This is a genomic window from Anaerolactibacter massiliensis, assembly GCF_900290205.1.
Taxonomy (GTDB): Bacteria; Bacillota_I; Bacilli_A; order Erysipelotrichales; family Erysipelotrichaceae; genus Bulleidia; species Bulleidia intestinalis.
In genome coordinates, this window is the sequence record NZ_OLMH01000002.1 from 1,222,311 (window position 1) to 1,683,683 (window position 461,373).

Here is a 461,373-nt window from a genome sequence, read left to right on the forward strand (position 1 = left end):
TGCCAGGACCAGCAGAAATAATTCTATCGGTATTCGAGTTTTCCTGGTTATTCAGGACAGCGGAAATAGACTCATTGAAATCAGAGCCCTTCAGAACAAAGCAGTTGCTTGCCGTAAACCCGCTGGCATTAGTACCGAAGAAAGATCCGGAATGATCTGTTCCGAATATCTTTCCGGCCGAATAGCAGCCATTTAAGGTAACGTTTCGATTTCCATTTCGAATTTCATTCAGAGCAGCAATGAAACCAGCGGCTATTGAATGATTCCCGGTGTCTGAAACCGACGCATTGCTGAAGCTGCTGCGGATCGTCAGAGAACCGGATGTCGTACCGATGAAGCCGCCGGCAAAGCTATTCTCGGCAGTACTAGTGACATTGTATCTGCCCTGCCCTTCAGCAGCGTCCTGATAGCTTGCCTCCTTGGTTCTTCCTGCTGCATATGCCCGTTCAATCGTGAGGGACCCGGATCCGGAACTGACGCTGCCGATGAAGCCGCCGGCAGAACTGCCATTGCCCGAAGAGCGCACATAGGTGTTCGAAAAGGAATCAGTGATAATAACCGTTCCATTTGCTGCAGAAAGATAACCGATAAACCCTCCTGCCGCGGTACTTCCGGAAACCTGCTCTATCTTGTCAGGAGTAGGATCATTATCCTTATTGGTTCTGGAACGGAAACTGCTGTCCGAAATCTGAATCTCTGCAGCTGCTTCAGAAGAGATCGAACCGGCAATTCCTCCGGCTGCGCCCTGATTGGAAGTGATTGATGCATAGCTTTCTGCAGACACCTTCACATAGCGGATCGCAAAACGAGAAATAGAATCCGCTTCTCCGATCAGGCCTCCGGAGGCAGTGTCTGAAGAAATCTCCATGCTGGTGACAGAGATGCTCAGCCCATTGGCTTCCTGTTTCTCAGAAAGCGATTCGGACCCGAGATAGACATTGCTGCGGGAGATCCAACCGGCAAATCCGCCGGCAGATTCCTTTCCTTGAACAGTAAGATCCGAAGGCTGATTGTTCCCGATTGCAGAATGGGTAATGATCAGATCCCGCTGATCAGCCTGAATTTCAGCACCTGGTTCAATGACCTTCCCGATCAGGCCGCCGGCACAACCGCTGGCCGCATGGACAGAGATCGTGCCATCCAGGAATACCTGCGAAATCTTCAGTCCATTCGTGCTCCTGCCGACAAGGATCCCGGCGTCTCCACTGGTTCCTGCGGCCGCAGAAGCCTCGCGGAAGAACAGATTCTGAACCTGGAAAGATTTGCCAGTATTCGGGTTCTCTGCAAATAATCCTGCATTGCCGCTCTTCCCCGGCCCGAACGAGAATCCTCTCAGGATATGATCATTGCCTTCGAAAGAGGTCAGAAAGTCATTCTCAATGCTGCAGAATGCAGAAGAAGCCCTGACGCTGCTGCCATCAGCACCATAGATATTGAACTCCGAAGGCACACTCTGATTCTTCTTCAACTGGCTGACAAGGCCGATGAAGCTTGCAGAATCATTTTTCCAGACAATATCCCTGGTAAGCTCCGCCGACTGAAGAGAAGCGAAGCTGGATTTGCGGATACCGGAAACCGACTGATCCAGATTCTGCAGATGACGGGCATTGGAAATGGTAAGTTTCTGGCCATCATTGGACTCAAACAGACTGTTTGCGGAAGCGGAAACTTCGGCAGACTGGGTTCCGTCTGCTTTGACCGCATATGCAGTGACCGTGATATCTTCACCCGGAAGAAAGGCTCCAGAGGTATTTTCTGCCGTCTTTGCGTTAAAAAGATATCCGAAGGCGCGGGCAGGTTCCGTGAGATCATCCAGGATGATGCGGAAGCTTCCGGTTTCTGCAGACTTCCATGCCTGATTCAGACGATCTGCGATCGTCTTGCTGTCATCGGATCCGGCAGTGATCTCTCCGCTCTTGGAGACCTTGATGACTGCTTCTGCCTTGCTTGTCATTCCGGTGAATTTCAGAACTGCATGATCATAGTCCTTTCCCGAATTCGGGTAGACGAAGTTCAGCTTCAGGACCTCTGCATTATCAAAGTAAACGGAAGGTTCTGCTTTGGTGCCGCCGGAAATGGATGCACTCTCTGCTCCGCCATACCAGCCGATGAAGACCTTTCCGTCATAAGAAAGACGCGTGTCATTGCTTCCGTGAACCAGCTCCAGATAGCTCTTCAGCTCACTCAGATCAAAGACGAAGTTCTGATCGGAAGAAGAAAAATAGCTGCTGGAATTATCGGTATAAAGAACTCCGTACACGGAAGCGCTGGAGGCGTTATAAATCACGATATACTGACCATCGGTGCGGATGGATTCCGTGATGGCACCATATGGAAGAATCTCATTCCATGCTGCCGCATAGGGTCCTTCAGAAGGCTCCTGATTACGGACGGAAAGAATTGCCCGATAGTCATCGGAATCCGTGCCGGAAAGAACGAGCGTGTCTCTGGATACCGGAACGCCGAAATCAGAAGATGCCGCGTTTTTCTGATAGGCCTGATTCCAGCTGCCATCTGCTTCTGATGCAGTCAGATGATTCTGAGCCGCAATGAAAATCTCGCGGGCAGCGTTATCCATTTCCGCAAGCTTCAGACGCTTCTGATAGCGAGCTGCGCTGACAAATCCGAAGGATGCCAGAATGACCGTGATCGCGACGGTCACTAGCAGTTCTGCCAGCGTGAATCCCTTTCTGTTTTTCTTTGTCTGGAATCTGAACATGTTCCTCACATCAATCTATTTCTGATATTCTGCAATCGGTCTCACTGAGAGATTGGTGCTCTCGAGCGGAGCATTGCTGTCTTCGGAAGAGAAGACAGAGATCGTATAATTGACACAGTGATTGTCACTCTGAATCGGCTGAATCGATGCATAGAGGCCAAGGGTCTGGGTCTTCTGGGTCAATAGCTGCCGGCTGGAGGTGCCATCAACGGTCTGGATGAAGATGCCGCTGGCGGAAAGACCAGCCTCGGAAGTACCATAGGAACCGTTGACCAGCTTCACCCTGGCATTCTGCCGGGAAGAATAGAATTCATATGTTCCATTCTTTCCATTGTCAAATGTGACATCATCTGCCCACCGTACTTCTTCTGTGACTGCAGATACCGCAGTTGCCAGTAATGTCTGGGCATCCGCCTTGAGACGCACATTCCGATAGGCTGACATCACTGCAGGAATCCCGGCGACCATCGCTGATAAAACAATCGAAAGAAGCAGAACCGTTACCAGGGTTTCTGACAGAGAGGCACCTGCATTCGTGCATAATCGTTTCATTCCCGTTCTCATCATCCTGCTTCCCTCAGTCATTCAGAGTCCAGACTCTGATCGTCCCATGATAGGTATTGGAATCCTTATCCGGATCGGTATTCTCGCCAGTCATCGTAATGGGAAGCTTCTGTGCAGACCCTTTCGATGAATCCTGGGCTTCCATGGCGTTGAATTGCTCCATATAATCGGCATATGCCTGCTCAGAGCGGCGGATCATATTGCCGCTGGCAGAAATCATGGAAACCAGCATCACAATGCCTAACGCGATGACCAGCATTGCGACGAGGACTTCACTGATTGACTCGCCCGAAGAAGAATGCAGCTTGTTTCTGATCCTGCTCATGACTGTCCCTCCGAAAGCTCTGCATCGCTCCAGGCCACCCGGAAATAGATCTGCTTTCCGTTCAGTGTCCGATCATAGCGGATTTCCGGATATTCCGGAGTCAGCACAATCACAATCGAGCCGCCCATCGGCTGATTCGTCTGATCCAGAAGCGTAACCGTGATCGTTGTGCGGTAATCGCTCTGCATGGCGATGACTGCCCGGGCATCATGAGTCAGACCGCTGGATGCAGCAGTTCTTGAAATCCGATAGGTCCGGGTCAGCGTCTGGCTGTTCTTCTTGAGTTCTGCCTGATGCGCTTCCCAGATATTCGCATTTCCTGTATCCGTTCCCCAATAGGAGCTTCCAAGGGCTTGGATTGCTTCATACTGACTCTGATACTGCTTGCTTGCAAGCACCTTCAGCACATCGGAAATCGCAAGCGGATCTGCCGAATAATACTCAGATACAGTCTGACCTTCCAGGGTCTGGCTTACATAGGCATTGTCTCCAGTCAGTTCATGTTCCAGGTATCCTGCATACAGCTGCAGTTCTTCCTGTTCTCTGCTTCCCGTTTCCAGGCCGCTGATTCTTCCTGCAGACGAACTGGCTGCAGCAAGGATCATGGATCCGACGGCAGCGCACATCACGAAAAACAGCAATGCCACCATCAGAGAAGCACCTTCCTGGGACCTCAGTTTCTGTTCTGCCTTCGCAGCAATCCGCTTCATGTTTCCGATCCTTTTTTAGAGCGCAGACGAAAACCATCTGTGCTCCCCTTATTATATGACAATCCGCCTGTGATGCGAGCTTTCGGGCATATTCTGAAAGAAAAAAAGAAGGATGGTTTCCCATCACTTCCAGAGCCATTGATGAAGCTTTGCGGTTACTTCTTCCAGTTCCTTTTCACTCATGACCGGAGCAGCCAGCGATTCCGTTCTCTCTTTCTCCTCCACGTCTTCAAAGAAACTGTTTCCCTGTTCCTGTTTCTCGTCCATGATTTCCTCCCGCAGAATTTCAACATGGGTAATGATATGCCAAAGAAACAGAAAAGAAACCCTTGTCTTTTCCAGAGAGAAGGGCTTCCTTGATGATCATCACGCTTTTTCGCTTTCCCCTGCCTGCCGGCTTTGGTAGTTCGTGATCGTAAGCACATAAGCTTCTCTGCCGGCAGAAGGACTGCTGGCAAGCAGAGCGATCTCCCCGAAATAGGTTTCTTCGGTGTCGAGAACATGGAACTGAGTAACCCCGGACAGCTCATTCAGCCGGGCGATCGATCTCTGGATTTCCTTCAGGAAAACCCATTCCCGGGGGATCTCCTCGCGATTTTTCTTCCTTAGAAGAACGGGTGCGCACAGCTTCTCCATATCTTCATTCATTCTCAGGAAATACAGCTCGCCATGATCCTGCTCCAGAACTCCCTTCGCAAAGACCGGCTGCTTCTGACCCTTATGAAACAGGAAGGATTCCATCGGTCCATCCAGATCCACCCAGGAAGCAGACCGGTAAAACGTCCTGTCTTCCTCGCTGATCATATTTCTGAAAAACAATCCCTCCGAAAGCTGGCTGAATGGGATCGGCTTGCTGAAATAAAACCCCTGGATGAGATCTACCCCTGCCCGCCGGGCAAACCAGTACTGGTCACTGGTCTCGATGCCTTCCGCAATGACCTGAAAGCCCATGGAATGGCTGAGACTGACGACCTCGGAAATGATCTTCCTTGAGCGATCCATGGATCCCGATCCCCGCATGAATTCCTGGTCCAGCTTGATTCCGGAAACCGAGTAATCTTTCAGCACGCTGAGCGAAGACTGACCGGTTCCGAAATCATCAATCCAGATCTTAAAACCCCGGCTCTGCATTTCGTTGATGGCCTGAACCATCGTGTTCTTTCTGCCGACCGCAGATTCCGTGATTTCAAACTGAATTCGCTCCTTTGCAACCCGATGCTTTGCCAGAATATGCTCGATCGCATCCGGAACCTCAATCACATCAAAATCATCCTGGGAAAGGTTCACATTGACAAAGAAGTCCCCTGTCTTCTGATCAAGTTCAAGGCAGACCTGCTCCAGCAGATACAGATCCAGATGAAAGATCAGATGCATGCGTTCGAGACAGGGAATAAAGTCTGCCGGAGAAAGGATTTCCTCCTCTGGCACCGTCCATCTGGAAAGAGCCTCGAAGCCGACCGTCTTTTCGCTGAGCGCACTGACAATCGGCTGATAGAAGACGCTGATCTTCCGCTGCTCAAGGGCTTCGATGAAATGATCCTGGACATAGGTTTCCTTCCGGCGCACGCGATCCATCGCAGCATCGTAGAATACCACTTCTTCTTCGGAATTCTCTGCATTTTCTGCAGCATATTTTGCATTATAAAGACCCTGCATCGGACCAGCCTGATCCTCATTCTCCAGATTGCGGTACGCCCCGCATTTCAGGCTCAGATAAGCCTCCGGACTGAGGTGGCTGATCTCTTTGCGGATCAGATCCACCCGCTTAAGGATTTCTTTGTCCGACGCCACAGTATAAAGGACAAAATGATCCAGTTCCGGATTTGCCAGCAGATCTCCTGGGAACTGACGGCTGATCGCCATTGCCACAGACTGCAGAATCGCGCGGCCGGCTTTGAAGCCCAGGCGATTGGAAAGATCTGCAAAATGGATGAGATCAAAATACAAGGTCGTCCAGCCGGAAGCGAGAAAATCCGGTTCATGAAAGGACTGCAGGATCTCATCCAGACTCATGAGAGAAGCCAGGAAATCTTCTTTCCTCTCGCCATCCGGCTGAGACTCTGACGCATGTTCCAGCTTTCCTCCGGAAACCGAATTCCTGCCGCTACCTTTGACCGCATAGAGACAGCGATCCGCAATTTTCATGCACTGACGAAGATCCTCTTCGCTCCCTGGCTGGCCGCTGCAGAAACCGATGCTCATATTCATCTGAATGCCAAGCGACATATTGTGAGCCGCTTCTTTCTGAACCATCTGCAGCCGCTGCTCGAATTCCTCAGCATCTGACGACATGGAAAGAATCAGAATCTCATCCCCGCCGAAGCGATAGCAGAATTCCTGATCCCTGGAGAATTCCTTCCGGATCTGCTCTGCCATCAAGACCAGCAACTTATCCCCGAACAGATGTCCATAGGTATCATTGATATGCTTGAAATAATCCAGATCCACGAGAGCAAGGCAGATCTGGTGATGCAGGTACTTCCCGAAATCATTCCGCCAGGCATTCCGATTCAGCAATCCGGTCAGCCCGTCGGTGCGGCTCTCATCCTGAAGCTGGGAATTGCTCTGTTCCAGCTGCTGGCGGATCGCTTCATACTGCACAAACGAGTACCAGCGGATACTTGCTACGAAGATGCAGAAGATCTGAAAAATCATGAGATCGACGAGGTCCTGCCCTGGCGTCATAGGACGAAATCTCAGCGTAATGAAGATTGCCGGAGCAAGATCAGCCACCATGAGCATCAGCATCTCCCGATGCGCATAAAGAGGAACCAGAAAGGTAACCATGGAAATCAGCAGATACTCAAAAAAGAAGCTGCTTCCTTTCTGGGTGGTGAAAAAGGTCGTATTTGCCAGCAGCATCTCCACGATCGAAAACACCCGGACCGTGAAGAACGCATGATTCTTTCTGGTTTCAAATTCTTCCCGGTCTTTCAGCAGCAGGCTGAAGAAGACGATATTCACCCCGAGAATCAGCGCATACACCTTCGGCGCATTGAACCACGGAAGGATCTCGCCTTCTGCCTGAACCGAAGAAGTTCCCACGAGCCCGATCAGAGAAAGCATGGAAACCAGTACTGCAACCCAGAGAAAATAGAATACTTCCTGGCGGAGCCACTCATTCCGGAAGGATTCATTCCGGTATAGCTTCTGATCGTCGGTACAGAAAACCAGTCGGATCTGTCTCTCCAGCCAGTCTGCCCAGTTCTTTTTTTTCATGATTCCTGCGTCCTGCCTGCTTCTTTATCCGCAATGATCTTCTTGAGGAATTCTTCTTCCGGAAGCGGCTGTGCATAAAGGAATCCCTGAAAAAAATCACATCCAAGCTTCCTGAATACTTCGGCGGTTTTCTGATCCTCGATTCCTTCTGCCGTCACCAGGATCTCCATCTCATGACATGCATCGATGATATGCGGCATGATAAAATCAGGCTTCTTCATATAGCTCCATACCATATCCTTGTCCAGCTTCACACACATGAACGGATTATCCTTGAGCCGTTCCAGATTCGAAGACATGCTGCCGAAATCATCCAGGATAAAGGGGATTCCTGCTTGCTGAAGCAGGACAATCTGCTTATGAAGAACGGAAGAATCCTTCAGGGACTGCTCCGTAACCTCGAGCGACACGCTCCCCGGCTTCAGATCATAAGTCCGATAGATATTCAGATACCGCTCTGCCAGCGAAGCATCCATGCATTGCAGCGGCGAAAGATTCACATTGATCCAGCAAAGGGAACTGCTGCGGACAGCTTCTGAAGCCATGAATGCACATGCCTTGCGGAACATCTGCTCGCCCAGCTCCTCGATCATGCCATTGCTTTCCGCTACCGGGATGAATTCATCCGGTCTGATCACTCTTCCATCTTCATCACGGATTCTGGCAAGGGCCTCGCTGCCCTCTGGCGTTCCGTCCTTCGCCGTGACAATCGGCTGCACATACATTTCCACCTTATTTTCTGCAATGGCCTGATTCAGGCATTTGCGGACATAAATGGTCCGCTGATATTTCGCCAGAAGCTTGCTGTCTGCAGAAATCACGCGACGCTCGGAAGGCACCGCGGCCAGCCGGAACGCATACCTCAGAAATCCGGTTGCAGTTTCCTGATCCTGGAAGCTGCAGGATCGGCTGAGACAGATCATGCCGATCTGCAGAATCAGGTCTGCATGATCGCAGCGCCAGTGCTGCCGGAAGCGCATCCGCAGGTCTTCCAGGATGGCTTCCTCTTCCACCAGCTGATCCGTCATCAGAATAAACCGTCCGTCCTCCACATAGAAGGAACTCATCTTCGGGAAATTCTGCAGCAGGTACTGTCCGATCATCCTGGTTCCTTCTTCCATCTGCTGATCGCCATACATATCTCTCAGGCCATTGAAATCCCTGATCACAAACCCGACGATGCGAAATTGCTTCTTTCCGCTTCGGAGGTAGATATCTTCCAGTGTTTTTCTCCAGCCGCGCAGATTGAACAGATTCGTGCTCATATCGGTAATGCTCTCCGGGTTCAGATACTCCGACAGAATCACAGCATCCGCAAACATGCTGAACATATCCATGACCAGGACAGACGGGAACAGAACGCGGATCATGCCTCCCGCAATCAGCGCCGCCACAAACATGTGGGCTGCCGTGCGGCGGATATCCGGAGCGGTATGCTTTCCTTTCATCAGGGATACTTCCATCATGATGCAGCAATAGAAAATCTCCGCATTGATCAGGTAGTACAGAGGTCCGGATTCATAGCCATGATCCCCGATCGAAAAAATCAGACCATTCAATGGACTGGTGATAACCAGAATCATCATTGCCATCATCGGAAGCAGATAAGAGAGAATGCAGAAAAGCGACATTCTGTCCCATTGCTTCATCAGCACAAGCGTAAACCGGTAAAACAGGAAAATCCGGGCAATGAAGGAAAGAAAAAACAGCAGGTTGACCACCGTAAGCAACCCTGCCGGATATTCTGCCCAGTGATTATCCATGAGGCAGGAAAAATAATCCAGAATCAGTGTCAGAAGATTGGAATATAGCAGAGCGCTGTAAGCTCTGCTCAGAAGTGTCGGTAGCCGTCTGCGGTAGAAGAACAGAATCCCGATATAGACCTGAAGAATCAAGGTCGGTAATGTATAGTTGAACTGCCACATAAAGTAACCTTCCATTCAGGAAATAACCCTATTATACATTCATTCATATAGCCATAATCATGGATTTCTGAAATTCCTGTTACCGATTTCTGACATTCCGGTTCACGAAAAAGCCGGCTCTCAGATAAGCATGCATCATTCCGGAAAAAGAAAATACATGCCAGAAGGATCACCAGGAATATTGATCCTTGCGCCCGGATTATTTGCTTTCTCTGTAGATGCTCTTTCCTTTCAGGTAAGAATACTTGTCCAGATCCACTCGGCTGTTTTTCTTGTCCATCATTCCCTGGTCCAGAGATACTTTTTCGTTCTTATCATTGAGATAATACCATTTGCCTTCAATATCAAATTTCAGTCCGCTCTGATCCGGCAGAACCACTTCTGCAAGATCAGGAACATTCACCGCCGACAGATTCGACAGATCTATTGAGCCAATCGTTATTCCTGAAAAATCAATTTTCTTCAGAGATGAATAGTCCTTCAATGCAGATTGATCTCCGCGTCCGAAATCAATTCCTTTATTCAGATGCCCATTATTCAGAGGATTATCAACAATTTCGAACAGGTTGTTTTTTCCGAAAACGATGGATGTGACCTGGTTCTTTTCGGCAACATTCTTCAGAACAGAACCTGTCGTGATATTCACATATGAAAGACTTCCCTGCCTGAACTCCAGGGAATACGTTCCATCCTCCTGTTTATGGACAAAGTCATTCACATTATCTTTCGTGACATCGACCAGACCTTTCAGCTCCCACTCTGCTGACTGGGTACCGTCAGAACTGATCGTTACCGCAACAATGCCGCTGGCCTTGCCGGTATTCGGAATTCCGGAAGCACCATCCCGGACCGGATCAAACGCCGAATGAGATTTCCCGTAGCCTTCTACCCTTGCTCTGGCAATATCAAGATCCGTCACTTTTCCCGCCGCGGCATCATAATAGTAAGTCCTGGTCCCGGACGCTCCGTCTGTCATGTACTCTGCCGCAGCAGCCGCTTTTGCCGATCTGACATTTGCCAGATCTACTGCCTTTCTGCTCTTCTCAAGCTGCCCGCTGAACACAGGAATGCTGATGGCCACAAGGACTCCGATGATAGCAGTGACAATCAGAAGCTCGCCAAGCGTAAAGCCTTTCTCATCTCGTTTCATCGGTGCCTCCTCCTTCCAAAGTACCTTGAATTAGTGGCGGCGCATTCCCTGTCTATAGCAGCGTAAGCTGTTTAGGCGGGGTTAGCCGCCTTTCTTCTGCCCGCATGACGTCGATAGCCTTCGTTATCGCGTTTTCCTTGTTCCTGGATGTAAATTCTCACCGCTTCCATTGTGCTCTGTTTCGTTCCGGTGATTGTATGATTCCGTATTTCTGATTCCTTATGCTAAAACACTCTTCCGAATCTGCTATCCTGTCTGCAGGGCGAGTATCTATGCAGGTTGTAAGCAGTTATGGCGTACACATTCGGGACAGCTATGATGCGCTGAAAAGAACAGCGGATCTCTTTTCGTATGCCGTTGCCTGTCTGGTGCAGACAGCTCTTGCAAACTGGAGCAGTCTTTCTGATACAGACAGTTCGTTTGCACGCCTGAGAATGATTGAATGCATGGTTCATTCTGCTAATGGGTTCTCTTCATCCGACTCCTTTGATCAGAAGTTTCCGAAGTTCCCGTCCTATTATCGGAGAGCTGCTATCATGCAGGCTCTTGGCATCGTTTCTGCTTATCAGTCAGCCATGAAGAGCTGGAAAGCAGCTGGCTGTAAAGGCGAAGCACCGAAGCTGGATTCCTGCAGGCATCGGATGCCTGCACTGTATCGCGGCAATACCTATAAGCCGGTAATAGACAAAGAGACTGGCGAAGTGCTGCCTTACATGGCACAGATTAAAGTGTTCCGCAATAACGACTGGGTATGGGATACCGTTCGTCTTTCAAAAACGGATACGGACTATCTCGAAAAGAGAAGCAGAAATGCAGAGATCTCGGCTCCTGTGTTAGAGAAGAAACACGGATGCTGGAAACTGAGATTCGCAGTTACGGAAACAGTGAAATTGTCCAAGAAGCCGATCTCGGAGCAGAAGATCTGTGCTGTCGATCTGGGTGTTAATACAGATGCGGTATGCAGTGTCATGGACTCAAGGGGTACTATCCTGGCGCGTAAGTTCATTATGCGCGGAAGAGAAAAAGACCCCTTGAGCAATGCCCTGCATCGGGTATCTGTATTCCAGTCTCTGCATGGATCACATGACTCCGGAAGGCTCTGGAATATTGCAAAGCGGAGAAATACTAACCTTGCGCATCAGGCCGCACGGGAGATCATGAACTTTGCCATTGCAAACGAATGCGATGTCATTGTCATGGAGTATCTTGACACCAGGGGAAAGAAACGCGGCAGTAAGAAGCAGAAGCTTACGATGTGGAAGCACGCTGATATTCAGAATACTGTAGAAAGCCTTGCCCATCATTACGGGATCCGTGTTTCACATGTCAATGCGCGGGGAACCAGCCGCCTTGCGTATGACGGAAGCGGACGTGTGAAACGAGGAAGAGAAGTATCCGAAGATACGCCCTATGACGTCTGCGTATTCAAAAGCGGAAAGACCTACAACTGTGATCTTTCCGCCAGTTACAGCATCGGTGCCCGTTATCTGATCCGCGTGCTGTTTATGGAATCACCCGATCTTATGACCAAAGTCTCTGGGATCGGGAGTGGAACCCAAAGGACGTTAGCTGACCTGTGGAAGATCAACAGGGCTATGTGCTCTCCTCTTCCCGCAGCAGTCTGACGATCCTGACATCAGTCTGAGAAACGTTAGTGCAGATGGGTAGATAAGTTTCGGCTTGTGTGCTGTGCTGTCACCGAATCGTTTAGCAGACGGAAGTCTGAGGGCACACAAGCCCTTGGAAGCCCTGTCTATAGTGCATCAGCACTTAGGCGGGGAGGTTCACCATATTCATTGTACATCAGAAAAGAATGATAGATCCGCCAGCAGCTTCTCTGCAGAGATCGCCTTTCTGATTTCAGGATGCATTGCGCCTATCACAGTCTGGTTCTTCAGAATTCTTCGCTGTCTCTGCTGTTGACTATGACCTCGGACATTCCGCGCGCATAGGAGCTTTGATCTCTGCTGAACTCATCTGTGAAGGTTGCCATGATCTTCACGCTGCAGCTGCCGCTCCACTGGCCTGCCTTCCGTATGGATTCGATGGCAGGCCGGATATTTCCGGCAATGGTCCGGACTTCTTCTTTCTCTCTGTACTTCATCAGCAGGCAGAACTGACTGCCGTGAATTCTTGCGATCACGCTGTTTGTTCCGCCGCATTTCCGCAGAATGATGCCGATTTCTCTCAGCAGACATTCCCCTGAGCTTTCTCCGTAGATCCGGACGATTTCCGCATATTCCGGAACAGATACCTCAATGATGGCAAAGTCTGTTCCGGCCTGCCAGCGCTCGTTGAGATAGGAGTTAATGCTGTCCGAAGCGCCGCGTGCATTGGCAAGCCCGGTAACAGGATCGATGGCAGATAGCTTCTGATCTTCCCCGAAAAAGCGCTGCGTTTCTCCGGCATCAACCACGGTACCGAGAATCCCGATGATCTTCCCATCACGGTAGAGCGGAATCTTGCTGACAATAATATCCCGGTTCATGCCGTTTACGATGCAGTGGCCTCTTCTGAGATAAATCTTCCTCCCGCTCCTGAGAATCTCTTCTTCGTCCTCTCTGAACGGTGCCGGATCGATATGCCACCCCATGTCTTCATCCGTTTTTCCGATGAGTTCCTTTTCCGAGCTGAGCCGATAGTATCTTAAGAAGCTTTCGCTTGCACCTTTGAATCTGCGGCTGCGATCCTTCCAGAAATACATGCGCTCTGCATTCAGAATCAGGTTCTTCCACAGAACTCCCTCGGTGATTCCCTCCTGATCCTGACGATAGCTGATATCGCTCAGCGAAGAGATCACCTTGACAATCTTTTCCTCATCCAGTTCAGTTCTGATCGTCACATAGAGTGCCTTGCGGAAATCAGACCTCTGCATCGGCACGATGAGATGAAGGAACCAGCGGTATTCTCCCGAAGCAGTCAGACTGCGGAAGATTCCCTTGAGATCATGATCCCGGTTCTGCTGCAGACGGGATTTCATGGTTGTGACATCAATGAATTCTGCAAACCTTTCCCGATCCGGAAGGTAGCAGTACTTCTCCTTCCACTCTCCGATCACCGAAGCGACATCCTTCTTTTCTTCTCCCACTCCCATCGGCTGATCCGAGAGAGAAGACTTGATGCCCTCCACGGTATCATGTTCCAGATCAAAGATTGCAATATCATTGCACATATAATACAGGTCGCTCATTGCCTCTGCGGTCACCTGCTGAAAATTCCGGACATTCACTTCCACATACTGAATATGGACCGTATAGATGAAGTGATGATCCTGGACTGCTGCAACAGAGCCCGTCAGCTGCATGTAGTGGTCCCCGGAAGGATAGGCGGTCGTCTGCGGCCCTTTCAGCTTTCTGAGCTGCTGATCCGCATACAGTCTGTGAAAATTGTGGATCGGATCGCCAGGGGTATTCAGCTTCTTCTCCCAGTCTTTCAGATCTCTTACATTGTCCTTGGCAAGGACTTCCCGATAGGCATCATTGACAAAGAGAAGCTTCATTCTGACCCCATCATCCTCCAGAACACAGAGCGGCTTATCGGTGAGATAGTCAATGCGGCTGAGCTTCGTCAGGTAGGATCGCCACATGGCCAGTTCCAGGCTCAATCCCTGCTTCTTCAGACATGAAACGATCTCTTCTTTCGGCATAGGCTTCGCAAAATAGAATCCCTGGATCTTTTCGCACCCGATCTGTTTCAGGAACAGAAACTGCTCATCGGTTTCCACTCCTTCTGCCAGGGTAGAAATTTCCAGTTTCTTCGCCATTCTCACAATCGCCGTAATGATCTCTCTGGACTTTTCATCAAAGTCTCTGAGAAATGACATGTCGAGCTTCAGCTGATCAAAGGAATACTTCTTCAGTACCCCAAGCGAAGAATATCCCGATCCGAAATCATCCATCCAGACTTTATAGCCCATCTGATGAAACTGGCGGATGAACTGATCCACTTTATCGATATTTCTGATAAAGAAGCTTTCTGTAATCTCCAGATTCGTGAATTCTCTCGGTACGCCATACTTCTTTGAAATCCGTTCAATCGCATCCGGAAGATCATCATGCAGAAAATCCTTTCTCGACAGATTCACGGATACCGGGACCGGACTTCCGCCATCTTTCAGAATCTGCAGGTAGTCTCTGCACACCTGCTCGAACATGAAAAGATCGAGCTGGAAGATCTGCCCCGTTTCCTCCAGGATCGGAATGAAACGACCCGGAGAAATCATGCCGTACTGCGGATCGATCCATCTCACCAGCGCCTCGCAGCTGCATACCGTTTTCGTCATGGTGCGGACGATGGGCTGATAATAGACATGGATCCATCCGCTCTCCAGAGCCTTTTCAAAGTTCCGGATGATATGAAACTTCAGAGAGTTGTCTTCCTGAATCGTGCGGTTGAACCAGGCAATTGCAGACCAAGCGGTCTGAGAGATGGATTCGCAGGCGAGTCTTGCGCAGTCACATGCATCGGTCAGTCTTACTGCCTTGTCGTCATATCTGAAGATGCCGGCTCTTACCGCAAGATTGTTTCCGTCGCCAGACTGACTCATCTCGGAAAACAATGTATTCAGCTTTTCTTCAATCTGATCGCTCTCCGCATATACGACAAAGTGATCGCTTTCAAAACGAGAAGCACTTTCTTTGCCGAAATGCGTTCCGATCAGCTCAGACAGGATGCGGATCTGCCGGTCTCCCCCCTTGAGTCCGTATCTGCTGTTATATTCTTTCAGTCCGGACAGATCAAAATAGATGACCGCAGGGATCTGACCATCCGCACGGATCTTCTCGATGCCGCCCATCGCATTGTCAAGAAAATGAGTCATGTTCTGCAGCCCCGTCAGGTCGTCATAATACTTTGCAAATTCAGTGCCTGCCGATGGCGAATACTTTCCCGACAGCGTCGTAAGCACTGCCTTGACTACCTGATCCCTGCCTGCTTCTGCGCTCTCATCCGTATACGTGATGAACGCAAGCCTTGCCCCATCTACCGTAATATATTTTCCGGTTCCATGAACCACGTGATATTCTGTCTGGTCTTCCCGCTTATTGCGGAACACTATATCGTAATCATGATCCTTCTGCGTCGCAAAGCGGTAGGAATACTGTTCCATCCTGGAAATGTCATCGGGATGCACATTCCGGTACAGATCCCTGCCAAGACCGAAAATGGCCTCTTCGCTGCTGCGGTAGCCGAAAAACTCCAGATAAGCCCTGGAAACCAGAAGCGGCTTGATCTGCTCTTCCACATACTGGTACACAGCAATCGGGATCGGAATACTCTCCAGAAAAGCCCTTGTATCAGCTGAAAACTCATAAATTTTCATATACTCTGCCCCCTTGCGACGATCAGCACGATGAGGATTCCAGCCCGTCATTGGCAATTTCTTCTCACTCGCTGCCCCCTTTAGAAACCAGGAGCAGTGCATCCTGCTCTGATGAGAAACAGCGGGAAAAACAGAAGATTCCTGACCCCCCCGCAGATTTGACACGTTTTTTCAGACAATTGGAAGCGCCTCCCTCGACTGAACAGGATCTCCATTCCCCAGTGAGCCTTGCAGATCATTTCTCTTCCGCAGTCCGGATCTGATTTCTTCCGTTCTTCTTCGCCTCATACAGGGCGTCATCTGCACATTTATACACAGACCTGGAACTCTGCCTGGCTTTGATCCGCACACAGCCAATGGAACATGTAATAGGGCTTCCATCCGGAAGAATGACGGTGCGGATCTCATTCTCTACCTGCTTTACCCGTTCCATCGGATCCGGTCCGCCGATCAGCATAGCAAACTCATCTCCGCCGATCCGTCCGACGGCTGCTGCTGCTTTTTCAAAAGGATCAGTTCCCCAGCTGGGGTAATCCCGATAGGAAGCATCCGGATTTTCGATGTGAGCCTGCTTTCCTTCCGGAAATAATCCCCCGATCAGATCCGTGCAGGAATTCGGGGCGGTATGAAGCAGGGACCACAGCACATTTGCAGTAACTGCCCGAATGCAGTAATCTCCCTCCAGGTGACCGAACCGATCATTGATTTCCTTGAAACGATCGATATCGATCACAGCAAAGACAAGATCCTCAGCATGCCCGCTTGTCAGAATCCGATCGGTCTCCGCAAAGAAATACTGATGATTCAGGAATCCAGTCAGACTGTCAATATGCGCCATAAAATGGTAATGATTGCTGATCAGATAGTGATGAATTCTTTCTTTATGAAAAAAATAAGCAATGAACCCGGAAACCAGAAAAAACGAGAATGCATTGAGCGCATCACCGGCAGCGATTTCCGGAGCTTTGACGGCATAGGAGCTGACATCAAAGATCAGCATATAACCTAATTCAACAAGCATCAGCTGGCCAAGCGAATAATTGAGTAACAAGGCGACAAGAGTCTGCATGACCAGAAAGGAAGTAGCAACCTGAGATGGATCCGCAATGGAGGCAATGATGCCGAAGAACATCAGACCCGCACAGGCAGAGCCGATATCGATGCAGGCAGTGTGGGCATTTCCCGGATCTCGATGGTGCGGCATCAGAAACAGAATCTCCACAAGCACCGTATAGCCAAAAGCAGCCCCATAATAAGGAGCAAATCCCTGATTGATCACCCCCAGAAGGGACAGGACCGCATAAATCCCCATCATGACCATCAGAATGTGGTTGAGAATCCGGGCAGACTTCCAGTTCTCCTCCCCGATCAGTTCTCGGCAGGAATCATACTCTTCTGTTTCAAACCCATAGCAATTCAGTCTTTTGAGTTGTTTTCCGTTCATAGGTCCTCAGCATCCATGAACTGCTGGCAAGCTCAGTGTATCACGAATGCCCCGCATCGGGCTCTGAATAATTGACCACTAGTACAGGAAAAAGCATCTTCTCTGCTCTTTTCATGGATCATCGTCATATTCTCAGAACAATTAAAGAGGCCCCTTTATGCAGCTGATCGTTTCTGAAGCCCGTTCTTTCTTCGATCGAGTCCGCATTTCTCATAAAAGCATCTCTTCTCTTCGTACATCTGCTGGTCTGCAATCCGCAGCGCTTCTTCGATTCTGCTGCTGTCAGAACACCAGTATGCACCGGAAGAAAACAGATAGGAATTCAGATCATTCAGCTTTGAAGAAAGATCCTCGTACTTAGCGTTGAATTCTTTCTCTGAGATCTCTGGCATCATTACCACAAACTCATCGCCGCCAGCCCGATATACATGTTCTCTTCCGAATTCCGCTATCAGCATCCGGGCAGAATCACGCAGGGCAGTATCGCCAGCTTCATGCCCCTCTGAATCGTTGATCGCCTTCAGATTGTTCACATCTGCATAGACCAGGCCAGCCGGAACAGTCTGCCTGGCAAGCTGATCTATTTTCTCGATCATCGCGTTGCGATTCAACACATCGGTCAGAGTATCCACTCTGCTCAGGCGATTGAGATCTTCCATCAGCCGGTGATTGACGATTCTGGCACCGATGAAGTAGGAAATGGAATTCAGGACCGCCTGCGTGTTGATAAGATCATTCAGCTCATAGTTATCGGCGCCAAGATACCCGATCAGCTTTCCGCGATTATAAAATGGTGCAGCAGCCAGCCGGTGAATTCCCTGCCGCTTCAGATTTTCATAGTCAACCCGATCGTGTTCTCTGAGTTCCTCAATATCAGCTATGAGCACAGATGAACTCTTTTTCAGATACTTCTCCCATCCGCCGAGATAGTCATCATAATCCAGATTCTGAAGGGTATGAATCTCCGGGGTCACTCCCTCTGCACACCATTCAAAGGTATTGCTTACGGTCTTCCCATCTGTCTCAAGAACATACAGGCGATCCGGATGAATAAAGGAGCTGAGCTCTTTCAAGGCATGATTCATGCATGTTTCAAAATCTTCGCCGTTGTTCAGAAGCTTTGAAATTCTAAGAATGATATTGAGGGTATTGCTTTCGCGCCGGTTTTTCAGAATCGATTCATCGACATTGGTAAAGATGAATGAAACCGTCTCCGAAAGAGAAGCAGGACCTACCGTGAAATCAAGCCAGTGCTTCGTTTCTTCCGAATAGATACATTTATGCACCGGCTTCCGCTCTGCCAATGCCTGCTGGCAATAAGGAAACCATAGCCCGCCAGAAGGATAAAGCTCCAGGAAATCATGATCAATCAATTCTTCTTTCTGATATCCTGCCATCCGGCAATACGCATCATTTACAAAAACATACCGGGTATTCACCACCCGGCTATGCGAACCATCAAAGATCAGCCTGAATACTGCAAAAGGCACTGGGATATCTGAAAACAGATCAAACGGCTGGTCATGATTCTGAATCTTTTCTGCTGTCATAGTATTCCGGATACGAAGTATCCTTCAAAGCTCCTTTCGTTAAGATGAGAATATCTGCAGATCAGCTCTGCCCTACCCAAGATAACTCCTAGCTGAAGAGAAGACTCCTGCCCTGCTGAAACCACATTCCGGCTTATGCAGAAACTGCTCGATAAAAAATCCGGATATTCCTGAGATTCTTTGCACATTGCGGTATTGCTTCCTCTGATCCTGCTTCTTCTTTCCGCATGGACCAGAGCCTCAGTTCTGTCATTTCAGTCTTTCGGGTACTTTCAGTTTATCATCATTGCTGAAAAACAGAACCGGGAAAATGAACTCATGCACAGGAATCCGGAACCCGATGCAGAAAACGAAGCTGCAGGAAAAGAAAATCCTCAGGAATTGTCAGATTCATGCGCATTCATGATCCTGTCAGGTTCCTCATAGTTCCGGAATCAATCATGAAATCTGCTTGCCAGCATTCTCTTTCTCACGCTTATTCTGATACATGATTTCATCCGCGCGCTGATAGAGATCCTCATTCGTCTCTCCGGGATGGCGAATGGCAAGTCCGTATGCAAAATCCATCGGATAATTCCCGAACTCCGGGTCACAGACCTGAAGCTTGGACAAGGCCTCCAGAACCTTCTGTACCTGATCCGGATCACAGCAGGAGGTAAAGCAGAATTCATCTCCGCCCACACGGTAAAGCTTCCCATACGGGCTTAAGCGTTTCAGAGCGGTCTGGGCAAATGCCCGCAGATACCGGTCGCCTGAACGGTGTCCCTCTGCATCATTGAAGTGTTTCAGATGATTCAGATCAAAGGAGACAACCACGGGAACCTGCTTTCTCTTCAGACGGTAATAGGAAACCGTAAACGCATTCCTGTTCGGCAGACCAGTCACCTGGTCTGTCTTTGCGAACAGTCTTACGAGCGCCACATAGAGCAGCAGAAACGAGATGGAATAGCATTCCCATATGGAGATCACGTCGCCATTGAAATAGAGACCAGCCGTGCCGAGAGAAGCAATCACCAGATTGAACACAATCAGAACTGCATTCTCCAGATCCAGTTTTTCTATGGTCACGAAATCATGGATGAGAATACAGCCAAACAGAAAAAGCGACCCAAGGTATCCCAGGGCTGCATGCGGAGCATTCACAACATCCCCATATTGGTCCAGAGAAAAGAAAACCGGAACCCTCATATTCACGATGCCCAGGACAAACAGGACGAGATCCGCTGCCAGCATGATGCGATCAGCCAGATCCCAGTCTGCCCGATGATACCTCAGCATTATGCCCAGCTTCTATTTATCATTAGTTTCCTTGCAGAAGCCCAGTTTTACTGATTTTTATAAGAAAAATGTAGGCATAATCTTTCTTAGCGCAGTCCGAAATTCCTGGCAATTACCTCTTCATCTTTCAAGTCCCAGATTGGCTCCTGCTCCATTTCGTAACCACAGAAGCTATGATCCATTGCCTTCTTCATCATCTCTACAGAGGGCTTTGCGTAGATTTTCGTGGTTTCTAAGGCTGAATGGCCAAGCAATCGTGAAATCAATTCAAGATCGACACCGTTTTGATACAGTTCTGTTGCACGGGTTCTGCGAAACATATGAGGATGGACTCTTTGAGGAAGATCAGGATGCTCCGGTCTGATCTTCTCTGCATACTTTTTGATGAATCGCTGTACATTCTGAGGAGACATCCGGTTGACTCTCCGGTGAATGACAGTATAGAACAGCAGGTCTGTAGGTGGTGAACCCTCATTATGGTAATGCTGGTAATACCGATTTAGGTGATTAACCGTCTTATCTGTAATAGGAACAATGCGTTCTTTATCTCCCTTGCCGTGAATCCGGATATATGGATCTTTTCGGGATAGGTTCACATCGCTTTTTCTCAGATCGAGAAGTTCACTCAGACGAATTGCGCTGTCATACAGAATTACCATGATCGTGGTATCCCGGATCAGAATTTTCCTGGAATTCCCTGGAGCAGCGAGTAAAGCGGCCATGCATTCGCTGCTGATCACGTCGCGGACGACTTCACTTTCCCGAAGAAACGGGAGATGCGATACTGCCAGCGCAACAGGCAGGACCTTGACGTCACAGTCTGAGGCATACCATAGATATGCATGCAATGCTGACAGCCTATGGTTGCAGGTTGTTTTGGCATAGCCGCGGTTCTGCAGATATTCCATGTAGTCCAGAACAAGCTCGTTAGTACAGTCGCTGAATGTAAAAGTAAGCATAGATTTCTTTTTCTCATTAGTGATAAAGCGCCGGAAAGAAGTGAGACCGTCGCGATAGGATTCAATCGTATTTTCACTTCGCCTTAGCTGCTGTGCCTCATACTTATCCAGGAAGTCACGCGTTTTCGAGAAGAATAGTGTACTGAAATCTTTCTTATTCATCAGTAATTACCTCCGGAATTACAGCAGAAGAAACCTTGTCCTTGCTACGGATTATCTTGATTGAGTCTTCAACAGCGTGATAGTAATAGTGCGTGTTTAGAACGCCGGCATGTCCCAGGTAATTGCTGAGAAATGGCATCATTGCATTTAAATCGACGCCCTGTTCCATCCACAGATTCATGCGCTTAGTCACGAAATAATGCCGAAAACTATGAACGGTAGGCTTTTTATCGCAGAGCTTGGAAGCTGCAGTCTGAGTCCAGATCTCATTGAACTTGCGGCATACTGAATGTTTTATGATGTGTTTGCTGGTATCTTTACTAGGATAGAACCAATCCGACTGAATCCCTTGTTCTGATGTCATCCAGAGCCAGTAGGATTGACAGAGCTCGGTCAGGTCATCCGCCATGTAGACAAGACGGTCTTTGTCTCCCTTTGAATGAATGATCGTGATAATTCCTTTTTCAAGATCTATGTTGCTGCGGCGCAATTCACATGCTTCGGAATTGCGAAGACCACAGCAGCAGATCATCCTGAACATGACGCGATACTCAGAATACATGCGGATGTGATCAGGATCATTATTTCTGCATCTTCCACCATCAAGAACACTGAAGAATTCCTGAATATCGCTGTCACTCATCAGGTATTGCATTACCTTAGGAAGATGGCAGATGTGATGAGGGATATAACATTCCGTTTCAAGGATGTTCATATAGATCGAAAAGGCCCGGAATATTGTCTCGCGTTTGTGCCTGCCGGATTTGCCTTCAGCAGAAGATGCTCCTTTTTCAATCCATGCTTCAAAGAGCTGCCTCGTGATGACTGGCTCGCTGATGTGATGTTCAACACAGAATCCATCGAAGCGTTTCAGGTAATAATCACAATCGTCATATGAATAGCCCTGTGCTCTTTTCTGTGTAATAAATTCATTGATATACGGCGCAAAGACACTGGCGCATTGATAGTGCTTATCCATAAAATGCACCTTCTTTTGGCCAGAAAATTCCAAGCTGGTTCAGCGAAATGGCACATTGTCTGGTACGCTGCTCATCGAGGTGCAGGTATTTGAATACAGTATCTTCTGAACGATGTCCCAGAGAATCTGAAATAACTGCAGCTTTTGTTTGGCCTCTCAGAAGAGCAGTCGCAAATGTCCTTCGTGTGATATGAAAACCTTTGTTTTCACCAATGAATCGTTCCAGTGCTTTCTGACAAACGCAGCGGCCGACCTTATCGTAAGGACTTCTGAAAGGAATAAAGAGATTCTCACTGCTGCTTTGTGGTCTTATCTGCAGATATCTGTAGATTGCATTGCCTACATGTACCGGCATGGGGAGCACTGCAGAGACTCCAGTCTTCATCTGAGTAAAACTGATTTGCTGTTTTTTCCAATCGATATCTGCTATCTTCAGCGACACGATGTCCGAAGACCGTATACCCATTCCAAGTCCAAGACATGAAATCGCATAATCCCGGCGTTCCATAGGAGTGAAGGCTTCCTGATCGACTTTCCAGAAATTCTCAACTGCTTCTTCTGGGAGAGTATCAATAATTCTGGTTTTCGGGGCATGAATGGAAGAAATCGCAGTATGCAGCCACTGGTTGCTGATGATGCCTTTATCTTCGAGATAGCAGATGAAGTTTCTGATTCGGCTGTTATAAGCAGCTTTCCCTTCTGCGGTTTCATGTTTATCCTGTGCATTGAAGCCAATTAGGATCTCTGGCGTAAGCTGATCAAACCCGGTTATTCCAACTTTATCGAAATATAGACAAAATCTGCTGATTGAACTCCGATACATCTCAATGGTAGATTGGGCACGGTTTTCTCTCTGTAGAACGGCTAGAAAGTCTTCCCATTCGACTCTGCACCATGCAGGTATGGTATCAATCATCTTTACTGGCTTAGGTGAAGTAGTCTGGCACGGAATGATCTCGCCGGTATCCGCAAAATGAAGAAATTGATACAATGCACGCCGCATTGATTTCCAGGATTTTCCAGACAATGGTTTTGCGTGTTCAAACCAGAGTTCCGCAATTTCTTTAGTGAGGGCAAGATCGTTTTTCTCTAGAAAAATCAACAGCAGAACTACGCTGCGATAATAATAATTGTATACAGATTTTGAGTACCGATTCTTCTTGAGCGCACTTTGAAAAGAAGAGGCAGTTTCCCAGAGAGAATGGTCAGCAGGGCGCATGGAATCCGCTGGAATGAAATATGTGTCCAATACAATCTGATTACCCGTGAGAATAGTCATTGCTTCTGCGTGCCCGTGCAGGCATTTACCGCGCTCAGCGAAGAAATCCAGCATCATACGTGCGGCACTTTCCTTTGACGCACGTGTGCACCTGGATTTGGAATTATTCTGACTCTGGTATAGGAGAATTAAATCAAATGTAACCTGGCGGATAGTCGTCACACCATGATTCTGCAGGAAAAGAATAAAATCCGAACATTTTCCCTGAAGAGATTTTACGTATGACGCACGTTTTCCTTCAGAAAGACAATGCGAAACAAACTCGTCTACTTCCTGTTTCAATACAGAAGTAAGCTGATCATACGGGCAGATCTGGAAACCGACATGCTGATCACGGATGCTGCCAGTTTCATAGACATCTATCAGCTGAACAAGGGCATGCTTAAGCTGCCGCTGTTTTGATGGTATTAATTCCCCGCTGTGTTCTTCAAAGCAAGCATTCAGTGCCTCTGGTGTGCATGAGGCACCAGAGGATATCAGCCATTCCTTAATCCTCTTATAGCTGTTCTGATGCTCATAGATTGCAGTGCTGCCATAGTGATTCGATGTAAGGAACTGCATCACTGTGTTTACGCACTCGTCGTACTTCTTCATAATGGTGTACCTCCTTCTATTGGTACTTTCATTATGCAGAACTGTATTATGTTATCCACATCATTGGAGCTACAGCGCAGCCATCTATGCGGAAATTAATAAATCATGGGCATAAGAAAAAGCTGGGCATAAGGAAAATTATGTTAATGTAGGTATAAGGTACAGAAAGAAGAATGAGATCGGAACGCAGAGAAACTCGAGGCTGGCAATCGCCGTCAGCGTCTGGATAGAAAGCCCGAAGTCATAAGTGATCTCGAAGGCATACTCCCAGATATGATCCAGAACCACGGTCGCAATCAGCGTGATCCCGATGTTCCGGAACAGGGCCACCGCCCGATGCTCCAGCATCGGGTCCAGATACATTCTTGTCCAGACATACAGGACGATGGCGACCGAGATCAGATCAGAAAAGATCAGAGGATAGCTCATGCTTTCAATCTCCTTTTCTCCGGGAACCCATATCTTTTCCTAGTTCTTTCTTCAGGAATTCTTCATCCGCAGAGGGCTCTGCATTCTTGATGCAGGAAAGAACCTTCCGCTCTTCCGAACCCGGAACAAGCAGCAGATTGAATTCCTTCCAGACATACTGACCCTTGCCTGGACGCAAGACGCGGAAATAATCGCGCAGAATCCCATCCGGAGTCTTACGGATCCGTTCAATCATCGTATCCGGGTCCGCATAGGCCTCATAGCGCTTCTGATCCTCTGGGAAAATCATATGCGTGCAGAAACTCTGAAGGCCTCTGCGCAGCGGGTCATGGTCCGCCAGACCGCCTTCGATGCCGAAGTTGTTGATCAGATTATCCGCGGTATCCTGTTCCGGATTCAGAACATGCACATCATCAAACAGCAGCATGATATCGGAAACAGATTTGCTGAGCACTTCCCCGATCTTCTGGGTTCTCTCTTCGGTGACATTGACGATCGACATCAGAAAAATGCATCGGTCTTCCTGCCTGGCGACCTGTTTTCCCTCCAGGCGGACAAAGAAGGAATTGTCCGACACATACAGAACTGCCTGCTCGCCCGTCTGGATCATCTGCTCATAAAACTCCAGCAATCTGTCATGAAGCGGATTATTCCTGACATTCAGGATAAATTCCGAATTTTCGCTGTGAACGCGGCCGATGCTGCGCAGCTGTTCCTGTTCCTGGCGATTCAGATACAGATAGCGGATCTGGTCATCCTTCCTGTCATACTCCATGACTGCCCGCGGCACATCGCTGTCCGTGGCGCAGGCATCTGCACAGTCATAGAACTTCTTCCATTCGATTGCTTCCCAGGAAAGATCCATATGCCGCAGGTATTCCGGCATGTCCTGCTCTGAAAGAGGCTCTGAGTAATAATATCCCTGCATCATGTCGCATCCGATTTCTTTCAGAAAGCGCACCTGCTCCGCTGTCTCCACTCCTTCTGAAAGCGTCCGTATGCCAAGATTCTTTGCCAGATGAACGGAACTCTTCATGATCTCCCTGGAGGTATTGGAAAACGACTTCAGAAACCCCATGTCCAGCTTGATCAGATCCAGCGTATAGTCATTCAGAAAACTCAGCGAAGAATACCCGCTTCCGAAATCATCCATCCAGATTGAAAACCCATCCGAGCGAAGCTCTCTGACAATCGAGGTCATCTTCTCCTTGTCTCTGACAAGCATGCTCTCAGTCAGCTCAAGCGGAATCAGGTCATGCCGGATCTGATACTGATCCAGAACACGCTTCGCATAGGCAGCCATATCGATCTGTTCAAAATCCTGCCGGGACAGATTGACTGAAATCAGTCCGACGGGAAGACCATCATCGATCCGGCTGCGCTGCAGTTCTGCTGCTTTCTTCAGGATGAAGCAATCTACTTTATAGATCAGCCCCGTCTCTTCAAGAACCGGAACAAAGGTACCAGGCATCAGAAGCCCGTATTGCGGATCATTCCAGCGGGCAAGGGCCTCGGCCCCGGAAAAAGAATTCGTGACCGTACGGACAATCGGCTGAAAATAAGGGCAGATCCATCCCTTTGCCAATGCTTCATCCAGATGCGAGATAATGTACTGATCCATCTCATGCATATCCATAACTGAGTAATCCTCTGCCTGTTTTTCTTCTTGATCCTGATTAATCCTCCCGCCTTCTGCGGAAGCTGTGCCCTTTATTCTGATACATTGCAAAATCCGCCTTGGTCAGCAAGGCATCAAAATCCGATACTTTCCCGCGCGTCCAGGCAAATCCGATGGCCATGCTGATGCCATTGAGTTCTGCACTTTCCTGCATATGCTGGATCAGAAGCCGGATGTCGCGCTCCTCCAGATCTTCTGTCACCACGATGAACTCATCTCCGCCAGTCCGGAAGACGCAATCCTCACCGGCACATTCCATCAGAATCCGCGCCGTTTCGCTGATCAGCACGTCTCCGGCATGATGACCTTCTGAATCATTGGTGTTTTTCAGACCATTCAGATCGATTGAGATCACGCCCAGCACGCCCTCGCCCTGCCATGCCTGAATCCGCTGTTCCAGCGCCCTGCGGTTGCCGGCGCCAGTCAGCTGATCAATCATGCTCTGCTTTTCCAGCTCACGGATGTAGTTCCGGTTGCGGACCATCACCGCAATGAAGTCCGTCAGAGTCGAATACATGACACTTCCGCTCCGGAAGCTTTCTTCCGATGGATTCACGACCAGCGTGAAGCCCTCTGCCTGATTCTGAAGCAGCAGCTGTCCGGAGATAAAGCGCTTCACATTATGGATTCTCAAGGAAAAATCAGGATGCTCCTGCTGGAATGCTTCCATATCGCGGACCATGACCAGATGCTCTGAAACAAATCCGGTATACAGCGCCCGCAATTCGGTCCGCGGAATGCTCTGCAGTTCCTCTTTCAGGGGAACCACCCCTGCTGCAGTCCATTCATAGGTTGCACTGACGGAACTGTCATCCTGCTCCTCGAAGATGAGGAATCGCTCCGGATGCAGATCTTCGGCGATGCTCAGCATGGTCTTCTCTATTGCTTTCTCCGGATCCGCTTCCTTGATTCCGCGGGAGATTGCAGCATTTTCACGCACCAGCTGATAATACTGTTCCCGGTCACCAGCCAGCGTATTGAGGTATTCATTCAGATTGAAGGCAAAGGTAATCTTCAGGGTGCGGTTTTCCCAGGTGGTCAGAAACGAACGGATCACCAGATTCTCTCCGGTCTTATGATTCAGATGAGATGCAGCAAACACGCGATCCATCCGCAGCATCAGATTCGGGCAGTCCCTGCATGGCTCCTCAAACCCTTCCAGGGCCCTGTAGCAGAAGCATCCCTTCAGGCTGCTCTCTGGCCCGACTCCTGCATCTTTTCGTGCAGCCTTGTTCAGATACACCAGTTCATAGGTTTTCGGATCACTGATGATGACGCGTTCCGGCAGACTGTCAAGCACTTCCCGTCTGACGGAAATGCGATCCCCGGTATATGGCTTTTCTCCGAATGTTTCCTGTTCTGCACTGTTCATTCTCCGGATCAGAAGCTGAAGCATTTCATCCAGACTCCTGACCTCGGACCCATATGCGACAGCATTGGCCAGCACTGGATTTGCCTGAATGCTGAGCTGTCCCCACAATTGCGGAAGAATTCCCGAGACCGCCGCCACCTTTTCCTCCGCTTTGTTCAGAGAGCTGCGCTGGCTGAAGCACAGAAAGCTGCAGAGACCGATCCTTGCAATCGCCCAGCCCGGAGTAAAGGTGCTCCGCAGCGTTTCCGACAGTTTCATCAGAATCGTTTCTGCATCCTCACTGCGATCCCTCATGACTTCTGAAAAAGCAGGAACATCCATCAGCAATCCGATATAATCCTCTCGTTTCAGCCGGTAGCGGTCCGCAAACAGCAAGCCGGCTTCGATCGCTCCGCGGAAACTCAGAAAACCTGTCTCCTGATCCAGCAATCCCAGGCGGGATTCCTCATCTTCTGCTTCTTCACTGATCCCGTTCAGCATGACCAGCGTTCCCGCAACTTCTTTTTCCCGATACCATGGCCTGCGTTCTGCTCTCACGTTCCGGAATCTTCCGCCTGAGAGCACAAGTTCTTCCTGATTCAGGCGCAGCCCATCCGCATCGAAGCGGCAAGCGATCTCTTTTTCCGTTTTACCGATGAACTCTGAGGGATCCTGTATCCCTTCCTCTTCCTGAAGTTTCCTGCTTGCCCCGAGAATCCGGCCATCTCTGTCTTCCCAGCAGAATGAATACGGTGAACAGTTGCAGAGCATCCGGAAAAGGCTGCTTTCCATAGAGGCTTCCGGGCGGATCGTCCCGTTCTCTGATAATCCGAACGACCTGCAGAACTTTGGCAGCAGGGTATCCCTGTCACGCTTTCTCTCCCAGATATCCTCCCGCTCACAGAGCAGGATATCCTTCGTCGTGCTCTTGTAGATGAGCATGGCATCGAACACTTCCCAGCGATAGGTCCCATCCGCACTTCTGATGCGCAGAAGCTCTGCTGCCGAAGCACCACCGCTGCGCTTCACCTCCGCCTCTACATTCTCAGGGCTGATAAATGCGAGAAAACGCTGCCGATCATCCGGGTAAACCAGTTTTTCCGAGAAATAGCTGAAAAAATCATGAATGGCATGCGGCACCTTTCCGCCATTCAGTTCCAGATGATCAGACCGCAGGATCGAGACTTCCTTTTTCCCGCGCTCGATCAGATAAAACCCTTTATAGAACTGGAAGATATCCCGCAGCGTGCTGTCCAGCGTCTTTGCCTGGTGCATCGCCTCATTGTTGCTGATGTTGTAGAGATGGGCTTCTCCGACCCAGTATCGCTCGTCTCCTGCAACCCAGCGCACGCTGACCCGCATATACTGGCCATGATCGGAATAGATCAGGGTCTCCTGCGTCCTGGAGCTGAATGCTTTTCCCATCAGCTGCTGGAATCTTCCCCGGAACGGATAAGCCGCGTCCGCAAGATTCGCATTGGCTTCCGACATGCCCTGGGTTCCGGTACTCCTCAGTTCCCTCTGGTAGGCATCATTCTCCAGCAGGAGGGAGATATTCGTCCCATCGAAGGAGAACAGCGCCGTCGGAGTATCAGAGATGACATCAACACTTTCCGCAGCATTCATCAGCTGGGCTTCTTCCGGGGTCTCAAGCTGAAGACCCTTGCGCTGCATGAAGGACAATGTATCATCATACCGCATCGGTTTTCCATAGTAGTATCCCTGGATCCGGCCGCATCCGATTTTCTTCAGGAAAGAGACCTGCTCCTTGGTTTCTACTCCTTCTGCCAGGGTCTGGATGCCTAGCATTCTGGCCATCGTCACGACCGAAGTGATGATCTGTCTGCTGCGGACATCAAAATGGCTGAAAAAGCCCATGTCAATCTTGATCACATCAAAGTGATAGCTGTGAAGCAGATTCAATGAGGAGTATTCGCTTCCGAAGTCATCCATCCAAACCTGATAGCCCGCCTGCTGAAACTGCTGAACGGTCTTTGCCATCGTGACCGGATTCCGGAACATCACCCGCTCGGTAATCTCGAAATGAAGCAGCGTTCTGGGAATCTGATACTGCTGAACCATTTTTTCAATGGTATCGAGCGGATTGGCAGCATCAAAATCATATGCCGAAAGATTCAGAGAGACCGGGACGAGCGGCAGACCGTTATCCATGCGATCACGGATCATCCTGCATACCTGTTCCAGAACATAGAGATCCAGGCGGTTGATCAGCTGCGCATCTTCAAGTACCGGAATGAATACATCCGGAAAGATCATCCCATGCTTCGGATCTTCCCAGCGTGCCAGTGCTTCAAAGCCGCTGAGGGTTCCATTCAGGGTCCGGATAACCGGCTGAAAAAACACCTTGATATAATGCTTTTCCAATGCTTCGCCGAAATTGCGCAGCACATAGTTCTTATTGGCAAGGGTTTCCCCCATTGAGGAGCTATAGAACGCGATGCTGCGGTTTCCATCTTTCTTGATGCTGTCACAGGCAATTTTAGCCGAATCAAAGGCATGCCTCAGTGTCTGCAGCGAATCCCTTTCCCCAGGCAGATAGATTCCCGCCTTCAGCTGAATGCCATCGTCATGGATATAGCTGTTGACTTCCCGGCATACAGATTCCAGTTTTGCTTCCAGATCCTGAGATGGCAGCAGCGCCGCAAAATGATCCGCGGTCAGATGGCCGACCAGTGCTCCCGGAAAACACGCAGTGATGGTTTCCGCAATTTTCTTCAGGCAAAGATCTCCCCGCTGCATGCCATACAGCCGGTTGTATTCCTTGAAGCTGGTCAGATCCAGGCTGACGGGGCAGAATGCACGTATTTCTTGAAAAGAGTGCCGGTCTTCTGCCTGCCTGAATGCCTCCTCGAAGAATTCATGCATGCCAAGAACACCCGTTTTATCTTTTCCTTCAAGATCGCTGGTGATCTGTTCTGCCGAAACGATCAGAAGGACGTAGGTCTTTCCGAAAGAGGTTTCTCTCAGCGTGCCTGCCCCGAGTGCCTTGCGGAAATGACCATATCTGGTCCGGTACTGAAACGAAAGCGGGAAATGCTCCGGATGCCCGTCAGAAAGCAAAGAGAGTGGCTTGTAATCCTCTTCCTCCATCAGATTCTGATAGTTCCCGGAGCAGAACTTCAGAAAGGATTCCGCATCCTCGCATTCATAGAGCAACGCAGCTTTCCGGTTTGCAAAGACCACTCGCTCGCTTCCATCCGCAAGAACGAAGCAGATTCCGCCCTCAATCAGATCAAAGTCCTGCTGATACTGTCCCTTCTCGTGAAACTGCTGTTCTGTTATATCTGCTGTATCCACTTGCTTTACTCCTTACTGCTGATTCATTGCCTGCGAAAATCCCATCCGCAATCAGAGAATGCTGTCCCTCCCTCGAAAAGGAATAGGACCGCTGATCGGATCCCTCCGATATCTCCCATGCATTACAAAAAAAGGAGACAGATGCCTGATGGAACATCAGATCATCATGCCTCTAGCATTTCACCGATCATCAGAAGAATCAAGTTCCGGAATGCCAGATCAGTGCATCCTTCAGTTCCCCTTCTGACTTCGACTTGAACTCAAATTCGATATACCAGTAGCGATATGATAAGGATTCCCTGCCATCATCACCGCCCTCATAGCCCTTTGTTACACTGTTTCCAAGCAGGACAAACGGCAGATTCTCTGCCAGTCCGCTCCAGTTATCTGCTTCACGGCTCTTGATCGTGATGGGCATCACCACTGCAGATACATAGCCCGACCCATCGACATAGATTTTATTTTTTCCATCTGTGTAATTTGAGGGGTTCTTTGCTACTGGATAGCCATTATACTCAAGCGCATAGTTCATCGCCTCAGCATATGCGCTCCTGATATTTGCCACGGATACCTCATCTCTCCTCTTCTTATCTTTCTTTATGAATGCTCACCTTCCTCAGCTTTTATTACTGTTCAAACTGCGATTCCGTACCATCAGCGAATGCCTTGAGCACTCGCTTGTATTGCGCTTCCTCTGCTTTCGGAAACGCACAGTAATATCCCTTGATTTCTCCATTCTCCGGATTCAGATGAATGGTCCAGATCCTGGCAACCCGATCGCCGATTTTCTTTCCGTCACTGATCTCGGTATCCACGCTCCAGTGCGAAACATCCGTATCGGTATAAATTCTGCCACTGCTGTCGCAGATCCAGCGGTTGTCACCAGGAGAATAATGAAAATTCAGAATTCCTTTTCCTGCCTCTGTGAAATACGTATACGTCACCGTATCATAATTCTCAAAGCGACCATGCGTATTGCTGTTGGAAGCAGCAGTCCCGTATTTCTCCATTTCTTCCAGGTAGGCTGCCTCTGCGGCAGAGAATGCTGCTCTTCCATTTGCCTGATTCACGGCAAGCCTTGCTTTCCTCAGCTGGGCATGGAAGATCGGAATGGATATTGCAACGAGCACTCCAACGATGGCCACCACAATCAGGAGCTCCGCCAATGTGAAGCCTTTCTTATTCTTTTTCACAGAGCATCACTCCTTTTCTTCTGATACTGTTTTTGTGTCGCACAGTCTGACCGATACTGTCAGTTCTGCTCTTCCCCGATATACTTCTGCGACGATTCATTCAGCTTAAACCGGGAAAATCAGAAAGCTAATCACCGGCGATATATTGCCTTACAACCCCATCAGGATTACCAACAACCAGTCCCCACTTCTTATATACATGCCTGCCCGGAGTCCAGTCCCAATGACCGCCAATCCTTGTTGATGTCGTCCAGGAAGATGGTTCTGACCAGTCATCGCCAACACTTCCGGCAAAATCTTTGTGGTCATAACTGCTTACCGTTCCTATCTGGCCCGTCTCTGTATCATAGGTGTAATATGTCTCCCCTTCCGACCGGTGATCACTCGTAAGGAACTGTATTTCTACAGCAGAATAGGCAGCTCTCGCATTTGCCTGATTTGCCGCAAGCCTTGCCTTCTGCACCAGCTTACTATAAACAGGAATACTGATAGCAACGAGTACTCCGATGATAGCGACCACGATCAATAGCTCTGCCAGTGTGAAGCCTTTCTTATTCAATTTGCTCTCGCTGTGTTTCATAGCAGTGCCTCTTCAAATTTTTACCAGTCGCCTGTTGAATTTTCAAATGCGTAATAAGCGGTCAGTTGTCCGTCAGTAACTCTTATCTGCCAATACTTATAGACATGGGCTCCCAAATTACGATCATGATTCATTAATATTGTTGTTGTCTTCCAAGTCGAAATATCTGTTGATGGTTCATTTTTACTCGATTTGCAAACTTGAGCACCAAAATTCCTGGCTGACCCTCCCTTATATGAGATTATTCCCGTCGTAGTGTCATAAAGATAATAAGTATCTCCATTTCGGCATGGCATTCCCTCGTCCATATACTGAGCAACCCATGCTGCATAAGCAGCTCTTGCATTTGCCTGATTCGTAGCAAGCCTTGCTTTCCTTAGCTGATTATTGAAGATCGGTATAGATATTGCAACAAGTACTCCAATGATGGCGACCACGATCAGGAGCTCTGCAAGGGTGAAGCCTTTATGATTCTGTTTTTCCTCCGTCTGTGATCACCCGTCTTTCATTACCACAAGCATACGATTGCTAGGAAAGTTCCATCTCCCTGCATGGCAACATCCCAATAGCGGTAAACGCGGTCGGTGAGAACGGTATAAGACATTTTCCCAGTAGTATATAGCTTACCACCCATGTTCATCTTCCACTTAGATATATCAGTTTCTCCTTTTCCTCCACCTTGTGAGTAACCAATATTGGCAAAATCCTTATATTCAAATCCGTTCTTATTGTTTGGACTTTTATCACCCCAACCAACATATGTACACTGTCCCGTCTTCGTATCATATCTGAAATACATATGCTGATTGCGGTCAGCTGATGTCGTTTTCTTGACGTCATCCGGTGTTTCAAGGAAACAGGTGATCGCCGCTGACATGGCGGAGCGAGCATTTGCCTGATTCGTAGCAAAACGAGCTTTCTTGAGCTGGGCGGTAAAGATCGGTATGCTGATAGCAACGAGCACAGCTATGATGGCAACCACGATCAGGAGCTCTGCGAGAGTGAAGCCTTTATGCAATTTCTTTTTCAACTGTGGTCACCCCCCATAAATAGTAATGGCTATAAGTTTACTTTACTTCCTCAAGATCAATATCAATGCCTGTATTATCCGGTACTCCCTGTGCTACTACTACCACTGGATTCTCTACCCATCGCTCATCATCCGAATTGGCGCCGGGATATTGGCGTCCTAACAGTAAAAAATAATAATGTCCATATGCTCCTTTGTGCTCTGCCAGTTTTTTTGCCTGCTCTGAAGTATATAGGACAACGAACAAAGTATTATCTGTTCCCTCATTTCGAATTGTAAACAAACATAATTGTATTTGTATTTGATCTGACTCAATTTCACTTTGCCTGACACGCCGACCTCCTCAGCGCATTCTCATGGCTTTCCGGAGTGACACCCGCGCAGCACTTCGCTTCCACCACGATCAGATAATCCCTCATCGTCATTACCTCCAATGCCTTCTTCAGCCTGCTGTCCGGAAACATTTCCTGCCGGGTTTACACGCCATGATAAGCAACCCACACGCCTTCTTCTCGTTCTCCTAGCCAAGAATTACATCAGTACATCATTGCTCCATATGGTAATTCTGACAGCAAGCTATCGTTAAAGAAATGATATGCTCCATCCAGCTTGATCCATCCGGTTTTCAAACAGGTGCCAGGCGAAATAAAAAATCCATAAATTTTCTCACAAAACTTCATAGAATTTTAATATCGCCTGGCACTTTTCTGTAGTATTTCTTTCCTTCTGAGGATGTACAATGTAACGATTTATTGATTCAACGATATAAGAATCTCCGTCATCAAGTACACAAGTCCGGCTGAAAACAACATATCCTCCCAAATGGGAATAATCCTTCGACGAGCCTCGCATGCTTCTTCAAGCGATTTTCGTAATGGATATCGAAGTGTAACAGTGGCGAAACCACCAATAGCCAGAACTGCAAACAGCACCATTTTACCGGTTTCTGCAGGATTTCCAATCCCAAAAACATAACCTGCTATGAGAAGTGCTGCTCCAAATACCAGACGGGTCTCCGACCTAATCATCACGGAAATATTAAACCAGAGAATCTCTGCAATCATAGTAAATATGAAGATAATATAGACGCTTGCGGTTCCGCCCATCGTTTCCTCGCCAATGCCTCCTTCATCCTGCTACGCATAATATCTCTTTTCCGATTCGCACGTCATCCTATGCAATATGTTTGCCTTTACTTTACTCTGCTAAAATATTACGAAAAGCTTAAGGCAGAATTTCTGTTCAGTACTTTTAACTACTGCCCACAGCAAATCCTTAATTTAATATTTTCTTCACGCCGTTTTAACCGTTTTTACGTCACCTTCTGGGAAAAGAATTCAAGTCAAGGCTTATTTGTCAGTTTATACTTTTTTAATTTCGCCTGACACTTTGGCAATAGTTCTTCCAAAATCCCATCAGTTTTTGCTTCAAGCATTCGCAAATCCTTAATAATAGAAGCCACTTCTCGGATTCTCTTGGGACGATAAAAGTATTTGTTAAAATTCACTTCATAGCCTAATTGAGTTTTATTCTTATCCATCCATGCATCTGGTGTATAGGGAAGAACTTCCCTCTCCATGTACGCCGTTATCCCGCCCTCGTATAGATAGGGAACCACATCCGTATCTGACTTATCTTTATCCGGAATAGGCCTTCCTTTTTTGTCTACTACCACGCTTCCATCTTCGTTATACTGCGGATATCAGGAAACACTGTTTCCTCACTTATTCCCATAAAACAGAGATCGAAGACAGTTCAGCACGGGAAATCCTGTAAAGAATAAGGTCTTTGCTATTTAGTTCACAGCGCAGCGTCCCTTCTGGGTCATTATCCCATAGCATTATGTCAATTAATATTGGATTGGCCATATGATGATCCCCTGTCTCTCTAGACAATATTATACAATTAGATGTAATAAACCGTTCCTTTCAATTTCCGCATAACTATGCGGTTTAAAACACTTCAGAATAATCATTTAAAACGCAAAAAAGCGCATTCACCTGGCTGGTTGTAGCCAAGCAAATGCGCATAAAATCAAAATAATCAACAGCTATTTTTGAATCGCCGCTATTTAAGTGAAATACGGATGCTATATTTTGGAATACTACTCATTCCACCTTCTCCACCGACATATTTCCCTGTATTAGTACCGGCATTGTATTTCCAATAAATATCAATATGCGGATTGTTTCCTTCCGGATAGATTGAAAGCATACAAACCGCATTCGTATAATCAAGAGTAGTATTATACATACCATTCGTATTAGAACCAACAGAAACTGAAGTTCCCCCATCCACTTTTGTTCCTTTTCCGTAAGGGTTTACTCCATCTCTGCTAAGAACAAAGCCTCCGGTACTTGGCACATAAACACCAGCCGCATTGTGCTGATCCGCAGTTCCGGTCCCCCACCATTTCAAGCCAAGTTCCTCTGCATGATCTTTATTCACTTTCCCGCTGTAATATGCATCAACCGCAAAGTCTGCAATTGCACGCATGGTGTATATGTCATGGGCTTCACGGGATTTTTCAATCTGCTTGTTAAAAATAGGTATCGAAATCGCAACCAAAACAGCTATGACTGCAACAACAATCAGCAATTCTGCCAGTGTGAAGCCCTTATTCAGTTTTTTCTTCATCTGTAATCACCTCCCTTCAATTCTACATCTTACATCAACATAAAAGTAAATCATTCAGCCCTTTAAGCAAAATACCGTAAAAACAATATTAGCCCTAGAAAAATTAAATTGATTATAAGGACAATCGTTGCCATTACGCCCAACAATGTGATACGTCTTTTTGCTCTCTCGGTTCTTATGGTAGATGGCATGACCACGCTAAGTGCAATTGAAAATACCATTACCCGAATATCTATTTTCTGCCACAAACATATCAGGAACGTTATCACCCCAAGTACGATGCCAACAGTACTTACGCTCAATTTATGCTCCTCTCCAACATGAACTGAAGCAGAACTCTTCTTGCCAGTTTTGTAAATATACCCACCCTTCGGAAACTCCTTCCGAAGCTTTGAAATTTGCATCCACTCGCCTGCCCCATGTTTCACCAGGCTACTGTCATCAAGTCTGTGCTCTCGCATCAACCGGCAGATATTGTCTTTATCACACGGACCGAAATCATATCCATTCAATCTGTAGTACCAGCCCAGTGAGTTTTTATATTTTAAGCCTGCCGCCTTATATTCTTTTGCGCGCTGGTCTCTCTGATACCATTCCCGTTCTTGAATACCCACATTGCTCCCCCATCATAATCTTAAAAGAACCCGATAATGCTTTCCGTAAATGTAATAACGCCCACAGGTTCTTAAAATTGCGGAAAACGACCTTATTATGCGCAAATGTGCACGTTGAAAATTGCAAGTCAGGTGGTTCATCCCGGCCGTCTCCCTATGGGCTGATGAACCACATTCTTATATTACGCCCGCAGGTTCCGAAATCTGCGGAAAATGGCCTCATTCTGCGCAATAGTCGAGGGTCATTACAAATGATGGACAGGCGCGCGTAATAGCTCATGATATGAAGAAACCCTCCAGATTACTCCGGAGGGCATTCTAAGCTTTTCTTAATAAAGCAGAAATTTATTATTTTGCTTTATATTTAGTAACCGATCCATCTGTGCCGACTGTTAACGTCCAAGTCTTATAAACTGTCTTGCCTAACGTAGAACTTCCTACAGTCGTAGTTGTTTTCCAATTAAAAATATTTGTTGAATCATCACCAGTAATTTCTGTTGCGTCTGTTGCTGCGGTAGTAGCAATTTTTCCATCGGATACGTTGTAAGTGAAATCACCAGTTTTTGTATCGTCATCAAGATACTGAGCCTCTACTGCAGCATATGCTGCTCTTGCGTTTGCCTGGTTTGTAGCGAGTCTTGCCTTCTCCAACTGCGATGTGAAGATCGGAATCGAGATGGCCACCAGAACGCCGATGATAGCTACTACGATGAGAAGTTCTGCGAGTGTGAATCCTTTCTTGTTAGTACGAATTTTTTTCATAAAGTCTACCCTCTTTCATTTGAACAAGTTCAGTTGCCTGTTGCCAAGCAGTTCTGACAACAATAACATTATCATGTTTCAATTCCTTTTCAAGGTCCATTAAGCTCGAAAAAGCGACAATTTCGAACTTCTGAAAACACACATGGGATGAATCTGAAGCACTACATCAGGTTGTACATCGTGAACATCGGGAGATAGATCGAAATGACGATGAAGCCGGCAAAGATTGCCAGGGCAATCAGAAGCGTCGGTTCCAGTTTGTTGATGGCATCGGTCATCGCCGCATTTGCCTCGTTGGTATAGTATTCTCCTGTCGTCTGCAGAGTCTTCTCAAGTTCACCGGTATTCTCTCCGATGGCAGCCATTTCGGTCAGTGTCTGGGGGAATATGTCCGCTTTTCTCATGGCATCTCCGAGTTTCATGCCGGTGGCAACCTTCTCGGAAAGCTCTTCGGTTGCTCTGGATAGCTTGTAGTTATCCAGGACTTTTGCAGTCGTTTTCAGAGAAGAAGTCAGCGGCAGACCTGCCTGAAGGAGAGCTGACATCGTGGTCGCAAAACTTGCGCATCCGGTGTACATATGGATCTTTCCGGTGGTGCGGCTATGCAGCTGATGAATGGCCCATTTCATCCTCCCTTTTTCAGAATGCGTCCAGAGCTGGAATAAGATGATCAGAGCAGCGATCACCAGGAGGATCAGGATCCACCACTTCGAGAAGAACTCTGAAATATCAATCATGATCCTGGTCATCAGCGGAAGTTCTCCGCCCAGGCTTCTGAATACCTCAGTCATGGTCGGAATGACCTTGATCATGACCACCATCAGCACAATGATTGCCAGTACGACGACAAAGATCGGATAAGAGAGTGCCTGCCGCACCCTCTGCTTCAGCTTGTAGTTCTTTTCGTAATACTTCTGCATGGTCGCAAAGGAATCTTCCAGAGTACCGGACTGTTCCCCTGCCCGGATCGTTTCAATGAACGTGATCGGAAGCTGAGGCAGATTCTTCTGCATCGAAGAAGCGATCGAAGAACCGCCTGCCACATCCTTTGCGGACGATTCCAGCATAGCTCTGAGCTTCTTGTCCTGAGTCTGCTGGGCAATCATCCCCATTGCAGAAGAGATATCAACCCCGGCCTGCAGGATCGTCGAGAATTGCGAGCACATGACAGACAGCGCTTTCTCATCGATCTTCACCGTGCCGATTTCCTTGTTCAGAAAGGACTGTTTCGCGGGCTTTACTTCTGCAATCTTCTCGATGATCGGATAGCTCTGCCTGATTCTCGTGACCGCAGCGTATTCATCCTGAGCTTCCACCACGCCGGTGACTCTGGCTCCTTTGGCAGAGACTGCAGTATATCGGTATGTCTGCATATTCAGATCCTCCTGTACTCAGAAGAACTCCGCATACTGCCGAATGCAGAAGCGATATTCTCCGGCTTTCTGGCCGCTGAAGAAGCAGTATCGAGATCAATGACCCCGTTCTTCACCATCTGAATGAGACAGTGATCCATCGTCAGAGACCCCTCTTTTGCAGAAGTGAGAATCGAAGACTCCATCTGCGGAGTCTTTCCCTCCCGGATCTGATTGCGGATTGCCGGGGTCGCAATCATCACTTCGCAGGCACATGCTCTGCCATGGCCTCCTCTTCTGACTAAGAGCTGCTGGGAAAGCACAGCCATCAGAACCGTACTCAGCTGCATTCTGATTTCCGGCTGACGAGCCGCTGAGAACGCGTCGATGATCCGGTCGATGCTATCGGCAGCGCTGTTGGTATGCAGGGTCGCAAATACCAGATAGCCGGTCTCGGCTGCCGTCAAAGCAGTCTCAATCGTCTCCGCATCCCGCATCTCGCCGATCAGAATGATATCCGGGTCTTCTCTCAGAATCGCCCTTAATCCATCGGCATAGGATTCCGTATCTGTTCCGATCTCACGCTGCGAGATCAGACACCGATCCGGTTCATACACGTATTCAATCGGGTCTTCCAGCGTGATGATGTGCTCATTGCGCGTATGGTTGATTTCATTCAGGATTGCCGCAAGCGTTGTGTTCTTGCCGGAACCCGTCTCGCCAGTCACCAGAACGATGCCCTTCTGATACGAAGGAAACATGCTGACTGCCGGCGGCAGGCCAAGATCAGAGATCTTCGGAATCCGATCTGCAAGAATACGCAGGGCAATGCTGATGGTGCCGCGGGTATGATAGATATTCACACGCACCCGGCGGCCGGAAATAGTCTTTGCAAGATCAAGCTCTCCGCGCTTGCGGATCGCATCAAACTCAGCTCCAGCCAGCTCTTCGGCAATCGCCGTGCATTCTTCTGCACTGAGCACCCGCTCCATAGCTGAGCAAAGCTGTCCGTCAATGCGGAAGCGCGGCGCCAAGCCTGAGGCAAGATGAATATCGCTTGCATTCTGCTCAGCCGCCTGAGCAGTGAGTTCTTCCAGAAACGACATAGATTATTCCAGGGTCACAACCGTGCGGACCAGCTCATCCACCGTTGTGACTCCCTCCTCGACAAGTTTTCTGCCATTGGCAATCATCGGCGTGAATCCCTGCTTCATGACCATCTCACGCAGCTTCGTTCCGGTGATGCCAGAGGCGATCACATCTCTTAATGCCGCATTGATCGGCAGTATCTCAAAGACACCGATTCTTCCGCGATACCCGCTCTCAAAGCAATGATGGCAGCCGCGGCCATGATAGAAATGCATCTGCTGCGGATTCCGGATTCCTGCATACCTGATCAGCTCCGGATCCGGGGCATATTCCTCGCGGCAGTCAGGGCAGATCCGGCGGACCAGGCGCTGCGAGATGATCCCCCGCACTGCTCCGCCGATCAGATACGGTTCTACGCCCATATCCTTGAGACGGTCAATGGCGGAGAACGCATCTTCCGTATGGATGGTAGAAAGAACAAGATGACCAGTCATAGCTGCCCGCATGGCAATCTCAGCCGTTTCCCCGTCACGGATTTCGCCGACGCAGATGATATCAGGATCCTGACGCAGACATGCACGAAGAGCACTGGCAAAGGTCAGTCCGACCTTCTCGTTGATGGCAACCTGAGTGATGCCGTCAATCTGGAACTCAACCGGATCTTCCAGAGAAATCATGTTCACGGAATCATTCTTCAGATCATTGATCATCGTATAGAGCGTAGACGTCTTGCCGGAACCGGTAGGACCGACAATCAGAATGACCCCGGACGTATTCATCAGAAGACGCTCATACTTCGGGTGATCTTCTTCCGTGATGCCGATGCCCTTCCAGTTCAGAATATTCTGATCTCTGGTAAGCAGACGGATCACGATCTTCTCGCCGTAGATGGTAGGAAGAGAACTCAGACGCAGATCAATATCGCCGCTGCTGCGATGCACGACCGCACGGCCATCCTGCGGAATTCTCCGCTCCGCAATATTCATGCCGCCCATGACCTTGAACCGGGAAATGACTGCAGCCTGCAGCTCCTTCGGAATGGTCAGGATCTCATTCAGACGTCCGTCGACCCGGATCCGCACGACCATCTCATCTTCTCTCGGCTCCACATGAATATCAGAAGCCTTCTCAACGATGCCGCGCTCGATGATGGAATTGACGAGCTTGACGGTCGGAGCAGCATTGATCTCATCGCTGTTCATCACGTCAGCAGCTTCTTCGACCGTGGCCGACACGCCCTGCTCTTCCTTCATCTCTTCCATGGCCTTGGCAGCGCCTTCGTTCTCATAGAAGACCGAGAGCGCCCGGTCCATGGAACTGGAATACGCAATCATCGGAACAACCCGCTTATGCGAGGCATTCTTGACTGCTTCAATGGCCATGAAGTTCAGCGGATCTTCCATTGCCAGATACAGGGTATCTTTTTCCAGCTTCACCGGCACCACCCGGTACTGCTTTGCCAGGTTTCTGGGAATAAGGCTTACTAAAGCAGGATCAACCTTAACCTTATTGAGATCGATGAAATCGATGCCCAGCTGCATCTGCAGGATGCGGATCAGCTGGTCTTCAGTGATGTAATTATGAGTTACAAGATAAGTGCCAAGTCTTTCCCCGGTTTCTTTCTGGCCTGCCAGTGCTTCTTTCAGCTGGTCTTCGCTGATCGCTCCCACATCGACCAGCATTTCTCCGAGACGTTTATATTTCATCTGAGCACTCCTCTCCTGTCTGTCTTTTAGTATACCTTTTATGGAAAGAAGTGAAAACGGAATCGTGCTCAGGGAATCGGATCTGCGTCAGAAATCGCCCAGGAATCCCTGCTATTGCGCTTTGCTTCGTAGAGCATCTCATCGCCCTTGCGGAACAGTTCTTCAAAATCAGAATAGCTGCTGTGATTGAGCACGCAGCCGCCGGAGATCGTGATCGTTCCTGCCGGAACATTTTCCGTTGAAAGTTTATGTACTTCATCCCAGATATGATTCAGCTTCAGGTCTGCCTGACTGCTGCTGATCAGGCCTGGCGCATAGACGACAAACTCATCGCCGCCATTTCTCATGATGACATCCGAACTGCGGAATGAACTCATGAGCACACCGGAGATCTTCTCCAGCACCAGATCGCCGGTCTCATGTCCGTACTGGTCATTCAGTTCCTTGAAATGGTCCACATCAATCTCCAGGATCATTCCGGCAACGCCATTGGCCAGGAATCCTCTGATCCGTTCTGTGCCTCTGCGGTTGTAGATGCCAGTCAGCGGATCATGTTCGCTGTCATGGAGGAAGTTCATCGAAGTCTCCAGCAGTTCAATGCGGCTGGAAAGGACAAAGGCGTCCAGAGAAAAGGTCAGACAGGAACAGACACACGTATGAACCACATCATTCAGGAATGCATCCCTGGTCTTCGTGAACCCGGCAATGAACAGAAACAGCACATACATCCCGCCCACATAGCCGAAAAGATTCCTCGGCCGGTCCAGAATCAATAAAGGAAGCCCGAGAATCAGCGGATAGAATGTAAACGCAGCTTCATCATAAAACTGAAATGTTCCATAGTAGATTGCAAGCAGAAGCAGCGGTGCTTCAAGGAAGTATAAGAGCTTCGTTGCCTGTTCCGGGTGTTTCTTATGCCGATCATAGCAGACCGGAATCACAACGGCAAAATAGAGGAGCGGAAGCAGCGCCATGATGATATCGCGCTTATGGCGCAATGTCAGCTCCAGAATGAAGTAGATGATCGCAATCAGAGTACCGAGAAACAGATAGACCTGCATTGATCTCGTATTGATTTCATTGACGGTATCCTGATTCTGCTCAAACACTTCCGGATCAGTCAGATAATGCCGGAACCGTTTCAGCATCGTATCTTTTCTCATGCTCATAGCGTTCTCCTTTCTGCCCCGAAATAAAAGAGCTGACAGAAATCCATCAGCTCTTTGAAGTTACTGCTGCAGCTGGCTGCCATTTTACAGGCCCTATAGCTTTGCGTCGCCGCGTTTCCGAGGCTTTGCCGATTACTGTGCATTCCGGATAATACCCGGAAACAGGGATTCCGTCAACAGAAAAATGACTTTCTTTACAGGAATGCATTCCCTGCTTTCTGCAGATCAGGACTGATTGCGATGTTTCAGTACCATCACCAATGCAATCACCAGTGCTGCAGCTGCAGCAACGATGATGATGGTCGCTTCCGAAGAAGTCTTCTCGGCATCCTCGCTGACTGCCTGTACAGCCGGAGATTCTTCCGGTGCAGAAGTGGTTTCTGATGCGGCAGCGGTGACGGTGCTTCCGCCAAGCTCAGAAGGCATAGCGACAGCATAGTCATCATAGCTGACCGAAGTGATCGCACCGCTGAAATCAGCACTGTCCGAATAAGAAGTCACCGTGATCGTATAGCTGCTGTCGCCCTGCACATAGACGGTTCCATCTGTTCCGACAATCGATACGGTCTTGCCATCCGCATCGATGATCGTGCCTTCGTTATAGAGATTAGTGACTGTGGAATCGCCGGTTACTGTCCAGGTGGAAGAACTGTCGATATAGACATTGGCATAGCCACTACCGCCATTGCCTGCATAGGTCTCATCATCATAGATGGCACCCGTCAGGCTGGACCCGTTCTCCATATAGAAATCCAGTTCGGAGATGCTGTCCCAGATCACATCGCCATTCATCGTCTGATCATTGGCCGTGAAGTTTGTCTCTGCGCCATTGGAACCCGTTGTGCCCCAGCCTCTCTGATTCGCATTCCCGGAGACGCGCAGGAAGTATTCCGCGTCTGCACTCTGCGTGATCGCCACATTCTCGAGGTAGAAATCAGATTCTGTATTCGTGGTATAGAAGAGACCGCCATTCTCGGAATTCAAGGTACCTCCGATCATATAGAAGGAAGAATTTCCGACTTCCGAGTCGCCGGACATCGACTGATACAGGATCACAGACCACGTGCTGTCATTCTGTTCCAGATCCTGCATGTTCGACGTGAGATTGCTGCTGAACAGACGCAGCGTATTCAGACCCTCAATGCAGACGCCCTCGGATCCATTTGCAGTCAGGTCTGCATGGTTGATCGTGATATCAGCAGTTACATACACAGCTGGCGAACCAGTTCCGTTGGACGTATAGCTGCCGCCATCCACGACCATTGTTCCGCCGCCGCGGTCAGACCGGATCGCGGCTGAGCTTTCGCCCTGGGTGGTCACATCCAGGTCATATGCATACAGCGTACCGCCGCCTGCGACATGGATGCCGCCGGCAGTATTTCCTCTCGTATTGATGGTTGTTCCGGCAATATAGATTGTTCCTTCGTGATAGGCAAACGCACCTGCTGCTCCATCTGCATCGGCAGCGATCGAACCGCCGCTGACATAAGCAGTACCGCCTGTGGCCAGCAATGCTGCCCCTGCTCCATAGAAACTGGAATCATCTCCGCCGGAGCTTTCAGAGCTTGTGCGGGTAATCGTCGGATTGCTGAAGACGACATTGCCGCCGCTGACATGAATTGCATTCTCATCGGTTCCGGTGGAATCATACGTTCCATCGGTTTCCGTCGTATCTTCGGAATATTCCTTGACGGCGGTCCATTCGGTTATGGCTGAACCTCCGCCTCCGCCGCCATCAGGTGCTCCTCCGCTTCCCGGATCCAAGGAAGGCGGAGTTCCCTGAGGAGCACTTCCATTCGACGGCGGGGTACCGCCATTGTCTCCGTCTCCTTCTGCGAAGACGTTCATTCCCGTTCCTGCCACTAACATCGCGGCCAGTGTTACAGATGTGATTCGCTTTGCCAGATGATTCATGTGATACCTCCTGGACACTGCAGCACCATATCGCCGCTCTGTGAAGAGGAACTGAACACTGCCGGACTTCTGCATGAAAAGTGACCGGAAACGCAGAAAAAGCTCGCTGATCTGCATTGCAATGGTCATACAGCACATCGTCACCCAATTCGGATTTTACTGCAGAATGTGAGTGTATTCCGATTAGCATTCCTTTCATCATGATCGAAGAATTCCCCTGCTGTGATCCAGCGTATCAAAAAAACATGGCCCATGACAGACCATGTTTCAGAAGTGACTGATTGATTACTTAGCCATGGCAGCGACTTCTTCAGCGAAGTTCTCTGCCTTCTTCTCAATGCCTTCACCGACCTTGTACTTCACGAAGGTAACGACTTCAGCATTGTTTTCCTTGAGGTACTCCCCGCACTTCTTCTCCGGATCGAGGAAGAAGATCTGGTCAACCAGGCACATATCCTGCAGGGACTTGGACAGACGTCCTTCGACGATGCCAGCCTTGACCTTCTCCGGCTTGTTAGCCAGGGATTCATCATTGGCAACGAGCTGCTGCTGAATCTCACGCTCGTGGTTCACGATATCCTGCGGCATATCCTTGCGGGATACATAGCTCGGGGACATAGAAGCGATCTGCATTGCCATGTTCTTGGCAATCTGAGCATCAGCAGTTCCCTTGACTACGCAGACAGCGGAGATGACACCGTTGTTGTGCATATAGGTTCCGAAGATCTCGTCATCCTGCTTCTCAACGATTGCGAACCGTCTCAGAGCGATGTGCTCGCCGATGATTGCAGTAGCGCTGATGATTTCATCCTTGAGGGTTCCCTCGCCGGACTTCAGAGCCAGTGCTTCATCAAGCGTCTTCACATTGCTGTTCATAATTGCATTGACGCAGTCATCCAGCAGTCCGAGGAACTTCTCGTTCTTTGCGACGAAGTCCGTCTCGGAGTTAAGCTCGACGATAACTGCACGGTTGCCGTTCACGACAACCTTGGACAGTCCGTCAGCAGCGGTACGGCCTTCCTTCTTGGCAGCCTTGGAGATGCCCTTTTCACGAAGCCAGTCGATTGCCTTCTTGACGTCACCGTCAGTCGCAACGAGTGCCTTCTTGCAGTCCATCATTCCGGCTCCGGTAATTTCGCGGAGCTCTTTGACCTGACTAGCTGTGATTGCCATTACTTGGTTTCCTCCTTGCCTGCTGCGGCAGCTGCCGGAGCAGAAGAAGCTGCCGGACGCGGAGCACCGTTGGAACGGTTGTCTCTGCGGAAGACACGGCGCTCGCCATTCTGGCCATTGCCGCGGTCGAACCGGCGTCCGCCTGCTGCCTGCATCTTTGCACGGTTCTCTTCATATCTCTGACGCTTGCGCTTCTCATACTCTGCTGCCTGACGGTCAACTTCAACCATGACATCCTTCATGGAGATATCAGCAACCGTCTCATCTTCCTGGTGAGCGAACTCCAGAACGCCGCCCTTAGCTTCGCAGATTGCATCAGCGATGACGCCGACCATCAGCGTGATGGAACGGACAGCATCATCATTTGCCGGGATCGGATAATCGACCATGTTCGGATCTGCATTCGTATCAATCAGAGCGAAGACCGGGATGTTCAGCTTGCGAGCTTCAGCAACTGCGTTGTGCTCTTCAATCGGGTCAACAACAAACAGTGCATCCGGGAGCTTCTTCATTTCCTTGATACCGCCGAGGAAGTTCTCCAGACGGTCCTTCTTCTTCAGAAGAACAGCCTGTTCCTTCTTCGTATAGACGCTGATTGTTCCGCTGGATTCCATCTCTTCGATGTCAACGAGCTTCTTGATGGACTTCTGAATCGTGCGGAAGTTCGTCAGAGTTCCGCCGAGCCATCTCTGGTTGACATAGAAGCTGCCGGAACGCAGTGCTTCAGCAAGAACCGGAGCCTGAGCCTGCTTCTTCGTTCCTACGAACAGAACCTTGCCGCCATCTTCAGTGATCTTCTTCAGGGCTTCATAAGCCTTGTCGAGCTGCTCTTCGGTCTTCTGCAGATCGATGATGTAGATGCCATTCTTAGCAGTGTAGATGTAAGGGCGGAACTTCGGGTTCCATTTGCGAGTCTGATGTCCGAAATGAACACCATTCTCAAGCATTTTCCTCATGGAGACAACAGTCATAATTTTTTATTTACCTCGCTTTCCGTTGTTTTCCGCCACAGCTTCCGTCACCATCAACATCCATCCTCCCTGCTGGAAGATACATGCACGGGATGATGAATCCACTGTGTGAGTAGTACATCCCTGCAACATGAAAACCGCATGAAAAGGGATGCCGTGGAATATACTACCATAATACGGAAGCTCTGCAAAGCACTTTTTCGCGATTCTTCCAGGCTATTCAGCATGTCTTGAGAACGGATGCGCCTTGTCCACCACCTTGCGCATGCGATCCTGGGTCACATGCGTATAGATCTGGGTCGTGCCGAGGTTCTCATGTCCTAACAGCTCCTGCACCACTCTTAAATCTGCCCCATTATCGAGCAGATGCGTCGCAAACGAATGGCGGATCATATGCGGATGCACATGCATCGGGAGATTTGCATTGATGGCTGCCTGATCAACCATCTGCTCGATGGAACGGGAGCTGACTTTCTTCCCTCTCGTATTGACGAAGAGATACGGATGTTCGGTTTTCACGAACTGAGGTCTTGCCTCGTTCAGATACAGCTCAATCAGCTGTCCGCAGCGCGGATAGAACGGAACCATGCGTTCCTTGGATTCCTTTCCGAATACCTTCAGGGTCCGGCTGGAAAGATCGATGTCCTCGATCTTCAGACCGGCGCATTCGCTGACCCGGAGTCCGCATGCATACATGACCTCGATCATGCAGCGGTTGCGCACCTGGATCGGATCCGAGAGATCAAACGAATTCAGCAGCTGTTCCATCTGATCAAACGTCAGATATTCCGGCAGCTTCCGATGACTGCTTGCGCCTTTGAATAAGCTCACCGGATTCTGCTGTACGCCTTCATATTTATTCAGATAGCGGAAATAAGAGCGGAGACTTGAAAGGTTGCGCGAATAGCTGGCATTGCTCAAGGGCTTTCCGCCGATCTCGCCGGAACGCAGCTTCGTCAGATAATCGCTGACTGTCAGACGGTCGACGTCTTCGAAATCCGTGATGCCGATGGAAGTGAGATAGTCCAGAAACCTCCTCACGTCTCTGCCATAGGCGTCACGGGTATCTTTCGATCCCGTCCGGCTGATCGCAATATGATTCAGGAATCCCTGCAGGGATGCTTCAAAGTCTGCCATTGCGGACCTCTTCTTCAATGATGGGCAATGACTGCTTTGCATAGGCTTCCTTGCGGTCTGCCTTCTTCACTGCTGTATTCAGGTGCATAATGCCGAAATTGGCATTCATCGGCTGGAAATGCTCCGGATCTGCCTGCGTGATATAAGTGGTCAGAGAGCCGAGCATCGTATGATTGCTCAATGTCTCCAGCGGTTCTTCCTTCAGGAGATGAGCCAGGTTGATCCCTGCCAGCATGCCGCTGGCAGCGGACTCCACATATCCTTCTACCCCGGTGATCTGTCCGGCAAAGAACAGGTCCGGACGCACTTTCGTCTGAAACGTCGGCAGCAGATGCTTCGGGGCATTGAGATACGTATTCCGGTGCATGACCCCGTATCTGACGAATTCTGCATTCTGCAGTCCCGGAATCATCCGCAGCACCTGTTTCTGGGCACCCCAGGTCAGATGTGTCTGGAAGCCGACGATGTTGTACATCGTTCCAGCCGCGTCATCCTGACGCAGCTGCACGACCGCATATGGTCTTGTGCCATCCGGCTTTCTCAGCCCGACCGGCTTCATCGGACCGTAGAGCAGCGTCTGCTTTCCTCTTCTGGCCATGACTTCAAACGGCATGCAGCCCTCGAAATAGACTTCTTTCTCAAACGAATGCAGCGGTACCGTATCAGCCTTCATCAAGGCATCATAAAAGGAATCAAACTCTGCTTCAGTCATCGGGCAGTTGATATAATCGGCCTCCCCGCGGTCATATCTGGACTTGCGGTAGGCAATGGAGAAATCAATGGACTCTCTGGTCACGATCGGTGCTTCCGCATCATAGAAATAGCAGTCTTCTTCCGGAAACAGCTGTTTCACCGCAGTCATCAGTCCATCGCTGGTCAATGGACCGGTGGCGATGATACACGGTCCTGCCGGGATCTCCGTGACTTCTTCTTCATGAATCGTGATCAATGGACAATGGCGGATCCAGGCATCGATCTCGGCAGAGAATCCTTCCCGGTCAACGGCCAGGGCTGCTCCTGCCGGTACTTTATGATGCTCCGCACTGTCCAGGATCAGAGAACCGATCGTTCTCATCTCCTGTTTCAATAGACCGCAGGCATTGGTCAGCGCTTCATTCTTCAGAGAATTCGAGCAGACCAGCTCTGCAAACGTATCTTCACTATGGGCCGGGGTCTTTTTCACGGGTTTCATCTCATAGAGATCCACGGCGATTCCCCGCCTGGTCAGCTGATAAGCTGCCTCGCATCCGGCTAAGCCGGCGCCGATGATTGCTGCATGTTTTTCCATCATTCACTCTCAGACTGTCTGATTCTTCTGCTTCCTGGTGCTTCTTCTGATAAAAAACCGGGAATTGCCCCGGTCTGATGCTACTCTGCTGATTCCGTCTTCGCTGCGGTTTTCTTCCGGGCGGCTGTTTTTTTCGTGGTGGTTTTCTTTGCCGGAGACTTCTTCGCTGCAGCTGTTTTCTTCGTGGTGGTCTTCTTCGCTGCAGTCTTCTTCGTCGCAGTTTTCCTGGCGGTTTTCTTCTCGGCCGGTGCTGCTTCCGCTTTTTCTTCCTGCTTCTTCGCGTAGCGTTCTTTCTTCGAAAGGATGCGTTCGCCGTCGAGGTTTTCCATATAGCGGCACTTCGGGAAGTTCGAACAGCCGAGGAAATACGTCCCGAAGCGGCTCTTGCGCTTCAGCAGCTCACCTCCGCACTCCGGGCAGATCTTTCCGGTCGGCTCCGGCTTCTCTTTCTCCTTGCCGTCGAGCTGTCTCGTATAGCGGCACTTCGGGAAATTGGAACACGAGATGAACTTGCCGAACCGGCCATTGCGGTAGACCAGATCTCCTCCGCACTCCGGGCACTTCTCTCCGACCTTCTCCGGCTGGATTTTCTCCATCTTTTCATAGGCCTCGTCCAGCAGCGGCGAGAACTTCTTCCAGAACGCTGTCAGCGTTTCCACTTCATCTGCCTTGCCTTCGGCGATCTCATCGAGGTCCGTCTCCATGTCTGCGGTATAGCGGACATTGATGATGCTCGAGAAGAATTCATCCAGCTTCTCCACGGTCAGTTCTCCCTGTTCCGTCGGGAAGAATACCTTGGTCTTGGACTTCTCGGTTGCCCGCTTCAGCTCGACATAGCCTCTTGCCTGAATCGTATCGATGATCATGGCATAGGTAGAAGGACGGCCGATGCCTTCTTCTTCCATCTCCTTGATCAGCTTTGCTTCGGTATAGCGAGCCGGCGGTTCTGTGAAATGCTGATTCGGCTTGATCTCTGTCGGAGTGAGCTTCTCATTCTCGCTCAGTTCCGGTAACAGCGTATCCTTGCTGGAATAGTAATCTCCGTATACTTTCAGCCAGCCATCGAATACCATGCGGCTGCCACTCGCCGTGAAGTCATAGCCATTCCTGGAAAGCACCAGTGATTCGCCCGAGAACTTCGCATTCGCCATCTGGGAAGCCAGCGCTCTTGCATAGATCATCTTATACAGGCGGTACTGCTCATTGGTCAGATAGGACTTGATCTTCTCCGGATCATTGTCGAGATTCGTCGGCCGGATTGCTTCATGAGCATCCTGAGCATTGGCATCATTCTTGGCATGATAGAAGCCCTGATACTCTTTTCCGTATAACGAACCGATCCGTTCATGAGCTGCCTTCATATATACATCAGACAGACGTGTCGAGTCGGTACGCATATAGGTGATAAGACCTTCCTGACCATTGCCAATATCGATGCCTTCATAGAGGCGCTGAGCAATCGCCATGGTCCGTTTTGCCGAGAAGCCGAGCTTCGTCGAAGCTTCCTGCTGCAGGGTGGACGTGATAAACGGCTTGAACGCTGCCGTGCTCTTGGAAGTCGGCTTGATGGCAGTGACGGTGAATTCTCCCTGGCACTGCTCAAAGGCCTTGTCTGCTTCTTCCTGATTATGGAGTTCTGCCTTCTGGCCATTGATCTTGGAAAGGCTGGCCGTGAATTCCTTGCCATCCTTGGCAAATTTCGCATCGATGGTCCAGTATTCCTCCGGAACGAATGCCTGGATTTCCTTCTCGCGCTCGACGATCAGCTTCAGCGCGACAGACTGCACGCGGCCGGCTGACTTGGAACGGATCTTGTTATGCAATAGCTTGGAAAGCTTGAAACCGATGATGCGGTCCAGAATTCTGCGGGTTTCCTGGGAATGGACAAGGTCCATGTCAATGGTCCGCGGCTTGGAAAATGCTTCCTGGACGGCATCATGGGTGATTTCATGGAACGTCACCCGGTCTACTTCATCTTCCGGTAAATCCAGCACCTGAGCCAGATGCCAGGAAATGGCTTCTCCCTCACGATCCGGGTCGGTTGCCAGATACACTTTGTCACTATGGGAAGCGAGCTTCTGAAGCTCCTTGACGGTTTCTTCCTTGTCCTTGGAAATCTCATAAGTCGGCTTGAAGTGATCCTCAATGTCAACCCCGAGTCCGTCTTTTCCGCGGATTGCCAGGTCGCGGATATGTCCTTTGCTGGAAACTACTTCATATCCGTTTCCCAGATATTTCTGAATGGTCTTCGATTTGGACGGAGACTCTACTATCACGAGATCTTTCATATGCTCTGCTACCTCAAAATACTACCTGTTTATACAACACTTCCGCAGTTTTCTGCAAGCCTTCTGTCCTTTGCGGCATTCGTGAGGTCTTTCAGGGAATCCTCATTCACTAAGAGATTCGCACCTTCTGAGATCAGAAGGTTGCACCCTTCTCCCTCTTCTGCTCCATATGGATAAGGAACACACCATACCTCCCTGCTCAGGGCAATGGCTTCATTCACCGTATGCATCGTGCCGCTCGTCCGCCTTGCTTCGGTGACGATCACCGCTTCGCCAAGCGCTGCCAGAATCCGGTTGCGCCATGGAAAATGCCAGGATTCCGGCATCGTATCACGGGGATATTCGCTCAGGATCAGATGGTCTTCTGACATGCGCTGATAGAGATCCTGGTTGCAGCGGGGATAGGCAACATTCAGCCCGCAGCCGATCACCCCGATCGTATGACCCCCATGTTCGAGGGCTGTGCGATGCACCGTTCCATCCACTCCCTTTGCAAGTCCTGACACAAGCACATAGTGCTCGCACAGAATCGAAGCCGCAAGTTCCGTCATCGCTCTGCCATAGGCATGCATCTCCCGGGAGCCGATGATGGTCACGGCCGGATACCTCAGCAATTCGAGATTTCCCTCATAAAACAATACCCAGGGCGGAAAGCGCAGTCTTCTGAGCGAAGCCGGATATGCCTCATCGGCAATCGTCAGATAAGGCTCTTTCACCTCCGGAATGGATACAGGTTCCTTCCTTGCGATAGCTGCGGCAATCTTCTTCCATTCGCCCCGATAGCGCACGGCATATGCTGCCAGCAGTGCACGTTCACTTGTCATAAACCAGAAACTCCTCCTGCCTCTCTATAGCAGAAGAAATCCCAGGTTCCTTCAGATCAGTCCGAAATGATGCAGTGCATGGAAAATGCCATCATCATCAATTCTGTTATATGCGTTCCTGCCTATTTCTCATCTGGAAACAGATCGAGCTGTTCCTGCTGCACTGCGACCGGTCTGAAACTTCTGCGATGGATGGGGGTGATGCCGTATTTCCGAAGGGCCTCGAGATGCTGCTTTGTCGGATAGCCCTTGTGCTTGGCAAAGCCATACTGCGGATATTCCTGATCATACTGAACCATGATCCGGTCTCTTGTTACCTTGGCAAGGATGCTCGCAGCGGCGATGGAAATGCTCTTCTGGTCCCCTTTGACTAACGAAATCACTTCCGTTCCGTTCTGAAACGGCATCGCATCGGTCAGGATGCATGAAACGCCGCTTTCTGCAGCAATCTGCTCCATTGCCCGCATATCAGCGTGATAGATATCATAGCGGTCAATGTCTGCCGGAGAGACTTCAATGACCTCTGCCCACAGCGCATCTTCAAGAATCTGGTCATACAGCTTTTCCCTCTTTTTCTCGCTGAGAGCTTTGGAATCATAGATGTCCGGATTCTCATAGCCGATCGGAAAGATGACACCGGCCACACTTAAAGGACCGGCTAACGGTCCTCTTCCTGCCTCATCGAGACCGATGACCAGTTTTCCTTCTGTCCAGAAGGCGTGTTCATATTCATTCGGACACAGATGTGCTGTTTTCATTTTCATCAGGCGACTCCAGGGTAAAGCGGCCGAGTCTGCCCCGGCGCATCTCATGCAGAAACAATCCCGCTGCGCGCTTGCGGTCGGGCTGTTCCCCTGCCGCAGCTAGATGCCGGTATACGGCAATCTGATCAAGCATCACATCGGTTCTGATGTTTTCCTCTGCTCCATATGCTGCTTCCAGAACGCCCGGATATCTCAAACGGATCATATGAATCGTATCCATGGCGATTTCTTCCAGGTTCAGGATGTCTTCATTGATCGCACCCGTTGCGGCTAATAAGGATCCGGTCTTCGGATCGCTGAACTTCGGCCATAAGACCCCTGGCGTATCCAGAATTTCAAGATTCGGGTCTGCCTTGATCCAGACGAGCTTTCTGGTCACGCCTGGCTTATCAGCAGTTCTGACCTGGTTCTTTCCGGCAATGCGGTTGATGAGCGTGGACTTGCCGGCATTCGGAACGCCGCATACCATGGCCCGCATCGGCCGGGGATGAATGCCCCTGCGGATCATCCGCTGCCGCTTTGGCTCAGTCAGTTCCAGACAGGCAGAAACAATCTTCTGCCGATACGAATTGTCTTTCTGAAGATCGAGGGCCATCGCTTTCTGATCCGGCTTGGTTCCGAGGCTCTTCAGCCACTTCTCCGTTTCTTCGGGGTCGGCTAGATCTGCTTTGCTTAACAGAATCAGCTTCGGTTTTCCCTGCGCCATCTGATCCAGCATCGGGTTGCGGGAGCTTTTCGGGATTCTGGCATCACGCAATTCAATGACCATGTCCACCGCCTTGAGGTGATCGCTCATCTCCCGGCGGGCTTTTTCCATATGGCCCGGATACCACTGAATGGCTACCATGACTTCACTCCGAAATCAGAGAACGGCCAGAGAATCAGTGCACCTTTGGCAATGATCTGGCTATTCGTGAATGGTCCGTAGTAGCGGCTGTCACGGCTGTTCGGACGATTGTCGCCGAGGCAGTAATATTCATCTTCACCTAAGGTGATGGGTTCAACATCGCTCATGAACTCATCACCCCATTGAGACGTATAGTCCGCATTCAGGAATGGTTCATCCACGGGTTCTCCGTTGATATAAAGCTGGCCATCGGTATAGGAAACCGTTTCTCCCGGTAAACCGATGATGCGCTTGACCAGATATTCCTTCTTCTCCGGCAGATAGATGATTGCAATATCAAACCGGTTCAGATCTCCCATTTCGACGCTAAGCACATTGGCCAGACCGACGGACTCGGATTCCAGCGTCGGATACATCGAATTGCCCTGCACCCGGATCGGCCGCACCAGGAAGTGCGCCACCAGGAACACGCAGATCATCGAGATCACAAGTGTCCGGATGAAATCCCAGGTCTCGGACCAGAACGAACTTTTCTTCGGTTCCGGTACTTCAGACTCGTTTTTCGTTTCTTCGCTATCCATATATGACACCTGCTTTCATTCGCTCATTATACCTCAGTTTTCAATATCTCAAAGTTCAGAGAGGAATTGCCATCCGGCCATCATTGTTTTATAATGATTGGTATACCAATCAGATCGGAGAACAGGAAAATGGGCAGAAAGAAAAGACCGGATACCCGGCAGAAACGCATGAAATACAATGAATCCTACCAGAAGCAGTTCGTGAAGCGATATGTGTTCAAGCTGAATGTGCGCCATGATCAGGAGCTGATCAACGCAATTGAATCGATGGACAACCGCACTGCCTGGTTCAAGGAACGGCTTCAGGAAGAGTGCCATTCGTAAAAAAAACTGTGCAGCTATCGCACAGTTTCAATCATCTATCAGCCTCAGCAATGAGGCTTTTATTACGGAAGAACGATCTGGTTCTTATACTTTGCTGCCAGGTCTGTCAGTTCCTGCTTCTCCGTATCAGAGAGCTCGCTCTCAGCATATTCGGCCAGTCCCTGCAGGTCTCCGGATGCGACATACTTCTGCACTTCCTGGATGGAAGAGACACTCACATGATCGCTGACGATGTTCGTGATGGTTTCCTGATCCTGCTCATCAATCTGATTCAGGACGGAATCAATCTGGCTGTCGGTGATGCCATAGTTTTTCAGCTGGTCTCTGACCACGACTTCGGCGGCCTGCTTCACCACTTTGGTCTTGATGCGGGAATACCCGAATAACCCGATGATTGCAGCAATCAGGATCACCAGGATGACCTTCAGCCCGGTGTTCTTCTTCTGTTTCTTCTCGGCCATGCATGTACCTCTGGAAACTGATTATACCATGGAAGGAGAAGAAAAAGTGCCTTGCGGCACTTTCTGATCTGATTAACGATCTTCCTTGATACGGGAATTCTTTGCGGAACGTCCCTTGAGGTAGGTGAGCTTAGCTCTGCGGACCTTACCACGGCGAGCCACTTCGATGTGATCGATGATCGGGCTGTTCTTCGGGAATGTACGCTGAACGCCGACGCCGTTAGAAATCTTGCGGACGGTGAATGTCTCGCCGATGCCGCCGTTCTGCATGCCTACTACAACACCTTCGAACAGCTGAATACGGGACTTCTCACCTTCACGGATACGGACAAATACCTTGAGCGTATCGCCCGGACGGAAATCAGGAATGTCGTTGCGGATCTGATCTTTTGTGATCTTGTCTACTAAATCGAGTCTCATGTCTATTCTCCTTTATCGTTTTCGCCGATCTGCTCATAGTCCCGATGCGGCCAGCGGAACAGTGGCTGCGTTTTGGCGCCTGTATATAGTATCACCAGAAAGCAAGGTCATCAAGCGCTTTTTCAGAACACGCCCGCATGATGCAGCAGGATGGCAATCACGAAAACGAGAAGATCCAGCCACATAGAAAACTACTCTTTCCAGGAAGTACCGGAAGACTCCAGGTACTTCAGGATCTGCAGATTCACGATCCAGTACAGAAATCCGAACAGGATGCCGCCCAGAAACATCACCAGCATGAGTGCACCGGCCGCTGAGAAACTGCCTGAGGCAATCGCCATCAACAGACCAGCAAGCGCACCGGCAATCCCGCTGGCCAGAACCAGCTTCCAGCTGGTTCCCTTTTCATGAAGCTTCGGCAGAAAACGCATGCCGGCAAAGTAGACCAGCACGGAAATACCCGCCGCAATCAGTGCGAAAATATAGAACGCCCCGGAAGAAACCGTTGTTTCCGACCAGGAAGAAACGAGCATCATCACGAAGAAGATCGCCGCTTCCCATCTCGCTGTCTTTTTCAGATCCATCCGAACCTCCTGCATGCTTTCTCAATGCCATCATCGATATTGGCTGCCGTCACATAGTCTGCCTTGTCTTTCAGTTCCTGCATGCCATTGCCCATGGCAATGCTCGTCCAGCGGGGATCGAACATCACCAGATCATTCACCGCATCTCCGAAGACAACGACGTCTGATTCGTTTCCGTCTACTGCTTTCAGCATTCTCAGGATGCCGTCTTTCTTAGCATCGTGCTGGAAGTTCAGATAGCCCGGACCCATGCGCAGATGTCCCTGCTTCTGAATCCATGGATTATCTGGTTCCTGTTCCTTTGTCATCGCGATATAGACTTTGAAGATCTGGGGAATCTCCTCAGGAACAAGGTCCGGATCCAGCACATACGTGGTCAGTTCCGTCCTTCTTCCGGCCTGTTCCAGAAAGCGGGTATCCTTCATGAGCACCCGGTCGCTGTCATCCGTCATGAGCAGATAGCCAAGGCCTGCTTTCTCGGCATGATGCACCAGAAACATTGCAGTCTCATGATCCAGCGGCCGGTTCTCGATGACCTTTCCATCCAGCACCAGGCATTCGCCGCCATTGCATACCATATTCCTGATTCCGATCGAATCCGCAAATCCCTGGGCTTTATAATGTGCTCTTCCGGTCGCAATGGAGACAAAATGGCCATTGGTCTCCAGGGCATGGAGCGTGCGCTCAGCACTCGGCACGATCTTATGCGTCGCATCGTCGGTCAGCGTGCCGTCGATATCAAAGAAGAAGTATTTTCTGGGCATTCATACCTCCAGCTTCCGGTTATGATAGCAGCTTCCTTCTTTCACTGCCTGAATGACAAACGGGAAAAGGTCATGCTTAATGCACATCCAGAAATCCGTCTCCGGGAATACGTCCTGCTGGCCAGGATCGAAGAACTTCTTCCCTTCCTGCCCTTTCAGGGCAAGAGCACGTTCTTCCAGCTGCGGGAAAGGCTTTCCTTCGATCAGTGCTTTCAGATAGTCTGCACACAGCTGATCTTCTTCCGTCTGCCTGCCCTTCCAGCCCATGCATACCAGGCTCACGAGCTGCGGATTCTGGCTGCGGATATAGTCTGCTGTTGCTTTCGCATTGACAAGCGAACCGGTCAGCACCTCAGAAGCCTTCTCGCAGGAGGCAATGCCCTGGACGCCATTGGTCGTCGTATGGATGATCGTCTTTCCGGAAAAGTCCTTTCCGGCAATGGATCCCGGCGAATTGCCGAAGTCAAAGCCGGGACAGATCTTCCCGTCACGTTCTCCGCATAGGAGCACGGAAGGATCGTTCTGTTTCCATGCAAGTGCTTCTTCGACGGAAGCGACCGCATAGATGTTCTCTGCATGGAATGCATACAGATACGCTTCCAGCGTGAAGGCCCGGAACACATCGATGATCACTGCGGTTCCCTGTGCCTGCTTCGCTCCTTCAATTCCGAAAAGAATACTGACTTCTGTCATAATCTGTGTTCTGCTTTCTGTTCTGCCGCCCGGATCCGGTGGTTCTGCACTGCCTGGAAAATCAGCAGGAGAACGACTCCGGAAAGTCCTGGTGCATACCACTTCAGAAGGTCGATTCCTTCTGCAAATACTCTGCCGCCATGCGCAAGACTGATGCCGTCCATCAGAAACTGCACGAGGATCAGAATCACGCCGATGATATTCAGCATGTCTCTTCCCAGCCCTTCGCACCGACGGGCTCCACGCCCTTGCGAATGGAGTGTCTCGTGATGAACCAGCTGCCCTTATGATGATTTTTCACATAATACAGGGCATAATCCGCACCGGACGTGTAGTCCCATAAACGGTTGACCGGCAGCGGCACATGCCAGTATACGCCTTGCGATACTGAGACATATGAAGAAACCTGGGACTTTGCATGCGGAATCTTCAATGCACCGATCCGTTCCGAAATAAGCTTCACTTTATCCTGCATCTCTGCTTCGGTCATATTCTCATAGATGACAACTATCTCATCGCCGCCGTATCTTGCCGGATACATGCGCGGATCTTCTTCCGCCAGCTGCTTCAGCACTTCGGCAGCCGCCTGCAGGCAGCTGTCGCCCTTCTGGTGGCCATAGGAGTCATTGAACTCCTTGAAGTAATCGACATCGAGAATCTCAACACCGAGATTCTGCTGATTGCGATAGCAGCGTTCATACGCTTCTTCCCCATGGCGGTTCAGGGCATACCGGTTGGCAAGACCCGTCAGAGCATCGGCCTCTGCCTCTTTCAATAACCGTACATTCTCTTCGGCAAGTCTTGCCCCTGAGAGAGACCCTTCTACAGCTATCACTGCTGCCCGGTCTTCTTCCTGAAGTTTGCGGGAGCTTTCTTCATAGTATTTCATGGCAATCCGGTTTTCTTCTGCCTGATCGCCAAGTGCTTTGGCAAACTGCATCCGCAGATCATCAAACTTCATCAGGACACCCGGAATCTCTGTAGCCATATTCTGATCCAGATACGCAAACAGCTCGCTGCACGCATCCATCTCCTTCAGACGGATCAGAAGAGAAATCAGCGAGAGCAGATTATCAACCGAATCGGCAGTGACCGGAAACTTCTTCTGTCTCGGCAGGAATTCCCGGAACAGCTTTCTTACTTCTCCCGTATCATTCTTAGCTCCGGCAATCTGGATCTTTGTGATCAGCACATCAAGGTCGCTGATCTCATCCCAGCCTGGCTTTCCGCGAAACGATTCTGCCTGCTCGCATTCCGCTTCCGCCTTGCAGATATCCGCGCCATTCTCAATGGCCAGTGCAGCCGCCATGACATGACAGGATGAAAGATCCTGGGAACGCTGCGGATCATCCGGCATCTGTTCCAGCTTCTCAATGGAAATCTGGTTGTAGAACGCTGCTTTCTCGTATTCATGAACCTCATAGAAGATATGGCAGATATTGGCAGCCACCACGGCATAATAGCGCTGACTCTGCTTGGCCTCGGAACAATAGCTTCTTGCCTTGATGAAATACGCTGCAGCCAGCGGATAGTTGCAATGCAGATCCGAAACGATGCCAAGCAGGATATACGACGAACAAAGCGTATCAAAATCATGCGCAGCTTCTGCATGAACTGCAGCTTCAGTCAGCTCTGCGAGCGTCTCATCCATTTCCAGCGATTTCTGGAAATGAATTCTTGCCTTGAAGTAAAGAGCGATGCCAAGCAGATGCTCTTCCTGCATACTGCGGCCGATCTGCAATAGACGCTCTGCAGATTTCTCGGAGGGAGACCCGGAGGTTCTCAGTTCATGAATCAGATTCATCACTTCCTGATCGTACATGTCACTGCGCATGGGTTCGTTCCTCCTGTGTGTGTTTCATCATACCATCATTGAAGAAAGAAAGGTTCTGCATATGAAAGAAAAACACCTGTCCTCAATCAGAAGACAGATGCAGCATCTTATTCGCGGCGTTTTCTCAGCTGACTCCATGTCGAAAGGAAGAGAGCGAGGGATCCGATCATCAGAACGAATTCCTTCAGAAGATCAAACGGATCTCTCGTTTCCGGAGTCTTAGGGAGGGAGCCTGAACCTGATTCCGGACAGATATGAATGTACAGTTCTATCATGCTTATGAAATCTCAAGAATTTACAGGACACTTATGAATCATGGTCGCTTCGGATCAGATGTTCCGGAAACAGCTGAGCCGGAATAAATGCCAGGAAGTCTGCAGAAAAAAGTGTCCATCCTTTCTGGACAGACACCTTTGTTTCAGTCAGCAGTCACAAGCCCGTAGACCATCGGTTCTACTTCGCCAAGTTCCGGGGTGATGTGAATCGCCTGCTTGAGGAGCGCGATTGCATCATCGAGGTTCTTTTCCTCATTGACATACAGCGTGCAGAGCGGATCGCCTTTCTGAACCTTTCTGCCGCAGCGCACCTTCATGACCAGACCCACCGCCGGGTCGACCTTGTCTTCTTTCTTTGCACGGCCGGCACCAAGCAGCTGAGCTGCAGTACCGATCTGTTCTGCTGCCATGGACGAAATATAGCCATCACGATCTGCGCAGACATCAATGTTTTTCTTTACAGCAACCAGCTTCTTCATGCCTTCGACGCTGACATAAGAAGCATCGCCGCCTAAGAGACGGAACATATTCTGCAGCTTTGCAAGGCCGCTGCCATCCTCGATATGAGTCTTCAGCATTGCCTTGGCCTCTGCATCATCTGCAGCCAGCTTCCCCATCTGCAGCATCTGGCTTCCCAGCAGCATGCATACTTCATAAAGCGGATCTGTTTCCGGGATCATGCCGCTGAGCAGTTCCACTGCTTCCTGGACTTCGAGGGCATTGCCCACTGCCATGCCGAGCGGCTGGTTCATATCCGTAACGACTGCTCTGACTTCTCTTCCGGCCAGCTTGCCGATGTTCGTCATCAGCTTGGCAAGCTCAAACGCTTCTTCCTTCGTCCGCATGAAGGCACCGCTTCCGGTCTTCACATCGAGGACAATCGCATCTGCACCAGCTGCCAGCTTCTTCGACATGATCGAGGACGCAATCAGCGGAATTGAGCGAACTGTCGCCGTGACATCTCTTAATGCATACATCTTCTTATCAGCCGGAACGAGATTGCCTGACTGACCGATGACGCATACGCCATTCTGGCGGACGATTTCCTTGAACCGATCCATCGGCTGCTCAATGCATGTGCCAGGCACTGATTCCAGCTTATCGAGGGTTCCGCCCGTATGGCCGAGTCCTCTGCCGCTCATCTTCGCCACGGTTCCGCCGCATGCTGCAACAAGCGGTGCAACCACAAGTGTCGTCGTATCGCCGACGCCGCCGGTGCTGTGCTTATCAAGCTTCACGCCAGGCAGATCGCTGAGATCCACGACATCTCCGGAATGCATCATCGCCATCGTGAGCTCTGTCGCTTCTTCCGCATCCATCCCTTTCAGGAGAATCGCCATCATCATGGCAGACATCTGATAATCCGGAATCGAGCCATCGACATATCCGGTCACCATGGACTGGATTTCTTCTTTCGTGAGCTTTCCGCCGTCTTCTTTCTTTTCAATGGAATCTACAAAACGCATGTTCTTTCTTCACTCCTGTCATTCTTCTGAGGCGATCCGAAAAACCATGCTGCAGCAGATCTATGATTCTCCGGAAACGCCTCTGTCTTGTTCTATTATCAGCTTTCCGGAACCCCATTGCAAGCGCTTACCAGATCAGGATACCCTGCATTCCTGAATCGCCTGCCGCATTTCCATCATGGCAAAGCGATAATACCACATCTGCACGGTCTCCCGTTTCATGCCAAGCTTTCTAGCCGCAGAATCCATATCTGTCTTCTGCACCCAGCAATCTTTCAGCACCTGGGCTTTGTCTTTGCTCAGGTCAGCATGTTCCTTCAGTTCCTGGTCCGCTGCGGCAATCGCTCTGGCAGCTCCTTCCGGATCTTCTTCCAGCAGTCTACGCCCGGTACGCGTCAGCATGTTCTGTCCTCCCTTCCAGGATCTGATTGATCTCCTGCAGACATCTCATCGCATGACTCCTTGAAACTCCGAGCATTGCGGCAGTCTCTGAAGCACTCTGATGATTCTCCCATTCCTTCAGCAATACAAAGCATTGTTCCGGGCTCAGCTCTTCGAGTCCCTGACTTCTGATCAGATTCATATTCAGCACCTCCATGGCCTTATTATCGAGGCGTCATAAAAAAGCACTGTACCCGGCTATGCACAGTGCTTCATGAAATCACTTTTTCCCTGGTTCTTTATGAGGCTTCACGAGCAGGGACTTCTGATAGAGGGGAGATTCCTTCAGAATCTTCTTCCGTTCTTCCTCGCTCAGCTGCTCGGCCGGCTTCTTCACTGGTTTCCGTTTTCCGAAATAATACCTGCGCTTGCGGTTCATGCCGCCTTCCTTTCTGCCATTGGCAGCGTGATCTCTGCGATGAAGAGATCTCCCTGGATCGAAAGGCGGAAGGTTCCGCCCATCGTCTCAGTCAGGGAACGGGCAATGCTGAGACCGAGGCCGGATCCTTCGGAATGCCGGGAGTTATCTCCTCTGACAAAGCGTTCCATGAGTTCTTCCGGTTCGATATTCAGCTGCTCTCTGCTCGTATTCTTCAGCGAAATCGTGATCATTCCTGGTATTTCTTCCCGGCTGGAAAAATACGATCTTGTGCCTGGCTGAGCATACTTTACCACATTGCTCAGAAGATTCGAAAGCACCCGCCATAAAAGCCTTCCATCTGCTTTGACCACCGGATTCTCCGGTTTCAGATCCATGATCAGCTCCACTTCAGCCTGTTCAAGCTTTTCCTGATACTCCGCAGCCGCCTGCTCAGAAAGCTCCTTCAAGGAGACATCCGTGATCTCTGCCCGGATCATGCCGGAAGAAGCCTTGCTTGCTTCGACGATGTCTTCGCTCAATCGCTTGAGTCTCTGAGACTGCCGGCTGAGAACTTCAAGATACTCCTTTTCCTGTTCTGTCGTATGTTCCTTCTGCAGCAGATCTGCATAGCTGATGATTGAAGTCAGCGGAGTCTTCAGGTCGTGGCTCACATTCGTGATCAGAGCTGCCTGCATGCGCTCAGCCTTCATCTGATCCCGGACAGCGATCTTCATGCCTTCCCCGATCGAATTCAGAGAATCGGCCAGCTGATGCATGGAACCGAAGAGTCTCTTCTTCGAGGATTCCTCAATCCGATATTCGAGATTTCCCGAAGCGAGCTGATCTGCCGCCTCAGAGAGCACCCGGGTGCCATACAGAGTCATCATCAGATGATAGGTCAGAACCGCATCAGCAGCGATCAGGAGAATGACTGCGGCGGCATCGATGAAATACGTCCTGGCCAGATAAAACGTCTGCACATACATCATCAATAGACAGATCACGATCAGAACATTCAGTCCGGTATTCCCGGTCTGCAGCAGATGGATCAGATGAGAAAGCATCATGCCGGAGTAAAGCGTTCCGGATTTGATGCGGGTGGCCGTCGAGATCACGAAGACCGATAAGAAGATGCCGGCAATTCCGGTGATGATCGGATTGCTGTAATTTCCATTCCAGAGGAACATCAGAATCACGAGGGCAAGCAGAGCGAACTCATACGGAATCCGATCCAGCCACGAGATCGTGATGCCTTCTTTTCCCTTCCGGTGTCCGGCCGCACAGCATTCCCATACCAGCAGGGCAATGACCAGGCCATAGACCGCAATCCTGACAAATGACAGCACCCGCCATGATGGCAGCTTAGAGATTCGCAGGAATTCTGAATAGCTTGCCATATACCGATCGTTTACGGTGATCGGATCCGTCACCCCGATCGTCACGAACCAGAGCGCATCTTCGGAATCGGATGCGATGAAAGCAGATTCCTCCGTGAAGGAGACCGGGAACTTCACGGTGATTCCGTATGTCTCACTCTCCCGGAAATTATTGCCGACCAGCTTTCCATCCGCGCTTTCAATCTGATAGCGGGAATTGGATTTCTGAGGAGAAAAGCGATCATTGAGACCCTGCAGCTTCTCAAAGCGGGTTCCTTCGCCCATATATGTTTCTGCCACCGATTCTGCTTCTTCCAGCATGTTCACGTAGCAGGCATTCGTCTCATAATAAGTACCTGCCGGATTCACCGTATCCAGAGAATAGCTGCTCTGTTCCTGCTGAACCTGGTAAAGCACCGTCTCCCCCGCCAGCAATACGCCGATCAGGATCACGCCCAGTATTTTCAGAACCGGATTTTCGATGATCTTCTTCATCTTCTGCAGTCCTCCATCTTATATCCCTGGCCCCAGACTACTTTGAGATATCTGGGCTTGCCCGGATCAATTTCAAGCTTTTCCCGCAGATGGCGGATATGCACCGCAATCACGCCTTCTGCACCTAATGGTTCTTCATTCCAGACACTCCGGTAGATTTCTTCCGAGGTGAATACTTTCCCCGGATTCTTCATGAGCAGTTTCAGGATGCCGAATTCCATCGGGGTCAGCGATACTTCCTCGCCATCGGCAGTCACTTCCTTTCTGGCATCATCGAGGCGGATCGGTCCGATCTCGAGCACATCTTTCTGCTGCACGGTCCCGCCAAGCCGCTGATACCTGCGCAGCGCACTCTTCACCCTCGCAATCACTTCAGCCGGACTGAAGGGCTTTGTGATGTAGTCATCTGCCCCGATGTCCAGACCGAGCACCTTATCGGAATCCTCGCTCTTTGCCGTCAGCAGGATGATCGGGACATTCGAGGTTTCCCGGATCTTCGCCACGGCCGTGATGCCATCCATCTCCGGCATCATGATATCCATCAGGACAAGATCTACCGGCTGGTCTTTCATGACATCCAGTGCTTCTTTTCCTGTATAAGCTTCCAGCAGGTCATACTGCTGGCCGGACAGATAGATTTTCAATGCTGAAACAATATCCTTTTCATCATCTACGATCAGGACTGTACTCATATGATCTTTTCCCCTTGCTCTGTTTTCATTGTAAAAAGAACTGCATTAAGAAAAAAGCAGGCAGATCTTTAAGAAATGTTTAACGTGAACTCTGTCTTCGTAAGAACCTCACTTGTACTCCAGGAATCAGATGATTACGGACGTGAGCTGCCCGGGGCTGTTATGTAAAAGCCAATGTCAAGTGCTAGTTTCTGATTTGTATCATTTTCCCTTTGCTGTTGAAGGCATGAGGAAAGAGTCTCGGATTTTTAACAGTTCGCGGTATTTAGCCATTCTGTTATACGTGTATCAGGGACAAATGCTCTCCCACCCCACAGGCCAATGGTTTCGCCGCCAGCTCTGCTTTCTATAATCGTGGATCACCAAGGAACAGTGCCATCATAAACGGGTCGCAGATAGCTGAACCGTCCAGTTCAAATCCGAGCTGCTCCTTCCTGATGCCTTCAAGCTAATTCTGATCTTCCTCTTTGTTTTTAGGTCATTCAATGATTTCTTGATCTGCAGTGCTCAACGCAGATCTTGCCTGCCTGACAATCGATAGAATCATTTTAAGCAAGAACAGTATGAATATTGCCTGTCATCATTCCCCATATAAAGCATGCCAGCTCGCGTGCTACGGCTACTGTTGCTTTGTTGTGGTTCTTTCGATTGTGCAGTACAAGGCGCATGTATCTCTTCCAGAGTCGTTCATTTGCTTTATCCGCATATGCAATGACTTCAGGCGTATTCCCTTCCTGCCGCTTTTTCAGTGCTTCACTTTTGCCAGATGATGCCCTTGAGAAAGATTGTGCGCATTCTACAAGGAGTTTTCTCAAAAAGGTGTTTCCCTGCTTGGTTATTCCCGTTTGGTTCTGATCCCCGCTGCTGCTGAGTTCTCCTGCAACCAGACCCAGAAACGCTGCAAAGTTCTTTGCTTTAACGAATCTGGTGAAATCTCCGATTTCTACAATCACAGCCAGTGCAGTCAGCACTTTCACTGACTTAAAGCAGATAAGCTTATGAACTGCTTCCCGGTATTTATCCGATTCAGCGATTTCTTCAATGCGCTTGTTCATCTGCTCAATGCGATCAGAAACTGTTTCATATGACAGCAGGTAAGAATCCAGCGTTTCCTTGTTAACTCCCTCCAGAGAAAGCTCCTTGAGCCATTTCATGTGCTTCTTTGTCCAGTAATTCTTACCATCCGTAAATTTATATCCGTGTCTGGTAGTAAAGGCACAGATTTGCTGTTTGATCACTTTGAGCTGCTTCTTGTGATCCTGCTGCATACGGATGAAATCACGTACTGATTCATCTTCTTCATCAGGGGTATAGACTTCACTGTATTCATGATTCTTCAGTGACCTGGCAATCGCTTCGGCATCCCGCTTGTCAGTCTTCTTCCTGCGCCGTCTGTTGATTTCTGTTCCGGTAATCGAAGCAGGGGCAAGGATCTTTACGGTAAGACCCTTCTCCTCAAGATCACGCTTCAGTTTAAACCCGAGGCAGCCCGCTTCATATCCGACAATGATCTCTGTATCATTTCCAATCTTTTTCCTGATCCCCTTGCAGTAGTTTACGATGTTGGAAACAGAAGGAGAATAGGCGTTGGTGTTCACAGGTGCTGCTGATCCTTCAAGATAAGTTGAGAGAGTGTAGTTTGTAGTGTGTGCATCAATTCCAACGTATGCTATCATGTAAAGGCCTTCCTTTCTTGGATGAGGCAACTTCCCCCATCTTTTTAATTAAGCCAATAACAAGTATGCGGGATGATCCTCGAACACACAAGTTAATGGAGGGCTTTTACATATTGTCTAAAGCACCTGGGGTTTACGCCGCTTTTCTCTAAGAGAAACAAGAGAAGCTCTCTGAAGGCGTGAAAAAGCCTGCTTCAGAAAGCTTCGTTTTCATACTCAGAGATATCTTGCTTCAAACTCCGGGACTTTCATCGGCTTATCGAAATAGAATCCCTGGAACATCTGACAGCCCATTTCTTTCAGCATCTTCAGCTGTTCCACCGTTTCCACTCCTTCCGTGATCGATCCCATGCCCAAGGCATCCGAGAGACTGATCACGCATTTCAGAATTCTTCTTGCCCGCTCCGGGGACTTCGTTCCGTCCAGGAACACCATATCGATCTTCAGGATATCAACCGGCATATCTTTCAATAGACTGAGCGAGGAATAGCCGCTGCCGAAGTCATCCATCTCCAGCAAGAATCCCGCCTGCTGCAGTTTCTCAAGCACCTTCATTCTGGGACCTGGTTCCTGCATGAATACCGTCTCCGTAATCTCCAGTCTGAGATTCTGCGGTGATATTCCATACGTCTCTGCAAGACTTCCGAATACCTCCGGAAGATCCAGAAAGCAGAAATCCTTCGGAGAAAGGTTCACGGAGAGATACAGATCCTCTCTTCCATGTTCCTTCCATCTCTTCAGGATCCGGAAGGCTTCTTCCCACATCCGGCGATCCACCTTGGCAATTGCTCCGCTGCGCTCAAGGATGGGAATAAACTGACCAGGACTGAGAAAGCCTGCTTCCGGGCTGATCCAGCGGGCTAACGCTTCTGCACCGATGACCTTTCCTTCTGCATCGACCTGCGGCTGCAGATACGGGCGGATCTCATTGCGCTCCAGAGCTTCCGGTAAAGCTCTCAGCAGATTCTGCTCAAACAGGATGCCGGAGCGGATCTTCTCGTCATACCAGGCAATCCTTATTTCATATTCGTTGCGGATACCCGCAATGGCCAGCCTTGCCCGATCAATCATGACCAGAACCGGAGTCGATGGATCGATGATCTCATAAAGCCCGACATGCAGGAATAAAGGCGGACTGTTCTCCCGATTCCCGATCCGGAACGAACGGACTAATTCATCCATCCGGTTCACATCTAATCTCTCCATCGGGAATAACCCTGCGAAATGATCTGCTTCGAGTCTTGCATAGCATACCCCGGAAGGTGCTTCTTTCCGGATGATCTCCGCGATCTTCACAAGCACCTGATCGCCTGTATCTCTTCCGCACGTATCATTGACCAGCTTGAAGCTGCGGATATCCGATACGGCCAGCACATACGGACCTTCTTCATTCAGGATCAGCCGTCGGCGCACTTCTTCGATGAACCGCTCCCGCCGGTATAATCCCGTCAGCTCATCATAGGACCCATTCTCCCGGTATTCTTTCGGCATAGGTTATCCCCTTTCTATTGCGGATGATTTCAGCCCTCCGGAAAACAGAAGCAGAATGAGGGCTCCGGCTGAACGAGTTCATGATGGACGGTCATTGAAAGATACGGCATAGCCAGCCTCAGATCTGTTTCCAGATGATGCAGCGCCTCTTCCTGCTCTGCAAACGACAGATATGCATTCCCGAAGCAGATCAGAAACACTTCTGATACCCCTGCCTCCACCTCATCCTCTTTCCGGATCAGTCTTCCGTTCTCTGCGAGGACGCCCGAATAATCCTTCAGGATCATCTTCCCATCTCTTCTCGTCAGAACAAGCGGAGGCTCAATCTTCTGTTCATTCAGAGCCAGAAACGATACCCCTGTTTCTAACAGGTTCAAGGCAAGAATTCCGGCAAACGTATTCTCTGGTCTTTGCCCATTCCTCAGTGCTTCCTTCAGCTGTTCCAGTGCCGTAAACGGTTCTTCTCCGCAGCGTTCGAGGATTTCCCGTTCGCCATACAGGCTCTTGTCAGTTTCCTGGCATGTCGGGATTCCTTCTGCCGCATGGCGGAACCTCACTTCTTCCAGAACCTGCAGTTCCATCGGAAGCTCTGCAGTGACAAAGACATGTTCCATTTCTGCTGTCAGCACTTCCGTGATTCCAAGTGTTCTCAGCCTTGATTCTGCAACCAGTCTCATTCCGTTTCCGACTATAGCGGAAAGCAGAAGAAAGAAACGGAACGAGTCCGTTTCAGAGATTGTATGTTTCTGCAGAAATGGATTTTTCAGGCAATTCTGCGATATAGATCTTTTAATGAAATCAGTTCCTGTGAAGAATCACGAGCCGAACGATCCTTGAGCCACCCGGTAAAACCAGAAAGAGAAAACAGAAGTATTTTTTCTGCATGATACGGTCCCACCAGTCTTGCACGATCAGCAAGTGTTTCATATTCTTCTCGTCCGACCTGTTCGTTTGCAAATTGGATTCTTATCCTTGCAGAACTTGTTCAGAAGAGTCGTTTTCCCGATTCTCCTCCGGCCATAGAACCAGCATCTGAAACTTCTCCGACTCATACATATGATTCAGCTTTCGAAGTTCCGCTTCACGGCCTATAAACATCCGCATCCATGGCGTCAGACTTGCCCTGCTTCAGTTTTCCGCATTGAAAAAAGATCCTGAAAGACCGGAAGTCTAACAGGATCAATAGAGATGCAGTTTACAGGAAATACTTCAGATTGGTTTCCACTCGAGAACCGCTTCAAATGCCGGCTGATCCGAAACAGATCCGTCGATCCTTACGAGATGTTCAGACACGATCTTCTTCAGAGATACTTCATCGTTCAGCAGGATCTCATGGAGATAGCCGATCTTCAGGGATGAACAGTACTCTTCCCTGTGGTCATCTTCTGAAAAAAGATCGTCGATCCAGCGATAATAGGAAAGATTGCTGACATGGCCGTTGAGATCCAGTTCGGAATACGAGGCATTATGAAGAAAAGTTTCAGAGGTTCCTGTCACTTCCGGAATTTTCATCAGCCACGGAAGATCGTCTTCCTGATCTTCACCTGCAATCGCAATACCATGTTCCGAAGGAACGATCGTCTTTCTCGTCTTCTGATCCATCAATACCCAGAGGGCACAGCTTCGGAAGATGACATTGCCCTGTTCATCCCGGATCTCACAATGCCTCGGAAACAGGACATGCCGGCTTTTCCCGGCATGAGTCTCAATGGTTACGGTCTCATCATAGCAAATCGGCCGTTCCATGCGTGCAGACATTCTGGCCACGATCCAGAGCAGCCCCTGATCCAGAGTTTCTTTCCTCGTGATGCCGGCGGCTTCTACGTCCCGGACCGAGATTTCCTGAACATGCAGGAAGAGATCATGCAAGGACAGACGCCGGAACCGGTCGCAGGAAGCAGCAGATACCCGGAAGGTCTCAGTGCTTGTCATGCACTGGCTTTCTCCGGCAGAAGTTCCCGGATCTTCGCGATGACATCGCGGCAGCTGGAAAGATGATCCCATTCGCCATCCGGAATCTCAACCCCGAAAGCAGCCTCGACTTTGCAGATGAGCAGAATAAAGCTCATCGAATCGATGCCGAGGTCTCTTGTGATTTTCGTGTCCAGCGTGATTTCGCGATTGCGCAGCTCCGGCAGATTCTCTGAGATGATCTGCTTCAGCCTCTTCAGAATTTCCTCATCAGTCATATGTTTACCCCCTCTTCGTTCAGTTTCCATCTCTGCAGCTTGCCGGTGGCAGTGCGCGGAAGATGGTTCTTATGACGGACCAGCCCGCCCAGCTTTCTTCCGGCTGGCTGCTGATCATTGAACGCATCCGCATTCGATTTGACTTCATCATCGCTCAATGCGGTATATACATGCAGGACCAGCTTTCCATTCTCGGAAGTGATGGCTGCCTCGCCCTGCATCCGCTTCGACAGTTCTGTTTCCCATTCCGGACAGAATACCTTTGTGCCATTGGGAAGCACGAGCACTTCATTCTTTCTTCCGTTCAGATGGAGACAGTTCTGTTCATCCAGAGATCCGAGATCGCCGGTATCCAGTTCTCCATCATTCAGTACTGCTGCAGTTTCTTCCGGTTTCTCATAGTAGCCGTCCATCATGCATGCAGTACGCACATAGACGGTATGGTCTTCGCCGATTCTGACTCTTGTATCCGGACAGAGATCCATCGCAAAGGGATTCTCCTTGCCAGTGGAAATTGCTAGTCCGGAGGCAGTCTCCGTGAGGCCGTAACCGAAGCTGACCTGGATGCCGGACTGGCTGAGCGATCTCAGCGTATCCGGATCAGCAGGACCTGCTCCGACGAGAATCGTCTTCAGTTCCGGATTCAGGGCTCCATGTGCATGCAGGAAATACAGCAGAGTCGGAACAGCCGGCAGGATTGTCAGATGGTAATAAAACGCATCATCAAGAAGATGCCGGTATCCCCTGCCCAGTGCAGCGCAAGCTCCATAGGCAAGCGGCCAGAGAAGCGTGCAGACAAAGCCGAAGACATGAGATAGCGGCAGGAAAGACCCGACGATATCTCCAGGCCCGCATGAGAGCATGCTCTGGCCGTTCCAGGCACTGGAGCAGAATGCCTTCTGGCTGAGTACCACCGCTTTTTCTGAAGCACTTGTTCCGCTCGAGAAGAACAGCAGCTTTCCTGCTTCTCCTGGTACCGGCGTTTCTTCTGTTCTCTTGTTGCCTGGAAGAATCAGCTCGGCATGGACAATCTTCAGGGCGCGTTCTTTTCCTTCCTGAGAAAGATGGGAATCAAGCAGAGCTGTCCGTTTTCCTGCAAGGACTGAGGCAAAGAGCGAAATGATTCCGGATACGGTTTCCGGCTGATCGATGGCGATGCATAATGCCGGTTCATTTTTCAGGTGTTCTGCCTCGGCATAAATCGCAGAAATCAGTTCTTCATAAGAATACGTTTCAGTTCCGGATTTCAGGGCAGGAAGCGGTCCATAAGCTTTACGGCTATGGTCCAGCAGTTCCTGGAAGTCTTCTGCCCTGAAGCAGTCATTGCTTCTCATACTTGTGAATTTTATAATTATTCATGGAAACTGTAAAGAGCAGGAGGTAATTATGGCATACAATCCCGGACAGCGCATCTGCATTCTCGGCGGCGGACCGAGCGGTCTTTCGATGGCGATGTATCTGGAACAGGCTGGCTATGAACACGTCACGATCCTTGAGAAGGGCGATCGGATCGGGGGCAAGTGCTGTTCTCCCCTGCAGCTTGGAAAGCATTATGAGATGGGTGCCATCATGGGTGTTCCCTCTTATCATGCCGTGAAGGAATGCATGGCATTTGCCGGCATTGCCGCAGACGGTCCGAAGATGGAGCGCGATTTCCGGCGAATCGACGGAACGGTCTATGAACCATTTCATCCGGAAGATGAATCCGAACTGAAGGAACTGCAGAGACAGCTGAGAAAACTCGGACTCCTTCTGATGAGAACGTATCAGGGCTACAATACGTGCAATCACCGGGGAATTCTGAATGGTTCCTATGAAGGCTTTCTGCCCCGGATGCCGGATCAGTGGGTATCTGGCACGAATGAAGCATTGTCAGATCTCTCCCTGTCTTTCTCGGACTGGTGTGCCAAACATGAAGTGCCGCTGATTGAGAAGGTATGGGCAGAGCCGTTCACCGGGTTCGGATATGGATACTTTGATGAGATTCCGGCTGCGTATGTGCTGAAGTATCTGGACTTTGATACGATGATGAGCTTCATGCGGAATGATCTGCTCACGTGGAAAGATGGAACAGAGAGTATCTGGCAAAGCGTGAACCGGAAGCTGAAGCATCCTGCCGTATGCAATGCCCTGGTTTCAGAAATTATCAGGAAAGATGGACAGGTTCAGGTTGCCTGGAACGGGAATACCGAGTCATTTGATACCCTGATTGTGACAAGTCCGCTGGATCAGTTCTGCAAGTATGCAGATGTCAGTGACAAAGAACGGGAGCTGTTTGCAAAGATCCGGACCGAGGCCTACGACACGATGGCCGTTCTGACGGATCCGTCTGCTCCCCGTTCGAGCTGTTTCTTTGACAATCTGCTTCCGAAGCGGCTTGGTCATCTGATGGTTGCCTACAGCAGATGGTCCAAAGAACCGGAACAGCCGATCGTGACGTATGCCCTGCGCTGCCATACCGGAGAGAAAGAGATGACCTATGAGGATTCGAAAGCACTGGTACTGGAAGATCTGGAACACTGCGGAGTGAAGGTCAGACAGATCCTGAATGAAGCAAGCTGGTATTACTTCCCTCACCTCTCTCCGAAGGACTATGCAGAGGGCTGGTATGACCAGGTCGAAGCGATGCAGGGAGAGAACAATACCTACTATGCTGGCGAAGTGATGTGCTTCGGAAACATGGAAGAAACGGCAGAATATGCGAAGGAACTGACAGCCCGTTTCTTTGCCCGGAAACCATTGTGAAATTTTTCGTTTCCAATCTCCGGGACCTGTGATATGATGATCACAGTTGTGAAGGAAAATCACAAAACAATCTGAAAGGGGGCAATATGGACAGGAATACAAGAATCGCGATTCTAGGAGGCGGGCCTGCTGGACTTTCCGCTGCAATGTATCTCGAGAAGAAAGGCTACGAGAACTACACGGTATTTGAGAAGAACAACCGGGTAGGCGGCAAGTGCTATTCGCCGAAGTACAAGGATGGACGTGCGTATGAGATGGGCGCAATCATGGGCTGCCCTACGTACTTTGCCGTTCAGGAGGTCATGGATTTCACGGGATACGGAGTTGACGGACCGGCGCTGGTTCGTCAATACAAGAACAAGGATGGCAAGGTCATCGATCCGTTCTCCACGAAGAATGTGCTGAATCTGCCGCATCTGCTGAGAATGAAGAATCATGTCAAGAAGCTCTGCAAGCTGCTGCAGACTAAGTATGTCGGCTATGACATCAATGGACACCGCGGCATCAGCCAGGGCCGTTATGATGGTTATGCGGCAACGAAGGAACATCAGAAGGTCAGCGGCGAGAATCCGAACCTGAAAGATCTGATGCTGCCGTTTGATGAGTTCTGCCGCATCAATGGGGTCGAAGGAGTCAAGGATCTCTGGATCGGTCCTTATACTTCCTTCGGATATGGATACTTTGATGAGATTCCGGCTGCCTATGTGCTGAAATATCTGGACTTCGATACGATGATGGACTTCATGTATCTGAGACTCTGGACATGGAAAGACGGAACACAGTCCATCTGGGATCATCTCAACGACAAGCTGAAGCACCCTGCCCTTCTGAATCAGGAAGTCACGAAGGTCGAGCGTCATGATGGCAAGGTCTATATCACAGCCGGAAATGAAGCTCCGAAGGAATTCGATAAGCTGATCGTCACGACTCCGCTGCCTTACTTCGCAGAATATGCAGATGCGAGTGCTGCTGAGAAAGAGCTCTTCAGCAAGATCGATTATGAGCGCTATGATTCGATGGCAGTCGAGATGAAGCCTGAGAATATTCCGGATACTTCGTACTACATCTTCGAGAACATGCAGCCGGAGCGGCTCGGCCATCTGATGGTCTATTACAAGAGATGGAAGACCGACGACAAGAACCAGCCGATCACGACTTACACTCTGCGTAATCACAAGGGCCGGAAAGTACTGGACTATGAAGGTACGAAGAAGCAGGTGCTGGAAGATCTGAAGACCATGAACAACCCGGCAGAAAACGTGATTCTCGAATGCGAGAACTACTACTTCCCGCACATCTTCACGGAAGACTACCAGGCTGGCTGGTATGAGAAAGTCGAAGGCATGCAGGGAGAGAACAACACCTTCTATGCCGGCGAGATCATGAGCTTCGGTGACATGGAAGAAGTTGCTGAATACTCCAGAGATCTCGTAGAACGTTTCTTTGCAGACTGATGAGGCACAAAAGCACTGGTTTGCCAGTGCTTTTTTCATGGATTGCCGAACTGCTGAATAGCTGCTATTTCACTCAATGCGGAATCAGCGATCTGCACCCCATCTCCTTTGATCTGAACTTTCGGAAGGCAGCAGCTGCCTCATGTACTCTGCCCGCTTTCATGTCAGAGCGATGGACACCCTTGCCTTCGGCTAACGATTCCTGCTGCCAAGTTCGCAGTGGTCTTTCACCACCTGGTTATCGCCCATGCCGGGCACACAAAAATCGGCAATCACGAAGACAATTCTGTCTCAGTGATTGCCGATATGTTCTAGTCCTGCCGATTCCTTTACTCAGCAGAAGTCAGATCTGCACCGAAGTAGGTTTCGGAAGCCTTTGCCAGGTCGCCGTCTTCTCTCATGTGCGCGATCGCTTCGTTGATTGCGGCAAGCAGCGTTGCGTTGTCATCGCCCTTGACGAGCGGGATTGCATATTCCGTTGCGTCATCGCTTCTTGCAACGATCTTCAGGCTTGTATCGCCTGTGGTCTTCAGGTAGTCCTGAACAGAGGTCTCTGCGTTGATGGTCGCATCCACCTGGCCATTGGTGACCATTGCCATGCATTCCGCCAGAGACTCAACACCGCTGACCGTTGCACCATAGGATTCGCCGAGTTCCATATACGTGGAACCGATGGAGTTTGCAGTGGTCTTGCCCTTCAGATCATCGAAACTTGTGATGTCGTCGTTGTCAGCACGGACAACCAGGACGGTATGATCATAGGCATACGGATCGCTGAAGTCATAGGTCTGCTTGCGCTCTTCGGTGATATCGACACCATTTGCGACAATATCATACACACCGGAAGATAAGCCGGTGAACAGACCGGACCACTTCTCTTCGGTATAAGAAGGCTCTACGCCAAGATAATCTGCGATTCCTGCAGCTACATCGACATCGAAGCCGACCAGCTGATCGGAGTCATCATGGTAGCTGAACGGCTGCCAGTCTCCTTCAAGACCGATCACGAGTTTCCCGCTTTCCTTGATGCGGGCAAGATGATCCGCTGCGGCTGCAGTAGAAGCAGAAGAAGCGGAAGCAGTGGATGCGGCTGCTGCGGAAGATCCGCAGCCCGTCAGAAGCAGTGCTCCTGCTGCGATAATGCTAAGCTGTTTTTTCATGGTTCTTTCCTCCTAAACCATCCCGGTTCATTTCTGCACGGATGAATTCCTTCGTGCGGTCTTTCTGCGGATTCCCGAAGAATTCCGCAGCGGTATTCTGTTCAACGATATTGCCGCCGTCCATGAAGATGACGCGGTTTGCTACATGGCGGGCAAAGCCGATCTCGTGAGTGACGACAATCATCGTCATCCCCTCTTCGGCAAGTTCCCGCATGACATTCAGCACTTCTCCGATCAGCTCCGGATCGAGAGCACTCGTCGGTTCATCGAAGAAGATGATCTCCGGATCGGTCGCAAGCGCTCTTGCTATCGCAACCCGCTGCTGCTGGCCGCCGGAAAGCTGCGATGGATAATGGTCTGCCCGGTTGTCCATGCCGACCTTCTTCAAAAGATTCATGCCGATCTCATCAGCCTTTTCTTTCGGCATCTTCCTGGCTACGATCAGTCCCTCGGTCACGTTCTGCAAGGCCGTGCGGTTTGCGAACAGGTTGTAGTTCTGGAACACAAAGCCGGTATGCATGCGGATCTTCGCGATATCGTGATGAGACATATGGGCAAGATCATAGTTATGATCATGGAAGATCATCGTTCCGCTGTCTGGTGTTTCAAGAAAGTTCATGCACCGAAGCAGCGTCGTCTTTCCGGATCCGGAAGGACCGAGAATCGCCACGACATCGCCGCGCTCCACGGTCACCGAGATACCATGCAGGATCTCATTGCCGGAAAATGCTTTCCGGATGTCTTTTACTTCCATCACACTCATTTCCGGACTCCTCCATAGCTGGCCAGCTTCTTCTCACCCCATGCCTGGATGCGGCTGAGCACGGTCGAGAACATCAGATAGATGAAGGCAAGCTCCAGATAGATTGCCATGAACTGATACGTTCTTCCGGCAATGCGCTGAGCTGCGAAGAACATCTCTGCCACGGTGATGTTGCTGGCCAGAGACGTATCCTTGACCATGCCGATCAGGGAATTGAACAGCGGCGGGAAAGCAGTCCGGAAGGCCTGCGGCAGCACGATGTGCCACATGACCTGCACGAATGAGAGCCCGGAGCAGTAGCCTGCTTCTAACTGTCCTCTCGGAACAGCTTCAATTGCTGCCCGCATGGTCTCTGCACAATACGCACCTTCATTGATTGCAAACACGATGACCGCAGCTGGGAAGGCCTGAACCTTCACCCCGATTGACGGCAGACCGAAGAATACGACATACAGCTGAACCAGCAGCGGCGTACCGCGGATGATCCAGATATAAACTCTTGCCAGATCCTTCAGCACCGGCACTTTTGCATACTGAATCAGGGCAGTGATGACAGCGATCACAAGTGCTCCCCCGAACGCCAGCAGCGTAAGCGGGATTGTCATCGTCAGGCCCGGAATCAGGATCTTCATGAACGAGTCTGCGAGAATATTCCAGATGTTCTGTGTCATGTCTCCCCCTTTTCAAATGGCAATCTTACTGCAGTTTCCTCAAACTGTCCTGCAGAATGCCCAGGAAATAAGAAAGCGGTGAGAATAGTTCCCGCCGCTCACTCTGAATCCGTTTCAGGCGTTCAGCTCATTTCCTGTCAGCAGGAAATAAGCCTCACGATATTTGGCAATGGTCTTTTCAATCACTTCTTCCGGAAGCGATCCGTCATTGTCCGGATTTGCCTTGAGCCAGTCCCGGACAAACTGCTTATCAAAGGAAGGCTGGCTGTGTCCGGGCTCATAGCCTTCTTTCGGCCAGAAGCGGGAGCTGTCCGGCGTGAGCATCTCATCGCCGAGCACCACATTGCCCTCTTCATCAAGACCGAATTCAAACTTCGTATCCGCGATCAGAATACCGCGGCTTTCCGCATAACCTGCGCACTTCTGATAAAGCGCAATGGTCAGATCGCGGATCTTTTCTGCATACTCTCTGCCATGACCCGGGAACTTCTTCTCGAGGACAGGAATGGACTGCTCGAAACTGATGTTTTCATCATGTTCGCCGAGCTCTGCTTTCGTGCTCGGAGTATAGATCGGTTCCGGAAGCTTTTCGCATTCCTTCAGTCCTCGGGGAAGACGGATGCCGCAGACGGTTCCGTTCTTCTGATAGGAATTCCAGCCGCTGCCCGTGATATAGCCGCGGACAATGCACTCAATCGGAATCATCTCCAGCTTTCTGCACAGCATGGATCTGCCTATGAACGCATCATTCCGGAAGAATTCCGGCATATCTTCGACGTCGGTGCTGACCATGTGGTTCTTTGCAGTATCCTTCGTGAAGTCAAACCAGAACTTCGACATCTGGGTGAGCACCTTTCCCTTATCAGGAATCGGATTCTTCAGAATGACGTCAAATGCGGAGATACGATCGGTCGCTACCATGACAAGCTTATCGCCGGTGTCATAGATCTCGCGGACCTTGCCTTCCTTGATCGGTGAGAATTCCTTCATCTGCTTTCTGCCTCCGTCTTCTAATAGACAGGCAACATTGTAGCAGAAACTGCACGGACGAACAGATGAATTTCCTGTTTCCTACGCCGCTAATTCGCTTTTCACAGCTCTGGAAGAACGAAGCGAGGCAGCCGGGGCAAGCACCCCCGTCTTCTGCAGCACTTCCTTCACTTCCTTGACCGGGGTGATCTCGAGCTTATCCTTGACTTCCTGCGGAACATCCTTGAGATCCTCCACATTCTCCTGCGGGATGAAAACATGCTTCACACCAGCCCGCTGAGCCGCCATCAGCTTCTCAGGCAGACCGCCGATCGGCATCACATGACCCCGCAGAGAAACCTCACCAGTCATTGCAATCGCTGCCGGAACCGAACGGTTCATGACCAGCGAAGCAATTGCTGTCGTTAAGGTGATGCCAGCTGAAGGACCATCCTTCTTGACTGCACCTTCCGGCACATGGATATGCAGATCATTCTTTTCGAACAGCTCTGCCTTATCCGGGAACATCGACTTCACGAGGGAGATGGCAATCTGCACGGATTCCTTCATGACATCGCCAAGCTGACCCGTCACGATGACTTTTCCGTTCCCTTTCGTGAACAGCGTTTCGATATAGAGAATCTCGCCTCCCGCTGCCGTCCAGGCAAGACCCGTCACAATACCTGGCTTCTTCTCTTCCAGCACTGTCTCATGATGGATCGGCTTCTGATCGAGGAAGTCGTTCAGATTGCGCTTAGTAACCCGGAAAGATTCTTCTGGATTCTCTGCAACCTTGACCGCACTGACTCTTGCGATCGTATCCAGGCGCTTCTTCAGACCGCGGACACCAGCCTCCATCGTGTAGTCGCTGATGATCGTCTTCATCGCTTCATCGGTGATGGAAAGCTGATCCTTGGTAAGACCTGCCAGTTCCAGAGACTTCGGCAGCAGATGTCTTCTTGCAATCTCGAACTTTTCATTCGGGGTATAGCCGCTGAACGGGATGACCTCCATCCGGTTCAGCAGAGGCTCCGGAATCGTATCTGTCGTATTTGCCGTGCAGATGAACATCACATTGCTGAGATCATACGGCACATTCATGTAGTGATCCGTGAAGTTCTTATTCTGCTCCGGATCAAGAACTTCCAATAGAGCCGAAGCCGGATCGCCATTATACGAAGCCCCGAGCTTATCTACCTCATCCAGCACCATGACCGGATTGGAGGCTCCGGCCTTCGAGATGCCATCCATGATTCTGCCAGGCATTGCGCCGATATACGTTCTGCGATGGCCGCGGATATCTGCCTCATCCCTGACACCGCCCAGTGCGACTCTGACATACGGACGATCCAGGGCTTTGGCAATGGAGCTTGCAATGCTCGTCTTGCCGGTACCAGGAGCACCCACAAACAGCAGGATCGAACCAGACTGCGAATGTTTCAGATTCATGACCGCAATCTGCTGGATGATCCGCTGCTTGACCTTATCGAGGCCATAGTGCTGATCATTCAGGATCTTCTCAGCCTTCTTCAGGTTGATCGTCTCTGCCTCCGGTGCCTTCCAGGAAAGCGAAGTCACGAAGTCCAGATAGTCATAGAGCGTTCCGTATTCCGGGCTGTTCTTGCCCTCCTGCTTCATGCGATTCAGCATCTTCTCGGCTTCGCGGCGGGCTTCGTCGTTCATATCGCTCTCGCGGATCTTCTTCTCGAAGCGCTGCACATCGCTGACATTCTCCGGATGCATCTCATCGAGCTCATTCTGCAGGTAGTCGATCTGCTTGCGGATCGCAGCTTCCCGATACGACTTCTGATAGTCTTCTTCGGTTGCGGTATTTGCCTCGGCTGAGACATTTGCCATTTCGAGATACTCATACAGCATGGATTCCATCTTATCCATGCGCTCTCTCCTGCTGTCCATCTGCAGCAGCTGGAAGCGCTGTTCTCCAGTCAGCTTCATCCAGTAGCTCATGGTTGCCAGCACTTCGCTGACATGGTGCCATACGTCCACGAACGGTTCGGCAATCCTGCCCCACTGGAACTTCGACATATACTGGCGGACAAGATTCTTGATGCCCTCGAGGTGTTTCTGCTCCTCGGCTTCGTCGAGATCATCGACGTCTGCCATTCTCGCAGCATTCACGGTCAGAGAGTGATCAGCATGGATTGTCACGGCTTCAATAGATACCCGCGGTCCGCTCTGGATCGTCAGATATCCGCCCGGATTGACTTCCCGGATCTCGCCGGTTACGCCGATCGGATAGAAGCTGTCTTCTTTCCATGGCATCTGCTGACCATCCCGGACAAGCAGGAAGATCACCCGGTCATTGACCGCAGGGTCTGCTCCGGTCATCTGTTTATAGTAATCCGCCGGGAAGAACATGAGCGAATCCGGAAGTACTGCCGAATTGAGAATTGGTAATACTGTCATAGTAATATCCTCCTTTTTCAAGCACTCGAGCAATCAGAGTGCTAAATCGAAGGTAAAAAAATAAGCAGGAAACCCTTCGATCACTCGCTTGACACCTGTCAAGTTTGTATCCGTATTATGATTCCAACATTGACAGTTGTCAAGCATAATAGTATAAAAATTCTGGAATCGGGAGGAAAGACATGTACTGCGGATCCAATACGACTGCCCTGGCAAATCAGAAACTGATCGGAGATGCTTTTCTGAACCTCCTGAAAACAACCCCGTTTGAAGAAATCTCCGTATCGGAGATCTGTCTGGAAGCAGGCGTCAGCCGGCAGACCTTCTATTCGCTGTTTCAGAACAAGGAAAACGTCATCCGCTATGAGCTGGAACGCGTGTGCTGCTATGACTGCGACCAGCATTCCTGCTCGGACAATCCGCTCTACTCCCTGTCAGAACATTACAGCAGATACATTCTCGACAACCGGGAACTGCTTCAGCTGCTCTATCAGAACCATCTGCTCGGGGTCCTCGAGGAGATGCAGTATCAGGATTTCATGAACTGTCCGGACTTCATGGAACAGTTAAGACCAAGCGAGCGCAGCTATTTTGCCTGCTTTGTGGCAGGCGGTCTTTCTTCGATCACGTCCTGCTATCTGAGCAGCGGGGCCAGCGCGACACAGGAATTCCTCGCTGATATGATCCGTTCCCTGTTCAGCGGCAGCTATCTCAATCTGTAAAAAAGAAGAGATCAGCTCTCTTCTCTTCCATGAATCACAAAGTCAAGCAGCGCTTCCGCTGCTTTTTCAATGCCATGATCTCCTTTCCCCGGAAGACCAAGGCATGTATAGATCTCACCGATCGGAATATTCTGTTCTTTCATGGCCGTGAACATTTTATCGATGATCGGCTGGCATTCTTCCTGCCGCTGCATCGGTCCGAACGGATTGGCAAAGTAAGTGGTGGAGATGCCGTTCTCCTGGGTGGTGCCTAAGGCAAACCGCTTGCCCTCGACAAATGGCTTCTCGGTTTCCGCAACGCTGCCATCCAGCCATTCCAGGCCTCTTTTGTCGGTATAGTTATTGGCATACAGGAAGCAGTCTATCGGATGTTCTTCCGTGATTGCGGAATACGGAGCAGCCGGCAGCACGACTCTTGCATTGGCCTTCTCCGGATTGAAGAAGATCGAACGATCAAGATCCTTATAGGCAGTTCCCCGGTCCAGATCATCCAGGCGGACAAACGCACCGATTTCGGTTCCTTCGGCCCGCACTTCGCCATGTTCATCGAGGTGCAGCGTGCCCATATCATCAAACACCGTCTCCTGATGATCAATCAGATCCTTTCCGGCAATGCTGAGGGCTTCGATCGTCTCGGACTTTCCGGCCCCGGAATCGCCCATGAACAATAGTCCCTTCTTCGTTCCGTCCTTGAGATACAGATTGACCATAGCGCCATGAATCGGCAGCCAGCCCTTCTCCATCATCGCAAGATTATGCAGGGTCAGGATTGCTTTCTTCGTATAGCCGAAATAATCAATCTCCGGGGCATCGCTGACCTTTCCGACCCACATGCCGGCACCTTTGTCTTCATAGAAAACGGTGTCTTTTGTTCCATCCTTGTTTCCGAACAGCAGGATCGCATCTGGTTTCTTTCCGATGCAGTCTTTCGGTCTGGCCAGCGCGAAGAGATTGGAACAGCTCACCGCACTTGTGATGTAGCTGCGATGGAAGTAGCAGTAGATCAGCATCTCGCCGACACTGGCCGGATAGCAGATCCATTCGTTCTTCTGCCCGGAAAAGTCTTCAATCGGATTATGGTCTGCATCGATGAACTTGTTCGTGCGCTTGCTGGACTTCGGATGCAGGAGCAGCGGAGTTCTGAGCATGACCATCGAGATGAACGGAATGTCCTTTAACGCTTCATACCCTTCCGGAATCGGCCATGCATAGCTTTCCAGCAGCAGGCTGGCATTGGTGCCGGCCTGAAGCTGGCGGTAGACATTGGAATATCCGCCCTGCACCTTCTCCTGGATGGCCCGGTAGAACTGCAGTGCGATGGAATTGATCTCATTATCCGCATCGATGAAGGCATCAATCCGGTAGCTGCTGGAACGGCTCGCATGGAGCAGAGAATACCGCTGCAGGCTGCGCCAGTAGTGATATCCTTCCTCGACGATTTCCAGGAATACATGAGGCAGTTTCACATATGGCACATCGACCTGGTCGAAGTTCATGATCAGCAATAGATTGAGCACGGACTTCAGATCCTTCACGATGCTTTCCTGATCCGGGTGGTCCTTGATCAGAAAGCGGTACAGATCCCGGTGATGTTCAGAAAGATACACGACATAACGGTTCAGAAATTCCGTGAATGCCTCGGAATCCACCAGCTGATGGGCATTGGTGATATAGGCCGCGCTGTAGTCGATAATGCAGGTGTTCTCATGAAAATAGCATGCTTCAGTCATTGAATTCCTCCGTTTCTCTGAATGTGTTTGATTTCACTATAATCAGGACAGCGGAAATTCCGATGCACAGATTGGCCGAAATGGATATTTTCAGGAGTCATGCATGCAGAGAAGGATCAGTTTTCTTCTCTTCCCCCCATAATGCCATAGAGATCTTCCTCTCCCGGCTTCCAGTCCAGGAAGTCCTGCTGGTTCCGGAATACCTTTCTGGCAGTATTCTCCAATAGTGCAAAGAGATCGCCATAGCGGGACATTCTGGACTCCTGATGCGACTGGTTCCATTCGAGAATCCGGTCATACGCTTCTTCTGGCGCATCATGGAAGACTTCGTCATAGGCACTGTCTCCCTGCACGGTCCAGATCGTGGATCCGTCTTTCAGGTCCTCGACTGCTGCATATAAAGTCATGCCATCTTCCGTGAACTCTGCTTCCGCAACATGCCTGACCCCTTCATCGTTTCTCAATACGCCGATGCGCACATGCGTCACTTCAATCGGCGAAACAGTATCGTCTGGAATCGGCAGCTCGATCTGATTTCTGCCTGCTTCAAGGAATAATTCATGGGCAAGTTTCCGGAAAGCAAAGCAGCGCATGTCATCATAGGCTTCCGGAGAAGCCTCCGACTGTTCTGCCTCAGGCACGTCTTCATTGCAGTAGAGACGATACGAATCACCAAGCTCAAAGCCGAGGAATCTTGTCGCATGAGAAAGCTCATAGCGCATGGAGCCATGGTCCATGATCACCTGAAGATACAGACGATTCTCTCCTTCGATGCGATACTGTTCGGCGTAGCCAAGCACACTGCCATCTTTCTGATAGCGGAATCCGTATCTCGTTCCGAAGCCTCTTGTGTCATAGACGGCATTCAGTGCTCCAGAGGCTTTCTCATCCATGCGCTGATCCATCAGCAGAAAGACTTCTGCAAACGGACTATCAAGAGTTTCCATCAGCGAATGCCAGCATTCTTCAGGCTTTCTGCCCGGTTCCTGTCCTTCGTAGACCGAACTTGCCGAAAAGACAGGAACGGTATTCGGAATCACCATCTCCTTTAGAAACCAGGTCTTTCCCTCTGTTTCAACTTCCGCTTCTGCCTTATACAGGAAGTTCAGCATTGCTCCTTCTGCCGGAATCGCCAGGACGCTGCTGGTCTTCAGCAGAAGATCCGATGTGGCGGAAAGCTTCTGCTTCCAGGATTCCAGCTGATCTCGGCTCCATCCTTCTTCCAGGGCAGTTCTGAGCAGCGCTTCTTCTTTCTGTTCCGGATCAAGCAGATCCAGATCATTCGCTTTCAGCACCTGATCAGTCCGGACGGCAGACCAGTGCTCAGATACCGCCTGGTTCAGCACTGCATTCCGCTCAGAACACGAGGGAACCGGTTTCTTCAGTTCTTCCTGGATCTCAGCAGCTTTCACGGCATTGCCGTATTTCATCGTATGTGCTATTTCTCGGAAATATTCGTTCATCTCTTCTCCTTCAGTCAAGAAAACCGCAGATATTCTGCGGTTTTCACTATCGGTTCGGATTGGAATTTCAGTTTTCTTCGCTGTCGCTGGATTCATCAGCAGGTTCGATCTTCTTTTTCAGTTCCTCGACATCCTGCTTGAGGTTTTCCATCAGAGCTTTCTTCGCTTCAATCTGGCGTTCCAGACTGTGAATACGGTCATAATCTTCCGTCTCGAAGGACTTCACCTGCAGGCTGTTGATCTCGCTGCGGGTCTCTTCGATCTTGGCTTCCTTGCGGGCCAGGGCATCCTGGAAACGCTTCTGGCTGTCAGAATGCTTGCCATCCCAGAACGCTTCCTTAGCGGTCTTGAATTCGTTCCAGAGCTTGTCTCCCTCTTCCTTGCCGCAGTATCCGGCAGCCTTCCATTCCTTGTCCAGCTGCTTCATGCGCTCGGTGATCTCCTTGGAGTAGTCACCCTTGGAAGTCAGTTCCTTTGCCTCAGCAATCAGGCTCTTCTTGGCAGCGACACTTGCCTTGCGGGCAGCCTCACGCTCATCGAAGAACTTGCGGCGCGCATCATAGAACACCTGACGAGCTTCGTTGAAGCCCTTCCAGAGTTCCTCATCCGTATCATGGCCAGCAGATCCGGCAGCCTTCCAGCTGTCCATCAGCTGATTCATCTGATCTGCAGCAGCCTTGTAGCTGGTGACATTCGCAGCAACTTTCTTAGCCTCTTCAATCAGCGCTTCCTTCTTCTGCTTCGCTTCTGCTCTGACGGTATCCAGGTTGTCAAAGTAAGCTCTGCGGCGATCATTGAACTCTCTGCGAGCTGAGCTGAATGCCTGCCACAGATCATCATCCTGGGCACCGGCAGAACCGATCTGCTCCCAGGAATCCTGCAGATCGCGGAATGCCTGCTGTGTATCCTTCCACTTCGTGGATTCCTTCAGCTCAGCAGCCTTATCGACCAGCTTCTGCTTCTCAGCCGCATTTGCCTTGGCAGCCTCAGCTCTGACGCCGAACTGCTCGCAGGCCTTTGCAAAGCGCTCGTTGCTTTCCTTTTCCTTCGGCGTTCCGAAGTCATGCATCGCATCATACTTTGCCTTCAGATCTGCCAGCTTCGCTTCTGCATCTGCTGCATTGCTGTTCACAGCTGCTTCTGCTTCGCGGCAGAGTTCCTGCTTTGCATCAATTCCATTCTCCAGCTGATCGAGTGCATCATCCTTGAACTCGGTTCCGTATTCCAGAGCTCCGCCCTCGCATGCCGGATGTTTCCAGGAGAACATCGTGAAGGTACCATCGCATTCGATGCCGTACCATCTTCCATGTCCGTCCTCTTTCTCTTCACTTGCCATCACCGGATTCTGAGCTTCGTCGACGGCACCGTAAATCACTTCATATACCTTTCCGCCGAACTTCTTATGCGGGCGAATCTTCACCTTCGCATATTTCTCATCAAAACCAGGCAGCATTGCTTTCCAATCCATACTATCTCCTCCGCAACCAATGAATATCTTACCTTATTTACCCCCAAATGACACGCTTTTTCCGCATTCGGGGCCAATTTTCGTCTATTTTTCCGAAGATCCGAGCCTTCCGTAGAGGGCTGACAGGTCATGCATACTCCTGGCAAGATCGTCTGACAGGAACCCCGGCAGCACGCGCCACCTCCAGCTGTTTCCGGAGGTGCCTGGCACATTCATCTGAGCCTCCCTGCCCTTGACCAGATAGTCCTGGATCGGAATGATGCAGAGATCTGCCGTGCTGCGATACGCTTCCCGGATCAGATCCCAGGTCAGCTGGCCGTAATCCGAATTCATCGAATTCAGATACCTGCGCAAGAAGTCTCTGGATCCGTCATTCAGCTCCTCAATCCATGCCCGTACCGGCGGATTGTCATGCGTTCCGGTATAGACGACGCAATGATGATCATACCGGTATGGCAGATAGATGCTGTTCCAGGACGTGAAGGCATATTCCAGAATCTTCATGCCCGGAATCCCGGTATCATTCAGCAGCTTCGTATTCTCTTCCGTCACATTGCCGAGGTCTTCAGCAATCAGCCGAATCAAAGGACATTCCTCCTTCAGTTTCCTGAAGAAGCTCATGCCAGGTCCCTTCCGGAGCGTTCCATGTTCTGCCGTCTTCTCGCCATACGGAATTGCGTAATACTCCGAGAAGCCATGGAAGTGATCAATTCTCGTCACATCATAGAATTCCATGCTGCGCTTCATTCTCAGCATCCACCAGCTCATTGCATGATCCGGCTTCTTCCAGTCATATACCGGATTCCCCCACAGCTGGCCGGTGCTGCTGAACGCATCCGGCGCACAGCCCGCCACCTCGATCGGCGTTCTGTCCTTCTTCATCGCAAAGACATCCGGATGAGCCCAGGCATCTGCACTGTCGAGAGATACATAGAACGGCATATCTCCGATGATTTCGATGCCATGTTCTCCAGCATATTTATGCAGGCTGTTCCACATCTTCTCTGCTTCAAACTGCTGAAAGAAGATAAACGAAATCAGTTCTTTCTGTTCTTCTTCTACCTGCTCCAGAGCGTCCTTATTTCTGGTCTTGAATGGAAGATCCCATTCCTGCCAGCTCTTTCCCTGTTCCTGCTGCTTGATTGCCATGAACAGTGCATAGTCTTCCAGCCAGTACTGCTCTTTCCTGCAGAAAGACTGATAGTCTTCCTGCTGACCCATGCCTCGTTCAAAGAAGCGGTCTGCCGCAATCTTCAGAACCAGATAGCGATTCTGATATAACGCTCCGTAATCCACGGACTCCGGATCGCTGCCCCAGAAACGTTCCTGCAGTTCTCCTTCGGAAAGCAGTTCCTCTGCTTTCAGCTGATCCAGATCGATGAAGTACGGATTGATCGCAAAAGCGGAAATGGAAGCATATGGAGAATCTCCGAACCCGGTCGGACCGATCGGAAGAATCTGCCAGGCACTCTGACCGGCTTGTTTCAGAAACCGGATGAACTCTCTGGCCTCTTCTGAAAAACTGCCAATTCCGTAAGGAGACGGCAGAGATGAAATCGGATAAAGAACTCCGCAACTGCGCTGCATAAATGATTTTCCCTCGTTTTCTGCCGCTATTGTACCGCACGCCTGGTTCCGTGTCTGCTCAGAAAAATATCTTTCCATCGTTTCTAAAAATCTCATGCAAAAAAAGTACTGGACTTTTCTTTTTGTTGTTGTAATATAAATAACGCAATGCGGACATGGCGGAACTGGTAGACGCGCTGATTTCAGGGGTCAGTGGGGAAACTCGTGCAGATTCGAATTCTGTTGTCCGCACCATAGAAGAACGGCTGAATAAGCCGTTCTTTTGTTATATTCTCCGAAAAAGCACTGATGAACATAATCGTCTTCAGTGCTTTCTTCTCTGATCCGGTGTCATTTTCCCGGCCGTTCTTCTTTCATGCATGTATAGTCACTTCACTGCTTTCACGCACAGCCAGATATTCTTCGTATCTGTCTGGATATCATGGAAGCCTGCTTCCTTGACATCCTCCCACGAATAGAATTCGTGGGATTCCTGCTGTGCGGATAAAGATTGCACAGTCTTGTCTTACAGAGTATTCAGCGCCGCTTGTATGCACTTGATATCTCACATACGCCCAGTCGCATATAGGCTCCGCAGATAGTCGGCTTCGCCGGATTTCCGCACACTGTGCGTACTTTCGTGTTGCCCGTCCGATGTCTGGAACGGTTGCTCTTTCTGGATTCAGAAGCCCCAGCAGGCTTGATTGCTTATGCCGGCTGCCTTCATAGCCGCCAGCTCACGGTTGGAAATGTCTGCAAACTTCTCAAAATCGTTAATACATGCATCGATGTCCGGCGCATTTAGCGTATCAAGCGTATGCCGGATCAGGAATGCAGAGTACAGATCCCTCTGTACTGTGATACCGGAAATGATCTTGTATCGCTCATTCACCGGAGACGGAATATATTCTCCGGTATCGTGATGGAATTGAGACGCTTTATATGCAGAAGTCCGAATCTCATAGTACGGGATATCCATAACTTCTGCTTTTCTCTTCAGCTCCAGAAGGAATCTGCCTGGAGCGTGATTTTTAATCGAATGACCGTATCGCTTCTTCCGCTTGTACTTATGGATAATCTTTCCGTTTATTGCAGCTCCCCTGTCGCTCCGTTCGGTCTTTTTCGATCTTTTCTGCATTGCCTTCAGACTGACCGGTTCAACGATCACTTCGTTCGCGCTGCTCAGAATGCGGTTGATCTGCCGCCGATGAGAACAGAGGATATAAGCAGCTTCTTTTCTGTGCAGAACACGAATTCTCTTTTTCAGACGATTTGCCTGCCGGGAGATGTGCCATTTCTTTTTACCTTTTCGGACAGTTCCGTCGTCTGCATAGTTATCCGGATTTGCCATTCGCATCTTATGATCAAGAAGAGCCTGCAGATGCCGGACCTCTTTCTCATAGCGGATGGAATCCGGTGCCAGATTTTCCAGCATCACTTTTTCTTCCGATTCTGCGGCAACCGTTGAAGTCCCAATGTCAATGCCGACTCTGTGCCCTTGTCTGGTTTTTTCTTTATGCGGAGGGTCGCCTTCCAATACAATGACGGCATAATATTTCCATCCGCTGCTGAATTCGATCCGCTTCAGATAACAGTAGCGCACCCGGGCGCCTTTGTCCCTGACAGACTGCAAATATGCCGAATCCGGAGCCTTCAGTGCATAGTGACGTTTCATAAACACAAGATCATTCCATCCGTTCAGGCGAATCCCATTATTGTCTTTCTGGGGAATGGTATCCATATCCGTAAGCCTCTTAAAATGCAGGGATCTGCCTTTGCCATAGAGAACGGATTCAGCTCCTTTCCATACCTGGTCGGCGATCGCCTGCATCTGATGGGAAGTAAGCCATGCACTGTATCTGTGCTGCTGAACAGAAAGGTATTTTTCAAAATCTGTTTTGGAGAGGCCATATGATTTCTGTTTTTCCTGCATTAGCGCAGAAAGTTCTTTCTTCCGGCGTTTCTGAGCTTTGCTCAGGTCTTCTGTCTTCTTCCCTGAGAATCTGCGCCCGTATTCTTCTCTTGCATTCCGATAGGCACGATCAGAATTCAGCGCATTCATCCTCTGCTGTGCACAACAGACCATGAGATTGCTGGATTTCCATGCATAGAAAAAGCATTTATTGAAATGCGCTTCTGCAGATTTATCTGTATCAATTGGAATCCGTACCGTGAACATAAATGCTCTCTCCTAAGGTCTTGTCTTCTGCGTCTCTACATAATTCTGTATCGCGGCAGAACTCACATTCCCTGCTGTTGAGACAAAATAGCTTCGCGTCCATAAGGCGGACATCGATTTCAATGCAGGAAACTGCATTCTGATTTTGCGGGAAGTCGCGCTCTTGATCCATTTCATGATTTCATAAGGCGCCGTTGTGGGCGGAGCAGAAACAAACAGATGCACATGATCGTGATGGCACTCCATTGCAAGGATCTGAAGATCGTGCTGCCCGCACACTTCTGCCAACAGTTTTCTGAAGTATTCTTCTACACCCGCAACGTCGAACATTTTTCTGCGATAGCGAGGGCAGAAAACGAAATGATAATTCAGCAGCGAAACTGTCGTATTTGTGCGTCTGTATTCGTCTTTTTTCATATATTCTGTATAGCATGCCATGTAGCTGTAATATGCTATCAAAAGCTAAATTGTTAACAAATTTTATCCCGCCTAACCAACGATTGAAATACGTTGGCTTGCGGCGGCGGAAATTCTGTCAGACTTGCCATAGCTGTCTTTTCTTCTCCAGTTCTGCAAGCAACATCCTTCTCTTTTCTTCAGAAAAGTTCATGGCCGAAAGGACAAAGAAGATAATCGAATGCATTACTGCATGAAGAAATGCTTCATCCTGCTGTTCTTCCGTCAGATTCTGAAAGATCAGTTCCCCGATCCCGCCGGCAAGAAACTGTCCGCGGGTAAGATACTCTGCTTCGGGACAGATTCCGTTCTGATATAGAAATTCTGCCCAGAGCTCTGCCATCGCACTGGTCACCTGGCTGCGCACGTCCAGGATGAACAGACGATCCATAGCAGCAGCTCCTGAAGGCAGAAACCGGCTGTATTGTTTCAGGCTCTTCTCCATCAGCAGAGTCATCTGAATCAGCAGATCTTCCATGGTTCCGGAAGAATTGCAGAAAGCTTCTTTCCATTCCGAGAGATAAGCATCCCAGCTGCTTCGATGCATGCATGATAGAGAACATCCCTGGACGAAAAGTAATAGTAGAAGACACTTGGCGAAGCAGTCTTATTCCCTACCGCATCCAGCACATTGCGGATCGAGACATGCTCATACCCCTTCTCCAGGAATAACTGCTCTGCGGCATGGATGAATTCTTCTTTTCTGATTTCCGGATTTCCCGCTTTTCTCTTTCATAAAATGTGATTCTATAAATAAGCTGCCACGGCAGTCTGCTTCAGGCGAGGTAAATGTCAGTTTAGACTAACTTTATTAGATGATTTCTGATATGAGCATCCAGCACAGAAAAATCAGCTTCTGAGGAGGTTCATTCAGAGGCTGATTCATGCATGTATCACGCTTTTGCTTCTCAGTTCATTTCTGCTTCAGCATATCACTGAGAAGTTCTCTGGCTTTCTGATCATCTGCTTCGGTGAATCCTTCTTCGCTGATGACTGAGATTGCCCACGGCTTCAGGTACGTCATCGGAATATCATCGAGGATCAGAAATGCTTCATAGTCCGGATGTTCTTCCAGATAGGCAGAGATTTCCTGCTCTCTCGGAGCATCTTCTTCCTGGGTCGTGCCGGCTGATTTCACCGATCTGTCCAGACCTGCATCATACAGTTTCTGCATGCATGCTTCAGCGCCGAGGAATCGCCAGGAAGAAGCGATCACGATGGAGAGATCATACTCCAGGCACAGCCGTCCGACTCTCTGAACAATTTCCGGGCGGAAGAATTCAAAGCGATTCTCTGCGATGGCTTTCTGAAATTCTTCGGTATCCGGTTTTGGCGGAACGTTCACGACGCCGTCAAAGTCCAGAAACAGATAGCGGATGCCGGTATTCTGCTTCTGCGATCTGCGCATGGTATGGCGGATGTGATAGGCAAACAGAACGTGATTCATCTCTTCCTCTTCAGCAGTTTCAGTTTCGATGCAGTCCAGTCATAGGCACGGCTGATTGCAGCAGTCAGGACCGGCACCAGGATTGCGCCCGGAATGACAATCAGAAGGTCAATCCATTCAGCCTGCACCTGCAGGACATCCTGGAACAGAATGAGGCTGACCAGGATCAGTGCCCCCATCGTCCAGATGACTCCGACTCTGAGCTTTGTCGGAGGATAGTAGACCTTATACAGGGTATAGAGATACGTGAAGCAGGTCAGCAGGACAAAGATCATATCCGCTCTTGCTTCATGCATATGGAATACATCGGAAAGCAGAGAAACCAGAACGGCAGAAAGGAATACGGTAATCGAAGAAGGAAAGGCATTGCGGAATGCTATGGAAAGAAAGCTTCCCTTCACGCGTTCAAACGATGGTTCCATCTGCAGGATGAACGTCGGGACGCCGACTCCGAAGGTGCTGATCAGAGAAAGATGAATCGGCAGGAATGGATATTCCTGATGGCCGATGATCGTATAAAGCACTGCCAGCAGTACTGAGAAGCCGGTCTTGACCAGATACATGGAGCTTGCCCGGCTGATGTTGTTGATGACTCTGCGGCCTTCCTTGACAATGTCCGGCATAGTACCGAAGTCACTGGTCAGAAGGACGATGTTGGCGCTGTCTTTTGCGGCAGAAGAACCTGCTGCCATTGCGATGCCGACGTCTGCAGTTTTGAGGGCAGGCACATCATTGACACCATCGCCGATCATGGCAACCGTATGGCCCTGTTCCTGCAGAGCTTTCACCATTGCCTTCTTCTGCTCCGGAAGCACTCGGCCGAATACCGTGAAGTCCGTCAGTCCGCTCATATTGCGATGGCGGTTCTGGCTCATATCCACATAGCGGTCTGCCCGGTCGATGCCGGCGCTTTGTGCTAAGGCAGAAACAGTTCTCGGATCATCGCCCGAGATGACTTTCAGGCTGACGCCCTGATCATGGAAATACCGGATGATCTTTTCTGCATTCGGGCGCAGCACATCCCTGATCGTGATCATGGCCACAGGTTCAAGATCTTTCGGCAGGGAATCTTTTGAAATGGTGTCTTCCACGGAATGAGCAAGAATCACAACCCGGCATCCTGCCGCAGCAAAATCCTCAAGCCGATGATTCAGAGACGGAATTCCCTCCGGAAACAGGAAATTTGCAGCCCCGAGATAAAAGCTTCCTTCTCCTGCAAACACCAGGCCTGCATATTTGCGATCGGAAGAAAACGGAAGCATATCTTTTTCTGCATACAGCTTATTTTCAGCAAAGTGATCATGCAGAGCTTTATCGGTCGCATTTCCTTCCGAGAATACCCGGACATAGCTGCCCATGATGGAATTGATATGATTCAGATCTGCGTCTTCCAGCGGAATCACATCCTGGACCTTCATGGTTCCCTGGGTCAGGGTTCCGGTCTTATCCAGGCAGAGTACATCGACTCGGGCCAGAGATTCAATGGCATAAAGATCCTGGACCAGTACATGGTTCCGGCTCAGCCGGATCGTGCTGACTGCTAACGCAACACTCGTTAAGACAACCAGTCCTTCCGGAATCATGCCAACTAATGCGGATACGGTTTTCAGAATCGCCTCTGACCACGAAAGATGAAGCACGAAGTATTGAGTCAGAAACAAAGCTGCGCCTACCGGTCCGATGATAGCCGTGATCACCTGCAGTATTATCTGAAGTTCTTCCTGCAGCATGGATCTGGCCGGCTTGTACTTGCGGGCGTCCTTCATGATCGTCTCGCTCGCATTGTCTTTGCCAGTATGAAGAACCGTGCATTCGGCCGAGCCGGACGTGATGATCGTGCCCGCATAGAGCAGGTCTCCCTGCTTGCGGATCAAAGCTTTCGACTCGCCCGTCAGCATGCTTTCATTGACTTCCAGGTAGCCCTCTTCCACAACTGCATCAGCAGGTATCTGCATGCCGTTTTTCAGACGGATCGCATCGCCTGGTACAAGCTGGTCTGAACGAAGCACGATCCATTTTCCATCCCTGCATACTTCAATCTCGGCAGCCACCAGCAGGGACATCTTGTCCATGACCTGCTTGGCCTTGAATTCCTGCAGAGTTCCGATGATGGCATTGGCACAGATCGTCAGATAGAACAGCGCATTAGAAATCTGTCCGGTAATGAGAACCAGAATCAATAGAATCGTATTGATCAGATTGAACAGCGTGAATACATTGCCCTTCACAATCTGCGGATACGTTCTTGTCATCCGCTCCGGAGACTGATTCAGCTTTCCTTCTGATGCAAGCCGATCTGCTTCCTTCTGAGTCAGTCCTCTGCTCATTCCGGATCAGCTACCTCTTTTCCAAGTATCATTTCCGCCATCCTGCGGCGCATTCTGCCCGCGCTTTCTGAGGGCAGTACATTCTCTTCACAGGATCTTACTTCGGAGGCATAAAGATCCGCAAATGAGCCAGCAGAACGAGGCTTCATGCCTGCACACACCGCTGCCAGAAACGCCGAAGCATGAGCAGCTCCGCTGCCGGAGAGATCCTTGTCATTCATCGTCTTCGGAGCAGGAATCGAGATGCAGGAACGTCCCTCTGCATAGAGGCAGCCCCCATTCTGCAGATAGACGATGACCGTATTCCCGGTTTCCTTCGTCACCGACTGCACGATCGCAATCAGGCTGTCTCCCTGTCCTCTTGCCAGCGTCCAGGCTTCTGCTTCTGTCAGATGCATGACCGGATGCAGCCCATACAATGCCTTCATGAGCAGAAGATCAATCATCACACCCTGCTCGCCCAGCCTTAAGAAGATCTTTCCACGCCAATTCTTCAGCACCTTTAACAGTTCGTCTTTCCCTTCATGCGCAAAGAGATCCCCGCTTACATACAGCCAGGAAATCTCACTTTCATCAATTCCTTCCAGTTCCGAAGCATCAAAGCTGTATTCGGAACCAGGCACCATCATCATGCCGGTATTTCCCTTCGGATCAATCATGGTATACGTGCATCCGGTGATGCCGGAAACCTTCAGAGGCGGAGTGATTCCCCTTGCTTTGAGGGATTCTCTCACGAAGTCTGCATACTGCCCTTCTCCTGCAGACGAAAGGAGCGTATATGGCATATTCAGAGCCTGAAATACTGCTGCCGCACAATATCCCTCTCCTCCTGCCCTAAGCCAGGTTCTTTCTGCATTCAGGTCTTCATTGCCTTTCGGAAGCGCCTTTACCGAAGCTGCAAGATCTGCAGCCGATGCGCCGATCATCAGTACGTTTTTCATGTTACTTATTATAGAATGCAATCATCCTGTTCAAGAAACGTTTTTCCAGGCAGAAATCCGGAAGTGTCAAAAAAGCTGAACCGCATCTTCATGCATGTTCAGCTTTTTCTGATGGTGGTCCCAGGCAGAATTGAACTGCCGACACCGGCATTTTCAGTGCCGTGCTCTACCGACTGAGCTACAGGACCAATGGTTGCGAGGGAAGGATTTGAACCAACGACCTCCGGGTTATGGGCCCGACGAGCTACCAGGCTGCTCTACCTCGCGATGTGAAATAAAACTTGAATCAGGATGTAACAGAATCGATGGCGGAGGAACTGGGATTCGAACCCAGGCGCCACTTGCATGACCTGCCGGTTTTCAAGACCGGTCCCTTCAACCGCTTGGGTATTCCTCCAGTCCAGTGGAACCTGCAGGACTCGAACCTGCAACCAGTCGGTTATGGGCCGACAGCTCTAACCGATTGAGCTAAGGTTCCAATCGATTGAAACCTGACTCAGGAATGGTAGCGAGGGTGAGACTCGAACTCACGATCTTCCGGGTATGAACCGATTGCTCTAGCCAACTGAGCTACCTCGCCATAGCATATGGTCGGGATGGCAGGATTTGAACCTGTGACCCCTTGATCCCAAATCAAGTGCACTACCAAGCTGTGCTACATCCCGATAATGGTGCGCCGAACAGGAGTCGAACCCGCAACCTTTTGATTCGTAGTCAAATGCTCTATCCAGTTGAGCTATCGGCGCATGTGCACATCAAATTCAGTGCCTACCTATAGTATCAGACCTCCGCAGGAATTGCAAGCAGCTTTGCAGAATGTTTTCCGTGAAAATTTTCACTCGGTCTGTCCTGCTCCTCGCTCATATGCTGGGGTATCCGTGAACTGCTTTCCATCCCGTTCCGGGATGGTTACCGGAAGTGTACCAGTCCCTTCTGCTTCTCCGAATAAGACATCCAGAGCAGCCGGAATATTCGGCCCGTAAGTTCCTTCCGGCTGATGATCTTCGTTCAGTGAAGACACTCCGGTCGGGTTATAGACCGCAGCGAGAATCGACGCATCCGGATAGCTGGAACAGTCGTACGGAACCCCGGCTGAGATGACTGCACATGGAATTCCTTTCTCCTTTGCAAGCTCCGTGATTTCCTGTACTGAAGGAATCATCGAAGATTCTTCCGGATCCAGCTGCGTGAGGTTGTCATACCAGCTTGTGATCACCACGAGGTCTGCATCTGAGACCGCCTGCTTCAGGGCGTTGAGATTTCTTCCGAAGTCATAATTCAGGAATACGGCTTCTCCTTCTGCATGTCCTTCCTGTTTCAGGCGGTACCACCCGTATTCCAGAGCATTGGTTTCGCTCTGCTGAGCACCGGCAAAGACGACTCTTTTTCCAGCCGGATCAAACGGAAGAGAATCTCTGCCGGCCAGGACTGTCACTGCGTCATCCGCAAGCTTCCGTTCCGTTTCATGATGATCTTCGCTGCCGACGATTTCCGCAGCGCGTTCTTTCTGCTGGTCTGCATCAATCGTGCTGTAATCCTGTTCCAGGATGCCGCGGGACTGCTTCAGCTTCAGAATGCGGAGCACCGATTCATCAATCTGCTCTTCGGAAATGGTTCCATCCTTCACCATCGCTTCCAGCGAGTCCAGATACTGATTCATCTGATCGATGGAATCCTTCCCGCTCATGGCGATCGGCATCAGCAGAATATCCGCCCCTGCCTGGATGGCAAGTCTTGCGGCATCATCTTTCGTGAAGTTCTGTGCGATCGCGTCCATCTGCAGGCTGTCGGTCGTGATGACGCCTTCATAGCCCATCGTTCCTCTCAGATAATCTGTCAGAATGGCATGCGAAAGCGATGCAGGAAGAACGATTTCCCTGCCGTCTTTCTGGCTGATGGCAGTTTCTCTTTCTTCTTCCGGAAACTGGATATGCGCACTCATCACCATCTCTATTCCGGAGTCAATGCCCATCCGGAACGGAACGAGTTCTGTCTTTTCCAGTTCGGCAAGGGATTTATCTACGGAAGGAAGACTGGTATGGGAGTCCTCCGACGTATCGCCATGGCCAGGGAAATGTTTCCAGCAGGCAATGATATTGTTCTGATTCAAGCCTTTCTGATAAGCAAGCGCATAAGTCCCGGCGGTTTCCGGATCCTCGCTGAAGGAACGAACGCCGATGACCGGATTGGCCGGATTGGAATTGACATCAGCATCCGGTGCGAAGTCGGTATTAATGCCTAAGACACTCAGCTCTTCGCCGATCACCTCTGCGGCCTGTTCTGCATGGTCCGGATTTCCGGAGGCAGCCAGTGCCATATTGCCTGGCATGGAAGTTCCGTCTTTCAGGCGGCAGACGACGCCCCCTTCCTGATCGATGCCGATGAACATGCCATAGCCCCCGGATGCCTGATTGAGCTGCTGCATCGATAGAATCAGTCCGGCGGTTCCCGCTGCATCGCTGTAATTCTCAGAGAACAGAATCACGCCGCCGAAGTGATAGTCCTGAAACAGCTGGGCGGCTTCCTCATTCATCTCCGTGAAATCAGAACCGTTCCAGGTACGGACATCAATGATAATCATCTGCTCCAGTTTTTCCCGTAAGCTCATGGAGGAAAGGAGTTCGTCTTCCCGGGAAGCGTAGGCTTCTTCGGAAGGTAAGGAAGATGGTGAGGAGTTCCCGGAAGCAGCCGGAGCGCTGCAGCCATAGAGCGCCAGCATCGCCGCAAGCAGAATCCTTATAGAAATACGAAAGTTCATCCGTCTTCTTTCCTCCCGGAGATCATAGATTTCTTCAGATCTTTTTTCATTTTAGAACAGCTGAAAGCAGATGAACAACGCGTTTTCAGCACGTTCTTCAGAAATGGTGCAATTTTGCAGTACTCACGGTCAGTTTTCGCTTAAAATAATTGTGAGGTTTCTGAAACCTAGGGGGATTAATTCATGGCTGAATCAAGAAATGGTCTTGCGGAAGGCAGCCGCATCCTGCGATGCACTCCGGAAGAGTTCTCACAGGCTCTTCCTTTTTCCGTTTTCAAGGCCGCAGATTTCCACGCTGGCGAAGGCTTCGTACTGCAGTCTTTCCGGCGCAGCTGCCGGGTCGTGCTTTATTCGCTGAACGGAATCGGAAGAGTCCGGCAGGATTCTCTGGAATTCCTGCTGAAGAAGAACCAGGCTGTCATGATGGACATGAGCCAGCCGATCACGATCTCTTCCTTCGAGCATCCCTGGCATGTGCAGTGGATCATGATCACCGGCAGCGGCATGAAGGGATTAGCACCGATCCTTCAGAATAATTCGAAAGCTGCGGTCTGCGATCTTTCTGAATCACTCTGGGAGGAATCCTTCAGCAGTATCGTTGACAGCATGGAGAATCGGTCTACCGAGACCATTCTGAAAGCAAGTCTGGCAGCCGATCAGATTCTGACCGCGATGGCCGTGAACCAGATCCATCAGCTCGGCGAAAACAACCGGGAGCAGATGGAAGCGACGGCTGCCTATATCCGCACACATTACACGGAGAATCTGGATATGGACGACCTGCTGAAGCTCTCACGCATGTCACAGTCGTATTTCGTGAAGATGTTCCGCTATGTCAACGGAACGACTCCGTATAATTACCTGCTCAGCTGCCGCATCAGCAAAGCGAAGGAACTTCTGGAAATGACGGACGAACCGATTGCGCAGATCGCTTCGGAACTCGGGTTCCGGGATGTAAGTGCCTTCAGCACCCGCTTTGCCGGCATGACCGGAATGAGTCCGCTGAAATACCGCAAAATGCAGGCAATGAAGCGCAAGAGCTACGATTGACACTCCCACGGCTAAAGCACGTGGGATTCTTGAGAAGTCTGACTGCTTACGCAATCCTTATTCTCAAAGGGCTTGCCAAAAGCCCGCTGCACAGTCCCTCGATGCCGAGGTTCTGCTTACCTGGCAATGTTGCACGCTCCGTTGATGTCCGCATTGACGAGCGTGTTTTCTTTGGTACGGTACAGTCCGCGTTTGATGCGTTTGCCGGAAAATGAACTGGTATACGGATGCTTTGCATCGTACACGGGAATCTCGTCACCGTCTAAGAACGATGCCTTTGACGTGTAGGATTCTTCCGTTTCGATGTACGCAATGCCGTATCGTTCGCACAGCGTTTTTAAGTACGTGCGAAGCTGGTCAAACGGGATCTGAACAAACTTCTGATTGTTCGCTTTCCCCATGTTGACAGCCCGTTTCTGATCAGCGTTGTGTCCGACAATAAGCGTGCCGATATCATTGGCAATGCAGTAATCAACGATATGGCGTGCCGCCTTGTGCATGTAGTCTGTCACCTGCCGGTTACGCTTGTCTGTGATGCGGCTCATGCGAGCTGTAAAGCCTTTGACGTTCTGATGGTCTTTGATCGATGCATAGTGTGCAAGCTGCTTGTTGTACCACTGGTTGATTGATTTGAGCTTACGTCCGTCAACGATGAAGGACGTCCCTGTGGTTGTCACACACGACGCAAGATTGTCGAGACCGACATCAATGGCTAATACATTGTCCGCATTCAGATTCTGCGGCTCGTCTTCCTGCTCGTAGCAGTATTGAATCTTCAGTGCCTTGCCGTTCAGAACAGGCACGATGCGGACTTCAGCGATGTGCTTTCCTGAAATTCGGTCAGGTACTGGAATACATATGGAATCCAGGTCCGGATGCTGCTTTGAAAACGCACGACTCATCGGAACGATCAGATTGCCGTTTTTGATGCTGATTGCGTTCGCTGAAAGCACCAGCAGATACTTTCCGCCTTTCGTGCGGTAGTGCGGAATACGCACTTTCTTGTCGTAACAGCCGGACTTCTTTTTGCTCAGCAGCGCAAAGAAAGACCTGAAGGCATGATCACACGTCCGCAAGATCTGCTGAGAAACACCAGCTTGTAACAGCTTGTAATTCTCATTGTCCTTGCAGAGATGGTAGTTTTCTTCGTACCGCAGATACTTGTTCGTTGCAAAGAAATACTGGCGGATCTGGTACAGTCCAACGTTGTACAGATTATTTGCATATGCACACATCTCAAGGATCGCTTCGTACTGGTCCTTCGGCAGATGCCGAATGTAGTTTGTCTGCGTCAGATACATGACGTCACCTCCTTTCTGCTTATATGATACGGGTACAGCGGCCTTTCTCCCCATGGCTGAAGCTCATGGGGAGAAAGGCCGTTTTCTATAAGAGCGGAAAGGACGGCATTCTAAAGTGGCCCCGTTGTCAAGGACAGTTTTCTGACAGTTCGGGTTTCTGAGGGTCACATGCATTGATCAAGACGGAAGACAGCTGAATCATAGCTGTCTTCTTTCTGTATTCAGCAGGTTTCAGAGAGATGTTTCCGGATCATCAGTGCTCGGATGATTCATTCTGCGCATGACGAAAACATCTTCTGGCCAGGGGAAGTAAGCTGCTCTATTCTTTCTGTGCCTGTATCAGTAAAGAGCGTCCATTTCTGTGACGTAGTCAAATGGCGGTGTGTTCTTCCATTCCTGCGGATTCTCAAGCTTCTTCTTCAGTTCTTCATCTGCTGTTTCGTAAGCTTTTCCTGCTGCTCTCACTCGCTCCAGAAGTGCTTCCAGTTCTCTGATTTCCTCATTGGAGTCTTCAATGAGCGTATTCAGTTTCTGAATTTCTTTCTTCAGCTTCTTCTGATCTGTCGCAATGATGTGCATCGGAAGGAGCTTCTTTTCTGCTTCCTTCTTCTTCTGAACGTTTTCTTCCCGCTTCTTCTTCAGATAGTTCAGATGATCCTCTACCAGGCTTTCAACCGGCCTCATCCGATCTCCTGCGATACCGTAGTAGTTATCTAATGGATAGACTCCTGTAGTCTTGTACTGATAGAACTCCGCAGGAGTAAGACCGGCAAGATCATACTGATAAGCTTTCTCATTGTAGTGGTGCATATAGCCTGCAATCAGATCTCTGACTGTCTGATAGTCCGGACACATCTCGATCAGCTTCAGAAGCTGGCACTTCATTCTTCCGAAGAAGGATTCCATCGGTGCGTTGTCCTGGCTGTTCCCTCGCCTGGACATGGACTGCACGAAGCCGTCATCTTCGAGCAGCTTCTGAAAGGTAACGGACAGGTACTGACTCCCCTGATCGGAATGAATCAGAGCGTCCGGATGATTCAGTTCGCTGCGATGCTGGTCCATCATACGGTGATAGGCTTCTGTAACCAGAGAGACATCCATATGCCTGCTTACTGCTGATCCCAGGATTTCCCTCGTGAATCCATCCTTGAACGCACACAGATAGCAGAGCTCGCGATTACTTCCATAGTAGAGATAGGTAATGTCTGTCAGGATCACTTTCCGCGGGCTGTCACCGAAGTCACGATCGACATAGTTCTGCTTGGCATCACATGGATGGAAATGAGTTGCCTGTCCCTTATAGGCATCTTTATGAGGGACATATGCGGTAATGCGCATTTCTTTCATCAGTCTGGTGATCCGTTTTCTGCTCACCCTGAGATCGTAATCACGCCACAGGTAAGTACGGAAGGTCCGCGCTCCGGGAATTCCGCAGTGCTTATGGATGATTGAGATCATCTTCTCCTTGATCTCCCGGTCTTCTTTCTGCGTTTTCGTTTCCACAGGATTCTCAAATCGTTTCTTCCAGCTGTAATAGCCGCTGGAACTGCAGCCGAAGATCCGGAACAGATCTGATGCCGAGAACTGATGAACATGTCCTGCTGGCTGAGTCTCCTGCTTCTGAAGAGTGTAATACACCATTCTGAACTTCTGATGGTTCTTCAGTTCGGATTCGATGATGTATTCGTCTCCGCCAATAGTTCGTGTACTTTTTTTTCCAGTTCGAGCAGTGCTTCCAGATAAGCTGTCCGTGCTTTGTAATAAGCGGCTTCTTCCTCCGGCGTCAGATCTCCCATCTCATCACGGGGAATACTCCCGTCAAATCTGGAAGGATCAACGAACGATCCGTCTTTCTCCATCTCTCTGGCACGCTTGGCAGCACTGTTTGCACGATCAGTACCCAGTTCCTTTACCGGGAAGCCGAGTGATTCATAAGCTTCCACTCCCGTCATTCCTTTGTTCATCTGCTGACACATCCTGATATAGAACTCCGTCTTGTAGATCAGATTCGTTCCGTGAATGTCCTTCACGTATTCGTTCTTCTCTGCAATTTCCTGAATGGCACTGCGTTTCTCGTAATACTTCGTTTTCTTCTTACCCATCTCTATTACCTCTCTATGATTCCGATGGTATCACAGCACCAAGATCTGCAGCGTGCTTCCGTGCCTTTTCTGCAGACCTGGCCATCATGCGGTCATACTTTGCCTGTTCCCTGGAAAGGTATTCCTGGTATTCCTGCTCAGAAAGATTGTTCAGATAGACGGCAAAGTCCATCGGTGTCTTTCTGCCGCGGTTCCATTGCGGCCGTTCAAAGTTGTAATAGTCAATGTAGTCATTGATTTTCTGCCGGATCTCAGACGTATCATGGGCATCGGAGAAGTCAGCTTCATCTTTCATATGCCCGAAGAAGGATTCCATGGATGCGTTATCCCAGCAGTTTCCACGCCGTGACATGGACTGAACGAATCCCATCTTCTTCAGCTTCTTCTGAAACGCATCGGAAAGATACAGTGCCCCCTGATCGGAATGAAATACCATTCCTGTCGAACAGACGGTATTCTGATCCTGATCTTTCATGATTCCGCTCAGCATCTCATCAGTAAGGTTCAGATCCTGTGTATCGCTTACTGCAGAAGACAGAATCAGGCCGGAAACACTGTCTTTGATCGGAGAGTAATAGGAAGTATTTCCCCGGCAGTCTTTGATATAGGTGACATCTGTCATGACCTGTTCATAAGGTTTCCCAAGACGAAATCTGCGCTTCAGCACATTCTCTTTCCGGTTCCTCTGAAGCAGTTCTCTGGCTGCCTGCCTGGATTTCTTCGGTGCTCTGACCGTACACAGCAGTCCGGCCTTTCTCATCAGCCTCTGAACTTTCTTGCGGTTCATGACCGTCTTCTGCAGCTTCGGCATCATCATGGTCACCATGCGGGTTCCTTTCGGATATCCGCGGTATTCAATCACTTTCCTGATCCGTTCAATGTCTTTCTCATCCTGACGCTGTTTTCCGTTGGAAACATAGTATCTCAGACGATAGAAGCGAGAGTGGCTGAAGCCGAGGATTCTGCACGCACCGCTGATCGAGAATCCTCTGACGTAAGGGAAGGCTTTCACCTGATCATGAATGAGATCACACACTTTCCGGAGAGTCTCAGGAGAAGTAATACGAAGGCTTTCTCTTAGCTCACTCATTTTTCTCTCTTCCATCTTCTCCATCAGCTCGCACAGTTTCTTCGCGGTGCTGAGATCCAGAGCGGCAAGATGAACCTTTCTGTTAACACGATCCGGCTTCCAGTGCAGAAGCTTATATCGAATCCGCATCAGTTCTCCCGCGCTGAGCAAGTCTGCAGGAATCTCAAATACCTGCATTACATCCAGAATCGGAAGGTCTCTGATCAGATAAGCACATTCATAGAATTCTGATCGGAGGGAAAGTTTTTTCCGGGTGACTGTTCTGACCCAGGAACAGCTCTTCAGTTCAGAAATCACTTCATCGGAACGGAAAAATTTACCCGTAACAGGTAATTTTCCTTCCAGAAGGAGTTTAAGCCTATGGATTCTCTGATAACCGATCCGGTTCGGATCAATGCCGTGCTCCTTCAGAAGCGTTCTAAGGTCAGTGCCAGGATATCTCCTTATCGCTTCTTTAACGAACGCATCTGAAAAAGAGATGCCGCCACGAGCTCTGACGAATACTCCGGTGTCAATGAGCAGCTGGATTTCTTCTTCTGAAAGCTTCGGCGCAGAAACAGAAATCGAAGGCCCATTTCCATTGGTGGGGTGACCATGTTTTCTGAAATTCTCAGTCAGTTTCTTAATCACTTGGTTCCCTATCATTTTCGTGGAGATTCCATTGTTCTCCAGGAACTTGCGGATCTCGTGATGAGAGACATACCAGTCATACATCCGGCATCTGAACTCATAGGTGAATGCGATGTGATTCGTCCGGATGAATTTCACATTCGGATTAGCCTGGAGAATCTGGATTTCCTCTGGAGAGAAGAATACATAATCAGTTTTAGGATTGCGTTTTCTGGATTTTCTGCCCATAAAAATGGCCCCTGCAGGAGGACCTCAGCACTGTCAGAGTGCTGTCCTTTCTACAGGGACCACTTTATTCGCAGTGCAGTCCCTTTTCATATGAAAAAAGAGGCTGCTGCAGTCTCATGCATGCATGAGGGCAGCGCGCCTCTTTCAGGAAATGATTCAGTTAGCGGAACCAGCCGCCAGAGAAGCAGCAGCTTCGCCGGCGATCTTGCCGGAGACGAATGTCCAGGACTGAGCCTGTCCGCCCCAAGGAGAATAAGCTTCACCCTCTTTGTTGCAGACGCCTTCGCTGTCCTGACCGACTGCGAACAGATTCGTGATCGGAGTGCCGTCTTCCTTCAGGACATTCATGTTCACATCGACATCGAGTCCGCCGACCGTGCCATAAGAATAGCCTGCGCATTCGAACAGATAATATGTCTGGTCTGCATCGCCGAGTGATGCGGTGAGCTTGTCAGCATCCATGCCGAGCTTTTCGGCAAGTTCTGCCGGAGTGCCGGACCATGCATTATTCGTTGCGATTGCCGCATCGACGATCGTGTCGAGGTCTTCAATCGGAGTTCCTGCTGCCGGAACGGTGCCGCCCTGATTCAGGCCGAAGATCGATACTGCTGCAGTCGTTTCCGAGAGGCCTTCGGTCTTCATCTTCTCAAGATCTTCTTCCGTATAGGCATTGTAGTAATGGAAGCCCGGTGCATAGGCGATGCCGACGGTCAGCTCGCTGTTCGTGGTGCCGGACTCATCCGTTGTGCCGAGAATTGCGCCGGTCTCATCGATCTCCTTGGCATCGGAAGTCGTAGCGATCGCGGAGAGAATTGCCTTCTGATCTGCGGTCAGCGTATCATCGCGGATGATGTTCGGAACCTGGGAGACGTGGATCATCGGCAGAGTGCCGAGTGCATACGTTGCGCCGCCGACGCTCTGACCCATCTGGATGCCAGTTCCCTTGTTCACGGTATCGCCGATCGTATGAACGGTGCTGCCGTATACTTCCTTCATCATGTCATCATTTCCGAGGAAGCCGCCGGTAGCGAGGATTACGGTTCTGCCGTAGATCTCATAGGTGGTTCCATCGTAATACTGAGCACGGACACCGGTGACGTTTCCATTGTCATCCGTGATGAGCTCTTCGGCAGTAAGCTCGGTCATGTAGTCGTTCTTCTCGTTCATTGCCTTTGCCTTCTCAAGGGCATTGCGGAACTGATATGTATGATCCGGTCCGAATGCATACCACTTCGTATTGTTCTCGTCAGCAGTGTAGACGGTCCATTCCTTGTCCCAGTCGGTCCGCACGAAGCTGCCAAGCAGGCCATTCAAGCCATCGAAGCTGTAGTCGAAATTATCCATGTAATAGTCCAGTGCGGAACCGCTCTGGTAGACTGCTTCCTTGATGACGTCTGCCTTCTCATCAGTTCCTACATATTCGAGCCAGGTCTTGTAGACATCGTCTTCATCGATGTAGTCTTCGCCATTGTTGTACTTCTCAGCAAGGTTCTTGGAATTGAGTGCCATCGGGCCGTAGACGGAAGCGGAGTTTCCGCCGATCTCGCCGGCTGCTTCGATGCCGAAGACTGAAGCGCCTGCCTTGGCTGCTGCTGCATAAGCCATGAGGCCGGATCCGCCGAGGCCGACGACGATGACGTCATAGCCGTCCTTGACGACCGTATCGGTCTTCTTCTCGACGGAAGTGCGCCATTCGGTATCATTGCCGCCGGCATCATTGATGGCAGCAGCGACGATGTTCTTGATTGCACCGGATGAAGTCGTAGCACCGGTGATGGAGTCGACATCGAGAGACTGTGCATCGATGATGCGCGGGATCAGCAGGCTCTCAGCAACCGAGAACCACTGCCCGGTTGCAGAGTCGGTTTCCTTGGTGATCTTGATGTCCGTGATCTTCTGATCCTGGATCGTGACATCGCCGGTCATCATGCCGGTGACGCCGAAGCTGGCGACCGTTTCCGTATAGGTGCCGTCTTTCAGGCTGGTCTTTGCGGCAGTACTGGTATCTTCTCCCTTGGCCTGGGCAATGACGTCTGCCATAGCGGTCTTAACGGCATTGGAAGTCTCGGTAGCACCGGAAACCGCATCGATGTCAGCAGACTGTGCAGACATGATTTCGTTCTGCAGGTCCTCGACGGCGGCACCGCCGATGGACTCGGTTTCTCCGGATGCGTCAATCGTGACAGATTTGATGGCATCGGAGCTGAATTCTGCAGTGACGGTGACGTCGCTGCTGTGGCCGCTGGCACTGGCCGTGTAGGTTCCGGCCGTATAGAGGGCCGAAGCGCTGGCAGAAGCAGATGCTGCTGCGGATGAAGAACTGCATCCGGCCAGGGATACTGCCATTAAGGCCGAAAGCAAAGTGATCAGAGATTTTCTCATCTTTTCCTCCCTTGTGAGCTGATTCACGTTTATACTTTAAACGTTGGAACTGTTCCAAGGTCAAGGGGGGGTACGATGAATATTCTTGAAGCAAGCAGAGCAACCGGGGTTTCCAGAGATATGATCCGGTTCTACGAGAAGAAAGGCATCCTTTCCCCGGCCCGGAATCCAGGCAATCACTATCGGGAATACGGGATGCACGAGATTCATCAGATTATACTCGCCCATCAGTACAACAGCATGGGCGTGGATCTCGATACGATTGCGAAGATGTTCCGCAAGCAGGATCTTCTGCAGGCAGAAACAGAACTGAGCCAGGGTATCGCACAGCTGCAGGAAGAAGCAGAATGGGCTGCCGAACGGCTGGAGAATGCAAAGCGGCTGCAGGCCCTGTTTCCACTTCTGAAACAAGAAAACATGCAGGAGATCTCCGAACGCCCTGCTTCGTGCTATCTGCCGGGAACGGGAAACAGTTCTTCTGCCGGTCTGCCGGTAGTCCGGCTTCATCTTGGAGAAACGTTCTTCCAGGATCTTGGAATCATCTGCTGGCGCTCACCCCGGAAGAATGAAAAAGCCGGCATTGCGCTGGCTCCGGGGATCTATCTGCGCAAGCTCGTCCGCCATTCCGCTTCTGAGCTCTTCAGCAGAAAAGAAGCAGAAGAGCTGAAAGAAGGATGCAGAAAGGACGGATGGGATATCGGTCCGGACTTCTTCATCTCGCAGGTGCTCTGCGGTCAGGGAGATGCTCATCCTGATCTGCTGTGCATTGAGGCTGCTGCTCAGCCTTCGCGGTAATAGCGGATCGAGGTTTCTTCCGGTTCGTTCAGTTCAAACGAGATATTGCGTTTCTGCCTGCTGCTTTCCCAGCTCATGGCATCTGCAGCGGTTTCATAGTCCGCAATCAGCGAAACGCGGTTTTTATCCGGATCGGCGCCGATCTCGCAGTGAGGGACTGACATGCATTCAGAGATCTGCCGCTCGATGCATTCCAGTGCATCGGAAAGATCAGTTCCTTCGCTCAGTTCATAAATCGTGATTACCCGGTACATGTTCATTCTCCTGTCTCTTCCAGTGATGCTGAGGCAAATGCGGCCCATGCCGCATTGACGATCACAGATGCTTTCATCTCTGCCGAAAGCTCCGGCAGCACTTCCTTTTCGATTCTCTGATACGTATTGCGGTCCATCGGAACGGAACCGGAAAAGCCTTCTTCCGTAAGCACTGCAAAGTGATATCCGCCTTCGGCCGGCATGAAGTACATGGTCTGGATCTTCAGATCAGGCTGTTCGTTCAGAATAGCTTCTTCCATCAGATGTTTTTCCAGTTCCACCGCCCGGTCATCGAGGCCTTCTTCAGCAATCAGGATCTTCTCCATCATCTCATTGGGATCGCTGACCCGGCGGATCAGATAGCCCGGATATTCCTGTTCTCTCGAAAGATCGGGATGATCCGGATCTTCCGGCAGATGGATGAGAAGCTTATGCTTCGGGTCTGCATAGACGCATTCATAGCGGATCAATGCCGAGAAGCCGCAATGGCTGCACGTGAACGAGAAGAGACTGCCATCCAGAATCCGTTCTTTCAGTTCCGGAAATTCTTCTGGATTGATCGCAGAGTATTCCGGGATCGTTTCCGTATGCCGGCATTTCGGGCAGGTAAAGGAAAATGTCTTTTCACTGGTCATGGGTCAATTGTAGCAGAGAAGAGAAAAAGGATCAGCGATTTTCGCTGACCCAGGTCCATGCTTTATCGGTGGCGATCCATTTTCCTTCGCCGATCCGGATCCAGTCATAAGAGGGATCATCGTGATACACCTCATAGACCGGATATGTTTCCCCGGATGCAGTCTTTCCGAGAACGGACGCAGAAGCAGAATGATCAGAGCGGATCCGGATGCGCTCATGAACTGTGATCGTTCCGGACGAGGCTGATGAAGAAGACTTGCTGTATTCGGTCGATTTCACCCATGTCCACGCTTTATCCGTGGCAATCCACTGGCCATCCGCGATGCGGATCCAGTCATAGGAAGAATCGCCATGATAGACTTCATAGACCGGATAGTTCTGACCAGGAGAAGCCTTTCCGATGATGCCTGCAGAGACAGAATGAGCACTGCGGATATGGATTGCAGAAGAGCCGATAGTCACATATCCGCCTGCTCCGGAAACCTGCTTCGAAGTGCTACCGCTCAGGTCTTCGACCGTGCGGATCGAAGAAGGCTGATAGACACCCCAGCTGCCCTGGTCGGCAATCCACTGCCCGGTCCCAATCTGATACCACGTATAGCCGCCTGCTTCTTTCACCGCATAGATGGAATAGGTTTTCCCCTCCGATGCCTTGCCGAGTGATTTTTCAGAGACGGACGGACCAGAGCGGATGTTCAGACCGCTTACCGTGACTTTAAAGGTTCCGATGGAGGAAGCTTCATAGGAAGCGGATGCTACAGAAGCGGTCGGCGCGGGAGATGCAGAGGCTGTCGGCTCTGGCGTCGCGGACGCAGATGGAGATGGAGTCGGTTCCGGGGTTGAAGTCTGAACCGGGGCAGCCGTCGGTTTTTCAGATGGCGGCACGGAAACCGCCGGATCGCTCTTCTTTCCAGAACATCCTGCCATGGTCAGGCTGAGCACCAGCATCACGCTGGCTATGATTGTTTTCTTCATGAGGATTCCTCCCCTCTTCTATCTCTGATTCTAGCAGGGAAACCGGAAAGAGCCTCTTAATGATTGCTTAAGATTGAGAAGGCTTTGCGTAAGGGTCATAGCCCATTGCCGCAAATGCCCAGTCTTCATCGACTTCTCTCGTATGGCGCAGCTTTTCGGGAAGCTTCGGAATCGCATCGGAGAGGATGCCTTCATAGAGTTCTTCCGGCAGCTGCACTGCCTGGCCGAACCCGTCGTCAGTCTCAATGGAGAGCTGTGCTTCTTTCTGTCCGGCCAGGAAAGAATAGTAAAGATTCTTGACCTTCAGGCCGGGATACTGGTTCATGAGGCTCCCTTTCAAGATCACCTTGCATAGTTCAATGACATGATCATCGCGCTGCTGATCGAAGATCATGATCTTCTCCGCAAGCTGATTGGAATTGATCACCGTGCGGATTTCATAGTTCTTCAGAAGCTCTTCTTTCTCCTCCGGATCGAACTCCTCCAGGAATTCAGACACCGGATCTGCGCTCTCTTCGGAAGGATTGACGAGCTGAATCAGATAGCGATCCGTGCGGCTGATATAAGCCATCGGATAATAGATCGCATTCTCTGCATTGCAGGAAGGACATCTGGTCTGGAAGATCTCTGTGTGGAGCACTTCATTCTTCATCGTCTCATCGGCGATGCGGATGGCTGGCATCTCATGGATCTTTCCGCATTGATGACAGGCATACTGAATGATTTCTGTTTTCATCTTCTTCTCCTTCAGGATAAATCGATCACCGGTTCTTCCGGAAGCGGCGCCTGGCGGTTGGCTTCCAGGAATTCTGCCGCCCAGTTCTGATCGATGACCGGTTCGGTTTCCGGATTGTTCAGCAGAGAACCATAGCGGTCTTCCAGCATTGAGATTGCATTCTGCTTCAGCGGAACGAAGTCACTAGCGACATGATGGCCATCGACGATCATGAAGCCTTCGGCTTCCCGGCCATGGTCATCGCGAGCCAGGTTGTAGATCAGGCCGAGCACTTTCTTATGCGGTGCTTCTTTCTCCAGATCGCGAAGAACGGCACTCTTGGCGATTTCGACAATGCGGTCATCCGCATCGTATTCTTTCTCCAGCACTTTTTCCGCAAGCTGTTCCGGAGCCGATACCGCTCTCAGAAAATCATATTCGGAAGGTCTGGCGGCCATGACCTTGCGCAGATACGGAACGAAATCATCCCTGGAATTGTCTGTGCTGCCAAGCAGCACGAGTTCTTTCTTCAGATCATCCGTATAGACGCAGTCATAGGTCATATACTGCACTCTGCCGCAATGCGGGCATTCTGACTCAAACAGCTTTCCGGTGATGACCAGTTCTTTCAATTCCGGATCTGTTACCGCATTGACTTGCGTATAAAGTGTGATTTCATACTGTTCCGAGCAGTACGGGCAGGTGACTTTCTGACTGTCCTTTCTCGTTTCAATCATGATGTTCCCTCATATAGGCTTCGATCTCATCGATCTCTTTCGGAATGCCTGCTGAGAGAATCTCCACGCCAGTATCTGTCACGAGCAGCGTATCCTCAATGCGGATGCCCATGCCTTCATCATCAAAATAGAGTCCCGGTTCGAGCGTGAACATCATATCTTTTTCCAGCAGCAGATCATAGTCGCCGGCATCATGTGTGTCCAGGCCGATCGTATGGCCGCTGCCATGCATGTAGTACTTTGCGATTTCTTCTTCACGGGAAATCTTGCCGATGCGGATCAGTTCTTCGGCCATCACATGGCGGGAGAGGTTCTGCAGATCATCCTTGACGACGCCCGGCTTCGAAGCATCTTCCGCAGCTTTCAGTCCGAGCAGCACTGCATGATACAGCTGCTTCTGACGCTCCGTGAAACTGCCGTTCACCGGATAGGTACGGCTGACATCTGCGCAGTAATAGTTCCAGCGGGCCCCGAGATCGAACAGGATCAGGTCCCCGTCTTTCGTGACGGCATCATTGTCCATGTAATGCATGTGATTGGCATTGGCGCCTGCCGCAGCAATCGTCGTGAAAGCAGGGATCTTCACGCCATGGCTGCGAAGGACGAAGTCATAGTATGCTTCGATTTCATATTCCTTCATGCCCGGTTTCATGTGGGCAAGCATGTTCTTCACGCCAAGTTCCGTGATCTCCACTGCCTTGCGATGATCCTCGATTTCCTCCGGATACTTGATCGTCCTCTGCTTCGCAATGAATGGGAATGCATTATGCATGGAAAGATACGGATACTCCTGCAGCAGCTTTCCTGCTATCAGCTGAGCGGTATTCAGCGGTCTGGTCGCATCATAGCGGGATACATCGACGTACAGAGACTCGATATCGCCCCGGAACATCAGCCGGCTCAGCATCTCATCAAACGATTCACGCGGATACAGCCCGCTGATGCCAGCATCTTTCTTCACGGCTTCGGCATCGAAATGACGGTTCATCCATCTCTGTTCCATCGGCGTCGGAATATGCACGAACAGAAGTTCCCGGATGTTCTGATTCCGTTTCAGCATCACATAGATGGCATCCGGACTGTCGATGCCGGTCAGATAGAAGAAGTTCCGATTGACTTCAAAGGGAAATACATCATCACGGCTGGATTCCATCTCCTCTCCGCTGTGCGAGACAAACAGCGACTGATCAGGCAGCCATGCGGCAAGTTTCTGCCGGATTTCCCGGCGGGATTCGGTTTTCAGCATAAACAGAGTTCTCCTCTTGATTACAGTTTACCGCAATCCCGCTTTTTCTTCATTGCCAGGCGATCCGCATCAGGATCTCTTTCTTTGCTTCTCCTGTTCTCACAAAGCCGTATTCGGCATAGAACGGACACCGTTCCGGACTGCAGGTCAGATAGACACCTTCATACCGGCGGCTTCTTGCCTGTTCGATGACTTCCTTGATCAGCACTCCTTCTGCACCGAGTTTCTGCCAGCACGGATCAATCATGAGCTGGCGGATGCTGTGCCATTGTCCATAGATGTCTCCACCGGGGATGACCGGTGCCCCTTCGGCACAGCCGATCAGTCTTCCTTCCACCCGCATCAGCAGAAACTGCTCCGGGTGTTCCGACATCCTTGCCGGAAGCTGTCCGTATGGATCCCGGATGCCGCATCTTCGTTCCAGGATGCGAATCTCTGCGAGATCGCCCGGAACGGCCGTTCTTATTTCCATCATGTTCCGATTCTCCGGATTCCATTATGCGCGAAGAACGGAATCAGAAGGCTCCGGACTCCGGACAGCCGGGAGATTTGGTTCGAAGAAACACTCAGAGATGGTGAAAACCGTATTCACAGTTGTTCACGGAAAGTTCACATAACTGCCCGGATGTGTTCAGATTGATCGAGTAAGTTATAGATGTTCCAAGAAAGGAGCTCTGAGGCAGGCGGACAACAAGCCGCATTCTGAAATGCATGAATCAAACACATTATCTTTTCCCCCCACAAACAAAAAAGATAATATCCGCGGAAGCGTCCTGTGCCAGCAGGGCGCTTTCTTCATATAAAAAGCACTCCGCCGAAAGCAGAGTGCGATGAATTGCAGATTATGCCCAGAACAGCCAGACGACCGCGGCTCCGCAGATTGCGGCAGTCAGCGTGAACGGAACGCCGATGCGCATGAAGTCTTTCGTGGAGACCTGATATCCCTTCTTCTGCAGGACGCCGATGCCGGCAATGTTTGCCGAAGCTCCGACCGGTGTCAGGTTGCCGCCGAGGGTAGCCCCGATCAGGAGACCGAAATAGAACAGATACGGATCGCTCATCCCCATCATGGAGGCAATGCCGCGTACGACCGGCAGCATCGTCGCGACATACGGAATATTGTCGATGAATGCCGACAGCACCACAGATACGCCGACGATGAGCACATACATGACCAGCTTGGAGCTGCCGCCGATCTTCAGGAAGAAGTCCGCAATCAGATCGATTACGCCTGCTTCCGTGATGCCGGCGATGACCATGAACAGGCCCGCCAGAAGAAGCAGCGTCTTGTAGTCCATCTCCTTCATAACCTTGGCAAGCGGAGCAGAAGAATGACGATGCAGGCATTCGTAGAGGATGCCGACGAGGGCAACGCTGACGCAGATGATGCCGTTGGTCAGAGCCGGCTTATTCTGAAACTGCGAAGCGATGATCAGACCGCCGATCGTTGCCAGCATCAGGAAGGATGGCACATAGTCCGTGACTTTCGTGACCACTTCGGAATTCACCGGGGCTTTTTCTTTCCGGAACAGTCCGTACAGCACTACAAGCGAAGCGATGGCTCCGGTTTCGACTGCCAGGGCAATGCCCGGTCTTCCATTCATCACGAAGAAGTCATTGAAGGACATGCCTGCATACTGACCGAGCAGGATCGAAGTCGTATCGCCGACCAGCGTCGCTGCACCCTGCAGGTTCGAAGAAACTGAGATGGAGATGATCACCGGGACCGGATTGATCTTCAGCTTTTCCGCTACGGCAAGACCGACCGGCGCGACCATCAGGACGGTTGCGACATTGTCGACAAAGGCAGAGATGATCCCGGAAAGCGCACTGAGCGCAACGACTGCCCAGCAGACATTCGAGGTATGCTTCAGCAGGGTTTCTGCCATTCTGGCCGGCATCCTGCTTTCGATGAACAGCGATACGGTTGCCATCGTGCCGCCGATCATCATGATGACATTCCAGTCGATATTCGCGATGGCATCTGCAGGGCTCACCATGCCGGTGGTCATGAACAGAGCAGCAGTGCATAAGGCGATGAGATAGCGGTGATCCGGGAAGCGCAGCAGCAGCACATACATGGCCGCAAACATGGCCAGAGCGATCCAGACAGTCATAAAGTTCTCCTCCGATAAAAAAAGCAGGCTTGTGCCTGGCTCAGTGTTCCGTGATCTGACCCCATGCACAGCAGATTGCCATACATGAGTCTTACCGCTATGGAGGACCGGATCCCTTTTTCAAGGAATCGTGCTGACGGTCCTGCCCCGCTTTCACAAAGCGTCGGTTACTCCCTCAACGTACCAGAATGTTATACCTTCTTTCGTTTCCCGATGCAATGCGGAAAAATGCGGCAGATTGGGGAAAATGTAAAAAAGCAGGCATCCCTGCTTCAGTCTGCCTGCGGTACGAGGCCGGAATTCATCCGATGCGGTTTCGGAGCCCGCTGATGGCCGAGCAGGAACACCGATGTGACCGTAATCGTCAGTTCCTTATGCGCACTTGTCGGCCGGGAACGCAGATACGCTCTTCCTTCCAGCAGAACCCGGTCGCCTTCGCTGAGCTCAGCAACCTCATCGGCATGTTTCTCTCTGGCCGCAAAGCTGATGACATTGACCGTATCGAGTTCATCATGGGAATGATAGTACGTCTGACTGTCGGTTTCCCGGGCCAGGATGCCGATCTTGCGGTCCAGGCCATGGACGGTGATCTTGCCGAATGACATCTTCTGATCCTGTGAAGTGCCGATGTCACTGCGCAGATGAGGAACGCCCTCTGCCTCGATCGTCCCGACGACGCTGATGTGGTAACAGACGACGTTTCCTTCTTTGTCACGGATAGATTCAAAAGCAAAAAAATCTCTCATGAAACAATTCCTTTCAGACTGGTGTCAGATTCTTCTCAGTGATTTCATTATACCCGGTTCATGAAAACACCGGAAGTGGTTTCCGGTGTCAGAAATTCATTTTTTCAGGAAATCCGGCTCTGCATGAATGTCAGCAGGCTTCTCTGAAGATGCGGCAGGTTCCTTTGCGGCATCCTTCAGCGTCTCGCCGACTGCCGAAGCCAGCGCGCCGGCCTGGGCAAGATCGGAAGGCAGGAAGATCTTCGTCGCCTTGCCGTCCGCAACCTTTTCCAAGGCACTCAGCGTTCTCAGCCGGATGACTGCTTCATCAGCCCCTGCTTCCTTCAGCATCCGGATGCCATCCGCCTCTGCCTGCTTGACCTGGCGAATCGCTTCTGCCTGGCCAGCCGCTTTGTCGATCAGAGCCTGTTTCTCTGCTTCTGCTTCGAGGATCTTCTTCTGCTTGTCGGCTTCCGCATCGAGGATCAGAGCTTCCTTGTGGCCTTCTGCCTTCAGGATATCGGACTGCTTATGACCCTCTGCTTCCAGGATCTCGGCCCGCTTGTTGCGCTCTGCCGTGACCTGCTTCTCCATGGCGATGCGGACATCATTATTCGGGGTAAGACTCTTGATTTCGACTCTGCGGACCAGGACACCCCAGTCGTCCGTTGCCTTGTCGAGCACTTCGCGCATCGAGTCGTTGATCCGCTCACGGCTCGTCAGAGCTTCATCGAGCGTCATCTCGCCGACCACATTTCTCAGAGTGGTTGCGGCAAGAAGCTCAATGGCGGTTTCCGGGTTCGTGACTCCATACGCATACTTGCGCGGATTGTCATCGGTATCCCGGACTTTGTAGAAGACCACGGAATCGACCTTCAGCATGACGTTGTCCTTCGTGATTGCTTCAATTGCCGCAAAGTCTCCGACCTGCTCCTTGACGTTGACTTTCTTTGCAATGCGCTCAACGATCGGTTTGCGGATATGCAGGCCAGGCCCCCAGGTTGCCTCATACTTGCCAAGGAATTCAATGACATAGGCAAACCCCTGCGGAACAATGACCAGAAGCGAGATAACCAGCAGAATAATCAGAATGATGATGACCAGGAATACGATGAACGAACCCATCGGGGGATTCCTCCTCTCTTCTGGTTTCATTCTAGCATACAATCGTTTTTTTCTGACGGTGGTGAATTGAAAAACTGAACGCAAGTTTTACGAAGTTATCGCAAGCTGTGTGTGACAAGGAATAGTGAGAGACCGGTTCTGAAGTAATTCCGGTCTCTTTTCTATGGATTTTCTGCCTGAAATGATAGGAAAAGTGTTCAAATACGTTACAATTTAAGCGCAGTAAAACCTGCCCTGCTGTGCCGATAAAATTCAGACACGGTCAGCGCAACGGGGAATAATGACGGATGCTCAGCCAGAACCTGCCATGATTTCAGTGCTTAGTGATTGGTGGTGCCGGTCAGATGATTATGAGGGAATCTCATACTTCATCGGTAGAATGCGGTTATAAATCTTCTTGTACCGAGGACGTTTCTTCTTTGGATAAACGGAGTAGAAGAGATCATGATCCCTGAGAAACGAGAAGCTGACGTATTCGAGATCGAGAACCTGCGGATCAGGAAGAGGATCTACCAGAGCGAAAAAGCAGCTGCTCTCTCTGTGCCAGCTCATGATGTAAAAGTCGATATGAGCGGTGCAGTCCTGGATGTAGACGCTGACAGGAGATTCCTTCTCGTCTCCAGGCAATTCCTGCGGAGCATTCGTCATTATGACTTTGGTGATCTCAGGAAGGCTTACGGTGTATTTCATTACTCGATGCCTTCCTTTCTTCTGGAGTCATGATAAATTCTGACAAGGGAAGGGTCCAGAATTACATCCTTTCCCTGGATCTGATGAATGCGGAAACACTTTTCCGCAATGTCATCGCCATAGGCAAACGAGAACATTTCATAGGGAGTGTGGTCATTCAGCTTCTTCCTGCGCAGCGAATTTGTATGACTGAACGCAAGATCGAAGAAATCCTGGTCCAGATCATTGAATGAATGTCCCTTCGGAATGATTCTGCGGAAGACGGAATGCGTATTCTCACAGTTAGGCTTCTGGTATGGAGCACCAGGATCGCAGTAGAACACATAGACACCGAACTTCTCAATTTCTGACGGATTGGAAAATTCTGATCCATTATCCAGAAGCCATACAGCTGGCATCACTTTCTGGAATAGTTCCGCACCAAGAGATTCATACAGATGATTGACAATTGATGTAACAGATGCCGAATTGTTATGGTCTCTGAGAAAGGCAATCTGGAAGTCCCAGTTCGCCCATGTAAGTGTCAGAATGCATTTTCCTCCCTTTTTTCCTTCTACGCTGTCACCCTGCAGAACAGAAAAATCCGGGTGTTCTTCCATGAATTTCAGATAGTCTTCATAGGTTCTTCCGATCCGGCACTTCTTGTCAACTTTGACGATCTGTGCCTTTTTACTGCGAGGCTTCATGCGCACGGCACGGGGAAGATCAATCGGTCTTGCGGAGATCAGACCCTGATTGATCAGATTGTAGGCCTGCTTTTCGCTGATGGTGAAAACGTCCGGCTCATCGACAAAGATATGATGGACTGACTGCCCCATTTTCAGACGATCTGATAGAAGAGTATCAATCTCCTTCACCTCGTCCTCGGTCAATGTGAGACCAGAACGAGACTCCTTGCGGATTTCTCTGGCTTTCTTGTCCGCTTGATCGGCATAATACATGTACTTTTTCAGAGGACAGTACTTCTTCTTTATGCACTGATTGCATACATATGGCGGTGAATCCAGCTTCCTGCAGACTTCTTCTCCGTAGCTGCTGCATGCCTGATTGCAGTTCTGTTTTCTGCAATGATTGCATTTCTTGTCTCTGCAGATACCTGACTGACCAGGACAGATTCCGGATATTGAACAATCCCGGCGATGAATACATCTGTTGGTATGTCCGACTCCGTAAGTGTTTACGAGCGTGCGATACTGCTTTACTTCTCTGCCAACAGAAGAAGCAGACATTCCGAGTTCATCAGCTATTTTTGCAAAGGAAAGACCATCAGAGAGATTCTTCTGAAGCGTAATACGCTTATCCAGATCAAAACGACGATAAGCTGCCATAGACAGTTCCTCCAGTTCTATCGTTAGATGGCAGTAATCTGGCTGATATCTAAATGTTAAAGGAAGAACCGTTTCAGATCTACTTAATGCAAGCCCTTTATAACTTCTTGTTCAGACATACTTAATGCAATACTGGGGTTGCGTTAACTTTTACAAGTGAAGTTTTTCTGACGGTCAGGACATTGTTCCTGCACGGATCGTCCGGGTGTGCTAGACTAACAGACATGGCAGCTACTCGTAAAACATCTTCTGCAAAAACCAGGACACGCAGCACGTCTTCCCGGAAAAAGAACACCTGCCGGGTCGGCGCGGAAAACGGAGACTCGCTCGACTACCGTCCGGGTTCTTCTTCATACCGGTCGATTCATTCTTCCCGCTCCAGCTATGATTTCCGGAGCGAAACGGATTCAGAGGAATACTACTATGACAAGACTCTGAAGAAGCGTCCTGCCGTCAAACATACTGTCCATCATTCAAAGCCTTCCTTTCTGGCTTCCAGCGGGATGCTGGTCTTCCTTCTGATCCTGATCATCGTCTATGTGGTCGTAGCCATGAGGGTCTGGAATCTGCTGCGCTGACATCAGAACTCCTATCATGCTCGGATTCTTCTGAACAGAAAATCTATTGCTTTGCTTCCCGGAACCCATTCTTGCTGGCGCATGGCGGACCAGTACTCCTCTGCGTTTCAGCTGTGCAATCATCCATTCCACATGCCGTTTTTTTAAAGTCCAAGTGTCAGGGTGAGTGCCTCTGTCGTCAGCGAGCCATCCTGCTTCAGCAGAAGAAGCAGTTTTTCTTCTGCCGAGTATTCATTTATACCGACATGTCTGCCAGCGCTCCTGCGGAGTGCTTTCTTTGTGTTTTCCAGAAGAAAGGCTCTGCATATTCACAGAGCCTGGAGAATCTATTTCTTTGCGGGCAATTTCGCGGCAGCTTCTGGCTTCGTCTCATTGAAGCGGAAGACGGCGCAGCCATAAGCAGGCAGCGGATAGCTGATATGGAATGGCTGACCATCGCATTCACCTGCTGAAGCAGTATAAGCCGTCTTCTTTCCGGACTTGGAATCCACTGCTCCATCCCGATCGAAGATCAGAGTATATCTGCCCTTCTGCGGTGCTCCGACCATATAGTCGCTGCGTTCCATCGGAGTGAAGTTGATTACGAACAGCAGAGAATTCTTTCCGTCTGAAGCACGGCGGATAAACGAGAAGATGCTGCGGTCAGCATCATCCGCATTGATCCAGCGGAAGCCTTCCCACGAATCATCCAGTTCATACATAGCGGGATATTTCCGGTACATGTGCAGCAGGTCTCTCATGAATAAGAGTACGCCGCGATTGAGTGGTTCATCGCACAGTTCCCAGCTGAGCTGCGTCTTCTCATCCCATTCATGGTACTGAGCAAAATCCTGGCCCATGAACAGAAGCTTCTTGCCGGCATGGCCGAACATGAACAGGTATCCGCACTTCAGATTGCGGAACTTGTCCTCCGGATAACCAGGCATCTTCTCGATCATCGAGCACTTCAGATGAACGACTTCATCATGCGAGATCACAAGAATGAATTTCTCGCTCGTCGCATAGCTCATGCCGAATGTCATCTTGTTGTGATTATTCTTGCGGAACAGCGGATCGAGCTTCATGTAATCCAGGAAGTCATGCATCCAGCCCATGTTCCACTTGTACGTGAAACCAAGGCCGTCTTCTTCCGGCGCAGCCGTGATCTTCGGCCAGGCAGTGGACTCTTCGGCAATGATGATCGTGCCGTCGCTGCGGCGGCGGATCAGAGAGTTCAGATGCTTGAAGAACTCAATCGCATCCAGATTACCGTTGCCGCCATAGCGGTTCGGAACCCATTCGCCCTGCTTTCTGCCGTAGTCGAGATACAGCATCGAGGCAACCGCATCCACGCGCAGTCCGTCGATATGATATTCGTCATACCAGAACAGCGCATTGCCGATCAGGAAGTTCTTCACTTCATTCTTCGAATAATCAAAGATCTTCGTGCCCCAGTCCGGGTGCTCCCCCATGCGGGGATCAGCATATTCATACGTCGGCGTACCATCGAAATCCGCGAGGCCGAACGCATCTTTCGGAAAATGCGCGGGCACCCAGTCCAGAATCACGCCGATGCCATGCTGGTGCAGATAGTCGACCAGATACTTGAAGCCCAGCGGAGAGCCGTAACGGCTGGTCGGCGCATAATATCCGGTTACCTGATAGCCCCAGGAGCCATCGAACGGATGTTCGGCAATTCCCATGAGCTCCACATGCGTATAGCCCATCCAGCCACAGTATTCCACGAGCTGTTCTGCATATTCTTCATAAGAGAGAAAGCCGTTCTCATCAGACGGATCCTTCTTCTTCCAGCTGCCAAGGTGACATTCATAGATGGCCAGCGGATTGCGGAACGTATTCTTCTCTGCCCTTTCTTTCATCCAGGCAGCGTCGTTCCACTGATAGCTGTCGATATCCGCGGTGCGGCTGGCATTGCCAGGCCGCAATTCCGCAGCGAATGCATACGGATCTGCCTTGTACAGAATGTCTCCGGTCTTTGTCTCAATGGCATACTTGTATAATTCGCCGAAGCCCATGCCCTCGACAAATCCTTCGAAGATTCCCGAGCTTTCCTGAGGAGTCAGCGGATCTTCGCCAGGGGTCCAGCGGTTGCGGTCGGATACCACGGAAACAGCTGCCGCATGCGGTGCCCACACTGCAAAGTGCATGCCTTTCTTTCCATCGACTTCAGCCTGATGAGCACCCATCTTGCGATAGATGGCATAATCTCTGCCCGCGCCGAACAGATAACGGTCGAATGAAGTGAGAAAAACGGAATTGTTTGCTTCTGTGTCCGGAGAAGCTGCCTTCTTGATCTTCTGCTTAGCCATGATCTTTCCTCTTTATTTTCTGCGGATGGTTCACTGCTTTCCTGCAGTCTTTTTCTAGGAGTGATTATACCATGTCATGAGCAGAAACAGACGACGCGTCAGAAATCCAGGCTCATTTTTGTGACAGAATAGTCAGTGTGTCATGAAAATCTCAAGTCCGATCGAGATCAGGATGACGCCGCCGAAGATTGATGCCCTGCCAGCCAGCTTCATCCCGAACTTCTTGCCGAGAATCAGGCCGCCGATACAGATGAAAAATGTCACGATCGCAATGATCAGGGAACTCGCAAACGCCTGGAAGGCAGTGTATTCCGCGATGGTAAACCCGACGGACAGCGCATCGATGCTCGTTGCCACGCCCTGCATAAACAGCGTCCCGCTTCCGACTTCTGCCTGATCTGAAGAAGGACGCAGGCCCTCTATGATCATCTTGCCGCCGAGATACGACAGCAGAATCAGGGCAATCCATGGAATATATGCCTCAAAGGCATGGAAGTACTGCGCAATTGAATGGACGCAGAACCAGCCGATCATCGGCATCAGAAACTGGAAGAATGCGAAGGTTCCTGCAATCATGCACATCCGCTTCTGCTTCATGCCTGCTTCATTCAGCCCGTTGGCCAGAGATACCGAGAACGCATCCATCGCAAGTCCGACGCCCAGCATGATACTGCTGACAATCATCTCACCATTCATATTCCTTCACCTCAGAAAATAAAAAGCATGACCGCCGTCATACCTGTGTTCCTGAACTGAAGACGGAGCCCATGTACGCGCACTGGCGGTACATGAGTCTCGCTTGTTTAAAGCAAGCCAGGTCCGGATCGGACCAGTATGTTGACTTGCTGCGCAATGCGCCAGCTACTCCCTCACGATGCTGATAATTTATCGGAACTGGTCTGAGTTAGTCAAGGAAAACAAAGAGAATGCCTCAGCTGAGACATTCTCTGAAATTAGTATCAGGAGAAAGGCGGTTCATCAGATTCAGAAGACTGGAGAAACTTTCGGGACACGAATCTTTACCGGAGATTCTGGCATGATGCGTTCCATCCTGGTATTCCAGGAGCCAGGAGGAATGAATGGAATTCGTTCCCAGATACTGCTGCTTCCATTCGGGAATATTCAGTTTTTCCAGGTCCTTCACCCATTCCTGCGGATGATCGACGATGCCGCCATCCAGACCATCTGTCCAGAAGGTCTGATAGTGCAGTCCGTCATTTCTCAGTTCCGCATGAAGCTCCTTTACCCCATACCCCGGATTTTTCATGATCCGGAATTCAAGACTCTGAAATGTCATATGCGTATGCCCCGTTTCAAGAATGATTTGTGTGCGGCTGCCGTGTGTCCATCACGGAAGCCATTCGATCAGAGGAATGTTCAGTCTTTACCAGGCCTGCACCCAATAGGAAACGGTATTCGTGCCGTCCGCATTGCAGGTCTTCATCCAGAGCGAAGAATCTCCGTACCATGCGTCTCTTCCATCCGGGAGATAAGTTGTCCCGTCAGACCAGTAAGCGTTGCTGTAGTAGCTGATGCATACATAGGTTGCTGATCCGCCCCAGCCATCTGCGATGGTAACAGTGGAACCGACTCCCATCGAACGGATGACGGAGAATCCCTGGTATGCATGGTCAGCAATCAGCGTGGAACCACCCCATGATTCCTCAACTGCTGAATCCCATGCATCTGTCACTGCCTGAACGGTATAGGCGTCATAAGGGTCTGCCCAGTTCAGCGCAACGCTGTAGCCATTGCTGAAATAGAGTCTGCCGCCGGAACCCATAGCATCTTCTGCCTTGACCTCAGATGCCGGTGCGGCTGCTGATAATGCGAATGTAAGTGCCGCTGCAGAAACTGCTGCGCTGATTCTTCTGAAGATCTGTTTCATAACTGCTTTCTCCCCCTGGTCGTACTGACCTGCACGCTTCCAGAGAAAGTTCATACCGGTATGCACTTTTCTCGGTGCACTTTCATCATACCCGGGCAGCGGAGAATTCATAGTCATTTTTAACGAAAAATCAAAAATTCAGGAGAACAATGAAAATGAAAAATGTAAGAAGTGCTTCCAGATAGGATGTTTTAATGCCGTTTCCGAGCTTAGTTGTTCTGATTTTCAAGAGAAACAGGTAGATTTGTCCTATCATTATCGAAATCACAGTTTTTCAAAATATTTGTAGGACAAAACAAGGATAGATGGTCCTACCTATCCGAGCTTTCATTCTGTAATCAGGGAAAAGAAAAAGCGGGCCGGCCGCTCGGTTTCCCGCTTCGTTACGATGATTTCAGAGATATTCCATGATTTCCGAACGGATGAATAGGTATGACCTATTCCCGGAAACAGGATCAATTGGTTCCTTTTCAGTCTCCGCTGTCTGTCTTTTCCGTTCCGCTCTTCTTCACGAGCACGTCATAAGTTCCGCCGATTTCGGTGATCGTGATCTTCTTCGGAGCCACCGCTTCATAGCCATCCGGAATCTCAACTAAGCTGTCAGTGCCATCGGTCTTGTAGGTACCAGCCTTCAATTCAGTTTCAGAAGTATCTACATTCTTTCCAGTCAGATCAACGAAATTGATCGTGACCGGGTGTTCTGCTTCGCTTGTTTTCTGCACAAGCATGATCACGGAGTTATACCCCGCTTCGACCTTGATCTCGTTTTTGCTCAGAAGCTCATAGCCATCCGGTGCAGTCGCGGCATCTTTCCGGGTTCCGGCCGCAAGTTCCAGATTTTCTGATCCTGCTTCGGTTCCGTCTTCTGTGAAATACGTGATATCCACTTCATACAGCGGTTCAGCACTGGAAGAAGGTTCCGGAGTGGCAGAAGCTTCCGCTCTGAGTGCTTCCAGCTGTGCCTGGTAATCCGCCAGGCTCTCAAGACGGTATCCAATCGAGACGCCGTTGATTGTCAGTTCGCCATTTTCATCCGTGCCGAGTTCTGCCAGCTCATCAATCTGCTGTTCGGCCGAAGAAGGAACTGTGAGAACCAGTCCGGTGCCGTCTCCGTCAATCAGAATCTCTCCGTCTTTTCCAGTCGTGATCGATAGACCGGAAGAAGATTCTTCCGTTACTTCCATAGAAGCGGAAGCTTCTGGTTCGGCTGCTTTCTTCAGATCGCTGAGGGAAGCGAGTTCATACCAGCTGCCATCAGAGTCCTGCACTTCCACTTCGCCATTGCGGATCCGGATGCCGGAAGAATTGTCCGCTCCATCGGAGGAATCTGTTTCTCCCCATACCTTGTTTCCGGAAAACGGCAGTGCGGCCGCGCATACCGCAGCAATCATCCATTTTTTCATCAGCGTTCCTTTCTGCTTCCGGGATCTCCGGAATACTCATAGAAGATCAGATCAGGTTCTTCTTCCATCTCTCTGATCAAAGATGGAACCTCATTCATCTGCTTCATTCCTGACTTTCTCAGCACGGCTGCACTCGTCAGAGCAGAAGGATGGCAGGCAGCGACAATATGCATGAAGCCCTGTTTCCTCAGAAAAGGCAGCACCGCTTTCAGCGCTTCGGTCATATATCCGCGATTCCAGCAGTCATAAGAGATCGCATAGCCAGCATCTGCACAGGAAGCAGGAAGAGATACGGAAGCGTTGCATTCGCCGATGGCTCTGCCGTTTTCTTTCAGGACGATCGCCCAGTCATAGAAGTGAGCACGGGAGTAGTATGGAAGCCGTGCTGCAATGAACTGTTCTGCTTCTTCCAGGGAAGAAATAACGGGCTGATGCACGGCATCCATCACGCGAGGATCGCTCAGCCAGCAGAGGCAGGCTGCCGCATCCTGCGGTTCAAATGGTCTTAAGAGCAGCCGCTTCGTGGTCAGAATGGCTTCCATGTCACAGCCTGCTGGACCACTGAACGAGCACGCAGGTCAGTGCGCAGAACAGCAGGATCAGAATCAGATCGGTATTCATTTCAGTTTTTCTCCCGTTCTGCCGCGATGGAACACGTAATGCCTCACGACATTCGTGCAGATATAAGCCCAGGCAAGCGCTAATACGATGCCAAGATACCCGGTGAACAGACCGAGGCATGCAAAGGCAATGAAGATCAAGGCCGGAGCATAGCGGGAAACAAAGCTATCGTCATTCATAAGACCATTTTATGCTTTTCCATGCGTTAAAAAAAGATCTGATCCATCGGTCAGATCTCTTCTCCTTCGTCATAGCGATCGAGGAGTTTGCGTTCTTCTCCGGTCAGCTCATGCTGTCCAAAGAGATCCGGTCTCCGTTCTCTGGTCCGGACCAGCGACTGCTGAAGACGCCATTTCCGGATCTTCTCATGATTGCCGCTCAGAAGGATCGCAGGGACCTGTTCTCCTTCATAGTCGGCGGGCTGCGTATACTGCGGGTATTCCAGAAGACCGTTCTCGTAGGATTCGTCTTCGGCAGAATCCGGGCGGATGCTGCCATGGAGCAGACGGATCACGGAATCCGAAATGACCATGGAAGCCAGCTCGCCGCCGGTCAGCACATAGTCGCCGATCGAGAGTTCTTCATCGACATGTCTGCTGATGCGCTCATCCAGTCCTTCATAGTGGCCGCAGAGCAGAATCAGATGAGACTTCCCGGAGAGCTCATGGGCTTTCTTCTGGGAATACGGAGTTCCGGAGGGGCTCATCAGAACGGTATAGCTTTCCGGAGTCCTTACGGAATTGATCGCATCGAGAACTGGCTGGCATTTCATGACCATACCTGCTCCGCCGCCGAATGGCGTGTCATCCACATGGCGGTACGTATCATGGGCAAAGTCGCGGATCTGGACAAGATCGACGGAAACGATGCCGCGGGCAATGGAACGGCCGACGATCGAAGTCTTCAGAAAGTCGCCGTACATCTCCGGAAACAGGGTCAGGATCGTGATTCTCATAAGAGGCCTTCCTCGGCATGGATCACGATTCTGCCTGCAGAAAGATCGACCTGCTTCACGAATTCCGGAATATTCGGAATCAGGGCATCTTTGCTGCCCTCTCTCCGAACCCGGAGATTGTTCTGGGCACCGCTGGTCTCTTCGACGGCCGTGACCGTGCCGATCAGGGTTCCTGCTTCATCATAGACTTGAAGACCGATGAACTGAGAACGGTAGTACTCTCCTTCCGGAAGCGTATGCTGGTCTTCTTTGCGGATGCACACCAGAGATCCCTTGAAAGATTCAATGCGGTTGATGTCCTGATAGTCTTCAAAGCTGACCAGGGAATAGCCTTTATGCGTGCGGAATGTCGCAACCTTGAATGGCTTATACGTATCGTTCTGCAGCAGGTAGACGGTATTGCCCTTCTGATAGCGCAGCTCGTCGAAGTCCGACCAGCTTTCGATCTTCAGTTCGCCTTTCAGGCCATGGGTGTTGACGGCTCTGCCGATGGTGATATATTCCATATTCTCCTCCGTCAGAAAAGGATGCAGATCGCATCCCTTACTGAACTTCTTCAAATTTGATCGTAACCCGCTTTTCTTCGGTGTGCGAAGCAACTGACATAACCTGGCGAAGCGCAGATGCCATGGAGCCTTTGTGACCGATCAGGCGGGCGATGTCATCGTTCTTTGCACGAACACGCAGAACGACACCGCGGCCGTCAGACGAATCCTCTGAAACCGAGAGGCTTTCCTTGTCATCCACCATCGGGGTGACAAGGTCCAGCAGTACCTTGTCCAGTTCAGCCATGGCGATTACTTCTTTTCCTTGCCGGTGCCTTTTTCGTCATGGAACTTCTTCATGACGCCCTGACGGGACAGAATGTTGCGGACCGTATCAGACGGCTGTGCGCCCTTGCGGAGCCAGTCCATTGCCTTATCAGCATCCAGGCGTACGGTTTCCGGATCCGTGGTCGGATCGAAGTATCCGATCGTATCGATGACGCGTCCGTCTCTTGCGAAACGGGAATCTGCTGCGACGATACGGTATCTCGGAGCCTTCTTGGCACCCATTCTTGTCAATCTGAGTTTAACAGACATGTGATTTCCTCCTTAGTGAACACAGATGATTATACGCAGGAAGAAAAAGGTGTCAAGGCTTTTTCCTTAACACCCCATAAGTGATTCTCAGTGCTCGTGGCCGCCAGTTACCTTGATGTCTTCTTCGTTGAGGACAATTGCTTCAATGGCAGCGGTGAGTCCCTTGACGATGTCAGAGAGGCTCATGCTAGGAACTCCGCGCTTGCCTACTGCCTGGCTGGTCATGAACGGAATATGGATGAACCCGCTCTTCTTGCCAGGATATTTATGCTCGCAGAGATATCTGACGCCATACAGCACATGGTTGCAGATGAAGGTTCCAGCGGTATCGGATACCGATGCAGGGATTCCTGCATCATTGATGTGCTTGACCATTGCTTTGATCGGCAGAGCGGAGAAGTAAGCAGCCGGGCCGTCTGCGTATACCGGCTCATCGATCGGCTGATTGCCTTCATTATCCGGAATGCGGCAGTCGTTGACGTTGATGCCGACGCGCTCTACGGTGATATCCGGACGTCCGCCGGCCTGGCCGACGGAGACGATCACATCCGGATCGCATTCAGCGATCTTGGCATCGATTCTATCGAGGGATTTGTAGACGACAGTCGGAATCTCAAGCTTGATAATTTCCGCTCCGGCAATCGTATCCGGAAGCAGCTTGACGGATTCAATGGCAGGGTTTACTTTTTCCCCGCCGAACGGATCAAAACCAGTAACTAGAATTTTCATGAAGTTCACTTTTCTCGCGTCCATTATACTCGGTTTCATGCGCCGGATTTGAATGAGCACTCTCAAATCAATATAGGCCGGACGGAATACAGAATGGAAACTGGAACGCGGCGCAGAGACAGATCAAAGGAAAGATCAAGAAAATATTCCTGATTTTCCGGAATTTTTCCATGCGTGCAGACAGAAAATCTGCAGATTTCTCTGCAGATCTCAATCAATCAGAACTTGTATTTCTTCTTTTTCGAATATCCGGATGGCATCTGTTTCTGAGCGGAATTCATCATCTGTTCCAGATGATCTTCATCCAGCTTTCCGCTGCGGGACATGGAGCCGATCTGGCTCATGACTTTCTTCATCTTCTCATACTGGTTGATGCAGCGGTTGACGTCAGTCAGAGTCGTTCCGGACCCCGCAGCGACCCGTTTCTTCATCGAGCCGCGCATCCTGGAAGGATCACGGCGTTCTTCCTTGGTCATGGACTGGATGATTGCCTTGGTATGCTTCATGGAATCCGATGCCTTGGCTTCATCGATCATATCGGAATACTGGGAGAAGCCCGGGATCATCTTCAGAATTCCGCCCAGCGGGCCGAGCTTCTGAACCTGCTCGAACTGCGACAGCATGTCGTCCATCGTGAACTCGCCATTCAGCATGCGCTGGCCGACGCGTTCTGCTTCTTCCATGTCCATCTTCTCCTGGGCTTTTTCTACCAGGGAGACGACATCTCCCATGCCCAGAATCCGGTCTGCCATACGATCCGGATAGAAGACATCCATGTCATCGATCTTCTCGCCTTCACCGACGAACTTCACCGGCAGCCCGGTAATTGCCTTGACGGAGAGCACGCCGCCGCCTCTGGAATCGCCATCGAACTTTGTGACGACCAGGCCGGTCAGCGGGAGCTGTTCCTGGAAAGTCTTTGCAACATTGACGATATCCTGGCCAGTCATGGCATCAACCGTCAGCAGGATCTCATCCGGATGAACGGATTCATTGATGTCCTTGAGTTCCTGCATCAGGGCTTCATCGATATGCAGACGGCCGGCAGTATCGATGAATACCGTGTCATAGCCATGTTCCTCTGCATAGACCATGCCATCCTGAACGGTCTTCAGCGCACTGGTTTCGGTTCCTTCCGTGAAGACTTCCGTATCAATCTCACGGCCGAGGGTCTGCAGCTGTTCAATCGCAGCCGGACGGATGACATCGGCAGCGATCAGAATCGGCTTGCGATTGTATTTCTTCTTTGTCAGTTTGGCAATCTTTGCAACGCTGGTCGTTTTGCCGGTACCCTGAAGACCTGCCATCATGACGACCGTGATGCCCTGTGGCTTGAACTGAAGTTCCGCCTGCTCGGTTCCGAGCAGATTCACGATTTCATCGTGAACAATCTTGACCAGCTGCTGGCCTGGTTCCACGGAACTCAGTACCTGCTGGCCTCTTGCTTCTTCACGGACTTTATTCAGGAAGTCCTTGACGACCTTGTAGTTCACATCTGCTTCGAGGAGTGCAACCCGCACTTCTTTCAGCATATCCTCCATGTTGGCGTCGGTAAGCTTGCCCTTGCCGGCGATATTGCGCATGGTCTTATTCAGACGATCACTCAGTGAATCAAATGCCATATTCTGCTCTCTCCTGATCTCCGGTTTATTCTACCATAGAAATCAGAGTTCCCGGGAAACGGTGAAATCCGCGGCAGCTTCTGCCGCTGATAAGCTGATTAAAGAAAAACACCGATCTCTTTTTCAGTACCGGTGTTCTTCGGATTCTGGCTGCAATAATCTCAGTGCTTTGCGCGGGTCAGGATTTCCACTTTCTCAGCGATGACGCTGAGATTGTAGAACGTCTTCTCATTGCGCTCGACGGCGTCGCCGCTGAGTCTTCCGCGTACAGCGACGAGATTGCCAGGCTTGCAGGCGGCTGATACTTCTTCTGCAATTCCTTTCCACAGCATGACGTTGAAGATGTCCTGGCTGACGGAGCCGTCATCATTATGGAAGTTGCGGTCGGCTTCGATCAGCAGCCAGCTGATCGGGTTTCCTTTGGCCGTGGTGGTGATGACGGGCTGTTCCTTGATTCTGCCTACGATCGTGATTGAATTCATTGTTCTTTTTCCTCGCTTTCTGAACCTCAGGCATCGGCATTATCCGGGATTCAGAAACGGATGGCAAATCACGGAATCAGAGATCTCATGGCCAGAAAAGGCAGATACGATATATTGTACCTGCCCTGAGGTTTCATGGAATGCTTATCTGCGCATGGGCTTCAGAATCGTGAGAACGGATCTGGAAAGGTCGATCTTCTGCGTCAGAGCCTGGCATCTCTCCGGGGTCATGGTTTCCACAAGTCTGAATTCTTCAAACAGAGAGACACGGTTCATCTCGCCATGCAGAACGCTGATTGCTAAGTCGAGCGGACTGTCGAAGAGATGCAGGAAGGCGCCAAGCGTGCGTTTCTTCATCTCGGAGAGAGATTCTTCCGGAAGCTCTGCCTGAAGACAATCTTCAAGCTGCTTCGTGATGAAGTCTGAGAATGCATCGGGATCGAGGCCTTCATCGCTGAAGAGGATCATAGCCTGATCGCGGCTGATCTCGGAGTCATAGCTGAAATACGGAGTGATCTTCTTCTCATCGATCCAGGTCTGATAGGCAGCGTGCTGGGGAGAGAACCAGGCGTCCATCTTCATCTTGAGGGCCCACTCCGTTTCCAGCCTGAGGCGGTCATCTGCGATGTCCGGATTCAGGCGGAAGCCTTTCATGATGCGGGAATCGCTGAGGTCCATCGCGGTTTCGCTGCGGGCTCGGAATACGGTTTCCGGTTCTTTCTGGAGAGCCCGTTTCAGGAAGACCGGTGCGCTGAAGGTCCTGGATGCCTGGTTCTTGCGGATCAGGTCCATGACTGCTTCGGGATCGCATGGCGTCACGAGGATCAGATTCATGCGGGAAGGATGGTAGTTCAGCCGATAGGCCTGTTCGAGATCAGCGAGGGTCATCGCCTGAATGGAGGCTTCCGTTCCGACGATATCTTCCCTCAGGGGATGATACTGGTACATCGAGCGCATCGTCTCGAGGAACAGCCTGGAATCGCCATCCTGCAGATACATGCTGCGCTCCTGCTGGATGATTCCCTTCTCTTTCTGGACGGATGCTTCGGTCACCGCAAAGTTCTGCACGAAGTCGAGCAGCAGCGATAAAGGTTTTTCAATATCGGGATCCGGAGTAGTGAAGTAGTAAACTGTCTCTTCATAGGACGTATAGGCGTTCACGTTGGCGCCGAGCCTGGAAAAGTCTGCCATGACATCGCCATGATCGCTTTCAAACAGCTTATGTTCCAGAAAGTGAGCAGTGCCTGACGGGAAGTTCAGAATGGTGCCGTCTTCGGTTTCTTCCCGGCAGTCCAGACTTCCGTACGGGGCTGCCAGCAGGCAGGAAGTAGTCGTGAACAGGGGTTTATGGAACAGGATCACATGCAGACCGTCTGCCATGGTCTCCTCATACCAGACTTCCTGGAATTTCGTTTCTTCATGACGGATCATCTGCATCTTCCTCCAGAATCAGAACTTCGGCCAGTTTCAGGCCGGCATAGGCGTTCATAATATCTTCTCTGGTCACGGTCTCAAAGCGATGGATCATGCGGGGAATGGAGTCTTCCGTATGAAACAGCACGCTGCGGCAGTCATCCCAGATCAGGCTCGGGCCATGGTCCATGGAACCGCGCCAGGAATTGATATACATCGAGCGGGCAGTTTCCAGCTGATCATCAGAAAACTCCCCTTTCTGCATCCTGCTGATCTGCTGAGCAATCAGGGTTCCTGCTTCAGGAAGATCCCTGCGGTTCATGCCGGCGGTGATTCTCAGCATTCCGTCATAGATCAGATTCTCGGAACCGATGCTGTAGCAGAGGCTGCGGGCTTCCCGCACTTCCTGGAATAAGAGAGAAGTCGGAAGTGCTCCGAGAATGCCGTTGCCCAGCATGAAGGCAGGCATCAGCGGATCCTGATAGCGTAATCCGTCTTCATAGAGCTGAACGAGGACTGACTGGCTGATCGGCTTCTTCAGGATCGTTTCCGAATATGGTCTTGTCTCAGGGTCTGCCTGAAGCGATACCATCGTATTCCGGTCAGAAAAGGAAAAAAGGGAGCGGGCTGCTTCCAGGCATTCATCGGCATCGACGTTGCCAAGCACGAAGAGATGAATCTCCGCCTGATCAATCAGTTCTTTCCAGGCAGAAGTGCATGCTTCATTCGTCACACAGCAAAGTTCGCTTTCTGAGGGAAGGCATCGCTTCTTCATGGCACCGCCATATCGGAGAGAAGCTTCCTCGACAGCTGCAGCTGAAGGGTCATCGAGGGTCATGCGGACGGCAGTGATGGCTTTCTGAACGCATTCCTCAAAGAGATGCGATTCAAATAATCCGTTTTCAAGATACGGCCAGCAGGCATAATCCCTCAGCACTTCCATCTGCCTGTAAAGCAGGGAATCAGAAACATAATGGGAATCCGCAGTGCTGCAGGAGAATTCGAGCAAGTCAAGATTGCCGCGCGGATCTGAAGTCACGGATAAGGAAGCACCATAGAGATCATCAAGGCGCTTCTGCGTTTCCAGTTTCGTGCGGGAGGTATCGCATACTTCAGCAAGCAGGAACGAAAGCAGAAAATGTGCCGGACGCATCGTGCTTTCAAGCGGCAGGAAGAAATCCAGGTTCATGGTCACATCCTTGAATTTCTCTGTCGGGTGGATATGCAAGCTGCAGTTTTCTGAAAGTCTGAATGTCTGCATAAAAAAAGAGACCTCCATAGTCTCTTATTATAGCCATTCAGAGGGATTTGCGGAGTTCGTGCTGCTTCTCGCGCTCAATGTCCCGCTTTGCCTTCTGCAGGTCCTTGCTCCAGTGGCAGCTTCCGCCGCATGTGCCGCAGTCGCCGGCGCACTTGATGAAGCCTCCTTTTCTGCGGATATAGCGGATATCAGCGATCACCAGTGCGACCACGACAGCCAGCACCAGGAATGTACTCAGATTCATGGATTTCACCTCCATCTGCCCCTACTATGACCGAAGGAAGTCCGAAAGTCAATTAGATTGCACTAACTATTTTCAACAGAATCAACGATCTGTCTCTGCAGGACGAAAAAAGGCCTGCCTGCCGGAAAGGCAGACAGACCAGGAACAGCCGCAGCTCAGATTGCACCGTATTTCTTCAGGAATTTCTCGATCTCCGTGCCATGGATCTTCTTCAGGAGCTTATCAACGACCATCTTCTCCTTGAAATCCATCGGACGGTCGGTCAGCTTCTTTCCGTCGCCGAGAATGACGGATGCCCTGACAAGGTCCCGGATGTCATATACGGATCCCCAGACTTCCGGAACGCCGCGATCGACGTGGCAGAGCGTGTAGACAGCTTCCATACCGGTGCGGATGGAGTACTCCGTCGTGAATACCGTGTCACGCGGGGTCTCTGCATACTGACCGAGGAAGGCCAGGTTCACGCTGCCCTCCGGCACGACCAGCGGACGGTCTCCATATCTGCGCGGCTCAAAGAAGGAAGTGACATACGGCATCATGCATGGCGTCGTATTGCAGGAATTGGCTGCCAGATCCATGATGTCATGTTCCGGGATGCCGATGTGATACAGCCACTCTGCGCAGAGTTCCATGCCCGTGCACTTGTACATCGGCTTCTTGATGTAATCTCCTTCTTCCTTCCAGCAGTTCAGTCCATAAACCCAGATCAGGCAATGGTCTTTCGGCTGCTCGACGAACTGGCCCTGGCGGTTGATGGTCCAGCTGATCAGCCAGGAAGAGTCCTTGGCAGTGACGATGCCGCCGGTGACGACTTTTCCGGAGAGCGGATCGCGGTGGCAGATCTTCTCGATGGCTTCAAGGATGCGGGGATCAGCGGTATCGACGGTCCAGGATTCCCAGCTGGTCTCCTGGATGGACGGGAAGAACTTATCCGGGTTGCCGAACGCCTTGTCCTGAGCAGCGAGCTTCTTCCAGAGTTCGATCGAAGGGCCTTCGCCATTCCTGCAGGTGACGACGGGAGCGTGGTTCTGGTCTCCGTAGGCAGAGTTATCGCCCTGGCAGCCGTTGGTCACGAAGACCAGATCATTCTCCGTGAGACTGATGGTCTTCTCTTCGCCGCCCTGCGTATAGACGATCTTCTGAGCAACCTTCTTCTCCGGGGTGCAGTTGACGCGGATGTCGGTGACAGTCGTGTCGTATTCGATCTTCACGCCGTGGTCAGTGAGGTATTTCACCATCGGCTTGATCATGGATTCATACTGGTTGTAGCGTGTGAATCTCAGCGCGGAGAGATCCGGCAGACCATCGATATGATGGATGTAGCGCTGCAGATACAGCTTCATCTCAAGAGCACTGTGCCATTTCTCGAAGGCAAACATCGTCTGCCAGTAGATCCAGAAATTCGTCTTGTAGAAGTCTTCATCGAAGACGTCATCAATCGTCTTGTCAGCCAGTTCTTCATCCGTCATCATGAACAGATGGAGCAGTTCTTTCTCTGCTTTCGGGTTCATGCCGTATTTCTTGTCGGTATGGGCATCCTGACCCTGCTTTTCGGTAACCCGGCAGAGCGAATAGTTCGGATCCTGCTTGTTGAGACGGTAGTATTCAGAGAAAATCGTTTCACCCGGATTATCAATAGACGGGATGGAACGGAACAGATCCCACATGCATTCAAAGTGGTTATCCATCTCTCTGCCGCCGCGCATGATAAAGCCGCGCTGCTTGTCATAGAAGCCATCGCAGGAGCCTCCGGCAATCGGGAGATGCTCGAAGAGCGTGATGTTCTCGCCTGGCATCTGCGCATCTCTGACCAGGAAGCAGGCCGCGGAAAGGCCGCCCAGACCGGTGCCGACGATGTAAGCGTGCTTCTGCTCGATTCCTTCCGGCTTATCCGGTACTGCAAATGCTTCATAGTTTCCGCTGGAATAATACATATTCTGTTTTTCCTCCTAAATTTGATCCGTACCCCTTTGCATCACTGGAGTACTTCGGATAGTTTCATCATAGATTTTTTCGACCACCGGTCAATTTACGCAAACCGTTTTCTGTCTGTTTTTATGACAGACCGGCCGATCTGTCAGATCACCGGAAAAAGAAAAAGCGGCTGAAGTGCTTTCAGCCGCACGTGTTTCTCAGTCGTTATCGTGAGAGGTCTGATTGTCTTTCTTGATGAATACTTCTCTTGGCTTGGATCCCTGGGCAGGACCGATAATGCCCTTTGCCTCCAGGAGATCGATCATGCGGGCAGCCCGGTTGTAGCCAATGCCGAAGCGCCGCTGCAGAAGCGAGGTCGAAGCTTTCTGAACGTCGATGACGTAGTCCTTGACTTCTTCATAGAGCGGATCAGCATCTTCGCCTGGCTTGCCGGTGAAGCTCTCCCCTTCGCCATCAACCTGATCGAGCAGGACGAAGGCGTCGTCATACATCGGCACTGCTTCCGAAGAGACATATTCGGTGATGCGGCGGACTTCGTCATCGGTGACGAAGACCCCCTGAACACGCGTTGCATTGGCAGCGCCGATCGGCATGTACAGCATGTCGCCGTTGCCGAGCAGACGTTCTGCGCCGACATGGTCCAGAATCGTGCGCGAATCAATCCCCGAGGAGACCGCAAAGGCGATACGGCTCGGAATATTGGCCTTGATGATGCCGGTGATGACATCAGTAGACGGGCGCTGGGTCGCGATGATCAGATGGATGCCGGCAGCCCGGGCCAGCTGCGTGATACGCTGGATCGAGGTCTCGACTTCCTTGCCTGCCACCGCCATAAGGTCGGCCATCTCATCGATGATGACGACGATATACGGCATCTTCTTCGGTTTCGGAGATCCGTCTTCCGGAGCCGGGCTGTTTTCGACCATCGTATTGAAACCCTGGATGTTGCGTACGCCTGCTTTCGAGAACATGTCATAGCGTTCGTCCATGATCCGGACGATGACCTTGAGGGCGTTATTTGCCTTCATCGGATCATTGATGACCGGACCGATCAGGTGCGGTACTTTCTGGTATGGAGTGAATTCAACTTTCTTCGGGTCGACAAGCAGCAGCTTGACTTCATCCGGCTTCGTCCTTAACAGGAAGGACGTGATGATTGCATTCATGCATACAGATTTTCCGGAACCGGTAGCACCCGCAATCAGGAGATGCGGCATCTTGTCGAGGCGGCAGGTGACGCAGTTTCCGAGCAGGTCCTTGCCGAGAATGAAGACGAGCGGCTGGCTCTGTTCCTTTTCCGGAATCTTCTGAATCAGCTCTTTCATCTTGACCGGGGTCGCGGTGACGTTCGGAATCTCGACGCCGACGGCATTATGGCCAGGGATCGGTGCTTCGATGCGGATATCGCGGACGGCCAGCTGCATCTTCAGGTCTTCCGTCAGATTCAGAATCCGGGATACTTTGACATTGGCTTCCGGACGGACTTCGAATTTCGTGACGGCAGGTCCGATATGGGTATCCATGAGCCTTGCTTCAATATCGAAGTTGCGCAGCACCTGGATCAGAAGCTCGCCTTTCTCGCGGGCTGCTTCGACATTCGGATCATCTTTGGGTCTCGGCGGAATCGGATCGAGAAGACTCAGCTTCGGCAGCCGGTACGGCTTCTTCGGCTTCGAACCTTCCGGGGTCTCCGGCACCTGCACGTCCGGATCTTCCGGATGGCGGACGGCCGGGGAGGCTTCCGGAATTTCTGCAGGAACCGGTTCCGGCTCAGGGTCGGGTTCAGGTTCAGGTTCTGGCACAGGCTCCGGCTCAGTGACCGGTTCTTCTGGTTTTTCTTCTTCCGGCTGTTCCTGATGATCGACGAGCTCATCGACGGTCATGAAGATGGAACGAGGTGTTTCTTCTTCCTGCGGTTCCGGATGATCTTCCGGTTCGCCTTCATCGGCACGGATACCGAACGCGGAAGGCTCCGGCTGCTGGTTTCTCAGATTCTGGAATGGCAGCGTATAGGGATCCGGTTCCGGCTCGGGTTCTTTTTCCTGAATCGGGCGGACCGGTTCCCGGACTGGCTCTTCCGGTTCTTCGGCAGGATCTGCTGACAGCATCTTCACGGATGGCTGAGAAGAGCTTAGCGAAGCAGGACGGGGTTCGGAAGGAGCTTCGATGGGTTCTTCCTCTTCTTCGTCTTCTTCTGGTTCTTCTTCATTGTTTCCGTCATCCTGAGGAGTTCTGAAATAGTCGGCAATCGTTGCGAATGCCTGCTTGTATACTTCCAGATTCACAAGCAGCAGCGCTGCGATGACAAACAGCACGACGATGATCAGAACGGTTCCGGACCGATCGACCAGCAGCGTCGTGATGCTTAGCAGCAGTGCACCGAAGATGCCGCCTCCGGCTTCAATCGCCGGATCGCTCGAAAAGAACGACTGCACGTTCAGGGCATACTGCTTCAGAATCTCAAAACCGCGCAGGTCTGCTTCTGTGTCCGCATATGAACACCATAAAAGCAGTGCGCATACGATCAGCAGCACCGCAGCCGGATTGCGGCTGGAGGTATTGCCGCTGCGGCGGTTGATCATCGTGATCAGAATCTGCACGACGACCACCCCCATCATGATGAAATAGAACCGGCCGAACAGAAAACGGCAAAGCCTGCTCAGAAAGACGCCGACCACGCCCATCTGCATGTAGGCAATGATGGCAATCGCTCCGAGCAGGACGATTTCAATCCATTCTTTGAGTTCCTGATCTTTCGCTTCTTCGGCTTTTGTCTTGCGTCTGCTGGCTGATTTAACTGTCTTCTTTCCGGATTTCTTCTTATTTGATGACACGTTAATCCCCCTTGATCAGATGACTGTCAGTCCTTGGTGTTGATCTCCACGATCGCCGGCAGGATCATCGGCTTCTTGCCGGTTTCCTTCATGACATAGCGGGCGATCTTCTCGCGGGCTGCAGCACGGCACTCCAGATTGTCATAAGTTCCGTCCTTGGCTGCCTGATTGATCACGCTTTCCATGATATTCCCGATCTCCTTGATGATGTAATCAGCATCTTTCAGGTAGATGACGCCGCGGCTCTGCACATCCGGACCGCCGATGATTTCCTTCGTGGTGTGATTGACGACGACGCCGACAATGATCGCACCGTCGGTGCTGAGCGTCTCGCGGTCTTTCAGCACCATGCCGCTGGCATCGAGATTCTCGGTGCCGTCGACGAGCACGTCAGCGCTTTCGACTTCATCGAAGCGCTTGCTGAGCTGACCATTCTCGATCGTTGCCGCCTGGCCGTTGCCGAGCACGATGATGTTGTTGGCCGGGTAGCCCATATCCAGCGCGATATTCGCATTGGAGATGAGCTGGCGGTATTCGCCTTTGACCGGAATGTAATACTGCGGGTTGAGCAGATAGATCATCATCTTCAGATCTTCGATGGACGCATGCATGGAATACGTGCGCTTGGAATCAATCGCATGCACATTGGCAGTCTCCTTGTAGAGATCGTCTTCCATCGAGGATTCCTCGCGCTCCGTGCCTGGAACGGCAGGAGAAGCGATGATGACGGTATCGGTCGGGCGCAGCTGGACAAGCTCGTCTTCACGGCTGGCGATCTTATGAACCTTGCGGAAGATCGTGCTGCCGGTGCCGCCGCAGATGATCACGACATTGTCCATGTCGTTGGAGAAGTTCTGCGGAGCAATATCGAGGCCGGCCGGAATGCGGTAGTAGTCCAGGGCTGCCATATCCTTCATCAGATTGCGCAGTTCATCATCATAGATCATGATCTTGCGGTTGAACTTGTATGCCATCTCGATGACTTCAATGACCCGGTACAGGTTCTGGCTGTAGGTCGTGACGATGATTCTGCCCTTGGCATCTTCGAAATACGGCTCGATCAGATTCGTGATCCGATGATGCGGGCTGCTGTGGCCTTCTCTGGTGGAGCCGACGGATTCTGCCATCAGGGCAAGAATACCCTTCTGGCCCAGTTCCGTGACATCCATCATGTCGAACTTGAAGGCATCGTTCTTCACATCGTAGTCCACGATGAATTCAGAGGTATAGACGACATAGCCGTCTTCCGTGCGGATCGCCACGCCGAATCCGTCAGCGATGGACTGCGTGGTTCCGAAGGTGCGGATTTCGGTGCTGCCGATCTTGAATGTCGAATTGCGGCGGACCCGGTGGACCTGAACATCCTTGATGCCTTCTCTGCGGGCCATGCGCTCGAACATGCGGGCAGTCAGCGGTGCCATGTAGATCGGGGCCTTTACCTGCTTGCACAGATCCGGCAGAGCACCCATCACATCATCATGACCATGGGTGATGAAGATGCCCTTGATCCGCTTCTGATTCTTCACGAGATAATTGAAATCCGGGATGATCATCTCGACTCCCAGGTTCTCATCATTCGGGTATCTCAGCCCGCATTCAATCACGAAAATATCGTCGTTGTTTTCAACGACATACATGTTCTTGCCGTCTTCGTCAAGACCTCCGAGGGCAAAAATACGTACTTTACTCATAATTAATGATCCTCCTGACTATGATTCTCTCTGCTTTATTATACGCGGAAATTCCCGGCTGGCTCAATGCGTGATTTCAGAGTGCCTCGCCATACAGGCTGAAGCTGCGTGCTTCCGTGATCTTCACGTCGCAGATCTCGCCTGCCTGGATTCCGTTTCCGGTGAAGTTGACCAGACGGTTTTCTTCGCTGTAGCCGCAGAGCACGTTCTCATTTTTCTTCGAAGGGCCGTCGCACAGCACCTTCAGAGTCTTCCCGACAGCTGCTTCGTTATTCTCTCTGGCGTATTTTCCGATCCGCTCATTCAGAATCTGCAGACGTTCCTTCTTCACGGAAAGCGGAACATTGTCTTCCATGGCGGCTGCCGGAGTGCCTTCTCTCGGACTGTAGACGAACGTGAACGCACTGTCGAAATGACAATAGTCGACAAGGTCCAGCGTCTCCTGGAACTGTTCATCGGTTTCGCCCGGGAAGCCGACGATCAGGTCCGTCGTGAACGTGAGATCCGGAATCCGTGCTTTCATGTCATCGAAGAGCTTCCGGAAATGCTCTGCCGTATAGCCGCGGTTCATGCGCTTCAGAATCTCGTCACAACCGCTCTGCACCGGCAGATGAAGAGCCGGCATGATATTCGGGCAGTCGCGCATCGCATCGATCGTCGTCACCGAATAGTCGCGCGGGTGGCTCGAATAGAAGCGGATCCGGTCGATACCGGTCTCGCTGACCTTACGCAATAGATGCGTGAAGCCATCTTCCATGCCAAGATCCTTGCCGTAGGCATTGACATTCTGGCCGAGCAGCGTGACTTCTTTCCCGCCGCGTTCCTTCAGCTGCCTGGTTTCCTCGATGATGTACGACTCGAGGCGGCTGCGCTCCCGGCCGCGGGTATAAGGGACGATGCAGTACGTGCAGAACTTGTTGCAGCCGTACATGATGTTGACAAAGCCCTTCCACGGATGCGAGCGGTGCACTGGCAGATTCTCGATGACGGAGCCTTCATTGCTCGTAACCTCAATGGTTCTCTTCCCGTTCATCGCCTCTTCGAGGAGATCCGGGAATCTTGCGATGTTATGCGTTCCGAAGACGAGATCCACCTGCGGATATTTCCGGATCAGGTCTTTCACGATGCCTTCTTCCTGGGCCATGCAGCCGCAGAGGGCGAAGATCTTGTCCGGGTGTGCTTCCTTGAACGGACGGAGACTGCCGATCTCGCCGAGCACATGTTCTTCGGCGGCGTGGCGGACGGCACACGTATTGAAAATCGTGAGGTCTGCGTCTTCATAGCCTTCGGCCGGCTGAAAGCCCATCTCCTCAAGCATGCCGCTCAGGGTTTCCCCGTCTCTGACATTTGCCTGGCATCCGTAGGTACGGATGAAATAAGTCTTCCCGTTTCCGAGATTCTTCTGTTCGGATTTCAGTTCAAAAACCGATCTTCCGGCCGGATTGCTGCGTCTTCCTTCTGCCTTGTGATCAGGCAGGATATATTCCTGTTTATTCATTGCCGATTCATTATAACTTGAACACGCCATCAGAAAAAGCAGAAAGTACGTTCCTTCCTGCTTCCTCTTAGAAAAAGCCGGCGGACCGGCTTTTCTGTTTCTGATGCTTACTTCTCAGAGATTGCACCTACCGGGCAGGTCCCGATGCAGGTATGGCAGTCGATGCAGGTAGCCTCATCGCACTGAGACTTGCCATTCTCATCAAGAGAAAGAGCGGTTACCGGGCAGACACCTGTGCAGGCGCCGCAGCCGATGCATACATCCTTATCTACTGTAACTGGCATGTTCTGATTAACCTCCTGTAGAAGCATTATATCATCGGATTGTTAGCTTAGGAACCAATTACGAAAACATTTCGGGAAAACCAAGCCCCGCAGAATGGAAAGAAGTTTCATCGGTCTTCGGAAACAGAAGAAATGAATTAGTAGTTTCTAACTCATGAACTATTGTAATTGATCCCCTTCCGGGAAGCAACCCTCTTTTTCAAACAGAAAACGCCCTTAAGGGCGTTCCTGGATTCTTCTGATTGCAATTGCACGATTGGTGCTTTCATCGATCGTGATGAGTACGCCGCAGATCATGGCCGGCTCTTCGGAAGGCGTGTAGCGCGTGGCTTCCCGATGTACCGAGCGAGCTATGACTTCATTGACATCGCGGCCGAGGATGCTGTGATAAGATCCGCACATGCCGGCATCGCTCAGATAAGCGCAGCCGTCCAGAATCTGCTCATCCGCAGTCTGCACATGCGTGTGCGTGCCGATGACGGCAGTCAGGCGATCATGGAACACATAGAAGAACAGTTCTTTCTCGCTGGTAGCTTCCGCATGCAGGTCGACGAAGATGATGTCTGCAGACAGATTCTTCAGAATGCGGTCCATGACTGTGATCGGGCTTTCGGTCGCACAGTCCATGAACACGCTGCCAAGCAGGTTCACGACGGCAAGGCGTTTGCCCTTCACGGTTCTCACCGTGACAGCAGAACCCCGATCGAGCGGTTCCAGATTGGCCGGACGGATCAGGTCCGGGCATTCCTCCATATGAAGCAGAATCTCGTTTTTCGAAAATGCGTGATTGCCGAGCGTGATGACATCTGCGCCTGCAGCAGTCAGAGAATGGCAGATCCGGCTGGTGATTCCTTTGCCATGGGCACTGTTTTCGCCGTTGACAATCGTGAAGTCAGCCTGGACTTCCTGCTTCAGAGACGGCAGCCGTTTCAGCACTGCTTCTCTTCCGCTTCTGCCTGTCACATCTCCGAGAAACAGAATATTCATAACTGCTTACTGTGCAATTTCCTGAGCACGGACTTCACGGATTACCGTGACTTTGATCTGACCCGGATAAGTCAGCTCATTCTCAATCCGGTCTTTGATATCATGAGCGATCTTGACCATGCGCTCATCATTGACTTTCGCCGGTTCTACCATGACGCGCAGCTCACGCCCTGCCTGAATCGCAAAAGCCGTCTTGACGCCATCATAGCTGGAAGCGATCTTCTCCAGCTGTTCAAGACGCTGGATGTAGTTCTCCATCGATTCATAGCGGGCTCCAGGTCTGGCGGCACTGAGCGTATCCGCAGCAGCGACGAGGACAGCAATGATATCATCGGCAGGCTTATCGCCATGATGAGATTCGATGGCATTGACGACAATGGCATTCTCACCGTACTTCCTGGCAGCCTTGGCACCCAGTTCAACATGGGAGCCTTCCTGCTCGAAGTCGATGGCTTTGCCGATGTCATGGAGCAGTCCAGCCCGCTTTGCCAGCTGCTGGTTCAGACCGAGCTCAGCAGCCATGATGCCGGCAAATGTTGCGACTTCCATGGAATGCTCGAGCACGTTCTGGCCGTAGCTGTAGCGGTAGCGGAGCTTGCCGACGAGTTTCGTCAGTTCGCGGTTGAGGCGGTTGATGCCGAGCTTGAAGACGGCTTCATCGCCAATCTTCATGATCGTCTCATCAAGTTCCTTCGTCACCTTGGCAACGACTTCCTCGATGCGGCCCGGCTGAATGCGGCCGTCCTTCATCAGGATCTCGAGGGACTGGCGGGCAATCTCGCGGCGGATCGGGTCGAAGCAGGATACCGTGATGGCATCCGGCGTGTCGTCGATGATCAGATCGACGCCAGTTGCCTGCTCGATCGCCTTGATGTTGCGGCCTTCTCTGCCGATAATGCGGCCTTTCATGTCTTCATTCGGAAGGGTCACGACGGATACGGTCCGGTCGATGACTTCTTCTTGCGAATAGCGCTGAATTGCAGTAGCGATGATGTTGCGGGCATTGTCTGCTGCTTTTTCCTGAGCAAGTTCATCCTGCTCATGCAGATATGCAGCAACGTCTTTCTCGCTCTTCTTGGCAACTGCGTCCATCAGTTCTTTCTTGGCGTCTTCGACGCTCAGGTTTGCAGCTCTTTCCAGAACTGAGATCTGCTGGTCAATCTTGGCCTGCAGGTCTTCTTCCATCTTGCTGAGGTTTGCTAGTTTGTCATCTGCCTGTCTGTTTTTCTCATCCAGTTTCTTTTCCTTGGCATTCAGATTCTCTTCACGGAAGTTCAGATTGTCTTCGCGGCGGAGCAGTTTGTTTTCGGTCTGCTGAACCTTGTCTTTCTGGCTCTTCAGTTCCTTTTCTGCCTGCTGTTTCATCTCAAAGATCTGCTGCTTGCCTTCGATCTCTGCCTGACGGACAGTGGTCTCCGCTTTTGCATTAGCTTCTTCGAGAATGGACTTGGACTTGGCAACAGCCTGATCGAGGCCTGCCTTGTTCGAAATCTTCATGATGACGATTCCGATCACAACACCAGCAACTACGGCAATTATGGAGATCAAAAATGTATTCATGCTTTCCTCCATTTTCACTGTAATCTGAGAATTTCTCTCAACGCTGATTATATACTGAATGGCAGGGCTTTCACAAGGCTGAAGTATCCGCCCGTTCTGTCAAGTACCCCATTAAGAAAACAGTATCTCCTGTCTCAGAAATACTGTTTTACCTGGATTATTCTGCTTTTTCTGCAGGTGCTTCTTCCGCAGCCTGCTCCGGTTTCGGAAATAGTTTTTCCTTCACGGCGGCCGTGATTTCCGCATCGACTTCCGGATGAGCTTTCAGATAGTCCCGCACCGCTGCGAAGCCCTGGCCGATCTTCTCGCCCTTATAGGAGAACCAGGCACCGGACTTCTCGATGATGTCCTGCTCCACCGCAAGGTTGATGACTTCATCAACATGGGAGATGCCCTCGCCGAAGATCATGTTGACGACTGCAGTCTTGAATGGCGGTGCCACCTTGTTCTTGACGACTTTGATCTTGACGACGTTGCCGATCGCTTCACCGCCGTTCTTGAGCGTTTCGGATCTGCGGACATCGAGGCGGACCGAAGCATAGAACTTCAGAGCTCTGCCGCCCGGAGTGGTCTCCGGATTGCCGAACATGATGCCGACTTTCTCACGCAGCTGGTTGATGAAGATGGCCGTGCAGTTGGAACGATTCATGACGCCGGCCAGCTTGCGCATGGCTTTGGACATCAGGCGGGCCTGCAGACCGACGGAGCTGTCGCTCATCTCGCCGTCGAGTTCGGCCTGCGGAACCAGGGCTGCGACCGAGTCGATGACGACCAGGTCGATCGCACCGGACTTGATCAGAACTTCGGTGATTTCCAATGCCTGTTCGCCGGAATCCGGCTGGGACAGAATCAGCTCATCGATATCGACGCCGAGTTTCTTCGCATAGAGCGGATCGATGGCATTTTCAGCATCGATGAAGGCACAGCGTCCGCCTTCTTTCTGGCATTCGGCAATGGCATGCAGCGCCAGGGTGGTCTTGCCAGAAGATTCCGGACCGTAGATTTCGATGATGCGTCCTTTCGGATAGCCGCCGATGCCGAGGGCGGCATCCAGAGCGAGGCTGCCGGAAGGAATGGCATCGACGGAAACATCGGCGCGATCGCCTAAGCGCATGATCGAGCCTTTTCCGTATTCTTTTTCAATTGCCTTGAGGGCATCCTGGAGCAGCTGATCCTTCTTGGAATCTGCTGCGGGCTTTTCTTTGCTTGCAGTCATGTATTTTTCTCCTTGTGCTTATTACATAGCAGGAAAACTTCCGATTCCCCGCAATGGATCAGATGGACTCCATGATATCGCCCTTGAGCTGGCTGAAATAGCTGACTCCGCTGGCAAAGCTCACAAATGCGCTGAACCAGATCATGATATCGGTGACCGGAAGGCCCCAGATCTCAAACGGCAGGTTGTTGAGCAGAACAAGAGCGATGGAAACCATCTGCAGGACCGTCTTCAGCTTGCCGAGCATCTGGGCAGCGACAACCTTGCCGTTGGAAGCGGCGATCATGCGGCAGCCATCGACGACGATATCACGGCAGACCATGATGATGACCGGGACAACCGGAATCAGCCCTCTGGACGAGAACATCAGAAACATGGTCGTCGTCAGCATCTTGTCGGCGATCGGGTCGGCGAATTTGCCGAACGTCGTCTGCATGTTGCGTTTTCTTGCAATCTGGCCGTCAAAGTAATCGGTGATGGCCGCAACAAGGTAGATGATTAGGCAGATGAGGTTGATGATGGAAAGATCAACTCCGCCGATGGTCAGCACGCCTGGTTCAATGCCGAACTGGGCATATGGAAACAGATAGACCAGAACCACGATCGGAATGAGAATGATGCGGAATATTGTCAGTCTATTGGGAAGATTCATGCAATTTCTCCTTTTTCACTACCTAATGAGTATAGCACAAGCAGATAGTTTTTCAGATCGGAATGATTTATGCACGGATTTTTTACTGTTTCACGTCATATGATGCATTCTATGAAGCATTCTGCGCAGAATGGGAATGATACAGGAATCAGGATTCTGGGAAGCCTCTGCAGATCATCCTTCTTTATGGAAGCTTCCGATTCTTTCCTGGAACCTCTGGAGCACGTCTGTTTATGACTTCGGCTGTTTCAGAAATCAGTTTTGATGCCATGTCATATCATATCCGGATAGAAAAAGAGGAGATTGCTCTCCTCTCTGGAATTTCACACTCTGTAAGCCATGTTCTGTCTCCGGTCGCCCGGATGGCAGCCATTTATCTGAGCCTTGCGGCTCCTCCCTTCTGGCTTCGTTTTGCTTCAGGGAGTTCTCCTACCAAATTTGGATTTCTCGCTTGCGGGGCTTATCGCGTTCCACCCGGTCGGTTTCCCGCCGGCTTCGTCACTGTGACGCTTTATGGAACCTCACCATGGGACTAGCCTTTAGGATCGGTTCCGCCGTCAGCCATAGGCTGCCTGGCCTTATTGATTGGACCAGCACAATCACTACCGCCATCACAGGCGGTGCGAGCATGGACTTTCCTCTGGCTTGTGCCAGCGGCTGCCCGGATGTGAAATTCACTGCTGCTTGTTCTGATTCTGTTTGAAGACCTGCTCTTCGAGTCTTGACAGACGTTTCAGGATATCGACGTTGGCAGCGCCCTGGCTGGCCGGGGTCGGATTGGCCTCGAGCGCCTTGGTTCTGCCTTCCTCTTCAATCAGCTTTGCACGGAGTGAAGCGTTGGTGCGTTCCAGTTCAGCAATCTTGTCGTTCAGTTCTTCTTCCTGCTGCTGGAAAGACTGATAGTCCTCGATGACCATATCCAGGAATGAATCCACTTCAGCGGCACTATAGCCCTTGAAGTCAATATCAAACTGCTTGTCAAGAATTGTCTGAATATCCAGATTCAACTTTTCCGACATTTTCCTACGCTCCCTGCGGTCTTATTATGGCAGAGTCATTTCCCGGAATCAAGCACGCTTCCTTATTGATTGACGGAAAGGTATAATACTTTTTATGTCGTGTGAGGTCGCTGATGGTTAACTATCCCGATGGAAGAAAAGCTGCTGCTTCGGTGCAGGCAAGAGAGTCTGCTGCGCATCGGGGCATGGAGCTGGAAGCAGAGATCAACCAGACCAATCAGTACTATCTGCAGCAGGACCTTGCCGTCATCCATAAGAAGCCGACACCGGTGACGATCGTGCATGTGGACTATCCGCAGCGCAGTGCCGCGAAGATCACAGAAGCCTACTTCAAGATTCCAAGCACCACCGATTATAACGGCATCTACAAGGCAAAGTATCTGGACTTCGAAGCGAAAGACTGCCAGTCGAAGACGTCGTTCCCGATCAAGTCGATTCATGCTCATCAGGTGAAGCATCTGGATGCAGTGACAAGACATGGGGGAATTGCCTTCGTGATTGTGCGCTTCACGGCGTATGGAGAAACGTATTATGTCGTTGCGCAGAAGATGTCGGACTATATCCGCACCTGTGGCAGAAGTTCGATTCCGTATGCCTGGTTCCAGCAGAACGGATACCTGATTCCGTATAACTATGTCAAGCCGGTAGACTATCTGAAGATTGTCGACCGGCTGTACTTCAAGGAGAGTGTATGAGCAGATCCCGCAGCAGTTCTTCAAAGCATCGCAGAAAGCTGAATGCGCTGAATATCTGGACGATGATCCTGCTGATCCTCGTGATTGCAGAGATCATCACGGCAATATTCGGTCTGCATCTGGTCAATTCGATGCTGGCAGATAAGCCGCAGCTTTCAGTAGATGACTTCTTTTCCCAGGAGTCGAGTCACATCTATGACAAAGATGGAAATCTCATCGCGGACGTCGGCACGCAGCTGCGTGAGAACGTGACGTATAACGAAATTTCAGAATCTCTGATCGATGCGTTCGTATCCGTGGAAGATTCCCGGTATTTCGTCCATGACGGGTTCGACCTGCCGCGGTTCACGAAGGCAGCGATCGAGAACGTCCGCAGCAAGCTCACGGGTTCCGGGGGCTTGCAGGGAGGTTCCACCTTCACGATGCAGCTGGTCAAGCTGACCTATTTCACGAATGATGAGACCGGGCAGACGAATGATCAGTCGATATCCTATAAGATCCAGCAGATTGCCTTAGCCAAGGAGCTGGAGCAGCAGGCCGACAAGAAGCAGATCTTCGAGATGTATCTGAACAAGATGAACTTCGGCGGAACCGGCAATATCCGCGGCATCGAGAAGGCTTCTCAGTATTATTACGGCAAGCATGCAGGCGAGCTGAATCTGGCCGAAGCAGCGATGCTGGCTGGCGTCATCAACAGTCCCTACTACTATGATCCGCATAACTTTCTTGATTATGCAACAAGCCGAAGAAATACCGTACTCTACCTGATGAAGCGTCATGGCTACATCACCGAGCAGGAATACAAGCTTGCCTGCATGGTCAAAGTCGAGGATACCCTCGTAGATCCGAGCACAACCAGTACTGGCAGCACGTATGCATACCAGGCATACATCGATACGGTCATCAAGGAAGCAGAGCAGCTGACGGGTCAGGATCCTCTGAATACCGCCATGGAGATCTACACGTGCATGGATCCGACCGTGCAGACGGTCATGGATGATATCCAGGCCGGCAATCGCGAGGAAGTGCAGTTCCCGGATGATCTGATGGAGATGGGCGCAATCTGCGAGAACAACCAGACTGGCGAAGTGATTGCGATTGCCGGTGGCAGAAACTACGGCAGAGGCGGATCGATGCTGCTGAACCATGCAACCGATCAGTACAAGCAGCCTGGTTCTTCGGTCAAGCCATTTCTGGATTATGCCCTGGCCTTTGAGTATCTGGGCTGGGCAACGAGCCATGTCGTGACAGATAAGCCGATTTCCTATACCGGCACGAATCTCGTGATCCGCAATGCCAACGGGGTCTACCATGGTCAGGTCACGCTGGACTATGCAATTGCGGCTTCGCTGAATACGCCTGCGATCCAGGCACTTCAGGAGGTCATTGATAAAGTCGGCTATGATACAGTAACCAATTACATCACTTCGCTCGGATTCTCCCAGGTGAGTGCAGATAACTTCGATCTCGGATTTGCGATCGGCGGTTCCAACTTCACCTGTTCGCCAGAAGAACTGGCAGCGGCACATGCGATCCTGATGAATGGCGGCAACTACATCAAGCCGCATACGATCACGAAGATTGAGTACCGCTCCGGAAATACAGATCCGTTAGTGCCGGAGTATACCGCGACGAATGTGCTTTCTCCGCAGGCTTCTTATCTTGCGGCTCAGCTGATGTATACGGCGATTCATGGCGGGGTCTACAACTATCTGCAGATTCTCGAGCGCAGCTATGCAACGTATGGCAAGACCGGAACGACAGACTGGGGCTCTGAAGGTCTTCAGTACAACATTCCGGAAGGCGCGATGAAAGATAAGTGGATGGTATGCGATACCACCCAGTACACGATCGTGACCTGGATCGGCTATGAGAAAGGTGTCAAGGATGCGGGGACCTATATTGATACGGCAAAGTCTCAGCTGAACATTCCGGGCAATATCTGCTCTCTGATCCTTGATGCAGCAACCGGCGATTCACAGCCAGCAGAACTTGCTCAGCCAGATGGCATCTCGACGATCACGCATATTCTCGGAACCTTCCCATATGCCTCCCCGGTCGACGGCATGGACCCTGCTCTGATCACGACCGGCAAGATCAAGAGCGAATATGCGACGCTTGCAGATCCGCAGGCTGCAGACAGCGTGGATAATCTGGATTCCTTCCAGGCAGAGCTTCAGGATGATGGCAGCGTGCATCTGACCTGGACCGCTTATCCGGAACCGGACAAGCTGCAGGTCGCAGATTCCACGATGGATATCAGCCTGTATGATGCAGATGGCAATGTACTGGTCGCAGCAGCCGGAACAAGACTGTTCGACTGGAGCTGGGTCTATGGACCGATCCGCTATAAAGCAAGGATCAGCCAGAATGGTGCTGTGGTCGGTGAGATCACAAGCGAAACCGAGGATACCACTGCTTCAGATCTGAGTCTGGCACCGGATACGGATACTGAAGCCTGCGGCTATTATGGCTATGAGTCTTCAGATGGTTCTTCCAATGAAGTATGTGTTACCTTCCATACTCCGAAAGAAGAAGAACCAGAACCTGACGCAACACCAGCCGCTGCCCCTGCCCAGGATTCCGGCAATCAGAACAACAGCAGTTCCGACAGTGAAAACCAGGAAGATAATCAGAATTCTTCGGGCAGCAATCAGAACAGCAATGAGAATACCAGCAACGGTGCCGGCGGAGACTTCTGGCCTTATGATTTCTTCTCCTATTACTGGCAGGAAAAACAGCACAACTGAGCACTAGTGTCTGGACGAACAGAAACAAGAAATACCTGAAAGAGCTCCGCCATTGCATGCACATGCACGCAATGGCGGAGCTTTCTTCTGGCGCTTGGATAGAGCTTTGCGAGTATTTGCAGGAGATGCAGAAAGCCGTCCGGTTTCCCGGGCGGCTGACTGGTTTTCAGAAATCTCTTCGGATCATTTCCTGCACTTCTGTGCAGATTTTCTGAAGTCCGCATGCAGAGCAGTCAGTCGGCATCGTGCCGGTCAGATGATCCAGAGCTCTGGTAATGCCATCTGCCTGGGCAGCAGTCTTCTGCAGCGAAGCATAGCAAAACGACGGATCGGTGATGAAGGTCATACGGACAGATGCGACGCATGGAACCTGATGATAAGCGTTCAGAAACATCTTTCCGATCGGTGCAAACGAAAGTCCTTCGCGCAGTGCATGAGTGCTGATGCGTACCTGTTCCCGCTGCTTTCTGGCCGAAATCTGCATCATGAATCCTTCCGGATTGATGCGGTAGCGGCTGTAATCAATCTTCCTCAGGTTCTGATACAGGGTCTGCCCCTCTCCGCATTGTTCTTCTTTCAGCCCGATCATCGCGATCCGGGCATAGGAACAATCAGAATGAAGTTCATTGAGATCCTTGCCGGCCAGAAACACCTGGTCATCCGGGATGTCAGAAGCGTCCGCATAGACGATCAGGCCGACGGAGGGATGATTTCCTCCGCCCAGCTCATAGGCAGTGTCTTCCTGAAAGATGATCTGGTTCCGGCCAGCTTCCTTCCAGGAAACATCAGGAACCTCAAGTTCCTTCAATCGGACACTTTTCAGAAGCGCATCAATCTGATCAATGCATGCCTGGTATAATTCCATCACAGCTTCCTGGTGCGCGGACGGCTGTCATAGTGCTTCTGCAGCAGCGGCATGACCTTGCTGGCAGCCTTCATATCCAGGTTTTCAAAGTAGACGATAAACGTCACGAGAAAGAACACACCCGTCACGATTGCGAGAATGCGCAGCACTTTTCCGATCGTCTTCATGCTCTTGCACCTGCTCTTCCTTTCTGGCGTGCAAATTCAGCTGCACCAAGGGCTCCCATCAGCTGAGGATCGATCGGCAGATCGATGACCTTGATGCGCAGCACTTTCTCAATTGCCTGCTTAAGGCCTTCATTCTTTGCACATCCTCCAGTCAGGGTAATTCGATCTGAGGCACCTGCTTTCTTGGCCATGACAAAGCATCTCTTGGCAACAGAATTCTCAATGCCTGCAGCGATTTCATCCATCGGTTTTCCTTCTCCGACCAGGGAGATGACTTCTGATTCCGCAAAAACCGTGCACTGAGCCGTAATCGGAATGACATTCTTTGCATCCAGAGACAACTTCGAGAATTCGCTGAGATCCATTTCAAACGCTCTGGCCATCGCTTCGAAGAATCTGCCGGTTCCAGCTGCGCATTTGTCATTCATCGCAAAGTTCAGTACCGTTCCATCCCGGTCTACCGCAATGCCCTTGACGTCCTGTCCGCCGATATCGATGATTGCCCGCACGTTCGGATCTGCCACATGCACTCCCATGGCATGGCAGGAAATCTCAGAGATATTCTCGTCGGCAAACGGAACTTTATTGCGGCCGTAGCCAGTTCCAACCAGATATGCAAGATCCTTGGCACTGTGAAGCTCTGGTACTCTGGCAATTGCCTGATCCAGGGCATCCTGCGCACTCAGCACGGAATTGATCCGGCTGCGCAGGGTCACATCAGAAACCATCTTTCCGTTTTCATCCAGGATGACGCACTTCGTATAAGTGCTGCCGGAATCACATCCGCCATAATATTTCACAATCGCTTCCCCCTTCTTACCACGACTTTCCATCATCAATGATTTCCAGAGACGGGTCCACTGGTTCTTCCCGCATCACTGTGCGCATATACCGGTTGACATCATCTCTCAGACTCTGGCGAGGCACTACCCGCGGATCCATGAGATCATGGTTGACCCAGACCAGCCGGACTCCGTTTTCTCTTGCCCGCTCTTCAAACATGCCATGCATGCCATCCAGCGCCTTGCAGGAGATGTGCTCCCAGAGAATCACCATATCTGCATTGAAATACCTGCAGTATCTCCAGAGATCATCCAGAAGCACTTCATAGCCGCCATGGGTATGGTTGCGCATGACCATCTCTTCATAAAGACGAGCCAGGTCATACGGCATCTGTTCCTTGTCATTTTCAGAAAGCTGATCCAGATAGACCAAAGAAAGCATATCCACAAGCGGAAGAATGCCCCAGCAGTTCTGCAGCCATGGCAGGAAGTCTGTATAATACTGTGCCTGCACGCCCCAGACAATTGCCCGATGACGGTATTCCTTGCAGACTTTCTCTTTCTTCCGGAATGCCTTCTCGGCAAGCTTCGTGATCTTGCGATCTGCATCCACAAAGGCCTGGACTCTTTCGGAAACAGCCATATAAGTCGTCTCTGCGTACAGCGCAAGATTTGCACCGATTACCTGCGGATAGTCTGTCCGGCTCATCTCCATCCAGCCGACCCGGTGCCTGGTTTCTTCATTGAAGCGTCTGATATTGGTCCAGTAGGCATCCCAGTCCCATTTTTCACCGGTATTGTCTTCAATGAACTTGATCGCATTGCGGATCTCCTGGGCCGCATACTCCTGTACGCCATCTTCCGTGTGGCGCAGCGGGGCAGCAATCTGGAAAACCGGAATTCCGTTTTCTGCAAACCTTCTTGCCTGAATGCCATTCCCCATCAGAGACCCATCGCAGGTCGTATTGCACTGAACCGCACAGGCACCATAAACCGGCATGTCATCATCGATGACCACGCCGGACTCTGCGGCCGGCATCAGGCACACATCACCTGGCATTCCCATCTCCTGAATCACGTCCAGATAATGGGTAACTCCCTCGCCTCTGAGCAATCCGCCGATATAGACACTGGCAAGCTCCCAGCTGGCAATCTTCAGATTCGGAAAGCCGGCCATGATCGTCTGCATCGCATTTTCATCCAGAATGACAATCTTCTTGGAAAGCTCCTGATCATTGCCGCAGTTCTTGTCCGCCCGAAACAGCGTCGTCAGGAATGAAGCCGCATCCATTGCGATCAGGTCATATTCCGTATGCGCAATTTTCAGATGCGTTCCGCGCAGCCCGGCGGTATGGCGGTCGATCATCATCGGAACCGCCAGATAGTTGCTCATCCACCGATAGCGCAGGAACCCCTTGATATTATCGGGATGCGTAGAACGCCCATCGTCTTCAGCCAGCAGGAATAGTCATACAGGGTGTCCTTTACCCCTCTCCATTCCCTTCTCTTTCTGACCTCGCCGCCAGAATAGAGACTGCCCGGTTTTTCGCTGCCAAGCTTTGCGCCCATCATCTGCGCCCTTATTAGATTGTGTGTTGCATTGTGAAATCGTTAACTTCATCAAAGAATGAAAGCACTTTGTATGTCAACAATTTTAAGGTAATTTTTTCATAATTAATTAATCATCCTGTAATCAGAACACTTTTCAGGAACCCCTATCCTGCATTCTGCACGATATTCACACTTTAAAAGTCAGGAACACTGTCCTGACTTTCATTTATCTTGATGTTATAGACCCGAATGCATGATGCACTTCTGGCGGTCTGCATTCACGAAGATTAGAAGGAAGCTTACTACTTCACCAGATAATCAAAAATATCCTCTCGGACCGCATGCTCAAGCTTCATCTGAACATTTACAATTGGACATTCTCTGCCGTGATCATCCATCTGAACAGTCTCTTCATAATGGATTGGTTTTACTTTTCCAAGGTAGTAATGATCATTCCCTTCTCCATCGGATTTTTTAACGAACAGGAAGATCTCCATTCCATTCTTCTCTGATTCCTGCAATCGAATGATATCAGGGTGTTTCATTGTCACATGATTCCGGGTCATCCAGCTGAATACCCCGGGATTAACAAACTCGTCAGCATACTGAATTGATTTGCTGATTCCCTCAAGCTTTTCATAGGTCACAAAAATAGGACACTGGTTGTGTTTAAACGTATATCCATAAATCGTGCTGCTCTCATCTTTATCCCAATTCAAAAGACGGCACACATCTCTGCGGGAATATTTCTCATATAAAACAAGATGATTGCTATCATGCTTGGCATATTTGTCCTTGTAAAGGTGCAATCCATAAGCGATCAAAGTACATAACTCAACTCGGAAATTCCCATCTAATAATGAAATAGAGAATCCAGTTGAACTATAGTACCCAGTGTCTCCACCCTTGAGGATCGACATTGCAGCAAAAAGCTTTTTATCTTCCGGACGATTTGCAAACTGATTGAGCAGCATTCTCACCGAAGAACGATAGTCTTCCATCGAAAACCTGGAGTTTGGATCAAAGGCTTTCAGTCTCTCTGCAAATATCTTTGGCGTAATGGTCTCCCCATCTACCAGCATCTGCATCATCAATAACTCATGCGGACGCATCCCATTCAGGAAAAACCGTGTAATGTACTCTAATACCAGCTGCTGATCAGCAGTGAATGTCACGTGATAATTCCGATCTACTTTCCGAACATATTCGTCATAGCTTCTGATTTTGCCATCAATGAAAAGAGTCGGATCAATCTCCCCATATTGGTAAAAATCCAATATGGTCGGGATTCTACCCAGCTTTGCCTTTAAAAGTTCATACTTTTCTTTCTTTAGAGCGGATGGAGTCGTGGACTGATTAATCGACTGATAGATCCGTTCTTTTGATATCTCATCAAAATGAATAGTTGATGATCCAGGAATAATACGATTACCTTCTCTCACATATTTGCGGATATTGTCCTTGTTGTAGGAGCGATCCCCAGATAATGCAATCGGAATCATGTAGTTATTGGTGTAATTGCCGATGAAGTCGAGAATGACAACAAACTCTTTTCCCTCATGTTTGCGCAGACCGCGGCCCAGCTGCTGAATAAATACAACCGGTGACTGAGTTGGCCGTAGCAGAATTACCTGATTCACTTCCGGAATATCGACGCCTTCATTGAAAATGTCCACAGTAATGATGTAGTCCAGGAGATTGTGTCCTTCATCTGCGGTAAGGCGCTCAATCTGCTGTTCGCGGTATTCCTCTGCCGTTAAGCCTTCCTTTCCGTGATCATCGCCGGCAATAAAGACTGTCCGATAGCCGCGCTCATTCAGCTTTTCAGAAAGACCTTCGCCCTCTTCACGTCTGCTGCAGAAAATCAAGCCTTTTACACGATTACCTGAATAGCCGAAATATTCTGCATTCTGAACAATATGATCGATTCGTTCATCGGAAAGCAGCGCAGAAAGACTGCGATCTGTTTTGGAAGACAATGGTTCCTGGTCATCGATCGTCTGGTCGGTAATTCCGAAGTAATGGAACGGACAAAGCAAGTCATCTTCCAAGGCTTGCTGCAATCGGATCTCACAAGCAATATTATGATCAAACAGATCATAGATATCATAGCCATCGGCCCGATCAGGAGATCCTGTCATTCCTAGCCAGAACTTCGGCGTAAAGTAATCCAGAAGTTTCTGATAAGTTGATGCTGCAGCGTGATGAACTTCATCCACAATAATCAGATCAAAAGCATTCTTTGCAAATTGATGCAGGGTTTCATCTTTTGAAATCGTCTGAATGGTCGAGAAAATATAATCTGCATTCGTCTCTTTGCTAGTTCCTGAGAGAAGGCCGTAGGTTCTGCCATTATTGATGACTTTCCTGTAGCTTTCCATCGCCTTCTTCGCTACCTGCTCGCGATGAACGAGAAAGAGCATTCTTCTTGGATTGAATTGACGAGCAGCAAATGCGGATGCATACGTCTTGCCGGTTCCTGTTGCTGAGATCAGCAATGCTCTGCTTTGATGTCGATCCTGCAGTTCGTTCAGGTTCTTCAAGAACGCTCTCTGCATGGAATTCGGCTGTATCTCATGAACGGAATATCCTACTCCTCCTTGCGTCCTGCTAGCATCTTTTACTGCCTGAAGCACGCTATTCAGATTGCGATATCTTTGCTCGTAATCCGCGAAAAACGCATCGAAAGACAAGCTGTTTTCATCATTCCAGAGAGCTTCAAACTCAGCTAACAGCTGGTCCGCATATTCCCCATTCGCCGTGGACAGGATTTTGGTATTCCATTCTTTGTTTTCAGTGAGGGCTTTTGCAGTCAGATTCGAGCTTCCGACAATGATCTTGTAAAGCTCAGATTTTCTGAATATGTAGCCTTTCGTATGGAAGCCATTTCCGCCCTGGACCCGGAACATCCGCACCTCAATATTTGATAATGTATGAAGCTTCTTTAAAGCATTCGGTTCCGAAAAGTTCAGATAGTCTGTCGTGAGAATCTGGCCTTTCACGCCTCTTTTCTCCAGCACCTTCAATATCTGCAGCAGAGGTTCAATTCCGGAAAGCGTAATAAATGCAACACTAATGAAAAACTGGTCACAGGAAAGCAGCTCACCCTCGATCGAAGAAAGCACCTTTTTCCCTTCGCGGTAATCATTTGAAATGAACTGAGGCTGAAACGATTCGCTGGATTCTGCATTCTTATCAATAAATGCAGTAGTAATCCCACGCTGTATTTCTGCCAAAAATCCGTATTTGCAGCAGGGTGGTGCCAATAGGCTTAATCAGCGGACTTTTTTGACATCGCATCTCTGAATTTCACCACATGTGGCGACATTATTGCCCGTCTGATGAAAAGGTCGACCTTCTCATATCGATTACTAGGCTCTGACAGAACAAACCAGATCAGATTCATCCAGTCCTGAAGATTGTCCCTGTCATAACCGCCATGTGCACGCATATATTGCTTTGCCAGTGAATGCAGATTGTTAATCGGATCCAGAGGATTGTCTTTGTCCGATAATCCTTTGGTCTCACTCGTAGTATGTACTTCTTCTGTCAGATGGAGTCGTTCGACAAGTATTCCATGCGAATTATCTCCATCATGAATCAGTTTTGATCCAGGCTTGATATGTTTTCCGAGAGCTTCCCATGTTGTCTTTCTGGATGGCTTTGAGTTTCCCTCTACGGCCAGATACATATGCCCATGATCATCATAAGCAGCTGCGACACAGATTTTGTTACGAGAAATGCCTCTTAGCTTCTTCCCATCCACGATTTCTGTTTCGTGCTTGATTACCGGAAAGAACATCTCGTCAAAGTAGATGTTTCCTTCCAGCATTACCTCAGACTGTATTCCTTCAAGTACAGCAAATACCTTGATCAACCAGTATCTGCCTGTGCTCTCTGCATTTCTGTTATCGCGTGCTGCAGTGCTGATGGAATGGAATTCAAACAGATAAAGAAGATATTCAATCCACTCTGAAATCGGAATCTTCCGATCCTGAAAGATTGTCCCTGTAAGAACACTGAACTTATGGCCGCAGCTTATACAGCGATAGCACTTTGTTCCGTCTTTATAGAAGCCGTACCTGATAAAATGCTCGGATCCGCAGATCGGGCAATGACTGACTGGAAGAGAGTTCAGAAACTGAACTTCAGATCTTCGGACAGGAGGATGCTTTGCATCATACCATTCATGCACGGTATCTGAAATCAGCTTCTGGGATTTCGAAATATCCGGGTCTTTATCCCATGAAAGCGTACGCAGGGAATGACCCCACGCATCCTTATCATCATGATTCATTTGTTGGCGGCTTGGAGCTTCCAGGAGCCGAATGACGAAACCGCCAAGTCAGCGTCAATCGGTTCCTGGAAACTTCCTGATGTCCCTTTCTCGGACATAGGAATTATAGTCTATTTCCAGAAGACTGACGGGAATTTACCACCCTGGTGCAAATGACGATTTTTCTGCCAAAATATCATTGTTCATAGACATGTTCCTGCTGTTATTTTAGCAGCTCAATCACATACGGAAAACCCCGGCAGCTTTCATGGTATCGTGTGTCTCCTGCAGATTTTCTGTATGAAACATGATCGAAGAAGTGATGCAGCTGATCTCTGGTGAATACTGGCGGACCCGCTCCTGAACTAGAAGGATAATGGAGACATTCATTCCGTGCTGGCTGACCGCAAACACATGACTTCCGCCTGGTCCACCCCGATCCTCAATCTCTGTCATACCAATCTGGCCCGTCAGAATTTCATCGACTGTTCCATATCCTTCACATACAGCATGATTTCCGTTTTCTGAATCTTCATCCTATTCTTCTCCCATGAAGATTCAATCTAACAGATCAGAAGAAGGTTCGTATGAAAACGTGAAGCTGATTGCAATCAGCCTCACGTGATTTCTGATTCTTATTTCATCAGGCAATTCTTCAGCGGAATCTCCGGATCTTCCTGAACCGACTGATCGTATGCCAGAATCCCTGATTCAGCAATGCTCCATGGACTGCAGTTCTGCCAGCGTCTCTTCTCCCATTGCTTTGATCTCATCGTCCAGTACAGCAAAGATGATATCGATCTGATAATCCGGATGAGCAGAGATGAAGTCCATGCATGCCTGCAGCGCTTTTCTCCATGCCTGCTTCTTCGGATAGCCGAAGATTCCGGCAGAGATCAGCGGAAAGCCGATAGAATGACAGTGATATTCCTTGGCCAGATGGAGAGAGTTCTGATAGGCAGAATACAGCAGCTGTGGCTCTCTGTGATTGCCATCCTGGTAGACTGGTCCGACCGCATGAATAATGTACTTAGCCGGAAGATGGAAGCCAGGCGTGATCACGGCATCGCCGGTTCGGCAGCCTCCGATCTTTTCGCAGGCTTCTGAGAGTTCCCGGTATCCTGCTTCCGAGAAGATCGCACCGCACACCCCTTCGCCTGCCGCCAGAGAACTGTTTGCGGCATTCACGATCGCATCCGTCTGAAGATACGTGATTCCGATTTTCTGAATTCTGATTGTGCGCATGAGGTTTCCTCACTGATCCTGTTTCCAGTATAGGCGGATGCGAGTTCCCTGTCATATTCCGGGGCATAAATTCCACAGAATACACATGATAAGGAATCGAGCGGAATCTTTACCTGCGTCTTCCTTCTTCATCAAAGTTCTTCTTCAGAGCGGATTCCGTCAGGAAGATCGTGCAGATCATGACGGCAAGCTGAAGATAGATGATCACCATTCCGGCAGTTCCGATCGCATCTTCGCTCTTCCCGAGGAACAGAACCATGCAGAGAGCACTGACCGGCAGCAGAATCCGGCCATAGCTTCTCCAGTATCTGCCGCACGTTCTCTGCGCAAAGTCCCAGGTTTCCTGATTCTTCATCGACCTATTTGTCCGGTATCCGATGACATGACTGATCTCCTTTGGTCCGCCGTTATTCAGATAGATTCCGAATCCGATCATGCTGAAAGGAATGAGCAGTACCATCACCAGCATGTAGATCCAGAATCCTGTCATGTTCTCTCTCCTTCTTTGCTTTTCCTATCATAGCATGGGGTTACGAGGGCGAAGAAATGCCCATGGCGTTTCCGCCATGAGCATTGTCCTCAATCCGATTCCCGTTTCCGCTCTTGCCAGCGCTGCACATACCGGTAGATATGCCGGCGGGAAGCAGCACTTTCTTCCAGAAATTCAGGTGATGCTCCCCAGACGCCATCGGAATGGCGGTAGAATGCACCATCTTTCACAGTACCATCGGCATCCCGCCAGCTGAAGAACACGGCTCTGCCCTGAGGATTGACACGGATCACATATGCTGTTCTGTTTTTCATAAAAGCACTCCTTCCGGCAGGTACAACAAAACCTGCATCTGAAGGAGTGCTATTGCCTCTCTATCGTACCTGATATTCTCTTGCTGTCAATGCCGGATCTTCGGAAGCAGATAGTGATCATTGGTGACAAGACAGGGCCGTTTCAAGGAATCAGAAACCAGGATTTCAGAAAAATAACAATTTCGTTGTTTTGCCAACATAAATAATCACGATTTCCCGTTATTCTAGGATCAGATCAAGAGAGGAGATCTGATATGTCCAGAAAGATTGACTTGAATAAAACGGTTTTTGAACTTACGGAGGAATATCCTGCGCTCATTGATATCATGGCTAAGCTTGGTTTCACGGAAATCACAAAGAAGCCGGTGCTGAATTCGGTAGGCAAGATCATGACGATTCCGAAGGGAGCGAAGATGAAGAACATCTCTATGATGGAGGTTGTTTCTGCGCTGATGGCAAATGGGTTTGAACTGGAAGGAAAGATGCCGGAGGTCCAGATGCCGGAAGCTGCTCCTGCCCCTGCCCCGGTTTCTTCTGATCATCGCACGGAACAGCTGAAAGCATATCTGCGCCGCCTGGGAAATGGCGAAGATCTTGAAAGTGTCCGGGCTGACTTCGTACGGGAGTTCGGCGAGGTAGATGCTTCTGAGATCATGAAGGCAGAACAGGAACTGATGAAGGAAGGAACACCGCTTTCAGAGGTTCAGCGGCTCTGCGATATCCATTCTGCATTATTCCATGGTGCTACCCGTGACGAACAGATTGCCAATGCAGAAAAGGCCGTAGAAGAATCTCTGAAACGGCAGAAGATTCAGGCAGAGCTTGCAAAGCGGAATTCCTTTGAAAAAAATGATTATGGTGACAAGAATGCAAAGGCAGCTGCTCTGGAGGCTGTTTCCGGTCATCCGCTGCAGACGCTCACGGCTGAGAATCAGGCGCTCTCTGCATTGCTGAAGGAATATCAGGAGACAAAGAATACTTCGCTGATTGCGAAGATCCGTGAAGTATCGATTCATTACGCAAAGAAAGGCGATCTGCTCTATCCCTTGCTCAAGGTGAGATATGGAGTTTCAGGTCCGTCTGATGTCATGTGGACCGTGGATGATGAGATTCGCGATGAACTCGGTGCCCTTGTCAGGGAAGCGGAGCATGATGATGCCTGGAATACACGCATGGATGCCGTTCTGAAGCGGGCAGAAGAAATGATCTACAAAGAGCAGAATATTCTGTTCCCGATCTGTGCCGTGAATTTCTCGGAAGAGGAGTGGCATGGCATTTACAAAGATTCTTCAGATTATGCCGAATGCTTCGGGGTAAGCAGGAAGACCTGGGAAGAAGCAGAGCAATCTGCACAGGCACCGGTGAAAGCTGTTTCCGGAGAGGTCGTGATGCCAGGCGGCCACCTCACCCTGGATCAGCTGACTGCTCTGCTGAATACGATTCCTATGGAAATCACCTTCGTAGATGCAGAGAATATCAACCGCTTCTTCAATGAGGGCCCGAAGGTCTTCAAGCGCCCGGGCATGGCCATTGACCGTGAGGTATTCTCCTGCCATCCTCCGAAGATTGAACCGATGGTGCGTCAGATCATTGATGACTTCCGCAATGGCAGACGGGACAGTGTTGAAGTCTGGATGGAGAAAGGCGGAAAGACGATGCTGGTGAGATATCTTGCAGTCCGCGATTCTTCCGGAACGTATCTTGGAACGGCAGAGTGTGTTCAGGATATGGAATTTGCAAAGCAGCACTTCGCTGCGGGAAACGAACCGCAGAGCCATCAGAACTGGTAAGACAAAAAGATGCAGCAGCAGATCATGAGCATAACATGATCCGGCTGCTGCATTTTCTGTCATAAGGAGAATCATTGCTGCCTGCATCAGCGGGGTGCAGAATGAAAGTTTCATTCCAGCAGACCGTATTGCCGGTATTTCTCCAGCATCATCCGGTACAGAAGACGATTTCCGAAGTACTGCCGATAGGTGGCAGTCTTTTCCTTGCCCTCGGCTCTGAGACGGTCCATTTCCTTCTGCTGTGCATCTGCCTGCACTCTGATCTCTTCCAGCATGTTCTCAAATGCGCGCAGTCTGTCCCTGTCGTTCTTTTCCATATCCTGACTCCAGCCATTCTTTCAGAACGGCTGCGTTGTTCATAGCAGTGTCTTTCGCTGCATAGAGCAGCGTCACATTGCTCGTCTGCAGCTTCTCGTTCACCATCGCGGACAGGGTCTGTGCCTGCTGATTTCCGGAAAGCTCCTTGAGATAGCGGGCGCGGAATTCCTCGAAGCGTTCCGGGTCATGTCCGAACCACTTTCTGAGTTCCGGCGACGGAGCAATTTCCTTTGCCCAGAGATCGATTCCGGCATTTTCTTTCCGGATTCCTCTTGGCCAGAGACGGTCTGCCAGGATCCGGAATCCATCGTTCTCTGCTTTCGGTTCATAGATACGCTTGCATAAGAGTTCACTCATATTCTCACCTTCTCATTCAATGTGAATTCATTCTTCCGATAGGTAATCAGTCCGTCTTTCTGCATCTTGGAAAGTTCATTGGAAAGTGCGCTGCGGTCCACACCGAGATAGTCAGCCAGCTGCTGACGGTCGAACGGAATCAGAAAATGAGAGCTCCCGTTCTTCAGGGCCTGTTCGGAAAGATAGGAAAGCAGACGATCCCTGATCCCCTTCGGAGCGATGTGCATCATGCGGCTGGAGAGTCCGAGGTTCTTCTTTGCGGAGATCGAGAGCAGATTCTGAATCAGGCGGTTATGGAAGGAACATGCTTTCGAGCAGGTCGAGGAAAGCTGTCTCATGTTCAGAAACAGGATCTCGCACTCTTCGGCTGCGACCACATCGCAAAGCAACTCCTGACCAGGAATTGATGCATAGTTCTCGGCAAAGATCGAGCCTTTTTCAACATGTCCGAAGATGTTGCTGCTGCCCCAGTAGAAATTCACGACGATATTGACGCTTCCCGATTCCACCAGGCCGATCTCCGCGGTCGGACTGCCTGCCCGCAGGATGACTTCGTCTTTCTGATAATGCTTTTCCCGGGCGCCGAGACAGGACATCATCGCCTGGATCTCTTCTTCCCGGATGCCATGGAAGAGAGGTGTATTCTTCAGAAAGAAATTATTCATGATTTTCCTCCTTTTGTTGTTACGACAACATCTTTGCATTCCAGATTATAGGATACTGAATCTGCAAATACAAGGAGGACTTCATTGATGGAGAACGCGATCGTAACAGAAAAGACGCTGGTCGGAGAATTAGTAGAAAATTACCCGGAAACAGCAGAAGTGCTTTATGGAATCGGCATGTACTGCCTTGGCTGCCCTGCTTCCCAGGGTGATTCCGTAAAGGATGCCTGCGAGATTCACGGGGTAGATCCTAGCATTGTCGTTCATGCGCTGAACGAGAAGATTGCAGAGTTCAGAGGGTAATCAGGATGAGTGCAGTATTAGGGCCGATTCACTACTGGCTGTATGGCAAGATCGGAAACCAGGAAGAGCTGACGGCAGAGATTGCGGATCTTGCAGAACAGAATGGCTGGATCGAGGATGCAGAGCGTTTTCAGAAGACGCTCCCTGCTCTTGAGACCGTCATTGATGAAGGCAATATTCATGGCTGGCTGCAGGCACAGATCAATGATGCCGAAACCCGCTATGCGGATCTTGTTACGAAGATTCTTGCAGGAGATGAAGCAAGGATGGACGCATTGCTCAAAGCTGCAGAACAGTTCGGAGAGCAGCATGCCGTAGCGGCGGGTTCTCCTGAAGAAGCATACAAGGCGTTAGATGACTTCTTCGTGAACGGGATGCCCTGCGATCGGGTCAATGTGAAAACCGGATCGGACGAAGATCATGTTTCCTGGGAGATGACGCAGGATATTCACGGGCAGTACTGGCATGGCACAAGCGCGCCATACTATGCTCTCAGAAGAAGTGTCATGGAAGGAATGCTGAAGAATTCCGGTTATGTGCTGAATGCCGGAGATGATTTCCATTATTCCATCATCACAGAATAAGGAGGAGTGAAAAATGGATAGCAAGATGTTTTGTTTTCAGTGCGAACAGACTGCTGGCGGCACAGGCTGCCGGGGCTGTGCAGGCGTCTGCGGAAAGAGCTATGAAGTAGCAGATCTGCAGGATGATCTGACCGGTGCGCTCATCGGCCTTGCCAGAACTGCTGAGAAAAGCGGGAACGCTGCCAGCAGCACGTATCATCTTCTGATCAAGGGGCTCTTCACCACGATCACCAACGTGAACTTCAATGAAGAAACCCTGAAGGTTCTGATCGATGAGGTCCATGCCGAGAAGAACCGCATTGCTGAAGGCCCGGCCGCAGCTGAGGATTACCGGATGGAAAACGTCTGGAATGCAGATGAGGATATCCGTTCCCTGAAGTCTCTGATTCTCTTCGGTATCCGCGGCATGGCAGCATATGCATATCATGCTGGTGTTCTCGGCTATACGGATGAAACGGTCAATCAGTTCTTTGTCAAAGCGCTCTGTGCAATCGGCGAAGATCTGGGCATGAATGAGCTGCTGCCGATTGTCATGGAAGTCGGGCAGGTCAATTACAAGTGCATGGAGATGCTGGATCGGGCAAATACCGAGACCTTCGGAAATCCTGTTCCTGTCACGGTTCCGCTGAAAGTAGAAAAAGGACCGTTCATTGTGGTCTCCGGTCATGATCTGTATGATCTGAAGCAGCTTCTGGAGCAGACAAAGGACAAGGGAATCAATATCTATACCCATGGTGAGATGCTGCCGGCGCATGGCTATCCAAAACTGAAGGAATACCCGCATCTCAAGGGCAACTTCGGTACTGCCTGGCAGAATCAGCAGAAGGAGTTTGCTGATATTCCTGCTCCGGTAGTCTTCACGACCAACTGCCTGATGCCTCCGCGCGAGAGCTACAAGGACAGAGTGTTCACAACCGAGGTTGTTTCCTATCCGGGATTGGTTCATATCGGCGAAGACAAGGACTTCACGCCGGTCATTGAGAAAGCACTTGAACTTGGCGGATATGCAGAAGATACGCAGCTTACCGGCATCAATGGCGGCACGAGCGTCATGACCGGCTTTGCGCATGGCACGGTACTTGGAATTGCCGACAAGATCGTTGAGGCTGTGAAGAAGGGCGAAATCAAGCATTTCCTGCTGGTCGGCGGATGCGATGGTGCAAGACCTGGCAGAAATTATTACACCGAACTCGTCAAGGACTCCCCGGATGATACTGTGATCCTGACACTTGCCTGCGGCAAGTACCGGTTCAATGATCTGGATCTTGGCACTGTGGCTGGATTGCCGCGTATTCTCGATATGGGTCAGTGCAATGATGCCTTCAGTGCTATCAAGGTTGCCCTGGCGCTGGCCGATGCCTTCGGCTGCGGGGTCAATGAGCTGCCGCTGTCCATCGTGCTTTCCTGGTACGAGCAGAAGGCTGTATGTGTACTGCTGACGCTGCTTTCGCTCGGCATCCGGAATATCAAGCTCGGACCTACCCTGCCTGCATTCATTTCTCCGAATGTTCTGAATTATCTGGTCGAGCAGTACAATATCGGTCCGACCGGAACTGCCGAGGATGATCTGAAAGCGATTCTCGCATAAGCCATGAACGAGCAGGTCGGAAAGGTATTCTCGATTGCGGCGGATAATTCTCCGGTTCCCGGATGCACGATCTCGAAGGAGGTCCAGGGCGGAGAGAATTCCATCACTTACTTCTCCCTGGCGGCAGGAACGGATATCAGTGCAGAGATTCATCCATACCATAAGCTGCTGATCGTCGCCGATGGAGATCTTGAGGTTTACGGAACCGGGAATGAGGCCAGAGAGCTCAGGACGGGTGACAGCATTGTCACCGCAGCGGATCAGGCTGTCGGAATGAGAACGGTCAGAAGCGCAGTATATACAGAAATTGCAGTGAAGAGAGGCGATATCATGAATGAAGCAGTGAAAGCAGGAGAAGTATTCCAGCTCAAGGATCTGGTTCCTTATGCAGAGGGACGGATTGTCAACATGGATGTGGTTCACAATGAGAAGATGAAGTTCGTCGTCATGGCGTTTGATGAAGGAACCAGTCTTTCCGAGCATGCTGCTCCGGGAGAGGCAATCATCTTCGCTCTGGATGGCGAGGGAGTGATCCGCTATGAAGGAGAGGACCACCTGATTCATGCAGGTGAGAACTTCCATTTTGCCAAGGGCGGTCTGCATGCAGTGAAAGCAGTGAAGCAGTTCAAGATGGCACTGCTGCTTACTTTGGAGTAATTTCGTGAGGGAGGAACAATATGAAATATCATGTCAATGAAACATGCATCGGATGCGGACTCTGCGCAGGTGTCTGCCCCGAAGTATTTACCATCAATCAGAATGGCGTATCCGAGGCAATTGAAACGGATGTTCCGGAAGAAGCCCTGGAAAGAGCAGAAGAAGCGATGAAGAGCTGCCCCGTCGGAGCGATTGAGCAGAAAGACTGAAAACCAAGCATTGCAATAAGACCTCTGAGCAGACTGTTCAGAGGTCTTTCTTTCGAGGGGGTCATCCGCGATTTCCTCCGGGGTGATTGCGTGCCGCTCGTGATACTGAACAGAGCTGTGCCCTCTTCTGTCTCTGAGAAGATCTGGAAGACTCCCTGTCCTGGGCGAGCTGTTCCTGCATGAACCAGTCTCCTGGATGGAAGAAAGGATCAGGATGAGAAGCCCCTTCAGAAAAGCGTGACTTCAAGTCACGCTCAGTCCTTTTCTGAATTTCCCGAGAAATGCTTGTTCGGTTCCCGGCACCCTTTTACAAACGGGCATCTGCTGCATTCCGGGTTGCGGGCATGGCAGATTCTCCGGCCGAAGAAGATCATCTGATGATGAGTCCGGATCCAGCGGGCTTTCGGAACCTTCCGGCGCAGATGTTTCTCAACAGTCAGAAGATCATCCTCCGGATCCGCAAAGCCGAGTCTTCTCGAGATGCGGCTGACATGGGTATCGACAGCGATAGATGGAACGCCATAGCATTCTGCAAGAATGACATTCGCACACTTTCTACCAACTCCTGGCAGAGTCATCAGGTCTTTCATATTGTCAGGAACCTTGCCGTCAAAGCGTTCAGTGATTCCCTCTGCCAGACCATGGATCGAGACTGCTTTATTATGATACAGACCTAAGGAACGGATATAAGGCTCGATCTCAGAGACCTTCGCAGCTGCCATTGAAGCAGCGTCCGGGAAGCGTTCAAAGAGAGCCGGACTCACCCGGTTGACGGAAGCATCCGTGGTCTGAGCAGACAGCACGACCGCAACGGCAAGCTCATAGGCATTGCGGTGATTGAGTTCGCAATGAGCATCCGGGAACATCTGATCAAGCTGTTCAAGAATTTCGGAAGTCTTCATGTCCTTTTCCCTCTTCAATCTGTTCGGCAGTATAGCCCTGGGCTTTCCAGCGATTCAGAATGCGTTCCACATATGGGAGACTTGCCTTCTGATACGTGCTGGCTTCGCGCAGTGCCAGAAGCAGCAGCTTGCGGTCTGTGGTGCGGGAAAGCTCGCTGATCTTCTCCATCTCGGCATGAGAGAGCTGGCGGCGGAATTCGGTTTCAAAGGTATCGAAGAGCGGACCGTCCAGGATCTGCTCTTCTTTTGCAGTATCTGCGGAAAACAAGCCATCCAGCCGGAATACCACCCGGCTGCTGGAAGCGCGGATTTCAAGATATTTCTTGGCACAGAGAACAGAGACGGCAGCATCTACCTTTTCTTTCTCCATGCCTGTGGCAGCTGAAAGAGAGTCGATGGAAATCTCCATGTCATGTTCACTCATGAAATCGATCATCAGGGCAAGGACTGCTTCTTCGGGGCTTAAGCCAAGCAGGCCGAGATGATCCAGTATCCAGTCACGGCGGTTCACGAACCGCTGTTCATACCATTTCTGCATGTAACGTTCTCCTGAAGCGTATTACCAATTATCGCAGAACCTTCCTGCAAACTCAAGACAGCGAAATTGCATGCAGAGTATGCGGATGGTAGAATAATGCAAGTAACGAACTATGCTGAAAAGAATTCTGTTTACGCTGCTGACATTGCTCGTCATCTACAGCGGAGTAGTGCTGGTCTACCGCCTGAATGAACCCGATGTGGTCGAATCGCCTGGATCTGCCTATATGACTGAAAATGCTCTGGATTATGCGACGCTGAGAGACTACACCTTGAGTTCAGGAGAATCCACGCTCCACTATTACTTTTTCTGCAGCTACGAGAACAATGACTGTCTCTACATGGAGAATACGGTTCTGAAGGATGCGGAATCTGAAACCGGACTGGATCTTCGGAACATGATCGAGTATGTCGATATCACGGACCTGGAAGCAAACCTTTCGACGAATCGTCTGAAACAGGAATGGGATGTTGCAAGCTATCCTGCCTTCGTTGCCTGCCGGGTGCGCAATGGCATGATCGAGATCAGCAACACCCTGCAATGGAATCCTTCCAGTCCGATCAGCACGTCTGATCTCATCCGGTGGCTGGAACTGAATAATCTGTACGACGGGAATTCCTGAGAGCAGTCTGCGGACTGCTTTTCTTCTGCAATCTGCTGCTGATCAGGCAGTCCATTCTTTTTTCATTCCGAATGAAAGCTGTCAGCAAGGTCCTGCAGAGGGACTGAGAACGGTTTTGTCCTGATCGGACATTGCACATCACCAGTTCACCCTGCCCTTTTTCTGAGAAGAAAGGCAGGCTCTGATCAGAACCTGCCTGTGTTCATTCCTTTGTCTCCGGCTGAGAATCGCCTTCGAAAGATACAAAGGGCTGGTCTCCCCAGAGTTTCTCGAGTTTATACTGCTCGCGGGCTTCGGCCGTGAAGATATGAACCACGACTTCATACAGATCCACTAGGATCCAGGTGCTGCCGTGTCCTCCTTCCTGCACGCGGACCGGATAACCGTGCTTTGAAGCTTCTTCCTGCACTTCATATGCAAGACTTTCCGCATGTCTCGGGTTGCGGGCAGTGACGATGACAAAGTAATCCGTATACGGATTGACATTGCGCATGTCGATTGCAACGATGTGTTCTCCGAGTTTCTCTGAGAGTTTCTTTTCCGTGAGTTCGAGTAATTCTGCCATTCATTTCCTCCGCATTCAGGCAAGCATTTTCAAGCCCATCACAATCATAGCAACATATGCGAGTGTTTTGGGCATCATGAGCATTCCGATCATCGGGTGCTTCTTTGCTTCGAGCGTGACCGGAATATAGCAGGCAAAGCTGATCAGGATCGCAATCGGCATGCCATGCAGGGAATCGTCATAGTTGTTTCCTGACATCACGAACAGGATGATCACTCAGATGCCGGTGACCAGGAACGGAAGGTTGCGGTACAGCGACCATTTCCGGTTTCCTTCATAAGAGTACCAGTTATTCTCTGGAAACAGGCACAGAATGATCCGCAGGACCGCTGAAGCAAAAAGCAGGAATACGAGAACTCCGGATGGCTGAAGATCCGGATACTGCAGACGCCAGATAGCGTACAGGATCAGGTAGAAGACCGTCATCGTGATGGATGACACCTGCAATCCGAGGCCCAGGTTGTGCTCAGTATGTGCTTCTTCGCCATGCAGAGCACGGCGGATGCGAGGGACGAGGTGAAATGCATCCCCTGCCCCGAGTTCCAGGGCAAGGAGCCCGTACAGCATCAGTACCGGTGTATTCCCTTTCCCAAGCAGAATCATTCCTGCGATGAGATCAAAGAGCAGATAAGCCGTATCGAAGACTGCTTCGAAGCAGGATCCAGGAGAAGATTTCTGATTCATGCGAGATCAGATCCATGTCCTTTCAGGTATTCCAGGCTTTCGGCCTTGACGAGCTCAAAGCCGGCTTCGAGATCCCGGCAGGACAGTTCCATTTCCTTTGTGCTGTCATAGCCTCTGGTCGGTTCGATCTTATCAGCAATGTAGAGAATCATGTCCAGAGGCGAATTGCCATCGCCGAGGGTGTGATGATGGATGGCCGAAAGAATGGCATGGTCATGAAGCCCCATCTCCCCTTTCAGCCAGATCGGGGCCGTCCAGCTATGCCAGATCTTAGGAGAATAGCTGAGCTTTTCAGGATCATAGACAGAAAGCAGCTTCTGTGCTTCTGCGTCGGTCCATTTCTTCGTGATGTCATGCAGCATGCCTGCTTTCCAGGCTAGCTTTGCATCGAGATGATTGGCTTCGGCGATCTTCTCTGCCGTCTGGGCAACAGATCTGGAGTGAGATGCCCGATGAGCAGTGCAGCGGACCTCCAGCATCTGATCCAGGTAGGCATTGCTTTCAATCAATGCTCTCTGAATGCCAGGTGCTGCTTTGCGGAAGATGCCGGAGCGAACTTCGGCTTCCTCTGAAGCATCGAGTTCTGCAATCACGGTATCCCTGGACTGAAGCAGGTCCTTCAGGCTTTCAGGAGTTCCTGCCGCAAGCTTCCGGTAAGGAGAAAGGGCCAGGCTCAGAAGACGGATCCGTTCTGCTTCGGGAAGAACGGCGTCCCCTTCCGTCATCAGAAAGACAAAGCGGAAGGAGCCCTGTCTCTGAAACGAGAGGGCTGCCTTCAGTTCCGATTCCGTGATCGGATCAAAGGGAGCTTTCAGGATTGCGATTCTCATGGCAGGATGATTTTCGGATCGTCTGCCTTGCGGTAGAGGACGATCGTGCGGCCGATGATCTGCACGATTTCAGAGTGCGTATTCATGGCCAGATCGAACGCGAGTTCCTTTACTTCTTCCGGAGCGGTCTTCAGGACTTTGACCTTGATGAGTTCATGGGTATTGAAGCCGTTATCCACGGTGCGGATCAGATTGTCGGACAGAGCGTCCTTCCCGATCTGGAACATTGCCGGTTCCGAGGATGCGAGGCTTTTCAGATAACTTTTCTGCTTGGAATTGAGCATATTACAGCATTGCCTTTCTGAAGGTGATATTGACAGATTCCGGGGCCTTTGCAGTAATGGTCTTCACATTGCCGGACACACAAGCCCAGCCAAGACCGTCAAAAACGACGTCTGTCTTTTCTTCGTGTTTATGAATAGAGAGCGTATGGAACTGATTCTTCAAAGGAACCGGCTTCAGCAGTTCGCCATAGTGTTTCTGCCAGAGTTCATTGGCTGCTTCTGCTTTGCCGCGATGAAGATCGAGGCGGTCGCTGAGATACCAGGCAACCGTTGCGTGGTCGGCGCCATAGACATCCAGGCGGGCCAGTCCTCCGGCTGCGAAGCTCTGATTGCCGCGGACCTGGTAGATCTGAGGCTTGATGGTACGGGCAGGAATGATGGTCTTCAGATCTTCTTCCTTCACGTCCATGAGCATGCTGTGCTGGATCTCGATGCCCGGAGTATCGATGAACGGAATGCCGTCGATCTCGAGTTCATTGAAGTCGAGGGTCGTGCCGGGATATCGGGAGCTTGCCAGGATCTGGCTGCCGGCGAGTTCATTGAGCAGCGTGCTCTTGCCGGAGTTGGCTCTGCCCATGACGGCAACTTTTCTGCCATCGGCATACTTGTGCACGGCTTCCATGATCTCTTCTTTTCCTTCGTGACGGATGCCGGAAGTCAGGATCAGTTCCCGGATGTGAATGCCTGCTTCCTTGAGTCTGGAAAAGACGAAGCGGGCAATCTTCTCATGGTTGAGGGTATCGGGAAGCAGATCCCGTTTCGTGCAGATCAGGATGAGATCCTTGCCGGCAAGTTTCCGGCTGAGCCCGGGAATCATGCCTGCTTCAAAGTCGAAGAGATCGACGGTCCAGAGAATCAGGACATCCATGTCTGCTAACCGGTTCATGACCATGTCCGGATCGATGCCGGTGCGCATGGAGATCGTGAGATCGTCATAATGCATCAGGCGGAAGCATCGCTGGCAGTAAGAACTGCCCTCTTTCGGGGTATAGCCAGGTGCTTTCGGATCAGTCGTCTGCAGCACTGCGCCGCAGCCTCGGCATACTGCCATAATCAATTCTCCTCGCTGTCAAAGAGAGACAGCTGTTCTTCATCGTCATGGACCTTTTCTTCCAGTCCTGCCGGACGGTCGATGATGCGGCATTCTTCGATGCCGCTCTGGAAATACCAGTTCTGCTTCAGTTCCACTGGCTGGCCGAAGGTTGCGGTGACGGGCTTGAGCGGAATGTCAGCGGCTCTGACTTCCTTGCGGTCCGGATCATAGAAGCATAAGGTCTGTCCGGAAGCAGCGGGTCTGACCAGAGCGAGTTCATGCGGGTTCGTCTTGACGCGCTTCGCGATGAGGTTGCCTCTGGACGGGCGGTTGTTGACGGGGATCTCCTCGAGCTTCACGCGCTTCATCAGGCCGTCTTTCGTGACTGCCAGCACGGCATTGTCATGCTGGGCAATCGTGCAGGCACTGACAAGCACATCGCCTTTTGCGAAGTTCTGGGCCCGGACGCCGCGTGTACGGACGCCCTGCACCGGCACCTGTTCCAGGTCGTAGCGGGTCGAGAAGCCGTCCTTCGAGACTAGGAGCAGGGCATCTTTCGGATAGGCAAGGAATGCTCTGAGGAGCTCCTGCCCTTTGGTCATCGTGATGGCCGTCACGACTTTGCTGTTGCGCTGGATCTGATAGTCGCGTACCGGGGTTCTCTTGATCTGGCCGCCGGAGGTGATGGTCACGATCCAGGCATAGGTATCGAAGCTCTTGACGAGAATCGCGCTGCGGATCTTGTCGTCACCGTCGATGCGTGCGATCTTGTTCAGATGCGAGCCGATGTCTTTCCATTTGCCGTCGTCGATCTGCCAGACCGGCACATAGGCATAGTTGCCGTGAGACGTGAACAGCAGCAGCGTATCAGTCGTATCGCATTCGATGGAACCGAGGTATTCATCGCCGTCCTTGAGTCCGGTTTCCTGACCTTCAGAGGCCTGGACGGAGCGGAGGCTGACTTTCTTCAGGTAGCCGTCGCGGCTGACCGTGATCATGACGTGTTCGCTGGCAATCATCGCGGTCTTGTCGATGACGATGTCGCTGACCTGCTTTTCAATGCGGGTGCGGCGGGGATCATCATACTCCTTTTTCACGGCTTTCAGTTCCTTCACGATCACGGAGCGGAGCACATTCTTGTTTTCGATGATGTCAGTGACTTCTTCGATGCGGTTCGTGAGATCGGCAAACTCATTGCGCAGTTCCGTGATATCGGTATTCGATAACCGGTACAGGCGCAAAGTCACGATGGCTTCTGCCTGCGGTTCATCGAAGACGAAGCGGGCCATCAGATTCTTCTTGGCGTCGGCTTTGTCTTTGGACTTGCGGATGATCGCAATGACTTCATCGAGGATCGAGACTGCTTTCATGAGTCCTTCGATGACGTGGCAGCGGGCTTCCATCTTCTCTTTCTGGAACTGGGAGCGGCGGAGCACGACTTCCTTGCGGAAGTTGATGAAGGCATCCAGCAGACCAATCAGGCCGATCTGGACCGGGGTCTGATCGACGATGGCGACATTGTTGTAGTTATAGTAGATCTGCAGATCCGTATTCTTGTAGAAGTAGTTCAGGATCATCTGGGCATCGACGTCCTTGCGGATATCGGCGACGATCTTCAGTCCCTGCCGGTCGGATTCATCGCGGACATCGAGGATGCCGTCGATTTCTCTGGACAGACGGATGTCGTCCATCTTCTTCACGAGATCGGATTTGATGACTTCGTACGGGATTTCCGTGATCACGATCTGATTGCAGGTCTTGCCTTCTATGATGTCGGCTTTGCCGCGGACAACGATTCTGCCGTGTCCGGTCCGGAAGGCTTCTTCGATGCCTTCGGCACCCTGGACGATGCCGCCGGTCGGAAAGTCCGGTCCGGGAATAATGTCCATGAGTTCGGACAGCGAGCATTCCGGGTTGTTCAGACGGTAGATCGTGGCATCGATGACTTCGCCGAGGTTGTGCGGCGGCATATTTGTCGCATAGCCGGCAGCGATGCCGGTAGCGCCGTTGACGAGCATGACCGGGAACGGAACCGGCAGCACGGTCGGTTCCATTTCGGTATCATCGAAGTTCGGAGTCATCTCGACGGTGTTCTTATCGAGGTCGTCTTCCATGACTTCGGTGACTGTTGCGAGTCTGGCTTCGGTATAACGCATGGCGGCAGCCGGGTCGTCATCGATCGAGCCGTTGTTGCCATGGATGTCGATCAGCGGCAGACGCACTTTCCAGTCCTGCGACATGCGGACCATCGCATCATAGACAGAGGTATCGCCATGCGGGTGGTAGTTGCCTATGACCAGACCTACGGTCTTGGCGCTTTTGCGGTATGGGTGATCCCAGGTATTGCCGTCATGGTACATCGCGTAGAGAATTCTGCGCTGGACCGGTTTCAGGCCGTCGCGGGCATCCGGGAGCGCACGCTCCTGGATGATGTATTTCGCATACCGGCTGAAGCGGTCGCTCATGATGTCTTCGAGCAGCGATGGGATATATCTGGTATGATCCTGCAGTTCTTTCTTTCTTGCCATTACTCTTCCACCTTGAAATCATCTTCGAGTGTGAATGAGATATTATCTTCAATCCACTTCTTGCGCGGGGCAACTTTCTCGCCCATCAGCACGGAGACGCGCTTTTCTGCCAGAACTCCGTCATTGATATTCACCTTGATCAGAGAGCGGGTCTCTGGATCCATAGTCGTCTCCCAGAGCTGGGAAGCATTCATCTCACCAAGTCCCTTGTAGCGCTGCACTTCGATCTTGCCGAGCTTCTTCCGGCAGGCATCGAGTTCGTCATCGGTATAGCAGTATTCCAGAGTCTTGCCTTTCGTCACGCGATACAGCGGCGGCAGAGCGATATATACCATGCCATGCTCGATCAGCGGCCGCATGTAGCGGTAGAAGAAGGTCAGCAATAAGATCTGGATATGGGAACCGTCATCATCGGCATCGGTCATGATGATGATCTTATTGTAGTTGGATTCCTGCCAGTCGAAATCCGGCCCGATGCCGGCTCCGATGGCATGGGTCAGCGTGTTGAGCTCGAGGTTCTTCTCGATGTCGCTCATCGTGCATTTCTCGGTATTGAGTACCTTGCCGCGCAGTGGCAGGATGGCCTGGAAATGAGAATCTCTGCCCTGCTTGGCAGAGCCGCCTGCAGAGTCGCCCTCGACCAGGAACAGTTCTTTGATCGAAGCATCTCTCGAATTGGCCGGTGCAAGCTTCCCGGAGAGCAGTTTCTCGCCTTTGTTTGCTTTCTTCCCCTTGCGGGCTTCGTCTCTGGCTTTGCGGGCAGCTTCTCTGGCCAGGCTTGCCTTCATCATCTTGCGGACCAGCGAATCAGAAAGGTCGCGGTTTTCTTCCAGCCAGAATGCAAGTTTTTCAGAGACGACCGCATCGACTGCATTCTTTGCCTGCGGGGTGCCGAGCTTGCCTTTGGTCTGGCCTTCGAACTGAAGGATTTCTTCCGGTACGGTCACTGAAATGATGGAGGTCAGGCCTTCGCGGACATCAGAGCCTTCGAGGTTCTTGTCTTTTTCCTTCAGCAGCCCGTACTTCCTTGCATAGTCATTGACTGCCTTCGTGAACGCACTCTTATATCCGATTTCATGCGTGCCGCCGTCGCTCGTGCGGACGAGGTTGGTGAAGCTGTACGTGTTCTCCTGATAGTCATCCGTATACTGGAACGCAATATCTGCTTTGATGGAAGTCTTCGCATCAACCTGATACGTGCCGCTGAATTTGACCGGCGGCATCAGGACGGTGCGGTCTTCGTGGAGATAGTCCAGAAAGGCGATCAGGCCGTCTTCATAGCAGTAGGTTTCCGTGACCGGTTTCTTGCCGCGCAGATCTCTGCAGATGATCGAGATTCCGGACAGCAGAAACGCCTCTTCCCTGGCCCGTTCGCAGACCGTATCGAACTTGAATTCCGTCGTCGTGAAGCACTCCGGATCAGGCTTGAACGTAACCTTGGAACCATGTTTCGAGGTTGGTCCGAGGTCTTCGAGCTTGCCGATCTTCTTGTCGCCATGTTCAAAGCGCATGCGCACGAGCTTGCCGTCATGGGCAACCTCTGCGACCAGCCATTCGCTGAGGGCATTGACGACCGAAGCACCGACGCCATGCAGACCGCCCGCGGTCTTGTAGCCGCCTTCGCTGGAGAACTTGCCGCCGGCATGGAGCACGGTGAAAATGACCTGCAGGGTATTCACGCCGCTCTGGTGCATGCCGATCGGCATACCGCGGCCTTCGTCTTCGACCGTGCAGGAACCATCCGCATTCAGCGTGATGGTGATTTTCTTTCCGTAGCCATTGAGGGCTTCATCAATGGAATTATCTACGATTTCCCAGATCAGATGATGCAGGCCATGAGAATCCGTCGAGCCGATATACATGCCCGGACGCTTGCGGACCGGATCCAGACCGTGCAGGATCTGAATATCATCATCTTCATATTTTCTTGTCTGTGCCATAGAACTCCTTCACAATCGCGTCTATTATAGCAGAATTCTGCTTGCTGGCTGTTTCGTCCCCTGGTCTTCTGCTATTCTTCCTGAAGAGGGCAGGATGCTGCGTTCAGGCGGCAGGCAGGTACCAGAATCACTGCAAAAAGAACCGGCATCCATAAGAGACCGGCCAAAAAGATCTTCTCTTTCCAGCTCAGTCTGCAGAAAGCCGGCCATAACCAGAACAGACAGAGGTACCGATGCGATGCAGATCTAGCTGCTATTCTCCGCTGAGCGTTACTTTTCCGATCCGGATCGGGCAGGTGCCGATGCCATAGTTTCTCAGATATTCCATCGGCCTGATCACTGCCTCAGAGCCGACTTCGCTGATCTCTCTCAGCATGGTGCGGAAATTGCCGCTCATGGTCAGTCCCCGTACCATGCCGCACTCCTTTCCATCTCTGATCCTGACCGCATGCACCGGAACGCTGAAATCCCCCGAAGCAATGTTCAGGGAATGGAACAGATCAAAGTATTCCGTGATCAGAAAGCCATCTCCCATATGTGCTTCCATCTCTTCCAGAGACGAAGTCCCCGGAAGAATGCAGAAATTCTTCGGCGTCTCCTTGATATCGGTCGGAATCATTCCGGAAAGCAGCGGACGTCTTCCTGCATTTCCAGTCGGCGGCACCTGCAGAAGCTCTGCGCTCTTCAGACTGCAGATCGGCTGCACGAAAACTCCGTTCTTCACGACGGAAACCGTCTGTCCTTTCGTCCCTTCCGAATCCAGGAAGGCCGGAAAACCGCCGTCTGGATCCGGGGTATCTATGATGGTCAGAACGTCTGAAGATACCTTCTGACCAATCTGTCCAGAAAGACAGCTGTCCCCGCAGGAAAGCTTTCCCCCGGAGAAGATCTGCCAGGCAGTCATGAACATCTGACCGGCAGCCTGGGAAGAAAGAATCACCTCATACGAACCTGCCTGCGGCAATACGGCCGGAATCATGCCTGCCTGAAGACGGCGGACAAGCGCTTCCGCGATGCCGGAAAGATCGAATTCCTCCGGGTCAGATGACATGCGTTCTTCCTTCACTGCCAGATCCTCCCCGGCCAGAGTAACGGAAAGCAGATAGACCGGTGATGTAAAGCCTCTGTCCATTCCCATTCGGTTCACGGTATGCTGACCATATGTTTCTGCGGTCAGCTCCAGCATGCATTCCGTCTGATCTTTCCAGGTACCGATCTTCGCGGCAATGGATGCGTCCATGTTCATCGCAAGCTGCTTCAGCTCTTCGATCGTCTCGGGTACTTCCTGATCCCTGGACCATATCTCTTCCGAGGCAGAAAATGGCTCAGGGTCTTCGGTGGAATACAGGCTGTTTTCATAGGCCTGCTTCAGAAGTCCCGCGGCATCTTCCTCAGGATCCTCCGTATAGGCATAGCCAGTATGTTCACACTTCACCCGCACGAAGATCTGCACCGAGGAAGTTTCCTTCACCCCGCTGATCTTTCCCTGTTCGATCTGCACTGAAATCAGCCGATGGGTTTCTGCATTGACTTCTGCATCCTTCACCCCTTCCGGAAGATTCCTGAAACTCTTCTGATACGCATCCAGACTGATCATTCCGTACCTCCGACATTCATTTCGCTGATCCGGAACCGCGGTTCAGAATTTGTGGTCATCACCAGCCCGGAAGAAGCACCGCAATAGCCGCCGCCCTCTTCAAAGACGAGTTTCCTGCCGACGCGGTCAACCCGCTGAATCAGCTCAGAAGCATCTCCGCTCAGCGTGATTCCGGAAATCGGCTCGGCAAGTCTCCCGCCGCGGATCCGGTAGCCGTAATTCACCGCCACGGAGAAATTCCTGCCGCTTGACCCTCCTCCGACTTCCGTTACATAAATCCCATCAGAAAGAGAAGAAATCATTTCGTCATCATCATCCTCTCCTGGCGCAAGATACGTATTATGCATTCTCGCACATGGCGCATACGTATAGCTCTGCCTGCGTCCGGATCCGGTCGAGCCGGTACCGGTCAGTCTGCCCCCGAGAATGTCTGCCATCTGCAGGACCATCTTCCCGTGATCAATCAGGATATTCTTCTGAGTCGGATGCCCTTCATCGTCCATGCGCTCAGATCCGCACAGCCCCGGGACTGATCCATCGTCAATCAGCGTGACCTTTCTGCTGGCGATCATCTTTCCTCTGCTATTCCAGAACGGTCCCGACTTCCCCGCCTCCGTTTCCAGATTATGCCCGCAGGCTTCATGCCAGAAAACGCCCGGACTGCCTTCGCCGAAAACAACCGGCAGCACGCAGGACTTCATCCCGGGGGCCTGAAGTCTCTTTTCAAGTCCCTTCACGAAACCCGATGCGAATGGAATATGCTCGCCTTTCTCAAACGCCTCATACCCTGCCGGCCGGATGAAATCCCCGAAGGAATAGACCTGCCGGCCATTCCAGCCCACGGTTCCGGCAAGCCGCACTCTGGTGAATACTCTCGTATCAGAGACATCGAGTCCATCGCTGTTCAGGATTCTGACCTGCTGCGTCTGGTCAAAGTAGGTCAGCTCCATGGACTGAACCTGTACCCCTGAGGTACGGACCGCCTGGTCCATTTCCTGAAGGCGGAGCACCTTCTGATCTGTACCGACCTCTTCCGGCATGATGCGCACCGGGCAGACCGCCTGATCGGATACCGGAAATGCATTCCTGTTTCCTGACCAGCCGGCTGTTTCCGCATCTCTGATCAGCATCGACCCTGTTTCCGCAAGCGACAGCAGTCCCTGTCTGCTCAGATCATTTCCATACAGATAAACTGAAGAAGTGCCTTTCAGAAGATGCAGACCGACCCCGCAGATATGCAGGCTTGTCACGCCCCCGATGACGCCTTTCGAACATCTGATCTTATTGTCATGCCGATCTTCAAAAAACAGTTCAGCGAAATCCGCCCCGGTCGCTGATGCTTTCTCAAGTACCTCGCGTGGTTCCCACATTTCCATATATGTTCTCCTTTCGAAGATCGTTATCACCAGTTTATCGAGCCGGCGGAAGAAAGCAACCTGTTTCAAAAAAAACGTGCTTCCGGAATGTTCCGGAAACACGCAGAATCCTGCTTATTTCGCTGTTTTTCTCGTAGCGAGATAGCCAGCCGCAGAAAGTGCAGCGACATTGCCCTGGCCTGCCGCCTTGATGTACTGATATGGGAGGCCTGCAATATCTCCTGCAGCATAGAGACCCGGAATCGAAGTGCTCATATCAAGCTTGACCTTCACATGCGGACCATCGGTCTCAAGACCAGGCACCAGCTGGCCTGGGGCTACGGCATCACGCAGCACGAAGATGCCATCCACCTGGTATTCGTTTCCGGCAGTCTTCAGAGCAGTGACCTTCTGATCGCCGAGAATGGATACCGGGCGTTCCCGGATGACGGTTACCTTGTCATTGGTATGCACCTCTCCCTGATACAGCGGGAAGTAAAGAACTTCCTCAGCATATTCCGTCAGGAAGTCTGCTTCTTCTTCCTCTTTCTCGCTGCCGCCGATCACTGCGGTCTTCTTTCCTTTATAGAAAGCACCATCGCAGGTAGCGCAATAGCTCACGCCTCGGCCGAGGAATTCTTCTTCGCCAGGATAGGGCTTGCCGGCAACGACACCGGTCGCAAGAATGACGGTATCTGCTTCATAGGAATCCTTCGCTCCCTGAAGCGCAAAGTAGTCTCCCATCGAATAGATGCCCGTGATCTGATCTTCGGTGAACTTCACGCCCATCGAGACCGCATGGCTGATGAATGCTTTCTGCATCTGTTCGCCTGAGATCTCCGGAAGTCCGAGGTAGTTATTGATCTGATGTGCTTTCTGAACTTTCAGACTGCTCTTTTCAGAGCCGAAGACAATGATATTCTTCTTCCGCACCAATGCGGTAATTGCGGCTTCCAGCCCAGCCGGGCCAGTACCGATAATCGCGATTTCATAACGCATATCTGTTTCCTCCATTCGGTATGTTTACTCTAACCGAAAAATGGTGATCCGTCCTGCAATCTGCCCGGACTATTTTCCGACCACCCGGAAATTCTTCCATTTTCCGCTTCTCCATCTGGCATAGAAGAAACAGATCCGCACGATCCAGTCGCAGTACATCGCAATCCAGATTCCCTGGGTTTGCAGGCCCAGCACCGTTCCGAAGAGATACGCCCCGACAATCCGGACACAGAACATGGAGCCGACCCCAACTGCCATCGTGAACCTGGCATCGCCAGCTGCCCGGATGGCATTGGGCAATACGAAAGCAGGCGCATGCAGCAAGGCGGTTGCCGCAAAGCACAGAATCATGATCCTCTGTACTATAGCGGCGGTTGCCGGGGTCATCTCATACATCTGCATCAGCAGCGGCAGAGAGATCCAGCAGAGGCCGCACTCCAGAATTTCAGCCACCCAGGCAATCTTCACGAGCTTTCTTCCGTAGAATTCTGCTTCCTCATAGCGGCCGGCGCCGACGCATTGGCCGACCGCGGTCATGATCGCCAGCCCCAGGGCATTATCAGCGATATAGCAGAGATTGCCGAGTCCGTTTGCGACCGCATTTGCGGCAATTTCTGAAGTTCCGTAGGTACTCACGAAGATCGTGACGATGATCCGTCCCATCTGGAAGAGGCCGGATTCCACGACATTCGGAACCGCCATGGACATGATTCTGCGGAGCGTCGGACGATCTGCCATGAAGATCTGTTTCCAGCGGATGCATAGCTCGTTTTCCGGATCGAAGCAGAGACGGAACATGATCATGGCAGCGACTGCCCGTGAGACCAGGGTCGGCCAGGCAACACCCGCCACGCCAAGGTGCAGCACATAGACGCCGAAATAATTGCCTGCCACATTGATGACATTCATCAGGATCGAAGTATTCATGATGGACTTTGTCCTGCTCATGGAGCGATACAGCGCGCAGCAGCTGTTATACATGCCGAGAAACGGAAATGATAAAGCAGTGATGCGGAAGTAGGTCACACCGGCATCCATGACTTCCGGACTGATGCGGGCATAGAGCAGCGTCAGGATGTTCCGGGCAGAGAAGAAGCAGACTGCCCCGAGGATCAGCGGAATCAGAATCGAGATCATGATCAGCTGGGATGCCGAAAGATCTGTCTCCTCTCTATTGCCATATCCAAGATACTGAGAGGTGACGACCGAGCCGCCGGCCGCCAGGGCATCCATGACTGCAATCACGAGCCAGTTGACTTCGTTGACGATCGAAACGCCGGAGATGGCTGCTTCGCCAGCTGAAGAGACCATGACGGTATCCAGCATGCCGACCAGCATCACCAGCACCTGTTCCACCATCAGAGGAAAGATCAGTTTTCGCAGCTGAGTGTCTGTGAACATGATTCTAATTCTACGACGATGCGGTGTTTGGAAACCAGAGAAATCAGGAGTTGCTGAGGGCAAGATACTCAAGGAACTGATCTTCCGGCAGGGGCTTTGAGAAATAGTAGCCCTGCAGATAATCCGTTCCTCTCTGAATCAGCATCTGCTTCTGCTTCTCGGTCTCCACGCCTTCTGCGACAGAACGGCGTTCCAGACCCCGGATCAGCGACAGCATGTTCAGGAAGATGACATTGCGGACCGGATCTTTCTCCGATTCCCAGAGAAAACTCTTGTCGATCTTGATGAGACGGAACGGATACTTGGCGATATATGAATAGCTGGCATTGCCGGTGCCGAAATCATCCAGAGAGAACGAGAAGCCTTCCTGCTGGAGCTTGCGGATCGAGTTGACCATGACGGACTCATTGAAGATGACTGCCGACTCGGTGATTTCCAGATTGATGCGATGCGGGTCGACATGATAGCGGTCCAGGATGGCACGGAACGTTTCGGCCAGATGATCATCCATGCACTGGACGGTGGACAGGTTGACTTCAATGAAGCGGATTCCTCTTTCAAGCACATCGCTTTCCGAAAGAAACCGGCATACTTCCTCGAATACCATCTCCCCGATTGAATGGATGAGACCGGTCTGCTCTGCCACCCGGATGAATTCTTCCGGAGAAATGCTGCCAAGCTTCTCATCATGGAGACGCACAAGTGCTTCCGCGGAACGAAACCGGCCGGTCCGGGCATCATAGATCGGCTGATAGTAGACCCTGAAGCTTTTTCTGCTGATTCCTCTCTGCAGGGCCTGCTCGACTTCGAGCTGACGTTCCTGCTGCTTCAGCACATCCGTGAACATGACCGGATTATCGCTGCCGATCACCTGCTGAGCGATCGTGCTCATGAACAGCAGAAGCTGCTTTTCATCGCGGATCTGGTCCGGGATGCAGGCCATCCGGACCGAAGCAGTCACGGCGACGATTGCGGTCTCATAGATCCAGGTGCCTTCAAACTTCTTTCTGATTTTTTCTGCAAAGGCTTCTGCATTTTCTCTGGTTTCGGCCGGCATCACGATGATGAACTGGCCCTGTTCCGAGCGGAAGCACCGGAGTCCGTCTCTGGAAAAGCCGTGCAGCCAGCTGCCCATCTCATGGAGAATTCCCGCCATGACGGTACTGCCGAGGGTCATCTGATAATAGCTGCTGTTGCGGATATCCAGGGCGATAATCCAGGTATGATACGATGCGTCATAGAATGGTCTGACAAAGCGCAGCAGGGCATATCGGCTGAGCAGGCCGGTTTCCGTATCACGGAATCTCGAATCATCTTCGATCGTGAAGAAACAATAGAGGCAGGAAAGGATCTGAAACACGATTGCCATCTGCAGGATCAACAGGTGCCTGCCGGACTCAGAAGGCCATGATAGTCTTTCTTCTGAAAAGAATCATGATGCTTCTGAAGGAAAAAGAACAGGCATGCGCAATAGAACCCGACGATGAACCTGCCTGCCCATCCCAGAGCGGAAATCCTCTGCTGATGAATTGTCTGGAAAATCACCGATCCGAAGAGGAATATCTCCGGAATGCTGAGCAGCACTTTCTGCCTGGTCCGCATTGCTCTGAGTTCTCCGGCAAGTTCCAGGAGATAAAGCAGAAAGACAGACGGACAGGTCAGCCGCAGCAGGCGGGAAAAGGCTGCGGAAAAGGTCAGAGGTGATGTCTCTGGAGCTGCGATCACGAACAGCTCGGAAAAGGAAGCAGCGAGCATGAACAGGACAAGCAGACTGAAAAGCCTGGCCTTTCGGATATGCAGATTCTCCCGGCTGTAGATCATCAGCAGAAGAAAGATGCAGAAAATGCACGTGCAGACATCGACCGTAATAAAAAAATGATATATATCAAGCACTGAGAAGACTCCTTGCTATACCCCTTTTCTACCCCAGACCATGATATCACAGGAACACGCAGAATTGCAGGCATGCTTCCCTGCATGCAGGGAAAAAGAATCAGAACATCTGCAGGATCATGGATGTGCTCATTTCAGCTTTTTCAGGATTGTTCACCGACCCCATAGAGCACGTTCTGCGATCCAGAGATGGCGCAAAAAAAGCTGCAGCAGTATTGTGTCTGCTGCAGCCCTGCTTCAATCGGTCTTCGATTTCTCTCTTGCCGCAGAAAGGTCACGGTAAGTTCGTGCAAAGGCATGAGCGCCGATCTCACTCAGGGCGCGGATGCCGGTATGGCCGAGCTTCAGCTTTCCCAGCTGGATCATGGGCACCTGATAGAGACGGGAGGTAAGACCAAGTTCGGTCCATTCCAGAAAATGATAGTACTCATGGCTGAGAATCAGATTCTCGGCAGATTTCAGGTCGAGGGAATTCTCCTCTGCCCATAGCGCGATGGACTTCAGATACAGATTGACTTCTTTCTTTCCGGAGATATAGTCGCTGAAATAGCGCTGGTTTCCGGATACGAAATCAATGTTCTTTTCTTTCAGAGTCAGTCCGCTTTCTCTGCAGATCGCAAAGAAATCATAGCTGCCATGGAACTGCTGAAAGGTTTCGCGGGCAGCTGCTTCTCCTCTTGCCCAGGCTTTTTCGGTAATCGGCTTGCGATCCTCAGCCGGAATCCTGGAATAGCATGGATCATAAGAGAGTTCTTTCAGGGCAAGATCATGATCCGGGAACGGAAAATGATCTGACTTCCGTTTCTTCTCTCCCATGGGCTATTCCACGCGTTTCGTGCCGATCACGATCAGCGGCTCGGAATCGGGAAGGCCTTCCAGTTCGACCTGGGCAAGCGAAATCACCTGTTCTGGTTTCTGCATGCCCGAGAGATCGACGATTCTTCTGCCGACGATGAGATACAGATTCGGGAGACTGGAGCCGCCGTCGTTGTATTCCGTCAGTTCTTCCAGCATCCAGTTCACGTCTTTCTTCCAGGCGGAAATACTGCTCTGACGAACCGTGGCATTGCTCTTCTGCAGGCGGATGACGCCCTCGCTGTCAATCAGGCGCAGCGGATGCGTCTTCTTGCGGAAGAAGAGTTTCTTTTCGACTTTCTCTGCCGTGACAGCAGCCATGCCTCCAGTACGGGCTTCAATCTTCAGCTCAGAAGGATTCATCGCCAGATTGGAAGCTGCTTCCTGAATCAGTTCGGCTTCACTGAGTTCTTTCTTCAGGCGATCATGAGACCGCATTTCCGTAGCACCGGTAGCGATTGCCCGGACGATGTTGCGCTGCGTATCGACCTCTACCTGAATCTCGATCGTGCCCAAAGCAGCTCCGTTCTGGATCGCTGCCTGTTCTGCTTCTCTGCGGACCGCAATGATGTCGTCCTGGGTCGGGTTGGTCACGGAACGTTCGACCATATCGCGGACCATTGCCAGCGCGACGCCGATCGTGGAGATAACCGGCGCATTGCGGGCAATGCGGTGACGATGTCCCATCGTCTCAGCAAGGTGCGGAACCACGGAAGCAGCGCCTCCGCCGCCGCCGACGAAGATCGTCGTCCGGGGATCCATCTCATACATCTTCATGAGTTCCGCTGCGACTTTGGAGTTCTTGGCAGCCGCAAAGCCGAGGACTGCTTTCGCTGCCGCTTCCACGCTGACGCCCATATTGTCAGCCAGCGGTTTCCATGCCTTCTTCGCTGCTTCCGGATTGCCGTAGGCATAATCTTCCGGCTTCACATAGCCGGCGATATTGGCGGCACCGGACAGGGTCAGGGCATACTTCTTTCCATCTGCGCATTCGATCATTGCATATTCCGGATCGCCTGCCATCGGACGAATGCTCACGAGTTTCGGGTCTCTGATCTCTTCCGGCTTTGCATAGACTTCATAATCGAGGTCCGCAATATGAGCAGATCTCGGTCCGGTATCGACTGCCTTGCCATCTTTCAGCTCGATCATCGAGCCGCCGCCGATGCCGACCGTATGCACATCAAGTGAGTTCAGATAGGTCTTGAAGCCGCCGACTTCCGCATAGCGGATCATGACTTTGCCATCCTTGACGCAGGAAATATCCGTGGAAGTTCCGCCGACTTCGAAGAAGATTCCATCGGTAAGCTTCTCATACATCAGAGCTCCGGCAACCCCGGCAGCAGGTCCGGAGAGAATCGTCAGAATCGGACGGCTGCGGACTTCATCGACGGTCATGACGCCGCCATCGCAGCGCATGATCATCAGCGGTGCCTTGATGCCTGCTTTCCTGATGGACTGATCAGTCATGGCTGCGGTTTCCAGCATCTTCGGCATGATGGAAGCATTGATCACCGCCGTGCGGGTGCGGATCTTCAGGCCGTAGAGCTTGGAGATATCGTTGGTTGCGGTTGCCGGAAGGCCCTGATCCGTGCAGAGCTTCACGACGAGATTCTCATTGGAAGGATCATCGACAGAGAAGGCTTCGGCAGCCACGAAGGACTGACAGCCCTTTTCTTTCAGCGCATCGATCGCACCCTTGATATCTTCCTCGAGACTGCCTGAAGAGCAGTCAATATAAGCATTCTCCGTTTCAAGAAATTTACCCGGGGCAAGCTCGATATTGCCGATCGTCGTATCTGCCTTTGCCTTGGAGCCCTCCAGACCGCTGCCGAGGGTGATGATGCCGACCTTGGCGACATCTCCTTCCAGCAGGGCATTGGTTGCCTGCGTGGTGCCGTGAGCGATGAAGGAAACGTCATCAGGAGAAATATGATATTCCTCCATGATCTTGTGCAGCACTTCGATGATGCCCGCTGCGACGCCTTCCTTCGCCCGATGCGTGGTCGGGGTCTTGACATACCCGATCAGTTCAAATGTGTCATTGTCGATGGCGACTGCATCCGTGAATGTGCCGCCGACATCGATGCCGATTCTTACCTTCATTGCCTGCCTCCGTACTTGATTGGAAAAATGAGGCGCCTCCCTTGTTCAGAAAGGCGCCGAGTCTGCTGAATATGCTTGAGAAACTCAGAAGAAACGAACACCGGAAATGATGACACCGATGACTGCAACTACCCAGAGATACGGCAGCAGTTTCTTCGTCAGGGCATTGACATCCACTTCGCAGAAGTTCGCGGTCCAGACGTTCTGGGTATTGGTCGGATCGCCGCATGCCTGAATGCGCTCTGCAGAGAGGAAGGCTCCCATGACTGCCTGCGGCTGCAGCGTGCCAAGACCGATGATCAATGCAGCGATGCCGGAGCCAAGTCCGAACAGGTTCATCGGGCCGCGGTACAGTGCCAGCGGAGCAAGCAGCGAGAAGAAGATGATGAAGCCGGCTCTTGAGGTCGGAGTCACCTTGAGCAGGAACGGATCGAGAACGGTCTTGACGTTTGCGTTGGTAACCGCAAGGAACAGAATGCCGATGCCGATCATGAGCAGAACTGCAGGGCCTGCATCCGTGACGCCGTCATAGCCGGACTTCACGAGCAGATTCATTGCCTTGTCCCAGGACTTGCTGGTGAAGATCAGGATCCAGAGAATGCCGACCATGAAGGACGGGCAGACCGGAATCTTGAAGAACGCGACGAGGATGATCGGAATCAGCGGCGTGATCATGGCAAGGAAACCGCGGGCACCAGTCAGACTCTTCTCCCCGGCTGCCGGCTTCTTATCTTCTGCCGGTGCAGAGAATGCGAACTTGATGCCATTGCGCTTGAATTCAACGATGATCAGAACGAGGGTCGCAATTGCGGTCAGAATCATCATCGTCGTCTCGAAGGACTGGATCTCTGAAATATCGAGGCTGAAGATGTTTGCATAGTTCTGCCACTGAGCGATGTTGATCGTAAGTCCGGTCGTGAAGGCCATCATATAGATCGCAGCCGCGCTCATTGCCGGAACGCCGATCGAAATCAGAATCGGCAGAACGATGGACCCGGTCATGATGATTGCGCCCAGTCCGCTCAATGTCGTGAACAGAATTGCGACCACTGCGACCATGATGATCGTGACGACGAACGGCTTGTCTCCGCCCAGCTCTGCGCTGCGCTTGATGATGTTCTCAGTAACGCCCGTCTTGTTCATCAGCTGAGCAAGCCAGGCGCCGAAGATGACGGCCATGATTGCCGCGCCCATGCGGACGGTTCCTGCTTCAAGAACGGTCTGCAGCCAGCCGATTGCGTTTCCGTCAGCGTCTTTTCCGACTGCCGGAACGCCTGCGATGATGCAGATGATGACCGCCAGCAGCGGAAGCGCCAGCAAGGTCGGCATCTTCTTTGTGATCATGAGAGCTGCGATGATCACAAATGCGATGATGATCAGAATCCCTTGTGCCATAGTTTAATCTCCTTTCAGATAACCCCTTTTTTATCGAACACGGTATGGCTTACCGGAGGCTCCGGATCAGGAAAACTTCAGTTCATTGCGTACCCATCGGGCCATCCCTTCATGGTCTGATGAAGTACGGGAATCCACGAAAATGACTTTCGGCCGATCGTTCTCAAGCTTGCTGAAGAGATCGTTTTCCAGCTCTCCCGCATTGAACTTCTGCCTTCCGGAATCGGAAGAGATGAAGATGCAGGCCAGCGGAAACATCATGCAGAGAGACATCATCAATCCTTCGAGTCCGTCTTTCTCGGCAGCGGTATCAGCATCTTCCGGCAGGAAGGAGCGGCAGAACGACGGCAGAATCTCAATGGTCTGCTCATCCGCGGTGATGCTGGCGGCCACTTCGGTCCCGAGTCTGATCTGGGCACAGCACGAAGCAGTTTCCTCTTCTGCTAATGCTCTGGTCACGGTGTAATGCATGGAGTAGTCTTCGATCACCGGCACCTTCAGATACATGCGCAATGCATCGGAGAGCTTCATCTGGGGCGCATATCCGCCTGCATCCATCATGACGTTGAAGTCGCTTTCCTTCATATCATCCTGGAACAGAAGACCGACGCCCAGCACCCTGGACCCCTTCAGCGCCTGCCGGATGAGCTCCGCTAGATCATTGCCGGAATGCCAGCGGTCCATCAGCTTCTTCTGCGATTTCAGAGAAATCGAAAGATCGAACGTGCTGAACCAGATGCTCCGGCGGGAGATCTCGAATATGGCAATCATGCCAAAGTCCGGATTGATCTCCAGACAGCGCTGGCTCCGGCCGCCGGTGCTGATCGTGCCGTTTTCAATCAGCACGTTCTGCTCCAGCAGATGCGAAACCAGGGAAGTGACAGTGCTGGCGGAAAGTCCGGTCTTCTGGGCAAGTGAAATCCGGGAAATCCCTGGATTTTCCTGAACCAGTCTCACGATCATCGTGAGATTTTCTTTCTTCATGTCTTTCAGACCGCTCTTCTTCATGATCTTTCTCTTTTTTCGGACTTCGAAATAACTGGTTTTAACGTAGCACACATCCGGAAGGACTGCAAGGGCTTTCAGCGGTACTCGCCGAGTTTCTCCTTCAGTTCAATTCCATTGACTGCATGCAGGTCAATTCCCTGATCCAGGGCAAGCACGCAAGCTTCGCCTGCTGCCTGGCCGATGTCGATGACCGTCGGAATGATGCGGATGCTTGCTTCCATGAGGAACTCTGTCGAGATGCACCTGCCGGCGGCACAGATATTCTTCACTGCGGAAGAAATCATCGCCCGGTACGGAATCTCATAGTAATCACCTGGCTGATACGAAATCTGATGCACCAGCGACTTCTTTGCCGAATGCACATCAATGTACCAGTCTCCTCTTGCAACGGCATCTTCAAATCTCGCCTGATTCGTATAGTCGCCAGCAGGCATGACATAGTCGCCGATCAGTTCCCAGGATTCTCTGATCCCGAGCATGGAAGCTTCCTGAACCAGATAGCAGTGCTCAAAGCCAGGCATATATTCTTTCAGGAACTTCATGAGGCGGGCAATGGATCTGCGCCCTTCGATGATTGCTCCGGATCGGTCCAGAGCATGTTCGTTATCCATGAGATGGACGAGATGCGGACAGTTGAAGGAAAGCACGCCCGGTTTTCCCGGAACGGTATAGTTCTGGAAATAGCGCAGATCATCCGGAATCAGAACACCGTCTTTCACCGCCTGATCAAACAATGGCTGCAAGGCAAAGCCTCTTCCGCCTACCATGGCAGATTCGAAATAATCTCCGGCTTCATGATGAACGCTGTAGGTATCATTCAGAGAGAATACATAATTGCGGTATTTTTCGATATCGACTCCGCCGACTTCAAACCGCAGCGAGGAGATCTGATTATTGCCATCTTCATCTCCCCGCCGGCAAGGAACACCTGCCAGCCGCAGCACCATTGCATCGCCAGTCGCATCCACGAACTGCTTTCCGAGCACGGCGCATAATCCTTCCGTGACTGCTACGACCAGGCCTCTGATCTGATCGCCTTCCATCAGCACATCGGCAATCGCTGCATCAAAGAGCAGATCGCAGCCGGCATCGGTGAGCAGTTCGTCCCAGCTGTGGCACATCGCTTCGGCAGAATACCAGCGCTGGTTGCTGACGCCATGGTCTCTGACCGGCGCAATCGCATTGAGCTTTTCTTCAAGCGCATAGAAGTTGCTGTGATGGCCCGTATAGGAACGCATCATCGGGGTGACCAGCGCATTGACGCTGGATCCGCCTAAACGGATGGATTTCTCTACGATGAGGGTTTTCTTTCCTGCTTGTGCTGAAGTCAGGGCTGCCGAAGCACCGGCGCTGCCGCCTCCGGCAATGATGGTTTCCCAGGTTCCGAGGACTTTTAGTTCGCGCCCCTGATAAGAAATGGTCTCTTTCATAATCTCTCCTGTCTTTTCAGTTCTGATTTTCCGATCTACAATTATTTCGGAGTCCGCAATAACTGCTTTCAGCATAGACGATTTTCTGCCAGATGCAAGCAGCGCGGAAAGAAAGAAGGAAAATCATGAACCAGAAAAATCAGGAAATCCTGGATTCCATTCACGGAAAGCTGATCGTCTCCTGTCAGGCACTTCCGGAAGAACCCCTGCATTCCAGCTTCATCATGGGCCGCATGGCTTTAGCAGCCACGATGGGAGGAGCCGGAGGCATCCGTGCAAACACTGTCGAAGATATTGCAGAGATCAGAAAGAACACCAGTCTTCCGATCATCGGCATCATCAAGAAAGACTATCCGGATTCGGAGGTATACATCACGCCGACCATGGCGGAAGTTGATGCCCTGATGGATTGCGGCGTTGAGATTCTGGCAATGGATGCGACCGCCAGAAAGCGCCCGGGCGGACAGTCTCTGGATGACTTCTTCCGGGAAGTGAAGCAGAAGTATCCCGAGCAGCTGTTCATGGCTGACTGCGCAAGTCCGGAAGATGGCATGCATGCCGCAGAGCTCGGCTTTGATCTGATCGGCACGACGATGGCAGGATATACGGACTACACCAGAGGGGTGAAGGTTCCGCCGTATGCCATGATCAGGAAGCTGGTGCTGGAGTCCGGCAAGCCGGTGATTGCGGAAGGCCATATCTCAACCCCGGAAATGCTGAGACATGCGATGGACATGAATGTCTGGGCAGTCGTTGTCGGCTCGGCAATCACCCGGCCTTATGAGATCACGAAGACTTTCATGAAAGCCCTGGAGGACTGATGAGCCGCATCGGTCTTCTGGATATCGGCGGCACTACCATCAAGAGCGGAATCCTGGATCATGGAACCCTGAGTGCCAGAGAAACCATTCCCACCTGTGCTTCTATGGGAGCAGAGCAGGTGATTGCCCGGGCGATGAATCTGCTCACAGCTTTTTCTGATCTCGATGCAATAGGCATCAGCACCTGCGGACAGGTCGATCCGGAGAATGGTTCCATCGCTTATGCCAATGACAATATGCCCGGCTATACCGGCATGAAGGTCAGGGCAAAGTTCGAGGAACGGTTTCAGATTCCCTGTGCCGTGCTGAATGATGCATATGCGGCTGCAGCTGGCGAACATGCATGCGGGGCAGCCGCAGGTGCTTCGGATTTTCTGTGCATCACGTATGGAACGGGCATCGGCGCAGGCATCTGGCTGAATGGTTCCCCCTATTACGGAGCTGGTCCGAATGCCGGCATCATGGCTGGCGGCATGATCGTGCATGCAGAGAAGCGGGACGATCCATGGGCAGGAAGCTATGAAAAAGCAGCCTCCACTACCGCATTGCTGAAGATGGCACAGCAGGCAGATCCTTCGATTCTGAATGGCCGTTCCTTCATGGAACAGGCAGAACACGATCCTGCTCTGATGCAGGTGCTTGAGGCATGGACGGAAGAGATCGGCATCGGCTTATGCTCGTTTGCGGCGGTCTTCAACATTCCGCTCTTCGTATTAGGCGGCGGCATCATGGAACAAACGATCGTCTTCGAAAAGACCGTGCAGGCATTCGAAAAGCACCTGATACCGGGCTTTCGGGGAATCGAGCTGAAAAAAGCCCGGCTTGGAAACCAGGCAGGGCTGTATGGAGCTGCAGCAATGGCAGAAGCCATGCTTGCAGAAGCGTGATTCAGAGCAATCCGGAAGGATTGCTCTTTTATTTACCGAGAACCAGATATCTTCCGCAGATCACATCTTCCACGGCAAGGCCAAGGGCATCGAAGAGCGTGATCTCCTCGTCGGATTGTCTTCCTGGAACTTTTCCAAGCAGAAGCCCGCCGAGGCTGCCGCGGATATGATCTTCCGCAATCAGGCCTTCCGACAGCGGAATGAGATATTCTCCGGATTCCTTCTTCATTGCCGAGATTTCATCCGCATAGACCTTCGAAGCAGCGAAGAGTTCGGACGTGACCTCCCTGGTCGTCGGGGTGAAGGTGCCGACGGCATTGATATGAGCACCCGGACGGATCCACTCCTTCTTCAGATAAGGCTCCTTCGAAGGGGTCACGGTGCAGATGATATCTGCATCTTTCACGGCCTGTCTGGCACTGTCAGCGACAGTGACTTCAAGTCCGTAAGCAGCCTTCATCTCTTCCGCACACTTTCCGGCTGCTTCTCTGCGCAGATCATAGACCGAGATCTCTCTGATCGACGGACGCACCAGCAGGATCGCAGCAGTGTGAGACCTTGCCTGAGCCCCTGCTCCGATCAAGGCAAGCTTCTGAGCATCTTTCAAGGCCAATAGATCCGTAGCGACTGCCGAGACGCACCCGGTACGCACTTCCGTGATGACCGAGCAGTCGGCCATGCCGATCGGAAAGCCATGATCGCTGTCAAACATCATGACGTAGCCCATGTGGCTCGGGTATGGTGTCCCTGCATTATTGGAATTCGCATCGATGATCTTGGCGCCGAAGCAGCTATGATCGCCAAGATATGCCGGCATGAAGCCGAACGTATTGCCTTGCGGCAGGTGATTGATGGAACGCAGCGGCTGAACTGCCTTTCCCTGTTCCAGGGCAATGAATGCCTCTCTCATCAGCGGAATGCATACTTCCGGAGTCAGCCTTTTTCTGGCTTCTTCTGCTTCTACGATAATCATTCTTCTTTCCTCCTGAATCCATGTGCTGCAAAGACCTTTTCCAGCCGGCCGATGGCAGCGATGACCTCTGTTTCCATAACTGCGGTACAGATCCTTGCGCAGCACTTTCCGCCATAGTATTCTTCTCCGCGATCGCAGGCAAACAGCGCTTCTTCTTCCAGCATCCTGAACAGAGCGTCCGGTTCCATACCCAGCGCGGAAAGGTCTGTCCAGAGCACATATCCTGCATCCGGCGTATATGCTTTCACCCCTTCAAAGGAACTGAAGAAGTTCAGAAAGCGATCGGTATTGCGCTTCAGCACTTCAATCAGCTGGCTGAGCCATTCTGCGCCTGCCGGCGTATATCCGCCGATGAGCGCTGCATAAGCCATCGGATCGATACTGCCGAAGTGATCGGCAGTACGCTGTTCTTCAAATGCACGATAGAGTCCGGGATTGCGGATGATCGCATTCGCATGGTTGACGCCGGTAAAAGAAAACGTCTTTCCCATCGAAAGGATGGAGATCACCAGATCGCTGTCCTTCGCCAGAGCAGTAAGCAGCGGGACCGGTTTCCCGTTCAGCGGGATGTCTGCGAAAATCTCATCAGAGAGAATCGGCATCCGGTATTTCTTGGCCAGAGACAGAAGCTGATGCAGTTCTTCCTCTGACAGCACCTGACCGGTCGGATTATCCGGATTGCAGAGCACAAACAGCTTTGCCTTCGGATCGGAAAACTTTCTTTCCAGATCTTCAAAGTCCGGATGGAATCTTCCTTCTTTTTCAATCATCGGGCTGAAGATGGTAGTTCCTCGCTTCAGACGGCGGGCTGCCTGATCGTAGCGATTGTAATCCGGAGTCATGAGCACCATGTGCTCCTCTGGCTTCACAAACAGACGGATCGCAGATGCGACGGAGAAGATCGTGCCCTGCATCGGCAGAATCCAGTCAGGAGAAATATCTGTCTTCCGGATGTTCTTCACCCACCAGCCGATATGGTCTCTGTAATTCTGATCCGCGATCGTAAAGCCCATCAGTCCGTTCTCTGCACATTCCTTCATCGCATCGATGACCGGCTGAGCGGTGCGGAATTCAAACTCTGCCCCGCTGAAGCTCGGAAGGTTGTGCTGGCGGATCGCGGATGGGGTGAACATCAGATCCTTGAGGTTCCCCCTGCCGGTTCTGGAAACCCGGGTCGTGAAATCATACTTCATGCTGGGTCTCCATAATGAAAGCAGGCAAGGCGGTGGCCCTTTCTGATCTCTCTGAGTTCAGGGGTTTCATGATGGCAGCGTTCTTCTGCGAATGGACATCTTGCCGCAAAACGGCAGCCTGGGCTCGGATTGACAGGACTGGTGACTTCGCCCTGCAGAATGACCTGGTTCTTCCGGTCAGCTTCAAAATCGGGATCTGCAACCGGAACTGCATCAAGCAGGCCTTGGGTATACGGATGAAGCGGATGGTCATAGACTTCAGAGGTATACCCGGTTTCCACCATCTGCCCCAGATACATCACGCAGATTTCATCGCTGATGTAACGGACCATTGAAAGATCATGGGCAATGAAGAGATAAGTCAGCTTCATCTCTTTCTGCAGATCCACCAGCAGGTTCACGATCTGGGCCTGCACCGAGACATCGAGAGCGGAAATTGCTTCATCGCATACGATGAATTCCGGATTCACGGCAAGCGAACGGGCAAGGCCGACGCGCTGACGCTGGCCGCCGGAGAATTCGTGCGGGAAGCGATTGGCATGTTCGGCATGCAGGCCGACTTTCTCAAGCAGTTCGTAGACCATCTGCATGCGTTCATGATCATCCGCTCCGATGTGATGGATTTCCAGTCCTTCCTTGATGATTTCCCCGACGGTAAAGAACGGGTTCAGGGAAGCATAAGGGTCCTGATAGACCATCTGCATCCGTCTGGTCAGCTCTCTTCTTTCTTTTCCATGGATGGATGTGATGTCTTTTCCGTCAAAGAAGATCCTGCCGCCATCCGGTTCATAGAGACGGACTAATGTGCGGCCGACGGTCGTCTTGCCGCAGCCGGACTCTCCGACCAGACCGAGCGTGCGCTGACGGGGAATCTGAAAGGAAACATCATCCACCGCGTGCAGAATCCGGTTATGCCCGAGATTGAAATATTTCTTCAGGTGGTCGGCCTGAACAAGCGTCTGATTGGTTTCAGTCATGAGCAGATCCTCCGATTGCAGTGCTTCTGTCTCCTTCCGATAGATACGGCGGGATGAAATCCTTCGAACAGCGCGCATCCAGCAGCCAGCACTTTGCACAATGTCCTTCAGAAACGTTCTTCAGATCAGGATCATGGTGCAGGCATGCTTCAAGACAGTACGGACAGCGCGGCGCAAAGGAGCAGCCGGAGGGAGGCGCATAAAGGTCCGGCGGCGTGCCGGGAATCGACATCAGCCGGGCATCCGACTTCTTCCGGCGGTCCGGCATGGAGCCAAGCAGGCCGTAGGTATACGGGTGCTTCGTGGAATAGAAAACATCCCGGAGAGACCCTTCTTCGACGATCTGACCTGCATACATGACCGCAACCCGATCTGCCATGCGGGCAACAACGCCGAGATTGTGCGTGATCAGAATGATGGCGCATCCGGTTTCTTTCTGCATGTCCATCATAAGTTTCAGAATCTGGGCCTGGGTAGTGACATCGAGGGCGGTCGTCGGTTCATCGGCAATTAGCACGGATGGATGGCAGCACATCGCCATGGCGATCATGACCCTCTGGCGCTGGCCGCCGGAAAAGGTGTGCGGATAGCGGCGGAAAGATTCTTCCGGGTTCGGGATTCCGACCTTAGCGAGCATCTCGATGGCTCGTTTCTTCGCATCCGATCGGGAAATCTTTTCATGGACCCTGATCGCTTCCGTCATCTGTCTGCCGATGCGCTGAACGGGATTCAGAGAGGTCATGGCATCCTGGAAGACCATTGCGAATTCCCTGCCTCGGTATGCCCGCATCTCTTTTTCTGAAATCCTTGAAATGTCTTTCCCTTTGTAGAGGATGCTGTCAGAGAAGACAATCGCAGGTGGTTCTGGATTCAGGCGGATGATCGACTGCGTGGAGACCGATTTCCCGCAGCCCGATTCGCCGACAATGGCAAGAGTCTCCCCGGGATCGAGATGAAAGCTGACCCCGCGGACGGCATGGATCGTTCCGGAGACTGTTTCGAAATTCACTCTGAGGTTATTCACTTCAAGCAGATGTCCGCTCATTCTGCCACCTCCTTTTTCATGCTTTCTTCTGCCTGTCTGCGCTTTTTCCGCCATGCCCGCGTGGAGAATTCCTCGCGCAGCTGCGGATCAAGATCGTCGCGCAGGCAGTTGCCCAGCATGAAGAATGCAAAGATGATCAATGCCAGAACTGAGGAAGGAAGAATGAACTGATAGAAATGGATCCGGTACAGGTTCGCGCCGTCGGCGGCAAGCTGGCCAAGGGAAGTCATCGGCGGAGCAATGCCGAGGCCGATGAACGCCAGGCTTGCTTCAATGAACATTGCGGCAGGGACGGAGCTGGTCAGAGATACGATCATGTTGCCGAGCACATTCGGAAGAATATGCCGGAAGATGATCCGGCCGGAAGAAGCACCGAGCGTTTCGGCAGCCAGCGTGAATTCCCGGTTTCTGAACTGCAGGATGCGGCCGCGGTATCCTCTGGCCGGGCCCATCCAGTTCATGATGGCAAGGGCAAGGATGATTGACTGGGCCCCGCCGCCGAAATAGACAATGACCAGAATCAGATAGATCATCGAGGGAATGCAGAGACCGACATCGATGATGCGCATGATGATCATATCCACCCATCCTCCGCACCAGCCGGAGATCGAGCCGATCACCATGCCGAAGGCAAATGGAATGATGGCGCCGATGAATCCGACTGCCAGCGAAACTCTGGCCCCGACCCAGACTCTGGTCCAGATGTCACGGCCGACGGAATCGGTGCCGAACCAGTGCTGGGCAGACGGAGAAAGATTGCTTTCCAGCAGGCTGGTCGTATCGTACCGATACGGCGACAGCATCGGCGCAAAGATCGCCATCAGAATCACCGCCAGAATCAGAATGACGCAGAACTGACCGAGGCGGTCTTCCCGGAACTTGCGCCAGACCCCCTGCCAGTAGCTGACAGACGGACGGACGATCTGTTCCATGTCCATTTCCGACCGATCTGCAGGGACAAATTCAGAGACAGGGATTTCATCGTTCTTATTCATTGCTGTACTCATTCAGAAACCTCCTCTCATGCGACGCGGATACGAGGATCCACAATGCCGTAAAGCAGGTCAACGATGAAGTTGGCGCTGACCACGATGATCGCCTGGAAGATCACCAATCCCATCACCATCGTATAATCCAGGGAAATGACGCTGTCTACGAAATAGCTTCCCATGCCTGGAATGGAGAAGATCTTCTCGATGACATAAGAGCCTAAGAGCATCCCTGCAATCTCGGTGCCGATGCCGGTGATCAGCGGAATGATGGCATTGCGGATCTGATGAAACACCGTAACTTTCCAGGGGCTCAAGCCCTTTGCCTTGGCCGTCTTGAGATAGTCCTGTCGGTCGACTTCCAGCATCAGCGTGCGCATGGAACGGGCATAGCCGGCAATTGTGCCAAGCGAGAGGCAGATGGTCGGAAGAATGGTATGCCGGAAGCTCTTCCATTGGGAGACCGGAAACCAGTGCAATTTCACAGCAAAGAAATACTGAAGCAGAGCAGCGATGATGAACGAAGGAACGGCAATGCACAGGATCACGAAGACATTGATGACGGTATCCGCAGCCTGGCCGCGATGCTTGGCAGAAATGATGCCGAGAATCATGCCCACCGGAATACCGAAGAGCAGTGCCTGCATGCCGAGCTGCGCGCTCACCGGGAAAGTTGTGGAGATGATGTAGTTCACGCTGCGGCCGGTATATTTGATCGAATATCCGAAATCGCCATGCAGAAGATTGCCGAGATACGTCAGATACTGCTGCCAGACAGGCTTGTCCAGCCCATAATATGCCATCATCTTCGCCACTGTTTCCGCCTTCAGAATCTTCGTGGAGGCAAACGGGTTTCCTGGCAGCAGATGCAGCAGGAAGAAGCATACGGTCACAATGACCCATATGGTGACCACCGAAATGATCAGCCGGTACAGAATATATCGTTTCATTCAGGTCCCTTCTAAGGAAATGCAGCCGCGGATGCCGGCTGCATTTCCCCTTCCTTCTATTTTATGTCTCAGAATTGTCCCTGAGCGGTCCTTCAGTTCTTCTTCAGATAATTGATTTCAATTGCATCATCAATACTCGAAAGAATGAAGTTGCTGTATTCGTGGGACACTGCATAGTAGTTGCCATTGGTATTGATCGGAATCAGCGGCAGCTCATCGGTCAGGATCTGAGCCGCCTGCGCATACAGTGCCATCCGCTTCGTGCGGTCGAATTCCTGGGATCCTTCGCGGACCAGGGAATCATATTCTTCGTTCGAGAAGATATTGCCGACCCCGGCCGGATTGTTGGCAGAGCCATCCGTGATCCAGTATGCAAGGAAATCAAACGGAGAGGACCCGGTGCCGAGCGAGGTATAGTAGATATCATACTGCAGGGTGCACATCAGCTGGATCGCATTCGGGATCGGCTGCAGATTGATCTCGATATTATTCAGTCCGAGCACCTGGCTCCACTGATCCGTGATCGTTTCAGCCATGATCCGATAGTTATCACTGTCAAATGTCAGATAAGTCAGCGTCGGAAGATCATCGACAGAGCTGTAGCCAAGCTCTTCCAGAGCAGCGTTCAGATACTTCACGGCCTGCTCTGCATCGCCATCGACCGGCACTTCATTCTGCATCAGATAATCTTCGCAGAACAGAGAGTCTTCTTTGTTTCCTGGAATCGGCGAATTGAAGAAGGAGCTGGTCGGATTTACCGACTTGTCGACTGCCTGGTTGATTGCCGTGCGGTTCAGCGCATAGCTCAGGGCCAGGCGGAAGTTCCTGTTGGAAAGAAGCGCAGCCTTTGCCGCATCGCCCTGCCCGGTTGTATTCAGCTGCACGCAGCGAAGCGCTGAGCCGGAGGTATAGATCAGATAGTCCTTGAGTTCATCCACATAATTGACATTGACGTTGTACATGGCCTGAGCTTCATTGTTCTCAAACATCGCAACCGAAGTATTGCTGTCGGTGCTGCTGATTTCAATGACCTTCTTTGCCGGGAACTGCTCGTCGGAATAGAGCCAGTTCTCGTTCTTCTCATAAGTGAGGCTTGAGCCGATGGTCCAGTCCGTCAGCAGGTATGGTCCAGAGCTTTCATAATTTTCCAGGGTTCCGCCGTAAGCCTGTCCCTGGGACTCAAAGAATGTCTTTGACAGCGGATAGACCCTGATGTTGTTTCCTTCGAATTCCGCCTTCGGAGATTCCAGGGTCAGCTGCAGAGTCAGATCATCCAGCGCCTTGATGCCGACGTCATCTGCCGTGCATTCGCCATTGTTGAAGGCAGCAGCGTTCACGAAGCCATAGCGTTCAATCAGATCGCTTGCATTGCCGGAGCCATTGGCCGGATCCAGCTGAGCAAGCAGATAATAGGCAAAATCAGATGCGGTGATCGGCGTTCCATCCGGCCAGCTCGTCTCCTTCAGGTGATAGGTATAGGTCAGGTGATCATCAGAAATCTCATAGCTGTCGCAGACTTCGTTCTGATAAACGCCCTGGTACGGACGGAACAGCATTTCCTGAGTCAGATAGAACGCAAAATTATCCAGGTCCGTCTGCGAAGTGACCATATTCAGACTGGTCGGCTCGGTCGCGATGAAGGTGAATTCATCAATCTCCGAGGAACCTGCTCCTTCTGATGCGGAAGAAGAAGCGGCAGCACTGCTCTCCCCTCCTTCCTGCGTGTAAGTCCCGCAGCCTGCAAGCACCGTGCAGAACGCAAGCACCGCGGCAATTCTTTTCTTCCTCATAGTTTCCCTCCCTGAGTTAGTTCAATTCTATGCTCATCGCCGCTGGCATGCAACGGCTTTTTCAATATCATGAAAGAATTTCTTTTTTTCTTTCATTCAGGCAGAACTGCTGATAAGCAATGGAAAATACAGGTTCTGCGTTAATTCCGGAAGGGTTCATTCCCTGTGGATTCCGGCTTATGGACAAGTTCCTTGTGATATACTGTTTTCACAAAATGAAAGCATATTTTCATTGTTCAGGGAGGAAGAAATGAGTGAATATATTCTGAAAGGCCGGCTGATTACTGCGGCATCAGACGAAGTCATTGCGCATGGCACCGTGATCGTGAAAGACGATCGGATCGTATTTGCAGGTCCTTCTGAGACAGCTCCGGAATGTTCCGGAGCAGTTCTGGATGCCGGAGAAGGAACGATCCTTCCAGGCTTCATCGACGTGCATGCCCATCTGACTGGCGAAGAGGATGCAGGCGATTATGCGGACGGAAAGATGTTCGGAGATCAGATTGTAGGAGCAGTCTATCAAGCAGGACTCCTGCTGGATGCAGGATTCACGAGTCTCCGGGATATGAGTGAAGCCGGCATCTATGTTTCCAGAGGCGTTGAGCGCGGCATCATCCGGGGTCCTAAGATCATGCCGGGCGGCAAGGTTCTATCGATCACGAGCGGTCATGTGGATATGGCTCCCCAGATGACTCCGGAACAGTTCAATCAGAGCGATCATCTCAGTCAGCTCTGCGATGGTCCCGATGGCTGTGTCAGAGCAGTGCGGGAACAGTTCCGCATGGGTGCGAAATTCATCAAGATCTGTGCAACCGGAGGCGTATCTTCCCCTACCGACCGGATCGATGATGTGCAGTTTTCTCCCGAGGAGCTGAAAGCGATGGTAGACGAAGCACATCGTCATCATACGTATGTGACTGCGCACTGCACTGGATATGAGGGTGCATATCAGGCAATCCTGGCTGGCGTCGAGTGCATTGAGCACGGCGTTTTCCTGACTCAGCGCGAGATTGATCTGATGGCAGAAAAGCATATTCCGCTGGTATCGACGCTGAGTGTGTCGCTCGGGGTTGCGAATATCCCTGGTCTTCCTCCCTATGTGCATCAGAAGGCACTAGCTTGTGCCGAGGCGAATAAGAAGACCATTGCCATGGCCCGGAAAGCCGGCGTCCTGATTGCGTTAGGAACCGATTATTCCAATTCAATAAACACGCCTTACCTGCAGAATGGCAAAGAGTTCGAAGCGATGACGCGTGCCGGCATGACGCCGATGGAGGCAATTCATGCCGGCACGATCAACGCTGCAAAGGTCATGCGGAATGATTACGAAACCGGAAGCCTCGAAGCAGGCAAACTGGCTGACATCGTCATCGTCGACGGAAATCCGATGGAAGACATCTTATGTCTCGCCGATGCTTCGCATGTGAAGATGGTCATGCAGAACGGAAAGCTCTGCAAGAAGGAGTTATCCGCATGAATCTGAAGAATTATTCCATCACTCACGAAACCGAGGAAAACATTCCGGTTTATGGAAAGAAAACGGTTTTTCAGTTCAGCTATGACTGTGCAGAACTGGAAGACGGCGGTGAGATCACCGCGTATTCCTTTGTGTCCGGAAAAGAGAATCCGACTCTCTTCATCACAAACGGCGGTCCTGGTTCTGCCTCCGCCTGGCAGAATCTCGGATTTTTCGGTCCCTGGCGGATTCATCTGGAGGATGCGCTGAAGCCGGATATCATTCCGCCCTTCCGTCTGGAAGGAAATCCGCATTGTCTTCTCGATCTTGCGAATATTGTGCTCATCGATCCCCCGGGAACCGGATATTCAGAAACCGGAAGTCAGCTGAAAGAATACGAAAGCATTGACGGCGATGCGGCAATCATCGCAAAGTTCATCGATGCCTGGAGAAGAAACCATGGTGCCCTGCAGAGTCAGATCTATCTTGCCGGAGAGAGCTATGGCACGCTGCGCATGCCAGCAGTCATGGATGCCCTGATGGGCGGGCCGTTTGCCATCACCCAGGAACTCGGAGGCTTATCTCCGACCGGGATCATTCTGCTCGGATCGGTGATTTCCACCGGTGCTGCCCTAGGACATGCGCCGGTTGAAGAGAGTGCGCTTCGCCTGATGAGCGACGCGGCCATTCACGCATACCATACCGGAAAAGATCCGCACAAGGCTGCTGAAGAAGCATGGGCTTATGTGCCGCAATATCTGACCTCCCTGTTTGCCGGAAATACTCTTGAGGAAAGCAGGATGAACCAGGATGCAGAGATCCTTTCCGGATTCACCGGAATCTCTTCCGGAGTGCTTGCTGAGAAGCGGCTTATCATCACAGCAGAAGATTTTGCTGAGAATTGCGTGAAAGGATATACCGTCGGAACGTATGACGGAAGATATCTGATGAAAGGAAAACCTGCTCCGGGGACATTCCCCTTCCCGGGCAATACGGATCCGGTCGCAGATGATCCTGCCATGGGCAGATATTCCTCCGCGTTTGTTTCAGGCATGAATCTGTTGGCAGAACATTACGGGCTTTCCATGAAGAAGCCGTATCATATGATCCGCTTTGATCTCAATGAGGCATGGGATTATACCAGCCGGCATACCCCGCTCGGATCTCTGGAGAACGGAGCGAGAAGAAACCCTTCTCTGAAGATCTTCTTCGGAACGGGATTGTATGATCTCTGCACGCCGGCTGGCAATGTGCGCTATACCGCTGCGCATTGCTGCATCGACCCTGATCAGATCACTCTGAAGGAATATGAGAGCGGACATATGCCGTATCTCGGTGAAGCGTCTGCAGAGCAGCTGGAACAAGATCTGCGGGAATTTCTGCAGAGAGAAAGGAAAGCAGGATGAAACGGAGACTGACCATTGAGGATCTGAAGCAGATTGAATACCTTTCTGATCCGCAGCTTTCTGAAACCGGTGCACTTTCTTATACCGTGAATACCGTGAAGAAAGACGGAGGCTTTGAGCCGCATCTCTTTGGTCGATGGAATCGTCATGAATCGTGCCATCTGCTCTCTGAAGAATCCGGACATATGGGCCGCTGGAATCAGGAAGGAACCGTTCTTTACTTTCTCAGCGATCCGGAAAACTGCGGAGCAGATCAGCTCTGCAGAATGGAAGCAGGAAAAGATCCGGAAGCACTGACGCATTGCCGTCATGGGGTTTCATGGTTCTTCTTTGCCGGGGATCAGATCTTATTTGAAGCTGTCACCTTCCCGCAAGAAGCGGAAGCAGATCTGCTGAAGCCGATTTCCCGGGAAGAACGGGAAATGCTTCGGAAACAGAGAGCAGCTTCTCCGATTGAGGTCGAAGAGATCATGTATAAATTCGATGAGACGCATGGCATTCCTGACGGTCATCAGACGGAAATCGGATCTGCAGATCTTAAGAGCGGGACGGTTTCTCTTCTGACTCATACCGGAAAAGATTATAAGAAGCCGGTGCTTTCTCCGGATGGTTCCTATGTGCTCTGCTATACGTATCCGAACGGAGGCTGGCAGAAGAAGCAGGCTGCTCTGACCAGAGTGAATCCGGATGGAAGCGAAGTGCTGCTGACGAAGGAAGAATATCTGCTGGATGACAGTCCCGCGGTATTCCTGGATCCGGATCATGTCATCGTCCCTGCTTACGAGAAGACCGGCGATTCGATGCGGGCTTCGTTCCTGATCGTGAATCCCGAAAATGGGACGAAGAAATACTGCTGGGATGAGAATGCTTCCTCTGAAGGGCCGGGAATGTTTGCGGCAGGTCATACCGCATATGGTGATCCGGGGAACAGCTTCGGCATTTATGAAAATGGCATCTGGTTTCTGTCTGCTGAAAAAGGAGATTTCGGCCTGTTCTATCTGGATGCAGGAGAGAAGAAGATCTCGAAACTCTTTGTTCCGCATGCCTGCGTGCAGGGCGCGGATGTCAGAGGAAAAGAAATCCTTGCGGTCATCGGAACGACGAATCATATCGGCTCTCTTTATCTCTGCAATGCAGAGACTGGTTCGATGAACCTGCTTGCTCGCCACAATGAATGGATGGAAGAGACAGAGACTTCTATTCCGGAAGAGGTATGGATTCCTTCTTCAAAGGAAAGTGATCTGATGCATGGGTGGATCATCCGGCCATATGGATATCAGGAAGGAAAACGGTATCCGGCAGTGCTGGACATTCATGGCGGACCGGAATGTTTCTATCCGGCTGACTGGTGGTTTGAGTTTCAGTACCTCGCAGCCAGAGGATTTGCGGTGCTGTATTGCGATCCGCATGGTTCTACCAGCTACGGGCGTTCCTATGGCGAAGGTGCCTGGAATGGCACCGCATATCAGGATCTTCTGAAGTTTGCGGACTATGCGATCGAAAGAGGAATCGCAGATCCGGAAAAGATCGGCGTGACGGGAGGAAGCTACGGCGGCTGGATGACGAACTACATCATCAGTCATACGAATCGGTTTGCGGCGGCGGTCACGCAGCGCAATCTATGCAACCGCACGACTTCGTACGGAACCGGCGATATGGGTTCGATTCTCGAGAATCCGTTCCGGGGTGTTTACGCATCTATGATGAGCCGGCTGAATGGAGATTCCACGACGCTGAAATGGATTGATCAGGTGAAGACTCCCCTGCTGATCCTGCATGGAACGGAAGACTACCGCTGCAGCTTCGAACAGGCAGAACAGTTCTTCATCGCCATGAAGGACCGCAATCCGGAAGTGCCGGTGAAGTTCGATGCGTTTCTGCATGAATGCCATGAGCTGACCAGGAGCGGAAACACGTATGCCCAGATGGGCCATCTGAAAGAGATGGCAGACTGGTTCTGCACCTATCTGAAGGGAGAAAATGCATGAAGAGTTCTGTATCTGATTATTACCGGATCCGCTATGCAGGAAACGGAGATCTTTCTTCAGATGGCAGCGTGCTGGTCTATACGAGAACCCATACAGATCCTCCTGCCGAAGAAGTTCATGAACTGGTCCGGAAAGACCTGAGGACTAGAGAAGAAGAGATTCTCGGAACCGGAATGGACCCGCACTTCTCATCAGATGGGACAGGCATTTACTATACCGATTCTGCAGACGGGACGTTCCAGCTCTTCTACCTGGATCTTTCTTCCGGGGACTCTGCGCAGCTGACAGAGATGCGGTATGGCATTGTCAGTCCGGTATTTTCGCCGGATGGATCCTTGGCAGCGTTCACGTCCATTGCTGAAACCGGAAGTGATCAAGCTTCTCTTTCTCATCCCTTCAGCCAGGAAGAGAAAGAACAGGAAGCTCTGAAGGCTGCGGAGCATCCGTACGTTTCCATTACGGATGTCGGGTACAAAAATGATGAATACGGAGGTTTCTCTTCCGGGCATTTCCACTCGCTCTGGGTGCTGAACCTGAAAAACTGGGAACTGAAGATGGTATCTGAGGGAGAACGGGATCATGTGATGCCGGTCTTCTCAGCTGACAGCACGAAGCTGTTCTTCGTTTCAAACCGGGAGCGGAAGAAGGAAGAATCGATCGCAATGGATCTGTATGAAGCAGATCTTAAGAGCGGTGTTCTCACGAGACTGACCAGCGATAACTGGGTAGCATGGTATCCCGCAGCTTTCCAGCCGGTAATTACCGAAGATGGAAAGTCCATCATCTACGGTGCCCTCGCGCCTTCTCTGGCAGGCGGGATGCCATTGACGAGATTATGGAGATATGACTTCAGCACGAAAGAATCCGTGTCTCTCTGGGATGAGAAAGCGCCTTGCCATGAGGCAACGGCATTTCTCTACAATGCGGAGAATCTCGGCATGCAGGCAAGAGAAACTGCGGCGGTAAGTTCGGACGGAACGCATCTTTATTTCCTGTCCGGATGGCATGGAGCAGTGAATCTCTTTGATGCCTGCATTGATAAAGCAGAGATCAGGCAGGTTTCTCATGAGCAGGCCTGCTATCGTTCGATTCATCGGATCGGGAATAAGTATCTGCTCTCCAGAACAGACTTCACGGATGTTCCTCAGCTGTATCTGGCAGATGAAGCGATGATGAATGGAAGTGCAGAATGGGAGCCGGAAAAACTCACGGATGAGAATCCATGGATGAAAGAGGTTCTCGTATCTCCGGAAGAGATGATGATTCCTTCTCTGGATGGAGAGGCGGAAATCCAGGGCTGGGTATTCCATCCGCAGGAATATGATGCGGAAAAGAAATATCCTGCAGTCGTCTATATCCATGGCGGACCTACGCCGATGATGGGATATGCACTGACATATGAACATCAGGCAATTCTTGGTGCAGGCATAGGACTGATTCTGCTGAACTTCCGGGGTTCTTCGGGTTACGGAGAAGCGTTTGAATCCATGAAGGCTGCGTATGATGGCAGAGCGATGACGGATATCCTGCAGTTTGTCCGTGAAGCCTGCAGGAAGTATTCCTGGATCGATGAGAAGCGCTTAGGCGTAACCGGGGGAAGCTACGGCGGCTGGATGACGAACTGGATCACGTCTCACAGCAAGGTATTCAAGGCTGCTGTCACGCAGCGCAGCATTGCGAATGAACTGATCCAGTACGCTTCCAGCGATATGTCCGGAAGCTCGAAGGATTATCAGAGTTTCGAAGATTTCATAAAAGACGAACTGAAAAAATCTCCGGTCTCCTATGCAGAGAACATCGATATTCCGTTCCTGATCCTGCATGGCATGAATGATATGCGCTGTCCTGTCGAGCAGGCGCATCAGCTGTTTTCGGCGGTGAAGGAAACCCATCCGGATCAGCCTGTGAAGATGATCCTTTACCCTGGCATGACCCATTCGTTCCCGATGAGTGGCCCGATGAATCTGAGGATTCATCACTATTCCGCAATGATTGACTGGTTCTGCAGGTATCTTTAGAGGAGAAAGTGCTGATGTTCTATGATCTGATGTTAAAACCGTACTGGAAAGAGGATACGGTTTCTGCTCTGGATGTCACGATCCGGACGGATTGCCCGGCAAAAAAAGGAAAGACGGTATTCACTTATTTCCACGATCTGGTCACAATTCCGTTCTGCCCGGCGGAAGGAACCTTTCTGGTGAAGGATGAGCTTGGAAAAGTTCCGTATGAAGTAAAACCTCTTCCTGCAATCATGAATTTCATTCATCCGGAAGGACTGATTGCAGAAAGAGATACTTCCGGAGAGATCACGTTATCCTACCGGATTCTCCCGAGAGTACAGCCGGAAGACTATCATTCGAGTCCGTATTTTGATCTGGTTGCGGAGAAAGGCGGAGTGAATGGCACCGGAACCACCTTCCTGTGCTATCCGGGAAGCCTGGACGATGAGGCAGATCTTTCGCTGACCTGGGATCTGTCTCTGCTGCCGGAAGGATGCAGAGGAATCTGGACGTTCTCTTCTGATCTTCATGCAAAGAAGCATCTGACGTTCAGTGAATTCTTATGGACCGTATTTGCCTGCGGAAAAGTGAATAGCTCTGAGCATGGAAAGACCGGGTTCTACTGGTTTGATACGCTGCCCTTCCCTGCCGAAGAAGGAGCGGAACGGATCACGAAGATGTTCGAAGTCATGTCGGACATGTTCCATGATACCGGAGAGGATTACAGGGTATTTGCCAGACATAATCATTTTGCAGGAAATGGAGGAACTGCCCTGACCCGTTCCTATCTCTACGGATATGGGAAAGATGACCGCGTGGACCTTGATGATCTGCAGGATCTGCTGGCGCATGAAATGGTTCATAACTGGCCGACTATGATCGATGATCCGCCCGGAAAGGGAACCTGGTATGTCGAAGGCAGTGCAGAATACTATTCCACGATGGTGCCGATGGAAATGGGAATCCGCTCCATTGCCAAGACTGCAGAAGTGATCAATTCCAAGGCTGGTGCCTACTGGAAGAACCCGATGCATAACCTTTCCAATGAAGAACTCGGGAAACGGTACTGGACAGATCGCAGATGCCAGCGGGTTCCGTATGCCAGAGGCATTCTATTCCTTGCGAATACCGATGCTGCAATTCAGAAAGCAACCGATGGAAAGAAGAAGCTGCTCGATGTCGAACTGGAGCTTCTGAAGAAAAAACATCCAGAACCGGAAGACTTCCTCAGAGCGGTGAAGGAGATCAGCGGTCTGGATCTTTCCGAAGCATATGAATGCATGTGCAGAGGCGATGATCCGATTCCTGATCCGGATGCCTTCGGCGGACATTTCATTGCCAGAAAAGAAATGGTCCATGAACAGGACCATCAGCATGTTGCTGAATATGACAATGATGCAGGGAAAGAAGTACCTGGCTGGGTCTGGTATCCGAAACAGCTTGCTGATCATTGATCGAAGCTCTTTCCTGCAGAGTATCAGTTCTGGACCAGTCTCTGCAGGAGGAGCTTTTTCTAGTCTTTATCTTTTGGCGGCCATCAGGCAGCAGCTTCCCTGAAGGTAAGGCCAAAAAAACGAGTATGCAGTATTCCGGATAAGAACAAAGCATACTCGTTTTTATGTCTAAAGCTGCATTCTTCAGTCAATCAGCGTAAGCACTCCTTTATGCTGAAGTTCTCCGCGCTTTCCTCTACCTGTTTCATCGTTCCAGGTCATGAATGCATATACTCTGCCATGGTTCAGATCATCAATCTGAGAGACAACGAGTCCGGATTCCTCGATCCAGTTCAGCATATAAACTCCTTCTGAAATCTCCAGGGAGGAGTATGGTTCTTCTTCCACTGCAGGAGCACCTTCTGCCCGCTTGCTGAGAGCGGTCCAGCGGATCTTATGGTCATCCAGAACCTCAATCACGAAATGATATCCGGTCTCGTAGTTCACATCCATTTTTCTGCCATTCAGCTTTTCAAATAAGGTCATATCATTGTCATCCTTTCTGTGACATCAAAAATGTATCACAGAGATGTAACAGGATCAATGACTATGCTTCTCCTTCGCTCTCAGCTCTGCCCGCATGCGGTCCAGCTCTGCTTTTCTTACCTGCACGCGCTTCTCGAGTCCCTGATCGGTAGGCTGATAGTACTGCTTTCCTTCCAGCGAATCCGGCAGACACTGAAGACCGGTAAGATGTTCCTTGTAGTCGTGGGCGTATTCATACCCTTTCCCATAGCCGAGATCTTTCATCAGTCCGGTTTCCGCATTGCGTAATTGCAGCGGAACCGGTTCTGCTTCCATATTCTTCGCATCGGCAGCCGCACTCGTATAAGCCGTATACAGTGCATTGGACTTCGGCGCTAACGAACAGTAGACAACCGCATGTGTCAGATGCACGGAACATTCCGGCATGCCGAGAAACTGGCACGCATGATAAGCATTGATCGCAACATTGAGTGCCCCGGAATCAGCCATGCCGATATCTTCTGAGGCAAAGCGCACGATGCGCCTTGCGACATAGAGGGGATCTTCCCCTGCCTCCAGCATCCTTGCCAGCCAGTAGACTGCCGCATCGGAATCCGAATTGCGCATCGACTTATGAAGGGCGGAGATCAGATTGTAGTGCTCTTCGCCATTGCGGTCATACAGCAGAGTTCTTCCCTGGATGCACTGATCTATGACTTCTCTGGTAACTACCGACTGCATGCCGGAACCGGTTCCGTTCATGACCGCAAGTTCCAGCGTATTCAGAGCTGTTCTCGCATCGCCATCCGCATAGACCGCAATCAGTTCCAGCAGACTGTCATCGATTGTGACGTCCCAGGTGCCGAATCCCCTCTCATCATTCAGTGCATTCTTCAGAATCTGAATCAGGTTCTCCATGGTCAGAGGATTCAGAACGAAGACCTTGCAGCGGGAGAGAAGAGCGTTATTCAGTTCAAAGGATGGATTCTCGGTGGTCGCTCCGATCAGGATGATGGAACCTCGTTCCACATACGGAAGAAAGGCATCCTGCTGGGCTTTGTTGAAGCGATGGATCTCATCCACAAACAGGATGGTCTTCTGACCCATGCGTCTGGCATCTTCGGCTTTGTTCATCACTTCCTTGATTTCTCTGATTCCGGAAGTCACAGCCGAGAAGTTCACGAAATAGCTCTTCGTCGAAGAAGCGATGATTCTTGCCAATGTGGTCTTGCCGGTGCCGGGAGGTCCCCACAGAATCATGGACTGCACCTGATCGCAGTCAATCATCCTGCGCAGAATCTTTCCAGGTCCGATCAGATGTTCCTGGCCGACATATTCCTCAATGGTTTCCGGCCGCATGCGGTCTGCAAGCGGGCCGGAGACATGACGGTCGTCAAACAGTGACTGCTGTTCCATAAGCTTTCCCTTCTTGTTCAGAATTCCGGATGAGACGGAATCTCTGCAAATGCTTCAGAACCCTTATGACAGATCGGGCATTCTTCCGGCGGCCTCGTATCCCGGATCACAAAACCGCATACCTGGCATTTCCATCTCTTCACGATTGCAAACTGCTGATGATGGCACATCGGGCACTCTTCCGGGGCATGTGCAGTTTCTGATTCATATCCGCATACTTCACATTTCCAGACTGTTCTTTCTGATTTCATAGGTGCTGTTCTTCCTTCTTCTATATTGTAGTCAGCAAGAAGCTTGTTGAGGTTTCTTTTCCGTTCATCCAGTGAACCTCTCCCGCCTAGGTGCTGATGCACGATAAACAGGGAATGCGCCGCCGCTGATTTAATGGACAGGTGCGGGATACATGACGCAGAATCAGGAGAACGCGGATGAAGAACCCGTTCGGATCTGGTAAGACCCTCCTTGAAATTGCTGAAACATTTCTGACGCTGTTCTATCTCTATGATGAAGAAGGATTCCGCAGGATAGATGGGGCCGCAAAGAAGTCATTCTCATGGAATACCGGATACCGGGAATATTCCCTGGCCGAGGCAGTTTTGAAACCATGTATTCCAAAGCTCATGCAGGATCCTGCAAACGGACAGGACTTCTCTTCTTATAAGGAACAGAGACTCCGATTTCCTGGAGAGAAGATCATGTTCTCTTCCAGCGAGATGCCGGCAATGGATCCCGTACTGACAAAGAAACTGAATATGATCCCTAGTTCTGCTTCCATCATATAGGATTCTTCGAGAACATTTCTGCCATCGGCAAAGGCATGAGAAGACAGCTTCATGAATTGCATACCTGCCAGGGCTGCAATCTGATTGTTCTCCGCTTATGCAGCAGTCATACAGGTGTTTTCTGTTTTCAGAGATCCTTCCTTTCTGCCCTGCACTCAGAATTGCGCATGCCGTTTCCTGCAGGTCTGCTCTTAAAGATCGCGCCTCTATCCTGCCATTGCAGTATTCAGTTTAAAAGAATTGTGACATCCGGTATATCTATGTCAATATAATTTCAGAAAGTACTAGTACTGCAACCCGTTTTCATGCACAAGCTTCACAAAATGTCATTCGGTAGAAGCCACACCCCTTTACGGGGCGGTTTTACGTTGTTTAGCCCTGATTCTCAATATAGTTTTCAATGGTTTCCTGAGATACCTGTCCTATCGATGCAGCAAAATAGCCATCTGACCATAACGTTTTTTCTTTCCAGTAATGTTTTTTCAGCATATGCCCATGATTTTTCCACGCCTGATATGTGCTGTATTGTTTGAACACCGAAACGATACCAGTGATACTATCCATAGGATTATATTGCAGAAGAATATGGATGTGATCCTTATCTGTCTCCATACGCCTGATATACCAGTGATGTTCGATGCAAGCATCAAACATGTATTGCTTAACGTCAGTTCTGAACGTGCCGAACAGTAAGGCTTTGCGATACTTTGCCGCAAAGATCAGATGTACCATGAGCAGATTCTTGTTATGCCATCGGTGCTGATAAATGCTATTCATATGCTTACCTTATCACTATAAATATTATATAATATTTATATAGTGAAATCGTGTTCTCACGAAAAGGAGCAGGTCCAACATGCAGATTGGCGAAACGATTAAAGTACGTCTGACTTCTGAGAGTGGCACTAATCTGCTGTTTTTTCAGACCGCTTATCAATATATGCTTGGATGTAATTTTGTCTCCGAATGGATCTTTCAGCATGACTTCTGCATCAATTCCAATGAGGTTCAGAAACATGTATATTACGATCTGCGTAAACTGTTTGGACTAAAGGCACAGATGGCTATCTCGTGCATTAAAACAGTTACTGCCAGATATCAGACCGTCGATACGCAGATGAGAAACAATCCGTACCGGTTTACCGCGGATGGTAAACACTACAGCTTTCATCGGGATATGACATGGCTTCAGAAACCAATTGTGTTCAACCGCCCGCAGTGCGATCTGGTACGGAACCGTGATTACAGTTTTGTACATAACAAAATTGACGGCCACATTCAGCTCTCCATCAACACGCTCGGCAAGCGGGCTGTATGCGATTTTGTACTGCCCGAATCCATGCAGAGATTCTTTGACAGTAGCTGGACGCTTGGCACAGCGAAACTTGTGGAACTGAATGGCATCTGGTATCTGCATATTTCCATAACAAAGAACGTTGATGAATTTGAAAGAGGTGATGTGAAGCATGTTGTGGGCATTGACAGAGGTCTTAGATTTCTGGCATCTGTCTATGACGAACAGCAGAAAACACAGTTTTTCAGTGGCAAAGAGATTTTACGCAAACGTGATAAATTTGACGCTGTACGTGCACAGCTTCAGGCGAAAGGAACACGGTCAGCCAAACGCAGACTGGCAAGTATTTCCGGGCGAGAGAACCGTTGGATGAGTGATGTCAATCACTGCATCAGTAAGGCACTCGTCCGGCGATACGGTCCGGGAACATTGTTTGTACTGGAAGATCTAACCGGTGTATCTTTTGAAGAAGAAAACATGCACGGCGCAAAGCAGACACACGACCTGCGGAACTGGTCATTCTATGACCTTGAAACAAAGCTGACGTATAAGGCAAATGAATCTGGCTCCAGTGTGCTGAAGGTAAACCCGCAGTACACTTCTCAGCGCTGTCCGAGATGCGGTGCTGTCGTAAAGGGAAACCGTGATCACAGCGAACACTTATACAGGTGCAGGCAATGTGGCTATACCAGCAACGACGATCGTATCGGGGCAATGAACATCTACACGCTTGGCACGCTCTGGGTCAGCGGAAATGAAAATCCGCAGTTCGATAAGATTAAGCTGATCGAGCCTGCGGAATCAGTATCAGTAAATTAAGCTAAGGCTTCGGTATACCGGAGCGCTATCAAACGGGTGTTGTCAATCATCCGGCGATGTGACGCCACAGGAGGTATAATCCTCGCTAGCAGAAACCAGGAGGCTTATATGAGCACGCTTGTACTGGTGGAGGCAGTCACAAGCCTCGGCCCTTTACGGGACGGGGTAATTGACAATGTTTCAGGACTTTCATCGGTTTTCTGCGTTTTCCTCCGATATACTCCGGAATCAGAAGGAGGTCTGCATGAAACTTCAGATCAACCACCTTACCTGGAATATTATCGGAACCGACAGCAGCGATCAGAACCTGCTCGGAAAAGAATCAGAATATACTTTCGGAATTACTTATTTTGATCGTACGTGTGCTTATATACGCACGGATCTGCCGGAAGAGCTTGTCCGCAGGACCTTGCGTCATGACTGACGCATATGGCCTTATTTTCTTCGGGGATGATTCCGGAAACGATGGATGAAGAAGCCATCTGCAACTTCGTGGAATCGTATGGCGAAGAAATCTGTAGAGATACAGATCTTGTCTGCAGGACCTTGCTGCACCAGAAGAAGTCTTCCGAAAAGAATACGGAACGGGTCTTTCCAGCCTGAAGGGATTATCGGAAGATGATCGTTCCGCCTTCCATGGATTCCACGATGGCAAGGCTCATGACATCATAGCCCAGTGCACGCAGCTCTGCGCCTCCTGGCTGAAAGCCCTTCTCGATGCAGATGCCGATGCCAGATGCAGAAGCACCTGCTTTCTTGCAGATGTCGAGCAGGCCATGGACCGCCTGGCCGTTAGCGAGGAAGTCATCGATGATCAGAACACGATCCGAAGAAGAAAGATAGGAACTGCTGACAATGATCGTATAATCCGAATCATACGTATAGGAATGCACGGAAGCGGTATAGAAGTCGTTTCCGATGTTATGGGCGCCATGTTTCTTGGCAAAGACCATCGGCACATGCAGGGCACATGCCGCCATCAGGGCCGGCGCGATGCCGCTTGCCTCGATGGTCAGAACCTTCGTGATGCCCTGGCTGCGGAAGTGATCGGCAAAGGTCTCACCGATTCTCTGCATCAGGTCCGGGTCAATCTGATGATTCAGAAAACTGTCTGCTTTCAGGATATTGCCAGGCAGTACTCTGCCGTCTTTCAGAATCCGTTCTTCCAGTTCCTTCATTGTCTTTCCTCAGTCCAGCTCGTACAGCTTCGAATATTTCTCTTCGAGATAATCCAGATAGTATTCCGGATGGAATTCCTCTCCGGTCGCCATCTTCATGATTTCCGGGGCGTCATACCGGCATCCGTACTGGTGGATATGCGTCTTCAGCCAGTTCATGCACGTACGGTAATTGCCGCTGCGCAGGCATTCATCGACATCGAGGTCTTTCTTCATTGCCGCAAAGAACTGTGCGCCGAACGCACTGCCTAAGGCATACGTCGGGAAATAGCCGAAGTCGCCGGAAGACCAGTGAACATCCTGCAGGATTCCTTCCTGATCGTTCGAAACATCAACTCCGAGGTATTCCTTCATCTTCGCATTCCAGAGCTCATCCAGATGATCGACGGAGCCATTCTCTGCAAACAGATATTTCTCGATCTCATAGCGGACAAGGATATGCAGCGGATAGGTCAGCTCATCTGCTTCGGTGCGTACCAGAGAAGGCTCTGAAGCGTTGACGGCCTTCATGAAGGCATCCAGAGTCACATTGCCGAGCTGTTCCGGGAAGTATTCCTGGAGCTTCGGATACAGGGCTTCCCAGAAGGAAGTGCTGCGGCCGAGATAGTTCTCGCAGAAGCGGGACTGGCTTTCATGCATTGCACTGGAGATGCCGAAACTCAGAATCGATCCGTCATAGGCAGGATCCACATCATGCATATACCAGGCATGGCCGGTCTCATGAATCGTGGAAAAGATGCTGGAGACCACATTGTCTTCCAGATACTTTGTCGTCGTGCGGCAGTCGTTCTCGCAGGTGAAGTCCGTAAACGGATGTTCCGTTTCGTTCTGGTAGCCCCAGTCATGCGTGAAGCCAAGATACGGCAGCAATACTTCCTCGGTGAACTTCTTCTGGATATCTGCCGGATAATGGAGATGCAGAAACGAAGTATCCGGCTGCCTGGAGGCAGCGACTTTCTGAATCAGCGGCACGAGACGCTCTTTCACCTGGCTGAAGAAGGCATCATACTTCTCCATATTCATGCCTGGCTCGAAGTCATCAAGCATCTGGTTGTAAACCGATTCCGTGCTGCTGCGATAGGAATAGAGACTCTTCTTGGCCGCAATCATCTCCTTAAGCACCGGTTCGAATTCCGCATAGCTGGAATTGAGCTTTGCCTGATGCCAGACATCATAAGCCTTGTTCTGAAGGGCCCGGAAAGAAACATATTCCTCTTTCGGAATGGAGAGAATGTGATTCATCTCCTTCTGATATAGTTCAATCTCTCTGCGTTCGGTATCCGTCAGCCCATCCGAAGCCAGAAGATTTCTGAACAGCTCAGCAATGGCCGGATCTGTCTCCATCGAGAACAGCTCTCCGGAAAGATAGGCTTCTCTGGCATCGCGGTAAGCTGCGCCGGCAGGCGGAGCTACCGTGAGCTTGTCGATGCTGATGATCGTGATTGCCATCTGATAGGCAGATGCTGCAAACTTCCAGTCCTGAAACTTCTGCTTCATTTCTTCCAGTGTCATAAATGTTCTCCCCCTCTTATGCAAGTTTCATTTCTTCCAGTACCTTGGCGACGCCGTCATTGACGCACGTATCTGCCACCAGGTCTGCTGCGCTCTTCACATCGTCTTTGGCGTTGCCCATCGCAACCCCGATTCCTGCCTTTTCCAGCATCGGCCTATCATTGCCAGCATCGCCGAAGGCAATCACATCGTCCCAGGTCATGCCATATGCTTTCAGCACAGCTGGAATGGTCGTTGCCTTATTGACCGTCTTCAGAAACACATCATAGCCATCATGATACGACCAGGCAAAGACGAGCTCCGGAATCCGGCCGGCAAAGGAAGAGATGATGTGCTCATCTCCGATCAGAAATGTGCCGAGCGGCAGTCCGGCCTTCAGATGATGCGTGCGCTTCTCGTCATCATTGAGCACCAGCGACCGCAGTCTCCGGTTATTGCCGCAGTATCCTTCAATGAACTTCTGATAATTCGCATAAGTTACGACCGTATCCTCGAACTTGAAGCCGAGGCCGATGTCATTCTTCTCACAGATTTCCGTGATCAGATTCATCTGTTCTTCACTCATCGGATGGCGTTCCAGAACATTGCCATTCCGATCGGTCAGACATCCACCGTTGATGCAGGCGATGTATTCCATCGGCAGATCCTCAAAGAATGACGGCGGCAGAAAACGGTAGTGCCGGCCGCTGTTGATCAGGATCTTATTGCCTTTTGCAAGTGCGCTGTCAAAATCTTTCTTCAGGCGTTCTGAAATACGATCTTTCCCAGGGGGAAGAATCGTATCGTCGATGTCGCATACAATCAGTTTTTTATTCATGTGATTATTATAGTCAAATATGATAATATATAAAGGCAATGCGCTCGTAGCTCAGTTGGATAGAGTATCAGATTCCGAATCTGAGGGTCATGGGTTCGACTCCCACCGAGCGCACCATGTGCAATATGAAAAAGCCGTATAATCATACGGCTTTTTCTTGTCTTATTCTTCGATCTTCCTGTGTTTCCGGTGAGCATTCTTCCGGAGATTTCCGATTCTTTCGCTTCTCATTTCCCGGAGTTTTCCGAGGCCTTTGATCCCTGGTTTGGTCATCCGTTTCGGGTCCAGAACGGCACTGACTTCCTTCTGGTCCATCAGGTGGCAGGAGAGCAGAATGTCCTCCCTATTAAGTCAAGACCATTTTGGCTTGAAATAAAGCTTTTTTGGATGTACCTCAAAGTACTTGCCGTGGTTATGGATCGATCATTTCCTGCATTGAATGCGAAATCATAGAAGAACGGGTTCGTTGAAAACAAGAACGTCTTATTTCTTCAATAAACAGCACTTGTTCTCCCATCGCTTCTATGGCGGCGAACCTCCCGTGTCTGCCAGGATCACTGCATACTGCGCAGGTCCCAGCTTCCTTCGTTCCGCTTGTCCATAACCTGGGCGTCGGCTAAGTTTAATTACGAGATCATGTCCCAAGGATAATATATCTGCCGACCGCTGGCTTGTACTTTGTCTTTCTGAATCTGCTGACTTGCCCTGACAGCACTGCTTGCGCAGCGGACGCTGGCCTGTCATGGCTTATCGGTAATGCTGAACTGCCTTATAATCCGTCGATCACAAGGCAGATCTCAATGTCTGAGCTTCAGGCACTCAGATCTGCCTGTGACATCATTCTTTGATTCTTACGCTGCAGATGGACGAATAATGTCTGCCGTCATCTTCTGACCATCATATGGAATTCCCGTTGTCAGAATCTTATAGAAAACTTTCAATGCTTTACAGCCAACCGCAATCAGCGACTGCATCTTCTTTAACGGATTCTCTTTACGCGTCGTGTAGTATGCATGGATTGCCGCAGAATCTCTGTTTCGACTTATCAGTGATATTGCCAGCTGATAGACGCACCACCTTAATCTCTTGCGCCCCCGATAGCTGATCCCGCTCTCTCCGTTATGTTTGTCGGAGCTGTCGGCCGCGATCGCAAGTCCAGCCAGCTTCTGAAGAGCCTTGGCATCCTTGATTCTGCTGATATCTCCGACCTCAGCTACAAACGTCAGTACTGAGATCGGTCCAACCCCAGAGATCCTGAACAGTTCTCTGGTGTTCGGAATCTGCCACAGCAGATCAGTTACTTCTTCCATGATTCGATCCACTCTTGATCCGCACGTCTCCAGATCATTCAGAAGATCCGTCAATTCCATTCTTGCGGATTTTGAGGCCTCTTTCCTGCCAATACTGTTCTTCGCGGCTTCGTACAATTTCTCTGCTCTTCTTCTGCCTGCCCCCGCACTTTGTTATCGCTCCACACCTTCAGGATGCCGTCAATCCCTGCCGCCACAATATCCTGCGGAAGCGGGTATTTCCTCAGAATCATGGTTCCTGTCACACTTAAATGTTACAGGAAGCGTTCAGATCCGGCAGGCGGTCGATCTTCTCAATTGCCCGCAAGGTGATCTTGGAGAGCAGATCTACTTTTTCCGGATAGTCCGGAGTGCTTGAAGTCGTCATCTTTCCATAGCTGTCATAGATATTCTGACCAGTCAGAAGAATCGTTCCAGCCCTTAACCCGCCCAGAAGAGAAGAAACCACAAACAGCGCAGAACTCTCATTCTCCAGGGCAAGCACATGGGCATCCGTCCACTTCTGTACCCGTTCTTCAAGTCCTTCATGTGCGCCAGGACTTTCCATATAGAATGCATCATGACTGCGTAGAATGCCGGTATAAGGAGTCACGCCGAATTCCCGGCATGATTCTCTTAATGCCAGCACCACATCCAGATCAGCTACAGCCGGATAGCTCTCATCGATATATTCCTTTGTGCAGCCGTCCCCGCGGACCGCTGCCGTGCCGATGATGAACGATCCCGGCGGAATATCTCTCTGCAGACACCCTCCGGTGCCTAAGCGGATCAGGGTCTTTGCGCCGATCTCCTTGAGTTCCTCGACGCAGATTGCCATCGCCATGCAGCCCATGCCGGTGGACATCACGGAAACTCCGACGCCGTCCTTCGTGCCGGTATAAGCAGGGTTACCTCTCGACACCCCGGCCAGTCTCTGCTCATCAAACTGGGCAGCAATCAGCTTGCAGCGATCCGGATCGCCAGGAAGAATCACGTGCTTTGCAATGTCGTGTTCACCCAGGCCGATGTGCCACATCTTTCCTTGTGCATTCACAAGTTTCTGAGGTTGGTATTTCATGATCGTTCTCCTAAAGCAGAGCGATTCTGCGGTTCAGGCCGCTGATCACTTCTGCACCTTTTGTCAGTATTTCTTCTTCATCCAGGAAGGTCAGCTTTCCATGTCTGACCAGCACGTCGCCATTCAGAATCACGGTATCCACGCAATGTCCATCACCGGCATAGAGATAATTATTCAGCCGGTATTCCCTGCTGATCAGGCCGATGTCATGATCCATATCGACTAAGATCAGATCAGCAGTATTTCCTTCTTTCAGCTCCCCGATGTCTTCATAGCCAAGGGCCCGCCAGCCATTGACCGTCATCATCCGGTATACCGTTCCGGCATCCATGACCGTCGGATCATTGGTCACTGCTTTCTGCAGGTAGGCACCGGTTCTCGCCTCCCGGATCATATCCCGATTGGAACTGGAAGCTTCGCCATCGCATCCGAAGGTCACTGGGATGCCCTTCTTCAGCATCGCCGCGATCGGCGGAACGCCATCCCCGATCTTCATATTCGTGCATGGACAGTGAACCGGAACTGCACCCGTTTCCTTGATCAGATCCAGTTCATGATCATTCAGCCAGATGCTGTGGGCAAGCAGCGTATGCGGATCAAGAATGCCGAGCTGATATAGAGATTCTGCTTCTCCATCCAGTCCATAGCTCTTTGCGACCCGTTCGGTTTCCATCTTTCCTTCGGCAAGATGCGTGTGATAGAGAATGCCATGTGCATCCGCAAACTTCTTCAGAGCAATTGCCATCTCTGCAGAAACAGCCGGAAGACCAGCCGGTGCTACCGAGGCTTTCAGCTTTCCATCGAGACTATTCACCCGATCAAAGACGCCCTGATGAATGCGCAGTGCTTCGTCAATCGTGAACATCGGCATCTCTTTGTTTTCCGGAACATCGGTCGTGCTGACCCCATACACTGCCCGGATCCGGGAATCCCTGATTGCCCTCAGATTTCCTTCCATCAGACTTGGCCAGGACATTTCATTCAGCACAGTGGTACCGCATTTCAGTGCGGTCAGACAGCCGAGCAGAGAGGCATAATAGTTCTCTTCGTCCGTCATCATGGCATCGATCTGAAACTTGCGCACGAGCCATTGCGTGATCGGATAGTCATCCATCGGTCCCTTCAGAATGCTCTGGCTGATATGGCTGTGGCAGTCCGCAAACGAGGGCATTGCAAGCATGTTCTCAGCCGAGATCTTCTCATAGTCTCCTTCCGGGAATATGGAATCCGCGATCTTCACGATCTTTCCATCCTGAATCAGAATGGATTGTTTCTTTGCCGTCAATGTGCTGAAGTCGGCCAGCTCGCAATGTTCAATCAGAATCTGTTTCATCATTATTCTTCTTTCAGAATCAGATGCTGTCTGGAACTGAAACCCTTCTGCTTCAGGTCAGAGCAGAGATAGTCCATCCGTTCCGGAATCACCCGGATCAGATACATCGGGGAAGGAAGCTTCTTCAGTGCTTCCGCAGGAATTCCTCTTACTTTCAGGATGTTCAGATATAGTTCTGAGAATGGTTCAATCAGCTCTGCAGTCCCGGTAACCTGCAGACTTCTCAGATGACCGAATTCCGGGCTTTCGTCATAGATGGCTAAGCAGACATGCGCATTGCTTTTAAGCGCTCGGAACTTCAGACCGCCTTCGGAGAAGATATAGAAGCTTCCATCGTGATACGTATATTCGAGCGGCGTGCAGCGGACAAAGTCCCCTGCTGCCGTTGCGAGTGCGCATACCCGATGAGAAGCGATGAAGGTCTCAATCTCTGTTCTGAGTTCCACAGGATCCATCTGTACCGCCTGCCTGTCTTTTTCAATCCAGAAATGTTCTGCTGCGTCGTAATCCATACTATTCGCCTCGTTTTCTCAGTTATTTCTCATGGAGCTTCGAAGAAGCAGTACCGTAGAAGTTCGGATACGTATTCTTCAGCCACCATGCATTATCCACGCTGTTGATGAGCAGCAGCCGGTATACCTTGGCAAAGTCTTCATCCAGATGCTCAATGTCTGATGCCTGCAGATTCTCCCAGGATCCCCTGAGCCTGAACTCATCAATGAGATGAAACAGACCCCAGAGAAGCTTCGTAAAGTTCTCTTCTGCCATCAGATTCTCATTGGCCGCAAGCACGAAGAGGTTTGTCTGATTATCCGTCAGTTTCTTTTTCACGGATTCATAGACTGCTTCATTCAGAGAAACGGTGAATTCCATTTCTGAGATCGTCTTCTGCCTGGATCTTACTTCTGCTTCATCTGCAGGAGAATACAGAAGATTCCTGCAGGAAGGCTCTGCGCAGTCATTGAGCTCCAGCAGGATTTCTGCCCCGATGCCGGTGAAGAACGTACTTCTGAGCATTCTCGTTCCCTGCAGCTTTTCTCTTCTCTCCCGCCGGTCCAGAATTGCTCCGACCGCAATCGTTGCGATGGCAATCGAAATCGGCAAGAACGCCATGTCCTGGAAGATATAGAAGAATGTATCATGCAGATCATGAAAGAACAGAATCTGCAGCAGATAGATCACTGCAGAGACTGCAAAGAGAATCAGGATCTCTGCTCGCCGGCTAGTCTTCATCGGTTCCTCCGATGGTCCAGATACCCTCATAGAGAGCAGGTTCTGAAGTCATTCTGGACCAGTTGCGGTCGCCGTATTCAAAGTGCCACCACTCGGATGGAAGATTCGTGAACCCGGCATGAATCATCTCGTGATAGAGCATTCTGCGGTTCTCTCTGACTGCAGGATTCTCATTGTGCTGTTCATACCAGGCAGTATTCGTCTTTTCCGAGAACGCATCAAATCCGGTTCCGAAGTCCAGCTCGATGCCGTCTTTCTCCATGGTGAGATCAATGGCTCCGCCGGTGGTATGCGCAGGCGGAAATATTCTATCCTTGATGGGATCGGCAACAAACTGCGAGATGAAGACAGTCCGTTCTTTCTCTGAGAGGTTCTCCAGATGGAAGTCCCGGATGATATCTGCCGAATAAGCAGTAAACAGTTCCTTCTGCAAGGCAAATGGACGCCATGCATCCCAGATCAGAAAGGCATAGCCTGGCTCAAGCGACTCTGAGGCCTTCTGAAGCATGTCATAGACGGTCTTTCTCAGCATGCACCGTTTCTCTCCATGCTTCATGCCGAGCAGCGGATACTGCATACGGATATGGATGCGTTCCGTTTCCTGAACCGGCACTAATGGTTCGGAAACAAACTGCGGCTCTTTTTCCTGATCCGGAATCTGAGCCAGCGGAATCGGTTTCTTCAGATATTCCTTCATATCAGGCTCCTAACAGACTTCCGACAATGATGCCGAGATACGTGCCGATCACATAGCCAAGTGTTCCTACGAGCATTGCCGGGCCGACCAGCTTATACCAGCCCTGCGAGATGGCCATGCCTGCAGCCGTGGTCGGTCCGCCGATATTGGCATTGGAAGCGATGATGACATCTTCTAACGAATAGTGAAGCATCTTACCGCCGACGAAGCAGAACAGCATATTCACAGCAACGACGATCAGGCAGAAGACCAGCAGCAGCGGTGCATTGCGCAGAATCAGCGGAATGCTTGCCGGAACGCCGATGGCAAAATAGAACAGATAGATCAGCCAGGTTCCGAGTTCCTGGGCCCCATGCATGGATTCAGCCTGTTTCGGGCAGAATGTTGCAAACAGCATGGCAATGGTCGTAATCCATACATACTGAGATCCGAAGAACGTGCTGAGCATATTCAGGAACCAGTTCCCGGTCGGAATCAGACTGCTGAGTCCGGACGCAATGAGCTTGGCAATCGTGACGACGATCACACTGTAGGCCATGCAGTAGGCAATATCCTTCAGGGAAATATCCTTGCGGGACCAGTACTGTTCGGCCTGGGTTTTCCCGTCGTCTTTTCTTCCGGCTTCGAATTCATCGATATGCGGGTGCGGGTAATGTCTCCGGAACCATGCATTTCCGGCAACCCCGAGCAGCACCATGAAGTAGATGGCCATGTTCAGATTGTCTGCGACCGTGGCAGCCGAAATCAGGGTATCGTCCACCTCAAACGCTGCAGAAAGCGCGGTGAAATTGACGCCTCCGCCGATATAGGAGCCTGCCATCATGGCAGCTACGCCAGCCAGTCCGGAAATGGCATTCTTCAGCAGTTCATAGCCGAGAATCACGCCTGCGACCGTACCGGCAGCACCGATCAGGAAGATCGCCAGCATCGGTCCGGTTTCATGCATGATCTTCTTCAGATCGGACTGCAGCAATAGCAATGGGATTGCCATCGGCACTGCAAAGCCCCAGACGATATCATCAAAGATCGGGGCACTGGTCGGAATGATGCGGAAGTTCGTCAGACAGACAGCAATAATCAGAACGATGACCGCACCGCTGATCCGGCTTCCCCAGACATATTTCTGTTCCAGGAAGATCGTGAGTGCGACACTGCCAAACATGACTGCCATCAGCATCCATGTATTCTCTGCGCTGATCAGTGTATTCATGATCGTTTCCCCCTCGGCTGTTATGCCCATTTTAGCATTCAGAAGAGCAAGAAAAAAGCAGGCACAATCACCTGCTCAGGAATTCTTCAGACGCTGCTTTGCGCCTTCCTGAAGATGCTGATTGGAAAGCTGGTGATACTTCATCGCCTTGTCCCGGTCGCCTAGATTCTCATAAATCTTTGCAATCAGGAATTCATTGACTGCTTTCTGTGCCAGATCTTCCGTCTCATTCTTCTTCAGCAGTTCATCCAGAGAGTCTGTCTGCCCATCATAGACGATGCCGAATGCCTGGTTGGCATATTGCTTCATTTTCTCATTGCCCTTCAGAGTATCCAGCATCACTTTGTACTGTCCGCACTCTTCTTTCCGATCAAGCGGCAGATAATACTGGAATCCCATCATGGCATAGGCTGCTTTCTGCTGATCGGTCATATTCGTCTTGCCGATCTCTTCGAATAATTCATCCGTCTTCTTCATGTCTCCGCGCATGATCGACGCATTGAGTTTCAGATAGAGGCGGTTGTAGACAGGAAAACTCTTCTGCATCTCAGGACTGTCCACAAACTGATCCAGCTCATCCAGGTTTCCATGCAGTACCAGATCCATGGCTTTCTTAGAAAGCCTGTCCTGTCTCTTCTTCTGCACATAATAGAAGATGAGTTCTGCTGCAATTGCAGCAATAGCAATAATCCAGATCCAGACTGTATTTGTCATTCAATTTTCCCCTACCTGATTATTATCTCCATTCGGAATTGATTTGCAAAGGATACAGAATTCTGAATCTGGTCACTCTGTGACAGAAAAAGAAGCCACCGGTTTTTACCCTGATGACTTCTTCTGGTTCTATCTGACGTAAGGAAGCAGAGCTTCTGCGTACGCATCGAAATCGATGTGATTCGTTTCTTTCAGAAGCTTTGCTTCGGAAGGATCAAATTCCGGATTCATCGCTCCGCAGATTGCACAGGCGATCGCCCCTGCGGTATCGGTATCACCGGCAATATTTGCCGCAATCCTGGCTGCTTTCATCGGTTTTCCCTCAGCAAGCTCAACGATTGCAAGCACAGCAGGCACAGTCTCAATCGTTTCCATTCCCATGCCGAATTCTGTTTCGATCATATGAGGAACTTGTTCTGGAGTCTCCCGGATCCGCTCTCTCAGAAGTTCTGTGCGAATCCTGAGAGAAGGACCAGGAAGCTGAAATCCTCTGGTTCTGCCTTCTGCTTCTGCCTCTTCTGCCGCAGAAATCAGTTCATCCATGGAACCATTCCCGCGCAAAGCATAGCTCACGGCTGCAGCAATCATGGATGCCCCGGCAATTGCAATGGAATTGTTATGAGTGGGAAGGCACAGCTGCTCGGTTCGGTCCACCAGCCGCTTCATATCATGATAGTCGCTGATCAGACCGATCGGGCTCACTTTCATGGCTGAACCGTTCGTGGTTCCGAATCTCCCTGCTTTCTCAATCGGAGTTCCTTCTGCAATCAGCTGCAGTGCCCTGGCAGTGCTCGGGCCGATGACGGATGCACTGGTTTCCTTGTTCTCTGCAATCCATTTCCGCAGCATATCCAGATAGGCATGAACGTCAAATTCTCCTTTTCCATCAATGATCGACTTGCATACCAGCAGCATATTGACAGTATCATCCGTCACTTCTCCCGCTTCAAATCGGCGGCCGATAAAATCAAATTCCGTAGAAGGAGAAAATTCCTGAACTCCTTCCGGAAATGCCTGATCGATATGTTCTCGCGTCATCATCTCCGTCGGCATTCCCATCGCATCGCCATAAGCGCATCCGATCAGAGCTCCGCGGACATGATTCAGAAGTTCCTCCTGTTCCATAGCACCTCCTAAGCTGCAGGTTTCGATACAACGGTGGCGAGCAGATCATCATTGAAATCTGCTGCCGTTTTCCCGAATCCGACGACATCCAGATAATCCGATGAATTCGAGACCACGACTGCGGTGATCGGATCATATCCGGCTTCCTTCAGCTGATTGATATCGAACGTGATCAGAGTATCTCCAGCTCTGACATGATCGCCCTGCTTCACATATTTTCTGAAAAGCTCTTCCTTGAGATTGTAAGTATCCTTGCCTACATGGATCAGGACTTCTGTACCATGATCAGAGGTGATGCCGATCGCATGGCCAGTCGGGAATAAAGCAGTGATGGTTCCGCTGAATGGAGCTGTGATCTTTCCTTCAGAGGGAATCACACAGACCCCTTTTCCAAGAGATTCATTTGCGAATGCATCATCCTTCATCTCCGACAGCGGTCTGACTTCACCCTTCATCGGAGAATGGATAACTTCTTTTTCATGAGTGATATTGGCAACCTGCTTGTACTTCACATCGTCTTCGTTCTTGCCGTCTTCACCAGGCTTATAGCTGAACCAGGTCAGTGCAAATGTAACTGCCATTGCTGCAAGACATGCAATGATGCACCAGATCAGGCCGCTGAAGCTCTTGGAAGCAGGATTCACGAAGGCCATGAAGCCGGTAACGCCCATACTGATTGCATACATCGGGGAATTGGAGAGGACAAGAATCAGGCCGCCGACCAGACCGCCGGCCATGCAGTATCCGAACCGTTTCTTCACTGGCAGCGTCACGCCATAGATCGAAGGTTCAATGATGCAGAAGCAGGCACTCAGGAATGCCGGAAGTGCAATGTTCTTCATCTTGGTGCTCTTGGTGCGGAGGAATACTGCCAGGCAGGCGGCCATGTGCGTGAAGCTCGCCGGGAAAATCGAAGAAACGATCAGCGTGCTTCCGCCTGCTGCGAATTCCATAATGCCGAGGGTAATCAGCGGCCAGTGCAGACCGAAGATGACGAGCGGCTGGTAGATCAGCGTGATGATCGCAAATGCCAGGATCTTCGACTTCTCAATCAGGAAGTTGAGCGCTGCCTGCAGACCATTCTGCAGAATCATGGATACCGGACCGATCAGAAGAACGCCGATGATTCCTGCAACAAGAATTGTCAGGAACGGAACCATGAACTGACGGGTAACTGCCGGCAGATGGTTCTTGAACCATTTCTCAATCTTTGAAGCAATGTAGTTCACCAGCATGATCGGAATTACCGTTGAGGTATATCCGGTTGAAGGGAAAATGATCGGAATGCCGAAGAAGGTCTTATAGACCGGCATTGCTAATACAGTTCCTTCAAAAGCAGTGAACAGCGGATCGCCTGCATTGATGGAGTCCACAATGCCCGGGAAAATCAGGAACGCGCCGAGAATCATTCCGACAAACGGATCCATTCCGAAGGCAACTGCGCTGGTATATCCGAGAATGACCGGGAAGAAAGTCAGACATGCACTGCCGAGATCAGAGAGCAGGATATTGGCGCCATCTCCGGCTGTGATGACTCCGGTTGCAAGCAGAATGGAATTGATGCCCGCAATGATTCCGCAGGCACACAGAACACCGAGTGAAGGAACCACGATCTTCGTGATTAATGCAGCAAAGCGGTTCATGAAGGATCCCTTATTCTGTTCTTCCTTTTCTTCACTCTCACCTGCTCCGGTCAGACGGACAAAATCTTCATAGACATCTCCGACCTGTGTTCCGATGATGATCTGGAGTTTTCCTTCTGCTGCCTGAGTTGAAATGATGTCTTTATTTGAATCCAGTGCTTTGCGATCTGCCTTGCTGTCATCCTTCAGCTTGATCCGGAGTCTGGTCATGCAGTGATTCGCACTCTCGATGTTATCTTTGCCGCCGACATGATCAATGATGAAAGCGGCCAGTTTCTCATATTTGCCCATATTATTCTCCTATTGCTTGTTGTAGATTGCTCTCTGGATATGAATCACCAGATAGAGCAGTTCTTCGTTGCCGATATCCACGTCATACCTTCCCTTGATGAATCCTCTGATATTGACTGCACAGAGATAGGACTCCCGATAGGTGAGCTTCATCATATTCAGCAGATCAGCATCCTTTTCGTCTTCATGGAATGTGGAATGGCTGACGATCCGCTGTGAGAAATACCGAAGATGATTGATGAAACGATAATATGCCAGAGATCCTTCCTGGATATCTTTTCCGAAGTAATCCCGGATCAGATCCAGAATTTCTTCAATGATCTTCGTGGACTGCTCTACTTTATCAGTTCCGATGGAATTCTCGGTTTCTGCATTGATGATGTGAAGTGCAATGAAACCTGCCTCATCATCCGGAAGTTTCACGCCCGTAGATTCCTTGATGATCTCAAGCCCTTTCTTTCCGAGGGCGTATTCATCCGGATAGAAGCGCATGATGTCATACAGGAGGCTGTTCGTCACTTTAATGCCCCTTCTGTAATTCTTCAGCGCGTAATGAATATGATCGCTGAGCGATACATAGATGGAATCTCCGAACTTCTTGCCCAGCCCCATCTTGATCATCTCAACAATCTTCTCTACCAGGGTGATTTCTTCCATTGGCAATGAGACAATGATTTCCTGAAATTTGGCTGTCAGTTCTCTGGAAGACAAGCAGAATTTCTTTTCAACTGATTCCGGATTGATGAGATCACCAGGTTTCTTCTGAAAGGCAATTCCGCGTCCCACGACAACAACTTCGCAGTTATCATCGTCGATCACGACCGCTGAACTGTTGTTCAGCACTTTGCTTATCTTCACGATGTTCCCCCTTTCGCTTTCGTCCTGCTGTCTGCAGCACAGCATTCTGAAAGACTCCTGCCGCAGGCAAGAAAAAACTCGCCTGCCGCAGAAAAAGCACTAATGCACTAGTTCCTATGCAGACGAGTCAAGCTCATGAATTATGATAACCTTCCCGTCAGATTACAATCATAAAATAATATTGATTTTCATGCATGTCAATACGAAGTTCCGCATTTTCCATGCCCAGAATTGCAAATAAAATCTCTCCTGGAATAAATCACTCAGAGGAGGCCGTGAAGAACTAACCTAACAGCTGATTGATGGGACAGCCGAACGCAGAGACCTGAACATCTCCCTCTACTGCAGAGATCCTTGTTCCACCTGTTTTAGACATCGGATCTTTCACTTCGCAGAAATCTGCATTGCTTTCCGAATATGTTCACGCTTTGCAGTTTCCTTCAGCTCCTTGGTTTCTTCTTTTTCCTTCAGCATCTGATGATGCTCGCTGCATACCTTTTTCAGAATCTGATTCAGCTCGGTTTCGTTTACCGGTTTCAGAAGATAATCTTCAACACCGTACTTCAAGGCCGTTCTTGCGTATTCAAATTCTTTATAGCCGCTGATCAGGATAAAATGCGGAAACAGCTGTGCTTCGTGAATGCGGTGGATCAGTTCAAGACCGTCAATCACAGGCATCTGAATATCTGAGATCACAATATCCGGATGATTCTCCAGAATAAATTCAAGGGCTTCCTTGCTGTTATCAGAGATCTTCAGAAGTTCTACATCAACCTCCTGAAAATGGATCAGCTTTGAAATCAGCTGACCGATTCTGTATTCATCGTCAACAATAATTGCTGTCAGTTTTTCCATATCATCTAATCCAGAATTTTGCATTTTCTGCTGTGAACCGTTATATCCTTAAACCAGTCTGAGTCTGTTATCAATTTTCTTTTGCCGATCCGCCATGAGTCAGAATAATCTGCGAAGAAGAACTGATAGGGCCTGATCAATCTCTGCTCCTTTCCTATGCCTCTTATTCCATAACCTTCTTCAGACATCACCAGCAGATTCATTATGCGCAGCTCCCTGAAATCCGATGTTTCTCTGAAATCGGCTGATTGACTAGCATCCAGATCAGAAGACAGGCTTTTCCATGTTTCATGAATCTGTTGACAGGATAAGAAGATATTCTTATCATTTAGAAGCAGAAGTTGCATTTATCAACATATTAAGCAACATATAAAAGATGCTCATGATTGCAATTGCGTTTCTGCAGGGAGCTTTGTATGTCGTGTCAGGCGGAACATATCTATATCTGCATAGATCTGAAGTCTTATTATGCATCCGTGGAGTGCGTGAGCCGCGGCCTGGATCCATTGAAGGCAAGGCTGCTGGTCGCGGATGAAACCCGTTCGGACAAGACGATCTGTCTGGCGGTTTCCCCTGCTCTGAAAGCAATCGGCGTGCCGAGCAGGCCGCGGCTGTTTGAGGCAAAGCAGAAGATCCGGGAATATGAATACCGCCATCGCTGCAAGGTAGACTATCTGGTTGCCATGCCGCGGATGGCGGAGTATGAACAGATTTCTGCAGAGATCTATTCGATCTATCTGGAGTATGTAGCATCCGAGGATATCCATGTCTACAGCATCGATGAATGCTTCATCGATGCAACTCCTTATCTGCATCAGTATGCGGAGCAGGCAAAACTGCTTCATGCCTCGGCAGCGCACTGCATGGCGATCACGATGATCCGGCATGTGCTGAAGCAGACCGGGATCACGGCGACGGCCGGAATCGGAACGAATCTGTTTCTGGCAAAGGTTTCGATGGATATCGTTGCCAAGAAGAAACCAGCTGACAAGGATGGAGTGCGGATCGCAGAGCTGAATGAAGAAAGCTATCGGTATCTGCTCTGGGACCATAAGCCGCTGACAGATTTCTGGATGATCGGCCCGGGAAAAGCGGCACGTCTTGAGGCTGCGGGAATGGATACGATGGGCAAAGTGGCTTATGGGTCGCAGATCAATGAAGAATGGTTCTACCGGACGTTCGGAATCGATGGTGAGATCATCATCGATCATGCCTGGGGAAGCGAACCGGTGCAGATGTCTGATATCAAGCAGTACCGTCCTTCTTCACACAGTCTGAATCTCGGTCAGGTCCTGGCGCGGCCCTATCGGTTTTCAGAGGGACGTCTTATTTTCATGGAGATGATCGACAATCTCTGTGCAGATCTCAGGAAAAAGCATCTGACTGTGAAAGATCTGTCGTTCTGGGTCAGCTATGATCCGATTACGCTGGAGAAACTCGAGGACTATGAGGGGCCGGTCGTTGTGGATTTCTACGGGCGCAGAATGCCGAAATATACCGTGAAGGCGGTGCATTTCGGGCATCGCACGAACAGTCTTTCCGAAATCCGCAAGGCACTGCTGGCGCAATTTGACGGCAGTGTGGATCATCGTTTCTATCTCCGCAGGCTCGGGGTTGCGGCCGAGAATACATGGCAGGGAGAATACCTGCTGCAGCTGGACCTGTTCACGGATTATGAGCAGAAAGAAAAAGAAGAACATCTGCAGGATGCGATCCTGGAGATCCGGAAGAAATACGGTGCCAATGCGGTGCTGAAGGGAATGAACCTTCTGAAGGAAGGTACCGCAAGAGAGAGGAATCTGCAGATCGGAGGTCATAAGGCATGAGCGAGTGCAAGGAAGTCTATCAGGTCGGGGTGATTCAGTGCCCGGAAAATTTCCGCTACCGCAGCGTGCTGGAGCGCGGCAAGCCGGTGCATCATGGAGATTATTTCAGCCTGCGCCATCCGAAGATGGCATGTTCGAAGCGGGCAAAGCTGTTTGCGCCGTTTGCGGCGCTGAGCGGCTTTGAAGAAAAGATCCGCTCGCAGGAAGAGGTGCTGACCCCTCGCCGCTCTGCGGATCCGGAAGAACAGGAAGAACTGAATGAGAAGCTGCAGAGGCTGACTGAGCTGACTGCGCAGGCCCGCATGCAGAAACAGAAGCTGGTTCAGGCAGAGGCCTGTTTCTTTGTCTCCATAGAGACAGAACGGAACAATGGGTTCCGGGAACTCGGGGTCTATGAGACGCTGCGCGGCAGCGTGGCAGAGGTCTGCTGTGAAACACAGCAGCTGATTCTGGCAGATCGCATCATCCGTTTTGAAGACCTCTGCCGGCTGGAGATTCTCTGAAAATCAGGCAGTATAGCCGGTCAGGTCATGGATCCAGGTTCCGCGATGGACCAGGATTCCGCCGATCACGCACTTGATCAGTTCTGCGGACTGCACCAATGCAAACAGCGGCAGAATGGAAAGATCCGTATAATGCGTCAGGAAATGCGCCGCCGGGATCGAGACAACCCAGACAAAGCAGGAATCAAACAGGAATGTGATCCACGTTTTTCCACCCGAGCGCAGCGTGAAGTACATTGCATTCTCGCAGGCATACATCGGCATGCAGATAGCGGAGATGCGGATCAGTCCGGCAGCGATCTGACGGATCTCATCGGAAGTATTGTAGATTTCCGGGAACAGGCCGGAGATCGCAGCCAGCAGCAGTCCGGACACGCAGCACAGCAGAATCGAGAAAATCGTGAGTTTCGTGGCATCGCCGCGGACTTCGGAGGTCTTTCCGCTGCCGAGTTCCTGTCCCAGGATGATGGCAATTGCATTACCCATTGAGATAAACGCGATATTGAAGACATTGCAGATCGTATTGCTGATATTGAACGCAGCAACGATATTGAGACCGAGGGTCGAATACTGCTGGGACAAGGCGGTCTGACCGAGCGACCAGAGCGTTTCATTGAGCAGCAGCGGGAATGCTTTCACAGCAATCTTTCCGAACAGATCTTCCGGAACATGGAGCGATGCCAGCATGCTATGGACAAACGGAAAGCGGTCTGTGCTGTGCAGAAGATAGATGAGTACCACTGCCATTTCGACAAATCTCGAAATGACAGTTGCGATGGCAGCACCGGTGACGCCGAGCGCCGGGGCTCCGAAATGGCCGGAGATCAGGATATAGTTGCCGATCAGATTCACGAGAACCGCGATGAGTCCGGCTTTCATCGGCACCATGGTTTCGCCGTTCTCACGCAGCGTGCTGGCAAATACCTGGGTTGCCGCAAATGGCAGGAAGCCGAAATACATGACGAAGAGATAATTCTGCGCAGATGTCATGGTAAGCGCCAGATCGCCGGATCCGCTCTCCCCTTTCAGCCATAAGCCGATAAGCTGGCTGCCGGAAAGCTGGAAAACCAGCAGCGCCAGGATCGAAAGCAGAATGGCAAGCATCACTTTCATGCGGATTGTATAGCGGATCCCTTCCTGGTCGCCTTTCCCGGCAAACTGGGCAGTGAAGATGCCGATCCCGGCAAGACCTCCGAAGATCATCAGATTATAGACGAAAATCAGCTGATTCACGATGGCAACCCCGGACATCTGGCTCGTGCCGACCTGACCGACCATGATGTTGTCGAGCATACTGACGAAGTTCGTGATTCCATCCTGGATCATGATCGGAACTGCAATCTGCAGCGTATGCCGATAGAATTCCTTCGTTCCGAAATAGCGGTTTTTCTGAAGCATGTTCCCCTCCTGCCGATGCACCTCTCCTCACTTGGTTCCGGCAGGTGTACAGCGGATATCAGTATATCGGATTTCTGCAGCTTGAGAAACTGCAGAATGATTTACTGAATCCGGATCAGAAGAGATCCGATACAATAGAAAAAGAAAGGAAGGATTCTATGAGTTTTCCAAAAGGTTTTCTATGGGGCGGCGCAGTAGCCGCAAATCAGTGTGAGGGTGCATATCTGGAAGATGGAAAAGGGCTGTCTGTACCGGATATGCTGCTGGGCGGAGATGCTCAGCGCCCGCGCACCTTTCTTCCGGTCATGGATCCGAAGGCATTCTATCCAAGCCATGAGGCATCAGACTGCTACCATCATTACAAGGAGGATATCAGGCTTTTTGCAGAAATGGGCTGGAAGGTATTCCGTCTGTCCATCAACTGGGCAAGAATCTATCCGAATGGAGATGACACAGAGCCGAATGAAGCCGGTCTGAAGTATTACGATGCCATCTTCGATGAATGCAGGAGCTATGGCATTGAGCCTCTGGTTACGCTCTGCCACTATGAGATTCCGTGGAATATCGTCGTGAAGTACGGAGGATTCTCTGATCGCAGAGTCATTGATCTGTTTCTGAAGTACTGCCGCACTGTATTCACGAGATACAAGGATAAAGTGAAGTACTGGCTGACCTTCAACGAGATCAATATTGCATGCATGGACAGTCCGATCGGCGATCTGTACGGACTCGGCGTCATGGATCCGGAAGATATTCATGCGACGGAGCCGATTCCCTTCTCCCACCTGAAGCATAACAAGCAGCGGACCTTCGAAGCACTCCATAATGAGTTCGTCGCTTCTGCGCTTGCCGTGAAGCTGGCCCATGAGATCATTCCGGATGTCAAGGTCGGAAATATGATCTGCCATATCACGAATTATCCGCTCACGCCGAAACCGGACGATGTGTTTGCCTGCATGCAGCAGGATGATCTCCGCAATAATTTCTGCGCTGATGTCCAGGTCAGGGGAGAATATCCTTCCTATATGTTCCGCTATTTCCGCGAGAACGGAATCGATCCTTCCTTCATCACGGAAGAAGATCAGCAGATCCTGAAAGAGGGAACGGTTGATATGTATACCTTCTCCTACTATTCCTCCGGCTGTGTTACCGTCTCAGAGAATGCAGATACTGCGGCCGGCAATATGACGGTCGGCGCAAAGAATCCATATCTGAAGTCTTCTGACTGGGGCTGGCAGATGGATCCGGAAGGACTGCGCTATACGCTGAATACCGTCCATGGACGCTATCCGGATATTCCGCTGATGGTCGTTGAGAATGGACTTGGCGCATATGACAAGGTAGAGGCAGATGGATCTATTCATGATGATTACCGGATTGATTATCTCCGCCAGCATATCAGAGCTCTGAAAGAGGCGGTCGAAGACGGTGTCCCGGTGATCGGCTATACGACCTGGGGCCCGATTGATCTGGTCTCTGCAGGAACCGGTCAGTATGCAAAGCGGTATGGTTTCATCTATGTGGATCGCCATGATGACGGAACCGGTGACTTCCATCGTTCCAGAAAAGACTCCTTCTATTGGTATCAGAAGGTCTGCACTTCCAATGGCGAAGTGATTGACTGACAATCTTCAGATTCAGGCAGCGGGAATCATCCTGCTGCCTTTTCTGATGCCATGGCGGCGTGCTGATCATTTCTGCCTCGTTACCGGCGGATCTGCTTCGGCAATCTGCTGGAAATCCATGCATTCACCGGAAGACAGCTGCTCTATAATGGAACGCAATCAGAATAAGGAGGCAGAATATGTTCCATACGATTGATATGCACTGCGATACCCTGATGCATGCGTTTCTGGAAGATGGCGAAAACGCTGACGTCTATCATCGTCCGAAGCTCTGCATCGATGCAGAGCGCCTTGCGAAAGCAGGTGCCATGGCTCAGTTCTTTGCCATCTTCATCGTTCCGGACAGAGCCTATGAGTCCCATCATCATCCGGTACTTACCCATGAGGAATACATCAATGGATGCGCACAGGTCTTCCGCAATACGATTGAGCGGCACAGCGATGTGATTGCTGAAGCAGGGAATGCTTCAGAGATTGAGACCAATTTCCATAACGGAAAAGTATCTGCAGTGCTGACCATGGAAGACGGCGTTGCCGTGGACGGAAAGATGGAGAACCTGGATCACTTCTATGAGATAGGGGTCAGAGCTCTGGCCTTGACATGGAACTTCGAGAACTGCTTCGGTTCTCCTAACAGCAATGATCCGGAAATCAATGGAAAAGGCCTCAAGCCGTTCGGCATTGAGGCAGTGAAGCATATGCAGGACATCGGCATGCTGGTAGATGTCTCCCATCTGAATGATGCAGGCTTCGATGATGTGTGCCGGATTGCAAGGGTCCCTTTCATCGCTTCCCACAGCAATGCGCGTTCCGTATGCAGACATTCCCGCAACCTGACCGATGACCGCATCAAGGCTCTTGCGAAGGCTGGCGGAGTCATGGGTCTGAACTTCATGCCGGGGTTCCTGGATGAGACCGAAGGAAACCGGCTCAGCCGCATTGATGATATGGTCCAGATGATCCAGCATGAAAAAGAGATCGCAGGCATTGAGGTATGTGCGATCGGAACAGACTTTGATGGATTTGACGGAGACAAGGAGATCGCTTCCTGCGACCAGCTGAATCTGCTCTATGATGCGCTGGCAAAAGCAGGATTCACAGTGGAAGAAATCGAGAAGATCGCCTGCGGAAACGTGATGCGGGTGATCCATGAAGCAATGCGCTGAGAACTAATAAGCGGAAGGAATGATTCCTCCCGCTCTTTTTCAATCTCCCTGCTGTTCTTCGTCCGGAATCTCATGAACGAGTTCCAATTCCATTTTCTCATGGGGTATTCCGTCTTCCAGGAATGGTTCAGAAATGACCTGGAATCCTTCTCTCTGATAGAACGCTTCTGCATAGCACTGGGCTTCGATATAGATTTTCCGGCATGGCATCTTTTCCTTCACGATGGAAATGCCTGCTTTCAGCAGTTTTCCACCAAGACCGGTGCCATGTTTCATCGTCAGAACCCTTCCGATCTGAACGACATCCCGGTTCTTCCAGTATGCCCGAAGATAAGCAGTCACCTTCTGATCTTCCATAGAAAATATATGCAGGGAACGATAATCCAGGTCATCGATATCCTGATAAGCACAGTTCTGCTCCACAACGAAGATCTGAGATCTGGCTTTGAGAATCTCATATAATTCCAGAGACGACAGTTCTTCAAATGTCTTTGCGGAAAATTCCATCTCGTATCCCCTCTGACGTCCCGCATATCATAATGGTTCTCAGAAGGAACCGCAAGCCTGTATAGAAAAAGTCTCCGAAGAGACTTTGTAATATCAGGCTGAATCGTTACTGATTCTCAGAACAGCATCGTCTTGTCTTCGCCCATCCCCATCATTCCATCAAGGACGTATTCGGTGCCATCTTCATCCCGGACCGTTCCTTCCAGTTCTCCGAAGGCGACATAGTAATCAATATTCACTGCTCCTGCATGCATGACCATCGGATTCATGCCTTGCACATGAAACCTGACGTTCACCATGTCATGCGCATCATGGACATCCCAGACTGCTGTTCCATGGAACTGGCTGCTGGGAATATCATGGTCGAATACCACCGGCGGCAGCAGGCTGGTCTCTCCTTCTTTCCAGATCAGGTTCTCATTGTATCTGTCCTGATCGATCGACTGATTCCTGGTCAGATTGAAGGCAAAGAATTTTCTCTCACCGTTCTGCTCATTCTTTCCCATCGTCGTGACCCAGTCATAATGCATATGGCGCGGGTAGTATCCTCTGTGATCATCCACGACCGCAGTCGTCTCTTCATCAGTTTCCACCTTATTGCCATTGATGGTGAAGCTTCCTTCCGCATGGAAGAAATCCTTCTGGCTGTACAGAGGGCGGTTGTCTCCGAACGGAATGCTGACGATACTCGGTTTGCTGAGACGCGTCAGCTCGAAGTCATAGGAAATCGAATCCGTTTCATTCTGATGGAACCCGCACAGGTGGCAGCTTCCTTTCTCGAAGTGATTCACGTATTTCACGTGGCTGACCCTGGTTTTGGCTTCTGCAATACTGCCATTCAGAAGATTCGGCGCGATGACGGTCTTTCGGCTGGAAAGATTATGATCCCAGGAATAGACCTTCTTCGTGCGCTTATCAAAGAAGAGGCATAAGGTCTTCCCGAAGAAGGCCATATCGCATAGGGCTACCAGCAGAATGCCATTCTTCAGGTTTACTTCACACGCTTCCCATAGGGTCAGCTTATAGCGATTGAGAAACTGCGGGGCATGGGTCGGCTTGCGTGCGTGAAGCAGATCCATGGTTTCAAACTCTCCGTCGAAGGTCCCGAATACGCAATTTCCATAGGAATCGACCAGATCTTCCGGCACTGGCACAGACCTGCGCTTCGGGCTGATGAAGCTGCTGTAATCCGTCATAAAAAACAGTCCTTTCCGATGATGAAAATCAATGCTTCGCTGACTTCATTGTAGAGAAGAAGGACTGTATGGTCAAACTGCTCAGGCTTGCGGAGAAATCGCAGACAGCGGAGAAGGCTTCCCAAGATAATATCCCTGGACATATTCGCAGCCAGCATGTTTCAGCAGATCAACATGCTCACTTGTCTCGGCACCTTCACACAAAGTATGCAGGCCAAGTGTATTCGCAAGCCTGATGACTGCCTGCAGCATCGCAGCGGAATGCTCTCCCTTGCCATTCTTCTTTTCCTGTTCATAGGTCTGCAGGAATCCCATGTCGAGCTTTACGAGGTCCACCTGCATGGATTGCAGCATGACCAGCGACGAGTATCCAGAGCCGAAGTCATCCATCCAGATCTGGAACCCGGCATTATGAATTCTCTCTGCCTGCGCACTGATATATTCCGGATCTGCAGAAAATGCACTCTCGGTAATTTCAGCAACCAGAAGCTCATGAGGAATATGATAAGAATCTGCAATCTCGCAGATCACTGCTGCCACATCGATACTGCTGAAGTCATCCCGGCTCACATTGAACGAGATCGGCACCATGCCAATGCCCTTCTGCTTTCTCTCTTCTGCTTCCCGGCAGATTTCCTTCAGCATATACTGATCCAGCGCTGAAATCAGGTGGTGTTCTTCCAGAACCGGAATGAATTCTGCCGGTGAGAGCATTCCTTTTTCCGGGTCTTTCCATCTTGCCAGGCATTCGTAGCCAGCTAGTTTTCCGGCTGAGAGATCATACACCGGCTGATAGAATACCTTGATCAAGTGTTCTTCCAGGGCCCGGTGAAATTCCGACAGGACATAAAGCTTGTGATTATAAGCCTCTGACACGCTGCCGCTGAAGAAAGCCCAGGATTTGCCCGCATCCTTACGGATAGAATCGCAGGCAATCCGGGCATCATCGCAGGCAGTGGAAACATAGCTGTCAGAACTGGAGAAGTCCTCCGGTCTTTCTTCTGCATAGATGCCTGCTTTGAGTTCCAGGAACGCACTTCTGGAACTGCGGCGGACTTCTTCTGAGGCTTTCCGGAGACGAGGTTCCAGATGGTCTGCATCTGTCAGCACAATGAAGTGATCTTCGGCAAGACGGGAAACCAGAGAACCGGAGAATACTTTCTTCAGTATTTCAGCAGTCCGTTTCAGAATCTGATCTCCTTCCTGGATGCCGAACTTCGCATTGTAGCCCTTCATGCCATAAAGATCGAAGTACAGGAAAGCAGGCGTTCTGCCATTGCTTCGGATCTGATTCATGCATTCTGCAGCCTTGGAGCGGAAACACGAGAGATTCGGCAAGCCAGTCAGACTATCATGGCGCAGCTCTTCCCATGGCTCGGACTGAACAAAGTAAACATCTTTTCCTTCCCAGATCCGGGCGGATACCCGGATCGGCATCGGCTTATCTTCTTTGCGGAAACGGATTGACCGGATTCCGGTATCTGCCATGGAGGCGATGGAATTCAGCAGAGAATCATCCGAAACACCTGTCACAAATTCTGAAATCGTGATACCGGTATCAAAGTTGCGGACTGGTTTCATAAGCGACCGCATGGGCTGATTGCAGTAAAGCAGTTCGCCATCCGTGCGGCTGATGACGGACATGGCAAGGTCGCTCTGGTCCAGGAAGCTGCGCAGCGAATCATCTGCTTTCTGTTCTGAGATCAAATGTGAACAGATCGTCTCGTTGACATCGGCATACGTAATTATGGCAATCCGGCTGCCATCTTTCAGATTGTGATGAAAGCCGAAGGCATGAGTCAGGCTATAATCACTGCTGCCGAATTTCCGTTCCCGGTAAAGGACATCATAGCGCCCTCCTTCTCTGGCAAAACGAAGTGCTTCTGCTGAAATCCTTGCCGCATCTTCCGGCAGTACTTCGCAATACATATCCGTATCAAAGCGTTCGATGAGCGAAGCTTTATCCAGCTCATCCTTCCGATGCATCATCTCAAACAAGCCATCCGAGATACAGAGGGTCTTTACTTTTCCATCCGTGAACTCATAGATCGCAATCGGTGTCTCCGACTGATTTACCATGCAGATAAGATTCTGCAGTTCTTCTTCGTTCCGGCAGCGGCGGTCATTGCCCGTCCGCTGATAGAAGTCCCGCTTGTCTGCATACATCTTCTGCTCTGCCTTAAGGATCAGCTGGCTGATGTCCAGATGATCTTTTTCTGCCTGCGCAAAACCAGCGGAAATATGATATGACTTCGGCTCAAGCTGCTGACGGATTGCATGGATCTTCGAACAGATGGTCTCCGATGGGAGATCCCTTGCAAAGGCAACGAACTCATCGCCTCCGGTGCGATACGAGTCTGCATCGCCGAACGCTTCCCGGATGGCGCCTGCGACCGTGATCAGCATCTCGTCACCTGCCGCATGTCCTTTCTCGTTATTGAGTTCATGCAGACCATTCGTATCAAAATAGATACAGGCAAGGTTTTCTCTGCATTGTTCCGGATAATGGAAATAAGCCTCATCAAAACTGTTGCGGTTCTTCAGTCCCGTCAGAAAGTCTCGTTCGGTAAGATCCGCCAGTTCCTGACGGTCCATCAGACGCTGAATCCTCATTCGTGAAATCCGATTATTCAGATAGATGCTGAGACAGCCGAAACCACCCGCGCTGAACCCATCAATCATCGCGTATTCGGGTGTATCAAAAAGGATGGCAAATACCAGGAAGATCAGCACTGCTGCAATGATAAACCGATTTCCCCGCTCAGGTCTGCCGATGAAAAGAAGCGGAATAGCCAGCAGTATCGCAAAGAAAATCCCGGCTGTCCCTTCCGGATTCAGAAACGTTCCATGCAGGCCGCCATACAGAACCAGCACCGACAGCATGACCAGAACCGTATAGGAAACCGCCTTAGTACTCTTCCTGCGACCGGAACGTACATAAAAGAACACGAAAGCAGAAACCAGCATCATTGCTGCATACAGCGTGATATAGCTCCTGTTTTCATGATCCACAATCGAAAGAATCAATAGAAAAAGAAAGAACAGCGAAGCCCCTCCGGAAATCGTCAGAAGCTGTTCCTGGTTCTCCTGATTAATTTCCGGCTGAATTCTCCGATATTCTTCCTCTGAAAGCTCTGCAATGGAATCCCTCTCCCCGTTCGTTCTCCTTCTGACCATTGAAATTTATCCCTCACTTCAATTCTGCTGTCTGCGTTCAGCAGAGATTAAAAACCTGAATGCCATTCAGTTTTTTTATTATATCACTGTACTAGGATATAGACGCCCGGATCGAAATCGGAGCAATGAAATTTTACTCAATTGCAGAAGTGAACGCAAGGGATCTGTTGCATTAACTTAATCGAAACAGAAACCATGATGCTGTTGCAATCAGTTGCTTTGATTCCGAATAATGATTTCAGGTCAGGTATAGCCGATGAAAGAACTAGGAGGAACTTTCATCATGACTGCTTTTTCTAAGCTGGATCTTAATAAAAGAATGCAGATCCAATCATTTCTTTCAGAAGGATTATCTCTTTCTGCCATCGCTCGTAAGATTGGTGTTACCACTTCTACCGTTTCAAGAGAGATCAGGCATTTCCGAGTTGAAGATGGCCGCCCTGGACGTTTCAGCAGGAACAGCTGTGCGTTTCGCAAAGAATGCAAGCGTTGCAATCTCTGCGCAGCAATGGAAACCACATGCCGAAGAAGAGGGAAATCCTGTGCTCACTGCAGATCGATCAACTGCAATACCGTCTGCAAGGATTACAGAAAAGAAGTATGCCCCAAACCGGATCGCCCTCCTTATGTGTGCAACCATTGCAATGAGTTTATCCATGGGAAGTGCCCTCTGACAAAGTATTTCTACAAAGCAGCAGAAGCACAGGAAGCCGCCCGAACACTGCGCTCTTCTTCCCGTTCAGGTCTGAATCTCACGGAGCAGGAGATTCATGAAGCCGACGTGCTTCTTTCTCCGCGCATTCGCAAAGGTCAGTCTATTCACCACATCATGGTTTCTGAACCAGAGGTATTCAATTTTTCTGAGCGTCAGGCTTATATCCTGGTCAATGCCGGGCTGATCTCTGCTCGCCCTATCGATATGCCACGAACTGTGCGAATGAGGCCGAGAAAGCGGAAATCCGTGGAAAAGAAGGTAGATCGCAGCTGCCGCATCGGCCGAACTTACGATGACTTTTTAAGATACATGGATAAGCATCCGGATGAGCCTGTCCTAGAAGGAGATACGGTTGAAGGGGTCAAAGGAGGAAAGTGCATTCTTACCCTCACCTGGCGGCAATGGTCTTTTCAGATCGGATTCCTGCGGGATCATAACAATTCGGAGTCTGTAACTCAGATCATTAACAGCCTGTATGAATCATTAGGCTGCGATAAGTTCCATCAAGTTTTTCCTTCCGTCTGGCTGTTTGACAATGGCTCTGAATTCTCTGATCCGAAAGAGATTGAAAAGTTCGGTGTATTGGTGTTTTACTGCGACCCTTCTTCGCCCTATCAGAAGGGATGCTGTGAAGTGACACATGAATACGTACGCAGAATTCTGCCCAAAGGGACATCATTTGATGATCTGGATCAGGGGTTTATTGATTACATGTATAGCCATATCAACAGCGAGCGCAGAAAAAAGCTGAATAACCTCTCACCCTTTGAGGCATTCAGCTCCGTTCTGGGAAAGGACGTAATCGAGAAGTACTTCTGTATCAGATGGATTGATCCTCGTTTTGTCCAGCTGAATCAATCTCTGAAGTCCACATGGCTTTTCTGTGAAAAGGAGGAAAACTGAAATGAGAAACCACCACACTACTTTTGAATCTGATGAGCTTCTCCTCACTCTTCGTACAGTGTTGCCTCTCTACAAGGATGTTGAGAATCCACAGGTGATTATGTGGATCTGGGATATCGAATGCGCACGCTGGTGCTATGTGATGGGGTATGAATCTGAATGCGGCCCGGATCTCATCATGTCTCTCGTATATAACGAAAGCTGGGATTATTACGAAATGGGAGATGTCTGTGAGAATGAATTCGATAACAGACATTACATATATGGCATTTATCCATCCGGATCCAGGCCTAAAGTCAATACGATCATCAAACATCTGCGCAAACTGAAGCACGGCACACCAGTCGTCGGTTAGTGCCCTGTCACGGCTGTATCTGACCACCGAATAGACCAGCAGATACCAGTCGACATAACTTTATCCGAAAAAGTAAGGCGGCTGCGGTATCATTTTCGTCATGACCTAAAACGTCCTCCCCATTCGTATTCTGACATAGAAAATACCGGAAAACATAAGTTAGCCTTACTTTTTCCGGTAAATTAATCAGATTATATTCTTTCTGAATACCAACTTTCAGGGGGTAGTTGCATTAACTTATGCAAAGTTGCGTTTAGTTCTGCAACTCACCCAATGAAATTTTCTTCACAGAAAGCTGGAAGATGTCAGCCCTCCTGGCCCCAAATTCAGAGTACTTATAACGACGAGGCCTTTCTCTGCCTTCTGAAATACCTCTAAAGAAGGCAGAACAGGTCAATCCATGATTGCCCTGCCATTCGCTTCCGGAATTTTTTCCATTGAGAAAGGAAACATGATTCTGACAAGGAAAGCAGGCTTGCAGCCAGCTGCAAGCCTGTATCTCAATCTTCAGCAATTTTCTCAGAGTTCCTCGCCGTTCGTGGCGATTACATTCTTGTACCACCAGAAACTCTTCTTCCGGTAGCGATTCAGAGTTCCGGTTCCATCCGGATTCAGATCCACATAAATCATTCCATAGCGCTTACTGATTTCGGCAGTAGAGCAGGAAATTAAGTCGATGCAGCCCCAGGCAGTATACCCGATTACCGGTACTCCGTCTTCCTCAATTGCCAGCTTTACCTGCTTCAGATGTTCCCGCATATACGCAATCCGGTAATCATCGATGACCGTCTTGGAACCTTTTCCATCATCAATCAGCACATCGTTTGCACCGAGACCGTTCTCGGCAATGAAGAGCGGTTTCTGGTAGCGGGCATAGAATCTGTTCAGCGTGTAGCGCAGTCCTTTCGGATCTATCTGCCATCCCCATTCGGTTACCTTCAGATATGGATTCTTTCTCAGCTCTGGAGTCATATTCGAACGGCTTGGTTCTCCCTTCGAAGGGTCAGCTGACACACAGTTGCTGGAATAGTAACTGAACGCCAGGAAGTCTACCGTATTCTTCAAGGCATCCAGATCATCATCCTGGATATCGAGTTTCACATTCAGCTTTTCGAATCTCTTTGCGGCAAAGTACGGATATGCACCTCGGCACTGAACATCCAGGAATAAATAGCAATCATTATCCAGGCCCATGACTTTCAGGATATCATCCGGATCCGGAGAGAGAGGATATACCGTGATGCCGACCACCATACAGCCGACCTGATTGGCAGGATCGATTTCATGAGCCATCTTCACTGCTTTTGCGCTTGCGACAAGCTCATGGTGCACTGCCTGATAAAGATCCTGATTGGTCAGCTGATCCTTCGGCGTGCCGATTCCTCCGCTCATGAACGGCTGGCGCAGAATGGAATTGATCTCATTGAACGTGATCCAGTAATGGACTCTGCCTCTGAAATACGTGAACAGCGTCTGGCAGTATTTCAGATACAGGCTGATCATCCTGCGATCTGACCAGCCATTGTATTTCTCAGCCAGCGCCAGAGGAGTTTCATAATGCGAAATTGTCACCAGCGGTTCAATTCCGTACTTTTCGCACTCATCAAGAACTGCATCATAGAATGCCAGGCCCTTTTCATTCGGCTCCTCCTCTTCACCGGTAGGGTAGATTCTGGACCAGGCGATGGAGAAACGATATACCTTGAAACCCATCTCTGCGAATAATGCAATGTCTTCTCTGTAGTGATGATAATAATCTATTGCTCTGAGTTTCAGATTGTCAGAAGTCGGTTCTGCAGTGCGGAGACCGAAGCCATGCGGAAGCACATCCTGGATATCCAGGCCTTTTCCATCTTCGTTATAAGCTCCTTCGCATTGATTTGCAGCAGTTGCACCGCCCCAGAGAAAATTAGCCGGAAAACTCATTATGATCTCCTTTCAAGTTTCATGATTGCTTTTTCTGATGACACTCTGATCCCTGTTCTGCAGGTAATGAAATACTGTTCCGGATTCGTGATCACCATCAGCAGGACTGGTTCCGCCCCGGTTTCCTTCACCTTCTGAAGATCATACTGAAGCAGCAGGTCCCCCTGTTCAATGTGCATGCCTTCGCTTGCTGCAGGATAAAACAGCAATTCCGATTCATGGTTCAGACAGATCCCGGCCTGAAGCAGAATTTCCGCACCAGAATCTGCAGACAGAGAAATCGCATTTCCTGACTGATAGATTTTCCGGATCACACCGGAACAAGGGGCAGAAACTGTTCCATCTTCCGGCAGAATAGCAATGCCCCTTCCGATCAGTTCATCTCTGAACACCGGATCGCTGACTTCTTTGAGTGAAATCGTTCGGCCAGACGCCGGTGCGTACAGAGATGCATTCTGCCTTATGCTTTTTTTGATTCTTCAGGTACTTCGTCTTTGAAGATGATGAAATTGATGACAAAAGCAACCACGAAGGCAATTGCTGCGCCGGCACAAGCCAGGAAGAAATTGCTCATCGGTGCATCAACAGAAATATAGGACGGAAGTGTCAGAAGACCAGGAGAACCCCCCGAAAAGTTCTTGACATTGAAGCACCCGAGGAAGAATCCTCCGACTGCTCCTCCGATCATAGAGGAAATCATATTCGTCTTATGACCAAGGGTGACACCGAAGAGGACAGGCTCGGTGATTCCGCAGACTGCAGTGATTCCGGTGGAAGACGCAAGTGCTTTCAGATTCGGATCCTTTGTCTTGACTGCAGCTGCGAGTGCTGCTCCGCCCTGGGCAACGTTGGAGGCGAGCTGGCCAGGATAGATTCCTGCATCATAGCCGATCGTCATACGATTGTTAATTCCGATCGGAGTAAGCGAATGATGCGTGCCGGTCATGACCAGGAACGGAAGAACGCCGCCGACGATGGTCGGTACAAGCCAAGGAGCCACTGCCGAGAGACCATTGACCAGTGAAGCAAGCCAGTTGCCGATGATATAGCCGATCGGACCAAGGACGCAAAGCGTTGCAATTCCGCAGACCAGCATGGTAAGCAGCGGTACAGTGAAAAACTTGATTGATTTCGGGGAATGTGCTGCAAAGAACGGTTCGACTTTGCTCATCAGCCAGACCCCCAGGATGATCGGAATGACAGTGGAGGAATAGGCCGCGTTATAGATCGGAAGTCCGAAAATGCTGACAGCTTCTCCGCCATCTTTCGCCGCCTGAACCAGAGAGACAAAGTTCGGATGGATCAGAATTGCACCAAGCATCATGCCGAGGAATTCATTGCATCCGAGTTTCTTGGCAGCGGACTTTCCGAGCAGAACCGGCAGGAAATAGAAGGTCGCATCTCCCATGAAGTTCAGAACCTGATAAGTCATGTCAGTCTTGTCTACAAGGCTGAACGCAACCAGAATTGCCAGTACTGCTTTCAGCATACCGGAAGCAGTCAGAGCAGGAAGGATCGGAGTGAAAATGCCTACTAATGTATCAATCAGGCGATCTGTCCACTTGAGATCTTTCTTCGTATCGTCATCTGCTGCAACTTCGCCGCCAGCCAGCTTATCTCCGGTCAGCTTGATCAGTTCCTGGTATACCTGAGGTACGTCTGCACCGATAATCACCTGGAATTGTCCGACTTTAGAGGCAACTCCTACCACACCTTCCGTTGCCTTGATTCCTTCTTTGTCTGCCTTGGATTCATCTTTCAGATTGAAGCGAAGACGAGTCATGCAGTGAGTAACATTGATAATATTGTCGGTTCCTCCGACTTTTTCGAGGATGGTTTCTGCCAGTTCTCTGAATTTCATAGTTTTCCCTTTCATTGATGGACAACCCGGTAGATATGGATTGCCAGATACACAGTTTCAGATCTAGGAACTTCAATTCCTTTCTCTGCGAGCAGGTAATTCCGGATTTTATCGGCACACGCAAATTCTTCGGTATAAGTCTTCCGCATCTGCTGATACAGGCTGTCATCTTCTTCTTTCAGAGTTCCGCTGACAGCTCGTTCAACAAAAAATTTTAGATGAACCATGAAGCGCTCATAAGCAAGCGTATTTTCATCGAGTTCAATATGAAAGTGATAGCGGATCAGAAGCAGGATATGGTTGATCAGATCCATATTCTGTTCCACTTCAGAAGATGTTTCTCCGGTCGAAGCTTCTACCAGATGCAGGGCAATAAATCCTGCTTCATCTTCCGGGAGACTGATTCCGAGTTCTCTGCGGATCATCTCAAGTGCTTCGCAACCCACAAGATATTCGCTGTTGTAGAACTTCCGGATGTCCCACAGCAGAGGATTTCTCAGTGCCATTCCTTTTTCATAGCGTTCGATTGCAAAGCTGAGATGGTCCGTCAGATCAACATAGATGCGGTCGCTCAGCGATGAAGACAGGACAGATCTGGCATAGTCGATGATAAGGTTGGCCACCCTTATATGTTCTGATGGAATCTGGTCCACAATCTGAGCAAGTTTGCCCTCAATGCCCTGATCTGAAATCCGGTAAACCTTTTCGATTCGTGAAGGATTGATCTCGTCTCCTGTTTTTTTCTGAAAGCCGATGCCACTTCCCATCACGAGCACTTCTGTGCCCTTTTCATAGGAGCGGACCAGATTATTGTTAATCACTTTAACGACTTTCATCTTCTCCTCCTGAAAAAAGAAAAGCTATACCCTGTCAGACAGAAAAACTGAATTCTGTTTCACAAAGGTATAGCCTGCATAACCAGTAACAATCCCGATTCACTTTTCGAAAACGGTTACAAATCAAGTATACAGAATCAGGAGTTGTTGTCAATGGACTTTTTCAGAGGGCTTCTGATCTTTCAGTTCTGACTAAGTGCATCCTGACTCTTCATCAGCAGCTGCTTTCGGAACCAGCGAAGATAGAACAGGTTCAGGATGACTCCGAACAGCGAAGCAAGCGGAGAAGCAAGACCGATGGCAGCAAGGCTGGCATTCGGTCTTGTGCTCATGGCATAGGCAAATGGAATACGGACGACAAAGGTCTGAAGGAGTCCCTGGACCATTGTCCAGATCGTGCGCTGATAGCCATTGAAGTAGCCAAGCAGAGAGAACAGGACAGCTGTTACGATCGTTTCCGGAACAAACCCTCTCAGATAAGCAGCACTTGCCTGAATGTATTCAGGATTGCTCGTGAAGATCGAAGAGAGCAGATCGCCCTTCAGATAGCAAAGGGCAAAGACAGCAGCACCGATAATCAGACCGATCCGAATGCAGATCTTCGTCCCTTCTGCTGTTCTGTCATCTTTGCCAGCGCCTGCATTCATGGAGACGAAGGCAGCCGCGGACTGCATCAGAGCGCTCGGCAGCAGCATCGCGAAGTTGATGAGCTTGCAGGCAATGCCATAGCCGGAGGAAGCAGTCAGACCGAGCTTGTTGACGAAGGCGCATACGATGACAAACGAGATCTGAGTCAGCAGGTCCTGCAGGGCAAGCGGAATGCCGATACGCAGAATTCTTCCGGTTTCCTCATTTAAGCCGAAGTTTTCTTTCCTCAGGGAAATGCCGGTATTCTTTTTCTTCAGCATGGCCAGGGCGGCAATCACGCTGATGGCCTGGGCAAGGACAGTTGCGATGGCAGCCCCGGCAACATCCATGTGCACAACTGCAACGAAGAACAGATCTCCGGCCACATTCACTGCACAGGCAATCCCGACAAACGCAAGCGGCGACCGGCTGTCGCCGAGCCCGCGGAAGATCGCGGAGAGCAGGTTGTAGGCAACGATAAAGAAGATGCCGCTGCCGCAGATGGCAAGATACTGCTCAGTCATGCTCAGTGCTTCTTCGGGCGACTGCATGAGCACGGCAATGGTCTGGTTTCCGAATACGAGAGCGATAAACAGGATCAGCGCGACAATGGCATACAGAGAGAATGCTGCTCCGAGCAGATTGCTCAGGCGCTGGGGCCGTTTCTCGCCAAGGTACCGGCTGATGAGCACGGTCACTGCCATCGAGGAACCGGTCACGACAAGGGTCACGAGGTTCATGACCTGAGAGCCAGTGGAAACTGCTGAAAGACCTGCATTGGTGCCGAAGCGGCCGACCACCAGCAGGTCGACGGCGCCATAGGCTGCCTGCAGGACAAGTGCTCCTAATACCGGCAGGATGAATCTGAGGATCTTCTTCGTGATACTGCCGGTTGTGAAATCGGCCATGCTGTGTGCTTCGGAATGTGTCTGATCCATCACTGCTTCACTCATGTGATTTCCCTTCCTTTCCTGTCACGAGATGGTCATAAATGCTCGTGATGGTTTCATTCATCTGCTCGATCTCTTCATCGCTGAGATCGGATAGTTTCTCTGATACGGTTCTGAAATAGTCTTTCACATACTTCCCAACGGTTTCTTTTCCTTTCCGGGAAAGAGAGATGTGAACGACTCTGCCGTCTTTCTCGGCAGGATGCTTCTCGATATAGCCTGCTTCTGCAAGTTCCTTCACGGCTTTGGTGATGCCGGGTCTTGGCAGGTTCATGGCCGTGCTGATGTCGCTGACGCAGACGTTCTCCTGCTGATGGCTGAGCTGGTCGAGCTGATCGAGAATATGAATGCTTCCGGCGGTCAGTCCTTCCGGCAGTTCCGGCTGCAGTTCCCAGATCCGTTTGCCGAGGTACAGGGCATCAAATATCATCCTTGCTTTCTGCTGATTCATAAGCCCTCCTGATTACTTTGAATAATTACATTGTGTAATTATATAAATGACGTCAGAATGGTCAAGCATTTTCTGCACGGAGCATTTCCGTTGACCCTCAGGCATGGATTCCGATATTGTTTGCTCAACGGAGATCAGCTATGAAACGAGTAATTAAGCGAAATGGAACCGAAACTGCTTATGAACCGCAGAAGATCCGCAATGCGGTTCAGAAAGCATTTGCAGAAGTGAATCAGGAATATACCCAGGAACTCGGAGATCGGATCGTAAGATCCGTGGAACTCCAGTTCCGCATGCAGAACTCAGCATCGGTGGAAGAAATCCAGAATGCCGTGGAGAAGAGCCTCATGAAAGAAGGCTGCTATGATGCTGCGAAGGCTTATATCCTCTACCGGGAAAAGCGGACGGCCGCGAGAAATGCCAGGCTGAGTCTGACTGCGCTGATGCAGGACCCGAACCTCTATCCCCTTCTGGAGAAAATGGAGAAGGATCTGCCATCCTGCGATCTTGCAAGACTAGCGGCCAAGTTCCAGTCGATGAATAAAGAAGCCCTGTCTTTAGACAGCAGAATGGAAGTGCTGATCCGCAGTGCAGAGGAACTGACGACCAAGGAAGAACCTGAATGGGAGAGAGCGGCCGGAAGGCTGCTTGCCTATCAGTTCCACAAGAATCTGCGTCAGGAAGAGAAGAAGCTCGGAATCAGCAGTTTCTATGAAAAGCTCGTATGGCTGACGAAAGAGGGCTATTACGGTTCGTATATCCTGGAACATTATTCCGAAGAAGAAGTCGGAAAGCTGGAGCAGAGGATCGATGATCGAAGAGATGACCTCTTTGCATGGGCAGGACTGGATTTACTGCTTTCGAGGTATGTGATCCATACGCATTCGCATGTTCCGATGGAATCACCGCAGGAGCTCTATATGGGCGTGGCGATGCATCTGGGCATGAATGAGAAAGAGAATCGTCTGGAGATCGTGAAGCGGTTCTATGACATGATGAGCCTGCATAAGGTCACAATGGCGACTCCTACCCTGGCTAATGCCAGAAAGCCTTATCATCAGCTCAGCAGCTGCTTCATCGATACGGTACCGGATTCTCTGGATGGAATCTATGCTTCCATCAGCAATTTTGCCGAAGTCTCGAAGTTCGGAGGCGGCATGGGCATGTATCTTGGCAAAGTCAGAGCCAGAGGCGGCAGTATCCGCGGCTTTGAAGGTGCAGCCGGCGGCGTGATCCGCTGGATCCGGGTGATCAATGATACGGCAGTTGCCGTCGATCAGCTCGGCATGAGACAGGGCGCGGCAGCGGTATATCTCGATGCCTGGCATATGGACCTGCCGGAGTTCCTGCAGTTACGTACGAATAATGGCGATGACCGCATGAAGGCACATGATCTGTTCCCGGCGGTATGCTATCCGGACCTGTTCTGGAAGATGGCAAAGGAAAATCTGAATCAGAACTGGTATCTGATGGATCCGCATGAGATTCTGATGAAGAAAGGCTATGCCCTCGAAGACTGCTATGGAAGGGAATGGGAAGAGAAGTATCTTGACTGCGTGCGTGACAGCAATATCCGCAAGCGCACGGTGAAGCTCAAGGAAATCATCCGGCTCATCCTGCGCTCGGCCGTCGAGACCGGAACACCGTTTGCGTTCTTCCGTGATGCGGTCAATGAAGCAAACCCGAATAAGCATGCCGGCATGATCTACTGTTCCAATCTCTGCACCGAGATCGCGCAGAATATGAGCGAAACAGAATTAGTCTCGGAAACGCTTGAGGATAAAGACGGTGATCCGATCATCGTCACGGTCCGGAAGCCTGGCAGCTATGTGGTATGCAATCTGGCTTCTCTCTGCTTAGGCAATATTGATGTGGACAATCCGGAAGAACTGCAGTCTGTCACTGCGGATGCGGTCAGGGCGCTGGATAATGTCATCGACCTGAACTTCTATCCGGTTGCCGCAGCGAAGCTGACCAATCACCGCTACCGTTCAATCGGACTCGGGGTCTCGGGCTATCATCACCTGCTTGCCAAGCATCAGGTGAAGTGGGAGTCCGAGGAACATCTGAAGTTTGCCGACAAGGTATTTGAAGACATTGCCTATGCGGCCATCAAGGCATCTTCAGAACTTGCGGAAGAACGCGGAAGCTATTCCCTCTTTCCCGGTTCAGAATGGGAGAGCGGCGAATATTTCCGCCGCCGTCACTACGACAGCGAACGCTGGCAGAAGCTGGCAGAACAGGTTTCAGAACATGGCATGCGCAATGCCTATGTGATGGCCGCAGCCCCGACGAGTTCTACTTCGATTCTCGTCTCGACGACAGCCGGTCTGGATCCGGTCATGAACCGCTTCTATCTCGAAGAAAAGAAAGGAGCGATCCTTCCGAGAGTCGCCCCGGATCTCTCCCCTGCGACATGGTGGTATTACAAGAATGCTCATTCCATCGATCAGACCTGGTCAGTCCGAGCGGCAGCAGTGCGCCAGCGTCATATCGATCAGGCCCAGAGTTTCAATCTCTGGATCACGAATGAATACAAGATGAGCGAGCTCTTGAATCTGTATATTCTGGCAGATGAGCTCGGCGTCAAGACGATCTATTATGTGCGTTCCCGCTCGCTCGATCCTGCGGAATGCGAAAGCTGCTCAGCCTGAAGGAGGAACTAATGGAAGATACTATCCGCAGAAAGCGTTTATTCAATCCCGATGGAGATACCGATGTCCGGGACCGCAGACTTCTCAACTTCAATACGACCAATATCAATGACTTCAATAATCTGAAGTATCCATGGGTTTCCGACTGGTACCGGAATGCCATGAACAACTTCTGGATTCCGGAAGAAATCAATCTGAATCCGGATAAATCCGATTATCCGAATCTTCTTCCCGCCGAGCGGACTGCTTATGACAAGATTCTGAGCTTTCTGGTCTACCTGGATTCCCTGCAGTCGGCCAATCTGCCGAATATCAGCCAGTATGTGACGGCCAATGAAATCAATCTGTGCCTGTCGATCCAGACATTCCAGGAATGCATTCACAGCCAGTCCTACAGCTATATGCTCGATACAATCTGCTCGCCGCTGGAGCGGGATCAGATTCTGTATCAGTGGAAAGAAGATGAGCATCTGCTGAAACGCAATACGTTCATCGGAAACCTGTACAACGAATTCGTCGCCCATCAGGACAAGCGTTCGTTCTTGCGGGTATGCGTGGCCAACTTCATTCTGGAAGGCATCTATTTCTATTCCGGTTTCATGTTCTTCTACAACCTCGGAAGAAACGGAAAGATGCCTGGTTCCGTGCAGGAAATCCGCTATATCAACCGGGATGAGAACACGCATCTGTGGCTGTTCATGGAGATCATCAATATCCTGCAGAAGGAAGAACCGGAACTCTTCACCCAGGAGAATAAGCAGATGATCTATGACATGATCGATGAAGGCGTGCGCCAGGAGATTGCCTGGGGCAGCTATGTCATCGGCGATCAGATTCCTGGTCTGAATCAGTCGATGGTCGAAGACTATATCAGGTATCTGGGCAATATCAGGCTGAAGTCTATCGGCCTTGAACCGCTGTATCCGGGTCTGGAAGAAGAACCAGAGTCCATGCGCTGGGTATCCCAGTATGCCGATGCCAATCAGGTCAAGACCGACTTCTTTGAAGCACGCAGTTCGGCCTACGCAAAAAGCAGTGCCATCGAAGATGACCTCGATTCTTTTTGACACTCCCACGGCTAAAGCACGTGGGATTCTTGAGAAGTCTGACTGCTTACGCAATCCTTATTCTCAAAGGGCTTGCCAAAAGCCCGCTGCACAGTCCCTCGATGCCGAGGTTCTGCTTACCTGGCAATGTTGCACGCTCCGTTGATGTCCGCATTGACGAGCGTGTTTTCTTTGGTACGGTACAGCCCGCGTTTCACCCGTTTGCCGGAGAATATCCCTGTATATGGATGTTCCGCATCGTACACGGGAATCTCGTCACCGTCTAAGAACGATGCTTTTGACGTGTAGGATTCTTCCGTCTCGATGTACGCAATACCGTATCGCTCGCACAGCGTTTTTAAGTACGTGCGAAGCAGATCAAACGGGATCTGAACAAACTTCTGATTGTTCGCTTTTCCCATGTTGGCCGACTGTTTCTGGTCAACGTTGTGTCCGACAATAAGCGTGCCGATATCATTAGCAATGCAGTAATCAGCGATATGGCGTGCAGCCTTGTGCATGTGGTCCGTCACCTGCCGGTTACGCTTGTCTGTGATGAAGCTCATGCGAGCTGTAAAGCCTTTGACGTTCTGATGGTCTTTGATCGATGCATAGTGTGCAAGCTACTTGTTGTACCACTGGTTCATTGATTTGAGCTTACGTCTGTCAACGATGAAGGACGTCCCTGTGGTTGTTACACACGGCGCAAGATTATCGAGACCGACATCAATTGCTAATACATTGTCCGCATTCAGATTCTGCTGCTCTTCTTCCTGTTCGTAGCAGTACTGAATCTTCAGTGCCTTGCCGTTCAGAACAGGCACGATGCGGACTTCAGCGATGTGCTTGCCTGAAATTCTGTCAGGCACTGGAATTCGTATGGAATCCAGGTCCGGATGCTGCTTTGAAAACGTACGACTCATCGGAACGATCAGATTGCCGTTTTTGATGCTGATTGCGTTCGCTGACAGCACCAGCAGATACTTTCCGCCTTTCGTGCGGTAGTGCGGAATACGCACTTTCTTGTCGTAACAGCCGGACTTCTTTTTGCTCAGCAGCGCAAAGAACGACCTGAAGGCATGATCACACGTCCGCAAGATCTGCTGAGAAACACCAGCTTGTAACAGCTTGTAATTCTCATTGCCCTTGCATAGATGGTAGTTCTCTTCATAGCGTAGATACTTGTTTGTCGCAAAGAAATACTGGCGGATCTGATACAGCCCAACGTTGTACAGATTGTTCGCATACGAGCACATCTCAAGGATCGCTTCGTACTGGTCCTTCGGCAGATGCCGAATGTAGTTTGTCTGCGTCAGATACATGACGTCACCTCCTTTCTGCTTATATGATACGGGTACAGCGGCCTTTCTCCCCATGGCTGAAGCTCATGGGTTTTCCCGGCCGTTTTCTATAAGTTCAGTGCAATGGCAGCCGTCAGGGCACCGAGCAGTGCACCGGCGATCACATCGCTCGGATAATGCACGCCGAGATAGACTCTGGAATACCCGGTCAGAACTGCCAGGATCATCAGCAGAGATCCGAAGTGAACCGGCAGGAACCGCATCAGCACCAGGGTGCAGGCAAAGGCTGCTCCGGTATGACCGGAAGGAAACGACCAGTCCTTCGGAAGCCGGATCAGCGGTTCCAGGAACGGATATTCCTGGAATGGTCTTTCCCGGGCGGTGATGCGCTTAAGAAGAAGATTGATGAGCAGGCTGTTCGCGATCAGTGAAAGGCCTGCTTTTTCAGCAATGAAGGTATACTTCGGAATCCGGTACAGGAGAAGTACCAGGGCAATCCAGAAAATGCCGAGATCGCTCAATGCGCTGACTGCTCTCATGAAGGCCGTAACCCATTTCCTGCGGCTGTTCTGCATCCATATCATCACCCGGATATCTGTGTCGAGAATCGTCTTCATCACTTCTGTCCCCTTTCTTTCTTCCTGTATCATGCGCCTGTTCCGTAAAGAATAACATTAAGTTAATGTGAAGAATTTCTGAAGATTTTTCCGGAATGTCAAATCTGTCTGAACATTCGCTGAGCCTTCTCTGAGAACTGCTTCCGGAGCCTTGCAGTGCTTTGTTCCGGCGATTAAAGTACGGGCAAGGAAGGTGAAATCTGATGAAAACAAAACACAGACTAAGAGAGGATTGCGGACACATGCTGTTCACAATCCTCTTTTTCTATTCTGCCAGAATGATCTTCACCAGGACTTTGTCTCCCGGTTCTTTTCCGATCTGTTTCCGGATGTCTTTTCTGATGCCGATGAGATAGCAGGTGGAGCCATCTGCATTCTTCAAGCCCATATTGACGATACTGCCGTCATACGGAACGCCGTCAAACCAGGCATGGACTTTCAGGCGGCCTTTTCCGAATTCTTTCTTCAGATCATACGGGAACCTGACATAGGCTCCGCCATGATCCGGAACGGGTTCGATCACCGCTTCATACTGAATTTCAGCCGTCAGATGAGTTCCCCTTCTGCCTCAGCCTTGCTGAAGTCATCGGCCTTGGTCTTTACCGCCATGCGGAACAGAATCAGGCCGATGACGAAGAAGATTGCGATCGATCCGACGCCGGCATTGACGGAACCGGTGAGCTGAGAGCCTTTGGATACAACAATCGTGCCGAGGAATGCAGCACCCTTGCCGCAGATGTCCATCAGTCCGAAGTATTCACCGGACTGATCTGCAGGAATGATCTTCGTGAAGTAGCTTCTTGACAGCGACTGAATGCCGCCCTGGAACAGGCCAACGGAAACTGCGAGAACCCAGAACTGCCATTGATACTGCAGGAAGAAAGCAAAGATCGCAATGCAGAAGTAGCCGATGATGCAGATGGTGATCAGCTTCGAGGATTCATATTTTCCCGAGAACTTGCCGAAGGCGATGGCACTCGGGAAGGCAACGAACTGGGTGACGAGCAATGCCAGCAGCAGTCCGGTGGAATCAAGGCCAAGTGCAGAACCATAGGCAGTTGCCATATCGATGATGGTATAGACACCGTCGATATAGAAGAAGAATGCAAGCAGGAACAGGAAAATCTTCTTATGATGCATGGCATTCTTCAGCGTATGGCCAAGGCGTGCAAACGTGCTGCCGATGGAAGCAGTGGAGTTTTCGACATAATGGACCTGCTTGTAGGTTTTCAATAACGGAAGTGTGAATACCACCCACCAGACTGCCGTGATCGCAAAGGCAATGCCCATGCATACCGAAGTCGGAATGCCGGCATTCGGGCCGAGCAGGATCAGAACGAGCGACAGGATGAACGGAATGCAGGAACCGATATAGCCCCAGGCATAGCCCTGGGAAGAAACATAGTCAGAGCGTTCATCGGTAGTGACGTCTACGAGCATGGAGTCATAGAAGATCAGGCTGGCCTGATAGCAGCTTCTTGCGGTGACGAAGATGATCAGGAACAGCATCCATTTCGTGATGACGCCCATCAAGGCACAGAGCAGTGCGCCTAAGATCACTGACCACATGAAGATCGGTTTCTTGAAGCCTTTGTTGTCGGTAACGGTACCGAGAATCGGTCCGAGTATTGCGACAATCAGCGTTGAGATCGAGACTGCATATCCCCAGTAGGCAAGATAGTCAACATGAGAAATACCGTCTGCAGTTGCCAGGCTGTTGAAGTACAGCGGCATGATGGTCGAAACCAGCAGTGTGAATGCGGAATTTCCGACATCATAGATTACCCAGTTCTTTTCAATCTTCGTAAGCTTGCTTTTCATATTGTTCTCTCCGTCTTCTATCTTAGGAAACACCCGGCCGTTCTGATACCGGCGGAACATCAAGTTTATGTAAAGTTCTGGTTAAACAAGAGGATCTGCAGATTCTCCTGAAGGGCTTCCGGTTTACTTTATCTCATCTCATCGATAAGATAGCTTCAGAAAGAGGTCTGACTATGAAGAAACCTTTGATCTGGGGTCATCGCGGTGCGAGCGGCTATGCTCCGGAGAATACCCTGCCTGCATTTCAGAAAGCAATCGAGTTAGGTGCCGATGGCGTCGAGCTGGATATCCAGCTTACGAAAGACCGGGAACTGGTGGTCTGCCATGATGAGACGGTAGACCGCACCTCGAACGGAGCCGGATGGATCCGCGATCTGACGCTTGCAGAACTGAAGAAACTGAATTTCTGTGCATCTTACCCGGAGCTAGGCAAAGTGGAGATTCCGACGATGCGGGAAGTGCTGGAAGTAATTCAGCCTTCTGCGCTCACGATCGATATCGAGCTGAAGACCGGCATTGTTGATTATCAAGGCATTGAAGAGAAGATTCTTGCCCTGGTCCATGAATTCGGCATGGAAAACCGCGTGATGTACTCCTCCTTCAATCATTATTCCATGGTCCGGATCAAATCTCTAGACCCTTCTGTGAAGACCGGCATTCTTTATGAAGACGGTCCGGTCGGAATTGCGCCTTATGCAAAGAAGCTGAAGGCATCTGCCCTGCACCCTGCTCTGTACAATCTGCGCTTTGATCACTTCATGGAAGATGCGGCAGCAGAAGGTCTGGAAGTCAATGTATGGACGGTCAATGAGCCTGAGCATATGGCTCTCTGCACGAAGATGGGCGTGAACGCGATCATCACGAATTACCCGGATACTGCCCGGAAAGTCAGTCAGGAAACCGAATGAGCCCGGAATATCGTTCTTATATCGATACGGTCCTGAAGCCCTGGGTCAGAGATCATGTCGAGCAGGGAAATCTGGTTACCGAAGACGGGGTCCGTCTTCATTACTGCCATGCAGTTCCGGAAAATCCGAAGGGCTGCATCGTCATGATCCACGGATTCTGCGAGTTCTTCGGAAAGTATCACGAAACAGCTTACCGGTTCTATGAAGCAGGCTATGCGATCTGCTTTGCGGAACTGCGCGGGCATGGCAAATCCGAGCGAATGAGATATTACCCGGATGAGCGGGTGTATGTGCGTTCATTCCAGGACTATGTGCTGGACGCAAGAGCGCTTGTCCGCTATGCCAGAAAACAGCATCCTTCGCTTCCTCTCTACCTGTTTGCGCATTCGATGGGCGGCACGGTCGGAGCGCTGTATCTGGAGCAGAATCCGGGCGTATTCCAGGCGGCGGTTCTGAGCTCGCCGATGCTGCAGATGAACTACGGTACTGTTCCGGATGAGGCAGTCGGACTGCTGGCAGTCTATTCGAAAGCAGTCAGCCTGGATGATCCGTATGCGCCTGGTCAGCATGTCTTCACCGGAGAAGATGAATTCGAGACGAGTTCTGCCATGGACCGGGATCGGTATGAATACCAGATGGAACAGCGGCGCGAAGACCCTTCCTATCAGACCTGGGGTGCAACCTGGAGCTGGGCGAAAGCTGCCAGAGAAGGTGCTTCTGAAGCAGTGAAGCATGCCGATGAGATCTCGACGCCGGTCCTCGTGCTTCAGGCAGGAAAAGATACGATGGTCAAGTCCCAGGGCCAGGAAACCTTCGTGAAGAACTGCCTTGCTGCCGAACTGAAGAAGTTCGAGGATTCAAAACACGAGATCTTCAATGCCGAAGAAGAAACGCGGAAGAAATACTATTCCTGCATCCTGGACTATTACGCAAGCCATTGAGAGATCTGCCGGAAACGGCAGATTTTCTTTCTGCGCATGATTGTGCATAAAATCATCATTTCTGATCTTTGCTGAATGCAGTGTTGCATATTTCTGTGTTTTATGCGCTATAATAGGACCATGGAACTATTCAGGAAATATGTAGATGTCGATGTGCTGTTCCGGACAGACGGATCCGTCATTCCGCTGGCAGTGTGCTGGAAAGAAGGCCGCCCTGCTTCCTACCCGATCGATAAGATTCTGAAAGGGCCATCCCGCATGGCTTCGCAGGCGGGCGGATGCGGAGAGTGCTATGAAGTCATGATTCACGGGCAGCCCCGCCGGCTGTACCTGGAGAAGGTTCCTTCTCCGTATGAGCAGAAGACCAGATGGTTCATTGAATCCAGAAAACCGTGAGCATTTATAAAGGAGCAGATCATGAGTCCGGGAATCAGATATCTGAATGTCATTGCAGAACAGCAGAAAAGCGGAGCGATGGTACCGAAAGCAATTGTGTGGAGCGATGAAGACGGCCAGAGAGTCTACCAGATTCAGTCTGCGGTATACTGCAGTGCTTCAAAGATCCCCGAACGGCGTTGCTCGATCCTCCGCTATCTGATCACGGTCTCCGGAAAGCGCCGGAACCTGTTTGCGGAAGTGAGACAGGATGGCAGCGTGCGCTGGTATGCGGAGACTTCTTTCTGAAACAGAGAAAAAACTGCATGCATGACGGGATTTTCCCGCAATGCGTGCAGTTTTCATTCAGTCAAGATTTGTATATCCCATTAAGGCCTGATCGACTTCTCTGGCACATTCTCTGCCTTCTTCAATTGCCCAGACGACCAGCGACTGGCCGCGATGCATATCACCTGCCGTGAAGACGCCCGGAACGGAAGTACGGTAGCTGCCCGGTTCTGTTTTCACGGTATGACGAGGACCGAGCTCTATGCTGAAGGCTTCCGGAACATAGGATTCACAGCCGGTGAAGCCAGCTGCGATAATCAGCAGTTCGCACGGAAGCTTGCGGATCGATCCTTCGTCCGTGACCCATTTCCGGTCGATGAAGCTCCCCTGCTCCACTTCTGCGGCAGCAAGGTTTCCTTCTTTGTCCGTGATCAGCGAATGGATCGTGGACCGGTAGATGCGCGGATCGCTGCCGAATACGGCAATCGCTTCCTGCTGGCCGTAATCCGTTTTCTGCACATCCGGCCACTCCGGCCATGGGTTATCTCTGCGCCGTTCTCTAGGCGGGCTCGGCATCATCTCCAGCTGGGTTACCGAAGCCGCATGCTGACGGATGCAGGTTGCGACACAATCGTTGCCCGTATCGCCGCCCCCGACGATGATCACATGCTTTCCTCCGGCAGAGATTGCCGGCTGGTGTTCCGGATCCAGCACGGATCTGGTCGCTTCAGTTAAGAACGTCACAGCCGGGAACACCTGGCCGCATCCTTCGGTCTGCGGAAGCGTTCTTGCCTGCTTGGCCCCGCAGGCCAGCACGATGGCATCATACTGCTTCAGGATCTCTTCGCCGCTGATGTCTTTCCCGACATCGACGCCGCAGACGAAGCTGATTCCTTCTGCTTTCATGAGATCGATGCGGCGGGTGATGACTTTCTTGTCGAGCTTCATGTTCGGAATGCCATACATCATCAGCCCGCCCGGAGCATGTTCCCGCTCATACACCGTCACGGAATGGCCGCGCTGATTCAGGCGATCCGCCGCGGAAAGGCCAGCCGGGCCGCTGCCGATGACCGCGACCTTCTTGCCGGAACGCATGGCCGGAATATGCGGCTTCATCATGCCTGCCGCAAACGCGGATTCGATGATGTAAAACTCATTCTCGTGAATCGTGACCGGTTCATCTTCCACGCCGCAGGTGCATGCCTTCTCGCACAATGCCGGACACACTCTGCCGGTGAATTCCGGGAACGGATTCTTCTTCGTAAGTCTGGATAATGCATGTTCGAGATTGCCGTGCCAGATCTCATCATTCCATTCCGGAATGAGGCTGTGCAGCGGGCATCCGGTGACTTTTCCCTTGATCCTGATTGCCGACTGACAGAACGGGACGCCGCAGTTCATGCAGCGACCGGCCTGCAGTTTCCTGTCCTTCGGATCCAGCGGAATATGAAATTCGCCATAATCCTTGATGCGCTCCGATGGCGAGCGAAGCGATTCTTCTTCACGCTGATACAGCAGGAATCCATCTGTCTTACCCATTTTTCTGTGCCTCCTTCTGCTTCAGCTCATAGAATGCCTCGAGCAGTGCGCTCTGATGCGGAATACCCTGTTCTTCAAACTTGCCGGTGATGCTGAGAATCGTCTGATAGTCATCCGGCACAAGTTTCTTGAACTTCGGAATGTAATTCTCAAAGTCTGCCAGGATCTTTCTTGCCTTCACGGACCCCGTTTCTTCTGCATAGTCGCTGATCAGGGCCTTGAGTTCCTGGATGTCATAGCGTTCCTTCACTTCATGCATGGTCACGAGGCTGCTGTTGAGCCGCTGATACAACGTGTGATCTTCATCAAGCACATAAGCAATGCCGCCGCTCATGCCGGCTGCCAGATTTCTGCCGGTCCTCCCGAGAATCACGGCAACGCCGCCAGTCATATATTCCAGACCATGATCGCCGCATCCTTCGACGATGGCAGTTGCGCCGCTGTTGCGGACACAGAACCGCTCGCCGGCGATGCCATCGAAATAAGCCTTTCCGGAAGTTGCACCATACAGCGCAACATTTCCGATCAGAATATTCTCTGCTGGGTTGAACGTGCTGTTCTCCGGCGGCATCACGACGATCTTTCCGCCGGAAAGACCTTTTCCGACATGGTCATTCGCATCGCCATGAAGCCTGATCGTCATACCATTCGGTATGAACGCACCGAGCGACTGGCCGCCGCCTCCGGTAAGGTTCAGCACATACGTATCATCTTTCAGCGAATTGCCGAAGCGCTTCGTGATCTCATGACCCATGATCGTGCCGAGGGAACGGTCGGAGGAGCAGATCTTCGCTTTGCAGGAATGGGTCTTCTTCTTTTTGAAGTACGGTTCGAACTCCGGCAGAAATACTGATTCATCCAGCGTCTTCTCGAGATGGAAGTCGAAGCAGTCGGAAGGATCATGACTGCGGACCGGTGCTTCTGCATAATGCGGATCCAGCAGTGCAGAGAGATCTGCCTGCGGCATCTGGTCATTCTGCTTCAGGCAGTCGGTTCTGCCGATCATCTCCTCGACGGTGCGGAAGCCGAGCGATGCCATGATTCTGCGCAGTTCTTCGGCTGTGAACTTCATGAAGTTCATGACATATTCCGGCTTGCCGGCAAATCTGCCGCGCAGTTTCTCATTCTGGGTAGCGATGCCGAACGGACAGGTATCCTTCGAGCATACCCGCATCATGCGGCAGCCCATAGCAACCAGCGGAGCCGTGCCGAAGCCGAATTCCTCTGCTCCCATCAGGGCAGCGATTGCGACATCTCTGCCGCTCATCAGCTTGCCATCGGTCTCGAGAATCACGCGGCCACGCAGACCGTTGTCAATCAGCGACTGCTGGGCCTCGGCAAGACCAAGCTCCCATGGCATGCCGGCATGATGAATCGAAGAAAGCGGAGCTGCCCCGGTGCCGCCGTCAAAGCCCGAGATCAGAATCACCTGGGCACCTGCTTTGGCAACGCCGCAGGCAACGGTTCCTACCCCTGCTTCCGAGACCAGCTTCACGGAAATCCGGGCATCCGGATTCGCGTTCTTCAGATCATAGATCAGCTGGGCAAGGTCCTCGATGGAATAAATATCATGATGCGGCGGCGGGGAGACCAGCGAGACACCCGGGGTCGCATAGCGGATCTTCGCGATCCACGGATAGACTTTCGTGCCCGGCAGGTTGCCGCCTTCGCCCGGCTTGGCTCCCTGGGCCATCTTGATCTGGATTTCCTTTGCGCTGTTGAGGTATTCCGAGGTCACGCCGAAACGGGCACTTGCCACCTGCTTGATGGCACTGTTCGATTCGGTTCCATAGCGTTCCGGATCTTCGCCGCCTTCCCCGGTATTGGACCATGCGTGCAGACGGTTCATCGCAATCGCCATGCAGCTGTGAGCTTCTTCGGAAAGAGCACCGAGCGACATTGCCGAAGTCTGGAAACGCTGCACGATCGAATCCGCAGATTCCACTTCTTCCAGCGGTACCGGCTTGCCAGCCGGAACAAAGTCCAGCAGGTCTCTCAGCGTATGCGGATGCTCGCCATGGAGCAGAGAAGAATAGTGCTCGAACTCCTCATAGGAACCATCCTGCACTGCTCTCTGCAGGGCAACGATGACTTCCGGGGAATACAGATGTTCATATGCGGTTCCGCCCGAACGCAGCCGGTGGAAGCCGACGCTGTCAAGCCTTGTATCGACGCCTAAGCCGAGCGAATCAAAGGCATGGTCATGATTGGCCAGCACATCTGCTTCGATCTCCTCAATGCCGACGCTGCCGCACCTTGCGGTCGTTCCCGGGAAATACTGATCGGTCAGTTCTTTCTTCAGACCGAGGATCTCGAAGATTCTGGCGGACTGATAGGACTGAAGAACGGAAATGCCCATCTTGGCAGCGGTCTTCACGATGCCGTTGAGCAGCGCATGATCAAAGTCATCCATGGCCACATGCGGATCCTTGTCCAGGATGCCGGCAGAGACCAGCTCACCGATGCACTCATGGGCAAGATACGGATTGACCGCCCGGGCACCGAAGCCAAGCAGTGCAGCACACTGGTGCACATCGCGCGGTTCGCCGCTTTCGAGAATCAGCGAGACTCTGGTCCTCTTCTTCGTGCGGATCAGATGCTGTTCCGCCGCGGAGATTGCAAGCAGAGACGGAATGGGCAGATGGTTTTCATCCACGCCCCGGTCGGAGAGAATCAGAATATTCGCACCGGCGCTGATCGCCCGGTCGCAATCGACATTCAGTGCCTCAAGAGCTTTGGCAAGCGAGGTGTGCTTGTAGTAGAGAATCGGCAGCACCTTGACCTGAAAGCCCGGACGATCCAGGGCCTTGATCTTCATCAGGTCAGTCTCGGAGAGAATCGGGTTGGCAATCTCGAGGACCTTGCAGTTTTCCGGAGAATCCTGCAGCAGGTTTCCGTCGGTGCCGACATAGACCGTGGTATCCGTGACCAGATGCTCGCGGATGGAATCGATCGGCGGGTTGGTGACCTGTGCGAACTGCTGATGGAAATAATCGAAGATCGAGGTTCTTCTCGAATGCATGAGGGCAAGCGGAATATCCCTTCCCATCGAAGCAGTCGGCTCAATCGTATTCCGGGCCATCGGCAGAATCTCGTCCTTGACGTCTTCATAGGAATAGCCGAACACCTGATACAGGTGATCGCGCATATCCTGAGTATTCACCGGCGGCTTATGTGAAGGGATCTTCAGATCTTTCAGATACAGGAGATTCCGGCTGAGCCATTCTCCGTAAGGAGCTTCAGATGCATAGGATGCCTTGAGCTCTTCATCGGAGATGATGCGCTTCTGCTTCGTATCCACCAGAAGGATTCTGCCAGGCATCAGACGGCTCTTCGTGATGATCTGATCTTCCGGAATATCGAGCACGCCGACTTCGGAAGACAGAATCAGTCTGCCATCTCTGGTCACATAGTATCTGGAAGGTCTCAGGCCATTGCGGTCCAGAGTTGCTCCGCACACCTCGCCATCCGTGAACAGCACGGCAGCCGGGCCATCCCACGGCTCCATCATCGTTGCATAGTAATGATAGAAATCCTTTCCGGCCTGGCTGATTCCCTGTTCATAGCGCCAGGATTCCGGAATCATCAGCATCATCGCCTTGGCCAGCGGCATGCCGTTCATGCAGAAGAATTCGAGCGTATTATCCACCATTGCCGAATCAGAACCGCTGGCATTGACAACCGGGTATATCTTGCCAAGATCCGGCTCCAGCACGGAAGAAGTCATGGTCTCTTCCCGGGCCAGCATACGGTCCGCATTGCCGCGGATCGTATTGATCTCGCCATTATGGGCAATCATCCGGTACGGATGCGCCCGCTGCCAGCTCGGCGACGTATTTGTCGAGAACCGTGAATGCACGATGGCAATTGCCGTCTGATAATCCTCGTCCTGCAGGTCTTCATAGAACTTTCTCAGCTGCATGACCAGGAACATTCCTTTGTAGACAATCGTCCTGGACGACAATGAGCAGACATACGTATTTTCGCTGCCCTGCTCGAATTCCCGGCGGGTCACATACAGCCTGCGGTCAAACGGAAGCCCTTTGGAAATGCCATCCGGCCGCTCGATGAAGCACTGCATGATGCATGGCATGCACTTAGCTGCAGGTTCTCCGAGTATTTCCGGATGAACCGGGACATTTCTCCAGCCGAGCACCTTCAGCCCGTTCTTTCTCGCAATGACTTCAAACGTACGGATCGAAAAGGTCCGATTGAGTTCATCCTGCGGGAAGAAGAACATGCCGACCCCGTAGTCGCCTTCTCCCTTCAGCTCAATTCCGCATTTCTTCGCTGCTTTTGAAAAGAATGAATGCGATACCTGCAGAAGAATGCCGACGCCGTCGCCGACCTTCCCGGTCGCATCTCTGCCTGCTCTGTGATCGAGGCGTTCCACGATCTTCAGAGCATCATCCAGAACGGCATAGTTCTTATGTCCGTCAATGTTCACGATGGTGCCGATGCCGCACGCATCGTGTTCCATACAGCAAGGTTCCAGCCCTGAGTGATACTGCTCCATGTTGTTCTCTCCCTTCCGCCCAGTCAAAAAAGCCGCACGAACACATCACGCGGCAGAATCAGGATGATCATTACGGTCAGAAAGCAGCTGTTCCATTATTTTATCCAGTCATGAAAAAGGCGTCAATTACCCATGAAATAAAAGAATCATTTTCTGAATACAGTTTCATCCTTCTGTCATTTCCCGGACAGTCTTCAGAAAGATCTCTCCGGTCGCATAGGAATCTCCGAGCGAATTATGAGCCGGAAAGTCCACATTCAGATACTTCGCAACCGTGCCGAGCTTGCGATCCGTCAGGAATCCCTTCGGGATCCGGCGGAATACATACCATTGCGCATCATAGATCGTATGGCCGCTGATGAGATCCATCCCGGCGCACCACAGCATCCGCAGATCAAACAGGATATAGTAGCCGACTAAAGGATCAGAACCGACGAATTCCCGGAAGCTGTCTGCGATCTCGGAGAAGTCCGGTGCATCTTCGAGAAACTCGCTGCGGATATTCGTGACAGATACCGCCCCGTCCGTCATCTCTTTATGCGGATTCAGATACGTATTGTAGGACTCTTCCGGTCTGCCGTTCACGTAGCGGATTGCCGACAGCTGAATCAGCCGGTCCTCATACGCAGAAAGACCGGTCGCCTCCGTATCCAGCACGACGAAGCGATCCAGCTGATGCAGATCGAAATTCCGGTCGATCCGGATTTCCGGATACGAAGGAAGATCGAGCGGGCTTTTCCGCTCATAGACGGAATCCGTCCGGTAGATCTCAAACTGCTTCACGCCATCCAGAGAAGCAACTTCCTGCTCCGGATGAGGCATGCGGCTTTCCGCAGATGCCGCAATGGTTGCCGGATCGAAGTCTTCGTTCTTCAGTCCGGCCTCCTTCATGAATGTTTCCAGCGGCATGCATTCCTTCTTTCCCCGGGCGCTGAGATGCACGCCATCCTGCGCAACCGCTTCGACCGTCCAGAATGTTCCGTGAATCGGCAGCTCTGCTTCCACAAGTGCCTGATATGACTGTTTTTCCATAGTGATTTTTTCTCCGTTCTCCATTCTACGCTGTTAAGATAAAACCGGACAGGAGAATCAGAAACATGCTGGAACAGAGACAATGGACTGCAGAATCAGAGATCCGGGAACAGAATGCCCTTTCCTATGTGCAGAAGACCCTCGGCCTTTCAGACTCCGATACCAGAACTGTGCTGAAATACCATCTGGCTGGCGTGAATCATCATCTGCTCGTGAAAGACACGATCATCCATCCTGGTGATGAGCTTGATGTCTCCATTCCAGATCAGCGGCCGGAAAAAAGTCTCCCGGAAGACATTCCGCTGGATATCCTCTATGAAGACGATCAGATCCTCGTCGTGAACAAGCCCCGCTTCATGACCGTTGCGCCAGCTCCGGGCAACTGGACCGGAACCCTTTACAATGCCCTGCTTGCCAGATATCAGAAGTTCTATCTGATCCACCGCATCGATCGCACGACCAGCGGCTGCATCCTGGTCGGAAAGAACAAGCACATCGCTGCCCTTCTTTCCGTCAATGAAGGGCCATTCCGGCCGAAGAAAACCTATACTGCCCTCGTACAGGGCATCATGGACCCGTCCGGAATCATCGACGCTCCGATCGGCAGAGACCCGGACAATTTCCGGCGGATGGCAGTCACGGACATCGATTCCAAGCATGCCTTGACGCATTATGAATGTCTGCAGACTTTCAAAGACACCTCAGAAGTGCGTTATCGCATCGATACCGGCAGAACCCATCAGATCCGGGTTCATTCTGCTTATCTCGGCCATCCTCTGCTTGGCGATACCCTGTATGGAGAACCATGCAATCTATTGGAAGAACAAGCAGCGATGCTGCATGCGGAGTCCATCACGTTCTTCCATCCCCAGAAAGAAAAAGAGATCACCGTCACGGCACCGCTGCCAGACGATTATCTCAGTCTCATCGAAGCATTGAAGCGGCAGTGATCCTGCCGTTTTCTATTTCATATTTGCAAGGATGCTTCTTAACTGCTCAGCAACCTTCTCGCTGCCCTTGCAAAACGACGCCTCTGCCCCGTACAGATTCGTCAGAATCAGCTCTTTCTCGGTGAATTGGAATACCTCTCTCATGTTCTGATATTCCTGCTCCAGCGTCAGATTCATCAAGAACGGATCATCCGTATTGAGATTCAGCTTCACGCCTGCATCATAGAGCTTCCGGACCGGATGCTCTTTCAGAGAAGGAAACGAAGACGCATAGATATTGCTCGTCGGACATACTTCCAGCGTCACGCCATGGGAAACCAGATTCTTCACGACATTCTCGTCGGAGATGCTCTTGACGCCATGGCCGATCCGCTTTGCGCCAAGATCAATCGCATACTGCACGTTGGACGCAGGTCCGCTTTCGCCAGCATGGATCGTGAACGGGATTCCGTTCTCCTTGGCCAGATTGAAGCAGGATTCATAATCAGACAGCGAATTGCCTGTTTCATTGCCAGCTAAGTCGATGCCGACAACGCCTTCCTTCAGATACTTTCCAGCCAGCAGAACCGTGTTCCGGTTCTCTGCTTCATTGTCAGTGCCATGCATCATGCAGAGCAGAATGCCTGCACAGAGATCCGGGTGTCTCGAAACGGCTTTCTTCTGTCCGGCAATCACTGCCTGCACCGCCGCTTCCATCGAAAGCGGATGATGAGACTGCGGAGAAAAGCGGATTTCTGCAACCCTGACTCCCTCCTGATACAGATCCTCAAGCAGTTCTTCCGTGCATTCAGACAGTCTTTCTTCTCGGTTCAGAAGCGCAAGCAGAATATCAAAGTTCGCCAGTGCTTCTGCCAGACTCATAGATTCTTTCAGCTGATGCGCACTGATCCATGCCCCATCGCTCATTTCTTCCGGAATCATGCCGTCTTCCCGGCTCCACTTTGCAAACAGGCGGGCTGGCATCGCACCATCAAGATGCAGATGCAGCACAGTCTTCGGATAATCCATCGCTGCAATCTCCTTTCAGAAATTCATCATACGGAAAGTATACAGCGAACCGGATCGGAGCTGAATGAAATTCAGCCCTTGAATCCGGTTTCTCCGCCGATGCTGTTAATGAACCATTTCTGCGTGAACGCAAACAGGATCAGCAGCGGAACGATGATGCCGTCTTTCTCCATCTTCGGCAAAGTTCCGTACATGGTTCCTGGTCAGTTTCCGGATCCTCTGGGAGATTCCGTATCCATGCCTCTCCTGCTGCAGGGAGAGCAGAATATAGAAGGCAGTCTCCGTCATCGGCACATAGCTCTTTTTCAGTTTTTCATCCATTGCGTTCCTCTTGTTATATCGAGTCTCGATGTATTTACAATATATCGTGCCAAGATATATTCCGGAATTTCAGAAAAAAAGCTCTCCTGTCCATCACAGGAAAGCCGTTATCAGATTGATTTGAGTACTTCCGAAAGCTTCGGGATCAGCTGTTGCTTGCGGGAGATGATATGCGGATCGAATCCGGAATGATCATCAAACTTCGTCTCGATGAGATCAGAGATGACATAGGAGAGCGGTCCGTAGTAGACAAACAGGGATCCTTCTCCCATCACATCGGTAAACAGCATGACCAATAGATCCAGCTTATCGGCTTCCTGTTCTTTCTCCAGGTTTGCCTTGAATTCCGGCAGGATCTTCTGCACGTCTTCCATATGGCTGTAGTTGGTCTGACCGATTGCGAACTTGTAGGAACCGATCGCATAGCTCTTGAGGTCACGGTTCAGAATCTCATGCGGCGTGGAATCCTTCAGCGCTACCGATGCGCCGAGCATCTCTCTTGCATAGGCATCAATGTTATCGATGCCAGCTCTTCTTGCCAGCCACTCTGCTGCCACGCGGTCCTGCTTCGTCGTCGTTGCCGACTTGAAGTTCAGCGTATCGCTGAGAATTGCCGACAGCAATAGTCCGCTCATATCCGCATCCGGCAGCAGACCGTTTTCCTGATACAGCGTCGAGATGATCGTGCACGTACAGCCGCAGCGGACATTGCGATACATGATCGGATAGTCGGTCTGGATATCGCCGATATGATGATGATCGATAATTGCTTCGATGCGGGCTTCTTCTACATGTCCGATCGACTGATTCGTGGCACTGTGGTCGACGAGCACGAAGCGGCGGTGCGGATAATTCACGGTATGGAATCTGGAAATCGCACCGACAATATTGCCTTCATGATCAAGAACCGGATAGGAGCGTACACGGGTCTTCGTCATCTTGGCAGCGACATCATCGACGAATTCATCTTCTCTGAAGGTCACGAGGTCCGTGGTCATCACATTCTCCACCGCATAGGATTCGGTCACGATGCGGGCGACATGCATGGTATCGTGATCAGTTTCAATCACGGCGCAATGATGGGCAGCGGCATCTGCGATGACCTCGCTGCCTGCTTTATGACCGCAAGTCAGAATCAGGCACCTGGAGCCGGCATCGATGACCATCTTCTGCTTGGCAGGATCCGAGCTCAGAATTGCGATGCCCCCATTGAGATTGAACATGCGGGCTTCATTCTCATCGAGCGTGATCACATGCACAATTCCGGTCGAATGGAAGTCCTCTGGCCGATATACGATCGTTCCGGCAATCGTGCGGGCGATGTCTTCCAGCTTTGCGGTAGACATTAGCTGGTTCAGATCCCCTTCCGGCTTGAGACGGACATAAGAAAGATTGGAAGTCGTGCAGATGCCGCACAGCTTGCCGTCATCATCCGTCACAAACAGCGACCGGTTCTGGGTCTGCAGCATCACATGCCATGCATGATGAACTGTCGCATGGCGGGAGATGATGGCAGGCTGGTCGATATCGATATCCTTCACCATCGTTCTGGCATCCGTCAGAAGAAGCGGATTTTCCTGGTGAAATCGTTTCAGAACGAACTTGGTCTCTTCATTGAGAGGGCCCTGGCGGCATGCCTGTGCAGGTTCTTTGCAGCGGTTCAGAAGATCTGCATACGTGATAGCTGCACAGATGCTGTCGGTATCCGGATGCCGATGCCCGGTCACATAGATTGTCGGATTCATAGAACTCCTTAGTTATCTGATATAAGAAAATACATCGGTATTCTGATGGTCAGGCAGGTCTTCTTCCTCATCGGGGAAGCCGATCGCAATCGAGCCGATGCACGTATAGCCATCCGGAACTCTGCACAGATTTCTCAGATCCATGTGCTCCGGATGATTGAGCAGGTCTTTCAGACTGCCGATCATGCAGGTCCCGAGTCCTTCATTCACGGCCGCATTCATCATCGAGGAAAGGGCAAATGCAGTATCCACCACAGCACTGACCGCATTGTCTTTCGCAAATGCGGCAATCAGCGTCGGCGCTCCGTAGAACGGATCATCCAGACCCGTCATCTCTGCCATGCGATTCAGAATCTCCTGATTCTGAATCACTGCGAAGAACCATGGCTGTTCTTCGCTCTGAACGCTGATTCCATAAGCTTCCAGATCATGAAGCTGGGCATCGGAAATCTGTTCTTTCCGATAATGAAAGGTTCTTCTGCGCTTCTTCAGCAATTCCTGATTCTGTTCCATGCAATCACCTTCTTCAGAATCATCAGTAGGTCAGAATCTCAACTCCGTTTTCTGTCATCAGGAACGTATGTTCCCACTGAGCACTGTCTTTGCCGTCTTCCGTATAAATCGTCCATTCATTATACGGATCAATCGTGACGCCTGCCCGGCCGGCATTGATCATCGGTTCGATCGTGAAGATCATGCCTGGCACCAGAACCATGCCGGTATGAGCCTTGCCGACATGCGATACGAACGGGTCTTCATGGAATTCGATGCCGACGCCATGTCCGCCGAGTTCGCGCACGACACTGTAGCCCTTGGAATGAGCATACTTCGAGATCGCGTAGCCGATATCGCCGACCGTGCCCCATGGCTTTGCGGCAGCAGCGCCGATATCGAGACACTTCTTCGTCTCTTCGACGAGTCTGCGCCGCTCTTCGCTCACTTCGCCGATCATGAACATCCGGCTGGCATCGGAGTAATAGCCTTTGTAGATTGTCGAGACATCGACATTGATGATGTCCCCGTCTCTTAACTTCCGGTGTCTTGCCGGAATTCCATGGCAGACTTCATCATTGATGCTCGTGCACACACTCTTCGGGTAGCCCTCGAAGTGGTAAGGAGCACAGATGGCACCATGGCTGTGCGTGTATTCGACGACGATGTCATCGATTTCCTGGGTGCTCATGCCTTCATGGATCTTCGCAGCAACTTCGTCCAGGACACCGGTATTGATCTTCGAGCTTTCCCGGATGCCTTCAATCTGGGAAGGGCGCTTGATGAGACGTTCCGACGGAACGGTCATATGTTTCCGGCGGCATTCTTCCATGCGTTCCCGGATATGTTCCGGGATCGGTTCGGTTTCAAAATAACTCTGAATCTGTTCTTGTTCTGTCATAGCAAATCTTTCTAATGATCTGTGCTGCCGAACCCGCCGACGCGTTCTCCTTCTGCTTCGTCATCAAGCGTGATGCCGAACGGCAGGAAGATTCCCTGCACCATTCCATCTCCGGCCGAAAGGCTGACGGTCTTTCCTTCATGCGTATCGTTCGTCAGCTTGCACCAGATATGACCCTCATTCCGGGCAGAATAATAATCGCTGTCAATGATGCCGACGGTATTATTCAGCTGCAGACGATAGCGGAACCCGAGACTGCTGCGCGGAAACAGCATCAGCACATATCCAGGATCCATTTTAGCACGGATTCCGGTCGGAATACGGATCTCGGCTCCTGGCGCAAGTTCAAAGGCGACCGGTGCACGGAAGTCATAGCCGGCCGATCCTTTTGTTGCACGCCTTGGCAGCTGGATCGATTCATAGATCTTCTCTGCTTCTGCGCTTCCGGTTTCCGGGGAAAACTCGTGCCAGTCCTCAAGGAACTGGCTGAGACTTACTTTTTCAAACTGTGCGATCCGCTCCATAATCACTCCTGTTTCAGTTCCAGCATCAGGTATTTCACGAACAATGCCAGCGCATATTCAAACGGATATACCGTAAGCTTCATATTCTCGCTCAGGAATTCCTGGTCCGGGTACAGAATCGTATGCACCATCTTGGCCGTGACTCCCGCCATATTAAGACTCTTCATATAGGCAAGCAGCTTATCCGGAGCCAGCGAAGGCGCCGAAGGATAATCTTCCTTCGCCGCATCCGCGAACTTTGCCAGAATCAGGTCTCTGCCCTCTTTATACGTATACACCCTGGTCGGATCTGCTTCGGCAAAGTCCATCAAGTTGTCGAGAAAACCGTAAAACATCGCCTTGTCGGTAAGCACCCGGGCATGCTGCTGGGCAAGCAGACGATCTGTGACTACCTGGCTGCTGCGGAAGCGCTCATTGAGATTCCCGGCAAGCTTGATCTTCGCTTCCAGAATCAGAAGATCTCTCTGGAACCGGGCAAACCAGTCTGGAAGCTTGGTCAGTTCAAAGGTATACTTCACGCCGTCAAAGACGTGGAATGCCTTCATCGTATCATAATATCCGAGGGCTTCCAGCTGCCCGATCACCTTCGGATCAAACGACAGGAAGCTGCCGGTTTCTACTTTCGGGAAGATATACGTGATATGCGAGCGATCCATGTAGCACGGATGCTGTGGTTCGCTGTTGAGATCGAGTGCGATCACCTCATCGGCTCCCATCTGCAATGCTTCATCAATCGGCAGGTTGTCAAAATATCCGCCATCGATATATTCTTTTCCCTTGAACTTATGAACCGGGAAGGCCGGATAGGCACTGGCAGTGGAAATCAGCCAGTCCACCCCGTCTTCTTTCATCATTTCCTTATTCACATATACCGGTTCCTTGGTCCGGTGCCTGCACACCACGCAGCCGAAGTCTATATGACTTGCAAAGAACTTCTCGGGCTGATAAAGCTTTCTGATATACGCAATCAGCGGAGAGATATCTGCTCCCTTGTCTTTCAGAAAATCTTTTGCGAAGTTCATGATCTGCGCCCGGTCATTGATCATGTCCTGCAGATCCATATCAACGGAAAAGGAACCATTGATAATCTGTTCCTGCTTCAGATTATGCCACATGGTGTCCATTGCTTTGTAATCCTTCTGAACGATCAAGGCTGCATTCAGGGCGCCGATCGAAGTTCCGGTCACCAGATTCCAGTCGTCCTGTCCGATTCTCCAAAGGGCTCGCACTGCCCCGTTCTGATAAGAGCCCCGGGTACCGCCGCCAGCCAGCACAAGTGCTTTCTTCATACCAGATCCTCCCTCGTGGGTATGATAGCATACGCCCTGCGAATGTCTCTCTGCAATTGCCGCTTTCTGTCGTTTCGAAGCAGGAAACTGAGTATAATGAGGAAGCAAATTCCTAGGAGGGAAAGATATGAAACTGAGAACAGCCGTTTTCTTCGGCGGGGAATCTGTGGAACATGAGGTTTCCATCATCAGCGGACATCAGGCCATGGAGGCTCTGAATCCGGATAAATATGAAGTCATTCCGATCTATGTCGCAAAAGACCGCAAGCTCTATGCCGGAGATGCCCTGCGGGATATGAGAAATTTCCGCGATCTTGATGAAGTGAAGAAGATGTGCACGCAGGTCACGCTGGCCAGCATCGGCAATCAGGTTGTAATCCAGCCGGTGAAGAGCGGCCTATTCGGAAAGAAAGATCTCGGCACGATCGATGTGGCAATTCCGGTCATGCATGGCACCAATGGCGAAGACGGGACGATCCAGGGACTGTTTGAGATGCTCAAGCTTCCTTATGCAGGCTGCGATCTGATCGCCGCGGCGGTCGGCCAGGACAAGGTTCATCAGAAATATATTCTCTCCGGAGCAGGACTGCCGATCACAAAATGGTTCTGGTGCTATGGCAGCGAACTGGAAACAAAGAAGGATTCTATCCTGGATCAGGTTCATAAACTGATCTATCCGGTCATTCTGAAGCCGGCCTGTACCGGTTCTTCCGTCGGCATCTCGATTGCTCATAACGACGAAGAATACCTGAAGTGCTTCGAGAACGCTGCTCAGTATGATCTCAAGGTCATCACCGAAAAAGTCGTGAAGCCGATGCGGGAAGTCAACTGCTCCGTGCTCGGGGACTCATTCCACGCCGAAGCATCAGTTCTCGAAGAAGTATTCCATTCTTCCGATGATGAACTGCTGGATTACAAAGATAAATACCAGGGAGGCTCTAAGGGTGCCAAAGGCGCCAAGGGATCCAAAGGCATGGCAAATACCTCCCGCAAAGTTCCGGCAGAACTTCCGGACGGCGTCACGGAGCTCATTAAGAACTATGCGCTGGAAACCTTCCGGGTGCTCGGTTCTTCCGGTGTCTGCAGAATCGATTTCATGATGGATGCTGAGACCAATACCGTCTATGTCAACGAAATCAACACCATTCCGGGCTCTCTGTCTTTCTATCTCTGGGAAGAATCGGGTCTGAAATTCCCGGATCTCATGGATCGGCTCGTTCAGCTTGCGCTGGACCGCGAACGCCGCAGATCCCGCATGATTTTCTCGTATGATACCAACCTGCTCTCGACTTACAGCGAGAACAGTGCCAAGGGAGCGAAGCGCTGAGCTTCGCTTCTTTTCAGAAGAATAAGGAGACAGAATATGCAGGAACCATTCTGGACCAGAAGATCCATTGTTTTCTTAGCAGCCTTTGCGGCCTGCTTTCTATGGGGATCTGCTTCGCCATGCATCAAGATCGGCTACAGCCTTTTTCAGATCGGTGCTGACGATACGCCTTCCCGGATTCTCTTTGCCGGGCTTCGTTTTTTCCTGGCCGGGTGGATGGTCGTCCTCTATGAAAGCATCCGCAATCACTCCTTTTCGCTTCCGAAGAAAGGAAACTGGCCGATGGTTCTGAAGCTCATGTGCTTCCAGACGATCGGTCAGTATATCTTCTTCTACATGGGTCTCGCCCATACTTCCGGCGTGCGCGGATCCATCATCAATGCCTCCGGTACCTTCTTCACGATCTTCCTCTCTGCCTTCGTGTTCCGCTTCGAAAAACTCACGGTCAGAAAAGTGGTCGGCAGCCTGATCGGCTTTGCCGGCGTCATGTGCGTGATCGCCGATCAGAGTGCCTTCACTGGCGGATTGCGTCTGGATGGAGAAGGAGCGATGGTCATCGCTGCCATCAGTTCATCCATAGCCGGCAACCTGATCAAGCGCTATGGTCAGAAAGAGGATCCTGCCATTCTCAGCGGCTGGCAGTTTCTGCTCGGTGGTGCTGTGATGATTCTCATCGGTCTGATCTCCGGCGGTCATCTGCATCCAGTTTCCTTCTCTGCCTGGATTCTGCTTGCATACATGGCATTCATCTCGGCTGGTGCCTATACGCTCTGGTCGATCCTGCTACGCTATAACGATGTCAGCCGCATCTCGATTCTCGGCTTCATGAATCCGGTGCTCGGGGTTCTGCTTTCGGCGGTTTTCCTGAAGGAAGGAGAGGAAGCCTTCACGCTCTCCACCATGCTTGCAATCATTCTGGTGACGCTCGGAATTTTCATCTCTGATTCGAAGAAGCACTCCCGGAAGAACGCCTGAGGGTTCCCTTTTCAAGATGGTCTGCTATAATTCCCTTAGAAGAAAGAGAGTGATCTGAATCATGTCAACACCACATAACAATGCAGAAAAAGGCGATTTTGCCAAGACTGTTCTGATGCCTGGCGACCCGCTCCGGGCAAAATTCATCGCTGAACATTTTCTGGAAAATCCGAAACTTGTAAGCTCTGTCCGCAACATTCTTGCTTATACCGGCACCTATGAAGGAAAACCGGTATCTGTCATGGCCAGCGGCATGGGCATGCCGAGCATCGGCATCTATTCCTATGAACTGTACAAGTTCTATGAGGTCGAGAACATCATCCGGATCGGTTCTGCCGGTGCTTATACCGCAGATCTGAACTTGTTCGATGTCGTTCTGGCAACCGGAAGCTATTCTGAATCCACTTTTGCACTGTGTCAGTCCGGCGACCCTGACGACACTCAGTATCCTTCTGAGAAGCTGAATGATACGATCCGCGCTGCAGCCGCAAAGCTTGGTATCCCTCTGCATGAAGGAACGATTCATAGCGGCGATGTCTTCTATGCTGAGCCAGGCGCAGTCGATGAGAACAAGATCATCTGTGAGAAGCACTGCTTATGTGCAGAAATGGAAAGCTTCGCACTGTTCCACAATGCCAAGGTTCTCGGCAAGAACGCCGCATGCCTGCTGACGATTTCCGACAGCCTTGTCACCCACGCAGAAACTACTGCCGAAGAACGCCAGAACTCATTCACCCAGATGATGAAGGTGGCTCTGGAAACTGCAGTTCAGCTGGATCAAGAATGAGCGAACCGCCAGGTGAATCTCCTGTTTTCTGGCGGAATCTGATGGTGTCTGTCAACCGGAAATTTATGGTGAGTTGCAGAACTAAACGCAACTTTGCATAAGTTAATGCAACTACCCCCTGAAAGTTGGTATTCAGAAAGAATATAATCTGATTAATTTACCGGAAAAAGTAAGGCTAACTTATGTTTTCCGGTATTTTCTATGTCAGAATACGAATGGGGAGGACGTTTTAGGTCATGACGAAAATGATACCGCAGCCGCCTTACTTTTTCGGATAAAGTTATGTCGACTGGTATCTGCTGGTCTATTCGGTGGTCAGATACAGCCGTGACAGGGCACTAACCGACGACTGGTGTGCCGTGCTTCAGTTTGCGCAGATGTTTGATGATCGTATTGACTTTAGGCCTGGATCCGGATGGATAAATGCCATATATGTAATGTCTGTTATCGAATTCATTCTCACAGACATCTCCCATTTCGTAATAATCCCAGCTTTCGTTATATACGAGAGACATGATGAGATCCGGGCCGCATTCAGATTCATACCCCATCACATAGCACCAGCGTGCGCATTCGATATCCCAGATCCACATAATCACCTGTGGATTCTCAACATCCTTGTAGAGAGGCAACACTGTACGAAGAGTGAGGAGAAGCTCATCAGATTCAAAAGTAGTGTGGTGGTTTCTCATTTCAGTTTTCCTCCTTTTCACAGAAAAGCCATGTGGACTTCAGAGATTGATTCAGCTGGACAAAACGAGGATCAATCCATCTGATACAGAAGTACTTCTCGATTACGTCCTTTCCCAGAACGGAGCTGAATGCCTCAAAGGGTGAGAGGTTATTCAGCTTTTTTCTGCGCTCGCTGTTGATATGGCTATACATGTAATCAATAAACCCCTGATCCAGATCATCAAATGATGTCCCTTTGGGCAGAATTCTGCGTACGTATTCATGTGTCACTTCACAGCATCCCTTCTGATAGGGCGAAGAAGGGTCGCAGTAAAACACCAATACACCGAACTTTTCAATCTCTTTCGGATCAGAGAATTCAGAGCCATTGTCAAACAGCCAGACGGAAGGAAAAACTTGATGGAACTTATCGCAGCCTAATGATTCATACAGGCTGTTAATGATCTGAGTTACAGACTCCGAATTGTTATGATCCCGCAGGAATCCGATCTGAAAAGACCATTGCCGCCAGGTGAGGGTAAGAATGCACTTTCCTCCTTTGACCCCTTCAACCGTATCTCCTTCTAGGACAGGCTCATCCGGATGCTTATCCATGTATCTTAAAAAGTCATCGTAAGTTCGGCCGATGCGGCAGCTGCGATCTACCTTCTTTTCCACGGATTTCCGCTTTCTCGGCCTCATTCGCACAGTTCGTGGCATATCGATAGGGCGAGCAGAGATCAGCCCGGCATTGACCAGGATATAAGCCTGACGCTCAGAAAAATTGAATACCTCTGGTTCAGAAACCATGATGTGGTGAATAGACTGACCTTTGCGAATGCGCGGAGAAAGAAGCACGTCGGCTTCATGAATCTCCTGCTCCGTGAGATTCAGACCTGAACGGGAAGAAGAGCGCAGTGTTCGGGCGGCTTCCTGTGCTTCTGCTGCTTTGTAGAAATACTTTGTCAGAGGGCACTTCCCATGGATAAACTCATTGCAATGGTTGCACACATAAGGAGGGCGATCCGGTTTGGGGCATACTTCTTTTCTGTAATCCTTGCAGACGGTATTGCAGTTGATCGATCTGCAGTGAGCACAGGATTTCCCTCTTCTTCGGCATGTGGTTTCCATTGCTGCGCAGAGATTGCAACGCTTGCATTCTTTGCGAAACGCACAGCTGTTCCTGCTGAAACGTCCAGGGCGGCCATCTTCAACTCGGAAATGCCTGATCTCTCTTGAAACGGTAGAAGTGGTAACACCAATCTTACGAGCGATGGCAGAAAGAGATAATCCTTCTGAAAGAAATGATTGGATCTGCATTCTTTTATTAAGATCCAGCTTAGAAAAAGCAGTCATGATGAAAGTTCCTCCTAGTTCTTTCATCGGCTATACCTGACCTGAAATCATTATTCGGAATCAAAGCAACTGATTGCAACAGCATCATGGTTTCTGTTTCGATTAAGTTAATGCAACAGATCCCTTGCGTTCACTTCTGCAATTGAGTACCGGAAATTTATAAAAAATTTCCGGTTGACTCCTCCATTTGCCCATGGTATATTATGTAGGCACTGTGAAGACAGAAGCACACTTGGCAGACTGAAGAAGTACTCAAGAGGTCGAAGAGGTGCCCCTGCTAAGGGCATAGGTCGGGGTTCCCGGCGCGAGGGTTCAAATCCCTCCTTCTTCGCCATTCAAGTGGTTCGGTGGTGTAGTGGCTAACATGCCTCCCTGTCACGGAGGAGATCGCGAGTTCAATCCTCGTCCGAACCGCCATTCTAGTGCAGATGTAGTTCAATGGTAGAACGCCACCTTGCCAAGGTGGACACGGCGGTTCAATTCCGCTCATCTGCTCCATGTGTAAGAAGATCGCATGAATCTGCGATCTTTTTTTTCGTCTGGTTCTGATCCGTATTATTTCTGAGACAGCTGGTTTTCCTTATATTCCTGCCGGCTTTCCCCATGAAATCTTTTTCATACCTTCTATGCATTTTTCCGCAATTGTCCAGAGAAACCTGGTCTATACTGCAGGATCCGTATTGATAAAATGATGCTATGTCTCTATCTCTGCTGCTGCAGCCTATCGGAATTGTCAGAACTGATTTTCCGGATAAATTCGGAATTCCCCATCAGGGGACCATTGTTTCTTCCCTGCCTGGGACGATCATTCTGAATCCGGAATATCGGAAGGAAGGCATTCTGCGCGGATTAGAATCGTATTCGCATCTCTGGGTGATCTGGGCCTTCAGCAGATCCTCCGGCTGGTCCGTGACAGTCCGGCCGCCGAGGCTTGGCGGAAAGAAACGGCTTGGCGTATTTGCTACAAGGTCTCCGAACCAGCCGAACTCATTAGGACTGACGGCAGTGAAAATCAGCGAAGTCAATGAAGCTGGCTTTACCATCTCGATACTTGGTGCTGATCTGGCAGATGGTACACCGCTATATGATATCAAGCCATACCTCCCTTACTGTGACAGCATCCCCTGTGCATTGCCTGGCATCAGTGCCGGTCCTCTGCCCCATCTGTGCGTCCGGATTCCGGAAACACTGCAGGAACTGATTCCTGCGGATAAACGTTCCGTTCTGATCAGTATTCTGCAGCTTGATCCAAGACCCGCCTGCCAGCATGATCTGGACCGCATCTACCACATGGAATATGCAGGCATGGATCTCTCTTTTCAGGTTCATGATAACATTCTGGAAGTGACCGGGATTCATGCATGTGCAGAAACAGAAACAGGCAAAGAACCGCATGATTTCTGAATATCCTTCACTCAGGCAGACAGAAAAAAGACAGAACATAATCTTCGCACATTCTGTCCGTCTTCACTGCTGCAGAGAACACAGCAGCTTTCTCAGTCGATTCTGATTTCGTCTGGATTCTGAACCTCCCGGATCTTCAGATGATCGCCATCCGGTTCAGCCAGGAACAACCTGGCTGGCTGACCTGGCTCCGCCGTAGTAAACGGGAACGGAATATTCGTTCCGACACCGACATTTCCTTCATGATCCATTGCGATGAGAGAGATATTTCCGCAGGAGCCTTTGCGCTTCTTCAGAAGTGAAGTCAGATCAGCGACTGCGCCTTCTGCTGCTTTCTGCACCGGTTCTCCATCCCTCATACGGCGGACGACTTCAGAGCTGAGGGCTCCCTTCATGATCTCTTCGCCTACTCCGGTTGCGGCAGCAGCACCAATTTCCTTGTCCGCATAGAAACCGCACCCGACGACCGGGGTATCTCCGACTCTGCCTGCATGTTTCAGAAACAGACCAGAAGTGCTGGTGCAGACACAGAGATTTCCGGTTTCATCTTTTGCCAGGAAGCAGACCGTATCATGGGTTTCCTTATAGGCAGACAGATCTTTCTTTGCGGCATTTTCCTTCAGATACTTCTGCTCGGATTCAGGTGTGAGGTTGTTGCGGCGCTCGAAGTGATGTTCTTCCGCGTATGCGGCTGCGCCGGTACCGACCAGGAAGTTATTGAATTCCGGTTCGGAGAGAGACTTTGCAATGGCTGCAGGAGAACGATAGCCTTCGAGGTCTGCCACCGCTCCGAAGCGCATTGTCGTGCCGTCCATATATCCGGCATCAAGTGTCACATGGCCATCTTCATCAGGAAGACCGCCATAGCCGATGCAGCTGAAGAGCGGATTGTCTTCGACATCCTGGCATCCCGTCAGGGCAGCATCGCCTGCTGTTCCATGATTCTTCAGAAGTTCTGCTCCCTTTGCAGTACCATTCAGGGAGAGCTTCCAGGTACCTATAATCGACCAGTTTTTCATCAGTGATTGAACGCATCCGGAAGATCGTTCTCAAGCAGAATGGTGTCTTCCGCTGCGGCATTCTGCCACAGATATGCGAATGCCTCCTTTACTGTATGCATGACTAATACCTGATCCATGTCAAACCCGGATTCTTTCAGTCCTTCATAGATCGGTTTTGTCTGAGTTTCGCCAACCAGGATCACGCGGTCGGCACAATCCTTCATCTGGGCACCGAACGCATGATTGTATTCATTCTGCTTCGGGCCGAGATCAATCATGCCCGGAGTCACGATCCACCTCTTTGACGGCATTCCGGAAAGGACTTCCAGAGCCATATGGGAACCGCTCGGATTGGAATTGAATGCATCATCGATGAAGTGACGGCCGTTGATGATCTTCTGTTCCAGGCGGTGTTCCACCTGCTTCATGGACTTCACGCCCTTCTGGATCACCGGCCAGCTGACCTGCAGATATCTGGATACAGCGATTGCCGAGAGAATATTCAGGATATTGAGCTTGCCGAGCAGCTTTGTCTCAAACGGAACGCGTTCCTCGCCATGAACGAGCGTGAAGAAAGTGCCGTTTTCGGAATACCGGATATTCTCTGCCCGGTAATCTGCGTCTTGATTATCAATGCCATAGGATACTGTCTTCACGGAATTATGAATGCAATAATTCCGGATGAAGTCGCAGTCATAGTTCAGGACTCCGAAGCCGTCTTCCGGCAGCATCTCGATCATCTGCATCTTCTCATGGATGATGTTCTCCTGGCTTCCGAACGTTGCCAGATGCTGAGGGCCGATTGAGGTGACAACGCCGATCGTCGGATGGACGAAATTCATGAGCTCCGTGATGTCGCCGACATGATCGGCACCCATCTCGCAGATGAAAATCTGATCGATCGGCTTCAGATATTCCCGGATCGTGCGGGTAATGCCCATCGGGGTATTGTAGCTGGCCGGCGTCATGAGACTGCAGAACTGCTCCGAGAGCACTGCCTGCATCGCATTCTTCGTGCTGGTCTTGCCATAGGACCCGGTGATGCCTATGCGGATCATCGTATCGTGTTCGGCCAGCTTCTTCTTGGCATCATTGATATACCACTTCTTGACTGCGTTCTCGATCGGGGACGTGATCAGCGCCATCGGGAAGATCAGCAGCCACGGTCCGAAGTAGGACATTGCAAGCATCAGCCACGTGTTGAGCCTCCGGTAGCGGACCAGCAGGATGATCTGGATCATTGCGTACAGAATGGCAAGCACCGCAATCTGGCGCTTCACACGGTCCGTATAGACAAGCGGCTTGATGTACTGCTGCTGCTTCTCTCTGCGAAACAGCACGATTGCAAGGGCTGCGGCAATCAGGATGCATACGATCAGCACTGCTTCGGTGGAAAGCTTCATGCAGGAGAAGGCAACTGCAACAATGACCAGGGTCGGAATCAGTGCCCTTCTAGCTCCTCCTTCGAGGTTTTCTTCGATCCAGCTGACATAGCGGCCGAGTTCATAGCGATTCTGCTGAAACATATGCAGCGCATGCTTGGCTGGCACCAGGGCTGCCAGGATGACAGCCAGAAAGTACAGCAGTTTAGTAACGGTTTCGATCATGCATGGTCCTCTTTCAGGAAGATATCGAGTACACGGTTGAAGCGCTCCGGCTGATGCCAGTAGGCAAAATGGTCATCGCCTTCAAAGATCGCTAAGCCTGCATCCGGCATTTCCCGTTCCATCTGTCTTCCCATTTCCAGCGGAACGGCAGTGTCATATTCTCCCCATACCAGCAATACCGGGCAGACTACCTTGTTCAGAATCGGGCTGACATCATCATTGACCACTTTGACGAAGGTAGGTCTCATGACGCCTTTTGCATTCCGGTAGTCTTCAGATCCGGAACGGTTCTGAAGCTCTTCCAGCTTCTTTGTCTGGCCGGTTATCTTCAGGAACCACTTCCCTGCTTTGTACAGAGAAGTCTTCATCTTCTGCTTCTCGGTTGGTTTCGGCTTGATGCCAGCGGCGCCGGTCAGGCACATCTTCCGCACTTCAGAAGGATGATCTGCCGCATAGCGGATCGCCACCCGGCAGCCGAAGGAATGGGCAATCAGAATCGGGTTCTCGATATGATTCTGAGCAATGAAATCGGCCAGAAAATCTTCATAGTCGCTTACGCCCCATGGCTCCGGCGGAAGATCGCTTTCGCCGAATCCTGGAAAGTCGAGATTCCATACGGAAAACATCGTGCAGAGATGATGCTCGATCTGCTCCATCATCTGCATGTTCTGTCCCCAGCCATGAAGCAGGATAACATCTTTTCCTTCCCCGCTCTTGCGATAGGAGGTTCTGACCCCTCTGAATATCCCGTATTGCGTCATATGCGTTGCTATTTTATCGTAAAAACGCTCCTGCGTTAAGCATAAGAGCGCTTACTTAGCCTTGCGGGAAGACCTTGCCTTCTCGCGGGCTTCCTGTTTCTTCTCTTTTTCGAGAGCCTTGCGGGCCTTGGCAGGGAGTTCTTTCCAGATATGGAACTTCACGCCATCGGCAAGATTCTCAGCTTCGATGTGATAGCCATAGGTTGAGCATACTTTATAGACAATGGAAAGGCCGAGGCCGAACTGTCCGTCTGTTCCTTTCTCATATGCCTTGAAGAGCTTTCCCATGCGGTCTTCAGAGATCTGACTGCCGTCATTGATGACCGACAGTTCGCCAGGATGAAGCTCAATGCGGATCGTGGTTCTTGCATAGCGCAATGCATTATCTACAAGGTTCTCAACGACAATCCGCCATGGATCCTCATCGCCGTGGAACAGGACACCCTTATCCAGATCTGTCTCAAACGAAATTTCCGGACGGATGACTTTGAGTCCGAGCAGCACTTTATCGATGACCTCATTCATGTCGAGGGTATCCCCTTCCGGACAGTCATCGAGCAGATATCCCATCTTGTTCAGAGCGATCAGAGAACGGACTTTCTTCTCAAGACGATCGGCATTCTCGATGATGACATCAACGGATTTCTCAAGCGTCCCGTACGGATAGATGCCATCCTTGATGGATTCGCCATAGGACTTGATCGTTGCGATCGGCGTCTTCAGATCATGCGAGATGTTCTGAATCATCTCCTGCTTCTCTTCATTCTGCTTCTGAAGTTCCGCCTGCATCTCCCGCAGGGCATCGGCGACTTCGCCGATTTCATCCCGGCGGTTCACAGTGAGAACGGCCGGTTCATCATTCTTGATCTTCGTGATATAGGTACGGATCTGATTGAGCGGGTAGATCAGGCTCGCAATCCAGATCGTCAGCAGGATGAACAAAGTCAGTGCCACCAGCATGTTCAGATTGACGATATTGTTGACGAGCAGACTGCGGAATTCAAGTTCATAGGAACTCGGCATCAGCGAGATCATGTATCTGCCGTCAGTCAGCTTCGTAATCGTATAGAGCACCTGCTGAGAACGCTTGCCGGTTTCCGAGAACATATAATCCCCGCGGGTATCAGAAAGAGAAGGAAGATTGGCCAGGATACTGGTCTGTTCTGCTTCCGTGAATTCTTCGGGACTGAGGTAATAGAACGATCCCTGATCAGGATCATAGATCGCGCTCAGGATGTCCCCTTCTGATTCTTTCGCTCTTGGCGGCAGTGTGTCCGGATTCTGGTTCAGATACGTGACGAGCGTGGTCTGCGATACATGCAGCGTCCGATACATCTCATTCCAGGTGAACTGGTTGATGGTCGGCGAAAGAAACGTGAAAATGAACACCGTCAGGGTGAAGATGACAAGAAACAGAATGCTCATCAGCTGCTGCGTCAGATTCAGTTCGCGCAGCCACATCCGGAAGCGTTTCATCAGCCGAGCCGGTATCCGAAACCGTAAATGGTATGGATGCTGAGATCAGGCATCTTCTTGCGCAGTCTTCTCAGCGTATCGTCGACTACCCGGTCGCTGCCGAAGTAGTTGGTTTCCCATACTTTCTCAAGGATCTGATCTCTCGAGAAGGCCGTGCCTCTGTTCTTCACGAACAGCATCAGCAGTTCGAATTCCTTCGTCGTGAGGTCAATCACATTGCCGTCGCGGTCATAGACCGTGCGTTTGGATTCATCGATCGAATAGCCATCCGTCTCCAGTCTCGTCTCTTCGTCTTTATACGTTCTGCGGATGACATTATTCACGCGCAGCACAAGCTCCTTCGGGGAGAACGGCTTCGTGATGTAGTCATCGCTGCCCTTTTCCAGGCCGATGATGCGATCGAATTCCTTATCTCTGGCCGACATGAAAATCACCGGGACTTCCGGGTTCACGCGTCTGATTTCCTCGATCAGATCAAAGCCGCTCTTATCGCCGAGCATGATATCGAGAATCCACAGATGAACGTCATCATCTCCCGTATGAAGCTGAGCTTCATCAAAGGTCAGGTAGGAACGGACTTCATAGCCTTCCTTCTGCAGATACTGCTTCACAAGCTCATTGAGATCTTTCTCGTCTTCAACAATGCTGATTACTTTCTTCATGGACACTTGCTCCGCTGTAATCATATCACATTCTTCTAAGAGCCTCTTATCTCCATCAGATGGGATTGTGCGCTACAATAACCTCATGAATAAACTATTTCCTCTGGCTGCTTCGTGCAGCCTCCTGATATCGGGGTGTTCTGCTGCATCAGTCCATTCAGAACCGGAAGCTCTCTCGCTGATGATCGCTACGGATCTGCATATGCTGACGCCGGAATACATGGGCGGAATCTCTTTTCAGAACATGCTCGCGAAGTCCGACATGAAGCTGACCGAATATGCCGATGTGCTCACGGATGCGCTGATTGAGCAGGCGGAAAAAGACCGTCCGGATGCGCTGATCCTGACGGGTGATCTGACGTTCAACGGCGAGAAGAAGAGCCATATGCTGCTGGCTGAAAAACTAAAGCAGCTGGCCGATCAGGGAATCCGGGTGCTGGTACTGCCTGGCAATCATGATATTGAGAATCCGAATGCGGCAGACTGGTCCGGGGACGAAGCAGTCAAGGCTGATGGCATTACGCCAGATGAATTCCGTTCGATCTATCAGAATGATGGCTATGCCGATGCAATCTATACCGACCCTTCCAGTCTCAGCTATGTCTCTGCCCTCAGCGAAACGTGCTGGATTCTGATGCTGGATAGCGCGGAATACGAGAAGAACAGCATGGTGAGCTATTCCGGCGGAAAAATCCGGGAAGAAACCATTGAATGGCTGAAACCGATTCTGCAGGAAGCAGAGAAAAGCGGCATCACCGTGCTCAGTGCCATGCATCATTCGCTGACGGATCTGGTTCCTTCCAGCGATGCTTATCAGATTGAAAACGCAGACGAAGTTCAGAAGCTCTATGCAAAGTATCATGTCCAGGTCAACTTCTGCGGTCATACCCATTTCCAGGCCTGCCGGAGCATTGAAGTATCCGGCATCGAAGAGACAGATCTCATGACCGGAAGTCTTGATGTCTATCAGCACCTGTATGGCACAGTGAAGCTCACCACCGGAGAATCGCTGGAATACCACGCAGAACCATTGGACATGAAGGCATATGCAGAAGAGCATCAGCTGAATGATCCGTTCTTCGAAGACTTCGATGCCAATTCTTCTGCCGTCTTCCGAACCCGCGTCGTGCAGCGGCTCACGGATCTCTTTGCGGATACCGGTCTTGATGAAGAAACTCAGAAAAAGCTTCTCGATCTCTTCGGAGAAGAAGGAGAATACCTGTTCTCAGGGCAGATGGGAACGTTCCGTTCGATGTTTGAAGGAAGCGAGGACGAAGCTCTGGTAAAGTCTCTGCCAGGAAAAGATCAGGCGCTATTCCTGGATAATCTGAATGAATATCCGGATAACATGAGGGATGTCACCATTTCCCTGAAACAGCAGTAAAAAAAGGCTCAGGCGTGACTGCCTGGGCCTGATTCCTTTATGCTCCGAACTTCCTGCGCACGACATCGGCAACCTTGCCGACTTCTTCTGCACAGATCTCATCCGTCTCTGCTTCTGCCATGACCCGGATCAGCGGTTCTGTTCCGGAAGGACGGACGAGAAGTCTGCCGTTTCCGGCAAGTTCTGCATTGACTTCTTCAATCGCCTTGCGGACTTCTGCATCTTCCATCGCATCGTTCTTGGAAGTGACTCTGACATTGACCAGCAGCTGCGGATAGATTCTGAGGCCTTCCATCAGCTCGCTGATCGTCTTGCCGGTTTCCTTCATGATCGAAAGGATGACCAGAGCAGTGACCAGACCGTCGCCGGTGGTCTCATGGGCTTTGAAGATGATGTGGCCGCTCTGCTCGCCGCCAACCTGATCATCATCGCTGCACATCTTCTCATAGACATACTTATCGCCGACCTGAGTGCTGGCTACCTGGATACCTTCGCGCTCCATTGCCTTGAACAGGCCGAGGTTTGCCATGACAGTGGTGACGATCGTATTGTTCGTCAGCTTGCCGTGATCGCGCAGATACTTCCCGCAGATATAGAGCACGAAGTCCCCGTCGACAAGTCTGCCATCCGGGGCGACCATGATCTGACGATCAGCGTCGCCGTCAAACATCAGGCCGAGATCATAATTGCCATGCTTCATGAATTCCACGAAGTGCTCCGGATGCGTGCTGCCGCATTCCGTATTGATGTTGATACCGTCCGGATGATTGTTCACCATCGTGATATCTGCACCAAGGGCTTTCAGGGCACGCTCAGCCGTGAAGGAAGAAGATCCGTTTGCACAGTCTGCTGCCAGGCGGAAACCAGAAAGATCAACCGGGAATTCCGTCGTGACCCATTTCAGATAGTGCTCGATTCCTTCCGGATAGGAAATGACCTTCCCGATCTCTCCGTCCGTGCGGTACTCGATGGTCGTGAGACCGTCGATATAATCTTCGATCAGACCTTCAATGTCTGCCGAAAGCTTGATGCCTTCTTTGGAGAAGATCTTGATGCCGTTGTCATAGAACGGATTGTGGCTCGCACTGATCATCGCGCCTGCCGCGAAATCTTCTTTTCTGGTCAGATAAGCGATCATCGGCGTCGGGCAGTATCCTGCCAGGTATGCATCGCACCCTTCTGAAGCAATTCCTGCTGCCAGTGCGGATTCCAGCATGTCCGAAGACAGGCGGGTATCTTTCCCGATGAGAATGCTCTGCTTGCCGTCCTTTGCGAAGTAATAGCCGAGATAACGCCCGACCTGGAATGCCTTGAACGCAGTCAGCCCTTCATTGGCTCTGCCCCGGATTCCATCTGTTCCGAAATATCTACCCATTGTTCACTCCTGTTCCTTCCGATGTACTGGAATCATCTACGGTTTCACCGAGGACATTCAGCGTCAGCGTCGACTGATTCAGCGTGTACTTCACCAGGCCGCCGGAAGGCTGTTCGACTTCAAGCGGGAATTCCTGGAGACCCGGCACTGCGTCTTTCATGTCGATGTAGACATCGATGTCATCTGCGGTGATGTTTGCAATATTCTCTTCCGTTCCGAATACCGTCACGCTGGTCGTCGTGACATTGTCGACCGGCGCTGCCTTGTAGTTATTCGTATTGTTGCGGTATTTGATCGGAACGCCATCGATCGTTCTGCTTACGCCTTCCCCGAGCGTCACGGTCATCGTGCTCTGGTTGATATCGCTGGAATTGACTCCGGTAGGAAGGGTGATCGGGCGAAGAATCGTCGAATCCTTCGTGATCGTGCTTGCATTCAGGGTAACGACTACTTTATCAATCTGGCTCAGCACGGATTCCGGTCCGTAGATCGTGACTGCCTGCTGATCCGTTTCAATGCTGGCAATGGCCTGCCCGTCCGGCACATCTCCGCTGACTTCAATTTCAATCGGCACTGTCTTGTTCGGGGAAGTGACCGGTACCGTCACGCTGACCGTGGAAGGATAGATGCCTGCATCGACCGGCTGCCCATTGGAATCATAGGCAATCAGCTTCGCATCCTGCGTAAACTCTGCTGTCTGGCCGCTGACATCGATCAGTGCTTTGACAAAGGCAATTGTGTTCAGCGTTTCCTTGGAAGCACGGACATTGACCTTCGTATATTCGAATACCGGAGTACCGAGCGAATAGATGCTGTCCATCTTATCCGTATTGATGAAGTCGTAGCTCAGATCAAATGTCTGGGTCGTCTTCTTTCTCAGCGTGATATAGCAGTTCGTAGGCTTGACGGTAACCGTAACGCTGTCGCCGAAGCCTTCAGTCGTCAGTTCGACTTCATGGGTTCCTTCGGTCAGACCTTCCAGGTCTGCTACCACGACTCCGCGGGAATTCACTGCCGCAGTGACGCTGGACGCGTCTCCGGAAATCGTGATATCTGCCGTTTCCGGAAGTCCGGAAAGCTCAAAGGTATCCGAGTTGTATTTTGCCGTCACAGTCACGGAACTGAGCGTGCGGGAATTCTGCATCGCATTGGTATACAGCGAAGACTGGCTGTTGTAATTGACAATCACATAGAACAGAATTGCCAGGATCAGCGAGACCAGCTTGCTGTACTTGCGGCTGAACAGCGTCTTGTCCAGAAACGCTGAGAACCAGCGCACAATGCGGACCAGACCATCTTCAACATGCTGGTAGGTGCTGGCAACTTTGCGCGACTGACTGGCGATCTGATTCGCCATTTCCGTCTTATGCTCGCTCGTTCCGCGTTCTTCCTGGCCGTTCTTGTCGAGTTCGCTCATTTCCGGCTGCCTCCTTCCTGCTGAGAAGAATCATCAGAAGTCTTACTGGACTTCTTCTTGCTGTCGATCGAGTCGATCACTTCGAACGTCTTGTCCAGATCCTCGTTCATGCCCATCAGCTCGCCGAGGTCGAGCTTCGTCGTATCAAACTGGGAATCCTGATTCTGAGAACTCTCTGATTCCTTCTTCACTTCCGGCTTCCTGGCCGAAGAGAATTTCTGATACGCTGCTTCTCTTGCTGCCCTGACCTGTTCCGGAGTCATGCGCGGAGCTGCTTCGACTGGTTCCTGAACTCTTGCTTCAGCTTCCAGGCGCTTTGCTTCTTCCGCTGCCTTGCGCTTGCGTTCGGCTTCTTCAGCAGCTTTACGCTGACGCTCGGCTTCTTCAGCCGCTTTCCGTCTGCGTTCTGCTTCTTCCGCTGCTTTCTTCTGAGCCAGCTGTTCCTGACGGATGGCTTCTTCTTTTTCTCTCAGTTCTTCTTCGTGCTGACGTTCTTTCTCGAACCGCTTCACGGAATCATTTTCCGGATAGCTCGGGGCAGGTCTTGCCTTCTTGTGCGGAAGCTTGATCTCCGCTGCCTCTTCATCGAGCTTCTTCATATTCTCGTCTTCATCCGAGATGATCACTTCCGGCTGCTCTGCCGGGATGACTTCTTCAGCTTCGATCTTCTCAGGCTTCTGTTCCTTGGCTTCCTGCTTCTTGATCGCGAGTCTCGAAAGGACACCGGTATTGCCGGTCTTTCCTTCCTTCTTCAGTTCCTGGGTGTCATCGATGATGACTTCTCTCGGCTTTTCATTGTTCAGCTTGCGGCCGCTGCCGTGGACTTCAGTTTCTTCTCCGCAGATGACTCGTAAGAGATAGTCTCTCAGCTGACGGCGGTTCACGGAAATGATCTTGCCGCCTTCGGTAATGGAGACTGCTCCGGTTTCCTCGGAGACGACAATCGTCACGGCATCCGTGATCTCGCTGATACCGATCGCTGCCCTATGCCGGGCACCGTATCTGCCAGGAAGTTCCAGATTGGTCGGCGGGAAGTATGCACTTGCGCAGGCAATCTTGTCACCCTGGATGATGACTGCACCATCATGAAGCGGTGTGGAAGTCACGAAGATCGAGGTCAGCAGTTCTGCTGTCACATCCGAATTCAGCTTCGTGCCGGTAGCGATGAAATCATCAAGCGGATGATTCTGCTCAATGCAGATCAGAGCACCGGTCTGATCCTTTGACAGCAGCATCGTCGCAGTGACGATCTGATCGACCAGGTTTTCTTTCTCATTGCCAGTCAGGGTCGTGATTCTCGAGAACACATTCGTCTTGCCTAATCTTTCAAGCAGAGATCGGATTTCCGGCTGGAAGATGATGATGATCGCAAGAAAGCCCCAGTTGATGAACATGTCGGTCAGATACTGAACCGTCTTCAGACCAAGAAATTTCGCAATGCCGTCAATGATGATGACGAGCAGAATACCTTTGAAAATCTGGATCGTCTTCGTGTTCGAGCGAACCAGACGGATTGCATAATATAAAACGAGCCACATGATGAAGATATCCAGGAACATCACAGTGATAGTCCGGATATTTTCCAGGGTCAGGCTGATGTTATAACTCGACAAAGTCGTGATCTCCCTTCGCGGTGAATATTATATCATGACCTCCGCCATCCCGACATGGCTCCGGGAAAATCCCCAGGGTCTGGAAAGATGATATGATGAGAATCTGCAGGGGGAATTTTCATGAAACAGAAGACTTCAGAACTCGGCACGATGCTGATCGTGATTGCCGGGAATATCATCTATGCGCTGGCGGTGAAACTGTTTGTGATGCCAGCTGATCTGATCACCGGCGGATCAACCGGAATTGCGCTGTTCGTCAACCGGATCTGGCATATTCCGGTGTCTCCGTTTCTGCTGATCTTCAATACGATCATGCTGGTATGGGGATGGAAGACACTTGGAAAGAAGTTCGCGATGACAACCATCCTTTCCACGTTCTCGTATCCGCTTGCGCTGAGTTTCTTCGAAGTCGTTCTGAAGGATGTCGTGCTGACGGAGAATACGATGCTCAATGCGGTATTCGCAGGGCTGGGCATCGGAGTTTCGCTTGGATTAGTCATCCGTTCCGGTGCCTCCACCGGCGGCATGGATATTCCTCCCCTGGTCCTGAACCATTATTTCCGGATTCCGGTTTCGTTCTCGCTCAATGCGATGGATCTATGCATCCTGCTGCTGCAGGCATTCTTTCATACGCCTGAGAAAACACTTTACGGAATCATCGTCGTGCTGACCTACACGATGACGATGGATAAGCTGCTTCTGATGGGGACCACCCGGACAGAAGTCAAAGTCATCAGTGCGCACTCTGCGGAAATCCGTCAGGCAATTCTTTCCGAAGTCGACCGCGGCGTCACGATTCTCGAGGCAAAAGGCGGATACAGCGGAGAACACGAAGAGATGCTGCTGAGCATCATCTCCGACCGGGAACTCCCGAAGGTTGAGAAACTCATCCATGCCATTGATCCGGAGTCTTTCCTGATCGTGAGCAGAGTCACGGAAGTCGCCGGCCGCGGCTTCACCCTCAGCAAGCAGTACAAGAACCGCACATAAAAAGCTGGCTCCTTTAACAGAACCAGCTATACTTCCTTATTTCCAGAGAACGTCCGGATAGACACCGGTATCTTTCAGGGCCTGGATTTTTGCGACCACATCCGGCTTATCTTCCTTGTAGGTGACACCGAACCATTTGTCCGTGCTGGAAAGCATCTTCACGGAGCACTTTCCTTCCGTGACAAGCTGTCCCATCATCGTCGGAATGACATGCTCGCACTTCATCGGGTTCTCAGCCAGATGATCCTTCAGGAACTGCGTGAAGATCGGCTCTGCTTCGTCGAAGATCTTCGGTGTGAAGCCCCAGAAGTTCATCGAAACAAGAGCAGTGTCCGGAATCGTCTTCCAGCTGTCGCCGTCTTCATAGACCGCATGGCCGTCTTTCAAAGCGATCTTCTGGATCTCGACGATATGGGAGAGATATCCATCCTTCTCCTCGCAGAGACCTCTCGTGACGGTTCCGTTTTCGGTCAGCGTATTCAGGCAGCGGAAACCTACCATCGCATAATGATCATCTGAGATCTCATTCTTCAGGTAGTCATAGATCACCTGATAGGCATTCCGCCCATAGAAATCATCCGCATTGATGATCGCAAACGGGCTGTCCACGATACCCTTGCATGCAAGCAGTGCATGCGTGGTTCCCCATGGCTTGACTCTTCCTTCCGGAACGGAGAATCCCTCCGGAATATTCTGCATATCCTGATAAGCAAAAGCCACTTCCATTCCGCCTGCTTCCACGCGATCGGTCAGCGCCTTGCGGAAGAGTTCCTCATGTTCTTTCTTGATGATCAGAACGACTTTGCGGAAACCTGCCTGATAGGCATCATAGATTGAGAAATCAATGATCGGTTCGCCATGGCTGCCGACGCCATCGATCTGCTTCATGCCTCCGTAGCGGCTTCCCATTCCGGCCGCAAGGATCACAAGCACTGGTTCTTTTGACATAATCCTTTTTTATCTCCTTTTTGCTTGACGTGTCCATTATACCATCCGGAAGGGCTTACAGAAGGTATGAAACAGGATTGCTGAATGTTCCTTCGAATTCTTCTTTTTTTCGGTTAAGATAGAAAGCAGAAACGAGGCCGTTATGAAAGAACTGATTCTTGCCAGCAGATCCCCGAGACGAAGAGAACTATTGCAGAAGTGCGGAATTCCTTTTACGGCAGATGCTGCAGATCTCGATGAGACCATCAATCCGGGCAATCCCCTGCAGGAAGAAATCCAGGCTCTTTCCTTCCGGAAAGCAGAAGCAGTCCTGAAAAGACACCCGGACGCAATCATCATCGGCTCCGATACGATCGTGACCATCCATGGCGAAGTGCTTGGCAAGCCGCATGATCATGAAGATGCAAAGCGCATGCTGAGAGAACTATCCGGAACGACGCACGAAGTCATCACCGGTCTCTGCATCCTGTCGGATCGCCGGAACTATCAGACCGTCACGGTTAATCAAGTATCCTTCTTTCCGCTGTCGGAAGAAGAGATTTCTTCGTATGTGGAAAGCGGAGAAGCAGATGACAAGGCAGGTGCCTACGGAATCCAGGGATTAGCAGCCAGATATGTGAAGTCCATTGAAGGAGATTTCTACTCGATTATGGGTCTTCCGGTATCGCTGGTCTATGAAGAGCTCAAAAACCGAAATTCCTATTGAAATGTGCAGATGATCTGATATGATATTAGGGCACTCGCCGCTTTAGTATAGTGGTAATACGCATCCATGGTAAGGATGAACGGGCAGTTCAATTCTGCCAAGCGGCACCATGTAAAAAGACCCTGTGAGGGTCTTTTTCTTTTCATCAATGCTCCAGATCTTCTTCCCGGATCCTTGCATAGAATGGCGCAGCCGAAGCAGGAAGTTCATGGTTATTCACTTCCAGCACTTCCTGATTCAGAAGATTCCGGTAGGATCCGTCTTTCAGTTCCGTCTTCAGGCTGGTGCTGCCATTGACTGCAAAGAGTCCGTAATAGACTTCCGGTCCGAAGGCCGCAAATTCCATTCCGGTCTCATTCGGAAATACCTGAACCGACCACACTGTTCGAAGTGTTTCTTTGCGCAGAGCATTCAGATCAGCAATCCATTTTTCCAGTTCGATAGAACGGTTCTTCCAGCCTACCGGTTCTGCTTCAAACAGAGAAGGCAGATGCGTTTCATAAGCCTCTTCGCCAGCATAGAGAAAGGCAGCCCCAGGCAATAAGAACGTGAATGCCAGCCAGTTCTTCTCGGATTCTTTGTTCACGGCTGAAGCGATGCGGCGGCAGTCATGATTCTCCAGGCACCAGATTCTGGACAGATTTCTCGGATATTCCGTCATCGTATAGTCCAGCATCCGCTGGAGCGGAAGCAGATTCCCATGATTCTCCGCATCATCCCATTCCGGACGCAGATCATACGGATACAGGAGATCGAACGCCTGGCAAAGCTCGCTGTCGCTGACGGCATCCAGTCCCTGTGCCCGGACCATTCTCACTAACGGCATATCCACGGATTCGGCCAGCCACAGAAAGTCCGGATTGATTGCCGCGACTTCTCTGCGCGCTTCGAGCCAGAAGTCCAGCGGTACCAGGGAAGCCACATCGCAGCGGAAGCCATCAACGCCCTTCTCTGCCCACCTCTTCAGCATGGCCAGCAGTTCTCTCCGCAATCCCGTGCTGGAATAATCGAAGTCATAGATATCCGACCAGTCCGGAACCGAACGGACGACTCTGCCGGTTTCATCGCGGTGATAGAATTCCGGATGTTCCTTTACCCAGGGATGATCGCAGGCGCTGTGATGGATGACAATGTCCATCATGACTTTCAGCCCGCATGCATGCGCTCTTTCAATCAGATTCATGAAGTCTTCCATCGTGCCGTAAGCAGGATCTACAGCATCATAGTTCCGGATGGCATACGGACTTCCCAGCGTTCCTTTGCGGCCTTCAATGCCGATCGGATGAATCGGCAGCAGATAGACATAATCAAAGCCCATCTCTCTGATGTGAGAAAGCTGTTCCGTAACATCGTTCAGGTTTCCATGCGGACCGAAGTCCCGCGGGAAAACCTGATAAATCGAAACTGGTTTCATAGGTTCTCCTTGTTCTTCTGATACAGGATATACATGCCCTTTCCGGCAATGTCCGGATCATACAGGTCAATGCTGGAGGTCTCATTGGCAATCACTTTGCCAAGTCCGCCGGTTGCGATGACATAGGCACCCTGGTCCTTCAGCTCCTGCTTCATGCGCTTCAGAATTCCTTCCACGCAGCCAATATAGCCATATACGACCCCTGCCTGCATGCCGGAAATCGTATTCCTGCCGAGAATGCTGGCAGGTTTCTCGATCTCGATTTCCGGAAGCTTCGCGGTGCTGCTGGTCAGGGCCTGGGCACAGATATCAAGACCCGGAGCGATGACCGTATACTGGAAGATTCCTTCTGCAGAGACATAGTCAAACGTCGTTGCCGTGCCGAAGTCCACAATGATGCAGCTGCGATGATAGGTGTAGTATGCCGCAACCACATCCACCAGCCGGTCGGCACCGACTTCCTTGGGATTGTCATTGCGGATCTGGATGCCGGTGCGGATGCCCGGACCGATGATCATCGGTTCTTTCTTCAGATACTTCTTCACGGAAGAAGTCAGCGCATACATGATCTTCGGAACCACCGAGGAGATGATGACGGCTTCGATATCAGAAGCAGAAAGATTCAGAGAATCCAGGAATTCCTTTTCGACAATCCCGTATTCATCGCTGGTTCGCGGCGTCTTCGTGGTCAGTCGGAAGCTGGATTCTGAAATGCCGTCTCTCATGAGCTGCATCTTGATGTGCGTATTTCCTGCATCAATCGTAAGAAGATAGGATTTCATGCATTACCTCCCGGATACTGCCGCAAGGATTTTCTCAGCAGTTTCTTCCTTGCTCAGCAGACCAAGTTCTTTCTTTCCTTCCGCGCTGAAGATCGTGACCTTGTTCGTATCCACTGCAAAGCCTGCGCCTGGTTCTTTCACATTGTTCGAGACAATGTAGTCACAGTGCTTCTTCTTCAGCTTTTCCAGAGAACGCTGCTCCGCATTCTCCGTCTCCATCGAGAACCCGACGAGGATCTGCCCGACCGGTTTATGTTCGCCAAGTGTTGCAAGAATGTCCTGAGTTCTCTTCAGTTCGAGCATTGCATCGCCTTCCTGCTTATGGATCTTCTCTTCAGAAGTTTCTGCCGACGTATAGTCTGCCACGGCTGCAGCAAGGATCATCAGATCCATGTCTTTCTGCAATGGCAGCACTGCCGCAGCCATATCTGCCGCAGAAACCACCGGAATCATATGCACGCCGCGGAGATCTTTCAGATGATTCTTTCCAGCTACCAGCGTCACCTCAGCACCGGCATTGCGAGCAGCAAGCGCCAATGCATAGCCCATCTTGCCGGAACTATGGTTTGTCAGATACCGCACCGGATCAATCGCTTCCTGAGTCGGTCCGGCCGTGATCAGAACCTTCTTTCCTTTCAGGTACGGATCCTTCACGAGCAGCTGCTTCAGAGCGTCTTCGATCTCATCGGCCTCCGGCATTCTGCCCCTGCCCATATCGCCGCAGGCCAGATACCCGCATTCGCTCTCCAGAACATGCATGCCATATCTTCTGCACTTCTCCAGGTTGTCCTGGGTAGCCGGATTCATCAGCATGTGCGTATTCATCGCCGGCACCAGCAGCTTCGGGCATTCTGCCGCAAGGAATGTCGTCGTCAGCATATCATCGGCAATCCCATTGGCCACCTTCGCGATCACATCTGCCGTTGCCGGCGCAATCACGAATACGTCTGCCTTCTTGGCAAGGCTGACATGATGTACATCCGGTTCATATTCCACGGAGAACATGTCGGTGATCACCCGCTGATGAGACAAGGTCTGAAAGGTCAGCGGCGTGACGAACTTCTCGGCTGCCTCGCTCATCAGCACATGGACCTCATAGCCCTGTTTCGTGAGGCTTGATACCAGCCCGCACGTCTTGTATACGGCAATGCCGCCAGTCACGCCGACGATCACGCATGGTTTCTTCTCTTCGCTCATGATGCAATTCCCATCCTTTCCATCTGAGGATTCAGCGCTCTGGCCAGAGCAGGAATGACTGCTGCAGCCAGGATGATCTCAAGAATTCCGTTGCTGGCAAGAACTGCCAGAATCACTGCTCCGACCGTGATTCCTGCGGCATTGGCATACTGAGTTCCGAAGAAGACCCAGATCAGTCCCATGACCAGCAGCGTGTGCAACAGCGTATTGACCGCTGCCGAGATGCTAGCAGCTTTCACCACACTTCCATGATGTTTCCGGATCCACCGGTACAGTACGCCGGAGAATGCCCCGAGAATCATTCTCGGTCCGAAGGCAATCAGAATGCTGGCAAAGTTTCCATGCACTCCCCCGATCGTGATGAACGGGCTGAAGCAGAAACTCGTGATGCCGGGCTGAAACGTTGCTTTCAGCATACTGGATAATCCGAAGATGAAGCCGGTCATCGCTCCGAACCCCGGCCCGAGCACGATGCCGGAGAGAATCACCGGCAGATGCATCGTCGTGATGTTGATGGCACCGACCGGAATAAAACCGATCGGTGTAACTGCCATCAGGATCTCAATTGCGACAAAAAAAGCCGCAAGAGTCAGCTTCTGTGTTTTCTGTGATCTGTTCATGTCTTTTCCTCCTGCCGCTCCACAATGGATGCAGCGAATCATGAAACTGCTATCTGCCGGTCATTCAGAAATCCGAGTCCGAAGATCACGGTTTCTCTTCCGGTATTTTTATTATACGACTCTGAGAGTTTTTTCACAGTCTTTAACATGTTTTCTGATGTTCTGATCCTTGCAGACATGAAAAGCTGTGAAGAAATTAGATCCTGATCCAGGAGATTTCTTCACAGCCTCAGTGCTTCTGATTCAGTTCATGGTGCCAGCTGCACTGTTGGGATTATACATCTTATGAATCTGCTCATCGGTCAGCGTGATGCCATAGAGCTCACTGTAATACGCTTTGACATCAGCCGTGATATCGATATCCTGGAACAGATCCGGATACACTGCCTGAGCAAGCCACTCCAGAGTCATCGGGGTATCGACACCAGGCGTGTAGGTGCGATAAGTGCCAAGCGGCATCTTGTATACACGATGATCCTGAACAGCTTTCACCGTGCTCCAGTCATCATCGCCGATGGCATTATTGTAGAGATCATCCGGCTGGGTCTTCGTGAAATTCGTAATGATAATGACATCCGGATTCCATTCATAGACCTGTTCCATCGTGATCGTGGCATTGCTGTTATCAGCCGAAACGGATTCTGCCGCATTCAGAGCGCCGACCGCATCACACCACCACTGGCCGAAGAAGCTGGAACCGGAAGTGACCATCGTATTTTCATCATACTGGTACAAGAACAGAACCTTCTGTTTCTCATCGTCTGATACCGTGCTGACAGTCTGCTGGATCTTGTCATAGATCTCATTGCTGTAGGTATCGACGAGCGTCTCATGGCCTGCTGCGCGGCTTGGATAGATCTGATTCAGCAGTGCAATCCATTCGTTATATGTCCTGATGCAATCATAGTTCCACTTGGTCGGAGATACTGCCACTGCTGTGATCCCCGCATTTTCCAGACGTTCCCCTTCGGCCGTATTGTTGGCATTGTAGAAGACTACATCCGGATTCAGAGCTGCGACAGCTTCCACATTCAGATCATCGCCATTCATGATATCGGTATCAATATTGACGATATCCGGATAGATCTCAGAAAGGATTCCATTCCTGGCAGCGTTCATGCTCGCAGGTTCCATCGCCTTGATCGTTTCCGGAGAATCCAGATATACCGTCAGAACCGATGCCAGCGGCAGGATTCCTGTGATCACGACGCTCTCAGGATCTGCTTTGACTGTTACCGTGCGGTCAGCATGATCCGTGATCGTGACATAGCCGTCTTCTGATGCAGCAGCAGAAGGTGATGACTCTGCTGATGCGCTCTCTGAAACTGCTGATGCGGAAGCTGATGGCGTCTCTGAAGAAGATCCGCACCCGCTCAGCATCACCATGGAAAGTGCTCCTGCCAGCAGGAGCTTTCCGCTTGTTCTGAAGAATTGATTCATCATGGTTGTTCAGCCTTTCTATTGTTTGCTTCTCATTGGCAGTATTTTCTGCCACTCGATTGTATCAGTTTAATCCCAGATTGCAATTTCAGAAACAAAAGCGTCTTCCTATTATGATCAGAAACTGGATATCCGTGTCTTTTCCGCATCCGTCAATATTCTGATTCTGGAAGATTTCCTGTTTTTCCCGGATCATTCAGAATCACCAAGTGTGGTGTGGAAACTGGTGCAGCGCGGACGGCTCCGGCTTTTCGTTATGCCACCGCAATTCTGAAAAGCACAGAGAAGATCGACGATCCTGCATAGAAAAGCGGCATCACTAATTTGCTGAGCAGATCAATGATGCCGCCTATTCAGGAATCAGTTATTCCTCCAGGAAATCTCTGTCAGTCAGGCATTTTCCCCTGTCTGATTCCGGAGCATCTTCAGACTGAAGACTGCTGCCGTCACGGAAATCAGAAACATGCCTGCATTCCTGCTTGATAGCTCATCCGAGGTGAGAGGAACAGATCGTGCTGAAGACGGAGAATTCACGCTCCGGACCGTACTTCGGGCAGATACTGTTCCTTCTGAGAATTTCGGATACAGCACAAGCTGATAGACCGATTCTTTGCTCACCGGATCTTTCCCGGGAAGTTCAAGGGTTACGTGCTGAAACCATACCGGTACCTGGTCCTCACGGGTTCCCTGTCCTTCCAGTTCATAACAGCCAGGCGGCAGATTCCGGAATTCTGCCTTTCCTGAATGGATTCTGCGGATCTGAGGCTGAACAGATTTGCCCGCATCCTCACTCAGGCCAGCTGTGAGAAAGCTTTGTTCCGAAGAAGCATCTATCCGGCTCAGCCGGAATTCTGCTCCTTCCAGTTCTGAACAGACCGTGATCGAGCAGGTTGCCTCTTCTGCAAGAGAAGAAATGCATACCTGCAGGATCAGGATCATCATGATCAGAAAACACCTATGCTTCACGAACCGAGATGACGCTTCACACCAGTCAGAATCATGCCGATCAGGATCAATGCACTTCCGGCAATCATGATGGCACGGGTTCCGCTTCCGCCGGTTTCCGGAAGCACAATGCCTGGCTTATCAATCACGTTGATGGTAAGAATTCCGCTGACGGTACTGCCGCTGCAGACGGTTCCGGTTCCATCCTGAACGCCTTTCAGATTCTTCAGTGAATGATCTCCCGGGTCCGTTCCGTATTCTGCCTGAATCTCAAAGCGCAATGCATGTTTCATCTGTTCTGTATCTGAAACCTTTGCAGTTCCTTCCAGCTTGTTGTAGCCGACCGGAGACTTGCTTTCTTTCAGAATATAGGTTCCTGAACCAAGCCGATCCGCATGGAAGTGATACCCTTCCTCATAATTCAGCACATCGATCTTCTTCAGTGCTCCTTCTTCGAGACGATACAGCTCAAACTCTGCTCCTTCCAGACGGTTATTCTCTCTGACACTGTCCTTGTACTTATTGATATCGATCTGGTAAGTATAGATCGTTACCGTAGCCTTCGGAGTCATACTGACAGAATCTCCGGTCCCATTCGGATTGCTGGAATAGGTCAGCTGCGCTTCATTGCGGCTTCCGCTTCCTCCGATCGCTGCCTGCTCTGTCAGAACTGCGCGATAGATGATCTCAATCCGGTCTTTCGGATCTCCGGAAGAATCCATTCCCTCCGCATGGCGGAAGAAGACATTCTTCAGATAATGATTGTCTTTTCCAGGCTTTACCGTGAATACCAGCTTCTGTCCTTCTTCTCCATCTGCAAGAGACACCTCATACCAGTCCTTCGTGCTCAGCAGATGTCCGTCACTGTAGCAGAGCACTTCAATCGATTCCGGATCAATCCGAATTCCCGCCGAAGGAATATCCGTAATGGAATACTGGTAGCTTTCATAGCTGTCATAGTTTTCCGGCAGAGTGCCAAGCAGTCTGAATTCCATCTTCTCTCCAAGCGAGAAGTCTGCAGTACTCAGCTCCTCGTTTTTACTGTCTCCGTTTGCCTGCAGATGCGATACCGTCTTCTTCAGTTCCGGCACCCGGATCTTCAGCTGCTGCTCCAGATCCTCGTCCAGGATTCTCAGAATGAACTCCGTCGAAGCTCCGCCTTCCTTCCCCTCCTGGGAACCATCACGATCCTTCAGCAGATAGTAGCCAGGATCAAGATTTGAAAATTTATATGTCTGACTTGGAGCAACCATTTGAAATGCGATTGCATCTCCCAGGCTCTGGCTGATTTCTCTCAGAACTGTTCTTTTCATCTCAGGATTGTTGATATTTGTGATCTTGGCATTGAGTCCTTCTGCCCAGACTACCGGATCAAGCTTGCTGAGCTCCGAGTCAGAAGCGATCCCGCTTCCCCATTCCGGATTGCTGAGGATTCTGGTGTTCTCCTGCAGGGTAACCTGGCCAGTCAGAATCTGGTAGAGTTCGAACGTATGCGGAACGTCCTGATCATTGACGATGGTCAGAGATCCTTTTTCCGTATCTTCTGCATAAGCAGGAAGAATAGCCATGATCATGGCGGCCGCAAAGGCGAGCAGAATTCTGCATGAGCGTGTGAGTGAAAGCATTGTTTCGGTCCTCCTTCGTGTTCCCTGCAGAACAGAAAAACTCCGGAAAAAGACTCTGAATGCAGTTCATTCAGCCATTCGGTTTCCGGAGTTATATTTCTATGATGCAGAGCTATGATGGCGAGTCAATCATGACTCGGCCTGCAATGAGACTATAGCCGAGAAGAATCTCTGTCACAATGGGTATGCGAAAGGTTTCCGGCTTGATACAAGCAGAGGAACTTGAAGATACCATTTTCATTTCCCTGAAACATGGAATCCGCTACAATAACGGCAGAAAGAAGGATGGTTATGAGATATCTGGTAGTATCAGACATTCATGGAAGCCGCAGCGGTGCAGCCTTGGTTCCGGAGCTATTCCATGAACTGCATGCGGATGCGATTCTGTGTCTTGGCGATGTGCTGTATCACGGGCCAAGAAATAATCTGCCGGAAGACTATGCACCGAAAGAAGTGATTTCAATTCTGAATCCGCTGGCTCCCCATATCTTTGCAGTACGGGGAAACTGCGATGCAGAGGTCGATCAGATGGTGCTGAATTTCCCGCTGACCGCTGACTATAATGAGTTCCTGCTCGGGAGCCATAAAGTGTTCATGACGCATGGACATGTCTATGGTCCGGATCATCTGCCGAAGCTTGTTCCGGGAGATATTTTCCTCTATGGTCATACGCATATTCCGATGGCAGCAGTCACGGAAGAAGTATTTCTGCTGAATCCGGGTTCTGTTTCTCTTCCCAAGGGAGGCCATCCGAAGACCTATGCAGTACTGGAAGAAGAGGAGTTCACGATCTGCACGCTCGATCGCAAACCTTATCTGAATATCAGATTCTGAGAAAGAAAAACGGTTTGCATGCCTGGGTATCTGCTCAAGGATGCAAACCGCTTTCTGATTATCCGAGATAGCTGACCGCGCTGTTTCCGGCGATCTGTCCGAAGACGATGATATCCGTGACGGCAGTACCGCCAAGACGGTTGCCGCCATGAACCCCGCCGGTCACTTCGCCTGCAGCGAATAAGCCCGGGATTGCGATTCCGTCAGAATTCAGGACTTCTGCATTGGAATTGATCTTAAGGCCGCCCATCGTATGATGGATGCCCGGAGTTACCTTGATTGCATAATACGGTGCCGTATCAAGCGGTTCCGCAAAGCTGGTTCTGCCGAAGTCCGGATCTGATCCGGCTTCCGCATATCCATTCCATGTGGAGACTGTCTCAGAGAGTACCGCAGGATCAATGCCGATCTCTTCGGCCAGTTCTTCTGGTGAATTGCCGGTGAATGTATAGCCAGCGTCAATATATCCCTGAATCACAGCCGAAGCATCGACCATCTTCTGATCGATGATGAGCCAGGCACTGGCATCAGTCTGCTCAATTTCTGCAGCAGACACTTTGTCGCGGGTGCTGACCTCATCATAGAACCGCTTTCCTTCCTGATTGACCAGAATTGCTCCATCTCCTCTCAGGCCTTCGGTAATCAGATGTGCATTTCCGTCCTCATCCAGATGCACCGTCGGATGAATCTGGATCTGATCCATGTCTACGGTATCTGCACCGATTTCCTGGGCAATGACAATCCCCTGTCCTTGCGAACCTGCCGCGTTGGTTGTGCAGAAACCCGCAAGATCCGGACGGTATTCCGTGACCATATCCATGTTGGCACCGAATCCGCCAGCCGCATCGATGACTGCACGGGCATGAATGGTCACTTTGTTTCCATCTGCGCCTTCCGCTTCAACTCCTGCAACCGCCCCGGAATCATCGGTCAGAATCTTCTTTGCCGTCGCATTATACATAATTTCAATGCCGCGGTCTTCCACATTCTTTTCCAGAATCGGAACGATATAAGCACCGACCGCAAGCTTCTTCCCGTTTTCATCTTCCGGAGAATGAATCCGCTTGACGCTTGCTCCGCCAGCAGCTCCTACCAGGGTCAGATCTGCATCATGTTCATGAAGCCACTCAATCGCACCTGCGCTGTGATCCGTAAGGGTCTTCACGAGATCCGGATCGTTGATTCCATGGCCGCCGATCATCGTATCCAGGGCCATCAGTTCAGGCGTGTCGAAGTATTCTGACTGACCCGACTTCTGCCATTCGTCCCACTGCTGCTGAACGGTTTCAGCAAGAGAAGTAATGGCTTCATTGTCTGCCCAGTCTTCTGCCGCCGTCTTAAGTGTCTTTTCCACTCCGGCAGATTCCTTGAACTCCATCTTCTTCTGTTCCGGTGTTCCGGCAGCGTTCAATCCGCCAGTAGCCCGGACGGTATTGCCGCCAGCCATCGGCTGGCTTTCCAGAATCACGACCGTTTTTCCTGCATCTGCAGCAGTAATCGCTGCTGTCATTCCTGCTCCGCCGGCACCGATAATGACGATGTCAGTATCCTTGGTGATGTCTTCTGCTTTGACTGCAGCAGTTTCTGTGACCTTCAGATCCGAAGGCTTCAGTCCTGCTTCTTTCAGAGCAGCCGCTGCTGCTTCCATGATTGCGTTCGAAGTGATCGTGGCACCGGAAACCGCATCCACTGTGACGCTGTTCGCCGCAACCATTTCTCCAGGAAGCACATCAATGGCCTTCGAGCCGATTCCCTCGGTCTCTCCAGGTCCCTCTGCTGTGACCGCTGTAATGGTCCCGTTTTCCAGCGTGAGCGTGACCGTGACCGGATTGCTGCTGCCGCCCATGCCGACCGCACTGCCGCTGAAGGTTCCTGATACTCCCTGTGAACCGGAATTCCCGGCCGAACAGCCAGGAAGAGCGCCGAGGATTGCGGCGATGGCAAACAGCCCTGCGACTGCAGCCTTTGAAACTGTACTATTCTTCATACTTTCCCCCGTGTGATTAGCTTTGCGGCAAGAGTTCCTGCCAGTCTTGACCGCTCAGTCAGCAGGATTGTAGCATTCCCCCGGAAGAAGGGTCAACAATATTGTCAGAAAATGATTACAGAAGTGGTAAAATTGTCACATGAGCATCATTGAGACAATCAGAAGTCATGAGCCAGAATTCAGCAACGCGGAAAAGAAACTCAGTCAGGTAATTCTGGAGCGTCCGGACCTTGCCGCAGATTATACGATTTCCCAGCTTGCTGACCATGCGGATACTTCCACCTCAGCAGTATTGCGCTTCTGCAAGACCTGCGGGTGCAGCGGATTCAAGGAATTTCACTTTCATCTAGTTTCCTGGCTCAGCAGCCGCAATTCTTCTGATGATCTTGTGATGGACCTGGCCAGCCAGTATGCTTCAGCAGCCCAGGAACTGGGAAATCTGGATCGCCGGAAGCTTTCGCAGCTTGCACAGAAGATCCGCACCGCAGACCGGGTGTTTTCGCTTGGCCGCTTCCGCAATGAGGCCTGTGCCCGCCGTCTCCAGATCAATCTCATTGATCAGCAGATCGACTGCCATTGCGGCAGTGATGAACTGGAATATCAGCATCTTCTGTATCTCGTAAGCTCTCATTCAGCTGTCGTGTTCTTTTCTGCGGTCGGAGACATCAGAAGCTGCCGAGAAACCGCAGAGCAGATTGCCGATCATGCTGGATACAGCGTTCTCATCACTGCCAATCCGCGGGCAGAATTATCTGCCCTGACGGATGATTCGATCATTCTTCCCTCCCTTGAAAACAGAACCTTCAGCGAGCAGGCAGTCATGCTGATGTTCGTAGATATTCTGTCTGAGCTGGTCCGGCATGCTCAGATCTGAATGATTCCTTTTCAGATTGCCTGGCCGCAGAAAAAAAGAGCAGATGCACTCTGCTCCTCTGATCATGATTTCTGATTTTCTTCTGCCTAGCAGCCGAAATCAATGCCTTCCATGTTCTGCTTGAGAACCTTGGCACTGCTGAGCAGTTCTTCACGCTCTTTCTCGCTCATCGTGACCGGCACGAGTCCTTCTACGCCATTGCGGCCGACAATCGCAGGGGTAGACAGAGCGCAGTCGCTGATGCCGTAGGCACCATGCATGACCGTGGATACCGGCAGGACGGACTTCTCGTCCTTGACAATTGCCGAGCAGATTCTGCGGACTGACATTGCGATGCCATAATACGTAGCCCGCTTCTTCTGGATGATCTGATAAGCGCTGTTCTTGACGTCATCGCCGATTTCTTTCTCAGCTGCAGTCAGATCCTGGTCACCCATGCCGCGAAGTGCGAAGAAGTCAGCCAGCGGAACGCCGGAGACGTTGGCATTGGACCAGCATACGATTTCAGAATCACCATGCTCACCGACGATGACTGCATGAATGGAACGGCTGTCGACATCCAGTTTTGTGCCGAGCAGCGTACGCAAGCGGGCAGTGTCAAGAACGGTACCGGAGCCGAATACGCGGTTTTCCGGCATGCCGGATGTCTTGGCTGCGTAATAGGTCAGGATATCAACCGGGTTGGATACCACCAGCATGATTCCCTGGCAGCTGCGCTTTCTGATCTCAGCCATGATGGAGCCGAGAATGGATATATTCTTGTGAATGAGGTCAAGGCGGGTTTCACCAGGTTTCTGAGCAGCACCGGCGGTAACGACAATTACTGCTGCATCGGCGATATCGTCATAGGTACCGGCATAGATCCGCATCGGATTCATCAGCGCCGTGCCATGCATGATATCCATGGCTTCTCCCTCTGCCTTTTCCTGAACGACATCCAGGAGCACCATCTCGGTGAACAGACCAGACTGCATCAGAGCAAATGCGCTTGCTGAGCCCACAAACCCGCAGCCGACAACGGCTACTTTGCGAAGATTCACACTCATGTTCTTATCTCCTTCCGACGGATTCTCTCCGTCTGCAGGTTCAATATAGCATATGTCTGACAGATTATTAACAAATATGACTGAGCAGAAAAAAAGACACTCCCGGAATTCCGGGAATGCCCTGAATGCTTCTGATTATCTGCTGAGCTCGGTTCCGTCTGCGTATTCCAGGTTCCTGCCGGAATCCTTGCCGAAGACGTGAACGACATTGCCGCCGAACGTGAAGCTGATCTCAGAACCCATCGTGAAGGTCTTGCTGCCCTTGAGATCCAGCGTTGGAACAATGATGACGCCGTCCTTGCCCATCGCATTGATATGCAGATGAACTGCAGAACCCATCAGCTCGGAGACATCGATCGTGCCCTGGATCATCTTGTCAGCAGCACCCTCGAGCGTAATATGCTCCGGACGTACGCCGACGGTGACATCCTGCGGTGCAACATTGCGTTCTGAAAGATGCTTCTGCTTCTCCGGAGAAAGTTCGATCACTGCATTCTCAACCTGAACCGCATACTTGCCATCTGCGTTCTTCAGCAGCTTGCCATCATAGAAGTTCATCTGCGGAACACCGATGAAGCCAGCAACGAAGATGTTGATCGGGTTGTCATAGACATCCTGCGGAGTGCCGATCTGCTGAATGACACCGTCCTTCATGATGACGATGCGATCGCCCAGCGTCATAGCTTCGGTCTGGTCATGCGTGACATAGATAAACGTCGTCTTGATCCGCTGACGGAGCTTGATGATCTCAGCCCGCATCTGATTGCGGAGCTTTGCATCAAGGTTGGAGAGCGGTTCATCCATCAGAAGAACCTTCGGCTCACGGACAATTGCACGGCCGATGGCAACACGCTGACGCTGGCCTCCGGAGAGAGCCTTCGGCTTGCGGTCGAGATACTGGGTGATGCCGAGAATCTCTGCTGCCTGGTTGACCTTGCGATCCATTTCATCCTTCGGTACCTTGCGGAGCTTCAGCGGGAATTCCATGTTCTGACGCACGGTCATGTGCGGATACAGAGCATAGTTCTGGAAGACCATGGCGATATCGCGATCCTTCGGTGCGACATCGTTCATCAGCTTGCCGTCGATATACAGCTCGCCTCTCGTGATTTCTTCCAGTCCTGCAACCATCCGCAGGGTCGTGGATTTGCCGCATCCGGACGGACCGACCAGAACGATGAATTCCTGATCAGCGATCTCGAGGTTGAAATCCTGTACTGCAAGAACGCCTTCCTCAGTTACCTTGAGGTTCGTCTTCTTGTGCCCGGATTCTCCCTTCTTCTTTTTCCTGCCGTCTTCTGCGTTCGGATAAACCTTCTCAATGTGCCTTAAACTGACTGTAGCCATAAAACCTGTCTGCCCCTTTCCTTTCTAGAAAGAATTCTGAAGCTCCCGCGTGCAGGACTGTCAATCAGATGATCCGGCTGCCTTCTTTTCCCTCGGCAGTCTTCCGTACAGTTCCATCCAGCTGCGAAGCTTTCTGGCAAGAGTGCCTGTGAATGCGCCTTCCTCACACCGCCACGTCCAGTTTCCGCCGACTGTGGATGGTGTGTTGATCCGGCCTTCGCTGCCCAGTCCCAGAATGTCCTGAAACTGCATCACAGCGAGACTGGCAACGCTTTCATAAGCGCCTCTTAAGACACCCCAATTATACCCCTCTTTCTCATCAAGGTGAAGATACTTCTCTGCTCGTTTCACAAATGGCTTCGGGGCGGAATGTACCCAGCCCATAATCGTGTCATTGTCGTGCGTTCCGGCATAGACCACACAATTGCGCGGATACTGGTGCGGCAGATAGCCGCCGCCCGTATCTCTCGGATCAAATGCGAACTGCAGGACTTTCATGCCCGGATAGCCGGTGTCCTTCACCATCTGAATCACTTCCGGAGTCAGGAAGCCGAGATCCTCGGCAATGAGGTTCAGCTTGCCGAGCTTCTTTTCCACGGTGCGGAAGAATTCAATGCCCGGTCCCTTCTTCCATTCGCCCCGGCGGGCATTCTGATCTTCTGCAGGGATCGCGAAGTAAGATTCGAATCCGCGGAAATGGTCAATTCTCAGCAAATCTACCAGATTGCTCTGATAACGGATGCGCTCCGTCCACCATGCATAGCCATCTTCCTTCATCTTTTTCCAGTCATAGAGCGGATTGCCCCAGAGCTGGCCATCCGGCGTGAAGGCATCGCCAGGCACTCCGGCGACCATCTTCGGACGGCGGTCTTTTCCAAGCTGGAACAGTTCCGGATTTGCCCAGATGTCTGAGCTGTCCGGACTGACATAAATCGGCACATCGCCGATGATGCCGATGCCATGCGCATTGGCATACTTCTTCATGGAGGAATACTGATGGAAGAACAGATACTGCAATGCGCTCCAGAAGGAGACTTCCTCTTTCAGGCGGATTTTTTCTTTCTGAATCGTCTTCTCCTCATGGAGGCGGAGCGGTTCTTCCCATTCCTGGTAGGAGATGCCTCCATGTTCATACTTCTCAGCCATGAACAGAGCATAGTCTTCCAGCCAGAATGCATTCTTCTTCAGAAATGATGCGTAATCAGCCGGCGGATTCAGCTCGAGTCTTTCAGCAGCTTTGCGCAGCACGCCGAAGCGCTTTTCATACAGAAGACCGTAGTCGACGCGCTTCGGATCATCACCCCAGCTGATCTTCCGGTATTCCGAAGGCTTCAGATAGCCTTCCTTCGCCAGATCATCCAGATCAATGAGATATGGGTTCCCGGCAAACGTGGAGAAGGACTGATACGGAGAATCTCCGTATCCGGTCGGTCCCAGCGGCAGGATCTGCCACCACGACTGACCGGCTTTCTCCAGAAAGTCGATAAACTTCCGGGCTTCCCTGCCCATCGTGCCGATTCCATATCTGGATGGCAGCGAAGTGATCGGCAGCAGAATTCCGGCACTTCTTGTTTCCATAAAATACCCCTTTTCTCAATCGTTCCGAGGCCTTGCTACACTTTCTCCCCGGACCAGTTCGAACGGGATGTCTTCGTGTACAGCTGCGTGCCGATAGTTCATCCGCAGCAGCATGTCTTCCACGCCTTTGCGGGCCAGGGTATCAGTATCCTGGCGGATTGTGGCAAGACGCGGAATCGTATATTTCCCGCTCTCGATGCCGTCATAGCCGATCAGAGAGATATCTTCCGGGCATCTCAGGCCCATATCCTTGATCGCTCTCAGTGCACCGATGGCGATGGTATCGCCGATTGCGAAGATTGCAGTAATCTTCGGATTCTTCTTCAGCAGTTTCTGCGTGCTTTCATAGCCGCCGCCCATGGAGAATCTGCTTGGTTCATACTGCATTTCTTCATTGAACTGCAGTCCATGTTTCTCAAAAGACTCAATGCAGCCGTGCATGCGCCGGAAGCCGACCTGGCTGCCGATTCTGGATGCGCTGCCGCCGATGATGCCGATCTCGCGGTGGCCGTTCTCAATCAGATAATTGATCACTTCATAGCCAGCCTTGGCATCATCTGTCGTGAAGCTGGACAGATTGCTGAAATGCAGGTCTTCCGCCGTATTGGTCAGAATGACCCCCGGAACATCGATCTTTCCGAAATCCTGGCGGAAGAATTCGAGGTTTCCGCCGAGAAAGATGAAACCTTTAGGCTTGCGGGCAGCACTCAGCTGAATTGCCGCCTGAACTTCATTCGCATATTCATCCAGGAACGCTACTGCCACTTCTTCTCCGGAATCACGCAGAATCGCCTGAACCTGTTCCAGAATGCCTTCGAAGAACATGTTCTCATAGCCTTTGACGATGATGGTGACTGCCGAATTGGACTGCTGCTTCAGCTGCTTGGCATTGCTGTTAGGCTGGAAGTTCTGTTCCCGGATCACCTGTTCCACCTTCACCCTGGCTTCTTCCGAAACGTCCGGATGATGATTGATCACCCGGGAGACCGTCCCGATGCTGTAGCCGGACAGCCTGGCAATATCTTTGATTGTTGTCATATGCGCTGCCTTTCTAACTCATGCTTCCGGATGCCCCAAGAAACGTTTCCGGAAACGATTCAACTCAAGATCATTTTAGAGATGCAGTACCCTGGAATCAAGGTCCTGCACCTTAAGAAGAGATCAGAGGAATATCAAGTCCATTATCCCTTCACAGCGCCAGCCGCCACACCCTTGATGATGTACTTCTGCAGGCTGAGATAGAAGATGATAACCGGAATGACTGCCATGATCAGGGAAGCCATGATGGCGCCCATATCGACAGAACCATAAGAACCCTTCATGTACTGAATGATGATTGAGATCGTCTTGTACTTCTTGAGATCGAGGACAAGATACGGCAGCAGGAAGTCGTTCCAGATCCACATGGTTTCCAGAATACCCACCGAGATATACGTCGGCTTCATGATCGGAAGAACAACCTTGAAGAACGTCTGCAGCGGCGTGCATCCGTCAATCATCGCTGCTTCCTCGATTTCAATCGGAATAGATTTCACGAATCCGGTGAACATGAACACTGCGAGGCCTGCGCCGAATCCGAGATAGATGACAATAATCCCCCACGGAGTTGTGAGTCCGAGTTTATTCGCAACTAAGGACAGCGTATACATGACCATCTGGAACGGAACGACCATCGAGAAGATGCACAGCGTATAGATCAGCTTCGTCCACTTTGTCTTCACGCGGGTGATATACCAGCCGCACATCGAGGTGCAGATCAGGATCACAGCCACGGAGCCGACGGTGATGAACACGGTCCAGCCGACTGAATCAAGCAGCCCGTATTTCTCAATTGCGGTAATGTAGTTCTCAGTTCCGACACTGGTCAGCGAATTCGGTAACTGGAATGGTTTCAGGTTGATCGAGTTCTTGTCCTTGAAAGAATTCCAGAGCACAATCAGAATCGGCATGATCCAGGCTGCGGACAATACGGACAGCCCGGCAATTGCACCGGCATGATTGGAAGACTTCTTTTTCATCACTGCTGAACCTCCTTGCTTCTGGTAAAGTGCTGCTGCAGGCCAGCAATCACGACAACGATCAGGAAGAAGATCACTGCCTTGGCCTGGCCGACGCCCTCAAATCCGACGCGGCTGTAAAACGTGTTGTAGATATTCAGCGCCATCATTTCTGTCTGCTTCATCGGAGCACCGCCAGTCAGAGCGAGGTTCTGATCAAACAGCTTGAAGCCATTCGTCACAGTCAGGAATGTGCAGATCGTAATGGAAGGCATCATCATCGGAATCGTCACCTTGAACAGCTTCTGCTTGCTGTTGGCACCGTCGATTTCTGCTGCTTCCAGCACATCGCCCGGAATTGACTGCAGGCCGGCAATGTAGATGATCATCATGTATCCGATCTGCTGCCAGCATACCAGGATCACAAGACCCCAGAAGCCGAGCTTGGCATTGAGGTTCAGCGCCGTACTGAAGTAGACCAGAACCCCGGAGAAGATCAGCTGCCAGATATAGCCGAGCACGATGCCGCCGATCAGGTTCGGCATGAAGAAGATCGTACGGAAGATATTGGTTCCTTTGTATTCCTTGGTCAGTGCCATTGCCAGCGCAAATGCGATGACATTGATCAGTACCAGGGTCACAATCGTGAACGCCAGCGTGAACCAGAAGGAATGAGAGAATGTGGTGTCCTTGAATGCAGTGATGTAGTTGCTGAAGCCGACGAATTTGGCATCCGTGACTGTCGTGAACTTGCAGAAGGACAGATAGATTCCGAGAATGAAGGGAACCAGGAAGCCGATCAGAAATGCAAGCATGGTCGGCAGCGTGAAGATTCCCCAGTATTTCTTTACGTTTTTCTGCACAGAATACGCCTCCTTAGTGTTTCAGAATACAGAGAGAAAGGGCAGCTTCAGCGGACAAGTCCGCATCTGCCGCCCTTGTTTCATGATTCAGATCGCTGCTTCAGCAATCAGCCGTTGGATGCTGCAAGCTGCTTTTCAGTAGCCCAGTTGTCTACGAATGCCTGTCTGACAAGCTCCCAGTTCGCATCTGTCTGATCTGCTGCATAAACCGTCAGAGCCTGGCCGAGAACGTTCTTCCATTCCTCAGAAGGCATCGTGGTGAAGTTCCAGGAAACCGGAGTTCCAGTGTTGGCATTAGCAAGGTTGACGAGGACGTTGGTGCTTTCCGGATTGGACTTGAACGGAATGTTGAAGCCCATGCCCTCCGTGCCGTCTGTCATCATCTTGACACCATAGTCGGAAGTCACGCACCAGTTCATGAAGTCGAGCGTAGCCTGGATGTCTTCCGGAGAAGCCTTGGCATTGACGCACCAGTAGTTCTCAGTACCGATGCACAGACCTTCATTTGCATCATCAACTCCGAAGTAAATCGGGAGATAAGCGAGGTTGTCATCGCCGATTGCAGAAACTGCACCATATTCCCAGGTACCATTCTGGAAGAATACTGCTTCCTGGTTGACGAATTCTGCTTCAGACTGATCGCCGGTAGCAGTGGAGAGCTGAGAAGGATCAATCGTGCTGTTGTTGATGTAGAGATCCCAGACTGCACGGTAATTATCGAGGTAGGTTCCCTTGAGTTCATCCTCATCGCCTACGCCTGCATCTTTGTATTCATAGTAGATCGGCAGGTTAGCCAGGTGAGTCTTGAATCTCCAGTCAGAGGAGCTGTCCATACCAGCAGAAGTGAATGCGCTGAATCCGAGTTCATCCTTGCGGGCGGTGATGTCTTCAGCAACCTTCTTCAGATCATCGAAGCTCTTGATATCATCAACAGTATATCCTGCCTTTTCGAGCAGTGCCTTGTTGGTGATGAGACCATATGCTTCAGTGACATATGCAATACCGAGAATCTGATCGCCATCCTTGAGGTTGTATGCATCATTGGTCAGTTCGCCTTCGATCGCAGAACCAGTCAGGTCATAGCAGTAGTCTTTCCAGGAAGCCAGTCCTACCGGGCCATTGACCTGGAACAGAGTCGGAGCTTCCTCCTTGGACATCTCAGACTTCAGAGTGGACTCGTACTCGCCGCTTGCTGCTGTGAGGACGGTAACCGGAACACCAGTTTCCTTGGTGTACTCAGCAGCCACCTCCTGCCACTGCTCATCTGCTTCCGGCTTGAAGTTCAGGTAATAGACCTTTCCGGAAGCACCGGATGCTGCTGTTGCTGCTGTGCTTGCACCAGCACTGGCTGCCGCAGCAGTAGACGATGCTGCTGCCGAACCGGAGCTGCCGCAGCCGGCCAGCATTGCTGCTGATAATGCGATCGTGAATAACTTCTTGCTGTTCATATTTTCCTCCTATTCAGATCACGTTGTCCCATAAGCGTTGGCAACGGTTCCGTTAACGTTACCGGAAACGTTTACAGGCTACACTTATGTTATATGTAAACGCTTACCGGTTGTCAACAGGGTTTTTAAAAAAATCTTCATGAATTTTTTGAATGATCTGAAAAGATTTCCAGACAGAAAAAAGCTGCAGGTTTTCCTGCAGCCGAGGGTTTTATGACTTCCAGGTAATGGAAGAGACGGTATACCCTGCTTCCCGTATTTTCTGTTTCAGAAGGTTCTCTTCCAGCGGCTCTTTCATCAGAACATCTGCCTGCTTCTCACCAAGGCTTGTTCTGGACCAGATCCCTTCGATCTGGTTGAGCGCGTTGTCGACTTTCACTGCACAATTGCTGCAATGCATGCCTTCAATCCTGATCAGTGCTTCATGGGAGTAGTGATTCGGATTGCGGTCATGTACCCAGACTGGTGCCGGAGAATCCGAGGATCCGCAGCCGCAGCTGCAGGATCCTCCATTCTTCACGGAGCGCACTGCAGCAATCACTGCCGCAATAATCACCAGAAGAATGATCCAGTCTGCGGCGTTCATGCGTTAGCAGCCTGAATGTCCGTGACAGTATATCCGAGTGCTTCGATGGAGTCCTTGAGCTTTTTCTCATCGAGCATGTGATCTGCCACGATGACAGTCTCGCCTTTCGTATGAGAAGAAGTCACCTTCTTTACCTTGAAGTTCTTGCGGACGATATCGTTGATATGCGTCTCGCACATATTGCACATCATGCCGCTGACTTCCACGGTGAGCTTCACTTTTCCTCTGCCGTTATACGTATCACCGGAAGAGCTCAGGTTCTTCTTTCCTTCATGGAAGAATCCATAGATCAGTCTGATTCCGGCAATCATCAGAAGACCGATCACCACCAGCACGATGACATCGGTCTGGTTCAGTACCACATCTGTCTTCATATCCTTTTCTCCTTTCCCGAATCCTCATATGCCTGGCATTTCTTTCCTGCTTCGAGTCCTTTTTCGGTCAGGTAGATGATGCCGTAATGTTCCTTGGTGACATAGCCCATTTCCGCTAGCTTTGCGATCATGGCATGCGTGCTTGGTCTCGTGACGCCCAGGCGGGTGGCAAGCTTGACGGATCGGACTCCTTTCGCATCGGGGTCCAGATGGACCAGAGCAGCCAGATAGCGAACCTGGGCAGAAGATAATCTGTTCATCTGAAACAGCCTTTCTCTTGAAAAAGCGCAGGCAGTACCTGCGCTTAAGTTCATCTCAGCTCAATTACGCAGCAGAAACTGCTTCGGAAGTCTTAGCATAGGGATTCGGACGGAACAGCAGATAGAGATACAATGCCAGGACAAGAAGTCCGCATACCGTTCCGAAGCCGAATGCCAGTTCGCCAGTCGCCCAGCCGCCGATCTGATAGACCATCAGAGACAAGCAGTAAGCATTGATATTCTGGAACGCAATGGCAAACCAGAACCACTTCCGGTTGTTGAGTTCCTTGTGCATGCTGGAGATTGCAGCGAGGCACGGAGAATCGAAGCAGTTGAATACGAGGAATGAAACCGCAGCGATGCTGGTCGGGAAGAAGGCAGCGAACTGCTGATGCATGCTGACTTCATATTCTTCAATCTCACCGATACCGGAGAGCACGCCCATCGTGGAGACAATGCCTTCCTTCGCAACGAAGCCTGCGATGGAAGAAGCGACTGCCTGCCAGGTACCGAATCCCAGCGGAACGAAGATCCAGGAAATGGCACCGCCGATTACTGCAAGGAGAGAATTCTCTTCTTCGACAAGACCGAATGTTCCATCGGCGAATCCGAAGGAAGCGAGGAACCACATGACAGCACAGCACAGGAACAGAATCGTTCCGGCCTTCTTGAGGAATGCCCATACACGTTCCCAGACATGCATCAGAACACCCTTCATGGAAGGAATATGGTAAGCAGGAAGCTCCATGACGAACGGAGCCGGATCGCCTGCGAACATCTTCGTCTTCTTGAGGATGATGCACATGATGACGACAACTGCGATGCCGGCAAAATACATGACCGGAGCGAACCACCAGACGCCGCCCATCAGATATCCGGCAATCATCGCGATGACCGGAAGCTTAGCGCCGCACGGAATGGAAGTGTTTGTGATCATCGTCATGCGGCGGTCATTTTCGTTTTCAATCGTACGCGTAGCCATGATACCCGGCACGCCGCATCCGGAGGAAATCATGAACGGAATGAAGCTCTTTCCGGAAAGGCCGAAGTGACGGAAGATCCGGTCCATGATGAAGGCAACACGAGCCATATAGCCGCAGTCTTCAAGCAATGACAGGAAGAAGAACACAATTGCCATCTGCGGTGCGAATCCGATCGGGGCTGCAATACCGCCGATGATGCCATCCACGACGAGGCTGACGACCCACTCAGAAGCACCCGCATTCTCGAGGAAGGTCTGGACAGCCGGCTGAATGATGCCGCCGAACAGCGTATCATTCGTCCAGTCTGTCACGACCGTTCCGACCGTCGAAACTGCGATGTAGTAGACGCCCATCATGACGAGCGCAAAGATCGGCAGAGCCAGCCAGCGGCTGGTCACGATCTGGTCGATCTTATCAGAGACGGACATCTCGCCGGCATGAGCCTTCTTATAGACCCCGTTCAGGATCTTTGCGATGTATTCATATTTCTCATTGGTGATGATAGATTCCGAATCATCGTCTTCTTTCTTTTCGACGGCTTCGGCAGCTGCTCTGCATGCCTTGTCATCTGCTTCTGAAAGCTTCAGTTCTTCGAGGATCTTGGAGTCATGCTCGAAGACCTTGACTGCATACCAGCGCTTCTGATCTTCATCGACACTCAGGCGGCCCTCAATCGTCTTCAGCGCATTCTCTACGTCAGCGGTATAGGTCATCTTGGCAGGCTTCGTCTTCTGCTGGGCAGCCTTGATGGCAGCGTCAGCAGCTTTCTGAATGCCTTCGCCTTTCAGAGCAGAGATCTCGACGACTTCGCAGCCCAGGCGTTCGCTCAGCTTCTTCTGATCAATCCTGTCACCAGCTTTGCGGACCAGGTCCGCCATGTTCAGCGCGATGACCATCGGAATTCCTGTTTCTGCTAACTGCGTCGTCAGATACAGGTTGCGTTCCAGGTTCGTTCCGTCGATGATATTCAGAATCGCATCCGGTTTCTCGCTGACGATGTAGTTTCTTGATACAACTTCTTCCAGTGTATATGGTGAAAGCGAATAGATTCCAGGAAGGTCCTCGATGATCACATCCTTATGATCGAGCAGCTTTCCTTCTTTCTTTTCTACCGTAACGCCAGGCCAGTTGCCGACGTACTGATTTGCGCCAGTCAGGGCATTGAACAGCGTCGTTTTGCCGCAGTTCGGATTTCCTGCCAGGGCAATCTTCAATTCAGCCATATTCTTCTACTTCCCCTTTCAGACTCAGGCTACTTCTACCATTTCCGCGTCTTTCTTGCGGATAGACAATTCATAATTGCGGACCGTGATCTCAATCGGATCTCCCAGCGGAGCAACTTTCCGGACATAGATCTCAACCCCCTTGGTGATACCCATGTCCATGATTCTGCGCTTCACAGCACCTTCGCCATTCAGGCGGAGTACCTTGACGGTGGAACCGATCTTTGCGTCTTTCAGTGTCATACTTTCAGGATCCCCTTTCCTAAACCATGATCCGGGAAGCCATCGAACGATCCAGCGCAACCCGTGTTTCCTTCACGCTGACGATCAGGTTTCCGCTGATCGTGGAAACGACCGTCACTTTTCCTCCGACGACAAACCCCATATCTTCGAGATGTTTCTTCATCTCCGGGTTCCCGCCGATCTTCTGAATACATAGAACTTCGTTCTGCGGAGCAAATGTCAGCGGCATCATCTGTGCCTCCCTTCATGTGTTAGCTATTTCTAACATGAGTTAGTTTATGCTGACTAACAGTATTTGTCAATGCACATCTCTTGACAAACAGAAGACTTATTTCTGATCCTTTCAGCGCTGAAAAAAGCCCGATTCTCCATCGGACTTCGTATTCATGCATGGAATTTTCTTAGTCGGACGTGCAGCGATCCTTGCCCTGCGTCTTGGATTGATACATCAGCGAGTCTGCTCGTTCCGTGACAGTTTCCAGCGTATCTTCCGGACGGATGCAGGTGATGCCGATCGAAGCAGTCACATGCAGATGAGAACCTTCAAACAGGACATCCATGCTGCGGACTGCTTCCAGGCACTTGGCGCCGATGACCTTGAGATCAGCAGGATCATGAATCCGGTAGAGGCCCATGAATTCTTCCCCGCCCCAGCGGCCGAATACATCTTTGCGGCGATTCACTGCACTGATGGTTTCTGCAAGTTTCTTCAAAACGAGATCTCCGGCTTCATGTCCGTAGACATTGTTGAACTTTCCGAAATTATCGACATCCATGAACAGCACTGCAAACTGCATCCCGGTCTCCTTTCTCAGAAGTAGCCGGTAGGACAGCGCATTGTCCAGAGATCTGCGATTCGGGATGCCGGTCAGCTGATCATGCAGAGCCACATCGCTGAGCTGGCTCACCATCTGATCCGCAACCTGCGGACTTCCGACTTCGCAGAACTCTTCCAGTACAAACTCCAGCTGATGCGTCTCATCGAAGACCGGAATGAATTTCGTCTGAACCAGGACCCGGTTTCCGTTCTGATGACGCAAGAAGACCTTCTCGGATCGTATCTTGCCATCCTGATACGTCTTCAGATACGGACAGAGCGACGTGCACAGCCGCTGTCCTTCCTGATCGATATGGTCCAGACCGCTTTCAAAGCAGTTCTTTCCGATCATATCTTCTCTGCTTCTTCCGCTGATGCGTTCGGCGGCATCATTCCAGTACACGATTCTTCTCTCTGAATCCGCGATATAGACTCCGACCATCGAATCATCCAGAATCTGCTTCAGTTCTCTGTTCAGTATGATCATCTGTTTTCTCCGCAACTGTAGTAAAGCACATCCCGACCGGAAAAGTAATCGTTCTGATCAGTTTTCATCATTGATTCAGAAAAAGAAAAGAAGACAGCGAACTGTCCCCTCACTGCTGCTTCTCCTGCTGCAGTGCTGTCGCAAGCCGCTTATAATGCAGGAACTCTGAATTCTCATTCATCGCATCGATCTCTGCTCTCGTCGCCAGCTTCCAGTCAATCGCTTCAGACTTCTGCAGGCTGACGGATTCTTCCGGAATCGGCAGATGCAGATGATAGATATCGACGAGATAATTGTCTCCTCCTTCCGGATCATCATTGACATAGCTCCAGATCGGATCACAGACGATCGAAGAGACATCCAGAGAAGTCTCTTCATGGACTTCCCGGATCAGTGCTTCCTTCGAAGTCTCTCCCTTCTTCACGCCGCCGCCCGGCACTTCCCAGGCCCCGGCTGCCCATTTCTTGGTCAGCGCCCGTCTGGTGATCAAAAAGCGATGTTCGGGATCTTCGAGGATCGCAAGCACATACAGCATGTACTGACCGGACTTCAGAGCCAGATGCTTTCTAGGCATCACCAGACCGGTCGGTTCATGATGGATGTCATAGACATCGATGTATTCTACTTCTTCCATGTCATCCGGTACTCCGTATCAAAGCAGCTGTCATGGCCGAGATGGCATGCAGGTCCGTCTTTGATGACCTGTACGAGAATCGCATCCTGGTCGCAATCCAGCTCCATCGAAACGATATGCTGGTAATTGCCGGAAGTCTCTCCCTTGAGCCAGAGCTCCTGCCGGGATCTGGACCAGAAACAGGTCAGCTGCCTGTCCAGGGAAATCTGCAGAGACTCCCGGTTCATATAAGCAAGCGTCAGTACCCGCTTGCTTTCATAGTCCTGGACGATGCAGGGACATAAGCCCCGTTCATCCCACTTCACATCATCGAGCGTGATCATATGCGGACTGCAATCCCCTGTTCTTTCAGATACTGCTTCAGACCGGAAATCGTCACTTCATGGAAATGGAAGATTGATGCCGCAAGTCCTGCACTGATTTCCGGAATCTCATGGAACAGATCCGCGAAGTCCTGCATGGAACCGGCACCGCCCGAAGCAATGACCGGCACTCTCACGTTGTCATTGACTGCCTTCAATAGCTCCAGATCAAAGCCTTCCTTCACGCCGTCGGTATCCATGGAATTGACTACCACTTCGCCAGCGCCGCGCTTCACGCCTTCTTCGATCCAGGCAGCCGCATCCATGCCGGTATCAATTCTGCCGCCGTTCTGGAATACATGGAATGCTCCGTCTACCCGCTTGACATCTGCAGACAGCACAACGCATTGGCTTCCATAGCGTTCGGAAGCCTGATTGATCAGATCTGGATTGCGGATCGCACCGCTGTTCACGCTGACCTTGTCAGCACCGCAGCTGAGCACGCGCTCAAAGTCTTCCAGCGAAGAGATGCCGCCGCCTACTGTCAGCGGAATGAAGACCCTGGAAGCAGTTCTGCGCAGCACATCCGTGAACAGGCTTCTTCCCTCTGCCGAAGCCGTGATGTCATAGAACACCAGTTCATCCGCTCCGCCGGAGGAATAATATGCCGCCAGCTCGGTCGGATCAGAAACATCTTTCAGCGATTCAAACTGAACTCCTTTGACAACCCGCCCGTTCTTCACATCCAGGCAGGGAATGATCCGCTTGGTGATCATGCGTCCTCCTTTCCGAGTGCCAGTGCCTCTTTCAGGTTTACTGCACCCGTATACATCGCTTTGCCGAGAATTGCCCCGTACAGGTTCATCTGATTCAATGCCCTGAGATCATCCAGCGAAGAGATGCCGCCGCTCGCGATGACGTTCAGGTTCTTCCGGTCTTTCAGAGATAAATACAGAGAGCGGTTGGTTCCCTGCATGGCTCCGTCTTTCGAGATATCCGTGACAATCACGGTATCGATCCCGATCTCTTCGAGATAATCGAGGAATTCATTCAGATTCGTGCCGGTGGTCTGCTGCCAGCCATGGGTGGCAATCATGCCGTTTCTGACATCTGCCCCGACTGCGATATGGGTTCCGAACTGATGGGCTGCTTCCTTAAGAAATGCATCATCTTCCAATGCCTTCGTACCGAGAATCACGCGATCGATGCCGGCAGAGAGATAAGACGCAATCACTTCATGACTGCGGATGCCGCCGCCGACTTCAATCTTCAGATGCGTCTGGTTCCGGATCTGAACAATCACTGGTCCATTGCATGGCTTCCCCGCTTTCGCACCTTCAAGATCCACTAAGTGAATCCATTCTGCCCCATCGGCTTCCATCTGCTTTGCGGCAGAGACCGGATCAGAGAGATAGACCGTCATGCGGGAATAGTCTCCCTGGGTCAGACGGACTCCCTTTCCTTCATAGAGATCAATTGCCGGAAGGATGATCATAACTGCTCTCCGGCGATCCGGCAGAAATTCTTCAGAATCTGAAGACCCGTCGGTCCGCTCTTCTCCGGATGAAATTGCGTGCCATAGACATTGCCGCTGGCAACGGCAGCCGTCAGCGGGATCTCATATTCCGTCTCAGCAATCAGATGGTCCTCGCAATGGAATGCGGCATAGGAGTGCACGAAATACACATATGTTCCTTCCCGGATTCCGGCAAAGAGAGGAGATTCTTTCACGAAATGGAGCTGATTCCAGCCGATATGAGGAATATCGAGCTTTCTGGTCAGCTTCGGCTCAATGGCATCCACCTGGCCGGAAATCAGGCCTAACCCTTCATGCATGCCGAATTCTGTGCTGGAATCAAACAGCAGCTGCATACCTAAGCAGATGCCAAGCAGAGGCTTTCCAGCGGCTGCTTCGTTCAGGACGACCTGCTTCATGCCCGTTTCTGCCAGCTTATCTGCCGCATCTCCAAAGGCACCGACACCCGGGAGAATCACGGCATCTGCTTCATGAATCGTATCCGGATCCCGGCTCACGACTGCTTGGGCACCGATGGAAGAAAGCGAAGACTTCAGGGAAAACAGATTTCCTGCTCCGTAATCGATAATCGCAATCATAGGTCATCCTCAAAGCGGATCTTCACCGCTCTTGCATGAGCTTCCAGGCCTTCCTTTTCCGCAAAGGCTGCGACCTTCTGATAATCCTTCTTCAATGCGTCTTCCGTGAAATACGTGAACTGCATCTTCTTGACGAAATCATCCACGCCGAGCGGGCTGTAGAATCTTGCCGTGCCGCCGGTCGGAAGCGTGTGATTCGGGCCGGCAAAATAATCACCGAGCGGTTCCGGATCAAAGCGGCCGAGGAATACCGATCCGGCATTGCGGATCAGCGGCAGGAGATCAAACGGATGATCCGTGCACACTTCGAGATGTTCCGGGGCAATCCGATTGGACGTCTCCACTGCTTCTTCCAGCGAATGTGCCAGAATGATCCTGCCATTATGCTCAATGCTGGTCCGGGCAATCTCTTCCCGCGGCAGCTTCTGCAGCTGCACTTCGATTTCCTTCCGGACTGCTTCTGCAAGTTCTTTCGAATCAGTCACGAGGACGGCACTTGCATTGCGGTCATGTTCTGCCTGAGACAGAAGATCTGCCGCAACCCAGGCAGGATTCGAATTGCCATCGGCAATGACCAGGACTTCCGAAGGACCGGCAATCATATCGATGCCGACCTGGCCGAATACCTGTTTCTTCGCTTCCGCGACAAACGCATTGCCCGGTCCGATGATCTTATCGACTCTCGGAACAGACTCCGTGCCATAGGCAAGCGCTGCGACTGCCTGTGCGCCGCCGACTTTGAAGATCGTCGTGACACCGGCCACCTGAGCAGCTGCCAGAATATACGGATTGACCTTGCCATCTTTTCCTGGTGGCGTGGTCATCACGATTTCCTTTACTCCGGCAATTCTTGCCGGGATGACATCCATGAGCACCGTGGAAGGATATGCGGCCGTTCCGCCCGGCACATAGACGCCGACTCTCTCTAGCGGCAGAATCCGCTGGCCGAGAATCTCGCCGGGCTTATCGGCAACGAGATAATCCGATCTGACCTGATGACGATGATAGGCTTCAATATTCGAAGCAGCTTCTTTCAGAATTGCGAGAAAATCACTTCCTGCCTTTGTTACGCCTTCTCCGATTTCTTCCGGCGTGACCTTCAGTTCTGAGAGCTCGACATGATCAAACTTCCGGCTGTACTCCTTCAGGGCTTCATCGCCCTTTTCCCGGATCATCCGGATGATTTCGCTGACCGCATCTTCCACGTCAGACATGGCAGTGCTGCGGGCGAAAATCTCTTCATCCCTGATCTTTCCGAGTTCATAGATTTTCATCGTCATGATCATTCTCCTTTCCCGATTCTTTCTTCCAGTGCATGTTTCATGCGGCCGATCTCCTCATGCCGGAATTGCCAGGCAACAGGATTGCAGATGAAGCGGGCACTGATAGGAACTACTTCAGAAAGCACCACGAGATTGTTCTCCCGCAGCGTTGTCCCCGTTTCCACGAGGTCGCAGATCACATCAGACAATCCGAGAATCGGTGCTAATTCAATGGAGCCATGCAGCTTGATGATATCGATATCCCGGCCGAGTTCTTCATAGTAATGGCGGGCAATATGCGGAAACTTCGTTGCAACTTTGAGCGTGCAGCTGCGGTCTTCCTCAAACCCGGCCGGTCCGCAGATGCACATCCGGCACTTCCCGAGTTTCAGATCCAGCAGCTCATAGACTTCCGGTGCATATTCCAGCAGATCGTCTTTGCCGACAATGCCGACATCTGCTGCGCCTCGTTCGACATACACATGCACATCTGTCGGCTTGACGCAGAAATACCGGACACCACGGTCCGCATTCTCGAATACCAGCTTACGGCTGGAAGAATCCAGCAGCTCCGGGCATTCATATCCCGCAGCTTCCAGAATCTTATATACCTGATTTCCAAGTCTGCCCTTCGGCAGTGCTACATTGATCATTTCAGCATCTCCTCTGCTTCCGCAAGACTGATGGCTTCAGGGCTCTTCGAAGTTCCGGTTTCTACCTGGTATCCCTGTTTCTGAAGAGACGTCACAATAGACGCCAGCTGCTTCAGATCATCTGCTTCCGAATAGCTGATGCGGATCCGTTTCCGTTCGGCAGGCTTCTCCGGGAAGGCGTTTTCCACCGCATCCATATCGATGGCAAAGCCTACTGCCCCGACGTGTCTTCCCATCTTCTCCGGCAGACGATCATATCTGCCGCCCGAAAGAATGGCCGCAGGCACTTCCGGAACAAGCCCCTGGAAAATCACGCCGTTATAGTAGTCCATCGAATTCACGAGCGAGAAGTCCAAATAGCAGTGATCCAGCACTCCGAACGCTTCGAGAATGCCAGCCAGCTGCTTCAGATGATCGGTGATCTCTGAGGCACCGGCAATCTGTTCCGCTTCATGGATGCCATCGCTGAGGGATGCATGCAGTTCCGTGAAAGCACAGAGCTTGTCCGTGATCTCCGCCGGCAGTTTCAATTCCCGGATGGCCCCGGTATTCTTTGTGCGGATTGCCATCTGAAGATCCTCGCCGAGATACTCCGGAACTTCTGCCTGCTTCAATAGAAACGGAAGATACGCCGCATCGCTGATCTGCAGGGCATACGTATGCGTGATGCAGGCAAGGGCATGTGCTGCAAGCGAAATCACTTCTGCTTCTTCATACGGATGAATGGACCCAATGCATTCAATGCCGGTCTGGGGAATCTCACAGTAGTGATGATTCTTCGGCCGGTAGACCATTTCGTTGTAATAGACTTTCTCATCCTGTCCCCGGTTGTTCTTGATGATCGAAAGCGTGATGTCCGGCTTCAGGGCAAGCAGGCTTCCGTCCAGATCCGTGAACGTGATGATCTGGCTGCTTTTCAGGAAGTCGCGGTTTTCTGCATAGAGGTCATATTCCTCGAACTTCGACATCCGGAATTTCCGGTAGCCGGAGGCTTCGAAAAGCGCATTGAGTTTCTGTTCCAGCATCAGAGGGTTCCTTTCGTGGAGGGGATTTCTTCCGCATGCATAGGATCAATCGCGACTGCTTCTTTCATTGCATGTCCTAATGCCTTGAAGCATGCCTCGCTGACATGATGGCTGTTGGTTCCATCAAGCTTCTTCAGATGCAGCGTGACCCCGGCATTGACCGCAAATGCCCGCATGAATTCCTCGACAAGCTGCGTATCAAACGTTCCGATCTTTTCCGTCAGAAACGGCACGTCATAATAGCATCCGCCTCTTCCGGAAAGATCCACTGCACATAATACCAGTGCTTCATCCATCGGCAGGATGATCGAAGCATAGCGATGAATGCCCCGCTTGTCTCCTAATGCTTCAGCAAATGCTTTTCCTAGGGCAATGCCGATATCTTCGGTGCTGTGATGATCATCCACTTCATTGTCGCCATGGCACGTCAGCTGCAGTTCAAAGGAACCATGCTTGGCAAACAGGGTCAGCATATGGTTGAGGAAGCCGACGCCGGTATCAATCGAAGACTCCGCCAGTCCGGGATCCAGATTCAGCTTCAGCGAGATATCCGTCTCTGCGGTTGTCCGTTTTACTTCTGCGATGCGTTCCATTCAGCAAGAACCTCCCTGATCTTTTCAGCAGCCTGATGCATGTCTTCGTCTGTCCCGATCGAGATGCGCACGGCATCTGCGATGCGGGGATCCGAGAAATGGCGGACAAGAACCCCATGGTCTTTCAGTTTCTGATACAGCACTTCTCCCGGAATCTGATCCGAATGTGCCAGGACGAAATTCGTATGCGAAGGAAGCACCGAAAAGCCGAGCTTTTCCAGTTCCTGGATGAACCAGGTTCTCGTGGCAATGACTTTGCGGCAGTTTTCATCATAGTATTCCTGCTCCTGTACGGCAGCGATCGCAGCCTGCTGGCTGAGTCTTGAAAGACCATACGGATTCATCGAATTGCGGATCCGCTCCAGATCGGATATCAGTGCTTCTGACCCGATGCCGTAGCCGACCCGGGCCCCGGCCAGCGATCTTGCTTTCGAGAACGTCTGCACGACGAGCAGATTGGGATACTTGTTCACATAGGGGATCATGGAACCGCCCTCATTGAAATCGATATATGCTTCATCGACGACCACGACGTGATGCGGATCTGCTTTCAGGATCTCTTCGATCTTCTCTCTGGGGAGCACGAGGCCGGTCGGCGCATTCGGATTGGCCAGGATGACACCCTTTCCAAGTCCCAGGTAGTCCTTCACATCAATCGTGAAGTCGTCCTTCAGCGGAATTACCTGCATGTCCGTATGGTGCAGCTGGCAGAATACCTTATAGAAATTGTAGGTCAGATCCGGGAAAGCAAACCCGTCTTCGCCGAAGGCCATGATGGCAAGATCAAGGGTCTCATCGCTGCCGCAGGTCACGCAGACCTGAGAAGGCTTCACCCCGTAATGTTCCGCAAGGGTCCTGATGACCAGCCGGTTGTCCGGATCCTCATAAAGCCGCAGATCTTTCACTGCAGCTTCATTGATGACTTTCAGAACTCCCGATCCGGGCGGATACGGGTTCTCGTTGGTATTGAGTTTGATATAGGCCTTATCCAGGGGCTGTTCGCCCGGGGTATAAGGGCTGAGATTACGATAGCGCTGATTCAGATATTCAGACATGACTGCTCTCCTCGCATTGAAAATACGAATCAATGCGGGCTTATCATAACATGTTTCACGGATTTATGAAAAGCTTACAGCATTTGTAAATTCTTTCATTACGTATTCAGACCAGCAAACTGCGGCTGAATCAGATCTGCAAGCACTTCCAGGGCCTAGCCAGCCATGCACAATAGTCCCAGATACCAGTAGCGCAGCACATATTTCTTCATCTTCTCATGCCTCGCTTTTCTTCTGGGAATGCCTGCGGATTCTTCGCTTTCCAGTCCTCCAGCAGAACCCTCAGCATCCGGTACAGTTCGTCCTGTTCCTCCTGACTCAGCGAAGAAAACAGTTCCATATTCTCCTTCACGACCCGTTGATGATTGGCATGCTCGACTTCTTTCCCCTCCGGGGTCAGTGAAATCACAACCTGCCGGCGGTCTTCCGGATTCCGCTTGCGTTCAATCAATCCGGAGCTTTCCATTTTCGAAAGCAGTTCAGATAAAGATCCCTGCTGAATCTGCAGGATCTCCTGCAGCTCTTTCTGCGTGATCGATCCATATCGATGCAGCATGAGCATCACCCGGTTCTGCCCAGGCCGCTGCCCTCTGCGGTAGCTCAGAAAGTCTCCGCACAAACGCATCGCATGAAGCAGATTCCGCGGCGATTCCTCTTTCATTGGGTGTCCCTGATGTCTTTCTTCTTCCATAGCGCCTTCATTTCTATAGGTACCTATTTAATTACAGAGGGGATCCGATCACCATCTCCTGTTCAAATCGATAGGTACCTATTATTTTTCGAGCAAAAATAAAACAGCACCGAAGTGCTGCCAGAAGCAACAATCTCTGAAGGTCAGATCTCCGACTTCAGAATCCGCTCATTGCTTTCTGAAGAAATCTTTCCGTTCTTCCGATAGAGACGGGTCACTCTGCCACTGATCAAGCTGATGATCTCATACGGAATCGTATGCAGTTCCGCAGCCATCTGCTCCAGCGGAATATGCGATCCGAAGATTTCGACGACGCTGCCGATCTGTTTCTCCTCCGGAAGACGGATCATCGTCTGGTCCATGCATACCCGACCCACAACTTCAGCATAGCAGCCATCGATGTAGACCTTTCTGCCCTGATTCGCTCGGATGAAGCCATCTGCATAGCCGATCGGAATCGTTCCGATCCGTTCGGTCGTCTTTGTCTCATAGGTTGCCCCATAGCCGATGGTCTCACCAGCCGGAACAAGCTTCGACATGACCAGCTTCGTATACAGCCCGAGTGCCGGCTTCAGATCTTTTTTAAACCCGGAGATGCCATACAGCGAGATGCCTACCCGGCATGCATTGCTGAGAGAATCCCGGAAGAAGATCGTCGCATCGCTGTTATCGCAATGAATCCATTCAAACGGATAATCCAGTGCTTTAACGGCTTCGGCAAACTTCAGATATTGCCGGTCGGTCATCTCCCTGCTCGTATCCGTGCAGCAGAAGTGCGTGAAGATGCCAGTCAGCTTTACTCCTGCATGGAGCAGGATATCTCTCGCTTCTTCCATTTCCCGGATCTCCCGGAAGCCGATCCGGTTCATGCCGGTATCCACCGCAAGATGCACCTTCATGCCCGAACAATCATGCTTCACGACTTCTTTCACCCAATCCAGGGAGAACGCAGCCGTAGAGATCCCGTTCTCTGAAAGCACCAGAGCATCTTCCGGATTCACCGCACCGAGAATCAGCACCTCGCCGCCATATCCCTCATTGCGAAGCATCATCGCCTCATCGAGAGAAGACACCGCAAGCATCTCTGCTCCGGCATCCAGGCATGCCTTAGCCACCTGGATATCTCCGCATCCATAAGCATCTGCCTTGATCACCGCAATGATCCGCTTGCCGCAGATCTGATGGATCGAGCGCACATTATCTGCGATCGCATCCAGGTCTACTTCCATCCAGGTATCTCTGTACATTCTTTTCATCCTCTTATCCTGCAATTGTTCAGTATACCACGATCGATCTTCAGCGTTTTTTCTTCCATCCCACATACCAGTCATAGAACCGGGAACCGGTATGTCCTTCTTCCGGATAAGACCCCTCCGGAATATCGATGATCACATGCCCGCCGCAGTTGATCAGCCTGGTACCGGAGGGATGTTCGCGCTCCCGCTGAAACTCTGAGGTATATGCCTGATGCACATGACCATGCAGGAATACCTGCGGATGATACTTCATCAGCAGATCATTGAAGCAGTCAAATCCCTGATGCGGCAGATCCTCCAGATCTCCGTAACCCTTCACCGGCGCATGGGCCACGACCACATCGATGCCATTCATGAACCGGATCGAACGATCCAGCTTCGCAATCCGCTTCTTCATCTCTGCTTCGGTATACATGAACGGACCATTCCGATACTTCCTGCTTCCGCCAAGACCCAGAATTCTGAGGCCGTGGAAGTCATAGACCTGTCCGTCAATATCAATGCCGCCTTCCGGCGGATCCTGGACATACCGCTGATCATGATTCCCCGGGACATACAGCAGCGGCTGGTTGACCACCGTCGTCAGAAACTCCAGATACTTTGCCTTCAGGTCTCCGCACCCGATGATCAGATCCACGCCCTCCGTCATACGAGGCGAATAGTAATCCCAGAGGGAAGCTTCTTCTTCATCTGCTACCGCCAGAATCTTCATGATCTTTCTTTCCTGATTCCGCTGATCTCCATGACCCGCTTTGCCCTTTCATTCAGCTCGTCAGGATCAGGGATCGACCCGCGGATATTATCATTGAGCCAGTTCATCTCAATGATCTTCTCATTCGGAAGCTTGCCGGCCCTGGCATCCTGGATCAGTCCTTCCTGGCTGCGCAGCTCTCCCGCAAACGGATTCAGGCTTCCCTCCATGACACTCTTCCGGAATAACTGCACCATCTTTCTCGTATAGTATGAAAGCTGATCCGACAGCACAACATCAATCACACCCGCAGACATGCCATACCAGTAATTCAGGGCTGCCGGCGAAGAGACACTCAGATCTTCATCATATGTTCCGCTGATCACCGTCTTCAGAATCAGCTCGTAATACTTTCCCCAGTTATAGGAAGGAGCCGCCAGATTCAGCACACTCCCATCTGGTTCCATGCGGTATACGCCATATTCCGTATTATCTTCTTCCGGCTTGGCAAGATCCGGACCAGAAAGCACAGAAATACCTTCATCCTGGAATTCCCGGCGCCAGTCATGCGCCTTGCTTGAAGACCACTTCAGCGAAATCTGAATTTTCGGATCAATCATCGCTGCCCCGATCGCAAACGCATTGATGCTCGCCAGTTCACCATAAATCGGACTGTCTGCCACATAGCCGATTCGATGGCTGTCTGCACACGAAGCCGCCAGCGCTCCCATCAGGAACTTTGCTTCATAGACTCTTCCGTAATACGTTCTTACCGACTTATGCGGCAGATTCACGGAGCAGTTCAGGAAGTGGATATTCTGGTAATGGAACGCCGCCTTCAGCGTCTCCGGCATCTGGACTGGCGAAACGGTGAAGATCACCTCCGCACCATCCTGCACTGCCTGATCAATCGCCTTTCTTACTTCCTCATCGCTGTCTGCATTGAAATACGCCCTGGTAATCAGTCTTCCCTCCAGGGCATTGGACACATAGAATCTTCCGATCTCATGATCATTGACTAAGCCGCTGGAATCCGGATCCTGATCATAGATGAAGGCCGCATGAAGCGGTTTCTCTTCGGTAAAGACAGTCGGTCTCCGCAGGAGATTCTGTAAGAAATTGCCCGATGCAGGCTGCTTCTCCGAAGGACTTTCCTGCAGGGAAAGCGGATGGTCTTCTGCCGTCAGCCTGAACTCCTTCAGCATGCGTTCGAGCCGCTTGGCCAGCACGTTTCTTGGCTGATCGAGCAGGCTCTTCAGCGAATAGAAATTCAGATAAACCAGCAATGCATCGCCAGCCGTCAGGTTCCGGACTTTATCTCCGACCACAGATTCATATAAGGTCTCCCACCGATAGCAGGCCCCCTCTACCATATGAACCGTATCGCTGCTCCATGGCACCGTATGAGACTCTCCGACCCGGTCGATGAATTCTGAATAAGCTCCTTCTCTTGTAAAGGAAAGCTCATAGATCGGACATACCTTGAAGAAGTCCATGAATTCATAGTAGATCCGGACGTCTTTTTCATTGGTGCGGGCTGGGATGATGCGGGTGACTTCGGCTTCGATCTCCGGCATCTTCAGATACTTCATGACTGAAACCCGCTTGTTTCCCTCGCGCACATAGAACTTCATCATGTACTCATAGACGATGATCGGATCGCTGATTCCTTCCGTCATCTGATACTGATAGACCCGCATCCACTTGCCGGCGAATTCCGTATCCGCATCCAGAATCGGCATGAAATCCGATGCAAAGGCAATCTGCCTGCCGGCAGTCTTCGTGCCTGCAATCGATGAAATCGGAATATCCCTGAGTCCCAGCGACACCTGCGATAGTGTGCTTCCTTCTTTTCCGAGAATTTCATCCAGAGCCGGCAGATACGGATACTGTCCGGCTGCTGCTGCCCGATGCATGGCCCGATCCCCGAGTTTCTTCGCTTTCAGATATTCTTCAAAATCCATAATCAGAAAGTCCCCTCCCGCGTCCATCTTAGCATCAATGAGCGCTGATCAGAAGCATTGACAGCCTAACATTCCTCCGGTACATTAGCTGTAGTTAGAGCAATCTAACTAATTGAGGAGGACGATATGCCGGATGAGATGGTCGTGCAGTATTGTGCTCCGGTCCTGACCGGGCTCAAGACTGCGAATCTGTTTTCCTTCCCGTTTTCTGATTCCGCCGGAATGATCTCGGATCTCAGGCAGCTGAATCAGAAACTGAATCACAGTGTCCGGGTCTGCCCGCTCGGGAAGAAGAAAGACCGCACCCTCATCTATATGTACCGTCCTGCCGACCTCCGCGAAGACCTCAGCAGGAAAGAAGCCAGAGAAATCCTCGAACCGCTTGGCTATGACCCCGAGCAGATGGAACAATGTCTCATCCAACTGCAGGAACGGCTTTCTGATCAGAAGGAATTTCCTCATGAAATCGGACTGTTCCTGGGCTATCCGCCGGAAGATGTCCGGGGATTCCTCGAGCACAGGGCATATATGTACTGCGGCGTGTGGCAGGTCTACAGCAATGTCGATGAAGCAATCGCCTGCTTTGAAGCCTACCGCAGATGCACGCATGCGTGCATCCTGCAGCTGGAGCGCGGAGTGTCCTTATGCCAGCTGGCAGCTGGAAAAACAAGAAAAGGAGATCACTTATGAGCAAAGCAGCAGTTATCTACTGGAGTCAGTCAGGCAACACTGAAGCAATGGCAGAAGCAGTCGCAGACGGAGCCCGCAAGGCTGGCGCTGATACGGTATGTGTCCGCGTTGATTCTGCAGACGCATCCACAGTAAGCGATGCGGATGGCGTTGCCCTGGGATGCCCGGCAATGGGGTCTGAAGAACTGGAAGAAGGAGAATTCCGTCCGTTCTTCGATTCCATCGCTCCTTCCCTTGCAGGAAAGAAAGTCGCTCTGTTCGGTTCTTACGGATGGGGTGATGGCACCTGGATGAAGAACTGGGAAGCAGAATGCGGAAACTATGGAATCGCCTTAGGAACTGCGCGTAAATAAATTAAGCAATATATTGCGATTTCATCTCCCATTTCGTATCATGGGTGCATGAGCGATGAAGATATCCTTAAAAAGCGAATAACCGGTGTCATGTCCCTCCTTAATGAGAAGCAGAGGAGGCAGTATCTTGCCTATGAAGCCGAGTCCCTCGGACGCGGTGGCATTTCAAAAGTCAGCCAGTTATCAGGTGCGAACAGGAATACGATAGCCGCTGGATTGAGGGAAATTCATTCCGGGAATCCAGAGGCTGATCGTGAAATCCAGCAGGAGGATTCCGGACGCATCCGTAAAAAGGGTGCCGGAAGAAAACCAATTACGGAATCTCAACCCGGTATTGAAGAGGCTCTGCTGAAGCTGGTAGAGAACGACAGCTATGGCAATCCCGAAACTCCTCTTCTCTGGACATCCAAAAGTACACGGCATCTGGCTCAGGAGCTCACAGAGCAGGGATATCAGATCGGCCCTACTTCGGTCCGCGAGTTACTGGCCGTAAATGGGTACAGCCTGCAACAGAATCAGAAAAACAAGCAGGTTGGTGAGCCATCGCCGGATCGGGATGCCCAATTCAGACATATCAATGAGACCTGCCTGGCCTACATGACTAACGATGAACCAGTGATTTCCATCGACTGTAAGAAGAAGGAAAACATTGGCAATTTCAAGAACAATGGTGCCGAATATGCTCCAAAAAGCAGCCCTACACAGGTATTGGATCACGATTTTCCGCTGCCTGAGAAAGGCAAGGCAATTCCATATGGTGTTTATGATCTCTCACAAAACGAAGGTTTCGTAAATGTTGGTATCACATCAGATACTGCAGAATTTGCGGTAGCCTCCATACGTATGTGGTGGGAGGAAATGGGCAAAACGCGGTATCCAAATGCAACTAAGCTTTATATCACAGCAGACGGTGGCGGCAGCAACGGAAGCCGTAATCGCCTGTTTAAGGTCGAATTGCAAAAGCTCGTAAACGAGATAGGTATTCCGATAGAGGTTTCCCACTTTCCACCAGGAACATCAAAATGGAACAAGATTGAGCACCGCATGTTCAGCCAGATCAGCAAAAACTGGCGCGGCAGGCCGTTGGAAACACTGGCGATCATCATAAACCTTATAGCGAATACAACAACAGAAAAAGGTCTTGTGATCAAATGCGGGCTTGATTCCGGTACGTACAAGACTGGGATCAAGGTCACAGATGAGGAGCTGGGACAAGTGAACATCATTCGTAATACGTTTCGGGGAGACTGGAATTATGTCATCGCTCCAGCTAATTATTGCCGGTAGAATATGCATGAGTTAATTGCGCGCAGTTTCTTAGTCTCTGAAGGCGTCATCGCCAACAACGCCCCGGACGCAGATGCATTATCCGCGTGCGAAGAACTCGGCAAGGCGATTGCCGGCTGAGCAGTTCTGAATGAATCCATTCCTGGAAACCGGTCTGTGAAAGACCGGTTTTTGCATGCATGAATGCTCTGGTCATGAACTGGAAAAGAAGTGATGAAGTTCCTGCATGCAGGAATCAGAAGTCTGGCTGCAGAGCAGAAAAAGAAAGACTGAACTCTGAAGATTCAGTCTCGTGTTCCGATATCAGATTTTTCTCCAGTCAATTACCCCGTCCCGTAAAGGGCCGAGGCTTGTGACTGCCTCCACCAGTACAAGCGTGCTCATATAAGCCTCCTGGTTTCTGCTAGCGAGGATTATACCTCCTGTGGCGTCACATCGCCGGATGATTGACAACACCCGTTTGATAGCGCTCCGGTATACCGAAGCCTTAGCTTAATTTACTGATACTGATTCCGCAGGCTCGATCAGCTTAATCTTATCGAACTGCGGATTTTCATTTCCGCTGACCCAGAGCGTGCCGAGCGTGTAGATGTTCATTGCCCCGATACGATCGTCGTTGCTGGTATAGCCACATTGCCTGCACCTGTATAAGTGTTCGCTGTGATCACGGTTTCCCTTTACGACAGCACCGCATCTCGGACAGCGCTGAGAAGTGTACTGCGGGTTTACCTTCAGCACACTGGAGCCAGATTCATTTGCCTTATACGTCAGCTTTGTTTCAAGGTCATAGAATGACCAGTTCCGCAGGTCATGTGTCTGCTTTGCGCCGTGCATGTTTTCTTCTTCAAAAGATACACCGGTCAGATCTTCCAGTACAAACAATGTTCCCGGACCGTATCGCCGGACGAGTGCCTTACTGATGCAGTGATTGACATCACTCATCCAACGGTTCTCTCGCCCGGAAATACTTGCCAGTCTGCGTTTGGCTGACCGTGTTCCTTTCGCCTGAAGCTGTGCACGTACAGCGTCAAATTTATCACGTTTGCGTAAAATCTCTTTGCCACTGAAAAACTGTGTTTTCTGCTGTTCGTCATAGACAGATGCCAGAAATCTAAGACCTCTGTCAATGCCCACAACATGCTTCACATCACCTCTTTCAAATTCATCAACGTTCTTTGTTACGGAAATATGCAGATACCAGATGCCATTCAGTTCCACAAGTTTCGCTGTGCCAAGCGTCCAGCTACTGTCAAAGAATCTCTGCATGGATTCGGGCAGTACAAAATCGCATACAGCCCGTTTGCCGAGCGTGTTGATGGAGAGCTGAATGTGGCCGTCAATTTTGTTATGTACAAAACTGTAATCACGGTTCCGTACCAGATCGCACTGCGGGCGGTTGAACGCAATTGGTTTCTGAAGCCATGTCATATCCCGATGAAAGCTGTAGTGTTTACCATCCGCGGTAAACCGGTACGGATTGTTTCTCATCTGCGTATCGACGGTCTGATATCTGGCAGTAACTGTTTTAATGCACGAGATAGCCATCTGTGCCTTTAGTCCAAACAGTTCACGCAGATCGTAATATACATGTTTCTGAACCTCATTGGAATTGATGCAGAAGTCATGTTGAAAGATCCATTCGGAGGCAAAATTACATCCAAGCATATATTGATAAGCGGTCTGAAAAAACAGCAGATTAGTGCCACTCTCAGAAGTCAGACGTACTTTAATCGTTTCGCCAATCTGCATGTTGGACCTGCTCCTTTTCGTGAGAACACGATTTCACTATATAAATATTTTATAATATTTATAGTGAGAATGTAAGCATATGAATAACATTTATCAGCACCGACGGCATAACAAGAATCTGCTCATGGTACATCTGATCTTTGCGACAAAGTATCGCAAAGCCTTACTGTTCGGCACGTTCAGAACTGACGTTAAGCAATACATGTTTGATGCTTGCATCGAACATCACTGGTATATCAGGCGTATGGAGACAGATAAGGATCACATCCATATTCTTCTGCAATATAATCCTATGGATAGTATCACTGGTATCGTTTCGGTGTTCAAACAATACAGCACATATCAGGCGTGGAAAAATCATGGGCATATGCTGAAAAAACATTACTGGAAAGAAAAAATGTTATGGTCAGATGGCTATTTTGCTGCATCGATAGGACAGGTATCTCAGGAAACCATTGAACACTATATTGAGAATCAGGGCTAAACAACGTAAAACCGCCCCGTAAAGGGGTGTGGCTTCTACCGAATGACATTTTGTGAAAAGCACATAGCTTCAGTCAGTCCTGTTCAGCTTCATAGCTGATCATGTTCCGGATTTCTTCCATGGAGTGTTTTCCGGAATTGTACATTGCCATCAGCGCAGCCCCGTACGCTGCTTCTTCGCTGCACTTGGGAATCACCAGTTTCCTGGAGAATATCTTCCGGATGATCTCCCGCTCCACGCTGCTATTCCGGATCCCATTGCCGCTGCCGATCAGCACATCATTTGCGCGAAGATTCTCCGGGACTGACTGATAGAACTCATAGAGTTCTGTGCATATTCCATTCAGGGTGGCAAAGGATAAGCTGCCGGCAGTCAGGTTCCGGTCGCTGATGTTCTGAATCGATCCCCGGAGAGACGGATCGATTCTGGTTCCAGAGAACCTGCTATCCACGCGCAGCTCAGTATCCGTATACATGCCTGCCTGTGCATCCATGAATGCATAAAGGTTCTCCGGCACTTGGGCTCCTGCCATGCGGATCACGCTCTGGAAAAAGTCTCTCAGGATTTTATAAGCTCGGCCTCCGCATAAGCTTGCGCCGACCAGCAGATAGTTACCGTTCAGATAGGGCCGGCAGTCCAGGAGGCGATGTGAGATGATCTGATCCGAAAGGACAGAGATCTGAGAACCTGTTCCGATATTGATCAGAGTGCTGCTATGACCATTCACAGAACCGAAGAAACTTGCCTGGTTATCTCCGATCGCCGCTGAAAGCGGGATGCCATTATTCATACAGCCGATGAGTTTCTCGGAACAGACTTCCGGGAACAGGGAACTGTTCATCCCCGCTTTTTCAATCGCAGTGAAATCAAACCCGCTGGTTCTCAGATCGAATAGTCCCAGGCTTGCCGCATTCGATAAATGCGTTTGCGGGCTTGTGAGATGGCCGAGTTTCATTTCGATAAAGTCGGCAATCGTGCAGATCTTCTTCGCCTGCTTCGGAACTGTTCCATGCATCGTGTCATAGAACAAGGACAGTGATCCGAAACCGGAAGAAACCGAATAACCTGTCTTTTCCTTCAGAAGATCCGCATAGGTCAGATCCTCCCGATATGGTTCATTGCCCCTCTGATCTTCCCAGGTATAGAGATTGCTGCAGGAATTTCCGTCTTCATCAATATAGAGAATGCCATGCATCTGTCCGGTAATGCCGATGCCATCAATCTGAAATTGTTCTGAGACCTCCCTGATAGCAGATGACACTGCTGACAGAATTACGTCCGGATCCTGAAGGTATTCATTCGTTCTGCCGCTGATATTTGCAGTATTGGGCAGCGTCATCTGTTTCAGCACATCACCGGAGTCCTCTGCCAGGATGAAGCTGATGGTCGAAGTTCCGAGGTCAATTCCAAGGTAATTCATAGAACCTCTCTGATTCAGATCACGAAATCATCTCTGATCGCACGCTTCAGTGTCCACATGCGCAAGAACGTATCGCCAGCTACCTGGAAATGGGTTTCTTCTCCCTTCGGGAAGACTCTGGATGTGAAGACCGCATCGCCATCATTGACAAAGATTTCAATACTGCTGCGGTCAATGAAAATTCTGAGATGTGTCAGACCGTTATTGAGATTTCTCGTTCTGGACTCCCCCTGTTCTTCATTGAACCGGACTTCCATGCCGGATCGGTCAATCGTGATATTTCCAGTCTTCTGATTGTAGTCTAATCTCAGACCTCCCTCTCCATCTGCTCTGCTGAACAGGCGGAGATGATAATCACCAGGACGGCAGTAGAATTCCATCTCGCAGACTCTCGGCAGATTGCATACTGCTCCGTTTTCGGCATTGGTCACATCAAGTTCGAGATCGCGGAGTTCCTTAAGCTGCGGCAATGGCTGCTGAACAAGACGGCGGCCGCGGATTCTCAGTTCTCTTGGCAGTGTGAGGCATCCCTGCCAGTCTTCTTCATCGGTCGGGTAGCTGCTGTCCGGAAGGCCCATCCAGGCAACCAGGATTGCTTTGTCCGGATCACTGACATTGTTTGCACAGGCTGCCGCATAGGAATCAAACCCGAAATCCAGCACATGGAACTGGGTTACCGGCTGAAACGTCAGACTATTCCAGTCCATGCTGCCGATGATATAGCCATTATGATTCTTCGAATTTCCTCTGCCGGGAATCGAGAGATGCTGCGGGCAGAACATCAGGATTTCCTTGCCTCCGATCTTCTCAATCGTCGGGCATTCCCACATATCCCCGAAGTTCTCAAATCCAGGTACATTCAGCTGACCAGCAAAGACCCAGCCATGCAGCAGATCTTCACTGCGGTAGATCAGGGCGCAGCCATGATGATCTGCGGTCTGAGCACCGAGAATGATGTAATAGCAATGCATCTCCGGCACATACAGAATCTTCGGATCACGCTGATGTTCCGTATAGTTCGGATTCGGTCCGAATAACGGCAGCGGATACTTCTCGGTCCAGCCATCATCGCGCAGCTTTGCAAGACACGTATACGGATGTCTCACCCAGTTTGCATCCCGGCTGTTGCCGGTATAGTACAGATATAATGAATCTCCGATCGGCATCGCAGAACCGGAATAAGCACCTTTATTGTCATACTCCCGGTCCGGCATAAGGCAGACCCCTAGATTCTTCCAGGTAACAAGGTCAGAAGAAACGATGTGATACCAGTATTTGAGGCCATGTACTGCGCCCCATGGACACCACTGATAGAACAGATGCCATTTGTTATCATGCCAGACAAAGCCATTCGGATCATTCATCAGCCCGGTCACAGACTGAATATGATACGTCTGCCGGAAGTCTGACTTCGCGGTCTTCTCATGCAGTTCCCATAATTCCTGCGGATCTTTCAGAACCCGGTATTTCTCTTCTCTTGTCCATTCTTTCATCGTGTGTATCCTCCCTGCAGCAAAGTCCCAGTTTCTCTGCACAGCTGTCCCTGCAATCTGAATGTAGAAGAAATCCAGGTTCAGCACAAGCCGAAAAAAGCATTCTCTTTCTGACTCGGAAATCCCGAATCAGAAAGAGAATGTGATCAGATCAGCCTAATGCGATATCAAGCACCATCATCAGCGTGAAGCCCACGGCAAATGCGATCGTGCCGAGATTGGAATGTTCCCCGGAACTCATCTCCGGAATCAGTTCTTCCACGACGACATACATCATTGCGCCTGCTGCAAAGCTGAGCAGATACGGCATGACCGGAAGAATTGCGTCTGCCAGCAGAATGGTGATGAACCCTGCCACCGGCTCCACAGCTCCGGAGATCACGCCATACCAGAATGATTTCGGTTTCGGCACTCCCTCAGAATGCAGCGGCATTGAGATGATTGCGCCTTCCGGCACATTCTGAATGGCAATACCGACTGCTAAAGCAAGGGCTGCCATGGAAGTGATGCCCATATTTCCCTGATGCAGACCCGCATACAGTACTCCGACCGCCATGCCTTCCGGAATATTGTGAATGGTCACTGCCATCAGCATCAGCATGGTTCTGGAGTAATGTCCAGACTTTCCCTCCGGCCTATCCGCATGCAGGTGAAGATGCGGAACCACATGGTCCAGAACGAGCAGGAACATGATTCCAGCCCAGTATCCGAGCACTGCTGGAATAAACCTCATCGCCCCGCTGGTCGGAGACTGTTCCATCGCCGGCAGCAGCAGACTCCAGATACTTGCAGCAATCATGACTCCGGAAGCAAAGCCGTTCATGACCCGTTCTGTATTCCGGCTCAGCTTATCCTTCAGAAAGAATACCAATGCACTGCCCGCACTTGTTCCCGCTAATGGGATCAGCAGGCCTCTCATAATCTCGCTATTCATAAATGGTATATACAAATTAGGCTCATCCAGCCAAGCATAACTTGTATGCGTCTCCTTTCTCTACCGGGTTTAGTATCGGTCCGGTAACCGTGTAGAATTGAGATCGTGAATGCGTACCTGTACTTTTCATTGTTGTAGCTTTGACTACGTGGAGGATTATCTGGCCGCTTCGTTGTATAGGTAACTGTGATTAGTTAGATGAGCCCTTCTCTTTTCTTGAAGTGAGTTCACATTTTGAACCATACTCTCTGATACTTTTTGAGGCGGTGGCACAGGTATTCGTCACATTCAATCTTTAAAAGGAGTTATTACTATGATTTGCATTGGCATTGATGTCGGTAAGTTCAAGCACTGTGCTGCAGTGATGGATGACAAAACCGGCGAAGTTCTTATCAAGTCTTTCTTTTTCACGAATGATCAGAAAGGGCTTGATCTGTTTTATTCCAAAACAAAGCAGTTTCTTCATCGTAAACATGCTGTAGGCATGGAAGATACCGGGCACTATATGATCAATCTGACGAAATTTCTTCTGGAGAAGAAGTTCACCGTCAAATATATCAATCCAAGATCCACTGCTCTGCGTCGCAAAGAGCTTGGTATGTCGGCCAAGAATGACCGTAAGGATGCTCTGCTTATAGCTGAAATGCTCAGCGAGAAGAAGTTCTGGCGTTCTGTCTCCGCTGTGACCATGCAAACAGATAAGCTGCGTGAGCTGACTCGTCTTTATCACCAGCTGAAGGAGCAGCAGAATCAGGATATGAACCGCCTTCAACGTGCTCTCGATATTGTCTTCCCAGAAGTAAATACTCTCTCCTTGACAAGATATTCTCAGTCCTATATGCAGTTCCTGTCCGAATATCCAAGTGCTGCTTCTATCGCTTCTGAAGATATCAGAAACCTTCGTAAAGCCCTTGAGGTAAACGGACGCGGCAGACGCTCTAAGGTGACTGCCGAAGAGATCAAAGAAGCTGCACGTAATTCAGTGGGTGATGACAACACAGCCGTTGCGCTTGAAGTTCAGTCTATGATTGCTCTGATCAATACTAGAGCTGAACAGATTGACACTCTGGATAAGAAAATAGAAGAATTCAGTCACCAGCTAAACTCTCCTATAACTTCCATTCCCGGCATCTCTTACATAACAGGAATGACTATTCTTGCGGAGATCGGCGATATCAACGACTTTCCTGAAGCAGCGAAGTTGATATCCTATGCCGGTATGGAGCCTCTTGTGCACCAGTCAGGCAAATATGACGCTGCACACATGCCTATTTCCAAACATGGATCCAGGTATCTGCGCAAGGCCCTGTATCAAGCTGTCTTCACAGTCTGTAAATACTGCCAGGTCTTCAATGATTATTATACTAAGAAACGAGATCAGGGAAAGACTTACCGTTGTGCTCAAGGACACTGCGTCCGCAAGCTCCTGAGAGTGATATACAAGCTTCTCTCCACCGATACAGTCTACGATTCTGCCTTAGTACACTAACCATTGATTCATTCTGATAGACATAATCCACATCATAGTCAAAGCTACAAATGTAGTTGTTTTAACTGTACTTTATTCACGATTTCAAAGATCACTTGTGAGATTCTGCTGGATTTCGTCTTAAATCTCACTTTCTGTCAATTTCTACTTGACTTCCTTATAGTTAAATCCTCCGTACTTATTGATATTTTCTTCTAGGCTCATTATATCGGAATGACTTGCATTTCATGGCTCACATACTCTCAATCATAGTATTTCATAAACAATCTTCTTCAGATCCGGGATCACCTGTTCTTCAAACCACGGATTCCCTGCCTGCCACCTGAAGTTCAGGGGACTCGGATGAACCATCGGACAGTATTCCGGAAGATATTCCTGATATGCCCTGACCGTTTCAGTCGCATTCTGTATCATCCGCTTCTTCAGGTAGTATTCCAGCGAATATCTTCCGATCAGAATCGTCAGCCTGATATCCGGCATCAGCTCCAGAAGTTCCGCATGATAGTCCTTGGCAATGAACTTTCCGGGAGGGAGATCCCCGGAGAATAGAACAGATTCCGGTCAATGCTCATCAGCTTCTCGCCGGACTTATCATCAAACGGAATTCCGGATTGTTCGGATTATCTGCCAGGTGCCTGGCCGATAATCAGAATTCTTGCTAGATTGCTGACCTGAAGTATTCGAGAGATTCCTATTTCCGTATAAGAACGATTCCGGGGATCTGATTTCAGTGCTTCAATGAGTTCTTACATGGTCATGGAATATTCCTTCAAGTCCAATGCGTACCTTTGATAAAGCAAAAGAAAACCGCATCATTGTGCGGTTGCTTTGATGGAGCGGATGAGGGGAATCGGACCCCCGTATGCAGCTTGGAAGGCTGCCGTTCTTCCATTGAACTACATCCGCAGCGTGGTGACTCGGAGGAGACTCGAACTCCCGACCCACTGATTAAAAGTCAGTTGCTCTACCACCTGAGCTACCGAGTCATGGTGGTAAACGGGCTCGAGTGCTGCCCAGTATATATATAGACATCACTAGGATGTTTATATCAAATAGATGGTGGAGACGGGTGGTTTCGAACCACCGAACCCAGTGGGATCTGATTTACAGTCAGACGCGTTTAGCCTCTTCGCTACGTCTCCATCTCTGGTGCCGACTAGAGGAATCGAACCTCCAACCTACTGATTACAAATCAGTTGCTCTGCCAATTGAGCTAAGTCGGCATTCGATGGTGGAGGTTAACGGGCTCGAACCGCTGACCCTCTGCTTGTAAGGCAGATGCTCTCCCAGCTGAGCTAAACCTCCACAGATGCGCTTTTCCTCAAGTGCCCTATTAATATATCATGGCCCAAAATAGGAGTCAACGAGAAATTAACGGCATTTCCAAAGGTACAGATCTGTCATTCTGAATGCTTCAGACGGCCGCGTCTTACCGTGAGATCCAGGCCGGATAATGCCTGCATGGCTGCTTCTGCATCGGTACGGATATTCTGAGAAGAGATACCTTTTTCTTCCAGTTCCTGAAAGACATGTTCTGCCGCAGCGGCATAGTCCCGCTTGTACTGATCGTTCCATTTCTTCCATGGGACGTTCTTCATCTTCTCTGCGTTTTCTTTATGGTATGGAAGTTTTCCCTGCAGCATGAGCACAGCCAGAACCGGGTAGCCAGGGTAGCCCTGCCAGTAGGTTGCGTTATCAGAAGATGAATAGACATTGTCCTTCCAGTCTACTTCATAGGTCTTCTTTCCATCGCTGGACTTCACGAGCGCATACGTATCATGCATGATGATCCGCTCATCAGCGATGGCCGAATATGCTTCATACACTTTCTCAATCGGAGGTATCTTCTCTGGCATATCAGTTCTCCTTCGGAACCAGATTGATCACGACAAGTTCCGGGTTATTGTAAAGTCTCGGGATATGGTGGTAATGGCGTACCAGGCCTCTGCTGATGATCAGCTTTGCCTTGCCGAGGTCATGCATGCCTTCGGTCCATTTCGGGAAGAAGCCTTGCTGAGGAGCAGCGACGCCGATCGAGGTTCCTGGAATCTTCCACTGGCCGCCATGGGCATGGCCGCTGACAATCAGATCGCAGTTGATCTGCCGGTACAGATCTACCCAGTTCGGACGATGGCTTAATAAAATCCTGAAATCATCCGTGGTGAACAGGCCATTGACCTGTTCCGGTGTGAATTCGGATTCGCGATGCCGGCAGGAAATCCCGGCAATCTCCAGTTCTGTTCCGCGGATCGTGATCACGGAGCTCTTCTCATCCAGAACGGCAACACCGGCTTTGCGGAACCGTTCTTTCAGATCCGTGAGGTCCCAGCGGTATTCTTCATGGTTTCCGGTGGAATAGAACATCGGTATCTCTTTCAGCTGATTCAGGAGAATCAGGGTATGGTCCTGATGGCGGTGTTCTTCTGCCATGTCTCCAGGCATCAGGATCAGGTCCGGGTTTTCTCCCCGGATCGGGATCTCCAGACCCTTCATGTTCTCTCCATAGGAGTCATCGTGAAGATCAGACAGCAGGACAATCCTGATCGGAGACTTGATTCTTTCATCAGCGATCGTATAGCGGGTAATATCAAGACCCCTCGGCAGGCCTGCGGCTGCAGCAGCAGCAGCTGCCGGGACCAGGAGAAACCATTTCTTATTATTCATCACGTTACCTCAGAAACAGTGTAGCACGAAAAGAAAGGAGCCGCCGCAGCGGCTCCTCATCAGTCTCCGAGTACCTGACGGGCAGCGCCATAGATGCCGGCGTCATTGCCCAGGGTTGCCAGGGCGATCTCCGGCTTCTTCTTCAGAAGCGGAGTGAACTGATTGAAGTACTTCGTGATCAGATCAATCAAGATCTGTCCGGCCTTGGATACTCCGCCGCCGATGACATAGATCTCCGGATCGATAATCTGCGTGACTAAGGCAAGTGCCCAGCCCAGATATCTGCAGCACGTCTCCAGAGTTCCAAGGGCAAGTGCATCGCCCTCCTTTGCACAATCGCACACATCCTTGGCGGTCAGCGCATCGCCGAATTCTCTCATTTTCGAAGGAATCTCGGTATTGGCAAGATTCCGTTTTGCCTCACGGACGATGCCGGTTGCGCTGGCTACCTGTTCCAGACATCCCTGGCCGCCGCAGTTGCAGAATTCCTTTTCTTCTTCGCGGATATGCATGTGTCCGATCTCACCAGCCAGGCCATGGGTTCCAGTCACGATTCTGCTGTTCAGAATCACGCCGCCGCCAACGCCGGTACCAAGGGTAACCGCAACAAGGCTCGTATGGCCCTTGCCGCCGCCCTGCCACATCTCGCCAAGCGCTGCGACATTGGCATCATTGCCGGCAACAGCTCTGATCTTTCCGCCAAGTTCTGAACTCAGTTCCTTGGCCGGATAACGGTCTTTCCAGCCGAGGTTCACGCATACTGCCACGTGTCCATCCGGTTCAATCGGTCCCGGCACGCCCATGCCGATGCCGGCAAGATCCGTGTCCTGCATGCCCTTTTCTGCCATCTTCTTCTTGATTGAAGCGGCAATGTCCGGAATGATCCATTTCCCTTCTTCATCCTTGCGGGTAGGAATCTCCCACTTATCCATCAGGGCACCCGTTACGGTGAAAAGACCGAGCTTAACGGATGTGCCTCCGATATCAACGCCGATGCAATACTGTGCTCCCATTTTTATTCTGCCTCCGATCATGAAACCCTTTTCATCATTATAAATGCATGTCTGGAAAAAAGCATCTCCAGGAAGAAAAAGAACCGCTTTTCAGCGATTCCTGAATGATTATGCGTTTGCGTGAATTTCGCCAGCACGCTTCAGCGCATTCTTTGTAGCAATCGGTCCGACCACTTCATAGACCAGCGTAGCACTGAGAATGACCGTCTGAATCTGCTGGCCATATTCCAGCGGCAGCTGCGAAAGGGCCAGGGTTGCCATGCCGATCGCAACACCAGCCTGCGGCATCAGAGCCCAGCCCAGGTTGTCTTTGACAACCGGCGGCTGATGGGTGATCGTTCCGCCGAGCCAAGCGCCGAGGAACTTGCCGCCGAACCGTGCGAAGATATAGACGATGCCGATCAGACCGACTTTCGGCAGAACCGCGAGGTTCAGCTGTGCACCGGAAATGACGAAGAACAGCATGAACAGCGGATAGGTCCAGTCATCCACGCACTTCAGAATCTTCTCCGCATCATTGCTGAGATTGACATACATCGCACCAAGTGCCATGCAGAGCAGAAGGTTGGAAAGACCCAGCCAGTCCGCAATGCCTACACCAAGCATGACAAACGCGATGCAGAAGCTCATGCGGTTGGAATGAGAGCGGAAGAAGCGATGGGTCAGCGCCAGCAGAGTGCCAAGGCCTGCTCCGATAGCCAGTGCTTCAATGATATGAAGCAGCGGCAGCAGCACGGTATTGGCTGCAGTCAGCGTCTCGCCGTTGATGATGCTCAGAGCAATGCTGACACAGATGGAATACGCAATCAGCCCAGTCGCATCATCGGCCGCAACCACAGGCAGCAGCATCTTCGTGAGCGGTCCGTCTGCCTTATACTGACGTACCACCAGCAGCGTAGCAGCCGGTGCGGTCGAAGCAGAAAGGGCGCCGAGCATGATGCAGAGAATCTTATCAAAGCCCAGGGCCATCGTGATGCTCATGACGCAGACCACTGCACCCACAGACTCGAGTACCGTGATCAGAAGGGCTGGTCCGCCGATTTCCTTCAGCGTGGAGATCTTGAATTCATCGCCGATGGAGAAGGCGATGAAGCCAAGTGCACACTCTGTGATCACACTGAATGTGGCCAGCTCCTCAGAACCTACGAGATTAAAAACGCATGGTCCGATCAGTACGCCGGCAATCAGATACGCAGTGACATTCGGCAGATGAATGAGCCGGATGAGACGCGTCATCAGAAGACCAGCCGCCATGCAGATGGCAATATAGAATAATGCACTCATATTACTTCGTGCTTACCCCTTCCCAGGTGGTAATCGGCATCGTGAACAGAATACCGGTATTCGGAAGCTTCAGATCGCCTGACACGGAATGAATGACCTCAACTGCATCACTCACTTCTTCATCCTTCAGAACGACCAGAATCATCTTGTTGACCTGACGATCCGGATTCACGAATTTTCTGAGCCCGCCGAAGATGGCCGGCGCATCGACACTGTCTTCATTGACTGCTTTCAGCATTCCCTCGCAATCCACTACAGAGCCTCCATGGAACCCTTTTTCCATGAGCTTCTTCATAATCGGATTCACGCTGTCTTCATGACTCGTGATATAAACAAGCAGCTGCATAATAATCCTTTCCTTTCCTTTGCAACACCCGCATTATAGGCACTTCAGATACCCATTTCAAGGAACAGCATTCTCTCAGTGCTTCCAGAGAAACACCAGAATTCCTGCCGCCATCAGCCAGATGAAAAACGCCCCGCACAACGAGGGACCAATCGTATGTTTCTTCAGAAGCAGATACAGAGACAGCAGAAAACAGAAAAACGGAATCTGGGAAAACATTGCAAACTTCACGGTTCCCATCACCTGCCCTGCGCCATGTTCCTGATACATGAAATAGTATGCAATCATGCTGAGGCCTGGAAAACTGAGCATGATCGCCGAGATAAAATAGACCGGCGACTTCGAGATGAAGTGCACCGCCAGCATGATCAAAGCACCTGCAAGGCATTTGATCCACAGCATCTTACTTTCCTTCTTTCTTTCCCTCATGGCCGTAATCATTCCGGCCGATATAGTCGAAGTACTTCTGAAGCCTTGCTTCATACGCAACATCGCTGATTTCATAGAACTTCCGGTTCCGGATCGCATCCGGCAGGTACTGCTGTTTCACATAATGATTCGGATAATCATGGGCATACTTGTAGCCCACTCCGCTGCCAAGCCTGGAAGCACTCTTGTAATGTGCATCCTGCAGATAAGGAGGAATCTCCAGATTCCCGCTCTTCTCTACTTCTTCCATGGCCTTGAAGATTCCTTCCGAGCAGGCATTCGACTTTGGCGCAGTCGCAATATAGACCGCAGCCTCGGCCAGGATGATCTGTCCCTCCGGCATGCCTACCCGTTCCACTGCTTCTGCAGCGCTGACCGCAATCTCGAGCGCCCGTGGGTCAGCAGTTCCGCATTCTTCTGCTGCCGCAATCATGATCCGCCGGGAAATGAATCTCACATCTTCCCCGGCCGAAAGCAGCCTTGCCAGATAATACAGCGCCGCATCCGGGTCAGAACCGCGCATGCTTTTGATGAACGCAGAAATCGTATTGTAATGATTGTCGCCATCCTTGTCATAACGGATGTTCTTCTTCTGAATGCATTCTTCTGCCACCGCAAGCGTGATATGCACATAGCCATCGTCTGCCCGGTCTGTGGTCATCACCGCCAGTTCCAGTGCACCTAGAGCAGCTCGCGCATCCCCGTCCGCCATCTCTGCCAGAAATCTGACGGCATCTTCATCCATCTGTACCATCTCTCCGGCAATTCCTTTAATCGGGTCTTCAAGAGCACGATGCAGGAGCGTGATGATATTTTCTTTTGTCAGCGGCTTCAGCTGAAAGATCCTCGATCTCGACAGCAATGCCCCGTTGACTTCAAAATACGGATTCTCCGTCGTCGCTCCGATCAGGATCACCGTGCCATCTTCTACATACGGCAGAAGATAATCCTGCTGCCCCTTATTAAACCGGTGAATCTCATCGATGAAGAGAATGGTGCGCTGGCCTCTCATCGCATAGTTCTCTTTTGCCTTGGCAACAATCTCTTCGAGATCCTTCTTCCCTGCAATCGTAGCGTTTACCTGATAAAACGCAGCTTTCGTGCTATTGGCAATCACTCGGGCAAGCGTCGTCTTGCCGGTACCAGGAGGACCATAAAGGATAATGGAGCTCAGACGATCCGCCTTGATCGCCCGATACAGCAGCTTCCCCTTCCCGATGATTTCTTCCTGGCCGACTACTTCTTCCAGCGTCTCCGGACGCATCCTGGACGCAAGCGGTTCTTCTTTTCTGCGGGTTTCCTCCCCGGCACTTTCAAACAGATCCATGGAGTCATTATATCGTTCAGCACAAGCCTCTGCTGAAGAAAAAAACCAGGAAACAGCTCCTGGCTTTCATGATCCCGCACAGCAATGATGATTCCCGGAAAGAATCTATTCAGCCTTTTCCGGAACCGCCAGCTGTTTCAGTTCAAACCTTCCATCTTCATACTGCAATTCCGCAATGGCACAATTGCCCGGAACTCCCGGATCACGATGATCCGGATCGATCGCTCTCAGAAAGCAGCGCATCACGGTACCATGTGCCACAATCAGAACCGGATCTTCTTCTGCGTGGTCTGCGATCTCCGTGATGGCAGAAACGATGCGATGGGCGAATGAATCCAGATCTTCTCCCCCGTACTTCACGAAATAGTCACCGTACGGGAAAAGAGGATTATCTGAATTCGGAGAAGCTTCACGGAATCCGAGATAGATTTCCTTCAGCTCTCTGCTCCGATGCAGCGGCAGATCGGTAATCAATTCTGCAGTATCACAAGCTCTTAATAACGGAGAACAATACACTTCTCTGAAATGGATGCCATGATTCTGAAACCAGTTCTTCGCTGCTTCTGCCTGAGCAATTCCTTTTTCGGTCAGCGGACTGTCACATTGCCCCTGATTGATATCCATCAGATTGAAAAGTGTTTCTCCATGTCTCATCAGGTAGATTTTCTTCATCGGCTATTTCCTTTCCTGCAGTCATACGGTGAAGGACTTTCAATCCAGAAATGCATCCCATCCTTCAATTTCATCAATCCAGATCAGCGAATCATAATACATCTTCCGGATTCCATGTGAACGGATCTCATAGCGAAGCTGACTGCCCGCCAGGAACCTCGAAACAGTGATGATGCAGTCAAGATGACCATCATTGAGAATGCTCTTTCCGACGGATACCGAAACATTGGAATACTCTTTCAGCAATGCAGCAATCCTCGGAAGATCTGACTCATTCACATACTGCCCATCCGGAAATGAACCATGGAGAAACATGGAAATCTTCCTGCCCACTTCCTCCTCGGATGCCTTCATTCCACCGCTTCCTTTCAAGGAAATCATATCATGAAAAAGACCGGAATCATTCCGGCCGTTGGTTCAGCAGCACGAACCTCCCTCATGTCCGCAGCCGCCTTCATGTTCATGATGATCGCAATGCACGTCTTCCTGATATTCCAGCTTTCCGGCAAGATAGGCCTTCACTGCTTCATCTGCACTTCCTGCACAGCCCCCATAGAGACGGATGCCAGCACCAGCCAAAGCATTCTGCGCCCCTGCTCCGATTCCGCCGCAGATCAGCACATCCGCTCCAAGCCCGGATAATACTCCTGCCAGAGCACCATGTCCCTGGCCATTCGTGCTTCTGACTTTTGAACTTGCAATCTGATTGTCTTCAATGTCATAAACCTTGAAATACTCAGTTCTTCCGAAATGCTGGAAAATCTCTCCCGTTTCAGGATTGTAAGTGACTGCAATTTTCATGTTCGTTCTCCCTCCGAGTTCCTCTGAAGATCCGATCTTCTGAATCGTTCTGTCTGTGCAGCAGCCGTAGATCGGGTCATCTTCCAGGAATACACTGCCGCCCGCGATGCACAGCGCCTTTCCATTGACCAGCACATCTGCAATCTTCTGATGGGCAGAGCCAAGAATATTCTGAAACGTCGTTCTCGCAACGTTCATGCGCTCTGCACATTCTGACTGATCAAGGCAGATCAGATCAGAAAGACGTACTGCCTCCAGTTCATCGAGGGTCAGGTTTACTTCTTCCTCGGCTCCCCTCTCCGGCTGAAATCGGCTGCACTTCGGTTTCTGATAGATGGTTCTCGGTCTGACTGGTCTTGGCATGTATCCCTCTCATTAATGGCATATGCCATTAATTACATTCTATCCGGGCTGATCGATCTGTCAATTCCATGCGCCAGCACTTTTCTTCCTGGCAATGGCATGGTCTTTATGCCCAGCTTTTTCTTATGCCCATGATTTATTAATTTCCGCATAGATGGCTGCGCTGTAGCTCCAATGATGTGGATAACATAATACAGTTCTGCATAATGAAAGTACCAATAGAAGGAGGTACACCATTATGAAGAAGTACGACGAGTGCGTAAACACAGTGATGCAGTTCCTTACATCGAATCACTATGGCAGCACTGCAATCTATGAGCATCAGAACAGCTATAAGAGGATTAAGGAATGGCTGATATCCTCTGGTGCCTCATGCACACCAGAGGCACTGAATGCTTGCTTTGAAGAACACAGCGGGGAATTAATACCATCAAAACAGCGGCAGCTTAAGCATGCCCTTGTTCAGCTGATAGATGTCTATGAAACTGGCAGCATCCGTGATCAGCATGTCGGTTTCCAGATCTGCCCGTATGATCAGCTTACTTCTGTATTGAAACAGGAAGTAGACGAGTTTGTTTCGCATTGTCTTTCTGAAGGAAAACGTGCGTCATACGTAAAATCTCTTCAGGGAAAATGTTCGGATTTTATTCTTTTCCTGCAGAATCATGGTGTGACGACTATCCGCCAGGTTACATTTGATTTAATTCTCCTATACCAGAGTCAGAATAATTCCAAATCCAGGTGCACACGTGCGTCAAAGGAAAGTGCCGCACGTATGATGCTGGATTTCTTCGCTGAGCGCGGTAAATGCCTGCACGGGCACGCAGAAGCAATGACTATTCTCACGCGTAATCAGATTGTATTGGACACATATTTCATTCCAGCGGATTCCATGCGCCCTGCTGACCATTCTCTCTGGGAAACTGCCTCTTCTTTTCAAAGTGCGCTCAAGAAGAATCGGTACTCAAAATCTGTATACAATTATTATTATCGCAGCGTAGTTCTGCTGTTGATTTTTCTAGAGAAAAACGATCTTGCCCTCACTAAAGAAATTGCGGAACTCTGGTTTGAACACGCAAAACCATTGTCTGGAAAATCCTGGAAATCAATGCGGCGTGCATTGTATCAATTTCTTCATTTTGCGGATACCGGCGAGATCATTCCGTGCCAGACTACTTCACCTAAGCCAGTAAAGATGATTGATACCATACCTGCATGGTGCAGAGTCGAATGGGAAGACTTTCTAGCCGTTCTACAGAGAGAAAACCGTGCCCAATCTACCATTGAGATGTATCGGAGTTCAATCAGCAGATTTTGTCTATATTTCGATAAAGTTGGAATAACCGGGTTTGATCAGCTTACGCCAGAGATCCTAATTGGCTTCAATGCACAGGATAAACATGAAACCGCAGAAGGGAAAGCTGCTTATAACAGCCGAATCAGAAACTTCATCTGCTATCTCGAAGATAAAGGCATCATCAGCAACCAGTGGCTGCATACTGCGATTTCTTCCATTCATGCCCCGAAAACCAGAATTATTGATACTCTCCCAGAAGAAGCAGTTGAGAATTTCTGGAAAGTCGATCAGGAAGCCTTCACTCCTATGGAACGCCGGGATTATGCGATTTCATGTCTTGGACTTGGAATGGGTATACGGTCTTCGGACATCGTGTCGCTGAAGATAGCAGATATCGATTGGAAAAAACAGCAAATCAGTTTTACTCAGATGAAGACTGGAGTCTCTGCAGTGCTCCCCATGCCGGTACATGTAGGCAATGCAATCTACAGATATCTGCAGATAAGACCACAAAGCAGCAGTGAGAATCTCTTTATTCCTTTCAGAAGTCCTTACGATAAGGTCGGCCGCTGCGTTTGTCAGAAAGCACTGGAACGATTCATTGGTGAAAACAAAGGTTTTCATATCACACGAAGGACATTTGCGACTGCTCTTCTGAGAGGCCAAACAAAAGCTGCAGTTATTTCAGATTCTCTGGGACATCGTTCAGAAGATACTGTATTCAAATACCTGCACCTCGATGAGCAGCGTACCAGACAATGTGCCATTTCGCTGAACCAGCTTGGAATTTTCTGGCCAAAAGAAGGTGCATTTTATGGATAAGCACTATCAATGCGCCAGTGTCTTTGCGCCGTATATCAATGAATTTATTACACAGAAAAGAGCACAGGGCTATTCATATGACGATTGTGATTATTACCTGAAACGCTTCGATGGATTCTGTGTTGAACATCACATCAGCGAGCCAGTCATCACGAGGCAGCTCTTTGAAGCATGGATTGAAAAAGGAGCATCTTCTGCTGAAGGCAAATCCGGCAGGCACAAACGCGAGACAATATTCCGGGCCTTTTCGATCTATATGAACATCCTTGAAACGGAATGTTATATCCCTCATCACATCTGCCATCTTCCTAAGGTAATGCAATACCTGATGAGTGACAGCGATATTCAGGAATTCTTCAGTGTTCTTGATGGTGGAAGATGCAGAAATAATGATCCTGATCACATCCGCATGTATTCTGAGTATCGCGTCATGTTCAGGATGATCTGCTGCTGTGGTCTTCGCAATTCCGAAGCATGTGAATTGCGCCGCAGCAACATAGATCTTGAAAAAGGAATTATCACGATCATTCATTCAAAGGGAGACAAAGACCGTCTTGTCTACATGGCGGATGACCTGACCGAGCTCTGTCAATCCTACTGGCTCTGGATGACATCAGAACAAGGGATTCAGTCGGATTGGTTCTATCCTAGTAAAGATACCAGCAAACACATCATAAAACATTCAGTATGCCGCAAGTTCAATGAGATCTGGACTCAGACTGCAGCTTCCAAGCTCTGCGATAAAAAGCCTACCGTTCATAGTTTTCGGCATTATTTCGTGACTAAGCGCATGAATCTGTGGATGGAACAGGGCGTCGATTTAAATGCAATGATGCCATTTCTCAGCAATTACCTGGGACATGCCGGCGTTCTAAACACGCACTATTACTATCACGCTGTTGAAGACTCAATCAAGATAATCCGTAGCAAGGACAAGGTTTCTTCTGCTGTAATTCCGGAGGTAATTACTGATGAATAAGAAAGATTTCAGTACACTATTCTTCTCGAAAACGCGTGACTTCCTGGATAAGTATGAGGCACAGCAGCTAAGGCGAAGTGAAAATACGATTGAATCCTATCGCGACGGTCTCACTTCTTTCCGGCGCTTTATCACTAATGAGAAAAAGAAATCTATGCTTACTTTTACATTCAGCGACTGTACTAACGAGCTTGTTCTGGACTACATGGAATATCTGCAGAACCGCGGCTATGCCAAAACAACCTGCAACCATAGGCTGTCAGCATTGCATGCATATCTATGGTATGCCTCAGACTGTGACGTCAAGGTCCTGCCTGTTGCGCTGGCAGTATCGCATCTCCCGCTTCTTCGGGAAAGTGAAGTCGTCCGCGACGTGATCAGCAGCGAATGCATGGCCGCTTTACTCGCTGCTCCAGGGAATTCCAGGAAAATTCTGATCCGGGATACCACGATCATGGACATTCTGTATGACAGAGCAATCCGTCTGAGTGAACTTCTCGATCTGAGAAAAAGCGATGTGAACCTATCCCGAAAAGATCCATATATCCGGATTCACGGCAAGGGAGATAAAGAACGCATTGTTCCTATTACAGATAAGACGGTTAATCACCTAAATCGGTATTACCAGCATTACCATAATGAGGGTTCACCACCTACAGACCTGCTGTTCTATACTGTCATTCACCGGAGAGTCAACCGGATGTCTCCTCAGAATGTACAGCGATTCATCAAAAAGTATGCAGAGAAGATCAGACCGAAGCATCCTGATCTTCCTCAAAGAGTCCATCCTCATATGTTTCGCAGAACCCGTGCAACAGAACTGTATCAAAACGGTGTCGATCTTGAATTGATTTCACGATTGCTTGGCCATTCAGCCTTAGAAACCACGAAAATCTACGCAAAGCCCTCTGTAGAGATGATGAAGAAGGCAATGGATCATAGCTTCTGTGGTTACGAAATGGAGCAGGAGCCAATCTGGGACTTGAAAGATGAAGAGGAAATTGCCAGGAATTTCGGACTGCGCTAAGAAAGATTATGCCTACATTTTTCTTATAAAAATCAGTAAAACTGGGCTTCTGCAAGGAAACTAATGATAAATAGAAGCTGGGCATAAGGAAAATTATACCTACATTAACATAATTTTCCGAATGATCGGTCAGTCTTTTAGAGAAAGATGGAAAAGAAGCACTGCTGGATAGAGCGGCAGACCGAAGACTGCAGCAGATGCGGCGGCACAGAAAATCCTTTGCATACATCCGGATGCGTTTCGTCTTCGCACAGAAGACGGCATCAGAGAAGGGATCAGACTTTGAGAGCATTCCTTCCATCCCTTTCAGATTCAGAGCCAGTCTCAGACCGGCAGGTGATAGTCCTTCTGCATATGATGGATAATCCGTTGCCCGAACAAGCATTGGTTTATCCCAGTTCCGAATCGTCCCATATACATAAGAGATGAAAGCATGAAAATCATCGCTACTTGCAAAGCCATTGAAGATCAGTTCCTCGCTCAGGCAATGGAAAAACAACCAGTTTCAGATTGACATGATGCCAGGAAGAAGCATACAGAAAATATCCGCTGACTCCTGGAAAGCAGACTGCGACAATCGAATGGATGAGATCCAGCACTTCTTTGCTGGCGATCAATCCTTCTTCCTGATTCTAAGAGAATTGCAATTTCTTCCAGCAGTGCCTGCCGCGACCAGTCATGATACCTCCGATTTCCTGGCGTCTTTGCGGAAACTCACGCTGGAACTCATCTCATCCATGTACCTGCAGAATAGCTCCTCCGGTCAGGCGAGTCCGTCTATCCGATCGACTGAAATCTCTTCACTCCCCAGGTAGTCAGAAGAAAATACAGAAGAAGATCTGCCACCCCATAAAACAGCATTACCCAGAGGAAGAACTGAATACCTCCTTCCCCATTCACGCATGCGATGAGAACAATGACCCCGACCATGAGGTTTCCGAAAATGCTGAGAAAAGAAGAGAGAGATTGCTTCACCGCAACCACTTCCCGATCCCATTCAAGCTTCGGATAGCGCAGATTCACTGCCATTCCGCTCATTGCCGTAAACAAGCCGGCCAGAATCAGCACGACGATGCCCATCAGAAGCATCATTCCAGGTTGATGAAATGCAAGCATCAGAATCAGGAGTGAGCTCATTGCCAGCGGCAGAGCCACCACGAGATTTGCACGCACTTTGGAAAACAGGATGCTTTCTGCAGAAACCGGGATGCTTTTCAGAATCCACAGCCTTCTGCCCTCCAGAGAGATTGAAACTCCAGTGGTACAGGTAGAATGAACGATCAGGGAACACGCAGAAATGATGAGGCTTCCTGCCATCGGCTGCAGCAGTGCAAGATCCGGGTCAAGCTCAGAAAGAGAGGAACCACGCATCCGGAAAGCCAGATAGATCGATCCGCCGAACAGCAGGATCTGGCCGAATCCTGTATTCAGCATATATGTTGCATTGGCAGCCCACGAAGAAAGATCCCTGCGCAGCAAAGCCGAAGAAGCCCGATGAGCAGCAGAGCGCTTCAGGCGGAAATGCGAATCATGGTATCCCTGATTCCCTGCAGCTCCCGCTTTCAGAACTGCTCTGGAACAGAGCCTCAGAAACAGAAACAGTGCTGCCGTTTCAATTCCGATCATTGCCGCAACCGGCAATACGGATCCGCGGACTGCTCCACTGACATAAAGATTGCTGACGGGAAGCAATCTGATCAGAGTTCCAGCCCGCGCTGCGAACGCAGCACCATCTGAGCGCCCCATCAGCATTCCGATTGCCATGAACAGAAGAAAGAGGACCATCTGAACTGCATTGCGGACCAGATCTGCATGCTTGCGGCCATTGGAGAGCCGATAGATCATCCAGCCAAGCAGGCTGGAAATCACCGCCGGTATGACTGGCTGCATCAGCATTCCCACCAGAGCCAGCAAATAGAATCCTGCTGCGGCATGAGCTTTCACTCCATAGATGATGACCCCAGGCAGAAGAAAAGAGCACCCATAATAGAGAGCCATCAGAAGAAACGAGAACAGCTTGGATGCTACAATCTCCTGTTCCTGAAGCGGAAGGCTCATCAGGAAATCGAAATCCCGGAACCCGAACACCATTTCCTTGCTCCAGGAAATCCCATATGCCAGAAGCAAGACTGTTCCAAGACAGACCAGAAACTGCAAGCCAAGCCCATATTGAGAAGGATCGAGAGAGTCGTAAAGCCCGAAGCTGTAGGAAATCGACAGATACGCCATGATCATAGCCCCGGCAAGCAAGGAAACCCAGGGAGACCTGACCTTGCCTTTCCGGGATGTCTGCAGCTGATTGCAGAGCTGCGCTCGGATCAGAATCCAGAAGTGTTTCATGTTACTGCTCCAGTTCCAGAAAGATTTCTTCCAGAGTCTTTCCGCCTTCCAGAATTTCCTGAGTTGTCCCATTGCGAAGAATCTGACCTTCCTTGATGATCGCCAGATGATCGCACAGATTCTCTACGACTTCCAGAACATGCGAGGAAAAGAAAACAGACCCGCCCTGCTGGCAGAGCTGCTTCATCTTCTGCTTCAGCACATAGCTCGCCTTCGGATCCAGTCCGACAAAGGGCTCATCCAGAATCAGCAGATCCGGGTCATGCATGAATGCCGAGACCACTGCCACCTTCTGCTTCATGCCATGGCTCAGCGCCTTGATCTGATCGCCGAGATGATCATAGATCTCCAGTTCCTTTGAAAGTGACTCGATCTGCTTCATGCGATCGTCTTCTTCCATTCCGAAGATATCTGCGATGAAATTCAGAAACTGAATCCCTGTCATGTTCTCGTACAGGTCAGGATTGTCAGGGAGATACGCAAAGCATCGCTTGCAGGCAAGCGGATCTTTCTGGATATCATGACCGTGAATTATAATGCTGCCTGTCTCAAATGGCAGAATTCCTGTCACGCAGCGGATCGTGGTCGTTTTTCCGGCTCCATTATGGCCGATGAAACCGAAGATTTCTCCTGGCTGAACGGAAAGATCAATTCCATGAAGAATTTCTTTCTCTCCGAAGCGTTTATGAAGATTTGTTATCTGAAGCATAGTGCATTCTCCTTGTATGCTCTAACGATATCATGTCTGGTTTCTTTTGACATCCGCTTCAGGACAGAGCCCTCTGAAAAGTATTCTGGACATAACTGAAAACCCCATGGCAAGCCATGGGGAATATGATTTTCTTCTGTATCAGAGTAATTCAGAAATCAGGACTTCACCCGGAAAGGAATTACTGTTTCTGAGGGCTGGCAGCGCTCTTCGTTCTGGCAGCGATTTCTTCCTCATTGCCAAGATAGTAATGATTCAGAACCCGGAACTGCTCATCAAACTCATAGACCAGCGGAACCCCGGTCGGGATATTCAGAGAAAGTACTTCCTCTCTGCTGAGCTGGCTCAGATACATGACCAGAGCCCGCAGGGAATTGCCATGTGCTGCAATCAGCACTCTTTTTCCTGCCTTCATCTGCGGAAGAATGGTTTCTTCATAATAAGGAACTACTCTCGCCACCGTTTTCTCGAGGCTCTCCCCAAGAGGCATCTCCAGCGGATCCTCATTGCGGTACATCTCCTGACGAGCAGGATTGCGAGGATCGTCCTCCTTCAGAAGCGGCGGAACCACATCATAGGAACGGCGCCACAGCTTCACCTGCTCTGCTCCGTACTTTTCTGCAGTTTCCGCTTTGTTCAGGCCCTGCAGTGCTCCATAGTGCCGTTCATTCAGCTTCCAGGTCTTTTCCACCGGCAGCCAGTCGCGGTCCATTTCATCCAGAATATGATTCAGCGTATGAATTGCTCGCTTCAGATAAGAGGTATAGCAGAGATCGAAGTCATAGTTCTGCTCCTTCAGGAGCTTTCCTGCCTGCTTCGCTTCTTCATGTCCCTTCTCGCTCAGATCCACGTCGGTCCAACCGGTGAAAAGGTTTTTCTGATTCCATTCGCTTTCGCCATGTCTGACAAGTACCAGTTTCATATCGTCTCCTCTAATTAGTTTAATCTAACTATTATGCTCAGAAGAAGCGGGATATGCCCGCTGTCTTCCTGTTATCTGAATTATCAGAAATCAGCCTGGTTCTGTCAACGAAGATGATCACGGTTCATGCAATGAAACTTGTGAGCTCAGAATCCCGGGACAGTCTTCCCTTTCAGGCTTCCGAAATCATGGAACAGACGATACCGTTTTTCTTCGGAAAGCTTCAGGATCTCTTCAAAGCGATCGATCGAGATGTAGCCCACCGAGAACAGCAGTTCCCTGACTGCTCCCGACGACTGAAGTCGCAGGGTTCTCAGGTCTAATACTGCTTTTCCTAAGTTCATCACAGCCAATAGAATTGACCGCATGTTAGCTCAGGCACTGACAGTTTTCCTGATCTGTTGCGGAGCTGCTTCGTACGAAGGATGCCGCTTCAGCCCGGCCATATCATGACCTGCTGTACATTTTCGCTTCCGCTTAACGGCTGCACAGTCAATCAGCCGGATCCATTTATTGAGAGATCAACTCATGGTGCTGCTCAACTGATGTACCAGCTGAGTTTCTTTTCGGATGTCAGTCGTTCCAGTTCTTTGTTCTGAAGGAAGATGAAGCTTTCAAAATCATTTGCACAAGACTCATAATCGACCGTATCCGGCTTCATAGAGTCTTCCGAGGAATATAAGGTGTGACCGGTAATAAACGCAGAGTAGAGATCCCGCTGTACGGTGTTTCCGGCAATCTCAAATGATCGTACGCTAAGATCCTTTTTGATCATCTCGCCAGTCACATGATTGATCTGTGATGCCCGAATCTTTGCAGTATCCGTATGGATCAGTTCTTTACCGATGTAATGAAGTTTCTGATCCAGTATGCGTTCAAACATTGATGGTGCATGGTTTGCGAGAGCTTTTCCAAATCTTGATTTTCGATTAATCCTGCCATTCTTTGCGTTTCTTGTCATGTCCTTTGAACGTTTTTGGAGAGCGCGGTAATTCATCGTCTCGCAGATAATGGTCGTGCTGCGCTCAAGGATCTCATTGGCAAGCATCTCATGCGACATCCTCATAAGCACTGCTCGTTTCCGGTACAGTTCTTTCCGCTTTTTTCGCAATCGGTCATATCTTGCGGAATATGTCCATTGAAGCTTGATCCCCTTGCGAATCGTGCCATTGGAGTTGTAATTGGACGGATTCGTAGCCCGTCTGCTTCGATCCATAGATCGGCTTATCTTACGAATCTCTGCATCAATTGCTGGAATATCCGGCGCCAGTTCATGAAGCTGTACGTGCCTGCTGGATACCTCCGCAACTGTCGAAACTCCGATATCAAGCCCGGTCACAACAGTATCCGAACCATATTCATGTTTCTTCGGTGGCTTGCCTCTGAGTACCAGCTGGACAAAGTACCTTGTCTTGCCTCGGACTGTTTTTCGAAGGAGTCTGACATACTTTAGTCGGTTATTTCGGATCGCCTCCTTCGCATATATATCATCCGGTTTCATGATGACCTCGTATTTGTGGTTTCTGCCTATGTACAGAAGCCCGTTCCGATAGTTTAAAGCAGAGTTCTTGGATTTACCTTCTACAGAAGTGTCATCGTATCTGGAATGATGCCTGACATGCTCTGCTTCATGGAACCGAAGTTTCTCAACTGCGCGAAATGCTTTCGTAGCCTGTTTCTGGCACTCATCGATTCCGACGATATCTGAGAAATGGTGTTTCATCTCTGCCGCTTTCTCATGAAGCTGATATTCTGTATAACCATATTCAAGCTGTTTCTGGCGGATCTTCTTACTGCGGTCCTTGAATGTTTTATCCCTTACAAGGTCCTGATATTCCGGATCCATCTGAAGCTTATGGAGCCGCTTCAGCGCCACATCCAGGCAGCCATTGTAGATCTGATCCATAACACGAAAATATTTCTCGATAAATGTGCGGTCTGGAATATCTGCCTCAAGCGTCAGGATAAAGGAATCCGTGCGTTCATATCTAGACATGTTTTTGGTCCTCGATATACCGCCGGATAGTATCTTCCGAAATATGGCCGATCGTGCAGCAGAAGTAACTTCTTGTCCAAAGAGAAGGAATACGGCTTTTCAGCCAAGGAAATTCTTCACGCAGGATTCTTGATGATCTTCCTTTCAAAGATTTGATGAACTGGTGCAGAGGAACACGAGGATCTATTTCCACAAAGAGATGGACATGATCCGGCATTACTTCCATGGCTTTAATAGATGCATCAAAATCTGAAGCAACAGAAAAAAGAATCTCTTTCAGTCGTTCATCTACACCATCAACCAGTACAGGCCTTCTATATTTCGGGCAGAAGATAATATGAAACTGATTTTTATAAACCAGTCCTTTTTTATGCGTATAGGAATCATTCATATCGTGCATTCTCACACCAAAATTATATCACATTAACATTAGATATACGTTGTTTATCTATTTAGTTTGAAGCGGTATTGATCAAAAAAGACGATTCCTCCTGATCACTGAAGTGACGGGCTTCCTCGCCTTAGTATTGTGATTCCTGATCCTTGCATGCATTTCCGAGGCTTCATCCAAGTTTCAGTCCGATCTCACGCTCAATCCGATCAAAGTAGGCTTTCTGCAATCTGCCGAAGAGTTCCGGGTCTTTCATGCCCACCGGCTTTCCGTCGATGGTATCAGCATGCGCACAGACTTTGGTCGTGCTGCATACGATGACTTCATCGGCATCGAAGACTTCCTCCATTGTGATATCCCTTGCTTCAGTGGGAATGCCTTGAGCTTCTGCGATCTCGAAGAGATGCTTGCGGCTGATGCTCGGCAGCACCAGTTCATTGAGAACCGGAGCAAAGAGCTTTCCATCTTTCAGCAGCAGCAATGCACTATGCGCGCATTCGGTCAGCTGATTGCCGCGATGGAAGATCGATTCACTGCAGCCGGCTTCTCTGGCATGTTCTGCTGCCATGACATTCGGAATCAGATTCAGAGTCTTGATATTGCAGTGATAGAATCTGGTGTCCTCATCCGTGCAGAGTTTCATCGGATGAGTATAATCAATCGGCTTTCCTTCTGAAGCTGTGATCAGCAGAGTCGGTTTTTCAGATGAATCCGGGAAGACATGATTTCTTGGGCAGTTGCCACGGCTGGATTGCCAGTAGAGGATCACTTCTCCCTTTCCCGCAGCGTCCGCGCACTTCTGAATTTCAGCTGCGAGCTCTTCCCGGCTGAGCGGGAAATCAATTCTCAGCATCCTGCAGGATTGATAAAAACGGTCCAGGTGATCTTCCATGGCGAAGAGCTTTCCGTCATTGGCAAACGTCACATCATAGACTCCGTCTCCGAAAAACAAGGCACGGTCCTGCATCGGGATCCTGATTTCATCGATCGGTCCCATCACGCCGTTGTAATATCCGATCTTCATAACTGATGGTTTCTTTCCTCCATAAGACTGACATGAGACCTCATGGTCTTTTCCAGACTGATCCTGGTGCAGAAAAGTGATCTGTTCTCTGTTCTCACAATCATGATTTCCTGCCGCACCGTTTCACGAGATCCTGGAACAGAAGATTCATGATCGGATTGCTTTCCGTCAGTCCTTCCGGATGCCATTGCACGGCGATGATCAGCCCTTCTTCATCTTCCATTGCTTCAATGACTCCGTCCTTTGCACGGCCTGCTGCAACCAATCCTTTGCCAAGCTTCTTCACCGCCTGGTGATGCATGGAGTTGGTCATGACGGAATCCGCTTGGAACAGGTTCCGGAGATACGTATCTTTTTCAAGCGTAACTGCATGGTGCAGATAAGAGCGCTTGTACTGCTGAAGATGCTGAAGCGCATCCGGGCGATAATCCGACAGATCCTGCCAGAGCGTGCCGCCCCTCATCACGTTCAGAAACTGAATCCCGCGGCAGATGCCGAGCATCGGAAGCCGATGGGCTTCAGCATACTCATAAGCATTCTTCCAGGCTTCATCAATTTCCGGCCGGACCGCACCGCACTTCTGCTCCGCTTCTTCCCCATACAGAAGAGGGTCCACATCTTCTCCGCCTGGAAACAGCAGACCATCCGCCATCGACAGTGCGCTTTGGGGATCGAGACGCAGCAGCTCGGAAGGAATAATGACCGGAATTCCGCCATTGCTCAGCACGGCATGGATATAATCCGCATTGCAGTATTCTTTCTCCGCAGAAACGAACAGGCCGGGCTCACTCATGAAGGTATCTCCGAGAATGCCGATCACCGGCTTCCGGAAGAAAAGATAATAGCCAGGATCACGGTTTTCCGTATCTGCCGCAAGCACCTTCGCATCGGTCATTGCAATGTTCCCTCTGAGCTGAACCTTGCCCTTCCTTCCCTCCTTTTCGAATTTGCCTTCGGAAAGACTTGGATCAAGAATCGAGAACAGCTTTGTCTCAGGATCATAGTCAAATACATAGATATAATGACCGCCGCTGGAGAAAACGCCGATATGGTCTCCATGATCGCCGCCGACATTGGCAATGCATGCTCCGCCATGCGCCAGGCAGGAAATGACATCCGCTTCTGAGTTCGACTGGAATAGATTCAGTCCGTATTTTTCAGCAAGCGCCTTCCCGAATATCTCCATATCGGTGCCTGGCTCCAGATTTGCCCTGCTTGCATAGGAAAGCTGAACCAGCTCCTCCAGAGGAACCTCACGGTTCTTCAGATCCTTCAGCATCATCGCTGCCGAACAGATGCCGCATCCTGCTTTCTGGATATTCCCGGATTCATACAGCTCCGGATCCTCCTTCTTTCCGACATCCGTGAGATACGAAATCTCAGAATGCTGATTCTGATTGATATAGTACGATCCTTTCATGAATATCTCCTTCTGAACGAAAACCTGCAGAGCAAATATCTGCAGGTCTCTGATAGGTCAGTCCGTATATTTCTGTGCGGACCACTTTGCAAATTCTTCTTCCGTCGCAATCACGGAGTGCGTCTTTGTCACCTGATGAATCGTTCCTTTGCTGTAATCAACGCCTTCCTTTTCCTTATCGTAGGAAATCGACTTGCGCTGTTTCTCGACGATCGGATTCGGATGAGGAATTGCAGAGAGAAGAGATCTTGTATACGGATGAATCGGATTCTCGAAGATCTCATCGGTGGTTCCGGTTTCAACGATATAGCCCAGATGCATGACCCCGATGCGGTCAGAAATATATTTGACCATTGCCAGGTCATGTGCAATGAACAGATACGTGATGCCCATCTCGTCCTGCAGGTCCTTCATCAAGTTTACCACCTGCGCCTGGATACTGACATCGAGGGCGGAAATTGCTTCATCGGCAATGACAAGTTTCGGATGCATGATCAGGGCTCTGGCAATTCCGATTCTCTGCCGCTGACCGCCGGAGAACTGCGAAGGATAGCGGGTCGCGTGTTCACGGGACAGACCGACACGATCCAGAATGGAATAGACTTTCTCATCCAGATCTGCCTGATCTTTATAAAGGTGATGGAGTTCCAGACCTTCTGCGATGATTTCCTTGACCTTCTTGCGCGGATTGAGGCAGGCCATCGGATCCTGGAAGATCATCTGCATATTGATTCTGAGATAAGCCTCATCTTCTTTGGAAAGCTTGCCTGAAATGTCATGCCCATCGAAGATGATCTTTCCCGCGGTCGGATCATAGAGGCGGATAACAGCTCTGCCGGTAGTCGACTTCCCTGAGCCGGATTCACCGACCAGACCGTAGGTCTCTCCCTTGAAGATATCGAAGCTGATCCCGTCCACTGCTTTCGTGGTATAAGTGCGGCTGATGCGGAAATACTGCTTCAGTCCTTCCACGTGCAGCAGCGGCTGACTGCTGTAATCAATGGCGGTCATAGAGCTCGTCCTCCTTCTTCATCTTGGCAATGCGTTCCTTCAGCTGTTCCGGCATCTCTACCTTCGGAGCCCGCGGATCGCAGAGCCAGGAAGCTACACGATGCTTGCCGCCGACGTTGTACATCGGAGGTTCAGCCTTGTAGTCGATCGCAAGCGCATACGGATTTCTGGGGGCAAATGCATCTCCCTGAATCCGTTCCAGCAGGTTCGGCGGAGTGCCCGGAATCGCAAACAGACGCGTGGAGTTCGTATCGGTATCCGGCATCGATGCCAGCAGGCCCCAGGTATAAGGATGGCGCGGATCATAGAAGATCTCGTTGATATCGCCCTTCTCGATGATGCGGCCTGCATACATGACATCGACATAATCGGCAACCTTCGCAACGACGCCGAGGTCATGCGTGATATAGATGACAGAGATATTGTGTTCTTCCTGCAGGCGCTTGATCAGTTCGAGGATCTTAGCCTGGATCGTGACATCAAGAGCAGTAGTCGGTTCATCGCAGATCAGGATGTCAGGATTGCAGGCAAGCGCAATTGCGATGACGACTCTCTGCCGCATGCCGCCGGAGAGCTGATGCGGGTATTCCTTGAAGCGCTTCTCCGGATTCTCGATGCCGACTTCTTCGAGAAGCTTCATGGCTCTCGCCCTGGCTTCTTCCTTGCTGGTATGTTCATGGGTCAGGATCGGCTCCATGATCTGCTTGCCGATCTGCATGGTCGGATCGAGCGAAGTCATCGGATCCTGGAATACCATGGCAATGTATTTGCCATTGAAGCGATAGCGGATTTCTTTCTGCGTGAGCTTCGTGAGATCAACCGTCTCACGTTCGCCCTTCTCATTCGTGAACGTGTAATTGATCGTTCCGGAATCAATGCGGCCATTGTTGGCAAGGATGCCCATGATGGTCTTGACGGTGACAGACTTGCCGGAACCGGATTCGCCGACGATCGCAATCGTCTCGCCGCGGAACAGATCCATGCGGACGCCGCGGATGGCATTGACTCTTCCGGAAGCGGTCTCAAAGGAGATATTCAGGTCTCGGATGGACAGAACCCGGTCTTCTTTCTTTCTCGGAATCATTGACATAAACGTTCCTCCTTATCCTTGCTTCTGGTTCGGGTCGAATGCATCGCGGATGCCATCAGCGAACAGGTTGAAGCTCAGCATGAGCAGCGCCAGTACGATGATCGGAGCAATCAGGATAAACGGATGAATCGTCATGGACTTGTAGCCATCCGAAATCAATGAGCCAAGCGATGCCTGCGGAGGCTGAATGCCGAGACCTACGAACGACAGGAATGCTTCTGTGAAGATTGCATTCGGAATCGAGAACATCGACATGATGATCAGCTGTCCGAAGATATTCGGCATGATGTCCTTGAAGATGATGTAGAAGCTCTTGGCACCGAGAGTTCTCGAAGCTAATACGTATTCAGATTCCTTGAGCTTCAGCATTTCAGCACGGGAGATTCTCGACATGCCGATCCAGCCGGTGATCATCAATGCAAATACGATGGAGCTGATGCCGGACGGCATGACCAGTCCGAGCAGCGTCACGACGACGAGGGTCGGAATACCATTCAGGATTTCAACGATTCTCTGCATGACCATATCGACCTTGCCTCCGAAGTAGCCGGAGATCAGACCATAGGACATACCGATCACGATATCGATCGCTGCTGCCGCAAACGCAATGATCAGAGATACACGGGTACCTTCCCAGACTCTGGTAAACAGGTCACGTCCGTTGGTATCGGTTCCGAACCAGTGATAGACGTCCGTGAATCCTTTCTCTGCATAGACATCAACACCCTTTTCCGTTCCGCGGAAGATTCCGATATTCTCCAGTCCCTGGATTCTCGGCGGAAGCGACTGCTGGGAGAGATCGATAGTCTCTGCACCATAGCCAGAGATCATCGGTCCGATGATTGCCATCACGATGATGATCGCGATGATGATCAGTCCGAATACTGCACCTTTGTTCTTTTTGAAATGCACCCAGACATCATGGGCATAGGAAGTAGTCTTGTAAACCTTATCATGAAGCTTTTCATTCCGCTGCACGAAGACGAAATCGTCACTCGTGAAGTCATCTACGATTTCATCGGTCAGCTCTGGTTTCATTGCCTCACTCATCTTACTTTTCTCCTTTCGCCACACGGATTCTCGGGTCGATGACGCCATACAGAATATCAACGATCAGCATCATGATGATGTACATTGCCGAATACACGAATGCACAGGCAATGACAACGTTATAGTCATTCGACTGAATCGCCTGCACCATCAGCATGCCGATGCCCGGAATTGCAAAGACTTTCTCGACAACCATGGAACCAGTCAGCAGGTTGACCAGCAGCGGTCCCATGATGGTAACGAGCGGAATCATCGTATTGCGGAGTGCATGATGCATGATCAGCGGACGCTCTCTGACACCTTTTGCCTCAACGAGGGAAATATAATCAGAACTCAGGACATCGATCATTTCCGAACGTGCAAAACGGGAGATATTCGCCATCGGGAACATCGCCAGCGCGATCGTCGGCAATACGGATGAATTGACAGGATTGTTCGAATTGTAGAGGATCGGAGCCCACTTCAGCTTGAAGCCGATGTAATAAGCAAGCAGGAGTGCAAAGACGTAGGAGGGAATTGACACACCTAGAATGGAGACGATCGAGCAGAGAGAGTCGATCCAGCTGTTATGATGAAGTGCAGCCGCAATACCCAGCAGCAATCCGAGAATCGAACCGATGACCATGGCCTGCGCGCCGATGCGGATCGAAACCAGAAGCGGGTTTCCGAGAAGATCCGTGACATTGCGGTTCTTGTTGATGACATAAGAGACGCCGAGATCTCCATGCAGCATATTCTGCAGATACTTGAGAAATCGGATGAAGAACGGCTGATCCAGTCCGTACTTTGCATAAAGGGCAATCTTCTGTGCTTCAGTCAGCTTTTCATCGTTGAACGGAGAACCCGGCATCAGGTCCAGCATCAGAAACAACACGAAGATAATCACCAGCAAGGTCAGAAGACTGATCACCAATCGTTTCAGAATGTATTTTGACATTTGTTATCCTTTCTAAAACCATAACAGAGCGAGTAAACCCCTCGCTCTGTTATTGTCTGTCAGTTTCAGTCCCGGCAGATTACTCTGCCTTTGTCAGATGACGATAGGAATCAACACCAGCATTATGGAACTCAATGCCAGTAACCTTCGGATTGATCATCATTGCGCCGCCATTCTGGTAGACCGGGCACATTGCATAATCATCCAGGAGCATCTTCTCAGCTGCGATCAGATCAGCCCAGCGAGCCTCTGCATTCGCCGCATCCTCGCCTGTCTCAGCCTTGTTCATCAGAGCATTGTATTCTTCATTGCTGTAGGAGCCAGTGTAGCCAGCTCTGTCAGACTTGAAGAGATCGAGGTAGGTCTGCGGATCTGCATAGTCAGGACCCCATCTGGTAAGACCGATCTCGTAATCATGATTCTGCATGAGTTCAAGACGAGTCTTCTTAGGCTTGGAATCCAGGTTGACCGTGATACCCGGCAGGTTGGTCTGCAGCTGCTGCTGCAGGTTCTCTGCAACTGCCTTGCAGGCTTCACTGTCTTCAAACAGCAGTGTTACAGTCACATCTCCGCCGAGTGCTTCCTTTGCTTTTTCGTAAGCAGCCTGTGCTTCTTCAACATTCTCAACAATCAGGTTGCCTGCAGTTTCACGGTAATCCTTGCCATCCGGGCCATAAGCGAATTCCTTCGGAATGAATCCTTCTGCAGCTACAGAACCATCCTTGAGGACGTTCTCTGCAATTGCCGTACGATCGATTGCCTTGGAGATTGCTTCACGGAGATCCTTGTTCTGCAGTGTCGTATTATCGAAGTTGTAGTCAAGTCTCCAAGCATAGCCCTGCAGACGTGTGGTGAAACCTTCTGCATCCTTGTAAGCATCAACCTGCTCACTAGCAAGCTTCACGACATCGATGTTTCCGCTCTGGTATTCCAGCATTGCGGACTGGGTATCCTGCAGGAACTTGAAGGTCACGTTCTCAACTGTGATGTTGTCTGCATCCCAGTAATCCGGGTTCTTCGTGAACGTGTACTGGTTGCCAGTCTGCCAGTCGGTCATCGTATACGGGCCGCAATACAGCAGATCAGAAGTGCTCTGCGCGAAGTTGGCACCTTCGGACTCATAGAATGCCTGGTTCAGCGGGAAGAATGACGGGAATGCCATCAGCGGCAGCAGGAATCCGCACGGCTGAGACAGATGAACGACGAAGGTCTTATCATCCGTTGCCTCAACACCAAGTTCGCTGAGATCCTTTGTGCCGGCGATGACTTCATCGGCATTCACAACTCCGATCGTGGAAACGATGAAGTTATATTCGGATGCGAGATCCGGGCTGACCAGACGCTGCCAGCCATAGACGAAGTCTGCAGCCGTAACCGGTTCCCCGTTCGACCACTTGATGCCATCTCTCAGATGGAATGTGTAAGTAAGACCATCTTCACTGACATCCCAGCTCTCGGCCAGATCCGGCTGTGCCTGAGCATCTTTGTCCAGCTGGGTAAGACCGCCGATGCACATGGACTGCATGATGAAGGAGTTTCCATCAGTAGCGTACTCATAGTCCATCGTGTTCAGGTCTGCATCGATTGCGACGGTTACGGCAGATCCCGAACCCGAAGCAGCCGCTGCAGTGCTGCCGGAAGAAGTGCTCCCTGAACCGGAGCTGTCTCCTCCGCTGCTGCAACCGGCCAGCATAGCCATTGCCAGCCCGGCAGTCAGAACTTTTCTGAAGCTTTTCATTATTTCATTCCCTCCTCTCTGGAATACCTAGAATTTTATTTTTGATTTTCATGATTTTCAACATATTTTTGACATATTTTCACACTTTATTCAGTTTTTTCATTTAATATCATTCATTTTTTCATGGTTCAGGAACGCGCAGATGGAATTTTCGCCTTTCTGCCGGTTTCCCGCGCATACATATCCTTCAGTATGCATTCGTCGCCTTTGCAAAGCCTGATTTGAGATTTTTCAAAGGGCTTCCCTCATTTCTTCAGAAGCTCTCCGGTTTCAGAATTCAGCCGTTTTGAAACATTTTCATTTTTTGAAATACATGTGACGATAAGGAGCCCCGCCGACCATCAGGAAGTAGATTCCTCCGATTTCCGGATTGATCATCATTGCCCTGCCATTCTGGTAGATCGGGCAGATTGCATAATCGTCCATCAGAATCTTTTCAGCTTCAATCAGGTCAGCCCAGCGTGCTTCTGCATTCGCCGCATCCTCGCCAGTCTCAGCCTTATCCATCACTGCATTGTATTCCTCATTGCTGTAGGAACCTGTATAGCCAGGCTGATCAGACTTATACAGGTCAAGATAGGTCTGCGGGTCCGCATAGTCAGGGCCCCATCTGGTCAGACCGATCTCATAATCATGCGAATTCATGAGTTCCAGACGTGTTTTCTTCGGCCGGCAGTCCATATTGATGGTAATACCAGGCAGATTCGTCTCCAGCTGCTGCTGCAGGTTCTCAGCAACCGCCTTGCATGCTTCGCTGTCTTCATACAGCAGCGTCAGCGTCACATCATCTCCGAGCGCTTCCTTCGCCCGTTCATAAGCAGCCTGTGCTTCGCTGACATCTTCCACAATCAGGTTTCCTGCTGTTTCCCGGTAATCGGTTCCATCCGTTCCGTACGCAAACTGTTCCGGAATGAATCCCTTGGCAGCGATCGAGCCGTCCTTCAGCACATTCTCTGCAATTGCAGTACGATCCAGCGCCTTGGAGATCGCTTCACGGAGATCCTTGTTCTGCAGCAGTTCATTCTCATAGTTGTAATCAAGTCTCCAGGAATACGCTGCCAGCAGCTGCGTGAACCCTTCCGTACCCTTATAAGCATCAACCTGCTCGCTGGAAAGCTGAACCACATCGATATTCCCGCTCTGATATTCCAGCATTGCGGACTGGGTATCCTGAAGGAACTTGAACACCACGGTTTCAACCTGCGTATGATCCGCATCCCAGTAATCCGAGTTCTTCGTGAACGTGTACTGGTTGCCAGTCTGCCACTCAGTCATCGTATACGGGCCGCAGTACAGCAGATCATTGATGCTCTGTGCATAGGAATCACCCTCAGACTCATAGAACGCTTCATTCAGCGGGAAGAGTGACGGGAATCCCATCAGCGACATCATGAATCCGCACGGCTGCGACAGATGCACCACGAAGGTCGTATCATCCGGTGCTTCTACGCCAAGCTCGCTCTTGTCGACTTCACCGTTGATGACTTCCGATGCATTCACGACACCGATCGTCGTTTCCAGAAAGTTGTACTCAGAAGCGAGATCCGGATCAACCAGACGCTGCCATCCGAAGACGAAGTCTGCAGCCGTCAGCGGCGTTCCATCCGACCACGTCAGGCCTTCTCGCAGATGGAAGGTATACGTCATGCCGTCTTCGCTGATTTCCCAGCTTTCAGCAAGATCAGGCTGCGGCTGACCATTCTCATCAATCTGAACAAGGCCCGCCATGCACATCTCCTGCAGCGTGAATGATCCGCCATCCGTAGCTACTTCATAGTCCATGGTGTTGAGATCCGCATCCATCGCAATGGTAACCGTTCCGCTGTTATCCGAAGCAGAAGCGGCAGATGCGCTGCCTGAACTGGTGCTGGACGCCGTTGCAGAAGCAGTACCGGAGCTGCATCCAGCCAGCATGATAATGGATAAAACAGAACACGGCAGTTTTCGAAAGTACATCATTTGAATCCCCTCCTCTCTGGTAATAAGAGCATTTTAGAATCCTCCCGGAGATTTGCAATGACTCTTTGGCTCTACTTTTCATTTTTTGAATTATTTCTGCTTTTTATTTCTTTTTTCTTCCATATTTTTTCGGTTTTGCTAAGTTTTACGGATTTTTTCCGCGTTTTTGCGATATTTTTTTCTGTTCTCCGCCAGCTTTAAAAAATTCAATGTACGCATTCCTGCATGAGATCTGTTTTCTCACCTCCTGACATGCACGAAAAAGCCGCTGCATTCATCTCAATACAGCGGCACGCATGACTCTGATTGCAATTTCAGATCGCTTTCCGAAGAACTTCAGTGCTTACTTTTGTTCTTCTGCACATTTCGCGATCACGCCTCTCAGGGTTTCATACCCTCTTGCAAACGAGGCAAGATCCAGTTCCTCATCATATGTATGGTAATATCGGCAGTCCGCGCCGAGCGTGCAGATATCAAGACCAGGATGCAGGGCTGCGAAGATGCCTGCTTCCAGGCCGCCATGTTCTGCCTCCGTCTTCAGCTCCCTGCCCTGCTCCTTCATGACTTCTGAATAGATCTCTCTCAGTTCAGAGTGTTCTGCATACTGCCAGCCCGGGAAAAATTCCGTATATCGGAAGCCGACATTGCACCGTTCTGCAAGAGTCTTCAGGATATCGAGCAGATCAGCCGCAGCGGAATCAAACATCGAACGGATCAGCCATGTCACGGTGATCTGATCCTCTGAAGTCTCGGCCGTGCCAGCATTCAGGGAAGTCACGGTCAATCCGTTCAGCTCCGGATCCATGCTGCGATGCTGGAATCCTTTCGGAGCCAGCCAGAGGAAGTCCAGCATGTTCTTCGTGGAAGCCTCGTCTGCAGCTGTCTCTTCCGGATCCGTATGAATGACTGTGCATGCAAAGCCCGGATCCGAAGAATGCAGTTCTTCGGAAATCTTCTCAGTACTGGTATGGATGGAGTCCATGATTCTCTTTTCTTCTGAAGCAGAAGCGAACCGGAAACTGCAGGCTCTCGGGATGGCATTTGCCTTTTCATCGCAATTCATGGAGACTGCTCTTACTTGAATTCCATTGCGGATCATCTCTTCAGCAATCCTTGCCGCAATGCAGATGGCATTGCCGCGTTCCCGATGAACATCTGCTCCGGAGTGCCCGCCTTTCAGACCGCTGATCTGAATCTCATAGACCGGACTGTCATTCACAGTTCTGTTCAGCTTCGCATCCATGTATGCATACTGCCCTCCGGCACAGCAGAGATCTGTAATCCCTTCTGCACAGCAGTCCAGCGACAGCAGACGATCGGCCCGGATGGCTTCCGGCTTCAGATGCATCGCTCCGCCGAGTCCCACTTCTTCCTGGACAGTGAACAAGCATTCGAGTTTCGGATGGATCAGGCTGTCATCTTCCAGCACTGCCAGCATCCACGCAACTCCGAGTCCGTCATCTGCTCCGAGCGTGGTATCTTCCGCTTTCAGAAGTCCGTTTTCTTCTTTCAGCCGGATCGGATCTTTCAGAAAGTCATGATCCGAACCAGGCCGCTTCTGAGGAACCATGTCCATGTGTCCCTGCAGAATCAGTGCAGGTGCATGTTCACAGCCACTAGATGCAGGCTTCTCGACAATCACATTCCAGACTTCATCCTGTTCTGCTTTCAGCCCATGTTCTTCCGCAAACTTCACAATGAAGTCACTGATTTCTTTTTCATGATAGGAAGGCCTCGGAATCTCCGAGATCTTCCTGAACCAGTAAATCGGTCTTTCTGAATAGTCCTGCATCTTCATCCCTTCTTTCACTCTTTAACCATATGCCGGTAGGAACCGGTGCCAATGACCAGGGACAGATATCCTTTCACAGAAGGATTCACCATGATGGCGCCGCCTTCCTGGTAGATCGGGATGATGCCATGGTCCTGGGCAACCAGAATGTTTTCTGCTTCGATCATATCCCGGAAACGAGCTTCTGCATCCGCAGCATCTTCGCCGCTCGTCGCTTTCGTCTCCAGTTCATCGAATTCGGTATTGCTGTACTGGCCGCCATTCATCGAAGCACCCGTCTTCATGATGTCCAGATAAGACTGCGGATCTGCATAATCCGGAACCCATCTCGTCAGAACCATCGAGAAGTCATGACTCAGCATGAATTCGATTCTCGTCTTCTTCGGTTTCGGGGAAAGCGTCACCGTGATGCCAGAGCATGCGTTCTGAATCATCTGCTGCAGATTCTCAGCTACCTTGCTCGTCTCATCCGTATCATCATAGAGAATCTCTACATTCGCATCATGGCCGAGTTCCTTCACTGCTTCCGCATAGCACTCTGCCGCTTTGTCCGGATCATATTCAGTCAGATCTCCTGCTGCTTCGCGGAAATCCGTGCCATCCGGTCCAGCCGAGACATCCTTGGCGATGAGTCCGTCCGCTTCAATGGCACCTGTCTTCAGAACAGATTCGCAGATCGTCTGACGATCCACCGCATAGGAGATTGCTTCCCTTAGGTTTGCATTGGAGAGATCCGCATCTTCCATGTTCGGAGCCAGCCACCAGACACCGGAAGTCAGCGTGGAGAGATATCCGTCTTCATCCTTGTAGCGATCAATCATATCGCCCGTCAGCGTGACGAGATCCAGATTCCCGGAATCATACTGCAGCATTGCAGTCTGGGAATCCTGGATATAGGAGATCACAATTTCCTGCTGCGGGTAGTTCGCTGCATCCCAGTAGCTGTCATTATGCGTGAAGGTATAGGAATTTCCGGTCACCCATCCCGTCATCGTATAGATCCCGCTGTACAGCATGTTATCCGGGGACAGCGCATACTGATCTCCCTGTGCTTCGACAAAGCTTTCCGGAAGCGGGTAGAACTGCGGGTTAGACATGCAGAAGAGCAGGAACGAACACGGCACATCCAGGTGTACGACAAACGTGCTGTCATCCGGTGCTTCCACGCCAAGCTTCGTCGGATCCATAGATCCGTCAATGACCGCCTGCGCATTCACGACATGGATCGATTCCATGATGTAGCTGTATTCTGAAGCAGTATCCGGATCTACCAGACGCCGCCAGGAATAGACAAAATCAGAAGCAGTGATCGGAGTCCCATCCGACCAGACGATGCCGTCTCTCAGATGGAACGTATAGGTCAATCCGTCTTCGCTGACATCCCAGCTCTCAGCCAGATCCGGAGCCAGTTCCTTGTTCTCATCAAACTGAACCAGCCCCGACTCGCACAGCGACAGCATGCTGAAGGAAGTTTCATCAGTAACCAGCGATGAATCCATGGTTGTCATATCATTGATCACCGCAATCACGATAGGCTGCGATCCTGCGGTTCCTGTCGTTTCTGTCTGGCTGCTTTCCGACGCAGCAGCGGTCGCAGAGCTTCCGGAAGCAGAGCACCCTGCAAGCATAACAGCCGCTGCCGCATACATCATCTTTCTGAATTTCATTTCCTTTTTTCCTCCTGTCCAGCACTTCATTGAGGATCTGGATGAAATTCCGGAAAAGAAAATCCCGGAAGAATCATCTCCCGGGACGCATTGAATTATGCGCGGTACCACCCGTATTCAGAACAGAATCTGTTCTGCACTCACTGGATCCATCAATCCATTCTCCTATAACGTGAAGACCACGTCTTTCCCTACTCTGATTCCTCGTTTCAGGATTGAAAGCTCCGGAGCCAGCAACCATTCTGCACATAGGCGGCCTTTCACCAGACGCCGCTCGCTAAACAACGTACACTGAGAACAGTATCTCTCCATCAGCGCAATTTCTGTATATCACGTGCTGTGACGACATTTACTATATACCGGAGATAATAATTTTCAAGAAAAATTTACTGGTATTTTTCACTTTACAGAATACTTTCAGAAAACAAATGCCCATCCAGTTTCATCCGGGCCAAACGCAAGGTTTCACCTGCAGCTCTTCTTAGGGCAAGATTTCCTTTGCCTTGGAATGGATTCAGAAATTCCTATGGACTGCATGTTTTTATCTGGTTTTTCGAAGAAACTGATGGTGACAGGATAAATCAGTCTCTTCCTGTTCCTGGGGAGGTTTTTTCCGGAAACATTCTCTCATTCAGATGCTTGGACCGGTAATGCATATCACTGACTTGATAGACCGTCACAAAAGCCTCCGGATCTGTCCGGTCCAGAAAGTTCATAAGCTTCTGAAATTCGGCTCTGTCCACAACCGTGATGATCTCATCATGTTTCTGCAGATGATACGCACCGATTGCTTCATAGATCGTTGCTCCGCTGTGAAGCTCGGTCAGAATGAAGTTTCTGATCTCTTCCTCTTTCGGAGAAACGATGCACACCCTTCTTTTCAGGTTCTGATCAAAGATGAAATGATCCAGTACGATTCCATTCAGATAAGTTCCAAGCAGGCTGATGATCACGGTCTTTGCATCATAGGCAAAGGCAGAAGAAAGCGCAACCGCAATTCCTGCCGCGGACATTGCCTTGCCAAGATCTATCCGCAGATACTTATTAAGAACCTTGGCAATAATATCAATTCCTCCGGAAGACGCATTGCGATTGAACAAGATGCTCAAGCCGATACTCACCGTAAAAACATAGCAGATTACGTCAAGAACCTGATCTCCGGTCATCGATTGAAAGCCCGGGAACCACCTCTCCAGCAGCGCCAGAAATCCCGGCAGCAGAATCGAAGTATAGACGGTCCGGAACCCGAATTCATTCCCGCACGTCAGGAACCCGACAATCAGCAGGATGAAATTCAGGATCAGTGTGATGCCAGATACCGGCATGGAGACAAAATGATTCAGCACAATTGCCAATCCGCTGACACTGCTGACCGCTGCATGACTTGGCATCAGGAAAAAGAATACGGCTGCAGCAATGATGGCAGTCGCACCTGTCAGCACCAGAACATCTTCCGCTTTCTTCATGACATTCTCCATTTCTCATTTCAGATGATACCCTCTTTATGTTAGCCAATGCGCTGAGTATTATCCATAGGAATCGCTTTCAGGCAATAGCTGGAAGGCTGTCAGAACCGATGAGGTCATCCATCAGCTGATCCGGCAAGCAAGATCAAGAAACGAGAAAGAAAAGAGTCACTGTCTGAGATAGACGGACTCTCCTCTGATGATCCAGATCAATCCCGTTTTCTTAAGCTAAAGAGAAAACAGGTCATTCAGGCTTTCTGACATGGTGGGATGGGTAAAGATGAAATTCTTCAGAACATCTGCCCTGAGATTCTGATCAATTGCAAGTTTCACGAAATTGATCATTTCCTGAGACTCTGCGCAGAACAGTTCTGCCCCGAGAATTGTTTCATTCTCTCCAATCAGTGCTTTCAGCATGCCATCCGTCCTGCGCAGAACCTTTGCTTTCGGAATGGCAGATGCTGGCATTGTCACGGTACGGAACTTCAAGCCTGCACGCCGTGCTTCCCTCTCGTTCAGTCCGGTTCTGGAAAACGGAGGGTCCAGAAAAACCGAATAAGAGAATGCGCCGCGATTTCCAGTCGTCCGATTTCCCGTTCCATTCATATCATCCAGAATAATTCGGCTGTCGTCTAATGAAATATATGTGAACTGCAGCTTTCCAAGAACATCACCCGCCGCCCAGATATGCTTCTGAGCAGTACGCAGATGTTCATCCGTCTCGATGCCCCCTCTGGCATTCAGAGCGATTCCCGCTCTTTCGCAATGCAGATCAGCGGTATTCGGTCTTCGTCCGGTCGCAAGAAGAATCGCATCACCTTTCAGTGTTTCTGATTTCCCATCAGTCTGAAAAGAAAGAGTATTTTCCTGGATTCCAGTAATCCTGGCACCAGTGATGATCTTCACTCCCTTCTGCTCCAGAACGGAGCGGATTGAATCAGCAAGATCTTTATCTTCTCTCGGCAGAAATTCCTCACCATCCTGAAGCACTGCAACCTCACTTCCGAACTCTGCATACATCGAGGCAAATTCAAGGCCAATATATCCTCCACCGACAATGATCAGCTTTCTCGGCAGTGTATCTAGTTCAAGAAGCGTATCAGATACATATACATGCCTGCTCTGGTCTGCTCCGGGAATCGGCGGGATCACAGGCACAGAACCAGTATTGATGATGATCTGCTTTCCTTCCAGCAGAACATTTCCCTCCGCGGTTTCAGCATTCAGATGAAACGCATCCGAAAAAGATGCTGTTCCATTGATCACCGTCACTCCTGCACCGATTATTTTTTCGTAGTTTGTCTGACGCAGCGCCGCCGTCAGTTTTCGTTTCTCATCGATTGCATGCCGGTAGTATTCTGCCTGTTCTGCAAACGTCCCCTTCGGAGCATGCATCGCATCTTCGATCAGACGCTTGGAAGGAATGCATCCGACATTAATGCATGTTCCTCCATACATTCCCGGATCTTTTTCAATCAGTGCAACCTGCTTCCCTGCTTTTGCCAGTTTGACCGCGATTGTTTTTCCAGCTTTGCCAAAACCTGCAATCAGGACATCATAATTTGTTTTCATGTATTTCTCCTGCCTATGCAGGAAATATAGCATATGGGGCAAGCCAGATCCCTGCATATGCTCAGCAGAAGATTCTTCAGCTCAGGAAGATCAGCTTCTATCTGTTTCTTTTTCATTCAGTCTTCTCAAAGATCTGCTACAGTAATGGCATGAATGCAGAAACCCGGCCAGGAACCATCACGTTCTATCATCTGAATGAATTCGAAGGAAAGACCATCGAAGACTTCCTGCTCTTCTACCGCCAGTCTTCTTCAAATCGCCATCGTCTGATTCAGAGCAGATCGATTGAGATCAATCATAAGCCGGTGAAGGATTCTCATGTCCTTCTTCAGAAAGGCGATACGATCACGATTCACATCCCTTTTATGAAAGTGGATCATGTTCCTGCTGAAACCCCATGCCCAATCGTCTATGAAGATGACTATCTCTATGTCGCCCATAAAGAGCCAGGCATCATCATCCATGGCGATCCGGATGATACAAAGTGTCTTGCTGCAGAAGCTGCTGCCTATCAGCTAGAGCACAGCATCCAGGCTCCGGTCCGCTATATCCACCGCCTTGACCGCGAAACCACCGGCTTGGTCCTCTTCGTGAAGAACCCGTTCTTTCAGCCATGGTATGATGCAATGCTCGAAGAGAAGAAGATCTCCCGGCACTATCTTGCCATCACCAGAGGTTCCGCGATGCCAGGCCAGAAATTCACGTTCCGAGGAAAAATTGGAAGAGACCGCCATGTGAATGGAAAATACCGGCTCTCCGAAACCGGAAAAGAAGCAGAGACGATCGTCCGCTGCCTGCAGAAGAAAAAAGGATACCTGCTCATGGCATGTACCCTGAAAACCGGGCGGACCCATCAGATACGGGTTCATCTTTCCTCTGCTCATTTTCCGATCGTCAATGATCCGCTCTACGGAACTCCTTCTGTCCATTTCCATCATATGGGACTCTGGGCAGAGGAGATGATCCTCACGGATCCTGTCACTGGAGAACAGATCATGGTTCACGATCTTCCGGATGAAGACTATCAGTTCTTTACTCCGGAAGCGAAGTCACATTGATCCAGGCCTTATAACCGGAATACGTTTCCAGTTCCGGCAGCGTCAGCTTCACCGCACTGTTGGCAGAACCGCAGGCCGGATAGACATATTCGAACCGTTTCAGCGATTCATCCAGATATACTTCACAGTCATCCGGAAGACCAAACGGGCATACGCCGCCGATCGGATGAGAAGTCCGGGCTACAACCTCATCACCTTTCAGCATCTTTGCTTTCTTATGGAACAGTTCCTTGTAAGCATGATTCGCAATTCTCGCATCCCCTGCCATGCAGATGAGAATGGTTCTGCCATCGACATCAAATGCCATGGTCTTGCAGATTTCTGCCGGAGCGCATCCGATATCCTCCGCCGCCAGCTCAACTGTTGCACTGGAAGAATCGAATGTCATGATCCGATCTGCAATTCCTGCTTCTTCAAACTGTTTTCTCACACTCTCTGAAGACATCCCTATTTCTCTCTTTCAAAGCTGCAGAAGCCCTGCAGCAAGCACTGCCGCGCAGCATCCTGCTGCGGTTGCAAACAATCCTGCATTCTTCCAGCAAAGCAGAACTCCGACCCCAAGAGCCAGCAATCCTGCACTCCTCGAACCAGACGCATCCAGAATTGCCGGGAAGGTCATCACTGCAAGCGTCACATACGGAACATAATACAGAAATGACTTCACGAACCGGTTCTTCACCGGCTTCCTAAACAGTGTCATCGGAATCGCGCGGATCGCATAGGTAACCGCAGCCATGACAGCAATATACGCCATCGTACTCACTCTGTCACGTCCTCCTTCACCGGGTACTTCCACGCAGCCACCGCAGAAATCAGAACCGTCAGGATAATTGTTCTGGTTCCTTCTGAAAGCTGACTTACATAGGGAGCAGCACTGCACACATAACTAGCCGCAAAACTCAGGAACACCAGACCAGCCAGCACCCGATCTTTTCTGCAGGGAGGAATGATGATTGCCAGGAACATGCCATACAACGCAACACTCAGAGCTCCGAAAATCAGAGAAGGAAGCGCAGATCCGGCAATGACCCCTAACACCGTCCCTGCTGCCCAGCCCGGAATGGCCACAGCAGAAGCACCATACCAGTAAGAAGGATTCAGAGATCCCTTCTGAGCCATGGAAATCCCGAACAGCTCATCTGTAATATTGAAGCTGATCAGAAACCGATGCTTCATCAAAGCATCCGGAGAAACCTTCTGACTCAGAGAACAGCTCATCAGGAAATATCTTGCATTGGCAATCAGCGTCATCAATGCAGTCTCTAGCAGAGAAGCCTGAGACGCAATCATCGTGATTCCTGCATATTCTCCCGCAGAGGCAGTATTCATAATACTCATCATCAGCCCTTCTGCAGGCGAAAGACCCGCATTGCGCATCGCAATGCCAAGCGCAAACGACACCGCAAAATAGCCAGTCATGATCGGAATTCCATCTCTCATTCCTTCCAGGAATGCTTTCCGGTTTCCCGTCATCTGTTCTGCATGTTCGAGTTCTGCTGCTCCTGCTGTCATATCTGCTCTCCGATTTCATTATCAGAAGATTCATAAAATTAGTAAAATGAATTTAAATGATATTTAAATCAGTTTTGCTTATTTTAAAATGATTGCCATCTGCTGACAGAAAAAACTGTCTATGTTATCCCCTCTTCGCAATTTTTCCATAAGAAAACCAGGCTTCTATGCAAAGCCTGGTCAATGATGATCTGAGACGACCTGCTCAGCCTTTTGCTGCTTCAATGAATTCCTTTGCGCGATCGTAGTCTACCTCGTTATAAAGATAGCCATCACGTTTGATTGAAGTTCCGACAATCACCCCATCTGAATAGTGCAGCAGTGTTCTGATGTTGTTCTTATTGGAGCCGCTGCCGAGAATCAGCGGAATATCCGGGAACTGCTTCTTGATGGAAATGAAGTGTCCTTCTTCCGGCGGAAGACCTGCATGAGGGCCCCCGATCAGCATTCCGGAGATCGGCATTACTCCGAATCCCGCTTCGATCTGCTGCTCAGTTGTTCTCGTATCCAGGCATGTTCCGCCATGAGCCTCGAAATATGTATAAACGTGTACATCTTCAGCATCAATCTGGCGTCTGTAGCGGAAGATATCACCCGGGCAGTACGCCTGCGGTCCGAAGGAACCGGTATAGGAATTCGATACATACGTACGGATGAATTTCGCACCGATCGCATGTGCTACCGCAATGGAAGCATACGGATCAATCAGAACACCGCAGCCATACGGAATCGTCAGGTTTTTTGCGACTTCTGTAGCAATTCTCGTATAATCCGCAACAATTTCAGGTCCCACGGTATTCAGATAAGGACGGTCGCCTTCATTTGCAAAGACCACTGCATCAAAGCCTAGCTTCATGAAGATCTCTGCGTCATGATTCAGGCGTTCAATCTGTTTTTCAAGAGTATTTTCTTTCTCGTAATACGGGGTTCCCGGAAGCGCCATCATGTGCAGGCATCCGATTACCGGTTTTTCTGTTCCGAATAGTTTTCTGTGTTCTTCAAGTAGTTTGCTCATTCTGCTCTCCTCTTCATGCAAGAATTCCAAGCAGAGAAAGGATTACAGAGGCAATCATCATATAGACCATGACAGTAGTAGGCTTCTTTCCTTTCTTCAGCTGGCGATAGACGATCAGGAAAATCACAAGCGGAATCAGCTTCGGGATAATAGAATCCAGCAGATCCTGCATGACAATTTCCATTTCTCCGATATGGAAGTCCAGCGGAGTAGTTACGCCGATATTCTTAGCCACCAGTGCTCCGAGCACTGCCATGCCGACAACGCCAAGAGACTCTGTCACTCTCTTGACCATGCCACCGGAAAGCAGCTTGACAACAGATTCTTTGCCGAGCTTATAGCCGCGGAAAAACAGGAATCTGGAAACGCCGATTGCATAGACACTAAACAGAATCACGAACAGGATCGGTCCCATCGGATTTCCGTTCTTTGCCATGTCAATGCCGACGCCAAGCAGAATGACCTTTACCAGTGACTGCGTTACGGTATCGCCGATTCCAGCAAGAGGGCCCATCAGAGCGGTCTTCAGATTGCGGATTGCATCTGCATCCACATCACCGCCATTTGCACGCTCTTCTTCCAGTGAGCAAACAATGCCAGGAACAATTGCACCCCAGGTATTCTCGGTGTTGTAGTACTCCATGTGGCGAGTCAGCGCCGCACGTTTTTCTTCTTCATTATCACCGTAGAGTTTCTGAATAGCGGTAGTCATCGTATGGCAGAAGCCGAGGCCCATCAGACGTTCCCAGTTGTAGCAGATCTGGCCCCAGCAGATCCAGTCCCACCAGGTCTTATTCAGTTCTTTCTGAGTAAGGGTCTTCTTTTCTTTTGTCTCAGTCATGTTACTCACCCTCCTTGCTGCCAAGATAGAAGTAATGGAGAATTGCCAGTGCTACACCGATGATTGCGATACCCATCGTGCTGATATTCAGATAGGCTGCAGCTACAAAACCGATGATCAGGAACGGAATCAAGGTATCTTTTGAAAGAGACTGCATCAGCATTGCCATTCCTAATGCAGGCATCATGTGACCAATCAGCTGCAGGATCTTTGTCAGCTGTGCCGGGATCGAATTCATGAAGCTCTCGAAGAACGGGCCGCCCAGATAGACACAGAGGAATACCGGAATGAAGTAGAAGATGAACGGAAAGATCTGAGAAGCAAACAGGTTCATGCGTTTGATTCCTTTGATATTCCCTTCAGCAGCATACTTATCTGCCTTATGCACCCAGATCGGGTTCAGAGACATCTTCGCATTCTGGGCAAGCACACCAAGCAGTCCCAGCGGAACAGACAGTGCCAGTCCTGTTGACGGATCAGCTTTAGCAATCATGGTCATCGTGACACCTAGATAGCCCGCGATCGCCATTTCATTCGGCAGCGAGCCTCCGATTGCCAGCAATCCGACATAGGCCTCCATGATCGTGGCGCCTACGCTGAGTCCATACGGAACATCTCCAAGCAGAAGTCCGCATACCAGACCTGCGACGAGCGGTGCGCCGAAATAGCACGACCATCTCAGCCACATTGGGCAGGCTGAAGAAACCAGCCAACAGAGTAAACCGATAATAATTGCGATACCAAGCATATTTTTCCTCCCCTTTCTCTTATGAGATATGCTCTTTCATACTTGATCTGGAATCGCTGGACAGCATCTGCAGGTAAACATCAACACCGAGATTCATGAGTTCTTTCACCATTCCGATTTCTTCCTGGCTCATGAATACTCGTTTAGTCACCGGCTTTCTGCTAGGTCCACTTCCCATATTCCCGATGTCGAGTTCCTTCATCGGATATCCGAGCTTCACCAGCTCGAGCGGTGCATCAACATTCTTGAACAGCAGCATCGTATTGACGGAATCTTCATTTCCGTTCAGCTCTTTCATGGCCTGCTCGCATGTCATGACCTTTGCTTTCACGCCAGTCGGAGCAGTCATCTCAAGGACCTGTGCCATGAACGTATCTTTGGCTAGCTTGTTATCAATGACCAGAATTCTTCTGATCTGAAGAACCTTAGACCATGAAGCAATTACTTGGCCATGCAGAAGACGCTCATCAACTCGGGACAGAACTACACTCATTTTTTGCTTTCCTCCAGTTTTTTCTGAAAATCTATGATTCCTGCGTGTCCGGTTTCGACAGCCTGTTCAGCAAGCTGTTCAACCGAAGCACTCTTAACCTGCGTGCTGAGTTCCAGCAGCATCGGAAGATTCATGCCGGTTACGATCCGGACTCTCTTCCTGTAAGTTTCCGGATTCTCCCCATACACTTTTGCCAGCGTGATCAGCGGACTTCCACCGAACAGATCTGTGATGACTAGAACCGGTTCAGGATTTTCCAAGGCGGTGCGAATGTCCGCCTCATATTTCTGCATATCCCCATTAGCTGGCTGTAGGATGAAGGAAAATTCCGGTGCATCCCCCACGATCAGCTTCATGGTGCCGTACATTTCCTCACACAACCTTCCGTGACTCAGAAGAAGTATTCTCGTCATATGTTCCCTCACAATCACTAATTGCAATATATTGAGTTCCTTTTACTGTGTCAATTTTCCCGTTTCATGCATGTTTTTTTGTGCTCTGTGCGCCAGATTTTCTCGACATTTCCCATATTTATGACACTATAAATATATTGTGTGTTATTATTTCTACGATATTTGACACACAAAAAGGCTTCTGAAAATATGTTCAGAAGGTGACCCGCACTATTTTCTGTTCGGACTGCACTTTATTCTGGAGTACTCACATGAAAAGACTCGAAAAAATCCTTCACATCATCGACGAAGAAACACAGAAGGCAATCGCCGGCAATACGCTCGATACCGTTACTCTGGACACGCTGTATATTTCACAGCTTGCAGGAGTTGATCGGACTAATGCCTCGAAACTTATGAACAGACTCTGGCGTGAAGGAAGCTTGATCAAAATTCAGAGCCATCCTGTTGTTTATCTGAGCCGGGGAATCCTTCAGAAGGCATACGACACTGATAATATTCCGAACACAATATTCAAGGGTGATTCCATCACCAGGTATCTGAAAGAAAAGGGAACCTCTGCTCCTGAACTCGAGGATCCTGCCGAAAAGATTATAGGGGCAGATGGATCTCTTCATGATCAGATCCGTGATGCAAAATCTGCAATCATGTATCCGCCATATGGGCTTCCGCTCCTGGTCATCGGAAATCCTGGCGTAAATAAACTGAAGATAGCAAGCTACCTGCATGAATATGCGCAGAAATCAGGCCGGAAACCAGCATCCTCAAAATTCATCCTCATTGAATGTTCCGGCTATCATTCCGCAGAATCTGTTTCTTCGTTCATCTCATTGATTTTCGGATCAGCAAAAGAAAATGACCGCGGATACCTTTCTGCGTGCGGTCACGGAACACTCTATTTCAGCAATCTGCATCTTCTTCATCCGATTGCCCGCAATTCCATTACGGACCTTCTGGACCGCGGCATGTACACTAGGGAAGGCGATTCTGCTTCTCATACTCTTGCGTGTTCTATCATTGCTTCTGCGACTCCGGAGAAGACGGCTGATCTCGATTATCTGAGCAGATACTTTCCTGTAACTATTCATATTCCTGACATTGATCAGCGCGGAATCTATGAAAAGACTGAAGAAGTACTCGCACTGTTCGAGCAGGAAGCTGTATCCATCAAGCGTACGATCCGTATTTCAAAGGATATCCTGGATCTCTTCGTGCAGATGGATTATCCAGAAAATCTGTCCGGAATGCGTGCAGAAGTAAAGCAGGCCTGTGCAAGAGCATTTCTGGCTTCGTCAGAATCGCTCTCGACAATCATCGTGAGCTATCAGCATCTTTCTCTGAAGATGCTTTCTTCCAGAGAACAGGTTTCCCGGCTTTCGGCAGTCCGAGGAGTCCTGTCGTTGATTGATACAGATTACATTCTATTTGAAGCGAATGGACACTGCACGACCCTGGAAATCTTACAAAAACTGCCTTCCCAGCTGGAAGTCAGCCGTTTCGATCAGTTTCTTGATCAGCTTGATACCGACACCTCATCGGTCATCAGTGTCAGTGACTTCATCTCGGAGAATATCAGCACCATCGTGAACTGCGGAAATGCCCAGCTTAAGAAAATTGATATTCAGATCAATCCGGTTGTTTCTCAGATCTTCGAAGAATCTCTGCAGAAAACATCATTTGAAGAATCTTACAGTCGCAATCCCCGCCTGCTGAAAGGCTTGATGCTGCATATTACAAACCGGCTGAACCAGCTCGAAGAACATGGCGATACCGGCGCCGGGATAAAGATCGAGTCCTCAAGAGATCTTGTGGAGGGAACGATAAAGATTGCTGATACTATCGTCGAAAGACTGGAATCCATCTTTCATATTTCTTTTCCGAAATCGGATCGCTACTTCATTGCAATGTATCTGACTATTGCCGGAAAGTGGGACCAGAAAGAAATGGTGCCTCTTCTCATTATTTCTCACGGGAAATCCATTGCAACGCAGCTGAAGGAATACCTTGATACCATCTATCGGAAACAGCTTCCGGTTTCAGCCATCGATTATATTCCGGATATGCAGATGAATGACCTGCTTGAGCTTGTCACCATCCGCTGCAATGAGCTTGATCACGGACAGGGAATCATCATTGCAGCAGATGGGAACCCTTTTGAAAATGTCAGTGACTACATCGTCTCAACCTTGCACATCCGCTGCCGCTGCGTGAAGTGTTCCTCTCTGGACGGTCTGATGAATATTGCTGATCGGATCAGCAGATATCAGTCTCTGGAGCAGATCATGCTGAATATCAGCTCTGAAACAAATACGCCAGCTTCTTCAGCTTACCAGCCAGTTTCCTCTGGCAGTCAAAGCATCATTTATCGGCTTACCAATGAATTTCTGCAGCCATCTATGACATTCCTCTACGCTTCCAAAGCAGTCGATGCGCTGATGCTGTCACTTTCCGGAATTCTGGAAGATCTTAACCTGCCTTATACCAATGAGCTTGCAATCAAATTTCTCTGTCATTCCGTGAATATGCTTGAGCGGGTAATCCGTCTGGACCCGCTTCCATATCCGAAAGTCAATTCGTTCATCCGTTCCAACTTGAAAGTCTATCAAGCAGTCGAAAAGAATCTTCAGAATGTGAATGAGCTTTACGGAATCTCTATTCCCAAAGAAGAAATTGCCTATATCACCGAAATTCTGCTTGAGCCCCTGAATGCAGAAACTTCTCAGAGATCCTCTTCTTGAAATCGTTTCTTTCTCTCGTTATGCTTTCTGAATAAGAGATACTTATGGACAGCCGCTATCAGATCTTCATTCAAGTCGTACAGGAAAAGTCTTTTACCAGAGCAGCAGAAATCCTCGGATACTCTCAGTCTGCCGTCAGCCAGGCAGTGCGCTCCCTGGAGAAAGAACTTGGTACCGCATTGATTGAGAGATCCAGGGAAGGCATCTCCCTGACCGAAGACGGAAATGAGTATCTTCCATATCTTCGTTCCATCATTGCCGGAGAAGAAGCACTGCATGCCAAGCAGAGAGAGATGGCAGGTCTCACAGACAGCGTGATCCGGATCGGTACCTTTACCAGTGTGAGCAGAAACCTGCTGCCTCCTCTGATCCGTTCCTTCCGGAAAGAATATCCCCTGGTCCGTTTTGAACTGCTCCAGGGAGAATATGATTCGATCACGGCAGATATCCTCGGTGGAAGACTGGACTTCGGATTCGTGAATCCGGAATTTGTCTCAGGTTTAGAAACCGAAGAAATCTACAGTGATACGATGATGGCCGTCCTGCCATTATCAGAACCGCTGGCAGAGAAAAAATTCGTTTCTCTGAAGGAACTGTCAAAGCTTCCTTATATCCTCCTGGACGAAGGCGAGCATAGCGTTGCCATGAAAGCCTTTCAGAATCTGAACCTCAAGCCGGATATCCGTTTCAAAGTCACAGATGATTATTCGATCCTGACGATGATCCGCCAGAATATGGGTTATTCCATCATGTATCGGCTGACGCTTGCAGGTTTCTCAGATGGAGTCGCAGTCCTGCCGATCAAAGAACCAGTGAAGCGTACGATTGCCATGGGCTGGAGGAACTACGAAACCCTTCCACTTGCCGCAAGAAAATTCATCGAGCATATCAGGACTCATGCTCCGGAAGTGCTGTCCCATTTAGAAAAGTAATCGTGGATGGAACAATGTCCTTTTTCTATAAACATCTTGTTCACAGCATCGCACAGATATTCACTTTGATTCCTGGCAGATCCGCTAGACGAACAATAATTCATTTTCAATATGATCCCTGCATGTCTTTTCTTATCAGGCACGCACAAGATAATAATCATGATCTGAAGCAATAGGTTCTGATAGTGCCATGCATCTCTTTTTTCAGATATGGGAATCTTCTAGAAAGATAACAGGAGCAGAAAGACAGATCGTCTCATTATATGAATTAGGCGCATTTTAAACTAGAGACAGATTATCCAGGCTCCTTCATGAATAAATGCATGCATGTAAACGAAAGGCGTTGCTGCTTCTAAACAGCTGCCAGCTCTCTATGAATTGACAATCTGAATTATGCCAAAATAAGACATCTTCTGAAATGCCAGACGCATCTGCTAAATTTAGTTTTTTCCTTTTAATCTGAGGAATAGATTGACAAAGAACAGCACAACAAATACCACTCCATTAATTTGTTCAGCTATTTTTGTATCCTCATCAACAGCCCAGAGAACCAGGAATAAGATAAATTGGGCAAAAAGGATTACATCCAGTGGTTTAAACTTTTTCATAGTCAGCACCGCCTCTCTTTCATTCATTCTGGAGAGTTGTATCCCGAAACATTTCAAGCAATACCATATCTTCCTGGTACCTGGCGGGGGCGGCTGTCCTCAGTTTTTCAGGAGTCATGTCACCGTTGTAGTAATAGACGTGATCAATCATTGGAACCTCTGTATATGTATTAGTGATTGGAATTGATTTATAGATGTTCCGGCCGAACAGAAGATTCCATTTTGTCGTCTGGATCGTGATATACCTGCTGTGATCATCAAGTGTTCCGGCCTCATAATGAATGATCTGTTTACCCGTGTAAGCAGCAAAATAATTATCAAACTGTTTATAGACATAAACATTCGGAGCTTTTTCAGTGGTCCCGTCAGAATAGAAATAAGTTCCTCCTGTATCAGAATATCTGACGTTGACAACTTCATTGGAAAGTTTCAGATAAGCAATTGCCAATCCGAGAAGCAGGATCAGAAGAGCAATCAGCAGATTTCTCGACGACTTTTTCATAGGGTCAATCCTCCTTTGCTGTGCCCATCATTGCATATTCAGACTCCTTCAGGAACAATCTGAGTCTATCTGGTCTGATTCTGGTTTATGTGGCTCTCTGATTCAGAATTGCACGGATATTTCCTGAACGATATCCATCATTGGAAAAGCCGTCGTATTTTCTGATCAGATGTCTGATCATCGCCAGTTCTTCCTGATTGAATTCATAGTTATTCCTTTCTGACTTTGCAGGAAGGGTTCTGATATGAAGCAGTATCATCGTTCCCTGACCTGTGATCGTGATCTCTGCGGATCCGCAGGCCTCAGTTCTATGAGGATAGAGCACCTGAATCATGGCAGTGATGAGAATTGCCAGATCAGAGAAATCAATCTCTTCCGTGCCGCTGAGCTGATCAATCATCCGAAAACATAAATCAGGATATTCAGCTTGAAGATAGCGAAGTGCAGCATCCAGATATTCATTCTCCAGCCCTTTCACTTCAGATGGCTGCCGAAGGCTTTCTGTCAGGAGAGCAGATGCTTCATCGATTCTGTTTTCTTTCAGAAGCCCGATGATCTTCAGAGTCTTTTTCCTCTGCCGATGGTGTTCCTTCAGTGCTTCAATTGCCTGGTCTCTCTGAATCTGCATTGCGGTCCTGCTCTGATTCATATTCACCGTAATCGCATCCGCCTGCTGCTGGTGCTTCTCATTGAGAATGGTCCGATCAATGAAGAAGACAAAGACCAGCGGATAGATAAATGCAGGGATGATCGCCAGAGGCTCTGCTCTTCCTCGGATTGCGGCAATCATCAGAATTGAAAATCCAGCCGCAATCACAGCATTTCTGGAATCCTCAATCTGCTCAAAATCATGGTATCCGAAATATAAGCGAAGAAATACTGCATAGGAACAGCGGAGAATCAGATACAGTGGACTCACTCCCCAGCTGTAATACAGATCTGTATATTCCGGTGTAAAACCATGAAGGGAAGAAGAGTATTCCAGAACAACTTGTTCCAGAACCAGAGCACAGACATCAAAAAGAATCGTGATCGCTGTCAGTATTGTGGATTCTTTTCGGTTATCCTCCAGTCCTCCGTAAAACAGGATAAAGTACGCACCGAATCTGAATGGAATCCAGATCAGAAACGAAGGAAGCATATTCTGCATGCCTGATGTAAGCGGAGGAAGAATACGGTCTTGAAGAATCATCGAGAAGCCCGTGATCAGCCAGGAAATCACAAGATACAGATACAGATCCATCTTTCTGATAGTGTCTTTATGAGCAGACGGAACAATCGCGAAAATCACTCCGAGAAACATTTCAGATAAAGTGCCAAGTTCCGTCATTGGATCCTCCTCAGAAACATTTCCTGAACATGTCTGCGTTCTCTCCTGCTCGGATACAGACGCGTGCCGTCATATAATTCCAGTGCTTCCGGAGTTATGCTTCGGACATAATCCAGATTCACAAGCTCAGACTGATTGATCCTGCATAGGTCCGGGAGGATCTCCTGGCAATGCTGGATAGTTTCCGCCACAAGCTGATATTCCATTTCTTTCCCGAAACTGATATAGATTGTCCTGCCTCTTTTTGAAACATACTGCACCATGGAAGGATGAAAAGAGATCACCCCTGTTCTGGTTCTGATCTGCATTGACGGCACAAAATATCTGTTTCTGATTTTCTGAAGCCCGGCTGATAATTCTTCATCTGTCATGCTTTTGGTCAGAAATCCAGCAACCTTCGGTGCGAAGGCATCCATAACCCGTTCATTGTAGGACGTAACATATGCAATGAATGATGCATGCATGGAAATCTTCTGAGAGCAGCGGATCCCATCTTCTTCTGCAACCTGGATATCCAGAAGCACAAGCAGGTAATAACTGCTGCTCGCCAGGAATTCAGAGCAGGAAGAAAAGACGGAACATACTGCCTCAGGGAACACCTTGCCTGCAATATTCAGAAGACGCTTCTGATCTTCTTCAGAATCGTCAATGATACAGATCGGATATTGTTTCATGGAGTTCCCCTTGAGTTCAGTATTTCACATTCTGCATGAAAAAAACAGGGAAACGAGTCCTCTTTCAGATCATCACTGAAACAGTTCGTACCAAATATTTCCATCTGAGCAGCAGTTCTGTTCAGAAAAATAACTTCCCGCAGGAAGTTATTTTTCCAGATATTCCTTCAGGGAAGGAATGATTTTCTTCGTTTCGTTGTATCCCTGCCAGTACAGATCCCCGAGCTTATCCATATCACCCTCGAAGCGGGAAATCGTGATCGGCTTTACCGGGGCCATGATGAACAGACGTCCATGCTGTTCCAGACGTTCAATGCGATCCAGCAGCAGATTGTAGGCAGGAGCTTCCTCCAGAAGATCTCTCATGAATTCCGGATAATTATGATACTCCGTCCGGATGATATGCGCAGGCTTCTTCACCGGCTTGCGATAGGAACGATCTCTGGTCTTCAGAACCACGATCTTCTCATATCCTTCATTCAGTGCCCAGTCAACCGGAATCTTGCAGGCAATGCCGCCATCCAGATACTTTCTTCCATCGATGACAACCGGTTCTGACACATACGGAACCGTTGCACTGGCCTGGATCGCCTTCATGATATCGGAAGTCTTTCCTCTCTCAAAGAATGCATTCTTTCCGGTTTCAAGATCCGTGGCAGTCACCACGAATCTGCGATCCGGATTATTGAATGCTTTCTCATCCAGAGGCTCCTCTTCAGAAAGTGTCGTGAAGCAGTGCGTGAACCCGGTGATTCCGTGTTCATGTACCATAGCACCAAGCCCGCAGTATTCCGGATCATGCCGGTAATGCAGATTGATTCTGGCAGAACGTCCGATCTGCCCTGATACATAGCTGAATCCGCTCATCGCTCCGGCGGAAACGCCGATCACCGTCTGAAAGTTCAGATCTGCTTCCATCAGAGCATCCAGTGCTCCCTGTGTATAGAGGCCGCGCCATGCGCCGCCCTCCAGGACAATGCACCCGGGAGTGATATGATCACTCGCATTTCCTTTCGGAATCTGATCCAGTCCCTCATATATCTTCATAGTCATTTTCCCCGTGAGTATCCTATCACGCAAAGATTCTCTCTGATGGCTTCAATCCGGCCGATCTGTATAATTCTGATGACCTCCTTCTGAGGCAATCTTCTGATCCGTCCAGGCATCAATTGCCTTCTTCAGCTCCTGCAGATACGGAGAGAACTGCACCTGTTCTCTGCCATAGGTCTTCTGCAGATCATATTCCAGCGGCAGCCACGAATCGATATCTGCTTCATTGTGCGAGATCACAGCTTCCAGCTTATCCAGAGCTTTGTAAAGCTTTGCCTCAGGAGTCTTCAGCTCAATCATCTCCTGCAGAAGAGAAAGCCATTCCTCTTTCTCAGGAGAAGGGAACGAATTCACCCAGTTCAGATACAGGTCTTCTTCTGCAGTCTCATTCTGAGCTGTCTTCTCAAACGTCGGAATATCTCCGGTAAATGCTTCCCCGAGATCATGGATCAGACACATCCGGATCACCCGGTTCATATCCAGATTCTGATATTCCGGAACCCCATCCAGCAGCATCGCCATGAGCGCAAGTCTCCAGCTGTGGTCTGCCACGCTCTCTTTCCGGTCTTTTTCTGTCCAGTTATGGCGGGTATTGACCTTGAGCTTTCCGGCAGTATTCAGAATCTTCAGCAGTTCTTCTGGTTTCATTTCAGGCTTCTCCATTTCTTCAGGCAGCGCGCATCAGGATGCCGAGAACAATCGACGGCAATGAGACGAGAACAGCGGTCCGCACCATGCGCCGGATCATCCGTTTCTTCTCAGATTCAGAAACTTCCCGGATCTGCGGAATTCTGAGCACCATCAGAATCACGCACGCAGACATATAGATGAAATACGTATTCACGACAAACAGGTAGAACGCTCCCGACAGCATTCTCAGATGTCCGCTGGCAATCGAGAATCCGCATGTGCATAGCGGCGGCATCAATGCCGTCGCAATTGCAACGCCGGGAATGATGTTGTTTGATTTGTCTTTTCTGGTCTGGCCGATGATGCCCGCAATGCCGCCCGCAATGGCAACAATCACATCCGTGAAAGAAGGATTCGTGCGGGCAAGCAATTCGCTGGTGATCGTCTTGGAAGGCATCAGCAAAAAGAAGATCGTCGATGTGATCAGGCTGACCCCCATCTGGAACAGGAAGCCGATGAGGCTCTTGCGGACAGCCCTGGAATCGGCAGTCACCGTACCATAGGCAATCGCCAGAATCGTTCCCATCAATGGCGATATGAGCATGGCACCGATGATCACGGCAGTCGAATTCGTGCTCAGTCCTGTCGAAGCGATGATGATCGCACAGACCAGCACACACATATTCGTGCCGCTGACTCTGCCGCCATCCAGCAGTCTCTTCCGGATTTCTTCCGAAGAAGCAGAGTCCTCCTTGATTGAGAACATGTAGCGGAACATTTCTCTGCGTTCTGCTTTCATCGTTCCTTCTGATTTTGCCTGAGCCCGCTTCTGCCGGAATATGCTGAAGAATTCTCTGAGTTCATTCCGGAATTCTGCTTTTTCCTGTTTCCGTGTTTCTTTTTCTTCGTCTGCCATGAATTCATCTCTATGCGTACTCCCGGAATTCTAGCACAGGAAGCTTTACAGATTCATTCTATCCGCAGGAATTTTCTTTTCTACATGCATCTATACACATCGCCGAATCTGCAAAGCAGAAAAAAGGCTGAAACAGATTTCTCTGCTCCAGTCTCATGATCAGCCATTCTGGGTTTCGCTTTCGTCCGGGAATCCGCTCTGTTCCGGAGTCTGAATGGTGCTGCCGCTGTTATAGCCGCTTGTGCGCTCCACCAGCTCCAGCTGTACGGTGACTTCTTCGCCATCACGATCTACCGTGACTTCAACCGTATCACCAGGATTCTTGTCCGCCAGGAATTCCTTCACTTCCTGATACGTCAGTGCTTCTTTGCCATCCAGCTTCTCCAGCACATCTCCGACCTTCAGTCCGGCTTCCTCCGCCTTGGAATTGGATGCAAATCCCTGAATCGTCGGCTTGCCGCTGCCGAACTGAATGCTCAGGCCGAGAGCTGCTCCGCCGGTATCCTCTTTGCTGCTGTCTTCTCCTTCGCCGCTGAAGATGTTCTCCTTGTCAGAAGAAGAACCATTATTGCTGCTTCCGCTGCCATTTCCAAAGAATCCGCCGAAGAAACTGTTTGTTCCTTCCAGCACTTCCACTTTGCCATTGAGCTCAGAGACTTCGTTCTTCAGATCTGCAACCTCTTCCTTGAGATCGCTGATCTCGGCATTCTCGCTTCTCGTCGCAAGATATCCGCCTGCAAAGCCAAGACCCAGTGCCAGCAGCACAATCAGCACCGGCTTCCAGATCGAAGGCTTCTTCGGCGGAACCGGCTTTGCCTCTGCGGCAGCAGGAGCTGCCTTCGGTTCTTCCTTCTTCTCCTCTGCCTTTGCCGGTTCTTCCGGTTTCACTTCTTCAGGCTTCTTCTCTTCCGGTTTTGCTGTTCCGCAGTTGCTGCAGAACTTCCCGGTATTTTCTGTGCCGCAGGACGGGCACTTCCATGATCCGCTGTGCTCTGCAGCTTTGCATTCTTCAGGTTTCTTTTCATCTTCCATAATCTTGTTCCTCCTGTAACACGGACTAATGTAATACCACAGGGTGAACGTTATGTGAAGAACGGCACATGTGAATCTGAAACTACCGTTCCAGGAACTTCAGAACTGCCTTCTTCAGCTTTCCTTCCCTGCCGCTGTACGGATGTTCCCGTAACGGCAGATTGAATTTCGTCGAACCGATCAGGACCGTGCTGGGATGCGTGAACTCACGGAAACCCCACTCGCCATGATAAGCACCCATGCCGGAATGTCCGGTTCCGTTGAACGGAACTCCCTTCACCATCAGATGCAGACATACCTCGTTGATGCAGCCGCCGCCATACTGCTGCGTCTGCATGACTTTCTTCGCCCACTGCATGTCCTTTGTGAACACATACAGAGACAGGCCATGTTCTCTGGAAGCGATCGTATCAAGCATCTGATCGATCTCGTCATCCGGATACGGCACGATCGGCAGAAGCGGATTGAACAGCTCATGATTCACGATCGGCTCCTCTGCCTTGACAGGATAGATGATGGTCGGTGCATAGCGCAGCGTATCCGGATCTCCCTTTCCGCCCCAGAGAATCCGATCCCGGTACTGCTCTGCTTCTTCTGCACAGCTGTCATAAGCTCTTCTCGAAATCAGATGCGGGAATTCTTCATTATGCTCCGGATTCTCGCCGAGCTGGGTTGCAAATGCCTTGATCAGTTCGTTGATGAACGGCATCGCCACTTCTTCTGCCACGGCGATCTGGTTGATGTTGATGCATACCTGGCCGGCATTCATCGCCTTGAAGAACGCGATCTTGCGGGCAGCATCTTTCAGATCCGCATCCTTGCGGATCACGCACCAGTTGCCGTTTTCTCCGCCAAGCTCCAGCGCTGCCGGCGTCAGGTTCTTCGCTGCTTCTGCAAGCACATGCTTGCCAACCTTCGGGCTGCCGGTATAGAAGATCTTGTCGAACCGTTCTTCGAGGCACCAGTCCGCAACCTCATGACCGCCGTCAATGACCGTCACATAGTTCTCCGGGAACGTATCCCGGATCAGCTTCTGCATTGCTTCAGTGCAGTGCACAGACTTCGAGCTTGCCTTGATCACAGCAGTATTGCCGCCGGCAATCGAAGCCGTCAGCACGCCGAGCGATAGAAGAATCGGAAAATTGAACGGAGAGATGATCAGCGTGGTTCCGTAAGGCATCTTATATACTTTCGTGATCACGCTCGGAAAGCAGAGCACGCCGCTGAAATGCGTTTCCGGAGCTGCCCATTTCTTCAGCCCGGCAATGGCTTCATCAATTTCCAGAATGACCGAACCGATATCGCACAGATACGCTTCCGTATCGCTGCGGCCGAGGTCCTCTTTCAGAGCATGTTCCAGCTCGCTCTGATGCGTCTGCATCGCGATCTTCAGCTTGATCAGCTTATCGATTCTCCAGTTCACATCCAGGGTTTCCCCCGTATGGAAGAACTGGCGCTGTGCTTCATTGATTTCGTGTATCCGTTCCTTGGTCCATTCCATCAGGCATTCTCCTTCCGCAGTTCTGCAATCAGTTTTTCAAAGTCTTCATAGCCCCAGGTCACCGGGGTCGGATAGAGCGGATTAGCTTCTTCCATTGCCCAGGTGATGATCTGAGGAATATCTTTCTCCTGGATCATATCTGCTCCGACCGGGATCTGCATCTCTGTCTTCATCTCCTCGATCCAGCTGATGAAGGCATGTGCTTTCTCCGCATTCGTGCGTCCTTCTATTCCGCATACATCAGCCAGCTCGCTCAGCGAATCATAGACCGCCGGCCCGTACTGCCGCATGACATGAGGCAGGATGATGCTCATGGCAAGCCCATGCGGGACCCCATACAGACCTCCCAGCGTATGCCCGACCGCATGCACATAGCCCACGCAGCCTCGCGTGAAGGCACGGCCGGCAAAGAAGGCTGCTTTCTGCATCTCTCCCCTGGCTTCCAGGTCATTGCCATCATGGTATGCTTTCAGCAGATTGTCATGAATCAGCCGGACTGCTTCTCTTGCTAAAAAGTCTTCCAGTTCAGTGTTGTACGTATGATTCGTATATGCTTCTACCGCATGGCACAGCGCATCCATGCCGGTGGTTGCGGTTACTTTCGGCGGCAGACCCTGGGTCAGCTCCGGATCCAGGATCGCATAGTGCGGCAGAATGCATGGATCGTTGATGCTTGCTTTATGATGCGTCGCAGAATCGATGATGACGGCCGCCACCGTGGTTTCCGATCCGGTTCCGGCAGTCGTCGGAATCGCAAACAGCAGCGGAATCTTCGCATGCACTTTCAGGATGCCCTGAAGCTGCGCAACGGTCTTATGCGGATGAACCGACTTGGCCGCAATTGCCTTAGCACAGTCAATCGGTGCACCTCCGCCCAATGCGACTAATGCCCTGCATCCATGTTCCTGATAGACTCGGAAGCCAGCTTCGACATTATCGCTGGTCGGGTTGGGCTCAACGCCGGAGAATACGGTGTAATGCAGTCCTTCCTGATCCAGAAGATCGGTCAGCTTTGACGCAAGGCCAAGCTTCACGAGGTTCGGGTCCGTGACGACCAGCAGCTGATCTGCGCCCTTCGAGCAGATCAGTGCAGGCAATCGCTTCAGGCATCCTGCCCCTTCCAGGTAGTCCGGCATGCGGTAACCCAGAAAGTAATCTGCTCCTTTCATCCCAGCCTGAAAAACGCGGCAGTAAATTCCGGAAATGATCTTGTCCATAGGAATTCCTTTCTCTGGCCTCTGCCAGCAATTCCCCTCATGGACATTCTAGCATATTCGTCAGAAACCATGGATTTTGAAAAGAAGGATCGATCTCCTTCTAACACCTGACAATTATCATTGTGAACAACATCTCCAGTGTTCACTCTGCTTAGGCAACATGTCCTAAAAAAGTTTATTATTTCAGAAATAACAACCGGCAAAGCGAAGCGAATATTTAGATATTTCTGCTATGCTACATCTTTCACGTTGATTATTGATCACCTAGACAAGAAAAAACCGGCTCTATATTCTTGCAAAAAGAAAAAAGCCGTATTTGCACAAGGAGGCTGAAAGGCATACGATTTAAGAGATCCGAGAGGATCTAGAAAGTATGCTTAGGCAGGCAGCCGTGTACTTTGGTGCGTGGTGGCCCTACATGACTGCCTGCCTAAGCATCGGGCCACCACGCCATGACATCAAAATCAAATAGATTCATTTCCAGGAGACGAACTCCCTGGGATCTTCTTCCTGTTCGTACGCAGTCGGAAGACTTTATTCGTAATGATGTTGTCAGTCATTACAATGAACGCCATCCGGATCTGTACGGTAAAGAAGAACTTGAACTGATCAACTCATATGTTCCAGCCTCATGCAGGTTCTGCGGATCAGCTCATTTCAAGAAGAACGGATTCTATCCTTACGGAGTCAGGCAATACAAGTGCTGTGACTGCAATAAGAAATTCTCTGTCATTACAGGAACTATCTTCGACAGTCACAAGATTTCTATTACCGAATGGATAGAATACTGGCGTAATCTGCTCCAATATCTCAGCTTAAGTGCGGACTCCTGGAACAACAAAAATGCTTTTACTACGGCAAAATACTGGTTTGCAAAGACATGTCTTCTGCTGGACGAAATTCAGGATTCTATCCTGCTTGAAGGCGATGTTTATTGCGATGAGACATTTATTCCAGTTCGCAGCGAAGATATCATTCGCAAAGAAAATTACCAGAAGCTGCGCGGCCATTCTATTAATCAGATGTGCATTGCGACAATCACAGATGGTAAAACCGTGTTTGTAAAGTACATTGGCTTGGGCGAGCCAGCCGGCAGACAAGTATATGAAGCTTTAAAGGATCATATCAAGCAAGGATCAAGATTGATCACTGATGAAGATCCATGCCATAACATGCTTGTCAGGAAGCTGGAACTGAAAAATATCCAGTATGATTCTAAGAAAAGGAAAGGTTTGCCTGACAATAAGAATCCGATGAATCCCATCAACCAGGTTCATAATAGGCTGCAGAAGTTTTTAAGAGCACACAGCGGCTTTAGAAGAGATGAACTTCCTGGTTATCTGAACCTATTTGCATTCAGCTTCAGCTCCGCACGATCTTTATGAGAAATTAGACCGGCTGCTGAATTTGAGTTTTGAAAACCCGAAAACACTTCGCTACAGAGAGCTGTATCGCAAGAGTAAGCCAGATTTGTAAGATCCTCAGCCCCCTTGTGCAAATACGGCTTTAAAAGAAAAGGAAATTCCATTGACATTTATACAAATGTTGGCTATATGCTTCGCATTGACTGCTGGGAAGCCGAAAAGGATTTAAAAACCACACCCGGATCAGACTGTGCATTGACTTCACTTGCACTCGATGAACAACTTGAATATGCGAGATTATATCTTGAGGGCAATTTACAGATGTGGGTAGATACAGAAGATTCATTAGAGTTATAAAATGCAAACAGCCTGTATGCTTCATTACACACAGGCTGCTTAATCAGATTTATTATAATTGATGAAAAATCGGTTGCATTTTGTCAAAAGCACAAAACTTTTTGAAACAAAGTGCTTTTAATTCCTGTTATGATACTGAGGATATCCCAGCAATACTTGCTATCCCTGATACCTTATTCTTTCTACCAGCGTTTCCTTTTTCAGATTACTGCTTAAAACGCAGGAAAGCACAATCTGCAAAAGGCTGACCAGCAAAATCATAGCAAGAATTGGTGTAATTGGAACATGATAGACATTCATTCCAAATATCCCATTATGCTTTGCATAGGCAAAGAGCACGTAGCCAAGTGGCAGACCAACGACAAGTGCTACACATATGGTGCCAACCGTAAAAATCAATCCCTGTAACTGCAGACATAAATTTAATTGTTTATTTGTCATACCCACAGCCTGTAATACACCATATTCCTGCTTTTTTGTCGTAATATTCATGATCATGGTGTTTGCCATATTCATAAAACCGATGAATCCTACAACCGCCATAAACAGATAACAGCCAAGCTTCATCGTGCGAGCTGAGAATTCTGCAGATTGTAACTGCGCATGATAAGTATCCATTTTTATATGCGAAGTATTAGAAATCAATGTATTCAGATTTTGCTCCACAGATGCCACATCTTTTTCTATTATGAAATCAGGAAGAATCCAGTCCTGATTGAGCTGTCATGAGCATATGAATCTACAATGGTAAGGTCAGGATTACCTGGGTGTATTCCTGGCCTTTCCTGCGTATAGGCATATACCGGAAAGGTCTGGGTAAAAGTAAGGACGCCACTTTTTTTAAGCTATCGAACGATAAGCCAGTGACAAAAAACGTCCTGCTTCCCTTTTGTGATATAGCCAGCTTAATCAAAATGTGCAGCCGGAAGTATTCAGGCATGCCGTATCTAATCCAGAAAAATCAGCTGTCGCAAAGGTTCAGGGAAGCTTTACCGCAGACATTTATGCCAGAGGAGGCTCTTTTATGGACGGACCAATTATCACGGTAGATGTCTCAAAAGGCAACTGCCACTATCAGCCGTGGCTGACAGCAGGCCATTCCCTGCGGAAGCCGAAAGTGCTGAACGATACGAAAGATGGCTTTGAAGCATTGTCTGAAACCATTGAGATGGTGAAGGAGAAGAGCGAAGCTGATACAGTCCCGGTAGTATTCGAGGCGACCGGCGTCTACCATCGCTGTCTCCAGAAGTATCTTGATGATATAGGAAATCCTTACATTGTCGTTCCGCCACTGCTGTCTGCAGCTTATCGGAAGACGAACCTTCATGGCAATAAGACAGACAATGCGGATTGTGCCCATATCGCCAAAGTGTATTACCAGGAAGAACATCTGCAGTGCCACCAGAATGAATCGGATACGTATGCACGTCTGCGGGCAAAGAATCGCATGTATGAGAGCGAATTGAAGATCCTGCGGCAGCGGAAATGCACGTTCCGGGCAATGCTGGATGTGATCTATCCGCGCATGGATAAGTGCTTCAAAGGGCATGCAAGCCTTTACGATTCGGTTCCGATGGAAGTGCTGAAGAAATATCCGCATCCATCATTACTTCTCAGGCACAGGGAGGAAACCATTGTGAAAGCGATCCAGAAGCCCGCAGGTCATAAGAAAGGCTTCACTGAAAATATCGTTCACAAGATGTATCAGTGTGCAGAGGAATGTTATTCCGGCGTGGATGCGGACAGTGTGGAAGTACAGCAGTTTCCTCAGATAATCAATGAACTCATGGAGCAGATGGAGCTCTGCAATACATACCTTGAGGAATTGATCGAAGATGCCAGTAAGCTTCCTTCCTTTGCGATTCTGCTCAGTATTCCTGGAATTGGCAGGAACATCGCGGCACGGATCATCGCGGAAATCGGCGATGTCACCCGGTTCAGGAACGCGCGAGGCATCGTAGCATATGCAGGGCTGAATCCGAAAATCAATCAGTCAGGTGAGAAGGATGGGACCCACCTGGCTATATCCAAGAAAGGAAACAGACATCTGAGGTGTCTTCTTTATCTGGCAGCCACGTGCAACTACAGGCTGAAAAAGGGAGATTCTATCTATCAGTTCAACCAAAAGAAAAGGCAGCAGGCTGCCTCACCATTGAAGCCCAAAGCTGCCAATATCGCTGCGGCGGATAAACTATTGGTAGTAATTTATTCGCTTATGAAGAACGGCTCAACTTTCCGTTCCTAAGCAGATTATAGAACGAATTTTCAAAACCGGGGAGCCTGTCTCCTCTTTTCGTGGTGGCAGATCAGAAAAATTCTGAAGCTTATGAATTTATCGAAGAAATCTCTGAAAAAGGACTTGATTTAAGTTATCAAAAGGGAGATTCTATCTATCAGTTCAACCAAAAGAAAAGGCAGCAGGCTGCCTCACCATTGAAGCCCAAAGCTGCCAATATCGCTGCGGCGGATAAACTATTGGTAGTAATTTATTCGCTTATGAAGAACGGCTCAACTTTCCGTTCCTAAGCAGATTATAGAACGAATTTTCAAAACCGGGGAGCCTGTCTCCTCTTTTCGTGGTGGCAGATCAGAAAAATTCTGAAGCTTATGAATTTATCGAAGAAATCTCTGAAAAAGGACTTGATTTAAGTTATCAAATTTTTGTCACAGTCCACCCACAGATAGCCATAGGCTGTTCCTCTCGGATTCATGGAACGGTATACACCTTCCGGAATGACAAGGTAAGTGTCCGCACTTACAAAGGATCCTGCAATCTTTCCCTGATAGGTATAGGTTCCACTTCCATTCTCAAAGTCAAATGCAATGGATTCACCCGGAGCATATCCATCTTGTTCCATCCACGTCGACCAACCAAAGAAAATTTCACCATTCTTTACCGCCTGATCATAGTCCATAGAGCCAATATCCCCGTCTTGGCGCATAAAATCAAAATCATTTTTACTCACAATATCAGCCGGATATCTTGTTCCGTTCAGATTCACATAGACAATCTCTCTCGTCATGACATCTGTCACTCCTGGAATGCTTTTAATTTCTTCAATCAGCGAATCATTCAATGGATCATCCGTCAGAATCGTATCCAGATTATTCTCCGGATATCTTTCATCATACTCAGCAGAATAGTCAAGCTGCAGTTCAAATTGTCCATGGTTGATTGCAATCCGCGCCTCGTGCTCCGTGTCAATATTCCCAACATAATTAGAGATAATTACAAACAATACACATGAAAGCCCCATGGTAAGAATCGTAGCAATGGTTCTTTTCGGATTGCCTGTCACATTTGCCATTGCCATGGAGAAAACGGTGACATCTTTTCTGCCTTTTCGTCTGCCCTGTTTTTGCGTTTTGGAGCCATCAAGATACCGTATCGCTTCGATGGGTGAAATCCGGGAAACAATTTTCATGGGTTTGCGCAGAGCCAAAACGACCGTAAGAAACGATACAAAAATGCAGATGAGCATAATGGTCAGTGAAAACAGAGGCACCTGATGGTTCTTGATTCCGGACGATACCAGATTTCCCTGCTCCACCAGCCAGTTGAAGCTGACTTTTGCAATCAGGAAACCAAACAGCAGCCCCAGCGGTATCGAAGGAACCGCCAGAAGAATGCCCTCACGAAAGATCAACTGCTTCATCTGCTTTCTGGTTGCACCCAGTGCCTTGATTTTTCCGTACTCCTGAACTTTCTGGGCGATCCCGACCTGGAAGATATTATAAATGACCACAACGGAAAACAGCACGATTCCGAGGATCAAGGTTCCACAAAGCACAATCATTTCATAGCTCGGCTGCAATACCCACTGCAGGTAGAGGTCATTGATGATCACGTTTTTCTGGTCAATGCCGCAGGAATCCGCGATTTCTTTTATAACAGGCGCAACATTATTCATAGATACATTTGCAGAATCGCTCAAGGTAAAATAGATATTATATTGCCTGTCACCCTCCGCAATGTTAGCGTCGGATAGAAAGGGCCATTCTGAGTCGGGAGAAAAAGGCCAATTCCGGTCGGAAAGAAAGGACCAAAACAGCAGAAAACAAATAGAACTCGGAGTATAGCGCATGTTAATCAGCACGCGAAGCTCCGGGTTCTTTGTGTCAGACCGACTTCTTTCTATGGAATATTATCCACAGGCTCATGTACTAGCTGAACTGATTGCTTTGAAGTCGGTCTGCTTATCCTTGATCAGTTCACCTGATGGATATCGTCATCTGCTTCGACTGCGAGGATCTCGCGACGCTGACCACGATAGCTTGTTCCTTTGACTGTAACAATCTTTGCAACGTCGAAGATACGGTCCAGAGCTGCGTTCAGGCTATCTCCTCCGTCAAAGTATTCAGACCATTCATCAGGCTGCCTATTGCTGGTGAAGATCATGCATTTAGGCCCTTCCTTCTCATATCTGCGATCTATCAGGTCGAAGAACATAGCTGTGGATTCTCTGTCGAAATGACGTCTGCCGATCTCATCAATGATCAGACAGGTAGGCTTCAGAAGTCTGTTGATGACGCGAGCTTTCTTAGTTTTGTCATTTCCTGCCTGGATGAACAGATCATCTAGTTCTGATGCCTTAAGGAAGTATGCTTTCATTCCTTCCATACAGCATTTTCTTCCATATGCCTGAGCCAAGTGTGTCTTTCCTACTCCAGCCGGACCGATCAGAGCGACGTTCTTTCCGGCATACAGTTCCGAGAGATTTGAAAGCGCACGGACTGCGTCGCCGTCTTTCCCATGGAGCCGCGTGAAGTCATAATTTTCAAACGTCTTTGGAGCCTTCACAGGCAGTCTGCTTAACTTTAGGAGGGTGTTTACCACTTTCTCATGCTTGCGAGCTTCAAGCTGCTGAAACAGCTCCACGATGGCTTCAATCTGATCCTCGGTATAGTTCTTTTCGGCTGCCATCTGAGCAAGTTCTTCTGGCCCGAAATCAAGCTTCAGTGTTTCCGAGCTCTTTCCGAAGAGGTCGTATAATGACTGTTCCATTACATCTCAACCTCCTTATCAAAATTGAAATTTCCTAACCTTGATTGATTTTTGCCTTCCCGCTGGTGCATCTGTGTGGTAATGGGAGCTGTAGGGAATTCCTCGGGCTGTTCATCCGCATATTGATCTTTGCAGAAACTGTCATATGGAGCCCACGTCACATCATGTTCTGCCAGCTTTCTGCTGAGATCGTCAGATCGGATAATCAGGATATATTTCTGCCTGGAGACTCGTGCAACACGTTCGGTATACCAGTACGGAACGCCAAACCGGCGGCCTTCAAAATTAATGAAGCCATCAAAGGAGATCTTTCTCTCCGGCCAGAGGTATATCAAAACATCCTTGGTTATCTGCAGCGGCCTGGCGACTTTCATACACTCTTCGCTGTGTTTTTCATCAGGGACACAGTAAACGCCTTTATGGTATTTCTTGTTCTGAACATCGCACCATGACAGGACATCATAATTCAGCTCGGTGATATTACTGAATGGCCGTCCTGCCATGAAGTTGTTCTTAACGAAGCGGACAAGACGTTCTACTTTTCCCTTATTACGTAAAGATTTACATAATAAGGGTTATGTAAAGAGTTTATTTATGTAAAGGAATCGGCAAAACCCTGCTGTTTTGCAGGGCTTGGATACTCGATTTCTTTGCATAAATTATCTGCTCTTGTTAAAGGTCTTCAGCCATTCCTTCAAAGACACATTATTCTCCCATTCAGGCTCTTCAGTGGGAGTAATATGTGAAGCTGCAGCTTCAATGACTTCTCGTTTTTTCTTGGAATTTGTCTTTGCATATACTTCTGTTGTTTTTACACTTACGTGCCCGAGGAGATCACGTATATAAATTAAATCGATTCCCTCATCTACCATACCCATAGCCGTTGAATGTCTGATCTTATGACAACTAAAGTCCTCCGGTATTCCTATTCCTGGGTTATGGTCTCTGGCTCTTTTTGAATATTTCTTAACAATATAATCAATGCCTTGCCGTGTCATTTTATGCTTCATATGATTTTGAAACAGATAATCATTTTCTTTTATTGGCTGATCATAATTCATGATGGATATGTAATGTTCGAGATACGGTCTCACATCCTTAAAGATTGGTATATATCTGCTTTTCTGCCCTTTTCCATGTACCAGAATTGCGGCCGGTTCTGAAAAGGATACATCTTTTACTTTTATTCCGATTACTTCACTGACACGTATTCCTGAGGAGTACATGACCGACAGTATTACAAAATCTCTGAGCCCATTTGGCTTATTCAGATCTACTTCATCCAGAATTGCCTTCATACCATCTTCTTTTACATAGGAAATTACCGGTTGCGGTGCTTTCTTTGATCGTATGGAAAGAATTCTCTGATATTCGTTCAGATATTCAGGGAGCTCATATTCCAGAAAATGTACAAACCCATTCATGGCTGCCTGCCGCTGATTTCTTGTGGACACAGAATTTCCGTTTATCTTTTCAATCCATTCATACCATTTTTCTACTGTTTCTCTCTTAAGATCTGCCACTTTGATTTCATCTGCTTCCAGATCATTTTCTTCTTTCATAAATTTCAAGAACGATATGAATGCATATCGATAAGTATCGACAGTTTGTGCTGTTGAACCGCAATGATTTGGCAAATAGGAAAGAAAGTATTTTTGCATGTAAAAGCCAAAATCAGTTGTCTTCATAAATGATCCTTCCATCGAAAATGCGATTCATTTTGTTTTTCATCTTTTCTTCGAGATAGGGAAAATGGTCAAGGGTTAACTGAAGATACTGCTCAGTTGCGTATATTGTTTTATGCCCCATATAAGCAGAGAGGATTGGAAGGCATACGTACATATCCATGCCCGCATCTCCCATTTGACGGAAAGAATTCACCGCAAATGTAGATCTCCAATCATGGATGCGGGGACCATAGTTTCCTCCTATATAAGGAATTCCTGCTCTACTCAGTATTTCGCGGTGGATTGTATCAAGAGTATCTCCTCGCATTCTTCTTCCTGCGGCATTTACGAAAATATAATCATTCTCTGAGTACATATAGAAACACTTGTCGGCATATTGTTTTAAAAGATTATTCAGATCATCACTTATAACAATCATCCGTTGATTCTTATTCTTTGTTTCATTGAGAAGCAGTGTTCCTTTATTTAGATCCACATCACACTTTCGAATTCCGAGCGTTTCATTAAGACGTGTACCGCATGAATAAAGAATTCTGAATATAACCGGCAGTTCGATCTCAGTCCTGCGACTGCACAGGCATTGGTAATGGTCAACCTCCCAGAAATATCTTTCCGTTTCACCGGGCGTATAAATATGTGGTTTAAACTCAGTGGGATGGAATCTGATATCGCGTGTAACATATACTGGTAATCCCTTAAGTCTGAGGAAGATAAGGAAATTCTTAACACAATTAATCCTTGAATAATGTGTGGTTGGTTTTTCATCAGGCTTTCTTTTTAACCATTTATCCGCAAGTTCTTCATCAAAGGACTTTTTGTTCAAACTGTTTTCAACGCAGAACCTGTCGAAATTCCTGAGATTGGTTTTGAAAGAGAGTTCTTCATATCCATTTTCTATTTTGAAATCGATGTACTCATTAATTTCATCTTTAAAAACTGATGTATACTCAGGTCTCCTCATAACGCGCCTCTATAATAATGGGATGTTACAGGTGGAATTGATAATGCACATTTTTTTAGCTTTTGTTCATCCAGACTGATATAGACTTTTGTTGATTCAGTATTCTGATGTCCAAGAACAGCACTTATGATTGGCAATGAGACATTTTGTCCCAGCATATTCGTCGCAACACTATGGCGAAGTGAGTGCGGTCCATGTTTTTTGTTCTGCCAATCTTTTATTCCCGCTTTCCTCATATATTTTGAAACAATCGAATGAACTGTAGGACTGGAGAGAGAAGTGCCTTTGTCAGAATGCTGGTGAGAGACAATAATTACAGCTTCACTGGTTTCTGGCCGCCCGTTTTTGACGTAGTCTATAATTGCATTCCCGACAGAAGCGATTAACGGATAATTTACTGGAACACCTGTCTTGTCCTGAATGATAGAAATAACATTTTTATCCCAATCAATATTTTCGAAACGCAATTTGATGATATCTCCGGCTCTAAATCCATATTCTGCTGCGAGCAGAAGAACGAGATAATCTCTTTTTCCGATCGCCGATGTGCGCTCAACAGATTCAATTATTCTTTTGATTTCTTCTGCAGTATAGGTGGTAGGAAGAATCTTATGGCGTTTGTAGTTATCGGATAAAACGTATACAGCATAATCAAACTCTGTTTTCTCAAATTCGTAGAGAAAATGGAAATATCCTCGCAGAGTATGAATACAGTTATGCTTTCCTGATTCACTGAAGTGATGGTAATCATAAAATTCAGTAATCGTATTGAGGTTAATATCTTTTAAGTCAATCCTGAAAACATTCAAATACACACAGAACATATGTAGATAGAGTTTTTTATTGTCTATCGTTTTGTATGAAAGATGAAGGCTATTTCCCATATAGTGAATATAGCTTTCCATTAATTCTCCGTGCACTCCTTCAAAGCGCTTTTCAACACTAGGTGAGCGAAAGGAAAATTCACCATCTTTCTGGTAAGAGATAAGCATATAAATTGCTCGGAGCGCCAGTTTTGATTTGCCTGGAAGTTCTTTACCGGTCAAGTGTGTTCCTACAGTTTCATCACAGTATAGCAAACCGATATCCTCAGTAAATTCTGAGTAATGATTTTGGTCCATCCATTGTATCAATGAATCCCAGTGAGAGCAGATATTTGCGGCATATTCTTCGCGGTACTCGCGAATTTGAAGTTCGCTGGTACAAATATCAACCAGATCTTTTATTGTGGTAATCATAATAAAACCACCTCCTTAAGGTGGCTCTATCATGAGTAGGCATTTATGTAAAGAAATCGAGTATCCAAGCCCTGCAAAACAGCAGAGTTTTGCCGATTCCTTTACATAAATAAACTCTTTACATAACCCTTAGTGAAGGGGTGGCGTGGCTTGCACAGCTTGGTCTGAAAGCCGATTGCCCTCATGAACGCTTCATAGTCTTTGTTCCATATCGGCTTTCCTTCCGAATCTCGGCCTGTAACTACGCTTTTCATGTTATCAGTGAGAATGTACTTCGGAACTCCCATTCTCTGGAACGCATGGATCATGCCTATGAACAGATTCTCCTGCTTGGCGTTGGGGAAGAATTCGACATAGCGCTCTCCGCAATGATGGCATATCATCACAAAACACGCGGCTCTGTACTGTTTTCCGTTTTCAATATCGACATTTACAAAGCCCCAGTCCATCTGATAGTTTTCACCTGGACCTGAATGGTAACGTCTTCCCCGGTTTCCCTGCGGGGAGACAATCTCCCGCTTGGCCGGCATCAGGTAAAGATGCTGTTCAACGTATTCTTTTACCTGTGTCAGCCCGCCGGAATAGCCATGAGCTACAAGAATATCCATGATATTGTTGGAATTCCTGTTATTCTTTCGGAGCATATCATCAATAAGGGCAGTATAGCCGGTCAGCACCGTGCTGCCATGATGTGTTCCCTTTAATGCATGATCCTTAATGACAAAGCCATCCTTCTGGATCTTGCGAAGCCTCTTCCGGGATATCCCCGTTCTTCTGCCAAGCTCAGCCAGATTAACTTTATCAATGCTGAAAGACGAACCCTGTTCTTCTTTCATCTCTTCCAGGGCTTGTGATATAGTGGCCTCAAGGTCACTGCGCTGTTTCTGGTTCATGTTCCTCCTTTCGCTAGTACATTGAGCATGTCTAGTATAGAAGGAACCATGCTTAGTTACACGCAGTGGCCCTTTTCTTCCGACAAATTATGGCCTTTCTCAGCCGACGTTTAATGGCCCATTTTTCCCGACGCTTTCTGGCCCTTATCGCCCGACCCTAACAGCAATACGCTCATTATAAAAATCCTGCGAACCGAATACAACATAGCAAGCCTCGATGGTATATTCATCCCGGTCATATAAAATCCCGCTGACAGTAAATTCCACCGGTGCGTATTCCGACTGCATGCCGGAACGGTACTCCAATGTTACGGTGTCTCCGACCCTTACATCATGGTATCCCTCTGCATCAAAGAAAGCGCGTCCTGCGGCAATTTCCTGCGACTTTTCCGGATAGGTACCTTCCTTCAACAAATATTCCTGATTATAGGGAAGCATTTTCCTGACCGTTTCATCCGCACTGACAAAGCCGCCATTTTCATTTCCTTTCAGGATGCCCTCCGTACACATGATGCCGATATCAGATATCTCAGCTCTGCGTTCCACTTCTTTTAATTGCGTACCATCTGCGGCGATAAACAGGCCGTAGTTGCTTCCGTATGAGCTTGCCGCCTGACTTTTCTGTAAACGAATTACCCCATTTCCCACAGTACTGATGATAACAAGCAGCATCGTGGTCAGACAGATTGCCATCATGATCAGGATACTTCTTGTCCTGTTCCTTTTGTCATTGCTATATGCAATCCTGCTTATTGTCTTCATCTGAAATCCACCACCTGTCCGTCCTCAATCACCAGAATACGGTCAGCGACTTGTGCAATTTCGTCATCATGGGTAATCATTACAATTGTCTGTCCATATTTTTCTGCTGTCATCTTAAGCAGAGCGATTACCTCATCACTGGTCTTAGAATCAAGATTGCCTGTCGGCTCATCTGCAAATATAATTTCCGGACGATTCACCAGTGCTCTTGCAATTGCTGCTCTCTGCTGCTGTCCTCCGGATAACTGATTTGGCAGATTATAAATCCGGTTTTCAATCCCCAGAGTTGCAATAATATCATTTACATACGCTTCATCCACTTTTCTTCCATCCAGCCCCAGTGGCAGTACAATATTTTCCCAGACATTAACAGATGAAACCAGATTAAATGCCTGAAAAACAAATCCGATTTTTCTTCTGCGGAAAACAGCAAGGTCATCTTCCTTCATCCTGTATAAATTTTTCCCTGCTAAAATAACACTGCCTTTTGTCGGGGTATCAAGCCCTCCAAGCATATGAAGTAATGTACTTTTACCGGAACCTGACTTTCCGACAATTGCGGCAAATTCTCCCCGCTCAATCTGAATGTCCACCTGATTGACCGCTTTGACCTGATTCTCACCTGCGCCATAAAACTTACAAAGATGCTTGGTTTCTAATATCACACTCATGTGCTGCCTCTTTTCATCCTGCATCCAAATTGTGCCAGGGCAATCTTTCATTTCACTTTCAAAAAACGAGCAGAAGTCTTACAGAGTTGTAAGGTTTCTGCTCACTTAAAATTTAACCAACATATGGTAATTGAATCACAAACGTGCTTCCTTTTTTTGTTTTGCCGGAGATTACCGTAATCGTACCTGCGTGTTTTTCGATAATTTCTCTCGATAGAAAAAGTCCGATTCCTGTACCACTCTTTTCCATGACCTCCTTGGAACTTCCTCTGTAAAATCGTTGGAAAATTTTGTGATACTCATTCTGCGGAATACCAATTCCCTGATCCTCAATTTCCATTCTTACAAGATTGTTTCTTTTTTGTAACCGGATAAATATTTTTGAACCACACGGACTGTACTTGATCGCATTATCCAGAACGTTGATCACCGCTTCACCAAGCCACCTTTTATCCTGCATAATCGTGCATGTTTCCAGCTCTTTTTCATAGTCAAAAACAAATTCAATTTCTTTCTCATCCGCTTTAGGATAAGTGCAGTTCACAGCAGATATGACAGTATCCATAAGCGGAAGTTTTTTCTTATTAATCTGAATCAGTCCGGTTTCCATCTTGGATATTTCAAGAAGCGACTGCAATAATGTCTCCAGTACATCCAGAGCACTCCGACAACGAATACGAAACTCCTCCTGTTCTGTGGCACTTAAGTCATTCTGCATCAGCACACTAAAACATGTATCCAAAGCTGCAACCGGTGTCTTTAACTGGTGAGAGATATCAGAAACCATTTCTTTCGTGCTCTCTTTTTCTTCCCGTGCTTCTTCCTTTAGCAACTGAATATGATGTCCGATTGCTTCAAGCTGGTCATTCAATTTTTCCAGTTCAGCGTGATTTTCCGTTTCCAGTAAATCATCAAATTTATTTTCACGGAATCTGATCAGAATTTCTTCCAACTGGTCTAAAATTTTCTGATGACACGCATCTTCTGTCTTCTTCCAATAAAATAAAATAATCAAAAGAAACACGCATATCACAGTGCTTACAGCACCAGTCACCATAACCTGATGCCGGAATTGCGAATAAAACACATTTCCTTTATTTCCCCAGTATCCATATTGCTCCAATAATCGCCTTCCCAGTTCGTTGGTTTCAATATCCTTATCCTTAAGCAATTCCGAAACAGCATCCAGCCCGGAAAATTGTTCCTTTGCTGCAATGTCTGTCATAAGATTCATTTTATATTTATAATCTTCATAAAACACATACGTGGTAAAGCAATTTAATATTGCAAACAATAATATGACAGGTAATACCAAGGAGAGCACTACTGTACTCTTCTTGCGATATCTCTTCGTCACTGCCTTACCTCCTGATTCCATATATACCCAAGACCTCTGATATTCTTTATATAGACAGGTGCAGCCGGATTGTCTTCGATTTTCTCACGGAGTCTTCTGATATTGACAGCGATTGTATTTTCATCCACAAAATCCCCTTCCAGATCAAACACATTTTCCAATATTTGTGTTTTTGAAAGAATCTGTTTCGGATTCTGAAGAAAAAAAGTCAGCATTTTCAACTCCGTTTTTGTCAGACTGATTTCACGACTCTTTATCAGGACTTTCATTTCTCCTGCGATAAATACGATATCTCCCGAAATCATCTTTCCGGCTTCCGTTTTCTCCTGTCTGCGGCGGAAATGTGCTTCTATTTTCAAAAGAAGTACCGAAAGACTAAACGGCTTTGTAATATAATCATCTGCCCCTGCTTCATATCCCATGACCTGATCCATCTCCTGATCTAGTGCTGTAAGACAAATAATGTATGTATTATGATTGCATCTCATCCACCTTACAAATTCCAGTCCATTCCCATCCGGAAGATTCACATCACAAATGGTAACATCCACATTATTATCACTTGCAATTCTTTTCGCTTTTTTCATTGATTCTGCTGAAAAAACCTCATATCCGGATTTTTTCAGTGAGAATGTAATTCCACGATTTAAATTTTCATCATCTTCAACCACGAGTATACCTGGCATAGCATATGCACCTCTCTTTCTTAACTATATATATCAGCTGGGAGATGACTCCCACCTCTATAGGTGGTGAGAAACAAGCTTGTATCAGTGGGGGAGTCAATCCCCCAGATGATATAGCCTCCGGCAGGATTGCAGAGGCATTCTTGAATTGATATCAGAGTACTGCTTCTTAAATTCTCTCATCGTTTGTATCTCCAAAAGATAAAACAATGGAACTATCGTCAGCACTGTATCCTCTGAAAGGAGTCGTCAAATATGCTTTTGCTTTTTCAATGCCGGAAGTGTGGCAAGTTCTTGTGTCGGAGTAAGCATTATACAGGGTCTGTTTCCAATATATGCCGTGTGAAAATCATAGCTCCTAGCAATATAAACAGGCAAAGAATCCTGATGATTCCCTGCTTCATATTTTATAGAAATTCCGAATTAATCCAGTTTCAATTAGTCAGAAGTTTATCCGTATGATCTTGCCAGTCTTACTCCTGGTGAGTTCTGCCAGCAGTTCCCCTCACGGACACTCTAGCATATCCGGATCAGTCCGCATAACCCGCACAAGACAAGACCCTCTGCGCAGAAAAAAGCACGCTTTCTGCATTTGGGCAGGAAACGTGCCTTCAGATCATTCAAACGGATGGAAGTTTCCGGACTCATCCCACCAGCCGCCATCCACCCAGGCGCCGGTTTCCGGATCGACATAGCCATACTGGGAAGCATCGACTTCATGTCCTTCGCAGGTTTCAGTCGGAGCACTGTCCGGGGTCGCATATTCCGTGATGGCATAGCCATAGTCTTCACAGCTCTGGCCTGCCAGAAGTCCCGTCTGGTTGCAGACACGGACCTGGATGATGCCAAGTTCGTCTGCCGTCTTATTCTGGATCGCCGCATCCGGAAGATTCTTGTTCTGATGGATCGGATCCATGTACGCCTTCCAGAGCGGAGCCGCCTGATAGTAGGAAGAACTGTTCGTGAAGCTCGTGTAGTTATCCGTCGAAATACGCATGAAGCTCGTGTAGTAATGCGTATATCCGCCGAAGCTGATGACCTGGTGCTCATGGGTGCCGGTCTTTCCGCAAGAAGTCACGGAAGAAAGACGGGCATTGACACCTAAGCCTTCCGTCATATTCGTCTGCATCATATCGGTAGTCAGCCATGCGGTGGATTCCGAGAAGACCCGATGCGTCTCAATCGCACCATCATTCAGGATCTCTTCCCCTGCCCGGTTGAGCACCTTCGTATAGCAATGCGGCTGGATATAGACACCGCCATTTGCCAGCGTCGCATACGCGCCTGCCATTTCCAGCGTCGTGACATCCGTTGCCCCAAGCGCCAGACCGGCTGCTGTCTTGGTGAGGTTATTGGCATCAAAGCCTTCACTGACCATGAAATCATATGCTTTGTCGATGCCGACATGTTCCAGCATGAAGCGGGCTGCCGGAATGTTATGAGACAGTTCCAGCGCCCTGCGCATCGTGATCGGTCCATCAGTATAATCGCCCGAAGGCCAGCCGTTATTCGTTCCGTAGCCCGGAATGGAATATGGCATATCATCCACCACGGTGCCAGGGTAGTCGCCGGTTTCAATCGCCGGTGCATAGACTGAGAGCGGCTTGATGCTGGAACCGACTGCCTGGGTACTATCGGTTGCCCGGTTGTATCCTTCTGCCGTGTCTGCCTGCTCCCTGCCGCCGACAATCGCTTTGACTTCGCCAGTCGACTGCTCGATGACCACTGCCGAGAACTGGGCTTCAGATCCATCCGCTGCGGTCGGGTAATTCTGATATTCTGAAGCAGCCGTCTGCACTTCGCTCTGAATATCCGAATCAATCGTCAGATAGAACGAATAGCCGCCATTGCGGAAATCCTGCTTCATTTCCGCAATCGAATCATCCGTGACCTCCTTGCCGGACGCTTCCAGAAGCTTCGTTGCGATTTCCTTCATGGCATAATCCACGAAGTAAGCATTTGCGTAATACGTATCGCTGGTCTGGGTCGTACGCCCTTCTTCCGAGATGACCAGCGTATCGGCAATGGCCGCATCATACTGCTCCTGCGTGATCTTGCCGTTGTCCAGCATCGCATACAGCACGGTATCCGTGCGGGCATTGCAGAGATCCATATCGCCAGTGCGAGGGTTGTAGTTGTTCGGGCTCTGCACGATGCCGGCCAGACATGCATACTCCCGCAGTGTCAGCTCATCCAGATCCTTGCCGAAATAATCTTCTGCAGCATTCTTGATGCCGTAGTTCGAACCGCCCATGTATACGGTATTGAGATACCACTCCAGGATCTCTTCTTTCGACATCCGTTTCTCCAGCTGCAGTGCCAGATAGATTTCCTGAATCTTGCGCTTATAGGTAACTTCCTGGGTCAGGAACGTATTCTTGATCAGCTGCTGCGTGATCGTGGAACCGCCATAGCTTGCAGTATGGGTGATCTGTCCCCAGATAGCCCCCAAGGTACGCTTGATATCCACACCATGATGCTGATAGAAACGCTTGTCTTCAATGGAGACAATCGCATCCTTCATCGTCTGCGGAATCGCATCAGCAGTCACCCAGTCGACATTCTCATTCGACCCGTAATCCATGAAGTAGTTGCCTTCAGAATCATAGATCGTCGAAGCTTTCGAATAATTGCCGAACTTCGAGAGATCCAGTTCCGGCACGCCTCTGAGGTTATAGCGGATATAGAACCCACCGCCGACTACCAGAAGAATCATCGCCAGCACGATCGTCAGAATGACCCGCGTGCGGATCTTCTTCTTTTTCGCTTTCTTCTTCTGCTCCGGGGTCTGCTCGACCTTCCGTACTTTCTTCTTCGGCTTCGCTTCTTCCTTTTTCTCGGTTCTTTCATGAACCGGAGGCTGCTGCTCTGCTTCTCTGACGGTATGGATCACCTGCGTCTTCTCGGCCGGTTTCTCAGTCTCCGGAAGCGGAATCAGATGAATCTTCTCTGCTTCCGTCTTCGGCGCCACAATCGTAGGAATCGTCACGGAATCCGTATCTTCCTGACCTCTGAACGGCTCCTCTGCAGTCTCTTCCGGGATCTGATATTCCGGTGTGCTGAGACTGCTGTTGACTGCCTTTCCATCCGCACCGAGAACTGCCGGAGCTTTTTTCTTCGCTGCATTTCCAGGAACTTCAGGCGGTACGGTTCTGGCTTTGCGGACCGGCTTTCCATCTGCCCCCAGGACCGCAGGCTGTTCTTTCTCCGGTTCATTCGGAAGCGGCGGCATGACTGCCGACATATGTTCTTCCTTCATCAGGCTCTCAGCCGCATTCAGAAAATCCCGGTACGTGAACGGAGATACAAGGACCTGATCTGCCCCGGCACTCCGAAAGGCATGCTCGTATCCTTTTGCCGAATCTCCTTCCAGCATCAGCACCGCCATCGTCGGCGGAACTCTGCGCAGGAATGCCGCAATCTCCTGCGGATCCGAAGCGAGATCATCGCCGACCACGAGAAGATCGAACTTCATCCGGGCAATCGCCCGAAGCGCCATCTCCCGATCGGTAACCGTCGCGGCTTCGTAGCCTTCCTGTTCAAGTACCTGTTTCATTTTTTCGCAGAATTGAACTCTGCGATCTGCTATCAGTATCTGCTGCATACGTGCATATTATAAATTAACCGCAGGAAAAAGAAAAATAACTGCTTTTCCGGAAAAAAGGAGGCCTCCTATGAAGGAAGACTCCTGTTCCGATTATTTCACCCGGTAAGTGATATGACTGCCCGCCGGTACAGATTCCAGCAGCCAGACATTGCCGCCGATGACACTGTGGTCCCCGATCACAGTATCTCCGCCGAGAATCGTCGCATTAGCATAGACGATGACATAATTGCCGAGATCCGGATGCCGCTTGCCGGACTTCACCGGCAGGCCATTCTCATCCAGATCAAAACTCCTCGCTCCGATCGTCACGCCCTGATACAGCTTTACATGATGGCCAAGCACTGCGGTCTCGCCGATGACGATGCCAGTGCCATGGTCAATGCAGAAATAATCTCCGATCCGTGCACCAGGATTGATGTCGATGCCCGTCTTTTCATGGGCATACTCGGTCATCACCCGGGGAATGAAGGGCACTTTCAGCTCGATCAGCTTATGGGCAATCCGATAGATGCAGATGGCATAGAAGCCCGGATAGCATAGAATCACTTCAGCTTTTGACTTGGCCGCAGGATCACCGTCATAGATTGCCTGGATATCGGTAATCAGCGATTTCTTGATCTCCGGAAGTCCTTCGAGAAACTGTTCTGCAACATCTCCCGGATCCCGCTTATCGCCATCCATACAGAAACAGATCTGAAGCTCTTTTCTTAGATCCATTCTCAGCCTTGCAATCGCCGCTTCCTGACTGAGGCCCTGATAATGGAAGAACCCTGGCAGAATCACTACCTGGGCAAGCTTCAGAATTTCCTTGATATGCGTCCGGTCCGGATATTCGCATGTCGCGCATACCGTCTCATTTCCGATCGCATTCAGTTCTTTCAGAAGTGTCTGATCCTTTCTTTCCATGACTCACTCCTGGAACATCGCCGTCGAAAGATACCGATCTCCGGAATCCGGGCAGATCACGACGATATGCTTCCCGGCATTCTCCGGTTTCTTCGCTTCCTGAAGCGCTGCCCAGACCGCAGCTCCGCTGGAAATGCCGACCAGAACTCCTTCTTTCTTTCCGAATTCCGCTCCGGTCGAGATCGCATCTTCATTGCTTACTTCCGCAATTTCGTCATAGGCATGCGTATCCAGCACTTCCGGAATATACCCTGCTCCGATGCCCTGAATCGCATGCGGCCCCGGCTTTCCGCCGCTTAGCACCGGCGAAGATGCAGGCTCCACCGCAATGACCTTCACCGATGGATTCTTCTCTCTCAGATACTTCGAGATGCCGGTGATCGTTCCTCCGGTTCCCACTCCGGCAACGAAGATATCCACCATTCCATCCAGTGCCTCATAGATTTCCGGCCCCGTCGTGCGGTAATGTGCCTTCCAGTTTGCCGGGTTCATGAACTGTCCGGCAATCCAGGCATGGTCCATCGACTTCGCCAGTTCTTCCGCCTTCGCAATGGCCCCCTTCATGCCGAGCTTTCCATCCGACAGGACCAGTTCTGCGCCATATGCCTTCATCAGCTTCCGGCGTTCTGCCGACATCGTATCCGGCATCACGATGATGACCCGGTACCCTCTGACGGCTCCGATCGCCGCAAGTCCGATGCCTGTGTTTCCTGATGTCGGCTCAATGATGACCGTGTCCGGCTTCAGGACGCCCCTCTCTTCGGCATCATCGATCATGCTGAGAGCTGCCCGGTCCTTTATGGAACCAGTCGCATTGAAGCACTCCATCTTGGCATAAACCTTCGCACAAAGGCCATATGCAGATTCAAAATGCGTCAGTTCCAGAAGAGGGGTATGCCCGATCAGCTGTTCCATGGATTGTGCAATTGTTCCCATGATCTCTCCTCCGTTCCTTCTTTTGTGAAAATCATAAAACACTCCAGCCGGAAAAGCAGCTGAAGTGTTCATTCAGATCGATCAGAATGCTTTCTGATACGGAAGCTTCATGACAATCTTCCGATACGTATGAGGCTCATCCGTATGGCATACCGGCCGATGTCCATCCCATGGGAAAGCCGCCCAGAACATGCCCTTCGAAATCAGCATATGATGTTCGCGATCTCCTGAAAGCTTCTGCTTATCACCAGCTTCATCATACGGAATCGTCACTTTCAGATCCCGGACATCATGCCAGGCAACTTCCTCGCTTCCCTCCAGGATGATCTGCAGGTCGATATACTTCTGATGAGACTCGAAGTCTCCTTCGGAAAGCGGCTTCGTCTTTCCTTCCTGGATCATGTAGAAGCCATGCTCGAACGGAAACTTTCCGATCTGATCCGTCCCATTCTTCTTCACGGCTGCCAGTCCTTCTTCCAGATACGGCAGCACTGCCTTGTAATCCTCCAGATGCGCAATCGAATCGATGATCATTGCAATGGTCCTCCTGTCTTCCATGATACTGCACTTTCGAAGACAGGCCATAAAAAATGGAAGCCCTGGCTGGGAGCTTCCGTGAGGGGTAGAGTATGTTTCCATACTCCAAACAAGGTCCCGGTTTCTAGGAGGACCGGAACAAACGGGCTGTCATCGCTGACACCCTGGTCAGAGCCAACCATCCGCAGGATGGAAGTCGCAGTGCCCCGACCATTAATATAATATACATGAACCAGCTGAAAATGGAATGTCAGAACGACAGATTTTTTGATTTTCTGAAGTGAATTCAGGTCAGATTGAAAGAGATTTCAGAAACGTTTCCAGTGACTCTGAGTTTCCATGCGGGATCATGCTGAGATCCCGTTCTTTCCGGTTGATCAGACAATCCGTAACCAGATAAACCTGCATCCCGGTTTCCAGAGCAGCCGCATCTTCTTCGACATCATTTCCGATCATGATGCACTCCGCCGGATCCAGATTCAGGTTCCGGCAGATCTCACGGTAATAATCCGGATTCGGTTTGCACGTGCACGAAGTTTCGTACGTCGTGATCGCCTGGAAATCTTCCGGATCGAGTCCCGCCCAGCGGATCCGGCGGTATGTCGCAATCTTCGGAAACAGCGGGTTTGTCGCAAGAATCGGCTGACAGCCAGCTTCCTTCAGATCTCTGAGCACCCTGTGAAAGATCGGATTGACCCCGGTTGCAGAACGGGCTTTTTCAAAAACTGTACTGTAGAATTCAATAAAATGAGGTTCTTCTTCTGTTCTCTGATGACCGGTTTTCTGTTCGAATACCGACCAGAACCGCTCTTCATTCGTGCAGGTTCCGTCATTCTTCACCATTGCGGCAGTACCCGTCCACATCGCATCAATCAGCGGTTCAGGCTGAAAGCCATATGGTGCCATGAACATTGCAAGTTCCCCGAAATAAGCCTTGATGAACGCATCCATATCCATGGGCAGAAGCGTTCCGTCAAGATCGAACAGGATCTGTTTCATCTCGCTGCCTCTGCTTCTTTCAGATTCTCCTTGGCAACTGCAAGCATCAGCTTGATGCGGTTCTCCTGGTTGACCTTGGTCGCACTCGGATCATAGTCAACCGGCGTGATATTGGCCTCCGGATATTTCTCACGGATCTTGTTGATGACCCCTTTGCCGGCAATGTGGTTCGGCAGGCAGCCGAATGGCTGTGCACACACGATGTTGCTGTAGCCGCCTTCAATCAGTTCCAGCATCTCGCCCGTCAGAAGCCATCCTTCGCCCATCTTCGTGCCGAGCGAGAGAATATCTCCAGGCTTCTTCATAAGTTCCTTGAAGGAACCTGGTGCATAGAAGCCGTAGCGCTTCATGGCTTTCGACATCTTGCATCCGATATGATCCATCAGATTCAGGCCGATTCTGGCATACTTGCCCATCTTCGGGTTGATCCCATAGTACTCCGTATCCATCGCCCAGTTGGCACAGCAGTATTCCGCATATCCCATCAGGCCAGGCATATTGACTTCGCAGTCCTGGCTTTCCAGAAACTGCAGCAGGTTGTTGTTGCCGGTGGGCGAAAACTTCACGTAGATCTCCCCGACCACGCCGACTTTGACCTTCGGCACGCGCTTCATCGGAATCGAAGCAAAATCCTTCGCGATCCTGTTGAACATGTGACCGAACTCCGGAATCAGATAGTGCTTGTCATGGCGGATCCAGTCATCCAGCTGACTGATCCACTTCTCGCACATCGCATCCGCATCGCCGCTGTGAACCTCATACGCATGCGCCTCATTGCGGAGCGCGACGATCTCATCTCCATACTCAATTCCCGCAAAGATCTTCATCAGCATCTTCGGGGTCCATGGCATGATTGAACCAGCCTCAAGACCACTCGCATTTGCCGACGCAACCGGGACGAAGTCATATCCGGAACGCACCAGCGCCTTGCGCAGCAGCTTGATATAATTCGAAGCCCGGCAGCCGCCGCCGGACTGCGTGATCAGCAATGCCGTCTTATGGACATCATACTTGCCTGAATTCAGGGCATCCAGAAACTGGCCGATGACAATCAGAGCAGGATAGCATGTATCGTTATGCACATACTTCAGACCAAGCTGCGTGACTTCGCTCGATCCGCTGCCCATCAGCTCCACTTTGTGATAGCCTTCGCTCTCCATTGCTGCCTTGACGAGGCGGAACTGGGTCGGACACATATTCGGGATCAGCAGCGTGTAGTCCTGCAGCATGTCTTTGGTGAAATTCGGTGTGAGATATTCCATGCGCTTACTGTTTCTCCTGTTCTTCCTGACGCTCTTCCAGGGCTGCGAGAAGGCTTCTCAGACGAATGTTGACCGTGCCCAGATTCGTGATCTCATCGATCTTCAGCTGCGTATACAGCTTATTGCCTTCCTGCAGGATCTCTCTGGTTTCATCCGTCGTGATCGCATCGAGACCGCAGCCGAAGGAAACCAGCTGCACGAGGTCCATATCAGGCTGCTCAGTGCAGTACTTCGCAGCCGCATACAGACGGCTGTGATACGTCCACTGATTCAGCACAGCAGTCTTGAATCTCTGCTCATGGATGCTGACAGAGTCTTCCGTGACGACCGCAGCACCGAGCCTAGTGATCAGCTTGTCGATGCCGTGGTTGACCTCCGGATCCACATGATACGGACGTCCCGCCAGGACAATGATATGCCTGCCCTGCTTCCGGGCCTCTTCGATGATCCAGGCACCTTTGTCACGGACCGCCTTCATATGCGCTTCATATTCTGCATAAGCCGCATCCATCGCCGCCCGGATCTCTTCATCCTTCAGATCCGGGAAATGCGTTCTCAGCAATGCAGGATACCGTTTGCGGAATTCCTCGCGGTTTGAGATATCCACGAAGTCGAAGATGAACTTCGTCTGCTCCAGGGCTTTGATATTGTCCTTCAGCACTTCCGGATAATATGCAACAATCGGGCAGTTGTAATGATTATCGCCGAGGTCTTCATCGATGTTGTAGCTCATGCACGGATAGAAGATCGCATCCACATTCTGCTTCAGCAGCTCTTCAATATGTCCATGCGAAAGCTTGGCCGGATAGCAAGCCGTATCGCTCGGGATCGTTCCCTGCCCTTCCTGGTAGAGCTTCCGGCTGCTGACCGGGCTGACCACGACCTGGAAGCCGAGCTTCGTCCAGAACGCATGCCAGAATGGCAGCAGTTCATACATATTCAGACAGAATGGAATGCCGATCCTGCCTCTGGTTCCTTCCCCCGGGTTCTTTGCATACTTCAGCAGCTCCGACAGCTTGTAGGCATACAGATCCAGGCTGTCATCTCCTGCTTTGCCAGTCACCGGCTTATCGCAGCGGTTGCCGGAGATGAAACGCTTGCCGTCATGGAACGTATTCACCGTCAGCAGACAGTGATTGCCGCAGCCCTGACACGTGAAGGAAGTGACCTTCTGCTCGAAGGATTCCAGTTCTTCCAAGCTGAGCAGAGAAGACACATGACCGCTGCCTGCCTTCTTTTTGCCATACAATGCGGCTCCGAATGCCCCCATGAGTCCGGCAATATCCGGACGGATGACTTCGACGCCCATCTCTTTCTCAAAAGCCCGCAGCACGGCTTCGTTATAGAAGGTACCGCCCTGCACGACAATCTTTCTGCCGAGCTCTTCCGGGCTTGCGCAGCGGATGACTTTATATAATGCATTCTTGACGACAGAGATCGAAAGACCGGCACTGATGTCCTCAATCGCTGCTCCGTCTTTCTGCGCCTGCTTGACTTGCGAATTCATGAATACCGTGCAGCGGCTGCCGAGGTCTACCGGCTTCTTGCTGTAAAGGCCCATGCGTGCAAACTCCTGCACATCGTAGCCCATCGCCTGCGCAAACGTCTGCAGGAAGGAACCGCATCCCGAAGAACAAGCCTCATTCAGGAAGATATTCGAAATGGCTCCATTCTCGATCTTGAAGCACTTCATATCCTGACCGCCGATATCGATGATGAAATCCACATCGGGCATGAAATGCCTTGCGGCAGTGAAATGCGCAACCGTCTCAACCAGCCCGTAGTCGCAATGGAATGCATTCTGGATCAGATCTTCGCCATACCCGGTCGTCGTGACACTGGCGACCTTCAGCTGGGGATGCTGGCGGAATACTTCCAGCAGCGTCTTTCTGACCAGCGTGACCGGATTGCCATCATTCGGCTGATACCACGTAAACAGAATATTCTCATCGGAATCGATGATCACCATCTTGATCGTCGTCGATCCGCTGTCAATGCCGATATGGACCGGCTCCTTTGCCTGATCAAACGAAATCCGGGGAACACTCGCCTTCATATGGCGGTTATGGAACTCCCAGTATTCTTCCTTATTCTGAAACAGCGGCGGCAGGCTGCTGTAAGTCGCCGTCTTGCTGTAATCCCGCAGCTTCTGGATTGCCGTGTTCAGATCAATCTCCCGATCGGCATAGAACGCAGCTCCCATCGCGACGTAGAGCAGAGAATTCTCCGGACATCTGCCATGCACATGCAGCGTCTTGTCAAATGAATTTCTGAGACACTGCGAGAAGGTCAGCGGCCCGCCGAGATACAGAATATTGCCCCTGATCGGCCGGCCCTGGGCAAGCCCGGCAATCGTCTGATTGACGACTGCCTGATAGATAGAAGCAGCGATATCGCCAGGCTTTGCGCCCTGATTGATCAGCGGCTGCACATCGGACTTTGCAAATACGCCGCAGCGGCTGGCAATCGTATAGGTACGCTCTGCTTTTAATGCCTGCTCATCCATCTCTTCGGCACTCATTTTCAGCAGCGTCGCCATCTGATCGATGAACGCACCAGTACCGCCAGCGCAGCTGCCATTCATGCGTACTTCAACCCCATTGGTCAGAAACAGGATCTTGGCATCCTCACCGCCGAGCTCAATGATGCAGTCGGTGCCAGGGGCAAGCTTGTTCGCCGCGACCCGGGTCGCAAATACCTCCTGCACAAACGGAATCCCCGACCGGTCTGCAAGCCCCATGCCAGCAGAGCCCGAGATTGCAAGCACCGCCTTCCCGGAAGGCACATACTGCTCTTTCACCCTGGTCAGGATTTCTTCTCCTTTTTCCAGAATATGACTCAGATGACACTCATAAGTCGAATATACAATCTCATTCTGCTCATTCAGAACGACGCACTTGATGGTCGTCGACCCGATATCCAGTCCAATACGCATGCACTAGTTCTCCTCGTAAAGCTAAGATATTTTAAACAATAAATGAAGGAAGTTCAAAACATCTGAACGACTTCACAGCATTTCGCAATAATATCTCTTACACATCCAGAAATATGTCTATCTGAAGCGAAGTCTCCGAAAAATCATTCCAGGAATCAAGATCAGGCTGAGGCCGCAGTTTTTCCTTTTTCCGATTGCGTGCCTTACCCCGCAATGATAGAATGCAGTCGTTTATGAAAAATACACAGCTGAAAGGCGCATTTCTGACATTATTCGGAGGAATCTGCTGGGGCGCATCCGGATCCGTCGGGCAGTATCTTTTCGCCTATGAGGGCATGGACAGCAGATGGCTTGTCCCGATCCGTTTAGGCCTGGCTGGCATCATCCTGATTGCATACAGCTTTTTCCGATACGGAAAACACACCCTGGATCCGTGGCGCACCTGGAAAGACGCAAGAGACCTTGTGATCTACGGACTGCTCGGCATCAGCTTCTGCCAGTTTCTGTACTTCACGACGATCCAGCTCAGCTCTGCTGCCATCGGAACAATTCTGCAGGATCTTTCTCCGGTCATGATCCTGGCGGTATCATGCATGCAGGCAAGAAGAGCCCCCTCGCACCGGGAAGTGCTGAGCATCATGCTTGCTTTGCTCGGGGTCTATCTGCTGACAACGCATGGAGATCTCGGCCATCTGGCAATTCCGCCTGCTGCGCTTGCGGCTGGTGTTCTCTGTGCCGTCTGTGTGACAATCTACAACGTCTATCCCAAACGCCTTCTGTCGCAATACCCTGTGGCAATGCTGCAGGGATGGGCATTCCTGATGGGATCGGTGTTTCTCCTGATCGTGTTCCGGCCATGGACGTATGGCTATGTGCCGACCCCGATAGGATATGCTGGCATCGCCTTCGTCGTCATCGTCGGAAACGTTCTGGCATTTACATGTTATATGACTGGCGTCAAGCTGATCGGTCCGGAGAAAAGCATCCTCTATGGCTTCTCGGAACCAGCTACCGCTGCCATCATCACCGTGACTCTGTTCCATCAGCCCGCAACACTTGGCGACGCGGCTGGCTTTGCCTGCATCTTCGGAATGCTGTGGCTGATTTCGCATCAAGCTGAACCTGAGGAGAAAAAGAAAACCTATGGGAAAACTGCACTTCGCATGTGATTATCAGGAAGGTGCTTACCCTTCTATTCTGAAACGTCTGGAAGAAACAAACTATGATCATACGCCAGGCTACGGAGCCGATGAAATCACCGCTTCTGCAAAGGAACGGATCAGAAACGCCTGTGATGCCCGTTTGGCAGAAGTGGAATTCCTGGTCGGCGGAACACAGACCAACGCCGTCGTCATCGATTCCCTGCTGAAATCCTATCAGGGCGTGATCACTGCCGATACCGGCCACATCAGCGTCCATGAAGCAGGAGCGATCGAATTCTGCGGACATAAGGTCCTGACCCTTCCTTCTGCCGAAGGAAAGATCACCGCCATGCAGATCGATTCCTTCGCTTCTGCTTACAAGAACGACGGCAACCGGGATCACATGGTGATGCCGGGCATGATCTATCTCTCGCAGCCGACGGAACTGGGAACGCTGTATTCCCTTGAGGAACTGACCGCCATCAGCCGCGTCTCTCATGCGCATGGACTGAAGCTCTATATCGATGGCGCCAGACTTGCCTATGCCCTGGCCAGCAGCGAGAATACGGTATCCCTGAAAGACTTAGCAAAGCTCTGCGATGTCTTCTACATCGGCGGAACCAAATGCGGTGCCTTATTCGGAGAAGCAGTCGTGATCCCGGATCCATCTCTGATTCCTCATTTCTTCACGATCATCAAGCAGCATGGTGCTCTGCTTGCAAAGGGAAGAATTCTCGGCATCCAGTTTGATGAATTGTTCCGGGATGATCTCTATCGGAAGATCGGCGCATCTGCAGTCAGACAGGCAGATCAGATCCGTCAGGTTCTGAACGAATCCGGCTATCGCCAGATGCTCATCAATCCGACGAACCAGATCTTCGTCAGCCTGGAAAACAGCAGGATGAAGAAGCTCTCTGAACAAGTGGAATTCAGCTTCTGGGAACAGTCCGATGAGAATCATACCGTGATCCGTCTGGTCACCAGCTGGGCGACAAAGCAGGAAGACACGGATCAGCTCATTCAGATTCTGAAATCCTTATAAGAGAACAGGCGGCTGCCTGTTTTCTTTATGGCTCCAGGCTTCCTTCAGAACCTGCATAGCTGCAGCAGAGAGCGGATCCGCTTGCACCTTCTGTTTCAGAGCAGATCAATGCTGTCTGATCTGCACCGGACCAGAAAAAAGGAACATGCAGACAGCACATGTTCCCATGGAAACTGAAATTCGGATAATGCTCAGTAATTCTCTTCGCGCACTTCGAAGTAAGACTGCGGATGTCCGCATACCGGGCAGACGTCCGGCGCCTTGGTGCCGACTACGATATGTCCGCAATTGCGGCATTCCCAGATCTTGACTTCGCTCTTCTCGAATACTTCTTTTGTCTCGACATTATGCAGCAGCTTGCGGTAGCGCTCTTCATGCGTCTTCTCGATCGCGCCTACGCCGCGGAACTTCTCTGCCAGCTCATGGAAGCCTTCTTCATCTGCTTCCTTTGCCATGCGGGCATACATATCTGTCCACTCGTAGTTCTCGCCTTCCGCACCTGCTTCCAGGTTCTCAGCCGTATTGCCGAGCATGCCGAGCTCCTTGAACCAGAGCTTTGCATGTTCCTTCTCGTTTTCAGCTGTCTTCAGGAACAGTGCAGCAATCTGCTCATAGCCCTGCTTCTTTGCAACCGAAGCGAAGAACGTATACTTATTGCGCGCCTCAGACTCTCCTGCAAATGCCTGCAGAAGATTCTTCTCGGTCTTCGTGCCTGCATACGGATTCTTCTTTTCTTCCTCTACCGGTTCGAATACTCCCTTCTTATGGCATACCGGGCATTCCTCAGGAGCCGCATCGCCCTCATACACATACCCGCATACCTTGCATCTGAATTTCATAATCTGATCTCAGGCCTCCTTCACCTGTTTTCATTATTATTGTCATTTTCCGAAAAAATCAAGGCATTTCGCGAGGAATCATAATCCGTCTCGCTATGATGCAGGCCGATAGAAGCCTTATGTATCCTTCTGCTGGCCTCTGTTTCTGAGTCATTCACCAAGTCTGCATGAATCAGATGCTCACTCCGCGTGAACTCAGAAAATCAGAAAAACTGGTCACAGCTGGACCACAGCATCAAAATGAATCCGCGAATCCGGATAATGCTGAATCACGCAGATGATCCTGTTCTTTTCTGCAGCGATTTCATTCAGCAGTTCTTCATAAAGAGCTCTGGTTTCCAGATCCAGCTCTGAATCTATCTCATCCAGGAAAATGCAATCTGCAAGAGGTTCCATAATCATCAGCTTTGCCAGCAGAAGTTTCTTGATCTGGCCCCCGGACAGGTTTGTCCCTCCGTTCTGAATGCATACCTCTGAATCGCCGAAATGAAGGCGATCAAGAATCTGATCGATTTCATCATTTGCTAACGGCTGATGTGTAACTTTCCGCAGGTATTCTTTTACAGGAAGATTCAGAAGAGGCTCTGACTGGCTGATATAAGCAATTCTATTCAGGTAGCTGTCTGTTTCGATTTCCGACAGACTGATTCCATCCACAAGGATTTTCCCATCATAGCATTCAATCGTCTTGGTCAGCAGCCTGAACAGGGTGCTTTTGCCCGAACCATTTCTTCCCATCAGATGAATGCAGCTTCCTCTGGCAAATCGGGCATGAAATGATTCGAGAATCCGCTGAGTATGATCAGGATAAGAAAACCCGCTGAGATCAATATCCAGACAATTGATCTTCCTGATTGCCAGGGTCCCGTTATGCTGAGGCAGTTTCAGCAGTTCATCCGTATTTCTGAAACTGATCAGTGTCCGGCTGATCGCCATGAGCAATTGTTCTGCATTTTCCGCCTGACGCATGACCAGATTAAACAGCAGAGTATACACCGCAGCATTCAAAGTAATCCCATGCTCCAGCTGATATGCCAGAAGAAAAGAAAAAAACACCGAGATCAAGGTATTGCTCTGCTTCACGATTCCGGAATAGAAATACACGTGCCTGTCTTCCCTGATGCTTGCCTGAATGAATGCATCCACATCGCGGGCGGTCTGATCGGTGATTTCTTTTTCCAGCAGGTTTACTTTGTAATAATCCAGAGACTCCGTGAAATTCACAATATGGCCATGCAGGCAGGACAATGATCGGTTTGTCTCCTCATTAAAGAACTGGATTGCCTTATGTGAAAAATAAGAAATTCCGGTTCCCGCCAGAAAGGCAATTGCCAGGAAGATGCCGAGGCTGGGATTCTCCCTCAGAGAAACCACAAGCAGGATCAGCACGAGAATCAGGGAACCGATGAGCTGCGGAATATGGTGTCCGATCGTTCTGAAGACATCCAGCACATTGCTGTACAGCCGGAAGGACAATGTATCTTCCGGATACTTCATCACGTCATAACCGTCCGCATGCATCAGGACCTGCTGGCATTGCGTGAGCAGATCTTTGATAAATTTTCCGCCGAATCGGTCCAGTGACTGGTTCCAGACAATTTCCAGAATGATGCTTGCTGATGGGATGAGAATAAGCAGGCAGCTGGAGAGCACCATCTGATCAGAGGACTTCTGTGCATATGCCTCCAGAGTGTGCTGCAGAAGCCATGGCGCAGAAGAGGCAAGACATGCACAGAGGATCGTGAGACTGATGCTTTTCAGAAAATATCCTGGGTTTTTCCGGACAGCTTCTATCAGGAATTTCAGAACAAGGTTCATAGCTTTCTCCCCTATCTCTCAGAAACCAGCATGGATGCCGGTCATCTCTGATTGATATGTTCTCACAGCAGCTCTTAGTTCTGCAAACAGAAAAGGCCTCCGATGAGGGATTCAGGAGGTCTTTTCCGGTTGTAAAAGGGGATTATTTCTGATGGATTGGGAAAGGGGTCCAATCATTTCAGGTCAGACATCTCTGTCTGTACTTTTATAATAAGAACTCACTTCCGCAGAATTATGTCAGATTTTCGTCAAATTATGTGATCAGCCTTCAGCAGGATCAGAACCTGCAGGCAGAGAATCACCGGAATGCCGACGGAAAACAGTGGTTTCCTCGTCTTATGGTGAAAGCAACCCATGCCGAGCAATGCTCCGATGCTGCCGCCAGCAATGGCCGAAAGAATCAGCACTCTCTCCGGAATGCGCCAGGCATGATGAACTGCTTTCTGCTTGTCGATCCCGAACAGCGCAAACGAAACCAGGCTGACTGCAATCAGATAAACCGCAAGCGGTCTACTCACAGACGATCTCCGCTCTCGAGCCCGGCTGCGTGGCGTTTCGTGCTTCAAGTTCCTTCGTCACGATGATCTTCTTCGGAATCCGGTCCTTGAGTTCCTCGACGTGAGATATCATGCCGACCAGGCGATTCTCTCCGGACAGACGTTCCAGCACGGAAATCGCCTGCGACAGAGAATCATGATCCAGAGTTCCGAATCCTTCATCGATGAACATCGTATCGATCTGAACTCCGCCAGCCTGGCTCTGCACTTCATCCGAGAGTCCTAACGCAAGCGCCAGAGAAGCCTCAAATGATTCTCCTCCGGACAGCGAACGCACACTGCGGTTTCTGCCTGTATAGTGATCGATGACATCCAGTTCCAGGGCCTCATGACTGCGCAGGCCTCTTGCCTCGCTGCGGACCAGTTCATACTGCCCGTCTGACAGGACTCTCAGGCGCAGATTTGCCCGATACAGAATCCGGTCAAAATATGCCATCTGCACATAATCTTCCAGCGTGATCTTCTCTCTGCCCTTCATGCCAGCATCTGCCGTCATCGCAAGATCATTCATCCACTGCCATCTGCGGGTTGCCTCATCCAGGCTGGACGCATACTTCTGCAGCTTCTTCAGAGCAGGCTTATTCACGGAAAGTCTGCCATTCACCGCATCCCGCTGCGACTGCAGCGCAACCCGCTGGGTTTCCATTGCCGCCCGATCCTGACGCAGAGCAGCCTGGTTCTTCACAAACGCATCGCGATCCGTGACTCCGGTTGCCGCAAGCGTCCGGTTCACCTGCTTCTTTGCCGCAAGTCCTGCCGACAGATTCTTTTCTGCTTCACTTGCCGCAAAGCCGGTCTTTTCATAATGCTGTTCCCGCTTATGAATCTCCTGATCCATGCGGGCAAGGTCTGCTTTCGCTGCTTCTTCGCTCGGATAATTCAGTTCCCGCTTCAGCTCTTCGCTCCTAGCTGCCTCAGACTTCTTCTTCTGCGCAAGCACATCAGCCTTCCGTCTCAGATCGGCAATAGCTGCCTCACTGGTCCGGATTGCATTCTGCAGCGAAGGAATCCTGAGCCGCAGCTGCTTCAACTGCGTTTCCTGTTCAGCCAGCGCATCCCGTTCACTGACTGCCTGCTCACGGAGCATCATCACTTTTTCCAGCTTCTGCTGAGCTTCCTGCTTTCCGGACTCGCCAGAAGTCTTGACTCCGGCATTCTTCATGGCTTCCTTTTCATGCTCAGCTTCCACTTCCTGACGCTCCAGACATGCCTGACACGTGCTTCCCCACTTCTTGAGGACCTCATTTGCCTGATTCATCGAAGTCTCTGAAGCCCTGACCTGATTCTCTCGCGGAGTGCCTTCGCTATGATGCGCAGGGGACGGATGAGAGACAGATCCGCATACCGGACACGGTCTCCCCTCGGCCAGCTGAGAAGCCAGAATTCCAGCCTGACCAGCCAGAAATGCACCGAGAATCGCATGATATTCTTCGGTCTTGCGGGCATATGCAGCATCTGCTTTCTGCAGTTCCTGCACCGCATTCTGATAATCCTCTCCCGCCTTCAGGAGCACTTCAGCCTGCCGGATCGCCTGATTCAGAGAATCTGCCTGACGATCCAGCGCCTCAACCTTCTCAGCCGCCTTCACATGCTTCACATCAGCCCCATCAAGAGCTTCCTGTTTCTTCTTATCCGCTTCCAGTTCCGTGCGCAGCCCGCTGAGCTTTCCTTCTTCGGTTTCAGCCTGTTTCAGGAATTCCTCTGAATTCTTTCCGGCCAGCGCAGCCGCGGCCAGATGCTCCGTCAGTTCCTGATACTTCGGCAGAGCTCTTCTGCGTTCATTGTAAACTGCCCGCATGCCGGCGATGGTTTCCTTCTCACCGCTCTGATTCAGCGAATCGAGCAGGTTTTTCCACTGATCCCGCTTGTTCTGAAGATCCGGAATCGAAGCACTTGCCGCATCGAGCTGATCATAGATCCGCCGGATCTCGTCACCCTTGCGCAGTTCTCCGGCAATGGATTCCAGATGGTCATGAACCTGCTGCAGTTCTTCATCCTTCTTCTGCAGCAGCTGTTCGTCTTCCGCAATCAGTTCTTTCAGCAGCGCCGCCGCATCTTCCGGCTGCACGCTCTCCCGCCTGCTGATCAGAAGATCCAGCTGTTCCTTATGAGGACTGTCTTCCGTACACTGAATCGAAGCAGTGATGGAAGAGATATCCCTTCTGCCGCCATGGATCTCTCCCTTGAGATCATTGGCATTCTGGCTGAGCTTTTCCTGCAGCTCCTTGTAGTAGGACGTATGGAACAGTTCCCGGAAGATCTCATTGCGCTTCTTCGTATCTGCCGTCAGCAGTTCCTGGAAACTGCCCTGGGCAATCATCGCAATCTCTGCAAACTGCTCCCGGTCAATGCCGAGCAGCTCCTCAATGGCAGAAGTCACCGCCTTGCCCTTGGAAACGGTATGACCATCCGGATATGTCAGCTCGGCATCCGCAGTTTTCTTCTGCGCTTTCCTCGTGCCGTTCTTCAGCACCTTAGACCACGAATACTCCGGATTTCTGCGGATCTTATAAGTTCTGCCCTGGAATTCGAATTCCATCTCGACATAGGTTTCCGTCTCTTCTGCCGCATACTGGCTTCTGAGCATATCCGGCTGGCGCATCCCGCCGGAAGTCTCTCCGTAAAGCGCATAGGAAATCGCATCGAAGATCGTCGTCTTGCCAGCTCCGGTATCACCGGTAATCAGATAGAGGCCATGATCCCCGAGCAGAGACAGATCCAGCATCGTCTTGTCTGCATATGGTCCGAATGCGGACATTGTCAGCTTCAGCGGTCTCATGCCTGCTCTCCTTTCCAGATCTCATTAATCTCTTTCTGAACGTATTCTTTCTGCTCCTCGCTCATCTCCTGCTGATTGCGCTGTTCATAGAATTCCGCAAAGAGATCGTACGGTGTTTTCTTCTCCATCTCCTCCGCAGCCTGCAGCGCTTCTTCCCCTTTCACGCTGCGGCTGGCATAATCGAGCTTCATGATATACGGGTAATGCGCACCGAGCGTCGTGATGGCATCGGGCACATCCTGGGGATCATCCAGAATGATGCTGAGATATTCCTGCTGGTGTTTTTCAATCATCTCCGGCTTCAGAAGATCCGCGAACATTCCTTCCAGCACTGCAAACGGACGCTTCGGAGTCAGACGGATCAGGCTGATCCGCATCTGTCCCTTCTCTTCCAGATCTACCAACGTGATGGACTTCTCGTTCTTCTCGCCGAATGAATAAGCTAGAGGCGTCCCGCAGTAGCGCACCGTCTGGCTGCCTGCCGCCTGAGACGTATGAATATGCCCGAGGGCCACATAATCAAACCCATCGAATACCGACGAATCGATGCAGTCCAGACCTCCGACCGCAAACTCCTCAGACCCGTCTTCTTCCAGAGAAGCACCGGCAACGAACTGATGCGCAACCAGAATATTCCGCTCTTCCGGATTCAGATCTGCGGTAGACAGCGCATATTTCACTGCTTCTTCATATGTAGATACTTTCTTCGATTCATCTTCGATAAACCGGTTGACTGCAGACGGACGCAGGTACGGAAGACTCCACACATGATAAGGACCGAAGCGATCCATCAGATCCGTGCAGGTCAGCTTGCCATTCCATACTCCCGAGATATGCACATTCACTTCGTCCAGCAGATCTCCCGCAAAGGAAAGGCGCTCTCCGCTGTCATGATTTCCAGCAATCAGGAAAATATTCATATTCTCACGTTTCAGAGCTGAAAGAAAATCATTCAGCAGCGTGACTGCCTCTGCCGGCGGCACGGTACGATCATACACATCGCCAGCAATCACGACCGTATCCACTCCCTTGCGGATCAGTTTCTCTTCGATCTGATGAAGAATCTCACGCTGATCTTCGAGCATCGAATACCCGCAGACGACCTTCCCCAGATGAAGGTCTGACAGGTGCGCCAGTTTCATAGCTAAATACCCCCTCTATGATGCTTGAAAGCATTATACCAGCGGAAAACAGAAGAAGCCCGGATTCACTGCTCAATCCGGGGAAGATTCCACTGGAAATGCGCAGCCAGAACCCGGACCACGACAATCACGGCAGCACCTGCCGCAATCGAGAACGAAGCCAGATTCAGCCGGCATAAAATCAGACATACTTCTGCGCCGATGATGGAAGCTACCGCATAGACATGCTTGCGGAAAATGTCCGGCAGCCGGTCCACCATCATATCTCTCAGCAAGCCTCCTCCGACTCCGGTCACAAGGCCGGAGAACACGCACAGAAAGCCATTCCCGGTTCCGTACCTGCTGATTGCAGAATGCACGCCGACTACCGTGAAAATTCCGAGCCCGATCGAATCCATGACCAGGAGCAGCTGTTTCCAGTTCTCCACATTCAGGTTCGAAGGATGTCTCGACTTCAGATATGCCACTGCAAATACAATTGCAGAAGAAACCGCAGCAGTAATCACATAGATCGGATCGGTAAAGCCACTGGGCGGTATGACCCCCAGCACGAGATCACGGATCACGCCGCCGCCTGTTGCCGTGACAATGCCCAGGGCCAGCACGCCGAACAGGTCCGAACGGGAACGAAGCCCTACGGAAGCACCGGAAATCGCAAATGCAACCGTTCCGATCAATTCAAATATCAGGATATAGTCACTCATCATGGAAATCATAACACAGACACCCCTGCCGGATGTCTTCCGTTTTCAGAACATGGCGGATCTCATTCAGTACCCGCTTCTTATGGCGGCTCCACTGCGGAGCAATCAGCAGGTTCCCAGGCCCGTCGCCTGTGAGACGGTGAATCACGGTCTCCTTTCTGAGACGTGCAATGCAGCCAGAGACCAGCTTCACATAATGCTCCTCACAGAGCACCTCAAACGCCCCGGACTGGTATTCTTTCGCTAAATCAGTTCCTGCCAGAACATGCAGCAGCTGCAGCTTCGCGCCATCTATCTTCACCGCATTCAGGTGATCGATGGTCTGATAGACCATCTCATCACTCTCTCCTGGCAGTCCCAGGATCACATGTGCAATCACGTCAATGCCAAGCGCATGAAGCTTCGAAACACAATCATCAAACACAGAAGTCGGATATCCTCTGCGGATATACTCTGCTGTCTGTGCATGCATGGTCTGCAGGCCGAGCTCCACCCAGATGAACCGATCCGGAAATGCTTTTTTCAGTTCTGCCAGAAGCCGGTATACCTCTGAAGACATGCAGTCCGGCCTGGTCGCAATCGAGATGCCTGCCGAAAGCGGATCCTGCAAGGCGGCAGAGTACAGAAACCGCAGCCGTTCAATCGGAGCATACGTATTCGTATAAGCCTGGAAATAGAAGATATAGCTTCTTTCTCCTGCATCTCTGCAGGAAAGATACGGAACTTCATCGAGCTGAAGCTGCTGACCCTCATAATGCACCGCAAAGTCGCCGCTTCCCCCTGCATCGCAGAAAATGCAGCCCTTCGTTCCCAGTGTTCCATCCCGGTTCGGACATGTCATGCCCGCATCCAGCGGAATGCGGTAAAGCCGCTTCCCGAACTGTTCTCTGCACCAGACCGGAAACGAAAGATAACGCTCACTCATGAACTTCTTTCTTCTTCTGATTCTTTTCCTGGAACTTTGCAAAGGACTCCCGGATCCTTGCCAGGCTGACCGTGACTGCAGCTTTCGGAAGACTCCAGCCCGCATCCTTTGCCTGCTGGCTCGAATTGATCACGGAAGTCAGAACTTCTTCAAAGCCCTTTCCCATGACCTCCTGCACATCCGAAGCTCCCCCGGCTGCCAGCGAATCAAAGAAGTCATTCACAAATGCCTTGCGGTCTTCCGGATTCAATCCGCTGATCCACGTATCCAGCACCTCATTGACCCAGGCACAGGCCGGATTCGATTCCGGAACTGTCAATAGCTCCACGCCATTCTTCACGCGCCAGGACGCAGGATCATGTTCCATGATCCCGGCAGCGCTGCTGACCACGATCCTCGTATCCGGGAACTTCAGTTCAAACAGCTTGCCGATCACATCGTAGGCCGGCTCGATTCTCGTCACGAGATTCCGGATCGGGTCCACGATATCCGTGCTCATGACATCCGGGCAGATGCCAGGTCCGTCATTATCAAAGATCCGGATGATCCGCTTCTGCTTTGCCTTCGGCATTGCGGCAGAGGCATACACGGCCAGAAACCCGCCCTTGGAATGACCGCCGACATAATACCGGAACCCCGGCACCGTCTCTTTCTCCAGATACTTCTTCGCCGACTCCTGAGCAGGAATCCGGGTAAACGAAATCATGAAATCCTCTTTCCAGCCCACAATCGTATCATCTGTTCCCCGGAATGCGATGAACCGGTCTCTGCGATTGAGCTCCACACTCATCGCCGCAAACTGCTCATCCAGATCCGTACTCAGGATCTCCGTGCAATGATACAGCTTCAGCGGTCCGAACCGCTCCGTATCCGCCGCCGCATTCAGCACCTGGAGCCGCGAAGACTTCTGCCATTCTTTCTCTGAGAACGTACCGGCCGAAAGAAACCGATCCCTGCATTCCCGGATCGAAACCCGCTCTTCTCCATTCACCACTTCATGAAACGGCAGATAGCTGAGCAGGCAGAACACCAGATTGTCGGCCGCATTCAGCTCCCGTTCTTTCAGGGTGACATCACCCCGCATCACGACATAGTCAGTCAGACTGTATCCTTCTTTTTCCATACTCTCACACTTCCGATGCTATTTTCGCATACCTCGATGGAAAATGAATACCTGGAGAGAAAGAAAAAACTTGTCAGTATTCCTCATGAACTCTTTCCCGATGCACACAGGTTTTTATGCATTCCAGATGATCTGTTTCTGTTCGGATTGCCTGGAAGCAGTTATGATTGTTCTATGAAAGAGGAAGAAGAATGAACCTGAAAAGTACGAAAGTCGTGATTATCGGCGTCGGGAATGTCGGCGCCACCTGTGCCTATACGATCGTGAATATAGGGCTGTGCGATCAGCTCTGCCTGATTGATATGAACAAGGAGAAAGCAATCGGAGAAGCGATGGACCTGACGCATGCAGTGCATTTCATGAACCGCAACATGCAGGTCTATGCCGGCGGCTACAGCGACTGTTCGGATGCGGATGCCATCATCGTCACTGCTTCCGCCCCGATGGATACTTCCAACGACCGCCTGACCTGGCTGGCTCCCAGCAAGAAAGTCATGAAATCCATTGTCTCTTCCGTCATGGCCTCCGGATTCAGCGGCATCTTCATCGTTGTCTCGAATCCGGTAGATCTGATGACCTATTATATCCAGAAGCTTTCCGGCCTGCCGGAAAGACAGGTCATCGGTTCCGGCACCACTCTCGATACAGCTAGACTATGCTGTGAGATAGGCAGCCTGTTCGAACTGAACTCCAAGAGCGTCTCTGCCTATGTGATGGGCGAGCATGGCGATTCGGAAATGGTGGCCTGGAGCACTGCCACGGTTGGCGGCAAGCAGCTGCGCGATGTCATGGAAGACAATCGTTCCAGAGCGGGCGACGTCGACCTGGACCGCCTGCAGGAACAGACGAAGAAAGCAGGCTGGGAGATCTTCAACCGCAAGCATAATACTTCCTATGGAATTGCCGCATCGACCTGCGCGATTCTGAAGTCCATCCTGCTGAATGAGAACCGGATCTATCCGGTCTCCGTCATGCTGAGAGGACAATACGGACTGACAGGAGTATGTCTTTCCGTCCCGACGATCCTTGACCGTACTGGTGCGAAAGAAATCGTCGAGATCCGGCTGGCCAAAGGCGAAAGCAAGAACCTGAAGCGCAGTGCGGATGTCGTGCGTTCCTGCTATGATCTCTTGGAAGACTGAACAGGAGAAGCAGTATGGAATTCTCAGAAGTGATCAGAAATCGATATTCCTGCAAGAATTATTCCGATCGTCCCCTGGAACAGGAGAAGCTTGATGCAATCCTCGAAGCAGGAAGACTTGCCCCGACTGCCAAGAATCTTCAGGAACAGCATATCTACGTGCTGAAATCAGAACAGGCACTTGCAGCCATAGATGCAGAAACACCCTGCCGCTATCATGCCCCGGTAGTTCTCGCCATTGCATTCAATCAGGAACATGTCTTCACGTATCCGGGCGGAAAGTACAGCTCCGGCATCGAGGATGCTGCGATTGTCACCACCCATCTGATGCTGGCAGCGTACAACGAAGGCGTCGGCAGCTGCTGGGTCAATTTCTTCGATCCTGACAAGCTGGCAGAAGCCCTTTCTCTTCCGGAAAACGAGCAGATACTTGCCTTGCTGGATCTTGGCTACCCGTCTGAAAACGGCATGCCGCTCCCGAATCACAGCTCGCGCAAGGACCTTTCCGAGACGGTTTCCTATCTCTGAGAATTCCATTGACGCGGATCAGATTCCATAGTACTATTCCGTCAGTGCTTTAAGGCAGGTCCCGTGAGGCCGCCAAGGACTGCAGGTACATCCGGAACAGTTTTAGTATGTACACGGCTTTCCTTGAGCGAAGGCCGTGTTTTTTCATGACATGGTCAGCGCTCAGCACGAGAAAGAAAGGGAGTATTTCATGAAACTGACCTACGGCGTCAACGACAAACCAGCATTTCCCCAGCTCATCGTCTATGCCTTTCAGCAGGTACTTGCGATCATGGCAGCTACCATCACCGTTCCGATGGTTGTCGGCAACGGCATGTCCACTGCTGCAGCATTGTTTGGAGCAGGCCTCGGCACATTGACTTATGTTCTGTTCACCAAGAAAAAGAGTCCGGTATTCCTGGGCTCCTCCTTTGCATTTATCGGTTCGATGACCGCCGCCTTCGCCGGCGCAGTCAGCCTGCAGGCAGGCTATGCAGGTCTCATCATCGGTGCAATATTCGCCGGCCTGGTCTATGTAGTCCTGGCCATTGCGGTCAAGGCATCCGGAACCGGCTGGATTGACCGCCTCATGCCGGCGGTAGTCATCGGTCCGACTGTCTCGATCATCGGTCTCTCGCTGGCCGGCAGCGCCATCTCGAATCTGCAGGTCAGCAGCGCTACCGGTGCCCAGACCAACATCGCGATCCTCTGCGGAATCATCGCCCTGTTCGCAACGATGCTGGCAAGCACCTACGGCAATTCGCACATCCGCATGATCCCGTTCATCATCGGCATCCTGTGCGGATATGCCGTTGCCCTGATCTTCACCCTGATCGGAAACAGCACCGGCAATGCAGATCTGCAGATCATCAGCTTCCAGTCCTTCCAGGCACTCTCGGAAGGCGGCATCACGCTGAAGACATTCCTGCAGGTTCCTGACTTCACCTTCCTGACCGCAGCACAAGGCTTCAGCCAGATCGATGCGGAATACCTCGGCGTTCTCTTCATGGCTTATGTGCCGGTTGCCTTCGTCGTCTTTGCTGAACACATCGCGGACCATAAAAACATCTCCTCGATCATTGACGCAGATCTTCTGAAAGATCCTGGCCTGGATCATACGCTCTTAGGCGACGGCATCGGCTCTATGGTCGGCGCGTTCTTCGGAGGCTGCCCGAATACGACATATGGCGAGTCGATTGCCTGCGTTGCCATCACCCGCAACGCCTCTACCGCAACGATCATCGCGGCAGCCGTCGAGTGCATCATCCTCTCCTTCTTCAGCCCGATCGTCGCCTTCATCTCCAGCATTCCGTCCTGCGTCATGGGCGGTGTGTGCATGGCCCTCTACGGATTCATCGCTGTCTCCGGTCTCAAGATGATCCAGAATGTCGACCTCGAAGAAGGCCGCAACCTCTTCGTGGTATCCGTCATCCTGATTGCCGGCATCGGCGGTCTCTCGCTGAACTTCTCACACGTGACGCTCACCGCAGTTGCGACGGCATTGATCCTGGGCATCGTCGTGAATAAGATGCTCGGCGCACCGAAGAAGAACTGAGCCTTCTGATCCCATCCGGAGCTCTGCACCTGCGGGGCTCTCTTTTTTATTTCTTGTTCTTCATTGCCAGAAGAGTCAGAACGATGAGGGAACCAGCACTGCACGCGATGCCCTGAGAGAGTCCCTTCACGGAATAATGGAACGAGACTTCACATGTTCCCTCAGGAAGCACTAATCCGATGAATCCTCCGTCTGTACGGATCGATTCTGCATCGGTTCCATTCACTGTGATCTTCCAGCCATCCGAATCCGGTATCGAGAATACCCAGAATGTTTCTGCATCATCCTGAATCGTGAACTTCACATCGGTTCCGGACCATTCTTCCGGAGAACTGAACTTCCGGGAGACAGAGAGACAATTCTGAAGATTCTCATATTCCTCATCCGGAACAATCACGGTCTTCTCCAGCAGTTCCATGATCTGTTCATGATTCTGTTCAGGTTCTTCTGCCAGTTCATTGAGGACGGATTCCTTTGTCAGCTCCTCTGCAGAAAATGCCATGCCCTGGGCAGCTTCATTGCGGTAGACATTGAAGTGTTCGGTCGAGAAGATCGGGGTATCGTTCCGCACCGATTCCGAATACTTCGGCGAGCAGATGGAATACTTCGCATCCAGCAATGCAAACTGTCCAGAATCCTGCAGATTGAATTGCCAGTTCACATCCGGATAGAGACCGATCCAGGAAAGATAATCATGAAGCGCAGGCTCATAGAGACTGTCATAGCTGGATAAGGACGGAATGCCGTAATACATGCCGGCATTGGCCAGAGAATTCTGATCTGCCTGAATGCCGGTATTGAGATCCACCCGGAAGAAGGAATCATCCATTCCCCGCAGCGTATCCATGATCTCCTGGATCTCTGCATCATAGGCAAGATACTCTGCCTCTTCGCCGATGGAGATCGCACTGCGCATCGAAACGTTTCCGAACACCAAGGCCTCCGCCAGAACTGCAGTCATCAGAGCACGAGGGCGCTGTTTCTTCCAGAGATATCCTTCCAGCGCAATCATGACCACTGCCGCGCCAAGCATGATCTGTTCCGGATAGCCTAGGGAGAACTCAATCTTCTGCGCAAGCGGAATCACGATGCCAAGCACTGCAGAAAGAATCAGAAGCACAGCTGACGTCTTCTTCAGAAGAACTTCATCCGGCACCTCATCCAATGCCTCTGATCCGAGCATCACCAGACAAAGCACAGCGATGAATGAATACCTCAGCGAATACGTCAGATGAAACAGCAGCCCGAACTGCGGAGCAGCAAACGTCACCAGCGTCACAATGAGAAGGACTCTGTTCCATTTCTTTCCCTTCAAAGCCTGCGGCACTGCCAGAAGAGAGATAGTGCCAGCATACGTTCCGATCTGATAGAAGTAATACCAGTAGTCGTGATACAGCAGATGCGATCCCCTGATAACCGGAATGAAAAAGCTCATCACAATCGCACACACATTCGTGAAACTCCACCAGGAATAATGATTCAGCGTACCGGAAAGACGCGGGCTTTCCAGCATTGTCCAAAGCGCAGGCACAACCAGAAATCCGGCCAGCCCGATGCCAAGCAGAATCTTCAGGAGAGCAGACCATGCATGACGGAAGAAATGCGTCTGCTTCAGCGATCCATGGATCTGCTGCCAGCGCACGATCCAGTACAGAACTCCGAATAAGCCTAGCGGCCAGAACAGATAGAAATTGATGCACGCACAAAGGAACGAGGAGAAGACCAGGAGCTTTCCCGACCGCTTCTGCAGCATGTCTTCCAGTCCGGCAAGAAACAGCGGAAGGAAGACATAGAAACTCAGAAACTGAATCTGTTCCAGAAAGACATCCGTCCATCCGCTGAACATGAACAGCAGCGAGAACAGGAATACCGAAGCGTCTGAACGATTCAGCTTTCTGAGCCAGATGGAGCACGTCACGCATGCCGTCAGAAGCCTGAGCCCGGTCATCAGAAACTGCACCGTAGGAAGATAGGAAATCACCCGGTACAGAAGATATCCGATCCAGGCAAAGGGATCCCCGATCAGAAATAATGCCTTAGACGTATAGAACGAATTCCCTAGAAATGAATTCCAGCTCCAGAAGATCTCTCCGGAATCAATCAGCCGGCAGAATTCCCGGTAGTATGGAGTGCCCTGGCGCACATAGTCATAGGCAATCAGATATGTATCATCCATGCTTAATGGCTGATGTGTCAGAATGCTCTTCAGGAGATTCCAGCTGTATGGCAGAAAATACAGAAAAAGCAGAACAAGCGCCGACAGCACCAGCCATGCATAGAACTTTGCCTGCTTCTTTCTCATGAGACAATTCTAGCACATGGTGCTTCCCTCAATCGCTCTGCTTCATTTGCCCGGAAGAGATCATTGCGCTATCGTTATACCGAAAAAGGAGAACTTATGACCAATACGATGAATAGTCCCTGGCCGGATCCCGCCGGTGTAATTCCGGTTACGGATGGATCCGCAGAAGATGCCAATGTTACCGCCCGGCGGTATCTCGACAGCCTTCATGTCGAGATGAGGCTGATTGATTCCGTCAAGCCGGACCTCTCCGTCACGATCTTTCAGAAAACTTATCAGACCTCGATCATGATGCCGGCTTTCTCGCATCTGAACAAGAATCCTGGCAATGGCAGGCTGCCAATGTCAGAATATGCGGCAGCTGCCGCAGACCTGCATACCCTGAACTGGGTCGGCATGGAAAGTGATGAGACCTTTCAGGAGATCATGAAAGAAGGCGCCGATACGGTGCGGATCATCAAACCGTTCGCCGACCATGACCGCATCCGCAGCGAGATGAAAGCCGCGAAGGAAGCAGGCGCTGCCGCTGTCGGCATCGATATCGATCACATTGCCGGAAAAGACGGCGAGTATGATGTCGTGGATTCCATTCCGATGGGACCGGTATTATACGAAGATCTATGCAGCTATATCCGGGAAGCAGATCTGCCTTTTGTCGTCAAAGGCGTGCTGTCAGTATCCGATGCGCTGAAGGCAAGAGATGCCGGAGCAGCTGCCGTATTCGTTTCCCATCACCATGGCCGCGTTCCGTTCGGCATCCCGCCGGTCTCCATTCTCCCCGAAATCCGCAAAGCTCTGGATGGAAGCGATGTCGCAATCTTCTGCGACTGCTCGATCAGCAGCGGCTATGATGCCTACAAGGCACTTGCGCTCGGGGCAGATGCAGTTTCGGTGGGCAGAGGCATTCTGATGCCGCTGCTGAAGGAAGGACGCGAAGGCGTCATCCGCCAGGTCACGAAGATGAATCGGCAGCTTTCTGAACTGTGCATGTATACCGGTGTTCCGGATATGAAGTCTTTCGATCCTTCTGTGATTCACATCCCCGCAGCTTATCAGTTCTGAGATCCCTTCCTGGGATCTCTTTTCATAGAAAAAAGCAGAAACAGGAATTCCCGTTTCTGCCTGAATCAGATCAGCCTTCCAGCATCGCTGCTGCTTCTTCCAGATGTTTCCGGATCTCGATGTGCTGAGGGCATGCATCTTCGCACTGTCCGCAATGCACGCAGGAACTTGCAGCACCATGATCTTTCAGCAGACGCTGATAATCACGCTTTGCGCCTTCCAGATCATTGTAGACAAGTCTGCGGTTGACGGCTTTGAATACCCCCGGAATCTCGATATGCATCGGGCATCCGCCTGTGCAGTAATGGCATGCCGTGCATGGAATCGTCTTGACCTCCGCCATTGCCTTGCGTGCATGTTCCAGAACTTCCTGTTCCTTCTCGCTTAGCGGCGTGAAGTCTTTCATATAAGACAGATTGTCATTCATCTGCTCCAGCGAGGACATTCCGGAAAGCACGACCATGACATCCGGCAGGGAAGCCGCAAAGCGGATAGCCCACGATGCATAAGATCTCTCTGGATTCACAGTCTTCATCTCTTCGGCAATCACCGGCAGCGGATTGGCAAGACTGCCTCCCTTGACCGGCTCCATGACCACCACCGGCTTGCCATGTTTCACGCATACTTCATAGTTCTTCCGCGACTGCACTTCCGGATTCTCCCAGTCGGCATAATTCAGCTGCAGCTGCACGAACTCTGCTTCCGGGTGAGCGGTCAGAATCGAATCCAGAACTTCTGGCGTATCATGGAACGAGAAGCCCATGTGGCGGATCTTCCCCTCTGCCTTCTTCTGCTTCACGAAGTCCCAGATGCCATACGAATCATAGAACTTCAGATTTTCAGAAGACAGCGCATGCAGCAGATAGAAATCGAAGTAGCCTGCACCCGTCCGTTCCAGAGAAGTCTCGAATTCCTTCTTTGCTTCCTCTTCAGAGCTGACTGCCCATTTCGACGCATTGAGCTTGTCTGCCAGATAGAACGAATCACGCGGATGACGCTCTACCAGAGCCTTGCGGCACGCTTCTTCCGATCCGTCATACACATATGCCGTATCGAAATACTTCATCCCCGCAGCCAGAAACGCATCCGTCATCTGTGCTGCTTCTTCCGTGTCAATGACATTCTCGCTCTTTCTAGGCAGTCTCATCAGACCGAACCCAAGCTTCGGCATCGCAGATACAAATTCTTTTTCCAGCATACTTCCCGTTCTCCTTTCAGAACTCCGTGTCCTTCATCGAGGAATTCACGGTCACATCGCACACATCCTGCACCCCGCAGGACGCAAAGTATTTCTCTTCCAGAGGAATCCACTGATTCTGAAACACCTGAACCTTCTCTGCAGGTTCTCTCTTCTTCAGTCTTTCCATCTGATCCTCCGGACTCACATCCAGAAAGATCTTCAGACCATAATACTTCCGAAGATCCGGATGCAGGCAGTAGGAACCTTCCACAATGACCGCTTCTGAAGCAGGAACCGTAATCTGATCTCCCATCTGCATCACCTTGCAGTCAAATCTCTGAAACGTCACTTCTTTCTGCTGCTTCACCTGTTCCAGCACTTCTTCCAGACGCTCCCGGTCCATATTTCCGCCAGGCTCGGCATACCGTGCTTCCGTACGCTGCTCAGGCCTCAGAAAGAAATCATCCGCATGAATCACCGGACAGTTCAGCTTTGCGCAAAGCAATCCTGCAAATGTCGTCTTGCCGGATGCACACCTGCCATCAATTCCGATCAGCAGCGGATGATGCGACTCTTCCAGAAACTCTGCAAAATGCGAGATCTCCTGGGCTTTGTATTCAAAGAATTCATCAAGAAAATCAGTCATATTCACTCCTATCGGCGGATCGTTCCGCCGCCTTCGGTCTTATTATAAGACTTCGTCGCATGATACACCTGTATCAGTCTGCGCTCCATCTCATTGAGCTTCTTTTCCCTGCACAAAACAACCCTTACATACACATAGAGTCCATCCCGGATATCGCTGTATACTTCGCCATTGCCCCTTCCCGAGAAATGACTGAAGATCCGATGATAAACCCGCAGGGACTGACCGACATACACATTCTGATAATTCCGGATCTGATCCGAAGATTTCAGAGGGCGTTCATAGGAAGCGATCACATAGCATCCCGGTTCATCCTGATACTTGTATCCCTTCTGTGTTTTACGGTCGACAATCCAGTCTTCCAGAAATTCTTCCCGGCTCATCCATCTTCCCTGCGAACCTGATGCCGCAAGAATCCGGATTGATGCCCATAGAAATACCGCAATTCCGCCGAACAGGAAGCCATTTTGCAAAGCAGGATCTGCCTCTTTCCGAAATATCCAGAAGAGAAAAAAGCAGAGCGCAGAAAGCACATACAGGAAAGCAGTGAACTTTGCCTTCCTGCCCGGATGCACTGCAGGTGCTTCCGGTTCTTCTCCCTTTGAAGTATGAACCTCCAGCAGATTTCCCTCTTCATCAAAATCCATCTGCACGGAATATGCAGGCTTCTCGTGTGCGGTCATACCGGTATTATAGCAGTTCATGCAGGAATGCCAGGGCATAAGAAAACCGCAGACCTCCGATGGAAATCTGCGGCAATCAATCGTTCAGAAATAATGATTACTTAGCGTAATCAGCAGCACTCTGACCAGCGATTCTGCCGAATACGACGAAGTCTGCGACTGCGTTTCCGCCCAGACGGTTTGCACCATGCACGCCGCCCGTCACTTCGCCTGCTGCGAACAGTCCCGGAATCACGCTCGAATCTGCTTTCTCTACTTCTGCAGAAGAATCGATCTTCAGGCCGCCCATCGTATGATGGACACCCGGCTGTACCAGGATCGCATACATCGTGCCTTCCAGCTGATGGTTGAATGAGGTTCTGCCGAAATCCGGATCGCTCTCATTGGCAACGCATGTATTCCAGTCATCAATCGTCTTTGTCAGCGTATCAGCGTCAACACCCATCGCTGCAGCCAGATCTGCGACCGTATCGCCCTGAACCGTCCATCCCTTGGTTACATAGCCCTGGATGACCGTCGAAGCATCATACATCGACTGGTCGACAATCAGCCATGCCTGGCCGTCTGTCTGCGCATTCTCGTCTGCACTGACCTTGTCTCTCGTACCGACTTCATCCGTGAAACGGGATCCTTCCTTGTTCACGAGAATTGCACCATCTCCGCGGAGTCCTTCCGTGATCAGGTTTGCACTGCCGTCATCTGCGACATGAACTGTCGGATGAAGCTGGATCTGATCCATATCTACCGTCGCTGCTCCGACATCCTCTGCCGTTGCCATCACGATGCCCTGGCCCTGTGCGCCCGGTGCGTTCGTCGTGATATAGCCGTCCAGTGCCGGATTCTGCTCTGCAACCATCGCATTGTTTGCACCGAAGCCTCCGGTAGCTAATACCACTGCCTTCGCATTGACGGTCAGCGTGGAACCATCCTTCTGCTCTGCCTGAACCCCGGCTGCCTTGCCATCCGACATCAGAATCTTATTCGCTGTTGTGTTGTAATGAACCGTGATGCCTCTGTCCTCGACATTCTGCGTCAGAATCGGAACCAGATAAGCTCCGACTGCAACGGTCTTGCCCTCGTCATTGACCGGACGGTGAATCCGCTTGACGCTTGCGCCGCCGAACTGTGCGACGTTGTGCAGAGATGCACCGATCGTATCCAGCCAGTCAATCGCATCTGCGCTGTTCTCGCAGAGCGTCTTCACCAGTTCCGGATCATTGATGCCCTTGCCGCCGATCATCGTATCCAGTTCAAACAGCTCGGTGGAATCGAAGTATCCCTGCGGATCTGCCTGGTATGCATCCCACTGTTCCTGAACTGTCTTGGCCAGTGCAGTGATCGTCTCATTGTCTGCATATTTCTCTGCTGCCGTCTTCAATGCCTTCTCGACACCGGCTGCTTCATCGAAGTCATTGTCATCCTGGTAGACGGTCTTAGCCGCATTCATGCCGCCGGTCGAACGTACGGAGTTGCCGCCGCCCATTGCCTGGCTTTCCAGAATGATGACCGACTTGCCTGCATCCGCTGCCGTGATTGCGGCAACCATGCCCGCTCCGCCGGCACCGACTACGACAACATCTGCTTCTTCCGTGACATCTCCGGCTGCGGTTGCAGCAGAGACTGCGGTCTTGTAATCATCCGGATTCAGTCCTGCGGAAGTCAGCGCTGCAGCTGCTGCTTCCAGAACTGCATCACTGGTAACCGTAGCACCGGAAACCGTATCAACTCCGATACTTCCGGAATCCTTGATCTCCTGTGCCATCGTCTCCATCGCAGTATCGCCGATGCCCGGAGTCTCATCCTTGCCTTCAATCGATACGTCTGTGATCTTGGAATCTGTCAGCGTCAGCGTGACGGTAACATCTCCGCCCTTGCCCTGGGCTGTTCCTTCGAACGTTCCGGATACACCGGCAGACGCCGAAGCTGCGGACTGATCATTTCCCGAAGAGCTGCATCCTGCCAGGGACACAGCCATGGCCATGGTCGAAACAAGTGCAATCAGTTTCTTCATTTCTTCCTCCCTTATCAAGGCATTTCTGCCTCAGCACGAAAATTATAATGATTTCACAATCTCACAACAAATGTATTTTTCATATATCTTACATATCAATTTATTATAATAACTGCATGATCAGCTATGACTACTACCGAATCTTCTATTATGTCGCTTCTTCCGGCAGTTTCACGAACGCAGCAAAGCTTCTGAATAACAGCCAGCCGAATATTACCCGCTGCATTTCCAACCTGGAAGCTCAGCTTGGCTGCCGGCTCTTCATCCGCACGAGAGGCGGTGTCACGCTGACTTCTGCTGGCAAGGAGCTCTACCGGCACGTCTCGGCTGCAGTGGTTCAGCTGGATGCTGGCGAAGCTGCTGTGAATTCCGAGATCGGCCTGAAATCAGGCATGGTGACCATCACTGCTACCGATGCCGGCATGCGGCTGATTCTTCTTCCGGCAATCACTGAATTCCGAAAGAAGTATCCGAAGATTCGCTTCCGCATCACCTCCATGAATACACCACCTGCCATTGATCAGGTCGAAATGGGGATGGCAGATTTTGCCGTTGTCACCGATCCGCTCTCCCTGCCGAAAACCTGCCGCAGCACGGTGCTTTCGGATATGAAAGAAAGGCTCTACGGCACTGAGGAAATCAGAAAAGCTGCAGAAAAAGAAACTTCTCTGCTGCAGCTGATGAATCAGTTCCCGCCGGTCACGATGAACACCGGATCAAGCACGCGGGAATACTATGAATTATTCTTTCTGAAGCACCATATCCCATTCCGCCCGGCTATGGAAGCGTCGAGTCTGGAACAGGTCGGAGCTGCGATCGCAGCCGGGCTCGGCATCGGCTTTCTGCCTGAGAAGCTGGCAGAAGAAGCCAGATATCCCGGCACTCTGCAGGAGATTCCGATCCGGGAAACCCTGCCGATCAGGAAACTCCATCTGATTGAATCCGGATCAAGGATTCTGCCGCCGGCAGCACATGCCGTTATTTCGCTGCTGAAGAACCGGTGATCCAGCTTTCGTCACAAGGATTGTCGCGGAACGCCAGCAAGGCGCTGACCTGGTCTCTGCGGATGCGGTTTTCTTCGACTGCGATTTCCAGCAGCGTGTCATAATCCGAAGCACTGTAATTCACGAGATGATGTTCCTGCAGACGATCTGCAGCTTTCTTCATGCCATACGTGAAGATCGATACGATGCCGAGCACTTCGCATCCTGCTTTTCTCAGCACTTCTGCAACTTCGACACATGATCCTGAGGTTGAGATCAGATCTTCGATGACGACAACCTTTGTGCCTGGTTCGCACTTTCCTTCAATCTGGCTGCCGCGGCCATGATCTTTCGCGCTGGAACGCACATATCCCATCGGAAGGCCGAGGATTTCAGCGGTGATTGCCGCATGCGCAATGCCAGCTGTGCTGGTTCCCATCAGCTGCTGGCATTCCGGGAAATGTTCCCTGACCAGTTCTGCTAATGCATGTTCCACGTCGCTGCGCACGCTGACATCCGACAGCGTCAGGCGATTGTCGCAGTAGATCGGCGACTTGATTCCGGATGCCCAGGTGAACGGTTCCTCCGGTCTCAGAAATACCGCACCGATTCTCAGAAGATCTGAAGCAATTTCCTTTTTCATGCATATTCTCCTTCCGTGAATTCCTGCATTGCCCTGCGATAGGCAGCGACAGGATCTGCTGCACCTGTGATGGATCTGCCGACCACGATATAGGTGCTGCCGAGCTTTCTGGCCATTGAAGGAGTCGTGACCCGCTTCTGGTCTCCTTTTGCGTCTTCGGCAAACCGGATACCTGGCGTTACGGTCAGAAAGTCTTTCCGTCCGAGATGCGGACCATTGCCAGCACGATGCTGGTGAAGACCATCGGAACGATGACCAGCTGCAGGGATCTCACGAAAAGTGGTCCGATGATGTAGAAGAGGCCGATGGCACTTTCATTGCCGGATGCGGAGATGTCCGCAAACAGAAGATGATTGATGACGTTCCAGCTATCTGAATTCCCCGATGCATTCAGATGCTCGCGCAGTGGGATCACGCCAAGTCCGGCGATGATGGCTGCACTCATGGCAAACAGCATTCTTCTGGTAAGACTACGTGATTACTTCTGCATTTCCGATCTCCCTTTCGTGAAAAAAGCCTCCAGGCAGATGGCCATGGAGGTTCAAGTTCACAATATGCAGTTCCGCTGCATTTCTGCAGTCTGTACCCGGACCAGCTATCATCGCCTTCATGGTATCTCGTACCATATTAAAGCCTGCTTTTTCCTGGGAGAATTATAGGCACGCCCGGACAGGAGGTCACCAGGAATTTCCATTACATTTCTGCCGAGACAGAAAAACCGCCGGAATGGCCCGGCGGCTGAGAATGAGCAATGCGATTACTTGTTCTCTTCTGACCAGAAGGACTTAGCAATCTGCGAGCAGACTTTTGCGTTGTTGTAAACCAGATGGATGTTGGAATCCAGCGAATCGCCGCCCGTGATGGAAGCGACTTTTGCCAGCAGGAACGGCGTGCACTCCTTGCCCTTGATTCCCTTCTCATCCATTTCCTTGATCGCTTCATCAATTGCAGCATTGATGACCTTGTCATCCATTGCATACTCTTCCGGAATCGGATTTGTTACCAGCATGCCGCCCTTGAGGCCAAGGTCATGCTGAACACGGAATGCCTTTGCGCACTCTTCCGGGGTATCCAGTTCATAGTCAACCTTCAGTCCGGAATGACGGGAATAGAATGCAGGCAGCTCCTTCGTTCCATAGCCGATGACCGGAACCCCATGAGTTTCCAGATACTCCAGCGTTAAGCCGAGATCGAGAATTGCCTTTGCACCAGCACAGACAACCATGACCGGAGTATTTGCGAGTTCTTCCAGGTCAGCAGAGATATCGAAGGTCTGCTGTGCCCCGCGATGGACACCGCCGATACCGCCGGTAGCGAAGAACTTGATGCCGGCCATGTTGGCAATCATCATGGTCGTCGTGACGGTGGTAGCACCATCCTGGCCTTCTGCGCAGAGCACTGCCAGATCGCGGCGGGATGCCTTTGCGATCTTGGTTCCCTTCTTGCCGAAGTATTCAATTTCTTCCGGAGTAAGACCAGCCTTCAGGCGACCGCCGATAATGGCGATCGTTGCCGGGACAGCGCCATTCTCACGGATGATCTTCTCTACATTCAGAGCCGTCTCCACATTCTGCGGATAAGGCATGCCATGAGAAATAATGGTTGACTCCAGAGCCACGACTGGCTTGCCGGCCTTGACAGCTTCAGCTACTTCAGGGTTCACATCAAGATATTTGTTCAGCATTTTCGTATTCCTCCTTATGAATTTCTATTGCTGAGTGGTCAGAAGTTTTTCCTTGACAGATTCCACCGACATATCCGGGTTGATGGTATCCGCACCTTCGACTGCAATCGCTGCTGCAGCACTCGCCCAGGCTGCCGCATCGATGAGATTGGTTCCTTCGAGATATGCCCATGCCAGGGCTGCCATGAAGGCATCTCCGGCACCGGTCGCATTCTTCATCTCTGCTCTGCAGCAGGGATACGTGAGCATCTCATGGTGATCTGCCGCGAAGACTCCATCTGTACCAAGTGAGATGAATACCCGGTGCAGACCGGTATCCAGGAGAACCTTCGCGGCTTTCTTCAGATCTTCCTGGTTATGGATCTCAACGCCGCTGAGATGTTCTGCTTCAATCCGGTTCGGCTTCAGCGTATTCAGTTTCCCGAGATAAGGTTTCAGCTTATCCGCCTTGGCCACGGAAACCGGATCCGCGAAAATCGGAGCTGTGACATGTTCTGCAATATACTTAATGGATTCTTCCGGAATATTGGTATCGATGATGACGATCTGCGCATTATTCAGAATCGTCAGGTTATGGCTCAGATAACGAGGCGTGATCTCCTCGCAGATGGCCATGTCATTCACGGCAAGAGCCATATCTCCATCCGGATCATTCAGGAAGATATACGTGGAAGTTCTTGCGCCTGGAATCTTTCTTGCATGGCTGATATCAATGCCGAGATTCGCACAGCTTGCCTCGATGCGCTGAGCATAGCCATCATCTCCGAACGCCGTCAGAAACCGCACATCCACTCCGAGCAGAGACAGATTGTGAGCAATATTTCTGCCGACGCCGCCAAGACTCGTCTGAGCCTTGCCCGGATTGGAATCTCTGGCAACCAGCGGTGCAAACGACTGTCCGCCGATATCGATGTTCACGCCGCCGACGACCGCAACATACGTTCCGGAACGAAGCACATAACCTTTGCCTGCAATATACCCTTTCTTCATCAGATTGGAGATATGCACGGCAACTGCGCTCCTGGAAATGCCTGCTTTCTTTGCAAGCTCTTCCTGGGAGATCATCGGGTTTTCCTCAATCCACTGAAGAATCTGACGTTCTCTCTGTGTCATTTGTTCTCCTTTGCTTTTGCTTATTTTGCAACTTTTGTTTACTAAACCAGTATAGGCGCAAGCGCTTCCAAGTCAACAGCAATTCTCTGTTTTCCTGTTCTCAGATTTTCTCTATTCTGGCCTTCCGAGAAAAAAAGGCAATCCCCTGAAACATGGGAGCCTGTTCATTTTCAGAAGCCATAGCTGCATAAGCAGGTGATCAGCGAGAAGACGCCGAGAGTCGATGCAAGAACCATCAGCAGCCGATGAAACTGGCGATCCGTGATCCGAAACTTCCGGCCATCCAGTTTTTCAAACAGCAGATAGATCATGAAAATGCTGAGCACCGTCATGACGATACTCAGCAGATGGATTCTGGTCAATTCCTTCATCATCTCTGCCGCCGACACAATCAGAGTATAGCATGAGAGAGGCAGAGAACAAATGCGATTATGCGGCAGTCCGGGCAGGACGCAGTCTTCTTCTGCGCAGCAGCGAAGCATTGCGGGCAGCAGCGGGCTTCATGCCAGGCACCTGTCCGAACGCATTCAGAATCAGATAGAAGCACAGGCTGCCAAGCAGGATCGAAGCCCATGCAGGAACGCCGAAGGTTGAAGGCAGAATCCCGGCAATCACAGATACTGCAGCCGTCGTCAGCGCATACGGAAGCTGCGTCTTCACATGATCGAAGTTGTCGCAGCCGGCACCCTGCGAAGAGAGAATCGTGCAGTCGGTGATCGGCGAGCAGTGATCCCCGAAAATACAGCCGGTCAGAGAGCAGCCGATGCATAACGGCAGATAGCTTGCCGTAAGCGCCGGATTCTGTGCCACCATCGATGCCGCAATCGGAACCGCCATCGGCAGGGCGATGAACATGCAGCCAAAGGAACCGACCGCAAACGACACAGCACAGCAGGAGAGGAACAGGAATGCAGGAACAAGCTGCCATGGCATATTTCCTGAGATCACCCCTACGGCGTAATAAACCGTTCCGAGATCCTTGACCACCCCGGACAAAGCCCAGGCAGTTGTCAGAATGACAGCCGTCGGAAGAATCTGCGCACAGCCGGAAATGAAGGCGTCGATCGCTTCCTTCAGCGTGAATGCATGGCTTATGATTCCCATGAACACAGCCACCGCGGTGCCGAGCATCGTTGCCTCAAAGATCAGGAATACCGTATCCGCCTGGCCGAATGCAGTTGAGAGATTCTGCATCGTAAACGGTGCGTTCTCGGCCAGAAGGCCGGCTTTCACAGCGTTTGCTCTGCCAGTCACGTAGAACATGATCAGTGCATATACAAACAGGACTACCAGCGGAACTACTGCATTCCGGACTTTTCCTTCTGTTTTCTTCCCGGTGCTCTGCTTCTTCTGCTCTGCTTCATAAATCTCGGAATCCCTGCGCAGCGGCTGACCGTTTCTTGCCCTGGTCTCTGCTTCCAGCATCGGCCCGAACTCTCTTCCGGTCAGAGAAGACTCCAGAATGAAGATCAGGCAGAAGATGCAGTAGAAACAGAACGGAATTGCCTGCAGGAACAGCTGATATCCTGACAGATTCAGCTGTGCATTTTCAAGTCCCTGATTGATGACCGACACTTCTACAGCAACCCAGCTTGAGATGATGGCAATGCCGGATACCGGTGCCGCGGTGGAATCCACAATATATGCAAGCTTCTCCCGGGAGACATTCAGCTTATCGGTGATCGGCTTCATGACCGGCCCGACGATCAGGGAATTCGCATAGTCATCGAAGAACACGATGACGCCGAGCAGTTCGCCGACCAGGCTCGCCTTGCGGGCACTGTTCACCTTACGGACCATCTTCTCCGCCATCTGCTCGAAGCCGCCGCTTCTGCGGATCACTTCCACCATGCCTCCGATCGCCAGGCACGAAATCAGCACTGCCACATTATTGCGATCAGCAATCGTATTCACGATCCGCGTGCAGGTTTCGTCGAGAATCAGATACGGAGCTTCTTTCTGAAGACACATCCACATCATGACCCCGCTCACAAGACCTGCCAGCAGAGAAAGAATCACATCCTGGAAACAGAATGCAAGCAGAATGGTAATGGCTGCCGGAATGAGGGAAGCCCCGCCGAGGGCTTTGCCGATGGAAGCTGCCGAAGAAAGATCAGCAGTTTCAGCAACAGAGAGTGAAGCAGAAATACCAGCAATGACAAGAACTGCACATACGGCTGCCGCTGCAGCCTTCCTGAGACGAACCGGGTGAGAATCCATACTGTGATCAAGCGCTCCTTACTGCGCAATATGTCACCATTCTTCTGACTTTTACTGTCGAGCCGATCCTGTATCTTTTCACGGCTCCCCTATTCGATCAGGAGCATGCTTCCATGTCTGCGGCTATCACAAACACATTGATAACAATAGCACCTTGCTGTCCTACTTCAAGATGAAACTTTTGCGAATTTTTCGCCTTTCTGAATCGCCCTCACTTCTGTAAATAAAGCCCATGATCAAGCCGTATTCAGCAGGTCATAATCCGATCAAATTCATCAAGAACTTCAGAAAACAGCAGAATCCGGAAGAAGACAGACACCTGGAAGCAGGCATACATGGATCCGAAACAGGGCACAGAAAACCCGCAGCTATCTATGCCACGGGTTCCTGCTCATTCTTTCAATTCAGATTTCCACGAAGACCTCAGCACCCTGGTGGCAAATCGGGCATTCTTCCGGAGGAGTTACTCCCTCACAGACATATCCGCATACTCTGCACTTCCAGGTCTTCATCAGATCAAAGACTTCTGCACCCTGGTGGCAGACCGGGCATTCTTCCGGAGGAGTTACTCCCTCACAGACATATCCGCATACTCTGCACTTCCAGGTTTTCATCAGATCAAAGACTTCTGCACCCTGATGGCAGACCGGGCATTCTTCCGGAGGAGTTACTCCCTCACAGACATATCCGCATACTCTGCACTTCCAGGTCTTCATCAGATCAAAGACTTCTGCACCCTGATGGCAGACCGGGCACTCTCTCGGAGGCTGTTCTCCCTCATAGATATAGCCGCAGATCCGGCACTTCCACTTTCTGACCTTGGCTCCTGGTTCTGTGACTTCCTCATAATCACTTTCATGCTTCCTGGTTGCCTTCAGCTTCCGATAGGAATCAGCGCTCTCTCCGAGATCCTGTTCTCTGGAGTGATAAGTCGTATGAAGCATCTTTTCCGCAAGATCAGAGAGCGGTTTCCCATAGAAGGACTCATACAGCTCATTCAGCTCCTGGTTCCTGGTGCTGACCTTCTCATCCATTGCGGCATCTTTCTGAAACAGGCCTTCGATCCGTTTTTTTCTTGCTTCATCAGCCGTTTCCAGATGCTTCGGCTGACCTCCGCCGCCAATACAGCCGCCCGGGCAGGTCATGACTTCGATGAAATCAAAGTCCTCCAGCTTCTGTTCTTCCAGGAAACGGCGGACATTTGCCGTTCCGTAAATCACTGCAGCACGCAGGCAGAGAGACTCTGTAAGCTGTACTTCAGCAGTCCGGATGCCTTCATACCCGCGCAGTGCGGAAAGATGCAGCAGCTCTTTCGGTGCCGGCTTGTGATTCAGGTATTCATATGCCGCTCTCAAGGCTGCTTCCATGACGCCGCCGGTCGCTCCGAAGATCACGCCGGCACCGCTCTTCTCAGACATCAGGGAATCGTAATCCGACTCCTCAAGAGAGCTGTAATCAATGCCGGATTCCTTCGCCCAGCTGATGAGCTCTCTCGTCGTGATGCAGAGATCCATGTCTCTGAGTGATGGTTCATTCCAGAAAGAAGCAGAATCATTCATTTCTTCTCTGCGGATCTCAAACTTCTTTGCGGTGCATGGGGTCAGGCACACATTCACGATCTTCTTCGGATCGATGCCTCTCTTTTTCGCATACCAGGTCTTGATCGTCGGTCCCTGCATGCCAATCGGACTCTTGGCCGATGAAATATGCGGCAGCAGATCAGGATAATAGGTCTCTGCGAACTTCACCCAGGCCGGACAGCAGGACGTAAACTGCGGCAGCGGAGCACGCTTTTCCGTGACACGGCTGAGCAGTTCCGAAGCTTCTTCCACGATTGTCATATCTGCCGCAAAATCGGTATCCAGCACGATATCAGCCCCCAGCGCGCGAAGCAGCGCAACCATCTTTCCTTCTGAGAAAGTCCCCGGCTTTTCCCCGAATCCCTCTCCCAGAGAAACCCGGACCGATGGCGAAGTAGATACGATGACCAGCTTCTCAGGATCTGCAATCGCCTGCTTCAGCGCAGCAACCTCGCTCTTTTCCGTGATCGAATCCACCGGGCAGACATTCGCGCACTGTCCGCAGTGGATGCAGATCGGCACATCCCCTGTTTTCTGCAGGTCATAATACGTCAGAACCGAGATCTCATCCCGGCATACGTCCCGGCAGTTCCCGCAGCGGATACAAAGTTCCTCACGCCGCTCAATTGATGGATTCTCCGGGTCAATCGGAACCCGGATCTCCGGTGATAGATGTCTAGTCATCCTGATGTCCTCCTCTGTTTATGAGTCTGCCATCTCACCCAGAACGGCAGTACCCTTTTCTCAACTATGATTTCTCAGCGGAAGTTTGTCTACACAAAGATACGATAATCTCCGAGCCCCAGGGCTGTTCAGGAGCAGCCAGAAATGCATGATCATGCACATAAAAACCGCATAGCTCTGCGGTTTTCATATCTATGGAGCACCTGACGGGAATCGGACCCGCGTCTCAACCTTGGGAAGGTCGCATTCTACCATTGAACTACAGATGCATCTTTCAAGTACTTTTTTATATTAACCCACCGGAGGATTTTTCTCAACATGCTGATACAATGTCCGGTATGGAAATCACCCTTGAACAAGCCTTGCGTCTGACCAGCTGGTTTCAGAAAAATCAGCGCATTCTCCCCTGGCGGAATACCGGAAATCCTTATGATGTCTGGCTGAGCGAGATCATGCTGCAGCAGACCAGAGTAGAATTTGTGAAAGAACGCTTCCTGCAATTCCGTAAAAAACTTCCGGATATTGCCTCGCTTGCAGAGTGCGAAGACGATCGGCTGATGAAGCTCTGGGAAGGCATGGGCTATTACAGCCGGGCAAGAAACCTGAAGAAATGTGCTCAGGCAGTCATGCAGGAATATGATGGCGTGCTGCCTGCGGATCCTTGCAAGCTGAGAAAGCTTCCGGGAATCGGCCCGTATACGTCCGGGGCAATCGCCGCCATTGCCTATGGCATTCCGGTACCAGCAGTTGATGGCAATGTGCTGCGGGTGCTGGCAAGACTTTTCTCTGATCCTTCTGATATCCGGAATCCGGAAACCAGAAAGTCTTATGAATCAGTCATTTCAGATTTCTATGAGAACCATCTTTCTGAAGCAGAGAAAGCTGATCCGGCGTTTGTTTCTCATTTCACCCAGGGATTGATGGAACTTGGTGCACTGATCTGTGTTCCGAATGGAGAACCGCATTGCGACAGCTGTCCCTGGAAGCCGTTCTGCACGGCACATCTGGAAAACAGGACGGATGAAATTCCTTACCGGAGTGCTCTGAAAGAGCGGAAAGTAGTAAAGCGCACGCTGTTTGTGATCCGGGATGGCGAACGCTTCCTGCTGAGAAAGCGACCTGCGCATGGACTGCTGGCTGGATTATATGAATTTCCCGGGATGGATGAATGGCTGGACGCCAGTCAGGCAGCCGAAGCTGCCGAGCAGCAGTTCCATGTGATGCCATTGCGGATCAAGCGGCTGCCGGATTCAAAGCATCTCTTCACGCACCTGGAATGGGATATGCGGGCATTTGAGATCCGGATTGCCGATCTGAGCACCCTGAAGGCGGAGAACTGTCTGCTGCTGACAGAAAAGGAACTTGCTGAGACAGCAGTTCCTTCTGCATTCAAGGCAGTCAAAGCCTGGTATTCTCTTTAGTGTCTGAAGCGGGCAAGGATGTTGCTGAAGAAGCCATTGCCGCTCTTCTCTGCTTCCTTGACCTGCGGAGTTACTTTCTGTGGCTTGATATCCATCTTATCCGCCATGGTCTGCCGGCGATAGCTCTTCTTCTTTTTCGGCTGGCTGTTTCCGGAATGTTCCTGGTTCTTCTGCTCAGCCTGTTTCGGCTGAGTTTTCTGGTTATGGGAGCCGGAGTGATTCTGATGGTTCTGATAATTCTGTTTCTGATCAGAAGAATCGTTCTTTCTGCTCTGATTCTGGTTATGGTGAGGATCAGCCTTCTTCTTCGGCGGGTTCTGATTCGGCTTCTTGGCGGAAGACTTGTGTTCCGGATTCTTTTTCTGTTCTGACGGCTTTGCTTTGTTCGGCTTGTTTCCGGAATGATTGTTCTTCCGGTGATTCTGCTGCTTCATTGCAGGTGCTTTTGCGTCAGTCTTTTCAGCCGGCTTAGCTTCCGGAAGCGGGCTGCCGTTTTCTCTCGTCCACATAGCAGTATTGTCGCCGCCCCTGTGGAGCAGAAACTGTGCTGCGGTATTCAGATCATGGAAGCGGTAGTTCTTTTCGAACTGGATTCTTCCGGTCTCGGTTTCGCCGAGAATTCCTTTCTCCGTCATGTCCCGGAACAAAGAGCGCATGGACTTCATTTCCTGAGGTCCGTATGCCTTCATGGTTGTCCCGGCGAGAATTTCAATGCACTGCGGGTTCACATAGAGGGCCCGCGCATTGACTGTCGGAGCAGTGAGTATGATCACGTTATCATTTTTTGTCATTTCGATTGATGCCTTTCCTGGTTCATAAGGGTAAATTGCGATGATCTGATCTGCCATCTCATCGCAGCGCTGCAGAATGTCTCTGACGGTCCATGTATCCTTCTTCAGAAGCTCCGTATTCATGCGGATGTGGAGGGTTTTCGAAAGAACGGACTTCTTGAATGCGAAATCCTGATTGCCCATCCGGGTATTGTCATACTCCGCGCAGAGCGTAAGGTTGCCGATCAGATTTGCATAGAAGGCATATTCTTCTTCATCCCGGGCGCCGCTGTGCTGCTTCCACCACGCATCTGGATGCTGGGGCATGATGTGCTCGATATTCAAGGCAGAAGTATCCACTTCAGCCGTAGCCTCGTAGTGCTCGATCCGCTCCAGAACCGGGCGGATGCACATCAGTGAATAAGCATTAACTTCTCTCAGGCAGCTGCGCAGCTGGCTGTCAGTCGGCATTGCCAGAGCCTTTCCGCGGTTGTTGTTGACGAGAAATACACGAGTGATCTCCATGAGATTCTGATGCGTCTTCTGCCAGCTGTTGAGAACAGAACGAAGCAGCTGCGGGAAATACCGGCTGAGCGAACCGCTGTCCATTCCGCAAAGAGACCGTCTCATCAGATACGTATCCAGCAGACGGATCAGATCCATCAGCGTCTTCAGATCAAGCTTTCCTTCGTCATGAAGACTGAACATGCCCATCAGGAACGGAGCCGGAACCCTGGTTTCATTCCTGCGGAAATTCTTCAGCACTGCTTCCAGCTCCGGTTCCTCGGCAGGTCCGTTCACAATGGCATTGTAATACCGGCAGAAGCGATTGATCTCCCGGAGCTTGGTTTCCTTATCTGCTTCCAACGCATTCCAGAAATCCTTGAATCCTTCGTACACATCTCTGCGATTGAGCAGTTCATACGTTCTGGATGCCAGATAATACCGGAAGAATTCTTCCAGCTTATGAGAATCCGGCATCATCTGTTCCAGCGGCTGCCAGTACATGCGGTAATTCCGCTCCTGCACTTCGCTGGTATCATTCATCAGAATATAGTTCCGGATCATATCTGCAGAAGTCAATGGAGCACCCGTGCTATTGATGGACTCGAAGATCTGCTGTGCATTGTCCTGATCGGAAAGCGGAAAAGCCAGGATATCCATTCTTCCCAGCGTATCCAGTATCTCAGCCAGAGAATATTTCTGGGCTGCCTTCTCGATTCTTCCGTAGATATAATCGTAATTCCGGTAGACCGTTGTTTCCTTCTCTTTTTTCGTGAGATCAGTCCAGCTTCCGTAGACAAGCTTGGCATAGACATCATCTTCCGAAACAGCAGGCTTCAGGCGCAGCCGGGCTTCTTTCGAGGCATGGCGGTTATAGAGATAATAGTCATCAATCATCCCTTCAATCTCCGCATCATTCTTCTCCTTGGCCACCCGCTTGAGGCAGAGCAGGAAGATGAAGGAAGTCGTCAGACGCTGCTGGCCATCCACAATCTGAATCTCCTTATACATCGCACCGAGATCAGATTCGGTATAGATCAGAATGCCGAGGAAGTGATTCCGGCTGCGATCCGCAAGCAGATCCTCCAGGTCATCCATGAAATGGGCAGTCTCACCGAAAGGATTCCAGGAATAATTTCTCTGATATACCGGAATCACGAGCTGACTGCCCATCATCGATTTGATAAAGTCAGACATCGTAGTTCTGACTGGCTGTTTGATCATTCTTTCATTCCTTTCAAGGCGAAGTAATCATATCACAGACCCGCCCCGGTGTCTGCGCGGCGTTTCTGCGCTGTCCGGGATCGTTCTGATATGGAAGCAGGGAAAACCAGAATATTGTGATGAAACTTTGGTGAATTGAAAAACTGAACGCAAGTTTTACGAAGTTATCGCAAGCTGTGTGTGACAAGGAATAGTGAGAGACCGGTTCTGAAGTAATTCCGGTCTCTTTTCTATGGATTTTCTGCCTGAAATGATAGGAAAAGTGTTCAAATACGTTACAATTTAAGCGCAGTAAAACCTGCCCTGCTGTGCCGATAAAATTCAGACACGGTCAGCGCAACGGGGAATAATGACGGATGCTCAGCCAGAACCTGCCATGATTTCAGTGCTTAGTGATTGGTGGTGCCGGTCAGATGATTATGAGGGAATCTCATACTTCATCGGTAGAATACGGTTATAAATCTTCTTGTACCGAGGACGTTTCTTCTTTGGATAAACGGAGTAGAAGAGATCATGATCCCTGAGAAACGAGAAGCTGACGTATTCGAGATCGAGAACCTGCGGATCAGGAAGAGGATCTACAAGAGCGAAAAAGCAGCCGCTCTCTCTGTGCCAGCTCATGATGTAAAAGTCGATATGAGCGGTGCAGTCCTGGATGTAGATGCTAACAAGAGATTCCTTCTCGTCTCCAGGCAATTCCTGCGGAGCATTCGTCATTATGACTTTGGTGATCTCAGGAAGGCTTACGGTGTATTTCATTACTCGATGCCTTCCTTTCTTCTGGAGTCACGATAAATTCTGACAAGGGAAGGGTCCAGAATTACATCCTTTCCCTGGATCTGATGAATGCGGAAACACTTTTCCGCAATGTCATCGCCATAGGCAAACGAGAACATTTCATAGGGAGTGTGGTCATTCAGCTTCTTCCTGCGCAGCGAATTTGTATGACTGAACGCAAGATCGAAGAAATCCTGGTCCAGATCATTGAATGAATGTCCCTTCGGAATGATTCTGCGGAAGACGGAATGCGTATTCTCACAGTTAGGCTTCTGGTATGGAGCACCAGGATCGCAGTAGAACACATAGACACCGAACTTCTCAATTTCTGACGGATTGGAAAATTCTGATCCATTATCCAGAAGCCATACAGCTGGCATCACTTTCTGGAATAGTTCCGCACCAAGAGATTCATACAGATGATTGACAATTGATGTAACAGATGCCGAATTGTTATGGTCTCTGAGAAAGGCAATCTGGAAGTCCCAGTTCGCCCATGTAAGTGTCAGAATGCATTTTCCTCCCTTTTTTCCTTCTACGCTGTCACCCTGCAGAACAGAAAAATCCGGGTGTTCTTCCATGAATTTCAGATAGTCTTCATAGGTTCTTCCGATCCGGCACTTCTTGTCAACTTTGACGATCTGTGCCTTTTTACTGCGAGGCTTCATGCGCACGGCACGGGGAAGATCAATCGGTCTTGCGGAGATCAGACCCTGATTGATCAGATTGTAGGCCTGCTTTTCGCTGATGGTGAAAACGTCCGGCTCATCGACAAAGATATGATGGACTGACTGCCCCATTTTCAGACGATCTGATAGAAGAGTATCAATCTCCTTCACCTCGTCCTCGGTCAATGTGAGACCAGAACGAGACTCCTTGCGGATTTCTCTGGCTTTCTTGTCCGCTTGATCGGCATAATACATGTACTTTTTCAGAGGACAGTACTTCTTCTTTATGCACTGATTGCATACATATGGCGGTGAATCCAGCTTCCTGCAGACTTCTTCTCCGTAGCTGCTGCATGCCTGATTGCAGTTCTGTTTTCTGCAATGATTGCATTTCTTGTCTCTGCAGATACCTGACTGACCAGGACAGATTCCGGATATTGAACAATCCCGGCGATGAATACATCTGTTGGTATGTCCGACTCCGTAAGTGTTTACGAGCGTGCGATACTGCTTTACTTCTCTGCCAACAGAAGAAGCAGACATTCCGAGTTCATCAGCTATTTTTGCAAAGGAAAGACCATCAGAGAGATTCTTCTGAAGCGTAATACGCTTATCCAGATCAAAACGACGATAAGCTGCCATAGACAGTTCCTCCAGTTCTATCGTTAGATGGCAGTAATCTGGCTGATATCTAAATGTTAAAGGAAGAACCGTTTCAGATCTACTTAATGCAAGCCCTTTATAACTTCTTGTTCAGACATACTTAATGCAATACTGGGGTTGCGTTAACTTTTACAAGTGAAGGTGATGAAACTTTTCTGTTTTTTCTGTTGTTTTCCGAATTCCGTTATGATAATATACATGAGCAGTCGCTCTGGCGAGTTGGTGAAGCGGCTTAACACACCGCCCTTTCACGGCGGCATTCACGGGTCCGAATCCCGTACTCGTCACCATATGGTTTTAGGGGTGTCGTACAATGGTAGTACATCGGTCTCCAAAACCGCTAATGGGAGTTCGATTCTCTCCACCCCTGCCTTAACTGGAAAAGTCGAACACGATTCAGCGAATGATGTGCGGCTTTCCCCAGATAACACTGTGCCTCGTATGAGGCTTTTTTTTGCGTTCTCAGAAGAAAACAAAGAGGAGGAACCGCATCCCCCGTTCCTCCTCTGTTCGTATTCAGGCTGCTTTCTTCACATCCTTGAACTCAGTGCCATTGGTCAGCACTACAATGACCGTGTCCGGATGGCCGGCTGCCTTGATCTTCTTCCGATCAAACTGGAGCAGTTCCTGACCAGCCTTGACTTTGTCGCCCTGCTTGACGAATGCCTTGAAGCCGTCGCCATTCATATTGACGGTATCCACGCCGACATGGATCAGCACCTCCATACCGGTATCAGATTTGAGACCGACCGCATGATTCGTCGGGAATACCATGACCACTTCGCCGTCAAACGGTGCATAGACCACATCATCACTGACTTCAATTCCGATTGACGGACCCATCGCTTCGCCGGCAAATACTGCATCCGGGATTTCAGATGCCGGAATGATCTTGCCATTGACCGGAGAAAGAACGACACCTGCTTCTGTGGTGATTGCGGTTTCCTTCGGAGCTTCAGCCTTTTCGAACGCTGTCTTTTCAGCCGCTGTGCCTTCTGCTTCGACTGCATCAGCCTCAGCATCTTCTTTCCAGAGGATGTTCGTCAGAACGAATGCCAGGCCTCCGGAAATCGCAAGAAGAATCGTATAGACCAGCGGATTGTTGATCGTGAGATAGCCCGGGATTCCGGTTACGCCATATGCCGTAGCACCGATTCCGGAGAATGCCGCAAACAGCGAGCCGACTGCGCCGGCGATCATAGCCGCGATGAATGGCTTGAAGAGACGCATATTGACACCGAAGATAGCCGGTTCCGTGATTCCTAACGCTGCCGAGAGCGAAGACGGAACTGCAACGGACTTCATCTTTGCATTCCTGGTCTTGAGACCTACTGCCAAGCAGGCACCGAACTGTGCAAAGTTCGCTGCCGAAGCGATCGGCATCCAGGTATTCAGACCGCCGGCTGCCAGCATGCCTGCTTCGATGATGTTATACATATGATGCAGACCCATGACGACCGTCCACGGATACAGCGCCCCCATTGCCGCAGCCCCGAACGGATTCTTGACCAGCACCTGCGCACCGGCAAGCACCCAGTTCTCAAGCTGTGCGAAGATCGGGCCGATGACGATGAACGTCAGCAGGGCCGTGACCAGCACGGTGACCAGCGGAACCACGAAGAGGTCGATCATTTCCGGGACCTTCTTATGGAGCCACTGCTCCAGCCTCGACATGAACCATACCGATATGATGACCGGAATGACATGTCCCTGATAGCCTACCTGACGGACTGAGAGGCCG

Annotated in this window: 422 protein-coding genes, 21 tRNA genes, 1 other RNA gene, 3 pseudogenes and 1 riboswitch (2 of these 448 running past the window's edge); of the genes and pseudogenes, 81 read left to right on the top strand and 366 right to left on the bottom strand. The window is 50.4% G+C overall.

From position 1 onward, the window contains the following. The 8 genes from C7E00_RS09360 to C7E00_RS09390 all read right to left on the bottom strand — a co-directional run. Positions 1-2,719: the 5' end (the start) of a CHAP domain-containing protein gene (locus C7E00_RS09360; RefSeq protein ID WP_105304042.1), read on the bottom strand. The gene continues 5,849 nt to the left of window position 1, outside the view; the window shows 2,719 of its 8,568 coding nt (coding positions 1-2,719); its start codon is at positions 2,717-2,719; its stop codon lies off the left edge, out of view. A gap of 15 nt (positions 2,720-2,734) precedes the next feature. Continuing rightward, the gene (locus C7E00_RS09365) at positions 2,735-3,271 is read right to left on the bottom strand and encodes a pilus assembly FimT family protein (protein ID WP_135358202.1); all 537 of its coding nucleotides are present in this window, start codon (positions 3,269-3,271) and stop codon (positions 2,735-2,737) included. Between the two features lie 25 nt (positions 3,272-3,296). Further along, complete coding sequence (locus C7E00_RS09370) at positions 3,297-3,608, bottom strand: type IV pilus modification PilV family protein (protein ID WP_105304044.1); 312 nt, start codon at positions 3,606-3,608, stop codon at positions 3,297-3,299. Then, positions 3,605-4,318, bottom strand: a complete 714-nt coding sequence (locus C7E00_RS09375) for a hypothetical protein (RefSeq protein WP_105304045.1) — start codon at positions 4,316-4,318, stop codon at positions 3,605-3,607. The genes C7E00_RS09370 and C7E00_RS09375 overlap by 4 nt, the downstream gene beginning before the upstream one ends. Positions 4,319-4,441: 123 nt before the next feature. After that, positions 4,442-4,585 carry a hypothetical protein gene (locus C7E00_RS16200; protein ID WP_167836544.1) on the bottom strand — a complete coding sequence of 48 codons (144 nt, stop codon included), beginning with the start codon at positions 4,583-4,585 and terminating at the stop codon, positions 4,442-4,444. 99 nt (positions 4,586-4,684) lie between these two features. Continuing rightward, the gene (locus C7E00_RS09380; protein WP_105304046.1) at positions 4,685-7,537 is read right to left on the bottom strand and encodes a bifunctional diguanylate cyclase/phosphodiesterase; all 2,853 of its coding nucleotides are present in this window, start codon (positions 7,535-7,537) and stop codon (positions 4,685-4,687) included. Then, entirely contained in the window at positions 7,534-9,462 is a 1,929-nt protein-coding gene (locus C7E00_RS09385; protein ID WP_167836545.1) for an EAL domain-containing protein, read from the bottom strand. The genes C7E00_RS09380 and C7E00_RS09385 overlap by 4 nt, the downstream gene beginning before the upstream one ends. A 199-nt stretch (positions 9,463-9,661) precedes the next feature. Beyond that, positions 9,662-10,612: a type IV pilin protein gene (locus C7E00_RS09390; RefSeq protein WP_105304048.1), complete on the bottom strand. Its 951-nt coding sequence runs from the start codon at positions 10,610-10,612 to the stop codon at positions 9,662-9,664. A gap of 272 nt (positions 10,613-10,884) precedes the next feature. On the opposite strand from C7E00_RS09390, the gene C7E00_RS09395 reads away from it, so the two are divergent. Next, the gene (locus C7E00_RS09395; protein WP_167836546.1) at positions 10,885-12,237 is read left to right on the top strand and encodes an IS200/IS605 family accessory protein TnpB-related protein; all 1,353 of its coding nucleotides are present in this window, start codon (positions 10,885-10,887) and stop codon (positions 12,235-12,237) included. Between the two features lie 269 nt (positions 12,238-12,506). On the opposite strand, the gene C7E00_RS09400 is transcribed toward C7E00_RS09395, so the two are convergent. The 35 genes and pseudogenes from C7E00_RS09400 to lepB all read right to left on the bottom strand — a co-directional run bounded on the left by C7E00_RS09400 (position 12,507) and on the right by lepB (position 54,872). Further along, the gene (locus tag C7E00_RS09400) at positions 12,507-15,932 is read right to left on the bottom strand and encodes an EAL domain-containing protein (protein WP_167836547.1); all 3,426 of its coding nucleotides are present in this window, start codon (positions 15,930-15,932) and stop codon (positions 12,507-12,509) included. Between the two features lie 235 nt (positions 15,933-16,167). Continuing rightward, positions 16,168-17,376, bottom strand: coding sequence for a GGDEF domain-containing protein (locus tag C7E00_RS09405; RefSeq protein WP_105304051.1), 1,209 nt, complete (start codon positions 17,374-17,376; stop codon positions 16,168-16,170). 155 nt (positions 17,377-17,531) lie between these two features. Further along, positions 17,532-18,926, bottom strand: coding sequence for a sensor domain-containing diguanylate cyclase (locus C7E00_RS09410; protein ID WP_105304052.1), 1,395 nt, complete (start codon positions 18,924-18,926; stop codon positions 17,532-17,534). 438 nt (positions 18,927-19,364) lie between these two features. Continuing rightward, positions 19,365-20,204, bottom strand: a complete 840-nt coding sequence (locus tag C7E00_RS09420; protein WP_105304054.1) for a GGDEF domain-containing protein — start codon at positions 20,202-20,204, stop codon at positions 19,365-19,367. Between the two features lie 86 nt (positions 20,205-20,290). Next, complete coding sequence (locus tag C7E00_RS09425; RefSeq protein ID WP_105304055.1) at positions 20,291-21,325, bottom strand: tyrosine-type recombinase/integrase; 1,035 nt, start codon at positions 21,323-21,325, stop codon at positions 20,291-20,293. Then, positions 21,318-22,304: a tyrosine-type recombinase/integrase gene (locus C7E00_RS09430; protein WP_105303441.1), complete on the bottom strand. Its 987-nt coding sequence runs from the start codon at positions 22,302-22,304 to the stop codon at positions 21,318-21,320. The genes C7E00_RS09425 and C7E00_RS09430 overlap by 8 nt, the downstream gene beginning before the upstream one ends. Further along, the gene (locus C7E00_RS09435) at positions 22,297-24,177 is read right to left on the bottom strand and encodes a tyrosine-type recombinase/integrase (protein ID WP_105304056.1); all 1,881 of its coding nucleotides are present in this window, start codon (positions 24,175-24,177) and stop codon (positions 22,297-22,299) included. Before C7E00_RS09435 ends, C7E00_RS09430 begins: the two co-directional genes overlap by 8 nt. Before the next feature lie 138 nt (positions 24,178-24,315). After that, entirely contained in the window at positions 24,316-24,606 is a 291-nt protein-coding gene (locus C7E00_RS09440) for a hypothetical protein (protein WP_105304057.1), read from the bottom strand. A 4-nt stretch (positions 24,607-24,610) separates the two neighbouring features. Next, positions 24,611-26,227, bottom strand: coding sequence for an EAL domain-containing protein (locus C7E00_RS09445; protein WP_167836548.1), 1,617 nt, complete (start codon positions 26,225-26,227; stop codon positions 24,611-24,613). Between the two features lie 55 nt (positions 26,228-26,282). Continuing rightward, positions 26,283-30,953 (bottom strand): EAL domain-containing protein, encoded by a 4,671-nt coding sequence (locus tag C7E00_RS09450; protein ID WP_105304059.1) that lies wholly within the window; start codon positions 30,951-30,953, stop codon positions 26,283-26,285. A gap of 199 nt (positions 30,954-31,152) precedes the next feature. Beyond that, complete coding sequence (locus tag C7E00_RS09455; protein ID WP_105304060.1) at positions 31,153-31,518, bottom strand: hypothetical protein; 366 nt, start codon at positions 31,516-31,518, stop codon at positions 31,153-31,155. 61 nt (positions 31,519-31,579) lie between these two features. Beyond that, the gene (locus tag C7E00_RS09460) at positions 31,580-32,146 is read right to left on the bottom strand and encodes a type IV pilin protein (protein WP_105304061.1); all 567 of its coding nucleotides are present in this window, start codon (positions 32,144-32,146) and stop codon (positions 31,580-31,582) included. A gap of 127 nt (positions 32,147-32,273) precedes the next feature. After that, a complete protein-coding gene (locus C7E00_RS09465; protein ID WP_105304062.1) occupies positions 32,274-32,726 on the bottom strand; it encodes a type IV pilin protein in 453 nt (150 codons plus the stop codon). Between the two features lie 20 nt (positions 32,727-32,746). After that, positions 32,747-33,193 (bottom strand): annotated as a pseudogene (locus C7E00_RS09470) (type IV pilin protein); the annotation flags it as partial. A 41-nt stretch (positions 33,194-33,234) separates the two neighbouring features. Beyond that, the gene (locus C7E00_RS09475) at positions 33,235-33,756 is read right to left on the bottom strand and encodes a prepilin-type N-terminal cleavage/methylation domain-containing protein (protein ID WP_105304063.1); all 522 of its coding nucleotides are present in this window, start codon (positions 33,754-33,756) and stop codon (positions 33,235-33,237) included. A gap of 317 nt (positions 33,757-34,073) precedes the next feature. After that, positions 34,074-34,175 carry a cysteine hydrolase gene (locus C7E00_RS16505; protein WP_167836549.1) on the bottom strand — a complete coding sequence of 34 codons (102 nt, stop codon included), beginning with the start codon at positions 34,173-34,175 and terminating at the stop codon, positions 34,074-34,076. 330 nt (positions 34,176-34,505) lie between these two features. Beyond that, a complete protein-coding gene (locus tag C7E00_RS09485) occupies positions 34,506-34,862 on the bottom strand; it encodes a hypothetical protein (RefSeq protein WP_105304065.1) in 357 nt (118 codons plus the stop codon). A gap of 236 nt (positions 34,863-35,098) precedes the next feature. After that, entirely contained in the window at positions 35,099-35,431 is a 333-nt protein-coding gene (locus C7E00_RS09490; RefSeq protein ID WP_105304066.1) for a hypothetical protein, read from the bottom strand. Positions 35,432-35,823: 392 nt separating this feature from the next. Beyond that, positions 35,824-36,393 carry a prepilin-type N-terminal cleavage/methylation domain-containing protein gene (locus C7E00_RS09495; protein WP_105304067.1) on the bottom strand — a complete coding sequence of 190 codons (570 nt, stop codon included), beginning with the start codon at positions 36,391-36,393 and terminating at the stop codon, positions 35,824-35,826. A 62-nt stretch (positions 36,394-36,455) separates the two neighbouring features. Next, positions 36,456-37,007, bottom strand: coding sequence for a DUF4339 domain-containing protein (locus C7E00_RS09500; protein WP_105304068.1), 552 nt, complete (start codon positions 37,005-37,007; stop codon positions 36,456-36,458). 348 nt (positions 37,008-37,355) lie between these two features. Further along, positions 37,356-37,769, bottom strand: a complete 414-nt coding sequence (locus C7E00_RS09505) for a pilus assembly FimT family protein (protein WP_105304069.1) — start codon at positions 37,767-37,769, stop codon at positions 37,356-37,358. Positions 37,770-37,930: 161 nt separating this feature from the next. Then, positions 37,931-39,142 (bottom strand): type II secretion system F family protein, encoded by a 1,212-nt coding sequence (locus C7E00_RS09510; protein WP_105304070.1) that lies wholly within the window; start codon positions 39,140-39,142, stop codon positions 37,931-37,933. Positions 39,143-39,144: 2 nt separating this feature from the next. Then, positions 39,145-40,227, bottom strand: coding sequence for a type IV pilus twitching motility protein PilT (locus C7E00_RS09515; protein WP_105304071.1), 1,083 nt, complete (start codon positions 40,225-40,227; stop codon positions 39,145-39,147). A 3-nt stretch (positions 40,228-40,230) separates the two neighbouring features. Beyond that, positions 40,231-41,916 (bottom strand): GspE/PulE family protein, encoded by a 1,686-nt coding sequence (locus C7E00_RS09520; RefSeq protein ID WP_105304072.1) that lies wholly within the window; start codon positions 41,914-41,916, stop codon positions 40,231-40,233. Positions 41,917-41,984: 68 nt separating this feature from the next. Beyond that, positions 41,985-43,085, bottom strand: coding sequence for a GGDEF domain-containing protein (locus tag C7E00_RS09525; RefSeq protein WP_105304073.1), 1,101 nt, complete (start codon positions 43,083-43,085; stop codon positions 41,985-41,987). Between the two features lie 64 nt (positions 43,086-43,149). Beyond that, positions 43,150-43,225, bottom strand: a riboswitch (cyclic di-GMP riboswitch). An 85-nt stretch (positions 43,226-43,310) separates the two neighbouring features. Next, positions 43,311-44,999: an autotransporter outer membrane beta-barrel domain-containing protein gene (locus C7E00_RS09530; RefSeq protein ID WP_135358203.1), complete on the bottom strand. Its 1,689-nt coding sequence runs from the start codon at positions 44,997-44,999 to the stop codon at positions 43,311-43,313. A gap of 285 nt (positions 45,000-45,284) precedes the next feature. Further along, a complete protein-coding gene (tsf, locus tag C7E00_RS09535) occupies positions 45,285-46,172 on the bottom strand; it encodes a translation elongation factor Ts (protein WP_105304075.1) in 888 nt (295 codons plus the stop codon). Continuing rightward, positions 46,172-47,143 carry a 30S ribosomal protein S2 gene (rpsB, locus tag C7E00_RS09540; RefSeq protein ID WP_105304076.1) on the bottom strand — a complete coding sequence of 324 codons (972 nt, stop codon included), beginning with the start codon at positions 47,141-47,143 and terminating at the stop codon, positions 46,172-46,174. The genes tsf and rpsB overlap by 1 nt, the downstream gene beginning before the upstream one ends. 216 nt (positions 47,144-47,359) lie before the next feature. Then, the gene (locus C7E00_RS09545; RefSeq protein WP_105304077.1) at positions 47,360-48,280 is read right to left on the bottom strand and encodes a tyrosine recombinase XerC; all 921 of its coding nucleotides are present in this window, start codon (positions 48,278-48,280) and stop codon (positions 47,360-47,362) included. Further along, positions 48,267-49,568 (bottom strand): methylenetetrahydrofolate--tRNA-(uracil(54)-C(5))-methyltransferase (FADH(2)-oxidizing) TrmFO, encoded by a 1,302-nt coding sequence (gene trmFO, locus C7E00_RS09550; protein ID WP_204378671.1) that lies wholly within the window; start codon positions 49,566-49,568, stop codon positions 48,267-48,269. Before trmFO ends, C7E00_RS09545 begins: the two co-directional genes overlap by 14 nt. 80 nt (positions 49,569-49,648) lie before the next feature. Beyond that, a complete protein-coding gene (gene topA / locus C7E00_RS09555; protein ID WP_105304079.1) occupies positions 49,649-51,856 on the bottom strand; it encodes a type I DNA topoisomerase in 2,208 nt (735 codons plus the stop codon). A 29-nt stretch (positions 51,857-51,885) separates the two neighbouring features. After that, complete coding sequence (gene dprA / locus C7E00_RS09560; RefSeq protein WP_105304080.1) at positions 51,886-52,680, bottom strand: DNA-processing protein DprA; 795 nt, start codon at positions 52,678-52,680, stop codon at positions 51,886-51,888. Between the two features lie 122 nt (positions 52,681-52,802). Beyond that, on the bottom strand, positions 52,803-53,438 hold the full coding sequence (locus tag C7E00_RS09565; protein ID WP_105304081.1) for a ribonuclease HII: 636 nt from the start codon (positions 53,436-53,438) through the stop codon (positions 52,803-52,805). Further along, positions 53,410-54,291, bottom strand: coding sequence for a ribosome biogenesis GTPase YlqF (gene ylqF / locus C7E00_RS09570; RefSeq protein WP_105304082.1), 882 nt, complete (start codon positions 54,289-54,291; stop codon positions 53,410-53,412). The genes C7E00_RS09565 and ylqF overlap by 29 nt, the downstream gene beginning before the upstream one ends. Beyond that, entirely contained in the window at positions 54,285-54,872 is a 588-nt protein-coding gene (lepB, locus tag C7E00_RS09575) for a signal peptidase I (RefSeq protein ID WP_105304083.1), read from the bottom strand. Before lepB ends, ylqF begins: the two co-directional genes overlap by 7 nt. A gap of 129 nt (positions 54,873-55,001) precedes the next feature. Here lepB and C7E00_RS09580 point away from each other — a divergent pair, with 129 nt between their 5' ends. Beyond that, positions 55,002-55,196: a hypothetical protein gene (locus C7E00_RS09580; protein ID WP_105304084.1), complete on the top strand. Its 195-nt coding sequence runs from the start codon at positions 55,002-55,004 to the stop codon at positions 55,194-55,196. 62 nt (positions 55,197-55,258) lie between these two features. Here the strand turns inward: C7E00_RS09580 and C7E00_RS09585 are convergent, their stop codons facing one another. The 20 genes from C7E00_RS09585 to C7E00_RS09675 all read right to left on the bottom strand — a co-directional run bounded on the left by C7E00_RS09585 (position 55,259) and on the right by C7E00_RS09675 (position 71,748). Then, complete coding sequence (locus C7E00_RS09585; RefSeq protein WP_105304085.1) at positions 55,259-55,657, bottom strand: hypothetical protein; 399 nt, start codon at positions 55,655-55,657, stop codon at positions 55,259-55,261. Positions 55,658-55,729: 72 nt separating this feature from the next. Then, a complete protein-coding gene (gene rplS, locus C7E00_RS09590; RefSeq protein WP_105304086.1) occupies positions 55,730-56,077 on the bottom strand; it encodes a 50S ribosomal protein L19 in 348 nt (115 codons plus the stop codon). Positions 56,078-56,268: 191 nt separating this feature from the next. Further along, positions 56,269-56,661, bottom strand: coding sequence for a hypothetical protein (locus C7E00_RS09595; protein ID WP_105304087.1), 393 nt, complete (start codon positions 56,659-56,661; stop codon positions 56,269-56,271). Further along, the gene (locus tag C7E00_RS09600; RefSeq protein ID WP_105304088.1) at positions 56,652-57,425 is read right to left on the bottom strand and encodes an HAD-IIB family hydrolase; all 774 of its coding nucleotides are present in this window, start codon (positions 57,423-57,425) and stop codon (positions 56,652-56,654) included. Before C7E00_RS09600 ends, C7E00_RS09595 begins: the two co-directional genes overlap by 10 nt. Continuing rightward, complete coding sequence (locus tag C7E00_RS09605; protein WP_105304089.1) at positions 57,426-58,118, bottom strand: 2-phosphosulfolactate phosphatase; 693 nt, start codon at positions 58,116-58,118, stop codon at positions 57,426-57,428. Further along, positions 58,115-58,327 (bottom strand): hypothetical protein, encoded by a 213-nt coding sequence (locus tag C7E00_RS09610; RefSeq protein WP_105304090.1) that lies wholly within the window; start codon positions 58,325-58,327, stop codon positions 58,115-58,117. Before C7E00_RS09610 ends, C7E00_RS09605 begins: the two co-directional genes overlap by 4 nt. Continuing rightward, entirely contained in the window at positions 58,321-59,952 is a 1,632-nt protein-coding gene (locus C7E00_RS09615; protein WP_105304091.1) for a GGDEF domain-containing protein, read from the bottom strand. The genes C7E00_RS09610 and C7E00_RS09615 overlap by 7 nt, the downstream gene beginning before the upstream one ends. A 107-nt stretch (positions 59,953-60,059) precedes the next feature. Then, positions 60,060-60,227, bottom strand: a complete 168-nt coding sequence (locus C7E00_RS16210; RefSeq protein ID WP_167836550.1) for a hypothetical protein — start codon at positions 60,225-60,227, stop codon at positions 60,060-60,062. 143 nt (positions 60,228-60,370) lie between these two features. After that, entirely contained in the window at positions 60,371-61,693 is a 1,323-nt protein-coding gene (locus tag C7E00_RS09620; protein WP_105304092.1) for a thymidine phosphorylase, read from the bottom strand. 135 nt (positions 61,694-61,828) lie between these two features. Then, positions 61,829-62,095, bottom strand: a complete 267-nt coding sequence (locus tag C7E00_RS09625; RefSeq protein WP_105304093.1) for a hypothetical protein — start codon at positions 62,093-62,095, stop codon at positions 61,829-61,831. Then, entirely contained in the window at positions 62,073-62,276 is a 204-nt protein-coding gene (locus C7E00_RS09630; protein ID WP_105304094.1) for a hypothetical protein, read from the bottom strand. Before C7E00_RS09630 ends, C7E00_RS09625 begins: the two co-directional genes overlap by 23 nt. A gap of 78 nt (positions 62,277-62,354) precedes the next feature. After that, entirely contained in the window at positions 62,355-62,513 is a 159-nt protein-coding gene (locus C7E00_RS16215; RefSeq protein WP_154505313.1) for a hypothetical protein, read from the bottom strand. Continuing rightward, on the bottom strand, positions 62,510-64,366 hold the full coding sequence (locus tag C7E00_RS09635; protein WP_105304095.1) for a sensor histidine kinase: 1,857 nt from the start codon (positions 64,364-64,366) through the stop codon (positions 62,510-62,512). Before C7E00_RS09635 ends, C7E00_RS16215 begins: the two co-directional genes overlap by 4 nt. After that, positions 64,363-65,058: a response regulator transcription factor gene (locus C7E00_RS09640; protein ID WP_105304096.1), complete on the bottom strand. Its 696-nt coding sequence runs from the start codon at positions 65,056-65,058 to the stop codon at positions 64,363-64,365. Before C7E00_RS09640 ends, C7E00_RS09635 begins: the two co-directional genes overlap by 4 nt. 548 nt (positions 65,059-65,606) lie before the next feature. After that, a complete protein-coding gene (locus tag C7E00_RS09645) occupies positions 65,607-66,734 on the bottom strand; it encodes an IS110 family RNA-guided transposase (protein ID WP_105304097.1) in 1,128 nt (375 codons plus the stop codon). Between the two features lie 216 nt (positions 66,735-66,950). After that, positions 66,951-68,225 (bottom strand): putative bifunctional diguanylate cyclase/phosphodiesterase, encoded by a 1,275-nt coding sequence (locus C7E00_RS09650; RefSeq protein ID WP_105304098.1) that lies wholly within the window; start codon positions 68,223-68,225, stop codon positions 66,951-66,953. A gap of 29 nt (positions 68,226-68,254) precedes the next feature. Then, on the bottom strand, positions 68,255-68,902 hold the full coding sequence (locus C7E00_RS09655) for a hypothetical protein (RefSeq protein ID WP_105304099.1): 648 nt from the start codon (positions 68,900-68,902) through the stop codon (positions 68,255-68,257). A gap of 532 nt (positions 68,903-69,434) precedes the next feature. Continuing rightward, positions 69,435-70,157, bottom strand: coding sequence for an acyl-[acyl-carrier-protein] thioesterase (locus C7E00_RS09665; protein WP_167836551.1), 723 nt, complete (start codon positions 70,155-70,157; stop codon positions 69,435-69,437). After that, positions 70,154-70,414, bottom strand: a complete 261-nt coding sequence (locus tag C7E00_RS09670; RefSeq protein ID WP_167836552.1) for an acyl carrier protein — start codon at positions 70,412-70,414, stop codon at positions 70,154-70,156. Before C7E00_RS09670 ends, C7E00_RS09665 begins: the two co-directional genes overlap by 4 nt. Beyond that, on the bottom strand, positions 70,411-71,748 hold the full coding sequence (locus C7E00_RS09675) for a class I adenylate-forming enzyme family protein (RefSeq protein ID WP_105304102.1): 1,338 nt from the start codon (positions 71,746-71,748) through the stop codon (positions 70,411-70,413). The genes C7E00_RS09670 and C7E00_RS09675 overlap by 4 nt, the downstream gene beginning before the upstream one ends. A 52-nt stretch (positions 71,749-71,800) precedes the next feature. On the opposite strand from C7E00_RS09675, the gene C7E00_RS09680 reads away from it, so the two are divergent. Then, a complete protein-coding gene (locus C7E00_RS09680) occupies positions 71,801-73,159 on the top strand; it encodes an FAD-dependent oxidoreductase (protein WP_105304103.1) in 1,359 nt (452 codons plus the stop codon). 86 nt (positions 73,160-73,245) lie between these two features. Next, a complete protein-coding gene (locus tag C7E00_RS09685) occupies positions 73,246-74,613 on the top strand; it encodes an FAD-dependent oxidoreductase (protein WP_105304104.1) in 1,368 nt (455 codons plus the stop codon). Between the two features lie 329 nt (positions 74,614-74,942). On the opposite strand, the gene C7E00_RS09690 is transcribed toward C7E00_RS09685, so the two are convergent. The 5 genes from C7E00_RS09690 to lon form a co-directional block, all read right to left on the bottom strand. Further along, positions 74,943-75,773 carry a transporter substrate-binding domain-containing protein gene (locus C7E00_RS09690; RefSeq protein WP_105304105.1) on the bottom strand — a complete coding sequence of 277 codons (831 nt, stop codon included), beginning with the start codon at positions 75,771-75,773 and terminating at the stop codon, positions 74,943-74,945. Continuing rightward, a complete protein-coding gene (locus C7E00_RS09695) occupies positions 75,757-76,536 on the bottom strand; it encodes an amino acid ABC transporter ATP-binding protein (RefSeq protein WP_105304106.1) in 780 nt (259 codons plus the stop codon). The genes C7E00_RS09690 and C7E00_RS09695 overlap by 17 nt, the downstream gene beginning before the upstream one ends. Continuing rightward, positions 76,533-77,207 (bottom strand): amino acid ABC transporter permease, encoded by a 675-nt coding sequence (locus C7E00_RS09700; protein WP_105304107.1) that lies wholly within the window; start codon positions 77,205-77,207, stop codon positions 76,533-76,535. The genes C7E00_RS09695 and C7E00_RS09700 overlap by 4 nt, the downstream gene beginning before the upstream one ends. Positions 77,208-77,321: 114 nt before the next feature. Beyond that, positions 77,322-78,197 carry a phosphoribosylaminoimidazolesuccinocarboxamide synthase gene (locus C7E00_RS09705; protein WP_105304108.1) on the bottom strand — a complete coding sequence of 292 codons (876 nt, stop codon included), beginning with the start codon at positions 78,195-78,197 and terminating at the stop codon, positions 77,322-77,324. Positions 78,198-78,278: 81 nt separating this feature from the next. Continuing rightward, entirely contained in the window at positions 78,279-80,603 is a 2,325-nt protein-coding gene (lon, locus tag C7E00_RS09710) for an endopeptidase La (RefSeq protein WP_105304109.1), read from the bottom strand. A gap of 182 nt (positions 80,604-80,785) precedes the next feature. Between lon and C7E00_RS09720 the strand changes: the two genes are divergently transcribed. After that, on the top strand, positions 80,786-81,325 hold the full coding sequence (locus C7E00_RS09720; protein ID WP_105304110.1) for a TetR/AcrR family transcriptional regulator: 540 nt from the start codon (positions 80,786-80,788) through the stop codon (positions 81,323-81,325). 11 nt (positions 81,326-81,336) lie between these two features. On the opposite strand, the gene C7E00_RS09725 is transcribed toward C7E00_RS09720, so the two are convergent. The 4 genes from C7E00_RS09725 to malQ (C7E00_RS09740) all read right to left on the bottom strand — a co-directional run bounded on the left by C7E00_RS09725 (position 81,337) and on the right by malQ (C7E00_RS09740) (position 87,573). Continuing rightward, positions 81,337-83,055, bottom strand: a complete 1,719-nt coding sequence (locus tag C7E00_RS09725) for a phosphoenolpyruvate carboxykinase (ATP) (protein WP_105304111.1) — start codon at positions 83,053-83,055, stop codon at positions 81,337-81,339. A 116-nt stretch (positions 83,056-83,171) separates the two neighbouring features. Continuing rightward, the gene (locus C7E00_RS09730; RefSeq protein ID WP_135358204.1) at positions 83,172-84,518 is read right to left on the bottom strand and encodes a hypothetical protein; all 1,347 of its coding nucleotides are present in this window, start codon (positions 84,516-84,518) and stop codon (positions 83,172-83,174) included. Between the two features lie 67 nt (positions 84,519-84,585). Further along, positions 84,586-85,986: a DUF349 domain-containing protein gene (locus tag C7E00_RS09735; protein ID WP_105304113.1), complete on the bottom strand. Its 1,401-nt coding sequence runs from the start codon at positions 85,984-85,986 to the stop codon at positions 84,586-84,588. An 84-nt stretch (positions 85,987-86,070) separates the two neighbouring features. Beyond that, a complete protein-coding gene (gene malQ / locus C7E00_RS09740; RefSeq protein ID WP_105304114.1) occupies positions 86,071-87,573 on the bottom strand; it encodes a 4-alpha-glucanotransferase in 1,503 nt (500 codons plus the stop codon). Positions 87,574-87,722: 149 nt separating this feature from the next. On the opposite strand from malQ (C7E00_RS09740), the gene C7E00_RS09745 reads away from it, so the two are divergent. Then, positions 87,723-87,807 (top strand) — tRNA-Leu (locus C7E00_RS09745). 133 nt (positions 87,808-87,940) lie between these two features. On the opposite strand, the gene C7E00_RS16620 is transcribed toward C7E00_RS09745, so the two are convergent. The 15 genes from C7E00_RS16620 to C7E00_RS09820 form a co-directional block, all read right to left on the bottom strand. Continuing rightward, complete coding sequence (locus C7E00_RS16620) at positions 87,941-88,069, bottom strand: hypothetical protein (protein ID WP_275656062.1); 129 nt, start codon at positions 88,067-88,069, stop codon at positions 87,941-87,943. 165 nt (positions 88,070-88,234) lie between these two features. After that, the gene (locus tag C7E00_RS09750; RefSeq protein ID WP_105304115.1) at positions 88,235-89,731 is read right to left on the bottom strand and encodes a hypothetical protein; all 1,497 of its coding nucleotides are present in this window, start codon (positions 89,729-89,731) and stop codon (positions 88,235-88,237) included. Positions 89,732-89,743: 12 nt separating this feature from the next. Beyond that, entirely contained in the window at positions 89,744-90,148 is a 405-nt protein-coding gene (gene tnpA, locus C7E00_RS09755; protein ID WP_105304116.1) for an IS200/IS605 family transposase, read from the bottom strand. A 118-nt stretch (positions 90,149-90,266) separates the two neighbouring features. Further along, entirely contained in the window at positions 90,267-90,734 is a 468-nt protein-coding gene (locus C7E00_RS09760; RefSeq protein WP_135358205.1) for a hypothetical protein, read from the bottom strand. A 366-nt stretch (positions 90,735-91,100) separates the two neighbouring features. After that, a complete protein-coding gene (locus C7E00_RS09770) occupies positions 91,101-91,634 on the bottom strand; it encodes an HAD domain-containing protein (protein WP_105304119.1) in 534 nt (177 codons plus the stop codon). Continuing rightward, positions 91,631-93,961 (bottom strand): HAD-IC family P-type ATPase, encoded by a 2,331-nt coding sequence (locus C7E00_RS09775; RefSeq protein ID WP_105304120.1) that lies wholly within the window; start codon positions 93,959-93,961, stop codon positions 91,631-91,633. The genes C7E00_RS09770 and C7E00_RS09775 overlap by 4 nt, the downstream gene beginning before the upstream one ends. After that, positions 93,958-94,902 carry a PfkB family carbohydrate kinase gene (locus tag C7E00_RS09780; RefSeq protein ID WP_105304121.1) on the bottom strand — a complete coding sequence of 315 codons (945 nt, stop codon included), beginning with the start codon at positions 94,900-94,902 and terminating at the stop codon, positions 93,958-93,960. Before C7E00_RS09780 ends, C7E00_RS09775 begins: the two co-directional genes overlap by 4 nt. Before the next feature lie 112 nt (positions 94,903-95,014). Continuing rightward, positions 95,015-95,090 (bottom strand) — tRNA-Phe (locus tag C7E00_RS09785). Between the two features lie 2 nt (positions 95,091-95,092). Beyond that, positions 95,093-95,169 (bottom strand) — tRNA-Met (locus C7E00_RS09790). A 39-nt stretch (positions 95,170-95,208) separates the two neighbouring features. Next, positions 95,209-95,299: transfer RNA gene (locus tag C7E00_RS09795), tRNA-Ser, on the bottom strand. A gap of 7 nt (positions 95,300-95,306) precedes the next feature. Continuing rightward, a tRNA-Ile gene (locus C7E00_RS09800) sits at positions 95,307-95,380 on the bottom strand. A gap of 25 nt (positions 95,381-95,405) precedes the next feature. After that, positions 95,406-95,482 (bottom strand) — tRNA-Met (locus C7E00_RS09805). An 8-nt stretch (positions 95,483-95,490) separates the two neighbouring features. Continuing rightward, a tRNA-Pro gene (locus C7E00_RS09810) sits at positions 95,491-95,567 on the bottom strand. 4 nt (positions 95,568-95,571) lie between these two features. Continuing rightward, positions 95,572-95,648, bottom strand: a tRNA-Arg gene (locus C7E00_RS09815). A gap of 89 nt (positions 95,649-95,737) precedes the next feature. Next, complete coding sequence (locus C7E00_RS09820) at positions 95,738-97,660, bottom strand: glycoside hydrolase family 3 protein (protein ID WP_105304122.1); 1,923 nt, start codon at positions 97,658-97,660, stop codon at positions 95,738-95,740. 183 nt (positions 97,661-97,843) lie between these two features. Here C7E00_RS09820 and C7E00_RS09825 point away from each other — a divergent pair, with 183 nt between their 5' ends. Then, positions 97,844-98,710, top strand: a complete 867-nt coding sequence (locus C7E00_RS09825) for a helix-turn-helix transcriptional regulator (RefSeq protein ID WP_105304123.1) — start codon at positions 97,844-97,846, stop codon at positions 98,708-98,710. A gap of 116 nt (positions 98,711-98,826) precedes the next feature. On the opposite strand, the gene C7E00_RS09830 is transcribed toward C7E00_RS09825, so the two are convergent. The 5 genes from C7E00_RS09830 to C7E00_RS09850 form a co-directional block, all read right to left on the bottom strand. Continuing rightward, complete coding sequence (locus C7E00_RS09830) at positions 98,827-100,011, bottom strand: RNA-guided endonuclease InsQ/TnpB family protein (protein ID WP_204378601.1); 1,185 nt, start codon at positions 100,009-100,011, stop codon at positions 98,827-98,829. A 339-nt stretch (positions 100,012-100,350) separates the two neighbouring features. Further along, a complete protein-coding gene (locus C7E00_RS09835) occupies positions 100,351-101,652 on the bottom strand; it encodes an IS3 family transposase (protein ID WP_105302472.1) in 1,302 nt (433 codons plus the stop codon). A gap of 20 nt (positions 101,653-101,672) precedes the next feature. Next, a complete protein-coding gene (locus C7E00_RS09840; protein ID WP_105302473.1) occupies positions 101,673-102,113 on the bottom strand; it encodes a hypothetical protein in 441 nt (146 codons plus the stop codon). A 13-nt stretch (positions 102,114-102,126) separates the two neighbouring features. Then, on the bottom strand, positions 102,127-104,061 hold the full coding sequence (locus tag C7E00_RS09845) for an IS3 family transposase (RefSeq protein ID WP_105302474.1): 1,935 nt from the start codon (positions 104,059-104,061) through the stop codon (positions 102,127-102,129). A gap of 156 nt (positions 104,062-104,217) precedes the next feature. Further along, positions 104,218-106,443 (bottom strand): FAD-binding protein, encoded by a 2,226-nt coding sequence (locus C7E00_RS09850; protein WP_105304124.1) that lies wholly within the window; start codon positions 106,441-106,443, stop codon positions 104,218-104,220. Positions 106,444-106,518: 75 nt separating this feature from the next. Here C7E00_RS09850 and C7E00_RS09855 point away from each other — a divergent pair, with 75 nt between their 5' ends. After that, positions 106,519-107,238 (top strand): MerR family transcriptional regulator, encoded by a 720-nt coding sequence (locus C7E00_RS09855; RefSeq protein WP_105304125.1) that lies wholly within the window; start codon positions 106,519-106,521, stop codon positions 107,236-107,238. Here C7E00_RS09855 and C7E00_RS09860 read toward each other — a convergent pair. The 12 genes from C7E00_RS09860 to C7E00_RS09915 all read right to left on the bottom strand — a co-directional run bounded on the left by C7E00_RS09860 (position 107,223) and on the right by C7E00_RS09915 (position 117,786). Then, positions 107,223-107,492 (bottom strand): hypothetical protein, encoded by a 270-nt coding sequence (locus tag C7E00_RS09860; protein WP_105304126.1) that lies wholly within the window; start codon positions 107,490-107,492, stop codon positions 107,223-107,225. The two genes, C7E00_RS09855 and C7E00_RS09860, sit on opposite strands and share 16 nt — an antisense overlap. 2 nt (positions 107,493-107,494) lie before the next feature. Then, a complete protein-coding gene (locus C7E00_RS09865) occupies positions 107,495-108,127 on the bottom strand; it encodes a CpXC domain-containing protein (protein WP_105304127.1) in 633 nt (210 codons plus the stop codon). A 31-nt stretch (positions 108,128-108,158) separates the two neighbouring features. After that, positions 108,159-109,103, bottom strand: coding sequence for a hypothetical protein (locus C7E00_RS09870; protein ID WP_105304128.1), 945 nt, complete (start codon positions 109,101-109,103; stop codon positions 108,159-108,161). Between the two features lie 67 nt (positions 109,104-109,170). After that, positions 109,171-109,839, bottom strand: a complete 669-nt coding sequence (locus C7E00_RS09875) for a CpXC domain-containing protein (RefSeq protein WP_105304129.1) — start codon at positions 109,837-109,839, stop codon at positions 109,171-109,173. 11 nt (positions 109,840-109,850) lie between these two features. After that, positions 109,851-110,555 (bottom strand): CpXC domain-containing protein, encoded by a 705-nt coding sequence (locus tag C7E00_RS09880; protein WP_105304130.1) that lies wholly within the window; start codon positions 110,553-110,555, stop codon positions 109,851-109,853. Then, entirely contained in the window at positions 110,548-111,801 is a 1,254-nt protein-coding gene (locus tag C7E00_RS09885; protein ID WP_105304131.1) for an aminopeptidase P family protein, read from the bottom strand. Before C7E00_RS09885 ends, C7E00_RS09880 begins: the two co-directional genes overlap by 8 nt. A gap of 49 nt (positions 111,802-111,850) precedes the next feature. Beyond that, complete coding sequence (locus C7E00_RS09890) at positions 111,851-112,276, bottom strand: GNAT family N-acetyltransferase (RefSeq protein WP_105304132.1); 426 nt, start codon at positions 112,274-112,276, stop codon at positions 111,851-111,853. A gap of 367 nt (positions 112,277-112,643) precedes the next feature. Next, a complete protein-coding gene (locus C7E00_RS09895) occupies positions 112,644-113,918 on the bottom strand; it encodes an ArsB/NhaD family transporter (protein WP_105304133.1) in 1,275 nt (424 codons plus the stop codon). A 272-nt stretch (positions 113,919-114,190) separates the two neighbouring features. Beyond that, entirely contained in the window at positions 114,191-114,664 is a 474-nt protein-coding gene (locus tag C7E00_RS09900) for a hypothetical protein (RefSeq protein ID WP_105304134.1), read from the bottom strand. Between the two features lie 96 nt (positions 114,665-114,760). After that, entirely contained in the window at positions 114,761-115,768 is a 1,008-nt protein-coding gene (locus C7E00_RS09905) for an SPFH domain-containing protein (RefSeq protein ID WP_105304135.1), read from the bottom strand. A 348-nt stretch (positions 115,769-116,116) separates the two neighbouring features. Beyond that, complete coding sequence (locus tag C7E00_RS09910) at positions 116,117-116,458, bottom strand: hypothetical protein (RefSeq protein WP_105304136.1); 342 nt, start codon at positions 116,456-116,458, stop codon at positions 116,117-116,119. Next, the gene (locus C7E00_RS09915; RefSeq protein ID WP_105304137.1) at positions 116,458-117,786 is read right to left on the bottom strand and encodes an IS30 family transposase; all 1,329 of its coding nucleotides are present in this window, start codon (positions 117,784-117,786) and stop codon (positions 116,458-116,460) included. The genes C7E00_RS09910 and C7E00_RS09915 overlap by 1 nt, the downstream gene beginning before the upstream one ends. Positions 117,787-118,010: 224 nt before the next feature. Here C7E00_RS09915 and C7E00_RS09920 point away from each other — a divergent pair, with 224 nt between their 5' ends. After that, complete coding sequence (locus C7E00_RS09920; RefSeq protein WP_105304138.1) at positions 118,011-118,364, top strand: hypothetical protein; 354 nt, start codon at positions 118,011-118,013, stop codon at positions 118,362-118,364. Between the two features lie 326 nt (positions 118,365-118,690). On the opposite strand, the gene glgB is transcribed toward C7E00_RS09920, so the two are convergent. From glgB to C7E00_RS10060, 28 genes are all read right to left on the bottom strand, one after another. After that, positions 118,691-120,673: a 1,4-alpha-glucan branching protein GlgB gene (glgB, locus tag C7E00_RS09925; RefSeq protein ID WP_105304139.1), complete on the bottom strand. Its 1,983-nt coding sequence runs from the start codon at positions 120,671-120,673 to the stop codon at positions 118,691-118,693. A 132-nt stretch (positions 120,674-120,805) separates the two neighbouring features. Continuing rightward, positions 120,806-121,369 carry a manganese efflux pump MntP gene (locus tag C7E00_RS09930; RefSeq protein ID WP_105304140.1) on the bottom strand — a complete coding sequence of 188 codons (564 nt, stop codon included), beginning with the start codon at positions 121,367-121,369 and terminating at the stop codon, positions 120,806-120,808. A gap of 235 nt (positions 121,370-121,604) precedes the next feature. Continuing rightward, positions 121,605-121,970 carry a hypothetical protein gene (locus C7E00_RS09935; RefSeq protein WP_105304141.1) on the bottom strand — a complete coding sequence of 122 codons (366 nt, stop codon included), beginning with the start codon at positions 121,968-121,970 and terminating at the stop codon, positions 121,605-121,607. Positions 121,971-122,057: 87 nt separating this feature from the next. After that, the gene (locus C7E00_RS09940; RefSeq protein ID WP_135358206.1) at positions 122,058-122,561 is read right to left on the bottom strand and encodes a hypothetical protein; all 504 of its coding nucleotides are present in this window, start codon (positions 122,559-122,561) and stop codon (positions 122,058-122,060) included. A gap of 470 nt (positions 122,562-123,031) precedes the next feature. Continuing rightward, a complete protein-coding gene (locus C7E00_RS09945) occupies positions 123,032-123,964 on the bottom strand; it encodes a hypothetical protein (protein WP_105304143.1) in 933 nt (310 codons plus the stop codon). Beyond that, complete coding sequence (locus C7E00_RS09950; RefSeq protein WP_105304144.1) at positions 123,964-124,506, bottom strand: GNAT family N-acetyltransferase; 543 nt, start codon at positions 124,504-124,506, stop codon at positions 123,964-123,966. The genes C7E00_RS09945 and C7E00_RS09950 overlap by 1 nt, the downstream gene beginning before the upstream one ends. A 75-nt stretch (positions 124,507-124,581) precedes the next feature. After that, positions 124,582-124,764, bottom strand: coding sequence for a hypothetical protein (locus tag C7E00_RS09955; RefSeq protein WP_105304145.1), 183 nt, complete (start codon positions 124,762-124,764; stop codon positions 124,582-124,584). A gap of 50 nt (positions 124,765-124,814) precedes the next feature. After that, positions 124,815-125,540 (bottom strand): tRNA (guanosine(37)-N1)-methyltransferase TrmD, encoded by a 726-nt coding sequence (gene trmD / locus C7E00_RS09960; RefSeq protein ID WP_105304146.1) that lies wholly within the window; start codon positions 125,538-125,540, stop codon positions 124,815-124,817. Next, positions 125,537-126,046, bottom strand: a complete 510-nt coding sequence (gene rimM, locus C7E00_RS09965; protein WP_135358207.1) for a ribosome maturation factor RimM — start codon at positions 126,044-126,046, stop codon at positions 125,537-125,539. Before rimM ends, trmD begins: the two co-directional genes overlap by 4 nt. Before the next feature lie 37 nt (positions 126,047-126,083). After that, the gene (locus C7E00_RS09970; RefSeq protein WP_105304148.1) at positions 126,084-126,332 is read right to left on the bottom strand and encodes a KH domain-containing protein; all 249 of its coding nucleotides are present in this window, start codon (positions 126,330-126,332) and stop codon (positions 126,084-126,086) included. A gap of 5 nt (positions 126,333-126,337) precedes the next feature. Then, positions 126,338-126,622 (bottom strand): 30S ribosomal protein S16, encoded by a 285-nt coding sequence (rpsP, locus tag C7E00_RS09975; RefSeq protein ID WP_105304149.1) that lies wholly within the window; start codon positions 126,620-126,622, stop codon positions 126,338-126,340. A gap of 87 nt (positions 126,623-126,709) precedes the next feature. Beyond that, positions 126,710-127,351, bottom strand: coding sequence for a pyroglutamyl-peptidase I (gene pcp / locus C7E00_RS09980; protein WP_105304922.1), 642 nt, complete (start codon positions 127,349-127,351; stop codon positions 126,710-126,712). A gap of 218 nt (positions 127,352-127,569) precedes the next feature. After that, positions 127,570-128,973 (bottom strand): signal recognition particle protein, encoded by a 1,404-nt coding sequence (gene ffh, locus C7E00_RS09985; protein WP_105304150.1) that lies wholly within the window; start codon positions 128,971-128,973, stop codon positions 127,570-127,572. A 161-nt stretch (positions 128,974-129,134) separates the two neighbouring features. After that, the gene (locus C7E00_RS09990; protein WP_105304151.1) at positions 129,135-129,455 is read right to left on the bottom strand and encodes a single-stranded DNA-binding protein; all 321 of its coding nucleotides are present in this window, start codon (positions 129,453-129,455) and stop codon (positions 129,135-129,137) included. A 144-nt stretch (positions 129,456-129,599) separates the two neighbouring features. Beyond that, positions 129,600-130,886: an EF-P 5-aminopentanol modification-associated protein YfmH gene (gene yfmH / locus C7E00_RS09995; RefSeq protein ID WP_167836553.1), complete on the bottom strand. Its 1,287-nt coding sequence runs from the start codon at positions 130,884-130,886 to the stop codon at positions 129,600-129,602. Beyond that, on the bottom strand, positions 130,873-132,129 hold the full coding sequence (locus C7E00_RS10000) for a M16 family metallopeptidase (RefSeq protein WP_167836554.1): 1,257 nt from the start codon (positions 132,127-132,129) through the stop codon (positions 130,873-130,875). The genes yfmH and C7E00_RS10000 overlap by 14 nt, the downstream gene beginning before the upstream one ends. Before the next feature lie 37 nt (positions 132,130-132,166). After that, entirely contained in the window at positions 132,167-132,373 is a 207-nt protein-coding gene (locus C7E00_RS10005; RefSeq protein WP_204378602.1) for a FeoB-associated Cys-rich membrane protein, read from the bottom strand. Between the two features lie 155 nt (positions 132,374-132,528). After that, on the bottom strand, positions 132,529-134,307 hold the full coding sequence (locus tag C7E00_RS10010) for an oleate hydratase (protein WP_105304155.1): 1,779 nt from the start codon (positions 134,305-134,307) through the stop codon (positions 132,529-132,531). A gap of 198 nt (positions 134,308-134,505) precedes the next feature. Further along, positions 134,506-137,142 carry an FtsK/SpoIIIE family DNA translocase gene (locus C7E00_RS10015; protein WP_239928555.1) on the bottom strand — a complete coding sequence of 879 codons (2,637 nt, stop codon included), beginning with the start codon at positions 137,140-137,142 and terminating at the stop codon, positions 134,506-134,508. Positions 137,143-137,168: 26 nt separating this feature from the next. Continuing rightward, positions 137,169-138,833 (bottom strand): ribonuclease J, encoded by a 1,665-nt coding sequence (locus C7E00_RS10020; RefSeq protein ID WP_105304156.1) that lies wholly within the window; start codon positions 138,831-138,833, stop codon positions 137,169-137,171. A gap of 76 nt (positions 138,834-138,909) precedes the next feature. After that, positions 138,910-140,331: a tRNA (N6-isopentenyl adenosine(37)-C2)-methylthiotransferase MiaB gene (miaB, locus tag C7E00_RS10025; protein ID WP_105304924.1), complete on the bottom strand. Its 1,422-nt coding sequence runs from the start codon at positions 140,329-140,331 to the stop codon at positions 138,910-138,912. A gap of 107 nt (positions 140,332-140,438) precedes the next feature. Continuing rightward, the gene (locus tag C7E00_RS10030) at positions 140,439-140,615 is read right to left on the bottom strand and encodes a 4Fe-4S binding protein (RefSeq protein WP_105304157.1); all 177 of its coding nucleotides are present in this window, start codon (positions 140,613-140,615) and stop codon (positions 140,439-140,441) included. Positions 140,616-140,831: 216 nt separating this feature from the next. Beyond that, positions 140,832-141,602 carry a TIGR00282 family metallophosphoesterase gene (locus tag C7E00_RS10035; RefSeq protein WP_105304158.1) on the bottom strand — a complete coding sequence of 257 codons (771 nt, stop codon included), beginning with the start codon at positions 141,600-141,602 and terminating at the stop codon, positions 140,832-140,834. A gap of 6 nt (positions 141,603-141,608) precedes the next feature. Next, positions 141,609-143,162 (bottom strand): ribonuclease Y, encoded by a 1,554-nt coding sequence (rny, locus tag C7E00_RS10040; protein ID WP_105304159.1) that lies wholly within the window; start codon positions 143,160-143,162, stop codon positions 141,609-141,611. Between the two features lie 157 nt (positions 143,163-143,319). After that, positions 143,320-144,378 (bottom strand): recombinase RecA, encoded by a 1,059-nt coding sequence (gene recA / locus C7E00_RS10045; protein WP_105304160.1) that lies wholly within the window; start codon positions 144,376-144,378, stop codon positions 143,320-143,322. A gap of 58 nt (positions 144,379-144,436) precedes the next feature. Continuing rightward, positions 144,437-145,030 carry a CDP-diacylglycerol--glycerol-3-phosphate 3-phosphatidyltransferase gene (gene pgsA, locus C7E00_RS10050; protein WP_105304161.1) on the bottom strand — a complete coding sequence of 198 codons (594 nt, stop codon included), beginning with the start codon at positions 145,028-145,030 and terminating at the stop codon, positions 144,437-144,439. A gap of 328 nt (positions 145,031-145,358) precedes the next feature. Further along, positions 145,359-145,699, bottom strand: an RNA gene (rnpB, locus tag C7E00_RS10055) — RNase P RNA component class B. A 5-nt stretch (positions 145,700-145,704) separates the two neighbouring features. Beyond that, positions 145,705-146,049 (bottom strand): DivIVA domain-containing protein, encoded by a 345-nt coding sequence (locus C7E00_RS10060; RefSeq protein ID WP_105304162.1) that lies wholly within the window; start codon positions 146,047-146,049, stop codon positions 145,705-145,707. Between the two features lie 113 nt (positions 146,050-146,162). On the opposite strand from C7E00_RS10060, the gene recU reads away from it, so the two are divergent. Beyond that, positions 146,163-146,744 carry a Holliday junction resolvase RecU gene (gene recU / locus C7E00_RS10065; RefSeq protein WP_105304163.1) on the top strand — a complete coding sequence of 194 codons (582 nt, stop codon included), beginning with the start codon at positions 146,163-146,165 and terminating at the stop codon, positions 146,742-146,744. Continuing rightward, the gene (locus C7E00_RS10070) at positions 146,741-149,494 is read left to right on the top strand and encodes a transglycosylase domain-containing protein (protein WP_105304164.1); all 2,754 of its coding nucleotides are present in this window, start codon (positions 146,741-146,743) and stop codon (positions 149,492-149,494) included. The genes recU and C7E00_RS10070 overlap by 4 nt, the downstream gene beginning before the upstream one ends. Before the next feature lie 166 nt (positions 149,495-149,660). Here C7E00_RS10070 and C7E00_RS10075 read toward each other — a convergent pair whose 3' ends face one another. The 10 genes from C7E00_RS10075 to C7E00_RS10115 all read right to left on the bottom strand — a co-directional run bounded on the left by C7E00_RS10075 (position 149,661) and on the right by C7E00_RS10115 (position 159,184). Beyond that, the gene (locus tag C7E00_RS10075) at positions 149,661-150,359 is read right to left on the bottom strand and encodes a carbon monoxide dehydrogenase (RefSeq protein ID WP_105304165.1); all 699 of its coding nucleotides are present in this window, start codon (positions 150,357-150,359) and stop codon (positions 149,661-149,663) included. Continuing rightward, complete coding sequence (locus C7E00_RS16035) at positions 150,359-150,526, bottom strand: hypothetical protein (RefSeq protein ID WP_135358208.1); 168 nt, start codon at positions 150,524-150,526, stop codon at positions 150,359-150,361. The genes C7E00_RS10075 and C7E00_RS16035 overlap by 1 nt, the downstream gene beginning before the upstream one ends. Then, positions 150,523-151,326 (bottom strand): acyl-CoA dehydratase activase, encoded by an 804-nt coding sequence (locus C7E00_RS10080; RefSeq protein ID WP_105304925.1) that lies wholly within the window; start codon positions 151,324-151,326, stop codon positions 150,523-150,525. Before C7E00_RS10080 ends, C7E00_RS16035 begins: the two co-directional genes overlap by 4 nt. 16 nt (positions 151,327-151,342) lie before the next feature. After that, positions 151,343-152,701 (bottom strand): 2-hydroxyacyl-CoA dehydratase family protein, encoded by a 1,359-nt coding sequence (locus tag C7E00_RS10085; RefSeq protein ID WP_204378603.1) that lies wholly within the window; start codon positions 152,699-152,701, stop codon positions 151,343-151,345. A 460-nt stretch (positions 152,702-153,161) separates the two neighbouring features. Next, the gene (locus tag C7E00_RS10090) at positions 153,162-156,095 is read right to left on the bottom strand and encodes a DEAD/DEAH box helicase (protein ID WP_105304166.1); all 2,934 of its coding nucleotides are present in this window, start codon (positions 156,093-156,095) and stop codon (positions 153,162-153,164) included. Positions 156,096-156,130: 35 nt separating this feature from the next. After that, positions 156,131-157,156 (bottom strand): IS1/IS1595 family N-terminal zinc-binding domain-containing protein, encoded by a 1,026-nt coding sequence (locus C7E00_RS10095; protein WP_105304167.1) that lies wholly within the window; start codon positions 157,154-157,156, stop codon positions 156,131-156,133. 219 nt (positions 157,157-157,375) lie between these two features. Beyond that, positions 157,376-157,591 carry a VOC family protein gene (locus tag C7E00_RS10100; RefSeq protein ID WP_105304168.1) on the bottom strand — a complete coding sequence of 72 codons (216 nt, stop codon included), beginning with the start codon at positions 157,589-157,591 and terminating at the stop codon, positions 157,376-157,378. Between the two features lie 255 nt (positions 157,592-157,846). Further along, positions 157,847-158,380, bottom strand: coding sequence for a macro domain-containing protein (locus C7E00_RS10105; RefSeq protein ID WP_105304169.1), 534 nt, complete (start codon positions 158,378-158,380; stop codon positions 157,847-157,849). Positions 158,381-158,489: 109 nt separating this feature from the next. After that, positions 158,490-158,870 (bottom strand): SdpI family protein, encoded by a 381-nt coding sequence (locus tag C7E00_RS10110; protein ID WP_105304170.1) that lies wholly within the window; start codon positions 158,868-158,870, stop codon positions 158,490-158,492. 89 nt (positions 158,871-158,959) lie between these two features. Beyond that, positions 158,960-159,184, bottom strand: a complete 225-nt coding sequence (locus C7E00_RS10115; protein WP_105304171.1) for a hypothetical protein — start codon at positions 159,182-159,184, stop codon at positions 158,960-158,962. A 254-nt stretch (positions 159,185-159,438) separates the two neighbouring features. Here C7E00_RS10115 and C7E00_RS10120 point away from each other — a divergent pair, with 254 nt between their 5' ends. Then, positions 159,439-160,974, top strand: coding sequence for a DUF438 domain-containing protein (locus C7E00_RS10120; protein WP_105304172.1), 1,536 nt, complete (start codon positions 159,439-159,441; stop codon positions 160,972-160,974). A 110-nt stretch (positions 160,975-161,084) separates the two neighbouring features. On the opposite strand, the gene C7E00_RS10125 is transcribed toward C7E00_RS10120, so the two are convergent. Genes C7E00_RS10125 through C7E00_RS10135 form a run of 3 tightly spaced genes read right to left on the bottom strand, consistent with a single transcriptional unit; the run spans position 161,085 to position 162,314 of the window. Continuing rightward, positions 161,085-161,291, bottom strand: a complete 207-nt coding sequence (locus C7E00_RS10125; RefSeq protein ID WP_105304173.1) for a hypothetical protein — start codon at positions 161,289-161,291, stop codon at positions 161,085-161,087. Beyond that, entirely contained in the window at positions 161,254-161,649 is a 396-nt protein-coding gene (locus C7E00_RS10130) for a DUF488 domain-containing protein (RefSeq protein ID WP_105304174.1), read from the bottom strand. Before C7E00_RS10130 ends, C7E00_RS10125 begins: the two co-directional genes overlap by 38 nt. Further along, entirely contained in the window at positions 161,646-162,314 is a 669-nt protein-coding gene (locus C7E00_RS10135; protein ID WP_105304175.1) for a Crp/Fnr family transcriptional regulator, read from the bottom strand. Before C7E00_RS10135 ends, C7E00_RS10130 begins: the two co-directional genes overlap by 4 nt. Positions 162,315-162,401: 87 nt before the next feature. Between C7E00_RS10135 and C7E00_RS10140 the strand changes: the two genes are divergently transcribed. The 5 genes from C7E00_RS10140 to C7E00_RS10160 are packed head-to-tail and all read left to right on the top strand — an operon-like array spanning position 162,402 to position 165,655. Next, the gene (locus C7E00_RS10140; RefSeq protein ID WP_105304176.1) at positions 162,402-162,617 is read left to right on the top strand and encodes a DUF1858 domain-containing protein; all 216 of its coding nucleotides are present in this window, start codon (positions 162,402-162,404) and stop codon (positions 162,615-162,617) included. A gap of 5 nt (positions 162,618-162,622) precedes the next feature. Then, entirely contained in the window at positions 162,623-163,201 is a 579-nt protein-coding gene (locus tag C7E00_RS10145) for a hypothetical protein (RefSeq protein ID WP_105304177.1), read from the top strand. Between the two features lie 13 nt (positions 163,202-163,214). Further along, a complete protein-coding gene (gene hcp, locus C7E00_RS10150) occupies positions 163,215-164,789 on the top strand; it encodes a hydroxylamine reductase (RefSeq protein WP_239928556.1) in 1,575 nt (524 codons plus the stop codon). A 3-nt stretch (positions 164,790-164,792) separates the two neighbouring features. Then, positions 164,793-165,446 (top strand): cupin domain-containing protein, encoded by a 654-nt coding sequence (locus C7E00_RS10155; protein ID WP_105304178.1) that lies wholly within the window; start codon positions 164,793-164,795, stop codon positions 165,444-165,446. Positions 165,447-165,466: 20 nt separating this feature from the next. After that, a complete protein-coding gene (locus C7E00_RS10160) occupies positions 165,467-165,655 on the top strand; it encodes a ferredoxin (RefSeq protein WP_105304179.1) in 189 nt (62 codons plus the stop codon). A 254-nt stretch (positions 165,656-165,909) separates the two neighbouring features. Here C7E00_RS10160 and nth read toward each other — a convergent pair whose 3' ends face one another. Both nth and C7E00_RS10170 read right to left on the bottom strand, forming a co-directional pair. Then, positions 165,910-166,557 (bottom strand): endonuclease III, encoded by a 648-nt coding sequence (nth, locus tag C7E00_RS10165; RefSeq protein WP_105304180.1) that lies wholly within the window; start codon positions 166,555-166,557, stop codon positions 165,910-165,912. Beyond that, positions 166,535-167,095, bottom strand: coding sequence for a DnaD domain-containing protein (locus C7E00_RS10170; protein WP_105304181.1), 561 nt, complete (start codon positions 167,093-167,095; stop codon positions 166,535-166,537). Before C7E00_RS10170 ends, nth begins: the two co-directional genes overlap by 23 nt. A gap of 112 nt (positions 167,096-167,207) precedes the next feature. Between C7E00_RS10170 and C7E00_RS10175 the strand changes: the two genes are divergently transcribed. Further along, complete coding sequence (locus C7E00_RS10175) at positions 167,208-167,717, top strand: hypothetical protein (protein WP_105304182.1); 510 nt, start codon at positions 167,208-167,210, stop codon at positions 167,715-167,717. Between the two features lie 202 nt (positions 167,718-167,919). On the opposite strand, the gene rsfS is transcribed toward C7E00_RS10175, so the two are convergent. The 19 genes from rsfS to C7E00_RS10270 form a co-directional block, all read right to left on the bottom strand. Next, entirely contained in the window at positions 167,920-168,282 is a 363-nt protein-coding gene (gene rsfS, locus C7E00_RS10180) for a ribosome silencing factor (protein WP_105304183.1), read from the bottom strand. 15 nt (positions 168,283-168,297) lie between these two features. Further along, positions 168,298-168,480, bottom strand: coding sequence for a hypothetical protein (locus C7E00_RS16510; RefSeq protein WP_235897261.1), 183 nt, complete (start codon positions 168,478-168,480; stop codon positions 168,298-168,300). An 18-nt stretch (positions 168,481-168,498) separates the two neighbouring features. Further along, the gene (locus tag C7E00_RS10185; protein ID WP_239928557.1) at positions 168,499-168,966 is read right to left on the bottom strand and encodes a hypothetical protein; all 468 of its coding nucleotides are present in this window, start codon (positions 168,964-168,966) and stop codon (positions 168,499-168,501) included. After that, on the bottom strand, positions 168,963-169,796 hold the full coding sequence (gene yqeK, locus C7E00_RS10190) for a bis(5'-nucleosyl)-tetraphosphatase (symmetrical) YqeK (protein WP_105304184.1): 834 nt from the start codon (positions 169,794-169,796) through the stop codon (positions 168,963-168,965). Before yqeK ends, C7E00_RS10185 begins: the two co-directional genes overlap by 4 nt. Continuing rightward, positions 169,793-170,080 carry a ribosome assembly RNA-binding protein YhbY gene (gene yhbY, locus C7E00_RS10195; protein ID WP_105304185.1) on the bottom strand — a complete coding sequence of 96 codons (288 nt, stop codon included), beginning with the start codon at positions 170,078-170,080 and terminating at the stop codon, positions 169,793-169,795. The genes yqeK and yhbY overlap by 4 nt, the downstream gene beginning before the upstream one ends. 1 nt (position 170,081) lies before the next feature. Beyond that, positions 170,082-171,131, bottom strand: a complete 1,050-nt coding sequence (gene yqeH, locus C7E00_RS10200) for a ribosome biogenesis GTPase YqeH (protein WP_105304186.1) — start codon at positions 171,129-171,131, stop codon at positions 170,082-170,084. A gap of 2 nt (positions 171,132-171,133) precedes the next feature. After that, entirely contained in the window at positions 171,134-173,641 is a 2,508-nt protein-coding gene (gene parC / locus C7E00_RS10205; protein WP_105304187.1) for a DNA topoisomerase IV subunit A, read from the bottom strand. Continuing rightward, on the bottom strand, positions 173,641-175,581 hold the full coding sequence (parE, locus tag C7E00_RS10210; protein WP_105304188.1) for a DNA topoisomerase IV subunit B: 1,941 nt from the start codon (positions 175,579-175,581) through the stop codon (positions 173,641-173,643). Before parE ends, parC begins: the two co-directional genes overlap by 1 nt. A 253-nt stretch (positions 175,582-175,834) precedes the next feature. After that, complete coding sequence (locus C7E00_RS10220) at positions 175,835-177,178, bottom strand: TldD/PmbA family protein (RefSeq protein ID WP_105304190.1); 1,344 nt, start codon at positions 177,176-177,178, stop codon at positions 175,835-175,837. Further along, a complete protein-coding gene (locus C7E00_RS10225) occupies positions 177,175-178,548 on the bottom strand; it encodes a TldD/PmbA family protein (RefSeq protein ID WP_167836555.1) in 1,374 nt (457 codons plus the stop codon). The genes C7E00_RS10220 and C7E00_RS10225 overlap by 4 nt, the downstream gene beginning before the upstream one ends. Positions 178,549-178,668: 120 nt before the next feature. After that, positions 178,669-179,532 (bottom strand): NAD(P)/FAD-dependent oxidoreductase, encoded by an 864-nt coding sequence (locus tag C7E00_RS10230; protein WP_204378604.1) that lies wholly within the window; start codon positions 179,530-179,532, stop codon positions 178,669-178,671. 69 nt (positions 179,533-179,601) lie between these two features. After that, positions 179,602-180,933 (bottom strand): MATE family efflux transporter, encoded by a 1,332-nt coding sequence (locus tag C7E00_RS10235; protein ID WP_105304193.1) that lies wholly within the window; start codon positions 180,931-180,933, stop codon positions 179,602-179,604. 43 nt (positions 180,934-180,976) lie between these two features. Beyond that, positions 180,977-182,314: a bifunctional diguanylate cyclase/phosphodiesterase gene (locus C7E00_RS10240; protein WP_105304194.1), complete on the bottom strand. Its 1,338-nt coding sequence runs from the start codon at positions 182,312-182,314 to the stop codon at positions 180,977-180,979. Then, positions 182,311-182,826 carry a hypothetical protein gene (locus C7E00_RS10245; RefSeq protein ID WP_105304195.1) on the bottom strand — a complete coding sequence of 172 codons (516 nt, stop codon included), beginning with the start codon at positions 182,824-182,826 and terminating at the stop codon, positions 182,311-182,313. The genes C7E00_RS10240 and C7E00_RS10245 overlap by 4 nt, the downstream gene beginning before the upstream one ends. 237 nt (positions 182,827-183,063) lie before the next feature. Beyond that, entirely contained in the window at positions 183,064-183,642 is a 579-nt protein-coding gene (locus C7E00_RS10250) for a hypothetical protein (RefSeq protein ID WP_105304196.1), read from the bottom strand. Between the two features lie 3 nt (positions 183,643-183,645). Beyond that, positions 183,646-185,787: a hydantoinase/oxoprolinase family protein gene (locus C7E00_RS10255; RefSeq protein ID WP_105304197.1), complete on the bottom strand. Its 2,142-nt coding sequence runs from the start codon at positions 185,785-185,787 to the stop codon at positions 183,646-183,648. Between the two features lie 84 nt (positions 185,788-185,871). Further along, positions 185,872-187,182 carry a C4-dicarboxylate ABC transporter gene (locus C7E00_RS10260; RefSeq protein WP_105304198.1) on the bottom strand — a complete coding sequence of 437 codons (1,311 nt, stop codon included), beginning with the start codon at positions 187,180-187,182 and terminating at the stop codon, positions 185,872-185,874. 66 nt (positions 187,183-187,248) lie between these two features. Further along, positions 187,249-188,190, bottom strand: a complete 942-nt coding sequence (locus tag C7E00_RS10265) for a winged helix-turn-helix transcriptional regulator (RefSeq protein WP_105304199.1) — start codon at positions 188,188-188,190, stop codon at positions 187,249-187,251. 74 nt (positions 188,191-188,264) lie between these two features. After that, positions 188,265-189,620: an FAD-dependent oxidoreductase gene (locus C7E00_RS10270; protein ID WP_105304927.1), complete on the bottom strand. Its 1,356-nt coding sequence runs from the start codon at positions 189,618-189,620 to the stop codon at positions 188,265-188,267. Positions 189,621-189,745: 125 nt separating this feature from the next. Here C7E00_RS10270 and C7E00_RS10275 point away from each other — a divergent pair, with 125 nt between their 5' ends. Then, positions 189,746-190,441, top strand: coding sequence for an N-acetylmannosamine-6-phosphate 2-epimerase (locus tag C7E00_RS10275; protein WP_105304200.1), 696 nt, complete (start codon positions 189,746-189,748; stop codon positions 190,439-190,441). After that, positions 190,441-191,328, top strand: a complete 888-nt coding sequence (locus tag C7E00_RS10280) for an ROK family protein (protein ID WP_105304201.1) — start codon at positions 190,441-190,443, stop codon at positions 191,326-191,328. Before C7E00_RS10275 ends, C7E00_RS10280 begins: the two co-directional genes overlap by 1 nt. 28 nt (positions 191,329-191,356) lie before the next feature. Here C7E00_RS10280 and C7E00_RS10285 read toward each other — a convergent pair whose 3' ends face one another. The 7 genes from C7E00_RS10285 to C7E00_RS10315 all read right to left on the bottom strand — a co-directional run bounded on the left by C7E00_RS10285 (position 191,357) and on the right by C7E00_RS10315 (position 199,245). Further along, a complete protein-coding gene (locus C7E00_RS10285) occupies positions 191,357-192,301 on the bottom strand; it encodes an ornithine cyclodeaminase family protein (protein ID WP_105304202.1) in 945 nt (314 codons plus the stop codon). After that, entirely contained in the window at positions 192,298-193,494 is a 1,197-nt protein-coding gene (locus C7E00_RS10290; protein ID WP_105304203.1) for an aminotransferase class I/II-fold pyridoxal phosphate-dependent enzyme, read from the bottom strand. The genes C7E00_RS10285 and C7E00_RS10290 overlap by 4 nt, the downstream gene beginning before the upstream one ends. Further along, positions 193,491-194,471: an ABC transporter ATP-binding protein gene (locus C7E00_RS10295; RefSeq protein ID WP_105304204.1), complete on the bottom strand. Its 981-nt coding sequence runs from the start codon at positions 194,469-194,471 to the stop codon at positions 193,491-193,493. Before C7E00_RS10295 ends, C7E00_RS10290 begins: the two co-directional genes overlap by 4 nt. Then, a complete protein-coding gene (locus C7E00_RS10300) occupies positions 194,464-195,516 on the bottom strand; it encodes an ABC transporter ATP-binding protein (protein WP_105304205.1) in 1,053 nt (350 codons plus the stop codon). The genes C7E00_RS10295 and C7E00_RS10300 overlap by 8 nt, the downstream gene beginning before the upstream one ends. Next, complete coding sequence (locus C7E00_RS10305; protein WP_105304206.1) at positions 195,513-196,523, bottom strand: ABC transporter permease; 1,011 nt, start codon at positions 196,521-196,523, stop codon at positions 195,513-195,515. Before C7E00_RS10305 ends, C7E00_RS10300 begins: the two co-directional genes overlap by 4 nt. 14 nt (positions 196,524-196,537) lie before the next feature. Continuing rightward, a complete protein-coding gene (locus tag C7E00_RS10310; protein WP_105304207.1) occupies positions 196,538-197,455 on the bottom strand; it encodes an ABC transporter permease in 918 nt (305 codons plus the stop codon). Between the two features lie 92 nt (positions 197,456-197,547). After that, entirely contained in the window at positions 197,548-199,245 is a 1,698-nt protein-coding gene (locus tag C7E00_RS10315) for a peptide ABC transporter substrate-binding protein (protein ID WP_105304208.1), read from the bottom strand. 250 nt (positions 199,246-199,495) lie between these two features. Between C7E00_RS10315 and C7E00_RS10320 the strand changes: the two genes are divergently transcribed. Genes C7E00_RS10320 through C7E00_RS10340 form a run of 5 tightly spaced genes read left to right on the top strand, consistent with a single transcriptional unit; the run spans position 199,496 to position 207,549 of the window. After that, positions 199,496-200,722: a metal-dependent hydrolase family protein gene (locus tag C7E00_RS10320; RefSeq protein ID WP_105304928.1), complete on the top strand. Its 1,227-nt coding sequence runs from the start codon at positions 199,496-199,498 to the stop codon at positions 200,720-200,722. Beyond that, on the top strand, positions 200,719-202,107 hold the full coding sequence (locus C7E00_RS10325; RefSeq protein WP_167836556.1) for a S10 family serine carboxypeptidase-like protein: 1,389 nt from the start codon (positions 200,719-200,721) through the stop codon (positions 202,105-202,107). The genes C7E00_RS10320 and C7E00_RS10325 overlap by 4 nt, the downstream gene beginning before the upstream one ends. After that, positions 202,104-204,095, top strand: a complete 1,992-nt coding sequence (locus C7E00_RS10330) for a S9 family peptidase (RefSeq protein ID WP_105304210.1) — start codon at positions 202,104-202,106, stop codon at positions 204,093-204,095. The genes C7E00_RS10325 and C7E00_RS10330 overlap by 4 nt, the downstream gene beginning before the upstream one ends. Further along, positions 204,092-206,113 (top strand): S9 family peptidase, encoded by a 2,022-nt coding sequence (locus tag C7E00_RS10335; protein WP_105304211.1) that lies wholly within the window; start codon positions 204,092-204,094, stop codon positions 206,111-206,113. The genes C7E00_RS10330 and C7E00_RS10335 overlap by 4 nt, the downstream gene beginning before the upstream one ends. A 14-nt stretch (positions 206,114-206,127) precedes the next feature. Continuing rightward, complete coding sequence (locus tag C7E00_RS10340) at positions 206,128-207,549, top strand: hypothetical protein (protein ID WP_105304212.1); 1,422 nt, start codon at positions 206,128-206,130, stop codon at positions 207,547-207,549. A gap of 183 nt (positions 207,550-207,732) precedes the next feature. On the opposite strand, the gene C7E00_RS10345 is transcribed toward C7E00_RS10340, so the two are convergent. The 3 genes from C7E00_RS10345 to C7E00_RS10355 are packed head-to-tail and all read right to left on the bottom strand — an operon-like array spanning position 207,733 to position 209,720. Beyond that, the gene (locus C7E00_RS10345) at positions 207,733-208,074 is read right to left on the bottom strand and encodes a MoaF-related domain-containing protein (RefSeq protein ID WP_105304213.1); all 342 of its coding nucleotides are present in this window, start codon (positions 208,072-208,074) and stop codon (positions 207,733-207,735) included. A 54-nt stretch (positions 208,075-208,128) separates the two neighbouring features. After that, on the bottom strand, positions 208,129-209,469 hold the full coding sequence (locus C7E00_RS10350; RefSeq protein ID WP_105304214.1) for a replication-associated recombination protein A: 1,341 nt from the start codon (positions 209,467-209,469) through the stop codon (positions 208,129-208,131). Between the two features lie 17 nt (positions 209,470-209,486). Beyond that, complete coding sequence (locus C7E00_RS10355; protein ID WP_105304215.1) at positions 209,487-209,720, bottom strand: rubredoxin-like domain-containing protein; 234 nt, start codon at positions 209,718-209,720, stop codon at positions 209,487-209,489. Positions 209,721-209,897: 177 nt separating this feature from the next. Here C7E00_RS10355 and C7E00_RS10360 point away from each other — a divergent pair, with 177 nt between their 5' ends. Then, positions 209,898-210,251 carry a hypothetical protein gene (locus C7E00_RS10360; RefSeq protein ID WP_105304216.1) on the top strand — a complete coding sequence of 118 codons (354 nt, stop codon included), beginning with the start codon at positions 209,898-209,900 and terminating at the stop codon, positions 210,249-210,251. Positions 210,252-210,623: 372 nt separating this feature from the next. On the opposite strand, the gene tnpA (C7E00_RS10365) is transcribed toward C7E00_RS10360, so the two are convergent. Beyond that, positions 210,624-211,028, bottom strand: coding sequence for an IS200/IS605 family transposase (gene tnpA / locus C7E00_RS10365; protein ID WP_105304217.1), 405 nt, complete (start codon positions 211,026-211,028; stop codon positions 210,624-210,626). Between the two features lie 79 nt (positions 211,029-211,107). Between tnpA (C7E00_RS10365) and C7E00_RS10370 the strand changes: the two genes are divergently transcribed. Both C7E00_RS10370 and C7E00_RS10375 read left to right on the top strand, forming a co-directional pair. Next, positions 211,108-212,364 carry an RNA-guided endonuclease TnpB family protein gene (locus tag C7E00_RS10370; protein WP_105304218.1) on the top strand — a complete coding sequence of 419 codons (1,257 nt, stop codon included), beginning with the start codon at positions 211,108-211,110 and terminating at the stop codon, positions 212,362-212,364. Between the two features lie 244 nt (positions 212,365-212,608). Continuing rightward, positions 212,609-212,788, top strand: coding sequence for a hypothetical protein (locus C7E00_RS10375; RefSeq protein WP_135358210.1), 180 nt, complete (start codon positions 212,609-212,611; stop codon positions 212,786-212,788). Positions 212,789-212,972: 184 nt separating this feature from the next. Here the strand turns inward: C7E00_RS10375 and C7E00_RS10380 are convergent, their stop codons facing one another. From C7E00_RS10380 to C7E00_RS10390, 3 genes are read right to left on the bottom strand one after another with little or no spacing between them, the layout of a single operon-like run. After that, positions 212,973-213,542 carry a xanthine phosphoribosyltransferase gene (locus C7E00_RS10380; protein WP_105304220.1) on the bottom strand — a complete coding sequence of 190 codons (570 nt, stop codon included), beginning with the start codon at positions 213,540-213,542 and terminating at the stop codon, positions 212,973-212,975. A 9-nt stretch (positions 213,543-213,551) separates the two neighbouring features. Beyond that, positions 213,552-215,054 (bottom strand): carboxypeptidase M32, encoded by a 1,503-nt coding sequence (locus C7E00_RS10385; RefSeq protein ID WP_105304221.1) that lies wholly within the window; start codon positions 215,052-215,054, stop codon positions 213,552-213,554. Positions 215,055-215,070: 16 nt separating this feature from the next. Then, positions 215,071-215,871 (bottom strand): HAD family hydrolase, encoded by an 801-nt coding sequence (locus tag C7E00_RS10390; RefSeq protein ID WP_105304222.1) that lies wholly within the window; start codon positions 215,869-215,871, stop codon positions 215,071-215,073. A 40-nt stretch (positions 215,872-215,911) separates the two neighbouring features. Between C7E00_RS10390 and C7E00_RS10395 the strand changes: the two genes are divergently transcribed. Continuing rightward, a tRNA-Arg gene (locus C7E00_RS10395) sits at positions 215,912-215,988 on the top strand. A gap of 734 nt (positions 215,989-216,722) precedes the next feature. On the opposite strand, the gene C7E00_RS10400 is transcribed toward C7E00_RS10395, so the two are convergent. The 13 genes from C7E00_RS10400 to C7E00_RS10465 all read right to left on the bottom strand — a co-directional run bounded on the left by C7E00_RS10400 (position 216,723) and on the right by C7E00_RS10465 (position 228,400). After that, positions 216,723-217,241: a transposase gene (locus tag C7E00_RS10400; protein ID WP_105304223.1), complete on the bottom strand. Its 519-nt coding sequence runs from the start codon at positions 217,239-217,241 to the stop codon at positions 216,723-216,725. Between the two features lie 187 nt (positions 217,242-217,428). Next, on the bottom strand, positions 217,429-218,238 hold the full coding sequence (locus C7E00_RS10410; RefSeq protein ID WP_105304225.1) for a nucleoside phosphorylase: 810 nt from the start codon (positions 218,236-218,238) through the stop codon (positions 217,429-217,431). A 10-nt stretch (positions 218,239-218,248) separates the two neighbouring features. Next, positions 218,249-219,574 carry an amidohydrolase family protein gene (locus C7E00_RS10415; protein WP_204378605.1) on the bottom strand — a complete coding sequence of 442 codons (1,326 nt, stop codon included), beginning with the start codon at positions 219,572-219,574 and terminating at the stop codon, positions 218,249-218,251. Beyond that, a complete protein-coding gene (locus tag C7E00_RS10420; RefSeq protein WP_105304226.1) occupies positions 219,574-220,083 on the bottom strand; it encodes a pyridoxamine 5'-phosphate oxidase family protein in 510 nt (169 codons plus the stop codon). Before C7E00_RS10420 ends, C7E00_RS10415 begins: the two co-directional genes overlap by 1 nt. A 22-nt stretch (positions 220,084-220,105) precedes the next feature. Then, a complete protein-coding gene (locus C7E00_RS10425; protein WP_105304227.1) occupies positions 220,106-220,804 on the bottom strand; it encodes a hypothetical protein in 699 nt (232 codons plus the stop codon). Next, positions 220,794-221,501 carry a M15 family metallopeptidase gene (locus tag C7E00_RS10430; RefSeq protein ID WP_105304228.1) on the bottom strand — a complete coding sequence of 236 codons (708 nt, stop codon included), beginning with the start codon at positions 221,499-221,501 and terminating at the stop codon, positions 220,794-220,796. The genes C7E00_RS10425 and C7E00_RS10430 overlap by 11 nt, the downstream gene beginning before the upstream one ends. A gap of 1 nt (position 221,502) precedes the next feature. Beyond that, positions 221,503-222,711 carry a DUF819 family protein gene (locus C7E00_RS10435; protein WP_105304229.1) on the bottom strand — a complete coding sequence of 403 codons (1,209 nt, stop codon included), beginning with the start codon at positions 222,709-222,711 and terminating at the stop codon, positions 221,503-221,505. A 75-nt stretch (positions 222,712-222,786) separates the two neighbouring features. Next, on the bottom strand, positions 222,787-223,425 hold the full coding sequence (locus C7E00_RS10440) for a hypothetical protein (RefSeq protein ID WP_105304230.1): 639 nt from the start codon (positions 223,423-223,425) through the stop codon (positions 222,787-222,789). 129 nt (positions 223,426-223,554) lie between these two features. Further along, positions 223,555-224,550 (bottom strand): ADP-ribosylglycohydrolase family protein, encoded by a 996-nt coding sequence (locus C7E00_RS10445; protein ID WP_105304231.1) that lies wholly within the window; start codon positions 224,548-224,550, stop codon positions 223,555-223,557. Between the two features lie 8 nt (positions 224,551-224,558). Further along, entirely contained in the window at positions 224,559-226,484 is a 1,926-nt protein-coding gene (locus C7E00_RS10450) for a beta-glucoside-specific PTS transporter subunit IIABC (protein ID WP_105304232.1), read from the bottom strand. Positions 226,485-226,493: 9 nt separating this feature from the next. After that, entirely contained in the window at positions 226,494-227,342 is an 849-nt protein-coding gene (licT, locus tag C7E00_RS10455) for a BglG family transcription antiterminator LicT (protein ID WP_167836557.1), read from the bottom strand. Between the two features lie 384 nt (positions 227,343-227,726). Next, positions 227,727-228,197, bottom strand: coding sequence for a response regulator (locus tag C7E00_RS10460; RefSeq protein ID WP_167836558.1), 471 nt, complete (start codon positions 228,195-228,197; stop codon positions 227,727-227,729). A 5-nt stretch (positions 228,198-228,202) separates the two neighbouring features. After that, positions 228,203-228,400: a hypothetical protein gene (locus C7E00_RS10465; RefSeq protein ID WP_105304235.1), complete on the bottom strand. Its 198-nt coding sequence runs from the start codon at positions 228,398-228,400 to the stop codon at positions 228,203-228,205. Positions 228,401-228,613: 213 nt separating this feature from the next. On the opposite strand from C7E00_RS10465, the gene C7E00_RS10470 reads away from it, so the two are divergent. Then, on the top strand, positions 228,614-230,023 hold the full coding sequence (locus C7E00_RS10470; protein WP_105304236.1) for a Y-family DNA polymerase: 1,410 nt from the start codon (positions 228,614-228,616) through the stop codon (positions 230,021-230,023). Further along, the gene (locus tag C7E00_RS10475) at positions 230,020-230,526 is read left to right on the top strand and encodes a hypothetical protein (protein WP_105304237.1); all 507 of its coding nucleotides are present in this window, start codon (positions 230,020-230,022) and stop codon (positions 230,524-230,526) included. The genes C7E00_RS10470 and C7E00_RS10475 overlap by 4 nt, the downstream gene beginning before the upstream one ends. Positions 230,527-230,529: 3 nt before the next feature. On the opposite strand, the gene C7E00_RS10480 is transcribed toward C7E00_RS10475, so the two are convergent. Further along, complete coding sequence (locus C7E00_RS10480; protein WP_105304238.1) at positions 230,530-231,924, bottom strand: MATE family efflux transporter; 1,395 nt, start codon at positions 231,922-231,924, stop codon at positions 230,530-230,532. A 158-nt stretch (positions 231,925-232,082) separates the two neighbouring features. On the opposite strand from C7E00_RS10480, the gene C7E00_RS10485 reads away from it, so the two are divergent. The 3 genes from C7E00_RS10485 to C7E00_RS10495 are packed head-to-tail and all read left to right on the top strand — an operon-like array spanning position 232,083 to position 234,715. Then, positions 232,083-233,549 (top strand): glycoside hydrolase family 1 protein, encoded by a 1,467-nt coding sequence (locus tag C7E00_RS10485; RefSeq protein WP_105304930.1) that lies wholly within the window; start codon positions 232,083-232,085, stop codon positions 233,547-233,549. Then, positions 233,542-233,745 carry a hypothetical protein gene (locus C7E00_RS10490; protein ID WP_105304239.1) on the top strand — a complete coding sequence of 68 codons (204 nt, stop codon included), beginning with the start codon at positions 233,542-233,544 and terminating at the stop codon, positions 233,743-233,745. The genes C7E00_RS10485 and C7E00_RS10490 overlap by 8 nt, the downstream gene beginning before the upstream one ends. Beyond that, the gene (locus tag C7E00_RS10495; RefSeq protein WP_105304240.1) at positions 233,729-234,715 is read left to right on the top strand and encodes a dipeptidase; all 987 of its coding nucleotides are present in this window, start codon (positions 233,729-233,731) and stop codon (positions 234,713-234,715) included. The genes C7E00_RS10490 and C7E00_RS10495 overlap by 17 nt, the downstream gene beginning before the upstream one ends. A 39-nt stretch (positions 234,716-234,754) precedes the next feature. Here the strand turns inward: C7E00_RS10495 and C7E00_RS10500 are convergent, their stop codons facing one another. The 3 genes from C7E00_RS10500 to C7E00_RS10510 all read right to left on the bottom strand — a co-directional run bounded on the left by C7E00_RS10500 (position 234,755) and on the right by C7E00_RS10510 (position 239,595). Beyond that, positions 234,755-235,222 (bottom strand): GNAT family N-acetyltransferase, encoded by a 468-nt coding sequence (locus tag C7E00_RS10500; RefSeq protein ID WP_105304241.1) that lies wholly within the window; start codon positions 235,220-235,222, stop codon positions 234,755-234,757. Positions 235,223-235,338: 116 nt separating this feature from the next. After that, on the bottom strand, positions 235,339-236,418 hold the full coding sequence (locus tag C7E00_RS10505) for a DUF2804 family protein (protein ID WP_105304242.1): 1,080 nt from the start codon (positions 236,416-236,418) through the stop codon (positions 235,339-235,341). 81 nt (positions 236,419-236,499) lie between these two features. Further along, positions 236,500-239,595: a bifunctional diguanylate cyclase/phosphodiesterase gene (locus tag C7E00_RS10510; RefSeq protein ID WP_105304243.1), complete on the bottom strand. Its 3,096-nt coding sequence runs from the start codon at positions 239,593-239,595 to the stop codon at positions 236,500-236,502. 283 nt (positions 239,596-239,878) lie between these two features. Here C7E00_RS10510 and C7E00_RS10515 point away from each other — a divergent pair, with 283 nt between their 5' ends. Further along, positions 239,879-241,213 carry an IS30 family transposase gene (locus C7E00_RS10515; RefSeq protein ID WP_167836559.1) on the top strand — a complete coding sequence of 445 codons (1,335 nt, stop codon included), beginning with the start codon at positions 239,879-239,881 and terminating at the stop codon, positions 241,211-241,213. 1 nt (position 241,214) lies between these two features. Beyond that, on the top strand, positions 241,215-241,568 hold the full coding sequence (locus C7E00_RS10520; RefSeq protein WP_102343102.1) for a hypothetical protein: 354 nt from the start codon (positions 241,215-241,217) through the stop codon (positions 241,566-241,568). A 519-nt stretch (positions 241,569-242,087) separates the two neighbouring features. On the opposite strand, the gene C7E00_RS10525 is transcribed toward C7E00_RS10520, so the two are convergent. From C7E00_RS10525 to C7E00_RS10550, 6 genes are all read right to left on the bottom strand, one after another. Beyond that, positions 242,088-243,494 carry a glycoside hydrolase family 1 protein gene (locus tag C7E00_RS10525; RefSeq protein WP_105304244.1) on the bottom strand — a complete coding sequence of 469 codons (1,407 nt, stop codon included), beginning with the start codon at positions 243,492-243,494 and terminating at the stop codon, positions 242,088-242,090. Further along, positions 243,494-243,970, bottom strand: a complete 477-nt coding sequence (locus C7E00_RS10530; protein ID WP_105304245.1) for a PTS glucose transporter subunit IIA — start codon at positions 243,968-243,970, stop codon at positions 243,494-243,496. Before C7E00_RS10530 ends, C7E00_RS10525 begins: the two co-directional genes overlap by 1 nt. Further along, positions 243,955-245,355, bottom strand: a complete 1,401-nt coding sequence (locus C7E00_RS10535) for a PTS transporter subunit EIIC (protein ID WP_167836560.1) — start codon at positions 245,353-245,355, stop codon at positions 243,955-243,957. Before C7E00_RS10535 ends, C7E00_RS10530 begins: the two co-directional genes overlap by 16 nt. Before the next feature lie 11 nt (positions 245,356-245,366). Further along, entirely contained in the window at positions 245,367-246,191 is an 825-nt protein-coding gene (gene licT / locus C7E00_RS10540) for a BglG family transcription antiterminator LicT (RefSeq protein ID WP_105304247.1), read from the bottom strand. 182 nt (positions 246,192-246,373) lie between these two features. Beyond that, positions 246,374-247,771 carry an MATE family efflux transporter gene (locus C7E00_RS10545; protein WP_239928561.1) on the bottom strand — a complete coding sequence of 466 codons (1,398 nt, stop codon included), beginning with the start codon at positions 247,769-247,771 and terminating at the stop codon, positions 246,374-246,376. Next, positions 247,764-248,219, bottom strand: coding sequence for a MarR family winged helix-turn-helix transcriptional regulator (locus C7E00_RS10550; protein WP_105304248.1), 456 nt, complete (start codon positions 248,217-248,219; stop codon positions 247,764-247,766). The genes C7E00_RS10545 and C7E00_RS10550 overlap by 8 nt, the downstream gene beginning before the upstream one ends. Positions 248,220-248,359: 140 nt before the next feature. Between C7E00_RS10550 and C7E00_RS10555 the strand changes: the two genes are divergently transcribed. Continuing rightward, entirely contained in the window at positions 248,360-250,873 is a 2,514-nt protein-coding gene (locus C7E00_RS10555; RefSeq protein WP_105304249.1) for a ribonucleoside-diphosphate reductase subunit alpha, read from the top strand. Between the two features lie 11 nt (positions 250,874-250,884). After that, on the top strand, positions 250,885-251,940 hold the full coding sequence (locus C7E00_RS10560; protein WP_105304250.1) for a ribonucleotide-diphosphate reductase subunit beta: 1,056 nt from the start codon (positions 250,885-250,887) through the stop codon (positions 251,938-251,940). Between the two features lie 116 nt (positions 251,941-252,056). On the opposite strand, the pseudogene C7E00_RS16670 reads toward C7E00_RS10560, so the two are convergent. The 4 genes and pseudogenes from C7E00_RS16670 to C7E00_RS10580 form a co-directional block, all read right to left on the bottom strand. Next, positions 252,057-253,295 (bottom strand): annotated as a pseudogene (locus C7E00_RS16670) (RNA-guided endonuclease InsQ/TnpB family protein). Between the two features lie 32 nt (positions 253,296-253,327). After that, positions 253,328-253,870, bottom strand: a complete 543-nt coding sequence (locus C7E00_RS10570; RefSeq protein WP_105304251.1) for a phosphatase PAP2 family protein — start codon at positions 253,868-253,870, stop codon at positions 253,328-253,330. 232 nt (positions 253,871-254,102) lie between these two features. Beyond that, positions 254,103-254,360: a DUF1905 domain-containing protein gene (locus C7E00_RS10575; RefSeq protein ID WP_420808604.1), complete on the bottom strand. Its 258-nt coding sequence runs from the start codon at positions 254,358-254,360 to the stop codon at positions 254,103-254,105. A gap of 23 nt (positions 254,361-254,383) precedes the next feature. After that, positions 254,384-255,658 (bottom strand): MFS transporter, encoded by a 1,275-nt coding sequence (locus C7E00_RS10580; RefSeq protein ID WP_105304932.1) that lies wholly within the window; start codon positions 255,656-255,658, stop codon positions 254,384-254,386. A gap of 173 nt (positions 255,659-255,831) precedes the next feature. Here C7E00_RS10580 and C7E00_RS10585 point away from each other — a divergent pair, with 173 nt between their 5' ends. The 4 genes from C7E00_RS10585 (at position 255,832) to C7E00_RS10600 (ending at position 258,191) form a co-directional block, all read left to right on the top strand. After that, a complete protein-coding gene (locus C7E00_RS10585; protein ID WP_105304253.1) occupies positions 255,832-256,566 on the top strand; it encodes a glycerophosphodiester phosphodiesterase in 735 nt (244 codons plus the stop codon). Then, positions 256,563-257,507 (top strand): alpha/beta hydrolase, encoded by a 945-nt coding sequence (locus C7E00_RS10590; protein WP_105304254.1) that lies wholly within the window; start codon positions 256,563-256,565, stop codon positions 257,505-257,507. Before C7E00_RS10585 ends, C7E00_RS10590 begins: the two co-directional genes overlap by 4 nt. A 120-nt stretch (positions 257,508-257,627) precedes the next feature. Next, the gene (locus C7E00_RS10595; protein WP_105304255.1) at positions 257,628-257,903 is read left to right on the top strand and encodes a hypothetical protein; all 276 of its coding nucleotides are present in this window, start codon (positions 257,628-257,630) and stop codon (positions 257,901-257,903) included. Positions 257,904-257,924: 21 nt separating this feature from the next. Then, positions 257,925-258,191, top strand: a complete 267-nt coding sequence (locus C7E00_RS10600; RefSeq protein ID WP_105304256.1) for a hypothetical protein — start codon at positions 257,925-257,927, stop codon at positions 258,189-258,191. A 57-nt stretch (positions 258,192-258,248) separates the two neighbouring features. Here C7E00_RS10600 and C7E00_RS10605 read toward each other — a convergent pair whose 3' ends face one another. The 3 genes from C7E00_RS10605 to C7E00_RS10615 all read right to left on the bottom strand — a co-directional run bounded on the left by C7E00_RS10605 (position 258,249) and on the right by C7E00_RS10615 (position 265,257). Next, positions 258,249-259,709: a glutamate synthase subunit beta gene (locus tag C7E00_RS10605; RefSeq protein ID WP_105304257.1), complete on the bottom strand. Its 1,461-nt coding sequence runs from the start codon at positions 259,707-259,709 to the stop codon at positions 258,249-258,251. Continuing rightward, the gene (gene gltB, locus C7E00_RS10610) at positions 259,702-264,225 is read right to left on the bottom strand and encodes a glutamate synthase large subunit (protein WP_105304258.1); all 4,524 of its coding nucleotides are present in this window, start codon (positions 264,223-264,225) and stop codon (positions 259,702-259,704) included. The genes C7E00_RS10605 and gltB overlap by 8 nt, the downstream gene beginning before the upstream one ends. Before the next feature lie 165 nt (positions 264,226-264,390). After that, on the bottom strand, positions 264,391-265,257 hold the full coding sequence (locus C7E00_RS10615) for a 3'-5' exonuclease (protein ID WP_167836561.1): 867 nt from the start codon (positions 265,255-265,257) through the stop codon (positions 264,391-264,393). A 65-nt stretch (positions 265,258-265,322) separates the two neighbouring features. On the opposite strand from C7E00_RS10615, the gene C7E00_RS10620 reads away from it, so the two are divergent. After that, positions 265,323-266,207, top strand: coding sequence for an RluA family pseudouridine synthase (locus C7E00_RS10620; protein ID WP_105304260.1), 885 nt, complete (start codon positions 265,323-265,325; stop codon positions 266,205-266,207). A 12-nt stretch (positions 266,208-266,219) separates the two neighbouring features. Here C7E00_RS10620 and add read toward each other — a convergent pair whose 3' ends face one another. From add to C7E00_RS10655, 7 genes are all read right to left on the bottom strand, one after another. Further along, the gene (add, locus tag C7E00_RS10625; RefSeq protein ID WP_105304261.1) at positions 266,220-267,215 is read right to left on the bottom strand and encodes an adenosine deaminase; all 996 of its coding nucleotides are present in this window, start codon (positions 267,213-267,215) and stop codon (positions 266,220-266,222) included. Between the two features lie 71 nt (positions 267,216-267,286). Continuing rightward, on the bottom strand, positions 267,287-267,409 hold the full coding sequence (locus tag C7E00_RS16785; RefSeq protein ID WP_275656063.1) for a hypothetical protein: 123 nt from the start codon (positions 267,407-267,409) through the stop codon (positions 267,287-267,289). 237 nt (positions 267,410-267,646) lie between these two features. Further along, positions 267,647-269,281 carry a putative manganese-dependent inorganic diphosphatase gene (locus tag C7E00_RS10635; protein WP_105304262.1) on the bottom strand — a complete coding sequence of 545 codons (1,635 nt, stop codon included), beginning with the start codon at positions 269,279-269,281 and terminating at the stop codon, positions 267,647-267,649. Positions 269,282-269,293: 12 nt separating this feature from the next. Next, positions 269,294-269,794 (bottom strand): nitroreductase family protein, encoded by a 501-nt coding sequence (locus C7E00_RS10640; RefSeq protein ID WP_105304263.1) that lies wholly within the window; start codon positions 269,792-269,794, stop codon positions 269,294-269,296. Positions 269,795-269,816: 22 nt separating this feature from the next. Then, entirely contained in the window at positions 269,817-270,674 is an 858-nt protein-coding gene (locus C7E00_RS10645) for a methionyl aminopeptidase (RefSeq protein WP_105304264.1), read from the bottom strand. A gap of 11 nt (positions 270,675-270,685) precedes the next feature. Continuing rightward, on the bottom strand, positions 270,686-271,198 hold the full coding sequence (locus C7E00_RS10650) for a dCTP deaminase/dUTPase family protein (protein ID WP_105304265.1): 513 nt from the start codon (positions 271,196-271,198) through the stop codon (positions 270,686-270,688). Positions 271,199-271,200: 2 nt separating this feature from the next. After that, on the bottom strand, positions 271,201-272,487 hold the full coding sequence (locus tag C7E00_RS10655) for a patatin-like phospholipase family protein (RefSeq protein WP_167836562.1): 1,287 nt from the start codon (positions 272,485-272,487) through the stop codon (positions 271,201-271,203). Positions 272,488-272,614: 127 nt separating this feature from the next. On the opposite strand from C7E00_RS10655, the gene C7E00_RS10660 reads away from it, so the two are divergent. From C7E00_RS10660 to deoD, 3 genes are all read left to right on the top strand, one after another. Next, the gene (locus C7E00_RS10660) at positions 272,615-273,814 is read left to right on the top strand and encodes a D-alanine--D-alanine ligase family protein (protein WP_105304266.1); all 1,200 of its coding nucleotides are present in this window, start codon (positions 272,615-272,617) and stop codon (positions 273,812-273,814) included. Positions 273,815-273,850: 36 nt separating this feature from the next. Then, positions 273,851-274,789, top strand: coding sequence for a DMT family transporter (locus C7E00_RS10665; protein ID WP_105304267.1), 939 nt, complete (start codon positions 273,851-273,853; stop codon positions 274,787-274,789). Between the two features lie 61 nt (positions 274,790-274,850). After that, positions 274,851-275,576 carry a purine-nucleoside phosphorylase gene (deoD, locus tag C7E00_RS10670; protein ID WP_105304268.1) on the top strand — a complete coding sequence of 242 codons (726 nt, stop codon included), beginning with the start codon at positions 274,851-274,853 and terminating at the stop codon, positions 275,574-275,576. Between the two features lie 338 nt (positions 275,577-275,914). Here deoD and C7E00_RS10675 read toward each other — a convergent pair whose 3' ends face one another. Next, positions 275,915-276,268, bottom strand: coding sequence for a hypothetical protein (locus C7E00_RS10675; RefSeq protein WP_102343102.1), 354 nt, complete (start codon positions 276,266-276,268; stop codon positions 275,915-275,917). A gap of 1 nt (position 276,269) precedes the next feature. Further along, on the bottom strand, positions 276,270-277,631 hold the full coding sequence (locus C7E00_RS10680) for an IS30 family transposase (protein WP_102343101.1): 1,362 nt from the start codon (positions 277,629-277,631) through the stop codon (positions 276,270-276,272). 215 nt (positions 277,632-277,846) lie between these two features. On the opposite strand from C7E00_RS10680, the gene C7E00_RS10685 reads away from it, so the two are divergent. The 4 genes from C7E00_RS10685 to tsaA all read left to right on the top strand — a co-directional run bounded on the left by C7E00_RS10685 (position 277,847) and on the right by tsaA (position 279,008). Beyond that, positions 277,847-277,938: transfer RNA gene (locus C7E00_RS10685), tRNA-Ser, on the top strand. A 7-nt stretch (positions 277,939-277,945) separates the two neighbouring features. Next, positions 277,946-278,021 (top strand) — tRNA-Asp (locus C7E00_RS10690). Between the two features lie 7 nt (positions 278,022-278,028). Further along, positions 278,029-278,102, top strand: a tRNA-Gly gene (locus tag C7E00_RS10695). Between the two features lie 198 nt (positions 278,103-278,300). Further along, a complete protein-coding gene (gene tsaA, locus C7E00_RS10700; RefSeq protein ID WP_105304269.1) occupies positions 278,301-279,008 on the top strand; it encodes a tRNA (N6-threonylcarbamoyladenosine(37)-N6)-methyltransferase TrmO in 708 nt (235 codons plus the stop codon). A gap of 92 nt (positions 279,009-279,100) precedes the next feature. Here the strand turns inward: tsaA and C7E00_RS10705 are convergent, their stop codons facing one another. Genes C7E00_RS10705 through C7E00_RS10725 form a run of 5 tightly spaced genes read right to left on the bottom strand, consistent with a single transcriptional unit; the run spans position 279,101 to position 284,515 of the window. Further along, on the bottom strand, positions 279,101-280,027 hold the full coding sequence (locus C7E00_RS10705; RefSeq protein WP_105304270.1) for an isoaspartyl peptidase/L-asparaginase: 927 nt from the start codon (positions 280,025-280,027) through the stop codon (positions 279,101-279,103). Beyond that, a complete protein-coding gene (locus C7E00_RS10710; RefSeq protein WP_105304271.1) occupies positions 280,027-281,616 on the bottom strand; it encodes a Mur ligase family protein in 1,590 nt (529 codons plus the stop codon). Before C7E00_RS10710 ends, C7E00_RS10705 begins: the two co-directional genes overlap by 1 nt. Next, positions 281,613-282,377 (bottom strand): alpha/beta fold hydrolase, encoded by a 765-nt coding sequence (locus C7E00_RS10715; RefSeq protein ID WP_105304272.1) that lies wholly within the window; start codon positions 282,375-282,377, stop codon positions 281,613-281,615. The genes C7E00_RS10710 and C7E00_RS10715 overlap by 4 nt, the downstream gene beginning before the upstream one ends. A gap of 51 nt (positions 282,378-282,428) precedes the next feature. Further along, complete coding sequence (locus C7E00_RS10720; protein WP_105304273.1) at positions 282,429-283,853, bottom strand: HAMP domain-containing sensor histidine kinase; 1,425 nt, start codon at positions 283,851-283,853, stop codon at positions 282,429-282,431. Further along, a complete protein-coding gene (locus tag C7E00_RS10725) occupies positions 283,853-284,515 on the bottom strand; it encodes a response regulator transcription factor (RefSeq protein ID WP_105304934.1) in 663 nt (220 codons plus the stop codon). Before C7E00_RS10725 ends, C7E00_RS10720 begins: the two co-directional genes overlap by 1 nt. A gap of 181 nt (positions 284,516-284,696) precedes the next feature. On the opposite strand from C7E00_RS10725, the gene C7E00_RS10730 reads away from it, so the two are divergent. Beyond that, a complete protein-coding gene (locus tag C7E00_RS10730; protein WP_167836563.1) occupies positions 284,697-285,899 on the top strand; it encodes a metallophosphoesterase family protein in 1,203 nt (400 codons plus the stop codon). A 37-nt stretch (positions 285,900-285,936) separates the two neighbouring features. Here the strand turns inward: C7E00_RS10730 and glmM are convergent, their stop codons facing one another. The 3 genes from glmM to cdaA are packed head-to-tail and all read right to left on the bottom strand — an operon-like array spanning position 285,937 to position 290,304. Then, positions 285,937-287,274 (bottom strand): phosphoglucosamine mutase, encoded by a 1,338-nt coding sequence (glmM, locus tag C7E00_RS10735; RefSeq protein ID WP_105304275.1) that lies wholly within the window; start codon positions 287,272-287,274, stop codon positions 285,937-285,939. Next, the gene (locus tag C7E00_RS10740) at positions 287,267-288,691 is read right to left on the bottom strand and encodes a CdaR family protein (protein ID WP_105304276.1); all 1,425 of its coding nucleotides are present in this window, start codon (positions 288,689-288,691) and stop codon (positions 287,267-287,269) included. Before C7E00_RS10740 ends, glmM begins: the two co-directional genes overlap by 8 nt. After that, on the bottom strand, positions 288,688-290,304 hold the full coding sequence (cdaA, locus tag C7E00_RS10745) for a diadenylate cyclase CdaA (protein ID WP_239928562.1): 1,617 nt from the start codon (positions 290,302-290,304) through the stop codon (positions 288,688-288,690). The genes C7E00_RS10740 and cdaA overlap by 4 nt, the downstream gene beginning before the upstream one ends. Before the next feature lie 120 nt (positions 290,305-290,424). Here cdaA and C7E00_RS10750 point away from each other — a divergent pair, with 120 nt between their 5' ends. Further along, positions 290,425-291,294, top strand: a complete 870-nt coding sequence (locus C7E00_RS10750) for a YitT family protein (RefSeq protein ID WP_105304277.1) — start codon at positions 290,425-290,427, stop codon at positions 291,292-291,294. 36 nt (positions 291,295-291,330) lie between these two features. Here the strand turns inward: C7E00_RS10750 and C7E00_RS10755 are convergent, their stop codons facing one another. Then, complete coding sequence (locus C7E00_RS10755; RefSeq protein WP_105304278.1) at positions 291,331-292,242, bottom strand: sugar phosphate nucleotidyltransferase; 912 nt, start codon at positions 292,240-292,242, stop codon at positions 291,331-291,333. Positions 292,243-292,384: 142 nt separating this feature from the next. On the opposite strand from C7E00_RS10755, the gene C7E00_RS10760 reads away from it, so the two are divergent. Both C7E00_RS10760 and C7E00_RS10765 read left to right on the top strand, forming a co-directional pair. Next, positions 292,385-292,948: a Maf family protein gene (locus C7E00_RS10760; RefSeq protein WP_105304279.1), complete on the top strand. Its 564-nt coding sequence runs from the start codon at positions 292,385-292,387 to the stop codon at positions 292,946-292,948. Between the two features lie 36 nt (positions 292,949-292,984). After that, a tRNA-Thr gene (locus tag C7E00_RS10765) sits at positions 292,985-293,058 on the top strand. Positions 293,059-293,093: 35 nt separating this feature from the next. Here C7E00_RS10765 and C7E00_RS10770 read toward each other — a convergent pair. From C7E00_RS10770 to C7E00_RS10800, 7 genes are all read right to left on the bottom strand, one after another. Further along, entirely contained in the window at positions 293,094-294,362 is a 1,269-nt protein-coding gene (locus C7E00_RS10770; RefSeq protein ID WP_105304280.1) for an alpha-amylase family glycosyl hydrolase, read from the bottom strand. Next, positions 294,359-295,144: a type III pantothenate kinase gene (locus tag C7E00_RS10775; protein ID WP_105304281.1), complete on the bottom strand. Its 786-nt coding sequence runs from the start codon at positions 295,142-295,144 to the stop codon at positions 294,359-294,361. Before C7E00_RS10775 ends, C7E00_RS10770 begins: the two co-directional genes overlap by 4 nt. Before the next feature lie 3 nt (positions 295,145-295,147). Further along, positions 295,148-296,341: a bifunctional phosphopantothenoylcysteine decarboxylase/phosphopantothenate--cysteine ligase CoaBC gene (coaBC, locus tag C7E00_RS10780; protein ID WP_105304282.1), complete on the bottom strand. Its 1,194-nt coding sequence runs from the start codon at positions 296,339-296,341 to the stop codon at positions 295,148-295,150. Beyond that, positions 296,338-296,961 (bottom strand): ECF transporter S component, encoded by a 624-nt coding sequence (locus tag C7E00_RS10785; RefSeq protein WP_105304936.1) that lies wholly within the window; start codon positions 296,959-296,961, stop codon positions 296,338-296,340. The genes coaBC and C7E00_RS10785 overlap by 4 nt, the downstream gene beginning before the upstream one ends. 243 nt (positions 296,962-297,204) lie before the next feature. Beyond that, on the bottom strand, positions 297,205-298,404 hold the full coding sequence (locus C7E00_RS10790) for an ABC transporter substrate-binding protein (RefSeq protein ID WP_204378608.1): 1,200 nt from the start codon (positions 298,402-298,404) through the stop codon (positions 297,205-297,207). A 387-nt stretch (positions 298,405-298,791) separates the two neighbouring features. Beyond that, positions 298,792-299,343 carry a prealbumin-like fold domain-containing protein gene (locus C7E00_RS10795; RefSeq protein ID WP_105304283.1) on the bottom strand — a complete coding sequence of 184 codons (552 nt, stop codon included), beginning with the start codon at positions 299,341-299,343 and terminating at the stop codon, positions 298,792-298,794. Between the two features lie 20 nt (positions 299,344-299,363). Next, entirely contained in the window at positions 299,364-300,971 is a 1,608-nt protein-coding gene (locus C7E00_RS10800; protein WP_105304938.1) for an isopeptide-forming domain-containing fimbrial protein, read from the bottom strand. 291 nt (positions 300,972-301,262) lie between these two features. Between C7E00_RS10800 and yfcE the strand changes: the two genes are divergently transcribed. Then, positions 301,263-301,805: a phosphodiesterase gene (gene yfcE / locus C7E00_RS10805; RefSeq protein ID WP_105304284.1), complete on the top strand. Its 543-nt coding sequence runs from the start codon at positions 301,263-301,265 to the stop codon at positions 301,803-301,805. A 58-nt stretch (positions 301,806-301,863) separates the two neighbouring features. Here the strand turns inward: yfcE and C7E00_RS10810 are convergent, their stop codons facing one another. Continuing rightward, on the bottom strand, positions 301,864-303,792 hold the full coding sequence (locus C7E00_RS10810) for a flavocytochrome c (RefSeq protein WP_105304285.1): 1,929 nt from the start codon (positions 303,790-303,792) through the stop codon (positions 301,864-301,866). Between the two features lie 139 nt (positions 303,793-303,931). Between C7E00_RS10810 and C7E00_RS10815 the strand changes: the two genes are divergently transcribed. Continuing rightward, complete coding sequence (locus C7E00_RS10815; RefSeq protein WP_105304286.1) at positions 303,932-304,666, top strand: MurR/RpiR family transcriptional regulator; 735 nt, start codon at positions 303,932-303,934, stop codon at positions 304,664-304,666. A gap of 86 nt (positions 304,667-304,752) precedes the next feature. On the opposite strand, the gene C7E00_RS10820 is transcribed toward C7E00_RS10815, so the two are convergent. From C7E00_RS10820 to C7E00_RS10955, 28 genes are all read right to left on the bottom strand, one after another. After that, on the bottom strand, positions 304,753-305,712 hold the full coding sequence (locus C7E00_RS10820) for an L-lactate dehydrogenase (RefSeq protein WP_105304287.1): 960 nt from the start codon (positions 305,710-305,712) through the stop codon (positions 304,753-304,755). Between the two features lie 135 nt (positions 305,713-305,847). After that, entirely contained in the window at positions 305,848-307,059 is a 1,212-nt protein-coding gene (locus C7E00_RS10825) for an ABC transporter ATP-binding protein (RefSeq protein WP_105304288.1), read from the bottom strand. Positions 307,060-307,119: 60 nt separating this feature from the next. After that, on the bottom strand, positions 307,120-308,637 hold the full coding sequence (gene malQ, locus C7E00_RS10830; RefSeq protein ID WP_105304289.1) for a 4-alpha-glucanotransferase: 1,518 nt from the start codon (positions 308,635-308,637) through the stop codon (positions 307,120-307,122). A gap of 15 nt (positions 308,638-308,652) precedes the next feature. Next, a complete protein-coding gene (locus C7E00_RS10835) occupies positions 308,653-309,675 on the bottom strand; it encodes a LacI family DNA-binding transcriptional regulator (protein WP_105304290.1) in 1,023 nt (340 codons plus the stop codon). 143 nt (positions 309,676-309,818) lie between these two features. Beyond that, positions 309,819-310,655: a carbohydrate ABC transporter permease gene (locus C7E00_RS10840; protein WP_105304291.1), complete on the bottom strand. Its 837-nt coding sequence runs from the start codon at positions 310,653-310,655 to the stop codon at positions 309,819-309,821. Further along, on the bottom strand, positions 310,655-311,497 hold the full coding sequence (locus tag C7E00_RS10845; RefSeq protein ID WP_105304292.1) for a carbohydrate ABC transporter permease: 843 nt from the start codon (positions 311,495-311,497) through the stop codon (positions 310,655-310,657). The genes C7E00_RS10840 and C7E00_RS10845 overlap by 1 nt, the downstream gene beginning before the upstream one ends. Before the next feature lie 107 nt (positions 311,498-311,604). Continuing rightward, entirely contained in the window at positions 311,605-312,945 is a 1,341-nt protein-coding gene (locus tag C7E00_RS10850) for an ABC transporter substrate-binding protein (protein WP_105304293.1), read from the bottom strand. Positions 312,946-313,156: 211 nt separating this feature from the next. After that, on the bottom strand, positions 313,157-313,531 hold the full coding sequence (locus tag C7E00_RS10855; protein ID WP_105304294.1) for a heavy-metal-associated domain-containing protein: 375 nt from the start codon (positions 313,529-313,531) through the stop codon (positions 313,157-313,159). After that, positions 313,528-313,905 (bottom strand): heavy-metal-associated domain-containing protein, encoded by a 378-nt coding sequence (locus C7E00_RS16520; RefSeq protein WP_235897192.1) that lies wholly within the window; start codon positions 313,903-313,905, stop codon positions 313,528-313,530. Before C7E00_RS16520 ends, C7E00_RS10855 begins: the two co-directional genes overlap by 4 nt. Continuing rightward, on the bottom strand, positions 313,902-314,165 hold the full coding sequence (locus C7E00_RS10865; protein ID WP_167836564.1) for a metal-dependent transcriptional regulator: 264 nt from the start codon (positions 314,163-314,165) through the stop codon (positions 313,902-313,904). The genes C7E00_RS16520 and C7E00_RS10865 overlap by 4 nt, the downstream gene beginning before the upstream one ends. Positions 314,166-314,229: 64 nt before the next feature. Next, on the bottom strand, positions 314,230-316,371 hold the full coding sequence (gene feoB, locus C7E00_RS10870; protein WP_105304296.1) for a ferrous iron transport protein B: 2,142 nt from the start codon (positions 316,369-316,371) through the stop codon (positions 314,230-314,232). A 24-nt stretch (positions 316,372-316,395) separates the two neighbouring features. Beyond that, positions 316,396-316,614, bottom strand: coding sequence for a FeoA family protein (locus tag C7E00_RS10875; RefSeq protein ID WP_105304297.1), 219 nt, complete (start codon positions 316,612-316,614; stop codon positions 316,396-316,398). A 19-nt stretch (positions 316,615-316,633) separates the two neighbouring features. Next, positions 316,634-316,846, bottom strand: a complete 213-nt coding sequence (locus C7E00_RS10880) for a FeoA family protein (RefSeq protein ID WP_105304298.1) — start codon at positions 316,844-316,846, stop codon at positions 316,634-316,636. A 169-nt stretch (positions 316,847-317,015) separates the two neighbouring features. Next, entirely contained in the window at positions 317,016-317,918 is a 903-nt protein-coding gene (locus C7E00_RS10885) for a sensor domain-containing diguanylate cyclase (RefSeq protein ID WP_105304299.1), read from the bottom strand. Positions 317,919-318,027: 109 nt separating this feature from the next. Then, positions 318,028-318,552, bottom strand: a complete 525-nt coding sequence (locus C7E00_RS10890; RefSeq protein WP_105304300.1) for an NUDIX hydrolase — start codon at positions 318,550-318,552, stop codon at positions 318,028-318,030. Further along, positions 318,540-318,875 (bottom strand): phosphoribosyl-AMP cyclohydrolase, encoded by a 336-nt coding sequence (gene hisI, locus C7E00_RS10895; protein WP_154502380.1) that lies wholly within the window; start codon positions 318,873-318,875, stop codon positions 318,540-318,542. Before hisI ends, C7E00_RS10890 begins: the two co-directional genes overlap by 13 nt. Further along, on the bottom strand, positions 318,872-319,630 hold the full coding sequence (gene hisF, locus C7E00_RS10900; protein WP_105304301.1) for an imidazole glycerol phosphate synthase subunit HisF: 759 nt from the start codon (positions 319,628-319,630) through the stop codon (positions 318,872-318,874). The genes hisI and hisF overlap by 4 nt, the downstream gene beginning before the upstream one ends. Continuing rightward, positions 319,627-320,349 carry a 1-(5-phosphoribosyl)-5-[(5-phosphoribosylamino)methylideneamino]imidazole-4-carboxamide isomerase gene (gene hisA, locus C7E00_RS10905; RefSeq protein ID WP_105304302.1) on the bottom strand — a complete coding sequence of 241 codons (723 nt, stop codon included), beginning with the start codon at positions 320,347-320,349 and terminating at the stop codon, positions 319,627-319,629. Before hisA ends, hisF begins: the two co-directional genes overlap by 4 nt. Next, positions 320,346-320,969, bottom strand: a complete 624-nt coding sequence (gene hisH / locus C7E00_RS10910) for an imidazole glycerol phosphate synthase subunit HisH (protein WP_105304303.1) — start codon at positions 320,967-320,969, stop codon at positions 320,346-320,348. The genes hisA and hisH overlap by 4 nt, the downstream gene beginning before the upstream one ends. After that, positions 320,966-322,249 (bottom strand): histidinol dehydrogenase, encoded by a 1,284-nt coding sequence (gene hisD, locus C7E00_RS10915; protein WP_204378609.1) that lies wholly within the window; start codon positions 322,247-322,249, stop codon positions 320,966-320,968. Before hisD ends, hisH begins: the two co-directional genes overlap by 4 nt. Positions 322,250-322,251: 2 nt before the next feature. Further along, positions 322,252-322,884, bottom strand: coding sequence for an ATP phosphoribosyltransferase (gene hisG, locus C7E00_RS10920; protein WP_105304304.1), 633 nt, complete (start codon positions 322,882-322,884; stop codon positions 322,252-322,254). After that, positions 322,881-323,909: an ATP phosphoribosyltransferase regulatory subunit gene (locus C7E00_RS10925; RefSeq protein WP_105304305.1), complete on the bottom strand. Its 1,029-nt coding sequence runs from the start codon at positions 323,907-323,909 to the stop codon at positions 322,881-322,883. The genes hisG and C7E00_RS10925 overlap by 4 nt, the downstream gene beginning before the upstream one ends. Then, positions 323,909-324,502: an imidazoleglycerol-phosphate dehydratase HisB gene (gene hisB, locus C7E00_RS10930; RefSeq protein ID WP_105304306.1), complete on the bottom strand. Its 594-nt coding sequence runs from the start codon at positions 324,500-324,502 to the stop codon at positions 323,909-323,911. Before hisB ends, C7E00_RS10925 begins: the two co-directional genes overlap by 1 nt. Then, positions 324,481-325,557 (bottom strand): histidinol-phosphate transaminase, encoded by a 1,077-nt coding sequence (gene hisC, locus C7E00_RS10935; RefSeq protein WP_105304307.1) that lies wholly within the window; start codon positions 325,555-325,557, stop codon positions 324,481-324,483. The genes hisB and hisC overlap by 22 nt, the downstream gene beginning before the upstream one ends. A 208-nt stretch (positions 325,558-325,765) precedes the next feature. Next, positions 325,766-326,248: a MarR family winged helix-turn-helix transcriptional regulator gene (locus C7E00_RS10940; RefSeq protein WP_105304308.1), complete on the bottom strand. Its 483-nt coding sequence runs from the start codon at positions 326,246-326,248 to the stop codon at positions 325,766-325,768. Between the two features lie 143 nt (positions 326,249-326,391). Beyond that, complete coding sequence (alr, locus tag C7E00_RS10945) at positions 326,392-327,495, bottom strand: alanine racemase (RefSeq protein ID WP_105304942.1); 1,104 nt, start codon at positions 327,493-327,495, stop codon at positions 326,392-326,394. Between the two features lie 49 nt (positions 327,496-327,544). Continuing rightward, positions 327,545-328,216, bottom strand: a complete 672-nt coding sequence (locus C7E00_RS10950) for a metallophosphoesterase family protein (RefSeq protein WP_105304309.1) — start codon at positions 328,214-328,216, stop codon at positions 327,545-327,547. Then, complete coding sequence (locus tag C7E00_RS10955) at positions 328,213-330,159, bottom strand: BMP family ABC transporter substrate-binding protein (RefSeq protein ID WP_167836565.1); 1,947 nt, start codon at positions 330,157-330,159, stop codon at positions 328,213-328,215. The genes C7E00_RS10950 and C7E00_RS10955 overlap by 4 nt, the downstream gene beginning before the upstream one ends. A 126-nt stretch (positions 330,160-330,285) precedes the next feature. On the opposite strand from C7E00_RS10955, the gene C7E00_RS10960 reads away from it, so the two are divergent. Genes C7E00_RS10960 through C7E00_RS10970 form a run of 3 tightly spaced genes read left to right on the top strand, consistent with a single transcriptional unit; the run spans position 330,286 to position 332,489 of the window. Further along, complete coding sequence (locus C7E00_RS10960) at positions 330,286-330,849, top strand: DUF3793 family protein (protein WP_105304311.1); 564 nt, start codon at positions 330,286-330,288, stop codon at positions 330,847-330,849. Continuing rightward, on the top strand, positions 330,846-331,202 hold the full coding sequence (locus C7E00_RS10965; RefSeq protein ID WP_105304312.1) for a flavodoxin domain-containing protein: 357 nt from the start codon (positions 330,846-330,848) through the stop codon (positions 331,200-331,202). The genes C7E00_RS10960 and C7E00_RS10965 overlap by 4 nt, the downstream gene beginning before the upstream one ends. A 48-nt stretch (positions 331,203-331,250) precedes the next feature. Next, entirely contained in the window at positions 331,251-332,489 is a 1,239-nt protein-coding gene (locus C7E00_RS10970) for an ISAzo13 family transposase (RefSeq protein WP_105304313.1), read from the top strand. A 492-nt stretch (positions 332,490-332,981) separates the two neighbouring features. Here the strand turns inward: C7E00_RS10970 and C7E00_RS10975 are convergent, their stop codons facing one another. Then, positions 332,982-334,238, bottom strand: a complete 1,257-nt coding sequence (locus C7E00_RS10975) for an RNA-guided endonuclease TnpB family protein (RefSeq protein WP_105304314.1) — start codon at positions 334,236-334,238, stop codon at positions 332,982-332,984. Between the two features lie 79 nt (positions 334,239-334,317). On the opposite strand from C7E00_RS10975, the gene tnpA (C7E00_RS10980) reads away from it, so the two are divergent. Continuing rightward, positions 334,318-334,722, top strand: a complete 405-nt coding sequence (gene tnpA, locus C7E00_RS10980; RefSeq protein ID WP_105304315.1) for an IS200/IS605 family transposase — start codon at positions 334,318-334,320, stop codon at positions 334,720-334,722. 73 nt (positions 334,723-334,795) lie between these two features. On the opposite strand, the gene C7E00_RS10985 is transcribed toward tnpA (C7E00_RS10980), so the two are convergent. From C7E00_RS10985 to C7E00_RS10995, 3 genes are all read right to left on the bottom strand, one after another. Continuing rightward, on the bottom strand, positions 334,796-336,142 hold the full coding sequence (locus tag C7E00_RS10985) for a sedoheptulokinase (protein ID WP_105304316.1): 1,347 nt from the start codon (positions 336,140-336,142) through the stop codon (positions 334,796-334,798). 14 nt (positions 336,143-336,156) lie between these two features. Beyond that, entirely contained in the window at positions 336,157-337,635 is a 1,479-nt protein-coding gene (locus C7E00_RS10990) for a sucrose-6-phosphate hydrolase (RefSeq protein WP_105304943.1), read from the bottom strand. 151 nt (positions 337,636-337,786) lie between these two features. Then, a complete protein-coding gene (locus C7E00_RS10995) occupies positions 337,787-338,569 on the bottom strand; it encodes a ZIP family metal transporter (RefSeq protein ID WP_105304317.1) in 783 nt (260 codons plus the stop codon). A gap of 313 nt (positions 338,570-338,882) precedes the next feature. On the opposite strand from C7E00_RS10995, the gene C7E00_RS11000 reads away from it, so the two are divergent. After that, a complete protein-coding gene (locus tag C7E00_RS11000) occupies positions 338,883-340,058 on the top strand; it encodes an IS110 family RNA-guided transposase (protein WP_105304318.1) in 1,176 nt (391 codons plus the stop codon). A gap of 246 nt (positions 340,059-340,304) precedes the next feature. Here the strand turns inward: C7E00_RS11000 and C7E00_RS16525 are convergent, their stop codons facing one another. The 16 genes from C7E00_RS16525 to C7E00_RS11080 all read right to left on the bottom strand — a co-directional run bounded on the left by C7E00_RS16525 (position 340,305) and on the right by C7E00_RS11080 (position 348,957). Then, positions 340,305-340,538 carry a uracil-DNA glycosylase family protein gene (locus C7E00_RS16525; protein WP_239928563.1) on the bottom strand — a complete coding sequence of 78 codons (234 nt, stop codon included), beginning with the start codon at positions 340,536-340,538 and terminating at the stop codon, positions 340,305-340,307. 352 nt (positions 340,539-340,890) lie between these two features. Next, positions 340,891-340,964 (bottom strand) — tRNA-Gly (locus tag C7E00_RS11010). 4 nt (positions 340,965-340,968) lie between these two features. Next, positions 340,969-341,044 (bottom strand) — tRNA-Lys (locus tag C7E00_RS11015). 71 nt (positions 341,045-341,115) lie between these two features. After that, positions 341,116-341,200, bottom strand: a tRNA-Tyr gene (locus C7E00_RS11020). Between the two features lie 5 nt (positions 341,201-341,205). Continuing rightward, positions 341,206-341,281: transfer RNA gene (locus C7E00_RS11025), tRNA-Thr, on the bottom strand. Positions 341,282-341,287: 6 nt separating this feature from the next. Then, positions 341,288-341,363: transfer RNA gene (locus tag C7E00_RS11030), tRNA-Val, on the bottom strand. Positions 341,364-341,458: 95 nt separating this feature from the next. Continuing rightward, the gene (locus tag C7E00_RS11035) at positions 341,459-341,914 is read right to left on the bottom strand and encodes a hypothetical protein (RefSeq protein WP_105304319.1); all 456 of its coding nucleotides are present in this window, start codon (positions 341,912-341,914) and stop codon (positions 341,459-341,461) included. Between the two features lies 1 nt (position 341,915). Further along, the gene (locus C7E00_RS11040; protein WP_105304320.1) at positions 341,916-342,722 is read right to left on the bottom strand and encodes a metallophosphoesterase; all 807 of its coding nucleotides are present in this window, start codon (positions 342,720-342,722) and stop codon (positions 341,916-341,918) included. A 59-nt stretch (positions 342,723-342,781) separates the two neighbouring features. Continuing rightward, positions 342,782-343,735: an ROK family glucokinase gene (locus tag C7E00_RS11045; RefSeq protein WP_105304321.1), complete on the bottom strand. Its 954-nt coding sequence runs from the start codon at positions 343,733-343,735 to the stop codon at positions 342,782-342,784. A 108-nt stretch (positions 343,736-343,843) separates the two neighbouring features. Further along, positions 343,844-345,019 carry a cation:proton antiporter gene (locus C7E00_RS11050; RefSeq protein ID WP_105304322.1) on the bottom strand — a complete coding sequence of 392 codons (1,176 nt, stop codon included), beginning with the start codon at positions 345,017-345,019 and terminating at the stop codon, positions 343,844-343,846. A 1-nt stretch (position 345,020) separates the two neighbouring features. Next, positions 345,021-345,365 carry a hypothetical protein gene (locus C7E00_RS11055; RefSeq protein ID WP_105304323.1) on the bottom strand — a complete coding sequence of 115 codons (345 nt, stop codon included), beginning with the start codon at positions 345,363-345,365 and terminating at the stop codon, positions 345,021-345,023. A gap of 75 nt (positions 345,366-345,440) precedes the next feature. Continuing rightward, positions 345,441-345,767 carry a GlpM family protein gene (locus C7E00_RS11060; RefSeq protein WP_167836566.1) on the bottom strand — a complete coding sequence of 109 codons (327 nt, stop codon included), beginning with the start codon at positions 345,765-345,767 and terminating at the stop codon, positions 345,441-345,443. Position 345,768: 1 nt separating this feature from the next. Further along, the gene (locus tag C7E00_RS11065) at positions 345,769-347,121 is read right to left on the bottom strand and encodes a replication-associated recombination protein A (protein WP_105304325.1); all 1,353 of its coding nucleotides are present in this window, start codon (positions 347,119-347,121) and stop codon (positions 345,769-345,771) included. 105 nt (positions 347,122-347,226) lie between these two features. Continuing rightward, positions 347,227-347,793 carry a histidine phosphatase family protein gene (locus C7E00_RS11070; protein WP_105304326.1) on the bottom strand — a complete coding sequence of 189 codons (567 nt, stop codon included), beginning with the start codon at positions 347,791-347,793 and terminating at the stop codon, positions 347,227-347,229. A gap of 39 nt (positions 347,794-347,832) precedes the next feature. Then, positions 347,833-348,147 carry a hypothetical protein gene (locus tag C7E00_RS11075; protein ID WP_105304327.1) on the bottom strand — a complete coding sequence of 105 codons (315 nt, stop codon included), beginning with the start codon at positions 348,145-348,147 and terminating at the stop codon, positions 347,833-347,835. Between the two features lie 63 nt (positions 348,148-348,210). Beyond that, the gene (locus tag C7E00_RS11080) at positions 348,211-348,957 is read right to left on the bottom strand and encodes a DUF134 domain-containing protein (RefSeq protein WP_105304328.1); all 747 of its coding nucleotides are present in this window, start codon (positions 348,955-348,957) and stop codon (positions 348,211-348,213) included. A 238-nt stretch (positions 348,958-349,195) separates the two neighbouring features. Between C7E00_RS11080 and C7E00_RS11085 the strand changes: the two genes are divergently transcribed. Genes C7E00_RS11085 through C7E00_RS11095 form a run of 3 tightly spaced genes read left to right on the top strand, consistent with a single transcriptional unit; the run spans position 349,196 to position 353,082 of the window. Then, complete coding sequence (locus tag C7E00_RS11085; RefSeq protein ID WP_105304329.1) at positions 349,196-351,076, top strand: tyrosine-type recombinase/integrase; 1,881 nt, start codon at positions 349,196-349,198, stop codon at positions 351,074-351,076. Then, positions 351,069-352,055: a tyrosine-type recombinase/integrase gene (locus tag C7E00_RS11090; protein ID WP_105303441.1), complete on the top strand. Its 987-nt coding sequence runs from the start codon at positions 351,069-351,071 to the stop codon at positions 352,053-352,055. Before C7E00_RS11085 ends, C7E00_RS11090 begins: the two co-directional genes overlap by 8 nt. Beyond that, positions 352,048-353,082, top strand: coding sequence for a tyrosine-type recombinase/integrase (locus C7E00_RS11095; RefSeq protein ID WP_105304330.1), 1,035 nt, complete (start codon positions 352,048-352,050; stop codon positions 353,080-353,082). The genes C7E00_RS11090 and C7E00_RS11095 overlap by 8 nt, the downstream gene beginning before the upstream one ends. A gap of 446 nt (positions 353,083-353,528) precedes the next feature. Here C7E00_RS11095 and C7E00_RS16225 read toward each other — a convergent pair whose 3' ends face one another. From C7E00_RS16225 to C7E00_RS11185, 19 genes are all read right to left on the bottom strand, one after another. Further along, positions 353,529-353,699: a hypothetical protein gene (locus tag C7E00_RS16225; protein ID WP_167836567.1), complete on the bottom strand. Its 171-nt coding sequence runs from the start codon at positions 353,697-353,699 to the stop codon at positions 353,529-353,531. A 160-nt stretch (positions 353,700-353,859) separates the two neighbouring features. Then, a complete protein-coding gene (locus tag C7E00_RS11100) occupies positions 353,860-355,422 on the bottom strand; it encodes a putative ABC transporter permease subunit (protein ID WP_167836568.1) in 1,563 nt (520 codons plus the stop codon). A 1-nt stretch (position 355,423) separates the two neighbouring features. Beyond that, complete coding sequence (locus tag C7E00_RS11105; RefSeq protein WP_105304332.1) at positions 355,424-356,131, bottom strand: ABC transporter ATP-binding protein; 708 nt, start codon at positions 356,129-356,131, stop codon at positions 355,424-355,426. 181 nt (positions 356,132-356,312) lie between these two features. Continuing rightward, positions 356,313-357,053 (bottom strand): 2,3-diphosphoglycerate-dependent phosphoglycerate mutase, encoded by a 741-nt coding sequence (gene gpmA / locus C7E00_RS11110; protein WP_105304333.1) that lies wholly within the window; start codon positions 357,051-357,053, stop codon positions 356,313-356,315. Between the two features lie 146 nt (positions 357,054-357,199). Beyond that, positions 357,200-357,406, bottom strand: a complete 207-nt coding sequence (locus tag C7E00_RS16045) for a hypothetical protein (protein WP_135358212.1) — start codon at positions 357,404-357,406, stop codon at positions 357,200-357,202. 185 nt (positions 357,407-357,591) lie between these two features. Then, positions 357,592-359,049, bottom strand: coding sequence for a hypothetical protein (locus tag C7E00_RS11120; protein ID WP_105304335.1), 1,458 nt, complete (start codon positions 359,047-359,049; stop codon positions 357,592-357,594). Further along, positions 359,042-359,440 carry an IS200/IS605 family transposase gene (tnpA, locus tag C7E00_RS11125; RefSeq protein ID WP_105304336.1) on the bottom strand — a complete coding sequence of 133 codons (399 nt, stop codon included), beginning with the start codon at positions 359,438-359,440 and terminating at the stop codon, positions 359,042-359,044. The genes C7E00_RS11120 and tnpA (C7E00_RS11125) overlap by 8 nt, the downstream gene beginning before the upstream one ends. Positions 359,441-359,612: 172 nt before the next feature. Beyond that, entirely contained in the window at positions 359,613-360,464 is an 852-nt protein-coding gene (locus tag C7E00_RS11130; protein ID WP_105304337.1) for an aminotransferase class IV, read from the bottom strand. A gap of 100 nt (positions 360,465-360,564) precedes the next feature. Next, on the bottom strand, positions 360,565-361,884 hold the full coding sequence (locus tag C7E00_RS11135; RefSeq protein ID WP_105304338.1) for a gamma-glutamyl-gamma-aminobutyrate hydrolase family protein: 1,320 nt from the start codon (positions 361,882-361,884) through the stop codon (positions 360,565-360,567). 57 nt (positions 361,885-361,941) lie between these two features. Further along, the gene (locus C7E00_RS11140; RefSeq protein ID WP_105304339.1) at positions 361,942-362,895 is read right to left on the bottom strand and encodes an ABC transporter ATP-binding protein; all 954 of its coding nucleotides are present in this window, start codon (positions 362,893-362,895) and stop codon (positions 361,942-361,944) included. Next, complete coding sequence (locus C7E00_RS11145) at positions 362,882-363,985, bottom strand: ABC transporter ATP-binding protein (RefSeq protein ID WP_275656064.1); 1,104 nt, start codon at positions 363,983-363,985, stop codon at positions 362,882-362,884. Before C7E00_RS11145 ends, C7E00_RS11140 begins: the two co-directional genes overlap by 14 nt. Before the next feature lie 12 nt (positions 363,986-363,997). Further along, on the bottom strand, positions 363,998-365,035 hold the full coding sequence (opp3C, locus tag C7E00_RS11150) for an oligopeptide ABC transporter permease (RefSeq protein WP_105304340.1): 1,038 nt from the start codon (positions 365,033-365,035) through the stop codon (positions 363,998-364,000). 1 nt (position 365,036) lies between these two features. Beyond that, positions 365,037-365,972 carry an ABC transporter permease gene (locus C7E00_RS11155; RefSeq protein ID WP_105304341.1) on the bottom strand — a complete coding sequence of 312 codons (936 nt, stop codon included), beginning with the start codon at positions 365,970-365,972 and terminating at the stop codon, positions 365,037-365,039. 79 nt (positions 365,973-366,051) lie between these two features. Then, complete coding sequence (locus C7E00_RS11160) at positions 366,052-367,710, bottom strand: peptide ABC transporter substrate-binding protein (RefSeq protein WP_105304342.1); 1,659 nt, start codon at positions 367,708-367,710, stop codon at positions 366,052-366,054. A 297-nt stretch (positions 367,711-368,007) separates the two neighbouring features. Next, the gene (locus tag C7E00_RS11165; protein ID WP_105304343.1) at positions 368,008-369,669 is read right to left on the bottom strand and encodes a peptide ABC transporter substrate-binding protein; all 1,662 of its coding nucleotides are present in this window, start codon (positions 369,667-369,669) and stop codon (positions 368,008-368,010) included. A gap of 343 nt (positions 369,670-370,012) precedes the next feature. Further along, positions 370,013-371,461, bottom strand: coding sequence for a beta-Ala-His dipeptidase (pepD, locus tag C7E00_RS11170; protein WP_167836569.1), 1,449 nt, complete (start codon positions 371,459-371,461; stop codon positions 370,013-370,015). Between the two features lie 14 nt (positions 371,462-371,475). Further along, the gene (locus C7E00_RS11175; protein WP_167836570.1) at positions 371,476-373,128 is read right to left on the bottom strand and encodes a peptide ABC transporter substrate-binding protein; all 1,653 of its coding nucleotides are present in this window, start codon (positions 373,126-373,128) and stop codon (positions 371,476-371,478) included. Between the two features lie 581 nt (positions 373,129-373,709). Further along, positions 373,710-374,594, bottom strand: a complete 885-nt coding sequence (locus C7E00_RS11180) for a YitT family protein (RefSeq protein ID WP_239928564.1) — start codon at positions 374,592-374,594, stop codon at positions 373,710-373,712. 228 nt (positions 374,595-374,822) lie between these two features. Further along, a complete protein-coding gene (locus tag C7E00_RS11185; RefSeq protein ID WP_105304347.1) occupies positions 374,823-376,166 on the bottom strand; it encodes an FAD-dependent oxidoreductase in 1,344 nt (447 codons plus the stop codon). 149 nt (positions 376,167-376,315) lie between these two features. On the opposite strand from C7E00_RS11185, the gene C7E00_RS11190 reads away from it, so the two are divergent. Next, on the top strand, positions 376,316-377,224 hold the full coding sequence (locus C7E00_RS11190) for an RluA family pseudouridine synthase (protein ID WP_105304348.1): 909 nt from the start codon (positions 376,316-376,318) through the stop codon (positions 377,222-377,224). Here the strand turns inward: C7E00_RS11190 and C7E00_RS11195 are convergent. From C7E00_RS11195 to C7E00_RS11230, 8 genes are all read right to left on the bottom strand, one after another. Then, entirely contained in the window at positions 377,199-377,669 is a 471-nt protein-coding gene (locus tag C7E00_RS11195) for a YbaK/EbsC family protein (protein ID WP_105304349.1), read from the bottom strand. The two genes, C7E00_RS11190 and C7E00_RS11195, sit on opposite strands and share 26 nt — an antisense overlap. Before the next feature lie 15 nt (positions 377,670-377,684). Next, on the bottom strand, positions 377,685-377,978 hold the full coding sequence (locus C7E00_RS11200; RefSeq protein ID WP_105304350.1) for an AzlD domain-containing protein: 294 nt from the start codon (positions 377,976-377,978) through the stop codon (positions 377,685-377,687). Between the two features lie 5 nt (positions 377,979-377,983). Next, complete coding sequence (locus tag C7E00_RS11205) at positions 377,984-378,736, bottom strand: AzlC family ABC transporter permease (protein ID WP_204378611.1); 753 nt, start codon at positions 378,734-378,736, stop codon at positions 377,984-377,986. A gap of 205 nt (positions 378,737-378,941) precedes the next feature. Then, entirely contained in the window at positions 378,942-379,751 is an 810-nt protein-coding gene (locus C7E00_RS11210; RefSeq protein ID WP_105304351.1) for a BtpA/SgcQ family protein, read from the bottom strand. A gap of 13 nt (positions 379,752-379,764) precedes the next feature. Further along, positions 379,765-380,592, bottom strand: coding sequence for a PTS system mannose/fructose/sorbose family transporter subunit IID (locus C7E00_RS11215; RefSeq protein ID WP_105304352.1), 828 nt, complete (start codon positions 380,590-380,592; stop codon positions 379,765-379,767). Position 380,593: 1 nt separating this feature from the next. Beyond that, entirely contained in the window at positions 380,594-381,340 is a 747-nt protein-coding gene (locus tag C7E00_RS11220) for a PTS mannose/fructose/sorbose/N-acetylgalactosamine transporter subunit IIC (RefSeq protein WP_105304353.1), read from the bottom strand. Between the two features lie 19 nt (positions 381,341-381,359). Then, positions 381,360-381,833 (bottom strand): PTS sugar transporter subunit IIB, encoded by a 474-nt coding sequence (locus tag C7E00_RS11225; protein ID WP_105304354.1) that lies wholly within the window; start codon positions 381,831-381,833, stop codon positions 381,360-381,362. Continuing rightward, a complete protein-coding gene (locus C7E00_RS11230) occupies positions 381,830-382,246 on the bottom strand; it encodes a PTS sugar transporter subunit IIA (protein WP_105304355.1) in 417 nt (138 codons plus the stop codon). Before C7E00_RS11230 ends, C7E00_RS11225 begins: the two co-directional genes overlap by 4 nt. Positions 382,247-382,497: 251 nt before the next feature. Here C7E00_RS11230 and C7E00_RS11235 point away from each other — a divergent pair, with 251 nt between their 5' ends. Then, positions 382,498-384,984 (top strand): PRD domain-containing protein, encoded by a 2,487-nt coding sequence (locus C7E00_RS11235; RefSeq protein ID WP_105304356.1) that lies wholly within the window; start codon positions 382,498-382,500, stop codon positions 384,982-384,984. A gap of 44 nt (positions 384,985-385,028) precedes the next feature. Continuing rightward, complete coding sequence (locus C7E00_RS11240) at positions 385,029-385,916, top strand: LysR family transcriptional regulator (protein WP_204378612.1); 888 nt, start codon at positions 385,029-385,031, stop codon at positions 385,914-385,916. Positions 385,917-386,356: 440 nt separating this feature from the next. Here the strand turns inward: C7E00_RS11240 and C7E00_RS16230 are convergent, their stop codons facing one another. The 10 genes from C7E00_RS16230 to C7E00_RS11290 form a co-directional block, all read right to left on the bottom strand. After that, positions 386,357-386,524, bottom strand: a complete 168-nt coding sequence (locus tag C7E00_RS16230) for a hypothetical protein (protein ID WP_167836571.1) — start codon at positions 386,522-386,524, stop codon at positions 386,357-386,359. Between the two features lie 19 nt (positions 386,525-386,543). Next, a complete protein-coding gene (locus tag C7E00_RS11250; protein ID WP_105304359.1) occupies positions 386,544-387,026 on the bottom strand; it encodes a hypothetical protein in 483 nt (160 codons plus the stop codon). An 85-nt stretch (positions 387,027-387,111) separates the two neighbouring features. Further along, positions 387,112-388,356 carry a hypothetical protein gene (locus C7E00_RS11255; protein ID WP_105304360.1) on the bottom strand — a complete coding sequence of 415 codons (1,245 nt, stop codon included), beginning with the start codon at positions 388,354-388,356 and terminating at the stop codon, positions 387,112-387,114. Then, positions 388,353-389,030 (bottom strand): LytR/AlgR family response regulator transcription factor, encoded by a 678-nt coding sequence (locus C7E00_RS11260; RefSeq protein ID WP_105304361.1) that lies wholly within the window; start codon positions 389,028-389,030, stop codon positions 388,353-388,355. The genes C7E00_RS11255 and C7E00_RS11260 overlap by 4 nt, the downstream gene beginning before the upstream one ends. A gap of 147 nt (positions 389,031-389,177) precedes the next feature. Next, positions 389,178-390,077: a patatin-like phospholipase family protein gene (locus C7E00_RS11265; protein ID WP_167836572.1), complete on the bottom strand. Its 900-nt coding sequence runs from the start codon at positions 390,075-390,077 to the stop codon at positions 389,178-389,180. A gap of 51 nt (positions 390,078-390,128) precedes the next feature. Further along, positions 390,129-390,728: an HD domain-containing protein gene (locus C7E00_RS11270; RefSeq protein WP_105304946.1), complete on the bottom strand. Its 600-nt coding sequence runs from the start codon at positions 390,726-390,728 to the stop codon at positions 390,129-390,131. Between the two features lie 19 nt (positions 390,729-390,747). Further along, positions 390,748-391,626: a TIGR00341 family protein gene (locus C7E00_RS11275; RefSeq protein ID WP_105304363.1), complete on the bottom strand. Its 879-nt coding sequence runs from the start codon at positions 391,624-391,626 to the stop codon at positions 390,748-390,750. A gap of 159 nt (positions 391,627-391,785) precedes the next feature. Further along, positions 391,786-392,658, bottom strand: coding sequence for a PDZ domain-containing protein (locus C7E00_RS11280; protein ID WP_105304364.1), 873 nt, complete (start codon positions 392,656-392,658; stop codon positions 391,786-391,788). 82 nt (positions 392,659-392,740) lie between these two features. After that, the gene (locus tag C7E00_RS11285) at positions 392,741-394,159 is read right to left on the bottom strand and encodes an aldehyde dehydrogenase family protein (protein WP_105304365.1); all 1,419 of its coding nucleotides are present in this window, start codon (positions 394,157-394,159) and stop codon (positions 392,741-392,743) included. Beyond that, entirely contained in the window at positions 394,159-395,376 is a 1,218-nt protein-coding gene (locus C7E00_RS11290) for an iron-containing alcohol dehydrogenase (RefSeq protein WP_105304366.1), read from the bottom strand. Before C7E00_RS11290 ends, C7E00_RS11285 begins: the two co-directional genes overlap by 1 nt. A 452-nt stretch (positions 395,377-395,828) precedes the next feature. Between C7E00_RS11290 and C7E00_RS11295 the strand changes: the two genes are divergently transcribed. Further along, a complete protein-coding gene (locus C7E00_RS11295; protein ID WP_105304367.1) occupies positions 395,829-396,761 on the top strand; it encodes a transposase in 933 nt (310 codons plus the stop codon). 105 nt (positions 396,762-396,866) lie between these two features. Continuing rightward, the gene (locus C7E00_RS11300) at positions 396,867-397,097 is read left to right on the top strand and encodes a DUF6061 family protein (RefSeq protein ID WP_105304368.1); all 231 of its coding nucleotides are present in this window, start codon (positions 396,867-396,869) and stop codon (positions 397,095-397,097) included. Between the two features lie 159 nt (positions 397,098-397,256). On the opposite strand, the gene C7E00_RS11305 is transcribed toward C7E00_RS11300, so the two are convergent. Beyond that, entirely contained in the window at positions 397,257-397,763 is a 507-nt protein-coding gene (locus C7E00_RS11305; protein WP_204378613.1) for an ABC transporter permease, read from the bottom strand. Positions 397,764-398,121: 358 nt separating this feature from the next. Here C7E00_RS11305 and C7E00_RS11315 point away from each other — a divergent pair, with 358 nt between their 5' ends. After that, entirely contained in the window at positions 398,122-399,342 is a 1,221-nt protein-coding gene (locus C7E00_RS11315) for an IS110 family RNA-guided transposase (protein WP_105304369.1), read from the top strand. A 50-nt stretch (positions 399,343-399,392) separates the two neighbouring features. Beyond that, positions 399,393-399,623, top strand: a complete 231-nt coding sequence (locus C7E00_RS11320; protein ID WP_105304370.1) for a hypothetical protein — start codon at positions 399,393-399,395, stop codon at positions 399,621-399,623. 119 nt (positions 399,624-399,742) lie between these two features. Here the strand turns inward: C7E00_RS11320 and C7E00_RS11325 are convergent, their stop codons facing one another. From C7E00_RS11325 to C7E00_RS11415, 18 genes are all read right to left on the bottom strand, one after another. Then, complete coding sequence (locus C7E00_RS11325; protein ID WP_204378614.1) at positions 399,743-401,194, bottom strand: ABC transporter permease; 1,452 nt, start codon at positions 401,192-401,194, stop codon at positions 399,743-399,745. A gap of 110 nt (positions 401,195-401,304) precedes the next feature. Further along, positions 401,305-402,102 (bottom strand): ATP-binding protein, encoded by a 798-nt coding sequence (locus tag C7E00_RS11330; protein WP_105304371.1) that lies wholly within the window; start codon positions 402,100-402,102, stop codon positions 401,305-401,307. Then, the gene (locus tag C7E00_RS11335) at positions 402,102-402,605 is read right to left on the bottom strand and encodes a hypothetical protein (protein ID WP_105304372.1); all 504 of its coding nucleotides are present in this window, start codon (positions 402,603-402,605) and stop codon (positions 402,102-402,104) included. The genes C7E00_RS11330 and C7E00_RS11335 overlap by 1 nt, the downstream gene beginning before the upstream one ends. Before the next feature lie 156 nt (positions 402,606-402,761). Further along, on the bottom strand, positions 402,762-403,790 hold the full coding sequence (locus C7E00_RS11340) for a tyrosine-type recombinase/integrase (protein WP_105304373.1): 1,029 nt from the start codon (positions 403,788-403,790) through the stop codon (positions 402,762-402,764). Then, positions 403,777-404,751 (bottom strand): tyrosine-type recombinase/integrase, encoded by a 975-nt coding sequence (locus C7E00_RS11345; protein WP_105304374.1) that lies wholly within the window; start codon positions 404,749-404,751, stop codon positions 403,777-403,779. The genes C7E00_RS11340 and C7E00_RS11345 overlap by 14 nt, the downstream gene beginning before the upstream one ends. Beyond that, the gene (locus C7E00_RS11350; RefSeq protein WP_105304375.1) at positions 404,748-405,989 is read right to left on the bottom strand and encodes a site-specific integrase; all 1,242 of its coding nucleotides are present in this window, start codon (positions 405,987-405,989) and stop codon (positions 404,748-404,750) included. The genes C7E00_RS11345 and C7E00_RS11350 overlap by 4 nt, the downstream gene beginning before the upstream one ends. A 101-nt stretch (positions 405,990-406,090) precedes the next feature. Further along, positions 406,091-406,882, bottom strand: coding sequence for a DDE-type integrase/transposase/recombinase (locus tag C7E00_RS11355; RefSeq protein WP_105304376.1), 792 nt, complete (start codon positions 406,880-406,882; stop codon positions 406,091-406,093). A gap of 144 nt (positions 406,883-407,026) precedes the next feature. After that, positions 407,027-407,578 carry a hypothetical protein gene (locus C7E00_RS11360; RefSeq protein WP_204378615.1) on the bottom strand — a complete coding sequence of 184 codons (552 nt, stop codon included), beginning with the start codon at positions 407,576-407,578 and terminating at the stop codon, positions 407,027-407,029. A 62-nt stretch (positions 407,579-407,640) separates the two neighbouring features. Continuing rightward, positions 407,641-408,315 (bottom strand): ABC transporter ATP-binding protein, encoded by a 675-nt coding sequence (locus tag C7E00_RS11365; protein ID WP_105304377.1) that lies wholly within the window; start codon positions 408,313-408,315, stop codon positions 407,641-407,643. Positions 408,316-408,427: 112 nt separating this feature from the next. Beyond that, the gene (locus C7E00_RS11370; RefSeq protein WP_204378616.1) at positions 408,428-409,672 is read right to left on the bottom strand and encodes a sensor histidine kinase; all 1,245 of its coding nucleotides are present in this window, start codon (positions 409,670-409,672) and stop codon (positions 408,428-408,430) included. Next, positions 409,669-410,358 (bottom strand): response regulator transcription factor, encoded by a 690-nt coding sequence (locus C7E00_RS11375; protein ID WP_105304379.1) that lies wholly within the window; start codon positions 410,356-410,358, stop codon positions 409,669-409,671. The genes C7E00_RS11370 and C7E00_RS11375 overlap by 4 nt, the downstream gene beginning before the upstream one ends. A gap of 616 nt (positions 410,359-410,974) precedes the next feature. Beyond that, complete coding sequence (locus C7E00_RS11385) at positions 410,975-413,962, bottom strand: transglycosylase domain-containing protein (RefSeq protein ID WP_105304380.1); 2,988 nt, start codon at positions 413,960-413,962, stop codon at positions 410,975-410,977. Between the two features lie 93 nt (positions 413,963-414,055). Next, a complete protein-coding gene (locus C7E00_RS11390) occupies positions 414,056-414,871 on the bottom strand; it encodes a serine O-acetyltransferase (protein ID WP_105304381.1) in 816 nt (271 codons plus the stop codon). A gap of 3 nt (positions 414,872-414,874) precedes the next feature. Next, complete coding sequence (gene cysK, locus C7E00_RS11395) at positions 414,875-415,807, bottom strand: cysteine synthase A (protein WP_105304382.1); 933 nt, start codon at positions 415,805-415,807, stop codon at positions 414,875-414,877. Between the two features lie 81 nt (positions 415,808-415,888). Then, on the bottom strand, positions 415,889-416,365 hold the full coding sequence (locus C7E00_RS11400) for a NanQ anomerase/TabA/YiaL family protein (RefSeq protein ID WP_204378617.1): 477 nt from the start codon (positions 416,363-416,365) through the stop codon (positions 415,889-415,891). Positions 416,366-416,635: 270 nt separating this feature from the next. Then, entirely contained in the window at positions 416,636-417,343 is a 708-nt protein-coding gene (locus C7E00_RS11405; protein WP_105304384.1) for an HAD family hydrolase, read from the bottom strand. Further along, positions 417,340-418,605 carry a 2-hydroxyacyl-CoA dehydratase gene (locus C7E00_RS11410; RefSeq protein ID WP_105304385.1) on the bottom strand — a complete coding sequence of 422 codons (1,266 nt, stop codon included), beginning with the start codon at positions 418,603-418,605 and terminating at the stop codon, positions 417,340-417,342. Before C7E00_RS11410 ends, C7E00_RS11405 begins: the two co-directional genes overlap by 4 nt. Positions 418,606-418,609: 4 nt before the next feature. Continuing rightward, positions 418,610-421,540 (bottom strand): acyl-CoA dehydratase activase, encoded by a 2,931-nt coding sequence (locus C7E00_RS11415; RefSeq protein ID WP_105304386.1) that lies wholly within the window; start codon positions 421,538-421,540, stop codon positions 418,610-418,612. Between the two features lie 233 nt (positions 421,541-421,773). On the opposite strand from C7E00_RS11415, the gene C7E00_RS11420 reads away from it, so the two are divergent. Both C7E00_RS11420 and C7E00_RS11425 read left to right on the top strand, forming a co-directional pair. Continuing rightward, a complete protein-coding gene (locus C7E00_RS11420) occupies positions 421,774-422,709 on the top strand; it encodes a DMT family transporter (protein ID WP_167836574.1) in 936 nt (311 codons plus the stop codon). Beyond that, entirely contained in the window at positions 422,684-423,724 is a 1,041-nt protein-coding gene (locus C7E00_RS11425) for a threonine aldolase family protein (protein WP_105304388.1), read from the top strand. The genes C7E00_RS11420 and C7E00_RS11425 overlap by 26 nt, the downstream gene beginning before the upstream one ends. A 191-nt stretch (positions 423,725-423,915) precedes the next feature. Here C7E00_RS11425 and rbr read toward each other — a convergent pair whose 3' ends face one another. The 8 genes from rbr to C7E00_RS11465 form a co-directional block, all read right to left on the bottom strand. Then, on the bottom strand, positions 423,916-424,563 hold the full coding sequence (gene rbr, locus C7E00_RS11430; protein ID WP_105304389.1) for a rubrerythrin: 648 nt from the start codon (positions 424,561-424,563) through the stop codon (positions 423,916-423,918). A gap of 216 nt (positions 424,564-424,779) precedes the next feature. Beyond that, the gene (locus tag C7E00_RS11435) at positions 424,780-426,381 is read right to left on the bottom strand and encodes an ATP-binding cassette domain-containing protein (protein WP_105304390.1); all 1,602 of its coding nucleotides are present in this window, start codon (positions 426,379-426,381) and stop codon (positions 424,780-424,782) included. A 248-nt stretch (positions 426,382-426,629) separates the two neighbouring features. After that, a complete protein-coding gene (locus C7E00_RS11440) occupies positions 426,630-426,899 on the bottom strand; it encodes a DUF1294 domain-containing protein (RefSeq protein WP_105304391.1) in 270 nt (89 codons plus the stop codon). After that, on the bottom strand, positions 426,892-429,717 hold the full coding sequence (locus tag C7E00_RS11445; RefSeq protein WP_105304392.1) for an AAA family ATPase: 2,826 nt from the start codon (positions 429,715-429,717) through the stop codon (positions 426,892-426,894). The genes C7E00_RS11440 and C7E00_RS11445 overlap by 8 nt, the downstream gene beginning before the upstream one ends. After that, on the bottom strand, positions 429,714-430,859 hold the full coding sequence (locus tag C7E00_RS11450; protein ID WP_105304393.1) for an exonuclease SbcCD subunit D: 1,146 nt from the start codon (positions 430,857-430,859) through the stop codon (positions 429,714-429,716). The genes C7E00_RS11445 and C7E00_RS11450 overlap by 4 nt, the downstream gene beginning before the upstream one ends. Before the next feature lie 65 nt (positions 430,860-430,924). After that, positions 430,925-431,575, bottom strand: a complete 651-nt coding sequence (locus tag C7E00_RS11455) for a trimeric intracellular cation channel family protein (RefSeq protein ID WP_204378618.1) — start codon at positions 431,573-431,575, stop codon at positions 430,925-430,927. Then, on the bottom strand, positions 431,556-432,488 hold the full coding sequence (gene mnmL / locus C7E00_RS11460) for a tRNA modification radical SAM protein MnmL/YtqA (RefSeq protein ID WP_105304394.1): 933 nt from the start codon (positions 432,486-432,488) through the stop codon (positions 431,556-431,558). The genes C7E00_RS11455 and mnmL overlap by 20 nt, the downstream gene beginning before the upstream one ends. Further along, positions 432,481-433,611, bottom strand: coding sequence for an Mbeg1-like protein (locus C7E00_RS11465; protein ID WP_105304395.1), 1,131 nt, complete (start codon positions 433,609-433,611; stop codon positions 432,481-432,483). The genes mnmL and C7E00_RS11465 overlap by 8 nt, the downstream gene beginning before the upstream one ends. Positions 433,612-433,802: 191 nt before the next feature. Here C7E00_RS11465 and C7E00_RS11475 point away from each other — a divergent pair, with 191 nt between their 5' ends. The 3 genes from C7E00_RS11475 (at position 433,803) to C7E00_RS11485 (ending at position 436,814) form a co-directional block, all read left to right on the top strand. After that, positions 433,803-434,753, top strand: coding sequence for an L-lactate dehydrogenase (locus C7E00_RS11475; protein ID WP_105304397.1), 951 nt, complete (start codon positions 433,803-433,805; stop codon positions 434,751-434,753). Between the two features lie 14 nt (positions 434,754-434,767). Further along, positions 434,768-435,280 (top strand): nitroreductase family protein, encoded by a 513-nt coding sequence (locus C7E00_RS11480; RefSeq protein WP_105304398.1) that lies wholly within the window; start codon positions 434,768-434,770, stop codon positions 435,278-435,280. 190 nt (positions 435,281-435,470) lie between these two features. Next, a complete protein-coding gene (locus C7E00_RS11485; RefSeq protein WP_105304948.1) occupies positions 435,471-436,814 on the top strand; it encodes a uracil-xanthine permease family protein in 1,344 nt (447 codons plus the stop codon). A gap of 46 nt (positions 436,815-436,860) precedes the next feature. Here C7E00_RS11485 and C7E00_RS11490 read toward each other — a convergent pair whose 3' ends face one another. Then, positions 436,861-439,116: a YfhO family protein gene (locus C7E00_RS11490; protein ID WP_105304399.1), complete on the bottom strand. Its 2,256-nt coding sequence runs from the start codon at positions 439,114-439,116 to the stop codon at positions 436,861-436,863. Between the two features lie 96 nt (positions 439,117-439,212). Between C7E00_RS11490 and C7E00_RS11495 the strand changes: the two genes are divergently transcribed. After that, the gene (locus tag C7E00_RS11495) at positions 439,213-440,178 is read left to right on the top strand and encodes an alpha-hydroxy-acid oxidizing protein (RefSeq protein ID WP_105304400.1); all 966 of its coding nucleotides are present in this window, start codon (positions 439,213-439,215) and stop codon (positions 440,176-440,178) included. Positions 440,179-440,248: 70 nt separating this feature from the next. Here C7E00_RS11495 and C7E00_RS11500 read toward each other — a convergent pair whose 3' ends face one another. From C7E00_RS11500 to C7E00_RS11515, 4 genes are all read right to left on the bottom strand, one after another. Next, positions 440,249-441,376, bottom strand: coding sequence for an aldo/keto reductase (locus C7E00_RS11500; RefSeq protein WP_105304401.1), 1,128 nt, complete (start codon positions 441,374-441,376; stop codon positions 440,249-440,251). 16 nt (positions 441,377-441,392) lie between these two features. Then, positions 441,393-442,004, bottom strand: coding sequence for a uridine kinase family protein (locus tag C7E00_RS11505; RefSeq protein WP_105304402.1), 612 nt, complete (start codon positions 442,002-442,004; stop codon positions 441,393-441,395). An 8-nt stretch (positions 442,005-442,012) separates the two neighbouring features. Next, positions 442,013-442,708: a hypothetical protein gene (locus C7E00_RS11510; protein WP_135358214.1), complete on the bottom strand. Its 696-nt coding sequence runs from the start codon at positions 442,706-442,708 to the stop codon at positions 442,013-442,015. A gap of 76 nt (positions 442,709-442,784) precedes the next feature. Next, entirely contained in the window at positions 442,785-444,698 is a 1,914-nt protein-coding gene (locus tag C7E00_RS11515) for a flavocytochrome c (RefSeq protein ID WP_105304404.1), read from the bottom strand. Between the two features lie 116 nt (positions 444,699-444,814). Between C7E00_RS11515 and C7E00_RS11520 the strand changes: the two genes are divergently transcribed. After that, complete coding sequence (locus C7E00_RS11520) at positions 444,815-445,702, top strand: LysR family transcriptional regulator (RefSeq protein WP_167836575.1); 888 nt, start codon at positions 444,815-444,817, stop codon at positions 445,700-445,702. On the opposite strand, the gene pyrE is transcribed toward C7E00_RS11520, so the two are convergent. The 9 genes and pseudogenes from pyrE to C7E00_RS11565 form a co-directional block, all read right to left on the bottom strand. Then, positions 445,677-446,324, bottom strand: a complete 648-nt coding sequence (pyrE, locus tag C7E00_RS11525) for an orotate phosphoribosyltransferase (RefSeq protein WP_105304406.1) — start codon at positions 446,322-446,324, stop codon at positions 445,677-445,679. The genes C7E00_RS11520 and pyrE overlap by 26 nt on opposite strands. After that, positions 446,321-446,518: pseudogene (locus C7E00_RS11530) on the bottom strand (orotidine 5'-phosphate decarboxylase / HUMPS family protein); the annotation flags it as partial. The gene pyrE and the pseudogene C7E00_RS11530, both read right to left, overlap by 4 nt. Continuing rightward, a complete protein-coding gene (locus tag C7E00_RS11535; RefSeq protein ID WP_105304408.1) occupies positions 446,509-446,781 on the bottom strand; it encodes a hypothetical protein in 273 nt (90 codons plus the stop codon). The gene C7E00_RS11535 and the pseudogene C7E00_RS11530, both read right to left, overlap by 10 nt. Positions 446,782-447,081: 300 nt before the next feature. Beyond that, a complete protein-coding gene (locus C7E00_RS11540; protein ID WP_105304409.1) occupies positions 447,082-448,008 on the bottom strand; it encodes a pseudouridine-5'-phosphate glycosidase in 927 nt (308 codons plus the stop codon). Between the two features lie 24 nt (positions 448,009-448,032). Next, complete coding sequence (locus tag C7E00_RS11545; RefSeq protein ID WP_105304410.1) at positions 448,033-449,121, bottom strand: PfkB family carbohydrate kinase; 1,089 nt, start codon at positions 449,119-449,121, stop codon at positions 448,033-448,035. 170 nt (positions 449,122-449,291) lie between these two features. Beyond that, positions 449,292-449,495 (bottom strand): hypothetical protein, encoded by a 204-nt coding sequence (locus C7E00_RS11550; protein WP_135358215.1) that lies wholly within the window; start codon positions 449,493-449,495, stop codon positions 449,292-449,294. Positions 449,496-449,550: 55 nt separating this feature from the next. Then, positions 449,551-451,341 (bottom strand): Na+/H+ antiporter NhaC family protein, encoded by a 1,791-nt coding sequence (locus tag C7E00_RS11555; RefSeq protein WP_105304412.1) that lies wholly within the window; start codon positions 451,339-451,341, stop codon positions 449,551-449,553. Positions 451,342-451,745: 404 nt separating this feature from the next. After that, complete coding sequence (locus C7E00_RS11560) at positions 451,746-453,605, bottom strand: [FeFe] hydrogenase, group A (RefSeq protein ID WP_105304413.1); 1,860 nt, start codon at positions 453,603-453,605, stop codon at positions 451,746-451,748. Between the two features lie 195 nt (positions 453,606-453,800). Further along, positions 453,801-453,874 (bottom strand) — tRNA-Gly (locus tag C7E00_RS11565). A gap of 69 nt (positions 453,875-453,943) precedes the next feature. On the opposite strand from C7E00_RS11565, the gene C7E00_RS11570 reads away from it, so the two are divergent. Further along, entirely contained in the window at positions 453,944-455,026 is a 1,083-nt protein-coding gene (locus C7E00_RS11570) for an A/G-specific adenine glycosylase (RefSeq protein WP_105304949.1), read from the top strand. On the opposite strand, the gene C7E00_RS11575 is transcribed toward C7E00_RS11570, so the two are convergent. The 3 genes from C7E00_RS11575 to C7E00_RS11585 form a co-directional block, all read right to left on the bottom strand. Beyond that, a complete protein-coding gene (locus C7E00_RS11575; RefSeq protein WP_105304414.1) occupies positions 455,023-457,524 on the bottom strand; it encodes a DUF262 domain-containing protein in 2,502 nt (833 codons plus the stop codon). The genes C7E00_RS11570 and C7E00_RS11575 overlap by 4 nt on opposite strands. A gap of 417 nt (positions 457,525-457,941) precedes the next feature. Next, positions 457,942-458,283, bottom strand: a complete 342-nt coding sequence (locus C7E00_RS11580) for a hypothetical protein (RefSeq protein WP_105302609.1) — start codon at positions 458,281-458,283, stop codon at positions 457,942-457,944. Beyond that, complete coding sequence (locus tag C7E00_RS11585; protein WP_105304415.1) at positions 458,283-459,611, bottom strand: IS30 family transposase; 1,329 nt, start codon at positions 459,609-459,611, stop codon at positions 458,283-458,285. Before C7E00_RS11585 ends, C7E00_RS11580 begins: the two co-directional genes overlap by 1 nt. Before the next feature lie 234 nt (positions 459,612-459,845). Here C7E00_RS11585 and C7E00_RS11590 point away from each other — a divergent pair. Together C7E00_RS11590 and C7E00_RS11595 are read left to right on the top strand one after the other, a co-directional pair. After that, positions 459,846-459,922: transfer RNA gene (locus C7E00_RS11590), tRNA-Glu, on the top strand. A 9-nt stretch (positions 459,923-459,931) separates the two neighbouring features. Further along, positions 459,932-460,002: transfer RNA gene (locus C7E00_RS11595), tRNA-Trp, on the top strand. A gap of 146 nt (positions 460,003-460,148) precedes the next feature. Here C7E00_RS11595 and C7E00_RS11600 read toward each other — a convergent pair. Further along, a protein-coding gene (locus C7E00_RS11600) for a PTS sucrose transporter subunit IIABC (RefSeq protein WP_105304416.1) crosses the window boundary here: on the bottom strand, positions 460,149-461,373 show its 3' portion. Its footprint extends 635 nt past the window's final position; the window shows 1,225 of its 1,860 coding nt (coding positions 636-1,860); its start codon lies off the right edge, out of view — the gene reads right to left on this strand; its stop codon occupies positions 460,149-460,151.

What these genes read in the sequence shown, in the direction of transcription:
- C7E00_RS11200 (WP_105304350.1), bottom strand. Translation starts at nt 377,978, where the DNA reads ATGGCGTATATTGCTGTCATGGCTGCGGTTACCTATGCGATCCGCGCG.
- C7E00_RS10385 (WP_105304221.1), bottom strand. Translation starts at nt 215,054, where the DNA reads ATGACACTGGAAGAAATGAAGCAGAAGTTTCAGGACTGGAAGTTTGCA.
- C7E00_RS09850 (WP_105304124.1), bottom strand. Translation starts at nt 106,443, where the DNA reads ATGAGAAAATCTCTGATCACTTTGCTTTCGGCCTTAATGGCAGTATCC.
- C7E00_RS10295 (WP_105304204.1), bottom strand. Translation starts at nt 194,471, where the DNA reads ATGACTGAAACCAATCAGACGCTTGTTCAGGCCGACCACCTGAAGAAA.
- C7E00_RS11330 (WP_105304371.1), bottom strand. Translation starts at nt 402,102, where the DNA reads ATGGAACAGTCATTATACGACCTCTTCGGAAAGAGCTCGGAAACACTG.
- yqeH (WP_105304186.1), bottom strand. Translation starts at nt 171,131, where the DNA reads ATGGCAGTATGCCGAGGCTGCGGCGCAGTGCTGCAGACGACTGATCCG.
- C7E00_RS09690 (WP_105304105.1), bottom strand. Translation starts at nt 75,773, where the DNA reads ATGAAAAAACAGCTTAGCATTATCGCAGCAGGAGCACTGCTTCTGACG.
- C7E00_RS11160 (WP_105304342.1), bottom strand. Translation starts at nt 367,710, where the DNA reads ATGAAAAGCTTCAGAAAAGTTCTGACTGCCGGGCTGGCAATGGCTATG.
- C7E00_RS09830 (WP_204378601.1), bottom strand. Translation starts at nt 100,011, where the DNA reads ATGTATCTGACGCAGACAAACTACATTCGGCATCTGCCGAAGGACCAG.
- C7E00_RS09650 (WP_105304098.1), bottom strand. Translation starts at nt 68,225, where the DNA reads ATGCCGAAAGAATACCGGGAGAATGGGTCCTATGATGAGCTGACGGGA.
- C7E00_RS10060 (WP_105304162.1), bottom strand. Translation starts at nt 146,049, where the DNA reads ATGTCGGAAAAGTTGAATCTGGATATTCAGACAATTCTTGACAAGCAG.
- C7E00_RS10230 (WP_204378604.1), bottom strand. Translation starts at nt 179,532, where the DNA reads ATGCGTTATGAAATCGCGATTATCGGTACTGGCCCGGCTGGGCTGGAA.
- hisC (WP_105304307.1), bottom strand. Translation starts at nt 325,557, where the DNA reads ATGTCTGAATATCTGAATCAGCGCTATCGTAATCTCAGCCCTTATACC.
- C7E00_RS11185 (WP_105304347.1), bottom strand. Translation starts at nt 376,166, where the DNA reads ATGAAAACAAATTATGATGTCCTGATTGCAGGTTTTGGCAAAGCTGGA.
- C7E00_RS09945 (WP_105304143.1), bottom strand. Translation starts at nt 123,964, where the DNA reads ATGAAAAAATGGATGATTGCTGCGGTATGCGCGGCCGCACTGCCGTTT.
- C7E00_RS10475 (WP_105304237.1), top strand. Translation starts at nt 230,020, where the DNA reads ATGAGCGAGTGCAAGGAAGTCTATCAGGTCGGGGTGATTCAGTGCCCG.
- C7E00_RS10340 (WP_105304212.1), top strand. Translation starts at nt 206,128, where the DNA reads ATGTTCTATGATCTGATGTTAAAACCGTACTGGAAAGAGGATACGGTT.
- C7E00_RS10495 (WP_105304240.1), top strand. Translation starts at nt 233,729, where the DNA reads ATGTTCCATACGATTGATATGCACTGCGATACCCTGATGCATGCGTTT.
- C7E00_RS10510 (WP_105304243.1), bottom strand. Translation starts at nt 239,595, where the DNA reads ATGGTCAGAAGGAGAACGAACGGGGAGAGGGATTCCATTGCAGAGCTT.
- C7E00_RS09820 (WP_105304122.1), bottom strand. Translation starts at nt 97,660, where the DNA reads ATGAACTTTCGTATTTCTATAAGGATTCTGCTTGCGGCGATGCTGGCG.
- C7E00_RS11255 (WP_105304360.1), bottom strand. Translation starts at nt 388,356, where the DNA reads ATGACGGAACTTGGCACTTTATCTGAAATGTTTCTCGGAGTGATTTTC.
- C7E00_RS11100 (WP_167836568.1), bottom strand. Translation starts at nt 355,422, where the DNA reads ATGAAACACTTCTGGATTCTGATCCGAGCGCAGCTCTGCAATCAGCTG.
- C7E00_RS11295 (WP_105304367.1), top strand. Translation starts at nt 395,829, where the DNA reads ATGACATCAAAATCAAATAGATTCATTTCCAGGAGACGAACTCCCTGG.
- C7E00_RS10290 (WP_105304203.1), bottom strand. Translation starts at nt 193,494, where the DNA reads ATGAAGTATGATTTCACGACCCGGGTTTCCAGAACCGGCAGGGGGAAC.
- C7E00_RS10850 (WP_105304293.1), bottom strand. Translation starts at nt 312,945, where the DNA reads ATGAACAGCAAGAAGTTATTCACGATCGCATTATCAGCAGCAATGCTG.
- C7E00_RS10620 (WP_105304260.1), top strand. Translation starts at nt 265,323, where the DNA reads ATGCTGGAACAGAGACAATGGACTGCAGAATCAGAGATCCGGGAACAG.
- C7E00_RS11250 (WP_105304359.1), bottom strand. Translation starts at nt 387,026, where the DNA reads ATGAAAAAGTCGTCGAGAAATCTGCTGATTGCTCTTCTGATCCTGCTT.
- C7E00_RS11485 (WP_105304948.1), top strand. Translation starts at nt 435,471, where the DNA reads ATGAAACTGACCTACGGCGTCAACGACAAACCAGCATTTCCCCAGCTC.
- C7E00_RS09760 (WP_135358205.1), bottom strand. Translation starts at nt 90,734, where the DNA reads ATGCATCGAAGCAGCTGGGATGCTTATCTCTCGGAATGGAAAGAAGCT.
- feoB (WP_105304296.1), bottom strand. Translation starts at nt 316,371, where the DNA reads ATGGCTGAATTGAAGATTGCCCTGGCAGGAAATCCGAACTGCGGCAAA.
- C7E00_RS11555 (WP_105304412.1), bottom strand. Translation starts at nt 451,341, where the DNA reads ATGGATTCTCACCCGGTTCGTCTCAGGAAGGCTGCAGCGGCAGCCGTA.
- C7E00_RS10370 (WP_105304218.1), top strand. Translation starts at nt 211,108, where the DNA reads ATGCAGATTGGCGAAACGATTAAAGTACGTCTGACTTCTGAGAGTGGC.
- C7E00_RS09385 (WP_167836545.1), bottom strand. Translation starts at nt 9,462, where the DNA reads ATGTGGCAGTTCAACTATACATTACCGACCTTGATTCTTCAGGTCTAT.
- C7E00_RS10775 (WP_105304281.1), bottom strand. Translation starts at nt 295,144, where the DNA reads ATGAAATCCTATCTTCTTACGATTGATGCAGGAAATACGCACATCAAG.
- C7E00_RS09530 (WP_135358203.1), bottom strand. Translation starts at nt 44,999, where the DNA reads ATGAATCATCTGGCAAAGCGAATCACATCTGTAACACTGGCCGCGATG.
- C7E00_RS09615 (WP_105304091.1), bottom strand. Translation starts at nt 59,952, where the DNA reads ATGCGCAGTGACATGTACGATCAGGAAGTGATGAATCTGATTCATGAA.
- C7E00_RS11500 (WP_105304401.1), bottom strand. Translation starts at nt 441,376, where the DNA reads ATGCTGGAAAAAGAATTTGTATCTGCGATGCCGAAGCTTGGGTTCGGT.
- C7E00_RS11230 (WP_105304355.1), bottom strand. Translation starts at nt 382,246, where the DNA reads ATGACGAGAATACTTCTTCTGAGTCACGGAAGGTTGTGTGAGGAAATG.
- C7E00_RS09375 (WP_105304045.1), bottom strand. Translation starts at nt 4,318, where the DNA reads ATGAAGCGGATTGCTGCGAAGGCAGAACAGAAACTGAGGTCCCAGGAA.
- C7E00_RS10270 (WP_105304927.1), bottom strand. Translation starts at nt 189,620, where the DNA reads ATGAAAGAGACCATTTCTTATCAGGGGCGCGAACTAAAAGTCCTCGGA.
- C7E00_RS09675 (WP_105304102.1), bottom strand. Translation starts at nt 71,748, where the DNA reads ATGAGAAGCAATGACTGCTTCAGGGCAGAAGACTTCCAGGAACTGCTG.
- rplS (WP_105304086.1), bottom strand. Translation starts at nt 56,077, where the DNA reads ATGAGACTCGATTTAGTAGACAAGATCACAAAAGATCAGATCCGCAAC.
- trmD (WP_105304146.1), bottom strand. Translation starts at nt 125,540, where the DNA reads ATGAGAATCACGATCCTGACCCTGTTTCCGGAGATGTACGGCGACTTT.
- C7E00_RS09695 (WP_105304106.1), bottom strand. Translation starts at nt 76,536, where the DNA reads ATGAGTGTGATGGAAGTAAAAGACATCCGGAAAGCATTTTCCGGCAAT.
- C7E00_RS09665 (WP_167836551.1), bottom strand. Translation starts at nt 70,157, where the DNA reads ATGACAAGCACTGAGACCTTCCGGGTATCTGCTGCTTCCTGCGACCGG.
- ffh (WP_105304150.1), bottom strand. Translation starts at nt 128,973, where the DNA reads ATGGCATTTGATTCACTGAGTGATCGTCTGAATAAGACCATGCGCAAT.
- C7E00_RS11105 (WP_105304332.1), bottom strand. Translation starts at nt 356,131, where the DNA reads ATGCTTCAGATAACAAATCTTCATAAACGCTTCGGAGAGAAAGAAATT.
- C7E00_RS10035 (WP_105304158.1), bottom strand. Translation starts at nt 141,602, where the DNA reads ATGAATATTCTGTTTCTCGGAGATGTGACAGGCAGAAGCGGAAGAGAA.
- C7E00_RS10730 (WP_167836563.1), top strand. Translation starts at nt 284,697, where the DNA reads ATGATCGCTACGGATCTGCATATGCTGACGCCGGAATACATGGGCGGA.
- C7E00_RS10145 (WP_105304177.1), top strand. Translation starts at nt 162,623, where the DNA reads ATGAGTGCAGTATTAGGGCCGATTCACTACTGGCTGTATGGCAAGATC.
- C7E00_RS11520 (WP_167836575.1), top strand. Translation starts at nt 444,815, where the DNA reads ATGATCAGCTATGACTACTACCGAATCTTCTATTATGTCGCTTCTTCC.
- C7E00_RS09680 (WP_105304103.1), top strand. Translation starts at nt 71,801, where the DNA reads ATGGCATACAATCCCGGACAGCGCATCTGCATTCTCGGCGGCGGACCG.
- C7E00_RS10115 (WP_105304171.1), bottom strand. Translation starts at nt 159,184, where the DNA reads ATGAAAAACAGAACAGCATATGTGATCCGTGTCAATCCTCAGGGCAGA.
- C7E00_RS11390 (WP_105304381.1), bottom strand. Translation starts at nt 414,871, where the DNA reads ATGGAAAGAAAGGATCAGACACTTCTGAAAGAACTGAATGCGATCGGA.
- C7E00_RS10865 (WP_167836564.1), bottom strand. Translation starts at nt 314,165, where the DNA reads ATGAACAGATTATCTTCTGCCCAGGTTCGCTATCTGGCTGCTCTGGTC.
- rpsP (WP_105304149.1), bottom strand. Translation starts at nt 126,622, where the DNA reads ATGTCTGTTAAACTCAGATTGACAAGAATGGGTGCCAAGAAGGCTCCG.
- C7E00_RS11475 (WP_105304397.1), top strand. Translation starts at nt 433,803, where the DNA reads ATGAACCTGAAAAGTACGAAAGTCGTGATTATCGGCGTCGGGAATGTC.
- C7E00_RS09940 (WP_135358206.1), bottom strand. Translation starts at nt 122,561, where the DNA reads ATGAAACAGATCTTCAGAAGAATCAGCGCAGCAGTTTCTGCAGCGGCA.
- C7E00_RS10585 (WP_105304253.1), top strand. Translation starts at nt 255,832, where the DNA reads ATGAAGAAACCTTTGATCTGGGGTCATCGCGGTGCGAGCGGCTATGCT.
- malQ (WP_105304289.1), bottom strand. Translation starts at nt 308,637, where the DNA reads ATGGAAACAAGAAGTGCCGGAATTCTGCTGCCGATCACTTCGCTGCCA.
- alr (WP_105304942.1), bottom strand. Translation starts at nt 327,495, where the DNA reads ATGTACAGAGATACCTGGATGGAAGTAGACCTGGATGCGATCGCAGAT.
- hisB (WP_105304306.1), bottom strand. Translation starts at nt 324,502, where the DNA reads ATGGAACGCATCGCAGAAGTAAAACGGACAACCGCAGAGACGGATATC.
- C7E00_RS10580 (WP_105304932.1), bottom strand. Translation starts at nt 255,658, where the DNA reads ATGAAAAGCAAGCTTACGAAGATTGAAAAGAACTGGGTAATCTATGAT.
- C7E00_RS09730 (WP_135358204.1), bottom strand. Translation starts at nt 84,518, where the DNA reads ATGAACGAATATTTCCGAGAAATAGCACATACGATGAAATACGGCAAT.
- C7E00_RS10325 (WP_167836556.1), top strand. Translation starts at nt 200,719, where the DNA reads ATGAATCTGAAGAATTATTCCATCACTCACGAAACCGAGGAAAACATT.
- C7E00_RS10555 (WP_105304249.1), top strand. Translation starts at nt 248,360, where the DNA reads ATGAAACGAGTAATTAAGCGAAATGGAACCGAAACTGCTTATGAACCG.
- parE (WP_105304188.1), bottom strand. Translation starts at nt 175,581, where the DNA reads ATGGCACAGACAAGAAAATATGAAGATGATGATATTCAGATCCTGCAC.
- C7E00_RS09990 (WP_105304151.1), bottom strand. Translation starts at nt 129,455, where the DNA reads ATGAATTCAATCACGATCGTAGGCAGAATCAAGGAACAGCCCGTCATC.
- C7E00_RS10450 (WP_105304232.1), bottom strand. Translation starts at nt 226,484, where the DNA reads ATGGGCAAATATGAGAAACTGGCCGCTTTCATCATTGATCATGTCGGC.
- C7E00_RS10070 (WP_105304164.1), top strand. Translation starts at nt 146,741, where the DNA reads ATGAGCAGATCCCGCAGCAGTTCTTCAAAGCATCGCAGAAAGCTGAAT.
- C7E00_RS10100 (WP_105304168.1), bottom strand. Translation starts at nt 157,591, where the DNA reads ATGACAGAGATTGAGGATCGGGGTGGACCAGGCGGAAGTCATGTGTTT.
- yqeK (WP_105304184.1), bottom strand. Translation starts at nt 169,796, where the DNA reads ATGAGAATCGCAATCCTGAAAGCTCCCTTTGATCCGATCACGGAATCG.
- add (WP_105304261.1), bottom strand. Translation starts at nt 267,215, where the DNA reads ATGGATTATCCGAAGACTGTGCTGCATCTGCATCTTGATGGTGCGATG.
- C7E00_RS10300 (WP_105304205.1), bottom strand. Translation starts at nt 195,516, where the DNA reads ATGAGCGGACATCTGCTTGAAGTGAATAACCTCAGAGTGAATTTCGAA.
- C7E00_RS09365 (WP_135358202.1), bottom strand. Translation starts at nt 3,271, where the DNA reads ATGAAACGATTATGCACGAATGCAGGTGCCTCTCTGTCAGAAACCCTG.
- C7E00_RS11365 (WP_105304377.1), bottom strand. Translation starts at nt 408,315, where the DNA reads ATGAGTGTGATATTAGAAACCAAGCATCTTTGTAAGTTTTATGGCGCA.
- malQ (WP_105304114.1), bottom strand. Translation starts at nt 87,573, where the DNA reads ATGCAGCGCAGTTGCGGAGTTCTTTATCCGATTTCATCTCTGCCGTCT.
- C7E00_RS09445 (WP_167836548.1), bottom strand. Translation starts at nt 26,227, where the DNA reads ATGGATCAGTACATTATCTCGCATCTGGATGAAGCATTGGCAAAGGGA.
- C7E00_RS10430 (WP_105304228.1), bottom strand. Translation starts at nt 221,501, where the DNA reads ATGAAGGAATATCTGAAGAAACCGATTCCGCTGGCTCAGATTCCGGAT.
- pgsA (WP_105304161.1), bottom strand. Translation starts at nt 145,030, where the DNA reads ATGAATCTTCCCAATAGACTGACAATATTCCGCATCATTCTCATTCCG.
- C7E00_RS11130 (WP_105304337.1), bottom strand. Translation starts at nt 360,464, where the DNA reads ATGAAGATCGGATATTACAACGGCGTGATGGGACCGATCGATGAAATC.
- C7E00_RS10275 (WP_105304200.1), top strand. Translation starts at nt 189,746, where the DNA reads ATGAACCAGAAAAATCAGGAAATCCTGGATTCCATTCACGGAAAGCTG.
- C7E00_RS10255 (WP_105304197.1), bottom strand. Translation starts at nt 185,787, where the DNA reads ATGAAGGTAAGAATCGGCATCGATGTCGGCGGCACATTCACGGATGCA.
- C7E00_RS10955 (WP_167836565.1), bottom strand. Translation starts at nt 330,159, where the DNA reads ATGGATTTTGAAGAATATCTGAAAGCGAAGAAACTCGGGGATCGGGCC.
- C7E00_RS09775 (WP_105304120.1), bottom strand. Translation starts at nt 93,961, where the DNA reads ATGAGCAGAGGACTGACTCAGAAGGAAGCAGATCGGCTTGCATCAGAA.
- C7E00_RS16505 (WP_167836549.1), bottom strand. Translation starts at nt 34,175, where the DNA reads ATGAGGGATTATCTGATCGTGGTGGAAGCGAAGTGCTGCGCGGGTGTC.
- C7E00_RS10815 (WP_105304286.1), top strand. Translation starts at nt 303,932, where the DNA reads ATGAGCATCATTGAGACAATCAGAAGTCATGAGCCAGAATTCAGCAAC.
- hisA (WP_105304302.1), bottom strand. Translation starts at nt 320,349, where the DNA reads ATGATCATCCTTCCGGCAATTGATCTCTATGAAGGAAAGGGAGTCCGT.
- C7E00_RS11055 (WP_105304323.1), bottom strand. Translation starts at nt 345,365, where the DNA reads ATGCAGCTGCTTGTTTATATCACGAGTCATGAAGACAGCGTGAATCCG.
- C7E00_RS10465 (WP_105304235.1), bottom strand. Translation starts at nt 228,400, where the DNA reads ATGAATCTGCTGGTGATGTCTGAAGAAGGTTATGGAATAAGAGGCATA.
- C7E00_RS09825 (WP_105304123.1), top strand. Translation starts at nt 97,844, where the DNA reads ATGGCTGAATCAAGAAATGGTCTTGCGGAAGGCAGCCGCATCCTGCGA.
- C7E00_RS10220 (WP_105304190.1), bottom strand. Translation starts at nt 177,178, where the DNA reads ATGATCAGTCTGGATGCGTATCAGAAGAGTTTCAGGAATCTTCCGGAA.
- C7E00_RS10355 (WP_105304215.1), bottom strand. Translation starts at nt 209,720, where the DNA reads ATGAAATCAGAAAGAACAGTCTGGAAATGTGAAGTATGCGGATATGAA.
- lon (WP_105304109.1), bottom strand. Translation starts at nt 80,603, where the DNA reads ATGACAGTATTACCAATTCTCAATTCGGCAGTACTTCCGGATTCGCTC.
- C7E00_RS10345 (WP_105304213.1), bottom strand. Translation starts at nt 208,074, where the DNA reads ATGACCTTATTTGAAAAGCTGAATGGCAGAAAAATGGATGTGAACTAC.
- C7E00_RS10390 (WP_105304222.1), bottom strand. Translation starts at nt 215,871, where the DNA reads ATGAATAAAAAACTGATTGTATGCGACATCGACGATACGATTCTTCCC.
- C7E00_RS09625 (WP_105304093.1), bottom strand. Translation starts at nt 62,095, where the DNA reads ATGCTGACGCGTACCGGGCGTAGACTGCTGGAAGAAGATCCGGAAGGA.
- C7E00_RS11155 (WP_105304341.1), bottom strand. Translation starts at nt 365,972, where the DNA reads ATGTCAAAATACATTCTGAAACGATTGGTGATCAGTCTTCTGACCTTG.
- C7E00_RS11510 (WP_135358214.1), bottom strand. Translation starts at nt 442,708, where the DNA reads ATGAACTGCTATAATACCGGTATGACCGCACACGAGAAGCCTGCATAT.
- C7E00_RS10840 (WP_105304291.1), bottom strand. Translation starts at nt 310,655, where the DNA reads ATGAAAAAGAAGTCTTCCAATCATGCCGGTGCAATTGCCGGGCTGTCC.
- C7E00_RS11435 (WP_105304390.1), bottom strand. Translation starts at nt 426,381, where the DNA reads ATGAACCTTGTTCTGAAATTCCTGATAGAAGCTGTCCGGAAAAACCCA.
- C7E00_RS09845 (WP_105302474.1), bottom strand. Translation starts at nt 104,061, where the DNA reads ATGGGCAGAAAATCCAGAAAACGCAATCCTAAAACTGATTATGTATTC.
- C7E00_RS10320 (WP_105304928.1), top strand. Translation starts at nt 199,496, where the DNA reads ATGAGTGAATATATTCTGAAAGGCCGGCTGATTACTGCGGCATCAGAC.
- C7E00_RS10140 (WP_105304176.1), top strand. Translation starts at nt 162,402, where the DNA reads ATGGAGAACGCGATCGTAACAGAAAAGACGCTGGTCGGAGAATTAGTA.
- C7E00_RS10225 (WP_167836555.1), bottom strand. Translation starts at nt 178,548, where the DNA reads ATGTGGGAACCACGCGAGGTACTTGAGAAAGCATCAGCGACCGGGGCG.
- C7E00_RS10925 (WP_105304305.1), bottom strand. Translation starts at nt 323,909, where the DNA reads ATGCTGGAACAGAAACTCAATGCGCTTTTCGAAGCCTCCGGCTACCGG.
- C7E00_RS10250 (WP_105304196.1), bottom strand. Translation starts at nt 183,642, where the DNA reads ATGGGAGAGAAGAAACGGAAGTCAGATCATTTTCCGTTCCCGGATCAT.
- C7E00_RS10310 (WP_105304207.1), bottom strand. Translation starts at nt 197,455, where the DNA reads ATGAAACGATATATTCTGTACCGGCTGATCATTTCGGTGGTCACCATA.
- C7E00_RS11495 (WP_105304400.1), top strand. Translation starts at nt 439,213, where the DNA reads ATGACCAATACGATGAATAGTCCCTGGCCGGATCCCGCCGGTGTAATT.
- rimM (WP_135358207.1), bottom strand. Translation starts at nt 126,046, where the DNA reads ATGGAATATATCACCATCGGCAGAGCCGTCAACACCCATGGCCTGAAA.
- C7E00_RS11060 (WP_167836566.1), bottom strand. Translation starts at nt 345,767, where the DNA reads ATGCTGTGGATCAAATGCCTTGCAGGTGCTTTGATCATGCTGGCGGTG.
- C7E00_RS09630 (WP_105304094.1), bottom strand. Translation starts at nt 62,276, where the DNA reads ATGAATCTGATCAGAAGTCAGGGACTCGAAGAGCTGAGCCCGGAACAA.
- C7E00_RS10520 (WP_102343102.1), top strand. Translation starts at nt 241,215, where the DNA reads ATGAGAAACCACCACACTACTTTTGAATCTGATGAGCTTCTCCTCACT.
- C7E00_RS09900 (WP_105304134.1), bottom strand. Translation starts at nt 114,664, where the DNA reads ATGAGAGATTTTTTTGCTTTTGAATCTATCCGTGACAAAGAAGGAAAC.
- C7E00_RS11465 (WP_105304395.1), bottom strand. Translation starts at nt 433,611, where the DNA reads ATGGAAAAAGAAGGATACAGTCTGACTGACTATGTCGTGATGCGGGGT.
- C7E00_RS11335 (WP_105304372.1), bottom strand. Translation starts at nt 402,605, where the DNA reads ATGGCAGGACGGCCATTCAGTAATATCACCGAGCTGAATTATGATGTC.
- C7E00_RS10175 (WP_105304182.1), top strand. Translation starts at nt 167,208, where the DNA reads ATGCTGAAAAGAATTCTGTTTACGCTGCTGACATTGCTCGTCATCTAC.
- C7E00_RS11290 (WP_105304366.1), bottom strand. Translation starts at nt 395,376, where the DNA reads ATGGACAAGATCATTTCCGGAATTTACTGCCGCGTTTTTCAGGCTGGG.
- C7E00_RS10595 (WP_105304255.1), top strand. Translation starts at nt 257,628, where the DNA reads ATGGAACTATTCAGGAAATATGTAGATGTCGATGTGCTGTTCCGGACA.
- C7E00_RS09950 (WP_105304144.1), bottom strand. Translation starts at nt 124,506, where the DNA reads ATGGAAGCCATTCTGACCACGAAGCGGCTGCTCTTAAGACCATTTGAA.
- C7E00_RS11450 (WP_105304393.1), bottom strand. Translation starts at nt 430,859, where the DNA reads ATGAAACTGGCGCACCTGTCAGACCTTCATCTGGGGAAGGTCGTCTGC.
- C7E00_RS10135 (WP_105304175.1), bottom strand. Translation starts at nt 162,314, where the DNA reads ATGAATAATTTCTTTCTGAAGAATACACCTCTCTTCCATGGCATCCGG.
- C7E00_RS10515 (WP_167836559.1), top strand. Translation starts at nt 239,879, where the DNA reads ATGACTGCTTTTTCTAAGCTGGATCTTAATAAAAGAATGCAGATCCAA.
- C7E00_RS11575 (WP_105304414.1), bottom strand. Translation starts at nt 457,524, where the DNA reads ATGATCAAACAGCCAGTCAGAACTACGATGTCTGACTTTATCAAATCG.
- C7E00_RS10160 (WP_105304179.1), top strand. Translation starts at nt 165,467, where the DNA reads ATGAAATATCATGTCAATGAAACATGCATCGGATGCGGACTCTGCGCA.
- C7E00_RS09410 (WP_105304052.1), bottom strand. Translation starts at nt 18,926, where the DNA reads ATGACAGCAGAAAAGATTCAGAATCATGACCAGCCGTTTGATCTGTTT.
- opp3C (WP_105304340.1), bottom strand. Translation starts at nt 365,035, where the DNA reads ATGAGTGAGGCAATGAAACCAGAGCTGACCGATGAAATCGTAGATGAC.
- C7E00_RS11210 (WP_105304351.1), bottom strand. Translation starts at nt 379,751, where the DNA reads ATGAGCAAACTACTTGAAGAACACAGAAAACTATTCGGAACAGAAAAA.
- C7E00_RS11135 (WP_105304338.1), bottom strand. Translation starts at nt 361,884, where the DNA reads ATGAAAGGATCGTACTATATCAATCAGAATCAGCATTCTGAGATTTCG.
- C7E00_RS10710 (WP_105304271.1), bottom strand. Translation starts at nt 281,616, where the DNA reads ATGATCGAAACCGTTACTAAACTGCTGTACTTTCTGGCTGTCATCCTG.
- recA (WP_105304160.1), bottom strand. Translation starts at nt 144,378, where the DNA reads ATGACTGCAAGCAAAGAAAAGCCCGCAGCAGATTCCAAGAAGGATCAG.
- C7E00_RS09770 (WP_105304119.1), bottom strand. Translation starts at nt 91,634, where the DNA reads ATGAATCACGTTCTGTTTGCCTATCACATCCGCCATACCATGCGCAGA.
- C7E00_RS09875 (WP_105304129.1), bottom strand. Translation starts at nt 109,839, where the DNA reads ATGAAAACAGAAATCATTCAGTATGCCTGTCATCAATGCGGAAAGATC.
- C7E00_RS09400 (WP_167836547.1), bottom strand. Translation starts at nt 15,932, where the DNA reads ATGAAAATTTATGAGTTTTCAGCTGATACAAGGGCTTTTCTGGAGAGT.
- C7E00_RS11570 (WP_105304949.1), top strand. Translation starts at nt 453,944, where the DNA reads ATGGAAATCACCCTTGAACAAGCCTTGCGTCTGACCAGCTGGTTTCAG.
- C7E00_RS16510 (WP_235897261.1), bottom strand. Translation starts at nt 168,480, where the DNA reads ATGTCAGGAAACAACTATGACGATTCCCTGCATGGCATGCCGATTGCG.
- C7E00_RS10665 (WP_105304267.1), top strand. Translation starts at nt 273,851, where the DNA reads ATGCAGGAACCATTCTGGACCAGAAGATCCATTGTTTTCTTAGCAGCC.
- ylqF (WP_105304082.1), bottom strand. Translation starts at nt 54,291, where the DNA reads ATGGTAGCCATTCAGTGGTATCCGGGCCATATGGAAAAAGCCCGCCGG.
- C7E00_RS10570 (WP_105304251.1), bottom strand. Translation starts at nt 253,870, where the DNA reads ATGATACAGGAAGAAAGAAAGGGGACAGAAGTGATGAAGACGATTCTC.
- deoD (WP_105304268.1), top strand. Translation starts at nt 274,851, where the DNA reads ATGTCAACACCACATAACAATGCAGAAAAAGGCGATTTTGCCAAGACT.
- C7E00_RS11095 (WP_105304330.1), top strand. Translation starts at nt 352,048, where the DNA reads ATGAATAAGAAAGATTTCAGTACACTATTCTTCTCGAAAACGCGTGAC.
- C7E00_RS09515 (WP_105304071.1), bottom strand. Translation starts at nt 40,227, where the DNA reads ATGTCGTTTCTGGAAGAACTCACTGCTCAGGCGGCTGAGCAGAATGCA.
- C7E00_RS10550 (WP_105304248.1), bottom strand. Translation starts at nt 248,219, where the DNA reads ATGAATCAGCAGAAAGCAAGGATGATATTTGATGCCCTGTACCTCGGC.
- C7E00_RS11410 (WP_105304385.1), bottom strand. Translation starts at nt 418,605, where the DNA reads ATGGAATATCTCACACCGAATTTCACCAAAGACATGCTGCAGGACTAC.
- C7E00_RS11225 (WP_105304354.1), bottom strand. Translation starts at nt 381,833, where the DNA reads ATGAGTGTAGTTCTGTCCCGAGTTGATGAGCGTCTTCTGCATGGCCAA.
- C7E00_RS09635 (WP_105304095.1), bottom strand. Translation starts at nt 64,366, where the DNA reads ATGAAGAAGATCATCGAAAATCCGGTTCTGAAAATACTGGGCGTGATC.
- yfmH (WP_167836553.1), bottom strand. Translation starts at nt 130,886, where the DNA reads ATGATCCGTCATGAAGAAACGAAATTCCAGGAAGTCTGGTATGAGGAG.
- C7E00_RS10130 (WP_105304174.1), bottom strand. Translation starts at nt 161,649, where the DNA reads ATGAGTGAACTCTTATGCAAGCGTATCTATGAACCGAAAGCAGAGAAC.
- C7E00_RS09840 (WP_105302473.1), bottom strand. Translation starts at nt 102,113, where the DNA reads ATGGGTAAGAAGAAAACGAAGTATTACGAGAAACGCAGTGCCATTCAG.
- C7E00_RS11505 (WP_105304402.1), bottom strand. Translation starts at nt 442,004, where the DNA reads ATGACTGATTTTCTTGATGAATTCTTTGAATACAAAGCCCAGGAGATC.
- hisI (WP_154502380.1), bottom strand. Translation starts at nt 318,875, where the DNA reads ATGATCACGCTCGATGATGTGAAGTGGGATGAACGGGGCTTATGTCCC.
- C7E00_RS11375 (WP_105304379.1), bottom strand. Translation starts at nt 410,358, where the DNA reads ATGCCAGGTATACTCGTGGTTGAAGATGATGAAAATTTAAATCGTGGA.
- C7E00_RS10120 (WP_105304172.1), top strand. Translation starts at nt 159,439, where the DNA reads ATGTCCAGAAAGATTGACTTGAATAAAACGGTTTTTGAACTTACGGAG.
- C7E00_RS11240 (WP_204378612.1), top strand. Translation starts at nt 385,029, where the DNA reads ATGGACAGCCGCTATCAGATCTTCATTCAAGTCGTACAGGAAAAGTCT.
- C7E00_RS10545 (WP_239928561.1), bottom strand. Translation starts at nt 247,771, where the DNA reads ATGAGTGAAGCAGTGATGGATCAGACACATTCCGAAGCACACAGCATG.
- coaBC (WP_105304282.1), bottom strand. Translation starts at nt 296,341, where the DNA reads ATGAGCGAAGAGAAGAAACCATGCGTGATCGTCGGCGTGACTGGCGGC.
- C7E00_RS10435 (WP_105304229.1), bottom strand. Translation starts at nt 222,711, where the DNA reads ATGAATACACTGATCAGCGCAGAGAATACATGGATGCTGATGGCAGTC.
- C7E00_RS10280 (WP_105304201.1), top strand. Translation starts at nt 190,441, where the DNA reads ATGAGCCGCATCGGTCTTCTGGATATCGGCGGCACTACCATCAAGAGC.
- C7E00_RS11415 (WP_105304386.1), bottom strand. Translation starts at nt 421,540, where the DNA reads ATGCGTATTGGACTGGATATCGGGTCGACGACCATCAAGTGCGTCGTT.
- C7E00_RS09370 (WP_105304044.1), bottom strand. Translation starts at nt 3,608, where the DNA reads ATGAGCAGGATCAGAAACAAGCTGCATTCTTCTTCGGGCGAGTCAATC.
- C7E00_RS11315 (WP_105304369.1), top strand. Translation starts at nt 398,122, where the DNA reads ATGGACGGACCAATTATCACGGTAGATGTCTCAAAAGGCAACTGCCAC.
- C7E00_RS11195 (WP_105304349.1), bottom strand. Translation starts at nt 377,669, where the DNA reads ATGTCTTCAGAGAGTGTGAGAAAACAGTTTGAAGAAGCAGGAATTGCA.
- C7E00_RS11420 (WP_167836574.1), top strand. Translation starts at nt 421,774, where the DNA reads ATGAAAAATACACAGCTGAAAGGCGCATTTCTGACATTATTCGGAGGA.
- C7E00_RS10500 (WP_105304241.1), bottom strand. Translation starts at nt 235,222, where the DNA reads ATGGAATTTTCCGCAAAGACATTTGAAGAACTGTCGTCTCTGGAATTA.
- C7E00_RS10085 (WP_204378603.1), bottom strand. Translation starts at nt 152,701, where the DNA reads ATGAGCAACTATCTGGCGGTTCCGATGATGATCGACCGCCATACCGCC.
- C7E00_RS10350 (WP_105304214.1), bottom strand. Translation starts at nt 209,469, where the DNA reads ATGGAACAGCAGTCACTGTTTGACGACCGTCATGTCTCCGGCCCGCTT.
- C7E00_RS10505 (WP_105304242.1), bottom strand. Translation starts at nt 236,418, where the DNA reads ATGACGGATTACAGCAGCTTCATCAGCCCGAAGCGCAGGTCTGTGCCA.
- C7E00_RS09655 (WP_105304099.1), bottom strand. Translation starts at nt 68,902, where the DNA reads ATGAGACTGGTTGCAGAATCAAGGCTGAGAACACTTGGAATCACGGAA.
- C7E00_RS09405 (WP_105304051.1), bottom strand. Translation starts at nt 17,376, where the DNA reads ATGAACGGAAAACAACTCAAAAGACTGAATTGCTATGGGTTTGAAACA.
- C7E00_RS10675 (WP_102343102.1), bottom strand. Translation starts at nt 276,268, where the DNA reads ATGAGAAACCACCACACTACTTTTGAATCTGATGAGCTTCTCCTCACT.
- C7E00_RS10715 (WP_105304272.1), bottom strand. Translation starts at nt 282,377, where the DNA reads ATGACGCAATACGGGATATTCAGAGGGGTCAGAACCTCCTATCGCAAG.
- C7E00_RS11085 (WP_105304329.1), top strand. Translation starts at nt 349,196, where the DNA reads ATGAAGAAGTACGACGAGTGCGTAAACACAGTGATGCAGTTCCTTACA.
- C7E00_RS09440 (WP_105304057.1), bottom strand. Translation starts at nt 24,606, where the DNA reads ATGAGCTATCCTCTGATCTTTTCTGATCTGATCTCGGTCGCCATCGTC.
- nth (WP_105304180.1), bottom strand. Translation starts at nt 166,557, where the DNA reads ATGAAGACTTCCGAAATTCTTGAACAGCTTGATCAGATGTTCCCGGAT.
- C7E00_RS16215 (WP_154505313.1), bottom strand. Translation starts at nt 62,513, where the DNA reads ATGAACCGCAAGCGCAGGTATTATTTCGGAAAACGGAAACCAGTGAAG.
- C7E00_RS10875 (WP_105304297.1), bottom strand. Translation starts at nt 316,614, where the DNA reads ATGACACTGAAAGACGCAAAGATCGGTTCCACCGTCAAGGTACTCCGC.
- C7E00_RS10725 (WP_105304934.1), bottom strand. Translation starts at nt 284,515, where the DNA reads ATGAAGAAAGTAATCAGCATTGTTGAAGACGAGAAAGATCTCAATGAG.
- dprA (WP_105304080.1), bottom strand. Translation starts at nt 52,680, where the DNA reads ATGACAAGTGAACGTGCACTGCTGGCAGCATATGCCGTGCGCTATCGG.
- C7E00_RS10640 (WP_105304263.1), bottom strand. Translation starts at nt 269,794, where the DNA reads ATGGAACAGAATCAGGAATTGCTGAAGAAGCGCAGAAGAACCTTTCAT.
- C7E00_RS11215 (WP_105304352.1), bottom strand. Translation starts at nt 380,592, where the DNA reads ATGACTGAGACAAAAGAAAAGAAGACCCTTACTCAGAAAGAACTGAAT.
- tsf (WP_105304075.1), bottom strand. Translation starts at nt 46,172, where the DNA reads ATGGCAATCACAGCTAGTCAGGTCAAAGAGCTCCGCGAAATTACCGGA.
- C7E00_RS09750 (WP_105304115.1), bottom strand. Translation starts at nt 89,731, where the DNA reads ATGTTCACGGTACGGATTCCAATTGATACAGATAAATCTGCAGAAGCG.
- C7E00_RS09485 (WP_105304065.1), bottom strand. Translation starts at nt 34,862, where the DNA reads ATGGGCGGAACCGCAAGCGTCTATATTATCTTCATATTTACTATGATT.
- glgB (WP_105304139.1), bottom strand. Translation starts at nt 120,673, where the DNA reads ATGGCTAAGCAGAAGATCAAGAAGGCAGCTTCTCCGGACACAGAAGCA.
- rsfS (WP_105304183.1), bottom strand. Translation starts at nt 168,282, where the DNA reads ATGGCAGAATTACTCGAACTCACGGAAAAGAAACTCTCAGAGAAACTC.
- tnpA (WP_105304217.1), bottom strand. Translation starts at nt 211,028, where the DNA reads ATGAATAGCATTTATCAGCACCGATGGCATAACAAGAATCTGCTCATG.
- mnmL (WP_105304394.1), bottom strand. Translation starts at nt 432,488, where the DNA reads ATGAGTGAGCGTTATCTTTCGTTTCCGGTCTGGTGCAGAGAACAGTTC.
- C7E00_RS09640 (WP_105304096.1), bottom strand. Translation starts at nt 65,058, where the DNA reads ATGAGTACAGTCCTGATCGTAGATGATGAAAAGGATATTGTTTCAGCA.
- C7E00_RS09610 (WP_105304090.1), bottom strand. Translation starts at nt 58,327, where the DNA reads ATGCTGAATATCATCGGCGTGATTCTGATCCTCGTGCAGTTTCTGATG.
- C7E00_RS09725 (WP_105304111.1), bottom strand. Translation starts at nt 83,055, where the DNA reads ATGACTGAAGCATGCTATTTTCATGAGAACACCTGCATTATCGACTAC.
- C7E00_RS10820 (WP_105304287.1), bottom strand. Translation starts at nt 305,712, where the DNA reads ATGAGTGTGAATCTTCGCAAAGTAGCCGTTGTCGGCTGCGGGTTTGTG.
- tnpA (WP_105304336.1), bottom strand. Translation starts at nt 359,440, where the DNA reads ATGAATGATTCCTATACGCATAAAAAAGGACTGGTTTATAAAAATCAG.
- C7E00_RS10790 (WP_204378608.1), bottom strand. Translation starts at nt 298,404, where the DNA reads ATGATGAATCAATTCTTCAGAACAAGCGGAAAGCTCCTGCTGGCAGGA.
- C7E00_RS11070 (WP_105304326.1), bottom strand. Translation starts at nt 347,793, where the DNA reads ATGAAGAAAATCTACCTGATGAGACATGGAGAAACACTTTTCAATCTG.
- C7E00_RS09605 (WP_105304089.1), bottom strand. Translation starts at nt 58,118, where the DNA reads ATGACAGAAGTCAGTATTCTTTTCGGAATTGAAGGAGCGAAGCAGGCA.
- C7E00_RS10785 (WP_105304936.1), bottom strand. Translation starts at nt 296,961, where the DNA reads ATGAACAGATCACAGAAAACACAGAAGCTGACTCTTGCGGCTTTTTTT.
- C7E00_RS10125 (WP_105304173.1), bottom strand. Translation starts at nt 161,291, where the DNA reads ATGGAAAAGAACGACAGGGACAGACTGCGCGCATTTGAGAACATGCTG.
- C7E00_RS09465 (WP_105304062.1), bottom strand. Translation starts at nt 32,726, where the DNA reads ATGAAACACAGCGAGAGCAAATTGAATAAGAAAGGCTTCACACTGGCA.
- C7E00_RS10680 (WP_102343101.1), bottom strand. Translation starts at nt 277,631, where the DNA reads ATGAAAGAACTAGGAGGAACTTTCATCATGACTGCTTTTTCTAAGCTG.
- C7E00_RS10375 (WP_135358210.1), top strand. Translation starts at nt 212,609, where the DNA reads ATGAAACTTCAGATCAACCACCTTACCTGGAATATTATCGGAACCGAC.
- C7E00_RS10855 (WP_105304294.1), bottom strand. Translation starts at nt 313,531, where the DNA reads ATGAACGCCGCAGACTGGATCATTCTTCTGGTGATTATTGCGGCAGTG.
- C7E00_RS10470 (WP_105304236.1), top strand. Translation starts at nt 228,614, where the DNA reads ATGTCGTGTCAGGCGGAACATATCTATATCTGCATAGATCTGAAGTCT.
- C7E00_RS11050 (WP_105304322.1), bottom strand. Translation starts at nt 345,019, where the DNA reads ATGAGTGCATTATTCTATATTGCCATCTGCATGGCGGCTGGTCTTCTG.
- C7E00_RS16035 (WP_135358208.1), bottom strand. Translation starts at nt 150,526, where the DNA reads ATGAAGACGATCGGAAAAGTGCTGCGCATTCTCGCAATCGTGACGGGT.
- C7E00_RS10155 (WP_105304178.1), top strand. Translation starts at nt 164,793, where the DNA reads ATGAACGAGCAGGTCGGAAAGGTATTCTCGATTGCGGCGGATAATTCT.
- C7E00_RS10480 (WP_105304238.1), bottom strand. Translation starts at nt 231,924, where the DNA reads ATGCTTCAGAAAAACCGCTATTTCGGAACGAAGGAATTCTATCGGCAT.
- C7E00_RS10330 (WP_105304210.1), top strand. Translation starts at nt 202,104, where the DNA reads ATGAAACGGAGACTGACCATTGAGGATCTGAAGCAGATTGAATACCTT.
- parC (WP_105304187.1), bottom strand. Translation starts at nt 173,641, where the DNA reads ATGGCAAGAAAGAAAGAACTGCAGGATCATACCAGATATATCCCATCG.
- C7E00_RS11445 (WP_105304392.1), bottom strand. Translation starts at nt 429,717, where the DNA reads ATGAGACCGCTGAAGCTGACAATGTCCGCATTCGGACCATATGCAGAC.
- C7E00_RS10335 (WP_105304211.1), top strand. Translation starts at nt 204,092, where the DNA reads ATGAAGAGTTCTGTATCTGATTATTACCGGATCCGCTATGCAGGAAAC.
- C7E00_RS09380 (WP_105304046.1), bottom strand. Translation starts at nt 7,537, where the DNA reads ATGAAAAAAAAGAACTGGGCAGACTGGCTGGAGAGACAGATCCGACTG.
- C7E00_RS09885 (WP_105304131.1), bottom strand. Translation starts at nt 111,801, where the DNA reads ATGCTGAAAACCGAATCCCGCCGGGAAATCCGGCAGAAACTTGCCGCA.
- C7E00_RS09390 (WP_105304048.1), bottom strand. Translation starts at nt 10,612, where the DNA reads ATGAAACGAGATGAGAAAGGCTTTACGCTTGGCGAGCTTCTGATTGTC.
- C7E00_RS10970 (WP_105304313.1), top strand. Translation starts at nt 331,251, where the DNA reads ATGAGCGATGAAGATATCCTTAAAAAGCGAATAACCGGTGTCATGTCC.
- C7E00_RS10880 (WP_105304298.1), bottom strand. Translation starts at nt 316,846, where the DNA reads ATGATGCCGCTGACATTTGCTCCGCAGAACGAAGTTCTATGTATTCAG.
- C7E00_RS09880 (WP_105304130.1), bottom strand. Translation starts at nt 110,555, where the DNA reads ATGATTGAAACGAGAAAGGACAGTCAGAAAGTCACCTGCCCGTACTGC.
- C7E00_RS10415 (WP_204378605.1), bottom strand. Translation starts at nt 219,574, where the DNA reads ATGATGAAACAGATTCTGATTGAACATTGCGAGCTGGCCGACTTCAGC.
- C7E00_RS10525 (WP_105304244.1), bottom strand. Translation starts at nt 243,494, where the DNA reads ATGAGTTTTCCGGCTAATTTTCTCTGGGGCGGTGCAACTGCTGCAAAT.
- C7E00_RS10420 (WP_105304226.1), bottom strand. Translation starts at nt 220,083, where the DNA reads ATGGATTACGACGCAGCAGAACATTTCTGGATTGAAAAAGACAGGCAG.
- C7E00_RS10950 (WP_105304309.1), bottom strand. Translation starts at nt 328,216, where the DNA reads ATGAAGATTCTGGCGGTAGCAGATGAAGAAGAAGCTTCCCTCTGGGAT.
- C7E00_RS09855 (WP_105304125.1), top strand. Translation starts at nt 106,519, where the DNA reads ATGAATATTCTTGAAGCAAGCAGAGCAACCGGGGTTTCCAGAGATATG.
- C7E00_RS10315 (WP_105304208.1), bottom strand. Translation starts at nt 199,245, where the DNA reads ATGAGGAAGAAAAGAATTGCCGCGGTGCTTGCGTTCTGCACGGTGCTT.
- C7E00_RS09670 (WP_167836552.1), bottom strand. Translation starts at nt 70,414, where the DNA reads ATGACTGATGAGGAAATTCTGAAGAGGCTGAAGCAGATCATCTCAGAG.
- C7E00_RS10305 (WP_105304206.1), bottom strand. Translation starts at nt 196,523, where the DNA reads ATGAGTACAGCAATGAATAAGAACGATGAAATCCCTGTCTCTGAATTT.
- C7E00_RS11220 (WP_105304353.1), bottom strand. Translation starts at nt 381,340, where the DNA reads ATGCTTGGTATCGCAATTATTATCGGTTTACTCTGTTGGCTGGTTTCT.
- C7E00_RS10075 (WP_105304165.1), bottom strand. Translation starts at nt 150,359, where the DNA reads ATGGAATTATACCAGGCATGCATTGATCAGATTGATGCGCTTCTGAAA.
- tnpA (WP_105304116.1), bottom strand. Translation starts at nt 90,148, where the DNA reads ATGAAAAAAGACGAATACAGACGCACAAATACGACAGTTTCGCTGCTG.
- C7E00_RS10265 (WP_105304199.1), bottom strand. Translation starts at nt 188,190, where the DNA reads ATGAAGAAGAGCGGTCTGAAAGACATGAAGAAAGAAAATCTCACGATG.
- C7E00_RS10535 (WP_167836560.1), bottom strand. Translation starts at nt 245,355, where the DNA reads ATGAAATTCAGAGAACTGGCAGAAACCATCCTCGAAAAAGTCGGAGGA.
- C7E00_RS11515 (WP_105304404.1), bottom strand. Translation starts at nt 444,698, where the DNA reads ATGAAGAAACTGATTGCACTTGTTTCGACCATGGCCATGGCTGTGTCC.
- C7E00_RS10440 (WP_105304230.1), bottom strand. Translation starts at nt 223,425, where the DNA reads ATGACAAATACAGTCTGGATCTGGATTATTGCTATTGCTGCAATTGCA.
- C7E00_RS11400 (WP_204378617.1), bottom strand. Translation starts at nt 416,365, where the DNA reads ATGGAAGACAGGAGGACCATTGCAATGATCATCGATTCGATTGCGCAT.
- C7E00_RS11270 (WP_105304946.1), bottom strand. Translation starts at nt 390,728, where the DNA reads ATGAAACCAGAAGAACTGCTGAAGATTCTGAATACTGCCGGAAAGCTC.
- C7E00_RS11550 (WP_135358215.1), bottom strand. Translation starts at nt 449,495, where the DNA reads ATGATGAAGGAATTGACCAGAATCCATCTGCTGAGTATCGTCATGACG.
- C7E00_RS10235 (WP_105304193.1), bottom strand. Translation starts at nt 180,933, where the DNA reads ATGTTCACAGACACTCAGCTGCGAAAACTGATCTTTCCTCTGATGGTG.
- C7E00_RS11275 (WP_105304363.1), bottom strand. Translation starts at nt 391,626, where the DNA reads ATGGCAGACGAAGAAAAAGAAACACGGAAACAGGAAAAAGCAGAATTC.
- C7E00_RS11175 (WP_167836570.1), bottom strand. Translation starts at nt 373,128, where the DNA reads ATGAAATTCAGAAAGATGATGTATGCGGCAGCGGCTGTTATGCTTGCA.
- C7E00_RS10020 (WP_105304156.1), bottom strand. Translation starts at nt 138,833, where the DNA reads ATGAGTAAAGTACGTATTTTTGCCCTCGGAGGTCTTGACGAAGACGGC.
- C7E00_RS09510 (WP_105304070.1), bottom strand. Translation starts at nt 39,142, where the DNA reads ATGCAGACATACCGATATACTGCAGTCTCTGCCAAAGGAGCCAGAGTC.
- C7E00_RS09915 (WP_105304137.1), bottom strand. Translation starts at nt 117,786, where the DNA reads ATGGCAGCTTATCGTCGTTTTGATCTGGATAAGCGTATTACGCTTCAG.
- C7E00_RS09435 (WP_105304056.1), bottom strand. Translation starts at nt 24,177, where the DNA reads ATGAAGAAGTACGACGAGTGCGTAAACACAGTGATGCAGTTCCTTACA.
- C7E00_RS11345 (WP_105304374.1), bottom strand. Translation starts at nt 404,751, where the DNA reads ATGAGGAGACCTGAGTATACATCAGTTTTTAAAGATGAAATTAATGAG.
- C7E00_RS10755 (WP_105304278.1), bottom strand. Translation starts at nt 292,242, where the DNA reads ATGTCAAAAGAACCAGTGCTTGTGATCCTTGCGGCCGGAATGGGAAGC.
- C7E00_RS11205 (WP_204378611.1), bottom strand. Translation starts at nt 378,736, where the DNA reads ATGACAGCAGGAGCAGCAGAACTCGAACATGCAGAACAGATGACGGGA.
- lepB (WP_105304083.1), bottom strand. Translation starts at nt 54,872, where the DNA reads ATGGATAGCGAAGAAACGAAAAACGAGTCTGAAGTACCGGAACCGAAG.
- C7E00_RS11120 (WP_105304335.1), bottom strand. Translation starts at nt 359,049, where the DNA reads ATGTCTAGATATGAACGCACGGATTCCTTTATCCTGACGCTTGAGGCA.
- C7E00_RS11490 (WP_105304399.1), bottom strand. Translation starts at nt 439,116, where the DNA reads ATGAGAAAGAAGCAGGCAAAGTTCTATGCATGGCTGGTGCTGTCGGCG.
- C7E00_RS09595 (WP_105304087.1), bottom strand. Translation starts at nt 56,661, where the DNA reads ATGGATCTGAAAAAGACAGCGAGATGGGAAGCGGCGATCTTCTTCGTG.
- C7E00_RS10000 (WP_167836554.1), bottom strand. Translation starts at nt 132,129, where the DNA reads ATGCAGACATTCAGACTTTCAGAAAACTGCAGCTTGCATATCCACCCG.
- C7E00_RS09600 (WP_105304088.1), bottom strand. Translation starts at nt 57,425, where the DNA reads ATGCCCAGAAAATACTTCTTCTTTGATATCGACGGCACGCTGACCGAC.
- C7E00_RS10010 (WP_105304155.1), bottom strand. Translation starts at nt 134,307, where the DNA reads ATGTATTATTCCAGCGGAAACTATGAAGCATTTGCAGTACCGGATAAG.
- C7E00_RS09970 (WP_105304148.1), bottom strand. Translation starts at nt 126,332, where the DNA reads ATGGCTGAACTGGACAAGGTACTGCTGGACCTTGTCACCCCGATGGTG.
- C7E00_RS11405 (WP_105304384.1), bottom strand. Translation starts at nt 417,343, where the DNA reads ATGAAACAGATCCTGTTCGATCTTGACGGAACGCTTCTGCCCATGGAT.
- C7E00_RS09895 (WP_105304133.1), bottom strand. Translation starts at nt 113,918, where the DNA reads ATGACTGTCTGGATCGCTCTGGCCATGTTTGCGGCCATGTATGTGCTG.
- tnpA (WP_105304315.1), top strand. Translation starts at nt 334,318, where the DNA reads ATGAATAACATTTATCAGCACCGACGGCATAACAAGAATCTGCTCATG.
- C7E00_RS10825 (WP_105304288.1), bottom strand. Translation starts at nt 307,059, where the DNA reads ATGGCTACAGTCAGTTTAAGGCACATTGAGAAGGTTTATCCGAACGCA.
- C7E00_RS10590 (WP_105304254.1), top strand. Translation starts at nt 256,563, where the DNA reads ATGAGCCCGGAATATCGTTCTTATATCGATACGGTCCTGAAGCCCTGG.
- C7E00_RS09955 (WP_105304145.1), bottom strand. Translation starts at nt 124,764, where the DNA reads ATGAATGACGATAGCTTTGTTTCCCGCTATGCTCCGGCCTTGATCTTC.
- C7E00_RS10660 (WP_105304266.1), top strand. Translation starts at nt 272,615, where the DNA reads ATGAAACTGAGAACAGCCGTTTTCTTCGGCGGGGAATCTGTGGAACAT.
- C7E00_RS09505 (WP_105304069.1), bottom strand. Translation starts at nt 37,769, where the DNA reads ATGAAAAAAATTCGTACTAACAAGAAAGGATTCACACTCGCAGAACTT.
- C7E00_RS11425 (WP_105304388.1), top strand. Translation starts at nt 422,684, where the DNA reads ATGGGAAAACTGCACTTCGCATGTGATTATCAGGAAGGTGCTTACCCT.
- C7E00_RS10885 (WP_105304299.1), bottom strand. Translation starts at nt 317,918, where the DNA reads ATGATCATACTGAACAGAGAACTGAAGCAGATTCTGGATGATTCGATG.
- C7E00_RS09580 (WP_105304084.1), top strand. Translation starts at nt 55,002, where the DNA reads ATGGGCAGAAAGAAAAGACCGGATACCCGGCAGAAACGCATGAAATAC.
- C7E00_RS10600 (WP_105304256.1), top strand. Translation starts at nt 257,925, where the DNA reads ATGAGTCCGGGAATCAGATATCTGAATGTCATTGCAGAACAGCAGAAA.
- C7E00_RS10380 (WP_105304220.1), bottom strand. Translation starts at nt 213,542, where the DNA reads ATGAAGGAACTGGAAGAACGGATTCTGAAAGACGGCAGAGTACTGCCT.
- C7E00_RS10965 (WP_105304312.1), top strand. Translation starts at nt 330,846, where the DNA reads ATGAGCAAAGCAGCAGTTATCTACTGGAGTCAGTCAGGCAACACTGAA.
- C7E00_RS10760 (WP_105304279.1), top strand. Translation starts at nt 292,385, where the DNA reads ATGAAAGAACTGATTCTTGCCAGCAGATCCCCGAGACGAAGAGAACTA.
- C7E00_RS11045 (WP_105304321.1), bottom strand. Translation starts at nt 343,735, where the DNA reads ATGGGAGCACAGTATTGCATCGGCGTTGATATCGGAGGCACATCCGTT.
- C7E00_RS09835 (WP_105302472.1), bottom strand. Translation starts at nt 101,652, where the DNA reads ATGGTGTATTACACTCTTCAGAAGCAGGAGACTCAGCCAGCAGGACAT.
- C7E00_RS16520 (WP_235897192.1), bottom strand. Translation starts at nt 313,905, where the DNA reads ATGAAGACAGATGTGGTACTGAACCAGACCGATGTCATCGTGCTGGTG.
- C7E00_RS09890 (WP_105304132.1), bottom strand. Translation starts at nt 112,276, where the DNA reads ATGATGGAAATAAGAACGGCCGTTCCGGGCGATCTCGCAGAGATTCGC.
- C7E00_RS11350 (WP_105304375.1), bottom strand. Translation starts at nt 405,989, where the DNA reads ATGATTACCACAATAAAAGATCTGGTTGATATTTGTACCAGCGAACTT.
- C7E00_RS11480 (WP_105304398.1), top strand. Translation starts at nt 434,768, where the DNA reads ATGGAATTCTCAGAAGTGATCAGAAATCGATATTCCTGCAAGAATTAT.
- C7E00_RS09905 (WP_105304135.1), bottom strand. Translation starts at nt 115,768, where the DNA reads ATGGGTTCGTTCATCGTATTCCTGGTCATCATCATTCTGATTATTCTG.
- C7E00_RS16230 (WP_167836571.1), bottom strand. Translation starts at nt 386,524, where the DNA reads ATGAAAAAGTTTAAACCACTGGATGTAATCCTTTTTGCCCAATTTATC.
- gpmA (WP_105304333.1), bottom strand. Translation starts at nt 357,053, where the DNA reads ATGAAACTGGTACTTGTCAGACATGGCGAAAGCGAATGGAATCAGAAA.
- C7E00_RS10795 (WP_105304283.1), bottom strand. Translation starts at nt 299,343, where the DNA reads ATGATGATCCTGATCCTGCAGGTATGCATTTCTTCTCTTGCAGAAGAG.
- C7E00_RS11545 (WP_105304410.1), bottom strand. Translation starts at nt 449,121, where the DNA reads ATGACACAGAGAGAACGTCAGATTCTTCAGTGGATTGAGGAAAACCCG.
- C7E00_RS10990 (WP_105304943.1), bottom strand. Translation starts at nt 337,635, where the DNA reads ATGAAAGAATGGACAAGAGAAGAGAAATACCGGGTTCTGAAAGATCCG.
- recU (WP_105304163.1), top strand. Translation starts at nt 146,163, where the DNA reads ATGGTTAACTATCCCGATGGAAGAAAAGCTGCTGCTTCGGTGCAGGCA.
- C7E00_RS09720 (WP_105304110.1), top strand. Translation starts at nt 80,786, where the DNA reads ATGTACTGCGGATCCAATACGACTGCCCTGGCAAATCAGAAACTGATC.
- C7E00_RS11285 (WP_105304365.1), bottom strand. Translation starts at nt 394,159, where the DNA reads ATGGAATGGACCAAGGAACGGATACACGAAATCAATGAAGCACAGCGC.
- C7E00_RS11280 (WP_105304364.1), bottom strand. Translation starts at nt 392,658, where the DNA reads ATGGAAGATGAAAAGAAACCTGAAGAATGCAAAGCTGCAGAGCACAGC.
- C7E00_RS09395 (WP_167836546.1), top strand. Translation starts at nt 10,885, where the DNA reads ATGCAGGTTGTAAGCAGTTATGGCGTACACATTCGGGACAGCTATGAT.
- C7E00_RS09930 (WP_105304140.1), bottom strand. Translation starts at nt 121,369, where the DNA reads ATGAATGGTGAGATGATTGTCAGCAGTATCATGCTGGGCGTCGGACTT.
- C7E00_RS10635 (WP_105304262.1), bottom strand. Translation starts at nt 269,281, where the DNA reads ATGAATCCGACAATCTATGTGACCGGGCATCGGCATCCGGATACCGAC.
- C7E00_RS11190 (WP_105304348.1), top strand. Translation starts at nt 376,316, where the DNA reads ATGAATGCAGAAACCCGGCCAGGAACCATCACGTTCTATCATCTGAAT.
- hcp (WP_239928556.1), top strand. Translation starts at nt 163,215, where the DNA reads ATGGATAGCAAGATGTTTTGTTTTCAGTGCGAACAGACTGCTGGCGGC.
- C7E00_RS11580 (WP_105302609.1), bottom strand. Translation starts at nt 458,283, where the DNA reads ATGAAATACACCGTAAGCCTTCCTGAGATCACCAAAGTCATAATGACG.
- C7E00_RS09700 (WP_105304107.1), bottom strand. Translation starts at nt 77,207, where the DNA reads ATGACACAGAACATCTGGAATATTCTCGCAGACTCGTTCATGAAGATC.
- C7E00_RS10750 (WP_105304277.1), top strand. Translation starts at nt 290,425, where the DNA reads ATGAAACAGAAGACTTCAGAACTCGGCACGATGCTGATCGTGATTGCC.
- C7E00_RS09425 (WP_105304055.1), bottom strand. Translation starts at nt 21,325, where the DNA reads ATGAATAAGAAAGATTTCAGTACACTATTCTTCTCGAAAACGCGTGAC.
- C7E00_RS09705 (WP_105304108.1), bottom strand. Translation starts at nt 78,197, where the DNA reads ATGAAGGAATTCTCACCGATCAAGGAAGGCAAGGTCCGCGAGATCTAT.
- C7E00_RS10560 (WP_105304250.1), top strand. Translation starts at nt 250,885, where the DNA reads ATGGAAGATACTATCCGCAGAAAGCGTTTATTCAATCCCGATGGAGAT.
- trmFO (WP_204378671.1), bottom strand. Translation starts at nt 49,568, where the DNA reads ATGGAAAAACATGCAGCAATCATCGGCGCCGGCTTAGCCGGATGCGAG.
- C7E00_RS11145 (WP_275656064.1), bottom strand. Translation starts at nt 363,985, where the DNA reads ATGTCAATGATTCCGAGAAAGAAAGAAGACCGGGTTCTGTCCATCCGA.
- C7E00_RS09430 (WP_105303441.1), bottom strand. Translation starts at nt 22,304, where the DNA reads ATGGATAAGCACTATCAATGCGCCAGTGTCTTTGCGCCGTATATCAAT.
- C7E00_RS09780 (WP_105304121.1), bottom strand. Translation starts at nt 94,902, where the DNA reads ATGAAAAACGTACTGATGATCGGCGCATCGGCTGCAGATCTTGCAGCT.
- C7E00_RS11035 (WP_105304319.1), bottom strand. Translation starts at nt 341,914, where the DNA reads ATGCCAGAGAAGATACCTCCGATTGAGAAAGTGTATGAAGCATATTCG.
- C7E00_RS16525 (WP_239928563.1), bottom strand. Translation starts at nt 340,538, where the DNA reads ATGCCGGATATCAGGCTGACGATTCTGATCGGAAGATATTCGCTGGAA.
- C7E00_RS10185 (WP_239928557.1), bottom strand. Translation starts at nt 168,966, where the DNA reads ATGAATCAGAAATCTTCTCCTGGATCCTGCTTCGAAGCAGTCTTCGAT.
- C7E00_RS10410 (WP_105304225.1), bottom strand. Translation starts at nt 218,238, where the DNA reads ATGAAATACCAACCTCAGAAACTTGTGAATGCACAAGGAAAGATGTGG.
- C7E00_RS10485 (WP_105304930.1), top strand. Translation starts at nt 232,083, where the DNA reads ATGAGTTTTCCAAAAGGTTTTCTATGGGGCGGCGCAGTAGCCGCAAAT.
- C7E00_RS10170 (WP_105304181.1), bottom strand. Translation starts at nt 167,095, where the DNA reads ATGCAGAAATGGTATGAACAGCGGTTCGTGAACCGCCGTGACTGGATA.
- C7E00_RS10810 (WP_105304285.1), bottom strand. Translation starts at nt 303,792, where the DNA reads ATGAAGAATAGTACAGTTTCAAAGGCTGCAGTCGCAGGGCTGTTTGCC.
- C7E00_RS09420 (WP_105304054.1), bottom strand. Translation starts at nt 20,204, where the DNA reads ATGCTGAGGTATCATCGGGCAGACTGGGATCTGGCTGATCGCATCATG.
- C7E00_RS10645 (WP_105304264.1), bottom strand. Translation starts at nt 270,674, where the DNA reads ATGACAGAACAAGAACAGATTCAGAGTTATTTTGAAACCGAACCGATC.
- C7E00_RS10445 (WP_105304231.1), bottom strand. Translation starts at nt 224,550, where the DNA reads ATGGAACAGGAGGAACTTCTGAATCATGTCCGCGGAGCTCTGATCGGA.
- C7E00_RS09545 (WP_105304077.1), bottom strand. Translation starts at nt 48,280, where the DNA reads ATGGCAGACTTTGAAGCATCCCTGCAGGGATTCCTGAATCATATTGCG.
- C7E00_RS16210 (WP_167836550.1), bottom strand. Translation starts at nt 60,227, where the DNA reads ATGATAGAACTGTACATTCATATCTGTCCGGAATCAGGTTCAGGCTCC.
- C7E00_RS10105 (WP_105304169.1), bottom strand. Translation starts at nt 158,380, where the DNA reads ATGCGCACAATCAGAATTCAGAAAATCGGAATCACGTATCTTCAGACG.
- C7E00_RS11535 (WP_105304408.1), bottom strand. Translation starts at nt 446,781, where the DNA reads ATGCTGTTTGCCATGAGTGCAGCCATCATCGCCGGACTTGGCGTGATC.
- C7E00_RS10770 (WP_105304280.1), bottom strand. Translation starts at nt 294,362, where the DNA reads ATGAAACCAGTTTCGATTTATCAGGTTTTCCCGCGGGACTTCGGTCCG.
- C7E00_RS11385 (WP_105304380.1), bottom strand. Translation starts at nt 413,962, where the DNA reads ATGCAGCAGATACTGATAGCAGATCGCAGAGTTCAATTCTGCGAAAAA.
- C7E00_RS09585 (WP_105304085.1), bottom strand. Translation starts at nt 55,657, where the DNA reads ATGGCCGAGAAGAAACAGAAGAAGAACACCGGGCTGAAGGTCATCCTG.
- C7E00_RS09685 (WP_105304104.1), top strand. Translation starts at nt 73,246, where the DNA reads ATGGACAGGAATACAAGAATCGCGATTCTAGGAGGCGGGCCTGCTGGA.
- C7E00_RS11140 (WP_105304339.1), bottom strand. Translation starts at nt 362,895, where the DNA reads ATGACCGCCATTGATTACAGCAGTCAGCCGCTGCTGCACGTGGAAGGA.
- C7E00_RS11180 (WP_239928564.1), bottom strand. Translation starts at nt 374,594, where the DNA reads ATGAAGAAAGCGGAAGATGTTCTGGTGCTGACAGGTGCGACTGCCATC.
- C7E00_RS10655 (WP_167836562.1), bottom strand. Translation starts at nt 272,487, where the DNA reads ATGAAGAAAGCACTTGTGCTGGCTGGCGGCGGTACCCGGGGCTCTTAT.
- C7E00_RS10995 (WP_105304317.1), bottom strand. Translation starts at nt 338,569, where the DNA reads ATGAATAGCGAGATTATGAGAGGCCTGCTGATCCCATTAGCGGGAACA.
- C7E00_RS11000 (WP_105304318.1), top strand. Translation starts at nt 338,883, where the DNA reads ATGATTTGCATTGGCATTGATGTCGGTAAGTTCAAGCACTGTGCTGCA.
- C7E00_RS09520 (WP_105304072.1), bottom strand. Translation starts at nt 41,916, where the DNA reads ATGAAATATAAACGTCTCGGAGAAATGCTGGTCGATGTGGGAGCGATC.
- C7E00_RS09495 (WP_105304067.1), bottom strand. Translation starts at nt 36,393, where the DNA reads ATGAAGAAAAAACTGAATAAGGGCTTCACACTGGCAGAATTGCTGATT.
- C7E00_RS11235 (WP_105304356.1), top strand. Translation starts at nt 382,498, where the DNA reads ATGAAAAGACTCGAAAAAATCCTTCACATCATCGACGAAGAAACACAG.
- C7E00_RS09935 (WP_105304141.1), bottom strand. Translation starts at nt 121,970, where the DNA reads ATGACATTTCAGAGTCTTGAATTCCGGATCATGAAAAATCCGGGGTAT.
- hisD (WP_204378609.1), bottom strand. Translation starts at nt 322,249, where the DNA reads ATGACGATGAAAATCTATGAACTCGGAAAGATCAGGGATGAAGAGATT.
- C7E00_RS10285 (WP_105304202.1), bottom strand. Translation starts at nt 192,301, where the DNA reads ATGATTATCGTAGAAGCAGAAGAAGCCAGAAAAAGGCTGACTCCGGAA.
- C7E00_RS11065 (WP_105304325.1), bottom strand. Translation starts at nt 347,121, where the DNA reads ATGGATCTGTTTGAAAGTGCCGGGGAGGAAACCCGCAGAAAAGAAGAA.
- C7E00_RS10095 (WP_105304167.1), bottom strand. Translation starts at nt 157,156, where the DNA reads ATGAATCATGATGATAAGGATGCGTGGGGTCATTCCCTGCGTACGCTT.
- C7E00_RS10110 (WP_105304170.1), bottom strand. Translation starts at nt 158,870, where the DNA reads ATGACAGGATTCTGGATCTACATGCTGGTGATGGTACTGCTCATTCCT.
- C7E00_RS11560 (WP_105304413.1), bottom strand. Translation starts at nt 453,605, where the DNA reads ATGACTAGACATCTATCACCGGAGATCCGGGTTCCGATTGACCCGGAG.
- hisG (WP_105304304.1), bottom strand. Translation starts at nt 322,884, where the DNA reads ATGATCAATGTAGCACTGCCGAAGGGCAGACTTGGAAATCAGGTATAT.
- hisH (WP_105304303.1), bottom strand. Translation starts at nt 320,969, where the DNA reads ATGATTGCGATTATCGATTACGGAGCAGGAAATCTGTTTTCCCTGAAG.
- cysK (WP_105304382.1), bottom strand. Translation starts at nt 415,807, where the DNA reads ATGGGAACAATTGCACAATCCATGGAACAGCTGATCGGGCATACCCCT.
- C7E00_RS10960 (WP_105304311.1), top strand. Translation starts at nt 330,286, where the DNA reads ATGCCGGATGAGATGGTCGTGCAGTATTGTGCTCCGGTCCTGACCGGG.
- C7E00_RS09525 (WP_105304073.1), bottom strand. Translation starts at nt 43,085, where the DNA reads ATGAGCATGAGAAAAGATACGATGCTGAAACGGTTCCGGCATTATCTG.
- pepD (WP_167836569.1), bottom strand. Translation starts at nt 371,461, where the DNA reads ATGCAGGACTATTCAGAAAGACCGATTTACTGGTTCAGGAAGATCTCG.
- hisF (WP_105304301.1), bottom strand. Translation starts at nt 319,630, where the DNA reads ATGATCACCAAGCGGATCATTCCCTGCCTGGATGTGAAGAACGGGCGG.
- yhbY (WP_105304185.1), bottom strand. Translation starts at nt 170,080, where the DNA reads ATGCTCAATTCCAAGCAGAAAAGTTATCTGAAAAGCCTCGCATCCTCG.
- C7E00_RS10260 (WP_105304198.1), bottom strand. Translation starts at nt 187,182, where the DNA reads ATGGCACAAGGGATTCTGATCATCATCGCATTTGTGATCATCGCAGCT.
- topA (WP_105304079.1), bottom strand. Translation starts at nt 51,856, where the DNA reads ATGAAAGATCTCGTGATAGTAGAGTCTCCGTCCAAATCGAAGACCATT.
- C7E00_RS09645 (WP_105304097.1), bottom strand. Translation starts at nt 66,734, where the DNA reads ATGATAGCATACGTTGGAATTGATGCACACACTACAAACTACACTCTC.
- C7E00_RS11340 (WP_105304373.1), bottom strand. Translation starts at nt 403,790, where the DNA reads ATGAAGACAACTGATTTTGGCTTTTACATGCAAAAATACTTTCTTTCC.
- C7E00_RS11585 (WP_105304415.1), bottom strand. Translation starts at nt 459,611, where the DNA reads ATGGCAGCTTATCGTCGTTTTGATCTGGATAAGCGTATTACGCTTCAG.
- C7E00_RS11165 (WP_105304343.1), bottom strand. Translation starts at nt 369,669, where the DNA reads ATGATGTACTTTCGAAAACTGCCGTGTTCTGTTTTATCCATTATCATG.
- C7E00_RS10005 (WP_204378602.1), bottom strand. Translation starts at nt 132,373, where the DNA reads ATGAATCTGAGTACATTCCTGGTGCTGGCTGTCGTGGTCGCACTGGTG.
- C7E00_RS09910 (WP_105304136.1), bottom strand. Translation starts at nt 116,458, where the DNA reads ATGAAATACACCGTAAGCCTTCCTGAGATCACCAAAGTCATAATGACG.
- C7E00_RS10740 (WP_105304276.1), bottom strand. Translation starts at nt 288,691, where the DNA reads ATGAGCGAACTCGACAAGAACGGCCAGGAAGAACGCGGAACGAGCGAG.
- C7E00_RS11540 (WP_105304409.1), bottom strand. Translation starts at nt 448,008, where the DNA reads ATGCTGAACAAATATCTTGATGTGAACCCTGAAGTAGCTGAAGCTGTC.
- C7E00_RS10890 (WP_105304300.1), bottom strand. Translation starts at nt 318,552, where the DNA reads ATGGAAGAAGTAGAATACATCGATGTCTATGACATCCATCATGAACCG.
- C7E00_RS09735 (WP_105304113.1), bottom strand. Translation starts at nt 85,986, where the DNA reads ATGGATTGGAAAGCAATGCTGCCTGGTTTTGATGAGAAATATGCGAAG.
- rny (WP_105304159.1), bottom strand. Translation starts at nt 143,162, where the DNA reads ATGAATACATTTTTGATCTCCATAATTGCCGTAGTTGCTGGTGTTGTG.
- C7E00_RS11040 (WP_105304320.1), bottom strand. Translation starts at nt 342,722, where the DNA reads ATGAATAATAAGAAATGGTTTCTCCTGGTCCCGGCAGCTGCTGCTGCT.
- C7E00_RS09565 (WP_105304081.1), bottom strand. Translation starts at nt 53,438, where the DNA reads ATGAAAACAGCACATCTGTGTCCGAATGAATATGAACACGCCTTCTGG.
- C7E00_RS11080 (WP_105304328.1), bottom strand. Translation starts at nt 348,957, where the DNA reads ATGCCAAGACCAGTCAGACCGAGAACCATCTATCAGAAACCGAAGTGC.
- yfcE (WP_105304284.1), top strand. Translation starts at nt 301,263, where the DNA reads ATGAGATATCTGGTAGTATCAGACATTCATGGAAGCCGCAGCGGTGCA.
- C7E00_RS10425 (WP_105304227.1), bottom strand. Translation starts at nt 220,804, where the DNA reads ATGAAGACTAGCCGGCGAGCAGAGATCCTGATTCTCTTTGCAGTCTCT.
- C7E00_RS11090 (WP_105303441.1), top strand. Translation starts at nt 351,069, where the DNA reads ATGGATAAGCACTATCAATGCGCCAGTGTCTTTGCGCCGTATATCAAT.
- C7E00_RS11265 (WP_167836572.1), bottom strand. Translation starts at nt 390,077, where the DNA reads ATGAAGATATATGAGGGACTGGATCAGATTCCGAAAGGAAATGCGAGT.
- C7E00_RS10800 (WP_105304938.1), bottom strand. Translation starts at nt 300,971, where the DNA reads ATGCTTTCACTCACACGCTCATGCAGAATTCTGCTCGCCTTTGCGGCC.
- C7E00_RS09865 (WP_105304127.1), bottom strand. Translation starts at nt 108,127, where the DNA reads ATGACCAGTGAAAAGACATTTTCCTTTACCTGCCCGAAATGCCGGCAT.
- rbr (WP_105304389.1), bottom strand. Translation starts at nt 424,563, where the DNA reads ATGAAATTCAGATGCAAGGTATGCGGGTATGTGTATGAGGGCGATGCG.
- C7E00_RS11260 (WP_105304361.1), bottom strand. Translation starts at nt 389,030, where the DNA reads ATGAAACAATATCCGATCTGTATCATTGACGATTCTGAAGAAGATCAG.
- C7E00_RS11355 (WP_105304376.1), bottom strand. Translation starts at nt 406,882, where the DNA reads ATGAACCAGAAACAGCGCAGTGACCTTGAGGCCACTATATCACAAGCC.
- C7E00_RS16200 (WP_167836544.1), bottom strand. Translation starts at nt 4,585, where the DNA reads ATGGACGAGAAACAGGAACAGGGAAACAGTTTCTTTGAAGACGTGGAG.
- tsaA (WP_105304269.1), top strand. Translation starts at nt 278,301, where the DNA reads ATGTCTCTATCTCTGCTGCTGCAGCCTATCGGAATTGTCAGAACTGAT.
- C7E00_RS10975 (WP_105304314.1), bottom strand. Translation starts at nt 334,238, where the DNA reads ATGCAGATTGGCGAAACGATTAAAGTACGTCTGACTTCTGAGAGTGGC.
- C7E00_RS10615 (WP_167836561.1), bottom strand. Translation starts at nt 265,257, where the DNA reads ATGGAAAAACAGTCATATCAGGCACTTGTGGAAGCAGAGCTGCCGATT.
- C7E00_RS09620 (WP_105304092.1), bottom strand. Translation starts at nt 61,693, where the DNA reads ATGCGTTTTGTAGATTCCATTGAAAAGAAAGAAGACGGCGGAAAGCTC.
- C7E00_RS10835 (WP_105304290.1), bottom strand. Translation starts at nt 309,675, where the DNA reads ATGACAACAATCAAAGATATTGCCAGGCTGTCCGGCTACAGCATCGGG.
- C7E00_RS11360 (WP_204378615.1), bottom strand. Translation starts at nt 407,578, where the DNA reads ATGATGGCAATCTGTCTGACCACGATGCTGCTTGTTATCATCAGTACT.
- C7E00_RS09870 (WP_105304128.1), bottom strand. Translation starts at nt 109,103, where the DNA reads ATGAAGAAAACAATCATAGCCAGCGTGATGCTGGTGCTCAGCCTGACC.
- C7E00_RS10940 (WP_105304308.1), bottom strand. Translation starts at nt 326,248, where the DNA reads ATGGAAGAAGAAAGACATCAGGGACACCCAATGAAAGAGGAATCGCCG.
- miaB (WP_105304924.1), bottom strand. Translation starts at nt 140,331, where the DNA reads ATGAATAAACAGGAATATATCCTGCCTGATCACAAGGCAGAAGGAAGA.
- C7E00_RS10360 (WP_105304216.1), top strand. Translation starts at nt 209,898, where the DNA reads ATGAAGAACCCGTTCGGATCTGGTAAGACCCTCCTTGAAATTGCTGAA.
- licT (WP_105304247.1), bottom strand. Translation starts at nt 246,191, where the DNA reads ATGAAAGTCGTTAAAGTGATTAACAATAATCTGGTCCGCTCCTATGAA.
- C7E00_RS10705 (WP_105304270.1), bottom strand. Translation starts at nt 280,027, where the DNA reads ATGAAAAACTGGTCGATTATAGGTACCTGGAAGCTCTCCCTGAATGGT.
- C7E00_RS10605 (WP_105304257.1), bottom strand. Translation starts at nt 259,709, where the DNA reads ATGGGTAAGACAGATGGATTCCTGCTGTATCAGCGTGAAGAAGAATCG.
- C7E00_RS09920 (WP_105304138.1), top strand. Translation starts at nt 118,011, where the DNA reads ATGGCAGCTACTCGTAAAACATCTTCTGCAAAAACCAGGACACGCAGC.
- C7E00_RS10985 (WP_105304316.1), bottom strand. Translation starts at nt 336,142, where the DNA reads ATGAATTACCTTGGAATTGACCTCGGAACTTCGACCATCAGCTTCATC.
- C7E00_RS10650 (WP_105304265.1), bottom strand. Translation starts at nt 271,198, where the DNA reads ATGGAGCGGATCGCACAGTTTGAAAAAGTAAGTCTCAGCCAGTTCCTT.
- pyrE (WP_105304406.1), bottom strand. Translation starts at nt 446,324, where the DNA reads ATGAAAAAGGAAATTGCTTCAGATCTTCTGAGAATCGGTGCGGTATTT.
- C7E00_RS09860 (WP_105304126.1), bottom strand. Translation starts at nt 107,492, where the DNA reads ATGTACCGGGTAATCACGATTTATGAACTGAGCGAAGGAACTGATCTT.
- C7E00_RS10720 (WP_105304273.1), bottom strand. Translation starts at nt 283,853, where the DNA reads ATGAAACGCTTCCGGATGTGGCTGCGCGAACTGAATCTGACGCAGCAG.
- C7E00_RS11075 (WP_105304327.1), bottom strand. Translation starts at nt 348,147, where the DNA reads ATGAAGGCATCCGAGGAGGAAGTGGGCAGGAAGATTTCCATGTTTCTC.
- C7E00_RS10400 (WP_105304223.1), bottom strand. Translation starts at nt 217,241, where the DNA reads ATGGAATTGACGGATCTTCTGAATGATCTGGAGACGTGCGGATCAAGA.
- rpsB (WP_105304076.1), bottom strand. Translation starts at nt 47,143, where the DNA reads ATGACTGTTGTCTCCATGAGGAAAATGCTTGAGAATGGTGTTCATTTC.
- pcp (WP_105304922.1), bottom strand. Translation starts at nt 127,351, where the DNA reads ATGAAAATTCTAGTTACTGGTTTTGATCCGTTCGGCGGGGAAAAAGTA.
- C7E00_RS10460 (WP_167836558.1), bottom strand. Translation starts at nt 228,197, where the DNA reads ATGGAAAAACTGACAGCAATTATTGTTGACGATGAATACAGAATCGGT.
- C7E00_RS10030 (WP_105304157.1), bottom strand. Translation starts at nt 140,615, where the DNA reads ATGCCAGTTACAGTAGATAAGGATGTATGCATCGGCTGCGGCGCCTGC.
- C7E00_RS11455 (WP_204378618.1), bottom strand. Translation starts at nt 431,575, where the DNA reads ATGATTTCCATGATGAGTGACTATATCCTGATATTTGAATTGATCGGA.
- glmM (WP_105304275.1), bottom strand. Translation starts at nt 287,274, where the DNA reads ATGGGTAGATATTTCGGAACAGATGGAATCCGGGGCAGAGCCAATGAA.
- C7E00_RS16785 (WP_275656063.1), bottom strand. Translation starts at nt 267,409, where the DNA reads ATGTACGGAACTTTGCCGAAGATGGAGAAAGACGGCATCATCGTTCCG.
- gltB (WP_105304258.1), bottom strand. Translation starts at nt 264,225, where the DNA reads ATGGAGCAGTATCACTCAGGGCTGGAACCTTGCTGTATGGAACACGAT.